Here is a 461,373-nt window from a genome sequence, read left to right as displayed (position 1 = left end):
ACAACGTCATCTACATCGGCGACGGCGACAGTTCGAACAGGAACTGGGATATCAATGGCGGTGCTGCCCAGATCCGGAATCGCGGCACGGGCACCCTGACGATCACGGGCGATGTCGACGTTTCCGCGGGCGCAGCGTTCAGCGCGGAAGATGCGGACATCGAACTGCTGGGTGTCCTGAGCGGGGCCAACTACAGCTTCATCGCGAATCCGGATCGTACCATCACGCTGGCCGGTGCGAATACGTTTTCCGGCACGGCGGGCATCGGCGGGCTGGTGCGGGCATCGGTGCTGGCGGACGTCGGCAGCGCCAGTTCGCTGGGCATGGGGACAAGCATCAACCTGAGCAACGGCATCCTCAGCTATACGGGAGGCGGTTCGAGCAGCAACCGGACATGGGGCGTCAACGGTGCCAACAGCATCCTCAACGATGGCAGCGGCGCGCTGGCACTGAGCGGGGGTCTTGCCTTCAATCCCGGCAATCCAGCCATCGACACCCTGACACTTGGCGGCAGTTTTGCGGGCGTCAACAGCTTTTCCGGGGTCATCTCGGGCAACGGCCATCTGATCAGCGATGGGTCGGGAAGCTGGAACCTGGATGGTGCGAACACATTCGTTGGCTCGGTCACCGTCAACAACGGCGTCCTGCGTGCCGGCAATGCCTCGGCGTTCGGAGAGGCGACGGGCTTCACCGTCAACGGCGGCACGCTGGATTTGAACAGCTTCGATCTCATTGCACCTTCGATCGCCGGAACCGGCGGGTCGATTGCTTTGGGCAGCGCCACCCTGACCGTCAAGGCGACCACCGCGCAGAGCTATGCAGGCAGCATCGCTGGTAGCGGCGGTCTCACCAAGAGCGGTGCGGGCACGCTGACCCTTACCGGCGCCAGCACCTACAGTGGCGCCACGACGATCAACGGCGGCAGGCTCGCGCTTGACTTCACCGGCGCCGGCGGCCCCGCCAACAACATTCTTTCGGCATCGTCGCCCCTGGTCCTGTCCGGCGGCGTCCTCGACGTCCTGGGCGCGGCAGGGGAAAACAACAGCCAGGCCCTCAACGGGCTGACGGTGAACGCGGGTAGCAACACGGTGCGCGCGATCGCGGGCGCGGGCGGGTCGGTGGACCTCAGCCTCGGCGCGATCACCCGCGCCGGCGGACTCGTCAACTTCGTACTGCCGACCGCGGGCGCCATCTCGACGACCAATGCCGACGGCCTGCTTGGCGGTTGGGCGACCATCGCCGGAACCGACTACGCCAAGGTCGTGGGCGGGGACATCATCGCGTTCGACGAGACCGACTACACCGACAAGGACGATGCCGGCACCTGGCTGACCGGCGAGATCATCAGCGACACCGAAGGCCTTGCCGATACACCTTTCTTCGGCACCGTTGGCGGCAACGTTTCCCTGGGCGGCCTGCGCTATACCGCGGCTGCGGACTCCACCGTCACGATCGGGGCAGGAAACACGCTCGGCGTCGACGGGACGATCATCGTCGCGCCCAGTGTGGCCGACAATGATCAGACCATCACCGGCGGTTCCCTGACCAGTGGCATCGGTGGGGGTGCGCTCGGGCTTCAGCAGAACGGCGAGGGCACCTTCACGATCGGCTCGACGATCGTCGACGGTACGGGCGTCACGTCTTTCGCCAAGGGCGGCGCCGGCTTGGCCGTGTTGACCGGTGCCAACACCTACACCGGTACGACGACGCTGACCGACGGCACCCTCCGGGTCGGCAGCGTCGGCAACGGCGGCGTCGCGAGCAGTATCGGCGCGTCCACGGCGGCATCGTCGAATCTCGTCCTTGAGGGTGGAACCCTTCAGTACGGGGGAGCGACCGCCACCACCGACCGCGGGTTCACGCTCGTCAACGGCAGCCCTTCCAGGACGATCGAAGTCTCCAATGGCGCGACCGACCTGACGTTCACGGGGCAGGTGACCAGCCCGGACGACGCCGGCTTCATCAAAACCGGCGCGGGGACGCTGACGCTCGCCAACGCCGCGAACGATTACGTCGGCGTGACCACGGTCACCGGCGGCACGCTGGCCGCGACCACGCTCACCGACGGTGGAGTCGCCAGCAGCATCGGCGCGGCGTCGAGCGATCCGGCCAACATCGTGCTGGCGGGCGGAACGCTCGCCTACACCGGTGCCACGACCGGCAGCGACCGGGGGATGACGTTCGGGGCCGGCGGCGGCGGGATCGGCGTGACCGATGCGGCCACCGCGCTGACGCTCTCCGGCATCCTGACCGGCACCAGCCTGCGCAAGGAAGGCGCGGGCACGCTCGTGCTCAGCGGGGCGAATACCTACACGAACGGGACGTCGGTCAACGAAGGCACCCTGCGCGCCGGGGCCGAGAACGTCTTCGGTGGCGGCGCCATGAGCGTCGCCGCGGACACGTTGCTCAACCTGGACGGCTTCGACAACGCAATCAGCTCGCTGAATGGGGCCGGAGACATCGATCTCGGCTTGGCCACCCTGACCGTCAACAGTGGCGGCACGTTCACCGGCACGATCAGCGGCAGCGGCGGACTCACGCGCTCGGGAACCGGCCAGTTCACGCTCAGCCTGAACGGCTGCAACAATACCTACACCGGTGCCACCACGGTCACCGGTGGCACCACGCTCGCCACCGATTGCCTTGCCGATGGCGGTGCGGCGAGCGGCATCGGCGCGTCCAGCAACGCACCGTCCAGCCTTGTGCTCAGCAACGGAATCCTGAACTACACCGGCGGCACCGTGATCACGGATCGCGGCTTCACGGTGGCCGGCACCGGCGCCATGCGCGTGGATTCCGCCGCGACGACGCTCGAGTTCACCGGCGACATCGTGGGTACGGGCGGTCTGCGCAAGGACGGTCCCGGCACGCTCGTCCTGTCGGGCGTAAACAGTTCGACGGGCAATGCCACCATCACTGGCGGCACATTGCGCGCAGGGTCGGCCACTGCGCTTGGCAGCGGTGCACTCACGCTTACCAATACGGCGGGCGTCTTGCTGGATCTCGATGGTTACGACAACAACGTCGGTTTTCTTGCCGGCGGTGGCGCGAACGGCGGCAACATCGAGCTGGACGGCGCGACGCTCACCATCAATGCCGGCAGTAGCCTCGCCAGCGCCAACTACGCGGGCGCGATCACGGGCAGCGGCGACCTCGTCAAGAATGGCGGAGGCATCCAGCAGCTGTCGGGCTGCGCCAGCAGCTACGACGGCGGCACCACCATCAATGGCGGCACCCTCGCAGTGGCATGCCTGGATGATGGCGGGGCCAACAGTTCGATCGGGTCGTCCTCGGCGGCGGCGAGCAATCTCGTCCTCAATGGCGGCACGCTGCAGTACATCGGCGCGGGCGGAAGCACCAACCGGCAGTTCACCCTTGGGCCGTCGGCTACGAGCGGGCTCGACGCATCCGGAGCCGGAGCGATCGCCTTCACCAATACATCGGCGATCTCGTTCTCGACCCCGAACACCGCGCAGGCGCTGACGCTCGGTGGCGCCAGCACCGGCGACAACACGCTCGCCGCCCAGATCACCGACAACGGAACCGGCGTCACCCGCCTGGCCAAGACCGGCGCGGGCACCTGGATCCTGACCAATTCCGCAAGCGACTATACCGGCATCACCACGATCAGCGGTGGCGTCCTCGGCGTCGACAAGCTCTCCGACGGCGGCGTTGCCAGCAGCATCGGCGCGTCCTCCGCGGACGCGGCGAATCTGGTCATCGGCAACGGCTCGACCTTGCGCTACACGGGCTCCGGCGACACCACCAACCGTCTGTTCACCCTCTCGTCGGGCGTGACCTTCATCGAATCCTCCGGTACCGGCGCGATCGTCTTCACCGACACCGGCCCGGTAACGCTGCAGAACAACAACCAGGCGCGCACGATCGCGCTGGGCGGAACCAACGCCGGCCTCAACACGCTTGCCGGCTCGATCGGCGATGCGGGGACCGGCGTCACCACGCTGGCGAAGAACGACAGCGGCACCTGGGTGCTGACGGGAAACCACAGCTACACCGGTTCGACCAACGTCAACGACGGCATCCTGTTCATCGGCGATGGCGGCACGACCGGTTCGATTGCCAGTGCCACGGTCAACAATTTCGGCATGCTGGGCTTCAACCGCAGCGACGCGATCGCGTACGACGGGACGATCGTCGGCACCGGCTCCCTGCTGCAGGCGGGTGCGGGCACGACCACGCTTGTCGGCACGAACACCTATTCGGGCGGCACCACGATCGACGCCGGCACGCTGCAACTCGGCGACGGCGGGACGACCGGCAGCATCGTCGGCGATGTCGTCAACAACGGCACGCTGGTCTTCAACCGCAGCAACGGCTACACCTTCGGGGGCCTCATCTCCGGCGGCGGCAGGGTGGTCCAGGACGGTCCGGGTACGACGGTACTGTCCGGCACCAACACGTATGCCGGCGGCACCGTGATCAACGCCGGCACGCTGCAGATTTCGAGCGATGCCAACCTGGGTGATGCGACAGGCGGTGTGACTTTTGACGGCGGCACGCTGCGCAGCACCGCCGACATCGCCAACGGCCGCGATGTGACGCTGGCCGGTGACGGCACGGTGCTGACCGACGCCGGTACAACCTTCGAGCTCGGCGGCTTGGTCTCGGGCGCGGGCGCGTTCACCAAATCCGGTGCCGGCACGCTGGTGCTGACGGCCGACAACACCTACACCGGCGGCACGACGATCGCCGGCGGCACGCTGCAGCTCGGCGATGGCGGCACCAGCGGCTGGATCCTGGGCGATGTGGCGAACAACGGTGTGCTCGCGTTCGACCGCTCCGATGATGTGACCTTCGCCGATCTCGTGACCGGCAGCGGCAGCCTGGTCCAGAACGGCCCGGGGGTGCTCACGCTGACCGGCGACAACGGCTATGGCGGCCCGACCGTGGTCAACGCCGGCACCTTGCTGGTCAATGGCAACCAGGCGACGGCGACGGGGCTGACCACGGTCAATGCCGGTGCCACGCTGGGCGGTATGGGCACGATTGGCGGCGACGTCCTCGTCAACACCGGCGGCACGCTGTCGCCGGGCGTGAGCGTGGGCACGCTGACGATCGGCGGGGACCTGTCGCTGTCCACCGGTTCGTCACTGGACTTCGCGTTCGGCCAGGCCAACGTCGCCGGCGGTCTGCTCAACGACCTGGTCGATGTCGGCGGCAATCTCGTGCTTGACGGCACGATCAACGTCAGCGTTCCGACCGGCGGCAGTTTCGGCGGCGGCATCTACCGCGTCTTCAACTACGGCGGCGCGCTGACCGACAACGGGCTCGATCTCGGCACGCTGCCCACCGGCGCCAGCGTCACGGTGCAGACCTCGGTGGGAGGGCAGGTCAACCTGGTCAACTCGACCGGGCTGGAGTTGAGTTTCTGGGACGGCGACGCCGGTCCGAAGTTCAACGATTCGGTCGACGGCGGTGCGGGCGTCTGGCAGCTCACGGGCAGCGGCAACAACTGGACCGACCCGGACGGCAGTATCAATGCCGCCTATGCGGATGGCAGCTTCGCGGTCTTCGCGGGCCTCGGTGACGTCGTCACCGTGGACAACGGCAATGGCGCGGTCACGGCCTCGGGCATGCAGTTCGCGAGCGACGGTTATCTCGTCACCGGCGACGCGCTGGCGCTGACCGACGCCGAGTCGGTGATCCGCGTCGGCGACGGCACCGCGGACGGGGCGGCGTTTACCGCGACCATCGGCAGCGAGCTCACCGGCAATGCGCAGCTGGTGAAAACCGACCTGGGCACGCTGGTGCTGACCGGCACCAACAGCTACTCCGGCGGCACCAGGATCAGCGAGGGTACGCTGCAGATCGGCGACGGCGGCAGCACGGGTTCGCTCCTCGGCGATGTCGCCAACGACGGCACGCTGGCGTTCGACCGTTCGGACGACGTGGCCTTCATCGATGCCATCTCGGGCGGCGGTGCAGTGGTGAAGCAGGGCGTCGGTGCCCTCACGCTCGGCGGTGCCAACAGCTACGCGGGTGGCACGACGATCGAGGACGGCACGTTGCGGATCTCGAGCGACGCCAACCTCGGCGCCGCCAGCGGCGCGCTGGTCTTCGAAGGCGGCACGCTGAACACCACCGCCGACATCGCCAGCGGCCGCGACGCGACCCTGGTGGCCACCGGTACCGTGCTGACCGACGCGGGCACCACCTTCGCCCTCGGCGGCACCGTCGCGGGCGCCGGCGGCCTCGCCAAGTCGGGTGCGGGCACGCTGGTGCTTACCGGCACCAATACCTACTCCGGCGGCACGACGATCGGCGCGGGCCTGTTGCAGGTCGGCAATGGCGGCACCACCGGCTCGATCACCGGCAACGTCATCAATGACGGCACGCTGGCGTTCAACCGTTCGAACGACCTGGCGTTCGCCGGCGTCGTCTCCGGCAGCGGCACGCTGGTGAAGCAGGGCGGCGGAGTCCTCACGCTGGGTGGCACAAACGGCTACACGGGTGGCACGACGATCGAAGATGGCACGCTCCGCATCTCGAGCGATGCCAACCTGGGCGCCGTGGTCGGCACGCTGACCTTTGATGGCGGCATGCTGAACACCACCGCTGACATCGCCAGCGGCCGCGATGTGACACTGGCCGCCACCGGCACCGTGATGACCGACGCGGGCACAACCTTCGAACTCGGCGGCCTGGTCTCGGGCGCCGGCGCGCTCGCCAAGTCCGGCGCGGGCACGCTGGTGCTCACCGGCGCCAACAGCTATGGCGGCGGCACGAACATCGACGCCGGCACGCTGCAGATCTCGAACGACGCCAACCTGGGCGATGCCGCAGGCGACGTGACCTTCGACGGCGGCACGCTGCGCACGACCGCCGACCTTGCCAGCGCTCGCGACATGACGCTGGTCGGCGCGGGCACGGTGTCGACCGACGCGGGCACCCTCTTCGAACTCGGCGGTACGGTCTCGGGCGCGGGCGCGTTCACCAAGTCGGGCGCCGGCACGCTGGTGCTGACGGCCGACAACACCCACACCGGCGGCACGACGATCGCCGGCGGCACGCTGCAGCTCGGCGACGGCGGCACCAGCGGCTGGATCACGGGCAACGTGGCGAACGATGGCGTGCTGGTGTTCGACCGTTCCGACGACGTGAACTTCGTCGGTCTGGTCTCCGGCAGCGGCGCCCTGGTGAAGCAGGGCAACAACGCCCTCACCCTGACGGCCGACAACACCTACACCGGCGGCACCACGATTGCGGGCGGCACGCTGCAGCTCGGCAATGGCGGCACCAGCGGCTGGATCCTGGGCGACGTCGCCAACGATGGCTCCCTGGTGTTCGCCCGCTCCGATGACGCGACCTTCGACGGACTCGTATCCGGCAGCGGCGGACTGGTCCAGAACGGTGCGGGTGTCGTCACGCTGACGGCGGACAACAGCTATGGCGGCACCACGGTACTGAACGCCGGCACGTTGCTCGTCAACGGCGACCAGTCGGCGGCGATCGGCGCCACGACGGCAAACGGCGGCGCGACACTGGGCGGCGGCGGCATCATCGGTGGCGATGTCGCCATTGCAAGCGGGGCCAGCATCAACCCCGGCTTCGCCGGCGCGACGCCCGGCGTGCTCACGATCGGAGGCGACCTGGCGCTGGCCAACGGAGCCACGCTCAACTACGACTTCGGCGAAGCCGATATCGTCGGCGGCGCATTCAACGACCTGATCGCCGTCGGCGGCGATCTGGTGCTCGACGGCACACTCGACGTCGCCACGAGCGCCGGCGGCAGCTTCGGGCCGGGTATCTACCGCGTGCTCAACTACGGAGGCGCGCTGAGCGGTCCGGGCCTGACGTTGGGCACCCTGCCGTCGGGCACGGATTTCTATGTGCAGACGTCAGTCGCTCATGAGGTCAACCTCATCAACACCAGCGGCCTGGCACTGCGCTTCTGGGACGGCGCCGCAGGTGGGCGCAACGACGGCACGATCACCGGCGGCGACGGCATCTGGCAGAACACGGCCGGCAACGACAACTGGACGCTCGACGACGGCTCGATCAACGCGCCGTTCCTCGACAGCGCGTTCGCGATCTTCCAGGGGACGGGAGGCACCGTCACCGTGGACGACAGCCTGGGCGCCATCAACGTCGCCGGCATGCAGTTCGCGGCCGACGGCTATGCGATCGAGGGCGACCGTATCGATCTGGTCGGGTCGCAGGCGATCGTCCGTGTTGGCGACGGCACCGTCCCGGGCGGCGACTACATCACGACCATCGCGTCGGAACTCGCAGGCGCGGCGCAGCTGGTGAAGAGCGATGCCGGCACCCTCGTGCTGTCGGGCGCCAACAGCTACACCGGCGGCACGCTGGTCGACGGCGGCACGCTGCAGATCTCGAATGATGCCAACCTCGGCGCGGCGGCGGGCGGGCTCGGGTTCGATGGCGGCGTGCTGCACACCACAGCCGACGTGACCTCGGGTCGCGCCATCGTGCTCACCGGCGCTGGCACGGCCGATGTCGATGTGGATACCTCGCTGGTGCTCTCCGGGACGTTGTCGGGTGTCGGCGGCCTCACCAAACTCGGCGACGGCACGCTGGTGCTGTCGGGCACGGGTGGCAATGACGGCGGCATGTCCATTGACGCCGGAACCCTGCTGCTCAACGGCGACTACTCGGCCGCGGCAGGCCCGACCGGCGTTTCGCTCGGAGCGACGCTGGGCGGCACCGGAACGATCGGCGGCGACGTGACGCTGGCCGATGGCGCAACGCTCACCCCGGGTGCGGGCGGGCCGGGCACGCTCAGGATCGACGGCAACCTGTCGCTCGCCTCGGGCAGCCTGCTCGCCTTCGAGTTCGGCGAGGCCAACGTGGCGGGCGGCGCACTCAACGACCTGGTTGAAGTCGGCGGCGACCTCGTGCTCGATGGCACGCTCGACGTAAGCGTGCCGGTTGGCGGCGCCTTCGAACCCGGTGTGTACCGGGTGTTCAACTACGGCGGTGCGCTGACCGACAACGGGCTCGAGCCCGGCACGCTGCCGGACGGCAGCGACGCCACGGTACAGACCTCGATCGCCGGACAGGTGAACCTGGTCAACACCGCGGGCCTCACCCTCAACTTCTGGGACGGGGCGGCCGGTCCGAAGAATGATGGTGCCGTGAATGGCGGTGACGGCTTGTGGCAGAGCAGCCTCGGCAACGGAAACTGGACCGATGCCAACGGACAGGTGAACGCGCCGTACACCGATGCCGCATTCGCGATCTTCGCCGGCACCGCCGGCACCGTCGAGGTCGACAACAGCGTCGGCGCCGTTTCCGCGAGCGGCATGCAGTTCGCGACCGACGGCTATTCGATCGTCGGTGACGACCTCACCCTGGTCGGACCGGACGCGACGATCCGGGTCGGCGACGGCTCCGCAGCGGGGGCGGGCTTCACCGCCACCATCGGTGCGGTGCTGGGCGGTGACGCGCGATTGGTGAAGACCGATGCCGGCACGCTCGTACTGAACGGAGACAACACCTATACCGGCGGCACGCGCATTGCCGGCGGCACGCTCCAGATCACGGGCGATGCCAACCTCGGCGCCGCCGCGCGCGGCGTCACGCTCGATGGAGGCACCCTGGCCACGAGCGCCGACCTGTCGAGCGAGCGTGGCATCGAACTCGCGGGCAACGGAGCGATCGCGACCGCGACGGGCACGACCTTTACCTTCGAAGGCCTGTTCTCCGGTGCGGGCACGCTGACCAAGGCCGGCGCGGGCACATTGCTCGTGGCCAGCGACAACGACAGCTACGTCGGCACCACGTCGGTCTCGGACGGCACGCTGGATGTCCGCGGCCGCCTCGGCGGCGCCGTGAACGTCGGCACCAATGGCCGCCTCGAAGGAATCGGCCGGATCGGCACCCTCACGAACGCGGGTGTCGTCGCACCAGGCGGCAGCGTCGGCAGGCTGACTGTCGCGGGCAATTACCTGGGCAGGGACGGCACGCTGGAGATCGAGGCCGCGCTTGGCAACGATGACTCGGCCACCGATCTGCTGGTGGTGCAGGGCGCCACCTCCGGCAACACCCGGGTCAGCGTGATCAATCGCGACGGGCTTGGCGCGCAAACCGTCGAAGGCATCAAGATCGTCGACGTCGCCGGTGCCTCGAACGGCGCGTTCACGCTCGATGGCGATTACGTGTTCCAGGGCGAACAGGCGGTGGTCGCCGGCGCCTATGGCTATCGCCTCTACAAAAACGGCGTTGCCGAGCCCGGGGACGGCGACTGGTATCTGCGTTCGTCGCTGCTCGACGGTTCGTCGCCCGACGATCCGGATACGCTCTACCAGCCTGGCGTCCCGGTGTATGAAGCCTATTCGCAGACCTTGCTTGCGCTCAGTAGCCTTTCGACCCTGCAACAGCGGGTCGGGAACCGCTTCTGGGGGGTGGAGCTCGTCGGAGCCGGCGTGGGTATCTGGGGCCGGGTGGAGTCCAGTAATCAGCGCCCGGAGCCCATCTCCTCGACCAGCGGTGCCGATCGGAACATCGACAGCCGGCAAATTCAGATGGGCATCGATGCGCTCGTGTCCGAGCGTGAGGATGGCTCGGTGCTGATTGGCGGGGTCAGCGTGCACGATGGCAGGGCCGATGCCAGCGTCACTTCGATCTTCGGCAACGGTTCGATCGATACCCACGCCCATGGTCTTGGCGCAACGCTCACATGGTATGGCCCACAGGGGTTCTACCTGGATGCCCAGACGAAGCTCAGCTGGTTCGCAAGTGACCTGAACTCAGCCACGCTTGGTAATCTCGTCAAAAGCAACAACGGCAAGGGCGAAGCGGTCAGCGTCGAGGTCGGCAAGCGGTACGCGGTGAGCGACGCGCTTGCGCTGACGCCGCAGTTCCAGGCGATCTATGCCCATGTCGATTTCGATCGCTATGCCGATCCGGCGGGTGCACTCGTTTCGGCGGACAAGGGCACCAGCCTGAAGACCCGCGGGGGTGTCTCGCTCGATCACCAGACGAGTTGGAGCAGCGCCTCGGGCGACGTCCGTCGCACGCATCTGTATGGCCTGGCCAATCTGACGTACGAATGGCGCGACGGTACCGGCGTCGATGTCTCCGGCACGTCGATCGGCAGCCGCGATCGCAGGATGTGGGGCGAACTGGGCCTCGGCGGCAGCTATAACTGGGGCCGCGGCGCATACACGATTTACACTGAAATCTCTGCCGACACGCCCATCGCCGACTTCGGTAACGCATACGGCTTCAAGGGAACCATCGGCATCAGGGCCAGCTTCTGACCGAGCGCCTGAAGCACTCAACATCTACAGGAGACATCATGACCACCGGTTTCGCCAACACTACGGATACACCCGCGGCATCAGCACTGCCGCTGTTCTACCGCAAGCCCGCGGTTCTTCACTCGGAAGCGCACGCAAGCTGGCGGTTGAAGGACGGTGATACGGCTTTTGCCGCCAGCACGCCGTATGTGCCGGTCGTCATAGGCGAAATCGGCGAGGCCAGCCGTAGCTATCCGGTGGTCTTTGCCGGCGACACACTCCTTCCCGCCGTGATCCTCGGGCTCTGCGAAGGAGAGAATCTCTTTGTCGAGAAGGGCGCGTGGGCCACGGAACATTACGTTCCGGCTTACGTGAGGCGCTATCCATTCGGCTTTGTTTCGATCCCGGAATCGGAGCGCTTTGCGCTGGCCATGGATACCGCGTCCGAGCGCGTCGTCCGCGAGGGTACGGAGGGCATGCCGCTGTTCGAGGAGGGCGGACCCAGCCATCTGACTCGTCAGGCCTTGCAGTTCTGCGAGGCTTACCAGGTTGAGTTTGTGAGTACGCAGTCCTTCGTCGCCGCGCTTCGGGAACACGATCTTCTGATCGACAAGCGGGCGGACGCGACGCTTGCCGACGGTCGGCGCTACGCGCTGGACGGATTCCAGGTTGTCGATCCAGATCGTTTCAGGGATCTCGATCAGGCGACGGTCGTGGATTGGCATCGCAAGGGCTGGCTTTCGCTGGTCAATCTGCATCTTGCCTCCCTTGGACGGCTGTCGGCTCTCATGGAACGGCAGGTCCGTCGCGTGGCGCAAGGCAGCTAAGTCCCCAGACACCTGACTCCGTAGCAGATGCGATTATTACATAATATGCATTATGCGAAGTATGAGATCTATGCGGCGATGGGCCCTCTTGCTGTTCAAACGATGCTTTGGCGCTTCCTGCGGCTCTTATTCGGTTGCCCCTCTTGGATGGTGTACTTGACCGGAAACTCGGAACCAGACAACGCCATCTCGCGTTGCGCCGCGCGGACCAGGAAGCCCGAGCGGCTTTCACCGTGCGTCTGTGCGTACTGATCGATGCGATGCAATACCAGCGCCGGCACTGTGATGTTGATCTTCGATGCCGGACCCAAGTACTTCTCCACGGGCGCATCGATCACCACCCACACGGCGCCAACGAGGTCGGGGTTCGCCTGGTGCTCGGCCAGCAGCCGGGCGTCCGGCAGCTGTTCGCCATCTTCCAGCATGGCTTCGACATGTAGGTCAATCGCCTCGTACGCGTTGGCCACGGCCTCATCGAACGTGTCACCGGCGGAAAAACAACCCGGAAGATCGGGCACGGTCACGCCGTAGCTCACGCCGTCGTCGGTATGCAGGGCAAGAACGAATCGCATGGTCACCTCCAAGGCCAATCGGCCTGACGGTAGATGCTGCGCAAAGTTGGCAGCGGAATATCGGATTTTGGATGCGGTACGGTCACCCGCCCCGCCCGTCCAGGACGTTTGAAATGGTGGTGTGAGCCCTTCACCCGGACACACTCCCAACCTTCGCGTTCCAATCGCCTGATCACGTCCGCGCTCCTCATGGTGGGTATCATACCCACTATCCGCAAGCTGACGCGCCCGGCCACTTGGCCGACTTGATGGATCAACGCAATGCGCCCTCCCTGCTGGCCTGCTGACTCACCCTGTCCGAACAACTGCGCCGCCCAGCGCTACCGCCGATTGATCTACAACGAAACGCCCCTATACGGAGCGTGGAGTGGCTGGCGGCTTGCTGGTGCGCGGCTGATATCGCCCCCGAGGGACTGGATAGCGCCTCACATGCTAGATCGCTGGCTCTGGCGGCACGGAAGGCTGTTCGAACGGTGAACTATTGCGAGCTGGCCCGGCACGGCTGCGGACGATTATTTTTCAGGGATTGCGCCCAGCCGTTGCCGCTTCGATCAAAGACGGTACCATTGATGCAGGCCCGGCTGATGCCACGTGCTCGCGCCGTGATTGGCCCCTGGTAAGCCGGTAGCTCGACCGGCGCAGATCGTGCCGTAACGCGCTCGGTGACCTTCCCCGGATTGCTTGTGTTGAAACCCCACGCACCGACGAGCGAGCTGATAGTAAGGGCAATCCATGCCATCCGCACCAGATCGGCGACGAGTACGCCCAGGGCAACACCAACAACGAGCTTCCACAGCGGTAACGCTTCGCGGTCCATAGACACGCCCTCCCCCTTTGAGCGAGCAGCGTAGTGCAAAAGCAGTTTGCCATGAGGAACATTCCTCAATCGGTGATTTTACGCAGCGCTTGCCAGCACTACCGCTCCGGGGAACACTCTCGCAGAAAGCGGTTGCCGTGCATTCGAGCTCGCCGGGTTTTGCTTTACGGCACCAGCACGGCAACGACGGCGAACGCGACCAGATGCACCGGGTAGAACAGCCAGAACGCCCAGCGAAGGCGCGGGATCGAAAGGTCAGATCGTGAGGCAAGCCAGACGATGGGCAATGCGAGCAGCGCCCAAGCGTTGAGGTTGACTAGGCACAACGCGAACAACGATCCGACAAGCGCGACGGCGGTTCCCGGTTGCGGACGGCTGAAATACAGCCATGCGGCGATGACCAGGGCAACGCCCGGCCCCGTAGAGGGGTACGGCCCTTCCCGCTCGCCAGCTATCGTTACCGCGTCAAGCTGCCGGCAATCGTTAGAGAATCCGTATCCGCTCTGGACGCGGCTTACGCATGCCCAGCTTCAGCGCCCAAGGCACGGGTTGCTCCGAGTACATAAACCGCCTGGCGTTATGTGCAGTTCGACGATTGAGTTGGACAACCCTACTCGCGCGGGCTTCTCGGAATTGTCGTGACTGTGCGCCCTGTCGATGAGCCAGCAGAGTGATTGAAGTGGAAAGCGGAACGCTCAGCTCAGAGTTGACCCTGCCGATGCCAATGCCGCGGAAGAAGAACAGTGGATCGTCGCAAGTGAGGTACGGGTCGGAGGTGCTGACCAAGAACGTCCAGTCCATGCTGCGAAGCGCTGACATCATCTTGGGAGTAGCGCCGTCCCGGAGCATGTGGTGCCAGTAGTGGTCAGGCGGTCCATCGGCTAGACCATCAAGGATGTCCGATACCCGCTGTTTTCCCTCGGCCGCCACTTCTGCTGGCAGGGTGCCGTCAGCGACCATTTCTTCGATTTGGAAAAAGTACCCTTGCTTGTGCTCCCTAGCGAGTCCGGGAATGTGTGAGGCTGTCCGATCACGACCTGCCGGCACTCGCTTCCACATCGTGAGCAGATAGGTGGCGAGCACTTCTCTCTCGGACTCTTCTATCGGCTGGAACTGACGTATGCGATCGATGGTGTCTTGAGCCGGCCCTTCAATCTTCTCCGCCAGATGCCGTTCCAGCTCATCGGGCCACAGTCCGTTGACGTTGGCTTCTGACTTCGGTTGGCCACGGCGTGTGCGCTGCTGTTCCAAGTCGTGGACCCAGAACCGCTCGTCTACCGCAAACCCATTGAGGTAGTGCTGGGGCAGGTAGTGATCTCCCATACTGTTCGGCTCAATTGGCGTCTGAGACAGTCTTCTCTAAGTGGTGCCGGAGGATCTCATGCACTTTGTCAGCAGCTCCCACAGTAGATGGTCTGCGGTTCAGGGTCCGGGTAATCATGAAGGCTGCGCTCATGGGCGACTCCAAGGTCAAGATATCGAGAGAATCAGCGACTGTCGCAGGCTTGTTGAGCCAAGAAGCGCGGCTAGATAGTGCCCCGATTGGACGCATCCTGCGGGTGCCCCCAAGGTAGGAAAATTCGATGTGTTGAGGTCGTTTGGCCGGCGTCTCCAGGCTATCTCGCTGCGGGAAGCGCGGGGAGGCGATCCACAGTCCCTACCCCGATAAACATCCCTAACTGCCGTGCTCTGGGGCGGCTGCTTTCGGCTAGGAGTGGGTATTAGACAGAATATTCTCCCGAGAAGTTGTCGTTTTCCGAGCAGAGGCCAGTCGAGCAAGCCAAGCCTGCGCCTCGTCGAGATCGAGGTTAGAGCTCGCGTAGGTTTCTCGCAGCAGCTTGGGCGAAAGCAGTTCATCCCATTTTTGTCTGGCCAAGTTGCCGGCGTTAGCCAGCAACTCATCGGCTGTCGGGGTATCGTCCAGACCGATGTCGGCCAATAGATCCTCGAGTTCCTCCAGACTCCGCTCGGCGCGCTGGATCTCGACCCCCAGCCTGCCAGCCGCTGCGCTCACGCCTCTTGCCATCAACAGGCACGCTATGGCCTCGTTGGCAGGATCACCCAACCAGGTCAGCAGAATCGCTTGGCTGCCCTGATCAAGGAGCACACGATCTTGCATCCCTATATCTTGGAAGGCCATACGTCCTTCATCAAGAAAGCGTTGTGCCTCGGTGTCCAGATAGCCTAAGACTTCGGTATGCAAATAGAGTTCGCGCATGCGTTGTCGCACGCGGGTGTGAACTTGGCCGGCGCCACCATTGAACAGCGGTGGGGCGCCTGCCCGAGCGGGCACGACATGGATCGTCTTGTGCGCCTCATCGATGTCCTGGACTTCCCAAGTGCGACCCCCAAACAGGATTCGCTGGCCGGGAACGATCATCTGCGAGACCGGCAGGGTTCCGAGCGTCTTCCCTCCAGAGACGATGCGAAACTCCTTATCGCTAGTGAAGGCCGCATAGAACGAATGGTGGTTGACGATCTTGTCGCCGATCCGACCATGAAGCAGCAGGCCGGAGTGATCTTGGGTCAGGATTTCCTCGTTCCCCAATGTTCGAAGGAGGTCGGTGAAGCTTTCCTTGGACACGCCCTCAAACGGACCGGATGAGGCGCACAGCAGCCGGTAGGCCTGTCCAGCTTGCAACCCACCGTATTGCGCGATCGCCGAGAGCAACTGCTGGATCAGGGTGGAGTAGTGCGCTCCGTGCACCGCAGGCGGCTCGAACCAGTGTTCCAACAGCAAAGAGATAACCGCTGCCGTGTGGACGGTGTTCAATCGAAGCCGCGTCTGCAGGTCGGCTTTCTCGTCCTGCGCGTCTTCGATGACGTAGCCGCGCAGGATGGCCGGCTCGCCCTTACGCCGACCTGATCGGCCCAAGCGCTGTCGCAAGCTAGCAACCGACGGCGGCCTCCCGATCTGGACCACGCTTTTGACCGCGCCGATGTCGATGCCGAGCTCCAAAGTGCTGGTGCACACCGCCGAGGCCGGTCGCTCTCGCTGTTTGAGTGCCGCTTCAGTCTCGTAGCGGATCTCCTTGGACAGGTTGCCGTGATGCGGCCAGAACTCTCGCGGTAGCTGAGCTTGTTCGCACAGCGTGTTCAGAATATGCGTGTATCGCTCGACTTCCTGGCGGCTGTTGGGAAAGATGAGATTGTTGGATCCACGTAGCACCTTGAACATGTGCTCGGCAATCGCCAGTGGAGCTCGATCGGGCGTAGGGCCGTTGTTTCGTGACACGCCAACGGGGGGCAGCGGTTCCTCGAACCCTTTGACCTTGATGAGTAGTTGCCCACCGCTGGAGTCGGCATTCACGATGGATACGGCTCGATCGGCCCGCAAGAACCGGGCTGCCAAGCTCATGTCGCCAAGTGTGGCCGACAGTCCTACGCGCGGAACTCTGCGCCCAAGCGTGATCTCGATACGATGCAGGAGCGACTGCAGCTGTTTCCCTCGTTCTGAGCCGATGAAGGCATGAAGCTCATCGACGACAAAGAATGCCGTTCGCTTGAACAAGCCAGCAACACTGGTGCCCCGGAGGCACAGCGTGGCCTCCAATGACTCGGGCGTGATGAGCAGCACGCCGTGCGGCTTGGCCAGGAACTTGCGCTTGCTAGTGACCGTAATGTCCCCGTGCCATGGCCACACCGGGATCTCCAGGTTCTCGCAGAGGCGATCCAGACGCCCGAACTGGTCATTAATCAGCGCCTTCAACGGACTGACATACACGATCAGTCCCCCGTCGGGCTGCTGGAGCAAGTGCGTCAAGGCCGGAAGGAACGCGGCCTCTGTCTTCCCCGAAGCGGTACTGGCCGCAACGATGACATCCTGGTCACCCGGTAGGATCAGCGGGATGGCCTTCTCCTGAACCTCGCGCAGCTCACCCCACCCCTCGGCCCACAGGTAGTGCTGGATGCGAGGATCCAGCTGCAGGAAGGCTTGGGAAACCGACATCGTCGATCAGAGCTTGAAGGACGCTAGTTCGTCATCCGGGTCGACTGCAAGGTCGCCCTTGCCACCTTGGTCGGTCTCAACCGCGACCTCGCCTATCAGGCTCTTCCAGTCCGTATCGGGATTTTGCTCCAGGATGGCGAGCAGATTGATGAAGGAAGTGATCGTCGTGCGCGGGGTGCGGAAGAAGCTGTCGCCGATGCGATTGGCACAGTGCTCCATGAAGCTGGCGATTGCCGAGTCCGGTAGCAGGTAGCGCTCCGCGTCGCCCCCGGCATAGACATGGCGGATCTTGCCCAGCAGCAGGTAGAAGTCCTCAAGGGTCAGACTGGAAAGGCGAAGGATTGGGCCGGTAAAGTCGACCAGTTCGCCCGTTGCGAAGGCATTCTGGGCCAGGCGACTCTGGAGCGCTGAATAGCTGTAGACGCCACGCCGCGGATCCATGAGGAACTCTGGGGTGCCGCCCAAAACGAAGCCCAGACCTACAGCAGTGCCCTGCAGTGAGTCATTGAGCATGCGCAAGATTTGCTCGTAGTTGGAACTGCGCGCCTGTGCGTTGGCGAGCTTGTAAAGATTGACTAACTCGTCGAGGCACACGAACAGCCCAGCGTAGCCGGCTAAGCGTACAAAGCGGGCCACGAGCTTGAGTTGGTCGTAGACGGACGCGTCATCCACGATGGTCCTGACGCCCAAAGCCGCCCGTGCATCGGTCCGGGTTGAGAACTCGCCCCGCAGCCAGCGGATGGCATCGGATTTCAGCTGCTCGTTGCCTTCCTCTGCTCCACGACAGTAGGCGGCTATGACATCGGCGAAGTCATAGCCGTTGACGAGTTCGGTCAGCTGTCCCAGCTTCGAGCGAATGACCTGCTCGGTCGTCATGCCCTGCGCTTTGGCCTCCGACTTGGCCGTGCCGATGAATTTCTCGACCACTCCGGCCAAGGCGCCACCTTCGGGTTTGGTACGTGTGGCCAGATTGCGCATGAGCTCGGCATACAGCGAGCGAGCTTGTCCACCCGAGGCGTGCAGTCGACGATCGGGGTTGAGGTCCACATTGGCCACAACGAGCTTGCGCTCCATGGCAATGGCACGGATCAGGTTCAGGAAGAATGTCTTGCCGGCGCCGTATTCGCCGATGACGAAGCGGAATGAGGATCCGCCGTCGGCGACCCGGTCGATATCCGCGACCAGCGCCTCGATCTCCCGGCCGCGAGCGACCTGAATCAGGTGTTGGCCTGCGCGAGGCACGACGCCCGCGCGGAGAGATTGGATGACGGCATCGCGATCTTTGGGACGGATTAAGGCACTCATGCTTCGATTTTCTCAAGTAGTTCGGTATTGACGGTCACGGGATCATCGCCTTCGCACACAGGCTCGTCGAACGCATCGAACGCCGCTTCATTGATCTGCTCCAAGACACCATCGAGCATGAGGTCGAGATCAGCGGCCACATCCTCCAATTCCAATCGCGACCATTCCGGTCGTGACAGCAGCAGGCGCAAGAAGGCGGCATGGGCGTCGTCCAAGCCAAGCAGCGGAGATGCCTCGCATTCCGGCTCTGGCTCGGGCTCTGGCGCAGATGTCGGCGGTGGTGCGCTGGCAGCTTCATCAGTGAAGATCTTCGACAGCAACGCCGAAACCCTGGCGGTGTCTTCCTGCAAGGCGGCGATGCGGTCGGCATCCAGTCGGAACCCTTGCTCTTTGGCCTGCGCTGTCGATAGAGGTGCGCCACCAGCGCCGACGGCATGGACATCGCTGAACACGCGCTTGGAGTCAACCCCAAGCGCCTTGTACACCTTCTCCAGGAACTTGACCTCGTCCGGGGACACGAACCCATCGGATTGGGCCAGTGTGACCATGAAGGCTGCAAGCATCTCGCGCGCAGTGACGGGAAGCGGTTCCAGCTTCTTCTTCAGGCCGGCCAAAGTCGGCGGGGCCGCCGTCAGCCATTGCAAGTGAGCTTGGAGCCGGCGGCGTTCGGCGGGTGTCAGGTGCGCCCACCCCGTAATCTCGGCCCGCAGGTGCGAAACCTCGTGTTCGTTGAAATCGCCATCGGCGTTCGCCATAGCGACGGCCAGCTGCAGAGTCAGCGCGGCGGTCTGATACTCGGCTCCCGAACCAACAACTGCGTCCAGCAATGGCTGGGTAAATAGGACCACTGTGTCCTGCTCTCTGGGTGCTTTCGCATCGGCCAGTACATGTGGCTCGAAGCCGATCTCGTCCCCTTCCAAGGCACGGGCAAGCCCACGGACGCGGGCCCGATTGATCGGCAGCCCGGCTCCGTCCAAGGCTTCCAGCAACTCTTGCAGCGGCAGCGAAAGGCGACCGTCGCGCATGCGGCTAGTCAGCCCCTGCAGCTTGGCTTGGGCGGCGGGCGGCCACAGCGTGGCGGGCAGCAACAGAAGTCCTTCCAGGCTGCTGGCGGCCGCAGGGTCTCTACCCATCAGCCGACTGTAGGATCCGAGTTCGTCTGTGCACTGGCTGGCGATCTCGCCCAATTTCTTGATCGGCGTGGTGAGAGCAGTGACATCCGGAATGTCACCGAACCCCATGGTGATGGTGGCGCCGCGGAGTCCGGCCGAGGCAGCTTGGTAGACGAACTTAAGCTTGGTCCGGTTCTTCGGCAACACCAGGCCCGATCCAAGGGCTTCGTGGTATCGCTGAATGAACAAACGCTCGAACTCATCAGGACAGCGGGTGGCGGCTGTCCGCAAATTGATGTCTGGGTCCAATCGCACCCATGCCAGCGCAAGATGCGCGGGAACCGGTGCACGATCGACCGCAGCCTGCCCAAGCGCCAAGCGCAAGTAAGGGGGCAGTTCGTAAGTCCTCGGTAGATCCGGCACGGGTTGCCCGTATAGCTGGCCCGAAGCGCCATTGAGTTCGATCCAACTCACTAGCTCGCCGGCGTAGCGCTTGAACGATCCCGATTTCTCCCCGTAGATCAAAAGCAGCCGCCGTAACTCGGCAATGATGGCTGGCCATTCTTCTTTCGCCGAAGGATCATCGCGCGAATCGATGATGACCCGTCGCTCAAGACCATAGAAGAACAAGAAGACGTAGCCGATATCACAGTCAGGGTGCGAGCGCCCTTCCGACAACCAGTTCAGATAGGCTCGCCGCTCGTTCGGTGACGCGTCAGCGTAGCTAGGCCAGTAGCTCATCTGGCGGGAGCGGTAGTCTCCCACGCGCGCCACATTGAGCTGACCACTAATTAGGCAGGGGGCGGTGATGCCGCTGGGTGCCCGCAGGCGTCCGCCGACGTAGATCATACCGCCCGGTAAATCCACACCGGCGACTATGACGTTCTCGCCAGGTGGCACCCAGCGTCCATCCCCAAAGCCCGAAGGCGCCTTCGGGATAGCATAGGAGGAGCCGGATTTTTGGGCAGGGACCGGAGCGGAATAGAACTCTTCGGTCCGCGCCGGTGTGGAAGCAGATGCGCTATGGCTTGGAGTGCTTGGCGGTGCCGTGCTGGCTGCGAGCGTGGTCCGCATCCGAGGCGACAAAGAGGACCGGATCCCGCCGTCCGTCAACTCTGCCAAAGTCGGTTGGTGTTGGGTTTGGAACTCTTCGGCGGCAACCGCGGCCGAGTTGGCCTTGTTGTTCAGGTGTTTGATGACGAGATACGCCACCAATCCGACACCACCGAGTACCCCGAGCCCGATCCAGGCTTCCTTGGGCACCGCTGCAATCAGGACCAACGCCCCCAAGAACAGCCACAAACCACCCCCAGACGAACGTTTTGCCACCTCGGTTTCTCCTCTCCTGCGACCCGCGCTCACCTCGCGCGTATCCCCAGTCCGGAGCATACGCCACGCCACAACGAGCATCCCGACAGCAGGCGCTCTATCAATGCCCCTCGGAAATTTTTCCGGAAACGGTGAGCTAGCTTAGCTCTGCTATCGCGTCATGAAAGTCATGCTCATGGACGATGAGCAACATGGAGCCTGCCTTCCGTAGCTCGATGGCCTTCTCAACCTTGCGGCCGTAGCAGGCATAGGCCCAGCACGGATTTCCGTCGGCTCCAATGACTAAATAATCCACCTTCTTGGAGAGATTCGGCGCGAGTTGGCCGCCCAATGCAGTAATTGTTTCTGCAATCTTCGCTCTGGGGTACCGACTGGAAGCACCCGTGAAAACGAAGTGCTTCCCGTCGAATATGATTTCAGGACAGACGGCACAGAGGCCGACAATCGCCTGATTCTCGTCCCTCAGCACGGGACTAGTGAGGGTTCGGTCATCGGCTAGTGAAATAAAGTCAGAGAAGAACGAGTGCAGCAATTGGTGCTCGCGCTCATCGATGCGTCGGTCCTTGAGCACCGAGGTGATCAGGCTCCCGACCTCTTCAAAGGGCCAGCACCTCTTGAGGTGATCATGATCGTCCATCCACTCAGCCAGCCCGCGTAGCTCCTCCTCGGTGATACGCGTGTCCGCAATGATCCCGCCGAGAACCGCATGAAGTCGCTGTAGATCGGCGGTGATCCTGTCGAAGAACTCAGAGGATCGAAGCCGCTCGCACAGCCAAGTCAACTCATCATGCTCTTCCGCCGTAAGGACTCCGTCCCCTATGGCGGCTTCCACGACCAGTATCAACTCGTTGAACGGGTGTCGGTTCCTCAACTCCTGATGCTCGGAGAGCCACAGGCTTAGGAACCCGAGTTCGACATCATTGATGGCGCCATCGATGGCTATGCCTTCGACGATCCCCATCAGTGAATTTACAGCCTTGTCGAGGCGAGCCTTGCCGTTGAATTTCAGGTAAGGCAGGTGATCTGTATGCATGGCGTCGCTCCCCAACGAATCGTCCAACCCCAGAGTAGCGCTTTGCGATCAAGCTCACACTGCGCGACGTTGAGACACGAAAAAGCTCCAAGGCTCCCCTGAGGCTTCTCTTCAGGCGTCCTAGCGAGCCCCTAATCCTCCGGCTCTTCCTTCCATAATTTACTGATCTAAAAGGCGACACGGCCATTGGTTCCGAAAAATGGATTGGCACCATTGAACGACCGCCTAGGGTCGGAAGCTGCCCTTCCCTACCCCCCTCCCGATAACGCTCCCTAACCGCCTTTTGTCAAGGATGGTTCTGCTGTCGGAAAGAAGCGGACACCCATGGCCGCGACTTCGATAGGAAGGCTATCCACGCCACTAGGGAACTGCGTCATGGTAAAGGTTGGCAGTTCTTAGTCGTTAAAACGGACTGGCACCTCTACTCAGGACATCCTGACTTCATATGAACATGAACATGAACATGAGCTGGGAAAGCATCATTGCCGGCATCCCTGCCCTCGTATCATTGGCAGGCTTCTTGCTGGCAGCACTACATATTTGCTGGCGAGCAGGATCCCTGCACCCGCTCAACAATCGACTTCTACGCCTTTTCATTAGCAGGGACGACATTCAAGACGAGCTCGTCAGGAAGAACCTATCAGATTACTCTGCGCTTGCCGTCTTTCGGATGACCTATGGCATTCCAGCCCAGACCCTAAAGGACGCTAAGGAGATCATCGGCAAGGCCGAGTCTCGCAACATACCCCTTGATCTTGTGGGCAGAGCACGGAGTGCTTTTGAAACTACCAGCTTTACGATCAACCCTCGAAAGCGGCCTCACCCTGTAGGTATCGCTCTCTCGGCATTCCTGCTCTTTGTCATTTTCTGGTTCGCTGCGGTTTTGGGGCTGGGCGCTATGGAAGACAGGCTGCTCGCATCATTGAAGGCGACCGGAACTTGGGTTTGGCTGGACGACGGCGAGGCACAGCTGGTGCTCCCCTTGTCTTCCGAGCAGCGCACGATCCTGTCGGCTGCCTCATGCTTAGGAGATCCTGGGGCGCCGCATAAAGAGGCTCCAACCGGATTTCACGCGAATGATCCGGCCATTCTCTGCGATATCTGGCGAGACCCGTCAGTTAAAGCTGAACTCACCAAAGCAGTTCGCAAGCAGCGGCAGACGGTCTCATTTGCAGCCATTTTCTTGTTTTGGACCTGCTTCGTGTTGTACAGCCTCATAAGGCGAGCCGTAGCCATTCGGATCCTTGACCGTCTTGTGATGCCGCAGTCAGCCATACCCCCTGTGATCGGCAAGCACGAACGCTACCGAATTCTTCTTCTCGTCAGGCTAGGAACGCGGCTCGATTGGCGCTTGCGAGTGCCGCGAAAGCGCAGTTCATGAGTGCGGGTCGCGAAGAGGAAATGGCGCCCTGCCGCTGCAGCCGCCATCGGCGCGTTACCAACGACGTTTGGCCCGCTGCCGTTGAGCGCTGGTGACCTTGTTGGCTATGTACAGGGATACCCTGCCCGCGATAACGCTCCCTAATCCCCTAGCCTGCTCCGCCCTGCCATGGTCGACGTTTGCATCCTGCATCCGACCAGCCGCACTGCTCCTCGGCAGCGCGGCCATCATTGCTTTGGCCAGTCCAGTCCAACAGTTGCTCCTTGCAGGCCATGTCGGCGGGTGCGCGGCGATGGTCGTCATCGGAGCCGGCGCCTTCTCGATCGCTGCTCGGCGTCACGGGCGTCGCGTCATCCGTCTCCAGCCCCACACCCCGGATCGAGGGAGCGACGACTGACCCGTATGCGGATGTCGTGTGTACTGGAACGCTGTCAGTCTCCAATGACGCGGCAGCTGATCGCAATAAGACCGTCTGCTCCGGCGAATCGGAGAAAGGAGACCAATATGAGAGGCCTCAAGAACAAGGTTGCAGTCATCGCGGGCGCGGCGCCAGGCAACATCGGCGGCGCGACCGCCATCCGCCTTGCTGCAGAGGGAGTGAAGGTGGTGGTGGCCGACTTCAACGCACCCGCTGCCTCTGCCGTTGCCGACGAGATCCGCGACAGCGGTGGGATCGCACGGGATCGCGCGTTCGACATCACCGACGAAGCGTCGGTGAAATCCCTCATCGACCATGCAATCGACGAGTTCGGCCGTATTGACGGCCTCTTCAACGTCGCCGCCGATTTATCGGCCCGGACGTTTGGAAGCGACAGCGACGTCATGTCGGTACCGCTCGACGTGTGGCGCCACACCATCGACGTGAACCTGTCCGGCTACATGTACGGCATCCGCCACGCCATGCCCATCATGATCAGGCAAGGCGGCGGCGCGATCGTCAACACGATGTCGAGTTCGGTCTGGATGGGTGAAACCAACCACGTCGCCTACCAGTCGTCGAAGAGCGGGCTGATCGGGTTGACGCGGCATTCGGCGAGTGTTGGGGGGAAGCATGGTGTCCGCACCAACCTCCTGTCGCCGGGCGTCATCCTGACCCAAGCAGCAATGAACGGTACATCCGAGGAATGGCGCGCGGAGATCCTGAAGGGCGTCCGTTCCCCTCGGCTGGGCCACCCCGACGACATCGCATCGATGGTCGCCTTCCTGTTCTCCGATGACGCGTCCTACGTCAACGGCCAGTCCATCCTGGTCGATGGCGGCGCGAACTTCACATGATTACCACCCAGAGGACATCGCCATGATCCAAGCCACCGCCACACCACTGGAGCAACGAAAATGAGCAAGATCCTGGTCCTGTACTACTCCGCTTACGGTCATGTAGAGCGCATGGCACAAGCGATAGCCGAAGGCGCACGCGAAGCCGGCGCGGCGGTGGATATCCGTCGTGTGCCTGAAACTGTTCCAGAGAACGTCGCCAAGGGTGCGCACTACAAGCTCGACCAGGAGGCACCGATGGCCAGTGTGGACGAGCTTCCCCAATACGATGCGATCATCATCGGGACCGGGACGCGCTACGGCCGCATGGCCTCGCAGATGGCGAGCTTCCTCGACCAGACCGGTGGTTTGTGGGCGCGTGGAGCGCTGAACGGGAAGGTGGGCTCAGCCTTCACCTCCACCGCGACCCAGCACGGGGGACAGGAGACCACGCTCATGGCCATCCACACGAACTTGATGCACTTTGGCATGGTCTGCGTTGGTTTGCCCTACAGCTTCCAAGGGCAGATGCGGCTCGACGAGGTCACGGGCGGCTCGCCTTACGGTGCGTCGACCATTGCCGGCGGCGACGGCTCGCGCCAACCCAGCGAGAACGAGCTCGAAGGGGCTCGGTTCCAAGGTCGTCTGGTCGCCGACGTCGCCTCAAAGCTTGCTGCTACCTGAGCTACCTGGCTGACAGATAGCGCGAATCCCGCCATTCGTCGGGGCCTGACGTAGTTCAACACCTTCATTACGCCAATCATCGGGATGCCCTCTACCCGGGCCCAATCCGTCCGCGAGACTGTGCTGGTCAGTCATCAAGGAGGCCGTCTCATGAATACGTTTTCCCGTGCTGCTGCCACCGCGGTGGATCACAGCAACGCGTTAGTTGAAGCGGTGCAGGTTTCCAACGCGCTGCGGCGGGAACGATTCGCGGGCGCTGCATTGCGCGCAACCGCTACATTCTGGTTCGGCATGGCGGTACTGGGCCAGCTGGTGTTCGCGACCTATGTGGTGGGCTTCTATGGACGCGTAACGCTGCAAGGTCAACCGGAACGCTGGAACCAGGTGATGCCGCACGGTTACGTCGCAGGCGATACGTTTTTCAACCTCGTTCTTGGCCTGCACTTGTTGTTTGTCGTGGCGATCATCACGGGTGGAGTGTTGCAGCTGATTCCGCGAATCCGCCGCAGCGCGCCGGCGTTCCACCGCTGGAACGGGCGCGCCTACCTGCTTGCCGCTGCGATCCTCAGCGTGGGCGGTCTGGCTATGGTGTGGCTGCGGGGTGGCATGGTCGGCGACCTGCCGCAACACTTGGGAGTCAGCCTCAACGCGTTGCTGATACTTGGCTTCGCCGCCACCGCCTGGCGTCATGCGCGGGCACGCCGATTCGATCTGCATCGTCGCTGGGCGCTGCGTCTCTTTCTGGCGGTAAGCGGAGTCTGGTTCTTCCGCATCGGCCTGATGTTCTGGATCGTGGTGAACCAGGGACCAGTCGGTTTCGATCCGGAATCGTTCACCGGGCCATTCCTGAGCTTTCTGAGTTTTGCGCAGTACCTGCTGCCGCTGGGCGTGCTGGAACTCTACTTTCGGGCGCAGAAACGCCGCGATTCACGCGGCCAGCTCGCCATGGCGGCAGATCTTGGCGTGCTTACGCTGATGATGATGGTCGGCATCGGCGCCGCTACCGCGATCATGTGGTTGCCACATTTACACGCATAGTCGGCGAGCCTTGTTGCTATTGTCGTTGCGGACGGGCACAGGCTGGCACGCGTCGGATTCATCGCCCATCACGTGCAAATATCCCGCGACGCGCTGCGGCGCGCGCCTTACCGGATTATTCTCACGCCATGCTCTCTTCCGCCATTCCCGCAAAAAAGCATGGTCTGGCATTGCTGCTCGGATGGCGGCGCCTGCGATTTACGCTGTCCGCATCGATCGCCCTCGGTTTGTTGATCAGCGTGGGCTTTACCTCAACACTGTTGTCGGTACTCGCCCGGGCCGTCGCGATCGGACTGTTCGCGATGCTGGTGTTCGGGTTGTTCGAGCAATGGCCCACGCGGCTGCCGGTCTGGCTTGCGCGCTGGGTGTTGCAGGTGCTTGGCGTGGCGATGGCCATGCCGCTCGGTACGTACATAATCTACATACTCATGACCGACACCGGTGCACTGCCGTTCTGGCAGGATGAGGAACGCCTGAGTGGCTTTGCGATGTTCAGCATTCTCGGGGTGCTGGTGGCGCCTTGGGCGGCACTCGCGGCGTTGGTGTGGCAGAAGGATGCGCTGGCGCGCCATCAAGCCGTCGCCTTTGAATTGGAACGCAGCGAACTCGAGCGCCAGGCGCTGGATGCGCGCCTTCATCTGCTGCAGGCACAGGTTACCCCGCACTTCCTGTTCAATACGCTGGCCAACGTGCAGGCGCTGGTTAACACCGGATCGCCGCGGGCTTCTGCCGTCCTGGACAGTCTGGTCGCGTACCTACGCGCAGCCGTACCCCGCCTGCACGATCCGGCGACCACACTCGGTCAGGAGCTGCAGCTGGTTCGGGCCTATCTCGAATTGATGCACATGCGCATGCCCGATCGACTGCAGTTCGCCCTGCACGTGGATGAGTCAGCCCTGAGGCTGCGCTGCCCGCCGATGACGCTGCTGACGCTGGTGGAAAACGCTGTGCACCATGGCATAGACCCAAGCGAGGAAGGTGGCCGCATCGATATCTATGTACAACGACGCGGCGGCCGCTGCATCCTACGAGTTACGGATACGGGCGTCGGCCTGCAAGCTTTGGGCAACGGGCTGGGCACCGGCCTTTCGACGCTGCGTGAGCGCCTGCGGTTGATTTTCGCAGGTGCGGCAGAGCTGCGGGTGAGTGCGCAGACGCCGCACGGCGTCTGCGCCGAACTGGATATCCCGGCGCTTGGAATGAACGACTGATGCCTCCACACCCAACTGCATTGATCGCCGACGACGAGCCACTGTTGCGCGACGCCCTGGCGCACCAACTGGGTCAGGCATGGCCGGAACTGGAGGTGATTGCGCAGGCACGCAATGGCCGCGAAGCGATTGGGCACTTCGAAGCCCGACGCCCCGACGTGTGCTTTCTCGACGTACAGATGCCGGGCCTGTCCGGCGTGGAAGCCGCACACCATATTGGGCGTCGCGCACATGTGGTGTTCGTCACCGCCCACGACGAATACGCCGTACAAGCCTTTGCCGCAGGCGTACTCGACTACTTGGTGAAGCCGGTGCAATCGGCGCGGCTGGTCGAGACGGTGGCACGCCTCAAGGAGCGCTTGCAGGCGGCGCAGCCGGCGTTGAACACCGAGGTGCTGCTGCAACAACTTGCCGCACAGTTGCAACGCGACGCGACGCCGGCACCGTTGCGCTGGATTCGCGCACAGGTCGGGCAGACCCTGCGCCTGATACCGGTCGAGGACATCGACTTCCTGCGCGCCGATGCCAAGTACACGCTGATCGCCTGGCGCGGCGATTCTGGTCAGCCCAGCGAGGCCCTGATAAGCACCGCCCTGAAGGAACTGGTCGCACAGCTCGACCCCGCACACTTCGCGCAGATCCACCGATCCGTCGTGGTCAATCTCCGGGCTATCAGCCATGTCGTCCGCGGCGATAACGAAACCGCCGGCATCCACCTGAAGGGGCGCCGTGAGGTGCTACCCGTCAGCCGCAGCTATCTGCACCTGTTCCGTACGATGTGAACGGTCTGTCTCGCTGGTATCCCTCAATCCTCTCTTGAAACATCGCCGTCACTTCAAAGCTGCAGATCAGGTTTTGGTCGCACTAAAGAACACATGCGTATCTCCGGCATCGACGCAGTCGGCCTGGTGCATCGCACCGCTCAGACAGGGGCGGTTTCCGGCACCAGCGACGCTTGATCAAAGCACTCGATGAGCAATTCGGTCAGTGCCCGTACTTTCCGTGCTGGATGCTTGCCTGGTGGGCGGACAACAAAAATGCCTGCCGGAGGCAGCGGATAGCGCGTCATGATCCGGACAAGCCTGCCGGACGCCACATACTCACTGATGATCGCATCGGGTAGCCACGCGATACCGAGTCCTGCTACGGCGGCGGTAACGAGCGCAGTCGCGTTGTCGGCCTTGAAACGCCCCCTTGGATGCACCGTGACGAGCTCGTCGCCATGCATGAACTTCCAGGCTTCGGTTCCCTTCATGAGTGCCTCGTGGGCCAGGATCTCGTCCGGCGCCTCAGGGGAACCGTGAGCTTTGAGGTACTCAGGGCTCGCCACAAGGCTTCCATAAACCGGCCCGACGCGTCTTGCGATCAGGTTGGAGTCCGGGAGATAGCCAACCCGAATGGCGCAATCGAAACCCTCGGCGACAAGATCAACCATCAGATCGGTGTAGCTGGTATGGATGTGGAGCAGCGGGTGGTGTTGCGCCATCTGCGCGAGCACCGGCGCGAAATGCGCCGGGCCAAAAGAAAGCGGCGCGGCGACGCGCAAACGCCCGAACAGGTCCCCGTCGGGCAGGATGGTTTCCCTGGCCAGGTCGATCTCGCTGCAGGCTTTGGCCGCAGCATCGCGAAACGTACTCCCGGCTTCGGTAAGCGCCGCGCCACGCGTGGTGCGTGCTAGCAGCTGGATACCAAGTTCCGCCTCAAGCCGGACCAATCGCCGGCTGACGATGGACTTCGAGACTCCAAGCCGGCGCGCTGCTGGGGAAACCCCTCCCGCATCGGCGACTTCCACGAATGTCCTGAGATCTTCAATGTCCACCTCGGTTCTCTCGATCTCGCGACACAGCCTGACATGGATAGTACCAGCCCAGTGTTCCGGCTTATGCGACACAGCATGACGCGAGAACGGGCTACCGATCCACGCAGGGGAGTGACAACGTATCTCCTCTGAGGCAGCGCACCAGTCCGCGCACGCCTTGGGGAAAAATCAGTCTCCCCTACTCTACCTGCAGAGGATGTAAGCATGCCCTTCCGTAACGGTCTTGACTCTCTACTTCGTCCTGAAGACTCGGTGCTCGTTCTGATCGACCATCAGCCCTTCCAACTGGCGAACCTCAACAGTCACGACCCGCACATGGTGGTCAACAACTCCGCGGCACTCGCGAAGTCCGCCAAGGCGTTCGGCGTGCCAACCATACTGACCAGCGTGGTCGGGGACCGTGGCGGCCACATCTTCCCCCAGATCACCGATGTGTTCCCCGGCCAGGAGGTGATCGATCGCACCACCCTCAACACCTGGGAAGACAAGAAGGTCGTCGATGCCGTGAAGGCGACCGGCCGCAAGCAGCTGATCATCGCAGGCCTCTACACCGAGATCTGCGTCGCGATGCCGGTGATCCACGCGCTCGGCGACGGTTGGGACGTGACGGTGGTCACCGATGCATGTGGCGGGGTTTCCGTCGAGTCCCATGAGGTGGCCATCCAGCGCATGATCGCCGCCGGCGCCAATGTGATGACCTGGCTGGCGCTTGCGTCCGAATGGTATCGAGACCACGCACGAACCGAGCACGCCGCCGAGTTCGTGAAGGTGCTCCAGCATCACGCCGCGGGTAGCGGCATTGCGTTCCTGTGGGAACAGCAGCTGCTCGATACGCCCGTCGCTGGCAGCGCGGGATGACCTGAGCAGGTACGAGGAGCTGGCGAGGCCGGTAGGTAGCCGGCGACGTGCGAACGGAGACACGACATGATTGAACTGATCATCGAACAACGGCGCCGGCAGCTTGGTGGCGGCATGGAGGTCGGCCGCGTGCTGCCCTTCGCCGAACGCCGTATGGTCGGACCGTACATCTTTTTTGACCATATCGGTCCCATGGACATCCCGGCCGGTGTGGACCGCAGCGCCGACGTGCGTCCACATCCGCATATTGGCCTGTCCACCGTCACCTACCTGTTCTCCGGGGAGATGATGCATCGCGACAGCCTGGGGTATGAGCAGGCGATTCGCCCCAGGGAGGTCAACTGGATGACCGCCGGCCGCGGCATCACGCACAGCGAACGGTTCGAGCGCGCGCGGGCGCAGGGCGACCACCTGCACGGCATCCAGGCCTGGGTCGCGCTGCCGGCCGAGTACGAAGAGATGGATCCTGGCTTTTCGCACCACGCCGGCGACGACCTGCCGCAGTGGAGCGACGGCGGTGTGCACGGGCAGCTCATCGCAGGCACCGCCTACGGCCTCACCGCGGCCGCAGCGACGCATTCGCCGCAGTTCTACGCGCACCTCGACATGGACGCAGGCGCGACGGCGGAAATCCCCGCCGGTTATTCCGAGCGCGCCGTGTACATCGCCACCGGTGCGGTGGAATTCGACGGCGTCACCTATACCGCCGGCAGGATGCTGGTCCTGGGCAAGGACGCATCACGGCTGCGGGCCGTCGAGCATTCGACGGTGATGGTGCTCGGCGGGGAGCCCGTCGGCGAGCGCTTCCTCTACTGGAACTTCGTGTCGTCATCGAAGGAGCGGCTGGCGCAGGCTGCAGCGGACTGGAAGGCCGGCCGCATGAAGTTGCCCGACGCCGACGATGCCGAGTTCACCCCCCTGCCCAACGATCCCGCGCCCGCCGCCATTTCGTGAGGCCTGCGATGAAAGACGACACAAAACGGCATGCCAGCCTCACCCTCGGTCGGGCACAGGCCCATATCGGTGATGTGCCCTATGCGGTGACGATGCGTATCGATGGGCACGCGATTGTCGCCGACGAACCCGAGGCGTTGGGCGGGCACAACGCTGGCCCCCGACCGTTCGGGCTGCTGCTCGGCGCGCTTGGCGCATGCACGTTGATGACGCTGCGGATGTATGCCGAGCGCAAACAGTGGCCGCTGGTCGCGCTGGACGTGCAACTGCGCTACCTGCGGCCTCGCGAGGACGGTGCGGATCGTATCGAGCGGGTGCTGGAGATCGTCGGACTGGACGACCCACAACGGACGAAGCTCGCCGATATCGCCGAACGCACGCCGGTGACGCTGGCGATCAAGAGTGGTGTCGCGATCGACACGCGTCTTGCTGCAGAGGCGGCATAACACGCACCTCCGCTGGTTGTTGCCGATCGGCAGCTTCGGGGTGGCAGGCACACGGTCACAACCAACTGACATCGATGCGGGCTGCCGATTACCCCTCCCCCGTACAGACCTGACGGAGTTCACCATGAATACGCTCACAAAAGCCCAGGCGACCGTCGCCAAGATACGCACGTTTGACCGCGCAAGGGGTCGAAACGCCCCAGCAATGAGTTTTTGTCCCTGAACGTTTGGACCACAGTTGCCCTGCACTGCGCGACCAACTGGATTCGGAACCGCTCTCCGACGGGCTCGCCGCCAGGAACCATCACTCGCCGCAGAGTGTTCCGAGGCGCGCACGCGCGAGGAATAGCATCACGATCGAAAGTGCGTCACCCACCTAATGCTGGATGACATCGGCCCACTCCGGATGCTTCAGCGACTGCGCTCGCACGTAGGGGCAGAGCGGTATGACGCGATAACCTTTGGCGCGGGCATCCGCGATCAGGGCCTCGACCAGCGCCAAAGCGGCGCCCGTGCCGCGGAGCGTATCGGGCGCCAAGGTGTGATCTGCAATGACAAGCACATCCGAAACTTTCGAGATGGTCAGTTCGCCCTCTCCGTCGATACCAGTGATACGGGCGACAAAGCGACCCTTGTGGCCTTTATCCTCGTATGAAATCAGAACCGCAGGTTTCTCAGTCATTTCAGCCTCTGTGAACATGATGGATAGGATGACTACACACCCGACCGGCACACGCCACCGCGGGACCGGCTCAGAGCGATGAATAGTTCGCTCTTTCGCATTTCTCCTTGCAGGCTGCTTGGTGGTAGTCGAAGTAGCGACAACTACCACCAGCAGATGTCAGACGTTCGCCTACCTCTTGGCTGATTCCTCGGCCGCCTTTTCGGCGTTGAAACCACCGAAGTTCTCGAAAACACCCATGAAGCCCGGGACCGTCGCCTCACGCGACCAGTCGCGTTGCAGCTCACAGTACATCTGTACCCGGCTGATAAGCTTCACACCCGCCTGCTCCATGCGACGTAGCGCCGCCTCATGCGCAGCCAGAGAAGTGCCGCCGACCGCATCGACAGGCACATAGACCTCATAACCTTCCTGGATCGCGTCGAGTGCAGGAAAGATCAGGCACGCTTCGGTCCAAAGCGCGGTCATGATGAGCTTCCGGCGGCCAATCGCCTTGACCGCCTCCTTGAACCCCGTGTCCTCCCAGCTGTTGATCGACGTGCGGTCGTAGGTCGGCAGGTGTCCGAGCACCTCCTGCAGTTCTGGAATCGGCGGCTTGTTGCGACCCGTCGCGATATTGACGGTCGAATGAATGATCGGAAGGTTGTAATTCACCGCCGCCTTGGCGGTGCTCACGATGTTGAACACCAGTTCGTCGCGCGGCATCGAGCGAATCGACGAGACCTGGACAGGTTGGTAGTCGATGATGATGAACGCCGAGTTCTCGGGTGTCAGTAGTTGGTCGGTCTGGGGATTGCGAATCGTTTCACTCGTCATAGCATTCTCTGGTGTTGTACGGGAGATTGGTTCTGCGGCAACAAACGCCTGCGGCGACGTAGACGGGAAACAGAATTGTGTTGTTTCCATGCTTGCTACGGTAGTCGTGTTCTGTGGCGAGCTCCGTCGCAAAAAGAGGAACACCAACGCGGACATCGAAGAACTGCGGACGTTCGTGCTACTGGCGCTTATCACCCATCAGGTGACTTGGCCGCCGTCAACGTCCAGCTTCAGCCTTGGCTCATTCACGTCGATGGCGGAGCGGACAGACTGAGCGGATCATCGGCGGTCTCCGTCGGGAAGTTGCCTGGGTCTGTAGGCTGTGCTGGCGCAACCTTTCGCTGAGGTTAGCGATTCTGTAGCGTTGCACCAGCCACATAATCTGGAAACTGGAGTTGCTGATGTCGGAACGCGTGCCCATAGACTTGCTGGATGTAATCGCGTTCGTTGAGGTGGTCGAGACGGGAAGCATTACCAATGCTGCCGCGCGCCTTGGCATCGCCAAGTCCATCGTCAGCCGCCGCGTCAGTCGCCTGGAGGCCGCCCTCGGCGCTCAATTGCTGATCCGAACGCCGAGAGGTACGACCCTGACCGACATCGGCCGCGAGTACCATGTCCGCGCTGGCGCCGGCCTGGCTGAACTGGAGTCGGCGCAGGAAGTTGTCAACAAACTGACAAGCGAGGTTTCCGGCAACCTCCGCATCCTGGTCCAGACCGCATTCGGCGAGTTTGTGGTTGCACCGCTGCTCGCCGAGTTTGCGCGGCTCCATCCGCGCGTCCAGTTCGACATCCGCTTCGAGGATCGTCAGGTGGACATGAACACTGAAGCCTATGATCTCTTGCTCTGGGTGGGTCCTGTCTCGGACCAGGCACTCATCACGCGCAAACTGGCCAGCGTCCATTGGGTCATCGTCGCCAGCCCGGACTATCTGGATACACAAGGACGACCAAATACACCCGCTGAAATGACCGCGCACGATGCCCTGCTCCATGCCATGGACACCGGTCATTGGCGTTTCCAGGGTCCCGGAGGCTGGGAACACGTACGCATGAACTCCAGCTTCCGCACCACCAACGGGCATATGCTCCTGGCTGCGGCGCGTGCGGGTCTGGGGGTGACCCTCGTCCCGAGGTTCATGGTTGCCGATTTGCTGGCGCGGGGTGAACTGGAAGCGGTGCTGCCTGCCTATCCGCACGAAGGCGCCGATCTGCATATCTTCATGCCAGCTGCCCGGTCCCGTATCGCCAGGGTGCGAGCGTTGGTGAACTTCCTGTACGACAGGATCACCCCGGAGGTCTGAGCAGGTCGACTGTGCTTGAGGCCGGCAGGTGCCAAGCTGCCACAACCAGCGCAACACCAAGCAATGCAAGGGCGGTAAACGCGACGGCAGAAGCGCTACTGGGGCCAGGTGGTCGCCAGCGGCTGTCGATCGACTGGGCAATGGGCGTGGCTACACTACGCCGATCGCGAATGCCTGTTCTGCCAATACAATCCGCGCCATGAATATTGCTACGGCGAAGCGCGCGACGTCTCCACGCCCGAGCCAACGAAGGTTCAACAGGGGCGTCTGGCGGGGCGTCTCAATCGCACCTGCTACCACCAACGCCGGTATGGCGATGAAAAGCGACGCGACTATCCACGGAGCCTGAAACCAGCCCACAACGTTGCCTCAAAGCCCGGACGGTGGGCTGGACGCGACCCATGGGCGACGGCGACGGCGACAGCCTGCTTGCGTTGCGGGCAGGTGAAGGTGGCGCTCGGGTATTGCTCTACGCCGGCCAGCCACAAAACATTTCGGTGGTTGCAAAGGGACCGTTCATCGCCGGGTCCCAGGAGGAACTGGCCGGCTACTATTCCGCCTATCGCCAGGGGAAGTTCCCCCACGCCGGCACGATGCGTCCTGTCACCTACTCCAGGGATGGCAGTAGTTCGACTACTCGGGACCCAGTCTGACAAGTCGTTGTTCGTTCCAGCGTTCCCATTCGTGCAACACAGCCTGACGAGAGACAGGGCTACCGCGCACAGCAGCTGGATGAGAAGGTTCACCCATCAACCTTCCCACAGCGAGAACAACTCACGTGGGTCCTTGAACCAACCATGTTGAAAAGGACGAACCTATGATCGATTTGAATGGGAAGCGTGCATTGGTAACCGGTGGGTCACGGGGCATCGGTGCCGCGATCGCGCTGGGGCTCGCAGAGAACGGCGCCGACGTCGCCTTCACCTACCAGAGCTCGGCCGAAAGAGCTGAAGCGCTGGCCAAGTCCATCGAGGGCACCGGGCGGCGCGCAATCCCCATCCAGGCCGATAGCGCCGATCCGGACGCCATCACTCGCGCCGTGAGCGAAGCCGTCTCAGCGCTCGGCGGGCTCGATATTCTCGTCAACAGCGCGGCCATCGGCCACAACGGAATGATCGCCGACCTTGATGTGAGCGAATATCAGGCCGTGATGGATGTCAACGTACGAGCGCCAGTGCTGTTTGCGAAGGCAGTAATCCCGCACCTCTCCGAAGGGGGACGCATCGTCACCATCGGTTCGGCCCTGGGTGAGCGGGTCCCCTTCCCGGGCATCACACTTTATGCGATGTCCAAGGCGGCACTTACCTCCTTCACCCGCGGCCTTTCGCGCGAACTCGGTCCCAGTGGCATCACCGTGAATCTCGTGCAGCCCGGGGCGACCAATACGGAATCAAATCCGGCTGACGGCGCGGCTGCCGATCTCCAGCGAAGCCTGACGTCGTTGGGGCGCTATGGCGAGCCGCGCGAAATCGCGAACGCCGTAGTCTTTCTTGCAAGTCCCGCGGCGAGCGTGATCACGGGCGCCATCCTGACCGCCGACGGTGGCGCAATCGCCTGATCGGTCCTGATATTCGCCAAGACATTTGTCCCCAACGACCGGCTGCGCGGCGAGAGCCCGCCGCCGTTTCTGGCCTGGAACCCGAGGCCTGCCCCAGCGTTTAAAGCGGTGCCGCAATGCGTAGGCGCCCGCGCAGGCCGCCCGCCGGCAGGATGTCTTCACGCTTCTGCCGCCAGACAGCAGTTGGTTCGTACATCAACGCAATCCGTGAGAATGCCCGTGTTCGATAACAAGATCGTATTGAAGACAGCCAACGAAGCCATTTCCGCAGGAGATATCGAAGGTTTTCTTTCCTTCTGCGACGACGATATCCACTGGGTGACGATCGGTGGGGACGCCCTTCAAGGAAAGGAGTCGGTCCGCGAGTGGATGAAGATCGAGTATGTCGATCCCCCTCGATTCTCCGTCACGGACCTTGTTGCAGAGGGTGATCTAGTTGTTGCCATCGGGCAGATCGAGACCAGGGACTCTGATGGAAAAACTGACTCATCTTTCTACAGCGACGTCTGGCGTTTTCGGAATGGCAAGATGGTCGAACTCCGTGCGTTCGTAGTTGGCAGGCCCGCGTGACTACGCAGACCAAGTATCACGCCTCCATGCACCGAACTTGAAGCCAAGTTCACGGCCAGGGGCCTGAGCGCGGACGAGTTGGAGCCGACGGACTACGACGTCTCGGGTCATCATGATTGGACTCCTTCGATAGAAGGTGATTCAGCGACCCTCTTCCTGAAGCGGGATGCCTTCTGACGATTGCCGCACAGCGCCATGCTGCACCAGCGGCGCCTGTGCGCCCGCGTGCGGTCGTAGAACCACAGGATGCATTCGGGATGCTCGCACTGTTTCACGAGCGAAAAATCGCCTTCGACGAGAAGCTCTGCCACCGCTTCGGCTACGGGACCGAGCCGGGATGCCGTGGTGTCGCTGCACGCAATGCGGGCCAGGATCAGGTTTCCTTCGCCATCGCGCTCAAGGTGTGGTGCGCTGCGGTAGGCGTGCAGGTACTCATTCAGGCCGTTGGGATCTGCTGTCCCCCCGCCCTCCTTGCGCTGGACGATCAGTAGACGCGCCAGTGCCCGTAGCGCCTTCGCCTGTGAAAGCAAGGCGCCATGGTCCACGGCGGCGCCAGCGAGTGTCGAAATAACACCTTGCTGTTCCAGCCATCGAAGCACGTCGCCGCCGCTGTGCCAGTACTCGATCGCTTCGCCGCTGGGGGTGCGGGCCTGGGTATTGAGTACGTCCAGCGCTAGATGTTCGCCCACCATCGGCGCTTCAACGGAGTTGCCTTGGGATGGGGCTTTGAGGTCTGTCATGTCGTAACCAGTAAACAAGCTGTTGACAGGTTACGCCGAAAGGGGAGATGATGCAACTCGTAACCGGTGTTAACCGTTTAGTCCGGTTACGACCCCCGTGACTACTCAGGATCCTCATGAACATCTCCAATCTGTTACTTGGCCTCGCAACGCTCGCTGCGCCTGTTGCCCACGCGCGGGACGCACCGATCCATGTGCACCACCGCACCACAACCGTCGAGGACGTCAGCGTGTTCTACCGGGAGGCCGGTCCGGTGGAGGCGCCAACCATCCTTCTGCTGCATGGATTCGGCGCGTCTTCGTACATGTTCCGCGAGCTCATTCCCGAACTGGCGCGGGACTATCACGTGGTGGCCCCTGACCTCCCCGGTTTCGGCCAGACAACGGTCATGCCAGGGGTGGAATTCGACTACACCTTCGACAACCTGACATCGGTCATCGATGCGTTCACCGAGGCGAAGGGACTGGATCGCTACGCCGTGTACGTGTTCGATTTCGGCGCTCCGGTCGGCTGGCGTCTGGCTGTGAAGCACCCCGAAAAGATCACTGCAATCGTGAGCCAGAACGGCAATGCCTACGAGGAAGGGTTGAGCCCCGGCTGGGCTGACATGCGCAAGGCATGGGCCGAGCCCACCGCAGAAAATCGCGAGGCGCTACGCCGGTTCAGCTCACCAGAGGTGGTCAAGTGGCAGTACGTCGAGGGCGTCAAGGACACCTCGTTGATCGCCCCCGAGACTTGGCAGCTCGCGTCCGCGGCAATCGAGCGTATCGGCGTCGAGGTGCAGATGGATCTGCTACTGGACTATCGCAAAAATATCGAGCAGTACCCGCAACTGCACGAGTACTTCCGGCGCCACCAACCGCCGACGCTGGTGATCTGGGGCGACAGTGATCCGTTCTTCCTACCTGCCGGCGCTGAAGCGTTCAAGCGCGACAACGTGAATGCAGAAGTGCAATTTCTCGATACCGGCCACTTCGCCATCGAAACCCATGGAGCTGAAATTGCGGCGGCGATGCGGGAGTTCCTGGGGCGTAGCGTCACGCCCTGAAGCGAGGCCTTGGCAGGCTGTCGGAGTAACGGCTCACCGTGTCCGCCAGCATCCGGTGGCCTATCGACACCAGTATAGCATCGCTATAGACATTCAAATATAGCGGTGCTATATTGCCTGCATGGATACACGCACCGCCCTACTCGTTGCTGCCCTCAAGCTTCTCGAGGAAGAAGGCGAGGCACAGTTCTCGACGCGCAGCGTCTGTGCGATCGCGAACGTCACCGCGCCCACGCTTTACCATCATTACGGCAGCGCCGACGGCCTTCTGAGCGCCGCGATCGCGAAGGCGTTCGCACAATTCCTCGAAAGCAAAAGGTCGGCGGTCCAATCCGCCGACCCGGTGCTGGCGCTACGCGAGGGTTGGGACGATTACGTGCGCTTTGCGGCGGCGCGCCCGCGGGTCTACACGGCGATGTTAAGCCGTGTTCTCGACGGTGCCACCATCCCCGCAGCCGAGCAGGCCTTCACGCTCCTGATCGAGCAGGTCTCGGCCATAGCCTCCAGCGGACGGCTCGCGCTTACCGTCGAGGCCGCTGCCGATGTGATGTGGGCGTCTGCCAACGCCGCGTCCCTGCTCCACGTAACGACTCAACTCCGCAAAGCGCCGCCGCCTTCATCCGCCGTTCTTGGGCAGATCCGCGAGAACGCCATACGCACCCTTCTGAACTCGGAATCAAAAGGTCTTTCCCAATGAAAATTCTTGTCACGGGAGGCACCGGCCTGCTCGGCGGCCGCCTGATCCCGAAACTCGTGGAGGACGGCCACCAGATATTCGCCCTCACGCGGTCCGCATCGTCTCACGACAAACTGAAGGCACTAAGGGCATCGCCGGTCGATGCCGATCTGGAAAGTAGCGCACCTCTGTCGTTGCCGGCGATCGACGCCGTCGTGCATGCCGCCGCCCTGTTTCGCTTTTCGGGGCCACGCGCGCCCTTCTTTCGCACCAACGTCGACGGCTCTGTCGCGCTCCTCAAGGCCGCCGAGAATGCCGGAGCAAAGACCTTCGTCTATATCAGCGCGGCGGGTATCGTCATGGACGATGCCGGCACACCTGTCCGCAACGCCGATGAAAGCGCGCCCACATTCCCGAACCACTTCTCCGCCTACCTGGCGAGCAAGGCGCGGGCTGAGCCGCTGGTGTTGTCGGCCAACAAGCCCGGCTTTCGCACGATCGCGCTTCGCCCACCAGCGATCTGGGGGCCGGGTGACCCGTTCAGTCGGGCGCTTCCCGAAGCAGTCAAATCCGGCCAGTTCGCCTTCATCGACCGCGGGGACTACGCTTTTTCGACCTGCCATGTGGACAATGTTGTCGAAGCCATACAGTGCGCTCTTGAACGCGGAGAAGGCGCCCGCGCCTACTTCATCAAGGACCAGGAAGGCCAGACCTTCCGCGAGTTCGTCGCGGCGCTCGCGAGCTTGCAGGGTTTGTCCATCGACAAGCTGCGCTCGATGCCCTACTGGCTAGCATCCGCCATGGGCCGATTGCTGGATGCGGTCTGGCTCGTCACGCGGAAACATGGCGACCCGCCTGTCTCGCGCTCGATGATGCGCATGATCGGGCGCGAGTTCACCATCAACGATGCCGCTGCACACCGAGAGTTGGGCTATGTCGGAAGAACGTCGCGCGCCGCCGGCTTGCAAAGCTACGGGGAGCCGCTCGACGCGTGACACAGCACCGTGTGCTTCCTTACGGTCGGCGAATCACCAGGTTGCGGATTTCGGTCATGTCTTCCATCGCGAAACGCACACCTTCGCGGCCCAGGCCCGAATCCTTGACCCCGCCATAGGGCATGTTGTCGACGCGATAGCTGGGCACGTCGTTGATCACTATGCCGCCGACATCGAGATGATCCCAGGCGTCGAACATCTTGAACAGGTCGCGGGTGAAGACGCCCGCCTGCAATCCGAATTTGGAGGCGTTGACCTCGGCGAGTGCGGCAGTGAAATCGGTGAAGCTTGACAGCACCGCGACCGGGCCGAATGCCTCTTCGATGACAATCTTGGTGTCAGCAGGCACGGCTTCGAGCAGGGTGGCGTCGAGCATCGCGTCGTCGCGGCTGCCGCCGCAGAGCAGAGTGCCGCCGGCGGCGACCGCCTCGTTGATCCAGGTCTCGAGCCGTGTCGCTTCCTTGACATCGATCATCGGGCCGATGAACGTGTCGCGCAGCTTGGGGTCTCCCGCCACCAGCGTCTTCGTCCTGGCGACCAGCATGTCGCGGAAGCGGTCGTAGACATCGGCGTGAATGATGATGCGCTGCACCCCGATACAGCTCTGCCCGGACTGGTAGAAGGCGCCGAAGATGACGCGTTCGAGCGCATCGTCGAGATCGGCATCGGCATCGACGATCACCGCGGCATTGCCGCCGAGTTCCAGCACCACCTTTTTCTTGCCGCTGCGCGTCTTGAGGTCCCAGCCGACATCGGGCGATCCGGTGAACGAGAGCAGCTTGAGCCGGTCGTCGGTGGTGAACAGGTCGGCACCGTCGCGGCTGGTGGGCAGGATCGAGAATGCGCCTTTGGGCAGGTCGGTCTCGGCAAGCACTTCGCCGATGATGATCGCGCCCAAGGGGGTCCGGCTCGCCGGCTTCATCACGAACGGACAGCCCACCGCGAGCGCCGGGGCGATCTTGTGCGCGGCCAGGTTGAGCGGAAAGTTGAACGGCGAGATGAAGGAACACGGCCCGATGGGCACGCGCTTCCACATGCCCTGATAGCCCTTGGCGCGCGCCGAGATGTCGAGCGTCTGGACCTCGCCGTTCATCCGCACCGACTCCTCGGCGGCGATGCGGAAGGTGTCGATCAGTCGGGCGACCTCGCCCTCGCTGTCCTTGATCGGCTTGCCCGCCTCGACGCACAGCGCGTAGGCGAGCTCGTCGAACCGCTCGGTGAAGCGGGTGACGCAATGGGTGAGCACCGCCTGGCGCTCGTAGCTCGCCATCCGCGCCATCGGCTCTGCCGCCTCGACCGCACCCGCGATCGCCGTATCGATCGTCGCGACATCGGCCCGCGCGACGCGGAACGCGACCTCGCCGGTGAACTTGTCGGTCACTGCGAGATCGGTGTTCGGCTGCTGCGCGACGTTGTTGAGATAGAGCGGATAGACGGACTTGAGCCTGGTCATTCGAAACTCCTGGGCTGCATCCCGCTTCCGGCAAAATCCGGGGAACGGGACAGCGATTACAATTCGTTCGACAGCTTTTTGATGTCGTTGTGGAGGATCTGGTCGTTCTCCGAATAGTCGACCGGGCACTCGATCAGATGGACGCCAGGCGTGTTGCAGGTTTGCGCGAGCAACTGCTTGAGATGCTCGGCGCTTTCGGCGCGATGGCCGAACGCGCCATAGCTTTCCGCGTACTTGACGAAATCGGGGTTGCCATAGGTCAGCCCCCAGTCCTTGAAGCCCATGTCCGCCTGCTTCCAGCGGATCATGCCGTAGCTGTTGTCGTTGAGGATCAGCACGGTGAGGTTGAGCTTCAAGCGAACGGCCGTCTCCATCTCCTGGCTGTTCATCATGAAGCCGCCATCGCCGCAGATCGCCATCACCTTGCGATCGGGATAGACCATCGCCGAGGCCATGGCCGAGGGCAGGCCCGCGCCCATCGTGGCGAGCGCATTGTCGAGCAGCGCCGTATTGGGGCGGTAAGCCGGATAGTCGCGCGCGAACCAGATCTTGTACACCCCGTTGTCGAGGCAGATGATGCCGTCTTCGGGCATCGCCGCGCGGACCTGTTCGACCAGAAAGGGCGGGAAGATGGGGAAGCGTGCATCGCCCGAGATCGACGCGGTGTGCGCGACCTGGCGCTTGCGCGCCGCCAGCATCGCGTCGAACTTCCAGCCCCCATTGGGAACGATGTCCTGCTTGATCTGCCAAATCGCGTTGGCGATGTCGCCGATAACCTCGATCTGCGGGAAATAGACCGGGTCGACCTCGGCGGTCTTCGACGAGACATGGATCACCTGCGCGCCGCCCGCATGCATGAAGAACGGCGGCTTCTCGATCACGTCATGACCAATATTGACGATCAGGTCGGCGGACTCGACCGCGCGGTGGACAAAATCGCCCGCTGACAGAGCCGCGCAGCCGACAAACCTGGGGTGACGTTCGTCGATCACGCCCTTGCCGAGCTGAGTGGTAAGGAACGGGATGCCGGTCTTCTCGACGAACTGGAGCAGCATCCGGCTGGTCATGGTGCGGTTGGCGCCTGCGCCGATCACCAGGATCGGCGACTTGGCGTTTTCAAGCGCAAGCACCGCAGCGCGGATCGACTTCACATCGGCCGTGGGGCGCCGCGTGTGGCTGCGTTTGAGCGGCAGGGATTCGGTCTTCTCGTTGGCGACATCCTCGGGAAACTCGATATGCGTCGCGCCTGGCTTCTCTTCTTCGGCGAGCCGGAAAGCCTCGCGCACCCGGCTGGGGATGTTGTCGGCGCTGGCGAGTTGATGGGTGAACTTGGTCAGCGGCTTCATCATGCCGACCACATCGAGGATCTGGAAGCGGCCTTGCTTCGACTTCTTGATCGGCTTTTGCCCGGTGACCATCAGGATCGGCATGCCGCCAAGCTGCGCATAGGCAGCGGGGGTGACCAGATTGGTCGCGCCCGGCCCCAGGGTCGCCATGCATACCCCCGCCTTGCCGGTATGCCGGCCATAGGTCGCGGCCATGAAGCCTGCGCCCTGTTCGTGCCGGGTAAGGATGAACTGGATACTGGTCGAGCGGCTGAGGCTGTCGAGCATGTCCAGGTTCTCCTCGCCGGGAACCCCAAAAATGTACTCCACCCCCTCTTCCTCCAGACACTGGATGAAGAGATCGGATGCTTTGGTCATGATGGGATTCCTCCGGAGCAGGCTGCTTATCAGGATAAAGTCTTGCACATCATTGTCTGTTCCAGTGTTCCTGCGTGTGCAACACAGCTTGACGCGAAACAGTGCTACCGCGCACAGCAGCCGGATGAGAAGTTACACACTTCGGTTCGGCCCACTCAGGGCCGCCGACTGCTCACTCGCTTGAGGAGATAACCCATGCCGACACTCTATACGATGCCCGAAACCTGTTCGCTGTCGCCGAACATCGCCGTGGCTTGGCTCGACGCGCCGATCGAGGTTCACAACATCGCCTACGGCGATCAGAAGAAGGACGACTATCTCGCCATCAACCCAAAGGGTCAGGTTCCGGCCGTGCGGTTCGATGACAGCGACGTACTGACCGAAGCGGCGGCAATCCTGGCGTGGCTCGGCGCCACCTACGAAAGCGAAGGCTATGCCCGTGACACGCGACTCGCCCGCAAGGAAGCCGAAGCCTTGGCCTTCATGACCTCGGAAGTGCATGCAGCCTATGGCGGTCACTTCAATACCAGGAAGTTCGCCCAGAGCGCAGCAGCGCAGAAGGAAGTCAAGCTCAAGACCTATGAGAAGCTCGCAGGTCATTACCAGAGGATGGATGACACACTCGGTGAAAACGGCGGCGAATGGTATCTGGGGCAACGTTCCTTTGCCGACACTTTCCTGTATGTGTTGACCCGCTGGATCGAGAAGACACCGCTGGCGATCGACACTTACCCGGCGTTGAAGGCGCACCGTGCACGAATGGAAGCCGATGAAGGCGTGAAGCTGGCACTCGCGCGCCAATCGATGGAGCCGATCGGATGACTGACGATACCGGCAACAGGAACGACTGGCCTTCCCTACCCTACGACGTCTGGGCTGAAACCTGTACCGCCCTGCATCTGTGGACCCAGATCGTCGGCAAGTACCGGTTCGCGCACACGCCGTGGGTGAATCACTCCTGGCACGCCACGCTCTACGTCACGCCGCGCGGTCTTACGACGGGTGCCGTTCCCGACGGCGAAGGAGGCGTCACGCTGACCTTCGACTTCCACGAGCACGTGCTTGTGGGTGAAACGCGCGATGCGCGCGAGAGCTTCCCGCTGGAGGCGATGAGCGTGAGCGAGTTCCTGGAGCGCACGTCCCGCATGGTGGAGCGGCTTGGTGGGCGGATGGACATCCATGGCGCTCCCAACGAGATCCCGGATGCGAAGCCGTTTGCTCAGGACACCGCGCTCCGGCCATACGACCGGGAGGCGGTCCGTCGGTTCCACAAGGCCTCGTTGCAGATTGAGCGGGTCTTCACGCGGTTTCGCACCGGCTTCCTTGGCAAGGTTTCGCCTGTGCATTTGTTCTGGGGATCTTTCGATCTGGCCGTCACCCGGTTCTCAGGCCGCAAGGCGCCCCTTCATCCGGGCAAGGTTCCGGCGCTTCCCGATGACGTTACGCGGGAGGCCTATAGCCATGAGGTGTCTTCCGCCGGGTTCTGGCCAGGCGGTGGCGGTGTGGACGAGGCGATGTTCTATTCCTACGCCTATCCAGCGCCCGACGGCTTTGCCGACCATTCCGTCGAACCGGCGGCGGCGCGCTTCGACAAGAAGCTTGGCGAGTTCGTGCTGCCCTACGAGGCAGTGCGAACCAGCGCTGATCCCGAGGGCGACCTGATGCGCTTCCTGCAATCAACCTACAAGGCCGCCGCGGACCTGGCCGGATGGGACCGGCAGGCGCTCGAATGCGATGTCGGCATCCCGCGGGTACCTCGCAAGGTGCACGTCTGAACAATGGATATCGCGACCATCGAAACCGGCCACAGCGCGGGTGACCTGATCCGCCTGGTCTCGCTGCTCGCCGCAGCAGTGATCGCCGTACCACTGTTTCGTCGAATCGGCCTGGGGTCGGTGCTGGGATATCTGGCAGCCGGCCTCGCCATTGGCCCCTTCGGGCTGGCGCTGTTCTCCGATCCGGGCGCCATCCTCCACATCGCCGAACTGGGGGTGGTGATGTTCCTGTTCGTCATCGGGCTGGAGATGCGTCCGAGCCACCTGTGGCAGCTGCGGGGACAGATTTTCGGATTGGGTACCCTGCAGATCGGCGCGGCCGTTGCCGCGCTGTCTGGCGTAGGCATGGCGTTGGGGTTCCCCCCGGCAGTCGCTTTCATCAGTGGGGCCGGCTTCGTGCTGACCTCGACCGCCATCGTCTTCCAAGTGCTGGGCGAGCGCGGCGACCTGGCCACCCCTGCTGGCCAGAAGATGGTTTCGGTGCTGCTGTTCGAGGACATGCTGATCGTGCCGCTTCTGGCACTGGTGGCGTTCATGGCGCCCGCCGCGCCCGAAGCTTCAGCGGGAGCCCGGTGGATGGAGGTGCTTTGGGGGCTCGGTGCCATCCTGGCGCTGATTGTGGCCGGGCTATGGCTGCTCAATCCTTTGTTTCGGATCCTCGCGGCCTCAAAGGCGCGCGAGGTGATGACCGCCGCGGCGCTGCTGGTCGTGCTGGGCTCTGCCCTACTGATGGAACTGGGCGGGCTGTCGATGGCAATGGGTGCGTTCCTGGCGGGCGTGCTGTTGTCGGAGTCGACGTTTCGGCACCAGCTCGAAGCCGACATCGAGCCGTTTCGTGGCCTGCTGCTGGGGCTGTTCTTCCTGGCGGTGGGCATGTCGCTGGACCTGACGGTGGTGACAGCCAACTGGGTTCTGATCGCAGTTGCGGTACCGGCAATGATGCTGGCCAAGGGTGTGTGCATCTACCTTGTGGCACGGTTGCTGCAAAGTTCGCATCATGAAGCGCTCGACCGCTCGGTGCTGATGGCCCAGGGCGGTGAGTTTGCCTTCGTGCTTTATGCGGCGGCCGCCGGGGTCGGACTGATCGATGCGAGCGTCAACGCCAACCTGACCGCGATCGTCGTTCTGTCGATGGTGCTCACCCCGATGATGCTGATTGTCGTTCGACCTCTGCTTCGTCGCGGGGGGGCTTCGCTCGATGGCATCGACCCGGCGAAGAGTCTGCGCGCCAGCGTGCTGGTCATCGGGTTCGGGCGCTTCGGCCAGGTCGCCAGCCAGTCGTTGCTGGCCGGCGGCATGGACGTGAGCATCATCGACAACGACGCGGACAGGATCCGCAATGCCGAGCGCTTCGGCTTCAAGGTCTACTACGGCGACGGATCGCGCTTGGACGTGCTACAGGCTTCCGGCGCCGAAAAGGCACGTGCCGTTCTGGTCTGCATCGACGACCCGAAGGCCGCCACGCGCATCACCGAACTGGTGCGCTCGGCATTTCCGAACACAATCCTGATGGTCCGTGCCTACGACCGGGCGCACGCCCGCGGCTGGTCCACGCCGGAGTCGACGTGCAAGTCCGGGAGGGTTTCGAGTCGGCGATGCTGTTTGGGCGCCGTGCGCTCGAGTTGCTTGGAGTGAACGTGCTCGCGGCCCAGACCGTATCCGATGACATCCGTGCACGCGATGCCGAACGCTTCGCCCTGGAAGTGTCGAGCAACGACGATCGGGCCGGGATGGACAAGCTTTTCCAGAACCGTGAGGGGACCCGGGTGGAGCCGGTCCCCTTCGTCGAACCCGAGCGTCAAGCACCGTGACTCCAAGTGCGGAGCGCCTCCCCTTGGCCACGGCCTCATCGAGCGTGTCATCTTCTCGCTGTCTTCGACAGGGTAATGATGACCACACCGGCCAGGATGATCGCCATCCCGACGAGGTCATACCGGCCGACGTGTTCGCCGGCAAGCAACACGCCGAACAGCACCGCCACCGGCGGGTTGACATAGGCATAGCTGGTGGCGACCGCCGGTCGTGCGTGTTTGAGCACATACAGGTAGGCGCTGAAGGCAATGATCGAGCCGAATACCCCCAGGTAAACCAGTGCCAACGTCGCGCGAAGGGTCGGCGCGGCCGGCAGCGTTTCGCCACTGGCAAAACCCACGCCAAGCAGGGCGACGCTGGCGCACAGCATCTGCGCTGCGGTGTTCATCGGTCCGACGGGCATGTCCTGGCGGCGACTCCAGACCGAGCCGAACGCCCAGCACGCCGCCGCGGTCAGCAAGGCAATCGCTCCCAGGCGCGCACCGGACAGACCGCTGCCCATGTTGAGCACGATCACGCCGGCGAAGCCGACCAGCAGGCCAATGGTTTCCCGGCGGGTCGGCCATTGCCCGTACATGCCGGAGAACGCCGCCGCGAACAGCGGCATGCTGGATACAGCAACCGCCGCGATGCCCGAGCTCACCCGCTCTTGGGCGAAGCACACCAGGCCGTTGCCAAACCCGAGCAACAGCAGACCGGTGATCGCCGCATTGCGCCATTGCAGGCGGGTTGGCGTGGCGTGTCCGCGCCAGCGCAGGAACGCGTAGAACGCTGCGCCGGCACCCAGGAATCGCAAACCCGCCAGCAGGAACGGCGGATAGCTTTCCAGCGCAAAGTGGATGCCGAGGTAGGTGGAACCCCAGACCACGTATAGCGTGAACAGGGCTAGCGGGATCAGCACGCGCGGCTCGAGGGCCGACGAAGCCGGCGATGCCGTTGTGGCGGGGGTGGAGCGATCAGACATGGGGGCGTGCCGTTCCTGGGTGCCGCATTATCCGTGAGTCATCGAACGGGCACGAGTGCCACCGGCGGAACTATCACCCATCGTTTCTTCATGGTTTGCTCTGAGCCGATGCAGGAGAATCTACTCCGGCCTCCTTTTCAGTCCCAGTCTCGCCCCCCCCCCGAGGTAAGCACCATGTCCAACTCCAAAACCGTCAATCGCCAGATCACACTGGCCTCGCGTCCGGCCGGCGCCCCGACCGTCGACAACTTCAAGACGCTGGAAACTCCCGTGCCGACGCCTGCCGAGGGCCAACTGGTGTTGCGCAACGTATATCTGTCGCTGGATCCCTACATGCGTGGCCGCATGAGCGACGCCCCGTCGTACAGCGCGCCGGTGGGCATCGGCGAGGTGATGGGTGCCGGCACCGTGGCGCGGGTGGAAGCCTCGCTTCACCCCGATTACCGGGTCGGAGACCTGGTGCTGGCCCAGGGCGGTTGGCAGGATTACGCGTTGTCCGACGGCAGCGACCTCAACCGGCTTGATGCCGACATGGCGCATCCTTCGCTTGCTTTGGGCGTGCTGGGCATGCCCGGCTTCACCGCCTACATGGGCCTGCTCGACATTGGCCAACCCAAGGCCGGCGAGACCGTGGTGGTGGCCGCTGCCAGCGGCGCGGTCGGCTCGGCGGTCGGCCAGATAGCCAAACTCAAGGGCTGCCGCGTGGTGGGCATCGCCGGTGGCGCGGAGAAGTGCCGCTACGTGGTCGACGAGTTGGGCTTCGATGCCTGCATCGACCATCGCGCGACGGACTTTCCGCAGCAGCTGGCATCGGCTTGCGCGGACGGCATCGATATCTATTTCGAGAACGTCGGCGGCGCAGTATTCGATGCGGTGTTGCCGCTGTTGAATACCAAGGCCCGGATCCCGGTGTGCGGACTGATCGCGCATTACAACGACACCGAACTACCGCCCGGCCCGGATCGCCTGGGCCTGCTGACCCGCACGTTGCTGACCAAGCGCATCAGGATGCAGGGCTTCATCATCTTCGACGACTACGGCGACCGCTACGGCGAGTTCCTCAAGGAAATGAGCGGGTTGGTCAAGCAAGGGAAGATCAAGTTCCGCGAGGACATCGTCGATGGGCTGGAAAACGCGCCGCAGGCGTTTATCGGCCTGCTGGAAGGCCGCAATTTCGGCAAGCTCGTGGTTCGCATTGCCCCGCAGTGAACCACCTGCAGAGAACCCGCGATTCCCCGCGCCCGCCAACGACCACGCGCACGTATCAATCACCCTTGTTCGAGGCTAAAACACGCCTGTGGTAGCTTGCGCATCGCACCATTACGGAGTTGCCATGAGCTCACCCCACCGTTCTCGCCTCGTCATTTTCTCCCTAGTCATTGCGGCCTTGTTCGCTGCTGGCGGCTGCGACCTGTTTGACTTCGGTGGGCGTGGGCATGAGATCGGAAAATACGAAAGCGTGCCGGAGCTGGGTACGGAGGAGATCGGTGCAGCCCGTTTCCTGTTCGGCGATTTCAATGGCCTCAGCACCGAAACTCTGGAAGCCAGTGCGGTGCCGTGGAAACTGGCTGCGACGGTTCTGCTTCTCAACGAACATCCAGGCGAAACGCCGAGCCAGGATGCATTGCGGGCGCAGCTCCAACGCTACGGCTTGTTCAAGCCTGTTGCAGTACGTAACTGGCCATTGAAACAGCCACCGGAATTCGCGTGGCCAATGGGCTTGGTCGTGGGCGCAATCGAACGTCGAGTGCCTCCCATCGAACTCGAAGTGGCCACAATTGGTTGCGCAAGTTGCCACGCTGGCACTCTTTATGATGCACAAGGTGCACCCACCTTCGAAGCTTGGCTCGGCACGCCCAATACCTCACTCGATATCGATGGCTATGCCGACGCGGTGTTCAGCGGCCTGCGCGCATATCGCAAACAACCTGAAGTGGTGCTCACTGCTTTGCGCACACTGTTTCCGCAAACCAGTGACCGCGAAATCACCACCCTGCGTCGTTTTGTATGGCCACTTCTAAACCGGCGCATGGTTGAACTCGAGCGGGAGGGTGCCGCGCTACCGTTTCGCAACGGTGGGCCAGGACGCAGCAACGGGATCGATGCGCTGAAGCTGCGATTGGGCATGCCGGTGCATGACGCGGGGGATTCCGCCACCGTGAGCATTCCGGGCCTGGGTGATCGTGTACTTCGAAGCTCGCTGTTGGTCGATGGCCTGTATGCGACAAAAGGCGGTCAACGTTTCGTCGGCCATGAGCGTGCGGGTGTCATCGAAACCGCTGAACGGCAGTCGACGATCGTCGGCTTCTTCACCGTGACGACCATGGGGGTCCCGCATCGGCAGGCACCTGAGGGAATGCCACGAATTGCCGAGACGCTGCAGTTCCTTGATCGGCACGCAGCGACGCCACTCTTTCCAGGCGCACTCGATATGCCTCTCGCTGCGCGCGGCGCCGCGCTGTATGCCGAGCGATGCGCCAGCTGCCACGGTCGGTACGTGGAAGTCGATGGCAGGCCGCGGCTGCAGGAGTTTCCAAACCGGTTAGTGACCCTTGCTGAAATCGGCACTGATCCTGACCGTTCGCGCGCGGTCGATGAAGCACTGCTGAAGCGTATCCGTGCGTCTACGCTCAACCGCTACCTTGATGCCGAAGCGACAGACGGGTATGTCGCGCCGATCCTGACCGGCGTGTGGGCTACTGCGCCCTACCTGCACAATGGATCCGTGCCTACGTTATGGCATCTGTTCAATCCTGCCCAGCGGCCGCAACGCTTCATGGTTGGCGGCCATCGTCTCGATCTGCACAAAGTCGGCATCGACGGTGTCGACGGGATCGGCGGCCGGCACTATCCCCCCGACTATGTACCGTGGGCGGATGCGCAGTGGTACGACACCGCTCTGCCGGGACGGGACCGTCGTGGACACGAGACGGAGGTGCTGGGGCTGGATGCTGAGCAACAAATGGCCCTGATCGAATACCTCAAGCGCCTGTAAGCGCGGAGTAATCCTGCTCAGCATCATCCGCCGCGATGATGAGTTCATCCACCGGCAGGCGTGCACTGCGTGGCAGCGACGCTGACGGCGAGGGACCGATGCGCATGACGTTGAGGTAACGCTGCCCGACCCGCAAACGGTGCAGCCTCTCCAGTGCGGCGCGTCCCGCGTTGGTATCCACCAGGGCCGACATCGGGACCGCAGCAAAGCCCGCCGCAGTGAGCCGGAGCCAGAAGCGATACCACAGCCGACCGGCATGGAAATCGTCGATTTCAGCATCGGCTGCAAGCACCACGATGGCGGTTGCTGAAAGTACTTTTTCGCGTTCCTCCACCAGCAGGCCGCCAAGTCCCGACGCAGCCAGGAATGACGCCAAGGCGGGCCGCATCAGGCAGTTCGCACCCCAGGCTTCGAACGCGTTCAACTCCAGACAGGCCGCATCGAGTCCATCGCGGTGTGCTTGCGGATGTCCTGCGGACAGACGCAGCCAGCCGTACAGTTCCGCCCCCATGGCACGATCACGCAGCAGCGCGATGCTCGCTCCTTGTTGGGCGATGGCCACGCCGGCGATGTGTGCGGCATCGACTGGCTGCGCAATCGCGTGATGTTCAGCCAGGCAGGCCAGAAACCGTTCGCGTTCGGGCTGTGTTGCTGGCCGGAATGGTTTCCGGCAAGTATGGCGATCTGATTGCATTGCCGCCAAAGGATCGACAATGCCACCCCGGTGCAGTCTGGCCCTCGCCCGACGACGTGGCCCTGGCGCAGGCGGATAGCTCGCTTCGTCGAGTATGGGCGCATCGAGCAGGTAGCCATCGCGTGATGCCGCCAGTTGCAAGCCTTCCCAAGCCATTCCCAGAACGAGAGTGTTGTCGCGGCCGCTGCGGTCTCCCACGGCCAACCAGCGCGCCGTGTCTTCCCACAGTTCAAGCTGCTCCTCCCGCAGGCGCCAGCGCGCCGGTTGGCAGTTGTGTGGACTGGGCGCACGTGCGGCTTGCGCGACCCAGTGCCTAATCAAGCCAGATGCGACGCCTCTCATGCCAGCGACTTGCTGAACAGATGCAGGCGGTGCAAGGGCCGCGCATCGAGCTTCTCCATCTGCCGGAGGCTGGCCAAGTTGTCGTCGGAGACCCAGCTGATGCCGAGCCGCTCGTATCCCCCATCGCACATCGCAGTGAGCACACGTTGCAACATCACGCCGTTTACGCCCAGATTGTGGTGGGAGCGCCGTACCGAGTAGAACAGCAGCGCTGCGCGGCGTGGCCGGCGATGACGCAAGTAGTGCCACGGCGCACTCCAGCCGAGCCGGTAGTGCATTGCGTGCAGCAAGGGATTGAGATCGGGAATGCAGAGTATCGCGCCGACCGGCACGCCGCGATGGCGCGCCATGCAGGACAAGCGCTCGTCCATCACAAGCCCCAACCCTTTGCTTGGAAAGATGAACTCCTCCTCAGTCAACGGCACGAACATGGGGTTGTCGGCAAAACCGTCGTTGAGAACGCCGCAGGCCGCCCGCAAGCTTGCCTCCAGTCCACGCTTGGGAATAGGCCGGAAGCTCCAGTCCGGATCGGCGAGCAGCATGCGCTGGCGAGACCCCAGCAGCACCTCCTCGTCGACGGCATCCGTGTCGATTTCAAAGGTCCGCATCGGGTACGTACGCTCAAAACCGCAAGCTTCCAGCAGGCCTGGCAGGTACGGAGGCGACCAATCCTGGTATGTGTAGGGCCGGTGCTCATGGCCGCCGGTGAGGGTGCCGACCATCTGGGTGATCGTGAGATTGAAGTTGCCTATCAGCTCGTTGCAACCGCGCGAACGTCCCCAATCACCGCACGCCTCAAGCAGTGCGGCGGCCACAGCCTGATCGTCGACGCAATCGAGCATCCCGAAGTAGCTGCGGCGTAAACCATGCAAACGGTTGGAAACCTCGTGGATATGTGCAGTGATGCGGCCAACGACTCGATCACCGCGGTGCGCTGTAAACCAGGTCAGGCGCGCGCGCCCCTGCTGCAGGAGCGGATTCCGCTCCGGCGCGAAGGCGGCACGAAGATCCGATTCCAGCGGCGAGGCAAGGTAGGCATCGCGCCCGTACACCGCAAAGGGAGCAGCGAAGAATGCAGCGAAATCCCCTTCGACGATGTGTACATCCATGTTGATGAACCTGTTTATGGGCCAATGGCCAGGCGCTGGGCGAGACGCTGGATGATGCCTGCACGCAGATGCGACACACTTTCGCTCGACGAGGAAGGCATTTGCAGGAGCACCAGTAACGGGGGATACGCGCGTATCGGCAACGCGTAGTTCATGCGGTGCCGCTCGAGGAGATCGAGCCACTGTTCGCCTGCTTCGGACAACAGCGGATCTTTACACCCGGCAGAGACGCGCGCCTGGGAAAGCGAAACGGGCGAATCGGCAAGCCGCCACAAGACAGACGCGTCGTAATCATCAAGGTCCGACTCCTGCAGGCGCAGATGGCTCTGCGTTTGCGGATAGTTACGCAATCCGGCGAGCAAGGTTTCGGCATCGTCGAGCGGAGTCGCTTGCAGCCAGCGCAGGAAGTGATTTTCCGCGCTCGACACCGACAATGCGCGGCTGCTGGCCACGATGGCGCCGAACATCAGTAGCGCAATCGCTACCGGCCAGGCACTCAGAGTCCGATGCCACAGGGCTTCTCCAGCGAACCCCAGCACCCACGCGAACAGTCCCGCGAGAACCAGTCCCAGTGCCACCCATACGAGTACACGTGTGATCAGTTCCCGGACGATGCTCAAACGCGCCTCGGTCGCGAGCATCACATGGATGAACAGCATCGCCGCCAAGCTTCCCAGACGGACTGGCGGGTAGCCGATCAGTGTGCGGAAGTCGCTGACCAGCAATGGGGTGGCCAGTAGCGCGACCAGAACCAGCGCGCTGACCAGGCGACGCTCCTCGACACCAAGCGCATCGTGACCACGTAGCAACAAGACGCCGTTGCAGCTCACCACTGCGGCGAGCACAAGCGCGAATGCCACCGGCCACAATGGTTGGTGCGCCAGTGGAACAAGTAGATTGAGGACGAAGAAAGCCAAGGTCACCGTCAGCGTAAACAGCTTGACCCACAGTGGATGGTGCCGACGCAGTATCCTTTCGCAGAACAGGGTGATCGCGAGCGGCAAGAGCGTTGCCGCGGCAAAAGTGAGGCGATTGAGCCGGACGCCATCGTTCATCCAGTCGATGCCGCGCAAGACCATCAACGCGCCCAACATGGCGACCAGAAATATTGCCGCGCGTCCGCCGGCTGGTGCTTCCGACTTCCATAGAAATCGCAGATACGGTACGCAGGCCGCGGCGGCGATCAAGGACAGCGCGGCGTCGACACTGATTGCGCTATCCACGCATCAGCCTCGCCATGAAGCGGCGCACCATGAAGCGCCGCAGCGCAGCCACCGGCTTCGGGCGCGGTCGCTCCACCTGCATCGTCCACGGATTAAAAAAGTATCCTCGCGCGTCTGCCATCGGCGTACGACCGAGCAGACACTTGACGACTTCGAATGCCATCATGTTGCCGGTAGTGATTACCATGGGCGCGAACGACATGCGTTTGCGCGTCCCCGCGATCAGTTCGCGCCCGAGTTCAAAATCGATGTGGTTCGCGGAACTGGAATGCACCATCACGTACTCCAGCTCGCGACCGAAGCAGGCCTGCAGCAACTCCGGTGTGAATTGCGCAGGTTTGACGCCTAGCGATGGGTAGCCCAGGCGCTGTTCGGGTCGCAGGTCCTGTGGCGATACCGCGATAACCGATGGCAACGGCGAAGTGTACGCGTCGATCACAGTGGCACCGTGCACGGCGGCGCGGCGATACAGGTGGATGCCCATCGCAATGTCGTCCATGCCATTGATGACGATGCGATGTCGATCGAGCAATTCGTCGAGTTGCTGCGGCCATTCGCGCCCGAGCACCTGCAGGTGGAGTTGCGGATTGATCCGCTGCAGCGCCGACGCCGTGGCCTGCGCCTTGTCGCTGCCTATGGTGTCGATGTTTGCGAATACCTGGCGGTTGAGATTGGATAGCTCAAAGGTATCAATATCGGCCAGAGTCAGTGCGCCCAGGCCCAACCTCGCCAATGCCTGTACCGCTGCCCCGCCCATGCCGCCAACGCCGATCACCAGCACGCGGCCTTCCCGCAACTTTTGCTGCTCACTGGCGTTGACGAATCCAAGATTGCGGTCGACGAACTCCGCGTAGTCGAAAGCCGAATCCAGACTCATGCAGCGCTCCGTGCGCGCAGCTCACCCATCGCTTCGCGTGGATTGAGCCAATGAACCAGCGGCAGCAACACCCAACCCAGCAGCAGGAATGCCAACTGCCACGAAAGCCCCAGCAATGAATTTCGTGGTACGTCACGCAGCAGATATCGGCGGGCTGCGGTGAGATCGAAACGCGCGACCTGGAGGAAGTCGTCGCCGCGAGCGTAGTCCAAGTGCTCGCGGCAGACTTCGTTGGCGCGGTCGTCGCGATGCTTTTGTGCCTGGTCGAAGGTTTTTTTCAAGTTGTCGGAACCACCGGTATAGGCATTGGCGATGACGAATTGCGCCTCGTCGAAACTGGCTTCGGCGCCCACACCAAAAACACCCCGGTGTCGACGCATGATCTCGCGTGCCACGCTCAGGTGATCGAAACTGCGCCGAACCTGCGAGAAAGGATTGGGCCAGGCCGTGGGGAACGCTTCTGCGACCTTGCCGATAATGGCTGGCACCTGGGTGACGTTGCTGATCCACAGTGGTCGCAAGCCACGACGGAAGAAGATCAGGATGCAGGTCAGCCCATAAAGCACCCATGACAATCCCTGGGTACGGAACTTTGGGTCGACCACCACCAGCCCGAGGTGGAGTGCGCGCGTGGGCACACCACGCACTTCGATGTCCATGAACGACAGGGCGTTGAATGCCACCGCTTCCCCGTTTTTGGCGTCGTAGAGCACGGTGATCACCGCTTGCTGCAGACGCACGGGATCGCCTGACACAACACCATAGTCGAGGTCATGGCCTATGCCGTGTCGGGTGATGCCACGCAGTTGCACCAGTAGCGCTTCGATTTCCTCCTCCCGCATCCACAGCCCCGGCCTTTCGATTACCCGTACTTGTACGCTGCGGCTGACTGACCAGCGCAGATCGAGAAACCGAATGTATCGAGTGAATCGCTGCCATCCCACCATGGGCCACCCCTGTCAAAACACGTGCATCCCGGACTCGAGACCTGGCCGACGCATCAATGATGAATTTTGAGCGCATGGTTGCCACTCATACATGAGCCATGCTCACCATTTCCACCGGTGCATTCAACGTTGAAGTGCACGGTGACCGTGGTTGAAGAATACCTCGCCTGGTGTCAGGTAGCCCAGTCGCTTCCTCGGTCGGTCATCCATCTGACCCACAGCCGCTTGCAGTTCCTTCTCCGTGATCGAGATGAAGTCACACGGGCGCGGCAAGCCGTTGAAGTTCTCGCGGCAGCCGCGTTGCCACGGGCTGTGGGGATCGGCGAACAGGTCAGGTTGTGCACGAAGCTGATGCGGCTCATTCGACCCGGGAGGCTCAGCGCCACTGTGCCGGCAGTGCTAGTAGCTAGGCGCAGGCGACGTTGCACCATGAGGTCGATCGGTGGCGCGCCGATTCGACCCGGTCCAGTCGACGGTCTCCGGTAGAGTGCGACACGTAGCCCATACATCCATCCACGGGACCCATTCCATGTATCGATACTTGCTTGCCGCCGCTGCCAGTCTCGCCTGTGCCCCAGCGATTGCCGCCACGGGTACGACTCCTCCGGCCACGGTCCCCGAATTGCACGACATCGCGCGATCGCCCTCGCCCACCCGGATCGAGGCCGATATCCGCACCCTGGTTGACTTCGGAACGCGTCACACACTGTCCGACACCGAATCCGACACCCGTGGCATAGGCGCCGCGCGGCGCTGGATCAAGGCCGAATTCGAGCGGATCTCGCGCGACTGCGGCGGTTGCCTGGAGGTGATGGTGGTTGGCGACACCGTATCGGGCGAGGAACGCGTCCCCGACCCGGTCGAGGTCGTCAGCGTGATTGCGATCCAGCGTGGCAGCAGCGATCCCAAGCGCGTGGTGATGATGTCTGGCGATATCGACTCGCGGGTATCGGACGTGATGGATTACACCTCCGATTCGCCCGGAGCCAACGACAACGCCTCGGGCATTGCCGGAACACTGGAAGCCGCCCGGGTGCTGTCGCAGTACGAGTTCAACGGCACGATTGTCTATGCCGCGCTTGCTGGCGAGGAGCAGGGCCTGTTCGGCGGCAAGATCCTGGCCGAGTACGCGCTGGAGAACGGCTGGCGGATCGAGGCCCTGCTCAACAACGACATGATCGGCAATATCGCGGGCGTCAACGGCGTCATCGACAACACCACCGCACGCGTGTTCTCCGAGGGCACGCGGGTCAACGAGACGCCAGAGGAAGCACGCGCGCGCCGCTTCACTGGCGGCGAGGTCGACTCGCCCTCGCGCAACCTCGCCCGCTACATCGACCGTATGGCCGACCAGTACGTGCCGAACCTGGACGTGATGATGGTCTACCGGCTCGACCGCTTCGGCCGCGGCGGCCACCACCGCCCGTTCAACGATATTGGCGCGCCGGCGGTTCGGGTGATGGAGACCAACGAGAACTACACCCGCCAGCATCAGGATCTGCGCGTCGAGGACGGGGTCACCTACGGCGACACCATCGACGGCGTCGACTTCGCCTATGCAGCCAAGTTGACTGCACTGAACGCGGTCAGTCTGGCGGGCATGGCCTGGGCGCCGCCACCGCCGGCCGAGGTCGAAATCGAGGGCGCGGTCAGCCCCGACACCACCTTGCGCTGGACCCGACCGCCTGCGAGCCAGGCCCCGGACCTCGCGGGCTACCGCATCCACTGGCGACTCACGACCGAGCCGCAGTGGAGCCACAGCATCTACGTAGGCAACGTCGCCGAGCACACGCTGGAGAACGTCGTCATCGACAACTATTTCTTCGGTGTCTCGGCAGTCGGCAAAAACGGGGCGGAGAGTCCGGTAGTGTTTCCGGGCGCGGCCGGAAGTTTTGGCGGCTACGTTGCGGACTGACCCTCACCAAGCAGAAGGATAATCGATGACGACAACACGCCGTTTACGCCTTGGCACACCGCAGGATCCAGCACTGGTCCGGGGCATGCGGATGCTCCAGCAAGAACTCGAGCTGCCCACCTCGTTCCCGCCACAGGTGGAGCGCGCCGCCGACATCGCAGTAGCCAACGCGCGACTGCCCGACGAGGACCGCACCGACATCGCGCTGGTCACCATTGATCCGCCCGACGCGATGGACCTGGACCAGGCGCTGTTTGTCGAGCGCAATGGCGATGGCTACCGGGTCCATTATGCGATTGCCGATGTCGCCGCATTTGTCAGCGCCGGCGATGCGATCGATCTGGAGGCCAACCGTCGCGGGGAGACGTTGTACGGCGCCGACAGCAAGATTCCACTGCACCCCAAGGCCATGTCGGAGGATGCCGCTTCGTTGCTGCCCGGACAGGTGCGACCGGCCTTGTTGTGGACGATCGACCTGGACGCAAGCGGCGAAGGCATCGGCGTGGACGTGCATCGCGCCCGGGTCCGCAGCCGGGCAAAGCTTGACTATGCCGGCGTGCAGCACGAGATCGACAGCGGCAAGGCTGACCCGATGTGGGCAGTCCTGCGTGAGATTGGCGAGTTGCGGGAGATGCGCGAGCGACGTCGTGGTGGCGTCAGCCTGCCACTGCCGGAGCAGGAGGTTCGTGTCGACGGCGGTGCGTGGACGATTGAGTTCCGCGCCCGCTATCCGGTCGAGAACTGGAACGAGCAGATCTCGCTGCTGACCGGCATGGCGGCCGCACATCTGATGGTGCAGGCCGGGGTCGGCTTGCTGCGCACCCTGCCCGATGCCGATCCGCGCGCCATCGCCCGGCTCCACCGTACCGCCGACGCGCTGGAGATCGACTGGCCCGAAACACTCTCCTACCCCGACTTCATCCGCTCGCTCGATCCACGCCAGCCACGCGATGTGGCAATGGCGACCGCGTGCACCTCGGTATTGCGCGGAGCGGGCTACCTCGCGTTCACCGGCAGCGTGCCCGAGGATTCGTGGCATTCGGCGCTGGCGGCGCAGTACACCCACGTCACCGCTCCGTTGCGACGGTTGGTGGATCGTTACACCGGCGAAACCTGCGTCGCGCTGTGTGCCGGCGTGCCGGTCCCGGAGTGGGTGCTGGATGCCCTGCCCGGCCTGCCGGCGACGATGCAGGAGTCCTCACGGCGCGCAAGCCGCTACGAGAACGCCGTGCTCGACCTGGCCGAGGCGACGGCGCTGGCGCCGCGCGTGGGTGAAACGTTCGCCGGCGCGATTGTCGAGGTCAATCCGAAGAATCCGGGCCAGGGTGATGTCATGTTGCGCGATCCGGCAGTGCTGGGACGCGTGAGCGCGGATTCCGATCTGCCACTGGGAGCCAAGGTACGCGTGCGGCTTGCCCAGGCGGACCCGGTGACGCGCAGGATCCGTTTTGAACTCGTGACCTGAGCCGCTCCCGGCCAGCGAACGCCGCCTTGCTGTCGCACCTTCACACCCGGGTTCCGGGAGCTGCCGTAAATTTCAATCGATTTCATTCGGGAGTTTTCCCATGAGCAATCGAGACCAGAAAGACCCGCCTGCCAGCGACCTCAAGCCGGGCCAGCCAAAGACGCCCGAATCAACGGCGGAGCGCCGGCAACGCGAGAAACACCAGAACGAGAACCAGGATGAGGCCCTGGAGGAAACCTTTCCCGCAAGTGACCCGGTCTCGCCATTCGTAGCGGCCAAGCGACCCGATCCGGCCGGGACCCGATCAAGCCCGCAAGATTGAGTGCCGCTGTCCGCCGCCGTACCGGGCTGCCGCGAAAATTCTACCGGCGCGACCCGCGCCAGGTTGCCCCGGAACTGCTCAACAAGGTTCTGGCGGGACCGGACGGGCGCAGCGGACGCATTGTCGAGGTCGAAGCCTATTGCGGCGAGGTGGATCCGGCCGCGCACACTTATCGCGGCCAGACCGCGCGCAACGCGACGATGTTCGGGCCGCCGGGGCACCTGTACGTGTACTTCACCTACGGCCTGCACTGGTGCGCCAACGCGGTGTGTGGCGAGCCGGGCGAGGGGGTCGCCGTGCTGCTGCGAGCGCTGGAGCCGCTGGAACGACTGGACCTGATGCATGCCGCCCGGCCGGCGGCGCGGCGCGAGCGCGACCTGTGCAGCGGCCCGGCCCGGCTCACCCAGGCCATGGGCATCGGCCAGGCCCAGGACGGCGACGACCTGTTGGCCGGGCCTTACCGGATACTGGACGACGGCATGCCCCCGCCCGACAACCCGTTCGTGACCACGCGCGTCGGCATCACCCGAGCCGTCACCGAGCCCTGGCGCTGGTATGTGCGCGGCAATCGGCATGTGTCGCGACGTTGACCGATCTTGCCCGTCTCAATCGTCGCTTTTGCCACCAGTAGCGGCCTTGCGCGCCGCACGCAGCCGGTCGAGTTTTTCCTTTAGCTTGACCTCCATGCCCCGCGCCACCGGCTGGTAGTACACGCGCTCGCCCATCGCATCGGGGAAACCGGTCTGGTCCAGCGCGATACCGCCTTCGGCATCGTGGTCGTACTGATAGCCCTTGGCGTAACCCAGCTCCTTCATCAGCTTCGTCGGTGCATTGCGAAGGTGCAGCGGGACGTCCTGGGTACCGTACTGGCGTACATCTTTTTTGGCCGTGTTGAAAGCGACATAAACCGCGTTGGATTTGGCGGTGCTGGCCAGGTAGATCACCAGTTGCGCCAACGCGAGGTCACCTTCCGGACTGCCGAGGCGGTCATAGGTGTCCCAGGCATCGATCGCCATCTGCTGCGCACGCGGGTCGGCCAGACCGATGTCCTCGGTGGCCATGCGGGTCAGTCGACGGGCGAGATAGGCCGGGTCGCAGCCGCCATCGATCATCCGGGTGAGCCAATACAGCGCGGCGTCCGGGTTCGAGCTGCGCACCGATTTGTGCAATGCCGATATCTGGTCGTAGAACTGCTCGCCGCCCTTGTCGAAGCGGCGGGTGCGGTCGGCCAGCACCTGGCTCAGGGTGGCGTCGGTAATCTCGCCCTGCTCGCCAGACGCAAGCTCGGCGGCGATTTCGAGCAAGGTCAGGCCACGGCGGACATCACCATCGGCGGCGCCGGCGATCTGCATCAACGCCTCGTCGGACACCTTCAGCCCCTGCCCGCCCAGTCCGTCCTCAGCGTCATCCAGGGCCCGCTGCAATGCGACAGCGATGTCCTGGGCGGACACCGCCTCCATCACGTGCACGCGACAGCGCGACAGCAATGCGGAGTTGAGTTCGAAAGACGGGTTCTCGGTGGTCGCGCCAACAAACAGAATAGTGCCGCGCTCGATGTGCGGCAGGAAGGCATCTTGCTGGGTCTTGTTGAACCGATGCACCTCATCGACGAACAGCACTGTGCGCCGACCCTCAGCGAATCGCTGTGCGGCCTCTTCCAGCACCACCCGGACCTGCGGCAAGCCGGACAGCACGGCGGATATCGCGCGGAATTCAGCGTCGGTGTACTGCGCGAGCAACAGCGCAAACGTGGTTTTGCCACAGCCCGGCGGCCCCCACAGGATCATCGAATGGGCGTGGCCGGACTCGACCGCCCGGCGCAGTGCGGAACCGGCGGAAAACAGGCGGCGCTGGCCGACCATCCCGTCAAGCGTGTTCGGTCGCATGCGCTCGGCGAGCGGTCGCATTGCCCGGTTTTCCACGCTGAGCAGGTCTGCAGGGGGACCGGCGAGATCGATTTTGGGTGAACGGATTCTGGGCAACTTCATGCCGCTCAAGTAGTCGGGTGAACGCCGCCCAGCGTAACAAAGGACGCGCGTCCCGCGGGCGCACTGGCACCCACCGTTGAGCTAGTTGCTGGCGACCGCGGGCTCGGCCTGTTCGGCCCAGTTTGAAGATGTACCCAACTCGTAGTCCACGCGCAACCATTCCCCGGTGTCGCGGTCGTACAACGCGGAAACCTGTGCCGGCGTAGTGCCTTCACCGGAAAATTCAGCGATACCCAGTGCCCTCAGCTGCACGAAACGTTGGTCGGAGGCGGTGGTGGTAACGCGTTCAATCAGCAATTGCACCGATTGCTGGGAAAATTCACTGGCCAGGGCGGAATTCACTTCCCGGTCCAATGCGCGTGCGAGATCGGAATCCAGTTGCAGCACTTCGCCGGCCTGACCATCGTTGAGCACCAGCACCGGACGGCTCACGCTTGCGGTAGCGGTGTCGTACAACGCGTTGAAGCTCATCGCGATCCAGTCGGGTGCATCGCCGATGCGCAAGCGACCGTTGCCGGACACACTGCGGTCGCGCACGCTCAGCGGTGCGACATGAACCTTGTCCAGGGTGACTTCAACCCGGCGCGCATCGAACTGATCGCTGATCGCGCCGATCAACGCCGCTGCCACCGCGCTGTCCATCGCCTGCCCGCCTTCCTCACGCGACTGGGGAGCCTGCAGCGCCTGCGCCTGAAGCTGGGGTGCAACGGACACCGGCACCGGGCGTTGGGCAAGGGCCGTGGCGAAGAACAACCCGGCGGCAGTCGTCGCGACGACCGCCAGCGGGCGGATAACAAACGGGATGGAGTGATGGCGCATCTGAACAGTTCCAGCGGCATCCGGCGGATACCTTGGAAGCCAGCATGGCGCCGGGGCCGTCGACAAATCGTGACGCCAAGCCCTTGAATCTGAACGGTTTACGCGTTCACGCCGGGCTCACGGGATAAGCGACGCTTGGTCAGCGCTCCCCAATGACATCCACGCCCTCCGGCGGCGTGTATCGGAAGGTGTCCGCCGGGAAACCTGGGTTGCGCTGCCACTGCTCGAAGGTGATCTCGGTGCGCTGGCCGACAGCGTCGTTCACTTCCATCTGCACCAGCTTGCCATCGTCAAAACCCAACCGGGCCGAGCGGAAACTGGCCTGGTTGTCGTCGTTGGGTGCCAGGCTCAACCACTCCAGGCCATCGGTGGCGCCGAGCTCCTTGACCACGAACTGCTTGTCCAGCTTGGCTGGCTCGAACAATGCCGCCAAGGGACTGCTGCGCTCTTCCACGCCTTGCGGACGCACTGTCACCTGCTCCAGGTCGGGGTCGTAGATCCAGACCTTTTCACCATCGGCAACAATCACCTGGGGATAGGGCTTCACGTATTCCCAGCGAAACAGATGCGGCACGGAGAGCTGCACGTGCCCGGTGGAGGTTTCCTTGAGCTTGCCCTGGGTGTCGTAAACCTGCTGGGTGAACTGGCCATCAAGCCCTTTCAAGCCCTTGGTGAACGTATCGAGATCATCGCGCGCGCCAGCCAGTGCACTGCCCGCGACGACGGTGCCCAGCAGCAAACCGGTACCCCAGCGAATCATCTGGTTCATGCAGTCGATCTCCAGTCGTAGTCTGGTTGCGAGTGTGTAGTGGTCAAGCTGAATGCGTGCTCGACGTGATCGTCAACATTCAGCGTGGCGCAGCCGGACGCAAGTCAATCGCGCGGCGGTGGCGGTGCCAGGACGCTGCGGTCGCCATTGTGCTCCGGCGGGGTGACGATGCCGGCCGCTTCCATGGCCTCGACCAGACGCGCCGCACGGTTGTATCCAATTTTCAGCCGCCGTTGCACGCCGGAAATCGATGCACGCCGGGTCTCGGTAACCACCCGTACGGCCTGGTCGTACAGCGGGTCGGATTCGTCCCCGCTGCTGGCGGTCTCGGGCAGCCCGGTGGCCCCCACCACGACGCCATCGCCCATCGTCTGCACGTCTTCCAGAACACCGTTGATGTAGTCGGTACGTCCAGTCTGCTTCAGGAACTCGACCACACGGTGTACTTCTTCATCGGACACGAACGCGCCGTGCACGCGCTCGGGCATCGCGGTCCCTGGTGGCAGGTACAGCATGTCGCCGTTGCCGAGCAGGGTTTCGGCGCCGGACTGGTCGAGGATGGTGCGCGAATCGATCTTGCTCGATACCTGGAACGCGATCCGGGTCGGGATATTGGCCTTGATCAGACCGGTGATGACGTCCACCGACGGGCGCTGGGTGGCGAGGATCAGATGGATGCCGGCGGCGCGGGACTTCTGCGCCAGGCGGGCGATCAACTCCTCGACCTTCTTGCCGACGATCATCATCATGTCGGCGAATTCGTCGATGAAGATCACGATGAATGGCAACGGCTCCAGCAGCGGCGCAACCTCGTTGATCTCCGGGTTGGGCTTGAACAGCGGGTCGCTCATCGGCTGCCCGGCATCGCTGGCATCGCGCACCTTCTTGTTGAAGCCCGCCAGATTACGCACGCCGACCGCGCTCATCAGCTTGTAGCGCCGCTCCATCTCGGCCACGCACCAGCGCAGGCCGTTGGCGGCCTCCTTCATGTCGGTGACCACAGGCGCCAGCAGGTGCGGGATGCCTTCGTATACCGACAGTTCCAGCATCTTCGGGTCGATCATCAACATCCGCACATCCTTGGCGGACGCTTTGTACAGCAAGCTCAACACCATCGCGTTGACCCCAACCGACTTGCCCGAGCCGGTGGTGCCGGCGACCAGCAGGTGCGGCATCCGGGCCAGGTCGGCGACCGTCGGACGGCCCCCGATATCCTTGCCCAGCGCGATCGTCAGCGGACTGCTTGCCTTGTCATATTCCTTGGAACGCAGCAGCTCGGACAGGTAGATCATCTCGCGTCGGGTGTTGGGCGTTTCCAGGCCAATCACCGCCTTTCCCGGGATGACGTCGACCACGCGCACCGACTTGACCGACAGCCCGCGAGCGATGTCCTTGTCCAGCGAACTGATCTGGCTGACCTTGATGCCCGGCGCCGGCTCGATCTCGAACCGGGTGATCACCGGGCCGGGATACGCACCGACCACGGTGGCCTCGATGCGGAAATCCTTGAGCTTGAACTCGATCTGCCGCGACAGGGTCTCCAACGTATCTGCGTTGTAGCCCTTGGGCTGCGGCTTGGGATCGTCCAGCAACGACAGCGGCGGGATGCCTGTGCCGTCGCTGACGTTGAGCAGCGGAATCTGCTGTTCGCGCTGGGCGCGGTCGCTACGTTCCACGGCAGCCGGTGCCGGCGGCTCGATCTTCACTGGCGCGCGCTTGGCCCGCAGCTCGCTGTCGACCTTGCGGACCTCACCGCGCTCCTCGCGCAGGGTCCGGGTCTGCTGCCACTCGCTGGCTTGTTGGCTGCCCCGGCGGAACAGGCGTGACAACACCGGTCCCAAAGCCAATACCCACTGGCCCACCCGGTCCATCACGCTCAGCCACGAGATCCCGGTCGCCAGGGTCACCGAGACCAGCAACAGGGCAAGCAGGAACAGATTGCCACCCACCGGGCCGAAGCCGCTGTACAACGAGCGCCCGACCAGTTGTCCGAGGATGCCACCGGCGCCGGCGGAAAAATCGATCACCGAACCCACGCGCAGTTGCAGCAGGCCCGTGGCCGACACCAGGAAGCCGACGATGCCGACCAGTCGCAACGCCGGACCGAGGTCGGCGTCGCCATCGCCATCCACGTCCATGCCGAACAAGGCGATCCACGCCACCAGGGCAAGCATCACCGGCAGCAGGAACGCGACGTAGCCGGTCAGATACAGCAACACATCGGCCAGCCAGGCACCGACCCGGCCGCCCAGGTTGTGCAGCGGTGCGGTGACGCTGCCGGACTGCGACCAGCCCGGATCGTTGGGCGAGAAGGTAACCAGGCTCGCCAGCAGGTACAGCAACAGCGGCGCGATCACGATCATCGCAATGTCGCGCATCAACCGCTGCCGCCGTGGCGACGGTGTGGCGTCCGCCCTCGGAGTGGTCTTCGCTTTTTTCTTGCCTGCTGCCGTGGACGCTTGCGCCACCGTGATGTTCTGCCTTAGCTAGGTTGTGTTAGCCATTGAATATACGCGAAAAGCCGTCGTCAACCGACCCCTGCCCCGCTCGACCGCACTGCAACGCTGCGTCCTCGTGTCCGCCTTGTGTTGCCGGGACGCCGCCTCCAAGCTATGGGCCATGCCGGTCGCAAATGCGACCCAGTCCTGCGCCGATGCGGCGCATTCCCAACCGTTGCGATTATACCCATGACCCCAAGCAAGCATGCCCGTCTCATCATCCTGGGCTCCGGCCCGGCCGGCTGGACCACGGCCGTCTACGCTGCCCGCGCCAACCTCAAGCCATTGTTGATCACCGGGTTGCAGATGGGGGGACAGTTGATGACCACCACCGATGTCGACAACTGGCCCGGTGATGCCCACGGCCTGCAAGGCCCGGATCTGATGACCCGGATGCAGGCTCATGCCGAGCGTTTCGATACCGAGGTGGTGTTTGACCAGATCCATTCGGCCGACTTGTCGCAGCGGCCGTTCCGCCTCATCGGCGACAGCGGCGAATACACCTGTGATGCGCTGGTGATCGCCACCGGTGCCAGTGCCAAGTACCTCGGCATCGAGTCCGAGACCAAGTTCATGGGCAAGGGCGTCTCAGCCTGCGCGACCTGCGATGGCTTCTTCTACAAGGAACAGGAAGTGGCGGTGATCGGCGGCGGCAACACCGCGGTTGAAGAGGCGCTGTACCTGTCCAACATCGCGCGCAAGGTGTATCTGGTGCATCGTCGCGACAGCCTGCGGGCCGAGAAGATTCTCCAGGACAAATTGTTCGCCAAGGCCCAGGCCGGCAAGATCGAACTGGTCTGGGATCACTCCGTCGAAGAAGTACTGGGTGATGACAGCGGCGTCACCGGCATGCGCCTGCGCTCGACCAAGGGCGACCAGAGCACCCGTGAGATCCCGGTCAACGGCTTCTTCGTCGCCATCGGGCACACCCCGAACACCTCGCTGTTCGAGGGCCAGCTGGAGATGAAGGGCGGCTATCTGCAGATCAAGTCGGGACTGGATGGCAATGCGACCCAGACCTCGGTCCCCGGCGTGTATGCCGCTGGCGACGTGGCCGATCAGGTCTACCGCCAGGCAATCACCTCGGCGGGCTTCGGCTGCATGGCAGCGCTGGATGCGGAGAAATTCCTCGACCAGGGTGAGTAGCCGAACGGCATGCTCGAAACACGGCTCTACAATCGGCTTGACGACATCCCTGCGGTGCAATGGGATGCGTTGCATGACGGGCGAAACCCGTTTGTTGCCCATGCGTTCCTGGTCGGCATGGAGCAACACGGGGTTGTGCGCCCGGAGTGGGGTTGGTCGCCCAGGCACCTGACGCTGTGGCAAGGCGATGAGCTGCTTGCCGCCGCGCCGGGATACCTGAAAGACAACTCCCATGGCGAATTCGTGTTCGACCATGCCTGGGCGCATGCCTACGCCCAGCACGGGCTGGATTATTTCCCCAAGTGGCTGTGCGCGGTGCCCTACTCGCCCGTCACCGGGCCGCGCCTGCTGGTGCGCGACCAGGCGCATCGGTCGTTGTTGCTGGAGGAGATGGTCGAACTGGCCGCTCACGAAGGCGTGTCTTCCGCGCACGTCAATTTCCACGACAAGGACGAAGATGCGGCGTTCGAGCCGGCAAGCTCCACGCCACCAGGTGCCAGCGGTGAGTGGTTGCAACGCATCGACATCCAGTACCACTGGCATAACCGCGCCGGCTGGTCCGATTTTTCGGACTACCTGTCCGCGTTCGATCACAAGCACCGCAAGAACATCCGTCAGGAGCGCGCCAAGGTCGTCCGTGCGGGCGTGACCTTCCGGGTGGTCAAGGGCGGTGACGCCAGTGCCGCCGACCTGGCCGACATCCACCGGTTCTACCTGTGCACGTTCGCCGAGTACGGCAACCACCCGACCATCACCCTGGCGTTCGTTCGCCACCTGGCGCAGGCCATGCCGCGCTCACTGGTGCTGTTTTTTGCCGAGCGCGATGGGCGTCCCGTGGCCGGCGCCCTGTGCCTGCGCGGTGGCGATACCTTGTACGGCCGGTACTGGGGCGCGACCGAGGGGATTCCCGGGTTGCACTTCGAGACCTGCTACTACCAGGGCATCGATTACTGCCTGCGCGAAGGGCTGACCCGGTTTGAGCCGGGCGCACAAGGGGAGCACAAGTTGGCGCGCGGGTTTCTGCCCACGCTGGTGCGCAGCCGCCACTGGATTGCCCATCCCTCGTTCCGCGACGCGCTGGGCCAATGGTGCGAGCAAGAGCGCGCCGTGATCAATCGCCATGTGACGACCCTGACCAGCCGTTCGCCGTTCAAGCAGCCATCCGGCGACACTACCGACCATGCCGATCCACCTGCCCCGACTGGCCACTGACCCCGGCTCACCCTTCCCCGACCCGCGCATGGCTTTGCGGGAGCCGGACGGTTTGCTGGCTATGGGTGGCGACCTGTCCCCGCAGCGGCTGCTCAACGCCTACGCGGGCGGGATATTCCCGTGGTACTCCGATGGCCAGCCGTTGCTGTGGTGGTCGCTGGACCCGCGCACCGTGTTCCGTACCGACGCGGTGCATTTGTCATCCCGGTTTCGGCGATCGTTGCGCCAGTCCGACTGGCAGGTCACCGCCGATGGCGCGTTCGACGAGGTAATCCGGGCCTGCGCCCTGGCGCCACGTCCGGGTCAGCCCGGGACCTGGATCACCGCCGCGATGTGCCAGGCTTACAGTGAGCTGCACCGCCTCGGCCATGCCCACTCCATCGAGGTGCGTAGCGGATCGGAGCTGGTGGGAGGGTTGTATGGCGTTGCGATCGGCCGGATGTTCTTCGGCGAAAGCATGGTCAGCCTGGCGTCGGGTGGTTCCAAGGTGGCCTTGGCCGCCCTCGCCGCCCGCCTGCATCAGTGGCATTGGCCGCTGTTGGATGCGCAGGTCGAGAATCCGCATCTGCTGAGTTTGGGCGGCATGTCGTGGCCACGCGAGCGGTTCCTCACCCAGGTCCGGTTGCTTGTCTCGCGCCCCGTGGCGGCGACGTCGTGGACGCAGCGGTTTGGCACGCTCCATGCTCGGGAGCTTGCGCTGCCATTGGCTTGAGACGCGCCGGGTACACTCACGACACCAAAATTTTGCCTCGACACGGCAACCGTGTCATGATGCTCGGCTTCGCGGCTGCATTTTTGCGCCGCCCGCAACAAACGCAGGAAACACATGGCAAAAGACGACGTGATCGAATTTGAGGGCACGGTGGCGGAAACCCTTCCGAACACCCTGTTCCGCGTGCGCCTCGAAAACGGGCACGAGATCATCGCCCACATCTCCGGGCGCATGCGCAAGAACTACATCCGCATCCTGACCGGCGACAAGGTCAAGGTGGAGATGACCCCGTACGATCTGACCAAGGGAAGGATCACCTACCGCAACAAGTAACCGCGGTGGTGCATGCGTTAAAAAAGGCGACCATGGGTCGCCTTTTTCGTTTGGCGGTCTGCTCCGTACCCGCCTATTCCACGGTAACGGGCAGCAGCTTTTCCGGCTCGGGCTGCGCGTCGATCACCAGCTCGTCGTCCTTTACCTGGACCGTTACCCGGCCACCAGCCACCAGCTTGCCGAACAGCAACTCGTCCGCCAACGGGCGCTTGATCTTGTCCTGGATGACCCGGGTCATCGGTCGTGCACCCATCAACGGGTCGAAGCCATGCTGGGCGAGCCATTCGCGCGCTTCGGGAGTCGCCGTCATGGTGACGCCCTTCTCGTGCAACTGGGCTTCCAGCTCGATCAGGAATTTGTCGACCACGCGCAGGATGTGCTCGAAACCGAGTGCGTCGAATTGGACCACGGCGTCCAGCCGGTTGCGGAACTCGGGGCTGAAGCCCTTGCGGATTGCCTCCATCGCATCGGTGCTGTGATCCTGCTTGGTGAAGCCGATCGTCCGCCTGGCGGCCTGGGTGGCTCCGGCATTGGTGGTCATCACCACGATCACGTTGCGGAAGTTCGCCTCCCGGCCGTTTGTGTCGGTCAGCGCGCCACGGTCCATGACCTGCAGCAGGATGTTGAAGATGTCCGGGTGGGCTTTTTCCACCTCGTCCAGCAGCAACACGCAATGCGGGGTCTTGACGATTTTCTCGGTCAGCAGGCCCCCCTGGTCAAAACCGACGTAGCCGGGAGGCGCGCCGATCAGGCGCGACACCGAATGCGACTCCATGTACTCGGACATGTCGAAGCGGACCAGCTCGATGCCCAACTGCAGCGCCAACTGCTTGGTCACCTCGGTCTTGCCGACCCCGGTCGGGCCTGCAAACAGGAAGTTGCCGATCGGCTTGTCGGGACTGCCCAGCCCGGAACGTGACAACTTGATGGCCGACGTCAGCGAATCGATGGCCGGATCCTGGCCGAAGATCACCATCTTCAGGTTGCGCTCAAGGTTGCGAAGCACGTCCTTGTCGGTAGCCGAGACCTGGCGGGCCGGGATGCGCGCCATCTTGGCGACGATCATCTCGATCTCCTCCACGTCGATGGTCACCTTGCGCACGCCTTCCGGCAGCAGTCGCTGGCGTGCCCCGGCTTCATCCATCACGTCGATCGCCTTGTCAGGCAGCAGCCGGTCGCCAATGTGCTTGACCGACAGATCTACCGCCGCCTGCAGCGCGTCATCGTCATAGGTGACCCCGTGGTGGGCCTCGTAACGCGCCTTGAGCCCTTGCAGGATCTCGACGGTCTCGCCAATGGTCGGCTCGACGATGTCGATTTTCTGGAAGCGCCGTGCCAGCGCCCGGTCCTTCTCGAAGATGCCGCGGTACTCCTGGAACGTGGTCGAGCCGATGCAACGCAGGTCGCCCGAGGACAACGCCGGCTTGATCAGGTTGCTCGCATCCATCGTGCCGCCGCTCGCGGAGCCGGCGCCGATGATGGTGTGGATCTCGTCGATGAACAGCACCGCGCCGGGATGCTTCTTCATTTGCGCAAGAACCGCCTTGAGGCGCTTTTCGAAGTCGCCGCGGTACTTGGTACCGGCGACCAGTGCGCCCAGGTCCAGCGCATAGATGGTCGCGTCGGCAAGAACTTCGGGCACGTCGCCGTCGACGATGCGCTTGGCCAGCCCTTCGGCGATAGCGGTTTTCCCGACGCCGGCCTCACCGACATACAACGGGTTGTTCTTGCGACGGCGGCACAGCACCTGGATGGTGCGTTCCACCTCGTCCATCCGGCCCACCAACGGGTCGATTTTGCCATCGCGGGCGAGCTGGTTCAGGTCGACGGCGAACTCGTCCAGCGCCTCGGCCTTGGCATCGGCCTCGCCGTCCGCCGGCCGGGCTTCGCCGTCGACCGGCTGGCTGTCGCCATCGTCGCCCTGGCGGGCAATCCCGTGGGACAGGTAATTGACCACGTCCAGCCGCGCGATGTCCTGCTGGTTGAGGTAGTAGACCGCGTGCGAGTCCTTCTCGCCGAAGATCGCCACCAGCACGTTGGCGCCGGTGACCTCCTTGTTGCCCGACGATTGCACGTGGTAAACGGCGCGCTGCAGTACGCGTTGGAATCCCAGCGTCGGCTGGGTGTCGCGATCGATCTCGTCAGGCAACACCGAGACCGAGGTCGCAATGGCCTGTTCCAGATCGCCGCGCAGTCGCGGAGCGTCCGCGTCGCACGCCTTGAGAACGGCCTCCGCAGAGGGGTTATCAAGCAGTGCCAGCAGCAGGTGCTCGACCGTCATGTACTCGTGGCGCGCCTCGCGGGCACGTTTGTAGCACTGGCCGATGCTGAACTCGAGATCCTTGCTGAACATGAAGCGATGCCTCCGAAAAGCTACTGCTACCCAAGATGGGGATGCCAGCCCGCTTTTCCATGCCGGCTAATCGGTTACGCCCTCTCCATCGTACATAGCAACGGGTGTTGATTCAGCCTGGAGAATTCGTTGACCTGCGCTACCTTCGATTCGGCCACTTCCCGGGTGAACACACCGCATACGCCACGGCCACGGGTGTGCACGTGGAGCATGATCTGGGTCGCGTTCTCGGCGGTCATCGGGAAGAACCGCATCAGCACCTCGACCACGAAATCCATCGGGGTGTAATCGTCGTTGAGCAGCATCACCGAGTACAGCGGTGGGCGGGCGGTTTCGGGCTTGGCGGCCTCGACCATCGTGCCGTGGCCATGGTCGTGTTCGTGTTCGGCGGGTCTGGACATGGCCGCATTGTAAATGCTCGCGCCCGCGGTGGGCGCACTGCCGGACGATGGACGCCCGGCCGGAGCACCGGCAAAATGGGCGAAACACCATTGGTTGAATGAATCTTGAGTTATCGCGAAGGCCGCTTCTGGCAACCCGACGTCACCGTGGCCACCGTCGTGGTCCGTGACGGGCAATTGTTGATGGTCGAGGAAGCCTCCCGCGGACGCCTGGTGCTGAACCAGCCTGCCGGGCATCTGGAGCCCGACGAGAGCCTGGAGGACGCCGCGCTGCGCGAGACACGCGAGGAGACCGGCTGGGACGTGCGCCTGACCTGTTTCATCGGCGCTTATCAGTGGAAAGCGCCACCCGGCCCAGACGGTGGCGAGGGCCGGCATTACCTGCGCTTTGCGTTTGCCGCGGAGCCGGTCTCACATGATCCCGACCGCGAACTGGATGTCGGTATCGCGCGGGCGCTGTGGTTGGCCCCGGCCGACCTGCAAAGCCAGCTGGACCGCCATCGCAGTCCGCTGGTCTGGCGCGCCGTTGTTGACTACCTGACCGGCCGCCGCCATCCGCTGTCCCTGGTGCAGCAGCTGGCGTGAGCATCCCCGGGACCATCGTGGGCATGTCCGGCGGTGTCGACTCGTCGGTGGCCGCATTGCTGTTGCGCGATGCCGGTGAGCCGATTGCCGGGCTGTTCATGCAGAACTGGGCAGAGGACGGCAGTGGCGATTGCCGGGCCGAGGACGACCGTCGCGATGCGGTCGCGATATGTGGCCGGCTCGGTATCCCGATCCACTTCCGCGATTTTTCCGGCGCGTACTGGGACGGCGTGTTCGAACATTTCCTTGCCGAATATGCCGCCGGGCGCACGCCCAATCCCGATGTGCTGTGCAACAGGGAGATCAAGTTCAAGCATTTCCTGGACGCGGCCCACGACCTGGGTGCGGACTTCATCGCCACCGGCCACTACGCCCGTATCACGCGCGATAACGGGCGCTGCCAGCTGTTGCGGGCGGTAGACCGCAACAAGGACCAGAGCTACTTCCTGCACCAGCTCGGACAGGCCCAGCTGGCGGCCACCCGCTTTCCGCTGGGTGAGCTGGACAAGACCGACGTGCGGCAGATGGCGCGCGATGCCGGCTTCGCCACCGCCGCCAAGAAGGACTCCACCGGGATATGTTTCATCGGCGAGCGCGACTTCCGTGAGTTCCTCGGACGCTATATCCCCGCCCGCACCGGCGAGCTGCGCACCCCTGCCGGGCAAGTCATCGGTCATCATCCCGGCGTGTTCTACTTCACCCTGGGCCAGCGCGAAGGCCTCAACATCGGTGGCGTACGCGGGTTTGCCCAGGCACCGTGGTACGTGGTGGGCAAGGACATCGCCAACAATATGTTGTATGTCGACCAGGGCAGCGACACGCCATGGCTGGCGTCGCGGTTGCTATGGTCCGAAGCCGCACACTGGATTGCCGGGAGCGCACCAGCGTCGCGGTTCACCTGCACCGCCCAGACCCGCTATCGCCAGGCCGAAGAGGATTGCGAGGTCACGGTAAACGAGGACGGCACCCTGGCGGTTTGCTTTGACCGGCCCCAGCGTGCGGTGACTCCGGGTCAGTCGCTGGTGCTCTACGACGGACAGGTCTGCCTGGGCGGTGCCATCATCGCGACCACTGACGCTCCACTTGAACAACGCCTGAGGGCCAATGCTGCATGACTGATCACCGTGACAACCCCCTTGGCGAACGCGTACTCGCGTTGGCCGGCATGCTCCAGGCGCTGGCCCAGGTGCGCCGCATTGCCGATACCGGCCAATCCAACGCCAACGTGGTCGACACCATGCTCGACTCGGTGTTCCGGATAGATGCCTCAACCACCGAGGAAGTCTATGGCGGACGCGCGTCGCTGCGTCCGGGTCTGACGTTGCTGCGCGACTATTTTGCCAAGAAGAAAAGCCACGATGAGCACCTGCCCCGGCTGGCGTTGGCCGTAATCCAGCTTGAACGCCGCTTTGTCGCCGACGGTGCCATGGCCCAGCGCGTGCAGCAGGGAATCCTTGTCCAGGCCGAAGCCGCGCAACGGCTTGGCCGCAGTCATCCCGATGTGTTGTCGGGACTGGGAAGCCTGTACGCCGACACCTTCAGCCACCTGCGTCCACGGGTCCTGGTGCAGGGCAATCCCCACTACCTGGGCCAGCCCGCTGTCGTCGCCGAAGTGCGCGCGGTGCTGCTTGCCGCGGTGCGCTCGGCCGTGTTGTGGCGGCAGCTGGGCGGCAGCATGTGGGACTTCCTGCTGCGCCGTCGTGACATGGCGGCACAGGTGGAAACGTTGCTGCGCTAGGCGATCATGGCCCGCTCCCAACGGGCCGCCGCAGGCGATAAATAGCGATTTCCGGCATAATAGGAGGATCGTACTGCGGCGGCTGTCCTGGGCGTGATCATTTCCCAAGGGCCTGTCGCGCTGCCCTCCCCCCATGTTTTTCCAGCTACGGAGCTCCTCATGGCCGACTCCTTCGCCACACGCGCGCAACTCGACGTCAACGGCAAGTCCTATACCTATTTCAGCCTGCCCACATTGGGCAAGCGCTTCGATCTGGCAAAGATGCCTTATTCGATGAAGATCCTGCTTGAGAACCTGCTGCGCAACGAAGATGGCGGGATCACTGTCGGCAAAGAGCATATCGAGGCAGTCGCGCAATGGGATCCGGCGGCGGAGACTTCCAGCGAGATCGCCTTCATGCCCGCCCGCGTGGTGCTGCAGGACTTCACCGGCGTGCCCTGCGTGGTCGACCTGGCCGCGATGCGCGATGCCGTCGCCAAGCTGGGGGGAAACCCGAGCCAGATCAACCCGCAGATCCCGTCCGAGCTGGTGATCGACCACTCCGTGCAGGTCGATGTGTATGGCCGTCCCGACGCGCTGGACATCAATGGCCGGATCGAATTCGAGCGCAACAAGGAGCGCTACGGCTTTTTGCGCTGGGGCCAGAAGGCGCTGGAAAACTTCAAGGTCGTGCCGCCCAGCACCGGCATCGTCCACCAGGTCAACCTGGAGAACCTCGCCCGCGTGGTGATGGGCACTGAGGTCACCAACGACCAGGGCGTGACCGAGTTGATGGCGTTCCCGGACACGGTATTTGGTACCGACAGCCACACCACGATGATCAATGGCATCGGTGTGCTGGGTTGGGGTGTTGGCGGTATCGAGGCCGAGGCCGCGATGCTGGGCCAACCGTCCTCGATGCTGATCCCGCAGGTGGTCGGCTTCAAGCTGACCGGCAAGCTGCCCGAGGGCGCAACGGCGACCGACCTGGTGCTGACCGTTACCCAGATGCTGCGCAAGCATGGCGTGGTCGGCAAGTTCGTCGAGTTCTTCGGTGAAGGCCTGCAGAACCTGCCGCTGGCCGACCGCGCCACCATCGGCAACATGTCACCGGAGTACGGTGCCACCTGCGGTATCTTCCCGATCGATGCCGAGGTATCGAAGTACCTGCGCCTGTCAGGCCGCAGCGAAGAGCAGATTGCACTGGTGGAGGCCTACGCCAAGGCCCAGGGCTTGTGGCACGAGGCCGGCCAGCCCGAGGCCGAATATTCCTCGGTGATCGGACTGGACATGTCCGAGGTCAAGCCGTCGCTGGCGGGCCCCAAGCGACCGCAGGACCGCGTGTTGTTGAGCGACATGCAGGAAAACTTCACCACCAACGTGAAGGGCTTCACCGCCAACCGAGTGGGTTGTGCGGTGCAGGAGTTGAAGGACGAAGGTGGTGCCCAGCCGCAGGCCGAACACCTGGCGGCAAAGCCGATCTCGAATATCCGCCTGGACGACCAGGACCATGCCCTGAGCGATGGCTCGCTGGTGATTGCCGCCATCACCTCGTGCACCAACACGTCCAACCCGGCGGTGATGCTGGGCGCGGGCCTGGTCGCACGCAAGGCGGCGGCCAGGGGCCTGAAGGCCGCACCCTGGGTCAAGACCTCGATCGGTCCCGGCTCGCGCGTGGTGACCGACTACCTGCAGAAAGCGGGCCTGCTTGAGGACCTGGAAAAAGTTGGCTTCTATGTGGTGGGCTATGGCTGCACCACCTGCATTGGCAACTCCGGTCCGCTGCTTGACGCCGTGTCCAAGGGCATCGCGGAGAACGACCTGGCCGTCGCGGCGGTGTTGTCGGGCAACCGCAACTTCGAAGGCCGCATCCACGCCGAGGTGAAGATGAACTATCTTGCCTCCCCACCGCTGGTCGTCGCCTACGCGATTGCCGGCAGCATCGACCTGGACCTGGTCAATGATTCGCTGGGCAAGGACCAGGACGGCAACGACGTCTACCTGCGCGATATCTGGCCGACCAACCAGGAGATCGGCGACATGATCGCCGCCACGGTCGGTCCCGAGCTGTTCGCGCAGAACTACGCCGACGTGTTCAAGGGCGACGCCCGCTGGAACGAGATCGAGTCGCCCGACGGCGAGTCCTTCGCCTGGGACGAGGCCTCGACCTACATCAAGAACCCGCCGTACTTCGATGGCATGACCATGGATGTGGCCGCGATCGATGACCTGCATGGCGCCCGTGTGATGGGCCTGTTTGGCGACTCGATCACCACCGACCACATCTCACCGGCCGGCGCGATCAAGAAGGACTCGCCTGCGGGGCGTTTCCTGCTGGGGCGCGGCGTCGAGCATGCCAATTTCAACAGCTACGGCTCGCGTCGCGGCAACGATGACGTGATGGTTCGTGGCACGTTCGCCAACATCCGCATCAAGAACCTGATGCTGGACGGCGTGGAAGGCGGCTTCACCAGGTACTTCGGTAGCGATGGTGGTGCCGGCGAGCAGATGGACATCTACGACGCGGCGATGAAGTACAAGGCCGACGGCGTCCCGCTGGTGGTATTTGCCGGCAAGGAATACGGCACCGGCTCCTCGCGTGACTGGGCGGCCAAGGGCACCATCCTGCTGGGCGTAAAGGCGGTCGTGGCGGAGAGCTTCGAGCGCATCCACCGTTCCAACCTGGTTGGCATGGGCGTGCTCCCGCTGCAGTTCAAGAATGGCGAAACCGCACGTACCCACGGCCTGGACGGCTCGGAGGTCATCGACGTGATCGGCCTGCAGGACGGCGCTTCCAAGACCGCTACCGTGGTCGCGAAGAAGGCCGACGGCAGTGAGAAGCGCTTCGAGGTCGACGTATTGCTGTTGACGCCGAAGGAAACCGAGTACTACCGCAATGGCGGGATCCTGCACTACGTGCTGCGCGACCTGGCCCGAAAGGCTGCATAAAGCCTTTCCGACCTGAAAAAAAAGCGGCTTCGGCCGCTTTTTTTTGCTTATCGCTTGAACAGCTCGGCAATTTCCAGCGCGGTCGAATACGGTTCGGGATCATTGCGGTTGCTGAGCAACACCACCGTCAGCCGCTGCTGTGGGTAACGCACGATCACGTTGCGGAAGCCCATGGTCTCCCCGGAATGCCACAGGCTGTCGTCGGTGATGCGCCAGCCGTAGCCGTATTCAACTGCGGGATCATCGGTCGGGGTCGCCGCGGTGAATGCGAGGCGGCGCGACTCGTCGCTGAGCAGGCGGTCGTCGTACAGCGCGGCGTCCCACTTGGCGAGGTCGTCGATCGACGAGTAGATGCCGCCGTCGCCGAGCACCGCGCTGGTCTGGCTCTGGTCGGTACGCGTCCACTGGCCGTCGACCTGGCTGTACCCGAAGGCGCGGTTGGGGACTTCCGGGCCGCCCTGCACGTAGGCCAGGGTGTCGTGCATGCCCAGCGGCAGGAAGATCCGCTCGCGCAGGAACGCGGGGTAGTCCAGGCCGGAAGCGCGCTCCACGATCAACGCCAGCAAGGCGTAGCCGCTGTTGCTGTAGCGGTAGTCGGTGCCGGGCTCGAAGTAGGTCTGGTCCTGGCCTTCGAGCAGGTGCAGCACGTCGGCGTCATGGACTTGCCCGGTCGTGTTTTCCGGGATCATGCCGTCATGAAGCAGGTCTTCGTAGTCGATCAATCCGGAGGTGTGGCTGAGCACGTGATGCAGGGTGATGCCGTCGGCGGCATCCGGCAGCGACGGCAGCCACTGCCGCAACGGGTCGTCGAGGTCGAGCGTGCCGTCCTCGGCCAGCAGCAGGATCGCGGCGGCGGTGAACTGCTTGCTGACGGATGCCAGCCGGTAGTTGGTCGTCGGGCCGGCCTCGGTGCCGCTCTCGAGATCGGACAGGCCGTAGCCGCGTCGCACCACCGGCTGGCCATCCTTGATTACCAGCAGCGATGCGCCGGGCACGTCGCCGTCATAGCGACCCATCAACTGGTCGGCCGTGGGTTGGGACACGGGTACGTCAAACATGAGCGTCGGGCTCGGCTCCGGTCGCAGCGTGTAGTGCCACCACTCCATCGGATAGTTGGCGAACCCGTGGCGCTCCATCGCCTCACGCAGGCGTTCGCGATTGGCGCGCTGGGCCGGTGTCGCCAACGACGAGTCGGTGTTGGCGATCGGGCCGAAGAAGTCGAAACCGGTACCCATGTCGAGCGGTTCGCAGGTCTCGCATTGCAGCAAGGTCAGGTCGACCGTTGCGCCGCGGCTGTGGCCGGACACCGCGGCGATGTAGCCGTTCAGCAGGTTGGGCTTGTCCATGTCGGGGTAGTAGTCGGCCTTGTTGCGCACGTCGTCGGGGTCGTTGGCCCAGCGGACGAAGTGCGCGACGGCGCGGGTGGGCCGGTAGCAGTCAAAGATCTTCAGGCGCAGGTCCTGTTGGCGCAGGTCCTGCTCGACCTTTTGCAAGGCCTCGGCGACAGGTTCCAGCAGATAGCAGCGCGGGGCCTCGTAACCATCGATCGGCACGCCGACGAAGTTCTCACTGCCGGCGTAGCGGATTTCCTGGACCATGTCGGGGACGAGGCTGCGGATGTCAACCAGACCGGCTTCGGCGTGGGTCTGCGCCGGTGACAGCTGCGGCGTCGACGCGTTTGAAGCGGTGGTTGAAGCGGTCGACGCGCAGGCGCCAACGAGCGTCGCCACCAAGGCCGCGGCGGCGAGTCGCAGTAGCGTTCTAGTCACAATCACCGGTGCGTTCAAAAGCGAGGTCCTCATAGTCGGAACTGAAATCGGCATTCGGATCTACCTTGGCCATCGAGAGCGCGGGCGACGCACCTGCATCGGCGAAGTCGAGCCAGGCTTCATCCAGGCCCGGACCGTCCCAATCGACCAGCAGTCGCCCCTCCACTTCCATCACCTGCCCGCGCAAGCGCGGCGACTTGACCGCGGTGAAGCGCACGTCACCCTCACCCTTGCATACCGCCACCTCGCCGAACCAGGGATCGGTGTAACGGCCCAACTGGTTGGAAAGCGCCGCGGCCGTGGCCGGGACACGGGCGGAGGTGTCAGGCATCTGTGAATCGCCGGCCGACGCCGGTTGGTTGGCGATGCGCGCCGCATAGTCAGCGACCGCAAGAGTCTCTTGCGGAGCCGTGAAGTGCTTCAGCAGCACTTGGTTGATCACCGTCCGGGCCTCGCCGGCATTACCGTTCATCAACACCACGAAGCCGGAATCCGAATCCGGCAACAGGGTCATCACCGAGTACATGCCCGACAGCGTTCCTGTATGCGAGACCGTCCAGGCGCCGTCGACATCGGCCAGGCGGAAACCGAACGCGTAGGCGTAGGCATGGGTGTTGTTCCAGTCGCGGCTGCGCTGTGAGATCGGCATCGGCGTGCGCGCTGTCCACATCGCCTTGCGCTGCTCCGGCGACAACCATTGCAGCTGCTGTTCGGTCGGCACCAGCCAGTTCCGTGCCCAGTCGAGCATGTCGCCGACACTGCAGCGGATGCCGCCAGCGGCCGCCGACGTGATCGCCGGGATGATCTCGTCGTCGACCGTGGCTGGAACGTTGCGGCCGTCCTCCCGGCGATGTGGCTGGGCGATATTGCCGACCGCCGCGCGATCGATCTCGCCGACCATGCAGCGGTCCAGTCCGAGCGGCTTGAACACCTCGCGCCGGACCAACTCCTCATAAGACGCACCACCCACCGCGGCCGCCACTTCACCGGCGACGACATACAGCAGGTTGTCGTAGGCATAGCCCGAGCGGAATCCGTAGGCGGGCTTGATATGGGCCAGCCCATTGATGATGTCGTCGCGATCGAACTGGTTCGGCTGCGGCCACAGCATCAGGTCGCCGCCGCCCTCGGGCAGGCCGCTGTTGTGAACCAGCAGGTCGCGGACCAGCATGTGTTGGGTGACCCACGGGTCGTGCATGCGGAACTGCGGCAGGTGCTTGACCACCGGGTCGTCCCAGCGCAGCTTGCCGGCATCGACCAGCCGCGCCAACACGCTGGCGGTCATCGCCTTGGTGTTGGAGGCGATCTTGAACAGCGTGTCGGGCGTGACCGGTTGGCCGGAGCCTTCGGCCAGCTCGCCGGCGGTGCGCATGTAGACGACCTGGCCGTCTTCAATGACACCCACCGCGATCCCCGGCAACTGGTACCGATCCATCACGGCATCAAATACGCGGTCGAACGCCGGCTGCGAGTCGTCCGTGGCAGCGGCGGCCGGCGATGCTGCAGCCACCACTAGTGCCACAGCCGACAACGCCCTCGCCCACGATCGCGAATGACGCACGGACTCAGTCATCCGTGGCCTTCATCCGCTGCGCAACCTGCTCGACATCGCTCCAGACCCGCAACAGGTTGCCGCCCCAGAGTTTGGCAACCTGCGCGTCGGTGAATCCACGACGACGCAACCCTTCCGTTACGTTCGCGGTCTCCGAGGCGTCGTTCCACCCGGTGATGCCGCCACCACCATCAAAGTCGGAGGCCAGTCCGACGTGGTCGATGCCGGCGACCTGGACGGCGTGCTGGATGTGATCCAGGTAATCGTCGAGGTCGGCTATCGGGAATTGCTCTTTGATACGTTGGATGCCGGCCATGTACGCGGGCAGGGATTCGTGCAGCTCACTGTCGAACTCCGCCGCGCCGGCCTGCTTGGCAACTTCCGCCTGGAGTGCGTCCTCGGCCTCCTCGCGTGCGGGGTCGGACTTCAGGAAGTAGGTGTAGGCAACGATGTCGGCGACGCCGTCATGGTCGGCGATCGCCAGCAACTGGGCATCGTCCAGGTTGCGCGGGTTGTCGGTCAGCGCGTTGACTGCGGAGTGGGATGCAATCACCGGCGCGGTCGATGCCGCCAGCACGTCACGCACGCAGGCATCCGAGGTGTGGGAAACATCGACCATGATCCCCAACTGGTTGGCGCGTTGCACCACCGAGCGCCCGAAGGTGCTCAAACCCACGTCCCCGGGCGGCGCATCGCCGAACTCCGGACGCCCACTGGAACTGGTACAGATGGCGTTGTGGCCGACGTGGGTCAAACCGAGATAACGCGCACCACGTGCATACGCTGCGTCGAGGTTGTCGAGCTCCTCACCCAACGAGTAGCCATTCTCGATGCCGATCATCGCCGACAGCAGTCCGTCGGCCTTGTGCTGGCGCACCTGTTCGGGCGTGGTCGCCAAGGCGATGCGGTCGGGATACCGCTCCAGCATCATCTCGATCGCCGAGTACTTGCGCTCCGCCTGCGCCATCGCGTCGGCATAGCCGGCGTCGGTCAATGGCCCCTGCTCGGTATAGATAACGAAGAACGCCGCATCCAGGCCGCCACGTTCCATCTTGCCCAGGTCGACCCGCAGCTCGGTGTCGGTGCCGACGTCGAAGCGCGGGTCGCGCATGTAGTCCAGCGGGATATCTACGTGGGTATCGATGGTCAGCGGACTGGGTGGCGCGGTAAAGACGGGCTGCTGAGCGCAGCCCGCAAGTGAGACGGCCAGCGCCGCGCAAACTATGCCAATGCGAGTATTCATATCTTCCTTCCGGCCTCGGCCGGGCGTTTGCCGATGCTCACTTGTCCGTAAGCATGGCGAAATAATTGGTGGCCTTGACCGGATGGCGGCCCGACAAGCGGGCCGCCGATTGGGGCGTGACTCAGAATGTGTAGGTCACGACCAACTGCGCGTAACGCGGCGACTGCCAGCCAAGCGCTTCCCCGAAGTACGGCATTTCGTTGCCCGGGGTGCTTTCGTAACGGGAATGCACCCGGGTTGCGGTCTGGCTGTTCAACAGGTTGAAGACGGAGAGGCGTGCCTTCAGGTCCATGCTTGCCGACGGCAGCGTCCAGGTCACGCTGGCACCCAGGTTGGTGACCCAGGGCATGCGGCCGAATGCACCCTGCTCGGTGAAGACCAGTTCCCGCGTCTCCCAGTTGTCACAGTTCGCCACGCACAGCCAGCCGGAACCGCCGCCGCTGTACTCACCGGGCCCGCCGGCACTGCGATCATCGTTGGGCCAGCTCACGCCGAAAGCGGTGATCGGACCGCCGGACCGTGAGGACAGTGTGCCGCCAAAGCTCCACATCTCATTGAGCTTGTAGCTGCCGCGCAGTTTGATCTGGTGACGGGAGTCGTTGAACAGGACGCCGTAACGCTCGTTGACGGCCGGGTGGTCGAAGTACTGCACCAGGTTGGTGTCATTGTAGCCGGTGTCCGAGTTGACCGGCCCTTCGATGTTGCCCTCGGACTTGGACCACAGGTAGCTGGCGTTGAATGCCCACTTGTCATCCCAGGCGCGGTCCAACTGGAATTCAAGGGCCTTGTAGGTGCGCTTGGGCTTGCTGTATCCCATGATGGCGCCGCTGCCGAGCGCCATGTAGCCGTCCTTGGAACTGTCAAATTCAACCCACTCCTCCGTGTCCGGGCACCACAGGGTATTGCTTTCGCCGGGGTTGATGATGGGCCAGTCACCGGAATACCACGGGCATCCTTCTACATGATTGATGCGCGCGTCTTCCACGGCGCGGGTCATCTCGCGGTAAGTGGCGCTGACGCCATACGACCAAGCGTTGTCGATCGCCTGCTGGAAGCCCAGGATGAACTCGTCCTGGAATACCTGCTTCAGGTCGCGGCTGACTGCCGTGCGGACGTCATCGGGCGCGGGAACGTTGCCCGTAGTGTTGACCGCACCGAGCTGGGCGCCAAGCTCCGGGGCCAGATAGGTGCCACCGGTGACCGGGTCGGTACGTTCGACCCATCCACCGAACTCGTAGTACGTATGCTCATCGGTGGTTCCGCCGCCGAAATAGTCGGTGAGCTTGTTGGTAAGTGGGGTGTAGTAGCGGCCCGCGTTACCGAACACCTTGGTCCTGCCGTCGCCCTGGACGTCCCAGCTGAAGCCCAGGCGTGGCGAGATCATGTCGCTGAAATCGGCCTTGGCGAAGGTCGCGCCCGAAGCCAGCGTGTTCTCGAACTTGTCGGCGCGCACACCGATGTTCAGCAGCAGGTTGGAGGTGACATTCCAGTTGTCTTCCACGTAGATCGCCTGCACCTTGGTCGAGACCGGGGCGCCGGTGATGTAGTGGCGGGCGTCGACATAGGCATGCATGTCGAGCGGAATCGTCGTGCCGTTCGGAAGCTGGCCGTTGCTTGTAGCGGGAACCCCATTTGCATCCGGCGGTGGTGTTTTGGCGCCGTTCACTATGTAACTTACGCCGTCACCCGGATATACCCTGGAACTGTTGGAATCCGAGATTTCCTGGTCGACGCCGAAGCGCAGCAGGTGGTCGCCCATCGTCCACTCGAAGTCCAGGCGCGCTGCCTCGCGCTTGTCAAACCGGCTACTGATGCTGCTGTTGCTCGGGTGACAGCCTTCCCGCGTGGTCTCCGGCCCGAATATCTCGGTGTATTCGCCAGTTCGGTCAACGATGCTGCAGCCCCCGTCCCATGGACTGCCGCCGGTGGCGCTACGCTCGTTCACGCCATACATCGCCTTGGCGACAAAGTTCTGGCCGAAGTGCCCGGTATAGGTCGCCGACCAGTTGTCGCCGCCGGAGCCGTCATAGCTTTCACCAACCTTTGCGCCACGCGTGGCGCTATCCCAGTCGTAATCATACTTGCTGGTAGCCGAGTCGGACTTGTCGGAGAAGGCCAGCAGTTCCAGCGAGTGATTGTCGTTGATCTGCCAATCGAGCTTGCCGCCCCAGAAGTCGTTGTTGCTGTCGGTGTACCAGGACTCGATCGTGTCGATGTCCCGCGGATTGCTGTCGCGCTGTTCATACATCGCGAAGAAGAACAACTTGTCCTGCACGAGGGCGCCGGATGCCCAGACGTTGGCCTTGTAGAACGACCCGTCGTCGCGGCTCATGCGATCGCGCTCATCGAGGGTGCCGTTTTTGTGGAACTCGTCCTTCTTCGAGGATGTCCAGGCCGCCGGTTCCATCGTCACCTCGGCGCCAGCCTTGAACTCGTTGCCTCCGGAGCGGGTCACGGCATTGATGACGCCGCCGGTGCTACGGCCGAATTCCGCCGAATAGCCGCCGGTCTTGACCTGGAACTCCTCATAGAACCCGAAGGGGACGGATGAAAATCCCTGGCGGCGATAGGGATCGGTAACGTTCAGCCCGTTGATGTAGGCGACGTTCTCCGCCACCGACGAGCCACCGAAGGACAGACCGCCGAAGCTGGCGCCCGATGAAACCACGCCTGGCGCCAACAGCGCAACGGCTCCCAGGCTCTGGTCCACCGGCAGCCGCGCAAGCTCCTCGCGGTTGACGTTGGTGGAGGACTCGGTGGAATTGACGTCCACGCGGTTGACCACTCTGGAACCGACCACCTGCACGGCGGCCAGGTTTACCGCGCCGCCGCTGGTCAGATTGACGGTCGTGGTCCCACCCAGGGAAACACTGACAGAAACCGGAGCTCCCGACCCGGATGTCAGGGTGTACTGACCCGGAGACAATTGGCCGATGCGATAACTGCCGTCTTCGCTCACCGTCGCGGAGCGCGACGCCCCCGTCGACGTGTTGGTGATAGTGACCTGCGTGCCAGCATCTGCACTACCCGCGACGGCACCGGTGACGCTCTGGGCCATGGCCACCGGAGCCAATGACGCCAGGCAAAGACCCAACGCGGCTACCAGTACTCTTGTTCGCAACACTTTCTTGTTATTCATGACCCCTCCGGCAAAAAGTTGTTTGTCAGGCGTATCTACGGGTTTGCATCAGGTTGCGGCAGCAGCTGTGCCTCAAAGCTGTAATCCCACTGGTCGAAGTACAGATTGCCTCCGCTCCACTCGACCTCCCCCCTTTGTGAGTCGACCGTTTCGGAGCGAAAAAACTGTTTTTCGGGATAGAAATCACCGCCAAAATCATCATTGAAGGCGATGCGGTAGGCGTCCAGGCCGCCAAGGTAGAACCACTCCAGGCTGTTGCCCTGGTCGTCGACGGCTCCCTGCAACCGCCCCGTGGTCACGTCCATGGGCACCCAGCCATACGGGGCCAGATACAGCTGGCCCCAGTCGTGCAGGTTCCAGTAGTCGTCGTCGGGGCCTTCGCCACCTTCGAACACCATCCCCGACTGCCAGCGCGCCGGAATCCCGTTGAGCCGCAGCAGGGTGATCAGCAACAGCGTCTGTTGCCCGCAATCGGCATGGCCTGCGTGCAGCGCGTAATCGCTGATGTTGGAAATGGTCGAGTATTCGCGTGCACCGGCCCAGGGAATCTCGTCGACGGCAGCAAACAGCTTCCGGGCGATCAGGTACGGGTTGGTCTCATCGCCAACGACCTTCTGCGAGAACTCGCGCAAGGCGGGGGTGAACACGATGTGCGGGGCGCGCTCACCCAGGTTTGCTGCCAGCTCGGTCGTTGCAGGCGCTGGCTGGACCTGGTCAGGGTCGATCGCGTGGTACTGCGCGTACAAGGTGAGCTCGTAGCTGATCGAGAAATCCGTCGACTCCCCGGCCCGTGCGGGCTTTTCCAGATGGACGGTGCGTTGGGCAACCGACTCGGGAGCGATGACCGCGTCGTCGGGCTCACTGTCCAGCAGGTCAATGGCTTCCTGCTGACCGGCAATCGCGCGTGGAAACGGGATCCAGGCACGAACCATCTCACCGGCTGGGACGGTATCGGCGGGCACGCTCAGTTTCTGGGTTACCCGTACCCGGCGTGGCAGCACGCTGGTCTGGTTGCTGGCCTGCGCCTGGGTACGAATGGCCTCGTGATGGGCGTTGGCCGATTCCATCGGGCCTTCGCTGAAGGGCTTGGGATTGGCGCGGCGCGCAGCCGCCTGGTCACTGAGCCGGAACAGGTTTGGCACCGCGCGGTCGAAGTACCAGGTCTCTGCGTCGATGACGCGGTGTTCAATCAGGTTGTCCTGCTTCCAGCCGGCGAATTCATCCGCTTGCAGGTCGGGTATCTGCTTGCGGAGGCGCTGCAATACTTGCTCCTCCTGCAGATGGAAGTCGATCAGGATGCGACGCATGCGCTCGCGTTCAAATTGCAACGCCTGCTCGGTGCCGGCGTCGAGGGAGTCGTCCCGAAGCGCTGCGACGATGGCGGCCTCGGCGTCGCGGAAGTGACCGTCATCGACCATCGCGATGACCGCGGGCAATGCCGATTTATCCTGCGCCTCGGCGGCGACACCCAACATGGGCAACACCGCCAGCAAAGCGAACAGCACGGCTCCCAGCCACGGCCCACAGGCTTGCTCCGTGCTGGTTGACGCGCATTTGTCCAGAACCTGACCCATCGCTCGAACCCCTCCTGCCGTGGCCCCCATGGAGAGCTGTTTAGCACGGCCCCCACCGATTAGCAATAATATATTCTCGACTATCGTGATATAAGAATGATGTATTCCGCAGTGCACAATAAGTGTTTGACGCGATCATCCCGACCCATTCACCCCGACCAGTCCATGAAGGTATGACGATGCGATTGCAGTCCCTTTCCCTTGCGCTCGGCGTCGCCATCGCGCTTGCTGCTTGCCCGTTGTCGGCACGCGAAGTTCACGCGCCAGCGGTTGCGCCGCTGACCGGCGACATCCCGGCCCACGGTGTAATCGGGGTTGAGGACGCCCACCTGGCCCCCGGATTCTGGGTCGCACGAATGGATCATCCCGACCGGGTACTGGGGGGACGCGATGCGATCAGCGCCCAGAACGATCGTTTGTTCAAGCTCGACCCGTCGATGCATGATTTGCGCGCCCTGCCCCCGAATCTGGACCAGGCGAAGGTGCGCGGCTGGATCGATGCCATATCGACCGCTCCCACCACGAGCCGCTGGGGTGTCGACGGCGCTCCGGTTGCCCCCACGACGCTGGAGGCGATGGTCGACAACCTCGCACTGGAGGCCATCGCGGAATCACAACAGACCCGTTATGGACTGGTCGTCCATCGTGCCGCATTGCGCGGCTTTCCCACCGCGCAGCGGATGTTCAGCCGCCAGGGTGATACCGATATCGACCGTCTGCAGGAGAGCGCGCTGTTCCCCGGCACGCCGGTCGTTATCGCCCACCAAAGCGCCGATGGCGACTGGCTGTTCGTCGTCAGCCCACGCTACGCGGCGTGGATCGAGAAGCGCCAGGTCGCCGAAGGCAGTGCCGCGGACGTGTTTGGCTATGTCGATGACACGCGGTACCGGGTCATCACCGGCGGCACCGAGCACACCGTTTTCACCCGCGAGGAGCCGCGGGTCTCCGGGCTGCAACTCGACATGGGGATTCGTTTGCCAGTAGCGGATGTGCCGCTGGACCAGCCCGTGAATGGCCAGCATCCGTACACCGCCCATGTGCTGCGCCTGCCGGTTCGCGACCCCGACGGCACGCTGGCGTTCTCCCCTGCACTGCTGCCAAAACGCGCCGACAGTGCCGCAGATTACCTGCCTTTGACGCAGGCCAACCTGGTGCGGCAGGGATTCAAGTTCCTGGGTGAGCGCTATGGCTGGGGCCACGCCTACGGCACCCGCGATTGCAGCGGCTTCGTGTCCGAGATCTACCGCAGCATGGGAGTACAGATGCCGCGCAATACCAGCGCGCAAGCCGTCAGCCCGGCGTTGCATCACGTGCTGTTCGACCAGGATGACAGCCGCGTCGACCGCATGGCCGCGGTGGCGGAACTGCAGGTCGGCGACCTGGTCTACATCCCCGGCCACGTGATGATGATGATCGGCCGCATCGACGGCGCGCCCTACATGATCCATGACACTCACGGCGGCAGCTACCTGGGCGCCGACGGCACATTGCAGTCGATGGCCCTCAACGGCGTGTCGGTAACCCCGCTGCTGCCGATGATGTTCAACAAAAACCAGGACTACGTCGACCGCATCACCAGCATCGTGCGTCCCCACGACGTGCGCGGCAAGCTGGCGCCGCCGCCGAAAACGAAATCCCACTGACCGGAACCAGGGCACGAACCCCATGAAGATCACTGAAATAAAGTTCGGCATGCTCCGCGTACCGCTGAAAACCCCCTTCAAGACCGCCTTGCGCACCGTGGAGCAAGTTGAGGACATCGTGGTGATGGTGCACACCGACACCGGCCATATCGGCTATGGCGAGGCGCCCGCGACGGCGGTGATCACCGGCGACACGCACGGCTCGATCGTGGACGCGATCCGCCATTACATTTCCCCGCGCGTGATCGGCGAGGACATCGCGGACCTCAACCGGATCACCCGCCTGATCCAGACCGCGATGGAGAAAAACTCCAGCGCCAAGGCGGCGGTGGAGATCGCCATCTACGACCTGTTCGGCCAGCTCTACGATGCCCCGCTGTACAAGATGCTCGGCGGCGGCGACCCGATGATCACCACCGACATCACCATCAGCGTCGACACCATCGACAAGATGGTCGCCGATTCCATCAGCGCAGTCGAACGGGGTTTCGACTCGTTGAAGATCAAGGTTGGCAAGGACATCGGCGTCGATATCGAACGGATCAAGGCAATCTACGCGGCGGTCGAGAACCGCGCCCTGCTGCGACTGGATGCCAACCAGGGCTGGACCGCGAAGGAAGCGGTGTACGCGATCCGCGGCCTGGAAGATGCGGGCGTGCGGCTGGAGCTGGTCGAGCAACCGGTCAAGGCTCGCGACCTGGAGGGGATGCGCTATGTCACCGAACGCGTGCACACGCCGATCATGGCCGATGAAAGCGTGTTCGGGCCGATGGAGGTGATCAAGCTGATCAACATGCGCGCGGCCGACATCATCAACATCAAGCTGATGAAGACCGGCGGCATCTCCAATGCCATCCGCATCGCCGATATCGCCGCGATGCACCAGATCCAGTGCATGATCGGCTGCATGTTGGAGACCAGCATCAGCGTGGCGGCGGCGGTGCATGTTGCCGTGGCCAAGGCCGACGTGATCACCAAGGTCGACCTGGACGGCCCGTCGCTGTGCCTGTTCAACCCGGTCGAGGGCGGCGTGATCTTCAACGAGTCGGAAATATCGATCACCGATGCACCCGGGCTGGGGATCCGTGAAATCCGCGGAATGGAGCCGATTGGCAGCGATGTCGTGGCGGCCTGAGCCGTGTCCGCCCTGCTGAAGATTCGTGCCGAGCGCGACCAGATGTCGGCGATCGAGCGTCGTATCGCCGACTTTGTCCTGGACAACGCGCAACTGCTGCGCGATTACTCGTCCCAGCAGATCGCCAACGCGCTGGGAATCAGCCAGTCCAGCGTGGTCAAGTTTTGCCAGAAACTGGGGTTCAAGGGTTATCCGGACCTGAAGTACTCGGTCGGGGAAGCCATCGTCCGGGCCAGCAATGGCGACAACCAGGTTGACGACCAGGGGAGCGATGCGGATCCCGACGGCTCGGCAGCGGGCGACCTGTGGCAGCGCAAGACCGAAGCGGAGCAGGAAACCCGCTCGATCAATCCGCCGCAATCGGTTGCTGCGGTGGCTACCGCAATAGCGGTCGCGGCCGAGGGTGGCAAGGTGTTCCTGATCGGATTGGGCGCCGACGATATCCGCGCTCGCGCGTTCGCCCTCAAGCTCTCCCTGCTGGGGATCCTTGCCGTACATAATTTTGACCCGGCCCACATGGCTGCCAGCGTTTCCGCGGCCGCACCCGGTGATGTGCTGCTGGTGCTTTCCGAGCATGGAAAGGCAGCGCCGCTATGCCATCTGGCCCGATGCTTCCGTGAGCGCCGGGGCACCGTGATCTCGGTAACCCGGCATACCTCCAACCCGTTGCGGGCGTATGCCGACCTGAGCCTGCTGGTGTCTGCGCACGATGATCGCGTGCACATCCAGCCCCTGCTCTATCAGTCGGCCTTGCAGCACCTGCTGGATCGCGTGTTCGTGCTGTTGTGCGAAAGCGGTCGTGAAGAACAGCTGCAAGCCAACCTGGAACAGATTCAACCGCTGCTGGAACTTTGACCCCCGTCATGCTCCAATCTTTGGACGACCAGTACCAACAACGCAGTGCAGACAAGGGGATCGCGATGAGTGTCGAACGTCCGTGGCTTGACCAGTATCCAGCCGGGGTTCCCGAGCAGATCGATGTTGACGAATACCCATCGATCGTGGCGGTACTGGATAACGCCATCGCCAATTTCCGCGATCGCCCCGCGTTCGCCAACTTTGGCAAGACGCTCACCTACGCCGAGATCGACACCCTCAGTGCACAGTTCGCCGCCTACCTGCTGGGTGAATTGAAGCTCAGGAAGGGTGACCGCGTGGCGATCATGATGCCCAACTGCCTTCAATACCCGATCGCGACCTTTGGCGTGCTGCGGGCCGGATTGACCGTGGTCAATACCAACCCCATGTACACCGCGCGCGAGCTCCGCCATCAGCTGGTGGACTCGGGTGCGACGGTGCTGCTGGTGCTGGACAACTTCGGCGACACCGTCGAGGAAGTGCTGAGCGACACCAAAATCACGACCGTCATCACCACCGGGCTGGGCGACATGCTTGGCCTGAAGGGGGTAATGGTCAATTTCGTGCTCAGGTACATCAAGAAGATGGTGCCCGAGTTCAACATCCCCGGCGCGGTGCGATTTGCCACGACCCTGAAGCTGGGCAAGAAGCACCCCCTGCCGAAGGTCGAAGTACAGTCCGGCGACATCGCCTTCCTGCAATACACCGGTGGCACCACCGGCGTGGCCAAGGGCGCAATGCTGACCCACCGCAACCTGGTGGCGAACATGCAGCAGGCCGCCGCGTGGGTTGGGACCAACGTGGTGCCGGGCCAGGAAGTCATCATCACCGCGTTGCCGCTGTACCATATCTTCGCGTTGACGGCGAACGGACTGGTGTTCATGAAGTTCGGTGGCTTGAACTACATGATTACCAACCCGCGCGACATGCCCGGCTTCGTCAAGGAGCTCAAGAAGGTATCGTTTACCGCCATCACCGGCGTCAACACGCTGTTCAACGGATTGCTCAATACGCCGGGTTTCGATGAGGTCGATTTCTCCAAGCTTCGCCTCACCCTTGCTGGCGGCATGGCGGCACAGCGTTCTGTCGCCGAGCGTTGGAAGAAGACCACCGGATGCACCTTGATCGAAGCCTACGGGTTGACCGAGACCTCACCGGCGGCCTGCATCAATCCGATGGACCTGAGTGAATTCAACGGCGCGATCGGCCTGCCGATCCCGTCCACCGACGCATCCATCAAGGACGAAGACGGCAACGCCCTGGCCACCGGCGAGGTCGGCGAGTTGTGTATCAAGGGCCCGCAAGTGATGAAGGGTTACTGGCAGCTGCCAGAGGAAACGGCCAAGGTGCTCGACGCCGACGGCTGGCTGCATACCGGCGATATCGCAAAGATGGACGAGAAGGGGTTCTTCTACATCGTCGACCGCAAGAAAGACATGATCCTGGTTTCGGGTTTCAACGTGTATCCGAACGAGATCGAGGACGTGGTTGCGATGATGCCCGGCGTGCTCGAAGTGGCTGCCATCGGCGTGCCCGATGAGCACTCCGGGGAGGTCGTCAAGCTGGTCGTGGTGAAGAAGGACCCGTCGCTGACCGCCGAGCAGATCACCGCCTACGCACGCGAGAACCTGACCGGGTACAAACGGCCCAAGGTGATCGAGTTCCGCACCGAGTTGCCCAAGTCCAACGTCGGCAAGATCCTGCGCCGCGAGCTGCGCGACGAGCCTGCCGAGTAGAATCGCCCCCTCACCCCGCCCACAAGGCGGGTGTGTAGGGTGTATTAGCCAAAGGCGTAATACACCATCCCTACAGGCGCTTCGCCCCCGATCACCCCTCCGGCCGCATGTACGGGAACAACAACACGTCGCGGATTGACGACGAGCCGGTCAACAACATCACCAGCCGGTCGATACCCACGCCCAGACCACCAGTGGGCGGCAAGCCGATCTCCAGCGCGCGGATGTAGTCGGCGTCGAAGTGCATCGCCTCGTCGTCACCGCCCTCCTTCGCCTCGACCTGCGCCTGGAAGCGCGCGGTCTGGTCTTCCGGGTCGTTGAGTTCGGAAAAGCCGTTCGCCAATTCCTTGCCGCCCACGAACAGCTCGAACCGGTCGGTCATGCCGGCATCGTCATCACTGGCGCGCGCCAGTGGACTGACCTCGACCGGGTGCCGAGTGATGAAGGTCGGCTGGACCAGCGTGTGCTCGACCGTCTTCTCGAAGATCTCCAGCAGCAGCTTGCCCCAGCCGTACCCGGGTTTCACTGCGACTTTCAACCGCGTGCAATGGGCGCGCATGGCGTCGATGTCACGCAGTTCCTCGCGTTTGATCTCGGGATTGTGCTCCAGCACCGCGTCGCTCATCGTCCAGCGCCGGAACGCCGGGCCGATGTCGATTGACTGGCCGTCCCAGTCGACCTGGGTGGTTCCCAGAACGGAACTGGCAATGTCTCGGATCATGGCTTCGGTCAGGTCCATGACCTCGTTGTAGGTGGCATAGGCCTCGTACAACTCGAGCATGGTGAACTCGGGGTTGTGCCGGGTCGACACGCCCTCGTTGCGGAAATTGCGGTTGATCTCGTACACCCGCTCCAGCCCGCCGACCACCAGCCGCTTGAGGTACAACTCGGGCGCGACGCGCAGGTACAGGTCGAGGTCCAGCGCGTTGTGATGGGTCGTGAACGGCTTGGCCGTGGCGCCACCGGGGATGTAATGCATCATCGGCGTCTCGACCTCGAGAAAGCGCCGGCTGTCGAGCCACTCGCGCATCGCACGGATGATCTTGCTGCGTTTGACGAACACCTCGCGCGCCTCCGGCGAGACAATCAGATCGACATACCGCTGGCGATAGCGCTGCTCCACGTCGGCCAGGCCATGGAACTTGTCGGGCAGCGGGCGCAACGACTTGGTCAGCAGGCGCAACTGGTCGACCTTGACCGACAGCTCGCCGGTGCGGGTACGGGTCAGGACGCCATGCGCGCCGATGATGTCGCCGACATCCCAGCCCTTGAATGCGGCATACGTATCGCCCAGCGTGTTGGCTTGCAGAAACAGTTGCAGCCGTCCGGACTCGTCCTGGATCTGCACGAAGCTGGCCTTGCCCATCACGCGCTTGAGCATCAGCCTGCCGGCAACGACGACGCGATGAGCCTTGGCTTCCAGCGCCTCGGCGGTCCATTGCCCGGCATCGGCGTACTCCGCCTGCAGGTCGCCGGCATAGTCCGCACGACGGAAGTCGTTCGGGAACGCGATCCCCTGCCCTCGTAGCGCGGTCAATTTCGCGCGGCGCTCGGCAATGAGCCTGTTCTCGTCAGACTTGTTCTCGTCCGGCCGGCTTTCGTCGGACTGGTGGTTTCCATCGTGCGGCATGGCAGGATCGGTCATGGTCATTTCAAGTCACGGATAAGGGAGCTTGCAGGCAGGCACTATCTCGCGTCGGTGCGTTTGGCGCCGACTTCGAGCCCCGCCTTCAGGCTGGCCGAGACAAATTCGTCCAGGTCACCGTCAAGCACGTTCTGGGTGTCGCTGCGTTCCACGCCGGTGCGCAGGTCCTTGATCCGGCTCTGGTCAAGCACGTAATTGCGGATCTGGCTGCCCCAGCCGATATCGGACTTGGTTGCCTCCACCGCATCGCGTACCGCATTGCGTTTCTGGATTTCCAACTCGTACAACTTGGCCGACAGCATCTTCATTGCGCGGTCGCGGTTGGCGTGCTGGCTGCGCTCGGTCTGGCAGGCGGCCACGGTTCCGGTGGGCACGTGGGTGATGCGCACCGCCGACTCGGTCTTGTTGACGTGCTGTCCACCGGCGCCGGAGGAGCGATACACGTCGGTCTTGAGGTCGGCCGGGTTGATGTCGATCTCGATGTTGTCATCGACTTCCGGTGACACGAACACCGAGGTAAAGCTGGTGTGGCGGCGGTTGTCGGAATCGAACGGCGACTTGCGCACCAGACGGTGCACGCCGGTCTCGGTCTTCAGCCAGCCGTAGGCGAAGTCGCCTTCGACCCGGAACGTTGCCGACTTCACCCCAGCGACATCGCCGCCGCTGACCTCCATCAGCTCCGCCTTCCACCCGCGCGACTCGGCCCAGCGCAGATACATGCGCAGCAGGATCTCGGCCCAATCCTGGGCTTCGGTACCGCCGGCGCCGGCCTGGATGTCGACGAATGCGGCGGCGTCGTCCATCTCCCCGGAGAACATGCGGTGGAACTCGAGCTCATCGACATCCCTGGCGCAGGCTTCGATGTCCTCAATCACCGCCTGGGCGGTGTCGTCATCGCGTTCCTGCTCCGCCAGTTCCAGCAGTTCCTCAGCGCCGGTCACGCTCTCGGTCAGGCGGCGGATGCCGTTGACAACCTTGTCCAGCGACGCGCGCTCGCGACCCAGTGCCTGGGCACGTTCGGCATCGTTCCAGACGTCGGGGCTTTCCAGCTCCCGGTTTACTTCTTCAAGACGCTCGACCTTGATGTCGAAGTCAAAGATACCCCCTGAGCGCATCCAGCCGATCCTTGAGATCGACGATGCGCTCGTGGACGGGATTCAGTTCGATCATGTCCGTGATTTCATTGCAAAAGATGACCGTTAATTCTAGCTGATCTGGCGCGACGGTTGGCGCGGGCAACGCTGTGTTTCCGCTGGCAGCACCAGCGCCGCCGACTTTCCCGCTATAAAAGATGATCGGATTCCCACCTGCTTGCGACAAGCGCCCACTTATATGGAATTACCTGCATGAAACCCGAGACGCTCGCTGTCCACGCCGGCTACACGCCAGACCCGACCACCCGTTCGTCGGCGGTGCCGATCTACCAGACGGTGGCCTACGCGTTCGACAACGCGCAGCACGGCGCGGATCTGTTCGATCTCAAGGTGCCGGGCAATATCTACACCCGCATCATGAACCCGACCCAGGACGTGCTGGAGCAACGCGTGGCGGCGCTGGAAGGCGGCGTGGCCGCGCTGGCAGTGGCATCGGGCATGGCAGCGGTGAGCTACGCCATCCAGACCATCGCCGAGGCCGGCGACAACATCGTCTCCACCGCCACGGTCTATGGCGGCACCTATAACCTGTTCGCGCACACCTTCCCGCAGCAGGGTCTGGAAGTGCGGTTCGCCGATGCGGGCAAACCGGAGAGTTTCGCGCCGCTGATCGACGCGCGCACCAAGGCGATCTTCTGCGAGTCTATCGGCAACCCGTTGGGCAACGTCACCGACATCGCCGCGCTGGCCGAGGTCGCCCACGCGCACGGCATTCCGCTGATCGTTGACAACACCGTGCCCAGCCCGTACCTGTGCCGGCCGTTCGAGCACGGCGCCGACATCGTGGTGCACGCGCTGACCAAGTACATCGCCGGTCACGGCAACAGTATTGGTGGCGCCATCGTGGACAGCGGCAAGTTTCCGTGGGCCGAGCACAAGGCGCGCTTCCGCCGCCTGAACGAACCGGACGTGTCCTACCACGGTGTGGTCTACACCGAGGCGTTCGGGCCGGCCGCCTACATCGGCCGTGCTCGCGTGGTGCCACTGCGCAACATGGGCGCGGCGATCTCGCCGATGAACGCGTTCCTTATCCTGCAGGGCGTGGCCACGCTCGGCCTGCGCATGGAGCGCACCTGCGACAACGCGCTGGCGATCGCCCAGCATCTCCAGCAGCACCCAAAGGTGGCGTGGGTGCGTTATGCCGGGCTGCCCGATCACCCCGACCACGCGCTGGCGCAGAAATACATGGGCGGCAAGGCCTCGGGCATCTTGTCGTTCGGCGTCAAGCAACCGGCTGGCAGCGACCCGCGTGCTGCCGGTGCGCGCGTGCTGGACGCGCTGCAATTGTTTACCCGGCTGGTCAACATTGGCGACACCAAGTCGCTGGCCACCCATCCGGCCTCAACGACACATCGCCAGCTCGACGCCGACGAGTTGGCCAAGGCCGGGGTCAGCGAGGACATGATCCGGCTGTCGATCGGCATCGAGCACATCGATGACCTGATTGCGGACCTGGACCAGGCGTTGGCTGCAAGCCCTTGAATCAGCGCGTCAAGCGGCGACCGATGTCGCTCAAGCGGCTTCGCGGTGCACCACGACCAACTGGATAGCGTCGCCGCCGCGGTAGTCGTCGGCTTCCAGCCGGTAGGCGATGCGGACTCGTGCGGACGGCGGCTCGCCGGTCCAGCCGCCAAATTCGATGGCGTTCAGGCGCGTGCGTCCGAGGCCGAGCTCCAGTTTAAGGTGGCGCTCGCCGACCACGCGCCAACGCAGCACGTCAAATTCGCCATCGAACTGCGGCTCGGCAAAGCCCTGCCCCCAAGGCCCGCCATCGCGCAATGCGTCGGCACTACGACGGGTGAACTCCTCGCCCGCCAGTTCGCCGTCGCTGAGGATCTCGGCCTGCAGCAGTTCGGCATCCAGGGTCGCAGCGACGCAGTCGCGGAATGCCTGCGCGAACGCCTCCATCGACGCGGCCGGCAAGGACAAGCCAGCCGCCATTGCGTGACCGCCGAAGCGCTCGACCAGACCGGGGTGGCGCGCATTGACCATCGCCAGTGCGTCACGGATATGGAAGCCGGGAATCGAGCGCGCGGAGCCGCGCAGGGTCGCGCCACCGGGCTCAGCCGGGGCGAACGCGATCACCGGACGGTGCAGGCGCTCCTTCATTTTCGATGCGACCAGCCCAACCACGCCCGGGTGCCAATCCGGGTCGAACAGGCAGACCGCAAGCGGTGTCACGGTGTCCAGCGTCACTTGGGCGAAGGCCACTTCCGCCTCTTCGGTCATTTGCTGCTGGACGGCGCGGCGCTCGGTGTTGATCCGGTTGAGGGTATCGGCGATCTCGCGCGCCTGGTTCATGTCGTCGGTCAGCAGGCATTCGATGCCCAGCGCCATGTCTTCCAGCCGGCCAGCGGCGTTAAGACGCGGCGCGACCGCAAAGCCGATGTCGCTCGCGCTCAGCCGGGCCGGATCGCGCTTGGCGACGTCGATCAGCGCACGCAAGCCGGGGCAGCCCTGCCCGGCGCGCAGGCGACGCAGGCCGGCGGCCACCAAGGCACGGTTGTTCGCATCCAGCGGCACCAGGTCGGCAATGGTGCCCACCGCGACCAGATCAAGCAGCCGGCTCAGATCGGGCCCTTTGCCGTCCATGCCGACATCCAGCTTTCCGGCATCGCGCAACCGCCGGCGCAGTGCGAGCAACACGTAGAACATCACCCCGACACCGGCCAGCATCTTGCTGGGGAAACCATCGCCGGGCTGGTTCGGATTGACGATGGCATCGGCCGGGGGAAGTGTGTCGCCCGGCAAGTGATGATCGGTTACCAGCACTTGCCAGCCCAACGCCTTGGCAGCGGTGATACCGGCGTGGCAGGCGATGCCGTGGTCAACGGTGACCAACAGGTCGGGCTTCAGCGCGGCCAGGTCGGCTACCAATCCCGGCGACAGCCCGTAACCATGAGTCATCCGGTTGGGCACGGCATGCGACACATGGCGGGCGCCCAGCATCCGCAAGCCGCGCACGGCAACGGCGCACGCGGTGGCGCCGTCGCAATCGAAATCCCCGACCACCAGTATGTGGCGGCCACCCGCAATTGCGTCGCCAAGCAGCGTGGTTGCCGCGTCCAGCCCGAGCAATGTATCGGGCGGCAGCAGGTTGGCCAGCTTTGGACGAGCCTGGTCAATGGAGGTTGCGCCGCGGGCACCGTAGATGCGCTGCAACAGCGGCGGGACCTGAGCTGGCCACAAGCTGGAATCCACCACCGGCCGGCGGCGCAATTTGCTGATAGGCGTCATTCCGACGCGGCCGGGATGGCCACGAACGAGCGCCAGGGACGGCGCCAGAACCGCCAGCGCTGCCGGGGTGTCAGCAGGAGCTGGTGGCCATCGGCGAAATCAATCGTGGCGCGCGTCAGCTTGCCGGCCTGCAGATCGACCAGCAGGGGCAACCACCAATCGCGATCAAACACGGCCAGGTCGCGCAGGTGACGCAGGTCGAACAGCTGCCCGCCCTCGCCCGCTTGCCAACACGACGGTAACGGCCCGTTGTGGGCACCGGCGGCGGTCGCAAAGGCGATCAGGGTGTCGTCGTCACTGAACAGGCTTGCGTGGGACGTTCGGACAGAATCCGGAACGCGACTCGCCCCCCAGAACCACAATGAGTTGACCGGTGCCAACCCCGCCGACACACGCTCGATGTTGCGTGGGTGATTGTGCAGGACTACCTGCGCTTCGCTCAGCAAGGCGCGCCAACGACGGCCTTCCGGACCTTCCGGCAACTGATCGAACAAGTCCGCACCAAGTGCCTGGTCCAGCGATGCCATCACCGGCAGCGGTGCGCCCGCTGGCATTTGCAGGTACCAACGGCCCGGATGCGGCGCATCGATCGGAAAACCGATGTCACCGAACAGTGGCTTGAGCGCCGGCAGGAACGCGGCGCTGTCGGCCGCGCTCAGCGACAAGGCATTCCCATGCGACAGCAGCCGGGCACCATTGATGTCGGGTTGGATGTAGACCGGGTCGGCCCGAAGCCATGCGGATCCGACTGCGTCGCCAGCGTCGAGCTGGCGGGTTACCGCTGCTACCGGCCAACCTCGCGGCAGGATGTCGAACTGGCGTGCCACCTGATCGGCCTCGACCCGCGACATGTCAGCACGCCCAAACCATCGCCCGGCGCTTTCCGACAACCGCTGGCCACCAAACCGGCTTCGTGTCGGCAGCAGCAAGGTGACCGCGTTGGTGGTCATCTCAATCGATGTAGCGCACGGCGGCGATCTCGTACTCCCGGGTGCCGGCCGGGGCCTCGATGCTGACCTCGTCGCCCTCGTTGCGCCCGATCAGTGCCCGCGCGACCGGTGAGGAGATCGCAATCAGGCCCAGTTTGATATCCGCCTCCAGGTCGCCAACGATCTGGTAGGTCTTTTGCTCGTCGGTATCCAGGTCCACCAGGTCGACCGTGGCCCCGAACACGATCTTGCTGCCCACGTTGAGGGCGCTGATATCGATGATCTGGGAGTTGGAGAGCTCGCCTTCGAGTTGCTTGATGCGGCCTTCGATAAACCCTTGCTGTTCACGCGCAGCGTGGTACTCGGCGTTCTCTTTGAGATCGCCATGGGCGCGTGCTTCGGCGATCGCATGGATCACGGCGGGGCGCTGGACCGATTTGAGCTGCTCGAGCTCGATTCGCAGGCGCTGTGCGCCCTTGCTGGTGATTGGTGGTTGCATTGATGGATCCTTGGCAGCCTTGGAGCTGCCCGTAGTTAGTACGACAATCGCTTGTATCCGCGGCAACGATTGTGCCCGGATCGCGCGAGTCAAAGCCAGATGTGTCGTCAGGTGGCGTCGACGGCCGCGCCATGCAGGTCTTGCAGCGACAGCACCGGACCGGTGTTGCGGTAATCAAGCGACAACAGCAATGCGCGGGCACCCGAGATGGTGGTCGAATAGGTCACCCGCTGCTGCAGGGCCTCGCGACGGATCGAGAAGGAATCGGCGATCGCCTGCCGGCCCTCGGTGGTGTTCACGATATAAACGATCTCGCCATTCTTGATCAGGTCGACGATGTGCGGGCGGCCTTCATTGACCTTGTTCACCAACTGGCACTCCATGCCCTGATCACGCAGGAACCGGGCGGTGCCACCGGTGGCCACCAGTGAATAGCCACGACGGACCAGGTCTTGCGCCACTGGAAGAACCCGCTGTTTGTCGGGGTCACGAACGGAAACAAACACCTTGCCGCTGCTTGGCAGCGCCTTGATGTCGCCAGCTTCCTGGGCACGTGCCATTGCCGCGCCAAAGTTGAGGCCGACACCCATGACCTCGCCGGTGGAACGCATCTCCGGCCCCAGGATCGGGTCGACGCCCTGGAACTTGGCAAACGGGAAGATGGCTTCCTTGACCGAGTAGTAGCCGGGAATGATCTCCACCGTTGTGCCCTGCTCGGCCAGCGTCTTGCCGGCCATGCAGCGCGCGGCGATCTTCGCCAGAGGCATGCCGGTGGCCTTGGACACGAACGGCACCGTACGCGACGCGCGCGGGTTGACCTCAAGCAGGTAGATCGTGTCCTCGCCCGCCTCGTTGGTCTGGATGGCGAACTGGGTATTCATCAGCCCGACCACGTTGAGCGCCCTGGCCAGAGCGATAACCTGCTCGCGTAAACGGGCCTGGGTATCGGCCGACAACGAGTACGGCGGCAGCGAGCACGACGAGTCCCCCGAATGCACGCCCGCCTCTTCGATGTGCTCCATCACCCCGCCAATCAGCACGTTGCCTTCCTTGTCCGCAATGATGTCGACGTCGACTTCGATCGCGTTGTCGAGGAAACGGTCCAGCAACACCGGCGATTTCTCCGAGACCCGAACCGCATCGCGAATGTAGCGCTCCAGGTCGGCGTCGGAATGCACCACCTCCATCGCGCGGCCGCCAAGCACGTAGCTGGGGCGGACCACCAACGGATAGCCCACTTCACCGGCCAGCAGCAAGGCCTCTTCGGAATTGCGTGCGATCCGATTGGGCGGCTGCTTCAGGCCGAGCTTGTCGACCAGTTGCTGGAAGCGCTCGCGATCCTCGGCCAGGTCGATGCTGTCCGGGCTGGTGCCGATGATCGGCACCCCGGCAGCCTCCAGGGCTTCGGCGAGCTTCAGCGGCGTCTGGCCGCCGTACTGGACGATCACGCCCTTCGGCTTTTCCAGGTCGCAGATCTCCAGCACGTCTTCCAGCGTCAGCGGCTCGAAGTACAACCGGTCGGAGGTGTCGTAATCGGTGGACACGGTCTCCGGATTGCAGTTGATCATGATGGTCTCGAACCCATCCGCGCGTAGTGCCAGCGCCGCATGCACGCAGCAGTAGTCGAACTCGATGCCCTGGCCGATCCGGTTCGGGCCGCCGCCGAGCACGATGATCTTGTCGCGGGCGGTCGGCTTGGACTCGCACTCGTCCTCGTAGGTCGAGTACATGTAGGCGGTCGTGGTGGCGAACTCGGCGGCGCAGGAATCCACGCGTTTGTAGACCGGCCGCACGCCAAATGCGCGTCGAAGGGAACGCACGGCGGTCTCGTCGGTGGCGGTCAGCTGTGCCAGCCGCGCGTCGGAGAAGCCCAGCCGCTTGAGCGCCCGCATGCGAGCGGCATCCAGCGCCGACAGGCCGGCCTTGGCGACTTCAGTCTCCGCGGCGATGATCTCTTCCATCTGGTCCAGGAACCACGGATCCACGAAGGACAACGCGTGCACGTCTTCCACGCTCATGCCGGCGCGGAACGCATCGCCAATGTGGAACACGCGGTCCGGGCCGGGCTCCTTGAGCTCACGGCGAACCTCCGCCATGCCTTCCGGACTGCTCAGATCCAGCCCGGTAGGGTCCAGGCCGACCTTGCCGGTTTCCAGGCCACGCAGTGCCTTCTGCAGCGATTCACCGAAGGTCCGGCCCATCGCCATTACCTCGCCCACGGACTTCATCTGAGTGGTCAGGTGGGAGTCAGCCTGGGGGAATTTCTCGAACGCGAATCGCGGAATCTTGGTAACGACATAATCAATCGACGGCTCGAACGACGCCGGGGTGGCGCCGCCGGTGATGTCGTTGCGCAGCTCATCCAGGGTGTAGCCAACCGCCAGCTTGGCCGCGATCTTGGCAATCGGGAAACCGGTCGCCTTGGAGGCCAGCGCCGAGGAACGCGACACACGCGGGTTCATCTCGATCACCACCACGCGGCCGGTCTGGGCGTTGATGCCGAACTGGACGTTGGAGCCGCCGGTGTCGACGCCGATCTTGCGCAGCACCGCGATGGAGGCATCGCGCAGGCGCTGGTATTCCTTGTCGGTCAGGGTCTGGGCCGGAGCGACGGTGATCGAGTCACCGGTGTGCACGCCCATCGCGTCGAAGTTCTCGATCGAGCACACGATGATGCAGTTGTCCGCGGTGTCGCGAACCACCTCCATCTCGAACTCTTTCCAGCCCAGCACCGACTCCTCGACCAGCACCTCGTTGGTCGGTGACAGCTCCAGGCCGCGCTTGATGATCTCCTCGAACTCTTCCTTGTTGTATGCGATGCCGCCGCCGCTGCCGCCCAGGGTGAAGGACGGACGGATGATGGTCGGATAGCCGACCGTCGCCTGGATCTCGACAGCTTCCTCGAATGTCCTGGCGACCGCGGCCTTCGGACATTCCAGACCGATCTCGGCCATCGCGACGCGGAACAGTTCACGGTCCTCGGCCATCATGATCGCGTCGCGCTTGGCGCCGATCAGTTCGACGTTGTACTTCTCCAGCACGCCGTGATCGGCCAGGTCGAGCGCACAGTTCAGCGCGGTCTGGCCGCCCATCGTCGGCAGCAGCGCGTCGGGACGTTCTTTGGCGATGATCTTCTCGACCGTCTGCCAGTTGATCGGCTCGATGTAGACCGCGTCGGCCATTTCCGGATCGGTCATGATCGTGGCTGGATTGGAGTTGACCAGCACGACCCGATAGCCTTCCTCTCGCAGGGCTTTGCAGGCCTGCGCGCCGGAATAGTCGAACTCGCACGCCTGTCCGATAACGATCGGACCGGCGCCGATGATCAGGACGGTCTGGATGTCGGTACGCTTTGGCATGTCAGTGGTTCTCGGCGTGTTGGTCTTGCATCAGCGCAATGAAGCGATCAAACAAGGGGGAGACGTCCTGCGGGCCGGGACTGGCCTCCGGGTGACCCTGGAAACCGAACACCGGCACACCGGGAATCTCGATGCCCTGGTTGGATCCGTCGAACAGGGAACGATGGGTGGTCCGGACGTGTTCGGGCAACGTCGCTTCGTCGATCGCAAAGCCGTGGTTCTGGCTGGTGATCATCACCCGACCACCCTGGCCATCGCCGCAAAGGTCCTGCACCGGGTGGTTGGCGCCATGATGGCCAAACTTCATCTTCATCGTCCGCGCGCCACTGGCCAGGCCCAGCAACTGGTGCCCCAGGCAAATGCCGAACATCGGGATCCTGCGCTGGATGAATTCGCGGATTGCATTGATGGCGTAGTCGCACGGCTCCGGGTCGCCCGGACCATTGGACAAAAAAATGCCGTCGGGTTCGAGCGCCAGCACGTCGGCAGCCGCCGTCTGGGCCGGCACCACGGTGATCCGGCAGCCGCGCTCGGCGAGCATGCGCAGGATGTTGCGCTTGATGCCGAAATCGTAGGCAACGACATGGAACCTGCCGTCGGTCTTCGAGAACACGTTGTTGTCGAGGTCGAGCTGGCCGTCGGTCCATTCATAGCGCTCGCGGGTACTGACTTCCTTCGCCAGGTCCATGCCCTTCAGGCCCGGAAACTTGCGCGCCGCTTCGATGGCCTGCTCGGCATCGATGTTGTCGCCCGCCATCACCGCACCGCTCTGGGCACCGTGGCTGCTGAGCATGCGGGTCAACTTGCGGGTGTCGACGTCGGCGATCGCGACCACGCCGCGCTGGGACAACCAGCTTGGCAGGGACAGCTGGCTACGCCAGCTACTCGGCCGTCGCGGCATGTTGCGAACGATCAGCCCGGCCGCCCAGATCTGGCTCGACTCGTCGTCCTGGTCATTGATGCCGGTATTGCCGATATGGGGATAGGTCAGGGTCACCAGTTGGCGCGCATACGATGGGTCGGTCAGGATTTCCTGATAACCGGTCATCGCGGTGTTGAACACCACTTCCCCGACCGACAGGCCGGGTGCGCCCATGGAAATGCCCTCGAAGATGGTGCCGTCTTCAAGCGCGAGAATTGCGGGTTGGGTCACGGTGATCGCCTTGGCTGCCAGGGGATGCTGATTCCATCAAGCGCGGCGCGGGTCGAAACTCAGGCTGCAGCAAAGCGCGGACGCGGCTGGGGACCGGTCCGACAAATGGAGTTCAGGCGAACGAGAATTCTAGCGATGAAGTGCGTCCAGCGCCAGCTTTTCGTCCGTTTACTGCCGTGCAGCACCCGGCAGCAGGTCACGCAGCGAATAGCGTCCGGGGCCTTGGCTCGCCAGCCACGCGGCGGCATGCAGCGCGCCCCGGGCGAAGACGTCCCGGTTGGTGGCGCGGTGGGTCAACTCCAGGCGCTCGCCAGATCCGGTGAATTGCACCATGTGCTCACCGATGATGTCGCCGGCCCTCAAGGAGGCATAACGAGGCTGTGCTCCGCCCTGCTCTGCGCGCGCTCCCAGGGCCAGTGCGGTGCCTGATGGGGCATCCAGCTTTTGCGCGTGATGGGACTCGACAATGTCGCAGCTCCAGTCCCCAAGGACCTGTGCAGCGCGTTCCACCAGCTCGGCCAGGACCGCTACACCAAGGCTGAAGTTGGCGGCCCAAAGTACCGGTACACGCGCCGCCGCCGCTTCCATCGCCTCGCGCTGCACCGGTTCCAGCCCGGTCGTGCCCGACACCAGCGCCGCACCACGGTCGGCGCACAGTGCCAACAAGGCGTCGAACCCGGCTGGCAGACTGAAATCGATGGCAACGTCGAAAACCGGCACACCGTTCAGTTCGTGAACCGAGAAATGCGGAATGCCATCGATCACCCGCTGACCAGGCTTGTCGGGTGCGACCGCGGCGACAACTTGCAACCGGTCATGACTGGGCGCCAGCCGCAACAAGGCCTGGCCCATGCGGCCGGACGCGCCGTGGATGAGGATGCGGACGGGGGTGTTGTTCATTACCGCAGGCTATCGGGCTGGCTGCGGGGCGACAAGTACTGATGACTCAGGAAGTCATGCGATCCCAGAAGCCCTTGACCCCATCCATGAATGTCGATGAGCGCGGCGAGTGGCGGCTGGCGCCCTCCCCGGTGAAGGTGGCGTCGAGCTTTTCCAGCAACTCGCGCTGCTCACCGGTCAGGTTGACCGGGGTCTCGATGACGACCCGGCAGTACAGGTCACCGGGACGACGGCTGCGCACCGACTGCACGCCCTTGTCGCGGACCCGGAACAGCTTGCCGGTCTGGGTCTCGGCCGGCACCTTCAGTTCCACCTCGCCGCCCAGCGTCGGCACCCGCACGGTGGCACCCAGGGCCGCCTGGCCCAGGCGGATCGGCAGGTCGCAATGCAGGTCATCGCCGTCGCGCTGGAAGATGTCGTGCTCACGCACGCGCACTTCCACGTACAGATCACCTGGCGGAGACCCGGCTGGGCCTGCTTCGCCCTCCCCGGCCAGACGGATGCGGTCGCCGTTGTCGACCCCGGCCGGAATCTTGACCTGCAGGTCCTTGGTGCTCTCGATCCGGCCCTGCCCGTGACAATCACCGCAGGGATTGGCAATGGTCTGGCCACGGCCGCCGCAATGCGGGCAACCCTGTTGCATCGAGAAAATGCCGCGCTGGAACCGAACCTGACCACGGCCACTGCAAGTGGCGCATGTTTCCAATTTGCCGTCGGCCGAGCCACTTCCGTTGCAGTGATCGCACTCGTCCAGGGTCGGGATCTGGATCTGCTTCTCAATCCCGCCGACCGCTTCCTCCAGCGACAACTCCATCACGTAGCCGATATCGGCACCGCGCCTGGGGCCGCGTGTACTGCCGCCGCCGCCAAAGATGTTGCCAAAGATGTCACCGAAAATATCGCCCATGTCGGCTTGGCCCGCACCGCCGCCACCGCCACCCATTCCGTGCTCGAATGCCGCATGGCCATGCTGGTCATACAAGCGCCGGCGGGAGTCATCGGAGAGGACCTCGTAGGCCTCCTTGCACTCCTTGAACGAAGCTTCGGCAGCGGCATCCCCCGGGTTCCGGTCGGGGTGATACTTCATCGCACACCGGCGATAGGCTTTTTTCAGCTCATCGCGATCGGCGTTGCGGGCTACACCCAGGGCTTCGTAATAGTCGCGTTTGCTCATTTTCTACGGCTTCCCCCACACCCGACGGCAACCCCGGGTACGGTATTGGTGAAACGAGAAGGGTCCGGAAACGCCTGGCGATCCCGGACCCTCACGCCAGACCCCTCAAGCGGAGGGGCCGGATCGACCTACTTCTTGTCGTCGTCGGTGTCGTTGACTTCGGTGAACTCGGCATCGACCACGTCGTCGGCGGCAGCGTTGGCGCCAGCAGCATCCGCGGCGGCGCCATCCGGACCGGGCTGTTGTCCCGGCACGGCGGCAAGCAATGCCTGGACCGACTCTTCCAAGGTCTTGCTCTTGGCCTCGATCTGGCCCTTGTCGTCATTCTTCATCGCCGTTTCCAGATCGGCGATGGCCGTCTCGGTGGCGCCCATCGCGTCACCCGGCAACTTCTCGCCGTGCTCCTTGATGGTGCTACGGGCCATGTGGATCAGGCCATCGGCCTGGTTGCGGGCCTGTACCAGCTCGTGGAACTTCTGGTCCTCCTCGCGGTTGACCTCCGCGTCCTGGACCATCTTCTGGATCTCTTCCTCGGACAGACCGGAGCCAGCCTTGATCTCGACCTTCTGCTCCTTGCCGGTCTTCTTGTCCTTGGCGGTCACATGGACGATGCCGTTGGCGTCGATGTCGAACGAAACCTCGACCTGCGGCATGCCGCGCGGCGCCGGCTCGATGCCCGACAGGTCGAAGCGGGCCAGCGACTTGTTGTAACGCGCCTGCTCGCGCTCGCCCTGCAACACGTGCACGGTGACGGCGGACTGGTTGTCGTCGGCGGTCGAGAACGTCTGCGAGGCCTTGGTCGGCACCGTGGTGTTCTTCTCGATGATCTTGGTGAATACGCCGCCCAGGGTCTCGATGCCGAGGCTCAGCGGGGTCACGTCGAGCAGCAGCACGTCCTTGACGTCGCCGGCCAGCACGCCGCCCTGAATCGCGGCACCCACGGCAACCGCCTCATCGGGGTTGACGTCCTTGCGCGGCTCCTTGCCGAAGAATTCGGTCACCGCTTCCTGGACCTTGGGCATCCGGGTCTGGCCACCGACCAGAATCACCTCGTTGATGTCGCTGGCGCGCAGGCCGGCGTCATTGAGCGCGATGCGGCACGGCTCCAGTGACTTCTTGATCAGGTCTTCCACCAGCGACTCCAGCTTGGCGCGGGTCAGCTTGATGTTGAGGTGCTTCGGGCCCGACGCGTCGGCGGTGACGTACGGCAGGTTGACCTCGGTCTGCTGTGCGGTGGACAGCTCGATCTTGGCGCGCTCGGCGGCGTCCTTCAGGCGCTGCAGGGCCAACGGGTCCTTGCGCAGGTCGATGCCCTGGTCCTTGTTGAACTGCTCCACCAGATAGTCGATGACGCGCTTGTCGAAGTCTTCGCCACCCAGGAACGTGTCGCCATTGGTCGCCAGCACCTCGACCTGCATTTCATCGTCGACCGAAGCGATCTCGATGATCGACATGTCAAAGGTACCGCCGCCCAGGTCATATACCGCCACCTTGCGGTCACCGCCCTTCTTGTCCATGCCGTAGGCCAACGCGGCCGCCGTGGGCTCGTTGATGATGCGCTTGACGTCCAGCCCGGCGATCTTGCCCGCGTCCTTGGTGGCCTGACGCTGGCTGTCGTTGAAGTAGGCCGGCACGGTGATGACCGCCTCGGTGACCGTTTCGCCCAGATAGGCCTCGGCGGTCTTCTTCATCTTGGCCAGCACTTCGGCGGAAATCTGCTGCGGCGCCATCTTCTTGTCGTCGCCGGTCTGCACCCAGGCATCGCCATTGTCATGCGCCACGATGCCGTAGGACACCAGGTCAAGGTCTTTCTGCACCTCGGCGTCGGTGAACTTGCGGCCGATCAGTCGCTTGACGGCATAAAAGGTGTTCTGCGGATTGGTGACGGCCTGGCGCTTGGCCGAGGCACCTACCAGGATCTCGCCGTCCTTGGTGTAAGCGACAACCGATGGCGTGGTGCGGTCACCCTCGGCGTTCTCGATGACCTTCGCCTTGCCGCCCTCCATGACTGCCACACATGAATTGGTCGTGCCCAAGTCGATACCGATGATCTTGCCCATGGTCTTGTTTCCTCTGGAATCCTGGATGTACTGCGAATGTTTTGTGGCGGTGATGCTGCCAATGACTGTTATCTGGGGGTTGCTGCGCGGCAGTTCAAGAACCGGACCGGCAACCATCGGACCCGGGAGTCAGGAACGGCGGCAAATGCTCGTCAACCCTGCTCGCTCACCACCACCAGGGCCGGGCGCAACAGACGCTCGTTAAGCAGCCAGCCTTTCTGGTAAACCTGCACCACGTGCCCCGGCGCGTGTTCATCGCTGCCGACCGTGCTCATCGCCTGGTGGTGCTCGGGGTTGAACGGCTGTCCGACCGGATTCACCTCGACCATTCCATTGTCGCTGGCGACCTTCAGCAGCTGCCTGAGAGTGAGTTCCATACCCTCGCGCAGTGCGTCGGCATCGCCATGGGCCGCGCCCAAACCGGCCTCCAGGCTGTCAATAACCGGCAGTAGCGCGGCCAGCAGACGCTCGTTGGCGAACTTGCGCGCCACCTCGATATCGCGGGTCAGGCGCTTGCGCTGGTTTTCGATATCGGCGCGGTCGCGTAACGTGCCCTCGCGCAGTTGTGCCAGCTCGGCTTGTGCGGCGGCCAGCTCGACGGCCATCGGATTGTCGCCGTCGATGGACGGGTCGGTTTCAGCGGCCTGGTTGGCCAGATCTGGATTGGGTTCAGTGGACATGCTTTGCTCTGGTCCTGGCGCCTTCGGGCGCGTTATCCGTGACTGCATCAGCAATTGGGGCCAGCGATTCGCAATTCAAGATGCTGGCAACCAAAATGCCGGTGGCTCAGCATGAGAGACCCGGTTCTGCCACGCTTTGTCCCTGCGCAACATCCCTTCACAACATTCCTTCACAACCAGATTGTTCGCCACATGCTCGCTCACCTCTCACTCAAGCACTTTGCCGTGGTCAGCCAGGCCGAACTCACCTTCGGCCCCGGGCTGACGGTCATTTCCGGTGAAACCGGCGCCGGGAAATCCTTGCTGGTCGATGCCCTGGGCTTGCTTTCCGGCCTGCGCGCGGACAGCGGCGTGGTCCGTCACGGTGCTCAGCGCGCCGAGCTGGTGGGCGAGTTTTCGCTGGATGACGTACCCGCGGCGGCGGACTGGCTGCGTCGTAACGAACTCGATGAGCCGTCCGATAACGAAAGCACGAACTGCCTGATCCGGCGCGTGATCCGCGCCGACGGCGGCTCACGGGCCTGGGTCAACGGCCATCCGGTGACATTGGGCCAACTGGGCGAGCTGGCCACGCTATTGGTTGAGATCCACGGCCAGCACGAGCACCAGGCGTTGCTGTCGCGGCCCAGTCAGCTGGCCTTGCTGGATGCCTACGCCAGTACCGGCGCCGAGCGACGGAAGGTGGTGGACACCGCCGGACGCTGGACCGACCTGCTGCGCGAGCGCGACCAGCTGTCGGCGCAAGGCGACCTGTCCGAGCGTATCGATTGGCTGGAACACCAGCACGACGAGCTGGACCGCGAGACCCTGGAGCCCGAGTCGATCGAGCAACTGTTGCTCGACCACCGTCGCCAGGCCCATGCCAGTGACCTGATCGATGCCAGCGACGCCGCGTTCGCGCAGCTCAGCGGCGACGATGGCGCATCGATTTCCCACGACCTGCAACAGGTGCGCAGCGAACTGCGACGCGTGGCCGAGCACGAGCCCCGGCTGAGCGAGGTCGACGCCATGCTGGACGCCGCCGCGATCCAGTTGGACGAGGCAACGGCGCTGCTGGACCGCATCCGGGGCGATCTGGATATCGACCCGTCCACCTTTGGCACCATCGAACAGCGTCTTGGCCGGCTGCACGAACTGGCGCGCAAGCATCGGGTGCAACCCGAGGAGCTTGCCGCCCGGCGCGAAGCACTGGGCATGGAGCTGGAGGAACTGCGCGGCGCCGGAGCGCGATTGGAGAAGCTCGATGGTGAAATCGACACCGTCCGCACCCACTGGCGCAAAGCGGCGGACGTGCTTGGGGACAAGCGCCGTGCGGCAGCGCTCACTCTGGCCCAGGCCACCACCGAGCTGATTGCCGAGTTGGGGATGGGTGGCGGATTGTTCGAGATCGGGATCGAAGCGGTCGAGGGCGACAAACCCGACCCGCAGGGCGGTGAGCGGGTCGAGTTCCTGGTCGCGGCCAACCCTGGTCAGCCGCCACGCGCCTTGCGCAAGGTCGCCTCGGGCGGCGAACTGTCGCGCATCTCGCTGGCGATCGAGGTGGCCGCGCTGGGCCTGGACGCCGTGCCCAGCATGGTGTTTGACGAGGTCGACTCGGGTATCGGCGGCGCCGTAGCCGATATCGTCGGCCAGAAGTTGCGTGCGCTTGGTGCCAGCCGCCAGGTGCTGTGCGTTACCCACTTGCCGCAGGTCGCGGCGCAGGGCCACGCGCACTACCGGGTCAGCAAGGCGGCGGCAGACGGCGTCACCCAGAGCCAGGTGCAGCTATTGGATATGGAGCAACGGCAGGAAGAACTCGCACGCATGCTGGGCGGGGTGGAACTGACCCGCGAAGCGCGTGCAGCGGCCAAGCGACTGCTCAGCGACGTGGTCTGACGCGCCGCTCAGGGTCTGCCGTTCGGGATCGGCCGTTCAGGGTTTCTTGCGGACGTACAACACCAGCGAGTGGTCTTCGATCAGGTAGCCGTAGCGCTCCGCAATGATGTGCTGGAGGCGTTCGATTTCTTCGCTCTCGAACTCGATGATCTTGCCGGTATCGACATCCACCATGTGGTCATGATGGCCACCACGGTCGAGCTCATAGACCGACTGGCCGGACTCGAAATTATGCTTGAGCACCAGGCCGACCGCCTCGAACTGGGTCAACACCCGGTAGACCGTTGCCAGGCCGATGTCCTCGCCCTGGTCGAGCAATAACCGATAGATGTCCTCGGCGGTCATGTGCCGGGGCCTGGCGCTGTCGAGCAACTGCAGTATCCGCATCCGTGGATGGGTCACCTTGAGTCCGACGTCCCTGAGATTTTTTGTTTCCATCGTGGGCTCCTGGCGGGGTCCGTTGCGATGCCACGCGTCCCGCAACACCGGCTGAACGCAGCAACGGGAACGGACGTACGGCAAGGTGTCAGTGTATCATCGCCGTCGTCATCCGCCTGCCGCAGAAACCGATGCCAAAGCACCCGATCCGTACTTTCCTCCTCGCTGTTTCCGTCGCCTTGATCGCCAGTGGTTGCGGCATCGTCTACCGCCAGCCGATCTACCAGGGCAACCTGCTGGAATCGACCGCGGTGGAGCAACTGCAAGAGGGCATGGGCAAGCAGCAGGTACTCGGATTGCTGGGCACGCCGTCCGTCCAGGACCCGTTCCACCATGACCGCTGGGATTACACATCCACCCAACGTCTGGACCGCCTGGCCCACACCCACGTCAAGAACCTGACCTTGTGGTTCGAGAACGACGCGTTGGTGACCTGGGAGGGCGAGTACTTCCCGGAACAGGACCTTGAGATCTCCCAGAACTCCCGCAAGCAGTTCGGGCCAAACCTGGCCAAGGACAAGAGCAGGTAACGAGTACCGGGGCTACTTTCCGGGCTCCTGCTTTCCACGGCCCTGCTTTCCACGGCCCTGCTTTCGACTGTCTTGGGCGCGACGTCGGCGTGACTGCTTTGGATCGATCAGCAACGGCCGCAGCAACTCGACGCGATCTCCATCACGCAGCCGCGAGTCTGGTTGTGCGTTGGTGCCAAATACCGCGTAAGCGCTGACGCCCTCGATGCGATCCATGCCTGCTGCCCGCACGGCTTCCGAAAGGCAGGCGCCGGGCGGCAGTTCGAGCGTCACCCGCTGGCACCGCTGCGGCCATGCGCACACGACCTCGACTTTCATTGGGCGCCGCGGTCCGCCGCACGGACGAAATCATCGACCATGCGGTCGGCGAGTTTCTGGAAGCCCAGCGCCATTGCCGGACCCAGCAAACGCACCGTCGGCTCGAAGCTCAAGGTCAGCCCGATCCTGCAGGCCGACTCGTCAAGGGCGTGGAACTCCCAGCGACCGGACAGCTTTCGGAACGGCCCGTCCACCAGGATCATGTCGATATGGTGTGGTGCCGAATAGGTGTTGCGGGTGGTGAACCAGGTGCTCAGCCCGCCCAGGCCAAGGTCCAGGCGCGCGACCATGTGGGTATCGGACGATTCCAGCACCCGGGCGTCCTTGCACCAGTCGAACCGGCGCGGATAGGCGGCCACGTCACTGACCAGCGCGAACATGCGGGTGCAGGAGTGATCGACGAGGGCGGAGCGCTGGATAGTGGTCATGGCATGCGACTGTCACCGATGTCGCCCGCAGCGCCCCGGATCGGACACAATAGGCGCAATGACAAAAAATAAAGACAACAAGGCTGGCAAGGATAAAGGAAAGGCAGGCGGGGGCACCATCGCGCTGAACAAGCGTGCCCGCTATGACTACCACCTTGAAGAGCGTTTCGAAGCGGGCTTGGCACTGCAGGGCTGGGAGCTGAAATCGATCCGTGCCGGGCGCGCCAACATCGGCGAGAGCTACGCGGTGATCCGCAGTGGGGAGATGTTCCTGTTCGGCGCACAGATGACTCCGGTGATCTCCACCTCAAGCCACGTCGTCGCCGAGGCCTTGCGTACCCGCAAGCTGCTGTTGCACCGGCGCGAGATCGACAACCTGATCGGTCGGGTCGAACGCGACGGGTACACGGTGGTGCCCACCTCGATGTACTGGAAGGGCAACAAGGTCAAGATCGAGCTCGCGCTGGCCAAGGGCAAGCAGGATCACGACAAGCGCCAGACCAACAAGGACCGTGATTGGCAGCGTGAGAAACAACGCACCATGCGCTCACACAACAAGAACGCTTGACGATCCCCCGGCCAGGGCGTCTGCACGGCATCAGCAGGCAGTAACGGGGCTATTCCGCAGTGGCGCCGGGCAAGGTGAAGTAGAAGCTCGCGCCCTCCCCTTCGCGACCCTCGGCACGTATCGTGCCGCCGTGGCGCTCGACGATCCGTCGCGCCGATGCCAGACCGATGCCATGGCCTTCGAATGCGGACTGGGCATGCAAGCGCTGGAACGGGCGGAACAGCTTTTGCACATAGGCCTGGCCGAATCCGACGCCGTTGTCGCGGACAAAGAACTCATCGCCTTCACGGCCGAACTGGATCCGGGCCAGGTCCCGGTTGCCGGTAAACTTCCATGCGTTCGCCAGCAGGTTGGTCAGCAGGTTGCGCAGCAAGCTCGGGTCGCCGTTGACGCGAAGTCCAGGCGTGATTTCAACCTCGACCTTGCGTTCCGGGTCCGCGCCCCGCAGGTCATCGACGACTTCCGCCGCCACCTGGCTCAGTGCTACCGGTTCAATTGTCAGCTCGCTGCGGCTCAGTCGCGACATGCGCAGCAGTGCGTCGATCAGCTCACCCATGCGACCGGCGGCATTGCGTGTCCGCATCAGGTAACCCTGCCCTGTCTCGTCCAGCTGGTCGCCATATTTCTCGGTCAGTATCTTGCTGAAACCGGCAATCGCGCGCAGTGGTGCGCGCAGGTCATGGGAGACGCTGTAGGCGAACGACTCCAACTCCTGGTTGACCTGGCTCAATTCGCGCGTGCGCAGGGCGACGCGTGATTCCAGGGTCCGGTTAAGCGCCCGCACCGAGGCTTCAGCACGCAAACGCTCCGTTACGTCCTCGGCCTGGGCCAGGCCGGCGATATCGGTGCCGACGCTGCCCGGTATCGGGGCGCGCGTCAGGTGGATATGGCGTGGTTCTCCGTCTGCGCGACGTACCAGACGCGTCTCACGGCGCACGCCACTTGCATCCCCACGATGTCGAGGCGTGGCGCCATCGCCCGATTCCACCTCGTCTTCCAGCAGGGACTCCAGCTTCGTGCCGACCAATTCCTCGGACCTGCGACCCACGATCGCGGCAAATGCCGCGTTCGCCTCGACGATGCAGTGGTGGCTATCCAGCAGGACCTTGCCGATTGCCGAATACGCCATCGCGGTACGAAAGCGCTCCTCGCTGCGCCGGAAGTCCTCGTTCAGCCGCAACGCAATCGAGTGAGCCCTCGACTCGGTCCGCGCCAGCATCCAGGCGACGCCATACATGAGCAAGGAAGCGAACAGGCCAAAGACCAGCATGTTCCGCAAGCCTTGCAGCCGCGGCACCGCCAGGGCCAGCGGTTCGGACTGGAATTCCAACCGCCACTGCCGTCCATAGCTCTCAATCGTGGTGTGATATCGGAACGCGGGTGCCTGGTCCGATAATTCTCCGGGTGTGACATACAGCAGTTCGACCTTCTCATCGGTGACGTCGAGTATCTGGAACCTCGATTGCCGATCGCCGACCGCCTCCAGCACCAGCGGCTCCAGCCGGAAGGGGATGTATACCCAGCCGAGCATGGAGTCACGTCGCGCAGCCGGCGTGTCGGGGCGCTGGACACCGCGATATACCGGCACGTACAGCAACAGGCCGACGTTCTGCGCCGCCCCGTCCTGGATCAGGTGTACCGGCCCCGACAATGCCGACTGGCCAGTCATCATCGCTTCGGTCATCGCGGCACCGCGGGTTGGCTCGGAAAACATGTCATAGCCAATGGCCGCCACGTTGGCAGCAGTGTGCGGCTCCAGAAACAGGATCGGCCCGTACTTCGTCCGGTCGCCATGCGGACGCACGTCCAGTTGGCCCCAACCTGCCTCTTGCCATTCCCGCTGCAGGTCAACCATGCGCGCCTTGCGCAGGTAGCCCGCAAAGCCCAGTCCGACGATACTGGGGAAGCGACGTGACAACTCCAGCCCCCCTACATAGCTGGCCCACTGCTCCGGTGTCGGCCGGGTGACCGCAAACAGCGAAATGCCGCCACCGGCAACCAACTCGTAGTTGATCATCCGTTGCTGCAGCAGCTCGGTGATATCGTCGCTTTCATCCCTGAAGGTGATCTCGCTGGTGCGCAACTCCCGCTCGTAGGCGGTCCGCCACAACACCAGCACCGACACCAGCGACGCCAGCAACACGACCAACGCCAGCAGGTGCCCGCGTAACGGTCTCAACCGGCTGGCAAAGGAGCGTTTGGGGCTATCACCGGGCGCATTATCCATTGTGGTCAAGCATACAAGGACGCCGTCGGCCCGTCGCTGCAGATGAGGCAGCTGAACGCGGCGGAGCAGATTTACGAGGAAACCTTGTGCAGCGACCTTTGCGCCTTATACTGCCGGTGTCAGCAATCTTGTAGTCCCCGGGGGTGCACTGGCTTCGACGGGGGTCGCGAAATCGCTTGGCGCATGCCGAGGGGGTAGCTTTCCTCGTAAATCCAGCTGCAAAACTCTAGTTGCGAACGACGACAACTACGCACTGGCCGCTTAAGGCCTAAGCCCCGAAATCGCTTGTGTCCGTGCTCGCGACGTAGGGTCATCATCACGGAATCGCCGGGAGTGGCTGCCTGCCAGCACCCGGTTAACCTAAAGCAGGCTGGTCCCCGGATGCGCTTTGTGCGCCGTGCTGTCCGGGGATGAGACTTAACGGAGCACTAAGCATGTAGGGCCGGGGATGGAGTGCCTTCGGACGGGGGTTCAATTCCCCCCACCTCCACCAATTCAGAAGTGCGAAACGACAACCCCGTAAGGCTCACGCCTTACGGGGTTTTCTCGTTGCGGGCCGGCATCAATTGGTCGTTTCTGGTTGTAAAGTCCATCTTGGCGTTGGACGCCAGCGCTGCCGACACGCCAACGCACAAGGCCACCCGAAGGTGGCCTTGTGCGTTGGGTAAAAAATGGTGTCCCCAAGGGGATTCGAACCCCTGTCGCCGCCGTGAAAGGGCAGTGTCCTAGGCCTCTAGACGATGGGGACACGCGGGAGCTTCGTACTTTTGCCGACCGCTTTCACTCGGTCGAGTAACGAAGAACCTTGAAAATGGTGGAGCCAGGCGGGATCGAACCGCCGACCTCCTGCATGCCATGCAGGCGCTCTCCCAGCTGAGCTATGGCCCCACGGGCTGGAAAGTCGATAAGCTTAGAGGCGACTGTTGAAACCGTCAAGCCATGTTTGCTACTTCGTGTGAATTCCCCTCACGACCGGCCGTAATTGCCGTCAGCGTGGCGATGCAATGACCGCGCTCGGCGAGGTACTGCAGCCACTTCCCCAAAAACGTATTCATCCGCATCCGGTGGCTGATCAATTCGGCGGGCAACGGATGCATGCCGATGACATCCTGCCAGCGACGCCCGATATAGCAATGCGTTGCCTCCAGCTGCCGGGCGTCATGGTACTGGCGCAGATAAGCCGACGGGTCGGGCTGCCCGGTCACCGGGTCCGGCATGCCGTAGGTCAGGCGCAGCTCGGTGGTGTAACGGTGCTGCTCCAACACGTCTACCTGCAGGTCCAGGCCGTCACCGACACTGGATATGTATCGCCCTACTTCCAGCTCGGCGGGCGCGATGACGCGTCCCAGCCGCACATGGTTTTCGGTGTACAGCCCCATCAACCAGCCAAAGCGGCTGAGCGTGGGGATGTGGGTGGTGCGGGTTGCCTGTGCGTCCATGCCCCGATGCTACACGTGGCAGGTCAGTACATCTCCCGCCGAATGCCCAATGTCGACATCACCTTGCTGGAGATTTCCTCGATGGAGGTATTGGTCGTGCTCTGGGTCGGGATGCGCTCCCCGCGGAACAGGGCCTCGGCGGCGGCCACCTCGCGTTTGCAGGTCTCCAGCTTGGCGTAATTCGAGTCCGGCCGGCGCTCCTGGCGGATCTGCTGCAGCCGTACGGGATCGATGGTCAACCCGAACAGCTTCGCGCGCGACGCCTTCAACTGGGCCGGCAGGCGATCGTGATCCAGGTCTTCGGCGGTCAGCGGATAGTTGGCGGCCCGGATGCCGTACTGCATCGCCAGATAGACACAGGTGGGCGTCTTGCCGGCGCGCGACACGGCAACCAGGATCACGTCGGCATCGCTGTAGTCGATGGCAATGCCGTCATCGTGGGTCAACGCGTAGTTCATGGCGTTGATGCGGCGGTGGTAGCTGTCGAAATCCACGATCGCGTGGGCACGTCCAACGTGGTGCTGGCGTGCGTGCCCCAACTCGCGCTCCAGTGGTTTGATGAACGGAGCGAATGCATCCAGCATCAGCGCGCCACTGTTGGCCAGGGTGGCGCTGACGGTCTCATCCACGCAGGTATTGATGACGATCGGCCGGGTGCCAGAACGCTCCGCTGCCCCACGGATACGTTCAACGGCGTCCTCCGCGCGCGCCACCGAGTCCACGAAGGAAATGCGTTCGCCTTCAAAGCGCGTCCCGTTGAACTGGGTCAGCAAACTGTGGCCGATTGTCTCGGCGGTGATGCCGGTGCCATCGGAAACATAGAAAACCGGTCGTACCTCTGCCATCACTCACCCTGCCGTTGTTGGTCATCCATACGAAAATGCCGGCCCGATCAACCTTGTGTGCATCCGGCGCAAGGGCGATCATAGCGGCTCCGCCGCGCCCTACGCGCTTCAAAGTCTACGGAGATACCCCGTTTTGAACGACAACATCCTGTGGTTGCATGCGCTGCGCCTTGACGACCTCGCCCGGGTGGGTGGCAAGAATTCGTCGCTGGGCGAGATGATCGGCAACCTGGCCAACCTCGGAGTATCGGTGCCAGGTGGCTTTGCGACCACGTCGGAGGCGTTCAAGGACTTCATCGCCCACAACGATCTGGAACAACGCATCTTCGACCGGCTGGCGCCGCTGGACGTCGAGGATGTGGGCGCGCTTGGCGAGGCCGGCAAGCAGATCCGCGATTGGGTGATCGGTGCGCCGCTGCAGCCATCGCTCGATGCCGACATCCGCCACGGCTATCGGCAATTGTGTTCCGAGAACGGTGGCGGCGATGTCGCCGTCGCGGTCCGCTCCTCGGCCACCGCCGAAGATCTGCCGGACGCAAGTTTTGCCGGGCAGCAGGAGACCTTCCTCAACGTCACCGGCGAGGACGATGTGGTGGTCAAGGTGAAGGAAGTCTTTGCCAGCCTCTATAACGATCGCGCGATCGCCTACCGCGTGCATCACGGCTTCAAGCACGAGGACGTGTTCCTGTCCGCCGGCGTGCAATTGATGGTGCGCGCCGATGTCGGCTCGTCCGGCGTGCTGTTCACCCTGGACACCGAGTCGGGTTTCCGCGAAGTGGTGTTCATCACCTCCAGCTTCGGGCTGGGTGAAATGGTCGTGCAAGGCGCGGTCAATCCCGACGAGTTCTACGTCTACAAGCCCACCTTGGCCCAGGGCAAGCAGGCGATCCTGCGTCGCTCGATTGGTGCCAAGCAGCTGCGCATGGTGTATTCCGACGAGCCCGGCGAGCGGGTACGTACCGAGGACACTCCCGCGGAGTTGCGCGGCACCTTCTCCATCAGCGACGAGGAAGTGCACGAGCTGGCCAAACAGGCACTGGTGATCGAGAAGCACTACGGCCGGCCGATGGATATCGAGTGGGCAAAGGATGGCGTCAGCGGCAAGCTGTTCATCGTCCAGGCGCGCCCGGAAACCGTGAAATCACGCGCGAAAGCCACCCAGATCGAGCGTTACCAGCTTGGCGAGCGCGGACCCGTAATCTGTGAAGGTCGTTCGATCGGCCAGAGGATCGGCAGCGGCGTGGCTCGCGTGGTGCGCTCGATGGAAGACATGGCCCGCGTACAGCCCGGCGACGTCCTGATCGCCGACATGACCGATCCGGACTGGGAGCCGGTGATGAAGCGTTCGGCCGCGATCGTCACCAATCGTGGCGGCCGTACCTGCCACGCGGCGATCATCGCCCGCGAGTTGGGTGTCCCCGCCGTGGTCGGCACCGGCAACGCGCTGGACACGATCAAGGACGGCCAGACGGTCACGGTGAGCTGCGCGGAGGGCGATACCGGCTTCATCTACGATGGCGCCCTGCCCTTCGAGCGCCATGTCGCCGATCTGGACAAGATGCCGCCAGCGCCGCTGAAAATAATGATGAATGTCGGCAACCCCGACCGTGCATTCGACTTCGCCATGTTGCCCAACGCGGGCATCGGCCTGGCCCGGCTGGAGATGATCATCGCCAGCCACATCGGCATCCATCCGCAGGCCTTGCTCGAATACGACCAGCAGGATGCGGAGACCAAGCGCAAGATCGACGACAAGATCGCCGGCTACGGTGACCCGGTCGAGTTCTACGTCGACAGGCTGGCCGAGGGCATCGCGACGATTACCGCATCCGTCGCCCCCAAACCGGTGATCGTGCGGTTGTCGGACTTCAAGTCCAACGAGTACGCCAACCTGATTGGTGGTTCGCGATACGAGCCGCATGAAGAAAACCCGATGATCGGCTTCCGCGGCGCTGCCCGTTACCTCGACCCAAGCTTCAGCGCTGCGTTTGCGCTGGAATGCAGAGCGGTGCTCAAGGTTCGCGAGCAGATGGGGCTGATCAATTGCTGGGTGATGATCCCGTTCGTCCGCACGCTGGATGAGGGCCGCAAAGTGGTTGAGGTCCTGCGCGCCAATGGGCTGGAACAGGGCAAGGACGGACTCAAGATCATCATGATGTGCGAGCTGCCGTCCAATGCACTGATGGCCGAGGAGTTCCTGGAGATATTCGACGGCTTCTCGATCGGCTCCAACGACATGACCCAGTTGACCCTGGGGCTGGATCGCGACTCGGGTCTGATCGCCCACCTGTTCGATGAGCGCGACCCGGCGGTGAAGAAGTTGTTGTCGATGGCGATCCAGACCGCGAAGGCCAAGGGCAAGTACGTTGGCATCTGCGGTCAGGGCCCCAGCGACCACGCCGACCTCGCCCAATGGTTGATGGAACAGGGAATCGATTCGGTATCACTGAATCCCGATACGGTCGTGGACACTTGGCTGCGCCTGGCCAAGGCGAAAGCCAAGGCCGGCTGAAAACTGACAGCCCGCTAACAGCGTAGCCGCTAGGCTTCAAGACGACACTGGACGCCCCGCTTGATGCGGGGCGTCGCACATGAGGAGACTGGTGTATGACCCCGACCGCCACAATCCAGGTATCCACCGGCTGGATCGCGCACGCACGTGCCGGCGAATGGACCCAGGCATTCGTCGGGATCGGCATCCGCATCGGGCTGGCACTGTTGCTGTTCCTGGCAGGGCGCTATCTCATTGCCTGGATCACCGCTGCAACAACACGCGGCATGAGTCGCACCCAGATGGACCCGACCGCGGCGATGTTCCTGAGCAAGGTCGCCTCAGTGCTGATGACGGTCGTCCTGGCGCTGGCATCGTTGCAGGTGATCGGCGTGCCGATGACTTCAATGATCGCGGTGCTCGGCGCCGCCGGTCTGGCGATCGGCCTGGCGCTGAAGGACTCGTTGTCGAACATCGCCTCGGGCGTGATGCTGGTGACGCTCAGGCCGTTCCGGGTAGGTCATGTGGTCAACATCAACAATGAAAGTGGCACGGTCGAGGCGGTCAGCATTTTCCAGACCCGCCTGCGCGGCGCGGACAACCAGACAATCATCCTGCCCAACAGCCTGATCACCAGCGAATCGATCATCAACTTCACCCCCGACAACATGCGCCGGGTCGAGTTGGTCATCAGCATTGGCTACACCGCCGACATCGATGTTGCACGTGATATTGCGCTGCGATTGATGCATGCCGACCAGCGCGTCTTTGCCGATCCCGAGCCCAGCGTGCTGGTGTACGCCCTGGGCGAGAACAGCGTGGATCTGGGAGTGCGCTGCCATACAAACAACGCCGACAACTTCGCGACCAGGTGCGAGCTGTTGGAGCTGATCAAGAAGGCCTTCGACAAGGCCGGTGTCAGCCCGCCATTCCCGCAGCGCGAGGTCCATCTCCATCAACGCGATGGCGAATCCAGACCGCCCAGCTGACCCATGAATGCGCGGTAGTGCTGCAACTCCGCGATGGAGTCATGAACGTCACTCAGGGCAGTATGGCGAGAGTGCTTGTTCAACCCGGCCAGCACCGTGGGCGCCCAGCGATGCGCCAGCTCTTTGAGGGTGCTGACATCCAGGTTGCGGTAATGGAAGTGCCGCTCCACCCGTGGCATCAGGCGATGCAGGAAACGACGGTCCTGGCAGATCGAGTTTCCGCAGATCGGTGATGCATTCGCCGGCACCCACTCGGCCAGGAAGGCGAGCGTGCGTTGTTCGGCCTCGGTCATTGACACACCCTGGTTCAGCACCCGATCCCACAAGCCGGACTTGCGATGCTGGTTGCGGTTCCAGTCGTCCATCGCTTCCAGCTGCGCCAGCGGGTGTCCGATCGCCAGCTCCGGGCCCTCGGCCAGTATGTTGAGCTGCTTGTCCGTCACCACGGTTGCGATCTCCAGAATGGAGTCGTTGTCGGTGTCCAACCCGGTCATTTCCAGGTCGATCCAGATCAGGTTTTCAGCGTTCGGGGAGCCGTTCGAGGTCATGCGCTCGTGTCATCATGAAGTGGCAGGCATCATACCGTCAGCCTGCTACGGACGCCCTTCATGACCCCTCCCCTCATCGCCGACCCGAACCATTACGCCGTCATCTCGGCGATGATCACCCCGGCGTTCTTCCTCACCGCGACGGGCTCCCTGCTGATTTCCTCCAACAATCGGCTCGCACGGGTGGTCGACCGGATGCGCAAGGAGATCGAGAACCTGAGGTCGACGGCGCGAGGCCCGCTCAGGACCGAGCTGGAGACCCGCATCGGCTTCCATCGAAAGCGCTCCTATCTGGTGTTGGCCGCGCTGAGGATGTTGTATGCCGCGCTGAGCGCATTCGTCTGCACGAGTATCGGAATCGCCGCGGATGCTTTCTTCGGCTATCAACTGGGATTCCTGCCGACCGTGCTCGCGGTGTTGGGCGTCCTGCTGATGTTTGCGGCGTCGCTTTGTCTCGGACACGAGGCCAGGATCAGCCTGCGCATGCTTGATCGCGAACTCAAAGCCGAACTGGACCGGGACGCTCCCGCCCCGGTCGTGCACAAGGGCTGAGGCACCGTCTCGACACACTCAGGCGGGCTTGCCCCGCTTGCGCCGGAAATAGCTGGTCAGCCGCATGCCAGCCTCTTCACCCAGCACGCCGCCGAGTACATCCACCCGGTGGTTGTGGCGCGGGTCGGCAAGCAGGTTGAAGACGCTGCCCGCAGCGCCGGTCTTGGGATCGCTGGCACCGTAGACCACCCGCGCGACCCGCGCATGCACCATCGCCATCGCGCACATCGCGCAGGGTTCCAGGGTGACGTACAGGGTGCTCCCGGTCAGGCGGTGGTTACCCAGGCGCCGACCTGCCTGCCGCATCGCGACGATTTCGGCATGCGCGCTCGGATCACGCTCGACGATGTTGCGGTTCCACCCTTCTCCGACGACAACACCGTCAGCCGAAACCAACACGGCTCCAACCGGGATTTCGTCGTCCTCACGCTCGGCCCGGTCGGCCAGCGCGAGCGCCTGACACATCCAGCGTTCGTCGTCGCTCATTCCCACTCGATCGTGGCGGGCGGCTTCCCACTGATGTCATAAACCACGCGAGAAACATTCCGTAACTCATTGATAATACGATTTGAAACTGTTCCCAAAAAATCGTACGGCAAGTGTGCCCAGTGAGCCGTCATGAAGTCGACGGTCTCCACCGCGCGCAGCGCTATCACCCACTCGTAGGCGCGGGCATCGCCCACCACGCCGACCGATTTGACCGGCAGGAACACCGCGAATGCCTGGCTGGTCTTGTCATACAAATCGGCCTTGCGCAGCTCGTCGATGAAGATGTGGTCGGCGCGGGCCAGCAGTTCGGCGTATTCGCGCTTCACTTCACCCAGGATCCGCACGCCAAGCCCGGGCCCGGGGAACGGGTGCCGGTTGACCATCACCGGCGGCAAACCGAGCTCGACACCCATCCGGCGAACTTCGTCCTTGAACAACTCGCGCAACGGTTCCACCAGCCCCAGCTTCATGTACTCGGGCAAACCACCGACATTGTGGTGGCTCTTGATCATGTGCGCCTTGCCGGTCGTGCTGCCGGCCGACTCGATCACGTCGGGGTAGATCGTGCCCTGGGCGAGCCATTTCGCGTTTTTCAGTTTGCTCGACTGCTCGTCGAATATCTCCACGAACAGGTTGCCGATGATCTTGCGCTTGGCTTCCGGATCGGTGATGCCCGCGAGCGCCGTGAAGTAGCGGTCGGCCGCATCGACCCGGATCACCTTGACACCCAGGTGCTCGGCGAACGTCGCCATCACCTGGTCGCCTTCCTGGTAGCGCAGCAAGCCGGTGTCGACGAAAACGCAGGTCAGTTGTTCGCCGATCGCCTTGTGCAACAAGGCGGCGACCACCGATGAGTCGACGCCGCCGGACAGGCCAAGGATTACCTCGTCGGTACCGACGGTATCGCGCACGCGGGAAATCTGGTCCTGGATGATCAGCGCGGGGGTCCACAACGCCTGGCAACCGCAGATTCCAGTAACGAACTGCTTCAGCAGCGCGCCACCCTGCTTGGTATGGGTGACTTCGGGATGGAATTGCACGCCGTACCAGCGCTTGCTGTCATTCGCCATCGCCGCGACCGGAATGCGGTCGGTCTTCGCGGTAACCACGAATCCTTCCGGGGCCCGGGATACGTGATCGCCGTGGCTCATCCACACATCGAGCCGCGGCGGAGAACCCGGATGGTCCTTCAGCCCATCCAGCAGGCGGTCATGGGAGACCAGGGCGACTTCAGCGTGGCCATACTCGCGCTGGTCGGCGGCCTCGGTTTCCCCGCCGAGCTGCTTGGCCATGGTCTGCATGCCATAGCAAATGCCCAGGATCGGCAAGCCGGAGTCGAATACTTCCTGCGGTGCGCGCGGCGAGTTTTCGGTCGTGGTTGATTCCGGCCCACCCGACAGGATGATGCCGTTCGCGCCAAAGCTGGCGATCTGGGTCGGGTCATGGTCCCACGCCCATATCTCGCAATAGACGCCCAGCTCACGGATACGACGGGCAATCAGCTGCGTGTATTGCGCGCCGAAATCGAGGATCAGGATCTTGTCGCTATGGATATCGGTCATCGTCTACTCGAAAAGGTCACTACCCGTGTTGGCGTCACACCGCCCGGTAGTTCGGCGGTTCCTTGGTGATCTGCACGTCATGGACGTGACTCTCACGCGAGCCGGCGGAGGTCACCCGCACGAACTGCGGCGTCCTGCGCATCTCCTCGATGGTCGCGCAACCCACGTACCCCATGGTGGCGCGCAGTCCCCCAACCAGCTGATGGACGACGCCGCGCAACGGCCCGCGGTAGGGAACACGGCCTTCGATGCCCTCGGGTACCAGCTTGTCCGCGTCCTCCGAGTCCTGGAAATAACGGTCCTTGGAGCCTTTCTCCATTGCGGCCAGGCTACCCATGCCGCGGTAGCTCTTGTAGCTGCGGCCCTGGAACAGCTCGCTCTCGCCCGGAGACTCCTCGGTACCGGCAAACAGGCTGCCGACCATCACGGTGGAAGCGCCGGCCGCGATGGCCTTGCCGATATCACCCGAATAGCGGATGCCGCCATCGGCGATCAATGGAATGCGGTCCTGCAGTGCTTCGGCCACCATGTCGATCGCGCTGATCTGCGGCACGCCGACGCCGGCGACGATGCGGGTAGTGCAGATCGAGCCGGGACCGATGCCGACCTTGACGGCATCGGCGCCGTGGTCCATCAGCGCCAGCGCGGCATCGCCAGTCACGATGTTGCCGCCGATGACCTGCAGTTGGGGGAAGTTTTTCTTGACCCACTTGACCCGATCCAGCACACCCTGCGAATGCCCGTGCGCGGTATCGACCACGACCACGTCGACGCCGGCCGCGGCCAGCGCCTCGATGCGCGCCTCGGTATCGCCACCGACCCCGACCGCCGCACCCACCATCAGGCGTTCGCTGCTGTCATAGGCCGCGTTGGGGTTGTCGGATTTCTTCTGGATGTCCTTGACCGTGATCAGGCCCTTGAGCTGGAAGGCATCGTTGACCACCAGTACCTTCTCAATCCGGTGCTTGTGCAACAGGCCCACGACTTCCTCGTCGCTGGCACCCTCGTGGACCGTGATCAGCCGATCCTTGCGGGTCATGATGTGGCGGACCGGGTCGTCGTGCTTGGTCTCGAAGCGCATGTCACGGCTGGTGACGATGCCGACCAGTTGGCCTTCGTCCACCACCGGCACGCCGGAGATGTTGCGCTCGCGGGTCAACTTGAGCACGTCGGCAATCGTGGTTTCCGGCCCGACCGTGAACGGCGACTTGATCACGCCGGCCTCGAAGGATTTGACCTGGGCGACGTGCGCAGCCTGCTGGGCGACGGTCATGCTCTTGTGGATGATGCTGATGCCGCCCAGCTGCGCCAACGCGATCGCCAGGCGCGCCTCGCTGACGGTGTCCATTGCCGCCGACAGGATCGGCAGCCGCAAATTCAGGTCGCGAGTCAGGCGGGTGGAGAGCGATACGTCCTTGGGCAGGACAATCGAATGCGCCGGAACGAGGGATACATCGTCGTAGGTGAGTGCTTCAGCCTGGATGCGCAACATGGGCGGGACCGGGGGGAGTGAAGCCCGTCATTGTACTGCGTTCCAGGCCGGCTGGCGCGATCCGGTGTCACTGGCTTCGGCTGCCTCCAGGGTGTTCTCCATCAGCGTTGCGACCGTCATTGGCCCTACCCCGCCGGGAACCGGGGTGATCCAGCTGGCGCGCTGGGAAGCTGCCGCAAAGCCCACGTCGCCCACCAGACGGCCATCATCAAGCCGGTTGATCCCCACATCGATCACTACCGCGCCAGGCTTGATCCATTCGCCGGGGATCAACTGCGGGCGTCCGACCGCCACCACCAGGATGTCCGCGCCGCGCACGGCGGTTTCCAGCACCTCTGGCGGGGTGAACTTGTGGCAGCTGGTGGTGGTGCAACCAGCGATCAGCAACTCCAGCAACATCGGCCGGCCGACATGATTGGACACGCCGACAATGGTCGCGCTTGCGCCACGTACCGGACGATCGGTATAGGCCAGCAAAGTGGTGATGCCGCGGGGCGTACAGGGACGCAACCCGAACTCGCGCAGCGCCAGGTGGCCGACGTTCTCCGGGTGGAAGCCATCGACGTCCTTGGCCGGCGAGATGCGATGGATCAGCGCCGACGGGTCGCGACGATCCGGTAGCGGCAGCTGGACCAGGATGCCGTGCACCTCGGGATCGACATTGAGCCTGTCGATCAGCGCCAGCAGCTCCTCATCGCTGGTGTCTGGCGGCAAGTCGAAATCGATCGCGCGAATGCCCACCTTGCTGGCCGCGCGGCGCTTGTTGCGCACGTACACCGCCGAGGCCGGATCGCCGCCCACCAATACCACGGCAAGGCCCGGAGGGGTCTTGCCGGCGGCAATGCGGGCATCGACCCGCACCTTGAGGCTGTCGAGCAGATCCTCGGCAATGCGTTTGCCATCAAGGATCCGGGCGGTCTGGGGCGTTGCGACAGTCTTCAAATATCTCGGCCTGAGTGCAGCTGGGGTCGGTATTATCGCCGATCTTGCGCTCTATCCGGCGGAGCAGAATGCTTCGTAATCGATGTACCCGGGAAACGCCTGCCCTGGTGCACAGACGACGCAGTCCGGGTCTGGCGACAGCCGGGTCTGGCGGAACTGCATGCCCAACGCATCAAATTGCAATAACCGCCCGGACAGTGATTGGCCAATCCCCAGCAGCAGCTTGATCACCTCGGTGGCCTGCAACATGCCAATCACGCCCGGCAGCACCCCCAGCACTCCGGCTTCGCTGCAATTGGGGGCCGATTCGGGTGATGGCGGCTGCGGGAACAGGCAGCGATAGCATGGCGCCTCGCCACGCCGGCGGCCGGCGTCAAACACGCTGATCTGCCCGTGGAAACGATGTACGGCGCCATATACCAACGGCTTGCCGAGCTTTACGCAGGCATCGTTGAGCAGATAGCGGACGGCGAAATTATCGCCACCATCGAGCACTACGTCAGCGTCGGCGATCAGCCGCTCCAAGTTTGTGCTGGTGATGCGCTCGGCAAACGTGTCAATGGTGATATTGGGGTTCAATGCCGACAGCGCGACCTGCGCCGAATCAACCTTGGCCATGCCGATCCGCGCATCGGTGTGCAGGATCTGCCGCTGCAGGTTGCTGCGGTCGACGACGTCGTCATCAGCCAACACCAACGACCCGACCCCGGCCGCTGCCAGGTAATACGCGGACGGCGAACCCAGCCCACCCGCACCGACAATCGCCACCCGCGCGGCCTGCAGCTTTCGCTGGCCGACCTCGCCGACTTCGGGCAACAGCAGGTGGCGGGAATACCGCTCGTAAAAGTCGTGATCGCCAGCTGGCTGAACCAACGGCAGGCCATCCGCGCGCCAGCGTCGGGTACCGCCTTCCACCGAGGCGACCTGGGCATAGCCGGCGTCCAGCAGCGTTGCCGCCACCTGCAGTGAGCGCCCACCGACTTCGCAGATCAGCATCACCGGGGTATCCCGGTCAGGGATGCTGCCAGTGGGTAGCGACTCCAACTCGCTGCGCGCGATGCCCAGTGCACCTTCGGCCATGCCCAACGCCCGTTCGTGCGTCTCGCGCACATCGATCAACACGGCACCGGACTGCTGCCGACGCCGGGCTTCGGTGGGAGTGATGGTTTCGATATCCATGGCGCGATTATCCGCCTTTACTGCAGCGTCCTATCCGCGCTTGACGTGCCGGATCAACCGACGCCGCTTGGCAATCTGCTTCTCGTTAAGCACGTTCTTCTTGCCTTCGAAAGGATTCGCACCTTCCTTGAAGATGAACCGCACCGGGGTACCCACCAGTTTGAAGCGCTTGCGGAAGAAATTTTCCAGGTAGCGCTTGTAGCTGTCACTCAGGGTGCGTAACCGGTTGCCGTGGACGACAAAGGTCGGCGGATTATTGGCGGCCGGGTGTGCATAACGCAGCTTGGCGACATGCCCACGAACCACCGGCGGCGGATTGGCCACATAAGCCGCCTCGATGGCCTGGGTGACTTCGCTGGTGCTGAACTCGTGAATCGCCGACGCGTGTGCCCGGTGGACAGCCTTGAACAGCTCGCCCAGACCAGAACCGTGCTGGGCGCTGATTCGCACCGCTTCCGCCCATTCGACAAACGACAGCTTGCGCGACAGCAGCGACTCGGCCTGCTGGCGTCGGTAATCGCTCAGCCCGTCCCACTTGTTGACTGCGATCACCAACGCGCGGCCGGCGTCCAGCGCATATCCGAGCACGCTGGCGTCCTGGTCGGTGACCCCTTCGTTGGCGTCCAGCATGATCACGGCGACCTGGCACTGCTCAATGGCGTGCAAGGTCTTGATGATCGAGAATTTTTCCACCGCCGCATCGACGCGTGACTTGCGGCGCAGGCCGGCGGTGTCGATCAACCGGTACAGGCGACCATCACGCTCCATGTCGATCGCAACCGAATCACGTGTGGTGCCGGGTATATCGGAGGCGATCATCCGCTCCTCTCCCAGCAGGCGGTTGACCAGGGTCGACTTGCCCACGTTGGGCCGGCCGATGAAGGCGACCCGGATGCGGGCGGGATCGTGGTCGAGCTCGGCGGACTCGCCCTCGTCAGGCACCCGTTCCAGTACCTGTTCGATCAGCTCGTCGATGCCCTGGCGATGCGCGGAGGACACGGCAATCACATCGCTGAAACCGTAGCGGGCGAACTCGTTCAACGCCGCCTGCGTATCCAGCCCGTCCGTCTTGTTGACCACCAGGAAAGTTGGCCGTGCGGTCTTGCGCAGCCAGGCGAGGATATCGTCGTCCAGCGTCGATGCGCCTTCGCGGCCGTCGACGATGAATAAAACCAGATCGGCCTCGACGGCCGCTGCGCGGGCCTGGCGCGTGGTCGCGCCGACCAGACCCTCGGCTTCGCCGGCGATACCACCGGTATCAACCACCGCGAAGTGCCGTTGACCTTCCGGCCGGCACACGCCGTAGTGGCGGTCACGGGTGACTCCGGGTTGATCGTGGACAAGCGCGTCGCGGGTGCGCGTGAGCGCATTGAACAGGGTGGACTTCCCGACGTTGGGACGACCCACGAGGGCGACTAGCGGGAGCATTTGGGGTTGTCCGATCAAAAAAAAAAGAAAGAAAAGTGCTACTGCCCCAACTGGAACGCACTCAGTTTACCATCGGTGTCCTGCACGATCAGGATCCCCTCGGCTACCTGTGGCGTGGCCAGCAAGGGATCGCGACTGGCCCGGGTGCGGGCAACAAACGCGCCGTCATCAAGCGCCAACCAGTGGAGATAGCCTTCGTAATCGCCAACCACGGCGTATTCGCCCTGGATCGCCGGAGAGGTCAACTTGCGCCGGGCCAGGGCCGCCTGAGTCCACATGGCCGCGCCATTTTGCTTGAACAGGCCAATCACCGCATCACCGTTGTCGGATATGACCAGCACTTGTGGGGCGACCGCAATCTTGCCCGCGCCCCCGTGGTCGCTGAGCCACATCGGCTGTCCGTTGGGCGCGTTGATCGCCATCGTCTTGTTCTTGAAACTGCTCGCGTACAGGGTGGCGTTATCCAGCACCGGAGCACCATCAATGTCCGCCATCCGATCCAGTTCGGTACGACCGTCTTGAGGAGCGACCACTTCGCGCCACAACTCGACGCCATCGTCCGCGGCCAACGCCGAGACGCTGCCGTCATCGTTGCCGATAAACACATAACCCGGACCAATCACCGGTGCATCGTTACCCCGCACCGACAGCATCGGGACGTCATGATTCCAGAACCAGCGACGTTCGCCGTTGCTGATGTCGAAAGCACTGATCCGGCCATCATTGGAGCGCACGAACACCATGCCCAGTCCAACCGCAGGAGCGGCGATGATCTCGTTGCCGACCTTCGCCCGCCACTTCTCCGCGCCGGTCGCCGCATCCAGCGCGATCACGTCACCCTCCAGACTGCCGACGGCAACCACGCCGTCACCCACGCCGGGGCCGCCACTGAGTTCCAGCTCACTGGGGTAATTCCATATGCTCTGGCCGGTCTTCAGGTCAAACGCATGCACACCGCCCTCGACCGCCGCCGCATAGACCTTGCCATCGGCGATGGCAGGGCCCTGACGCGCGCCCAATACTCCCTCGCCTTTACCGGCATTGGCGGACCACAGCTTGGTCACCGTGGCCGACGGACTGAACTCCACCAATGCTGCTGGCTTGAGCGCGTCTTCCTTGTCGCTGCTGAACCAGCCCTTGATCGTGCTGCAGCCCGAGAGCGCGAACGCGCATAGCAATACCGCGCTGCCACGTACCAGCATGGCCCGGGCCATGCGATTGCGTGGGCGCTGGTTCGGCACGGGCGTTGTTGAGAGCTGCTTCATCAAGACTGCGCCTCGGGATTGGCGGGCGTGGGGTTGGCGGCAGCGGGACCGGTTGCATCACGCGTCGCTGGCACACCCCCGACCTGGGTGAGTTTGAGCTCGAGTATTTGCCGTTGTGGTGATGCGACATCCAGCGCGACCAGTGCTTGGCTGTATGCCTCACTGGCCTTGTCGGTCTGGCCCAGCGCGTACTGGGCATCGCCCCGTGTTTCCAATGCCGAGGGGCTGGACGCGTCAGCAAGCAAGGCCAGCGCCTCGTCAGTCCGCCCCGCATCCACGAGCAATCGCGCAAGCCGCTGGTCGACGATGCTCGCCACCGCCGGGTCACTCGGCTGGATCCCGCTCAAGGTCTCGATCGCGATATCGCCCTGACCTGCTTCGACCTGCGATGCCGCCAGCTGCAGCGTGGCCAGGTTTGCGTAAACGGTGTCGCCCAGCGCCGCCACCTTGGCAGCGGACGTGTCGTCGCCGCCCATGATCGCGGTAACCGCGGCCTGATACTGGTCCGCCTTGCCCAACGCTTGATTATGCTGGTCCTGCTGCCACCACTTCCACCCGCTGATGGCGGCGAGCCCCAAAACCAGGCCGCCGACCAGTCCCAGGGCGTTGGTGCGCAGCCATTCCAGCACGCGTTCGCTTTGCTCGTGTTCGTCTAGTGGATCGTCTAATGCCATCGAAGGACTGCCATGCTATCCAGCCCCGGCGAACAACGCCGGGACCGTCGGTTTGCGGACGAGCCCGGGTGACGGGCCGTGAGATATCGAACGCGTGACCCGGTCAGTCGATGACCGGCGCGAGCGAACCCTCAGAGGATAGCGTAAAGCGTGCCACGTTCGCGCGGCTGAACGGCTCCAGATCGACGAATTCGCCGTGGTTACGCACCTCGACCGCGGACACGTTGCCCAGCACGATGCGGCTCACCTGGCCAGGCGCATAGCTGCGACGCTCGTTGCCGCCGATCAATCCTTGCTCAAGCACCTGCCCATCCGGGCCGAACACCTGAACCCAGCTGTCCCCACTGAAACGCAGCGACAACCCCGCCTCGTCGACGGTGGCGGGTGCATGCAGCGACCCCATGGAGGCGATTAGGGGAGTGCGTCGGGCCGATGGAGTGATTGGCTCCATATCCATCGGGTCCACAGAAAGTTTTGTCACCGCCGGAATCTCCAGCGACTCGACTTGTGGCGTGCCGGAAAAATGCGGACGCGTGGTCAACCAGACGGGCAATGCAATCACGGCGGTCAGTGCGATATACACCGCCCGTCGGCTTGCCTGATCCAGCACACGCCGATAACGCGGCGTGTGGGTGTGGCTGATCAATTCGGGCGGAGCACTATTGTCGATCTCGGCCCGATGCAGGTCCAGGTCCAGATTGATGCCCAGTAATCTTGCGTAGCTCCGCAGTTGGCCGCGCACGAAGACCGGCGCCCCCGCCTGGCTCCAGTCGTCGGCTTCAAGGGCGCGTATTACCCTGAGTGGCATTTTCAGTCGCGACGACACTTCTTCAATCGTCAACCCTGCACCCTCGCGCGCCTGCCTGAGGCGTGCGCCACATCCTTCGACATCGCTTGAAGCGACCTGTTTGGACTGCATCATTGCTTTCCGTCAACCCCCGTTCCGGATCCCGACGTGCCCGGGAACTCCCCCCGTAGCCGCTGAACGTACGCTGCAGCGGCTTCTGTGTCGCCAAGTTTGTGCTCAATTTGTGACGCTAGCAACAATGATGCCGCATCCGCCGGTGCGGCCGCCAGCCGGCGCTGCGAAAATGCACGGGCATGAAACGCATCACCGGTGCGAAATTTATGCTGCGCCATCCCCGCCAGAGCAACCGGGTTCTCAGGCTCCAGTTCCAGCGACCGCTCCAGGTAGCGTTCGGCCTGCGCGGCTTGACCAGCCTTCTGGGCGCAGGTGCCCGCGTTCGCCATCGCCACCGCAGGAGTCGGGTAAGTGGGATCGGACAGTGCCTGGTCGAACCATTGCAGCGACTCTTCGGCACGGCCATTGCTACACAGCCATGTCCCGTAATTGTTATGCATGCCGCCTTGGAGCGGCGCCAGTTCCAGGGCCTTTTGATAGTGCACCCCGGCCTTGCGGTCATCGCCGTTGTGCTCCGCAATCAGCGCAGCGAGCGTGTGGGCGGGCGCGGAATCCGGAGCGAGGCGCAGGGCTTCCTTTGTGGCCCCGGCTGCACCGGCATAGTCGCCAGCACGCAAGGCCTGCTGAGCCTTGTTCACCTCGATACGTGCCGCAGCGCTAGCCTTGTCATAGCTGTCAGGGGTCATCGAGACTTCGGGCTTGACGTACTTGGGGCCGCCTCGACTGACGTCAGGCTTGACGAAAGTCAGCCGACTGCACCCGGACAACGCGATCATCGCCAGCATTACGGCTGCGACGACCACCACGCCACGCGTCCGATACCTGGTCCGGCACTCACGTACTGACATCGATAATCCCCTGTGCCGCCAGCGTCTTGCGGAACGTTGCCTGGCGGCGGGTCCGATCCATCACCTGGCCCTTCAACTGGCCACACGCCGCATCGATGTCCTCGCCACGGGTCCGACGCACCGTGGTCAGCACCCTGGCTTGTTGCAGGAGCTTCTGGAACGCGCGGATATCGGTCTCGGTCGAGCGCTCGTAGCGCGTGCCCGGGAACGGGTTGAACGGAATCAGGTTGACCTTCGCCGCGTCCTTCATCTGGGTGGCGTTGTCGAACTGGCGCATCAGCCGGGCCAACTGACGGGCGTGCTCGGGCTGGTCGTTGACGCCTTTCATCAAGGTGTATTCGAAGGTGATCGACGACTTCGGCTTGCGCATGACGTAGCGCTGGCACGCCGCCATCAACTGGTCGATCGGGTACTTCTTGTTGAGCGGCACCAACTGGGTGCGTAACTCATCGTTGGCCGCGTGCAGCGAGACCGCCAGCGACACGTCGCTCACCTCGCCGAGCTTGTCGATCATCGGCACCATGCCGGCGGTGGACAGGGTGACGCGCTTGTTGGCCAACCCATAGCCAAGGTCGTCGCGCATGATGCTCATGGCGCGCACGACGTTGTCGAAATTCATCAGTGGCTCGCCCATCCCCATCATCACCACGTTGGTCAGGCGACGACGCAGGTGCGGCAGGTTGCCCAGGTGGCGGGCAACCACCCACACCTGCCCGATGATCTCGGCGGTAGTCAGATTGCGATTGAAGCCCTGGGTACCGGTGGAGCAGAACGAGCAGTTGAGCGCGCAGCCGACCTGGCTGGATACGCACAGGGTGCCGCGACCCTTGTCGGGTATGAATACCGCCTCGATGGCGTTCTTCGGGTCCATGCCGATCAACCACTTGTGGGTACCGTCAACCGACGGCTGCTCCAGGATGACCTCGGGCGCCCGGACCTCGGCGTGCTCCTGCAACTTGGCACGCAGGACCTTGCCCAGGTCGGTCATATGGTCGAAATCGGTGACGTAGCGGTGATGGATCCACTTCATCACCTGGTGCGCGCGATAGCGCTTCTCACCCAGGACTCCCTCGAAGAAGTCTTCCAGCTCGACGCGATCGAGGTCGAAGATGTTCTTCCTCGGTGCCGCGCCGGCCGACAACGGCGCAGGAACCGGCGACGTCGCATCTGCCGGGTTACCGGCGTCGGCGAGGATGATGTCGATGGTGTTATTTGCGCGGGTCGGGGTCATGGCCTTGTGGTTCTGTTGGGCAGAGCAGGCATCGGGTCCGTAAGGGTGGACCCGATGCCAATGGAATCAACGGCTGTGGATGTCAGTGGCCGGGAAGTAGTAGGCGATCTCGGTCGCCGCATTTTCCAGGCTGTCTGAACCATGCACCGCGTTGGCGTCGATGCTGTCGGCGAAGTCGGCGCGGATGGTGCCGGCCGCCGCGTCCTTCGGGTTGGTCGCGCCCATCAGGTCACGATGCTTGAGTACCGCACCTTCCCCTTCCAGCGCCTGGATCATCACCGGGCCGGAGATCATGAACTCCACCAACGCGGCAAAGAACGGGCGCTCACGGTGGACCGCGTAAAAGCCCTCGGCCTCGGCCTTGGACAGGTGCTTCATCTTGGCGGCAACGATTTTCAGGCCGGCTTTCTCGAACCGGGCGTAGATCTCGCCGATCACGTTCTTGGCAACGGCGTCGGGCTTGATGATGGAAAGAGTGCGCTCCAGCGCCATGGGATATCTCCGATTGGGCGGGCGGCGACCTTATGCAAGGTTGGAAAGATCCACGCCCGAGGGTAACAGAAAAACCCGCGCCTGGACGCGGGTTTGGCTTGTGTGACTGCGGTAATTCTAACGGAAATCCGAACGGGAAACGCGCTTTGGGGCCGTCATCCTGGCGCTATCGGCGTTGACGATTCATATCGCAAGGCCTAGCATCAAACAAGCGTTTGATTAGACGGCATTTCCGGTTACATCCGACAGGGCTTTCGCATGATTCCGACCACCCAATTCTCAACCAAGGACCGAATCCTCGGAGCCGCCGAGGAGCTGTTCGCACAACACGGCTTCTCGGGGACGTCACTCCGCCAGGTCACCAGCCGTGCCGACGTCAACGTGGCCGCGGTCAACTACCACTTCGGCAGCAAGGAAAACCTCGTCAATGAGGTGTTCCGCCGACGCATGGATGACATGAGCGCGCAGCGGCTGGCGGCCTTGAAAGCCGCCGTCGAGCTGCAACCGCGGGAGCTGGAGCCAATCCTGGCGGCCTTCGTGGAGCCCGCGTTGGCCATTGCCCAGGATCGCCATGGCGGCGCGGCGTTCGTGCGCGTGGTCGCACGCGCCTATGCGGAGAAGAACGACAGCCTGCGCAAGTTCCTGTCCGAGCGCTACGGCCATGTCCTGCGTGACTTTGCCAAGGCGATTGCCGTGTGCCTGCCGGAACTGAGCAAGGCCGAGCTGTACTGGCGCCTGGATTTCCTGGCGGGCGCATTGACCTATGCCATGGCCGATTTCGGCTTGATCAAACGGCCCTCGGGCGTACTGGAAAAGGCCCACCGCGAGCGGGCTGCCCGCGAACTGATCCGGTTCGCCGCCGCCGGCTTCAAAAACTAACCTAATAAACATACGATTTTCCAAGGAGTTACAGACCATGTCTAACAAACTACTTGTCCGTCGTGCAGCGGTTCTCGGCGCCGGCGTCATGGGTGCACAGATCGCCGCGCACCTGACCAATGCCGGGGTCGATACGGTGTTGTTCGACCTGCCGGCCAAGGAAGGCGACCCCAACGGGATCGTCACCAAGGCCATCGCCAACCTGGCCAAGCTCAGCCCCGCTCCACTGGCCGACAAGGCGCTCGCCGGCAGGATCGTGGCGGCCAACTACGAGACCGGTCTGAAGCAGCTGGAGGATTGCGACCTGATCATCGAGGCGATTGCCGAACGAATGGACTGGAAGCAGGATCTGTACAAGAAGATCGCCCCGCACGTACCGGCCCACACCGTCCTGGCCAGCAACACCTCCGGGCTGGGTATCAACAAGCTGGCCGAAGTACTGCCCGAGGAGCTTCGCCACCGCTTCTGCGGCGTGCACTTCTTCAATCCGCCGCGCTACATGCACCTGGCGGAGCTGATCCCGGCCCGCAGCACCGATGCCGCCGTGCTGGAAGGCCTTGAGACGTTCCTGACCACCACCCTGGGCAAGGGCGTGGTGATCGCCAAGGACACTCCGAATTTCATCGGCAACCGCATCGGTGTGTTCTCGATGCTGGCCGCGATGCATCACACCGGGCAGTTCAAGCTCGGTTTCGATACCGTCGATGCGCTGACCGGCCCCGCGATCGGCCGGCCGAAGTCGGCGACCTACCGGACTGCGGACGTGGTCGGGCTGGATACCATGGCGCACGTCATCAAGACCATGGCCGACACCCTGCCCGATGACCCTTGGCACCAATACTTCAAGGCGCCCAAGTGGCTGGCCGGGCTGGTCGATAAAGGCGCGCTGGGGGCGAAGACCGGCGCCGGCTTCTATACCAAGCGCGGCAAGGACATCCTGGTGCTGGACCTGAAGAGCCAGGACTACCGTCCATCAGCGGCCGAACTTGATCCGGAAGTCGCGGCGCTGCTGAAGGAGCGCGACCCGGCGAAGAAATTCGCCGCCCTGCGCGCCAGCGAGCATCCACAGGCGCAATTCCTGTGGGCCTGCTTCCGCGACACCTTCCATTACAGCGCCTTCCACCTGAAGGACATCGCCCAGACCGCGCGAGACGTCGACTTCGCCATGCGCTGGGGGTACGGCTGGTCGGTCGGTCCGTTCGAGAGCTGGCAGGCCGCGGGCTGGAAGCGGGTCGCCGAATGGATTGCCGAGGACATCGTCGCGGGTCATGCGATGAGCAACGCCACCCTGCCCGACTGGGCGTTCGACGGCCGCGACGGCGTGCACTCCACCGACGGCAGCTACAGCCCGGGACGCGACACCATGGTGGCGCGCTCGTCCAACCCGGTGTACGCGCGGCAGCGTTTCCCGGATGCGCTGCTGGGCGAGAAGTTCTCGCAGGGCCGCACGGTGTTCGAAAACGACGGCCTGCGGATGTGGGCCGACGAAGGCGACGACATCGCCGTGGTCAGCTTCAAGACCAAGATGAACACCGTATCCGACCAGGTGCTGGATGGCCTGCAGGAAGCGGTTTCGCGGGCGGAAAAGGAGTTCGCCGGGCTGGTGATCTGGCAGGCGAAGGAGCCCTTCTCCGCCGGCGCCGACCTGTCCGGCGCACTGGGCCTGTTGCAGGCCAACGACATCAAGGGCTTCGATGCGATGGTGGCGAACTTCCAGCGCACCAGCCAACGCATCAAGTATTCACTGGTGCCGGTGGTGGCCGCGGTTCGCGGCCTCGCCCTGGGTGGCGGCTGCGAGTTCCAGATGCACGCAGCCCGCACGGTGCTCGGGCTGGAAAGCTATGTCGGACTGGTTGAGGCCGGCGTCGGCTTGCTGCCTGCTGGAGGTGGCCTGAAGGAGCTGGCCGTCCGCGCGTCCGACGCCGCCGGCCCGAACGGCGATGTCTTCGCCGAGCTGAAGACCGTGTTCGAGACCATCGCGATGGCGAAGGTCGCGACCTCGGCAATGGAGGCCAAATCGCTGCAACTGGCCCGCAAGAGCGACGTGGTCGTATTCAACGCCTTCGAGCTGCTGGATGTCGCCAAGTCCCAGGCGCGTGCCCTGGCCGAGTCCGGCTACCGTCCGCCATTGCCGGCGCGCAGGATCCAGGTCGCCGGCGACGTCGGCATCGCCACCTTCAAGATGCTGCTGGTGAACATGCTGGAGGGCCGCTTCATCTCCGAGCACGACTACGAGATCGCCACCCGCATCGCCACGGTGCTGTGCGGCGGCGAGGTCGACCGCGGCTCGCTCGTCGATGAGGACTGGTTGCTGAAGCTGGAGCGCGAGCACTTCGTCGCCCTGGCACAGATGCCCAAGACCCAGGCGCGCGTGGCGCACATGCTCAAGACCGGCAAGCCGCTGCGTAATTGACCCTCACTCGGCTGAAAAACAACCTTCGCCAAACCGTTTCGCCCCATAACAGAGGCTGAAAACCAAATGACCAGACAAGTTCAAGACGCCTACATCGTCGCCGCCACCCGCACCCCGGTGGCCAAGGCGCGCGGCGCGTTCCGCAACACCCGTCCCGACGACATGCTCGCCCACGTACTCAAGGCGGTGATTGCCCAGGCGCCGGGGATCGACGTGAACCGCATCGACGACGCCATCATTGGCTGCGCGATGCCCGAAGGCGAGCAAGGCATGAACGTGGCCCGCATCGGCGTACTGCTGGCCGGGTTGCCGGACACCATCGCCGCACAAACCATCAACCGCTTCTGCTCCTCGGGCCTGCAGGCGGTGGCGTTGGCAGCCGACCAGATCCGCCTGGGCAACTCCGACCTGATGCTTGCCGGCGGTACCGAGTCGATGACGATGGTGCCGATGATGGGCAACAAGGTGGCGCTCTCACCGAACGTGTTCAAGGACGACCACGTCAACATCGCCTACGGCATGGGCATCACCGCGGAGAAGGTTGCCGAGGAATGGAAGGTCAGTCGTGAGGACCAGGACGCGTTCGCCCTCCAGTCACACCTCAAGGCGCTGGCGGCGATCGAGGCCGGCGAGTTCACCGACGAGATCAGCCCACTGGAGGTGATTTCCCACCTGCCCGACCTGGAGCGCAACACCATCCGCGAGAAGAAGGTCCTGGTCGATACCGATGAAGGTCCGCGCATGGGATCCACCATCGAAGGACTGGCCAGACTGCGTCCGGTGTTCCGCAACGGCCAGTTCGGCGGCAGCGTGACCGCCGGCAACAGCTCGCAGATGTCCGATGGTGCCGGCGCGGTATTGCTTGCCTCGGCGCAGGCAATCAAGGACTACGGATTGACGCCGCTGGCGCGCTTTGTCAGTTTCTCCGTCGCTGGCGTGCGTCCCGAAGTGATGGGCATCGGTCCGATCGCAGCCATCCCCAAGGCGCTCAGGCAAGCCGGCCTGACCCAGGACCAACTGGACTGGATCGAGCTCAACGAAGCGTTCGCCGCGCAGTCGCTGGCCGTGATTCGTGATTGCGGCCTGGACCCGGCCAAGGTCAATCCACTGGGCGGCGCCATCGCGCTGGGCCATCCACTGGGCGCGACCGGCGCGGTACGCACCGCGACGATCCTGCATGGCATGCGTCGCCGCCAGCAGAAGTACGGCATGGTGACCATGTGCATCGGTACCGGCATGGGTGCTGCGGGTATTTTCGAGTCGCTCTGAGCTTGCCGCGGACCGGCAAGACCGCTACCCGCCCGTGATACCTCAACACAAACCAGGGTCGCCACTGCGGTCCTGGTTTTTTGGTGCGCTGCTCAGGCCATTCGGGTGCCGTCCGGAACCGGGCGGTCGACCGTGGTGATTACCACGCCGGTCTCCGTGGGGAATCCCGTCAGCAGGAACTCCGACATGAAAGGCCCGATCTGCCTGGGCGGAAAGTTGAGCACTCCGACGATCTGTTTTCCCAGCAGCGCTTCGGGTTCATAGAGCTCGCGTACCTGCGCGCTGGTCTTGCGGATGCCGTGGACGCCGAAATCGACCCAGAGCTTCCAGGCAGATCTCCGCGCTTCCGGGAATGGCTCGACACGCCTCACCGTGCCAACACACAGCATGACCTTCTCGAAGTCGTCCCAGCTTATGGATTCAACGCCACTCATCGACTGCCCTCTTTTGCCGCTTTCCATCCATCCTTCAGGCCGGCCCACCAGTAACTCAGTTGCGCCGCCACCTGGCCGGCCGGCTTCCATGCCGGAGCCAGACCGAACTCGTTGAATTCACGCCAGCGCACATCTCCCTGCGCAATCGCCGACGCCACCAGTTCGCCCGCAAACGTGGTCGGGGCCACACCATGGCCTCCGAACGCCTGGGCGAGCCAGAGACCGTCGTCGGCCAGTCCGATCTGCGGCATCTGATGGCGCGCGTAACTCATCAGGCCGGACCAGGCGTGATCGACCGCCACGCCTTCCAACTGCGGAAAGACCTTCAACATGTCGCGATACAGCAACCGCTTCACCGCCTCCGGCGAACGGTCCCGCACCGATATCCGCCCGCCCCATAGTAGCCGCGTGTCAGGCAACGGCCGGTAGTAATCAAACGCGAAACGGCTGTCGTAGACCGCCGCGCGGGTCTGCATGATCTCGTCCATGCGCGATCCCAGCGGCTCGGTGGTCATCACGTAAGTGGCGATCGGCATGACAGAGGCATCGACCCTGCGATCCAGACCGGCCAGGTAGCCACCGCAGGCAAGCACGACCTGCTCGGCGTCGACCTGCCCTTCCGGCGTGGTTACCCGCCACCCCGCCCCCTTGCGCTGCAGCGACACCGCCGGACTGCGCTCATGCACGGCCAGCCCTGCTTCGACAGCGGTCCGGGCCAGAGCCAGCGCGTATTTGAGCGGGTGGAAGTGGAAGGCATTGGCTTCGAACAGGCCATCGCCATAGCGCCGGCTATGAACCAGATTGCGCAGTTCGGATTTCGGCAACCACTGCCAGTCAACGCCATAGTGCTCGGCCAGCAGTTGCTGTCGTGCCCGGAGCACCGAGGGATCGCGGAACCAGTTGGCCCAGATCACCCCGGCCTCGACCACATCGCAATCAATCCGGTGGCGATGAATGCGCTGGCGAATCAACTCCACCGCCTGCATCGTGCCGCCGTACATCGCCTGCGCCCGCCGTGCCCCCACCCGCGCCAGCAAGGATGCCTCACCCAGCGAGAACCCCCCGAAGACAAAGCCGCCGTTGCGGCCCGAAGCCCCGAAGCCGATCTGGTCGGCTTCGAGCAGCACGACATCGCCAACGCCACGCTCGACCAGGCCGAGCGCGGTATTGAGTCCGGCGAATCCACCGCCGATCACGCATGCGCGCGCATCGCGTGTGCTCTGCAACGCCGGATAACGGGGGGCCAGCGCCGGAAGCGTGGCTTGGTAGTAGGAAAGGGCCATCGCGCCAGTCAGCCGACCGGCGCGTGAAAAGTCAAACGATGATTACTCCAGCTCGGTGACACCCATTTCCTTCAGCGCATCGCTCATCAGTGCCTGGGCGGCGAGGCTCAGCTTCTCGTGATCAAGCGCGTAACGGATCGTCGCCCCGATCAGGCCGATATGGGTGCCGCAATCAAAGCGTGTGCCCTGGAAGCGGTAGGCGTTGACGGCCTCCTCGACCAGCAACCGCGCGATCGCGTCGGTCAGCTGGATTTCACCGCCCGACCCCGGCGAGGTGGTTTCCAGGAACTCGAAGATGCGCGGGCTCAGGACGTAGCGACCGACCACCGCCAGCGTACTGGGCGCATCAGCCGGCTTGGGCTTTTCGATGATCGCGCGGATGCGTCCCTGACGGTCGGAAAAATCCTCCGTCGCCACGATGCCATAGCTGGCGGTCTTTTCGCGCTCCACGTCCTGCACCGCGATCATGTTGGCGCCGGTGGCCTCGGCGGCATCAGCCATCTGCTTGAGTGCGCCCGGACCGCGGTTCCAGATCAGGTCATCGGGCAGCAGCACCGCAAAGGGCTCGTCACCAATCACGGGCTTGGCGCAAAGCACCGCATGGCCCAGCCCGCGCGCCTCGGTCTGGGTGACGAACACCGCCCGCACTCCCTTGGGCAACGGGTTGCGGACCAGCTCCAACTGCTCCAGCTTGCCGGCACGCTCAAGCTTTTCCTCAAGCTCGTAAGCCTTGTCGAAGTAATCGGCGACCGCGTGCTTGTAGCGATTGGTGACGAATACCAGCGTATCGCATCCCGCCTCGATCGCCTCGTCTACCGCGTATTGGATCAGTGGCCGGTCGATGATCGGCAACATCTCTTTTGGGACGGTCTTGGTGGCGGGCAGGAACCGGGTTCCGAGCCCCGCAACCGGGAATACTGCCTTGCGGATACGTTGCGACATCAGACTTTCCTTGCCGTGCGCGAGGGGAACGCCACTACGGTGGAGGGCTCGACCGTGGCTTGTGGATGCATGCCGATGGATTGGAATTCCGGGACGGTCGAGTGCACCAGTGTATCCAGACGTTCCAGATCGTAGCTTCCGCACGCGTCGCGCAACTGCCTCAGCGCGGCATGGATGTCGGTGGCAACAACCGCACGTGGCTCCGCCTGCAGGATCTTCGGATGCGCGGTGGCGCGGTAGCATTCATCTGCGTGGAACAGCACTTCGTGCAGCTTCTCGCCCGGGCGCAAGCCGGTATAGACGATGGACACGTCCCGCCCGGGCTGCTTGCCGGCAAGCCGGATCATCTGCTCGGCCAACAAGCGGATCGGTATAGGCTCACCCATGTCGAGCGTATAGATTGCCTCATGGGTGCCGATTGCCGAGGCTTGCAGGATCAGCTGGCAGGCCTCGGGGATGGTCATGAAGTAGCGGGTTACCTCGGGATCGGTAACGGTCACCGGCCCACCACGGCGGATCTGCTCGCGGAACAACGGCACCACGCTGCCAGCGGAGTCGAGCACGTTGCCGAAGCGCACCGTCACGAAGCGGGTGCTGCGATGGTCGACCAACGACTGGCAGACCATCTCCCCAAGCCGTTTGGTTGCACCAAGGATGTTGCCGGGATCGACCGCCTTGTCGGTGGAGATCAACACGAAAGTCCCGACCTCCTCCCGACGGCAGGCTCTGGCCACCGTCTCGGTAGCGAGCACGTTGTTACGGACGGCTTCGCGCAACTGCGTTTCCAGCAGCGGCACGTGCTTGTAGGCGGCCGCATGGAACACGGCTTCCGGTTCTGCAGCCTGCAGTGCGTAATCAATGACGGCCGGATCACCACAATCACCGAGTACCGGGATGTACTCCAGGTCGGGAAAATCCCGGCGCAGGTTGGCCAACACGGTGATCAGCGCCAGCTCGTCCTGTTCCACCAGAGCTATGCGGCGCGCACCGTGGCGGGCGCACTGTTTGCACAGCTCCGAACCAACCGAGCCGCCGGCGCCGGTGACCAGCACCGAGCGAGCGCCCAACCAACTGCGGATGGCCTTCCAGTCGGGGAGCACCGGTTGGCGACCCAGCAGATCCTCGATGGCCACTTCCTTCAGTTCACCCGGCAGCGAACGACCCTCAAGGGTGTCGAGCAAGCGCGGCACCATCCGGAACGGCAACCCCGAGCGCTCACAAGACGCCACCACTGTCTGCATGGCTTTCGCATCGGCCGACGGCATCGCGATCACCAGCAAGCGTGCAGCGGTCTCGCGTGCGATCTCGGCTACATCCGCGACCCGGCCCAACACCGGCACGCCTTGCACCTTGGAGCCACGCAGGCGAGAGGCATCGTCCAGGAAACCTACGGGCTGATACGTGCCGACGCGCCGCAGGTCGCGGACCAATGCCTCACCGGAACCACCAGCGCCAAGAATGAGGATCCGTATCGAAGCACCATGGCCCCGGTCCATCCGGCTGTCTTTCCATGCGCGATACAACAGTCGCGGCGCACCGAGCATGCCCATCAGGACCAATGGATACAGCACCAGGACGGTGCGCGAAACCAGGTTCAGCCGATTGTAAAGAAACAGCCCCAGTACGATTGCGAACAGCCCAAGTGCACACGCCTTGAAGATATTCCACAGGTCGGGAACGCTCGCGAATCTCCACAGACCGCGATAAAGACCTATCTGCCAGAACACCAGGCCCTGGGCAGCCAGTACCAATGCGATTTCAGTCGACCACCACGTCATTTCGGGTGGGTTCAACATCACCCCATAACGCATCCGGTGCAAGCCCTGCCATACCACCCAGACCATCGCGAGATCGTGCAATACCACCGCTATCCGCGGTGCCGACGACGACCAACGATCCTTCCATGCGCTCATTCGCGATCCTTCTGGGTCGACATGGGAGCTGCCGATTCAATACGTTGCAATACCCACCATGCAAAAGCGGCAGACGTATACCACGCTGCGCAGCTGCAAAGCAGGACCATTGTGCTGGTTCCAAACATGACGACCACCGCGATGCCGGCAATTATTGTCCAGCCTGCATAGGCCAATGTGACCATCACATGACCATCCCGGCGCGCCCATACCTGGTACGCGTGCTGGGTATGGGGGACCCACCAGCGTTCGCCGCGAAGCACGCGACGCAGCAGGGTAAGGCCAGCGTCGACCAGGAATGCCGACAACGGCAGCAGCAGCCAACCGGCATGCGTACCGATCCGTGCGACGCCGACCGCGACCAGTGCGGCAATCGAGAAACCGATGGCGCCGCTGCCCACGTCGCCCAGGAATATCCGGGCGCGGGGAAAATTATACGGCACGAACCCGAGGCACGCGGCGGCGAGCGCCGCGGCCAACAAGCCCCACACGCCACCGAGCAGCAACGCCACCACGACGGCGAGCAACACCGCCTGGCTGGCCGCCAGACCGTTGATCCCATCCATGAAGTTCCAGACATTGGTCAGGACCATCACCAGCACCAACGCCGCCACACCAGCCCAGGGGTTGCCGGATGTCAGCTGGACAGCAATAGCGAACAACACCGCGGCCAACCCATGTACGGCAAGTCGCAACCAGGGCGAGAGCGGCCGGTGATCATCCACCAGGCCCACACCGGCCACCAGTACCAGGCCGCTGGCGAAAGCCGCCAGCAGGGTCCGGTAGGCCGGGTCACGAAATGCCAGTGCTGCCGACGCCACCAGCAACGCAGCCACGATCGCGATACCGCCGCCTCGTGGGGTGGCAACATGATGGCTGCGCCGCTCGCCAGGATGATCGACAAGATCACGCTGGAGCGCATAACGGCGCGCCAACCAGGTGCCAACGGCGGCGACCGAGGCGTGGAGGAACAACCAGGCCAGCACGGTGTCAGACCACAGCGTAGTTCAACAATGGCTTGACCGTGCCCCATTCCTTGCAGCTCGGGCACTGCCAATGGTGGCTGCGCGCGCCAAAGCCACAACGATTGCATCGGTAGCTGGGGTTGCGTACGAGCAGCTGGTCGGTGATGTGTTTGAGGTCGTGCAAGGTTGCCAATGGATCCGCACCTTCGGCAATGCTCAGCTCCATCAACGCCGCTTCGCCGCGGACCGAAGGGCGATCTTTCAGCTCTTCGGCCAGGTAGGCGCGCGCGGCCGCCACCCCATCCTGACTCTCGACCATCCGCGTCAGCGCCAGTACCGGTGCGATGCCGCGATAGTGCTCGCACATCTCGGCCATGAACGCACGGGCACCCGGGCCATCGTCCACTCTTTCGTAACACGACAGCAACGCCGGCATGACCTCTGGCAGGTAGTCCGGGTCGGTTCGCGCGACTCGCTCGAACGCGCGGATGGCACCGGCATCGTTGCCGGCGTCAACCTCCAGCCGACCCTCGAGCATGCCCGCACGTACCGAGTTCGCATCGGCTTGGTAGGCACGGGCAACGGCGGCGCGAGCGGCCTGGACGTCGCCGGCGGCACGATGTCGGTCGGCCAGCTCGCATTCGAACTGGGTAATCAACTTGCCCATTGATTCGCCAGTGGCTGACTCGTAACGCTGTGCGTTTTCGATCGCCTTGTCCCAATCGCGCTCGGATTGATAGATGTTGATGAGGTGACGCAGCGCCAGCGGCGCCCGCATGTCGAGGTCCACCAGGTCACTGAAAACGGTCTCGGCCCGGTCCAGCAGGCCCGAACGCATATAGTCCTCGCCCAACGCGAGCAGGGCCTGGACCTTTTGCTGGTCACTCAGGCCCGGACGCTGCACCAGTGCCTGGTGCAGGCGAATCGCACGGTCAACCTCGCCGCGACGACGGAACAGGTGGCCCAGGGCGACCTGGGTCTCAAAAGTTTCCTTGTCCAGCTCCGCGATATGCAGGAACAGCTCGATCGCCTTGTCGGGCTGCTCATTCAACAAATAGTTGAGTCCGCGAAAATACGTTGTCGAAAGCCGACTGACCTGGGTGCTGCTATGGCGCTCGCCGCCGCGGCGACCGACCACCCAACCGCTTACCGCCGCAATCGGCAGCAACAGGAAAAACCAGAACCACTCGTTGATGAACTCCACCGGTCAGGTCCCGCCATCCAGTGACTTCGTCACGTCGCGGCTGCGCTCAGCGAGTGCGAGGCGACGGCGCAACGGCAATATCACGCTGGCGCTCAGGGCAAGCCCACCGATCACCACCCCGAGCAACAGCGCCACGATCAGCGCGATGCCAAGGTTGGCAGGTATGTGGCTGAAACCCACGTCGATGCTTACCGGCTGCAAATTGAGCGCTCCCACGATGGCGCCCAGTACCAGGCACGCAATTGCAATGAGCAATCGGATCAAACGCATGACAGCCTCCGGTCGGTTCCTGCTAGGCGTACAGCTTAGCTGAACAGCCCCCACGTGTACGCAAGCGCGTGTACAAAAGTACCGCCCGCCCTAGTCGGCCTCTTCCAGCGGCGTGGCATCGCAAACGCGTTCGCGCAGGTCCTTGCCGGGCTTGAAGTGCGGCACATGCTTGCCCGACAGCGCGACCGATTCACCGGTCTTGGGGTTCCGGCCCATGCGTGGCGCGCGGTAGTGCAAAGAGAAACTTCCGAAACCACGTACCTCGATGCGCTCACCATCGGCCAGCGAGCCCCCCATCATTTCCAGCAGTGCCTTCACCGCCAAATCCACGTCTTCACCCTTCAGGTGGCGTTGGCGCTGGGCCAGGATCTCGATTAGCTCTGACTTGGTCATGGGCAATGCGGGTGCTCTTGAAGGAACGTTACCAGACGCGCGGAAATCAGCTCGAAGGCGGTGACGCCATCATCGACGGCACCCCAAACGAAGGACGGCCCGGCCAAGGCCGGGCCGTCCTTGTGGCCAACACCAGCGATAGCACTGGCGAGGACCCATGCGCTGCCTGAATCAGGCAGCGCAACCGAAATCACTCGGATTTATTGCTGTTGAGCTGCTCGCGCAGCAGCGCACCCAACTTGGTGGTACCACTCGCCGCATCGGCACTGGCACGGTTGTAGTCGGACACGGCTTCCTGCATCTCCGCCTCGTCCTTCGCCTTGATCGACAGCTGCATGGTCCGGCCCTTGCGGTCCATACCAATGAAGCGTGCCTCCACCTCGTCGCCAACCTTGAGCACCTTGCTGGCATCCTCGACGCGATCCTTGGAGATGTCGCGCGCCGCCACGTAGCCTTCGATGCCGTCGGCCAGTTCGATCGTCGCACCCTTGGCGTCGACTTCCTTGACCGTGCCGGTAACGATGGAACCGCGGGTGTTCGACGCCATGTACTGGCCGAACGGATCCTGCTCCATCTGCTTGACGCCGAGGCTGATGCGCTCGCGCTCCGGGTCGACTGCAAGTACGACGGCTTCCAGGGTGTCGCCCTTCTTGAACTCGCGGGCGAGATCCTCGCCGGTGGAGCTCCAGCTGATGTCGGACAGGTGCACCAGCCCATCGATACCGCCGTCCAGGCCGATGAAGATGCCGAAGTCGGTGATCGACTTGATCTGGCCTTCGACCTTGTCGCCCTTCTTGTGCAGGACCGCGAAGGTCTCCCACGGGTTGGACGAGACCTGCTTCATGCCCAGCGAGATGCGGCGACGCTCCTCGTCCACGTCCAGCACCATGACCTGCACGTCGTCACCGACCTGCACGATCTTGGACGGGTTGACGTTCTTGTTGGTCCAGTCCATCTCGGACACGTGGACCAGGCCTTCCACACCCGGCTCGATCTCGACGAACGCGCCGTAATCGGTGACGTTGGAGACCTTGCCGAACACGCGGGTGTCGGCCGGGTAGCGGCGCGCGATGTTGTCCCACGGATCCTCGCCCAGCTGCTTGAGGCCGAGGCTGACGCGGTTGCGCTCCTTGTCGTACTTGAGCACGCGCACGTCCAGCTCGGCGCCCACTTCCACCACTTCGGACGGATGGCGCACGCGCTTCCAGGCCATGTCGGTGATGTGCAGCAGGCCGTCGATGCCGCCCAGGTCCACAAACGCGCCGTAGTCGGTGAGGTTCTTGACCACACCCTTCAGGATCGCGCCCTCGACCAGCTTCTCCATCAACTGCTCGCGCTCTTCCGAGTGCTCGCTCTCGACCACCGCACGGCGGGAGACGACGATGTTGTTGCGCTTGCGGTCCAGCTTGATCAGCTTGAACTCGAGTTCCTTGCCTTCCAGGTAGGTCGAGTCGCGCACCGGGCGCACGTCGACCAGCGAACCCGGCAGGAAGCCGCGGACATCCTTGATGTCGACGGTGAAACCACCCTTGACCTTGCCGCTGATGCGGCCGGTGATGGTCTCGTTCTTCTCGAGCGCTTCCTCAAGCTCGTCCCACACCATCGCGCGCTTGGCTTTCTCGCGCGACAGCACGGTCTCGCCAAAGCCATTCTCGATGGCATCCAGGGCGACTTTCACCTGGTCGCCCACGGCGACGTCGATCTCGCCGTCGTCGTTACGGAACTGTTCGATCGGCACGATGCCTTCGGACTTCAGGCCGGCATTGATGACTACCACGTCGGTACGAACTTCGACGACGGTGCCCACCACGATGGAGCCAGGCTTCAGCTTCGCGAGGAATTGCTCGCTTTGTTCGAACAGTTCTGCAAATGATTCGGTCATTGGAAAATATCCGATTGAACACACGGGCCGCACCGGCTGGCATCGTTTCCCGCAGAGGCAAACGCAAGCAGCACGTGGTCGACCCACCCGTTGATGTGGTGCGATGCAGCTGCACCATGTGTCGGTTGGTTGATCCGCCGCGGGATTGCGACGGGTAGAGTTGGAACGAGTAAATCTGGAACAGATAAATCTGGAACAGGTAAATTTGAAGCGATGATCCCTGCTACGCGGTCATCAGGCTCAGGACATGCTCGACGACCTCATCGATGCCGATTCCGGTGGTGTCGACGGTCACGGCGTCATCGGCCGGTCGCAGCGGCGCCACCGCACGACTCGCGTCACGGGCGTCACGGGCCAAAATCTCCCGTAGCAGACCGCTTAAGGTAACGGAAACCCCCTTGTCATTCAACTGCTTATAGCGCCGGCCCGCCCTCTCCTCGGCACTGGCAGTAAGGAACACCTTGTGGGCGGCGTCGGGGAAGATGACGGTGCCCATGTCGCGGCCGTCTGCGACCAGTCCCGGGGGCTGCCGGAACGCGCGCTGGCGATCCTTCAACGACGCACGCACCTCGGGAATGGCGGCAATCGCGGACGCGGCGGCCCCCGCGGTTTCGGTGCGCAGCTCGTGGGTGGCGTCGGTACCGTTCACCCATACCTGCAACTCCTCACCGACCTCGCGAAAGCCGATTTCGGTGTCAAAGGTGCAGCGCACCAGCGCGGAAGGATCCGCCAGGTCGATGTCGCCCCAGCCGGCGGCAACGCCGATGGCGCGATACAGCGCGCCGGAGTCGAGGTAGTGCCAGCCCAGCCGGCGCGCGACCAGGCGACTGATGGTGCCCTTGCCCGATCCGGAGGGGCCGTCGATGGTCAGCACCGGCGATGCGGCGGGGTCATTTGCGATGAAGGGTGTTTTGGTCATGCCCTATTATGCGTGGATGCAAGCGTTGTCCGGCACCTGCTGGATAAAAGCGCCCTACCCCCTTGATCTGCCACGCAAAGACCCGCTAGAATCGCCGGCTTACTCGTTTATCCATCCGTTGCCTGAGGTTTGTCATGAAGATCGTGAACTCCCTGAAGTCGGCGAAGACCCGTCACCGCGACTGCAAAGTCGTTCGCCGTCGTGGCAAGGTCTTCGTGATCTGCAAGTCGAATCCGCGTTTCAAGGCGCGTCAGCGCTGATTCTGCGGGCGCGTCTGCGCTTGGTCGAGAAAGCCGCCTCCGGGCGGCTTTCTCGCATCTGGCCTTCCCATGCTGGAACCGGCGTGCTGGAACCGGCGTGTTGAAGCCGGCGCCTTGAAGCCGGCGTCGTCGATCCGTGACGTGCGCTGCCAGTTGCGGCGGCCTTGCGCTTACAATCCAAGCCTTCTTGCATGGGGAATGGGGACATGATGATGAAGACCGGCGTTATCGCACTTTCGTTGCTCGCATTATTGACCCTGGGCAGCACCGCTTCGGCAGAAACTTTGCTGATCGAGCGCGTCCAGCAGCAAAACCCGGCGACCGTGCCGGCCCGTGGTCAAAGCATGGGACAGGTCGAAGCCCGCTTCGGAGCGCCCGCGCAACGGCTGGACCCACGTGGCGGGCAAAAGCAGCAATGGCCGACCATCAACCGCTGGGCCTACCCCGCCTTTACCGTCTACTTTGAGAACAACCGCGTGATCGACGTGGTTGCCAACCAGGCCGACACCAGCGAGATCGGCCCGAAACCGGCGATCTTGTGACCGCTCACTATGAACCGACCTGATCGATGACTGATTTATTGCGCTTTCCGGCCGAGTGGGAACCCCAATCGGCGATCCTGATCGCCTGGCCGCACGCAGGCACTGACTGGGCCGAGCATCTGGGCGACGTCGAAGAGACGTATATCGCCCTGGTCGCGGCAATCACCCGCTTCCAGGCGGTGCTTGTCTGCGTCGCCGATGAAGACGTCGAGGCCTATGCACGCGCCCGCCTGGCTTCGGCACGGGTCGAGATGGAGCAAGTCACGTTCATCGAGATTGCCTATGACGACACTTGGCTACGCGATTCCGGCCCCATCACCCTGGTGACAACCGACGGCTACCGGCTGCTGGATTTCCGCTTCACCGGTTGGGGCGGAAAATTCCAGGCCAGCCGCGATGACCGCTTGGTGGAAGCCCTGAGTGATCTCGGAATCTTCATTGACAGTTCCCGGCAAGCCATTGATTTTGCACTTGAAGGTGGCGCCATTGAAACCGATGGTGCCGGCACGCTCCTCACCACGTGGAGATGCTTGAGCGAGCGCCACCCGGATGCGTCCAGAACGGCGCTGGAGCAACAACTGGCTGGCTGGTTGCAGCAGGACCGGGTGTTGTGGCTGGATCACGGCTATCTGGAGGGTGACGACACCGACGCCCACATCGACACCCTCGCCCGCTTCGCCGCGACCGATGCCATCGTTTACCAGGCCTGCGACGACCCGGATGACTCCCATTTCGCCGAACTGCAGGCGATGGGCGCCGAGCTGTCGGCCTTGCGCACTCGCAGCGGCCAGCCTTACCGGCTTTTTCCGCTGCCATGGCCCAGGCCCGTGGTCGACGGCGGACGTCGCCTGGCCGCCAGTTACGCCAACTTCCTGGTAATCAACGGCGCAGTGCTGATGCCCGCCTACGATGACATCGCCGATACGGCCGCCGCGGCAGTATTGTCGAAGGCATTCCCGGGCCGTGAAATCGTACAGGTCCCGTGTCGCTCGCTGATCTGGCAGAACGGCAGCTTGCACTGCATCACCATGCAGCTGCCGGCGGGGCTGGTTCCGCCTGCCGTCCGGCAGCGATCCCAGCCAATGGAATCATCATGAGCAACAAGACCCTTCCCGTCGCGCTGATCCAGGAGCGCGCCATCATCGACCAGGGAGCCGGCAACGCCGACGCCAACCTGGGGTTGATTGAACAGCGCGTGGCTGAGGCGGCCAGGCAGGGTGCAAAGCTGGTCCTGTTGCAGGAGATCCACAACGGCCCCTATTTCTGCCAGCACGAGTCGGTCGACGAGTTCGACCTTGCCGAGCCGATCCCCGGCCCCAGCACCGAGCGTCTCGGAAAACTGGCACGGCAGCATGGCGTGGTGCTGGTCAGCTCATTGTTCGAGCGTCGCGCGGCGGGGCTTTACCACAACACCGCCGTGGTGCTTGAATCCGACGGCAGCATTGCCGGCAAGTACCGCAAGATGCACATTCCGGATGACCCGGGGTTCTACGAGAAGTTCTACTTCACCCCGGGCGACCTGGGTTTCGAGCCGATCGACACCTCGGTGGGTCGCCTCGGCGTGCTGGTGTGCTGGGATCAGTGGTACCCGGAAGCAGCCCGGTTGATGGCATTGGCTGGCGCCGAGCTGCTGCTGTATCCCACTGCGATCGGCTTTGACCCCGAAGACGACCAGGCCGAAAAGAACCGCCAGCGCGATGCCTGGATCATCAGTCACCGCGGTCATGCGGTAGCCAACGGCCTGCCGGTGCTGAGCTGCAACCGTGTCGGCCACGAGCCCTCGCCCCTGGGGACGTCAGGAGTGGACTTCTGGGGCAACAGCCACGTGCTGGGGCCACAGGGAGAGTTCCTCGCCGAGGCTGGCAGTGAGCCGGAAATCCTCATGGCCGAAGTCGACATGCAACGCAGCGAGGACGTCCGGCGGATCTGGCCGTTCCTGCGTGATCGCCGCATCGACGCCTATGGCGACTTGCTCAAGCGCTACCGGGATTGAACCTTCGCCGGCGCAGCGCGTCCAACCCGGCACAGTGCCACCGTCACATTCCCCCTTGCTCCAACTGGTTGCCGCTTGATGACTGATACCACCGTGGACGACATTACCCCGGACTTCCTGCGTGGGCAGCCACATGAAGTCGTCGAGCGCGACGGCGTGCGCTACACCCTGCTGGGCACCGCCCACGTATCACGGGCCAGCGTTGAAGCGGTTGCCGCCGCGATCGCCAGCGGCAACTACGATGCGGTCGCGGTAGAGCTGGACGCACCCCGCCTCAATGCCCTCACTGATGCGGACTCGATGGCCAAGCTTGACCTGGTCCAGGTGATCCGTTCCGGCAAGACCGCGATGTTTGCCGCCAACCTTGCCCTGTCCGCCTACCAACGCAGACTCGCCGAGCAACTGGGCGTGGAACCCGGCGCCGAACTCAAGCGCGCGGTTCTGGAAGCCCGGGCACGCGAATTGCCCGTGCACCTGATTGATCGCGACGTCGGCCTGACCTTCAAACGCGCCTCGTCCCGGCTCGGGTTCTGGGGACGCGCGAAGCTGGGCGGCGGGTTGCTGGTCAGTCTGATTGCCGATGACGAGGTCGGCAGCGAGGAGATCGAAAAACTCAAGCAGGGCGACATGCTGGAGGCGAGCTTCAACGAGTTCGCCAGCGAAAGCCCGGCCGTCTACGAGACGGTGATTGCCGAACGCGATCGGTATATGGCGGCTCGCTTGCGCGAGATCCGCCAGGACACCAACAACGACGGCTCACGCGAGGTGCTGGCGGTGGTCGGCGCCGGTCACCTGCAAGGGCTGGCCCGGCATCTGCGCGAGGAGACCTCCGCACCGACCGCGATCCGCGAGGAGCTGGAGTCGCTGCCGAAGAAGAGCGGAATCCCGTGGGTCAGTATCGTGGTGAGTGCCATCGTGATCGGCGGCTTCGCCTGGGGCTTCTCGCAAGGCGGCCTGGATGTCGGCTCGGAGTTGCTGCTGCAATGGGTGCTGGCGACCGGCTTGCTGGGCGCGGCCGGTTGCGCGATCGCCGGCGGGCACCCGTTGAGCATCCTGGTCGCCTTCCTGGTCTCCCCGATTACGCCATTGCACCCTGCACTGGGGTCGGGAATGCTCAGTGCGTTGGCCGAGGCCACGCTGCGCAAGCCGACTTACGCCGACTTCATGGCCTTGCGTACGGACGTGCAGACCATGCGTGGCTGGTGGCGCAACCGGGTCGCACGGATACTGCTGAACTTCTTCCTGACCAGCATGGGCACGGCGATTGGCGTATGGGTCGGCGGACTGAAAATACTCAGCACCGTGTTCTGATACGGCGCCGTCACATCCCGTTCGGGTCGCGCCCGTGTCGTGGCGACCGGGATACAACTTGCCGGCCAGACGGACCGGCAACGTTGCCGAAACCCGTCAGGCTTCGTTGAGCCCACCCGTCAGCGGCGCCGGCGTTGCTCCCCTTGCCTTGCGTACGATCCTTACCGACCCGTTACGCAGGTCATCCAGCAGCGCATAGATGGTGGGCAGGAACAGCAGGCTGACCACGGTCGAGAACGCCAGACCGCCGGCAACCGCGCGCGCCATCGGGAAGTAGGTCAACCCGCCCAACACCTGGGTCTCGCTCAGCGCAATCGGCACCATCGCCAGGATCGCCGTGCCCATCGTCATCAGGATCGGCCGCAAGCGCTCGCGGCTGCCTTCGACCAGGGCATCGGTGCGACACAGGCCGCGGCGGCGCAGGTTGTTGATGTGCTCGATCATCACGATCCCGTTGTTCACCACCACCCCCATCAACACCAGGATGCCGATGAACGCCATCACCGAGAACGTGGTGCCGGTGATCCAGAACAGCCAGAACACGCCGAATACCGAGAACAGCACACAGCTCAATATGGCGGTGGGAAACAACAGCGACTCGAACACCGCCGCCATCACCACGTAGATCATCACCAGCGCGATGACCAGGTTGAACATCATCTGGTTCTGGGCCTTGGAGTCGCGCTGGAAAGCACTGCCCTCGAAGCTGTAGCCATAACCAGGCGGGAACGCAACGCCGTCAAGGGTCTGCTCCATCACCTCACGGGCGCGCGGCACGGTGGCGTCGTTGGCCAGGTTGGCCTGGATGGTCAACCGGGTCTGCCGGTTGGTCCTGCGGATATCGGTCGCCGCCTCCTGCACGTTGACATCAACCATCGCCATCAGCGGCACGGTACGACCATCGGGGGCGCGCACGGTGAACGCCGCGATGTCCTCCATTCCGTAGTTGTCGGCGCCCTGGAAGCGCACCCATACCGGGATCTCGGTCTGGTCACGCTTGAAGTCGCGCAGCTGTGCGCCGCGCAATGCCAATGATACGAAGCGGGAAACGTCCTGGGTGCTGAAACCAAATGCCGCGGCACGTTCGCGGTCAACGCGCACCGTCAACTCGTTGTTCTGGTCACCGCTGTCAATGCGCACGTCGCGCAGCTCCGGATTACGGGCGAGGATCGGCACGACATCCTCGGCCAGGTTCTCCAGTATCTTGGTCGAGTCGCCCACCAAATGCACTTCGATATTGCCCGCGCCCCCGCCGTCACCGCGGCTGCGGCCGACACCCAGTTTCGCGCGCGCCGACTTTGGCAACTCCTTGCTGATGATCTCGCCCAGCTTGGATGGATCCTCGACCGAGTCGTCGAACGACACCTCGGTCTCGGCCCAGCCCTGCTCCCGATACTGCGAATACACCTGGACGATATGGAAGCGCTCACGGTTCTCGTTCAGGTACTGCTCGACACGTCGGACTTCTTCGCCCATCTGCTCCTTGGTGTAGCTGCCTTGCCACTTGTAGAAGATCTCGACCTCCTTGCCGTCATCACTACCGAACATCTCGATCTTGGTCTGGGTCATCGGCACGATGCTGACGGCAATGATCAACACGATCCCGAACACGCTCCAGCCGCGATGGTCCAGGGTCCACCGCAGCAAACGTGCATAGCGCTTCTGCAGCCGATGGATGATTCCGCCTTCGTTGCTTACTGCCGGCGGCGTCTTCATCCGCGCCGACAGCATCGGGATCAGGCTGACGGCCACCAGCCACGACGCCAGCAGCGACACCGATATGGTGATCGCAATCTGCGACATGAAAATGCTGATGTCATTGGTCTCGCCAAACAGGTTGGGGACGAACACGATGCAATGGCACAACGTGCCCGCCGACAATGCGATGGCGACGTTGCGGGTACCGACGATCGAGGCCTGAACCGGCTGTCCGGGGAGTTTCTCCCGCTCCTGGTAGATGCTTTCCACCACCACTACCGCATTGTCCACCAGCATTCCGACCGCCAGCAGCAAGCCCATCAGCGACAACACATTGAGGGTGACGCCGGCGAAATACATGAAGCCCAGTGTCATCACGAAGCAGATCGGGATCGCCAGGGTCACCATCAATGTCGACGGCCAGTGGCGCAGGAAGAAGTACAGCACCGCGATCGACAGCAGCAAGCCGATACCACCGGCTTCAGCCAGCTCCAGCAGCGAACTGGTGACCTCCTTGCCCTGGTTGTCGTCGACCTTGATCTCGATACCGCTCAATGCCGGCTGCTGGCGGATCCGTTCCAGTTCCTCCAGCGCGCGCCGGGAAACATCCACCAGGTTGGCCTCACGCTCCTTGAAGATGTCCAGGGTCACCGAAGGGCGCCCGTCGAGCTGGCGCGCGCCGGTGACGCGCTCGGGCTTGATGCGGATTTCGGCGATATCACCCAGCCGCACGCCGGCGTCGTTGATGACCAACTGGCGGAACTCGTCCAGGTCGGTCAGCTCACCGACCGGCTGCACCCGCAGGCGGCGCCCTTCCACCTCGATCTCGCCCGCCGCCATGGAGAAGTTCAACGATTGCAGGCGCGGGGTCAGCTCGTTGAGGCTGAGTCCGTGGGCCGTCAACCGGTCGGGGTCGATGGCAATCTCGATCTCGTTGGCCGGCGCGCCGCCGATCTCGACCTTGGCGATCCCGTCCACACGCTCCAGCGGACGCTGGAACTCGCGCTCGATCAGGTCATACGCCTGGCTCAGGTCGGTGTCGCCGGCCAGGTGGATCTCCAGTATCGGATCATCACTGCTGGACCAGTTGCCGACGAAATAGCGTTGCAGATCGTCGGGCAAATCGTCGCGGATGGCATCCAGTCGCTCGCGCGCCTCCGACGCGGCAATCTGCACATCGGTGTCCCAGTCCGAGTACATCACCTGCAGCCTTGCACCATCCGAGGTCGCCGTGCCACGCAGGCTTTCCAGCCCACTCATCGTGGACAACGCTTCCTCGGCCGGGCGCAGCACCGTGCGTTCCACCTCTTCGGGCGTCGAACCCGGATACGGCAAGTTGACGAACACGGCCGGGAACGAGATCGCCGGCAGCGCTTCCAGGGGCAACCGCACCGCAGCGATCAGGCCAATCACCACCATCGACACGAACAGCATCATCGTGGTGACCGGGCGCCTGAGACTCATCTCGGAGATGTTCACCCCAGCGACTCCGGGTGGGGCTCAGTGCGGTGCGCGCGAGTGCGGTAATACTGGTCCGGACGCCGATCCAACAGGTCGTACACCACCGGAATCACCACCAGCGTCAACAGCGTGGACACCAGCAAGCCGCCAATGACGGTGATGGCCATCGGTGAGCGCACCTCGGCGCCTTCGCCAAACGCCAGCGCCAGCGGCAGGAAGCCGAACAGCGTGCACATCGTGGTCATCACGATGGGCCGCAACCGGGAGCGCGCGCCCTCCACCAATGCCTCGTGTTTGGCCACGCCCGCTTCGCGCAACTGGTTGACCTTGTCGATCAGGATGATCGCGTTCTTGGTCACCAGCCCCACCATCAGGATCAATCCGATGAAGACCACGATCGACACCGGTGAGCGGGTCAGGAACAGCGCCAGGATCGCGCCCACCATCGCCAACGGAATGGTGAACAGGATCACGAACGGGTGCAGCAACGATTCAAACTGCGATGCCATCACCAGGTACACCAGGAAGATCGCCAGCCCGAACGCCAGGCTCAACGAACGAATCGAGCTGGACAGCTCTTCGCCCTGGCCGCCGATATGCATCTGAACCCCGGCGCCCAGCGGGTTCTGATCGACCATCTGCTGCACCTCGGTCACGGCGCTACCCAGGTCGATGTCGCGCAGGTTGGCCGACACGATCGCGACCCGCACCTGGTCGGCACGATGGATCTCGCTGGGACCGGTGGTCGCCACCACATCGGCGACCGACGCCAGCCGTACCGGCGCAGCACCGCCCGGGTTGACGATCAGCCGGCGAATGTCCTCCACCGAGCCACGATCGGTCTCCTCCACGCGTACCAGCACGTCGATCTTGCGGTCGCGGAAGCTGTAACGGGTGGCGACTTCACCGCGCACCTTCGCGACCACAGCATCGGCGATCTGCCGCGTGGTCAGCCCGAAGGCGGCAGCGCGCTCCTGGTCGAAGTGGATCTGGATCTCCGGAAAACCCTGCTCGACCGTGGAGCTGACGTCGGCGTAATGCGGACTGGCCCGCAGCATCGCCGCCATTTCCTGGCCGGCGCTCTTTATGGAATCCAGGTCGCCGCCACGCAGTTCGATCTCCAGCGGCATCGAGAAACTGAACAGCTGTGGCCGGCTGAAATCCGCCGTCGCGCTGGGGTGTGACTGCATCGTCTTGCGCAGTTGTTCGGTGGTCGCCGTCTCGATTTCCTCGCTGCCGCCATCGCTCATCACGATGCTCAGCTTGCCGATGTTCTCCCCACTCTCCGCCGGACTCGCGTCCAGCCGCGTGCCGCTGCCACTGACCGCATACATGGTTCGGATCCCCGGCGCGTCGGCATTTTTTTCCTGCAGCTCGCTCACCAGCGCATCGGTCTCGCGCAATGGTGTGCCCGGCGGCAGCTTGACGGTCATCTCGAAGCGGTCCTGGGCCAGTTGCGGGATCAGGTCCGCGCCCAGCAGCGGCACCAGCAGCAACGACAGCACGAACACCATCGCCGCCGCTCCCAGCACCACCAGCGGCCTCGCCAATGCCGCAGGCAGCAACCTCAGGTAACCGCGCTCGGCACGGTCGTAGGGCTTCATCGCCAGGTCGCTGGCCTTGCGCATCACCGGGCCGACCACGGCCGAGAGCCCACGCCACAAGCGCACCGCCACCCACGCCAGTCCGAAGAAGCCGCCGCGTACACCGGCGCCGACGCCACGCTCGGCCATGGCCAGGGGTTTCGCCAACCGGGACTCCGGCTTCCATTGCGGATGCGCCGCCTCTTCCGGGAACGCCAGCGGCGGTCGCCCCTTGAGCGCACTGAGCATCGGGATCAGGGTCATGGACACCGCCAGCGAGATCGCAATCGCAATGGTCACGGTCAACGCCTGGTCGCGGAACAGCTGGCCGGCGATACCCTCCACGAACACCAGCGGCAGGAATACCGCAATCGTGGTCAAGGTGGACGCGACCACCGCCATGCTGACCTCACCGGTGCCCTTGATCGCCGCCTCCAGGATGCCCAGCCCGCGTTCGCGCGCCTTGGCGATCGATTCCAGCACCACGATCGAGTCATCCACCACCAGACCGGTCGCCAGCGCCAGCCCGCCCAGCGACATCACGTTGAGGCTCAGGTCCAGTCGCCCCATGAAGAAGAAGGTGGTGATGATCGACACCGGCAACGACAGCCCGATGACGAACGTGCTCCAGCCATCGCGCAGGAACAGGAAGATGATCAGGATCGCCAGCAAGCCGCCGATCACCGCATCCTTCTTGACGTCACTGATGGCGTGGCGGATGAACGTCGATTGGTCCTCGATAATGGTCAGACCGATATCGGGCGGGATCTGTTCCTGGATCAGTACCAGTTGCTGGTGCACGGCATCGGCGGTGGCCACCGTATTGGCATCGCCTTCCTTGTAGATCGCCAGCTCGACGGCTTCCTTGCCATCCACGCGGATGATCGACTCGCGCTCCTTGTGGCCCTGGGTGACCTCGGCAATGTCCTTGAGCCGGACCGCCTTGCCCCCGGCAATCGCGCCGGAGCTGCCAGACGACGCACTCTGCACGGAAGCCGCCGCCGCCATCGCATCGGCGGATCCTGACGCCGCTGCGACCCGCGCCATCTGTGCGGCCGCGTCCTGCGCCGCGTTGTCGCCACCGCTGCTGGTGGTCACCAGCATGTTGCCGATTTCCTCGACGCTGGCGAACTGGTTGACGGTACGTACCAGGTAACGCTGGCTACCCTGCTCCAGCCGGCCGCCGGAGATATTGATGTTCTCCTGAGCCAGCCGCTGGATCACCGTATCGATGGGCAGGTTCAGCTGGGCCAGCTTCTGCTGGTCGATCAGCACATGGATCTCATCCTCCAGGCCGCCGCCGACCTTGACCGCGGCAACGCCCACCACCGGCTCGAGTTTCTTCTTCAGGTCTTCTTCGGCATAGCGACGCAGCACCGACAGGTGGCGAAGGCTGTCGTCGTCGGCCGTGGTGGACAGCGCCAGCCGGAGAACCGGCTCCGTAGAGGGATTGAAGCGCAGCAGTATTGGCGGCTTGGCCTCCAGTGGCAGCTGCAAGGCCTCCATCTTGTCGCGTACTTCCAGTCCGGCCTGGTCCATGTCGGTGCCCCAGGCAAACTCCAGCACCACATCGCTCTGGCCGGTACGCGAGACCGACTTGAGCTTGCGCAGACCCTTGACGACGCCGACCGCCTCCTCCACCGGCTCGGTGATGAGGGTCTCGATCTCGGTGGGCGCCGCACCGACGTATTCGGTGCGCACGGTCAGGGTCGGATAGCTCAGGTCGGGCAGCAGGTTGACCTTCAGGTTGCCCAGCGCGATCAACCCGAACAACAGGAAGGTGATGGTGACCATCGCCACGGTGACCCGGCGACGAGTGGAAAACTCGACCAGGCTGAAACCGGCGGAACGATGCGGGTCGGGCATCGGGCGGGAAGGATCGTTGATATCGCTCACGTTCGGCCCGGCCTACTGGTCGGTCGCCGCCGTCGGCGCAGGAGCCGGCGGCTGTTTGGTCGGCGCGCTGTCGGCAACCCGCGCTGGCTCATCGGCGGGCGCGTCAACCACCGCCACGGCGCTGCCGTCACGCAACGCACTCTTGCCGGCAACCACCACCCGATCGCCCAGGCTCAGCCCGCCACGGATTTCGGCCCAGCTACCGTCCATGTAACCCAGTTGCACCGGCGTGCGTGCCACCTTGCCGTCCTTCAGCAGGAACACCGCCGAATCGCCCTGGTCTTCCAGCAATGCGACACGGGGCACCACCAAGGCGTTGGCACGTTGGTCGTAATCGATACTGATACGACCGAACATGCCCGGCCGCAATATGCCGACGCCATCAAACCGGGTAATGACCCGGAAGGTGCCGCTGCCGGCATCAACCACCGGCGAGACACGATCGACGATGCCGACGAAGCTCTTGCCCGGCAATGCGTCCACCCGCAACTGCGCCTCCTGGCCGGGCTTCAGCACCGACAGCTCCCGCTCGGGCACGTTCAGGGTGGCCTCCAGCCTGGAGGTGTCGACGATCCGCACGATCGGGGTATTGATCTGCACGAAATTGCCTGCCTTGGGCGTGACCAACGCGACCACGCCGCTGATCGGCGCCTTGACGCTGGCATACGACAGCTCCAACTGGGCCATCTTGTTGGCGGCCTTGGCATTGGCCAGGTCGTAGCGGATCTGGTCATAGTCGGATGCGGCAATCAACTGCTCGGCCGCGAGCGTCTTCGCCCTTTCGAACTGGTTCTGCAGCTTGCCCAGTTGCGCGGCGGCCTGTGCCAGCTGCAGTCGCGCCCGGTCCGAATCGAGCCGCACCAGGACCTGGCCTGCCTGGACGTGCTCGCCTTCGGCTACCAGCACGTCCAGGGCGACACCGGAGGTCTTTGCAACGACCTGGGATTCGGTGGGCGCCTCCAACGGCGCGGTCCCCGTGTAGCTGGCGGCCATCGGTCGTTGGGTGACAGCAGCGACCTCCACCGGCACCGCTTCGACAGTTTTTTCGCTGCCTGCCTTGTCAGCACCCGGGTCTGGCTTGCCACCGGAACAGGCCGCCAGCAGCAACAAACAGGGCAGTGCCAACGCAACGACGCGCAGGCCGCTACCGGTGGGTGAAAAAATAGGCTGGCGCATCAAGTGACCCCGAGGAATGTGTGTGTGCATGTGCCGCTTCGACCGCATGCCGGTGTTGTAGCTATGTATATCAGTATAGCTGACCGGATCCTATCCCCCGAAGGTCACGCCGACATGTCCGGTGATACCCGGCAGCGAAGGAACCCGGTTGCCAATGGGCATGCCTTCATGGAACGATGAACGCGAGCTATACTTTGTAGATTATGCGCGAGCACCGTGGATACGCGTAAGTCCACCTGCCCCGCTAAACACCTATCCAGCCAAAGAGATTGCGGACTACACCATGATGCGACCGCTGACTATTGCCGCCTGCCTGGCGCTCACCCTCCTCGCCGCCCCGGCGATGGCCCAGGATCCCGCCACTGCCGGGACCAACGACTCGTCCAGCGCTGCCGAGCGTGGCTTCCTGTTGACCTACACCTGCCAAGGTTGTCACGGGATCGATGGCTACAAGAACGCCTATCCGAATTACCACGTGCCAAAGCTCGGCGGCCAGCCCGCGGCCTACCTGAGCAATGCATTGCACGCCTATCGGGACGGCACGCGCAGCCATCCCACGATGCAGGCCCAGGCCCGGGGTTTCTCGGACCAGGACATTGCCGATATCACCGCATTCCTTTCCAACTTGAAGTGAGAGAACAGATGCCAATGACGATCCGCGGCAATTTCGCCATCGCTCCTGTTCTGCTCGCCACGATGCTGGCCCTGTCGGCATGCTCATCAGATGCTCCCGCCGATGGCGAACACGCCGCACTGAGCTCCTCCTCGGCCGGCTTGCCTGCCGGCAGCATCGCCGCCGGCGAGCAACAGGCCAATGCCAAGGGCGCGGCAACCGGCCAATCGTGCATCGATTGCCACGGAGCGGAAGGCTCCGCACCGATCGACCCGACGTATCCGGTCATTGGTGGGCAATACGCCGACTACATTGCCCACGCGCTGCAAGGTTATCGCGACGGCAGCCGCGAACATGTATTGATGTCGTCCCAGGCGCAGGACCTGACCGACCAGCAGATCGCCAATTTGAGCGCTTATTTTGGATCGCGGGACAGCAAATTGGTCAACCTGGCTGGATCCCACGACAAGTAGCCAAGCTGCTGCTTCCCACCAGGAACCGTCACCAGTAAAAAGGCCCGCTTGACGCGGGCTTTTTTATTGCTGCCAAGCCGTCAGTCGCCCGCCGGCACGCTGCCATTATCTTCCTGCAGCTCCGGCTTGAATGGGATATCCGGTGATGGCCGCGCCGTCGCTGGCTGGTCGGCGAGATTGGGATCGCTGATGCCACATGCTCCGCCAAGCGCCAACAGCACCGTGTGGCAGACGATGTGTTTGCTGGTACCGGGGATCGGGATGCGGATCGTGCTAACGCTCTTGCGGACCCACTCTTCCAGCAGCGTTTCGGTCGGGCGCCAGTACTGATCAAAGGCGGTTGGCTCGTAATCGGTTGGCGCACGCTTGAGCCAGGTACCGTTGCGGTCGAGGTTGACGATCTCATCGGTGATCGTGCCCGGCGGCTTGCCCGGTGATGCCGAACCAGGCGTCTCCGCCAGCTTCGCGCTGCCATCACTCTTGTACAAACCGTCCGCTTGGCCCAGTTGCTGGCCCGGGCGCTCCTGCGTGTCCGCACCCCAGTCGTCGCCACGCTTCGGATCGGGCCAGCCGCCGGCGGTGGGCGTCTGCTTTGGACCCGCATTGGAGCTGACGCCGGGTTGATCGGCGGCACCAGGGGGCTTGATCGCCCGCGAGAGTTGTTGTGCCGCCGGCTCAGCCGGCTCAGCAGACTGGCTGACGGTCGGCATTGCAGTAGTCGATGGCTTGGGTGACACGGCAGGGGCCGTCGTGACGGCAGGAATCTCCCGTGCCTGCAATGCAGGGGCGTGGAGTTCGCTTGGCGGGGCGGCCAGCGTGGGTCGCACCACGGTTGACGGTGACAACCGGGGCGGCGGGATGCTTGGCAGCGGCATGCTTGGCAGCGGCATGGGGATCTCGCGCACGACCACTTCAGCAGGACGCTGCTCCAGAACCGGCGGGGCCGCCGGCGATGCTTCAATGATCGACACGACCGGGCGCGGCGCGGCCGGCACATCCGCCACCTCGATGGTGGGTACCGACATTTGCAGTTCGGGCGCCGTCAAGGCCGGTGCATCCAGGCGCTCGGCGGTCGGCGGCAACACAAAGTCATCGTCTACATTGGCCACCGGCGCGCTGACCGATAGCGGCTGACTGGCCTGTGCTGCCGCCGTTTCAGCAGTTTCTGGCTCCTCAGGCGGCGACGGCGGAGCCGGGGTGACCGCAGGCGGCTCGGGGGTCGGCTGCTCGACTGCTACCGGCGGTGGCGCAGAGCTAGTCGGCGAAGGAGTATCCGAGGCATCCTCAACCGCCGTCGGCGTCGGCGGCGCGGGGGTGCTCTCCTGCTCCCCGGGTTCCGTGGCCGGCCCACCCCCCACCTGGTCGGGAGTTCCCTCACCGACGTACTCGATCTGCACCACCATCTCTTCGCCCTTGGGTGGAGGATGGGACCGATTGATGTATTGCTGGTAGATCAGCCAGACCAGTATTGCCGCCAGCAACACGTGCCAGCCGACCGAAGCAACTGCGGCGAACCAGCGAAGCCCACGCTCGTCACGTTGGGCGGGTTCCCATTGCTGACGGCCCAGCGCCGTGAGCGCCTGCCATCGGCTCAGTGGTGCCGACGCACGCGGCGGCGCCTTCAAGGGACGCTCGGCCATTGCCGCCGCGATCGACCGGGCGCTGGCGCCGGTCACCGCGCCGGCGCGCGGCGACATCGATGTAAACCATTGCTGCCAGCCGGGCGGGAACTCGCCCGGCGGCATGCGCCGATGCGGTGCAATCAGCTTCAGGCGAAGCTGCAATGCGTGGATCCATGCGTCGACCGGGACCGTCAACGATGCATCGCCCGGCTCAGGCGCCGCTTTCGCGGGCGATATATGGCGCCGCGCCAGTTTCGTGGTCGGTTGCGTCGCGCACCGCGGTTACCCCCGGGACTTTTTCCAGCAGGGTTTTTTCGATGCCGTTCTTCAACGTCATGTCCGCCATTCCGCATCCGTGGCAACCACCGCCGAAGCGCAGCACCACGACCCCATCGGCCGTTACCTCCGACACGGAAACACTGCCCCGGTGCTGGGCAAGCTGCGGATTGATCTCGTTCTCCACCAGGTAGAGCACGCGCTCCACCAGTGATGCCGACTCGCCTGGCGCCACGCCCTTGATCTTGGGCGCGCGGATCTGCAGCTGGCCGCCCGTCGCCTGGTTCTCGTAGTCGATCTCCGCCCCGTCCAGGACCTCCACGCTGGCCGCCTCCAGCCACAACGTGAAGCCATGGCAATCGATCGCCCACTCGTCACCTTGCAGGTCGCCCGGCTGGGTGAACTCCAGCCGCACGTCGGCGCGCGGCGTGCCAGGATCGACCGCCGATAGACGCACGCCAAGGTCAGGCAGGGCCTCTCGTTCGATCAACTTGCGGAAATGTGTCTGTGCGGATTCTGATATCTGGATCATGCCGCTATTCTAACGGTCTATACGCTATACAACCGTTAGCGAGCCAAGGAGCCCTGATGAACGACATGATCCCCCTCGCCCACGCCCATTGCGCGCCCCGTCGCGGCAGTGAACACAAGCTCGGCGATGTGCGTGTGCGTGAATTGCTGGTCGAAGTTCCGGGCTGGGAACTGGCCGAAAATGGCCGTGCCCTGTGCAAGACGTTCCAGTTCAAGGACTACTACCGGACGATGGCATTCGTGAACGCCTTGGCCTTCATTGCCCATCGCGAGGACCACCACCCGGACCTGAGTGTCCATTACGACCGCTGCGTCGTGCGTTACTCGACCCACGATGTTGGCGGACTCAGCGAAAACGACTTCATCTGCGCGGCCAAAACGCAGGCACTCACGGAGTGATGCTCATGTCACAGATGTCCATGTCACCGATGCCCATCCCACCCATCCCCGCACCCCAGGCGACTGCAATCACGACCCCACGCCGCTCCATTGCCGTGCTCATTGCAGCAACCTTGTCATTGGCCCTGCTGACCGCTTGCAGCCCCGACACCACCGTCCAGATACCGAAGGTCATGCCGACCCAGCCGCTGGCCGTCGACACCCCACCGCCGACCTATCCGCCAGAGCTGGCGTGCGCCGACGTGGGCGGCGAGGTTGGCCTGATCATGCAGATCACCGCCGATGGCCACATCAGTGATGTCCGGGTCGAGAACGGCAGTGGGCATACTGCACTGGACGAGGCGGCCGTCGCGGCGGTCAAGACCTGGCGTTTCGAGCCGGCCACCAGCCGCGGTGAACCGGTGGAATCCGACTTGCGAGTGCCGGTGACGTTCACCCCACCCACGATGCGGCCGCAGATGTGCTTCCAGCTGGATGAACAACGCTGATCCACCCACACTGGCGCCGGCCGCAGATCACGTCAGTCGGTCGAGAACCTCGATCAGCTCCGGTGCCAGTGGCGCATTGAGGGTATAAGGCGTCTTGCCGTCGTCCAGCGCGAATTCCAGCGTGGACGCATGCAGGAACAAGCGCTTCAGTCCGGCCTGGTCGCGCAAACGCTTGTTGACCACCGGGTCGCCATACTTCTCATCACCAGCCACCGCATGGCCAATGTGCCGGGCGTGCGCACGGATCTGGTGGGTACGCCCGGTCTCGATCCGGACCTCGCAATAAGACTGCCCGCCGCGCCGCTCCAGCACCTGGAAGTGGCTCAGTGAGGCCTTGCCTGCTCGATTGACCTGGACATGGCGCTCTCCGCCCTGGCGCAATCCAACGTGCAGCGGCGCATCCACGGTCATGACCCCGTCCGGCATGCGTCCGCTCAACAACGCCAGGTAGCGCTTGCGGATCCCGCCCGCACCGCCGCTGCTTTCGCGCATCAAGGCCTGCATCTCGGTCAGCGCCGAGCGCTTCTTGGCAATCACCAGGATTCCGGAGGTGTCCCGGTCAAGCCGGTGGACCAACTCCAGGGTGTGGCCGGGCCGCAAGGCCCGCAAGGTCTCGATCGCCCCGAAACTGATCCCGCTGCCACCGTGGCTGGCGACCCCCGACGGTTTGTTCAACGCCAGCAGCCGGGCGTCCTCGTAGACGATGGCCGCATCGAGCGCATTCATGAATCCCTGCGGCGGGGCCGGCTTCTCGCCCACCTCGTTGATGCGAACCGGAGGGATGCGGATCTTGTCGCCGCCTTCCAGCTTGCGTTCCGCCTTCGCCCTGCCCCCATTCACACGCACCTGGCCGGAGCGGACCAACTTGTAAACCAGCGACCTGGGGGCGCCTTTCAGGATGCCCAGCAAAAAGTTGTCCAGGCGTTGACCATCGCGGTCTTCGGGCACTGCGATCGTACGCGCGCCGGCATGGTTTTCAGTGCTTTCTGAATGGGTCATTCGCTATGGCTTATCTGATACACTCGCGACGCGAGATAAGGTTTTGATTTCGCAGGGAGTTGCCCCTGTCATCCAAGTGGTGGCATGGGCCTGGGCCAAAAGTCCGACCTGCGGTTCCGGTCTGCGTCTAACCCCTGCCCTTGGGGCGGCCATGTTAGCAGCGACAGTCCGGCGGAACCTCGGCTCGTCCGTTCTTGTCACATCATTATTGTCACAAGGACTGCTCGATAAACACGACCCGCGTGGCACCAGGGCATTTGCCTGACGTGCCGCCGGCCCAGAAAAATTTGAAAGCAACAAAAACAAGCGCTCCCGCGGCACGCCGTGGTGTTGAAGCGCTGGAAATTGTCAGGTCACGTCAGCGCGCGCACAACGGCTTGCCGTTATGCAGGGTTCAAAGCCGCGGCGACGGGACGCAGTGTCCAGAGGCGAAACGCCAGGGCGTTCCGCGCGGTTGAGCGCGAGGAACGCAACAATGAAACGCATGCTGATCAACGCGACGCAGGCAGAAGAACTGCGGGTCGCGATTGTCGATGGCCAGAACCTGTACGACATCGACATCGAGCAACCGTCGAAAGAACAGAAAAAGTCCAACATCTACAAGGGCAAGATCACCCGCTTGGAGCCGTCGCTGGAAGCGGCTTTCGTGGAGTACGGTGGTGATCGCCACGGCTTCCTGCCGCTGAAGGAAATCTCCCGCGACTACTTCGCCGCCGGGGTCAACCCGAACAAGGCCGGCCTCAAGGAACTGCTGCGCGAAGGCCAGGAGGTCGTGGTCCAGGTCGACAAGGAAGAACGCGGCAACAAGGGCGCTGCCCTGACCACGTTCATCTCACTGGCCGGTCGCTACATGGTGCTGATGCCCAACTCCCCGACTGCCGGCGGCGTATCGCGGCGGATCGAGGGTGAGGATCGCGCCGAACTGAAGCGCGCCATGGATGCGTTGAACATTCCCGATGACATGGGCGTGATCATCCGCACCGCTGGCGTCGGCCGTGACGCGGAAGAACTGCAATGGGACCTGGATTACCTGCTGCAGGTCTGGAAGTCGGTGGCTGACGCCGCCTTGACCAAGCCTGCACCGTTCCTGATCTATCAGGAATCGCGGTTGATCATCCGTGCCCTGCGTGACTACATGCGCCCGGACATCGGCGAGGTACTGGTCGATACGCAGGAGATGTATGACGAGGCACTTGAGTTCGTCGAACGGGTGATGCCGCACAATCTGCGCAAGCTCAGCCACTACACCGACGACGTCCCGCTGTTCAACCGGTTCCAGATCGAGTCGCAGATCGAGAACGCCTACGAGCGCGAGGTGCGACTGCCGTCCGGCGGCGCGCTGGTGATCGACCAGACCGAAGCCCTGACCGCCGTCGACGTCAACTCCGCCCGTGCGACCCGCGGCAGCGACATCGAGGAAACAGCGCTCAATACCAACCTGGAGGCGGCCGAAGAAGTCGCCCGCCAGATGCGCTTGCGTGACCTGGGTGGACTGGTGGTGATCGACTTCATCGACATGTCGTCCAACAAGCACCAGCGCGACGTCGAGAACCGTCTGCAAAACTCCCTCAAGCAGGACCGCGCACGCGTCCAGGTTGGCCGCATCTCCCGCTTCGGCTTGCTGGAGATGAGCCGCCAGCGCCTGCGTCCCAGCCTGGGGGAGTCCAGCCAACTGGTCTGCCCGCGTTGCGAAGGTCATGGCCGGATGCGCAGCGTTGAGTCGCTGTCGTTGTCGATCCTGCGCGTGAGCGAAGAGCACGCGATGAAAGAGAACACCGGACAGGTGCTGGTCCAGGCACCGACGGAGATCGCCAACTACCTGCTCAACGAAAAGCGGCGCGCGCTCAGCGAGATCGAGCAGCGCCATGGCGCGCCGATCGTGATCGTCGCCGACGAGCAATTGCTGACCCCGCACTACGAGGTCACCCGCCTGCGCGAGAATGAGTTGGGCGAAGAAAGCAGCCGGCCGAGCTACCACCGGGGCACCCCGCGCAAGCTGCCGACCCACGCGCTGACCAAGGCCAACCTGAACATCCCGGTCGCACCGGCCGTGACCAACGTCAAGCCGACCCAGCCGGCTCCGCAACGCGAACCACGCGTGGCCGACGTCACACCGGCTCCGGTGCCGGCCGCCGCCGTGGTTGCCCCGACCCACTCGATAGGAATGGTCGAACGGGTCATGCGCTTCTTCCGCGGCAGCCAACCGGCCACGGACCAGGCCAAACCAGCGGCCAAGCAGCAAGACAACCGCAGTCGCGGTGACCGCACCGAGCGCGGCGAGCGCAACGGGCAGCGTCGTGGTGGCAAGCAGGGCCGCGACGGTCAACGCCGCGACGACTCCCGCCGTGGCAATGGCCAGGCACGGGACGACAGCGCGCAGAAATCGCAAGCGCAAAACGGCTCCACCCAGCCGGGTCGCAACGCCAAACCACCCAGGCAACGCCAACCCCGCCCGCAAACCGAAGAGCAGATCGCCGCAGCCGGCCAACAAGGCGACACTGCAAAGCCAGGCAGGCAGCCCCGCGCCCCGCGTGGCGAGAAACCCTCGTCGCAGGCAGTCGATGTTGCAACGGATGTGACCAGCCCCACCAGTGACACGGGCGCGGTACTGCCTGTAGCCGCGGTCGGAATGGCGGGTGCCGAAGCCCTATCGGCGAACCGCGACGAGGCTGCCGCCAACCAGGTCAACGACGCAGACCGTGCACCTGACAAGGGCAGCGTCCAGGCCGATAACGATTCCGGGCACTCCGGCACCAATGACGATGCTGCCGGCGAAGGTACCGGACGGCGGCGTCGTGGCCGTCGCGGTGGCCGCCGCCGCCGTCGCGGCGGAGCCGATGGTGCAGCCGAGGACCAATCGCTGGACACTGGCGTACTGGGTGATGAAGACACCGACACGGAAGCAGCCACCGTCGCAGTGGTCAGCCGGTCGCAGCCGGAATTCGACTTCGAGGATGAAATCGACGGCAGCTCCAGCTCCACTGAAAAGGCGGAGAAGCCAGAGAAGGCGGACAAGTCGGATAAAGCCGACGAAGCGGACGAGGCCGACGAGGCAGACGAGGCAGACAAGCCAGCCCAAGCCGCTGCCAGCGAGCCAGGCAATGAGCTTTCGAAGGACGACGAATCTTCAGTGCAGAAAGACGCCACCAGTGCTGCCAGCGCACGCCCGCCACGCAAGCCCCGGACGCCGCGCCAACCGCGCCCCGCCCGATCGAAATCGACGGTTGCCGCAACCGACGACGCCGTGGCTGATCGGCCCACCGTCGAGCCCGCCAGCACGAGCGCTTACGATCCGGCTACCACCGGCCCCCACTCGCCTGGTCAGAGGCGATCCGGCTATATCGCCGGAACCCCGGTAGTAGAGGTCGAGGCCACCGACCCGGGTGAGCAGCCGTCGCAGGCAAGCGAAACTCCGGCAGCACCGGTCGCTGTAGCGGTAGTGGATCCGACTCCAACTCCGGCTCCCGCACCAAGTACCGAGGCCGTCATCCCGGCACCGGTGGTGGTAGTGGAGACAGCGGTGGTTCCGGAACCAGACCCCGTCGCCGACCCTGTGGTCGTGGATGCGCCAACGGCGTCGCCGGAAGCCAGCCCGGTCAGCGAGGTGGTCAGCGACGAGATTGCGCCGTCCAAATCACACCAGGCGCCCGCTGTCGTGGTGTCGCCATCGGAGGCCTCACCCGCCGCCAACAATGGCACCACCCAGCCGCAGACCGCAGGTCTGTTCGATGCCACGCCCGCCGTGGCTCCCGCCTCGCCGGCACAAGCGGCGGTAAAGGTCGTGGCGGATGCGACGTCCGACAAGCCGGAGCGCCAGGACGCGCCTCGCAAAGAGGACGAACACAGCGCCTGACGTCGGATTACAGCGGTTGTTGTAACCAGGCGGGCCGCTCGATCGAGCGGCCCGCTTTTTGTTACAGGGCGGTTGCGGGTTCCGCCACGCCGTATTGCCCAAGCAGTCGCGCCAGGGCAATGCTGTCGGTGATCGCCAGCTTGTCAAACAAGCGGGTCTTGTGGGTGTTGACCGTTTTCGCGCTGAGGCTCAAGCGCCGCGCAATCTCCTCCTGACGCAACCCCTGGACCAACAACAGCGCCACCTCCAGCTCGCGTGGAGAAAGCACGTCAAAGGGTGTCTCGCTCCCCGCGAGACCGGAGAACGCCAGATGCTGCGCGATGTTGCTGGCCAGATAGCGTCTGCCCGCCGCGACCTCGCGCACGGCCCGCAGCAGTTCGGTTGCATCACCGCCCTTGCCGACATAACCGAACGCACCCGCTTCAAGCAATCGGCGCGGCAGCGGCCCATCCTCCAACACCGACACGATGATGACCCGGGTGCCGTGGTCCCCCTTGACCACGCGTTCGGTCACCTCAAGCCCACTCACGCCCGGCAGGTGAAGGTCACAAAGCACCACGTCGGGCTTCAGCTTACGGATCAACGGCAAGGCCAGCTCACCGCTCTCGGCGTCGCCAACCACTTCGATGTCCGTCTCTGTCGACAGGATCAAGCGCATCCCCGTGCGCACCAATGCATGGTCGTCGACGATGAATACAGTAATGGCCATCCCTTTCCCTCCAGAACACTCCGTAACCGGAGGCTACGCGGCGGGCTGTTCAGGTGCAACCTGGGGAAGCGGCAGATGGCGGAGAGAGTGGGATTCGAACCCACGGAAGGTTTGACCCTTCGCCGGTTTTCAAGACCGGTGCCTTAAACCGCTCGGCCATCTCTCCGTATGCTGTTGCGCGCTGCTGTTGCGCGTTTGCGATCGCGTGGCTGCGATCCGGCGCGGCGCTATTCTCGCACGAGTGGGCGCGGATTCGTCACAGCCGGAACGCCTTGAGTTCGCTTTCGCTGCAGGGCTGGCCCTTGATGTCGGCGCAACCCAGGTGTGCACTGTCGACCATCGCGGGGATCTTCTCGGCGAGGAAGTCGATGAACACCCGTACCGCCGGCAACATGCCGCGGCGCGAAGCGAACACGGCGTGGAAAATACCTTGCGGCAAGCGCCACTGCGGCAACACGACCTCCAGCTGGCCCGATCGGACCGCGTCGGCACAGACCGTCTCCGGCAACAAGGTGATGCCAACGCCCTGGATCGCCAGCGACAACAGCATCGGCAGGTCGAACCCCATCACCCGCGGCTTGATCTCGATGCGTTGCACGTCGCCTTCGGGACCATGCAGCTCCCATCGCTGGCGCGCATCGTCCTCGCTCATGCTCATGGTGACGTGTTCGGCCAATTGCGCGGGCGTCTGTGGTCGGCCCATCTTGCGCAGGTAGTCGGGACTGGCGACCAGCAGTTCCTGGATCTGGCCGAAGCTGCGCATCACCAGACTGCCGTCGTCATCGAGCTTGGTACGCACACGCAGGGCGACGTCGATCCCCTCGTTGATCACGTCCACGCGCCGATTGCTGACCAGCAACTGCACCCGGACCTGGGGGTAACGGGCAAGAAACTCGGGCAGTAATTTCGGCATCTGCTGCTGGGCCGCACCGACCGGTACGCTGACCCGAACCACGCCGCGCGGCTCCGCGCTCAGGCGGTCGACCACTTCCCGCGCCGCTTGCGCTTCGGCCAACATTGATTGCGCATGACGATAGACCGCGTTACCGACATCGGTGACGGCAAAGCGGCGGGTCGAGCGCTGCAGCAGGCGGACGCCCAGATCGGTCTCCAACTGGCTGATACGACGGCTCAAACGGGACTTTGGAATGCCTATCGCACGCTCGGCGGCAGCAAAGCCGGAGTGCTCGACCACCAACGCGAAGTAGTAAAGATCGTTCAAATCATGCATGCGCGGCAATTCCACCAGCGGAACATCGACTTATATTTGATCAGCTTGGTTACGCCGGCGCAACAACCGCCCGATCGATGTCATCACATTGGACAGCGCAACCCGGAAATGTCTGACAGGTTTGCTGCGGCACCGGAAATTGCCCTGACGATTTGGACACCCGCTCAGGCAATCTTCTCGAGGCCTCCCATGTACGGGCGCAACGCTTCGGGGACGGTGATGCTGCCATCGGCCTGCTGGTAGTTCTCCATCACCGCGATCAAAGCGCGACCTACCGCGACACCTGATCCATTGAGGGTGTGCACCAGCTCGGGCTTGCCGGTAGCCGGGTTGCGCCAGCGGGCCTGCATGCGCCGGGCCTGGAACGCCTCGCAGTTGGAGACCGACGAAATTTCCCGATACGTCTCCTGCGACGGTAGCCAGACCTCAAGGTCGAACGTCCGGGCGGCGGAGAAACCCATGTCGCCCGAGCACAACAACATGCGGCGGTACGGCAGACCGAGCTTTTCCAGGACCACTTCGGCACACCGGGTCATGCGCTCGTGCTCGTCATTGGACTCCGATGGCCGGGCGATGCTCACCAACTCGACCTTCTCGAACTGGTGCTGGCGGATCATGCCGCGGGTATCGCGGCCGTAGGCGCCGGCCTCGGCACGAAAGCACATCGAGTGTGCGGTCATGCGCAGCGGCATCACCGCGTCATCCACGATCTCGTCACGCACGGTGTTGGTCAGCGGCACCTCCGAGGTCGGGATCAAGTAGCGCCGGCTGCTCGCGGACGCGGCATCGCCGATCTCGGTCGCAAACAGGTCGTCCTCGAACTTCGGCAACTGGCCGGTGCCGAGCATGCTGTCGGTGTTGACCAGCAGCGGCACGTTGGTCTCCTCAAAACCGTGCTCGTTGGTGTGCAGATCGAGCATGAACTGGGCGAGTGCGCGATGCAGCCGGGCGAGCTGTCCGCGCAGCACGGTGAAGCGCGCACCACTGAGTTTTGCAGCGGTATCGCCGTCGAGCCAGCCGTTGCGGGCGCCGAGCTCGACGTGGTCGCTGACCTTGAAATCGAACGCGCGCGGCGTGCCCCACTGATGCTGCTCGACATTGCCACTCTCATCCGCGCCGATCGGCACGCCGTCCTGTGGCAGGTTCGGCAGTCCCAACGCGATCGCGTCCAACTCGGCCTTGAGCACGTCCAGCCGCGCCTCGCTGGCCTTCAGCTCATCGGCAAACCCGGCAACCTGCGCCATCAGCGGTGCCGCGTCCTCCCCTTTCGCCTTTGCCTGGCCAATCGCCTTGGAGCAGGTGTTGCGCAGGTTCTGCAACTCCTGGGTACGCACCTGGATCTGCTTGCGCTCGATCTCCAGCGCCTGCAGCGCGTCGGGATCGAGATCGTGGCCACGCGTTTCGCGCAGGCGGGCGGCCAGTTCGGCGGGCTGTTGACGCAGCAGGTTGGGGTCAAGCATGTCGGGACCGGGTGGTGGATGGGAGTCCGATTATCGCGTGGATCGCTCGGCGGCGGGACCAGTTGGCAACGCGTTAACGGCATCCATGCACAATATCGGGGTCATCGTCATCGGATCAGCCATGCCAGAGTCCTCCTCCAACCCGCAACCACCGCGCCGGGACTACTCCCGTTGGCTGCCGTCCTGGCGCACATTGTTGTGGGTCGGGCTGGCTTTTTTGGCCGGCGTGCTGCTGTTCGCGTGGGTCTGGTCTGCGGACCGCAACCAGGATGACTTCTTCCGTGCCGGCGAGACACCACCGACCGCCGGCGCACCTGATTATCGCCCGCTGCCGGTCCCGTCCACTGCCGGCAACCGTGAAGCCAGTGGCCTGGATCCTGACGAAGCCAGGGCCGAGGACGGTGACGACCAGAATGCGCAGCCACGTTTGGTCGAGGTAGCACCACCTGCGGCTCCGGCGCCCACCAGCACGCCGCCGGTCCCGCCGCCTTCCGGTGCGGATGCGGGGGCTTCAAGCCAGCCAAGCCCGATCGCTGGAAGCACACCGGCCCCCCGCTACCCTCGCCGCGCGCTGCGTCGCGGAGACAGCGGCGTCGTGCTGGTACGCGCCCGCATTGGTCCCGATGGCGTCCCGACTTCGGTCGAGGTAATCAACGGCAGTGGTTCGCGCGACCTGGATCGCGCTGCCGTGAATGCTGTCGAACGCTGGCGATTCCATCCGGCGCGACAGGATGGTCAACCGACGGTCGGCACGGTGAACATCCCGGTCGAATTTGCGCCGAACCGCTGATCGTCGGCGAGTGAACGTCGGCGAGCACAACACGCCCGGACTGACGCGATCTGACGCGATCTTCAGCCGCGCTAGGTGGGCGGCCCGTCCATGCGTCCGCACCGAAGCCGCAGTCCCATGCCAATGCGGCCGGCGATCTCGACAAAACCGGGAAACGACGTTGCGACGTTAGCGACATCGGTGATTTCCACTTCGCCCTTCGCCAGCTGCGCGGCAACCGCGAAGCTCATGGCAATGCGGTGATCCGAGTGGCTGTCGACCACACCGGCACCGAAGCTGCCGCCGTCGATAATCGCGCCGTCCGCCGTCTCCTCGACTGCGATCCCCAGCGTCCGCAGCCCTGTCGCCATCGCCGCAATCCGGTCGGATTCCTTGACCCGCAGCTCGGCCGCGCCCCGGATCACGGTGCGCCCCCGGGCACAGGCGGCGGCGATGAACAACGCCGGGAACTCGTCGATCATGTCGGCCACCAGCGACACCGGCACCTCGACGCCATGCAAGGGTGCGTGTCGGACCACAAGGTCGGCGACCGGTTCGCCAGCATTGCTGCGCTGCTCTTCGCGGATGTCGGCACCCATCTGTCGCAGCACCTGCAACAGGCCGGTGCGACGGGGATTCATCCCGACAGCCTCCAGCCGCAATTCCGAACCTGGCACCACGCTGGCGGCAACCAGGAAATACGCGGCCGAAGAAAAATCGGCGGGCACCACCACGGGTGTCGCCTGCAGGCGGTGGCCGCCGCTCAGGCGCACCAGGCCGGGCTCGAACTGAACCGGCCAACCAAACGCCGCCAACATGCGTTCGGTGTAGTCACGGGTGGGATGCGGCTCGCGCACGACCGTTGGGCCGCTGGCATACAGCCCAGCCAACAGCAGCGCGGATTTCACCTGTGCGCTGGCCACCGGCAACGCGTAGTCGATTCCCTGCAGTGCCGCACCGCCGGTAATGCGCAACGGTGGCGTGCCGTCGGTATCGGTGTCGATCCGGGCGCCCATCGCGGCCAACGGACCGGTGACCCGACGCATTGGCCGTCGCGACAACGCGGCGTCACCAACAAGCACGCTGTCGAAGGCCTGTCCGGCCAACAACCCCGCCAGCAAGCGCATGCCGGTACCCGCGTTGCCACAATCCAGCGGCTCGGCGCTTGCACGCAAGCCGTGCAGCCCGACCCCGTGGACGAGACAGCTGCCCTCCCCCGGGTTCTCGATCCGTACCCCCAACTGGCCCAGGATGCGGGCAGTGGCACGAGTGTCCTCACCCTGCAGGAAGCCGTCGATACGGCTCTCCCCGTCGGCGAGTGCACCCAACATCACCGCTCGGTGCGAGATCGACTTGTCTCCGGGGACCCGCACGCTGCCACGCAAGGGATGGCCAAGGCGGCCAACCCAGTCCTCGCGTGCCGCATCGCTCACGTGATCGCCACCGGGTAGGAACCGAGCACCCGGACCTGCTCGGCAAACTCGTCCAGCTCGGCCAGCGCCTTGCGCATCGCTTCCTGCTCGATATGCCCGCCGACATCGACGAAGAACGCGTATTGCCAACGGGCAGTATGGCCGGGCCGCGATTCAATCCGGTTCATGCTCAAGCCATGCCGCGCGAACGGTGCCAGTACATGATGCAGCGCGCCGGGCTGGTCCTTGATGAAGATCAGCAGCGAGGTGCGGTCATTACCGGACGCCGGGAACAGTTCCCGGCCCAGCACCAGGAACCGGGTGGTATTGTCCGGCCGGTCCTCGATCGGGCCGGCAACGGCTTTCAGGCCATAGACGGTGCCGGCACTGATACCGGCAATGGCCGCGGCATCATCGGCATTGCGGGCGCGGCGTGCGGCCTCGGCATTGCTGCCCAACGGAATTTTCTCGGCATGCGGTAGGTACTGGCGCAACCATGCCTTGCACTGGGCAAACGACTGCGGGTGCGAATAAACCCGCTCGATGTCCTCAAGCCGGCCACTGCGCGACAACAGGTGCTGGTGCACCCGCAGCTCGACCTCGCCACAGATCTTCACGTCGGTGCCCAGGAAGGTGTCCAGGGTCGACTGGATCGTGCCCTGGGTGGAGTTTTCCACCGGCACCACGCCAAAATCCGCCGCACCCGATTCAACCTCGCCAAAAACCTCCTCGATACTGCCCAGCGGCAGGCCGTGGATGGAATGGCCGAAATGCTTGTACACCGCCTGCTGCGAGTGCGTGCCTTCCGGGCCCAGGTAACCGATCTTGAGCGGCTCCTGCTGAGCCAGGCAGGCCGACATGATCTCGCGGAACACGCGTACCAGAACCTCGTTGTCGAGCGGGCCGTCATTGCGATCCACCACCCGGCGCAGCACCTGTGCCTCGCGCTCGGGGCGGTAATAATCGATCGCCGCGGCAAGGTCGCCCTTGGCTTTGCCGACCTGGTTGGCATACTGCGCGCGTTCGGCAATCAACTCCTGGATCGTGCGGTCGATACCGTCAATACGCTCACGCAACACGCCCAACGTCGGGGTCTTGGCCTTGGCAACCATCTCAGCCATTCCTCTTGCTGAAGTCATTCATGAATTCGACCAGCGCCTGCACCCCGGCTTCCGGCATCGCGTTGTAAATCGACGCCCGGACACCGCCCACGACCCGGTGCCCGCGCAGCCCAATCAAACCGGCTTGCGCCGTTTCTTCCAGGAAAACGGGCTCCAGCGCCGGATCGCGCAGGGAAAACACCACATTCATCCGTGAGCGCGCTTCCGCCTCCACCGGGTTGCGGTAGAAGCCGCCCGAGCCATCAATGGCGGCGTACAGTGACGCCGCCTTGCGAGCGTTGCGCCGGGAAAATTCGGCGACGCCGCCTTCGGCCAACATCCACTTGAACACCAGACCAGCCAGGTACCAGTTGAACGTCGGCGGTGTGTTGAGCATCGAGCCACGCGCCGCATGCTCGCGGTAGTCGAGGATCGGCGCGCGGGGCTGGCCAGCGTGCTCCAACAGGTCGCGCCTGATGATCACCACAGTCAGTCCCACCGGCCCCAGGTTCTTCTGCGCGCCCGCGTAGATCACGCCGAAACGGGATACATCAATCGGTTCGGCGGCAATGCTGGAGCTGAAATCACCGATCAACGGCACATCACCCACCGAGGGAATGCCGGGAAACTCGACGCCGTGGATGGTCTCGTTGGCGGTGTAATGAACATACGCCGCGTCGTCGGACAGCCGCCACTGGTCACGGGCGGGAACGGCGCAATACCCCCCGGGCGCGCCATCGGCGGCGATGCGAACGTCCACGCAGGACTGCGCCTGCTTCATGGCGGTGACGCCCCAATGGCCGGTGACCAGGTAGTCGGCAGCCTGTCCGGGGGCGGCGAAGTTCAGCGGGATCAGCGCCTGTTGGGTCGTCGCCCCTCCTTGCAGGAACAACACCGCGTAGTCGTCCGGTATGGATAACAACCGGCGCAGATCGGCCTCGGCCTCGGCGGCGACCTGCATGAACTCTGGGCCGCGATGGCTCAACTCCAGCACCGACGCACCCGCACCGCGCCATTCCAGCAGCTCATCGCGGGCTTGCTGCAATACCGTCTCGGGCAGTGTGGCGGGACCGGCACTGAAGTTGTATGCGCGCGACATCGGACACTCCGCTGAGGTGATCGCGCAGTATGCCGCACCGCACCAACAGCGCAACCACCTGGCGCTGCCGTCAGCGACAGCCGGTTATCGTGCTCCGTAAAGCAACAGCAACGCCAAGGCACCAGCCAACAAAGCGGCAGCCGACAATAGCCAAGGCAGGCGTCGCAACGATGACGCCACCGGCGAGCGCTTCGGCTGATCCGCCGCAGCGGCGTCGGCAACCTCCACCTCGACGTCCGGTGACCCCGTCGCACGTGCCGCGGACAGCGGTGCTTCCAGCACGAAACGATGATTGGCGCCGAACACAATCTGGTCGCCCGGTTGCAACAAGCCTTCGCGGACGCGATAGCCGTTGACCACGTTGCCATCGCTGGAGCCCAGGTCACGCAACACGATGCCATCGCGGTGAGGTTCCAGCCGGGCATGCTGCTCGGCGATTCCCGGCTCCCCGATATGGACATCGGATCCGGCTTGGCGGCCGACCGTGCAAGGCGCGTCGAGCGTGAAACAACACCCATGGTGGATGCCACCGACGCCACGCAAGACAGTGTGGCGCGCAGCGGACGCGCTGGTGGTCGGGTCAACCGGCAGCGGCTCGGGCTGGCGCCCCAGCAGGGTCAACTCGACACCATCCATGTGCACCGCATCGCCAGCTCGCAGCATCGCCATGCGACGCACCGGGCGCCCATTGACATGCAGGCCCTGCGCGCTCTCGCGCAGTTGCAGCCAGACGCCGCGGCGGTCGACACAAAACTGGACCGCCGCCTGGTCGGGATGCTCAACCAGGCACGGCTGTCCGTCCACGCCACGCCCGATAGCGTGCACGCCCTGGCTCAACACCAGGTCGTCACGGTCACGGTTTGGGAATTGCAGTCTGAGGGCATCCACGCGGCGGCAATCTAGCACGACATCGCACCCGCGCCTATCGGTCTGGCATGGCGAAGGCCACAATACGCGCTCGTCCAAGGAGACCCGCATGGCCAGCATTGATATCACCCATCCCCATTCCATGGCCCCGGCCCAGGCTCGTTTGGGGATGCAGGAACTCGCCGACAAGCTGGTTGAGCGCTTTGGCGTGCAATGCGACTGGGACGGCGACATCCTCAACTTCACCCGCGCCGGAATCGACGGACACATCGCGCTGCTGGCCGATCAAATCCATGTCACCGCGGAGCTGGGGTTCATGCTCGGAGCCTTCAAGGACGCCATCGAAGCCGAGATTCGCCGCGTGCTGGGGCGGCGCTTCGGGTAACCTCGGCACGGCTCGCCAGACGAGCTGCAGCTCACTTTTTATCGACCGGCATTGACGTATATTTCACCACTCTGGACGCGCCAGCCATGGGGCGCCAATGCAATGTCAGAACACGAATGTCGACCGTTTCATTGACCATCGCTGCGCTGGTGACAACACTGCTGGCCGGCGGCGCGGCCACGGTGTGGCTGTGGCTGGTTCACCGTCAACGACTGGTGGTTGCCGCAGGCCTGCGAGCGTTGGCGGCCATGCGCTGGCGGGAGTTCTCGCGCTTTGTTATCGAAGCCTTGCAGGCACAGGGGTTCAATGCCAGCCGGTTGGCACCTGACGCTGACCGTGGACAGAATGCCGACCTGCTGCTCACCCGGGGCGACCAGATCTGGCTGCTGAGCTGCAAGCAGGGAGTCAATTACCGTATCGACGACGCCATGGTCAGCCAGCTGGCCCGCGCGGTACACGACAGCCAGGCCAGCGGCGGCATCCTCGCCACCCTCGGCAGCATCCAGACCAACGCACGCAAGCACCCGCAGGGGATCGAGCTGATCGACGGCGCGACCCTGTGGCCGTTGATCGAACCGTTGTTGCCGCCAAGCTTGCATCAGGATCTGAACAACCGCGCGCGCGCCCGGACAATCCGGGCAATCCTGCTGGCGTGGCTGGTGGCGCTGCTGCTGGGCGCGGGTGCGGCGATGGCTCTGTGGACCCAATCCAGCGACGCGGGCGACAACGTCGTTTTGCCCGCTGCATCATCAGCGGCGGGAAGCCCTCCCCGACCGTCTGGCAACTTGGCCGATGTGCCTCAGCCCGTGGCGTCCGGAACCGCGAGTTCCGAAGCCGATGAGGACGAACCGGCGCAGCGTTTGAACGCCGCGACGGAGGTATCGACATTGCCTGGCATCGAGCGCGCTTCCTGGGCGACCCAATCGACGTTTCTGGTCCATCTGCAGTCGAATGCGAACGATGAGCAGGTCGACCGGATTTGCGACACGCTCCAGCGCAACGGCATCCACAGCGTACGGGTACAGCTGCAGCCGCCACCAGGCAGCGACGCACTGGTCCGCTTCCTTCAATGCCGACCAATGAAGTGACCGCCGGACACCCGGCTGGATCGCGGTCAGGTCGTCATTCCCGCCGAGCGCATCACCAGCTTCAACAGTAACGCCACCAGCGTCAGGCTTGCCACGCTCAACACCCAGATCAACGCCAGCCATCCGATGCGCGACCACCAACGGCGGCGGGGTCCACCCGGCATCAGTGGTAACCGTCCTCGGCGCGGACCTTGCCGCGGAATACCCAGTAGCTCAGCGCCGTGTACGCCAGGATGATCGGGATCACCAGCAACGCACCCACCAGGGTGAAGCCGAGGCTTTGGGGTGGCCCGGCCGCTTCCCAGATGGAGATGTCGGGGGGGATGATGTTCGGCCACAGGCTGACTCCCAGCCCGCTGTAGCCCAGGAATACCAGGGCCAGCGTCAGCAGGAACGGGGAAACGTGGGCGTCACGGCCCAGCTCGCGCAGCAGGTAGTACGAAGCCACCACGACCAGTACCGGCACCGGCGCGAAGAAGTACAGGTTGGGCAGGCTGAACCAGCGCTCGGCGATCTGCGGATGCGCCAGCGCGGTCCAGACGCTAACCCCGGCGATGGTGACCAACAACGTCCACAGCCAATGGCGTGTCCGCCGCCGCATCTCATCGTGCAAGGCACCGTCGGTCTTCATCAGCAGCCAGGTGCTGCCCAGCAACATGTAGGCAGCCACAAGGCCCAGCCCGGTGAATAGCGGGAACGGTGCGATCCAGTCCAGCGCGCCGCCGACGAAGCGCCCATCGCGCACCTCCAGCCCATTGATGAAGGCGCCCAGCACCACGCCCTGGAAGAAGGTCGCCGCATACGAGCCCAGTGCAAACGAGAGATCCCACTTGCGTCGCCTGCCCAGCACCGCCTTGAAGCGGAACTCGAACGCGACCCCACGAAATATCAACCCCACCAGCATCAATATCAGCGGCAGGTACAACGCGGTCAGCACCACCGAATAGGCCAGCGGAAACGCCGCCAGCAGTCCCGCGCCGCCCAGCACCAGCCAGGTCTCGTTGCCATCCCAGACCGGCGCCACGGTATTCATCATCACGTCGCGGTGCCCGGTCTCCGGGATGAACGGAAACAACATGCCAATGCCCAGGTCGAATCCGTCCATGACCACGTACATCATGATCGAGAACAGAATCACGACAGCCCACACCAACGGCAGGTCGATATCCATCAGTCCATCCTCCCGTGATGCGTGCTGTTGCGGTGCATGCTGCTGCGATGCATGTCGTGGTCCGTCTCGCCGTCGGTCGCCGCCGACATTGGTCGCATTGGCTGGCGTGACTGGCCCGGGCCGCCATCGGGCGACGTGTTGTCATCGGTCAGGTCCGGCCCGGCGGCAATGATCCGCAAACCATAGACGGTGCCGGCACCGAACAGCGCGAAATACACCACGATGAAGATCGCCAGGGTCAGGCCCACCTGGGTCGCACTGTGTGCAGACACGGCCTCCGAGGTCCGCATCACTCCATGGATGATCCACGGCTGACGGCCGATCTCGGTGGTGTACCAGCCGGCGAGGATCGCAACCAGCCCTGCCGGTCCCATGGCCAGGGCGAACTTCAGCAGCAGCCTGGACTCGTGGAACCTTCCGCGCCAACGGGACCACGCCCCGTACAAGCCCAGCAGAATCATCAAGGTCCCCAGGCCCACCATCACCCGGAACGTCCAGAACACCACCAGCGAGTTGGGCCGGTCCTCGGCCGGGAAGTCCTTCAATGCCGGGATATCGCCATCCAGGCTATGAGTCAGGATCAGGCTGCTCAACCGGGGAATGGCCACCTGGTACTTGGTCCGCTCCTCGTCCATGTCCGGGATCCCGAACAGGATCAATGGCACGCCCTCGCCCTGCGGAGGATGCTCCCAGTGCCCTTCCATCGCCGCGATCTTGGCCGGCTGGTACTCCAGCGTGTTCAAACCATGGAAATCCCCGATCACGGCCTGGATTGGAGCGGTGAACAGCACCATCCACATCGCCATCGACCACATGGTCTTGATCGCCGGGTCGGCACGGCCACGCAACATGTGCCAGGCGGCGCTGGCGGCCACGATCAGTGCCACGGCGAGGAATGCGGCGGTCACCATGTGGGGCAACCGGTAGAAGAAGGATGGATTGAAGATCACCGCTACCCAATCGACCGGCACCACCCGACCGTCGATGATTTCGTAACCCTGCGGGGTGTGCATCCAGCTGTTGGAGGCGATGATCCAGGTGGAGGAAATCAGCGTGCCGAGGGCCACCATGAAGGTGGACAGGAAATGCAGCCCGGGGCCGACCCGCTTCATGCCAAACAGCATCACCCCCAGGAAGCCGGCCTCCAGGAAGAACGCCGTCAACACCTCATAGGCGAGCAATGGTCCGGTGACGCCGCCGGCGAAACGGGAGAACTCGCTCCAATTGGTGCCGAACTGGTACGCCATCACGATGCCGGAGACCACACCCATGCCGAACGCGACCGCGAACACCTTGATCCAGTAGTGGTAAAGGTCGAGATAGACCGATCGTCTGGTGCGCAACCAGGCCGCTTCCAACACCACCAGATAACTGGCCAGCCCGATCGTGATTGCCGGGAAGATGATGTGGAACGAGATGGTGAAGCCGAACTGGATCCTGGACAGCAACAGGGCATCGAGCTCAAACATGGCGCATCCGAAACCGGGGAAACGCGTCCAGTTTACGCCCCTGCGTCAGCGTTCGGCGTAGCCCTGGTACAACTCGATGATCTCCTTGCGCAGCAGGTGCTCGATGCGCATCCGCTCGCGAAACGGCAACAGATGTGCCATCTCGCTGAACAAATAGTCGTCCAGGTTGAAGCTCTTCAGGTGCATCTTGGTGTGGAAGATGTTTTCCTGGTAGACGTTGACGTCGCGGCACTCGTACTTGTTCAGCAGTCGCTTTGAGATCGACTCCTGGATCGAGTTGATCTTGTGGTCGATGAAAAGCTTCTTGCCCTTGGCGTTGCGGGTGAAGCCGCGCACGCGGTAATCCATGATCACCACGTCCGAATCGAACTGCTCGATCAGGTAGTCCAGCACTTCCAGCGGCGAGATCAACCCGCAGGTCGCCACGTCGATGTCCACCCGGAAGGTCGCGATCCCGTTGTCGGGATGCATCTCCGGATAGGTGTGGACGGTGACGTGGCTCTTGTCCAGGTGCGCGACCGTGCGCTTGTGCTTGTCGCTGGACGTGTTCTGCCCCGGTTCGGGCGCGGACAGCGCCGGACGATCCGACATCAGGATCGTGACCGACGCGCCCTGTGGGTCGTAATCCTGACGCGCGACATTGAGCACCGTGGCACCAATCATATCGGCGACCTTGAGCAGGATCTCGGTCAACCGGTCGGAGTCGTATTCCTCGTCGATGTACTCGATGTAACGCTGGCGCTGGGTCTCCGACATGGCATAGGAGATATCGTAGATATTGAAGCTCAACTCCTTGGTGAGGTGGTTGAACCCTTCCAGCTTCACCTGGCCGCGCGGCTTCCCCATCAGTCTTGCCCGGGGTCGTGCATGACCTTGGCGAACGCCTCGGCCACGCGGTCCACGTTGTCATCGCGCAGCCCGGAGACGCAGATGCGCCCGGAATTGACCGCGAAGATGCCGTGCTCGGCCCGCAGCCGCTCGACCTGCGCCGCGCTCATGCCGGTGTAGCTGAACATACCGCGCTGGCTCAGCAGATAGTCCACGTTCAACGACGGTGCGCGCGCCTTCATGCCGGCGTGCAGACGCTGGCGCATCTGCAACATCCGCGTGCGCATTTCCCCGACCTCGTCCATCCAGTCCTGGCGCAAGGCCGCATCGGCAAGCACGCGCGCAATGATCTGGCCGCCGAAGGTCGGCGGGCTGGAATAGTTCGCCCGGATCGACATCTCCATCTGGCTGAGCACGCGCTTGGCCTCATCGGCATTGGCAGATACGCCCACCAGCGCGCCGCAACGCTCGCCGTACAACGAGAACGTCTTCGAGAACGACACGCTCAACAGCAGCGAAATCCCCGCATCGACCATCGCGTGGACTGCGTAGCCGTCCTCGTCGATGCCTTCGGCGAAACCCTGGTAGGCCATGTCCAGGAACGGCAGCAGATTGCGCTCGGCGATCACCTTGATCACCGCGTCCCACTGGTCGCGGGTCAGGTCGGCGCCGGTCGGGTTGTGGCAGGCCGGATGCAGGATGACGATGCTGCGTGCCGGCATTGCCTGCAGGTCGGCGAGCATGCCGTCGAAGTCGACCCCGTTGGTGGTTGTGTCGAAATAACGGTAGCTGCCGACCTTGAAACCGCCGGCCTCGAAGATCGCCTGGTGGTTCGGCCACGACGGCGCACTGATGAACACCTGCGAATCGGGGAAGTAGCGCTTCAGCAGGTCGCAACCCACCCGCAGTGCGCCCGAGCCGCCCAGCGACTGGATCGCCACCGTGCGCTCGCCGACCTTCTGATAGCGGTCGGCGCCCAGCACCAACTCGGTGACCAGATCGCGGTAAGTCTTGGAGCCGGCAATCGGCTGGTATGGCGTCGGCCCCATCTCGGCCGCCAGCGCCGGACGCACTGCCGCCACCGAGCGCAGGGTCGGAATCGCCCCGTTCTCATCTTGGTAGGCACCGATGCCCAGATTGACCTTGTCGGCGCGCGGCTCGGCGAGATACGCCTGTTGCAGCGAAAGAATGGGGTCACCGGCGTAAAGCGGCAAATGGCTGAACATGTCCAGCTCCTGATAAGGAAATTGTGGGTATGAGGCCCCGTTTGACGGCGGATGCACCGCCGCGGATCAGACAACCAGCGAAGGCCAACGGCCTATTGTCGCGCAGGTTGACGGGAATAGCAGCCGCAGGCGGTCCCAGATCACCGCAGAGGCCGACCGGTAGAATCCATCGTTTCGCGCGTCGCCCGCGTCGCTACCAGAGCCATGCCCATCGACATCCCAACCCTTATTGCTGCGACACCCGGCTGGTTCGCAATGCTTCCGTGGCCGCATCCATGCACCTGATCCTGCTCAGCGCCTTGTGCAGCGTGTTGGTCTCGGTAGTGCTGAAGCTCGCGCCCCGCGGCCGGCTGGACGTGGCGCAGATGGTCACCTGGAACTATCTGGCCGCCGCGGTGCTGTGCGCTCTGCTGCTGCGGCCGGATCTGGACGGCTTGCGCGGCGGCGGCACCCAGTGGCTGGTGTTGCTGGGACTGGCCGTGCTGCTGCCGTCGCTGTTCCTGGTATTGGCCTCGGCAGTGCAGCAAGCCGGCATCGTGCGTACCGATGTCGCCCAGCGGCTGTCGCTGCTGCTGTCGCTGGTGGCGGCATTCACCGTGTTCGGCGAACACGCCGGGGGCATCAAACTGGCCGGCCTGGCACTGGGCCTGATTGCCGTGGCGGGGATTGTCGTGCGGCCGTCCAACACTGCCGCGTCCAGCGCTAAGGCCTGGTTGCCTCTATTGACGGTATGGGTCGGCTTCGCACTGGTCGACGTACTGCTGAAACTGATCGCCCAGTCCGGCACCTCGTCGATGGCATCGCTGCAGGTCGCATTCGCGCTGGCATTCGTGCTGATGCTGGTCTGGCAGATCGCCCGCCACCTACGCGGCACCGCCCGGTTCAGCGCCGCCAACCTCGGTGCCGGGCTGCTGCTGGGCCTGCTCAACTTCGGCAACATCGTGTTCTACGTCCGCGCCCACCAAGCCCTGCCCGACAGCCCGGCGGTGGTGTTCGCGGCCATGAACATTGGCGTGGTGGTATTGGGCACGCTGGTCGGCGTGGCGGTGTTCGGCGAGAAAACAAGCCGCTGGAACCGAGCCGCGATTGTCCTGGCGATCGTTGCGATTGGGTTGATCGCCTGCGCGCCGCGGGCTTGAGTGGTTGTTGCGCCCGCAACCGGACTAGTGATGGGCCTCGACGGCATCCATGACCCGGGCGGAATAAACCAGGGCGGCACCGGCGTTGAGCGCCACCGCTACTCCCAGTGCCTCGGCGATCTCCTCACGTGTGGCACCGTGCTTGAGCGCGGCATCGACATGGACCGTGATGCAACCATCGCAACGCGTAGTCACTGCCACGGCCAGGGCTATCAACTCACGCGTCTTTGCGTCCAGGTGATTGGTCTGCGCAGCGGCATTGCCCAGCGTCGCATAGCCACGCACGGTGTCCGGGGACAGCTTGCCGATGTCCGAGATCCGCTTCTTGAGATCCGTCCGGTACTTGTTCCAGTCCAGCATGGTCGTTCTCCCGATCAGTGCCTATGGTTGACGCCGCATCAACGCGTAGCGACCCGCCCCAGTGACGGCAAGTAGCAGCAAGCCGCCGACAATCGCCACGTTCTTGTAGAACTGGGTCAAGTTCATGGCACGGTCGGCGCCTTCCATGGACCAGAAGGGATGGCCAATCAGCGCCGTCCCCAGCACGAACAAGACCATCAGAAGCGCCAATGGACGCACGCACACGCCGACGATCAAGGCGAGGGCGACGAAGAACTCCATGATCACCGCAATCGCTGCGGCAATCGATGGTAGCGGCGTGCCGATCGACGCCAGATACCCGGCCGTTCCCTGGTAATCGATCAGTTTGGACCAGCCCGAAATGAGGAAGAGCAGCATCAACAAAAGACGGGCCAGCAGGATCAGCGCATCGCGATGTCGGTCGATCAGGGTGTCGATCATGTGCAAACGCCCCTTGGGGATTACGCAAGCTGACGGCCACTCGCGTTATCAACGCGTGAAGAAGCCCAGCGGCGGCAACTTCTTTTCCACGCAGGGAGTTGCCACCGCAGCGAACCACTTGCAAAAAAGGGACCTTTTCGCTGTATACTGCGCGGCCTCTCGGGGCGGTTAGCTCAGTGGTAGAGCATTGCCTTCACACGGCAAGGGTCGCAAGTTCGAACCTTGCACCGCCCACCAGTGGAAAGATTTACAGCACAAGGGTTACAGCGAAAAAGGCCACCTTAAGCAGGCGGCCTTTTTTCGTTGTACGGACGTATGTTCAGTCGAACTTGACCAGGTCCTTGAAGATCAATTGACCCCAGCTCTTTCCGCGCGTCTGCACAAGTAGTCCACCTTCAGAAAGCCCGCCAAGTTGGATCGGCGAGAAACCGAGATTTTCCGCAAGCGCACCAATCTCCGCCGCGGCGCCGTCATCGTCGCTCGCCAGGAACACGACTCTCTTGCCACCATGTACGGCCGGATCTTGTTCAAGGACACCAGCGACCAGATGGTTGAAGCCCCTGACCAGCCTTCCACCAGTGAAGGCCTGCGCGACGACCTTGGAAGAAGACTGTCCTCCCAGTTCTTCAGGGGACACGCCGTAGGTATTGGTCACATCGATGATGGTCTTTCCCTCCCAGGTGGGCAGCGCCTTCGCGACATCCGGGTGCGATTCGAAACGGACAGCCAAAAAGATGACGTCCGCCTTGACGGCTTCCGCCAGTGTTGTGGGAATGATCGTGGGTCCGATCGCGGCCGCATCGGCTGCAAAGCTTTCCGGGTCGCGCGTGGTTGCAACGGATACTTCGATGCCCTTCCGGGCAAACGCCTTGGCAAGCGCGTGACCGATCTCGCCGAAGCCGATAATTGCGTAGCTCATACAAATTCTCCTTTGGTTTACCGAGCGCCGTAGGACGTGCGCGTCAGAGTTGCGCCAGGCCGCCGTCGACCGCGACCTCGCTGCCGGTCATGAAGCTGCTGTCCGACGACGCGAGAAAGGCCGCCCCCGCCGCGATCTCCGCCGGTTCGGCCATGCGCTGCAGCGGATTCATCGAGGCGAACATCTTCAAGCCCTCTTCGCCCACCGCGGCCTTCGCCAGTTCGGTCGCCGTCGGCCCGGGCGACAGCACGTTGACCCGGATGCCGGTGCCCTTCAGATCCTCCGCCCAGCTCCGCGCGAGGTTACGTACCGCTGCCTTGCTCGCGCTGTAGACGCTGAATGCCGGGGCGCCCGTGGTGCCGGCGCTCGATCCGGTCAGGATGATCGAGCCGCCCTGGCCCATCAGCGGCAGTGCCTTCTGGACCGTGAAAATCGTGCCTTTCACGTTGGTGTCGAAGGTGTCGTCGATCTGCTCGACGGTGATCTCGCCCAGCGGAAGCACGCCTCCCGTCCCGGCATTGGCGAAGACGATGTCGAGGGTTCCGCGCTCTGCCTTCACCTCCGCGTAAAGCCGGTCGAGGTCGGCCAGGTCGGAAATCGAGCCCCGTACCGCACGGGCATTGGGTCCGAGTTCGGCCACAGCAGCGTCGAGCGCTTCCTGCCGGCGGCCGAAGAGGAAGACGAAGGCGCCCTCCTCGATCAAGCGCTTTGCAGCGGCGAGGCCAATGCCAGTAGCGCCGCCGGTGATCACGGCGGTCTTTCCATTCAATCTGTTCATGTCATGCATCCCTTGTAAGTGATGCTCCCAATCTAGGTCCGCCGCCGGAACATGATTAGTCGGCAATTGGGGGTATAACTATCCCGCCAGTGGCAAAGTCGCCCGGAGGCCCCGTGAGCCGCGATCTCAATGACACCTTGGTGTTCGTCAAGGTGGTCGAGCTGGGTAGCTTTACCGCCGCCGCCAAGACGCTGCATCTGCCCAACACCACGGTCAGTCGCAAGGTGCAGGTGCTGGAAGCGCGACTGGGCGCCCAGCTACTGCATCGCACAACCCGCAAGCTCGGACTGACCGAGGCGGGCACCATCTATTTCGCGCATTGCCAACACATTGCGCGCGACCTCGATGAGGCGGAAAGTGCGGTAGGCCAGCTGCAGAGCGGACCGCGAGGCTGGTTGCGCGTTACCGCAACGCACGCGGTGGGCAACATCTGGGTCGCACCTTTGCTCAGCGAATTCCATGCGCGCCATCCGGAAGTGCGGGTGGAACTGCTGCTGAGTAACAACAACCTCGACATCATCGCCGGCGAGATCGACGTGGCGCTGCGCGTGGGCACGCTACCGGATTCAAACCTGACAGCGCGCAGGCTTTGCGTGTTCCGCACCGCGGTCTACACGACGCCTGGCTACATCGAGCGTTTCGGCGAGCCGCTGCATCCTGACGACTTGATCCACCATCGCGCACTGGCGCAGACCAACCACCGCAACGCCAGCGCCTTCACCTGGACGCTGGGCGACGGCGACGGCAAGCCGCGCGATTTCCCGGTCGACCCGGTGATGATCTCGAACGATCCGGGCGCGCTGCGGACCGTGCTGCTGGGCGGCGAAGGCATCACGCTGACCAGCGACGTGATGGTAAGGGCCTACGTCGAGCAAGGCCTGGTGCAGCGGGCGCTAGCCGGCTGGCGCGGCATGGACGTCGACCTCCATGCGCTCTTCCCGCGCGGACAGGTGCAGTCACCAAAAGTGCGCGCTTTCGTCGACTTCCTGGTCGAACGCCTGAGAGTGGACGAGACCTACATGCAGGCGCTCAGCGACGACACCCCGCGGTGAAAGCGATCCGGAGAACGCGTAGAACCTGCCCTTGGCTTTGTTTCGTTTTGGGTATTCCTTCGAGTAGTTGCTCGCGCAGGGCCGCGTCGACCAACGTGGTGTTCAAGGTTAACCCGGCGGCGACCATCGCTGCGTCCGGTTCTGGATGTGTCCGCACACGCCGACTGGACATCCACTGCCGTAGAACAGATTGCGCATCCCGGACCCCTTACTTCCACTCTCTCGAGGAACTTCTCATGCGCGTTCTCATCGTAGGTGCCAACGGCCAGATTGGTCGTCGTCTGGTCAAGCAGATGGCTTCCGGTCCACATAAGGCCCAGGCCATGATCCGCAGCGCCGAGCAGGCCGCAGGGCTGCGCGAACTTGGCGCCGATGCGACCGTGGTCGCTGATCTCGAAGACGATATCCAGACCGCACTGGATGGCTGCGATGCCGTCATTTTCACGGCGGGCTCCGGGGGCAAAGGCGGCCACGAGAAGACCGATGCGGTGGACCGCGATGGCGCGATTGCCGTGATCGACGCGGCACAGAAGGCCGGCGTAGAGCGCTTCGTCATGGTGTCATCCATGGGTGCGGACACACCGGAAAAAGGCCCGGAGGGTCTGCAGCATTACCTGCATGCCAAGCAGAGAGCCGACGAATATCTGCGGGCAAGTGGTCTTCGGTACACCATCGTGCGCCCGGGCTCCCTTACCGATGAGCAAGGGACGGGCAAGGTAGAAGCGTCGGAGGATCTCGGGCGCCAAGGCAGTGTCCCGCGCGACGATGTTGCTGCGGTGCTGCTGCAGGTGCTGGACGCCAGCAATACGCACGGCAAACAGTTCGAACTGCTTGCAGGGGATTCACCTGTCCCGCACGCCGTTGCCGCGCTCTGACAACCTGAAGACTCCAATGCAACCCGACAGCACGGCAGTAGAGGGTGCGGCTCGTTGGCGCATCCTGGCGGTGCTGCTTGGCATCGTTTTCATGTCGCTGATCGGGGTGAGCATCGTCAACGTCGCCCTTCCCTCGATCCAACGGGGCCTGGGGGCGGACCAGTCCGATCTCCAATGGGTGCTCTCGGGCTATGCACTCACCTTCGGGATCATTCTGGTGGCCGCGGGGCGCGCTGGCGATATTCTGGGGCGAGGCGGCATCTTTCTTGTCGGCGTTGCCCTCTTTACCCTATCCTCCATCGCCGCCGGACTCGCGCCTGACGCGATGTGGCTCAATACGGCGCGGTTGGTCCAGGGACTTGGCTCCGGGCTGCTCAGTCCGCAGGCCATCGGGATGATCCAGCAATACTTCCGTGGTGAGGAGCGCGGTCGGGCCTTCGGCTATTTCGGAATCGTGGTCGGATTTTCCGTTGCCATCGGTCCGGTGCTGGGCGGTGTGTTGATCGAGGCTGGCGGTGCCGACCTTGGCTGGCGTCTGACATTCCTGGTGAATGTGCCCATTGGCATCGTAGCCATCATTTTAGGGATGAAGTGGTTTCCGAAGCCCCTTTTCCGCCGCCCCCCGCAGAGTGCGCCGAACGGAGCGCAGCGGCCTGCCGGCTGGCTATGGTCGCTGGATCCGATCGGCTCGGTGTTGTTGGGGCTCGCGCTGCTGGCCATCCTCTATCCGTTCATGGAATCGGGTGGCTCGACGCTCTGGTGGGCGCTGCTGCCGGTGGGCATCGCGCTGGTCTGGATCTGGGTGCGATGGGAGCAGCGTTGCCCGCACCTGGGTCACACCCCGATGGTGGATCTGGACATCTTCCGCACCAGCAGCTTTACCAACGGCACGGTCATCATGACGCTCTATTTCACCGGCATGACCAGTGTTTGGGTGTTGGTCGCACTCTATGTGCAGGACGGTCAGGGAAAATCCGCGTTTGAATCCGGCCTGTTCGGCATTCCAAGTGCGCTTCTATCGGCTTATGCCGCTCACTGGTCGGGGCGCCGGGTAAACCAGTACGGTCGGAAGATCGTAATCGGCGGACTGTTCCTGGCCCTGCTCGGCCTCGTCGCGAGCATCACCGTCGTCCTCCTGCACGAGCGGTTTGGTCTGAGCGTGTGGTGGTTGGTGCTGTCACTGTCCTTCATCGGACTCGCGCAAGGGGCCGTGATCAGTCCGAACCAGACGCTGACGCTGGCGGAGGTGCCGCTCGCATATGCCGGAAGCTCGGGGGCGATCATGCAGACCGGCCAGCGCATCGGGACATCGGTCGGCATTGCCATGATCACCGCGGCAGTGTTCGCATCACTTGCGCGGTGGTCCTGGTCGATCGCCGTGGTCATCGGTTTCGGCCTGATCGGCCTGGTGGTGCTCGTGGCGCTGGGTATGGCATTCAAGGATCAGCGGGATCGGGACAGGAGCGTGACAGACAGAACTGATGCCCAACGTTGGCAGCGAGAATCGCCCTATGTCGACGAAAGCCTGTTCTGATTTTTACGTGGCCGAGGACGCACGCGCCGTAGAAGATCACCCGCCCACCAGGTTGCAAACCTGCGTTTCAGCGAATCCCGGCTTGGTGCCGGGTTTTTGGTGCCCGGCGCCGCGATACGATGACGGCTTGACCGCCACCGCTGGAGCCCTCCATGAACGACACCCGCATTTACCACAATCCACGCTGCTCCAAGTCGCGGGCTGCGCTGGAGTTGTTGCGCGAGCGCGGGATCGAGCCGGAGGTCATCACCTATCTCGACACCCCGCCCTCGGCATCCGAGTTGCGCGAGCTGCTGGCGATGCTCACGGTGCCGGCACGCGAACTGCTTCGCACCGGTGAGGCCGAGTACACCGAGCTGGGGCTGGCCGATCCGGACAAAACCGACGCGGCGCTGATCGACGCCATGGCAAGCCATCCGCGTTTGATCGAACGACCCGTCTTCGTCCACGCGGGACGCGCGGTGATTGGCCGCCCGCCCGAGAAGGTGCTTGAGCTGCTGTGACTTTCTGCGAGCGATGACCTCGCCGTGATCGTGCCTGGTCCGGCTCAGAAAGAGGCGCGCAACGCGGTCGATGATATTGCGATGGAAGCCGTGGACACCTGATCGATTTGTCGGTGGCATCCAGCCCCTGCCAGCGCTTCGGGTCCTGGGTAGCGACGCCGCTCTGCGGGCCACGATCGCCACGTCGCCTTCGCTGGCGATGCGGCTGCCGGTGACGGTGGTCTCGTCGTAGTGGGTCTGGCTGTCGGACTTGCTGGCGCCGATGCCGATGCGCAGGCTCAGGCCGCCGTTGCCGCTGGCCTGGGTGTCCTTACCGGTGCTGGCCAGGTCGCTGACCTGCTGGCCGGTGTCGGCGAAGCTGTTCAACCCGGCCTGGCCGTTGGAGAACAGGGTCTGTCCGGCCTTGGCGGCGTACAGCGCCTTCAGGCGGTCGTCCTCGACCTCGTTGCCGCGGCTGGTCGCGCCGTACACGGCCGTGGCGGTATCGACCACGCCACCCTTCAGGCTGACGTTGATCCCGGCTTGCCGGAACTTCTGCGCCTCGACCACCGACAGGCGGTTCTCCACCGCGGTGATGGTCACGTTCTCGCCGGTAATGCCTATGCCGGCCGTCGACAACACGTCGCTGCCGGCAATCGCCACATCGCCGCATCGCCGCCGGCGACGATATCCACCCGGCCCTCGGTGCTGCCGATCAGGCTGCCGGTGTGGGTCAGTTCGGTGATGTCGGCGGTGCTCTCCCGGGTCTGGGTGCCGATGGTGAAGCCCACGCCGCCGGTGCCGAACAGGCCGGACCGCTTGGTGTGGCTGCTGTGTGACCCGGCCAGGGTGTTCTCGGCGGTTTCGATGGTGATGTCGTTGCCGGCCACCAGTGCGACATCACCGGTGCCGGCCACGGTGGCTGCGCAAGGTCAGGTCGTTGCCGGCCGCCAGGTCCACGGTCTCGCCACTGAGCGTGGTGCCGATCGCATAGGTCGCGGTGCTCTCGTCATGCGTGGTGGTGGTCTTGCTCGAGAACAGTCCGCTTTTCTTGCGGACGGTGTCCTGTTCGAAGCGGTGGGTCTCCTCCGCGGCGGCCAGGGTCAGGTCACGACCGGCGGCGATCGCGATGCCGCCGGCGTCGCTGACTACCTGCGCGGCGGTCAGGGTGGCGTCGCGGCCGGCGGTCATGGCGATGTCGCCGCCCGCCTGCACGGTGGTGCCGTGCACGGTCTCGTCCAGCGTTTCGGTCCGCTGTTTGAAGCGCCGGCCGTTGATCTGCTCCAGGCTGGTGTTGGTGGTGGTGACCGTGGACAGCTCAAGGTCACGCCCGGCGGCTATGGCCACCGCGTCGCCGGCCTGCAGCTGTGCCGCTTGCAGGGTCACGTCCCGGCCCGCCTGCAGCACCAGGTTGCCGCCGGCTTGCAACTCCGTGGCCTGCAGGGTTTCGCGGCCGTATACGGTGCGGCCATCGACAATGGTCCGCATCGTCGTGTCAGCCGCCACCGACAGGTCACGGCCCGCTGCCAGCACCAGGTCGTCCCCGGCGCTGACGGTGGTGGCCTGCAGGCGCAGGTCGCGCCCGGCATCCACCACGGCGCTGCCGCCGGCGACCAGGCTGCCGGTGGCGGTCTGCACGAAGTCGCGCCCGGCGTTGACCGTCACCGCACCGCCGCTCAGTCGGCCGCGGTTGAGCGTGTCGCCGGTGGTGGCGATGGCCAGCCGCTGCCTGGCGTCCATCGTGCCGTCGTTGATCAGCGTGTCGGCGCTCAGCCACATGCCCTGGGTCGCGCTCATGGTGCCGTCGTTGCGCACGGTCGTGGCCGAGCGGATGTCGATGTCGTCGGCAGCGATCAGTGCGCCGTCGGCGCGCAGCCGCTCGGCGGTCGCCTTCGACAGGTACACCACCGGCACCAGCACGGTCTGGCCGTCGATTTCCTGCTCGACCATCCACACGATGTCCTGGTCCAGCGAGGCAATCTGCACGGTGGTCAGGGGCGCGCCCAGCACCAGGCCCAACCCCGCCGCCGTCTGCGCCGCATTGTCCATGAGCGTCCGGTACTGGCTCAGCGCGTCGCTGCCATCGAGCGTGCCGCGTCCGGTCAGTTGCAGGATCTGCTCCAGCACCATCCGCTGTTCGTAGTAGTTGTCGCCCAGCCGTTTGTGCAGGTTGGTGCCGGCGCCCAGCTGGCCGGTCAGGTAGTCGGAGCCGATCGTGTCGTCGCGCACGAAACGCGGCGCGGTGGTTACCAGGAACTGCGCATCCGGGTCGGCGAAGTTGGCGAAACTGCAAGCGCGACGTACATGCCGTGAGCGGCGGACAGCCCCTTCCTTTGTTTCACCATCAGTTCGGCGGCGTGCGCGAGGGAAACGCGACACTCTCCGACATGTGGCTGCCGGCAGATTCATCGCCCGTCCCTCTTCTGCCATCAGGGGATGTCGAATGCCGACGTGCACGTCTCTGCATATTGGGCATCTGGCTTTCCGGTGCAGTAGCGCATCGCAGCGGCGTTTGCCGCCCAAGTGGCCGTCACCGTGATGATGCCCATGACCAAGAAGCAACCAAGCGCAAAACTCGACAGCTCAAAAATCCACGCTCTCTTACGTCCAGAGAAGGCGGCTACAACTGAGTGTCCGTACCACGCCAGTATGAGGAGCGCCCATCCGACGCCGAGCACGAGCGAGGCGCTTCCGATGCGGTCCCATGTGCTGACAGAGGTCAGGAGCGACGGCGTGAGCTTGGCCGACACTCCGAACGACATCAGCACTGCGGCCAAAACCGTGTTCTGGCCCAACTCCAAGACAGCTCGAACGAATTTATTTGCAGCATCCATACCTTTCTCAATCTTCATCTCGTCAGCGATACCGATTCCGTTCTTTGACAGCCCGCCGTGGCAGGCGGTTATCCGCGATCAATCTGGCGGAAAACGGAACTCCGGCACGCGAAACACACGTCCGGCTTTTGCGGGATGATCCTGCCAGTCATAGGCCAGTTCGGGCTGATAGAACGCGTCCATGCCCAGGTGCTGCTTCACGCGCTCACGCGCATCCACCAGCTCCTCGAACTTCGGCGTCAGCTACAGATAAACCGTTTCCGGGCCAAGCTCTTCCACCGCATATGCAGGCGTGTTCAGTACGCGCTCTTTGCCGAACATTTGCACGTAAGCCGCCCCAAGATCGTCGTCCACAACATGTCAGGGAGCCAATGTTAGAACTTCATCTGAGTTCTCGATAACATAATAAAGCCAATCCTTAAATTCAGAATATTTGATCACATCACCGATTAGACAGACTGCTGCGAACCCAGTGACCTGACTCGCTTCCAAGATCAGGTCGCGGCCGGATAGTGGTAATCGAGGTTCATTCTACCCTCCGGGGTTAGGCCGAAACTCAATCCACTCGGCGCCGCGCCGCCTCCCCGAGCTAAATCGTCGTGCAGCACGTAAGCTGCATCGGCGGCCGCCACCATGGTCACCTGCGCCGGAACCTGGGGCGCTTTCTCGCGCTCACCACCATGCTCCCGCCAAAAGCGCATCAACACCTGACGCTCGGGCTTGTAATCCATATCTACCCCGCCGCGCTCCCAGGATGAATCACCTTGTGCTTCCATCACGCACATGGCGATCGCACGGTACGCCTCCTCTACCGTCATGTTTGACACGCTATCGCTCTCGGGGAAGTCCGCCAACGATTGGTTAATCTCCTCGCCGGTGATGACCTCGTCGATCTCCTCGTAATCCGAAGGCTTGGTGTAGTCGTACTCGATGTCGTACTTTCCATCGGGGTACAGCGTGAAGGTCAGGCCCCAGAGGCGACGCCCGGTAGTGGCGAGAAGATGGTCACGAAGGAAGCGCACAGCTGTCGTCGCGGCAGAACTGATATCCCGCGAGAAATCAGTCCCAAGCTTATCTACTTCGAGCCCATCGAATCGTGCCGATTCCGAACCAATCATGTTCGAATAGATACCGAACTTAGCCTCGGCACAATCCCACGGATTTTCCCCAACAAAAGCCAACAGCTTCCTTGAAATTAATCGATAGGCCTCTTCAGTGGACTGAATATCCATCACTGCCAGAACTCCCATTCCTTTTTTTGACCATCAACAATCGCTTCAACATAGAAGGCGTTAGGACGCTTCCCACCATTTGAAGGATAATCCAGATCAATCTTCACGTGAACGGATTTTCCATCCTTTAGTGCTTGCCGAAGCTCGCTCTCCATCCTCTTCCAATCACCTCGATTCAGCGTCGACGCTTGCGGCACGATGTTGATCCGGTCGCCTGCGCCACCCAGGCTTGACGCAATCAGGTGACCGCCTTCGTCGCCCACGTCTCCACACTTGCCTGTCGCACACTGCTGATAAGTATTGCGATCCATCGTCGTCAGGCTCAGTTCGCCGTCCAGGCTCTTCACCCGACCGGTTGTGTCCGTGACGTAAGCATGGCCATTGTCCAATACGTAGGCCGTTTTGGGCTCGAGCTGGCCATTGACCGTCTTGTCCCAATTGCCCTTGCTACCTGTAGTCGCTTGTCGGACCTGGTCAACATCAGCTCGCTTGGCCAACTCTTGGCCGCGATCGACGGCCTTGACCACACTATCCGCCTGCTTGCCCGCCTGCTCGGCAATCTCCCCGGCAATCTCCTTGCCGACCTTGCTCGCCGCACCCTTACCGGGATTCAGGTCGCCCAACAGGATCAGGGCCGACAGCTGGGCCGCGGTATCGATCTGGTGGCCGGTTTTACTCACATCGCCACCGTTGCCATACAGGACCGACAGCACCCCCAGCATCGCCTCGCTCGGCATTGCGCAGGCCGAGCCGAGGGCCTTGCAGCGCTCCAATTCGGCCTTGCTGTAGGCCACGGTACCTTCACCCGCCTCGGCCAGCCATGCCGTCGGATCGAAGCTGGCAACTTCATTGCCCAATTGAAGGAGCAAGGCCGCTACTTCGCCAGGGTGCTCGGCCAGCCACTGACTGGCTTCGACCCCACCACCCAGCTTCTCTTTCACATAGGCGAAAATCGCCGTATCGAGGTCGCGATACTGGATGCCCGGCACGATCGAGCGCGCTATCGACAACAGGCTTTCCCGGTTCTCGGGTTTCAGGTACAGCTCGCTGTACTTGGCGGCAGTGGCGCGATCCAACACATTCGCATCAAACGCCTTGACTTCATGGCCATATTCATCCGTGAACGTGAAGCTATGGTCGGCCAGGAAAGCCTGGGCGACATCGTCAGTCTCGCCGAGCTTCATGTCGTATAGCAGATCGACATCCTGCGCCGCTTGGCGTATCAATCGGTCAACCGCTTCCTCGTAGCTGCACCCGCACTCAGCCATGAATTTTTCGGCCAGTTCACTCTTGATATTGGCCGTTTCCTCCGGATGCAACTGCCGGTTGAACTGCTCGCCATACAGCGCTGTAGCCGCACCGCTGCCGCCGCCGAACGCCGTGCCCACCGCCAGGCTGCCCAGCTCCATCAGGCTCTTTCCCAGCCCGGAATCGGGGTCGATCTTGAGCTTGCCCAGGTACTCCTGCATGGCCCGCGTGACGAGTTGGCTGGCCGCCGCGCCGGTCAGGCCCTGCAAGGCATCGCCACCGCCCAGCGCGGCAATGCCGGCACCGACCAGGCCATGCAGGACCGCCTTCTCCTTGCTGCCTTCCTCCCAGCCCATTTCCTGCGCTAACCGGCCCGCGGTACGCATGCCCACTTCGCCGGCGACCTGGCCCATCTCCAGCTTTTCCTTGACCTGTTGCTCGTCGAAGATTTCGCCCAGGCCTGACTGCTGCAGCTCGGTCGCGCTGCGATCGATGCTGGCCAGCGCGGTCTCGTCGCCACTACGGATTTCGATCGCGCCTTCGCTGATCGCGCTGCTGGTCACGCTGCTGGCGTCCTCGTCCTGCCGCACACCCATTCCAGGGCTGAAGCCGCCGCTCATTGGCGCCGTCCCGCCCTGGTTGTCGCCCGAGGTGCTCACGCTCACCGACAGGGCGCTGTAGTCGGTCCGGTTGTGCAGGTCGCTGACGGCCAGGGTCTCCGTGCTCAGGCGGTTCTTGTCAGAGTCTGCGGTGCTCGCGATGGCCGCCCCCACCAGCTCGGTGTGCCCGCCCACCTCGATGTCGAACCCGCCGTTGCCAGCCTGGATGCCGGTCTGTTCGGTGACGCTGGCGTAGTCGCTTTCGATCCGGCCATAGCTGGCACTGGCCTGGCCCTCAAAACCGTAGCCGATCGTCATGCTGCCCTGCGCGCTGCGGTCCCGACGGTCGTAGCCGTCGGTGTCCTGCTCGCTGATCAGCCTCAGGTCGCCGCCGACCCGGCCGGTCACCTGTTCGGCGCTCAGCTGGCCGCCCTGTACCGTGGTGTCGTTGCCACTGGTGAAGGCTAGGGTGTCGCGGGCACGGATCTGGCCCTCCTGATGGACCACGCCTTCACCATCACCCTCGCCACGCGCAGCGTTGGCGGCCACATACAGACCCGCCGCCGCGCCACCACTCTGATTGGCACTGATCGCCACGCCGATCTCGCCGCCCTGGGAACGGTTGCTCGATTCGCTGCTGTAGGCATCCTGGCTGCTGCGGATCGTCAAGTCGTTCGCCGCAGCCAAGGCCACGTTCTGCCCGTCCACGCTGCTGCCGACAATATTCAAGTCGCCGCCATTGCCCTCACCATCGCCGGTCGCCACGATGGCGATATCGCCGCCGCTGCGGATCGTGCTGCCCCGGTGGGTGGTTTCCTGCAGGTGGCCTTGGGACTCGGACATCTGGCTGCCGACGGTGATGCGCACGTTCACACCGCCCGCAGCGCTGGACGTGCCGGATTCCATGCCCTGCATGCCCTGGTAGGTGTCGTAGCCCGCGTATCCGGACTGCACGGCGTACAGCGCCGCAAGCCGATCGTCCTCGACCTCGCTGCCGCGTTTTGCCGCGCCGTAGGCCCCGAGCGCGGCATCGACGACGCCACCGCCCACCGCTACGTTCAAACCCGACTGTTTGAAGTACGAGCCGTCGGTTCGGTCATACGCCTCTTCCGCGGCCGTGATCGTCACGTTCTCGCCGATCATCTGCGTGCCGGTCGCGCTGAGCACGTCACTGCCGCGCACGGTCAGGTCGCGGCCGGCGACAAGGCTGACATTGCCTTCGATGCTGCCCACCACGCTGCCTTCGGCGGTGGTCTGGGTCGCGTCCATCGTGTGGCCTTGATGACGGCTGCCGATCGTGATGCCGATGCCGCTGCCCATGCCACTCATCAGCCCGGACTTCTTCTCGTGTTTCTCGTGGGCTTCGCTGTATGTCGACTGGCCTGCGTCGAGTGTGAGATCCCGTCCGGCGGCGATCGCCACATCACCCGTGCCTACTACCTGGGCTGCGATGGCCGAAAAGTCCCGTCCGGCTGCCAAATCCACTGTCTCGCCACTGAGCGTGGTGCCCACGGCGTAGGTGGCCGTAGTCTCGTCGTGCGTGGTCGTGGTCTTGCTCGACAGGAACCCGCTCTTCTTGCGAACGGTGTCCTGTTCGAAGCGGTGGGTCTCCTCCGCGGCGGCCAGGGTCAGGTCACGACCGGCGGCGATCGCGATGCCGCCGGCGTCGCTGACTACCTGCGCGGCGGTCAGGGTGGCGTCGCGGCTGGCGGTCATGGCGATGTTGCCGCCCGCCTGCACGGTGGTGCCGTGCACGGTCTCGTCCAGCGTTTCGGTGCGCTGCTTGAAGCGCCGGCCGTTGATCTGCTCCAGGCTGGTGTTGGTGGTGGTGACGGTCGACAGCTCAAGGTCACGCCCGGCGGCGATGGCGACCGCCTCGCCGGCCTGCAGCTGCGCCGCTTGCAGGGTCACGTCCCGGTCGGCCTGCAGCACCAGGTTGCCGCCGGCTTGCAGGTCGGTGGCCTGCAGGGTTTCGCGGCCGTATACGGTGCGGCCATCGACAATGGTCCGCATCGTCGTGTCGGCCGCCACCGACAGGTCGCGGCCGGCCGTCAGTGCCAGGTCGTCCCCGGCGCTGACGGTGGTGGCCTGCAGGCGCAGGTCGCGCCCGGCATCCACCACGGCGCTGCCGCCGGCGACCAGGCTGCCGGTGGCGGTCTGCACGAAGTCCCGGCCCGCCTGCACCACCGCGTCGCCCTCACGGGACACCAGTGCGCCGCGGTTGCGTACGTCGCCGGTGGCGGAAATTGCCAGCCGCTGGCCGGCATCCAGCATGCCGTCGTTGATCAGGGTGTCGGCACTCAGCCACATGCCCTGGGTGGCGCTGACGGTGCCGTCGTTGCGCACCGTGGCACCCGAATGGATGCCGACATCGGCTGCGGCGATCAATGCGCCGTCGGCACGTAGCCGCTCGGCGGTGGCTCGGGAAAGATAGACTACGGGCACCAGTACCTTCTGCCCGTCGACCACCTGCTCCACCAGCCACACGATGTCGCGGTCCAGCGCGGCGATCTGCATCGCGGTCAGCGGCGCGCCCAGTGCCAGCCCCAGCTGCGATGCGGTGTCTGCCGCGTTGTCCATCAGCGTGCGGTACTGCGCCAGGCCATCGCTGCCATCAAGCGTGCGGCGACCGGTCAGCTGCAGGATCTGCTCCAGCACCATGCGCTGTTCGTAGTAGTTGTCACCCAGCCGTTTGTGCAGGTCGGTACCACCGCCGAGCAGGCCGGCCAGGTAGTCCGAACCGATGGTGTCGCCCGGCACGAAGCGTGGCGCGGTGGTCACCAGGAACGGCGCGTTCGGGTCGATGGCTTGATCGAACATGCCATTGTCGGGCGGCACCAGGCCAGGCAGCGGACGGTCGGGCGTGCCGACCAGCTGCGGCGCGGCGTTGAGCGGGTTGCCGGAACCGTTGACCCATTCACCGGCGGCGTCCAGCGTCTCCGCCGGCGCCTTGCTGCGGGTGCCTTCCGCCGCGGTGACCGAGCCGGTGGGCGATACCGTTCCGGCATTGACCCCGTGCACGTCGCCACGGCCGTCGACAAGGCCACGGTCGACCGCGCCGGGCGCCGATGTCGAGGTCACGCCGTCGGTCTGGGCGTCCGCGATGGAACCGCTGTTGGCGGACCCACCTGCCACCGGGCCGGCGGTACCGACGGAACCTGCGCTGGCCTGACCGGCGGAACCCAGCCCGCGGGTGCCGGGGCCCGCGACCGTCCCTGGCCCTATGCCGTCCAGGCCGTCGGATGCGTTCACCACGGCGTTGCTGACGTCGCCTCCACTGATGATCGTCAGGCTGTTGCCCGCCGTGATGGTGGCGCGGCCCTGCTCCGGGGTCACCATGCGCGTGACCTGACCGAAGTCGAGGGTGCCGGTCACATCCCGGGGCTCGTACTGGCAGTCCAGATCCTTGCGGCAGCGCTGGTACAGAAGGTAGTAATCGGCGGTCACGTCCCAGTTCTGCTCCCCGGACAGGGACTCGTTGAGCACGCCGGGGGCGTTCTCGCCGTCGCCACCGCTCTGGCCGCCGCCGTTGATCAGCAGGTCTTCCCCGGCCGCCACGGCCGAGTGGCGGTTGCGCAGGGTTGTCGTCTCCAGCGTCATGTCGCCGCCACTGGCCAGCATGGACGCGGCCGATGCGCGCGTCACGAACAGGCCCTCGGTCGGGGTGCCGATTTCGGTGTAATCGAGGATCCTGAACTCGGTGCAGTGGCTGTTGAAGTCCTCGGCGCAGTACTGCTCATGCAACTGCTGATACGAATCGCCATAGCTGTCGGCGCCCGTGCCCCGGCCGATCACCTGGGTCATCGCCTCCTGCTCGGCGGGCGTCAGGGCGCGCTGCTCGTAATCCAGCACACGGCGCACGTTGTCGATCCGGTCGGCGGCAATAAAGACGTCGCCCTCGGCCTGGATGCGCCCGGACACGTTCTCCAGAAGGTCCGTGCGGGTGCCGTCATCGCGTCCGGCGATGACCAGGTCGCCGCCACTGAACAGGTCGCCGTCGAGGTTGGACAGCCGCTGTCCGATCAACAGCTGCAGGTAGTCGGCCGCGCCGATGAAACCTTCGCCATAGTCGCGCGCCGCCATCGCGGTGCCGAGGTCACGGCCGTTGGTCAGCTGGTCGGCCTCGATAGCGACGACGTCACCGATGATGTCGCCGGTGTTGGTCACGCGGCCGGCCACGAGTTCGACCGTGTCACCCTCGATGCTCGCGCCGGTGTGGTTGTCGATGGTGCCGCTGGCGCTGATGCTGTTCAGGCCGGTGCCGCTGGCGTTGCTGGCGTTGATCGTGCCCTGGTTGACCACGTTGCCGGCGGTCAGGTTCAGGGTGCCCGCGCTCTCCAGCGTGCCCTGATTGGTGAAGGTGCCCGCGACGGTGAGGTCCAGCCGGTCGCCGCTTTCCAGTTGCTCGCCAGCGCCGTAGGTGTAGTCACCGCTGAACACCAGGTCCAGCCACTGCGCGCCGTACAGGCGTCCGCTGCCGGTGAACGAAGCGACCTGCGCGTGCAGGATGTCCGCGCCCGCCTCGCCCCCCTGGTTGTCCATGGTGTCGGCGGTCAGCCACAACGTGCCCGCCTGGATCCGCCCGCCGTTGGTGTTGCCGATGTCGGCCAGGTCCAGCCATGCCGTGTCGCCGGCGCCGAACTGGCCACCGGCATTGTCGAGCACGCCGCTGCTGTTCTCGTATCGCAGGTTGCGGGTGGCGTAGACAGTGCCGTCCGTGTTGTCCACCGCATTGGTGTTCAAGGCCATGTCACGGCCGGCCACCAACGCCCCGCCGTCCCGGTTGTTAACGGAGGTCACATCCAGTTGGAGATCGCCCCCGCGACTTCCGACCGTACCGCCGCGGTTGTCCAGGCTTCCGGTCGAGACCAGGGTCAGGCCCGCACCGGTGTTGCCTTGCTGACCCGCCAGCATCTGTCCGCCGATGTTGGTGATGCGCGAGGCCGCCACCGTGGCAGCCGCAGTCGCATCCAGCAGGCCGCCGCTGTTGTCGAACGCGCCACCGGCGGTGACGGACATGCCTGCATTGCTCTGGAGCAGGCCCCCGTTCCGGTTGAGGAGCTGTCCGTTGCTGGTGATGTCCAGTCCCTCGCGGGCGAAGACCGTGCCACCGGTGTTGTCCAGGGTGCCGGCGCGGAGGATTGCGCCGCCCTCGGTGCCGATCAGACCGTCGTTGGAGTTGGAGATCGCGCCGCTGACATCCACCAGCAAGTCGCCCGCGCCACGCTGGACCAGGGTACCGCCGGTGTTGTCGAATGTTGCGGCGGTGACCACGACCTCGCCTTCCCCGTCGATTGCGCCCGCAGCGTTCACCAGCTCGCCGGTGTCCACTGTCAACGATTCGCTGGCGCCGATGCGGCCGCGGGTATTGTCGATGGACGCCGCGTCCAGGGTGACGTTGTCACCGAACAGGCCGCGCTCCCCGGTCCCGTCGAGGGTGTCGCGGTTGATCAACGCACCCGCAGCAACGGTAAGGTCGCCACCGGCCACGAGGCGGCCACCGCTGTTGTCCAGTGCTTCCGTGAGGACCGCATCGATGGACTGCTGCGTCGCGATGGTGCCGTCGCGGTTGTCCAGCGTCCGTGCCTGCAACGCGATGTCGCCATTGCCCTGGATCGCGCCGCCGTTGTTGAGCAGTTGCCCATCGGTGGTGACCTGCAGCAGGGTGTCACTGGCCGCCTGCAACACGCCGTCGGTATTGATCAGTGCGCCGGCGTGGAGCGTGGTGGTACCGGTGGTGGTAATGGTGCCGGCCGTGTTGTCGAACGAACCGTGAACCCGGATGCCGGTCGTGTCGTCGCCGAGCGCCTGGATGGTGCCGTCGCGGTTAAGCGCCGAACCGGCCGCCAGTTGCAAACCACCGTTCGTCGCGATCGTACCGGCCGTGTTGTCGAAGGTGTCGCGCACGGTGAGCTCGAGCGCATCGTCGCCACTTGCGATCAGCGTGCCGCCCGCAGTGACCAGTGTGTTGGCATCAACGGCGATGCGACGCGCGATTGTCTCGCCCCCGCCCAGGTCCAGCGTGTCGCCGGACAGCTCGAGGAAGGCATTGCTGATGATGGTTCCGCCGGCGCCGTCCAGCGCCTGCACATCGATGAGCAACGCCCCGTCTCCGGCGTGCTCGATCCGGCCGACGCTGTTGTCGAGCGTGGCAGCCGCGATTTCCATGTCCCCGCCCGAAGCGAGCAGGCCGTCATTGCTGTTGTCCAGCAGGCCATCGACCGACACCTGCAGATCGGCGTCGCCCACGGTCTGCACGGTGCCATCGGTATTGTCGAGCGCGGCTGCGCTGACGGTGGCGTCGCCCGCGGTGGCCAGGGTACCGCCGTCGTTGTCGAAGCGCCCCGTCACCTGCACGCGGCTTGGCCCCGTGCCGGCGGACTGGATCACGCCGCTGCTGTTGCTGATGGCGCCTGCCAACAGATCCAGGGTGCCGTTGGTGGCCAGCATGCCGCGATCATTGTCCAGCCCGTCACGCAGCCGGAGCCGCATCGGGCCGTCGCCGCTGGCGACGAAACTGCCGTCTGCCGTCGTCAGCAGCCCGGTATCGACCCAGATCGATTCCGCGTGCGTGATGCCGCCACGCAAGTTGGTGTCGTCGCCAGTCAGCGACAGCGCGCCGTTGCTCGCGATGGTGCCGCCCGCGCCGTCGAGCGTGGTGGCTGCCACGACGAGCTCCCCGTCACCTGCGTGCTCGATACGGCCCGCGGTGTTGTCCAACACGTCTGCGGCGAGCGTCATGTCGCCACCGGCGACGATGCGGCCCTCGCTGCTGTTGTCGAGCAGGCCATCGACGCTGACGTCGAGCTGCGACGCATCTGCCGCCTGCAGCGTTCCGCCGATGTTGAGCAACTCGGATGCGACCACCGTGGTATCGCCGGCCGCAACGAGGGTGCCACCGGTGTTGTCGAAGCCGCCGTCGACGCGCACGGTCGAGGTACTGGTGCCCGCCGCCTGGACGATGCCATCGCGGTTGCTGAAGTCTCCGGCGGTGAGATCCAGCGAGCCGTTGGTGGCCACCGTGCCGCCGTCATTGTCGAAGCTGTCACGTGCACGCAGTCGCAGCGGGCCATCGCCACTGGCAACCAGCAAGCCGCCGGCCGTGGTCAGCGCGCCGGTATCGACGGTGATCGATTGCGCGCTGGTGCTACCGCCCTGCAGCCGGGTCGTGTCGCCGGTCAACGACAGCGCGCCGTTGCTGGCGATGGTGCCGTTCGCCCCATCAAGCGTGGCGGCGTCGATATCGAGTGATCCGGAGCCCGCATGCTCGATGCGCCCAGCGGTATTGTTGAGCGTGTCGGCCTGCAGCACGGTGTCGCCGCCAGACGCGAGCAGGCCATCCTCGCTGTTGTCGAGCAGCCCTTCCACGGTGATGGCCAACGTCGAGTCGTCGATGGTCTGGACCGAACCACCCGCGTTGACCAGTGTGCCTGCGTTGATGGTGGTGTTGCCGGCCGAGGCCAGGGTTCCGCCGGTGTTGTCGAATGCGCCGGCGACATGCAGACCCGTCGCCCCCGGACCAGCCGCCTGGATGGTGCCGCCACGGTTGCCCAGTGTCCCGGCCGCCAGCCGCAGCGCACCGTTGGTGGCGACCGTGCCGCCATCGTTGTCCAAAGTGTCACGCACCTGCAGCTGCATCACACTGTCGCTGCCGGCGACCAGGCTGCCGTCGGCGGTCACCAGCGTGCCGGTGTCTACGGCAATAGCCTGTGCCTGGGTGACAGCGCCGCGCAGCACGGTCGTTTCACCGCTGATGGCCAACGCGCCATTGCTCGCGATGAGGCCTTCTGCGCCATTGAGGGTGTGGGCGTGGATGGACAGTGCACCCTGGCCTGCGTGCTCGATGCTGCCAGCGGCGTTGTCCAGCGTGCCGGCGGACAACGTGGTGTCACCGCCCGCGGCGAGCAGGCCTTCGCTGTTGTCCAGGAGACCATCGATACTCAGCTTGAGGCTGGAATCCCCTGCGGCCTGTACCGTGCCATCGCTGTTGAGCAGTTCCCCGGCCACCAATGTGGTGTCGCCGGCAGCTGCCAGCGTGCCGCCGGTGTTGTCCAGCGAGCCGGTGACCTCGACGGCTACTGCCTTGTTCGCCCCGGCCGACTGGATCAGGCCTTCCCGGTTGAGGGCGCTGCCGGCGGACAGCACCAGGCCACCGTTGGTCGCGACCTGGCCGCCCGAATTATCGAAACTGCCGTCGACACGGATGTCCAGCGTTTCGTTGCCACTGGCGATGAGCGTGCCACCCGCCGTCGACAGGGAACCGGCGGCGATGCTGATCTTCTGTGCCACAGTCTCGGCATTGGACAGGTCGGCAGCGCCAGCCGTCAGGTCGAGGCTGCCGTTGCTGATGATGGTACCGGCGACGCCATTGATGGCTTCTGCAGCCAGGCGCAGCGTGCCCTCGCCCGCATGCTCGATGCGGCCGCTGGCGTTGTCGATGGTGCCGCCATCCAGGCGGATATCGCCGCCCGCGGCAATCAAGCCGGCATCACTGTTGTTCAACAAGTCCGCGACCTGGATGTCGAGATCGGACGAGTCGGCCGTCTGCACCGCGCCACCCGAGTTGAGCAGGCTGCGGGCGGAGATCGTGGCATCACCCGCGGTTGCCAGCAGGCCTCCGCGGTTGTCCAGCAGACCCGATGCCTGAACATGGGACGCCTCTGCCGCGGCCGACTGGATGGCGCCGTCCTGGTTGCCGATCACGCCGGCGCTTACATCCAGTGCCCCGTTGGTGGCGATCGTTCCACGATCGTTGTCGAGGGTTTCGCGCACCCGCAACTGCAGCGGACCGCTGCCACTGGCGATCAAAGTGCCATCTGCGGTGGACAGGCTGCCTGTATCCATCGCGATCGAGCGGGCATGGGTGGTCGCGCCCTGGAGATGGGTGGTTTCGCCCGTCAGGCGCAGCGCGCCATTGCCGGCGATGGCGCCACCTTCCCCGTCAAGCCGGTCGGCCGCGATGGCAAGCGTGCCTTCGCCCGCGTGCTCGATGCGGCCGTCGGTGTTGTCTAGGATGTCGGCAGTGAGGGTGATGTCCCCGCCGGCGTGGATGACGCCCTGCTGGCTGTTGTCCAGCAAGCCGGCAGTGCTGATCCGCAGGGTCGAGTCCCCTGCCACCTGCACGCTGCCTGCCGCGTTGAGGAGATTCGAAGCCTCGACGTCGGTGTGCCCGGCTGCCGCGAAGATACCCCCAGCGTTGTCGAAGGTGCCGCTGATACGGAGCCACGTGGTGTCCGCGCCCGCCGCCTGTATCTGGCCGTCCCGATTGCGCACCTCGCCGGCAACCATTTCCAGTCCGCCGTTGGTCGCGAGGGTACCGTCGCTGTTGTCCAGGACGCCCCGCACCTGCAACTGCAGCCGCTCCTCGCCAGTGGCCGCGAAGGTGCCTCCGGCGGTCGTCAGGTCGCCGGCTTGCACGGCGATCTGATCTGCAGTGGTCGCTCCGCCCCGCAGATCGATCTGCTCGCCGCTGAGCGCGAGGCGTCCGTTGCTCGCAATGGTGCCGCCAGCGCCGTCAAGTGTGTCCGCATCGATGCCCAGAGCGCCGGTACCGGCGTGCTGCACCGTGCCTCCTTCATTGCCGAAGGTCGCCGCCTGGATCTGAAGGTCGCCCGAGCTGGCGATCCGCCCGCCGTCACCGTTGTCGAACGACCCTTGGACTGAAACGCTGTTGGCTGCGGGGCCGGTCGCCACGACCTGCCCGCCCGCATTGTCGAACGCGCCTGCCTGAAGCGTCAGCTGGGCGGCACTGAGCGTGGCACCGCGATGATCGGCCTGGCCGAGCTCCACGTGCGCGGCCCCGGCCGTGACCACGACGCCGTCGCTACCTCTGAACGTGTCGGCAGTCAGCTGCAGTCCGCCCGAGCCGGCATGTTCGAGCCGGCCCGCTTCATTCACCACGATGCCGGCGCCTATCGACAGGTACCCGGCGTTGGAGGTGAGCGTGCCCACCGTGTTGTCGAGCGTGCCGGACACCCGCACGGCAGCGGCGTCCTGTCCACTGTGCGTCAGCGTGCCGGACCGGTTGCTGAGCGCGCCGACCTCGATATCCAGCAAGCCGGCGACCTCCACCAGGCCACCGTCGTTGTCGATCGAATCCAGGTGCAGTCGAGCGTCACGGGAGACGGTGATCTGTCCGCCTGCGTTACCCAGCTCACCCTGCTCCAGCAGCAAATCCCGCAGCCCAAGGTGGCCGCCGCTGTTGTCCAGACCGGTGGCCGTAAGCAGTTCAACTCCGCCGCCGGCGTTGATACGGCCGCCGTCATTGTCGAGGACGCCGCCGATGGCCAGCACGCCATCTGCCAGGAGCACGGGTGGCGTGACTCCCGGGGTCGGGGGCGTGACACCGCCACTATTGTCGTTTTTTCCGTCACCTTCATCGGCACCCGGACCATCACCTGTGCCGCCACCCGCATCTCCGCTGCCGGCGTTCGAGCCGGTCGAGGCCATTACACCGATGCGGCCGCCTTCGCGGTTGGTCACGTAATCGGCTTGCAGCGTCAACTGCTGCAACCCCGTCTGCTCGATCGCGCCGCCACGGTTGCGCAGCGATCCCGCGCTGACTTCGATGCGCTCCGCATTCAGCGTGCCGCTGTTGTCCACACTCTCCGGCGTGGTGACCGACAGCTCCCGGGTCGCGCTGAGGGTGCCCGTATTGCCGACGCCACCGCTGGCGTCCACGCGGGTGTCGGTCTTTGACTGCAGCTCGCCGGAGTTCTCCAGCCGGCCGTCGACCGTGACCGTCAACTCCCCGGCGGATGCGCCGATCCCACCGGCATTGCGCACGCCAAGGCCGTGCTCGGTGCCGAGCAGCGAGATCTTGCCGGCGTACATGCCGCCCAGCGCGCTCACGTCGAGGGCGAGAGCCGGGGGATTGCCACCAGCGGCCGAACGGGTCACCACTCCGGCATGGTCCGCGGTGACGTCGTTCACACCGGTCGTGACCTGCAGCTGGTGCGCCCAGATGCCCGCGTTGACCTCGACCGAGCGCGAGATCACGTCGGTGTAGTCGGTGTGCGTCGCGTCCAGGCCCGCGCCGGTCACGCGGATCGTCCCGCGCTCGACCCGATAGCCGGCCAGGTCGCCCTGCTCGATGATCGGCGAACCGGTGGTCAGCGTCACTCGGTTGGCATTGAGGAAGCCTCCTCCATCGACCTGTATGCCTGCCGGATTGGCAATCACCACCTGCGCTCGAGCCCCGGCGACTTCGACGTATCCGTTGAGGTAGCTGGGATTGGCACTGTTGACCTCGTTGAGGATCACCCTGGCGGTGCCGGTGGCAAGCCACGGGTTGCCCTCCACCCAACCGGCCAGTTGGGTCTGTGCCCGGGAGCGCGCGTTGTTGAGGATCACGCCTCGGGCATCCACGTCGAACTGGCTGTAGACATTGCGCGACACACCGGCCGCCGACGGCGTGGTGATATTGACCAGTGGCACCCCGTCCGGTGTTTCCAGCACGGTCGGTCGGTGCTGCCCCGGGGCGTTGGGATCGGACACGATGCGTCCGTGCCGCTGGCCCTGGACCTCCTGCGCGACCGTCGGCACAACCACACCGACCCAGCCGAGCGACAGCCACATGGCAAAACCGAGAGGGCGGAGCGTCGCGCTGACGCGCCCGCCTGCCGAGGATCCACCACTGCTCGCGCCGCGCGCGATCTCGCCCACCACCTGGAGTACGCCCAGGGCGCGATTGAATACGATCCGGTAAAGATTCTTGTTCATGCGGATAACTCCCTTTGTCCCATGTCGAAAGGCGTCAGTAGGCCCAACCGAGGCTGAAACCAGTGGTCGTATATGCGGCCGCGAAGCCATCGGGTTCGTGGAGCGGCGAGCCCACGAATAAATCCCAGTTGAGGCGGCCATGGCCGCCGCGCAGGCCCACGACGGCGCCGGCGAGGTCATCGCCCAGCTGCCACTGGGTCGAAGGGCCGCTGACATGACCGTAGTCGACTCCGAGGTAGAGCTCCTGGCCGGCTCCCAGCGCCAGACCCAGGTCATTGCGAAGCCGCCAGCCACGCTCGCCGGACAGTGAAAGCTCCCCATTGAACCCGCGCACGGTGTAACGCCCGCCGATGGCGAAACGGTCCTGCGGCACCAGCGGAGTTTCGTTCCACTGCGCCCGCCAACTGCCCGAGTAACGCAACTGCTGGTTGCCCAACCGAAACGGCACGGAGAGTTGTATGTCGGCCGTCATCAGCTTCAGGCGGGAGGTTCCTTCGCCGAACGCCTCCTCCGGTGCAGCCAACGAACCGAAGGCACCCGTGCCACGCCGGTAAGCCAGCCGCGCATCGAGCGTCGCCGATCCCAGGAACTGCTTGTAAGTGACGCCCAACTCCCATCCCGCCGTGCGTCGGCGCTGGACCAGCACCTCGGTATCATCGATAAAGTTGTCCGATTCGCGCCACCAGCCCTGGGCATAGGCACCGGCCTTGATAGTCGCGTTGCGGAACAGCAACCGCGACAGATTGAGCTCGGCGTTACGGCTGGAGCCGCTATAGACATAGGTCTCGTAAGCGCCCGCCACCGCTTGGTGGTACTCGTAGTCGCTGGCGGTTGCACCCAGCAGCCAATAGTCGAACGGCACGTCGTAGTGCGCCGTTCTGCTGGTGGTGCCCTTGTGGCCACCGTTGAGCACGTCGTGGCCAAGGTTGATATAAAAAAGGTCGTTCCACGCCAGCGCGTTGTCCAACGAAACCGTTGCACCACCCTGGAGCTTGCCCGTGGCCTGGCTGCCGGCATCGTCAAGTGTCAGGTTCGCCCTTGCCGGGGCGCGCTGCTGCCACTCGATGACCAGGTCGCTTTCGCCAGGTTGCGCGTCGTCGCCATAGGCTGGCACGATCTGGATGTCCGCAGTGACCGTCGGCAACCGCTGGAAATTCTCGAGTGCCTGCTCGATGTCGCGCAGGTTGAGCAAATCTCCCGCGCGCACCGGGACCGCATTCCAGGCCGTGGCGCGCGAAGAAGTGTCGCCGGCAAAACGCACACCGCGCACCCGCCCGGGCACCACGGTCAGGGTGAGGGTTCCGGCCTTCAGGTCCTGTGGTGCAGCGAGGATGCGGGTCGTGACGAATCCACGCCCGATGACTGCGTTCTGGACCCGCGCGAGGGCGACGTTGACGCCCTGCGTCCCCAGGCAACGCCCGGTGGCGGGATCATCTGCGGGGTCTGCCGCCTGCAGCGCCCAGCGGAACCGGCCAGCGTCATCACCATCCAGCACGATCCGCTGGATCTCGAAGCAAGGCGACTCATCAGTGGGCAGTCGGCCTGAAACGAGGGTTTTGTCACCCTCGAGCCGCACGTCCGGCGCCATCTCCTGCTGTTCGCGCAGGATGCGTTCACGTTCCTGCTGTCGCCTGAGTTCCTGCGCGGCAGGGTCGCCCTGTGTCTGTGCCTCCACCGGAAACGTCATCAACGCAAACAAAGCGCCTGCCAACACCACGGCCGGGCCCACCCGTCCACGGGAACAATGCGCGCTCAAGACGCGCGGCCACGCCTCGGACTGCGGCGAGCAGTCCCCCGCTTCCCCTGTGATCAAACTTCCTTCCCCCTGTCGCACCACGCCGCAACCGGCGTAATCCAGCGCCGCGATTGAAGCGCCCGGATCCCCTAGACACCTCGCAACCATAATCCACGGCAGCACGAGCAGTGTCTAATTAGCAGCAAGGGTCTCACGCAGCGTGGTCCGATGGAAGGTCGATATGCCTATCCACGCGCGGTGATTGGCCGCGACCGTTACCCGGCCCGAGTCAGAATGACTTGCTCTCGCGCATCGACCGCACGTGGTGGGGGGCGGCAAACGAGTCGCTGCGGGAGTTCGCCCAATAGGTCTGGAATACGGCATGGTCCGGAATTCCATCCAGCAGTTGTCCCGGCTCGAGGAAGCGGTACAGCGCTGCCAGCGAACGCACCTCCACCGGCGAGACGCGCCGCAGGATATGTTCGGGGCCGATCTCTCGCGGGTCGTTCAGCCCGGCAGCGCACAACAGGTCGCGCAACGCGGTCATGGTGTTGCGATGGAAGCCGTGGACCCGGATCGATTTGTCGGTGACATCCAGCCCCTGCCAGCGCTTGGGGTCCTGGGTGGCGACGCCGGTCGGGCAGCGGTCGGTGTGGCAAGTCTGGGCCTGGATGCAGCCAACGGCAAACATGAAACCGCGGCCCGCGTTGCACCAGTCGGCGCCCATGGCCATGGTCCGCACGATGTCGAACGCACTGATGATGCGGCCGGCCGCCGCAAGCCGCAGGTCGTCGCGCAAGCCCAACCCGACCAAGGTGTTGTGGACCAGCATCAGAGCTTCCTGCATCGGCACGCCGACGTGGTTGATGAACTCCGCCGGGGACGCGCCGGTGCCGCCCTCGGCGCCGTCGACCACGATGAAATCCGGCAACAGGCGGGTTTCCTGCATCGCCTTGGCAATCCCGAACCACTCCCAGGGGTGGCCAATCGCCAGCTTGAACCCGGTGGGTTTACCACCCGACAGCTCGCGCAACCGTGCAACGAATTCAAGCAACTCGATCGGCGTCGAGAATGCGCTGTGCTGCGCCGGTGATACGCACTCCACGCCAGCGGTCACGCCGCGGGTCATGGCGATCTCCATGCTGACCTTGGCCGCCGGAAGCACGCCGCCATGCCCCGGCTTGGCGCCCTGCGACAGCTTGATCTCGATCATCTTCACCTGTGGGTCGCGCGCGTTTTTCGCAAAACACTCGGCATCGAACCCGCCGTCCGCGTCGCGGCATCCGAAGTACCCCGAGCCGATCTCCCAGACCAGGTCGCCGCCGTGCTCGCGGTGGTAAGAGGAGATCGATCCCTCCCCGCTGTCGTGGTAGAACCCGCCCATCTTGGCGCCCTTGTTGAGCGCCCGGATGGCATTGGCCGACAAGGACCCAAAGCTCATCGCGGAGATATTGAACACACTGGCCGAGTACGGCTGGGCGGTATTTTCACCCACCAGGATGCGGAAATCCGGGTTGCCGTGCGGCGTCGGGACCATTGAGTGGTTGATCCACTCGTAATCACTGGCGTAGACATCCTGCATGGTGCCGAAAGGGCGGGTGTCGTTGACCGATTTGGCCCGCTGGTACACCAGTGCCCGCTGCAACCGCGAGAACGGCACCTCGGCGGTGTCGGCCTGGATGAAGTACTGGCGCATCTCCGGACCGATCGATTCCAGCCCGTAGCGAAAGTGCGCGATCACCGGATAATTGCGGCGCAAGGTGCTGGATGTTTGCAACAGGTCGACCGTCCCCAACACGGCCAACGCGCCGAACAAGGCCAATGCCCAGCCCCAGCCAGGGGACACGAATATCGTCAGTGCGGCCGTCAGCACGGTCAGCGCAACGCAGGTGATGTAGGACGTGTAACGCGTCATGCAGGCTCCGGGGAATTCATCAAGCCCAGAGGATACCCGCGGTGCCAAGCCAAGGTGGACCCTGGCCCCATCAAGACGATGCTGGTCAGTCCGATGGGGGCGGATCAGCCGGACTGATCGGACCGGGCTCTGCACCCTTGACTGGCGCAACCTGCAATGCCTGAAGCAGCGACTGGCTGGCGCGCCCGTCTGTCGCAACCCCGAGACCTTGTTGCTCGATTTTGATGGCTGCCCGGGTCGCGCTGCCAATCAAGCCATCCACCTCGCCAATGTCATGGCCACGTTGCAACAGCAATTGCTGCAACTGACGACGCTCGCGTCGCGACAATCCCGGATCGGCCGTGGGCCAGGACGCCACCAGCCCTCCCTGCCCGCGCAAACGGTCCGACAACAGCGCAATCGCCAGGGAATAGCTTTCCGAGGCGTTGTACGAATAAATCGCGTCGAAATTCTTGAACACCAGGAACGCCGGCCCGGCCTTGCCAGCCGGCAGCAGCAGCGCGGTTGCGGTATCCGATGGTGCGATCGCACCGCCATCGATGCGAGAGATTCCGCGCCCGGCCCAATACGACAATGGCCGGCGCGTGGTGCGCCCGGAGATGGCGGTATCAAATCCGCCCGGCAACTTCACCTCGTACCCCCACGGCTGGCCGGTGCGCCAGTGGGAACGCTCAAGGTAGTTTGCCGTGGAGGCCAGCGCGTCGGGTACGTTGCCGACAAGATCGCGGCGGCCGTCGCCGTCGAAATCCACCGCGATGCGCTGGTACGTGGAGGGCATGAACTGGGTTTGCCCGAATGCCCCGGCCCAGGACCCGACCAGCGCGTCCGCGGCGATGTCGCCGGACTGGATGATCTGCAATGTCGCTGCCAGCTCGCCACGGAAAAATTCCTGCCGGCGCCCCATGCACGACAAGGTGGTCAGCGAGTTCAGCAGTGGTCGTGAGCCCGAGGTCTTGCCGAAGTCGCTTTCCACACCCCAGATTGCCACCACCGTGGCGGGGTCGACGCCGTACTTCGCTTCGACCTTGGCCAAGGTGACCGCGTGCTGGCGGAGCATCGCCTGCCCATCGGCAACCCGCTCGTCATCCACCAGTCCGGCGAGGTAGTCCCAGACCGGCGTCTTGAACTCGGGCTGGTTGTCCAGCAGCTTCAATACCGAGGTGTCGGGCACGATCGTGCGGACATTGCGGTCGAACGTGCCCTTCTGCACGCCCTTGGTCGCAAACTGGCGTTGCAGTTGGTCCAGGCAACGCCCGAACGCAGCGACATCGTAGGCGGGCGACGCAGGCACAGCTTGCGGTGTCGCGGCTTGCGCCAACGCGGGCGCGGGAAGCGCGGGCAGCACGAGCAGCGTGGGCAGGAGAAGTCGCCAGATCATGCATCAACCCTATATGGCAGTGGTGACGGCGCTGTCATGAGCAATCCTACGGTGCAAGTATCCCGAATTTGTCCCGCAGGACAGAACGATCACAAGCCAACGAAGATAAAAAGTTGACTTGGTTGGTGCCCGGAGCCGGAATCGAACCGGCATGACCTTGCGGTCGACAGATTTTAAGTCTGTTGCGTCTACCTGTTTCGCCATCCGGGCGTGCCACGCGGAATAGTACCGTCCTCTCCCATCTTGCGGGCGACCCAAAGAAAAATCCCGCAAGGCGCGAACCGTTGCGGGATTTGACTTTGAACATGGAGGCCGAGGTCGGAATTGAACCGGCGTACGCGGATTTGCAGTCCGCTGCATAACCACTCTGCCACCCGGCCGGATGACGTGCCCATAAAACAAAACCCCGATAACGGGGCTTGTTTCGACAAACACCCCGGCGAACCGAAGCGTTGAATCTGGAGCGGGAAACGAGACTCGAACTCGCGACCCCGACCTTGGCAAGGTCGTGCTCTACCAACTGAGCTATTCCCGCTGATGAGCCGTCCATTTTAGGCATAACAAACAAACTGTCAACTACCTGTTCGCATCTTCCTTCAGTGAAGGCCATGCTGCCCTCAGGTAGGCAAAAGCGGACCACAGTGTCAGCAGCGCAGCCGCCGCCAACAGCCACTCGCCGATGGCGTGGATGGGCATCCCGAACAGCGGCACCCGGTACAGAAGGAAGATCAGCGCGACCATTTGCACGACGGTCTTGATCTTGCCGATGGCAGCGACCTTGACCTTGGCCCGCTGCCCCAGCTCGGCCATCCACTCGCGCAGCGCGGAGACCGCGATCTCACGCCCGATGATCACCGCCGCCCACAGCGCCATCCAGACGGTCGGGTGCTTCTGCACGGTCAACATCAACGCAGTAGCCACCATCAACTTGTCGGCCACCGGGTCCAGGAACTCGCCAAACGTGGAGAACTGGTTATAGCGACGGGCAATCCAGCCATCCGCCCAGTCGGTAAGCGAGGCAAAGGCAAAGATCGCGGCGGCCGCGACGCTGGTCCACTTGAACGGCAGGTAGAAAACCATCACCAGCACCGGGATCAACATGATCCGCAGCAGCGTCAGCATGGTGGGAACCGTCAACTTCATCCGTCACTCCGTGGGCCATTGGTACGCGATCCGGCTTCGCCGGCTTCCAGTCCATGCAGGGTCGCATAGACGCGCTCGGCGAGCGCTTCATTAATGCCATCAACGCGTGAAATTTCTTCCACGCCAGCGGCCTTCAAGCCGCCCAACCCGCCGAAATGTCGCAACAGGTTACCGCGTCGACGCGGCCCGATCCCCGGAATATCCTCCAGCCGGCTGGTATTGCGCGCCTTCTGGCGACGTCCGCGATGCCCGGTAATGGCAAACCGATGCGCCTCGTCGCGGACCTGCTGGACCAGTTGCAGCGCCGGCGAGCCCGCACCAGGGTGCAGGCTGCGACCATCGGGCAGCAACAGGTCCTCGTCGCCGGGACGTCGCGCCGGGCCCTTCGCAACGCCCACCAGCACCACTCCGGTGATGCCGAGCTCATCAAGCACGGCGCGGCCCTGGGCGACTTGTCCGGCGCCACCGTCGATCAGCAGGACGTCGGGCAGCACACCGGCGGGCTTGTCGTCGGTCGCCATGGCCCGTTTGAACCTCCGGTGCAGCGCCTGGTGCATCGCCGCGTAGTCGTCGCCCGGCTCGATACCGGCGATGTTGTAGCGCCGGTACTGGCTGCGAACCGGGCCTTCGGCATCGAACACCACGCAGGACGCCACCGTCGCCTCGCCCATGGTGTGGCTGATATCGAAACACTCGATCCGTCCCGGCAGCTCGTCCATGCCAAGCATTTTCTGCAGGTCTTGCGCGCGAGCCAACTGGGCGGCATGGCTGGTGCGCTCGGTCTCCAGGGTGATCCGCGCATTGCGGCTGGCCATGTCGAGGTAGCCGGCGCGATCGCCACGCACGTTGAACCGCAGCTGCACCCGGTGCGCGCCGGTGTTGGACAGTGCCTGCTCGATCAACTCACGGTCGGGGATGTCGCGATCAAGCACTATCTCCACCGGCGGCACCTGCTCGCCGTAGTACTGCGAAACGAACGCCGCCAGCACCTCCTCGGGGCTTTCGCTGCCGTTGGTGCGCGGGAAAAACGAGCGGGTACCAAGGTTCCTGCCGTCGCGGAACGCCAACAGCACGACGCAGGCGGCACTGCCCTGCATGGCAACCGCCAGCACGTCGAGGTCGGCGGCACGTCCATCCACGTACTGGCGCGCCTGCAGGGTGCGGATCGAGGTCACCAGATCGCGCAGGCGGGCGGCCTGCTCGAAATCCAGGCGCGCACTGGCTGCTTCCATCTGTGCGCCTATCTCGTTGGTCAACTCGTCACTGCGACCTTCCAGCATCAACACCGCGCGGCGGACGTTCTCTGCGTACGCATCGGGCTCGACCAGGCCGACACAGGGACCACTGCAGCGGCCGATCTGATACTGCAGGCAGGGCCGCGTCCGGCTGCAGAAGACACTGTCCTCGCAGCTGCGCAACTTGAACAGCTTGTGGATCAGGTTGAGCGTGTCGCGTACCGCACCCACGCTGGCATAAGGTCCGAAATAGCGCCCCGGCACTGACCTCGGCCCCCGGTGCATCCCGATCCGAGGCCACTCGCCATGGGTCAGCAACACGTAGGGATAGCTCTTGTCGTCGCGCAGCAACACGTTATAGCGTGGCTTGAGCGACTTGATCAGTTCGTTCTCGAGGATCAGCGCTTCCGTCTCGGTACGGGTAACGGTGACCTCCATGCGCACGGTTTGCGCGAGCATGGTCATGATCCGCGTCGACTTGGGCGTCGCGTTGAAGTAGCTGGAGACCCGGTTGCGCAGCGCGCTGGCCTTGCCGACGTAAAGAATCTTGTCGTCGGCAGCGATCATCCGGTACACGCCCGGTGCGGTACTGAGGGCCTTGGCGAACGCCTTGCCGTCGAATACCGGCAGCAGGTCAGTCATGACGACACCGGGCAGGAAATACGCACATCAACTCCATGGATGGGGCAAATTATGCGTCACCGCAAGTCTTCCCGGATCATTGACCCTCGATGCCGACCGATTATTCTGCCCCAGATGAGCGCTGAACCCGACCACGACACGATCAATGACGGCCTGCGTCCCGACCGCGCGGCCGCGTTGAGGCGGCGCAAACGCACTGCCGTGACCATGCTGGTGATTGCGGCGCTGGTGTTCGTGGCCGGCAGCTGGCTGCGGATGAGCCACCCGCACTGGGCATTCGAGCTGCTGGTGGCAATGGCGGAGGCGGCGATGATCGGCGGGCTGGCCGACTGGTTCGCGGTGGTGGCGTTGTTCGGCCATCCGCTGGGACAGCGCTGGATCCCGCACACCGCGATCATCCCGAACAAGAAAGATGCGCTGGGGCGTGCGCTGGCCAACTTCATCTGCGACCATTTCCTCGACAACCAGGAAGTGCTGGCGAAGGTGCGCCAGTTCGATCCGGGCCGGCGACTCGCTGCCGCCCTGTCCGACCCGGTCCACGCCAGCAAGGTGGGTGGGTTCGTGGTGACCCTGGCACCGCATCTGGTGCAACTGCTGGACAGCGATCGCCTGCACCGCTTCCTGCATGGCCTGGCGCGCGAGCAATTGGGCCGGCTTGATGTTGCCGCGTTGGGCAGCCAGGTGCTCGAGGTGCTCACCCACGACCGCCGCCACCAGATGCTGCTGGACAACCTGCTGCGCGACGTCGGCGAGGTGCTGGCAGACCCGGACACCCAGGACCTGGTCGCCAGCAAGATCACGCCGCAGCTATGGTCGGTATTGCGCCTGGCCCGCCTCGACGACGCGGTAGCCGACAAGCTTGCCGCCAAGGTCGTTGCCGGCGTCAGCGACCTGCTCACCGAGATGGCGGACGATCCCCGGCACGAGCTGCGCCTGCGCTTCGATGATTACGTCACCCGGTTCACCCAGCGCCTGAAGACCGATGACGTGCTGCGCCGGAAGTGTGAAGAACTGCGTGACCGGGTGATCGATGACCCCGCCCTGCCCCGCCAGATCCGGGAGATGTGGTCGGAAGTCCTGGACTGGCTGCGCAAGGACCTGCAGCGCAATGACTCATTGATTGCCTTGAAGGCGACCCAGGGCGCGGAACTGATCGGCGAGAAGCTCAGCGGCGATCCGGCGATGCAGGCGTGGGTCAACCAATGGGTGATGGCCACCGTCGAGCCGATGATCGAGAAGTATCGAGGCAGCATCCGCGACTTCATCGTCGAGCGGGTCGCGCGCTGGGACACCCGCGAGCTGGTCCGCGAGCTGGAGTTGAGCGTTGGCAGCGACCTGCAGTACATCCGCTACAACGGCACCGCGATTGGCGCGCTGATTGGTGGGTTGCTGTTTGGCCTGCTGCACGTCATTGGCTGGATGGCGACGCTCGGTTGAGGCCGCCAGCTAACGCGACGGCTCAGCCGTTTCCGGCAAGCCATTTTTCCGCGCGGACCAGGTCTTCGGCGGTGTCCACGCCGGGCGGGAACGGATCGGGAGTCAACCCGACCGCGATCCGATAACCGGCCTCCAGCACGCGCAGTTGCTCCAATGATTCAACCTGCTCGAGCCGGCCCTGGGACATCGCCGCGAAACGCTGCAGGAACCCCGCCGTATATCCGTAGATGCCGATGTGCCGCAGCCAGGATTGGCCTTCCGGCATACGGGACGGGTCGCGCGAGAAGGCATCGCGCGGCCACGGGATCGGCGCACGGCTGAAGTACAGCGCGTCGCCGTTGTCGGCACGCACCAACTTGACCGCATTGGGGTCCAACAGCGTGCCCACCTCGGTCACCGGCGCGGCCAGGGTTGTCATCGCGGCGCCGCTGTCGCGCAACAATGCCGCCACCGCACGAATCCCCGCAGCCGGTGCGAAAGGTTCGTCGCCCTGCAGGTTGACCACGATGGTGTCATCGCTCCAGCCGGCGATTCGCGCGCACTCGGCCAGTCGATCGGTACCGGAAGCATGCGTGGCGGAGGTCATTGCCACGCGTACGCCGGCATTCGCCAACGCCGCTGCGATGCGTTCGTCGTCGGCCGCCACCCACACCTCGCGCGCGCCAGCTGCCAGGGCGCGCCGGACCACATGCAACACCAGCGGCTCCCCGCCAAGCAGTCTCAGCGGTTTGCCCGGCAGGCGACTGGCGGCGTGACGCGCCGGGATCGCCACCACGAAGTCCAAGGCTGCAGTCATCGTTGCCGGACCTGTGCCAATTTGTCCAGCAATGAGACCCAGAAGGCTTCCGGAAGCTCGGCGGTGACGGCCACGCTATGAAACGCTTCGGTTGCGAACCGGGCGCACTTGACGGCGTCCTTCTCGGTCATCAGCACCGGCAGCGGGCTGCCAAACTCGAAGTCAGACGCACGATAGCGATGGTGGTCGGCAAAGGCATGCGGCACCACCGCGATCTCCAGGCTGCGCAACATCGAGAAGAACCGCTCCGGGTTGCCGATCCCGGCAACCGCATGGACCCGGTGACCGCGAAACGACTCCAACGGTCTTGACCGGCCACCCAATACCGGCACGGCACTGTCGGCAACCAGGCGCATCGGCCATTCGCCAAAACCGGTTCCGCTGCTGTTGCTGCCCGCTGGCGCATTGGCAATGTTGATGACCCGGAAGTCGCACTGCGCTCCGCGCTCGGGCAACTCGCGCAACGGTCCGGCGGGCAGCAGCCGACCGTTGCCATAACGGCGGCGGCCGTCGACCACTTCGATCTCGACGTCGCGTTCAAGTCCGTAGTGCTGCAGACCGTCATCGCAGATGACAATGTCGCAACCGGCCTTCGCCAATGCCTTCGCCGCCGCAGCACGGTCACGGTCGGCACGCAGCTTGACCCCGGTGCGACGGACGATCAGCACCGGCTCGTCGCCGCCGACGGCGGGCTCGGTATCGGCCTGGACCCACACCGGGTTGCCCGCATCGGCGCGGCCGTAACCCCGGCTGGCAACACCCGGATTCCAGCCTTCGCGGCGCAGCCGTTCAGCCAGCGCGATGGTCAGCGGGGTCTTGCCGGCACCGCCAGCGGTAATGTTGCCGACCACCACCACCGGGATGCCCGGATGGCGGGTACGGAGCACGCCGACGCGATAGAGCCAGCGCCGGATACCACTGACTGCGGCATAGACCGCCGCCAGCAGCCGTGTATACAACGGCACCGGCGCGTTGCCGTACCAATGGGGTGGCTGGTGCTCGCGGCGACCACCGGGTCCTGCGTTCATGAGGCCTCGCGAAATTGCATGCGGTGCAGGTGAGCGTACAGCCCGTCCAGGGCCATCAAGCTGGCGTGGGTACCGCGCTCGACGATGCGACCTTCATCGAGCACGAGTACCTGGTCGGCATGTTCGATGGTCGACAGTCGATGCGCGATGACGAGCGTGGTGCGGTCTGGCATTAGGCGTTCCAGCGCATCCTGCACCAGCCGCTCCGATTCGGTGTCGAGCGCGGCGGTGGCCTCGTCCAGGATCAGGATCGGCGCGTCTTTCAACATCGCCCGGGCAATGGCCAACCGCTGGCGTTGGCCACCGGACAGGCGGCCGCCCTTGCTGCCGATACCGGCGTCCACCCCTTCCGGCAAACGCTCGACGAACTCGGTGGCGTTGGCACCCTGGATCGCACGGTCCAGGTCCTCCGGCGTGGCCTGCTCCATCTCGCCATAGGCGACGTTGGCCGCGATGCTGCCGTCAAACAGCATGACCTGCTGGCCCACCAGGGCGATCTGCTTGCGCAGGTCGGCCAGTCGATAGTCGCGCAGCGGCTGGCCATCGAGCAGGATCTGTCCCGACTCGATCTCGTAGAAACGCGGGATAAGCTTGATCAGGGTCGACTTGCCACTGCCGGAGCGGCCAACAATGGCGGTGACGGTCCCGGGCTTGGCACTGAAACTGACGTTGCTGAGTGCCGCCTGGCCCTGGTCCGGGTAGCGCGCACTTACGTCGCGAAACTCGATCTCGCCGCGCGCGCGCTCCAGCGGCAAGCGGCCGGTGTCGTGCTCGTCGGGGGCATCCAGGATGTGGAACAGTCGCTCGGCCGAGGCCACGCCACGCTGCAGCATGCCCTGCACATTGGTCAGCTGCTTGAGCGCGGGGATGATCGCCATCATCGCCATCATCAACACCACGAACCCGCCCGCGCCGAGGCGACCGGCGGCGGCTTCACGGCCGGCAAAAAACAGCAGCAGCGCCAGCCCGATCGCGCCCATCAACTGCACCAGCGCGGACGAGATGCTGCGGGTCGACTCGACCTTGAGGCTGAGCTTCAGGTGATGGTCCGCCTGCGCGGAGTAGCGCTGCATCTCGACACCCTGGGCGCCGTAGATCTTGACTTCCTGGTGGCTGGACAACGCCTGGTCGGCCGACTGCATCAGCTGCGACCCACTCTCCTGGATCTTGTGGCTGATCCGGCGATAGCGCTTGCCCACCGTGTTCATGACCCAGGCCAGTGGCGGCGCCAGCAGCACGATCGCAATGGTTACCTGCCAACTGGTCCACAGCATCACGCCGATGCCCACCAGCACCTGCAGCGCCTGCTGGATCATCACCTTCATCGCGTCGACCGCCGCCTGCGCGACCTGGTCGCTGTCCGAGCCCAGGCGAACCAGCATCGACGGCACCGGCTCGGTATCGAAGCGCAATCCAGGCAAGCGCAAATACTTGCCCAGTACCTGCACCCGCAAGTCACGGGAAATGCCACGCCCGGATTTGGCCATGTAGATGTCGGCCACGTAGCCTGCGCCGCCGCGCAGCAGGAACAGGCCGACAATCGCCAACGGCAACACCAGGCTGAACGCCGCGTCCTTGGTGATGAAAGTCTCGTTGATCACCGGCTCCATGAGCTTGGTGAACGCGCCGCCTGCCAGCGCCTCCAGCAGCATCCCCACCCCTGCAAGCCCCAGCAGCGCCCGATACGGACGGGCAAAGCCCAGCAACCGCCGGTAGGTGGCCCAAGAGGTGATCGGCGTTGTCACTGCGAGTCTCCGGTGGCCGAAGCGCCGGACTCGCCACCCGGGGGCGCTGCGGCGCCTGTCGGCGGCGCGGTCGGGATCATGATCCGGTTGAAACCCAGGCCACCCAGCGCGTCGTACACGGTGACCACCGCCTGGTAGGGGGTGCGCGCATCGACGCGCAACATCACCGGGCGCTCGCGGTCGCTGCCCGCCACCTCGCTGATGGTCGCCTTGAGCGACTCGATATCGGTGCGCAGCACTTCGCGGTCACCCACGAAATAGCGGCCGTCGGCATTGACCAGCACCACCAGCGGCTGCACCGCATCCACTTGCTCGCCGGTGGCGCGCGGCAGCTCGATCTGGATCACCGAGCGCGCATCAAAGGTGGCAGTGACGACGAAGAAGATGATCATCACCAGGATCACGTCGATCAGCGGTACCAGGCTGATTTCCGGCTCGTCCCCGGTGTGGCGGTCACGGATACGCATGAGCGGTCAGGCGTCCGAAGGCACAGCCGTGGCACGCGGCTGGCGCGCAGCCGGCGCGGCCTGGGCAGTCCCGTCCCGGGCGGTCTCCTCCAGCGTGTCGAGCAGCTGCATGGCTTCGTGCTCCATGTCCACGACATAGCCGGCGATGCGGCCCCGGAACCAGCGGTGTGCCATCAACGCCGGGATCGCGACGATCATGCCGGCCGCGGTACACACCAGCGCCTTGCCGATCCCCCCCGCCAGCTGGTTCACATCGCCAATACCATGGTCGAGGATACCGAGGAACAGCTGGATCATGCCGACAACGGTGCCAAACAGGCCCAGCAATGGACCCGCCGACGCGATCGAACCCAGGGTGTTGAGATAGCGCTCCATCCGGTGGACCAGATGGCGGCCCACGTCCTCGATACGCTCGCGGACCTGCTCACGCGGGCGCTGACGCACGTCCAGGGCCGCTGCGAGCAACGCGCCCAGCGGCGAGGTAGCCCGCAGCGAATCGATATGCGTCGGATCCAGCTGGCCACCACGGGCCCAGCTGCGAACTTCCTTGCCCAGTCCTGGCGGCAAGACCTCGCTGCGCCGCAGTGCCCACGCCCGCTCGACGATCAATGCCAGCGCCAGCGCCGACAGCAGCAACAATGGAATCATCGGCCATCCCCCGGCCTTGACCAGTTCCAGCACTCGCTAACCTCCGGCCCGGGGCCGATTCAATCCGGTCGATAGGATAGCCCAGCGGCCGCCCCGCCCGACGATTCGCTCGCGCGGCGAGCCGCATCCCAGACCCGTGGGTGTGCGCGCCGTCTTGTTTCCACGCTTGGCCCACCGGGCTGGAACCGCACGCGCAGGGCGCCGCTTGCGCTGGTATCCAGCGTTTGTGCGCCGCTGGCGTGCCAGCGGGCGAGTATTTCGGGCTTGGGGTGACCAAACCGGTTGCCGTACCCACTGGAAACCAGCGCATGCCCCGCACCGGTGGCGGCAATGAACGCGGGATCGGAGGCACTGGAGCTGCCGTGATGGGCGACCACGACCACCTGCGCGCGTAAGCCGGCCGCCTCGTCCAGATGGCTTCGGCGTACCAGCTCGCGCTCGACCACCGCACTGATGTCCCCGGTCAGCAATGCGCTGCCGTGTTCGGTGTCGATCCGCAGCACGCAACTGGCCTCGTTACCCAGGTAGGGAAAGTGGCGCGGTGGATGCAGGAAGCGGAACTCGACCCGGTCCCATTGCCACGTCTCCCCCGCCACGCAGGGGCGGGTGTCAACCAACCCCGAACCCTGCGGCGAGTTGACCACCGGTACCGCGACGGTGCGCCTGACGGCACCGAGGCCCCCGGCATGGTCGTTATCGGCGTGGCTGGCGACCGCGCGATCGAGCCGGCGCACCCCTAGGGCGTACAGCGCAGGCAGCACCACGCGCTCTCCGGTGTCATAGCCATCCGGGCTGGCGGGCCCCATGTCGTACAGCAGGCTGTGGCTGGCGGTTCGAACCAGGATCGACAAGCCCTGGCCGACATCCAGCACCCGCAACTCGGCCTCACCGGCTGCGGGCAGGTTGCGTGCCGGCCATAGCAGGGGCAACCACAACAACATTGCCAGCCACCGTCCCGGCAAGCCGCGTGGAAGCAACAGCCAGAACGCGCCGAACATGGCCAGCGGCAATGCAAACCACCGCGATTCGCGCAACCACCACAGGGCCAGCTCGCTGCTGGCCAGGTAGTCAAACAGCGGCCAACTGAGCTCGAAACACCAGGACGCCGCTTGCCAGGGCCAACTGCCCCACCCGGCATGCAGGAACTCAAGCCCGGTCCCGATCAGCGCCAGTGGCACCACCACCAGACTCCACCACGGCACCGCGATCAGGTTCGCCAATGGTCCCACCAGTGAGGCCTGGCCAAACAACACGGCCGTCAGCGGCAACAGGCCCAGGGTCGCGACGCCCTGGGCGGAAACCAGGTCCCGGAGCGGTTGGCGCCCGGCATGCGGAAGGCACCAGAGCAGCCAGGCCACGCCAAAGAAACTGAGCCAGAAACCGGCACCCAGCACCGCCAGCGGATCGACCAGTAGTACCACCACCACCGCCAGCGCCAAGGTATCGAACGCACTGGAGCTGCGCCGCAGGCCCCGGGCCCCTGCCACGACCGCGATCATCAACACCGTGCGGACGGTCGGCAGCGCAAAACCGGCAACCGCGGCATACACCATGGCGCCGGCCAGGCCGGCAATGGCAGCGGCCACGGGACGCGGACAACGGCGACCCAGCCGCGGCCATAGCCACCAGAGGCCCGCAATGGCCAACGCAAAAAAGCCGGCCACCAGTCCGACATGGAAACCCGAAATGGCGACCAGATGGGTCAGGCCATTGGCTCGCAGGACCTGCCAGTCGGCATCGTCCAGGCCTCGGGTGTCGCCGAGTGCCAACGCACGGATAAACCGCGACGTCGACGTGGGTATGGCGGTCGCGATCTGCTCCGACATGCGCTCGCGCCACGCGTTCAGCCCTTGCGCCGGACGCATCAGCCGGGTCGACTCGGGGGCACGGACATACCCCGTCGCCGTCAGCCGGTCGGCCAGTGCGTGCTTTTCACTGTCGAACCCGCCGGGATTACGCAGCCCGCGCGGCGCCCGCACGCGGACGGTCAGCTGCCATCGTTGCCCCGCCCGCAGGCGGTCACGACCGGTCGCGCTGCCATCGAAATCGTCGTACCAGGACAAGCGTAGCAAGCGACCACGCAGCGGTTCCGGTTGCACCAACTCATCGACGACGCGAAACCGGAAGCTGGTTCGGCGCGCGTGGTGCTCGGGAAGCTCGACGACACGACCGGCAACAGTGACTTCACGCTGTTCCCAGGCCACCGGCAGCTGGATCGACAGCGCGTACCCCGCATGCAGCCCGGCCAGCGCGAAACCAAGCAGCAAGGGGCCAATCCAGCGCACGGCGCGCCCGCGCCACCAGAGCAAAACGGCCAGGGGTGCGATCGAGACCAGCAGCCAGAACGGCGGCAACCGGGGTAGCCACAAGCACATCGACACGCCGGCCAGCAGCGCTGCGGCGCTCGCGATCCCGAATGGAGCCAGCCACACGGGGCTTGCTGGCCGCCCCGTTCTGCCCTGTTCCGTCCCGCCGGGGAGGCTGTCTTCCGATGGCGTGGACGGCGGCATCCTTGCCGCATCGCTCATGGTTCATCCCTTCAGTCGAGTACGGCCCGAATCAAATATCCCGCGTCGCCAGCTCGCGCAGCCTGCCCTGATGCAATTCCAGCACCCGGTCCAGCCGTCGCGCCAGGCGGCGATCGTGGGTGACTACCACCAGACTGGTGCGGTGTTCCCGGTTCAACTCCAGCATCTGATCGAAGACAACCCCGGCCGTCTTTTCGTCCAGGTTGCCAGTGGGCTCGTCGCCCAACACGCAGGCCGGCTGGTTGACCAGCGCGCGCGCCACCGCGGCACGCTGACGCTCACCACCGGAAAGCTCCCCGGGCTTGTGCTGGAGCCGGTGCCCCAGGCCGACGGCCTCCAGCAGCGCTTGCGCCCGTTGCTCGGCGTCCGGGATCCGGGCGCCGCCCAGCAGTACCGGCAACATCACGTTTTCCATCGCCGTGAACTCGGGCAGCAAATGGTGGAACTGGTAGACAAAACCCAATGCGCGGTTTCGCAACTGGCCGCGGGCCGTATCCGACAGTGTGCTCATCTTCTGTCCACCAACGAACACTTCGCCGGTGGACGGCGTATCCAGGCCACCGAGCAAGTGCAGCAACGTGCTCTTGCCGGCTCCGGAAGCACCGACGATGGCAACGGTCTCGCCCTCGTGTACGTCCAGTCGCAACCCGTCGAACACCGGCGTGCGCATCTTGCCCTCGGCGTACACCATGCCCAGGTTGGTGCATCCCAGGACCAGGCCGGCGCGCGACCCGGGCGCCGGCTCGCCGGCCATCGTCTCGCCAGTGACGGGCTTGCTGATGATCGGTTCACTCATAACGCAAAGCCTCCGCCGGTGGCGTACGCGCGGCGCGCCAGGCCGGGTAGATCGTGGCCAGGAACGCCATCACCAAGGCGACCGCCGTAATCGCCATCACGTCGCTTGGCTTCATCTCGGTGGGCAGCCCGGTGATGTAGTAGACGTCCTCGGGCAGCAAGGTGACCCCGAACACGCGCTCGATCGCGAACAGGATGTCCTCCAGGCTCAAGGTCAGCACGATCCCGCCGATCACGCCGATCACGGTACCGATGATTCCGATCAGGCTGCCCTGGACCATGAACACCTGCATCACCCCACGCGGCGACAGACCCAGGGTCCGCAGGATGGCGATATCGGCCTGCTTGTCGGTGACCAGCATCACCTGCGAGGACACCAGGTTGAACGCGCCCATGGCGATGATCAACGACAGCAGGATCGCCATCAGGGTCTTTTCCATCTTCAATGCCCTGAACATGTTGGCGTTGTCGGTGGTCCAGTCACTGACTTGGTAGCCGCCCAGCTTCACGGCGAGGTCGCGGGCGACATCCCAGGCCAGGTTCATGTCATGCAATCGCAGGCGCACGCCGGTCACGCCCTCCTGCATCCGCATCAGCCGTTGCATGTCCGCCATGTTGGTGAATGCCATGCCGCGGTCATACTCGTTGTAGCCGACCTCGAACACTCCGCTGACGGTGAAGCGCTTGACCCGCGGCATCGCCCCCACCGGGGTGCTGTTGAACTCGGCGATGGTCATCACCACGCTGTCGCCGACGCCAACGCCGAGCCAGGCCGCCAGTTCCCGTCCCAGGATGATGTTGAAACTGCCCGGAACCAGCGATTCCAGTTCCCCCTCGACCATCTTCTCGCCCAACACCGACACCGTACGTTCGTCAGCCGGTACCACGCCGCGCACCAATGCCGGTTGCTGGCGCGGTCCGTTGAGCAAGGCCTCCTTCTCCACGTAAGGCGCCGCCCCGGCCACCCGCGGATCGGCCAGCGCCATGTCCACCGCCTGTTGCCAGTCCGTGAGGGGATCGCCATAGGCACTGACGGTGGCGTGCGCGGCCATCTGCAGCATGCGGTCGCGGATTTCCTTCTGGAAACCGGTCATCACCGCCAAGGTGGTGATCAGCGCCGCCACGCCCAGCGCGATGCCGAGGATGGAGGCCATGGAAATAAAGGAGATAAAACCATTGCGGCGTTTGGCGCGCAGGTACCGCAGGCCGATGGCAACAGGAATGGGTTTGAACATAGGGGGCTATGGTGCCATTGAGCGTGGGGGTTGCGCAGCAGTTTCGACCGGCGCAGCCAGCCGCAGTTCACGACGACCGGCCGGGCCAAGCGTGTCAGGCCACCAGACCACCCGCCGCTGGCGATTGTCGCTGTCGCGCCAGCGCGCAAACACCAGCGCCGCTCGCCACTGCAGTTGGAACTGCGTCACCACGCTGCCATCCACGCGGACGACACCATCACGGATCTGCAAGTCGATGGCCTGCCTGCTCGCTTCCCGTCGGGCCACCCAGCCGGCCCAGAGCACCACCAGAACCGCACATGGCCAGGCGGCCACGGGTGTCAGGTCGGAGACGACCACCGAAAGCGCGGCAAATACCCCGAGCATCACCAGCAACCCCGACAACCAATGCGACGGGCGCCACTCAAGCCGGCAGGTTGCCGATGCGTTGGACCAGGGCGGACAACTCGTCATCGGCGGGGGTCTCCTGGCCCATGAACCAGTGCCAGAGCTTATCGTCTTCGCTGTCCAGCAGCCGTAGGAAAACGCCGCGCTCGGCTTCGGATGCCTGTCGCCATTCCCGGTCCAGGTAACGCCCCAGCAGCTGGTCGAGCTCACGCATGCCACGGCGGCACTTCCAGCGCAGGCGGCGCAGTTCCAGATCATCGGCATCGCTCATGGACAGGCTCTCCCAAAAAAAAAGGGCGCGCCTGGAAAGCGCGCCCATTGCATTTACTGAATCGTGAGCATCAACCGGATCGTGACGTGATCTACTCAGGCGCTACGCGCGACCATCAGCTTCTTGATTTCGGCAATGGCCTTGGCCGGGTTCAATCCCTTCGGGCACGTGCGGGTGCAGTTCAAGATGGTGTGGCAGCGGTACAGCTTGAACGGGTCTTCCAGGTCATCCAACCGGCTACCGGTATCTTCGTCGCGGCTATCCACGATCCAGCGATACGCCTGCAGCAGGACGGCGGGGCCGAGGTAGCGGTCGCCGTTCCACCAGTGACTCGGGCAACCGGCGGTGCAGCAACCACACAGGATGCACTCGTACAGACCGTCCAGCTTCTTGCGATCCTCTGGCGACTGCAGGCGCTCACGGTCGCTCGGTGCCGGGCTCTCGGTACGGATCCACGGTTTGATCGAGGCGTACTGCGCGTAGAAGTGGGTCAGGTCGGGAACCAGGTCCTTGACCACCTCCATCGCTGGCAACGGATAGATCGGCACGTCACCGCTGCTGCAATCCTCGATTGCCCTGGTGCAGGCCAGCGTATTGGTGCCGTCGATGTTCATCGCGCACGAACCGCAAATGCCCTCGCGGCATGAGCGGCGGAAGGTCAGGGTCGGATCGATCTCGTTCTTGATCTTGATCAGCGCGTCCAGAACCATCGGCCCGCACGTCGCCATGTCCACCTCGTAGGTGTCCAGGCGCGGATTCAAGCCGTCATCGGGGTTCCAGCGGTAAACCCGGAACGTGCGCGGTTGTTTCGCGCCCGGCGAATCGAAATGCCGGCCCTTTTGAATCTGGGAGTTTTTTGGAAGCGCGAATTCGGCCATTGCTGCACCAGTTCCGTATCAGGGGCGACCCGTTCCACAAGGAGCGGGCGCCGGGGAAAACCAGACCACCTCGAACGTTTGACGTCTTGCCTTGCGGCGACGGCGTCAATCAATACACGCGCTTGGCCGGTGGAACCACTTCCACATCGTCGGTCAGCGTGTACATGTGCACGGGGCGGTAATCGATCTTGGTATTGCCGTTTTCATCGACCCAGCACAACGAATGCTTGTGCCAGTTGACGTCGTCACGCTCGGGGAAGTCGTCACGTGCATGACCACCGCGCGATTCGGTGCGGTTCTCGGCACACACGATCGTTGCCAGCGCCTGGTCCAGCAGGTTGGCCAATTCGAACGTCTCCACCAGGTCTGAATTCCAGACCAGCGAACGGTCGCTGACCTTGACGTCGTCGAAAGAGGCCCGGATCTCGCGAATGCGCTGGACGCCCTCGGCCAGGGTCTCTTCGGTGCGGAACACCGCGGCATCGGCCTGCATCGCGCGCTGCATCTGGTCGCGGATAATCGCGGTCGGGGTGCCGCCGTTGGCATTGCGCAGTTTGTCCAGACGCGCCAACGGTGCTTCGCAGGCATCGCCAGGCAGGTCTGCATGACTTGCCCCGGGAGTAATGGTCTCGGCGCAGTGGTTGGCCACGGCGCGACCAAATACCACCAGGTCGAGCAACGAATTGGAACCCAGGCGGTTTGCGCCGTGAACCGACACGCAACCCGCTTCGCCAATGGCGTACAGCCCGGGAACGACCGAATCGGGATCGCCATCCTTCAACTGGACGACCTGCCCGCGATAGTTGGTCGGTACGCCGCCCATGTTGTAGTGGACAGTCGGGATCACCGGGATCGGCTGTTTCTCGACATCGACGTTGGCGAAGATGCGCGCCGACTCTGCGATGCCCGGCAGCTTCTCGTGGATCACTTCCGGCCCAAGGTGGGTCAGATCGAGCAGCAGGTGATCCTTGTGCTCGCCGACGCCGCGCCCACCGCGGATCTCCATCGTCATCGCACGGCTGACCACGTCACGCGAGGCCAGGTCCTTGGCGGTGGGTGCGTAGCGCTCCATGAAGCGCTCGCCGGTGGCATTGCGCAGGATCCCGCCCTCGCCCCGGACGCCCTCGGTGATCAGGCAGCCGGCGCCGTAGATACCGGTCGGATGGAACTGCACGAACTCCATGTCCTGCAAGCCCAGACCGGCACGCAACGCCATGCCGCCACCGTCGCCGGTGCAGGTATGGGCCGAGGTTGCCGAAAAATACGCGCGGCCGTAGCCACCAGTGGCCAGCACCGTGCCCTGACCGCGGAACAGGTGCAGCGTGCCTTCCGCCATGTCGAGCGCAAGCACGCCGCGACAGGTGCCATCGGCATCCATGATCAGATCAAGCGCGAAGTACTCGATGAAGAATTCGGCGTGATGGGCCAGCGATTGCTGGTACAGCGTGTGCAGGATCGCGTGGCCGGTGCGGTCGGCGGCGGCGCAGGTGCGCTGGGCGGCGGGGCCTTCACCGTATTTGGTGGTCATGCCGCCAAACGGACGTTGGTAGATCTTGCCCTCGGCAGTGCGCGAGAACGGCACGCCCTGGTGCTCCAGCTCCACGACCGCCGGAATCGCCTCGCGGCACATGTACTCGATCGCGTCCTGGTCACCCAGCCAATCCGACCCTTTGACGGTGTCGTAGAAGTGGTACCGCCAGTCGTCTTCGCCCATGTTGCCCAGCGCCGCGGCAATGCCGCCCTGGGCGGCCACGGTATGCGAGCGGGTCGGGAAAACCTTGGTGATGCAGGCGGTCTTCAGGCCCTTCTGGGCCAAACCGAAGGTCGCGCGCAGTCCGGCGCCACCGGCACCCACCACGATCATGTCGAACTTGTGTTCCTGGATCTTGTAAGCCGGCACGTCAGCCCCCGAGCGTGATGCGAATGACAGCGAACACGCTGGCTAGTGCCGCGAGGACGCATATGAAGATGACCGTCAGTTGCAGGGTGACCGCAATCCACGGCGTGTGTACGTAATCCTCGATGACGACCTGCATGCCCAATTTGGCGTGCCAGAACGAGGCGATCAGGAAGGAAGCAAGCAGCACGGCGTTGACCGGATCGGCGACGGCCGCACGAACGCTGGTGTAGTCACCACCGATCAATGACAGCAACAGCACAACCGCCCAGATCGACAGGAAGATCAAGGCGACCGCTGTGATCCGCTGGATGATGAAATGGTGGGTCCCGCTTTTTGCCGAGCCCCAACCGCGGGCACGCTTGAGCGGGTTGCGCAGGTCCACCTGCGGATTGCTGTTACTCATGCGCCACCCCACTGCTGCATCGCTGCGAACCAGATCAACGCCGTCAGCACCAGGCTGACGATGATGGTGGTCCAGCTGTTACGGATGAAAGTGCTGATCTGGAATCCCCACCCGGCGTCCTGAAGCAGATGCCGGATGCCGTTGACCAGGTGATAGGACAAGGCCCAGCTCCAGCCGAACAACACGACGAATCCGAGGCCGGATCGTGCGCAGGCACTGAAATCAGCCCATTGCGCCGGACCGGCGGCGATGGCCACCAGCCCCCAGGCGAACAGCAGGCTGCCCAGCGCCAATACGATGCCGGTGGCGCGGTGCAGGATCGAGGTCACCATCTGGACTTGCCAGCTGTAGACCTGGATGTGCGGTGATATCGGGCGTGGGCGGCTGGCCATGGCAACGGCGCTCTCTGGGCTGGGCGGCGTGGCCGCGTGGCAGGAATTTCAGGCCTTCGGGCACGCCCGAAGACTCAAATGATGGTGGAGCAGAACTCGTTACGGTGATGATCAAAAATCGATACAGCGGCCGTTCTTCTCCCAGTCACCATAGCGGGTGGGGTCGGGTCCGCTGCGACCGCCGTGTTCGACCGGTGCCAATGGCGTAGCTGTCGTCTCGGGGGTCCGCGGTGCGGGTGTCCCGGGCGACGCCTCGGAATCGGTCTCGGAAGTGGTTTGGCCTATCATCACAGACCCCAATCTTAGGACTCGGCCCCTTGTCTGACAAGTCGCAATACGACGATGACGCCTGCTTCACGTTGTCCGGGCACCGCGTGGTCATGCTCCACGGGCGGGATGCCATCGGGTTTGCCCAGGCCCAATTCATGAATGACCTTGACGCGCTGGCGGTAGGGCAGTGGCAGTGGAACGGCTGGCTGACGCCGAAGGGTCGCGTGATCGCGCTGTTCGCGTTGATTAAACTGGATGACGAGACATTGTGGCTGCTATTGCCCGATGCCGACCCCGGTGCGCTGGCCGAGCGCTTGCGCGGGTTCCTGTTCCGCAGCAAGGTCACGATCAGCGTGCGCGACGATTTGCAGATCAGCGGATGTTTTTCAGCGGCAAAAGCGGCGAGCGGGAACGTGGCCGATGTTGCTGCCGATGGCTCGGTCGAGTTCGACATGGGCGCCGAAGGCGGCCCGCGCCGTTTGCGCATTGCCGCGGTGGCATCGGCTGCCGGCGGCGCGTCCGCAAACCCTGACGGGGCTGCCCGCTGGCGACTGGCCGATCTCGAGCACGGCTTGCCACGGCTGCCGGAATCACAGGCAGAACAATGGACGCCGCAACAGCTGTCGCTGGAGCGCTTGTCCGGGTTCAGCGTCAAGAAGGGCTGCTACCCGGGCCAGGAGATCGTCGCGCGCACGCACTTTCTCGGCAAGGCAAAGCGTGGATTGGCGCTGCTGGAGGCCACTGCTGCGACCGCACCTGGCAGTGACGTGACCAGCACTGCCGCAGACGGCATCACTACCGTATTGGGTCGCATTGCGGCCGCTGCCACCCATGGCGGGCGGCATGTCAGCCTCGCCGTGCTGCCGCTGGAGCGCGGGAGCGAAGCGGCGAGATTGAGCGTGGACGGCACCACTGCGCGCGAAGGCATCCTGATGGACGGCCTTGCTCGCTGAGGTTACTCCGCGACGAGCAAAGTGCGGTCGTCAGGCTTTCGTGTCACCCAACTGGTCCGCCGCCGCAACGATGTCCTCCTCACCCGGGATCACCAGGAACGCCGCGCCGGCCAACGGGGTGTAGGTGTCGACGCCGACCACGCGTCGGAACGGAATGGCTCCCAGTCCACCCTCGGCAATCGCCGTGATCACGCCCTCGCCGACGCCGGCACTGCGACGCCCTTCGTCGACCACGATGATTCGTTTCGCATCACGTGCGTGATCGACGATGAATCCGTCATTGAGCGGCACCAGCCAGCGCAGGTCGACCACTCGCGTCTTCCAGCCATGTTTCTGCTCGATCGCGCGCGCGGCGCGCAGGCTCATCGGCACGCCGTTGCCGTAGGTGAAGATCACCAGGTCGTCGTGACCGGCGTCGTACACCCTGCCCTCGCCCAAGGCCATCGCCTCACCCGGGGCGGGATAGGCGGTCAACCAGCCGCCATCGCCCGGCTCCTGCAGGTCCTTGGCCATGTACAACGCAATCGGCTCCAGGAACACGCTTACCCGCCCATCGACCTTCGCCAATGCCGTCAAGGTGCGCAACATGGTCACCGCATCGTCGCCACGCGATGGACAGCCCACGACCAGGCCGGGGATGTCGCGCAACGCGGTGATCGAGTTGTCATTGTGGAAATGGCCGCCAAAACCGCGCTGGTAACCCAGTCCGGCGATACGCACCACCATCGGGTTGGCGTACTGGTTGTTGCTGAAGAACTGCAGGCTTGCGGCCTCGCCTCGGAGCTGGTCGCAGGCGTTGTGGAAGTACGCCAGGTACTGGATTTCCGGGATCGGCAGCATGCCGACATTCGCAAACCCCTGGGCCATGCCGAGGATCATCGTCTCGTCGAGCAGCGTGTTGAATACCCGGCGCGCGCCGAACGCCTTCTGCAGCCCCTTGGTCACCGTATAGACGCCGCCCTTCTGGGCCACATCCTCGCCGAACAGCAGCGCCTCGGGATACTTCGCGAAGGTGTCGTGCAACGCGTGGTTGATCTGGATCGCGAGGTGACGCGGCGGCTGGTTCTCCGGCAGTTTCGACTCCTCGCCGAACACCTCCAGTCGGCGCTGGCCGAAGTCGGCGCGCTCTGCTTCGGCCTTGACCGCGGCTGGCGTATACGGAGCGAGCGGCGCGATGACGTCGGCGAGGTTGTCGAGCTTGGGCCGGCGATCGGCTTCCTCGGCGGCGGCGAAGCAGCGCTTACGGGTCGCCTCGTACAGCGCCAACACCTCGTCTTTCGACATCAGACCCGATTCCAGTGCGATCGCGGCCGAGCGCAGCAGCGGGTCGGTCGCTTCGACGGCACACAATTCCTCCAGCGAACGCCATTCGATCTCGAAGTCGGTACCGGCATGACCCATGATCCGGGTCGTGCGCAGGTGCAGGAAGGTCGGCCGGCGGGTGCGGCGGCAATGCTCGACGGCACGTTGGACGTCGGCATAGCCGGTCGCCAGGTCCAGCCCGTCGGCAGTGAAATAATCCAGGTTCGGCCGCTGCGAGAAGTTCTGCGCGATCCAGCCATTCGGGGTTTTCACCGAGATCCCGATGCCGTTGTCCTCGCAGACGAACAGCACCGGCGCGGGCAGCTTCTGGTACGCCGTCCATGCTGCGGCGTTGAACGCGGTCTGGGCGGTGGCATGGTTGCTGGAGGCGTCGCCAAACGAGCAGATCGCGATGCTGTCGTCGGGGATCGGCAGATTGTGGCCGAGCCGTCTGCCGGCCTCGATCGCTATCGCAGTACCCAGCGCCTTGGGCAGGTGGGAGGCGATGGTCGAGGTCTGTGGCAGCACCCACAGCGGCTTGCTGCCCCAGACCTTGTGGCGGCCGCCGCTGGCGGGATCGTCCTTGCTGGCGGCAAAGCTCAACGCCGAATCCATCGTCGGGTCGCGCGGTCGGCCATCGCTGCCCGGCAGCTTGCGGAAGCGCTCGGCCATGAAGCCGCCGCTGCGGTAATGCAGGAACGCCGGATCGGTATGCCGGGTCGCCCGGGCCACCATCGCATTGCCTTCATGGCCGGACGAGCCGATGGTGTAGAAGACCTTGTTCTGCACCCGCAACACGCGCGCCATCAGGTCGAGGTGGCGGCTGACCAGCTGCGACTCGAACAGTTCGATGAAGCCATGTGCGTCCAGCGCGCTGCCTTCGACGACCGGCTCATGCGGCGCCGGTGGCGCGTCGACCGCGCCGTCCCAGTCGCGCACGAACTCGGTGAAATTGACATCACAGATCTCGGCGCGATTGAGACCCCTCATGCGCGCGGGGACGGGGTTGGACAATGTTGACATCGACAGGCTCCGCCTCACCGTCAAGCAAGGCTTCAAATGGGGGAAAGGCACCGGACCTCGCGGCAGTGACGGCGATTTGACTCAGGAGGGGGGCTTAACGCGCCGCGCTTGCCATTGCTCACGGCTCTGCCCCCATATCTCGATCGGATGGTCCTCCAACGGCGGCGGCAACCGGCCCGGCCCGCGATTGGTCGATCCCAGGCGCGCCGCCAGTGCTTGCGAAGCGCGGTTGTCCGGATCGATCGAATGGATCACCTCGGACCATTGCAGGTGATCGAACGCCCAGTCGATCGTCGCAATGGCCGCCTCGTGCGCATAACCATGCCCCCACGATGAGCGTTTGAACGACCAGCCCACCTCGGTCCCCGGCCAACCTTCGGGCTGCCACGGACCGGTCTGGCCAAGCCACTCGCCGCTGGTCTTGTCGATGACCGAAAACATGGCAAAACCCTGCATCGCCCACGCTCCGGGCATCTGCAGGAACTTGCGCCAAGCGGCGGCACGCAGCAGGGCGCCACCGATGTAGCGGGCCGCCTCCTCGTCGCCGATCAACTCCGCGAAGCCGTCGAAATCCGGACGTTGCGGTGGCCGCAGGATCAGGCGTTCGGTTTCAAGCGTAGGTCCGAGGTGAACGGTCATGGGGTATCGGGTTCCTAGAACGCGTTGATGCCGGTCAGCTCGCGGCCAAGTACCAGCTGGTGCACGGTCTCGGTGCCCTCGTAGGTGATCACCGACTCCAGGTTCAGTGCGTGGCGGATCGCGCAATGCTCGGTGGTGATCCCCGCCGCACCCAGCAGGTCGCGGCATTGGCGCGCGATGTCGATCGCCATCCGGCAGTTGTTCCACTTGGCCAGCGAGACCTGGGTCGGCGCCATGGTGCCGGCGTCCTTCAGCCGGCCCAACTGCACGACCAGCAACTGCGCCATGGTGATCCGGCGCGCCATGTCAGCCAGCTTCAGCTGGGCCGATTGCGTCGCCGCCACCGGGCGGTCGAACAGGATGCGTTCCCTGGAGTAGTTCAGCGCCTCGTCCAGGCACGCGATCGCCGCGCCGATCGGACCCCAGGTGATCCCGTAACGGGCCTGGGTCAGGCAGCCCAGCGGACCGCGCAGGCCTTTCACGTTCGGCAAGCGGTTGGCCTCGGGCACGCGCACGTTGTCGAAGAACAGCGAGCTGGTCACCGACGCGCGCAGGCTCATCTTGTGCTTGATCTCCTGGGCGGCAAAACCGGCCATGCCCTTCTCGACCACGAAGCCCTGGATTCCGTCGTCGGTCTGCGCCCAGACGATCGCGATATCCGCCAGGTTGCCGTTGGTGATCCACATCTTGGAGCCGTTGAGCACCCAGTCGCCGCCGTCCTTCTTGGCGTGGGTCTTCATGTTGCCCGGGTCGGAGCCGCCATGCGCTTCGGTCAGGCCGAAACAACCGATGACCTTGCCGGCGGCCATGTCGGGCAGCCAGCGCTGCTTCTGCTCCTCGGTCCCGTAAGCAAAGATCGGGTACATGCACAGCGAGGACTGCACCGAGACGAAGCTGCGGATGCCGCTGTCGCCGCGCTCCAGCTCCTGGCAGATCAGGCCGTAGCTGACCGAGTTCAGGCCACCGCCGCCGTACTGCTCCGGCAGGGTCGCGCCCAGCAGGCCGAGCTCGGCGATTTCCGGCACCAGCTCCTTCGGGAAGCGGCCGTCGTCGAACGCGTCGCCGATGATCGGCAGCACCCGCTCGTCGGTGAACCGCGCCACCGTGTCCTGCACGGCGCGCTCCTCTTCGGTCAGCAGGGAACGGGTGTCGTACAGGTCGTAGGGATTCAGGGCCATGGTGAACTCGTACTTGGAAAGCTCCCATTGTAAGCAGGCGTCCCGAAGGAAAGCACCCGGAACATCGCAACTAAGCAATCCGCGGCAAAACAAAAAGGGGCCGGAAATTCCGGCCCCTTCGGGTTGTTGCCTGTCGCGCTTGTAAATCGCGTTTGTGAAATCAGCCGCGATCGGCGCCAGTGTTCGCCGAGGCCGTCTGGGTGACTACCTGGCCATCGATCACCGGCAAGCGCTTGCCGGGCTCGTCGTCCAGACGCACGGTCTGGTCCTGTCCCTGGTAGCTATAGGTCACGTCGTAGGCGACCACCTGGTCCTCGCTGCCCAGCGAGATCTTCTCGCCGGGCTTGCTGCCCGTGCGCATCGTGCCGGTGGTGCCGTCGGGATTGCGATAGGTCACGTTGTAGCCAATGACCTTGGTGGACTTGGACGTGTCGGAGACGGTGCGGCACTGGGTGTCGACACGCTGGGTCACCCGGCCACCCACATGGTTGCGATCGACCCGGTTGCCGACGAAACCACCGGCGACGGCGCCGGCCGCAGTCGCGAGCTTCTTGCCGTTGCCTCCGCCCACCTGGTTACCCAACACACCGCCGAGCACAGCACCGGCGACTGTTCCGCCAACGTTGCCATCGCGCTCGGGCGCACGTTCCTGCACGACGACGTCCTCGCACACCTGACGCGGGGACGAAGTGGTGCTGGTCTCGCGAATCGGATCGGTGCCGATCACGCTGGCAAACAATTCCTGCTTCTTCAGGACCGGCTCGACGTTGACCACGTCGGCATATTCCAGGTTGCCACTGGGCTTGATCGCACCGGCGGTGTCGACGTCCCCCGACAGATTGGCAGTCAACCCGTCGCCATTGGTCACCAGCTGCGCCGATTCGCTGGCATCGGTGCCGCTGAAGCTGTTGTAGGCGGCGACGGCCACGCCACCAACCAGCAGGGCGGCAACCGCCACGGCAAGCATGTTCTTGTTCATTCGTCGCTCTCCTTCGTGAAGCGGTGCAGTCCGCTGTTACATATGCCGGTATCTGAGCACTTTGATGCTGAACAGAGGCCGCCAGACGAGACGACAACCGCCAAACCGTGAAGCCGGCCCCATCTGCGCGTGCTAGTTTCCCGGTTGTCCGACTCGCGAGATGGTCATGGCCAATCCTTTGCTCCTGCCACTACTCAGCTGGGCGCGAAAGCTGCGCTACCCGACGCTGTTCAAGCTGACCGCGGCCTTGTTCGTAATCACTGTCTTGGTACCCGATCCATTTCCGTTCATCGATGAGATCGTCCTGGGGCTGGGCACCTTGCTGCTCGCCAACTGGAAAAGCCGTAAGGACACCATTCAGCCCCCGACACCCCGCGACCGCGACCGGTAACGGTCCGACGTGCTGATCGACAGTCATTGCCACCTTGACGCGGCGGAGTTCGATGTCGACCGCGCCGCGGTGATCGCGCGCGCCATCCAGGCCGGTGTCACCCGACAGATCGTGCCTGCGGTCACCGCCGCCGATTGGCCGAAACTGCGCGCCGTATGCGAGGCCGATGACCGGCTGCACCCGGCTTATGGACTGCATCCGATGTTCCTGGCTTCGTATCACCCCAGGCACCTGAACGAACTGCGCCAGTGGATCGAGCGCGAGAGCCCGGTAGCGGTCGGCGAGTGCGGGCTGGACTACTTCGTCGACGGACTTGACCGTGACCTCCAGGCGACCTGCTTCCAGGCCCAACTCACACTGGCTCGTGAGTTCGATCTGCCGGTCATCGTCCACGCCCGCAAGGCGCTGGATGCGGTAACGATGGCGATCCGTGCAATCGGTGGTTTGCGCGGCGTCGTCCACAGCTTTTCAGGCAGCCAGCAGCAGGCCGAAAACCTGTGGGAGCAAGGCTTTTTGCTCGGCCTTGGTGGCCCGGTCACCTACCCGCGCGCCAACCGGCTGCGCAAACTGGCCGCCACCATGCCGCTGGAGTGGTTGCTGCTGGAAACCGACGCTCCCGACCAGCCCGACGCCACCCATCGCGGCAAGCGCAACGAGCCGGCCCGCCTGATCCATGTACTGCAGACCATTGCCGACTTGCGCGGCGTCGCGCCAGCAGAGGTGGCCGCAGCAACGACAGCGAATGCCGAACGATTGTTCCGACTGCCACTCACCCGGAAACCGACCTAGGCAGGTGGAAGCACCCGCGGCGGCTTCAACAGCAGTTCCAGCGCCTTGCCCACCATGACAAACGCAAACGCGCCGGTGACATGCGTGGCGGCGCCCAGACCGGCGCCACAGTCAAGCTTGAGCGCCGCGTCCCCAGCGACCGGCGGACGCAAGCCGCAGACGCTGCCATCGGCTTGCGGATACCTCACGTTCTCCAGCGAGTACACCGCCGGTACTCCGAAATAGCGCTGCAGGCTCTTGGGGAAATTGAACTCGCTCCGCAATTTTTTACGGACCAGCGCCAACATCGCGTCGTGCTCGGTACGTGACAGGTCCCGCACCCGCACCAGGGTCGGATCGACCCGCCCGCCTGCCGAGCCACACACCACCAATGGCAACTTGCGACGTCGACACCATGCAATCAACTCGACTTTGCTGCGGAAGCTGTCGCAGGCATCCAGCACCAGGTCAAACCGGCGCTCCAGCAATTGGGCCATGTTGCCGGCGACCAGGAAGTCCGCGACCGGGTCCACCTCCAGCAACGGATTGATCGCCCTGCACCGCTCCGCCATCGCCTCGACCTTGGCCTTGCCAAACTGCCCGGCATGGGCGGGCAATTGGCGGTTGCTGTTGGACACGCAGATATCATCGGCATCGACCAGGGTCAGGTGCCCGACCCCGCTGCGCGCCAGCGCCTCCACTACCCACGAGCCAACCCCGCCCATGCCAATCACGGCAACCCGGCTGCCCGCGAACCGCGCCAGCGCCCCGGCACCATACAGGCGGTCGATCCCGCCAAAACGTTCCAGCAAAGCCGGGTCCAGCGAAGCAGTATTCATCCGTGCATTGTAAGTGCCACCGAGCACGGGACCGACGACACGCATGCTATCGTTCGGCGAAATTCACAGGAGCGCGACCATGACCACCCCCACGCCCAAGACCACCAATGGGTCAAAGTATATTTTTCTGTTACTGCTGGGCTTGGTCATCGGCGTGCTCGCAACGGTCATGGCCTTGCGCGCGATCGAGAGCCGGAAGGGTTGGCAGGATCACTTCCCACATGCGGCGATGCATCTGATGCAGGCCCATGCCGCACAGCTGGGCGGAAGCGTCAAGGCCAATCGCTGCGCCGCGACTGACAGCCTGCCGCACCTGCAGGCACTGCGGACGGTCGCCAATGACCTGGAACCTGCCTTTCCCGGCTTGCGCGACGACAGGCGTTTCGTCGAACACGCGGGCGACCTGCGTGCGACGCTGGATTCGGCTCTTGCCAGTCCCCCGCTCAACTGCGAAGGCCTGGCCAAGGTCACCAAGAGCATCGGTGAGTCGTGCAAAGCCTGTCATCAGGATTTTCGCGGTTGACCGGATGTTCACGATCCAGCGCATAGGTTGAGGACGCAACCGGGTTCATCGTCCGGTGAAGCCCCACCCTCGCAGGAGATCCGCATGAATATCCAGAACCTCAAGTTGTTCGGTGTGGCCGCCGCTGCCAGTCTTGCCCTGGCCGGTTGCGCCACCCCGGGTTACGGCAACAACTACGGCTCACCGTCGCCGAACTACGGCAACAACAGCGCCAATTGCCAGGACTGCGGCACCGTGGTCCGTATCGAGCAGGTCGGCAACAACAGCAATGTGCCCAATGCCACCGGTGCGGTCCTGGGTGGCCTGGTAGGTGCGGCTGCGGGCCGCGAGCTGGCCGATGACGAGAGCAAGGGTCGTCGCAACACCGCTACCGTTGCGGGCGCGGTGGCGGGCGCGGTGGCAGGCAACGCCATCCAGAACCGGGTCGGCGGGGAGAGCTACAACGTCCATGTGCGCATGGACAACGGCCGCACCACCGTCGTCAGCCAGGATGACCTGGGCGGCATCCGCCAAGGCTCGTACGTGCGCGTATACAACGGGCGGGCCTGGGCGCGCTGATACGCGCTGTCCGACAGCTGCGCGCGCTGCTGCGCCCCAAGTGCCACATTCCAACAAAAACGTTCCCGTAAAAAAACAGGCGGCCCGCAACTGCGGACCGCCTGTTCTATTGCGACAGCCGAATCCCGGCGGGTGCCGGGGTTCGCGTCTTATACGGCCTGGACTTCGTCAGCCTGCAAACCCTTCTGACCCTGGGTCACGACGAACGAGACCTGCTGGCCTTCCTGCAGGCTCTTGAAGCCCTCGGACTGGATGGCACGGAAATGGACGAACACATCTTCGCCATTTTCACGGCTGATAAAGCCAAAACCCTTGGCATCGTTGAACCACTTGACGGTTCCGGTTTCACGGTTGGACATTAACTTGCTCCTTGGAACATTTGATTGACAACAGCGCGGTTGCACGGTGCTGGTTGCAAGGAGGAAGCGAGGTACAACGATGAAGCGATCATGGGATCAGCGCATCGAGCCAAGATTCACGGTGACCCTGACAAACAGCGGCCTGAAACTAACCCGTACAGTGTGAAAACGCAATAACGTATCCAGTAAAACTGGTGGGGACTTGGCATGGATCTGGTGAATATCTACTACCTCATCGCCGCGTTACTGGTCCTGGTGGGCCTGGCCGGCACGGTATTGCCTGCCCTGCCAGGGGTGCCGTTGATGTTCGCAGGCATGCTGCTGGCGGCCTGGGCCGGCAATTTCGAACAGGTGGGATGGTGGGTGGTGGTCGTGTTGGGGGTGCTGACCGTGCTGTCGATCGCCGTCGACCTGCTCGCCACTGCGATGGGTGCAAAGCGGGTCGGCGCGAGCCGACTGGCCTTGGTGGGCGCGGTAGTTGGCACCCTCGTGGGCTTGTTCTTCGGCATCATCGGTCTACTGGCGGGTCCGTTTATTGGCGCCCTGGTCGGCGAGTTGATCCACGGCAGACAGGTCCGCCAGGCGGCCCGGGTCGGTTTCGGTACCTGGCTGGGCATCCTGGTCGGCACCGTGCTCAAGGTTGGGCTGGCGTTCGCGATGATGGGAATCTTCGCCTTTGCATGGTTTATTTGACCCTCTGGGACCCATGCCACGTTCACACCAACTTTGACCATGAACGGGCAAAGTAGGCACCTTCGGATGGGGTGTGGGGAGCATCAATGCCACGATGGAGTCGCCAACGCATGACCTGGATCATCCTTGCCACCGTGCTGATCACTGCCTTGGCTGTGATCATCGGGCTCAACTTCGCCACCCCGACCAAGCAACTCGATCGCAAGATCGAGCATCGCTACGCAATCAGCGACCCGCAATTCCGTCGGGAAATGTCGGTGATGCTGGGTCCATCGGTGTTGTCGGGAAACCAGGTCACAGCCCTCAACAACGGTGACGAAATCTTTCCGTCGATGCTGGAGGCAATCCGCAGCGCGCAGGTTTCCATCACCTTTGAGACCTACATCTACTGGTCCGGAGCGATTGGCAAAGAGTTCACCGAGGCGCTGTCAGAGCGTGCACGGGCAGGCATCCCGGTGCACGTCACCATTGACTGGGTCGGCAGCCTGAAGATGGACCAGCAGTTGCTGGACCGGATGCGCGACGCAGGCGTTCGGCTGGAGCGTTACCGGCCCTTGCATTGGTACAACCTGAGCCGGATGAACAACCGCACCCACCGCAAGCTGTTGGTGGTCGATGGCAAGATCGGGTTCACTGGCGGCGTCGGTATTGCGGATCCGTGGCAGGGCCACGCGCAGGACCCCGATCACTGGCGTGACATGCACTTCCGGGTGGAAGGCCCGGTGGTGGGGCAAATACAGGCGGCGTTCAACGACAACTGGATCAAGAGCACCGGCGAGGTATTGAACGGCCCGAAGTATTTCCCCGCACTGCCGCCTGTGGGAGATATCGACGCACATATGCTCACCGCCTCTCCGTCCGGGGGCAGCGAAAGCATGCATCTGATGTACTTGATGGCGATCGCCGCGTCCGAGCAATCGATCGACCTGACCGCGTCGTACTTCGTGCCAGACTCGTTGATCATCAGCGCGCTGGTGGCGGCGCGCGAACGCGGCGTGCGAATCCGGATCCTGGTGCCGGGCCCGCATATCGATGCGAACGCCGTACGACTGGCGTCCAAGTCCACCTGGGGGCCGTTGCTGGACGCGGGCGTCGAAATCCACGAATACCAACCCACGATGATCCACACCAAGCTGCTGGTCGTCGACCAGGAGCTGGTCTCGGTCGGCTCCACCAACTTCGATATCCGCTCGTTCCAGCTCAACGACGAAGCGAGCCTGAACATCTATGACCATGAATTTGCGGAACGGATGACCCGGGTGTTCGAGCGGGACCTGGAGTCGAGCAAGCGCTACACCTACCAAACCTGGCAGGAACGGCCGTGGACGGAAAAAATTGCCGAGCGGGTCTTGTTGCCAATCAAGTCGCAACTGTGATGCGGGCGCTGCTGCCAGGCTGTTGCTCGCTCGGATTGTTCATCGGCTTGATCTCCAGTCCGACACTGGCGCAGGACCTGCTGTCACCCGACGCTCCGGCAACCCCGGAGGCCTGCGCGGCGCTCAATATCGATGTGGAGCGCCTGGCTTGCTACGACGCCGCCGTTGGGCGTCACGCGGATGGCCCTTCCGTCGCCGACGCGCAGGCCCGTCAGGCGCAGCAACTCAAGGATGCCACCGCAGCACAGCAGCGCAGCCGGCGCGCGGACCTGCCCCGGCGCGAACGCCTGCGGCAGGGGCTGAGTGACCTGTTCCGCGCCGAGAACGGCCTGCCCGACCCGCTGGATGCAAGCATCGCCAACGCCGGCAAGGGCGGTTTGCTGGACAGCCGCTGGGAGCTGGCACGCGACTCCAAGCTGGGCGTCTTCAACCTGCGTGCCTACAAGCCCGTCTACCTCTTGCCCGCCGTGTGGAGCAGCCATCCAAACGAACTCCCCGCCAGCTCCAACCCGGCGATGCCGGCACAGCCGTTATCACTGAAGGACGTGGAAACCAAATTCCAGATCAGCTTCAAGACCAAGGCGGTCGAAAACCTGTTTGGCGATAACGGCGATATCTGGATGGCCTACACCCAGGTCTCGCACTGGCAGGTCTACGAAGGCGACAACTCGCGCCCCTTCCGCGAGTCCAATTACGAGCCGGAAGTGATGCTGGTGTTCCGCAACAACTACGGACTGGGCGAGCACTGGCGCGGCCGGATGCTCGGTATCGGCATCAACCACCAGTCCAACGGTCGCGCCGACCCCCTGTCGCGCAGCTGGAACCGGGTGGTAATGAATTTCGGCCTGGACCGGGAAAACTGGGCCCTGATGGTGCGCCCGTGGTGGCGGATATCCGACGGCAGTGAGGACGAAAACCCGAACATCGAGGACTACGTCGGGCGCGGCGACGTAACCCTGGTGCACACCCGCGGCGGCCATGAGTTCGCGCTGATGGCGCGACACTCCATGCGCAGCGGCGATCGATCCCACGGCGCGGTGCGGTTCGACTGGGGCTTTCCGTTGACTCGCACGCTGCGGGGCCATCTGCAGATATTCGACGGCTATGGCGAAAGCCTGATTGACTATGACCATCGATCCACCCAGATCGGGTTGGGCATCTCGCTGCTGGAGTGGTTCTGATGCAGGCCAAACGAATCCTGTCCTTCGACGGCGGCGGCATCCGCGGCCTGGTCAGCTGCACCTGGCTTGGCGGCGTGGAGGACACCCTCGCACGGGCAGGAAAGCCCGGGCTGCTTGACAGCTTCGACCTGGTCGCCGGCAGCTCCACCGGCGCTTTGGTGGCCTGCGGACTCGGCATCGGCCTGAGCCCCGACACCATGGCCGAGGTTTACCGCGCCCAGCGCGACGAGATCTTCCCGGGGATGGCCGACCGCCTGTGGTCACGCGCGGGACGCTTGTTCAGCGCCGGACCGTCGGCACCCAAGTACGACGGCAAGGGGCTGGAGAAGATACTGAAGAAGGTCTTTGGCAAGACCACGCTGGGCCAACTCAAGCTGCCGACTGTGATCCCCAGCTACGACACCATCTCGCGCAAACCGGTGATCTTCAAGAGTTTCAAGCCCAGCCACCGGGACTTGCTGGTCTGGGAAGTCTGCCGCGCAACCACCGCCGCCCCCACCTATTTCCCCGCGCATCCGATGAAAATAGAAGGCAAGACCTGCTCGCTGATCGACGGCGGTGTCGTTGCCAACAACCCGACGATGTGCGCGATTGCCGAAGCGTTGCGACGCGACCGCGATGCCCACCAATGCGGCGACCTGGTCGTACTGTCGATCGGCACCGGGGAGCGCACCCGGCCCATCAGCCTGGAGTCCGCCCGGGAATGGGGCGCGCTGGAGTGGGCCGTACCGATCATCGACGTGTTGTTCGACGGCAACGCCGAGTCGGTGGATTACATCACCCGACAGCTGGTTGGCGACAGTTACTTCAGGATGCAGGCGGAACTGTTGGCCGGCCTGGATGACCTGGATGACACCAGCGCGGTCAACATCGCCGCGCTGGAGAAGCTGGCAACGGCCTACCTGGCCCTGCCGGGCACGCGGAAGAAAATGAAGGCGCTGGTGGAGCTGTTGTAGGGCGGCCATGGTGCATTACGGCGTGCCGCCCAATACACCCTACGGGATCAGGCGGGCTCGACCAGCACGGGGATCTTGCCGATGCGCGCCTGCCACGTGCGCGGGCCGGTCTGGTGGACCGACTCGCCGCTGCTGTCGACCGCCACCGTCACCGGCATATCGCGCACGGTGAACTCGTAGATTGCCTCCATGCCCAGATCCTCGAAAGCCACCACGCGTGAGGCCTTGATCGCCTTGGACACCAGATACGCGGCGCCGCCGACCGCCATCAGGTAAACCGACTTGTGCTTCTTGATCGCCTCGATCGCAACCGGACCGCGTTCTGCCTTGCCGACCATGCCCAGCAAGCCAGTCTGGCTCAGCACCTGCTCGGTGAACTTGTCCATCCGGGTCGCCGTGGTCGGGCCGGCAGGGCCGACGACTTCGTCTCGCACCGGGTCAACCGGGCCCACGTAATAAATGAAGCGGCCCTTGAAATCGACCGGCAGCGGCTCGCCCTTGTCGAGCATGCCTACGATGCGCTTGTGCGCGGCGTCGCGGCCGGTAAGCAACTTGCCGTTGAGCAGGATCGTCTCACCCGGCTGCCAGCTGGCGACGTCTGCCGGGGTCACGGTATCGAGGTCGACGCGCCGGCCATTGGAAGCGTCGTAGGTCAGCTCGGGCCAGTCTTCCAGCGATGGCGGGTCCAGTTGTACCGGGCCGCTGCCATCCAGGGTGAAGTGCGCATGCCGCGTGGCCGCGCAGTTGGGAATCAACGCCACCGGCAGGTTGGCGGCGTGGGTCGGGTAATCCTTGACCTTGACGTCGAGCACCGTGGTCAGCCCACCCAATCCCTGTGCGCCGATGCCCAGCGCATTGACCGCGTCGAACAGTTCGATGCGCAACTCTTCGGCGCGGTTGGACGGGCCGCGGGCCTTCAGCTCGGTAATGTCGATCGGCTCCATCAGCGATTCCTTCGCCAGCAACATCGCCTTCTCGGCGGTGCCACCGATGCCGATGCCGAGCATGCCCGGCGGGCACCAGCCGGCGCCCATGGTCGGTACGGTCCTGAGCACCCATTCGGCAACTGAATCGGACGGATTGAGCATCGCGAACTTGGCCTTCGCCTCAGAGCCACCACCCTTGGCCGCTACGATCACATCAACCGTATTGCCGGGCACGACCTTGACGTTGACCACGCCAGGCGTGTTGTCCTTCGTGTTGATGCGCTTGCCGGCCGGATCGGCCAGCACCGAGGCGCGCAGCTTGTTGTCGGGGTGCTGGTAGGCGCGGCGCACGCCTTCGTGAACCATGTCTTCCACGCCCATGGTGGCGTCGTCCCAGCGCACGTCCATGCCGATTTCCAGGAACACGGTGACGATGCCGGTGTCCTGGCAGATCGGCCGGTGGCCTTCGGCGCACATGCGCGAGTTGATCAGGATCTGCGCGATCGCACCCTTCGCGGCGACGCTCTCTTCGCGCTCGTAGGCGGCGGCGAGGCTCTTGATGTAATCGACCGGGTGATAGTACGAGATGTACTGCAAGGCATCGGCAACGGACTGGATGAAGTCCTCCTGCCGGATCGAGACGGATTGGCGGGCGGAAATCGGACTTGCGACAGGGCTCACGGCAGGCTTCAGTGCTGGTTGCGGAGCCCATATTCTAGCGATCGGAGCCGGCCGGGTGGCGAATCACGCCCGAATACGGGAGCGACGCGCCGCCAAGCGACACGCCGCTCCCCAATCCCGATGGTCCCGATCAGGAGCAACCGCCGCAGCAGTCGCTACCTTCGCCGCTATGGGGCGCCGCATTGCTGGCGGGGTACCCGGCGGTTGCGAGCGCATCGATGGCCTGTTGCTGGGTCAGCAGCCCTTCCACCCGGACTTGCTTGTGGTCGACATCGACGGTGACCTGGGCGGTGGGATCCTGGGCCTGGATAGCGGTCGTGATGGCGTCACTGCACTTGTCGCAGGTAATTTCTTCTACATCGAGCAACATGGCTTCGGCACTCCTGATATCTGGTGGCATGCCCCGACGGTCTTCGGGGCGCTGGTCGACAGGGTCGCGGAAATCGGGTCGCGTTGCCTTGACCAGGATCAGGCGTGGCGCAGATACCGTATCGGTCACCAGCCGCGTCAGAACAGCGTGGCCTGCGGCGGCTCGGGCGCGGAGTAGTCCAGTTTTCCATCAACGATCCGGGCCGCCGAGGTGTACGGGTGTTCGTCACTGCGCCCAGGCGCCATCAAGTGGATGACCTCCCAGCCGCGGGCCTTGAAATCATCGGAGATCAACCCGCGATGACACTGCCACCAGACCGCCTCGGCGCACATGATCGCCACACGCTGGCTTGCTGCCAGCTCGGCGAGATGGTCTCTCGCGCGCTGGTAGTCGGCGGTCTCCATGTAATCGGCATAGCCGCGAAAGCTGTCATTGCGCCAGGCGGTGTTGCGGGTGTGCGGATCGACCTTGCGACGGCCTCCCAGCCCGGTCATCGGCAGGTAGACGATTCCGGTTGGCGGCAATTCGCGCGCCATGGTCTCGGCAGAGAACTGCGGGTTTCTGCGCGAACCGGGAAACCGGCGCACGTCGCCCAGCGTGCGGATACCGGCGTCACGCAACATGCCGACGAACACGTCCCAGTCGCGAGTCGAGTGGCCGATGGTCCATAGCGTGTGGCGTGGCTTGTCCATGCCGACAGGATGCGCGACAAGCCGTGAAGCGCGGTTGATATCGCGACCGGACCGTCGCCCGAATCGTTGAACCGGAACCCATGGCCGGGGCGGCTTCCGGAACGTTGGGCTGCAATCGGCTAAAATGCGCTGTCCCCTCGCATTAAATCCGCCATGTCCCCTGCCTTCGGCACCGAAACCGTGCTGGACGTCCGTCACTGGACGGACGATTACTTCAGCTTCACCACCACCCGCGACAACGGCTTCCGTTTCGACAACGGCCAGTTCGTCATGATCGGCCTGGATATCCCGCAAGCCGATGGCTCGACCAAGCCATTGATGCGGGCGTACTCGATTGCCAGCGCAAACTGGGAAGAGCAACTGGAGTTCTTCTCGATCAAGGTCGCCTCCGGTCCGCTGACGTCCCGATTGCAGCACATCAAGCCCGGCGACACGATCCGGATCGGCCGCAAGCCGACCGGGACACTGCTGATCCACGACCTGCACCCCGGTCGCAACCTGTACCTGCTGGGCACAGGCACCGGCTTCGCGCCGTGGCTGTCGGTGATCAAGGACCCGGAAACCTACGAGCGCTTCGATCGGGTCATCCTGACCCACGGTGTCCGGCGTGCCGACGATCTCGCCTATCGCGACTACATCCTCAACGAGTTGCCGCGGCATGATTTTCTCGGCGAGACGATCGCGCAAAAACTCCGCTACTACCCGGCGGTCACCCGCGAGAGCTTCCATTTCGACGGGTGCGACCATCGCGGCCGGATGACCGATTTGATGGCCACTGGGCAGATGATGGAGCACCTCGGCCTGGAGCCGCTCGACCCGGAGCACGACCGGGCAATGATCTGCGGCAGCCCGCAGATGCTGTCCGACTTCCGCGCCCTGCTGGACGGCCGGGGTTTCGTCGCGGCACCCCGCATCGGCGTGCCAGGCCATTACGTGTTCGAGCGGGCCTTCGTGGAGAAGTAGCCGGAGCCTCAGCGCAACTTGCCCGGAGCTGGCACCGGCAGCGGTGACAGCAGACCCGATGACGGAGTTTGCCGATCTCCCAACAAGGTCACCAATTCGACCTTCCCCGCCCGTTCCGCGGCGGCCAGGTCCTCGCAGATCTCATCGATATCGCACGACTCGATGCTGCCCTGGCTGACGTCCAGGCATATAGCGCAGTTGCGTCCGTGGTGCTTGGCCAGGTACATCGCCGCATCGGTCAGCCGCAAGGCATCCTGCCATTGCCGTTCGCTGCCGCCGGAAAATACAACGCCGCCAAGCGACGCGGTGACACTGATCGCATCGCTGCCGACTTCGACCGGCTCACCTGCGATGGCCAGCAATATCCGCTGCGCCAGCACGACCATCCCGCCTGCCGGAACACCCGACAAAACCAGCACGAACTCCTCCCCGCCCCAACGCACCAACGCATCCTGCTCGCGCAACCCTGACTGCAGGCGCCGGGTCAGCTCGACCAATACCGCATCGCCGGCGGCATGGCCATGGGTATCGTTGATCGTCTTGAAATGGTCGACGTCCAATAGCATCAGGCCAATGCCGGAACGCGCGCCTTGCTCCTGCAAGGCACCGTTGCGACTCGTTGCCACCCGCGCCATCAGCGCGTGAAAATGGCGCCGGTTGAATGCTCCTGTCAGCTCGTCGCGCACCGATTTCTCGGTGAGGGTGGCATTGTCCACGGCGAGTCGTCGATTTGCATGCCGGGTACGCCGCAGCCGCTGCACCAGCAAGAGCGCAGCGAGAATCGACGCGATCGCCACCACGACCCACAGGCGCTGGCGCCAATTGCGCGCGGCGACGGCGGCCTTGCGCAGTTCGGCCTGCGCGGACAGGCGCTGGATTTCACTGCTCTTGCGTTCCTGGTCGTACTTGACCTGCAATTCCAGAACCGCTTTTTCACGCTCCTGGAGGGTCAGCTTGTCGTTGGCCGCCTGCGCTTCATGCACGGCCTGCAGAGCCTCCTTGTAATGCCCTGCCTGCTCCAGGATCCGCACCAGTTCATCGGAGATCACGATCTCGTAGACGATATTGCCCTGGCGTCTGGCCAACGCCACCGATTGCTCCAGCGTGTGGACCCCTGCTTCCACATCGCCCAGGCCGCTCATCGCGATGCCCTGGTTGGCCATCGCCACGGCAAGGCCGTTATCGTTGCCCGTCTTCACGGCAAGGGCGGCGGCGCGGCTCGCATACGCCAGCGCCTGTGCGTAGCCACCGGGTTTCAGGTAATGGTCGGCAAGGTTGGAAAGAATGGTGACTTCGGCGTCACTCAGCCCCTCGTGAGCCTGCGTGATCGCCAGGGCTTTCGTGAGCGCCTCGAGTTGCTTGTCGCCTTGCCCGGCCTTGGCGTAGGCATGGCTCCGGGTGATGTGCAACGCGGCAATGGCATGGACGAAACCGATCGACTCGGCGATGGCCAAGGCTTCTTCGGTAAACGCAAGCGCCTGGACCTCGTTACCCAGAATCGCGTTCATTCGCGCAAGCCGGTTCAACAACTCGACCCGGTCCGCGGTGTTTCCCAGCGATTGGGCCAAATGCAGCGCGTCGAACGAACCGGAGATCGAAGCGGTCAGGTTTCCGATCATCTCCTGGAACCTGACCTTTGCCCTGAGCATTTCCAGGCGCAACTGCGGGTTCGAGCCGACCAGCGGTTTCGCCTGGACAAGCAAGTCCCCTGCCACCTCGTAGTCCAGGCGCTGCATCGCGTCACCGGCGCGAAGGACCAGCAACCGGGCGCGGCAACCGGGGCAGTCGCCGCGCTCGCTGATTTCCTCGGCCGCCACCAATGCATCCCGCATCGACTCCGCGTCACGGCCGGTCAGGGACAATCCGGCAATCGCCGCCCAATATCGGCTATCCACATCCGTTGACAGACGGCCACCCTGTCGCGCGCGCGCTGCACGCAAGCGCGCAATGGCGCGCATCGGAGACTCGTAGCCATGCAGGCGCTGATCTTCAAGGACAGTCTCGACCGACTCCCCGGTCGCCGTGGAGATTGGCGCGACGGGGCGATACGCTGGAGCCGCAAAGGCCGTCGCCGTTGCGAACAACATCGCCAGAGGCAGAACCCATTTACTCATGCCTGCGACAACGGCCGAGCGAGGTCGGACATGAGCGATGTGCTCGACGCACTTTCGTTTTTGTGATTTGCGTCACTAAATTACCGTTGTTCCCATCGCGTCAAAGCCTCGGACACTGCCGACCAGACGTTTAGGTCGCTGCCTTCATCGCGGCTGTCAACACCTTTCCCCGCGGCGCATCCGCCGCCACAATCGACCACCCTGCCCGCCATGGGCTCGTGCTTCTCCAAGGTCGTCTCCTCAATGTCTGAACTCAGCTCCCGGTTTGCAAACCAGATCGCCCACCTGATCGCCCGCGAAATTGACGCCCGGCCCAGCCAGGTCATCGCTGCAATCGGCTTGCTGGACGACGGTGCGACGGTGCCGTTCATCGCGCGCTACCGCAAAGAGGTGACCGAGGGTCTGGATGACACCCAACTGCGCAACCTGGAAACCCGGTTGATCTATCTTCGCGAGTTGGAGGATCGTCGGGCGAGCGTGCTGGCCAGCATCGAGGAGCAAGGCAAGCTGACCGACGAACTGCGCGCCGACATCGAGGCTGCCGACAGTAAATCGCGTCTTGAGGACCTGTACCTGCCCTACAAGACCAAGCGCCGGACCCGCGCCCAGATTGCGCGTGAGGCCGGCCTGGAGCCGCTCGCCGACGGACTGCTGTCCGACCCCAGCCAGGTGCCCGAGGTAGTCGCGTCGGGCTTCGTCGATGACGAACGGGGCATTGCCGATGCGAAGGCGGCGTTGGAAGGCGCACGCGCGATCCTGATGGAGCGCTGGGGCGAGGACGCCGCGTTGGTCGGCGAGCTGCGCAACTGGCTCACCGAGGCGGGCGTCATCCGCGCCCGGGTGATCGAAGGCAAGGAAAACGACGGCGCGAAATACCGCGACTACTTCGATCACGCCGAATCGTTGGCGAAAATCCCCTCGCACCGGTTGCTGGCGCTGTTTCGCGCCCGTCGCGAAGAGGTCATCCAGCTCGACCTGGACCCGGGCACGAACGCGGAGACCGGCCACGCCCAGGCCATCGCCCGGGTCGCACACCATGCCGGCATCCGCGACCAGGGCCGGCCAGCGGACGCGTGGTTGCACAACGCCTGCCGCCTGGCCTGGAAGGCCAAACTCCACCTGCACCTGATGCTGGACCTGTTCGGCCAGGCCCGGGAGAAGGCCGAGGCCGAGGCGATCGCGGTGTTCGGCGACAATCTCAAGGACCTGCTGTTGGCGGCTCCGGCCGGGCCGAAGGCCGTGCTCGGGCTGGATCCTGGCCTGCGCACCGGGGTCAAGGTCGCGGTCGTGGATGCGACCGGCAAGCTGGTCGCGACCGACACCATCTTCCCGCACCAGCCGCGCAACCAGTGGGACGGCTCGTTGCATGTGTTGCGTGCCCTGTGCGCGAAGCATGCGGTGCAACTGATTGCGATCGGCAATGGCACCGCCTCGCGCGAGACCGACAAGCTCGCCGGCGATCTGATCAAGCTGGCACCCGAGCCGACGATGCAGAAAATCGTCGTCAGCGAGGCCGGTGCGTCGGTGTATTCGGCCTCGGAATTCGCGGCCAAGGAGTTTCCCGGACTGGACGTTTCGCTGCGCGGCGCGGTGTCGATCGCCCGCCGGCTGCAGGATCCGCTGGCCGAGCTGGTCAAGATCGAGCCCAAGGCCATTGGTGTCGGCCAGTACCAGCACGATGTGGACGGCTACCGGCTTGCACGCGCGCTGGACGCGCGGGTCGAGGATTGCGTGAACGCCGTGGGTGTCGACGTGAACACCGCCTCGGCCGCTTTGCTGGCCCGGGTGTCGGGACTGGGTGCGACCGTGGCCGAGAACATCGTGGTCTACCGCGACCAGAACGGCGCGTTCGCCAGCCGCAAACAGCTGATGAAGGTACCGCGACTGGGCGAGAAGACCTTCGAGCAGTGCGCCGGCTTCCTGCGCGTGGCCAACGCCGACCAGCCACTGGATGGCTCATCGGTGCATCCGGAGGCGTATCCGGTGGTACAGCGGATCGTCAAGCAATGCGGGCGCGAGGTGAAGCAGCTGATCGGCGATGCGTCGTTCCTGCGCAGCTTGCACGCCGAGCAATACACCGACGACAAATTCGGCTTGCCGACCGTGCGCGACATCCTCAAGGAACTGGAAAAGCCCGGTCGCGACCCGCGGCCCGAGTTCAAGGCCGCGCGATTTGCCGACGGCATCGAGCAACTCAAGGACCTCAAGGTCGGGATGATCCTGGAAGGCGTGGTCAGCAACGTCGCCGCGTTTGGCGCGTTCGTCGATATCGGGGTCCACCAGGACGGGCTGGTGCACATCTCGGCGCTGGCCAACCGCTACGTCAAGGACCCGCGCGAGGTGGTCAAGGCCGGCGACGTGATCAAGGTGCGGGTGCTGGAAGTCGATATCCCACGCAAGCGGGTCGCGTTGACCTGCCGCCTGGAGGACGCTGCCCCACCGGCGCCGCAGCACCAGGACCGCCAGCCTCGCAACGTCCCGGTCAAGCCACACCGGTCCAGCCCGGCCAAGCCGGCGTCTGCACCGCCGGCCAACAACGCACTGGCCGCCGCCTTCGCTCGCGCCAAGGACAGCCGCTGAACACGACGGTGGTGCGCCCGTGGCTTTTGTCATGGGTGGCAGCCGGCGGCATGCGTTAGGCTTCGGGTTCCCACTGACGAGGTTATGTCCGATGAAGCATCCACTTGCGCTGGCGTTGGCCATAGCGCTGACCGCCAGCTTGTCCGCCTGCGCACAGTCTGACGCTGCCAAGGGCGACACCGCCCAGTCCGAATCCAAGGCCGATACCGCCGTGACCGACGCCAGCAACCCGTTTTTCACCGAAAGCGATCTGCCGCTGCACTACCCGCGCTTCGACAAGATCGATGACGCCGACTTCGGCCCCGGCTTCGATCGCGGCATGGCCGAGCACCTCGAGCAGATCGAGGCGATCGCCAGCAATGACGAAGCGCCCACGTTCGACAACACCATCATCGCGCTGGAGAAATCCGGCGACATCCTGCAGCGCACCGCGACCGCATTCTTCAGTCTGGTCGGTGTCGACACCAACGATGCACGCAAGGCGATCCAGGCCGAGTACGCGCCCAAGCTGTCGGCGCATCGCGATGCCATTTCGCTGAACCCGCAGCTGTTTGCGCGCGTCCAGAAGCTGTACGAAACCCGCGACAGCCTGGGCCTGGAGCCCGAGGGCGTGCGCCTGATCGAGCGTTACCACACCGATTTCGTCCGCGCCGGCGCCGAGTTGTCCGATGCCGACAAGACCCGCCTGAAGGAGATCAACTCCGAATTGGCCGTGTTCGGCACCCAGTTCAACCAGAACGTGCTGGCCGAGGTGAATGACTCCGCCGTCGTTGTCGACAGCAAGGAGAAACTCGCCGGGCTGACCGACGAGCAGATCGCCGCCGCTGCGGCTGCCGCCAAGGATCGTGACCTGGATGGCAAGTACCTCATCGCCCTGCTCAACACCACGGGCCAGCCGCCGCTGGCACAGCTGGAAAACCGCGACGTGCGCGAGCGCGTGTTCAAGGCCTCGGTCGCTCGTGGCAGCCGTGGCAACGAGTTCGACAACACCGCCATCGTCTCCGATGTCATGAAGTTGCGCGCCGAGAAGGCGACGATGATGGGTTACCCCAACTACGCCGCCTACGTGTTGGCTGACGAAACCGCCAAAACCACCGAAGCGGTGAACGACATGCTTGGTCAGCTGGCACCAGCTGCGGTGGCCAACGCCAAGCTCGAGGGTGCTGCCATCCAGGCCATGATCGACAAGGAACAGTCTGCCAAGGGCGAGCCGACATTCGAGCTGCAGCCGTGGGATTGGGCGTACTACACCGAGAAGGTGCGCCAGGATAAGTTCAACTTCGACGAATCCGAGCTGAAGCCGTACTTCGAGATGAAGAACGTGCTCGAAAACGGCGTCTTCTACGCCGCCGGCCAGCTTTACGGACTGACCTTCAAGCAGCGCACCGACCTGCCGGTCTACAACCCGGATGTGCTGGTGTACGACGTGTTCGAAGCTGACGGAACCCAGTTGGCGATCTTCCTGGCGGACATGTATGCACGCGACACCAAGCGTGGTGGTGCGTGGATGAACTCCTATGTCGACCAGTCCGAGCTGACTGGAGACCTGCCGGTGGTCGCCAACCACCTCAACATCACCAAGCCAATCAACGGTCCGACCCTGTTGACGTGGGATGAAGTCACCACCGCGTTCCACGAGTTCGGCCACGCCCTGCATGGCATGTTCTCCGACGTGAAGTACCCGTACTTCAGCGGCACCAGCGTGCCACGCGACTTCGTCGAGTTCCCGTCCCAGGTCAACGAGATGTGGTCCGACTGGCCGTCGGTGCTGGCCAACTACGCCAAGCACTACGAGACCGGCGAGGCGATGCCCAAAGAGCTGCTGGACAAGGTGCTGGCGACCTCGAAGTTCAACCAGGGTTTCGCCACCACCGAGTACCTGGGTGCGGCAATGCTTGACCAGAGCTGGCATCAGATCGGTGCGGACAAGATCCCCGAGGCCGATGGTGTGATGGCGTTCGAAGCCGCTGCCCTGAAAGCCAACGGCACCGACTACGCGCCGGTTCCGCCGCGCTACAAGACCCCGTATTTCAGTCACATCATGGGGGGTTATGCCGCCGGCTATTACGCCTATATCTGGTCGGAAGTGCTGGACGCCAACACCGTGGGATACATCAAAGCCAACGGTGGCCTGACTCGCGAGAACGGCGACCATTTCCGCGAAACCCTGCTCTCGCAAGGTGGCAGCAAGGACGCGTTGCAGCTGTTCCGCGACTTCGTCGGCCATGAGCCGCAGATCCAGCCGCTGCTGGTGCGTCGCGGCCTGGATGCACCGGTATCGGATGACGCCGTGGTGCCAGACGTGCCGAAGCAGTAACGTTCCGCTTGCATGACCAAGGCCGCCCGGCGCAATCCGGGCGGCTTTTTTTGTGATCGCAAAGGATTAACGCGGGGCGCCGCCCTGGAACAACCGACGGTATTGCGGTGCGACATGGGGCAGCAACACAGCCGCCGGTATCTCCACCGTCTGCACGCCGTCGGAATACGGCCCCACCTGGTAGGGCGCGAAGACAAAACGCAGCGCGACCAGCTTGCCATCGGCGCCGGCAACCGGTTCGAACTGCGCGAAGTTCTCCGGATCCGCGGTGGTGCCTTCATCGATCATCCCACCTGCACTGCGCACCAGCTCGGCCCTTTGGGCAGGCGGCAGTTCATCGGCATCGGCCCGTTGTGACAAGGCGGCATGCAGCTGTTCGCGCACCTGTCGGGAAACCGCCTGCCAACCTTCGGCGTCCGGAATCAACCGTGCGGCCGTCAGTCGCTCATCCTGGTCGGGCAACCACACGAATCGCTCCAGCAACGGCACACCATGGGCGCCACCGGTATAACTGCTGCCATCCGCGGAGTAGGCAACCAGCTCGGGACTGTCCAGCACTTCGGTGAAATCAAGCGACAGATCGTAGATTGCACTGCTGTCCTGGGGACGCGACGCCACCGCCTGCAGCAACTGCGTGCGGGCAGCCTCCGCGTAAGCCTTGAGCAGTGCCGCCAGCTCCGGGTAATTCCCGGCCGACGACGGATAGCTGATACCGATGATGTAGTCCCCGGTCGACTCCATCACGTCATCAAGCGCTACATCTGCCGCCGGCGCACCCACCGCGGGTGTCGAGGCGATGTCCGGACCCGCCGTGGGACCGGTCACTTCGGTTGGCGATTGCGGCGAACGCTCACAGGCCGCGAGCGAGGCCAGCAACGCGACCGCGAAAACACCATTGATCCCGATTTGTCGCATGGAATTGGCCCCTCCTGTTTGGACGGACCTTAACGCCATTCATGTGACGTCCGGATGCAGACGGGATAAAGCGAAGTGTCGTTACCAATCAGTGCGTTGCGGCAGCAGTCCGTGAAGTTCGGCGTCGGTGAGGTTGCGCCATTGGCCGGTTTTCATCCGCCCCAGCTTGACGTTGCCGATGCGCACGCGGATCAACTGCTTGACCCGGAACTTGAAGTAAGCCGCCATCAGCCGGATTTGCCGGTTCAAGCCCTGCACGAGCACAATACGGAAGCCGGACCGACCCAACTTGCTGGTCTTGCAGGGCAACGTCGTTTGACCGTGGAGCGGGACGCCCTTGGCCATCGCGCGCAGGAACTCGGGGGTCACCTCATGGTTGACCGCGACCAGGTATTCCTTCTCCAGCTTGTTTTCGGCGCGCAGGATCTCATTGACGATATCGCCATTGCTGGTCAACAGGATCAGGCCCTCGGAATCCTTGTCGAGACGGCCAATCGGGAAAATCCGGCGTTCGTGGCCAACGAAGTCCACGATATTGCCATCCACCGCGGACTCGGTCGTGCAGGTAATGCCAACGGGCTTGTTGAGCAGGATATAGACGTGCTTCCGCTGCCCCTTGGGGACCGCGCGCACACGCAACGCCTGGCCATCGACCTTGACTTCGTCACCCTCGCCCACCTCCGAGCCGACCCTGCCGCGCAATCCGTTGACCGTGACCCGCCCTTCGGCGATCAGGCGATCAGCTTCGCGGCGCGAGCAGAAACCGCTCTCGCTGATGTGTTTGTTCAGACGCATGGTGGGTTGCACAGGGTTTGGCGGCCGGCCAGTCTACGCCAACAGCGGGCGGTACTCGGGGTGGCGTTTGACCCACGCAGCGGCGTAGGCACAGTCCGGACGTACCTTCAGGCCCTCGCTGCGGGCGTGTTCGAACGCCTCCAAGGTCAGTTTCCCGGCGATGCCGCGCCCGCCTATCGCCTCGGGTACGCCGGTGTGGGTGAGCACCATCAAGTCGCCGCGGCGCTGGTAGTCAAGCACCCCATCGACGCCATCAACGGTGGTGACAAAGCGTGAACCGGCGGCGTCATGGCGAACCACCACCGCCGGCATATCGGGACTGGGACTGGGACTGGACATGTCTGTGCTACTCACTGAATGAAAGTGCTCCGGCATGCGTCAACGGTTGTCGCGTTTTCCCTGATTGTGTCGATCATGCGTGCTGACGCTGCCCTGGATGGCGGACATCCGACTCTCGCCTGCGTGCAACTCTTCGGCGCGGTCCGCGGCGGCGGGTGACTGGAAGCCTTCGCTTGGCTGATGTTCGTGCTCTGGATCCAGCGACTGCCACGGCTGTGGCTCGCGGTCGCGTGCCTGTTTGGCATCAAGCAGTTCGCGGGTATTGGCAAGCGCCCGTTCGGGAGTGATCCGGCGTCGCTTGGCGCTTTTCTTTGCTGTCGCTGTTTTGGCTGGCGATTTCTTCGCCACGGCCTTCCTGGCCACTGGCTTCTTCGCGGCGGTCTTTTTCGTGGCGACCTTTTTCGTGGCGACCTTTTTTTTGGCCGCCTTTTTCACGGCTGCGTTCTTCGTCGGCGCCTTCTTCACTGCCGCCTTCTTCACCGAGGCTTTCTTCACCGCGACTTTCTTTGGAGCGGCTTTTTTCACGGCTGCGTTCTTCGTCGGCGTCTTCTTCACTGCCGTCTTCTTCACTGCCGTCTTCTTCACTGCCGTCTTCTTCACTGCCGTCTTCTTCACTGCCGCCTTCTTCACTGCCGCCTTCTTCACCGCTGCTTTTTTCACCGCTGCTTTTTTCACGGCCGCTTTTTTCACGGCTGCCTTCTTTGCAGCCGTTTTCTTTGCAGCCGTTTTCTTTGCAGCGGTCTTCTTCGTTGCCACCTTGCCGGTGGCCTTTCGCGCTGAGGTCGTGGCCATACAGTCCTCCATCGAGATAGTCGAGGGGCGCGCCAACGAGGGTTCCGGTGTGCGCCGTCACGTCACGCTGTGGTGTGACGGCTGATCGATACCACGGATCGTATTTATACGGAGTGAGCATCGACCGCCGACGGCAACGCCGGCACCTTCACGGCCGAGTGTGACGCGGAAGGTCATTTCACCGTGTCACGCATCACTGGATCCTCCTGACCGCGGTGATGGCATGGAACCTGCGTTCCTCCAGATAGGAAGGTTCCGACCAGCGGAAGCCTGATGGTGCCACCTCACGGAGATAACCATGGATGTCCTGAATCCACACACCCATGACGCCTACAGCGACGACGCACTGGTCGCCCGGCTCTACGAACTGGGCGACAACGACGACAGCGATGAACTCGCCCGCATCGATGCGCTGGTTTACGAGCGTCTGTTGCAGACCTATGGCGACGAGGTCGAGGCCGTCACTGGCTGAGACATCAACCGAACGACGGATTCATCAGTCGCTCGAGAAAGTAAGGGCCGATTCGCGGTTCCATGAACAGCATGAACAACACGCCGTAGATCGCGCCGGACAAATGCGCGCTGTGGTTGGTGCGACCGCCACCCTGGCGATCCATCCAGTACGAATAGCCGACGAAGAACACGCCGTAGACAATGGCGGGCACCGGCAGGAAAAACACGAAGATCAGCGACCACGGCTGCACCAGGATGAAGGCGAACAACACCGCCGATACCGCGCCCGAGGCACCCAGGCTGCGATAGTGCGCGTCGTTGCGGTGCTGCAGGTAGGTCGGCAGGATCGCAATCACGATCGCCGACAGATAAAACAGCACGAAGCCCAGTGGGCCGATCATCTCGACGATCAAACGCTCGGTCGCCCGTCCAAAAAAGAACAGGGTGATCATGTTGAACAGCAGGTGCTGCCAGTCCGCGTGGATGAAGCCGTGGGTCAGCAGCCGGTCGTACTGCTTCTGGCGATCAATCGCCGGCGGCCACAGGATCAGGCGATCAAGCAGGCGCGGACGGTCAAACGCCAGCCAGGAAACCAGCACGGTTACTGCGATCAGGATGAGGGTCAGCATGGGTCAGGCAATCCTGTTTGAGTCTTTTTGGCGAAGGGGCAAGGCTAACCGACTCGCCACGGTCGCGGGGTAACATTGGCCGATCCAATACACGAAGCCTGCCGATGACCCGCTCCCGCGAACTCCGCCCCGCCCTGCTTTGCCTGCTGTTGGCCGCCACCCTTCCCGCTTTCGCCCAGCACGCGCCGTTGACTACCGCGCAGTTAACCACGGTGTCCGAACGCAGCGGCTTCATCCAGACCGGACGCTATGCGGAGGTGCTGGAACTGTGCGATGCATTCGCCGCGCAGTATCCGGAAGCCGTGCGCTGCGAGACCTTCGGCACTACCCCGGAAGGTCGGCCGATGAAGCTGCTGGTGGTATCGCAGAGCGGCACGTTCTCCGCCGAGGCGGCGCGCGAGCAGCACCTGCCCGTGACCCTGATCCAGGGCGGCATCCACGCCGGCGAGATCGATGGCAAGGACGCCGGCTTCCTGGCCCTGCGCGAGATGCTCGACGGTAAGATCGCCGCGGATGTGCTCAAGCAGCAGGTGTTCCTGTTTGTCCCGGTGTTCAATGTCGACGGCCATGAGCGATTCGGCGCATGGAACCGCCCCAACCAGCGCGGGCCCGAGCAGATGGGCTGGCGCACCACCGCGCAGAACTACAACCTCAATCGCGGCTATGTGAAAGCCGACGCGCCGGAGATGCAGGCAATGCTGGCGTTGATCAACCAGTGGGACCCGCTGGTGTATGTCGACCTGCACGTCACCGACGGCGCGAAGTTCCAGCACGACGTGTCGATCCAGGTGGAGCCGGTCAACAGTGGCGACCAGGCGCTGCGCCAGGCCGGCAGCACCCTGCGCCAGGGCACCATCGATTATCTCGCCGACCATGGCGCAATGCCGCTGCCGTTCTATCCCTCGTTCGTGGAAGAAGACAACCCGGCCTCCGGCTTTGTCGACGGCGTTGCCACCCCGAGGTTCTCGCAGGGTTACATGCGCCTGCGCAACCGTCTCGGGATGCTGGTCGAGACCCACTCCTGGAAGGACTATCCGCACCGGGTAAAGACCACCCATGACGCAATCATCGCGGTGCTGCAGCAGGTCGCCCAGCACGGCGGGCAGTGGCAACAGTTGGCCAGCGCCGCCGACACGCGCGCGCTTGCGCTGGGTGGTGATCCGGTACCGCTCACCTTCGATGCCAGTGAAAACTGCCACACCATCGACTTCGAGGGCTATGCCTATACCCGCACGCCGTCGGAAATCTCCGGGGCGACCATGACCCGCTACGACGAGAACCAGCCGCAGACCTGGAGGGTACCGCTATGCGACGAGCTCCGCCCCGCGCTGGTGGTCAATGCGCCCAAGGGGGGCTACCTGGTACCGGCCGCCCATGCCGGCTGGGTGGCCAAACGGCTCGACCGGCACGACATCGACTACCGCCGGCTTGAACAGGGCTTGTCGAATGCGAAAGTCGAAACCTTCCGGGCCCAGGCCACCAAGTTTGGTGAGTCATCCTATGAAGGCCATCAGCGTCTTGAGCTCGAGGGGCAATGGCAGCCGGAGACTCGCGATGTCAACGCCGGTGCCTTGCTGGTGCCCATCGCCCAGCCCAAGGCGCGACTGGTGATGCACATCCTGGAGCCGCAGGCGCCGGACTCGCTGGCCGCATGGGGCGAGTTCAACAATGCCTTCGAGCGCAAGGAATACATGGAGCCCTATGTCGCCGAACAGGTCGCCCGCGAAATGCTCGCAGCGGACCCGGAGTTGAAGGCCGTGTTTGAGCAGCGCCTGCGCGAGGACGCCGAGTTCGCCGCCAGCCCGCGTGCCCGGCTGGACTTCTTCTACCACCGTCACTCCTCGTGGGACCAGCGCTACAACCTCTATCCGGTGTTGCGTATCGACACCCTGCCCCGGTAACGCCCGGGCCGCCGGCGCGGCCTGGTCAGTCGAACGACCAGGTCACGTCCAGGCCAAGCATCCAGTTGCGTCCGGGTGATGGCTCGTAATAGCGCCCGCCACCGGCGTTGACGATCACCGATCCGATGATGTCCCGGTCGAACAGGTTGTTGACCCGGGCAAAGCCTCGCCAGTCGAAGCCACCCAGCTGGAACCGGCGCTCGGCGGCCAGGGCGAAACTGGCATAGGCCGGAGCAGATTCGCTGTTGTCGTCATTGACATAGACGCGATCCACGAACTGACCGTCCAGCATGACGTCGATGACCTCCTGCGGGCTCCAGCGCAACTCGGCCCAGGCGACATGCCGCGCCAGTCCCGGAATATGCCGTCCGCCCTGGATCAGCAGCTCATCGCGCACATCATCGGGTGCGCAAGGCGGCGTGGCGCAAACCGCGAAATCACTCAGATAGCGCGCGTCGAGGAATGTGTAGGCCGAGGAAAAATGCCAGCGTGGGGAGAGCTCTCCCGACAACGCCAATTCCACCCCGCGACGGCGTGTAAGCCCGGCGTTGTCGTACACGCTGCGTCCGCCCAGGTTGGCCACCACGACCAGCTCGTCCCGGGTACGGCTGACGAACGCGGCAGCGGAATATTGCAGTCGGTCCCGACGCGCGCGCAGGCCGATTTCGTAGTTGTGGCTGCGCGCCGGTGCCAGGGAATCGTTCAACCCGCTCAACCCGTCACTGCGGTATGCCAACTCCGAATAGGTTGGCGTCTCGAAGCCGCCACCGGCATTGGCGTACAGGCTCATCCACGGGGTGGCGCGATAGAGCACGCCGGCGACAGGTGAGGTCCGCGAGTAGGACAACGCGCCGCTGTCATCGGGGTTGATGTCGGTGATGAAGCGATCACTTGATCGGAACCGCACCTGGCTGCGGCGCGCGCCCACGTTGATCCGCCAGCGGTCCGCCGGCTCCCAGTTCGCTTGCAGGTAGACGTCGCGTCCGGACACCTGGTTGATCTCGTCACGACGCAATGCCCCGATCACGCCGAGCTGGTCACCGACGAAATTCTCATAGCCTCGACGGCGCTCCTCGGAAACCTCGTACTCGACCCCCGAGGTCAACGAGAACGGCCGCTCCCATAACTCGGTCGTCCAGAGCCAGCGCGCATCGATGCCGTGGTAATCCCGGTCCAGGTCGATCACGCCACCGTTGTGCAAGGGTGTATTGCGCTGGACCGCGGCAGGGACCGACAACATCTGCGCGGTCGCCCGATTGCCGCCATAAGCCGTCACCGCCAACTCATGGTCTGATGAGATCGGCTGCACGACATGCGCACCAAACTGGCTCTGGCGTACCGACTTGTCGATGTCGTAAGCCAGTGCGCCGTCGCTGGCGGCGCGCCGGTCTCCCTGCAGTTGCTGCGCAGTCAGACCCTGCGGGTCGTCCGCCTGCAGGTCCAATCCGTTGAACAGCACCGTGTAGCGTCCCCCGTCGCCATACGTTCCCTTCAGCAGCGCCTGGCCGCTACGCCGGCGCGCAGCGCTGTGGTGGCGATAGCCTTGATCCTCGACGTCGACCAGGTCGACCAGGAAGCTGCCCTGCTCGTCGCGGCCCCAGGGCGTGTGGAACGACAGTGCCGAGCGCCGCAGTCCGTCTTCACCGGCAACCATGCCGGCGCGCAGCAGCGGGTTCGCCGGTGCGTCTGCGGTGAACAGCGAGATGACACCCCCAGATGCATTGCCATACAACGCCGAGAAGGGCCCGCGCAGCACCTCGATACGTTCGGCCGATTCCAGCGGGAAGTGCGACACCTGCCCCTGCCCGTCCGGCATCGTGGCCGGAATACCATCGGTGTACAGGCGTACACCGCGCACCCCGAAGGTGGCTCGCGCGCCAAAGCCCCGGATCGATATCTGCAGATCCTGGGCGTAGTTCTGGCGGTCGCGGGCAACCACGCCGGGCACTCGCTGCAGGGTTTCCGACAGGTCGATTTTTGGTTGCGCACGCTGGATCTCATCGGCACTGATGACGTCGATCGCCGCGGGCACCACCAATGCGTCAACCGGGATGCGGGTGGCGGTGACCACCACCGGCGCCAGCTGCGTGTCACCCCCCGATGATGGCGGCGGCGAGGATGATTGCGATTGCGCAATCCCCGGCACCAACAGGAGTGCGAGCCAAGGCAGCCGCAGGCGCCGCCTGCATCGTGCCGACGGACAGTACGTGTTGCTCATAAACCCAATCTCAATGTTGTGGTGCTTTCCAGCAGGCATTCGCCAAGGGTATCTGATCCACCCGGGCCACCAGTACGCACATCGCCGCAGTCAATGACTATGGCTATGGCAGCAGGAAGCCGGTCAGCGCCTGGTTGAAGGCATCGGGGGACTCCAGGTTGCAGATATGGCGCCCCTCGATTTCGGCGTAGCGTCCATCGGCAACCCGGTGCGCGATGGCCTGCAGGTCGGCCGGCGTGGTCACCGGATCCTGGCTACCGGCCAGCGCCAGCACCGGCGTCGCGACGCCCGCCAGCGTGTCGCGGAAATCGGCACCGATCAGCGCATGGCAGCAACCGGCGTAGCCCTCCACCGGGATCTGCCGCAGGCGTTCCAGCGTCTGTTCGACCGCCTCCGGTTCGGCCGCGGCGAACGCCGGCGTGAACCAGCGGCTGACCGTGCCATCGGCGATCGACTCCATGCCGTTCGCCCGAACCTGGTCGATGCGCGCCAGCCAGCCGTCTTCGGTGCCGATCTTGCCGGCGGTGCTGCACAGCACCAGCCGGTGGAGCCGATCGGGGGCGTTGACCGCCAGCCATTGCCCGACCAGCCCGCCGATCGACAGGCCGCAGTAATGGGTGCTGGCGATGCCCAGCGAATCGAGCAGCCCGAGCACGTCGCGGCCGAGGTCGTCGATCGAGTACGGCGCGGGTGGCGTGGCCGAACGGCCATGGCCGCGACGGTCGTAACGCAGGATGCGGAAGTGCTCGCCGAGCACTTCGATCTGACGGTCCCACATCGTCAGATCGGTGCCCAGCGAATTGCAGAAGGTCAGCCACGGGCCGTCGGCGCGGCCATCGACGCGGTAGTGCAGGCGCACGCCGTTGACAGTGGCGAAGGTGGGTGTCGGTTCCATTGCTGTCCTCACACCCGCTCAATGGCCAAGGCGATGCCCTGCCCGACGCCGATGCACATCGTCGCCAGACCACGCTTGCCGCCGCTGGCTTCCAGTTGACGCAGCAAGGTCAGCGCCAGACGCGCACCGCTCATGCCCAGCGGATGGCCGAGCGCGATCGCACCGCCGTTGGCGTTGACGTGGGCGGCATCGTCGGCGAGCCCGAACTGACGCAGGCACGCCAGCCCCTGCGCGGCGAATGCTTCGTTGAGTTCGATCGCGTCGAAGTCGTGGATGGTGAGGCCGAGGCGTGCCAGCAATTTTTGCGTGGCCGGCACCGGGCCGGTGCCCATCACGCCGGGCAGCACGCCGGCAGTGGCCATGCCCAGCACCCGGGCGCGCGGGGTCAGGCCATGGCGCTGCGCCGCCGCGGCCGAGGCCAGCATCAGCGCCGCGGCACCGTCGTTGATACCCGAAGCATTGCCGGCGGTGACCGTGCCGGGGGCGGCGAAGATCGTCTTCAGTTTGGCCAGCACCTCGGCACTGGTATCGGCGCGCGGATGCTCGTCCTCATCGACCTGCAGGGTCTCGCCGCGCTTGCGACCGGGCACCGTCACCGGCACCAGCTCGCCGTCGTAGAAGCCGGCCGCCTTCGCCGCGGCGTACCGCTGCTGGCTGCGCAGCGCGAAGGCATCCTGATCCTCGCGCGAGATGCCGTACTGCGCGGCCACGTTTTCGGCGGTCTGGCCCATCGACTCGACGCCATACAGCGCCTCCAGCGCCGGATTGACGAAGCGCCAGCCCATCGTGGTGTCTTCGAGGACTTGATTGCGGGCGAACGGCGAGGCCGCCTTGCCCATCACGAGCGGCGCGCGCGACATCGATTCGACACCGCCGGCGATAGCGATTTCCAATTCGCCGGCACGGATGCCGCGCGCCGCGCTGCCCACCGCGTCCAGACCGGAGCCGCACAGGCGGTTGAGGGTCACGCCCGGCACGTCGGTCGGCAGCCCGGCCAACAGCAGGCTCATGCGCGCAACGTTGCGGTTGTCCTCGCCGGCCTGGTTGGCGCAGCCGAGGAAGACGTCGTCGATCCGCGTGGGGTCCAGCCCCGGGTTGCGCGCCAGCAGCGCCTTCAAAGGCACCGCGCCGAGGTCGTCGGCACGGATGCCCGCGAGCGCGCCGCCGTAGCGGCCGATCGGCGTACGGATGCCGTCGACGATGAATACGTCAGCCATCACTCTCCTCCTTGTTGCTTGCCGTGGGCGGCATCGGTGCGGGCCTGCAGCGCGCGCAGCGTCGCCAACACCGAGGCTTCGGGCGGCACGGTTTCGCTCACGTTGTCGGCAAACTTGATTGGCCAGCCGGTGGCTTCGACGATCTGCCCGCGACTGACGCCGGGATGGATCGAGACCACGGTCAGCTCGCGCGTCACCGGATCCGGCTCCATCACGCACAGGTCGGTGACCACGACTTGCGGGCCCTTGCCCGGCAGGCCGGCGCGCTGGCGCGCATCACCGCCGTCCATGTGGCCGACGCTGGTGACGAAGTCGAGTTTGTCGACGAAGGCGCGCTTCGACTGGCGGATGATGATGAACACTTCCTTGGCCGAGCCGGCGATTTCCGGCGCGCCACCGGCACCCGGCAGTCGTGTCTTCGGGGCGTCGTAGGGGCCAATCACGGTGGTATTGAGGTTGGCGAACCGGTCGATCTGCGCCGCGCCGAGAAAGCCCACGTCCACCCGTCCGCCCTGCAGCCAGTAACGGAAGATTTCCGGAGTCGAGACCACGGTGTCGGCGGTTTCGGCCAGCTCGCCGTCGCCGATGGACAGCGGCAGGACGGTCGGCTTGGCACCGATCGGGCCGGATTCGTAGATCAGGGTGGCGTCCGGCGCATGCGTCAGCCGCGCCAGGTTGGCGGCGGTGGACGGCAGGCCGATACCGACGAAGCAGACCGCGCCATCGCGCAGCCGGCGGGCGGCGGCGACAGTCATCATTTCATTGGTGGTGTAGGTGCTCATACGCTCGCCTCCTGCTGGCTTTCGGCATGGACGCGCTGGAAGCCCTCGAAGTCTTCGGTGTCCAGGATGTGGCGCTGGATCCAGGCGGTGAACGCCTCGCGGCTGCGGGCGATCGGATCCCAAGCCAGGTAGAAGCGATTGTCGCGCTCGTAATAGCCATGCGCGTAGGACGGGGTGGCCCCGCGCGGCACGTGGCACACGGCGCTCACCACCCAGCGCGGCAGGATGCAGGCGTTGGCCGGAGCGTCCAGCTTGTCGACGATCTCCTCGACGGTGACGATCACCTTCTTCGCCGCCAGCGCGGCCTCCTTCTGCACGCCAAGGATGCCCCACAGCAGCACATTGCCCTGGCGGTCGGCCTGCTGGGCGTGGATCACGGTGACATCGGGCCGCACGGCCGGCGTGGTGGCCAGCGTCTCGCCGGTGTACGGGCAATCGATGAAGCGGATGCTGTCGTTGACCTTGGGCAGGTCCGAGCCGATGTAGCCGCGCAGCACCGCGAACGGCAGCCCGGACGCGCCGGCGACGTAGGCGTTGGCCATGTCGGCATGGCTGTGCTCGCGGATGGCGAGCTTGTGCGGCCAGCCCTTCTCGACAGCATCGCGCAGGCGGTGCAGCGAGCCGACGCCGGGATTGCCGCCCCAGGAAAAGCGCAGCGACGTCGCGCAGCCGGCACCGATCAACTGGTCGTAGATCAGATCCGGAGTCATGCGCACCAGCGCCAAGTCGCGCTTGCCTTGGCGGATGACCTCGTGGCCGGCCGCGTGCGGAATCAGGTGGGTGAAGCCTTCCATCGCCACGGTGTCGCCATCGTGGATCAGGCCGGAAACGGCGTCTCGCAGTGAACAGATGTCAGCCATGGATAACCTTCATATCGCTATGTGGGGGCCGGCTTGCGCTCAACCCTGGTCGCCGCCGCCAACGGGCAGCACGGTTCCGGTGATGTAGGAGGCCTCGTCGGAGGCGAGGAACAGGATCGCCGCGGCCTGCTCGGCCAGGGTGCCGTAGCGCTTCATCAGCGTGCTGTCGGTGGTCTGTTCGACGATGGCCTGGTACCACCGTGCTTCCTGCGCGGTGGGCGATTCTGTGTTGCGCGGCACCTTGCGGAGCGGCGCTTCGGTGCCGCCGGGCGCGACTGCGTTGACGCGCACGCCGCGGCCGCCGCACTCGAACGCGAGCGAAGCGGTGAGCGCGTTCACGCCGCCCTTGGCTGCGGCGTATGGCACGCGGTGGACGCTGCGGGTGGCGATGGAGGACACGTTGACGATGGCGCCGGCGCCCTGCTCCAGCATCTGCGGCAACGCGGCACGGCAGCACCACAGAGTGGGGAACAGCGAACGGCGGATCTCCGCCTCGATCTGCGCCTCGCCGTACTGCTCGAACGGGCGCGCCCAGATGGTGCCGCCGACGTTGTTGACCAGTACATCGATGCGGCCGTAGCGGGCGATCGCCAGCGCCATCACCGCCTGCGCGCCGGCCCAGGTTTCCAGATCGGCGTGGATGCCCTCGCAGTCAGCGCCCAACGCGCGCGCTTCGGCCATCACCTCATCGAGGAATTCGGCCCGGTCGGCCAGCACCAGCCGCCCACCCTCGCGGGCGATGTCCAGCGCCACCTCGCGGCCGATGCCCTGGGCCGCGCCGGTGACCACCACCGACTTGCCGGTGAAGCGGTCGGCGCGGGCCATCACGCGGCCTCCTTGAGGCCCGGCGTGCTGGGCGTGAACTTCTCGTAGTGGAAGCTCGCCGGAGTGACGCCCAGTTCGCCGAGGTGGCGGCGCACCGCATCGACCATCGGCGGCGGCCCGCACAGGTACACGTCGACCTCGCCGCCATGCAGCGCGTCGGCCGGCAGGTGGTGGGTGACGAAGCCCTTGCGCGCATGCGTGGACGCCTCGTCCGCGACGATGGTGGCGAACGCGAAGCCGGACAGGCGCTGCGCATAGGCTTTCAGTTGTTCCACCAGCACCAGATCTTCGTCGCGGGTGACCGCGTAGAGCAGCTGCACCGGCTGGCTGTTGTCCTGCACCGCCAATACTTCCAGCATCGACAGGAACGGCGCCAGCCCGGTTCCGCCAGCGAGCAGCAGCAACGGCCGCTTGACCTCGCGCAGGTAGAAGCTGCCCAGCGGGCCGGTCAACGACACGGTCTGGCCGATGGCCGCTTCAGTGAGGTAGCCGGTCATCAGGCCGCCCGGCACCTGCTTGACCAGGAACGACAGTCGGCGCGCGCCCGGGGCCGAACTGAAGGAATACGAACGGGTCTGTTCGCTTCCCGGCACGGCGATATTGACGTACTGGCCCGGCAGGAACGCCGGCGCCTCGGCGCCTTCAGCGACCTCGAATGCCACTTCCAGTGCCGCGTCCTGATGCGGGGTGATCGCCACCAGCGTCGCCTCGAACGTCGCCGTGCCGGTCTTGCACGCAGTCGACGGCAGCGGCACCGATATCACGCAGTCCGACGACGGCACCATCTGGCAGGTCAGTACCAGGCCCTCGGCGGCCTCGTCCTCGGTCAGCGCGTCCTCGATGTAGTCGTCGCCGAGGTCGTAGCGACCCTGCTCGGCGCGGCACTTGCACGTGCCGCAGACGCCGTCGGAGCAGTCCATCGGCAGGTTGATGCGCTGCCGGTAGGCGGCATCCAGCACGGTCTCATTGGCACGGCAGTCGATGAAACGGGTGACGCCGTCCTCGAAACTCAGGGCGATGCGATGACTCATGGGGTTACCTCGCAGGCGCGGCAGGCGCGCCGGTCAGATGTGATAGACATCGATCAGCTGGTGGATGTAGTCGTTCTTCAGCACCACCTTCTTGCGCGCGATCACGGGCTCGCCACCGCTGGTGTCCAGTCCGCTTGTATCCAACGTGTAGAACGAGGTGCCGAAATAGCTGTCGGTGGTCTTGTAACGGTGGCTGAGCGTGTGCCAGTTGAAGCGCAGCTCGATGCTGTCGCCTTCGCGCGACAGCACTTCGATATTGCTCAGGTTGTGGCCGGTACGCGTCTCCGGCAGGCTCGCGCTGGAGCGCTCGGTCTTGATCCGGAACACGCGGTCTTCCAGCCCCTCACGGTTGGGGTAGTAGATCAGCGAGATATCGGTCTGCGGGTTCTCAACCAGGGTGTCGTCGTCGTCCCAGGCCGGCATCCAGAACTCCACCCTGGGCGAATAGCACTGCAGCCAGGCGTCGAAGTCGCGGTCGTCCAGCAGGCGTGCCTCGCGGTACAGGAACGCTGCGATCTGCTCATGCGTCAGGCTCATGCCGACACCTCCGCATCACTCTGCTCCGCGGCCATCGCGCGCGCCATCACCTGCGACCAGTAGCCGTGCTGCTTCAGGTAAAGGCCCTCATCCTCGGGATGGGTGCCGCTGATCAGCGGGTTCAGGCCCATGGCCCTGGCGTTGTCGTCAGCACCGTCGATCCAGTGGCCGTCGGCGCCGCGGCTGAGGTCGTTCCATGGCGCGGCAATGCCCTGATAGCCCTGCTGGCAGGCGCGGAACTCTTCCAGGTCGTCGGGTGTGCCCATGCCGCTGACGTTGAAGAAGTCCTCGTATTGGCGGATGCGCAGCGCGCGCATGTCCGCGCTCTCGCCCTTGGGCGCGAAGCAGTAGATGGTGACCTCGGTCTTGTCGACCGCGATCGGGCGCACCACCCGGATCTGGGTGGAGAACTGGTCCATCAGGTAGACGTTGGGGTACACGCACAGGTTGCGGGTCTGGTTGACGATGAAGTCGGCCTTGGCCTGCCCCAGCTTCCCGGCCAGCGCCTCGCGATGCGCATACACCGGCCGTACTTCCGGATTGAGCAGTTGCGTCCACAGCAGCAGGTGGCCGTGCTCGAAGCCGTACACGCCGCCAACCGCCTTGGACCAGCTGTTGGCGTCCACGGCCTGGGTGCCACCTTCCTCGTAATTGCGCCGGCCCATCGTGGCCGCGTAATTCCAGTGCACCGAGCTGACGTGGTAGCCGTCGGCGCCGTTCTCGACCTGCAGTTTCCAGTTGCCGTCGTAGGTGTAGCTGGAGCTGCCGCGCAGCACCTCGAGCCCGTCCGCCGCCTGATCCACGATCTGGTCGATGATCACCTTTGTTTCGCCCAGGTGCTCCTCCAGCGGCAGCACGTCGGCGTTGAGACTGCCAAACAGGAAACCGCGGTAGGAGGCGAACTTCGCCACCTTCTTGAGATCGTGAGAGCCATCGGTATTGAAGCCGAGCGGATAGGCGCCGGTCTTGGCGTCCTTGGCTTTGAGCAGCTTGCCGCTGTTGCTGAAGGTCCAGCCGTGGAACGGGCAGGTGAAGCTGCCCTTGTTGCCGCGGTTGCGGCGGCACAACATCGCGCCGCGGTGCGCACAGGCGTTGATCAGCGCGTGCAGCTCGCCTTGCTTGTCGCGGGTGATCACCACCGGCTGGCGACCGATGTTGGTGCTGAAGTAGTCGTTGTTCTCCGGGATCTGGCTTTCATGGGCCAGATACACCCAGTTGCCCTCGAAGATGTGGCGCATCTCCAGCTCGAACAGCGCTTCGTCGGTGAAGATGTCGCGGCGGGCGCGGTACACGCCACTGTCGGCGTCTTCGACCAGGGCGGCGTCGATCAACCGGGAAACGCGGGGGGAATTCTCGATGACGGCGGACATGGCGAGCTCCTGCACGTGAGCGACGTGCGTGGCGTGTGCGGCGCCACGCGAGACCACTCGCGGGTACCGGACTGGGCAAGACCCCGGCAGCGTCTGCCGGGGCTTCAAGGGCTGACTTGAAAGATCAGGCGGCGGCGCGTTTGCGCTCGACCACGCTGTCGGGCACGGACCCGGTCTTGGGCACGAGCACGAAGTCGAACTCGATCTCGGCGAACGGACCTTCCAGGCCCCGCGCCTTGATCGCGTCGGCGTCGTCGACCTGCTTGATGGCCGGCACCAGGTCGTCGCGGGTGGCGAAGGCGAAGTCGTCGTGCAGGTACTCGTCGCCGTCGATGTTGATCTGCGTGGTCAGGTGACGGCAGCCATCGGCATTGATGAAGAAGTGGATGTGCGCCGGGCGCTGGCCGTGGCGGCCGACTGCGTCGAGCAGGTTCTGGGTCGGGCCACCGGGCGGGCAACCGTAACCGGCCGGAACGACGCTGCGGAACTCGTAGTTGCCGTCGGCATCGGTGCGGATCGTGCGGCGCAGGTTGAACGCGCTCTGGGTCGAGTCGAAGAACGAGTACATGCCCTTGGTGTTGCAATGCCAGACCTCGACGGTCGCACCCGGCAGCGCCTTGCCGCCCGCGTCGCGCACCTGGCCGTGCATGACCAGCAACTGGCCATCCGGATCCGGGTCGTTGTCCAGGCGGGCCTTGCCTTCGCTCACCGGCGCGCCGGCCACGTACAACGGGCCCTCGATGGTGCGCGGGGTCACACCGGCGATGCCGGCGGCGGCATCGGCTGCGTCCATGCGCATGTCGAGGTACTTCTCGAAGCCGAACCCGGCGGCGGCCAGGCCGGCTTCACCGGCGGCACCGAGCTCGTTGATGTAGTTCACCGCGGTCCAGAACTCGTCCGGGGTGACGTCGAAATCTTCGATGGTGCGGAACAGGTCGCCCAGCACGCGATGCAGTATCTGCTTGGTACGAAGGTTGCCTTGGGGCGTTTTGCCTTCAGCCGATTCCAGACCGCTGCAGGTCTCGAGGAAATCCCGCAGCTCGGCGGTGTCGATGAGTTTGACCGTCATGGTGTTGCCCTCTTTCGGTTCGTCTTGCTGGGGTTGTGGCGAGTGGGGGTGGGTGATGCGGCAATCGACTCAGCGGTCGTCGGCGTGGATCGAGGACGGGTGACGGCACAACGGCATCACCTCGATCTGCATGTAGGGGTACAGCGGCAGCGCCATCAGCAGCTCGTGCAGCTCGGCGCTGCTTTCAACGTCGAAGATGCTGACGTTCGAGTACTGGCCGACGACGCGCCAGATGTGGCGCCACTTGCCGCTTTGCTGGAGTTGCTGGAACAGCGCCTTCTCGTCGGCCTTGAGCGTGGCGACGGTGTCGGCGGGAAGGTCGCGCGGGATGCGCACGTCCATGCGGACATGAAAAAGCATGGTCAGGCTCCTTGGGATTGGGTGGAGGAAGCAGGCGCGACCGCGCCGGGGACACTGACTGTCCGGCGCACCGCGTCGCGGCGGAAAAACTGCACCCGCTCCTCGTCCAGGTCGATGCCCAGGCCCGGGCCGATCGGAACGGTGAGCTGGAAGTCGCTGTAATCCAACGGCTGGGTGAGGATCTCCTCGGTCAGCAGCAACGGTCCGAACAGCTCGGTGCCCCACTGCAGGTTCGGGAAGGTGCTGAAGACATGGGCCGCGGCAGCGGTGCCGACCGCGCCTTCCAGCATCGTGCCGCCATACAGCTCGATGCCGGCGGCGTCGGCAATCGCGCCAATCTGCTGCGCGGCGAACAGGCCGCCGGCCTGCTCGGTCTTGATCGCGAACACATCGGCCGCGCCGGCACGCGCCAGCTCGTAGGCGCTGTTCGGGGTGCCGACCGACTCGTCGGCCATCAGCGGAATCGGGAAGCGCCGGGCCAGCCGCGCCAGCGAAGCGGCAGTCGCCGTCGGTTGCTCGACCAGATCGCAGCCGACATCGGCCAGCGCCGGCAATCCACGCGCGGCGGCCGTCTCGCTCCAGGCCATGTTGACGTCGACCCGGACGCTGGCGCGGTCGCCAACCGCACGCTTGATCGCGGCGACGTGGGCGACGTCGTCGGCCACCGCACGCATGCCGATCTTCAGCTTGAACACGTCATGGCGGCGCAGGGCCAGCATCTTCTCGGCCTCGGCGATGTCGAGCGCGGTATCGCCCGAAGCGAGCGTCCACGCCACCGGCAGGCGATCGCGCACGCGGCCACCGAACAGTTCCGACAGCGGTATGCCCAGCCGTCGGGTGTGGGCGTCCAGCAATGCGGTTTCGACGGCGCACTTGGCAAAGTGATTGCCCTTCACGTGCTTGCCGATCTTCGCCATCAGCAGACGCACCTGCGAGAGGTCGGCATCCTTCAGCAGCGGCGCGATGTAGGTATCGATGGCGAGCTTCATGCTTTCCGGGCTTTCCGGCCCGTACGACATGCCACCGATGGTGGTGCCCTCGCCGATGCCGACGCTGCCGTCGGTGGCGTGGATCCGAACCAGCATCAGGGTCTGGGCATGCATGGTCGCGACCGACATCCGATGCGGCCGAATGGTCGGGATATCCAGCAGCAGGGTCTCGACGCGTTCGATGCGAACGGACGGCTGACGGGGATGGCTGATATTTGGCATGCCCCGATTCTTCGACTCTGCCGCGCGGCAAGTCCAAGACTATTACAGTCTTGTTTCATACCCAAAAGGTATGATCTACCTGCACAACGTCCGAATGCGGCACTTATTGCGCTGCAACATCCACCTCATACCCCAATCGAAGGTAAAGCTGAATGGAGCTCCGGCAGCTACGTTATTTTGTCGCGGTCGCGCAAACGCGCAATTTCACCCGCGCCGCCGAGCAACTTCATATCGCCCAGCCACCGCTCAGCCGCCAGATCCAGCAGTTGGAGGACGAACTGGGCGTGCAGTTGCTGCTGCGCAACAGCCGGCCATTGCGGTTGACCGACGCAGGCCGGGTGTTCCGCGAGCAGGCCCTGCAGATCCTGGCCCGGGTGGAACAGATGAAAACCGCGACCCAGCGCACCGGCCGGAACGAACGCAGCGTGCTTTCGATCGGCTTCGTCGCCTCCACGCTGTACAGCGGGATGCCACTGCTGGTGCGCCGGCTCCGCCAACAGCGCCCGGAGCTGGACATCCAGTTGCTCGAAATGATGTCGATGGACCAGATCGAGGCATTGAAGACCGGACGGATCGACATCGGCTTCGGCCGCGTCCGCGCGATCGACCCGGCGGTCGAGCGCATCGTGATGCGCGAAGAGCGGCTGGTGGTCGCCCTGCCCCCGACCAGCCCACTGGCCGACGGCACCGGCCCGCTACCGCTGAGTGCGGTCACCGGCGAAACCCTGATCGTCTACCCGAAGGAACCCCGCCCCAGCTTCGCCGACCAGGTGCTCTCGCTGTTTGCCGACCAGGGCCTGCGGCCAAAAGAGACCCAGGAAGTCCGCGAACTGCAGACCGCCCTGGGCCTGGTCGCGGCGGACATGGGCGCCTGCATCATCCCCAGCTCGGTGCGGCTCCTGCGCACCGACCTGTGTTATCGCGAGCTGGCGGACGATCACGCCACCTCGCCGATCATCATCAGCTACCGCGCCAACGACCACTCGAGCGACATCGATCTAGTGAAGCGCTTGATCGGCGAGATGTATGCCGAGGAGCCGGCCTGGCTCGACGGCGGCCCGCAGCGGACGGGCACATGACGGAAACCGGCGTCAGAGTCAGAGGTTTCCCCAGCAGCCAGCGCCTCAGACCTTGACCGCGTTCGCGGCTCCAGGCTGTCCGCTTTCGGTCATGAAAGCGGGCAGAACAGCCCTTTCTACAAGGACGGGTTGATCAGATACTTCTCGCCGGTCGACTTGCGCTCGTACGCGGCCAGGATGTCTGGCTGGAGCGCATCGGTGAGGCTGATGGTTTTTGTGTAATGACTGGCGAAAGTCGTTGTCAGCTCATCCACGACGCGTTGACGCATCCGCGTCACGACCTCCTGGCCCGCCTTCTGCAGGAACGGGAAAAGCAGCCATCCGCCGACGTTCCAGGCAAAACCGAACGTCCGATCGATCACGGTCGGCCCCGTGTCCAGGGCGCCGTAGATATAGACCTGCTTGAACGCGTCCGAGCCGTAGCGGTTGTAGGTGGTGACGCCGCGACTGGCGACGGCTTCCATCGCCTGGAGGATCTGGCCGGCCAGCGTGCCGCCACCAATGGCGTCGAAGCCGATGGTGGCGCCCGTTTCAGCGATCGCTTCCGTCAGCTCGGCCTGGAAGTCGGGCGACGTGCTGTCGACGATGTGGCGTGCGCCGATCTCGCGCAGAATCGTCGCCTGCGCGTCGCTGCGCACGATATTGACCAGCCCGATCCCATCCGTAAGGCAGATCCTGTTGAGCATCTGGCCCAGGTTCGAAGCGGCGGCGGTCTGCACGATGGCGCTGTGCCCCTCGGCCTTCATCGTCTCGGTGAAGCCAAGCGACGTCAGCGGATTGACGAACATCGACGCTCCGTCCGAGACGTCCACGTCATCGGGCAACAGGATGCAGTCCCGCGCACGCAGTTTGCGCAGCTGCGTGTACATCCCACCGCCCAGCATCCCGATCTTTTTGCCAAGGAAGTGCTGCACATCGCGGCCCGCCTTGACGACGGTGCCCGCGCCTTCGTTGCCGACCGCCAACGACTGATCCAGCCGGCTGCGAATGGCCGCCAGGCGCTGCTGCGGAATGTCGGCGACCAGCACCGGTCGCTCCGGCGTGCCTTCGGCCCGGACGGTCGATACATCGGCAGGGCCGAGCAGGAGCCCAAGGTCGGATGGATTGATGGGTGTGGCCTCGACCCGCACCACCAGCTCATCCGGGCCGGGCTCATCCAGCACGACCGTCTCCAGGCTCAGCCGAAGCTGTCCATCGGACGTCGCCAGCGATCGTAGTTCCAGTCCACTCATCGTCTTGTTCATTTCTGCCGCCTTATTCGGGTTGTGCGAGGTCGAATACCAGCAGCGTCGACGTGGCCGTCGCACACAAGCGGCCGTCGCCGTCATGCAGCGTCGCCTCGGCAAAAGCGACGCGCCGTCCCATCGAGACAACGCGGCCGACGGCGCGCACCGTCCCGCTGTTGTCGGTCAGCGGACGCAGATACGACACCTTCAGTTCGAGCGTGGTGTGCCCGCGCCCGGCGTCGAGCTGGCTGTGGACGGCAATGCCGCAGGCACTGTCGAGCAGTGTCGCCGCATAGCCGCCGTGCACCGAGCCGAGCGGGTTGTAGACGGTCCGATCAGGCGCGCCTTCGAACACGGCATGGCCGCGATCGACCTCGACCAAGGTGAAGCCGAGCGTTTCGCCCATCGGCGGCTGGTTGGCTCCGGCCACCATCAGGGCGCGAAGCTGCTCGAGGCCGTTGAGCGCGCCGTCTCCCCACGTATCCACGGCGCTCACCACGGCTCGTGGAAGGGCCGGACTTCGGCGAGGAACGACCACGCGTCGCGCGGCTGATGTGCCAGGTGAAAGACCTCGCCCGCGATCGAGGCGGGAGAGATGAAGAAATCGTCCGCCGTATCGGGCAGCCGCTCGCGCTGCCACGGCACGTCGATTACGGCATCGATGATGAGATAGGCGACGTGTACGCCCTTCGGCCCCAGGTCACGGGCCAGTGATTCGGCCAGGATCCGCTGCGCCGCCTTGGTCGGCGCGAACCCGGCAAAGCCCGCCCTGCCGCGCTGGGCGGAGGTATTGCCGGTCACGATCAGCGCGCCCTCGCCGGCCGCCACCATCGCCGGGGCGGTCAGCCGGGCCAGGTTGAACAGCGCCATCGTGTTGATGTCGAAGTTCTTCTGCAGCGTCTCCGCCTCGATCTCCATGAACGTGCCGAACGCACCGCCCACTGCGTTGTGGACGACCACTTTCGGCATTCCGACATCGGCGATCGCCTGCTCAAGCGCGGCCCGGTCCGTCACGTCGCACGGCACCGCGATCGTGTCGGGTATCTCCGCTTCCAGCGCAGCCAGGCGATCGGCATTGCGCGCCAGCATCGCCACGCGGTAGCCACCCTCGGCGAAGCGCCGCACCAGGGCAGCGCCGGTGCCGGGGCCGACCCCGGTAACGAGGGCGAGTGGTTTGGTGGTCTTGTCGGTCATGCTGCTTGCTCCAGGTGCGCGAGATGTTCGCGCACGAAATCGAGACGGTCGTTGCCGAAGAACATCGCGTCGCCGACGAACATGGTCGGCGAGCCGAACACGCCGCGTTCGGCGGCTTCATGGGTGTTGGCGTCCAGTTGCGCGATCGTTTCGGGCGCGTCGATCCGCTTGGCGATCGCGTCGGCGTCGATCCCGACCGCGGCGATGACGGCGAGGATGTCGTCCTTCGCGGCGAGTGTCCTGCCCTCGCTCCAGCACGCGCGGTACAGCGCCAGCGTTATCTCGATTGCCTCCGCCGGCGATGCCGCCGCCAGCACGGCGCGCGAACAGGCATCGCCATCGTTCGCGCGCATGTCGGATGGATTCAGTGCGATGCCGTAGCGCTGCGCCCAGCGCGCCAGATCGTCGCGGGCGTAGCGCCCCTTGGCCGCGCAGGTGAGCGTGGTCGGCACGTTGCCGACCTCCTCCATCAGCTTCAGCACCATCATCGGCCTGAGCGCGATGTCGACGCCCATCTCATGTAGCTGCGTGAAGGCAAGGTAGCTGTACGGGCTGCGGAAATCATAGAAGAGTTCGATCGATCGGGTCATTGGACTGCTCCTGTGGCGAGGTTGTTTAGAAGATGGCGAACGCGGTCGTCGGCCCCGGGGCCGGGGCGAAGCTGGACGCGGTCGCGGGGAACCGCCGTGCCGGTCTCGGGATCGACTAGCGCCAGGCGCAGCGGTCGCCCGGTTTCGCGATCGATCGTCTCCACGGTCGGCGCGCCAAAGCCGCTCGCATCCCAGCGGTCGCCCCATTCGCGCAAGGCAACGCTGACCTTCCACAGGTCGCGGCCTTTGGCCGTCAGCCGGTATTCAACCCGGGGTGGCCGCTCCTGATAGCGCGACTGTTCGACGATGCCGTGCTGCGTCAGATGCTTGAGGCGCGCCGCCAGCGTGGCGGTGGGAATGCCCGTGCTCTCGCGCAGCTCGTCATGGCGACGGAGCCCGAGCGACAGGTCACGGATCAGCAGCAGCGTCCAGCGATCCCCGATCAGCTCGAGTGCACCCGCGATGGAGCACCGCATTCCTGCGAAAGACTTCACTTTCACTTTGTCGACACCTTATTACTTCAATTATTGAAGTATAGGTGTTTCGGAGCCTTTGTCGAGCACATCGAGTCATCGCGACAGTCCCGCCAGGCCCCGCTCCTTTCCCCGGCTTCGCCGACCAGGTGCTATCGCTGTTCGCCGACCAGGCCTGCGGCCAAAATAGACCGAGGAAGTACGCGAACTGCAGACCGCACTGGGCCTGGTGCCGGACAGTAGCGAAAGCTTCCCGGCTGCTCATTTCCAACGAAGCCCTGCGCTCACATGAGCTTCAACCGGCAGCTGCAATGCTTGCGCGCGCTATGCGCACAGAAACTCGTCAACGTGATCGCCAGATGGCTTCAGGGTGTCATTCAAAATGAACCCGCGCGAGATCGGCGATCGAAAGTGTGTGATGGCTCACGGAACGTCAAGCGCACATTCAGTTTCACGCGACCACACCATTGACATAAAAAGAATGACCGTTCATTCTTCTGCGGTTCGGGCGGCGTGACCGCCCTCTTTCTATTCTCCCCATTGAGCCTACTCCCATGTCCAGGTCCCCACGCCACTTGGTTCTCCTGCCGTTAGCACTCGCCTTTTCCCTGGCCGCCTGTGGCGGAGACGATGCGTCGCAACAGCCACCGCCCGCCGCGGTAACCGTGGTCACCATGAAGCCGGAAACGGCGACCCTGACGCGGGAGTTGCCGGGCAGGACCAACGCTTCCCAGATCGCCGAGGTTCGTCCCCAGGTGTCGGGCATCGTCGACAAGCGGCTGTTCACCGAGGGCGGTCTGGTAAAGGCGGGTCAGGCGCTGTATCAGCTCGACAATGCCTCTTACGAAGCCAACGCCAACAGTGCCCGGGCGCAGCTCGCACGCGCGCAGGCAACCCTGGTATCGGCAAAGCTGACCGCCGCACGATCGGCCGAACTGGTCAAGATCGATGCCATCAGCAGGCAGGACAATGAAAACGCCACGGCGGCGCTGAGCCAGGCCAAGGCCGAGGTCGCCGCTGCCCAGGCCGCGGTGCAAAGTGCCGAGGTGACCCTGGGTTATGCCCGGATCAACTCGCCGATCAGCGGCCGCATTGGCAAGTCCACCGTCACCAAGGGCGCGCTGGTGACGGCCAACCAGCCCGAAGCACTGGCGACCGTCCAGCAACTCGACCCGATCTACGTCGACCTGACCCAATCGGCCAGCGAACTGCTGCAACTGCGCAAGGACTTGGCCGCAGGCACGCTGGAAGGCGCGCGCGACCTGCCGGTGACGATCCTGCTGGAGGATGGCACGCCGTTCGACCAGCAGGGCAAGCTGGCGTTTTCCGAGGTCAGCGTCGATCCCGGCACCGGCAGCTACTCATTGCGCGTGGTGGTAGACAACCCCGATCACCTGTTGCTTCCCGGCATGTATGTACGGGCGGTGATCGGAAAGGGGATCCGCCAGAACGCAATCCTGGTACCCCAGCAGGGCATCACCCGCGACCCCAAGGGCCATGCCACCGCGATGGTGGTCAACGCCGAGAACAAGGTCGAGGTGCGCCCGGTCACGGTCAGCCAGACCGTCGGCAACCAATGGCTGGTCGAAAGCGGCCTGGCTGCCGGCGACAAGGTCATCATCGCCGGCCTGCAGAAAGTGCAGCCCGATGCCCCGGTGAATGCCACCGAGGCCGGTGAGCAGGCCGAACAGGCCACCGGCGAAGCTGCGCCCGAGGGTGCCGAGCCGGCGACTGCCCAACCAGAGTCCGGCACGCCAGAGCCCGGCGCGCCCGAGGTCACCAACCCCGACGCCGCCACCCCCGCTGATGCGGCCACGCCGGCGGCCGATGCCCCGGCCTCGCAGCAGTAAGCGGAGAACTTCATGGCACACTTCTTCATCGATCGCCCCATCTTTGCGTGGGTCATCGCGATCATCATCATGCTGGCCGGCGGGCTGGCCATCTTCACCCTGCCGATCTCGCAGTATCCGACCATCGCACCACCCACGGTATCCATCAACGCCACCTACCCCGGCGCCTCGGCGAAGGTGGTCGAGGACTCGGTGGTGCAGATCATCGAGCAGAACATGAAGGGCCTCGACGGCCTGCTGTACTTCTCATCCACCAGTGAAGCCAGCGGCGGCGCCTCCATCACCCTGACGTTCGAGAACGGCACCGACCCCGACACCGCCCAGGTGCAGGTGCAGAACAAGCTGCAGTCGGCCATGCCGTTGCTGCCACAGGAAGTGCAGCGCCAGGGCGTCAACGTCAGCAAGTCGGCCAGTGGCTTCCTGCAGGTGATCGGCTTCGTGTCCGAGGACGGCAGCATGTCCAAGGACGACATCGCCGATTACGTCGGCGCCACCCTGGTCGATCCACTCAGCCGGGTACCCGGCGTGGGCACCATCCAGGTGTTCGGGTCCAAGTACGCGATGCGGATCTGGCTGGACCCCAACAAGCTCGATACCTACCACCTCACTCCTGCCGACATCACCGCCGCGGTGCAGGCGCAGAACGCACAGGTCGCGGTCGGCTCGCTCGGCGGCGCGCCGGCCATCGAGGGCCAGCAGATCAATGCCACCGTGACCGCGCAGGACCGGCTGCAGACGCCGGAACAGTTCCGCGACATCGTGGTGCGCAGCAATGCTGATGGCTCGGTACTCAAGCTGGGCGACGTCGCACGGGTGGAGATGGGCTCGGAGAACTACGAGTTCATCTCCCGCTACAACGGCCAGACCGCAACCGGTGTCGCCATTTCACTGGCCACCGGCGCCAATGCGCTGGAGACTTCCGCGGGAGTGAAGGCCACGCTCGACGAACTGGAGCCGTTCTTCCCGCCCGGCCTGACGACCGTCACGCCATTCGACAGCACGCCGTTCGTGAGGGTGGCGATCAAGGGCGTCATCATCACCTTGCTGGAAGCCATCGTGCTGGTGTTCCTGGTGATGTACCTGTTCCTGCAGAATTTCCGCGCCACGCTGATTCCCACCATCGCGGTACCGGTGGTCCTGCTGGGCACCTTCGGCATCCTGGCGGCATTGGGTTTCTCGGTGAACATGTTGACCATGTTCGCGATGGTGCTGGCGATCGGCTTGCTGGTCGATGACGCCATCGTGGTGGTAGAGAACGTCGAGCGATTGATGTCCGAGGAAGGTCTGTCGCCGCTGGAGGCGTCGCGTAAATCGATGACCCAGATCACCGGCGCGCTGGTCGGCATCGGGCTGGTGCTGTCGGCGGTGTTCGTGCCGATGGCCTTCATGTCCGGCTCGACCGGCATCATCTATCGACAATTCTCCGCCACGATCGTCTCGGCGATCGGCTTGTCGGTGCTCGTTGCCATCGTGCTGACCCCGGCGCTGTGCGCGACCATGCTCAAGCCGATCAACAAGGGCGAGCACGGCAAGACCACCGGCTTCTTCGGCTGGTTCAACCGCCACTTCGACAACAGCAGCAAGAAGTACCGGCGCGGCGTGCACGGCATCATGGGCCGCTCCAAGCGCTTCATGGCGATCTTCGTGGCTCTGGTCGTGGTGATGGGCCTGCTGTTCATCCGCCTGCCCAGCTCGTTCCTGCCAGAAGAGGACCAGGGCATCCTGTTCGCCCAGATCCTGGCCCCGGTAGGTGCGACCCAGGAGCGGACCATGGAGTCCATGGAGAAGTTGGAGAACTACTTCCTGGAGAACGAGAAGGAGAACGTCGAATCGGTATTCAGCGTCCAGGGCTTCAGCTTCGGCGGGACCGGCCAGAACAACGGCATGGCCTTCGTCAAGTTGAATGACTGGAGCGAGCGCACCAGCGACGAGGCGAGCGCCACCGCGATTGCCGGCCGCGCGATGATCGGGCTTTCCGCCATTCAGGATGCATTTGCGTTCGCCTTCGCCCCGCCGGCCATTCCCGAGTTGGGTACCGCCGCCGGCTTCGCCTTCTATCTCAAGGACAACGCCGGCCTCGGCCACGACGCACTGATCGCGGCGCGCAACCAGTTGCTGGGTGCGGCCGCCCAGAATCCGGTGCTGGCCAACGTACGTCCCAACGGTCAGGAGGACTCACCGCAGTTGCGACTGGATATCGACCAGGAAAAAGCCAGTGCATTGGGCTTGTCGACTGCCACCATCAACGCCACCTTGTCGGCGGCCTGGGGCGGCCAGTACATCGATGACTTCATCGACCGTGGCCGCGTCAAGCGGGTGATGTTGCAGGCCGATGCGCCATTCCGCATGGTGCCCGAGGACTTCAACCAGTGGACGGTGCGCAACAACGCCGGCGAGATGGTGCCGTTCTCCGCTTTCGGCACCTCGCGGTGGACCTATGGTTCACCGCGTCTGGAGCGCTACAACGGGGTGTCCGCAGTCCAGATCCAGGGTGAGGCTGCGCCAGGGGAAAGCTCGGGCGAAGCCATGGACACCATCGAGCAGCTCGCTGCACAACTGCCGAGCGGATTCGGCATCGAGTGGACCGGCTTGTCCTATCAGGAGCGTGAGGCCGGCTCGCAGACGCCATTGCTCTACACGTTGTCGCTGCTGATCGTGTTCCTGTGTCTGGCCGCGCTGTATGAAAGCTGGACGATCCCGACCGCGGTGCTGATGGTGGCGCCACTGGGCATCCTGGGCACCGTGCTGGCGGCCTCGATGCGTGGCATGGAACGCGACGTCTATTTCCAGGTGGCGATGCTGACCACGGTGGGACTGACCAGCAAGAACGCGATCATGATCATCACCTTCGCCAAGGACTACATGGCCGAGGGCATGGAACTGACCAAGGCAACGATGCGCGCGGTGCGCGAACGCCTGCGGCCGATCCTGATGACCTCGCTGGCGTTCGGCATGGGCGTGCTGCCACTGGCCATTGCCAGCGGTGCCGGCTCGGGCGCACAGAATGCGATCGGTACCGGTGTGCTCGGCGGCATGATCGTCGGCGTGTTGCTTGGCCTGGTCTTCGTGCCCTTGTTCTTCCTGGTGGTCGAACTGCTGTTCAACCGCGACCTGCGCCAACCCGCTGCTGCTGCCCTCGCAGCCGGAGACGACAACCATGCATAAGCCACTGATCACCGCGCTGGCACTGGCGACGAGCCTGTTCGTGTCCGGCTGCGCCATGCTCGAACCCCGGGTACCCGAGGCGGCGCCGGCGATTGCCGGCGAGTGGCCGTTGCCGCCGACCACCTCGGTGTCCTCCCCTGCCCCGACAACCGGCGCCTCCACTGCGCTCCCGGTCGCCGATATCGGCTGGCGCAACTTCTTCGTCGATCCGGCGTTGGAGCAGCTGATTGCGCTTTCGCTTGAGAACAACCGCGACCTGCGGGTGGCCATGCTCAACGTGGAACGCGCCCGCTCCCAGTACCGGATCCAGCGGGCCGACCGCATGCCATCGCTCGGCGTGACCGGGCAGATGGAGCGGATCGGTGGCGACGTAACGACCAGCGAGACCTACTCCGCCAACCTGGGAATTGCCGAGTTCGAGCTCGATCTGTTTGGTCGCGTGCGCAATCTCAGCCAGGCGGCGCTGCAGCAGTATTTCGCCACCGAGGAAGCCCGTCGCAGCGCCCAACTGGCATTGATCGGGGAGGTTGCCAACACCTACCTCACCCTGTCGGCCGACCGCGAACTGCTGCAGATCTCCGAGGCCACACTGGCCACCCAGGAAACCTCCTACAAACTGACCCAACAGCGTCATGAGCTGGGTGCCTTGTCGGCATTGGAAGTCAACCAGTCCCGCACGGTGGTTGAAACCGCGCGCTCCGACGTCGCCCGGTTTGCCGGCCAGGTGGCGCAGGACACCAACGCGCTGAACCTGCTGGTGGGAAGCCCGGTCGCGCCGGAATTGCTGCCTGACGCATTCCAGCCGCAGGTCAGCGGACTGGAAGCCCTGCCCGCCGGTCTGCCCTCGGAAGTGCTGCTGCGCCGGCCGGACATCATGGCCGCCGAACACCAGTTGCTTGCGGCCAACGCCAACATCGGCGCGGCTCGCGCGGCATTCTTCCCCTCCATCAGCCTGACCGGCAGCATTGGCTCCACCAGCACCGAGCTATCGGGCTTGTTCGATGGTGGCACCAGCATCTGGAGCTTCGTGCCGCGGGTCAACCTGCCGATCTTCCAGGGCGGGCGCCTGCGCGCCAACCTGGGCGTGGCCACCGCCGACCGCGATATCGCCCTGGCCCAGTATGAAAAGTCGATCCAGGTCGGTTTCCGCGAAGTGGCCGATGCATTGGCGCTGAGCAAGACCCTGGCCGACCAGCGGATTGCGCAGCAAGCCCTGGTGGAAGCAGCGACCCGTGCACACGATCTCTCCCAGGCCCGCTATGACGCCGGCAGGGACAGCTATCTGATCCTGCTCGATGCCCAGCGGACGTTGTATGCAGCCCGCCAATCCCTGGTGGCGACCCTGTTATCCGAGCAGGCCAACCGGATCACTCTGTACAAGGTGCTCGGCGGCGGGTGGTATGAGCAAAACCCCTGACCCCCTGGCCATGATCGAGGAGGCACTGGTCGCGGCGAAAGGCGAAGCCCGCGTCGAAGCCCAGCGCGAACGGATCCTGGCTGCGGCGCAGAAGTGCTTCATCGAGCACGGCTTCCACGGCGCCAGCATGGCCAACATCGCCGAGACCGCCGGCATGAGCGCCGGGCTGATCTACCGCTACTTCGCGGGCAAGAACGAGATCATCCTGGCGATCGTGCAGCACCAGCTCGAACTGTTTTTGCACGATGTCCAGCTCAACCGCCAAGTCGACATGATCGCCGAGATGAGCGGCAGTTTCGGCCGCGCCTGCCATCCGGCCCCGCGCGGCGTAAACCCCGCGCTGCTGCTGGAAATGTCCGCCGAAGCCACCCGCGACCCGACCATCGCCGCTGCGCTGGACGGTTTCGACACCGTCCTGCGCAAGGCCTTGTCCCAGTGGCTGAGCGACAGCCCCGAACGCGGCGGGTGCGGGTTGCCGACCGAATTGGCTCCGTCCCGCGCACTGATGCTGCAGCTGCTGTTTGAAGGGCTGAAAGTGCGCGAGACCCGCGAGCCCGAACTGGACCGGGCACTATTGGCGAAGGCCTTGCAGGATTTCGTGCCGCAGCTGCTCAGCCCGTAACCGGGATCGATCCGCGGGCCTGGCCCTCCGCAGAAACACGCAAGAGGAACCTCCATGAACAAGCGTCCCCTTGGCCGTAGCGGCCTGCAGATCGCACCGCTGGTATTCGGCGGCAACGTATTCGGCTGGACGGTGGATCAGCCGACCGCCTTCGCCCTGCTCGACCGCTTCATCGATGCCGGCCTGAACGCCATAGACACCGCCGACGTGTACTCCACCTGGGTGCCCGGCAATCAGGGCGGCGAGTCGGAGACCATCATCGGCAACTGGCTCAAGGCAGCCCCCGCCCGGCGCGAGAAGACCGTCATCATCACCAAGGTCGGCTCGCAGATGGCCCCCGACCGCAAGGGCCTGTCGGCGAAATGGATCATTACGGCTGCCGAAGACTCGCTGCGCCGGCTGCAGACCGACCGCATCGACCTTTACCTGAGCCATCAGCCGGATCCGGATACGGCGGTGGAGGAAACCCTGCGCGCCTACGAGCAGCTCATCGCCCAAGGCAAGGTGCGGACCATCGGCGCCTCCAACCTAGATGCGGCACAGCTTCGCGAGGCACTCGCGGTGGCATCGGAAAAGGACCTGCCACGCTACGAGGTCCAGCAGCCCGAGTACAACCTCTACGACCGCGCCGGCTACGAGGCCGGACTGCGCGATCTTTGCATCGCCGAAGGCCAGGGCGTAATCACGTACTACAGCCTCGCCTCGGGCTTCCTGTCGGGCAAGTACCGCTCCAGCGAGGACCTGGGCAAGAGCGTGCGTGGCCAGGGCATCGCCCGGTATCTCGACGCGCGTGGCCTGAAGATCCTGCAGGCACTGGACGCGGTAGCGGCAAACCTCGACGCGACGCCGGCCGAAGTCGCGTTGGCCTGGCTGATCGCGCGTGAAGGCGTCACCGCGCCGATCGCCAGCGCCACCACAATCGAGCAGCTCGACAGTCTGGTTCGCTCAACCCTGCTGGCGCTCCCGGCGACCGAGATCACCCTGCTCGATAGCGCCAGCGCGTAAAGGGCGTCCCATGGCGGCCAAGCGATACCACCTGGGCCAATGGTGCGTGCTGGCGCTGGGCGTGTTGTTGCCTGGCCTTGCCGCCGCGCAGGCCGTCTGCCCCGAGGACTCCACCCTGGCAGCCTACCCGCCGGTCGTCAGCTTGCGGGTGGACAACGATCTGTTCGCGAACCGGGACGAGGGTTACACCAGTGGCGTGCTGCTGACCATGGTCTCGCCCAATCTCAAGGACTATGTCGACGACCCGTGCCTGCCGGCGCCGGCGCGCTGGTTGAATGGATACCTGCAACGCATCCAGCCCGGGGGCTTCGACCAGCAGAACATGGTTGTCACTGTCGCCCAGGGGATATTCACCCCCGGGGACCACACACGGACGGACCTGATCGAGCACGACCGGCCATACGCGGGCGCGCTGCTGGTGGGCTTCGGCTACAACGCCCGCAAGGAACACGAACTATTCACCACGCAACTGCTGGTGGGCATGGTCGGTCCCGCCTCGCTGGCCGAACGCACCCAGGACCTGATCCACGACATCGTCGGCGCGGACAAGTTCCACGGTTGGGAGCACCAACTGCACAACGAGCCGGTACTGAACCTTGTCCACGAACGGTCACGCCGACAGCCGGCGGTTACGATCGGCGAGGGCTACCTGGAATGGGATGCAGTTTCGCACTGGGGTGGAGCGATCGGCAATTTACACACCCATGCGAACGCCGGGTTCGAGTTGCGGCTCGGCCACCGGCTGCCGGACGATTTCGGCTCCAGCCCGATACGGCCGGCAGGCAACAACACCTCGCCGACCATTGATCGAAGGATGGTACGGGGCTGGTCCTGGCATGCGTTCCTTGCCGCCGATGCGCGGTGGGTGCTGCGCGACCTGACCCTTGATGGCAACACGTTCCGCAGAAGCCACAGCGTCGACAAGGAGCCACTGGTCGCCGAAGCCGCAATCGGCGTCGCCATGACCCGTGGCCGCACCAAGTTTGCTTTCGCCCGCTACTTCCGTTCCCGGGAGTTCGAGGGTCAGCGCAACCGTCCTGCGTATGGGAGCTTCACCATCAGTCGGGCGTTTTGAGCACCGGAAGCGTTCCGCGGCTGCTCAAGCCGTAACCCGGCTCAACCGCAACATGCTGCCAGGAAGGGCGCAGTCCGGCTATGTCGCGATTGGCAAACCTCCTGCGGAGTGCCTTGCACCACCACCTTGCCGCCCTCGTCACCGCCGCCAGGACCGATGTCGATGATCCAGTCGCTGGCCGCGGCCACACGTATGTCGTGCTCAACCACGATGACGGTATTGCCCGCCTCGACCAGCCCGTCCAGCTGCCGCATCAGCACGTCCACGTCGGCCGGGTGCAGGCCCGTGGTCGGCTCGTCCAGCAGGTACAGCGTGCCTCGCCGGTGCGCACGTTGCAGTTCACTGGCCAGCTTGATCCGCTGCGCTTCCCCGCCCGACAGCTCCGTGGCCGGCTGGCCCAGGCGCAGATAGCCCAGACCGACCTCGCGCAGCACCTTCAGCGGCCGCGCTACCGGCGGATCACCGGCGAAGAAGTCGGCGGCGGCATCCACGGTCAACGCCAGCACCTCGGCGATGTTGCGGCCGCGGTAGCTGACCTCGAGCGTCTGGGGGTTGTAACGGGCGCCATGGCAGCTGGGGCAAGGCGCGTAAACGCTCGGCATGAACAGTAATTCGACGCTGACGAAGCCCTCGCCTTCGCAGGTCTCGCAACGGCCCTTGGCGACATTGAACGAAAAGCGGCCCGCATCGTAGCCGCGCTCGCGCGCCTGCGGTGTCGCCGCAAACAGCTTGCGCACATGGTCGAACAGGCCGGTGTAGGTGGCCAGGTTCGAGCGCGGGGTACGACCGATCGGCTTCTGGTCAACGGTGACCAGACGCGTGATCTGGTCGAGGCCTTCGGTGATGCGGCCGCCCCGGGTGACGGGCGCCGGCTCGAGCTGCTCGGCATCGTCCGCGTCGGCGCGCACCGACTGGCCAAGGTGCCCGGAAAGCAGTTCGACCAGCGCTTGGCTGACCAGGCTGGATTTGCCCGAGCCGGACACGCCGGTGACGGTGGTGAACACGCCCAGAGGGAATCCGACGTCTACCCCGTCCAGGTTGTTGCGGCTGACGCCCTCCAGCCGCAACCAGCCCGTCGGCGTGCGCGGTACCCGCACAGGCACCGCCGCACGGTCGAACAGGTAGCGCGCGGTCTGCGAGTCGGCGACGCCCGACAGGCCATCCGGCAGCCCGCTGTACAGCACGCGGCCGCCGTGCTCGCCCGCCGCCGGGCCGATATCGACCAGCCAGTCCGCACGGCGGATGACATCGGTCTCGTGCTCGACTACGAACAGCGAGTTGCCCGCGTCCTTCAGCTGCTCCAGCGCCGTCAGCAACGCCTGGGTGTCGGCCGGATGCAGGCCGGCGGACGGCTCGTCGAGGACGTAGACCACGCCGAACAGGTTGGAGCGGATCTGGGTCGCCAGCCGCAGCCGCTGCAACTCGCCCGGCGACAGGGTCGGCGTGGTGCGCTCAAGCGTCAGATAGCCCAGCCCAAGCCCGACGATGATGCCGATCCGCGCCAGCAGGTCGTGCGCGATGCGCTGGGCCACTACGGCCTGTTCGGGGTGCGCCTTGGCCTGCTGCACGTCGACCGGGGCGCCCTCCGCAACCGGCTGCAGCAATCGGGCCAGCTGTTTCAACGGCAGTCGCGACAACTCGCCGATATCCAGACCGGAGAAGGTCACCGACAGCGCCTCGCGCCGCAACCGCTTGCCTTCGCACAGCGGGCAGGTGGTGCTGACCATGTATTGCGCGACGCGCTTCTTGATCATCGCGCTCTGGGTGTGCGCGAAGGTGTGCAGCACATAACGCTGCGCGCTGGAGAACGTGCCCTTGTAACTGGGGTTGTCGCCGCGTTCGAGCGCCGCTCGTGTCTGCTCCGGGGTCAAGTCGCGGTAGACCGGCACTACCGGCTGCTCGTCGGTGAACAGGATCCAGTCGCGTTGCGCCTGCGGCAGCTCGCGCCAGGGAACATCAATGTCGTAGCCCAGCGTGACCAGGATGTCGCGCTGGTTCTGCCCGTGCCAGGCCGGCGGCCAGGCGGCCACCGCACGTTCGCGGATGCTCAGCGAGTCATCGGGCACCATCGACCGCTCGGTGACCTCGTGCACGGAGCCCAGGCCGTGGCATTGCGGGCAGGCGCCCTGCGGCGTGTTGGGCGAGAAACCATCGGCGTAGATGATCGGCTGCCCGGGCGGGTAGCGGCCGGCGCGTGAGTACAACATTCTCAACGCGTTCGACAACGTGGTGACGCTGCCGACCGACGAGCGTGTGCTGGGCGAGCCACGCTGCTGTTGCAGAGCGACCGCCGGCGGCAGCCCTTCGATCGAGTCGACCTGGGGTATTCCGGCCTGGTCGATCAAGCGGCGCGCGTACGGCGCCACCGAGTCCAGGTAGCGACGCTGCGCCTCCGCATACAGGGTGCCAAACGCCAGCGATGACTTGCCCGAACCGGACACCCCGGTGAAGACCACCAGCGCATCCCGCGGGATGTCGACGTCGACATCCTGCAGGTTGTGCTCACGCGCGCCACGTACCTGGACGAAGCCGCTGCGGTCACGGACGGGGTCAGTCGGCATCTTCCAGCACCGCCCAGCGCGCGTAGGCTGCCTCCAGCTCGGTGCCAGCCTCGGCCATCGCGACGTTGTGCGCGGTGATCGCCTCGGCGCCACGCTGATAGAACGCCGGCTCGTTCATCTCCGCCGTCATCGCCGAGATCCGGGTTTCCAGGCTTTCGATCAGCGCCGGCAACTGTTCCAGTTCGCGCGCATCCTTGTAGCTGAGCTTGCGTTTGGGCGCCGTTGGCGTAGTGACTGCGGCAGCGACCGGCGACACCGGCATCGGGGTCGAGCGGGCCGACGCCGGCGCGGTGAACTCGACCCGTCGCTGGCGCAACCAGTCGCTGTAACCGCCGATGTATTCACCCACGCGGCCGTCGCCTTCCATGACCAGCGTGGACGTCACCACGTTGTCGAGGAAGTCGCGGTCATGGCTGACCAGCAGCAAGGTGCCCGGGTAGTCAGCCAACAGTTCTTCCAGCAACTCCAGGGTCTCTACATCGAGGTCGTTGGTCGGCTCATCCATGACCAGCAGGTTGGACGGCTGGGCGAACAGCTTGGCCAGCAGCAGCCGGTTGCGCTCGCCACCCGACAGCCTGGTGATCGGTGCGCGGGCGCGCTCGGGGGTGAACAGGAAGTCCTGCAGGTAGCCGATGACGTGCTTCTGCTTGCCGCCGACCTCAACGAACTCACGTCCCTCCGAGACGTTTTCCAGCGCGCTCCAGTCCTCTCGCAGGGTGGCGCGGTACTGGTCGAAATACGCAACCTGCAGGTTGCTGCCGGTGCGCACCTCGCCTTCGCGCGGCGGCAGCTCGCCCAGCAATACCTTGAGCAAGGTGGTCTTGCCGCTGCCGTTGGGGCCGATCAGGCCGATCCGGTCGCCGCGGAAGATGGTGGTGGATACGTCGCGCATCAGCGGCTTGCCGCCAAAGTCGAACGAGACGTGCTTGGCCTCCACGACCTTCTTGCCCGAGGACTCGGCCTGGGCCAGGTCCATGCGCACGTTGCCGACGTGGTTGCGGCGTTCCATGCGCTCGTTGCGCATCGCCTTGAGGCGACGAACGCGGCCTTCGTCACGCACGCGCCGGGCCTTGATGCCCTGGCGGATCCAGATTTCCTCTTGCGCCAACATTTTGTCGAAGCGCGCGTTCTCCTGAGCTTCCGCGTTCAACCGCTCCTCGCGTCGGCGCTCGTATTTGGCCCAGTCCCCCGGCCAGCTGGTGACCTGGCCGCGGTCGATTTCCACGATCCTTGTCGCCAGCGCACGCAGGAAGCGCCGGTCATGGGTCACGAATACCAAAGCGCCCTTCCAGGATGACTTGAGGAACTCCTCCAGCCAGTCGATCGCCTCGATGTCCAGGTGGTTGGTTGGCTCGTCCAGCAGCAGCAGGTCGGGCGCCGACACCAGCGCACGCGCCAGCAGGACCCGACGCTTCATGCCGCCTGACAGGCCGGTGAATGCCGCGTCGCCGTCCAGGCCGAGACGGTCCAGCGTCTCCACTACCCGTTGGTCGGCGCCCCAACCGTTGGCGGTCTCGATTTTGGCCTGCACGTCAGCCAGGGCGTCGCCATCGAATACCTCGGCATGGCTGATGCGGTGGTATTCCGCCAGCCAGGCGCCCAGTTCACCCATCCCTTCGGCGACCACGTCGAACACGCTGCCAGTGGCTTCCTTGGGAACTTCCTGTTCGAGCCGCGCAATCCGGCGGCCGCTCTCACGGCGAATCTCGCCGTCGTCGGGATGGATCGTGCCCGACAGCAGGCGCAGCAAGGTCGACTTGCCGGCACCGTTGCGGCCGATCAGGGCGATGCGCTCGCCGGATTCAATGGACAGCTCGACGTTCTCGAGCAGGAGCGGGCCGCCGACGCTGTAGTCGACGCTATTCAGGGTGATCAATGACATCCGCCCATTCTACTTGGCTGGCGCCGCCGGGAGGACGTTTCCGGCCGGGCAAAGTGCATACTGCAGTGTGCGGCGTCCAACGTCCGCGTCGACCCAACTGCGGCACCCAGGAGAACGGCATGAGCAAGGGCATGGACCAGAAGAAAAGCGAGAAAAAGAAACCGGCCAAGACCATGAAGGAAAAGAAGGCTGAAAAACGCGACAAAAAGGCTGGCAAGGCGTTCGCGCCGACTTGAGCGGCAACGTTGATCCCGGCATTCGCGGGCGCTTCGATGAACCGGGCCTGGCAGGGCCCTCCGACTGGAGGGAGCCTGCCTCGCTCCACGCCTGTTAACCTGCGGTCCGCGCGCTCACGAGCTACATGACAGCATCGAGCACCCGGCCTTGTCGCGGGCCCAGTCAGGCCGTCTGGCCGCGAATGCCTCGCGGCCGGGCTGGTCGTCATACGGGCGACGCATGACCTCCAGCAACTCCTCCACTGCGCCCATGTCGCCGCCCGTCGCGCGGTCAATCGCCTGCTGGGCCAGATAATTGCGCAACACGTAACGCGGGTTGGCAGCGCGCATCCGGGCCTGTCGTTGCAGTGGCTCCAGCGCATCTTCGCCAAGGCGTCGTGCGTAGCGCACCAGCCAATCCTCGAGCGCCGGCATCGCGGCCGCACGCTTGGCGGGGTCGTAGAAAGACTCCGCAAACCGCTCCGGTGAAGGCGCGTCCGGTTTGAAGTCGATCAACTCCCGGAAGAACATCGTCATGTCGACTTCGGCCTCATGCAGGAGCTCCTGCAACGTTTCCATCAATTCCACATCCTGGTCGCGACACTCTGCCAGGCCCAGTTTGCGTGCGGTGTTGTCGCGGCTCGTGGCATTCCAGGTATCGGCATAGGCCTGCAACCCCTCCTGCAACCCCTCCACCCCGTCGAACAACGGCGCCAGCGCGCCGGCTAACCGGCCCAGGTTCCAGTACGCCACGGCCGGTTGCTGGCCGAATCGGTAGCGTTTGCGCTGGGCATCGGTGGTGTTGGGGGTCCAGTCCGGATCGAAGTTGTCGATCCAGCCATACGGGCCGTAGTCGATGGTCAGACCCAGAACCGACATGTTGTCGGTGTTCATCACGCCATGCACGAAGCCGACCCGCATCCAGTGACCGATCATCACCGCAGTGCGCTCGCAGATTTCCGTGAACCAGGCGCCATACAGCGCTTCGCCCTCGCCCTCCAGGTGCGGGAAGTCGCGGCGGATGCAGAAGTCGGCCAGTTGCCGCAACAGATCGATGTCCCCCCGCGAGGCAGGCAACTCGAAGTTCCCGAAGCGCAGCAGCGACGGCGCCATGCGACAGACGATCGCACCCGGTTCGGGCGCGGGGTGTCCGTCGTAGAACATGTCGCGGACCACGGACTCGCCGGTGGCCACCAGGCTCAACGCGCGCGTGGTCGGCACACCCAGGTGGTGCATCGCTTCGCTGCACAGGAACTCCCGTACCGATGAGCGCAGCACCGCGCGACCGTCGGCGTTGCGGGAGTATGGGGTCGGGCCAGCGCCCTTGAGCTGCAGCTCCCAACGCTCGCCCGTGGCGGTCACCGCCTCGCCCAGGCTGATCGCCCGGCCATCGCCCAATTGCCCGGCCCAATGGCCAAACTGATGGCCACCGTAGTTGGACGCGAAAGGCTGCATGCCCGGCAACCGTTCGTTACCGGCAAAGATCCGCGCAAACTGCGGCGACGCGACGTCTTGTCCGGTGAAGCCAAGACTTGCGGCCATTTCAGCCGAGTAGGCAAGCAGCCGCGGCGCGAGCACCGGCGTCGGCTCGACCGACGACCACAACGCGCTCTCGACCGACCGTACCCGCGAGCCGGACTCGGGGTCACCGGGCATCTCGCGCAGGAATACGTTGTCAAATTCAAGTTTCAGCATGGCAGGGCGCTCACTGCAGCGGACTCATCGGGCCGGCTCAAGTCCACCACTGCGCTCCAACGCCAGCTGGTAGGCCGGACGCGCGCGGATCTGGTCCAGGAAACGTTGCAGGTTGGGCCACACGGTTCCACCGGAACGCGCCGTGGCCAGTTCGATCGGGATGCTCATCTGGATGTCGGCGGCGGTAAAGCGCTCCCCGGCAAACCACGGCTGTTTGGCCAGCTCGGCATCGATGTAGTCCATGTGCAACTTGATCTGCGGGCGCACGAACGCCTTCAGGGTCTTTTCGGCAATGGCGCGCGCGACCGGCTTGGCGAAGAACGGCATCGGTGCCTGCTTCAGCCGTGAGAACACCAGGCTGAGCAGCAACGGCGGCATCGCCGATCCTTCTGCGTAATGCAGCCAATAGCGGTACCGCAGCTGCTCCGGATCATCCGCCGGCCCAGGCGCGGGCGATAGTCGATGGGCCTGGTCGTGCTGTTCGATCAGGTAGTCAATGATCGCGCCGGACTCGGCCACCACCAAGCCATCTTCTTCCAGCACCGGTGACTTGCCCAGTGGGTGGATCTGGCGCAGTTCCGGCGGCGCAAGCAGCGTCTGCGGGTCGCGCTGGTAACGCACCAGCTCATAGCGCAGGCCCAGCTCCTCCAGCAACCATGGCACGCGTTGTGAACGCGAATTCTCGAGATGATGGACGGTAATCATGATGTCGCTCGGAACGCCAGGAAATACCCCATCGTAAACACACTGGCGGAGACTCGCGGTGACCGCCGTCGCCATGAAAAAGCTGCATGCCCTAGACTGGTCGCATTCACCCGCAAGGAGATGCCCATGGCAAAGCCGAATTATTCGTTTGAGAAGCGACAGCGCGAGATCGCGAAAAAGAAGAAGAAAGAAGAAAAGCTGTCTCGCAAGCAGCCCACCAAAACCGATACGACCGATACGACCGATACCAGCGGCGACGCAGCCGTCACCCCGACCAGCCACACCCCGGTCCAGGGCTGAACCAGCGGGCTGACCGCGTTGCCGGGCCTCCAATATGCGGAAACGGCGTGACCGACTCATAACCGGTCGCTAGCGGTTGATCGCGAAAGTTACACGCGCACTGCCGGTGAGCGCTAAACTAGGCGGTCTACCCGACCGGACTTGCCGGCGCTGCCGAGAATTGCGATGAGCGCCGAAACGCCCGCTTCCCCCGACACTTCAACCTCAACTTCACCGAACTTCACCGATCTGGGCCTGCCGGACGCGCTGTTGCGCGGGATCGCGGACCTGGGCTACGAGTCACCTTCCCCCATCCAGGCCGCGACCATTCCGCCCCTGATGGCCGGCCGGGACGTGATTGGTCAGGCCCAGACCGGTACCGGCAAGACCGCGGCGTTTGCGCTGCCGATCCTGGCCCGTATCGATCCAAACCAGTTCAAGCCCCAGGCTCTGGTGCTGGCGCCGACACGCGAGCTGGCGATCCAGGTCGCCGAGGCGTTCCAGACCTATTCCGTCCACCTGCGCAAATTCAACGTGCTGCCCATTTACGGTGGCCAGAGTTATTATCCGCAGTTGCAGGCGCTCAAGCGCGGCGTGCAGGTGATCGTGGGCACGCCAGGGCGGGTGATTGATCACCTCGAACGTGGCTCGCTGGACTTGTCCGAACTGCGTTGTCTGGTCCTGGACGAGGCCGACGAGATGCTGCGCATGGGCTTCATCGACGACGTCGAGACGGTCCTGAAGAAGACCCCGGAAACGCGCCAGGTCGCACTGTTCTCAGCCACGATGCCGTCGCAGATCAAGCGCATCGCCCAGACCTACCTGAAAGATCCGGTCGAGATTGCGATCAAGAACAAGACCAGCACCGCCGCCAACATCCGGCAGCGGTACTGGGCTGTCAGCGGTGTCCAGAAGCTCGACGCACTGACCCGGATACTGGAAGCCGAGCCGTTCGACGCCATGATCGTGTTTGCCCGCACCAAGCTGGGTACCGATGAACTGGCTTCCAAACTTGCCGCACGCGGAATTTCCGCCGCCGCCATCAATGGTGATGTGCAACAGCAGCAGCGCGAACGGACCATCCAGAATCTCAAGGACGGCAAGATCGACGTGCTGGTGGCCACCGACGTCGCCGCGCGTGGCCTGGACGTGGAGCGCATCAGCCACGTGCTGAACTACGACATTCCCTACGACACTGAAAGCTATGTCCACCGCATCGGCCGCACCGGTCGCGCGGGGCGCAAGGGCGAGGCGATCCTGTTTGTCGCCCCGCGCGAGCGCGGCATGCTGCGCTCGATCGAGCGAGCCACCCGGCAACCGATCGAGCAGATGGAATTGCCGACCATCGAGACGGTCAACGAGCAGCGCGTCTCCAAATTTCTCGACCGCATCACCGACACCCTGGCCGACAATGACCTGGGGATGTTCCGCGAGCTGATCGAGCGCTACGAACGTGAGCAGAATGTGCCTGCGGTGGAGATCGCTGCGGCACTGGCCAAGCTGTTCCAGGGTGACCATCCTCTGCTGCTGGCCCCTCCGCCGCCGCGCGCGAAGTACGAGCCGCGCCCGGACCCGCGCGGAGCCAGTCCCCGCGATGTCGGCCATCGGGGCCAGCCGCCGCGCCCGCCGCGTCAGCAACGCACGGAGCGCGATGCCGCCCCGCGCAGCTTCGACGAGCGCCACGTGGCGCCGCCGGCTCGTGAGCCCCGCGAACCACGCGACTTCGGCAACCCGCCGGCAGCGGCCAGCCACAGCCCGCGATCCAGCGCTCCGCTCCCGGATCGCAACCCGCCGGCCAATGCCGCCGAGGCCATGTTCTCCGAGGATGCCGCGCCGCCGCATCGCGACGATTCACGCCCCGAGCCGCGCCCGGAGCCGCGCAACACCGAGCGCCGTCCGCCGGAGCGCAACGCACCACGTACGGAAGACATCGGCATGGAAACCTTCCGCATCGAGGTCGGCCACGATCACGGCGTGCAACCGGGAAATATCGTTGGCGCGATTGCCAATGAAGCCGACCTGGAAAGCCGTTTCATCGGCCGTATCGACATCCGCGACGACTACAGTCTGGTCGACCTGCCCCAGGGCATGCCGCACGAGCTGATGGAGCACCTCAAGCGCGTCTACGTCGCTGGCCAGCCATTGCGTATCCGCCATGCCGACGCTGGCGACACCGGAGGCGGTCGCAGTGGCCCGCGCGCCAACGTCGCCGCGCGCGCCCCGGGCCCGCGCGGACCGCGGCCACCGCATGCCGGAAAGCCCCATCCCGGAAAGCCACACTCGGGGCCCGCGGGCCGGTCATCCGGACCCAGGGATGGAAAACCTGCCGGCTTCGCGCCACGCAAACCATTCAAGCCGCGCTGATCGGCGCGCCAGCCTCCGACAAGGTCCGCTGGCTCTGGAAGCTCCGCTGACGCCCGGTCAGCGGATCAACGAAAGCCAGTGATCTGGCCAGCAATTTCAGTGGGCGTGAGTAGTCATCTGCCGCGCAGTCACGCAGTACCGGGTAGAGGCCATCGTTGGCGATGGGGGCACCCAGTGCGGCCATGTGCACGCGCAACTGATGCTTCTTGCCGGTGACCGGCTCCAACGCGTAGCACCATGACGTCGCCGACTGTTCGATTACCTCGATACGGCTTTCACTGTTAGGCTCGCCCTCGATTTCGGCCATCCGGAAGAACGGATCACCCGTGGCCAGGCAACTGCGCCTGAGCAACGGGAATGCCGTGTCCGGCAGTGGCGGCGCCAGTGCCTGGTAGTGCTTGCTGATCCGGCGCTCCCGAAACAGCGCCTGGTAGGTTCCGCGGGTCCCGGGGTTGGTCGACAGCAGCACCAGACCCGCCGTCGCGCGGTCAATGCGGTGCAGCGGCACCAGATCCATTATCCCCGTACGGCGCATCAACCGTGCCAGCAAGGTCTCTGTGACGAATCTGCCGGCCGGTGTGACTGGCAGGAAATGGGGCTTGTCAGCGACCAGGATGTGCTCATCGAGATGGACGATGGCCTCCTGGAACGGGATACGCGGCTCATCGACCACTTCCCGGAAGTACTGGACCACCGTTCCCGCGCGATGCGTGGCAGCGGCCATCAACGGTGTCCCGTCAGCATCCAGCACCAGCCCGCGCTGGAAACGCCGCAACCATGCGTCCCGATCAATAGCCGGGAACCTGGCGCACAGCGCGTCCAGTACCGTCGGCCAGGGGCCGGGGATCAATTGCAGGCGGCTGGCTGCCACGCCATCAGTGTTGAATAGTGCCGTCTTCACCCGCTCAGCTTAGCGGGGGACACGAACGGCAGCTGGAGGATCTCACGTGGCCTTCACGCGGAGTGCTACGGGTTTCATCTAGATTCAGGATTGCAGGTGAGCTCTCTCCGCGCACCAAGCGCGGCTCGACAACCGTTGGAGGTACGACCATGTCCAGGAAAATTTCCTTCGCCATTGCCGCAGCCCTCGCAGTTGCGACATCAGGATGCATGCAATCCGATACCGATAATGCGCGCTCCGCCCCGACCAACACACCCGACACCGCCAAGGCACAAGCCGGGGAGAAAGCCGCCACGCCCGGCGAGACATTGGCCTGGCTTATCGCGATCGACCAGTACGAAATCACGGCCGCATCGCAGGCCATTGAAAAGCAGGTCGATAGCGAGGTCGGCGCCTACGCCGATGCGATGCATACCGTGCATCGTCGCAACCTCAGCCAGACACGGGCCTTGGCAGACTCGTCAGGCGTGGATATCACCGATTCGGAGCCCTTGAAAACCTACCGTGGGGAAACCAAAAAAGCGTTGACGCAACTGGGCACGATGGAGGGCGAGCAGTACGCGGCCGCCTACCTTGCGGCCATGGTGGACAGCCACACCGATGCGCTGGCACTGATTGATGAGCATCTGGAAACCATGGCCGAAGGTGCAATCCGGGAACACCTGCAGGCGACGCGCGATATCGTCGCCGAGCATCGCGAACATGCGCAGCAATTGCAGGGCGACGGCTGACGCGGCTGTCCGGACGGTGCCTGCAGCGCCTAGAATGGCGATCCCCTTCGTCAGGCAGTCCATGTCCCCATGGCGCTCAAATCCACCGTCGTAAAGGCCGAGTTGCAGATCAGCGACATGGATCGCAACTACTACGCCACCCACAACCTCACCCTCGCCCAGCATCCGTCCGAGACCGACGAGCGGCTGATGGTGCGGGTGCTCGCCTTTGCGCTGTATGCCGACGAACGGCTGGAGTTTGGACGCGGCCTCAGCGACGAGGACGAGCCGGGTTTGTCGCGGCGCAGCTATACCGGCGAGATCGAGTTGTGGATCGACCTCGGCCATCCCGACGAATCGCGGATCAAGAAAGCCTGCGGACGGGCCCAGCAAGTGGTCGTGGTCAACTATGGCGGACGCGCGTCGGATATCTGGTGGGACAAGGTCGCCAGCTCGCTGACGCGCTTGAAGAACCTCACCGTGATCGACATCCCAGCTGAGGTGGTGGACGCATTGCCGGCCATAGGCGAGCGTGGCATGCGCCTGAATGTGTTGATCCAGGATGGTGAGCTGCAACTGATGGGCGAGCGCGGCAGCACCTCGCTGCGGCCGACTGTGCGGATGGCACCGCGCTAAGCCGGGAGCGCACGACGCAATGGAGCACTACGACGTTCTGGTCATCGGTGGCGGTGCCGCCGGGCTGATGAGCGCGGTCACCGCCGGGCGGCGCGGTAAGCGGGTGTTGGTAGTCGAACATGCCAACCGGGTCGGCAAGAAGATCCTGATGTCCGGCGGCGGCCGCTGCAACTTCACCAATACCGGCACCAGCGCCGACAACTTCCTGTCGGGCAACCCGCATTTCTGCAAGTCCGCCCTCGCCCGCTACACGCCGTGGCATTTCATCGAGATGGTCGAGCGCCACGGTATCGCCTTCCATGAGAAGGAACTCGGCCAGCTGTTCTGCGACGTCTCATCCAAGCTGATCGTGAAGATGCTGCTGGACGAATGCGCCGCGGCCGGCGTGCGAGTGGAAACCAGTTGCCATGTCGAGCGTGTGCAACACGGGGCCACCGCCGATCTGGCGACCGGGAGCACGTCGACCGGGAGCCGGTCGACCACGACTCCGTCGACCCAGACTCCGTCGATCGCGCAATCGGGCAGCGGGCCATTCCGGTTGCACACGACCGGCGGAACCTTCTGTGCACCCGCCCTGGTGGTCGCTTGCGGCGGGCTGTCGATCCCGAGCATGGGCGCCAGCGGCTTCGGTTACGAGCTGGCCCGGCAGTTTGGCCACAATGTGCTGCCGACCCGCGCCGGCTTGGTGCCGTTGACCCTCAGCGGCAAACATCAGGAACGCCTGGCCGACCTCAGCGGCGTCGCGCTGCCGGTCACTGCCAGCTGCAATGGGCAGGACTTCAGCAACTTCATGCTGGTCACCCACCGCGGCATCAGTGGACCGTCGATCCTGCAGATCTCGTCCTACTGGCAACCCGGCGACGAGCTGCAACTGGACCTGCTGCCCGGGCGCGACGCACTGGCAAGCTTGCAGCAGCTACAGGCCGAGCGCCCGGCGGCCGAGCTCAAGACCGTGCTGGGTGATCTGCTGCCCAAGCGATTCGCCCAGCGGCTGTGCGAGGTCTGGTTGGCACAACTGCAACCGGCGCGACCGATGAAGCAGTTCAACCTGCCGCAGCTGCGCGAGGTCGCATCGATACTGGAGCGATGGCCGCTGGTCGCCAGTGGCACCGAGGGCTACCGGACGGCGGAGGTAACCCTGGGTGGCGTGGACACCGATGGCGTGTCCTCCAGCACGATGCAATCACGGCACGTCCCCGGCCTGTACTTCGTTGGTGAGGTGCTCGACGTCACCGGCTGGCTGGGCGGCTACAACTTCCAATGGGCCTGGGCCTCGGGACACGCGGCGGGCAGCGCCGCGTGAGTTGATACCCGCTTCAGTGCCTGACTGCGCAGAAATTACTGGGTCATTGCCTTCAGTTCAAGCTGTTCAAACAGATCCCGCGCGGCAAGTCTCGCAGTGGCGTCCTGTTCCGCACTGAGCGGTTTGAGGTCTATACCGTCGCGACCTGCGACATAGGCTGGCCCGCCAACGTCATCGTCATATTCGGAACCGTCCTCGTTGATTGCGTAGTGCGCATCCCGGGTCAGATCCCTCCCGACCAGCTGCGAGAGGTACGCCCACGTCCAGCATCGGAGCAGATCACCTTGATCGTGCTCCTCTATGAGCTGGAGCATGGCATCCGTGTCCCCGCTCTCGGCAGCGACGGTCAGCCAATGCCGGGCATCAGCGGCACGCCCCAAGCTTTCTGCGATAGCGGCAACTTCCGCAGGGTCCGCACCAACAGCGCGGCGCGGCTGCTCGAAGAACGATGGGTCGTCAAATTGCTCCGCCAGGTCGAGAAGTGCATCCTCATTGCCCAGTCGACCGGCCTCACGGAGATGGTGCACACACTTTTCAGTTTTAGCGAGGTTAGCCACGTATGCTTCGGCCCATTCCTTTTGCACGCCCGCCAAGATCCGGCCCTGTTGTTCTTGGGAGTACCAGTAAGGATTCGCAGCGTCCGGGTCGTCGTCGGGGGCATGGATCAGCGCCAGCGCATAATGAGCCAGGGCATTGCCCTTCCTGGCGGCTGCATCCAGACCGTCCAACAGGACCGGCCTGAATCCATCCTCGTCGGCAAGATCGAATAATTCGTCCTGATCGCCTTCGAAGTCGTCGTCCTGGTCGGACCAGCCCCCTCTCAGCCAGTTGGTTAGCGACGAAATGCTCGCGACACCCAGTTGGCGCTCTGCCAGAAAGGACTCCAGTGTCACTGCAGCCAGGGTCGCGGTATCAGGCCGATACCCAAGCTCGATGCAACGCTGTTTGATGAGCGTGCTTTGCAAGGCATCCCGCTTGTCGTTCGAGCGAAACTCCGTGAGTACGGTATCAACGCTGAGTGCGGCGTAAGAGTTGAAGCCGAAAGATGCGGCCAACAGCTCGTAGATATGGGTTCTCTTGAATGAACCGCCAGTGCGGGCCTGAAGATGTTGCTGCGCGGAGTGCGCGAGCTCTTTGACTGTCATGAAAAACCCTTCCTCAATACCACGTCGATTTCGGGTCAGACGCACACGTTTAAGTCCCCGACGACGAGGCTCAAAGAGAGGTTTTAGTGACAGTGAGGCAACGCCTTTTTTTACTCGTGTGCAAGTAAGGTGGGCACCTCGGGCGACTTTATACCAGTGCCGCCGCTCGGTCTATACGAGCAACCGTCAGATCTAATAGCGTGAGCCATCTGCAGCAGCGTCGCACCATGTCCATGGTACGGCCAGCCGAGTTTCGCCGTTGGCATGGTGATCCGCTTGCGTCCACTGCGACACTTGATCTGGATCGGCACCGACAGAGTGATCCTGCAGTCACTCATTTACAGGGCGTCTGGCTCGCCGGGTTTCTGGATACGGATGCCGTTCAAGTCGTGGTGTCGTGGACGTGCAGCAGCGTGTCCAATGCCAGGCATAAGGGACGCGCGGCAATCACCTGATCCAACCGCAGGCGTCCGCAAGAGCAGGTAAAAAGACGCAGCGGAAGCGGCGATGCAGCGCCGCCCGGCATCACTCCAGCGAAGCTGCGTCGCTCAGTCTTCTTCGGCGGCGGCTTCGCGTCCCTGCTGACGGATCAAGGCCTCTTCGCGGGCATCGCGGATCGCCAGTTGCACGCTGTCCAGGTCGGCAGTGGACTCGTCGAATTCAAACTCTCCGGTGAGCTCGCTGTCTGGCCGCAATTTGCCTTTCTCGTACAAGGCCCACATTTCTTCCGCGTAGTGGGTAGACAGCAATTCGGGAGCGATCTTGCCTAGGCAAAGGGTGAGGTTGTTGACGTCGCGCTGCAGCATCTGGCGGGCGGCATTGTTGCCCGAGGCGCTGACCACCTGCGGGAAATCGATCAGCACCGGGCCTTCCGGGCCGACCAGGACGTTGTACTCGGACAAATCCCCGTGGATCAGGTCGATGCACAGCATCTTCACGACCTGGCGGACCAGATACCGGTGGAAGCCGCGCGCCTGGTCCGGTGCCAGCTCGACCTCGCCCAGCCGCGCCGCCGAATGACCGTCGGCATCGGTCACCAGTTCCATCACCAGCACGCCGTTGAAATAGCCTTTCGGATGCGGGACGCGCACCCCGGCGTCGACCAGCCGGTACAGTGCATCGACCTCGGTGTTCTTCCAGGCGGCTTCCTGCTCCTTGCGGCCGAACTTGGTCGCCTTGCCGATCGCGCGCGCCTGCCGGCTGCCGCGGACCTTGCGGCCCTCCTGGTACTGCACACGCTGCTGGAAACTGCGCTGGGCCATGTCCTTGTAGACCTTTGCGCACAGGATCTCGTGGCCCGACCGGACCACGTAGACCGATGCTTCCTTGCCACTCTTGAGCGGGCGCAGCACCTCGTCGATCACACCTTCATCGATCAACGGCTGCAAGCCGGCGGGAGTCTTCATTATTGACGTTCGGCCTTCGGAGGACCAAGCAGTATGGGCGATTTTCCCGCCCGGTTTAACCGCCGTCGCAAACCGACCCCGGTCGTGACCGCACGCCCGGCAGATCGGCTAGGCTCCGGGTTCCACTTTTTCAGTCTCCCCACCCATGCGCCGAATGATTCCCCGCTTCGCCATCCTCATGATGATCGTCGCATTGTTGACTGCGTGCGCTGAGCCCCAGCCGTTCGCGGGTGGCAGCGTGGACGAGTTGCAACGCATCGACCTGAAGACGGGCAGCGGAGAGGTGGCCGCTCCCGGAGACACCGTCGACGTCCACTACACCGGATGGCTGTATGACCAGGACGCTCCCGACCAGCAAGGAAAGCAGTTCGACAGTTCGCGCGAACGCGGCGAGCCGTTCACCTTCCTGCTTGGTGCCGGCCGGGTGATCCGCGGCTGGGACGAAGGCGTGGCCGGGATGCGTGTCGGCGGGCAGCGGGTACTGCTGATCCCGGCGGCCTATGGCTATGGGCGCAAGGGCGCCGGCGGGGCCATCCCGCCCGGCGCATCACTGGTGTTTGAAGTCGAGTTGATGGATGTGCAGAAGCAGCACTGACCGGCAAGCACGATCTCGTCGCCATCCGCTCAGATCGATTGCATGACCTCGGCGGCGATCTCAAACGAGCGCACGCGCGCCGCATGGTCGAAGATATTGGCGGTCAACAGCAACTCATCGGGGCGATGACGGTCAATGAAGGCGGCGATCCCCTCCTTCAGCGTCCCGGCATCGCCGACCACCGCGCAGGCCAACGCGCTTTCCACTCCCATCTTTTCCTGCGGACTCCACCACGACTCGATGTCATCGATCGGTGGTGGGACCAGGCCGATGTCGCCGCGGCGAAGCTTCGCGAACGACTGTTGCTGACTGGTGAACAGCCGCCGTGCCTCCGCATCGGTCTCCGCCCCCACGACGTTGAGGGCCAGCATGGCGTGGGGCTTGGACAAGTGCGCCGACGGGGTGAAGTCGCGGTGATACAGCGCCAACGCCTCATCCATTGAACCTGGCGCAAAGTGCGATGCAAAGGCGAATGGCAGTCCCATCGCCGCAGAAAGCCTCGCGCTGAACAGGCTTGAGCCAAGCAGCCACACCGGCACCTCGACCCCGGCGCCTGGCACGGCGCGCACCGGCTGGCCAGGCTTCGCCGGACGGAAGTAGCCCAGCAGTTCGGCGACATCATGTGGAAACGCGTCGGCACCCTCGTGGTAACGGCGCAAGGCACGAACGGTCGCCTGGTCAGTACCGGGGGCACGCCCCAGCCCCAGGTCGATCCGGTCGGGATACAGCGATGCCAGGGTTCCGAATTGTTCGGCCACCTGCAGCGGCGAATGGTTGGGCAGCATGATGCCGCCGGCACCGACGCGGATCGTGGTCGTGCCGCCGGCGACGTAGCCGATCAGTACCGCGGTGGCGGCACTGGCGATGCCCGGCATGTTGTGGTGTTCGGCCAGCCAGTAACGGGTGTAGCCGAAGCGCTCCGCCTGGCGCGCCAGATCCAGCGTGTTGGCGAAGGCCTGGCGGATATCGCTGCCTTCGGTGACGGGCGCGAGATCGAGTAGCGAGTAAGGAGTCATGGACAGGACCGACCGTGGGGGAACTCACCATATGGGGTCTTTCAGAGGATTCCCCATGCACGGAGGCAATCGTTCGTAGATAATAGCCATTCTCATTTGCAACCCTTCTGAGGTGCACCCGTGCGATTGCCGTCCCCCGCGGTCCCGATGTCCATTGCGATCCTGGTTTCCCTGGCCGCCTGCTCGGCAGACAAGTCGTCAACCTCCGTCGCCTCCGTCGATGCGGCGGACAACGAGGCCACCGCCAACGAGCTGGTCGTCTACACCTCGCGCAACGAGCAATTGCTCAAGCCGCTGTTCGACCAGTACACCGAGCAGACCGGCGTCAAGATCACCTACCTGACCGACAAGGCGCCGCCGCTGATGGAGCGCCTGAAGGCCGAAGGCAGCCGCAGCCCGGCCGATGTGTTCATCACCGTGGACGCCGGCAACCTGTGGCAGGCGACCAATCTGGACCTGCTGCAGCCGATCACGTCGGCGCGACTGGAAAAGAACATCCCGTCCAACCTGCGCGATCCGGACAACCGCTGGTTCGGCCTGTCGGTGCGCGCACGCACGATCATCCACAACCCCGCGACCGCGCCGGCCGACACGCTGTCGACGTATGAAGACCTGGCCGATCCGAAGTGGAAGGGCAAGCTGTGCCTGCGCACCAGCAACTCGGTCTACAACCAGAGCCTGGTCGCCACAATGATGGCGAGCCTGGGCGCGGAGAAAACCGAGCAGGTCGTGAAGGGCTGGGTCGCCAACCTCGCCGCGGCGCCGATGGCCAGCGACAACGAGGTGATCGACGCGATTGCTGCCGGGCGCTGCGCGGTGGGCATCAGCAACACTTACTACCTGGGCCGCGCGCTGCGCAAGAACGCCGACCTGCCTGTCACCGTGTTCTGGCCGAACCAGGCCGAGGGCGAGCGCGGCACGCACGTCAATGTGTCCGGCGCCGGCGTCACCAAATACGCCCCGCACCCCGAAGCCGCCATCGCCTTCATCGAATGGCTGTCCGATGGCCAGGCCCAGGCGTTGTTTGCGGGCGAGAACCTGGAGTACCCGGCCAATCCGGCCGTCGCCACCGACCCGCTGATCGCGGCCTGGGGCGACTACCGTCAGGACCTGATCAACGTCTCCGAGGCCGGCGCGATGCAGGCCGAGGCCGTCAAGCTCATGGACCGTGCCGGCTATCGCTGATCCGCTCCAGCGTCGGCACGCTCCCGGGCGCGTCCGCCAGGTGATCGGCTTGCGGGGATGGACCTGGCTCGCGGTCGCGTTGAGCTTGCCGAGCCTGATCCCGCTGGCCGCCACCCTGGCGGCACTGGCGCGGCCCGACGGCGACACCCTGCAGCACCTGTGGCAGTACGTGCTGCCACAGGTGGCCGGCAACACCTTGTGGCTGTTGCTCGGCGTCGGCGTGGGCACGGCGGTGCTGGGCACGGCGCTGGCGGCACTGGTCGCCTTGTGCGAATTTCCCGGCCGGCGGGTGTTCGCCTGGCTGCTGGTACTGCCCCTGGCGGTACCGGGCTACGTGCTCGCCGTGGCCTTCATTGGCCTGTTCGACTACAGCGCGCCGCTGACGACTTTCCTGCGTGAATTCGCCGGGGCGCAACTGCCGGACATCCGCTCGCGCGGTGGCCTGATCGCCGTGATGACGTTGGCACTGTATCCCTACGTCTACCTGGTCGCGCGCGAGGCATTCTCCAGCCAGGGTGCACGCGCGATGGAAGCCGCCCGTGCACTGGGAATGGGACCGTGGCGCGCGTTCTGGCACGCCAGCCTGCCAATGGCCCGGCCGTGGATCGCTGGCGGCACCTTGCTGGTGCTGATGGAGACGCTTGCCGACTTTGGCGCCGTCTCCGCGTTCAACTACGAGACCTTCACCACCGCGATCTACAAGGCGTGGTTCGCGTTGTTCTCCACCGACACCGCGCTGCAGATCGCGGCCGTGCTGCTGATCGGCGTGCTGGTGCTGGTCGGTCTGGAGGCTGCGTCGCGCAAGCGCCAATCGTTCGCCCGCGTCGGTCTGGCCGAGGCCACCCGGATTCCGCTGGGCCGCCGCGGTTGGTGGGCGACTGGCGGCTGCGTGGCGGTGCTGTTCGCGGCATTGGTATTGCCGTTGTCGCAACTGGCCTGGGATGGCATGGCCCATCTGGCCGACCTCGACCTGCGTTACCTCGCCAGCCTGCGCAATGCGCTGTCGTTGTCGGCGATGGCCGCCGCGCTGACCACCGCCGCCGCGTTCGTGATCGCACTGGCGGCACGCGAGCAACCCGGCCTGCTCGCCACCGCCATCACCCGCATCACCACCCTCGGTTACGGCTTGCCGGGAGCGTTGTTGGCCATTGGTCTGTACGTGCCGGTCGCGCAATTTTCGACCTGGCTGATGGAAACCCGCGGCTGGGATGTCCCGCTGGAGGGCGGCCTGCTGCTGTTGCTGGTCGCCTATGGCATCCGCTTCCTGGCCGTGGCCCACACTCCGGTAGCCGGCGGCCTGCTGCGGATCCGCCCGCAACTGCTGGAAGCCAGCCGCAGCCTCGGCGTGACCGGCGCGCGTCAGCTGCAGCAGGTGCACTGGCCGTTGTTGCGCGGCAGTTTCGCCACCGCCGCCCTGCTGGTATTCGTGGATACGATGAAGGAAATGCCAATTACGCTGATGATGCGACCGTTCGGCTGGGACACCCTGGCCACGCGCGTGTTCGAGCTGACCAACGAAGGCGAGTACGCGCGCGCTGCCCTGCCCTCACTGGCGATCGCGCTGGCCGGCCTGATCCCGGTGATCGCACTGACCCGACGAGGCCGCCATGCAACTTGATATCGAGGACGCCGCGGTCGGTTACGACGGCCGCATCGTTCTGGAAGGCGCCAGCCTGACCCTGACCGACGGCGAGATCGGCTGCCTGCTCGGCCCGTCGGGTGCTGGCAAGACCACGTTGTTGCGTGCGGTGGCCGGCTTCGAGCCACTGATGCGGGGCCGCATCCGCGCCGATGGTCAACTGCTGGTCGGCGACGGCGTGCGACTACCACCGGAGCAGCGCCAGATCGGCATGGTGTTCCAGGATCACGCCCTGCTGCCGCACCTGAGCGTGCTCGACAACGTGCGGTTCGGGCTGTTCCGCTGGCCCCGTGCCAAGGCGATCACACGCGCCCGCGAGATGCTCGATCTGGTGGGTCTGGCCGACACCGCCAAACGCCAGCCGCACCAATTGTCGGGCGGTCAGCAACAACGTGTTGCCGTCGCCCGCGCCCTCGCCCCGCAACCCCGGCTGGTGTTGCTGGACGAACCGTTTTCCAGTCTCGATCCCGACCTGCGCGAGCGCCTGGCCCTGCAAGTGCGCGAGGCTCTGAAAGCCACCGGTATCGGCGCCCTGCTGGTCACCCACTCGCAGGCCGAGGCGTTCGCGATGGCCGACCGGGTCGGCGTGATCGGCCATGGCCGGCTGCAGCAATGGACCAGCGCCTACGACCTCTACCACCGCCCGGCCAACCGCTTCGTCGCCGGCTTCGTTGGCGAGGGCGTGCTGCTGCCCGCACGGGTGGTCGACGACGGTCATGTGGGCACCGCATTCGGCGTGCTCGCCGCCGACCACCAACTGCTCGACCCGCCCGGCACCGCCGTGGACATGCTGCTGCGCCCCGACGACGTCATCCATGACGACGACGCCCCGTTGCAGGCACGGATCGTGCGCCGCCATTTCCGCGGCGCGGACTTCCTCTACACCCTGCAACTCGACGGCGGCGGCCTGGTGCAGGCACTGGTGCCCTCGCACCACGACCACGCCATCGGCCAGAGCATCGGGATCCGGCTGGATCTGGAACACGTCGTGGTGTTCGAGGAGCCGGGAAACGGCAAAGGTAACGGCCTCCTACAACCGGCGTGAAAACTGTTTCTGTGCGTCGGAACGAGCAAAAATCGAGTTGTTCAGGCCTTCCTTAACCCGGTGACAGCTTGTCCTTCTCCACCGGTGCCAGTCGCAGATGGTGGAAATCGAAGCTGAAATCGGTCGCCGGTGAAATCGCTTCCATCCGCGCCTCGCGGATTTTCCCATCGGGATCCAGCGCGAAGCTCAGGAAGGCATCGGCATTCAACCAGCGCTGGTCCCAACGCACCACGAAGGTGTCGTTCTGCCACGGCTCCAGGCTGCCGACCAACGCGGCGGTATGGGTGAAGCGGATCCGCAGTTTGCCGTCGTCATGGCTGATCACCACGTCGCCGTACCAGGGGTCGCGGTAGGTATCGGCATAGTCCGCCAATGGCAAAGAGGGTTTGGACCCCGCGTCACGCGCATCCAGGTGGGCTTGCCAGTCCTTGGCGGCCTTGTCCTGCGAGCTGCCCTGGGCGGCGACGTAGGCCGCCGTCCAGTCGGTTTTCGGCGCGTCCAGATAGGCATCCAGTGCGCGCATGGTCACCGCCTGGAACGCGCCGCCGGCCTCGGCGCTGGTCAACACGATGATGCCCAGCTCCTGTTCGGGGACCATGGTGATGCGCGAGACATACCCCGGCCAGCCGCCGGTGTGCCATGCCAGCTTCTCGCCGCGATAGTCGGACAACGACCAGCCCTCGCCATAGCCCATGAAGTTGGGCGTGGCGGCGGCCAGTTCGGGAACCGAAGGCTCGCGGACCCGGATCGGAGTGAGCACCGACCACATTTCCTGCTGGCGCTTCTCGCTGAACAGCCGCGCAGGCTCCTGGCCGTCCTGGCCGGCGCCATCGGCCGGTGCGATCACACCCTGGTCGAGCTGCACCTGCACCCACTTGGTCAGATCGTGGACGCTGGAGTACAGGCCGCCGGCTCCGGAAACATTGCCCCACGACAGCTTTGGCGCTTCCACCAGCGTCGTGAAGTCCGCCTTCGAGTAGCCCGTGGCGACGTTGTCACCGGGCTTCAAATAGTCACTGTTGAAACGCGTCTCACCCATGCCCAGCGGCTTGAAGATGCGCGCTTGCAGGAAGTCCTTGTAGGTTTGTCCGCTGGCCGCCTCGACCACCAGTTGGGCAACCCCGAACAGGATGTTGTCGTAGGCATATTGGGCGCGGAAGCTGGCACTCAGCGGCACATCCTTGAGCCGGCGCGCGACCTCCTCGGTGCTGTAATCGGTGCCCGGCCAGTACAGCAGGTCGCCGGCCCCCAGACCCAGTCCGCTGCGGTGCGCGAGCAGGTCGCGGATCCGCATCTCGCTGGTCACGTACGCGTCGGACATCCGGAACCAGGGCAGGTGCTCGATCACCCGGTCGTTCATGTCGAGCTTGCCCTCGTCGGCCAGCATCGACAGCGAGGCGGCGGTGAACGCCTTGGTATTGGAGGCGATCGCGAACATCGTGTGCTCGTCCACCGGCCGCGTGCCATCCAGTTGGCGCATGCCGTAACCGCGCTCCAGCACGACCTTGCCGTCTTTCACGATGGCCACTGCCATCGCTGGCACGTCGAACTGTTGGCGCACGTCCTCGATATACGCGTCGAAGTCCTGCAACTGCGCGGGCAACGCCGCGCTCGAGTTGATCACCGACGTCGCTTCGCCCACGTGCGACCCGGTCGTCGCTTGTGCGTATGCGCCAGCAGGCATGGCCACGGCCACCGCAAACATCACCGCAACCGCCAGTCCCCGGCGTGGGTTGGTCTCGATCTGCATGCTGCCCCTGCTCCCGTTCGATGCGAAACGCCGACGATACCGCAGCGATGCGCTGCCCGGCAGCCTCTGCCGGACACGGCATAATGCGGGCCGGGCATCACACTGGATCCCCCGACACTTTTCACTGCGCACCTTGTCCCCGCGCGAGCACTTCACCGACGTGAGCATGTCCCAACAAACTGCCCTGCCCGGCCTGGCCATCATTGGCGGCGGTCCCGCCGGCCTGATGGCGGCCGAGGTCGCCCGTGCGGCCGGCATCGAGGTCGACCTGTTCGAGGCCAAGGGTTCGGTCGGGCGCAAGTTCCTGATCGCCGGCAAGGGCGGACTCAACCTGACCCACGGGGAGCCGCGCCCGGGCTTTGACGCGCGGTATCGCGAGCGCCGTGGCACGGTGGCCAACTGGCTGGACGACTTCGACGCCGACGCCGTGCGCAACTGGGCGCGCGGTCTGGGCGTGGAGACCTACGTCGGCAGCTCGGGGCGTGTATTTCCACTTGACCGCAAGGCGGCGCCACTGCTGCGCGGCTGGGTGCGACGGCTGCGCGAGGACGGCGTGCGCTTCCATGTGCACCACCGCTGGCTGGGATGGACCGAAGACGGCGCGCTGCGTTTCCAGGCCGCGGACGGTGAGCGCCAGATCCACGCATCGGCGACGCTGCTGGCACTGGGTGGCGGCAGCTGGCCGCAGCTGGGCTCGGATGGTGCTTGGCAACCCTGGCTGCTCGATCGCGGCGTGGATGTCGCGCCGCTGGCACCGGCCAACTGCGGATTCGACATCGACTGGAGCGGACACTTTTCCAGCCGTCATGCGGGCGCGCCGTTGAAGCCGGTCGTCGCCCATTGGCGCGAAGCCGATGGCGAGCACGCGCTGCAGGGCGAATGCGTGGTTACTGAACCGGGGATTGAAGGCAGCCTGGTGTACGCCCTGTCCGCACAACTGCGCGAGGCGATCGCGCGCGACAGCGAGGCCACGCTGACACTCGACCTGGCCCCCGGCCGCACGCTGGAACGGCTGCAGAACGAACTTGGCAAGCCACGCAACGGCCGCAGCGTCAGCGACCACCTGCGCCGTCAGACCAGGCTCGCTGGTGTCAAGGTGGCATTGCTGTACGAGGTATTGGGAAAGGAGCGCATCGGCGACGACGCCTTGCTGGCGCGGACGATCAAACGACTGCACCTGACCTTGCGCCGTGCGCGGCCCATCGCCGAGGTCATCAGCAGCGCCGGCGGCGTGCGGCTGGAAGCGATGGACGAGGCCCTGATGCTCGCCCGACTGCCTGGCGTTTTCTGCGCCGGCGAGATGCTGGACTGGGAAGCCCCCACCGGCGGCTACCTGCTGACCGCCTGCTTCGCCAGCGGCCGCCGCGCCGGTCTGGGCGCCGTGGAGTGGCTACGTGCGAACCAACCCCATCCAACCCCCGCCGCTCCACTGTAAACGCCCGCCGCTCCAATGTAGGAGCGGCTTCAGCCGCGAACAGGCAGAGATACGAGCGCCTGCACAGCCTGATTCACGCGTCACCCGCCAGGTCATCCAGGATCGGGCAGTCCGGCCGGTCATCGCCGTGGCAGCGGTGGGCCAATTGTTCCAGCGTGCGCTGCATGGCCTGCATCTGCTCGACCTTCTTCGCCAGCTCGGCGGCGTGCGCCAGCGCGAGTTGCTTCACCTCGCCACTGGCGCGCGCGCGGTCGTCCCATAGCGCGAGCAGGCTTTCGATCTGCTTGATCGGAAATCCCAGCGAGCGGGAACGATGGATGAAGCGCAAACGGTGCAGCGCGGTTTCGTCGTAGATCCGGTAGCCGGCCTGGGTGCGCGCTGCCGGAGGTGTCAGGCCGATCGCTTCGTAGTGGCGGATCATCTTCGCCGACACGCCACTGAGTGCGGCGGCCTGTCCGATGTTGTGCAGGCCGTCGGCGAGGGCTTCGGCCAGTTCGGGCTTGGTCATGTCAATCCTGCTCCTGCAGCGCAACCGCCGACTGCGGCTTCCAGCGTCGCAGCAGCAGGGTATTGCCCACCACGCTGACACTCGACAATGCCATTGCCGCGCCGGCCACCACCGGGTCGAGCAGGCCCGCCGCCGCCAACGGAATCCCGACCACGTTGTAGATGAAGGCCCAGAACAGGTTCTGCCGGATCTTCGCACTGGTGCGGCGCGAGACCGCGATCGCGTCGGCGACCAGCCGCGGGTCGGAGCGCATCAGGGTGATCCCGGCCGCGTGCATGGCGACATCGCTGCCGCCGCCCATCGCGATACCGACATCGGCCGCCGACAACGCCGGAGCGTCGTTGATGCCATCGCCGACCATCGCCACCGGGCCATGCGAGCGCAGCTCCAGCACCGCCTCGGCCTTGTCGCCAGGCAGCACGTTGGCACGCACGTCATCGATGCCAAGCGCATCGGCGACGGCCTGGGCCGCGCCACGGTTGTCGCCGGAAATCATCGCCGTGCGCAGGCCAAGCCGATGCAGGGTAGCGATCGCGGCACGTGCCTGCGGCCGCGGCTCATCGCGGAACGCGAGCAGCCCGAGCAGGCGAACCTCACCCACATGCCGCTCGGCCAGCCACGACACGCTGTGGCCGTGTGTCGCCAACTCATCGCCGCGCGCCTGCAAGGCACCGAGATCCACGCTGGACTCCTGCATCAGCCGGGAACTGCCAAGCAGCAGGTCGCGGCCTTCAACATCGCCCTCCAGTCCGCGCCCGGCCAACGCCCTCACCCCGCTCGCCTGCGGGAAGCCGGCCGGCTGCGCGGCCTCCACCACCGCGTTCGCCAGCGGATGTTCGCTGCCCGACTGCAGCGCGCCTGCCAGTCGCAGCAGTGCGGCGTGGTCGCCATCGACCGCGAGATATTCAGCCAGGGTCGGTCGGCCTTCGGTCAGGGTGCCGGTTTTGTCGAAGGCGATCACCTGCAACGCGCGCGCGGTTTCCAACACTTCGGCATCCTTGATCAGGATGCCGGCGCGGGCGGCGACGCCGGTACCGGCCATGATCGCGGTCGGCGTGGCCAGGCCGAGCGCGCACGGACAGGCGATCACCAGCACCGCGACCGCATTGAGGATCGCCACGTTCCAGTCACCGCCCACTACGCCCCAGCCCAGCAACGTCAGCACGGCAACACCGACCACTACGGGCACGAACACCGCGCTGACCTTGTCGACCATGCGCTGGATCGGCGCCTTCTTCGCCTGCGCGTCCTCGACCAGCCGGATGATCCGGGCCAACGCGGTCTCCGCGCCGACCGCGAGCGTGCGCAGCCGCAGCCGGCCCTCGCCGTTCATCGCACCACCGGTCACCCGTTCACCGGGTTGCTTGGCCACCGGCAACGACTCGCCGGTGATCAACGACTCGTCGGCGTGGCTGCGGCCTTCGAGGATCTCGGCATCGACCGGGATGCGCTCGCCCGGCAACACGCTGACCTCATCGCCGACGACGACCTCGGCCAGCGGTAGCTGATGCTCCACACCGTCGCGCAGCACCCGCGCGGTGGCCGGGCGCAGCGCCTGCAACGCACGGATCGCCTCGGTGGTCTGGCGCTTGGCCCGCGCCTCCAACCACTTGCCCAGCAGGACCAGGGTGATCACCACCGCCGAGGCCTCGAAATACAGATGGCCGCTGCCGCCCGCGTCGGCAAACAGATGGAACACGCTCAGGCCGTAGCCCGCGCTGGTACCGAGCGCGACCAGCAGGTCCATGTTGCCGGTCCGTGCCTTCAGCGCGCCCCAACTGGCGCGGTAGAAGCGCGCGCCGAGCCAGAACTGGACCGGCGTCGCCAGCGCGAACTGCCACCAGCCCGGCAGCATCCAGTCGCGGCCGAACGGCATCGCCAGCATCGGCAACATCAACGGCGCCGACAGCACGATCGCGATGATGAGGTGGCGCAGCTCGCGCGAGCGACGCGGGTTTGCGGCCGCCGTCCCGCCCGATGCCGAAGTAGCGGTGTCGCCTGTCGACCCGTCCTGCGGCAACGTCGCGGCGTAGCCGGCCCGGGTGACCGCGGCGATCAACACGGCCGGATCGGGGCCGCCCACCGTACGCACGGTGGCACGCTCGGTCGCCAGATTGACGTTGGCCTCCAGCACGCCGGGCGCTGCCGCGAGTGCCTTCTCGACGCGGCCGGCGCACGACGCGCAGGTCATGCCTTCGATCGCCAGATCGACCGATTCGCCCGCGACTTCGTAACCGGCGGTGCGTACTGCTTCGACCAGAGTCGTGACCGGAACGTCGTCCCCGGCCCGGATTTCCACGCTTTCGGTGGCCAGATTAACGCTGGCCGCCTGCACGCCCGGCACCTTCGCCAGCGCTTTCTCGACCCGGCCCACGCAGGACGCACATGACATCCCGAGGACGTCGAAGCGCACGGTGCGCGGGTTATTCATATCGATCGCAGGGGGTGACATGCGGACTCCGAAGCTTGGCTTGCGGACTATTCTGCAGCTTCCCACCATGGGAAGGTCAACCTCGCCACTGCCCGCTCGCCAACTCGACCGGCTTGCATCGCATGTAATCGGCCGGGCCGGGCCAAACCAACCCGGTCAGATCACCGGTTTGAAGTCCATGGATTCCCGCCTTCGCGGGAATGACGATGACTCCCTACCCGGCGTGCCCCGGTTCGACCAGCGGCTGCAACGCCGGATCCAGCGCGACCCGCTCATCGAACACGAAGCAATGGCCGTCGTAGCCCGCCCCGCCCACCTGCTCGAAGTAGCCCAGGATGCCGCCATCGAGCTGCAACAGGTTGTCCATGCCGTCGGCGCGCAGCCACAGCGCGGCCTTCTCGCAACGGATACCTCCGGTGCAGAAGCTGACCACGGTGGCGTCGCTCAACCCGTCGCGGTGTGGCTCAAGGGCTTGGGGCAACTGGGTGAAGTTGTCGATCGGCAGCGTTACTGCGCCGGCAAATGTCCCGTAACCCACCTCTTCGCGGTTGCGGGTATCCAGCAACACCAGCCGCTTGCCGGCATCGTCGGTGCCCTGCTCGATCCAGCGCGCGAGGTCTGACGGCGCCACCACCGGCGCGCGGCCGGCCGCCAACGGTGAGGCATTGTCGCGACGGAAGCTGATGATCTCCGCCTTGCGCTTGACCTTCAGCCGCGCAAATGGCTGCGCGTGGCTGTGGCTGGACTTCACGACCATGTCCGCGAAACGCGGATCTTCGCGCAGCTTCGCCAGAAAGACCTGCACCGAGGCCTCCGCGCCGGCCAGGAACAGGTTGATCCCCTCGGGCGCGACCAGCACCGTGCCGCGCAGGTTGCCGTCCTCGGCGCGGGTACGCAGCTCGTCGACCAGGGTGTCGGGCTGGTCAACGGCGGTGAAATGATAGGCGGCGACATTCAGGATCATCCGCCAATTTTAACCGCGACCACGCCGCAAGCGAGCTCCGACTTCTTCTCACCCTGTAAATGTTGCCCTCGCTAACGTGTCCACAGCCCTGCACGTTTGTATCAACGCGCACGACATCGCCAACCCACCGGAGACGACTGAATGAAGATCCAGCTCAATACCGACCACAACATCCAGGGCGATGATGCCCTCGCCGCCCACGTCGAAGGGGTCGTTACCGACGCCTTGGGCCGGTTCAGCACCCAGGTCACGCGGGTCGAAGTCCACCTGAGCGACCTCAATGCAGCCAAGGGCGGCAGCGCCGACAAGCAATGCATGATGGAGGCGCGACTGGAAGGCCGCCAGCCGATGGCCGTCACCCACCAGGCCGATACCATGCGTGCGGCCATCACCGGGGCGACCGGCAAGCTGCAGCGGCTGCTGGCCAGTTCCCTGGGCAAGCTGGCCGCACCGGAGCGCCAAGCCCGCCCCGCTGCCCAACAGGACGCTGGCCAATCGGACGGTGAGGAGTTGGCCGACGCCCCCTATGCCGAGCCGATGTAGGTTTTCTGCAAAACCTATCGACCCGAGCCCGAGGCGTAACCCGGTCATTCCGGGCCGGCGGATCTACGCTGGCCCGTCTACACTGGCCCGCCCGAATGCAGGTTCCATCGATGTCTGACCCATCCCAGGACGATGCCCCGCCGTCATCCGAGCGTTTGTCGCGCCGGGTCTCGGGGTTGGCGGCATGTTCACGCGCGCAAGCCGAGCAGTACATTGCCGGGGGTTGGGTCCGGGTGGACGGCGAGGTGGTCGAGTCGCCGCAGTTCATGGTGGCCGGGCAATGCGTGGAAGTGGATCCCGACGCACAACTTGAAGCCGCCGAACCGGCGACGATGCTGCTGCACAAGCCGGCGGGCGTTGCGTTTGAAGACAGCGCCCCATTGATCATCGAGTCCAGCCGTGTCGAGGGTGACCACCGTCGCGGCATCCGCGTATTGCAGCGTCATTTCTCGCACCTGACGCCATCGATGCCGCTGGACAGCGACGCCAGCGGCCTGGTGGTGCTGAGCCAGGATCCACGCGTCCTGCGACGGCTGAAGGAAGACGGCGCGAAGCTCGAGCAGGAGTTCCTGGTCGAGATCAGCGGCCAGGCCGGCCCGTACACCCTGAGCCGCCTGGCGCGTGGGCTGAGCTACCAGGGACGCGTGCTGGGGCCATGCAAGGTCAGCTGGCAGAACGAGATCCGCCTGCGCTTCGCCATCAAGGACGTGCGCCCCGGGCAGCTGCGGGACATGTGCGCGCAGGTCGGCCTTGAGGTGGTGGCGACCCGCCGTTTGCGGATCGGGCGGATCGGCCTGAACAAGATGCCGGTGGGCCAGTGGCGCTACCAGCCGGTCACCGATCGCTTCTGACCGCGGCTCAGTACGCGCCCATGTAATCGCGCTTGCCAATCTCCAGTCCGTTGTGACGCAGCAGCGCGTAAGCCGTGGTCACGTGGAAGAAAAACTGCGGCAGGCCATAGGTCAACAGATAGTCCTGGCCACTGAAGCGACGCTCCTTCGCAGTACCGGGGCGGGTCACTATCTCGCGGGTCTCACTGCCGTCAAAGCGCGCGGCATCAAAACTGTCGACAAAAACGATGGTGCGCTCGAGCAAGGCCCGCAGCTGGTCGATGCTTTGCTCGTTGTCGTCATAGACCGGCACCTCGGCGCCGGCCAACCGCGCGGTGACTCCCTTGGCGAAGTCGCAGGCAATCTGCACCTGGCGCACCAGCGGCAGCATGTCGGGAAACAAGCGTGCCTGCAGCAGCACGGCCGGGTCGATCTTGCGCTGGGACGCGTGGGCTTCGGCCTTCTCCAGGATCGCGGCAAGACTGCCGAGCATCTGCTTGAACACGGGAACGGAGGCTGCGTGCATGGAAATCGTCATCGGAATTCTCTCAAGGGGCAAGTCTTGATGGTAGCCGGTTCACCTCTGCGTTCCACTCATGCACGCCCGGCGTTGGCCGCGACACTCTAGAATCGACGGCCTTGTCGTCTTTCGGTCATCCAATGCCGCGTCGCGTACTGCAGTTGTTCCTGGGGTTGCTCGCCTACGGGGTGTCGATGGTGATGATGCTCCAGTCCGACCTTGGACTGATGCCATGGGACGTGCTGCACCAGGGCATCGCGTTGCAGGGCGACTGGCCGATGGGCCGGGTAACGATTGCGGTCAGCTTCGCGACGTTGTTGATGTGGATCCCCATCCGCCAAATGCCGGGCGTCGGCACCCTGTGCAACGCGGTCGTGATCGGGCTGGTGTTCGACGCCGTCAATGCTCTGATTGGCGACCGGCTGCTCGAAGCCTCGCTTGCATCGCGCACGGCGTTGCTGATCGGCGGCATCGTGCTCAATGGCGCAGCGACGGCCGCCTACCTGGGGGCGCACTTCGGTCCCGGCCCGCGCGACGGGTTGATGACCGGACTGGTACGACGGACCGGCCGATCCGTGCGCCTGGTGCGCACCATCATCGAAGGCAGCGTGCTGGTATCGGGCTTCCTGCTTGGCGGCACGTTTGGCATCGGCACGGTGGCCTACATGCTGGTAATCGGGCCGTTGATCCAGCTGATGCTGCCGTGGTTCGACCCACGCTGGAAAGCGACTGCAACGCCGCAGCCCGCCGCCGAGGCGCTATCCGCGCAACAGGATCGCCGGTAGCGCCACCAGCCCGAGCAACACGATAGTAGCGACGACCGCCAACAGCACCCGGCCGGGCTCTTCGCGCAGCACGTCCTTGAACGTCTGGGCGGTGCCGTCACGCTGGGCAGCTTCATGTTCGGCGCGCGCGTTCGCCTGCCGCTTGGCCTGATACTCCGCCATCAGCCGCTTGGCCCTGGGCAGGTCGTCGTCCTGACTCAGCCATATACCGCCATGCGAGATCCCCCAGCGACTGGGCTGCGTCTCGTAGTACTCGATCCGTGCCTCATCGAGCATCGCCCGCACGTCCTCGATCTCGTCGTCCAGTACCAGGCGCAGATTGAGCAGCAGTTTTGACATGCGGCCATCATACCGGCGGGCGGCGGTGCCGGACGGTTCATTTTACTCCCAGCACGTCCAGCGGGTCGGCAACCGGCTGCTCGGGAAGCGGCTCACCAGGAAGCGGGACGGAGCGTCGGGGCAACCGGCTCCTGTACGCCTCTATCGCCTTTTTTGCATGTTGGTCGAGTATCCCGGCGGGAATCGCCTGCTCGCCAAACACCTCGATTATCTGGGCCAGCAGTGCTTCCGCCGGTTTGCGCCGCGGCTCGACCTGCGCGGCGTCAGTGGCGCGCAATCGGCGCAAGGTCTCTTGCGCTATGTCCAGACCGCTGTCGATGAACAGCTCGCCGGCCTGCTGGTCCGCCGGGTCGCGGCGCAGCACTTCCTGGCAGGCCACCAGCGCCGCCTCGGGCTGCCCAGCCTGGGCCTGGAGCAGCGCAATCTGCTGCCACGGTTGCTTGCGCGCCGGGTCGGCCAAAGCCGCCTGTCGGTAGGCCTGCAATGCCTGTTCAGGCAAGTCGTCGCGAACGGCAGCATCCGCCTCGGCCATGTACTCCGGGTATCCCGCCTTGGACCCCAGCGAAACCGTTGCACAGCCAGACAGCACGACCAGAAGCGCTGCGGCGGGGAGATATCGCCACCAAGCCGGGAACCGCGCATTCATCGTCGTCATCGTTTCGTACCCTTCGTCGTCCCAGCGTGCGTCGCGCCAGCGTGCCCCCAATCGAAACATAGCAGTTGCATGGATCATTGTTCCCGTTGCGGGGCTACCGGCAGATGCCAGTCGTAGCGGATCGCCATGTAGCGCAGCCCAAAGCACAGCACCGCGGACACGATCATCACCGGTACCAGCGGCAGGTCGAAGAAATCCCCGACGACAATCACGATCGCGCCAATCATTGCGGCAACCGCATACAAATCGGATTGGAATACCACCGGCGTGCGCGCCACCAGCACGTCCCGCAAGATGCCCCCGCCGATGCCACTGAGCATTCCCAACAGCACCGCGCCCACCGGCCCCAGCCCGTGATCCAACGCCTTGATCGTGCCGATCACCGCAAACAGCGCCAGTCCGGCTGCGTCGAACAACCGCACCGGATTGTGCAACCGTTCTATATCGGCATAACGATAGAAAGTGACGACACCCGCCAGGCAACTCACCGCCAGGTAATGCCAGTTCGTCAATGCGACCGGTGGTGTCGCACCAATCATCAGGTCACGGGTGATGCCGCCCGCGGCTGCCGCTGCGAACGACAGCACCAGTACGCCAAACAGGTCCAGCCGGTTGCGTACCCCGAGGGTCGCACCGCTGATGGCAAACGCGAACGTGCCGATCAGGTCGATCACGGTGATGATGGAATTCAGGTCCAAGGCAGCCCGGGCTCAAATTGAATGGCTGAATAGGATGCCACGCCTCCGGAGCCATGAGCGATACGCGCAGGCCCTGGTGGCTCAGCCGGCATCCGGATCACGTCCGGGGTTGCGGGCGCGCCAAGCCGCAAGAAGGACCTGGTAGTGATCCATTTCGTCGGCGTAGATATCGGACACACAACGCTCGCAGCCACTGTCACAGCAATCCATCGGCAGTGGACGCTCGGGCAGCAACGGCGGCGGGTCGTCGCTTGTGGGCGTCGGGACCGGGTTGGAAGGATTGCCAGGCACGGGTCCAGTATGGACGCTATGGACGCCTGAACCCAATCCGCAATCAGGCCAATGGGAGACCGCTCGGATCCTGCGTCTATTGAAACGCAATCGGTTCGCCGTTGACCGCACAGCTCACGCCGAAGCGGTCGGTCAACATGCCAACGGTCCTCGCACAGAACGCGGGCGCCAGCGGCATGAAGTGGGGGGATTTGTCTGCCTGCACTGACTCGTCGAACGCGAGCTCAATTGACATGACGCTGTGTAAATGGTAACAGCCTTGGCGTACGGAATGGAAAAGGGGGTGGAAAAGGGGGTGGAAACGGGCGCTCGCGCACGCCCATGAGGAGGCACCCCCATGCCTGAATCCATCACTTTTGGCCCGGAAGCCGGGCCCACTGTCGTCATCAACTCCTCATTGCAGCTCCCCGGCAGCCATATCGGGAGCCGGATCATGCAGCTTGACCTTGGACTCGATCCGCAAACGGATTTCCTGGGGATCACTCGTCAGCCAGCTCCGTCGTATGCCGAGCTCGCCGGTGTCTCCGAGTCGGGCCAGGTAGAGATGGGCAAGGCACAGAGCTTTCTCCGGTCCAGGTTGCTTGCGATCGGATATGGCCGGGACCAGGCCAACGAGGCAGTATCGTTGCTACCTCGGTACTTGGGACGTGGCTCGATCGCGATGAGTCGACCACAGGGCGAAGTGCCTGAAACGCCGATGCGCGGATCCAGGGACGACATGTGGGCCGTTGACCCCGTACTCGGAAATCCGGCCGTGCTCATTCAGGAGTTTGCCGACCATGCTTCCCATGGGGAGGTCGCTATTCCCGGCAAGAACAGCGCTGGCAAGGGTGTCACCACCGTGACTCCGTACCACCAGGAGCCGGAACCTCGACTCTTTCTCATCGAGCGGTACACCATCAGCTTTGTGCTTGGGGATTACGGCATGGGGCGGACAGTCCGCACATTTACGTTGCTGCCCGGAGAGTCGACAACCATTCGGCTGAAGACCTGGCAGTCGACAACCGAGAGTATCAAGCAGTCCTCCAGCATCATCGATTCCCACGAACAGTCGGCGAGAGACCGGTTCTCGTCCAAGGTTCAGAGCGAAACGACGGACAAGAAAACACGTGCCCAGACTGAATCCTGGCAAGTCCAGGCCGAGGCATCGGGATCATGGGGATTCGGGTCGGCGTCAGTCTCGGCCGGGGCATCAGGCGAGTATCAGTCCGGGCGGGAGCAGTTTGCCCGGCAGACAAGCGAAGCCTTGGGCGAGCATGCGAAGGAGGCATCCTCAAAGCGTGAGCTCACGGTGACGTCGAGTGCCGAAACGAAGACAGAGACCGGCATGGAGTCACTGATCGAGCGTGAAATCAACAACGTGAACATGCGTCGGGTCCTGAACTTCGTGTTTCGCGAACTCAATCAGCAGTACACCACGAGGTTGCACCTGACCGATATCCACGTCGGCTACACCAACGGTCTTGACGGCACATGGAGAGAAGTGCCGGTCGCGGGTCTGCGAACACTGCTCAGCGAGGTACTGGTGCCCGGGAAGATCGACGACACCGCAACCAGCATCCTCAAGGTCGCCAGTGTCGTGTTCGATGCGCAGGACGTCCCGGTTCGGGTACTGGAGGCGGTCGATTACGATTCAGCGAACGACACGATCGCGGTCAGTGCGATCCAGCCGGGGCCGATTCCGCCGCCGACAGAGACGCGCTACTACCGGTTCCAGCGAGGCCCCCTGAACCAGGACGATGCGGAGCACCCAGTGGACGGGGTCTTGTTGTCGGAACAGACAATCGTGATGCGGACCGACAGCGTCATCGTCGAAGCCCTGCTTGGTCAGTCCGATGCCCTTGACAGCTTTGCGATGGAAATACAGGAAGCTGCGGCGCGGGCCAAGACGCTTCACAACGAGCGCGAAACGCTACTGCTTGACACCTTGCGGGCGATACCCGACCCGGAAGCGAGAGCAACCATGGCTGCCACGCTTTTCAATCCACCCGATGCGAGCTAGGTGGTGACGACATGCCCGATCCGGTCACGAATCACCCGGCGGTAGTTGTCTCGCAGCGAGCGGCTGCGCCTGGGGCCGTCACCTCGACGAACGCAGTCCTTGGCAGTTCGAGTGCCGCCGCATCGTCATTGACTCCGGCGGCCCCGGCGACACCGGCAGCCATCATCACAGGCAACTCCAGCAAGGCGCAGCAGCAACGACTGGTGAAGCTATACGGGTCGCAAATGTCCAATGTGAAAGTCCTCCCGTATGCGCAGATCAATTGGCACCCGAAGCTGAGGGCGTTCGCATTCGGGGCCTGGACCAACTCCGGCACCGACATTTACATGAAGTTCGTAGGCCCTCGCATTCCGCTTCCGCGCCGATATTCCGAAGGGCTCTTTTATGTCCTTCTGCAGCATGAGGGGCGGCACATCATCCAGTTCCGCAAAACTGGTGGATACCCCGCTTCCTATGAGCAGATGATGCGTTTCGAGATCGAGGCCTACGGCAATTCCGCACTCTGGCTGGCGGGCCTGCTCGTCATCAAATCGGCCCGGTGGCTGGCAAGGGAGATCGGGATCAAGCAGCTCCTCAGCGCGGCGGGAGTCGATCCGGGCATCATCCTGCCGTCGACTGCGGATTATCAGATACGGACCAGCACGTTGACCTCGCAAATGAGCGCGGCCACTCAGACCGTCTCCAGGTTTCTGGCGAAGCTCCAACAGATGGATAACCAGGGGCTCACCGGAAAATCAAGGGAAACAGAGTTGCAAAAGTTCCTGCTCGGCAACGGTGATCTGCCACAACACGCCTGCATCGCAGAGCTATATGGTGACCCTTGCCCGACGAAGCCGTAGCACGCGCCTCGACCCGTCACCACCCGTGGCTCAATCGCCCTTGGTGTATTTTTCGTGCAACTCCACCGGTGCGGCCTGCTCCTTGCTGCGCCGCCGGATCCACAGGTTGATCATCTCCACGAACACCGAGAACGCCATCGCGACATAGATGTAACCCTTGGGAATGTGTTGGCCAAACCCGTCGGCGACGAGTACCAGGCCGACCATTATCAGGAAGGCCAGCGCCAGTATCTTGACCGTGGGGTGGCGCTCGACGAACTCCCCGATCGGCCGGGCAAACGCCAGCATGAAGCCAATCGAGATGACGATGGCGGTCACCATCACCCAGCGCTCGTCGACCATCCCCACCGCCGTGATGATGGAATCCAGCGAGAACACGATATCGAGCACCATGATCTGCACGATGACCGCCCCGAAGGTCGCGGTTGCCGCGCCCGTCGCCACCTGCTCGGTTGCGCCCTCCAGCTTCTGATGGATCTCGTGCGTGGCCTTGGCGATCAGGAACAGGCCACCGCCGATCAGGATCATGTCCCGCCACGAGAAAACATGATCGAACACCGAGAACAGCGGTGCGGTCAGTCCGACGATCCATACAATCGCAAACAGCAACATCAGACGCGTCACCGCCGCCCCGAGGATGCCGATGCGACGCCCCATGGCGCGCTGCTCGACGGGCAGTTTCCCGGCCAGGATCGAGATGAAGATGATGTTGTCGATGCCGAGCACGAGCTCCAGCGCCGTCAGTGTCAGCAGTGCGACCCAGATTTCCGGGTTGGCGAGCAGTTCCATGATGATTTCCAAATGTTCCAGCGAGGTATGAAAAACCACGATCGGAAATGCATCGGATGGATGCACCTTCGCCATGGATGGCGAAGGTCTTGCTCACAAACCGCTGACGGTTTGCTGCTGCACCGGAGCAAATGCCCGTAATGACGGCGACAGCGATTGGGAGCTACTCCCCTTCGCCGGCGAGGCTATCACGCAAAACCATGAAAAAGCCAGATCCGCATCGCTGCGGACCTGGCCTGGTTTGTTGCATCCGCCTGGCGTTCAGGCATGGCGGACGCTGCGTTGGTCAGTGACCGGAGGAATGATCGATCGCTTCGTTGGACTGGAAGATCGCCGGGTCCGCGTCACCGTTGACGTTCAGGAACCCGATCAGGCCCTTCTCGGTCCGCGACAGCGCGTGGTCGACCAGTATGTAACGGCCCGGATAATCCACCTTGAACTCGACCATCGTCGCCCCGCCCGGCGGCACGATCGTGGTCTGCACGTCGGTCAGCGGCGGGCTGGTGAACGACGCCAGGTTGTAGACCCGGTCGAAGACCTCGCCGATCAGGTGGAAGCTGGAGGTCAGGTTGGGACCGCCGACGCCGAAGAACATGCGCACCGTCTCGCCCACCTCGGCTTCCATGTTGAAGGTCTTGGTCAGCGCGTCCATGCTGCCGTTGAACATCAGGTGCTCGGGTTTTTCATCCAGCAACTTCTCCAGCGAGAACTCCTGCAGGCCGGACGAGCCGTGCTTCTGCGCGGTGTAGAGCTCGCCCTGCATCACGTAGAACTCCTTGTCGACCTCGGGCAAGCCACCTTCAGGCTCGACCAGCACCATGCCGTACATGCCGTTGGAGATGTGCTGGGCAATCATCGGCGTGGCGCAGTGGTAGACAAACAACCCCGGATGCAACGCCTTGAAAGTGAAACTCTTGGTCTGCCCCGGAGCCACCTGGGTTACCGCCGCGCCGCCACCAGGCCCGGTCACGGAGTGGAAGTCGACCGAGTGGATGTTGATGCTGTCCTCGGCGTTCTTCAGGTTGATGGTCACCGTGTCGCCCTGGCGGATACGCAGCATCGGCCCGGGCACGGTGTTGTCGAAGGTCCAGTAGCGATAGCTGCTGCCATCGGACAGCTTGCCTTCCAGTTCGGTGGTCAGCAGATCGTAATTGACATGTTTGGGCGCGCGGTCGCCGACCGGCTCACCGACCTGGTGCGGGTCCTTGGCCACGTCCGTGGCAGTGCTCACCACCTCGGCCACGTCGCCCACGATCAGCTTGCCGAACATGCCCGCCGCCCGGTGCCCCGGAATCGTGCACACGTACTCGAACGTGCCGGCCCTGGTGGCGCGGAACACGATGGTGGTCGCCGAACCCACCCCCACCAGGCTGTCGGACTGGGCGCCGAACTCGGGGACGGCAACGTCATGCATTGCACCGTCGCCATTGATCACGGTGATCGCCACTACCGCGCCTTCGGCCACCTTCAAGTCGGGGTTGATCTGCCCTTTGATTGCACCGCCATCACCAACAAAGACCAACTGGCCGTCATGGATCTGCGTCCTCAGGGTGTAGTTGACATCTGCCACTGGCGTAACCGATTCATGGGCGGCAATCGCCTGGGGTACGAATCCCGCAGCTCCTGCCAGCGCAAACAACAACACAAGCTCTTTCATCGTGGACTTCCTTCCAGTTATAAAAAATCTGCCGCTGCTGGGGTCCAAGATAGGAGGCGCGGGCGACTCGCTCCATGACTTGGGTCAAGCTAAACCAAACGCCGCCGTATGTTTGCTGGAAAACCAGTTCTGGCAAAGGCTGCAGCCCATAGAAAACGCCCCTGTAGGGCGTCGGTAAAATGCGGCGGTGTGGGCTTGCCCGGCGAGGTGGACGACTCAGTCGTGGGTCAGCGGCTGGAAGCCTTCGTGGTCGAACGTCGTCTGATAGTCGTTGACGACCGCGACCAGTTGCGGCATCCCTTCGCTGGAAGCCGGGTCGGTCTTCAACGCCTCGAGCGCGCCCATCATGCGTCCGATCAGGACATGCAATGCCGCATCGGGCTCCGGGCTGAGCTTGCAGTTGGCAAACATGTAGTCGATGTCGTTCTCGACCCCGATCGCCAGCGCGTCGGCGTCTTCCACCTGCAGACGGCCCTGGTGGTAGGCCGGAAGGTTAAGCGCGACGGCATCGTGGATCCGGGTCATCGCTGCCCGCAGCGGCGCATCGGTTTCCCAGCGTTGTCCTTCGGCCAGGACCGGTGCAGCTTGATCGTGGTCGGCATGCTCGGCCGCTTGCTCGTGGGCAGATGTCGCATCCGGCGTGGCGCTGGCAGCAACCTCGTCGGCAGTGACGTGCGCCGACGGATCGACGTCGGCACCGTCGCTGCAACCGGCGCTGCCAAGCATCAGGGAAACGACCGCCACTGCGACGGCAAATTCTCGAATATTCATGATGGGTACTCCTGGATGATTGCCAACACGTTAGCGAGTCTCCCGGCCAATACCCTGATTCATGTCAAGCGCGCACATGTCAAGCGCGGACATCAACGGTATCCGCGGCGGCCCGGCACGCTGCTGCGGTAAACAGCACGTCGGTGGATGAGTTCAATGCTGTTTCCGCCGAGTCCTGGACCACCCCGACGATGAAGCCGATCGCAACCACCTGCATCGCGATATCAGTCGATATCCCGAACAATCCGCAGGCCAGCGGAATCAGCAGCAGCGAGCCACCCGGCACGCCGGAGGCACCACACGCGGCAATCGCCGCCACCACGCTGAGCAACAACGCGGTAGGCAGATCCAGGGAAATGCCCAAAGTGTGCACCGCAGCCATCGTCAGCACGGTAATGGTGATGGCCGCGCCGGCCATGTTGATGGTTGCGCCGATCGGGATGGATACCGAATAGGTCTCCTTGTGCAGCCCCAGCTTGCGGCACAGTTCCATGTTGATCGGGATGTTGGCCGCCGAGCTGCGGGTGAAGAACGCGGTGATCCCGCTTTCACGCAGGCAGGTGAACACCAGCGGGTACGGATTGCGCCGGGTGATCGCGAACACGATCAGCGGGTTGGCGACCAGTGCGACGAACAACATGCAACCGATCAACACCAGCAACAGATGCAGATAGTCCAGCAATACCGAAAGCCCGGCCTCGGCAAGCGTCGAAGCCACCAGTCCGAAGATGCCCAGTGGCGCCAGCCGGATCACCAGCCGGACCAGCCAGGTAACCGCATTGGACAGGTCTCCGACCATCTGCCGGGTACTGTCGGCCGCATGGCGCAGCGCAATGCCCAAGCCGACCGCCCACGCCAGGATGCCGATGAAATTGCCGGTCACCAACGCGTTGACCGGATTGTCGACGATCTGCAGCAACAGGGTCTGGAGTACTTCCACGATGCCATCGGGCGGGGTCAAGTCACTCATGCCGACGCCGGACAGTTGCAGCACGGTCGGAAACACGAAGCTTGCCGACACCGCCACCAGCGCAGCAGCCAACGTGCCCACCAGGTACAGCACCAGGATCGGCTTGATGTGGGTGCGCTGGCCATGACGATGGTTGGCGATCGACGCGGCCACCAGTACCAGCACCAACACCGGAGCCACGGCTTTCAGGGCGGAGATGAACACCGAGCCCAACAGACCAACCGAGGCCGCCGCCGAGGGAGACACCAGCGCCAGCAGGGTTCCGGCAACCAGGCCAATGACGATCTGGCTGACCAGACCGAGGGAGAGCAGCGAAGCGAAGAAAGCTCGGAGCCTGGAATCTGGCATAAGTACCTGGTCGGATAAAAGAGGAGTTCATCGCGCGACCGAAGCCTCGCAGTGGATGCGTCCGATAACGGCGCAGATGCCGATTGTCGCCGAGACCGGGACATAGTGCGCGTGTGGCGGATCCATGCCGCCCTGACCCATGTCATTGTCAGTAACCCGCACGGCCCCCAACATGTATACCGACACAGTCGTCGCTGACGACCGGACCAATCCAAGGGAGCCAACTCACATGCATGGCGAATACAAGGTGCCCGGCGGCAAGCTGGTGGTAGTCGACCTGGAAACTGCAGACGGGCGTCTGGCGAAGGTCCAGGTCAGCGGCGACTTCTTCCTGGAACCGGACTCTGCGCTGGAGTCGATCAATACCGCGCTATGCGGCTTGCATGCCGACAGCGGCACCGCCGCGATCGCCGGTGCGGTGGAAGCAGCGCTGGGCCCCGACGTCAGTCTGTACGGCATCACCCCGGAAGGCGTCGCCATGGCCGTGACCCGGGCACTCAACGCCGGAGCCCGCCCATGAGTGGCTCGTCCTGGCGCGAATATGACTGGCAGTTGATCCATACCGACGCGCAATCACCCGCCATGCACATGGCACTGGACGAGGTGCTGACCACGGAGGTGTCTGCCGGCCGACGTCCGCCGACCCTGCGGGTGTGGGAATGGGCGAGCCCGGCCGTGGTCATCGGCCGCTTCCAGTCGCTGCGCAACGAGGTTGACGCCGAAGCAGCCGGCCGTCATGGCATTGAGGTGGTCCGCCGGATCAGTGGCGGTGGCGCGATGTTCATCGAGCCGGGCAACACCATCACCTACTCGATCTGCGCGCCGCTGGCGCTGGTGGAGGGGCTGTCATTCCAGCAGTCCTACCAGCTCATGGACGCCTGGGTCATCGAGGCGCTGGGCGAACTCGGCATCCGCGCCAGCTACCAGCCACTCAACGACATCACCTCGCCCGGCGGAAAAATCGCGGGCGCCGCCCAGGCACGGCGCGGCAATGCCGTGCTTCACCACGTCACCATGGCCTACGACATCGATGCCACAAAAATGCTGGAAGTGCTGCGGATCGGCCGCGAGAAGCTGTCCGACAAGGGCACGACGAGCGCGGCCAAGCGGGTCGACCCGCTGCGCAGCCAGACCGGCCTGAGCCGCGAGGCGGTGATCGAGCGAATGGTCCAGACCTTCCAGCGCAGCCATGGATTGCGCCCGGACACCCTGAGCGCCGACGAACTGGACCGCGCCACCGTCCTTGCCAGGGACAAGTTCGCGTCCGCGGACTGGACCGCCGTCGTCCCCTGAGACGCGTGACCCCGCGCGAGGGCGGCGACGGGTATTCACGTCATTGTCCGCGCCGGATGCTAGCGTCGACGACACCCCACACCAGTAAGGGCGCACCGTGAAAAAATGCTTCCAGCGCACCGCTCGCGGGCTGGCTGTCGCGCTTGCCCTGTTTACCCTGGTCGCCTGTTCCACCGGACCCCGGGTGCGGACCGACCTTGACCCGGAAGCCAACTTCGCCGGTTACCAGACGTACGCATTCTACGAACCGCTGGCAATGGAGGCCTCTGGCTACAGCTCCTATCTCTCTGCGCAGATCAAGACCAGCATCCGCCGCGAGATGGAAGCGCGTGGTTATCGCTTCGACCCGGCAGACCCCGACCTGCGGGTGAATTTCCAGGGAGTGATCCGAGAGCGCACGTCGGTATACGACGTCCCCCGCTCTGATGTGCGCTGGTTCTACAGCTACCGCGCGCGTTCCTACGTGGCCATGCCGGTGTGGTACGACGAGACCCGGGTCAACCAGTACACCGAGGGCACGCTGACGGTCGACCTGGTGGACGCCGACCAGAACCGGCTGGTCTGGACCGGCGACGCCATCGGCAGGGTGACGCAGAAAACCGCACCCGACCGCATCATGGCCGCCGACCGTGCGATCAACGCCATCTTCGCCCAGTTCCCGTATTACGCGTCCGGAACCGCCGCTCCAATGCCATCGCCGTGACGGGCGCTGCATCAACGAACCAAGCGTTGGCCATCCACGCGTTGGCTGATTACTTGCCGCCCCCGCTCCGCCAGATCGACAACACCAGCCAGGCACCGGCAATCGCCGCACCGAGAAAACCCAGCAAGCCGAATGCCGGCAGCCCGAGCAAAGTGGGGCCCGCATCCACGGTCAGCGCGATCGACGAGCCGATGATCAATGCCGCCAGCACCACGCCCACGGTCAGCCGGTTGGCGGAATGGTCGATCTGGGTACCGAACCGCTGCAGGTGATCGACATCCAGCCTCAGCTTGAGATTGCCGCCGCGCGCGGTACGCAGCAGGCGGCGAAGATCACGTGGCAGCACCGACAGGATGCCGGCAGTATCGGATAACACCCGCAACCCGTCGCGTGCGACCGCCCCCGGTGCGTAACGCGCCAGCATCGCCCGACGCAGGAAGGGTTCTGCCTCACCGGCCATGTCGAAATCCGGGTCCAGTTTGCGCCCCATCCCTTCCAGGGTGACAAACACCTTGATCATCAACGCCAGGTCGGCCGGCAACACCAACTGGTTGGCGCGCAGCAACGCCGTGACCTCCATCAGCATCGCCACCAGGTCAAGCTGACCCAGCGGTACGCCGTGGTAATGGTCAACAAGCCCGTCAATATCCTGGGCCAACTGGGCCTCATCCAGCTGCACTGCGCTGCTCCACTCCAGCAACATGTCGGTCACCCGCTCCGAGTCACGCCGGACCAGCGCATCCAGCAACCCGACCACCTGCGCGCGCCTGGAGTCGGATAACCGCCCAACCATGCCGTAGTCAATCAGCCCAATGCGGTTGCCGGGCAGCACGAACACGTTGCCGGCATGCGGATCGGCATGAAAGAAGCCGTCCTCGAACATCATCTTCAGTACCGCCTGGGCGCCGCGACGGGCGACCAGGCCGCAATCCAGGCCCGCCGCGTCCAACATCGCCAGATCCGAGACTGGAATGCCGTCGACGAAATCCTGCACGTTCATCCGCGGGCCGGTGTAGTCCCAATGCACTCGCGGCACCACGATCTGGTCGTTATCGATGAAGCTGGCCGCAATCCGTTCGGCGTGACGGCACTCGGCGGCCAGGTCCAGCTCGCGAGTCAGCGATGCCTTGAACTGACGGACCATCCCGGTCGGCTGGAACTGGCGCAGCTCCGGGAATCGCGCCTCGATCGCCTGCGCGGCGCGCTGCAGCAAACGCAGGTCGGCCTCGACCGTCGGGCGAATGCCCGGTCGACGTACCTTGACCACCACCTCGGTGCCGTCATGCAGGCGCGCACGATGAACCTGGGCGATCGACGCGGCGGCCAACGGGGCTGGATCGAACTGCAGGAACACCTCTTCCGGCGGCGCACCAAGGTCTTCCAACAGCTGTTTGCGGATCGCCTCCGGCGACGCTGCCGGTGCCTGGCTCTGGAGCTTGCCGAACTCGGCAATCCATTCCGGGGCGAACAGATCCACGCGGGTAGCCAGGATCTGGCCCATCTTGACGAAGCTCGGACCCATTTCCTCCAGCGCTCGCCGCACCCGAACCGGCGCCGGCAGCGCCACCGCGGCCTCGACACGGCCCAGCGGCAGCACCCGGCCCGCACCGGCCAGCAAATTGGCCAGGCCCAACCGGCGAACCATGTCGCCAAAGCCGTAACGGACCAGGATAGAGGCGAGCTCATACACCCGGCCCAGGTCCCGCGTTGCGGTCAATCCTTCCCAAAGCATCGTGGGTCTCCGGTTCGGCAGCGCGCCGTGACGGCGCCAGCCCAGACTACGTGTCGCTCAGACTACGTGTCGCTCAGACTACGTGTCGCTCAGACTACGTGTCGCTCAGACTACGTGGGCCATTACCGCGACGTAGTGACACAGGCTGCCGCCGAGCACGAACATGTGCCAGATCGCATGCGAGTAGCGCAGCGTCGGGCGATGGTAGAAGAACGTGCCGGCGGTGTAGGAAATGCCGCCGGCCAGCAACCAGCCCAGCGTCCAGCCGTCCAGGGCATTCCACATCGGCTTGGCCGCCACCACGACCAGCCAGCCCATGCCGATGTAGATCATCGTGGACAGGCGCTTGAAGCGGCCGGTGAAGAACAGTTTGAACACCACCCCGGCCACGGCCAGCGTCCAGATGGTGGCAAACATCCACCAGCCCCACGGTCCGCGCAGGCCAATCAGGGTGAATGGCGTATAGGTGCCGGCAATCAGCAGGTAGATCGCACAGTGGTCGACGACCTTCAACCGCGACTTGAGCACCGGATGGCGCACCGAGTGGTACAGGGTCGAGGCCAGGTACAGCAGCAGCAACGAAATGCCGAACACGATCGCACCGGCCAGTTGCCAGCGACTGCCGTGCAACGCGGCCAAAGTGATCAGGACCGCTCCACCGGCAAGCGCCGCTGTCGCACCCAGGCCGTGGGTCAGCGCGTTGGCGAGCTCCTCCGACGCACTCGTTTCAACCGGGCCCGGGTCTGGGGAGCGAGGATATCCGGATCGGCCATGGCTGCGCATGACCGCAATGCTAGCGCGATTTTGGCGTCAGGCTTTCTTCAGGAAGCAGGTTTTCAGCACCAGGCCCTTGATCTTGTCGGAGCTGCCTTCGATGTTCTCGGCATCGCCTTCCACCAGTCGGATGTTGCGGATGACGGTGCCCTGCTTGAGCGGGATCGACGAACCCTTCACCTTCAAGTCCTTGATCACCGTGACCGTATCGCCTTGGCTGAGGACATTGCCGTTGGCATCCCTGACCACGACGGCGTCGCCGGCTGCGGCACCCCCGGCAATCGGCCATTCATGGGCGCAATCGGCGCAGACGTAATTGTCACCATCGGGGTAGGTGTTTTCCAGGCCACATTGGCTGCACGCGGGAATATCGGGCATGAGTCCGTCCAGGAGAGTCGTTGAGCGGGCACCGGATTATAGACCGTCGCGGATGGCCACCAACGGGTGCTGCGCCGCCCTGCCGGCGGTTCCATCGCTGAACCGGAACCCCGACCGACGGCGTGCCATGCACTGTTGCCCCCACCAACGCGTAGCATGTCCCGGTACGTCCTCGTCAACAGCTCCTCTCGCGGCCCGCTCCAATCCCCGGACCGCCCCTCCATGCGCCATCACCCAGCTTCAGCGGTGACGCTTTTCCCGGAGGCTTCCGATGCCCGGCTATACCACTCGCCAGCAGCACCTGCGCCTGGGTGGGCATGACTATCGCATCCGCTCACTCAGCGATCGCCAGCAGTTCTCGGATCCGGATGGCCGCGCCGAAAGGCTTGGCATCTCGTCGGCCCAATGGTGCCTGTTCGGTCAGATCTGGCCCGCGGGCCGATTGCTGGCCAACGCGATGAGTGATTTCGACATCGAAGGCAAACGCATTCTCGAGATCGGCTGTGGACTTGGCCTGGCAAGCCTGGTGCTGCAAAGACGCGACGCGGATGTCGTCGCCAGCGATATCCACCCATTGGCCGAGCCCTTCCTGGCGTACAACTCCGCCCTCAACGCATTGCCCTCGGTCCCGTACCGAAAACTGCGCTGGGCCGTGCCGTTGCCCACCCTGGGCCGGTTCGACCTGATCATCGGCAGCGACGTGCTTTACGAGCGCACCCACGCTGAACTGCTGGCGGCCCTGGTCGGGCGCCACGCCAATGAGCAGGCCGAGGTCCTGATCACCGACCCCGGCCGCGGCAACAGCGCACCATTCACCCGCGCCTTGGCGGTACAGGGCTTCGTGGTGACCGAGACCCGCGGACCGATGAACGACGACGACCTGCCGCCATTCCGTGGTCGCCTGCTGCATTACCACCGCGACGCGGTACCCGCCTTCCACCCGATCCCCACTTCTACCGTGAGCAGGCAATGAGTTCCCCGCTACACACCAACGGTCACTCCGACGACCACGATGACGACCACGATGACGACCACGATGACGACCACGTGGTCGACCCGACGGTCTCCTGCGACCACTGCGACGCGGTGTGCTGCCGGTTGACGGTCGTGGTCATGCCCGAGGACAACGTGCCGCGTCACCTGGTGGAGCGCACCGAGCGCGGGTTGGAAGTGATGGCGCGCGACGAGGACGGCTGGTGCGTCGCGGTCGACCAGAACCGCATGTGCTGCAGCATCTATGAGCAACGTCCGGCCATCTGCCGCAAGTTCACCATGGGCAGCGGTTATTGCCGCAGCGAACGGAAGGCCTATGCGCACCGTTATGACCGCGAAATCCCGTTGACCGTCATCGACACAGTCTGATCCGGGAGCCGGTAGCGATGCTCAGTCCTTGACCAGCCCACCGTCGACGACAAGGTTCTGGCCGGTCACGGCGCGCGACCACGGGGATGCGAAAAACAGCACCGCATCGGCGAACTCGGCCGGCGTGGTCACGCTTTGCAGCGGAGTACTGGCCGCGATCAGGTCGAACACTGCCTCGGGCGTCGCGGCGCTGGCATCGGTGGTCCGCAACAGGCCGCCGGACAGCATATTGACGGTGATTCCGGCCGGGCCGAGATCGGCCGCCATCGTGCGCGTCAGCGACAACAACGCGGCCTTGGCAGCGGTGTAATCGTGATACGGCACCACCGGATTCTGGAACAGGTTGGTGCCAATATTGATCACCCGCCCGAAGCCTCGCTCGCGCATGCCGGGGATGGCGGCCTGGATGATGTTGAGCGCGCCACGCACGCTGCCCTCGAACTGCGCCGAGAACTGTTGCCAGTCGATCTGCTCCGCATTCGCGCGGGCATCGCCATTGAACGAGAAATCCGCCAGCGCGTTGTTGACCACGGTGGTGACCGGCCCGCCGAAATGCCCACGCGCCGCCGCGACCATTGCCGCCACCTGCGCGGCATCGGTGACATCGGCCTGCAACGCCAGCGCACGCCCGGTACCGATCTGGCGGCACAGCGTTTCGGCCGCCTCGCGACTGGCGCGGTAATTGACCACCACCTTCGCACCTTCAGCGGCGAACGCGCACGCAATCGCACTGCCAAGCCCCCGGCCTGCACCGGTTACCAGGACGATCTGTTCGGATAATTTCAAGTTCACGACTATTCGCGCTTCAGCAACGACTTGAGGTTGGCAAACGGATTACCGGTTGCCGCTGGCTGCTTATCCTCGGCATCCAGCGCACTGCCGCCGGTGTAATCCACGTAGCGCGAATGCTCGTTGTCGTGGCAATAGACGCACAGCAATTCCCAATTGCTGCCGTCGGGCGGGTTGTAGTCGTGGTCGTGGTTGCGATGGTGCACCGTCAGTTCCGACAGGTTGGTGCGGGTGAACTCCCGCGCGCAGCGGCCGCAAATCCACGGGTACATCTTCAGCGCACGCTCGCGATACCCTTTGCCGCGCTGTTCCGCGTCGCGCCGGGCCTGGGCGACGATGCGGTCCAGTGCCTCGCTGGAAGCGTTGGCTTTGTTGTTCGACATCGGGATCCACATGGGCAATCGGTGCCCCGACTTTAGCGCAAAGACTGCCGTATCGTGCCAGCCATGGCCACGCTGAAATACCTGACCGGCTACAACGAGAACGTTCTGGCGCAAGTGCGCGAGCTGATCGCCCGTGACCGTCTGGGCGGGTGGTTGCATGACAAGTACGGCCAACTGCACGACGTGCGCAACGACAAGGCGCTGTACGAGTACACCGTCGCCATCAAGGAGCGTTACCTGCGCAAGACCGAACCGCTCAACAAAGTCGTGTACGACAACAAGTTGCAGGTAGTGCGGCACGCGTTGGGCACCCACACCACGGTGTCGCGGGTGCAGGGGAGCAAGCTCAAGGCCAGCCGTGAGATCCGTGTCGCGACGGTGTTCCGTGACGCGCCCGCGGAGTTCCTCAAGATGATCGTGGTGCACGAGCTGGCGCACCTGAAAGAACGCGACCACAACAAGCCCTTCTACCAGCTATGCACCCACATGGCACCGGACTACCACCAGCTCGAATTCGACCTGCGTTTGTACCTGACCCACCTCGATTGCCTGCGAGTCAAGCCATCGCCGGCCCACGGCGTCTGATAGCGTTCAACGTAGCTGGCTGTCCTTGCTGCCGCGCCGGTTGTATCCGGCGCCCGACTGCTCCTGGTCCAGCGCTTCCTGGCACGTTATGCACAGCCGCACGCCCGGGACCGCCATCCGCCGCGCCTCCGGAATGACGCAATCGCATTCCTCGCAATGGGTCAAGCCCGGCCCCTTTGCCAGCTTGCTGCGCGCCCGCTTGACGGCGTCTTCGACGGTCGCATCGATCTGGTCCTGTACGGCGCCATCGCCAGCCCATCCGGTTGCCATGGGAGCCTCCAAACCGCGGTGCACGAAAGTGTCGCCAATCATATCCCGCTCCGGTGGCGGCCTGCGTGAGCGCGCAGCAAGGCAGGCCGTCATCTCGCTACCCACCACCCACGGGTATGATTCAACGCAACCGAGGCTCTGGGGGGGCGACGTCTTGAATGGCTTACCTGTCACGCATGGTCACCGGCGCCACCGCATTCGCCATGGCGGACGCGCGGGGCATGCAGGCGCTCGATGACAGGCCACGCAAAACGGAAGCGCCTGCTCCTGGCCCGGCGTATATACCCCTTCCGGATACTGGGCATGGGGCTGAGCGGGCTGGCCGTGGCGGCTGTGCTCCATCAGCTGAAGGCATCGCCGGGCGCTTGGGCATTCGTGGCATTCAGCGCGCTGGTGTGGCCGCACCTGGCCTACCGGATGGCCGTGTCCAGCGCCGACCCCGCCCGCGCCGAAACGCGCAACCTGCTGATCGATTCCGCCATCGCCGGAGCACTGGCACCGCTGATGCACTTCAACCTGTTGCCCAGCGTGCTGATCATCACCCTTGCCACGGTCGATAAAATCAGCACCGGGATCCCGGGCCTGTGGATCCGATCGATGCCCGGGTTGCTGCTGGCGCTGGCGGCCACCACCGTGCTCACTGGCGCCGCGTTTACGCCGACCACCACCATGAGCGTGCTTGTCGCCTGCTTGCCGGTGTTGTTGATCCACACCATCGCGGTCAGTTGGGGCAGCAACAAATTGATCCGCAAGATCAGCCAGCAAAACTCCGTGCTGGACCAGATACGCCGCATCGACACGCTCACCGGCCTGTCGCGGCGCGGCGATTGGGAGGAGCAGGCGGAACGGTTGCTGTCCAGCCACCCGGAAACCGACGGGCACGCCTGCATCCTGTTGATCGACATCGACCATTTCAAGCAAGTCAACGACCTGCACGGCCACGGTGCCGGCGACGAGGTCCTGCGCCAGGTGGCCGACCGGCTGCGCAAGACGCTACGCCCCCACGATCGCGTTGGCCGGATCGGGGGCGACGAGTTCGCGGTACTGTTACCGGATACCTCAGAGCACGAAGCCGGCCAGGTTGCCGAGCGTTTTCGCGTTGCCGTCGAAGCCCTGCAGCTGCCCGACTACCCCGACCTGCGCCCGACCATCAGCATCGGCCTGGCCCCCTTCCCCACCGTGGATGCGGACCTGCGTGCCTGGCTCAACTCCGCTGACAACGCGCTGTATCGAGCCAAGAACCAGGGTCGTAACTGCGTAAGTACTTGAATACGGCCGACCATGTCGGCGGTTTGAGGATGCGGGTAACCGTCCCCATATCGACAATTCCGCATCCGCCTGGACAACGCCTCCTTGCCTCCTTCCATACCTCCCTCCTCCGACACCAGCGCGAGCGACCTGACCAGCAGTTTCCTCGGTGTGTTCCGTTTCAGCGGGCGCGCCCTGGAGCTGGTCTGGAGTACCAGCCGCCTGCTGACCGTGGCGCTGGGCCTGCTGACCCTGGTCGCCGGCCTGCTGCCTGCCGCCGTGGCTTATGTCGGCGCGCTGATCATCGATGCGGTGGTCGCCGCCAGCGGCGCGGTATCCGCCGGGGAGCCGCTGGTACTGGCGCCGGTGTTCGTGCTGATCGCGGTGGAAGCGGCACTGGTTATGGGCCTGACCGGCACCCAGCGGGGCCTGTCGTTGTCGCAGTCGTTATTGCGTGCGCAACTGGGCCAGCGGGTCAACGTGATGATCCTGGAGAAGGCGCTGACCCTGCAATTGGCGCACTTCGAGGATTCGGAGTTCTACGACAAGCTGACCCGCGCCCGCCGCGAAGCTTCATCGCGGCCGCTGTCGCTGGTCACCCGGACCTTCGGGCTGGTCCAGAACGCCATTTCGCTGGTCAGCTATGGCGTCCTGCTCGCGGCCTTTTCACCGTGGGCCGTCCTGGTCCTGCTGCTGGCAGGTTTACCGGCATTCCTGGCCGAGACGCGGTTCTCCGGCGATGCCTTCAAGCTGTTCCGCTGGCGCTCACCCGAGACCCGGATGCAGATGTACCTGGAGACCGTGCTGGCGCGCGAGGACCACGCCAAGGAGGTCAAACTCTACGGCCTCGGCCCCTTGCTGCTGGATCGCTATCGCAACATCTTCCGCACGCTCTACAGTGCCGACCGGGACCTCGCCATCCGCCGCGACGGCTGGGGGTTCGTGCTCGGCCTGATCGGCACCGCGACGCTGTATTTGGCGTACGGTTGGATCGCGATGACCACGATCGTCGGGCGCATCACCCTGGGCCAGATGACGATGTACCTGATGCTGTTCCGCCAGGGACAGGCGGCGGTGTCGGCGAGCCTGTCGGCCATCGGCGGCATGTACGAGGACAACCTGTACCTGTCGACGCTGTACGAGTATCTGGAGACTCCGGTGCCGGCCAATCGCGGGAGCGCGGAGGCGGGCCCCGACCCCAGCGACGGTATACGCTTCGAGAATGTCGGCTTCACCTATCCCGGCTCCGACACCCCCGCGTTGCAGGACATCAACCTGCATATCCGCCCCGGCGAATCGCTGGCGCTGGTCGGCCAGAACGGATCGGGCAAGACCACCCTGATCAAGCTGCTGACCCGGCTGTACTCACCCGACACCGGGCGCATCCTGCTCGACGGGCGCGACCTGCAGGAGTGGGACGAAGCCACGTTGCTGCAACGCGTCGGGGTGATCTTCCAGGACTTCGCGCGCTACCAGATGCGCGTCGGCGAGAACGTCGGCGCCGGCGACGTCGAGCACTTCGAGAACCGCGAGCGCTGGCAGGAGGCCGCCGACATGGGCATGGCCACGCCTTTCATCGAGACGTTGCCGGCCGGCTTCGATACCCAGCTCGGCAAGTGGTTCCGCGAAGGCCGCGAGCTGTCCGGTGGGCAATGGCAGAAGATCGCCCTGGCCCGCGCCTTCATGCGCTCGCGCGCGGACATCCTGGTGCTGGACGAGCCCACCTCGGCGATGGACGCGGCCGCCGAGGCGACCATCTTCGAGCACTTCCGCAAGCTGACCCACAACCGCATCGCGATCCTGATCTCGCACCGTTTCTCGACCGTGCGCATGGCCGACCAGATCATCGTCATCCAGGACGGCCGCATCATCGAGCGCGGCAACCACGAGCAGCTGATCGCCGCCGACGGCCATTACGCACACCTGTTCTCGCTACAGGCGAAAGGGTATCGCTGACCTCCCAGCCTGATCGACACCCCGCTTCTCGCCGCCTACATCAAGTGCCGCAACTCCGGCAGGTACTTCTCGGCCGAGCCTGTATTGACCGCCACTACGCGCTCTCCGCGGGCGATCAAGCCGCGATCCAGCAACTGCGGCAGCGCCGCCAGGCACGCGGCGCCCTCGGGGCCGATCCACTCGGGTTTTTCGTGCCACAGGCGTGCGAACTCGGTGGCGATATCGGCCTCGCTGACGGCGACGGCGGCGCCCTGGCTGGCGCGGATGATCTGCAGCACGCGGAAGTGGCCGACGCCACCGGGGACGTTGAGGCCGACGGCGAGCGTGTGCCCGGCAGCCGGCGCGCTGGTGTCGTCGTCGCCGCGGTCGAACGCCTGCACCAGCGGTGCGGTGGATTCGCTTTGCACGCAGATCATCCGCGGCCGGCGTGCGTCAATCAGGCCCAGCGCCCGCAACTCGTCCCAGGCCTTCCACATGCCGAGCACGCCGGTGCCGCCGCCGGTGGGATAGATCACCGCATCGGGCAGGCTCCAGCGCGTCTCGCCAGCCTTGGGTTCCGCCAGCTCCAGCCCCAGCGATTTCTTGCCCTCGATGCGCCAGCCCGGTTCCTGGAAGGTCGCGGCCGAGAACCAGCCGTCCGGAATGTAACGTTCCTTCAGCAACGCAGCCGATTCGCGGATGGTCGGCCCGGCCAGTTCCAGCCGGATCCGGTCGGGATGGCGCAACGCGGCGGCTGCAACACTGCCGAGGATCGGCAAGGGTGTGTCATCCGGCATCGCCACCACCACCGACAAGCCGCCGGCCAGCGCATAGCGCACCAGTGAATCGCCCGCGTTTCCCTGGGTGGGCACGGCCAGTCGCTGCAGGCCCAGACGTCGAGCCTGCGCGGCGACCATCGCCATGCCGCGGTCCTTGAAGCTCTGGGTCGGATTGGCGCCATGGCCGGCGTGCGCCTTGCCCTCGTCCTTCAGCTGCAGGGCGATGCCGGCGCGACCGGCGAGCGGATGATGGCTGTAGTCGAGCAACGGTGTAGCGCCGCCGCCAAGGGGGACGATGTGGGCGGCATCGCCCGGATCGTTGATGTCCAGAGCCATCAGCGCACCGAAGCGCCACATGTCGCGCCGGTCCGGGCTGTACCAGTCCGCAGCCGGGTGTTCGGCGCGCAGGCGATCGAGGTCCAGCACCATTTCCACCGGACGACCATCGACCGGGTCCAGGTTCATCGGCAGGTCGGCGGAATACTCCACGCCTGAAACCAGGCCGCGCAGGCAACGTACGTAGGACATCACGACTCCTCGACAAAGAAATTCAGGGTAACGCTGCGTACCCATGCTGCACAGCGGCGGCGAGTCGCGCGAAAACAAAGAGGCATTCCTGCGACGCACCGGCCGGGGTAGGATGGGTCGGGGGCCCGCAACAGCGCGGTCGAGGGATTCGAATGGAATCACTGTCCAGACGGTATCGCGGAAGCGTACTGAAGTTGGTGCGGGTAGCCATGCTCGTCCTGGTCACGTATCTGCTCGCGGGAGTGACGGTCGCCGGATCCGCCGACACGCGCGACCGCTCGCCCATCCCGGCGCAGCCTTCGACAACGACCATCGTGGTCGGCGGCGACCGCGAGTACCCGCCATTCCAGTTCCTCGATGACGAGGGCGAGGCGCGGGGGTTCGATGTCGAATTGATCCGTGCAGTGCTCGAACCCCAGGGATTGGCGGTGCGCTTCGAGCTGGGCGAGTGGGACATCGCACTGGAACGTCTCGATCGCGGCGAAGTCGACGTGGTGCCGATGTTCGCATCGCCGGAGCGCGCCAAACGCTTTCTGTTCAGCAAGCCTTACATGCTGCGCTACCACGCCGTGTTCGGCCATCGCGATTCTCCGCTCATCCTGTCGCTGGAGGAGCTGTCCGGACACCGCGTCGCGGTCCAGCACGCCAGTCTTGCCCTGGAAGCCCTGGGTGCACTCCCGCTCACCGCGGTGGAGATCGTCCAGGTCGACGTCGAAGCAGATGCCCTGGCAGCAGTGAAACGAGGCGAAGCCGACTACGCCCTGGTGCCGACCGGGATCGGACTGTACGCCACCGCAAACGCCGGCATGACCGACATCATCGCGCTCGGCCCACCCCTGCTCGAGCGCAGTTACGTCTTCGCGGTGCGACGGGACCGACCGGAGCTGGTGCCCATCATCGACGCCGGGCTGGACCGGGTCCGCGCCAGTGGCGAGCGGGAACGACTGTACGAAGCCGCGACCCTGGGCAGACCGGTCACCGCTGACGCCGGCAAGTCGTGGCTGTGGGCGGTACTGGTCCTGTCCGGCCTGTGCCTGGCGCTGCTCATTCCCGCACTGGTCTGGTGGCGATCATCAGGCGGCGTCAAGCCCTCGTCCGGCACCTATTATCACGCCGGCCTGGAGCCCGACCCTGGTCAGCTGATACTGCTGTCAGAGCTTCGCCAAGCCATCGCCAACAAAACGTTGGGTTATGCGCTGCAACCAAAACTCGACCTCGAAACCCGCCGTTGGGTCGGGGTCGAGTTACTCGTGCGCTGGCATCACCCACGGCGTGGCCCGCTGGCGCCGGAAGAATTCATACCGCTGGCCGAGCGCGCCGGCGTCACCAGGGAACTGACCCTGTACCTGGTGGGCTGCGCGCTCAAGCACTGTCGTCAATGGCGCGAACAAGGCCATCCGCTCACGATCGCCGTCAATGTGTCTGCCAACGACCTGGACGACCCGGAACTGGTCTCGGCAATCATCGCCGCCACTGGGGACCTGGGCTCGCAACTGTTACTCGAACTCACGGAAACCGACGTCATGCGGGATCCGGACAAGATCGTCGACGCCATTACCCGGCTGCGCCCATGCGGCATCCGCATCTCGATCGATGATTTCGGCACCGGCTACTCCTCGCTCACCAACCTGCGTTTGCTGGACGCCGACGAACTGAAGATCGACCGTACCTTCGTGCTGCGGTTGCTGCAGTCGACTTCCGACCAGGCGATCGTGCACGCGACGATCCGCCTCGCGCACGATCTGGGCGTGCAGGTTACCGCCGAGGGGGTTGAGGACGAGGCAACCCTGGCCTGGCTGGCGAACGCCGGCTGTGACCGCGCGCAGGGCTTCGCGATCGCCCATCCGATGAGTCCGGAAGCCTTTGCCGCGCTGCTGGAACAAGGCGGCCCAAGCGGGCTACCGGTGCAGCACTGATCGACTGTCCGGCTACGCCTGGTGTGTCCTTCAGTGAGGCGTCTGCTCGGTGACCGCCGACATCCGGTTGTCGACCCCGGTAACACCCTGCATCGATTTCAACGCCGCCGTCAGCGCGTCGATCTCGGACGCCGAAGCGCGCCCACGCAGCACGACGTGGCCCTCGTTCACCTCGATATTGACCTCACCGGGATGCGCGAGCAACCGCCCGAGCCGGGTGCTGATGCGGCCGTGCAGCTGACCCTCCTCCACCGGCGCATTGGACAATCCGGCCCGTGCCCGAGCCACCACACCGTGCGCACGGTCGATCACTTGCTTGGTCTTGCCCCGCGCGAAATGCTCGGCGTCATGGCCGACCGACACCCCGCGGTCACGCGCCAGGGCGCGTCGCCGCCGTCCTGTCGCCGGGTCCAGGAAGTACATGAGGGCCGCGCCGGCACCCAATGCGGCGGCGAGTCTGGCAAAGGTTTTCATGAATGGCGCTCCGTTGAAACAGGGATTGCCATCCTGGCATCGAGACCGCGAAGCGAGCGCGAAGGCCATGGGTGGGCGGGCACCGCTTCCACGGGGACCTGCACCGCTTCCACGGGGACCTGCACCGTTTCCAGTCGTCATTCCCGCGAAAGCGGGAACCCAGTGCCGTCCCGCAACGTGCGATCAAACAGCGCGACCGTACGGCGCCACGCCTCACGTGCGGCATCCTCGTCGTAGCGTGGCGTAGTGTCGTTGTTGAACCCGTGTTCGGTGCCGGCGGGCTGGTACAACGTGTAGTCCACATCGGCTTTCTTGAGCGCGGCCTCGTAGGCCGGCCAGGTGGCATTGACGCGCTCGTCGTTCGCAGCAAGCACCACCAGCAGCTCGGCTTTGATCGTGCCCACGTCATCAAGCGGCGGCGCACTACCGTAAAACGGTGCCGCGGCGGCGAGGCTCGGCAGGCGCGTGGCGAGGAAGTTGGCCACGCCGCCGCCGTAGCAGAAACCGACCACCCCTATCCTGCCGTTACCGTCCTCCACCTTGCCAAGCATGTCGGCGGCGGCGAGGAAATCCTGATGGGTCTTGCGCTGGTCAAGCTTGCCAAACAGCGCACGGGCCGCGTCCTCGTCGCCCGGATAGCCACCCAGCGGGAATAACGCATCGGGCGCGAAGGCGATGAAACCTTCCAGTGCGATCCGCCGCGCGATGTCCTCGATGTGCGGATTGAGGCCGCGATTCTCGTGCACCACCAACACCAGCGGCAATGGGCCGCTCGCCTGGGCCGGCTTCACCAGGTAGCCGCGGCCGGTGCCGTAGCCCTCCGGAGAATCGAACTCGATGTACTCCGCCGACAGCCGCGGGTCTTCCGGCTTCACCTGCTGCGCCTGAGCAAACTGCGGGCTCAGCGCCGCCAGCAGCCCGGTCGCAGTCGCTGCCCCGACCGCAAGCCGCGCCGCCCCAGTGAGGAAGCCGCGGCGATCGATCACCCCGTGGACGTACTTGTCAAACAGTCGCAGCACCTCGGGATCGAAGTCGCTGGCCTTTGAGCGGGGTCGGTTTGACATGGAGTTCTCCGGGACTGGCGTATGCCGCAGCCCGAGCATATCGGGCCAATTGTTATCGAATGGAAAAGCCGGCCACCCTCGCCCACGTGTAGTGGATGTCCATGCCCGGCAAGGCGGTGTATTACGGCTCCGCCTACACCTTACATCCGGTCAACGGTCGGTCGTAGGGTGCATTAACAATGCACCGCTTTTCCGCACCCGCAAAGGTTTGCATCAAGCACCCATGCGTTGCAATTGCGATGCAATATTCACCGCTGCCTGCCGCGCCAGTGCCCGGAGCGTGCACCGGCATCCCTCACTCGTTCCCGGCGCCTTTATCCAGCAACCCCTGCCCCCGATGCCAGTCCTCCAGCGACTCCTCCGGGAACCCCAGGATCTTGGTCACCATCGCCGGACTCACGCCCAGGCGCGTTGCGAGATCCGAACGCGATAGTCCACCTCGCTCAAGCAGCTTCGCCAGGGTCAGCGCGAACCCGGGCCGCCCGGAGAATGCTGGCGAGTCCGACGCCCCATGCTTTCCGCGTTATCCCGGGCACATTCCTGTGGAGCGCGCCGATGAAAACAACGGCCTCGATCCTGGCTGTCCTGCTGCTGGCGTGCACGCCGCCGGCACACGCGCAGCACTACACCGGCCCGGTGATCGACGTGCACTTGCATGTCGGCGCGGCCGCGCCCGGCGCGCCGAACCCGGCCACCGGCCAGCCGACCACGGCCAACACCGATGCCGAGCGCGAGCAGCTGACACTGGAGCAACTGCGGCAGCACAACGTGGTGCTGGGCCTGGTTAGCGGGCCCGATGGCGCGATGAAAAGCATGCGCGACGCCGGCGGCGAGCGGATCTGGGCGGGTGCGTTCCTCGACGATGGCGGCCACCCGCTGCCACCGCCCGAGGTGCTGCGCGCAGCATTCGCCTCCGGTGAACTGAAGGTGCTCGGCGAAATCGGCGCGCAGTACCACGGGCTGGACCCGAGCGACGAATGGTTCGAACCCTACCTGGCACTGGCCGAGGAGTTCGATATCCCGGTCGGCATCCACACCGGCCTCGCGCCGCCCGGCGCCGCCTACGGGTGCTGCCCGGACTTCAGCATCGGCCTCGGCAACCCCGCGATCCTGGAGCCGATGCTCAAGCGCCATCCGAAGCTGCGCGTGTGGCTGATGCACGCCGGCTGGCCGTACCTTCAGGAGACCAAGGCGATCCTCTACATGTACCCGCAGGTCTACGCCGATGTCGCGGTGATCGACTGGATCATCCCGCGCGCCGAGTTCCACCAGTACCTGCAGGCGCTGGTCACGGCGGGCTTTGGCGACCGGCTGATGTTTGGCTCCGACCAGATGGTCTGGCCCGAAGCGATCGGCCAAGCCTTCGAGGGCGTCGACAGCGCGCCGTTCCTGGATGCGGCGCAGAAGCGCGCGATCTTCCACGACAACGCCGCACGTTTCCTGCGGTTGGAGCGGTAACCAGCCCTCGGGGGGCCTCGATGTATCCGGCGCCTGCCCCGACACGCTCACCTTTGCACAGCTTGGCGGGCCGGCACACCGATTGCGCCGGCCTGGCGTCCTGTCACATACGTGAAGCATCGCAGTAGCCCAATGCATCAGATCCCTCGGTCCGCCACGGACGACGGCAGCAGACATGAGTAATCTGATGAAACTGATTGGAAAAATTTCCTCCGCCCGACCGCTCCAGGCGGCGCTGGCCATTGCCTTGCTGGGCGCCACGCTCGCATCGCAGGCACAGGCTGAACAGTACCGGCAGGGCGAGTGCGGCACCTTCACCATCGCCGCCATCCCCGACACCCAGAACTACATGGACTTCAGCCACCAAAAGTCCCACGGGTTCCCCATCGATGCCGCCGAACTGTACTTCGAGCAGATGCGCTACATCGCCGACAACGCCAGGAGCAACGGCGGCGACATCGTGTTCGCCACCCACCTGGGCGACATCTGGCAAAACCGCGTCGAGCGTATCGACCCAGGGCACGCCGCGCGTGGCTTCAAGGCACTGCCCGACTCGGTGACTGGCGGCAAGCCTGGCCTCTACCCCGAGGACGTGCCGAACCACGAGATCCCGACGGCGGTAAAGGGATTCGAGATCATCGCCAACGCCCTACCGTTCTCGGTGGTCCCGGGCAACCACGACTACGATGCCGTCTGGACCGACCCGGCCCATCCGCCGCAACCCGAGTCCGACCCCATGGCACCGGAGATCCGCCACTTCGGCGGACTGACCGGCTTCCTGTCGGCCTTCTCCGAGCAGTCGAACTTCTTCCGGGACCAGCCCTGGTACATCGCCTCGAATGACGGTGGCGCCGACAGTGCCCAGGTGTTCACTGCAGGCGAATGCAAGTTCCTGCACCTCGGCCTGCAGTACGACGCCCCGGATTCCTCGCTGGCATGGGCGCGCCGCGTGATCAATCAGAACCCCGGCCTGCCGACCATCGTCACTACCCACAAGTACACGGGGCGCGACGGCAGACATGCGGTCGGCGGGACGCTGGACATGAGCCTGATCGACCGGCAGGACAACAACCCGCAGATGGTCTGGGACGAGTTCATCAGCCAGCACGACCAGATCTTCCTGGTGCTCAGCGGCCACATCGGCGGCCAAGGTCACGGCATCGACTACAACGACAATGGCCACGAAGTGCACCAGATGCTGTCCGATTACCAGCCGCGTGCACACGTGGCAAAGACGAAGGACCCGGAAAACCGGTATCCGGACAACACCCAGACAGGCGACGGCTGGCTGCGCCTGCTGACCTTCAACCTCGACAGCCAGCAACCCAGCGTCCAGGTGCGGACCTATTCCACGTACTACGGAAAGTTCAGCTCGGAAATCCCCGAATACGCCGCCTGGTACAAGGCCGGTGAGAGGCAAGCCGACACCCCGGATGCCGAGTTCATGGAGCGCGACGACTTCGTGGTCGAGCTGACCGGTTTCCACGAACGATTCGACAACGCACGCCCGTAATGCCGTAGGCCGCGCGCCCGGCACGCGAAATCTCGCGTCTTCCCCACTGCCCGACCGACCCTGGCGGTCGCAGCTTGCCTGCGACCGCCACGGTCAGAACATGGATTTGCCAAAAATGTCCCCCGTCACCGCATCGACCCTTCATCACAACCAGCGCGGCCTGCCGCAACACCGCGTCCTGGCGCTGGCCCTGTCCGCCGCCATCGCCGCCGCGGCGCTCCCGGCCTTCGCCCAGGAAACGCACACCGCCGCCCTCGCCGCTGATGAGGCGGCACCCGAGACCAACATCGAGACCACTCTGGATGTCGCCAACCTGGATGCGGTGGTCGTCTCCGGCTCGCGGCTGCAGGCCAAGTCGGAGATCGAGGCCCGGCGTGAAGCACCGGCGATCGTGGACACGCTGTCCAGCGACGAGATCGGCGCCATGCCCGACCTCACCATCGCCGAGTCCCTGCGACGGATCACCGGCGTGACCACGGTGTACAACGACGACATCGGCCAGTTCGCGTCGATCCGTGGCTCCCACCCCGACTTCGTCCCGGTGACCATCAACGGCCTCACGATCGCGACCACCGGCGACCACGGCGAAGGCACCCGCAAGGTCAACCTGCAGGTGATCCCGTCCAGTGCCGTGCACCAGTTGCAGGCCTACAAATCGCTGTCCCCCGAGCTCGACGCCGGTGCGGTCGCCGGCCTGATCAACATCGTGCCGACCAGCGCGTTCGACATGGGGCAGCCGCTGTTCAGCTTCAACCTGGGCACCAGCTACTCGACCTACATGGACGTGCCCGACGACAACAGTGGCGGCCGTGATTCCAAGGACTCCCCGTGGGGCCGGTCGGGCCAGTTCTCCTGGGCGCCGACCTTCGCCAACGACACCATCGGCCTGATGGTGACCGGCATCTACGAGCAGCGCCCCCGCACCCAGTCCAACGCCGCGATCCCCAACCGCCTGTACTACAACGATGACGGCACCCTGACCACGCCGGAATCGGAGGACTGGAACGGCTTCGCGGCCCCCGACGGCTTTGCCGCTCACAACTACACGAACATGTTCACCAAGCACGGCGGCACCGCGAAGCTGGACTTCCGTCCGAGCGAAAGCTTCCAGGCTTCCCTGTTCGGTTACGCGTACTTCTCCGACGAGCAGGAGACCCGCAACACCAACCGCGTCTACAGCCTGAACCAGCACCGTGACCTGACCGAGCACACCGGCACCGCCAACGTCCGCGCGATGGACTCCCAGTGGCGCTTCAACGACTTCAACCGTGACCAGATGGGCATCCAGGGTCACGCCGCGTGGGACTTCCAGGACAAGGGGAACCTCAGCGTTGACCTGAGCCGGACCCGCGCCTGGTACAGCTCGGACCGCCCGTTCGTGGCCTTCCTCTACAACCCGAACACGCGAATCAACTACGACCTGTCCAACCCGGGCCAGATCTTCATTCCGGACGATGGAAATGCGTTCATCGACCCGGCCAACTTCAGCAATGGCAACACCTACCAGGACCGGCGCGAGGCGTGGTCCTACGTCTCGCAGGCCAAGGTCGACTACGGCTTGAACAACGAGGCCTCGGACCGTGGCTGGGGCTTCACCACCGGCCTCGACTACCGGGTCATGGACATGGAGCGCGACAACACCGCCACCTACTATGAGAAGGGGCAGGTGACGATGGACGGGTTGTCCTACTTCCCGGGCTTCAACACGCCCGGCTACAGCTGGCCGGCGATGTGGCTGGCGAAGCCGGAGGCGTTCTGGAACGACGTCATCCCGGGCCTCGCCATCGACGAGGACGAGTCCCTGCAGAGCTCGCTGATCAACGACTACAAGTACCGCGAAAAGATCCTGGCCGCCTACGTGAACGGCGTCTACTCCACCGACAACCTGCGTCTCAGCGGAGGCCTGCGCATGGACCGTTCGGACTTCCAAGCGGAAATGGCGAAGACGGTCGGCGGCGTGGTTCAGCCCGACAAGGCCCGTGCCTCGGGCGACGACACCAAGGTCCTCCCCTACCTCAACGCGATCTGGTCGCTGTCACCCGACTTCCGGATCAAGGCCTCGGCCTCAAAAACCCTGGGCCGGCCCAACCCCGAGATGATCGCGACGGTTGAGAACCTGAACTACGACGACCTCACGATCTCGCGCGGCAACCCGCTGATCAAGCCACGGCAGTCGACCAACCTCGACCTGGGCATGGAGTACTACTTCAACGACGGCCTGAGCATGTTGACGCTGACCGGGTTCTACAAGGACGTCAAGGACGACATCCTCGACGTCTCCTCACAGGAAGTCATCGATGGCGATACCTGGACGGTCTCCGCACCGGTCAATGGTGACGACACCAAGTACAAGGGCCTGGAGCTCGGCATCGTCAACAGCAGCTTCGTGAAGATGCATCCCGCCCTGTCCCCACTGGGCGCCTCGTTCAACCTGATGTTGGTCGATGGCAAGTCGTCCTACATCTACAACGGAACCCCGCAGGAGCTTGACCAGTTGCAGTACCAGTCCGAGATCGCCGGCAACGCCGCGGTGTTCTGGACCTTCGACCGCGGGTCGGAGCTGCGCCTGTCCGTCAACCACCAGGGCGAGTACCTCGAGTCGTTTGCCGCCAACCCCTGGCAGAACATCTGGATCGAACCGTTCACCACCTTCGACCTGAGCGCCAAGTGGGTGGTCAACCCGAACCTGCAGCTTCGCGTTGAGGGGCGAAACATCTTCGGCGAGGAGCGCGGACGCCTGACGGGTCCGAACAATGACCTGTTCCGCGCGAATCTCGAGGTCGGCAGCACCTGGTTCGCGAGCATGAACTACCGGTTCTGACGACGCCGGCAAGCGACCGCCAGGAGACCTGGAGTCCTGGTCTCCTGTGCCGTTGGCTGCGGTCTATATCTTGGCCCGACTGACGGGCCCATCCTTACAAAGCATGTGCTGCTCCTTAGAATCCCTGCGAACAAGCCCTTCATGCCATGGCAACGACCATGGCGGTCTACGCAGGCGTATTGCGCGCCGACCACATGCGAGGACACCCCATGGCCAAGACATCCGGCAGCAGCAGGAAGGTTGTCATCTCCGCCCTGCTCGGCAATGGCGCGATTGCCGTGACCAAATTCATCGCCGCCTCGGTCACGGGCAGCTCCGCGATGCTGAGCGAGGGCGTGCATTCGCTGGTCGATACCTGCAACGAGCTGCTGCTGTTGTACGGCCTCAAACGCGCCGCAAAGCCGGCCGATGAGAGCCACCCGTATGGCTATGGGCGCGAACTGTATTTCTGGAGTTTCATCGTGGCGCTGCTGGTGTTTACGCTCGGTGGCAGCGTGTCGATCTACCAGGGCATCAGCCACCTGCAGCACCCCGAGCCGATCGTCCGGCCGTTGGTCAACTACCTGGTATTCGGGGCCTCGCTGGTGTTCGAGGGCTACACCTGGTGGGTGGCGGTGAAGGAGTTCCGCGCCACCAAGGGCGACCAGGGCTGGTTCCAGGCGTTCAAGTCCAGCAAGGACGCCAGCACCCTGACCGTGCTGCTGGAGGACAGCGCCGCCCTGATCGGGCTGATGTTCGGCTTGGTGGGCATCACGCTGGCGCTGGTGCTGGACGACCCGGCATTTGACGGTTACGCCTCCATCGGCATCGGCCTGTTGCTGGTCGCCACCGCAACGTTGCTGGCGCGCGAGACCAAAGCGTTGCTGCTGGGCGAATCGGCACACCCGAAGCTGCGCGCGGCAATCATGCGCATCGCCAATGAAGACCCCGCAGTGCGTTGCGCCAATGGCGTGTTGAGCACGCAGATGGGGCCGAAGAGCGTGGTCGCCGCACTGAGCGTGGAGTTCGAGGACACCCTCACCACGCCGCAGATCGAGAGCTGCATCAATCGCCTGGAGGCGACCGTGCGCACCGAGCATCCGGAGGTCGTGGCGCTGTTCGTGAAGCCACAGACACCGCAAGCATGGCAAGCGCATTACGACGCGTTGGCGGCTCCGCCGTCGTAAGCGGGGTTTCAGGTTCGCCACCCACAGCCTGCGGTTATGGCTAACACCCGTTTTTCTATTGGCGGACTTTGGCGGCTTGTGCCTAAGCTCGGGTCGTGTCATGGACGGAAGAACCCCGTGCCCGACCAGTATGTGCCGCTGTCGGGGCACAGGTCCGCGCGCCGCTTGAACCGGTTCCATGGCCGACTGTTGGGGGGCATCCGTTGCACGGTCAAGATGATGTGACTGCTTTGGCCGTGGTGGTTTCATGACACGTAACGCTGGGAGCACTTTGCATGAATGATCGCTTGGGTCGGAATATCCCCACTTTGTTGGCTGCGTCGGTGCTGCTTGCACTGGCCGGTATGGCAACCGCGCAAGACCTGGAAAACGCGGACCAGACAAACACCGCCCAGGACACCAAGTCCGAAGCTGCGACAACCGCCAAAGCCTTGGACATGGCCACGGTCATCGTGACAGGCACGCGCATCAGCGATCGCACGCAGGCCGAGTCGCTGGTACCGATCGACGTGATTCCCAGCGACGTCTTGACCCAGTCCGGCGCCATCGACCTGGGCAGCGCGCTCGACCTCGTCGTTCCGTCGCTGAATTTCCCGCTCGCGTCCATGTCCGATACGTTTGCTTTCACGCGGCCCTTCCAGATGCGCGGCCTCAACAGCGACCAGGTGTTGGTGCTGGTGGACGGCAAGCGTTGGCACGCCAGTGCGCTGATGTTGACGCTCGGCCAGGTCGGCCAAGGCTCCCAGGGCGTGAACATCAGCACGATCCCCATTGGTGCCATCGACCACATCGAGGTGCTGCGTGATGGTGCCTCGGCACAGTACGGCTCGGATGCCCTTGCGGGCGTCATCAACATCATTCTGAAAAAGGGCCCGGAAGGCGGCCAAGTGCAAGCCAGCTACGGCAAATACTCGGCAGGCGACGGTGACCGGTCCCGGGTCCAGGCCGACATCGGCTTTGCACTTGGTGCGGATGGATGGTTGCGGCTTTCTGCGGAGGTGGGCGATCAGCAGCCCACCAACCGTGCGGGGCTGGATAACAGGCCAGGCTTTACCGAACTGGGAAAGAAGTTCCAGGTAGGCATCCCGAAATCCGAGAGCTACAACACCTTCCTCAACTGGGGCTATGATTTCACGCCGAGTGTGAGTCTGTATGGTTCCGGGCATTACGGCATGCTCATGGCCGAGCCCATGGCGTTTTACCGTTATGGCGCCAATGCACCGGAACCGAAAGATGACCTGATGCAGTATATCTTCCCGGATGGCGATGGCTTTCAACCGGTGGAACACGGCGAGTCGAGGGACAAGAGTTTCGTCACGGGGCTGCGCGGTTATACCGATAGCGGCTGGAGCTGGGATGTCAGTGCCAACTGGGGCGCCAACCGCGTGTCCTATGGCACTTTCAATACAGTCAACTTCGCCTACTGGAACGACTTTGGCTACAGCCCCACGGATATTCACGACGGCACCCTGACTTCATCACAATCCACGTTTGATGTGGCCATTGCCAAACCGCTGGGGGACAACTGGGATCTTGGCTTTGGTGTGCAGTATCTGCACCAGAGATACGAGATCGTCGAGGGTGACCTTGCCTCGTGGTACGTGGGCAATTCCGGGATCACCGGTGCTGCCCAGGGTTTTGCCGGCTGGGGGCCACAGGACGCGAGCGACAATTCGAGGAATTCCATTGCCGAGTACGTGCAGTTGGAAGGGAATATTACGGAGCGGCTGAGTACCTCCCTTGCGGTGCGTCATGAAGATTACTCGGATTTCGGGACCAACGTGTCCTACGCGTTATCCGGACGCTACGACTTTGACAACGGATTCGCCCTGCGCGGGACGGTTTCCACCGGGTTCCGCGCCCCGGGCCTGGGACAACAGCATGGCTCGGCAACCACCTCCGTGTCCTATCCAGAAGGCAACTCGCTGGGCCTGCCCGAGGGAATCTACCTGCGTGGACTGGTGCCGGTTAATAACGAATTGGCCGTGCTGCTTGGCAGTGAGCCTCTGAAGGCGGAAACCTCGAAGAGCTTCACCATTGGTGCGGTTTGGAACCCGATCCCTGCACTCACCACAACGGTGGATCTGTACCAGATAGACCTCGATGACCGCATCCTGATGTCGAGTTCGATGTCGCTCGTGGCCGATTCGGTCCAGGACTACCTGGCGGACAACGGTGTTTCCGACCCGCAGTTTGTTGCCCTTGCCTACTTCACCAACGCTGCGCAAATGCGCATCCGAGGTATCGGCATGGTCACCAATTACTTCACGGAACTTGCCAACGGCGGGGAATTCGAGACGACCGTCAACTGGTCGTACCACAAGAACGAGGTGACCGGCGTTCGTCCGAACCCTGCGGTACTCGAAGCGCTGGGTGATGTCGGCTTCAACCGCATCACCCGCAGTCAGACAAAAGGATTGCTCGCCGACCAGATGCCCCGCTCCAAGTTCATCTGGACCAATACCTACAAGAAGGACCACTGGGGAATCACCGGAACCGCCCTGCGCTACGGAGGCGTGACCGAATACAGTTCTACCGACGCTATCAACGACGACATATACCCGGCCAAATGGATCCTCAACACTGCCGTTGATTATTACAGTGATCGTTGGACATTCACCCTGGGCGCCGACAATATCCTCGATACCTACCCACAAAAGGCGCCCGAAGGCAGCGATTTCCACGGCATATTCCCATATCCGAGCAGCTCACCGTTCGGCTCCCAGGGAGCCTTCGTCTACGGGAAGGTCAGTTACCGCTGGTAACCAGCAGCCCTATCAAAGAGGAGTCAGACCCCGCGGGTCAGCAAGCGACGTAAGTCGCGACCTGTGGGTCGTCTGCACGGTTGGGTGGGTCGCGACTTACGTCGCTCCTACAATCAGTCGTCCAGTTCAGGATAATGACGGAAGATGCCGTTCTCGTTGAACGGCAGGCGGCGCGCGGATGCCAGATAGGCGGCGATGTTGGGCCGCTCGGCGACCGAGTCCGCCAATGCCAGCACTTTGGGTAGGTCGCCTTGGAGCCGCTTCATCGCCTTGGGAAACGCGTAGCGCAATCCGGCCACCAGCTGGAACAGGGACAGGTCCACGTAGGACAGTCGCGCGCCGACCAGGTACTGCGCGCCGCCGGGGTTGTTAGCCAATACCTGTTCGAAATAGCCCAGGAACTTCGGGATGCGCTGATCGCGGAAGTCGCGCGCACGCTTGGCTGCCTCGGGTTTCTGGTTTTCGTAGTACTCGCCCGCCCCGAGCGGATGATGCACGTCGTGCGCCTCGGCCACGATGTCGGCGACTGTCAGTTCCAGCTGATGCGTCCACAACGAATCCGCCGGGTTGTCGGAGACCAGCCCCAGCGGCGGGCCGAGGAACTGCAGGATGTTGGCGACCTGCGCGATCACCACATCGCCAACCTTGAGGAACGGCGGCGCGAACGGCGGGCGCTCGGCACTGTCGTCATCCAACCCGCGCTGCACCGCTTCCACGCCGCCAGCGGCCTCGTCGTTGCCCACGTCCACGTAGTCGGCGCCCGCCTCTTCCAATGCAAGGCGCACGAACTCGCCGCGTCCCGGTATCTCCGGCCAGTAATACAGTTCGTAGCGCATCGTCTGTCTCCTGTCGGTTCTGTTCGGTTCGAATGCTAGGGCCGGAGCTTGCCGGTGAGCATGTCCCACCACATGCGCCAATCGCCCAGAAAGCTCAACAACGGATACTGGAAGGTGGCCGGCCGGTTGCGCTCGAAGATGAAATGGCCGGCCCACGCGAATGCATACGCCTGCACCAACGCCACCAGCAGCAGCCACCACACTTGGGTGACGAGCGCGGCGACCAGCAGCAACAAGGAGATGCTGGTACCGACGAAGTGCAAACCGCGCGAGACCGGATGGGAATGCTCGCTCAGGTAGAACGGGTAGAACTCCGCGAAGTTGCGGTAACGCGTCGATCTATTCATGAAAAAAGCCTCGGGGCTGCGCCCTGCGCCGGGGAGGCGCCGGCAACGCGTTGTCGAGCAGGCCGTCAAATCACTCGACGCACACTTCCCATCGCGGACGGCCAGTGCCCCAAGGCACCGAGACGATCGCCGCCGGCAGCACCACCCGCAACCGTTGCCGCAATCTCCATCACCACCACCGGATGGATCAGGATCGATGCAAGCCGGGCGGCCCGGTTCTTGACGCTCGCCACCTGGGCGCTCAGCTCAAAACATACCCGGCAAGCACCGACTGCACCTCGTAGATGCTCAGTTTCTTGGTGAAGGTCTTCTGGATCGAAGTAGTCGCGGATGAGCTTGCAGGCGTGCTCCACCACCTCACCCGGCGCGAGCACCTGTGCGAATTCCTGCTGGATCGCAGCATTGTCGATCTTGGATGCGTTGCCGAGCAGTCCGTCAAAAAGCCCCATGGCCCCTTCTCCTGTTACCTATTGGCGCAGTCGACCTTGCGGAACTTGCGCTCACCGATGATCCACATGAGAACGCCAAACAGCGCGCCCCCGATGGACCAGACAATCGCAGAAATACAGATGAAGTTGACGCTGAGTTTGTCCCGATGCACGACGAACGTCATAACGATGAACATGATCAGTCCATAGGCCAGTACGCCGTTCACCAGCACGAACCGCAACATTCCCTTTTGCCGGGTTTCCTTCCACTTCTCGAGCTGTTCCGGTTTCATGCACCCGCCTTCAACTTTCGAACCGGACCGGCACCGGCCCGCGATGCGTCGAGCGCACAACCACGGTGCCCGCCAGCTTGTCGTGCCAGCCCTGTTTGCGCGGGTCGAACGCCACCCAGAACAGGCCTAGGCCCAGGGGAATCGACGAGACAAAGTACCCGAGGTACCGGATGACGGCCTGGCCCGTGGTCAGGGTCGCACCGGTCTTGGCGTCCACCACCCGGGCGGACACCGCCATCTTGCCGGGGGTGGCCTGCTTGTAGAGCCAGAACAGGATGACCGCCACCGCCGGCAGCACCCAGGAAATCAAGAAGTCCGCCGGGCCGGCGATGAAGGGCGCATCCGGGTCGGTGATGTAGCCCGCGCCATAGATTGCGAACAGAGCCGGCCAAGTGAGAAGCAGGAGGATGATGGTGTCGAGCAGTGAAGCGCCGACCCGGGGCCAGAACCCCACGTATTCAAGGCTGTTGTCCGTCATTGGATTCTCCAAAGGACATTGCAAAAAAATGCGACAACGAGGCCCACGCCTCCGGTCATCAATCCGGTCATTTCTATCCCCTATGTCAACCCGAAAATCCCCGTAGGAAGTAGACCACGTATGTATCTTCGACACCACGTGGGCCCGTACTAAACTAATCTGTAGCTAGATCAGGGGGGGAAGTCGAATGGCACGCCGAAAGTCCAGTCTGCTCGATGAAATCGCATCACTGCCGTGGTACGTCGGCTGAAACAGCGCGAGCAGGTGGTGACGATCCACCCGCGCGACGGAGCGCAACGCGGGCAATTTTCTTGGCAATTCCCATCGATGTTCCCTGTAGCGAAGCAAGCTCGGCTTGAACGAATCGTTTGCGTCAAACTCGGTCCGCTGGATGGTTGACGCCGTCATTGGTTGGAACATTCGGAATTTCAAACGGGTTGACCCCCACCAGGCAACCAACGTTGTAGCCGTACTGGCCTGGGTTGGAGCGACGCTGATGATGCGTGTAGATGCCGCAATTGGCGCAGAAATAGTGCTTTGCGGTGTGTGTATTGAATTGGTAGAGCTTCAGATGCTCTGCGCCCTTGACGATGCGGATGCCGTTCAAGGGAACCGAAGCGACAACCGCGCCTTTGCGCCGGCAGATGGAACAGTCACAGCGGCGCGGATTGACGATGCCGTCTGGCAGATCGAGCTCTAACTCCACTGAACCACAGTGACAAGTTGCCCGGTGCTTGGGCTGAATCTTGACGCCGCCAACTTCTCTGACCACTGAGAGTCTCCCTTGCGAGGCCTAGCGCTTGGCCGAATTATTAGGCGTCACCGGCATTGCAACCGCACAGCCGGTGACGCATGCATAGCTATTTTGCCAAGCGTGACTCAAGCACGTTCTTCTTCCCCTCCGCTTCGGAGACGACTTCCAGGTTCGCGCCACCGACGAAGACTCCTAGCTTTATGTACTGCCTGATGAAGTAGTTGATGCCGCCGTTAACGTCGAGCGTGAGCGCGTTATCGCTGAACTCGGACTCGGTGGAGAGTACGTGCTGGCCGGGCGCGACCTGTTTGTAGAAATAAACCTTATTCGCGCTTTCACCGAGGTACTCCCCGTCTACATACACGTCCTTTTTCAGGGCTTGGCCGGCGAGGCTGTTCCTATAGATATAGAGTGCCGCCTTATCGGCTGGAGGAGCAGCAAATGTCTTGAGAGCCGCATCTTGCGTTGCAGGAGCCATCGGGACGGATGCGCACCCGGAAGCGACCAGAACTGCAACGACAGAAGCACTAAACAGCATTTTCTTGAGCATGAGAATCCCCTTGTGTGTACATGGAACAACCGTGGTTTGACGCCTACTTCTTATCCGAACTGCGTAGTGGAGGCAAAGGCATGGCAAGCTTTTCCTATGCCTTTGCCGTAACGAAACGGTTGTCGACGCTGAGCGGGTTGGTCCAGATGCGGCGCAGGCGCTCGCGGACTTCGGGCTTGCGCAGATCGGCCAGGTCGATGCGCCCGGCGCTGGTGCTCCCGTCGCCGTGGGCGGAGGTGATCGGCCGCTCGAACATGTAGTCCTGCTGGGCCGTGGCGTGCGGGGCGTCGACGCCGAGCAGGTGGACAGGTCGATCAGGAAGCTGCGAGGTCGATAGCTCGATGAAGGCATCGGCGGCGGCGTTGTCAGAAGATCGGTTATCTGCGTCGTCGGCCACTATGGGTCCCCTGCCCTGCGGTTTTGTGATGCCGTTGGCAGGATACGCGATGGAGCTGCCAGGTCGCAGGCGGATGCTATCCGCTACACCCGCCGCAACAGATGGACGGCAGTTGCCGTACCTGGTCCGAGCTCACCGGATAACCGGCGTGGTTGATCAGCGAGACCAGCTCGACCGAATCGATCGAGGTCGCCACCCTCAGCAGCTGGCCGGTCGGATCAATGTCGACCAGCGCCGAAGGATCCACCTCGCAGATCGACGCCTCAATGGCATCGGTATCCGGCACCGCGCCAACAACGCTGATATGGAATTCCATCTGGATGACCTCGCCTGCGGACATCACATTGCCCGGACACCCCCATTGTCCGCCCCGCAACCGCCCCCGCCCTGACCCAGATCAAGCCAATGCCCCCCCACACCCACGCCCACGCAAGGTGTATTAGCCAAAGGCGTAATACACCGATCCGCAACACCTTTGTTTCAGTCGCCCGCCAGCAACGCCGCATCAAGTTCCGCAGCGCGCTGGAACGCCGGCCGGGCTTTCGCGCGCTCGATGTACTGCTTGATCACCGGGCTCTCCGGCACCAGGCCAAAGCCGGTCGTCCACGACAGCGCGACCCCCCAGAGCACGTCGGCGGCGCTGAAGCGCTCGCCCAGCATCCAGGGGCCGCGCGCAAGCTGCGCTTCCACCACCGCCAACATCGAGTCGTAGTCGCGGTACGGCGACATCATCGTCGCCGCGGCTTCGCGCTTCATTGAGCGATCCACCACCGCAGGCTCGAAGCACGAGGCGTAATACACCATCCAGCGCAGGTAGCTGCCGCGCTCGGGGTCGCCAATGGCCGGTGCCAGTCCCGCCTGCGGGAAGCGCTCCGCCAGGTGCAGGTAGATCGCGACCTGCTCGGTCACCACCGTGTCGCCGTCAACCAGCGTCGGCAATTTGCCAAGCGGATTGAGCGCGAGGAACTCCGGCCGGCGCTGCTCGCCGGCCTGCAGGTTCACCAGTTCGACCCGGTAGTCGACGCCCAGCTCCTCCAGCATCACGCGGATACCGGCGGAACGGGAATGTGGATGGTGGTAGAGGGTCAATGCGGGGGTGCTGGTCATGCCGTTCTCCTGGGTTCAAAGCGCCATGCAGCGCCGGTAGCGGTCATCCACGCGGTTCGCGAACCACGCGGTGGTCAGCTCGCGGGTGATCTTGGGGCTTTGCAGTGTAATGCCGGGGATCATCGCGCGTGGCAGGGGCTTGCCGGCGCGGGCCTCGGCAAGCGCGAACACCCGCTCGAACAGCGCGGCATCCGGCTGGAACGGCCAGTGGCGTCCGGGCAACGACGGCAATCCGGCCAACTGGTGGAATGCCGATGACGTTCCGGACCCGACCTCGCCGATCGACTTCCATATCGCCGACTTCTCCAGCCGCGAGCTGGCGGGACAGGATCTGGACGTGGCCGCACCCGGCTCGTGGGTAGTGGGTCCCTACCAGTTGCAGAGCGCCAAGACCTCGTTCTTCTACCTCAGCGGCACCTCGATGGCGTCACCGCACGTCGCCGGCATCGCCGCGCAGATGCTGCAGAAGAACCCGGCGCTGGATCAGGCGGCGGTTGAGGTGATCATGGAAGCCGCGGCGATCCCGATGCCCGCCGGCTGCGCCGACCTGGCTCAACCGTCCGGCGTGGTGGTCGAAACCTGCTGGGGCGCGGACGCCACCGGCGAGGGCCTGATCACCGCCGACGCCGCGATCGGGCTGACGCCGTAACAGGACCGAAGCAACCGCCCGGCCTGGAGCCGGGCGGCTGCCGTGACCATCGGCACGCACATCGCGTAAGCGCCGCCAGTAATCTCGCTGGGCCTCTTCCAACCCAAGGTCCACGCATGTTCCGCGCCGCCCTCGTGATCGCCGGTCTTCTACTGGCGGGCCCGACCTTCGCCACTACTATCGATATCGCCGCGCCGACACCCCAGGTGCGCCATGCGTTCGACCTGCGGGTGCCGGTCGCGCCGGCACCGCTCCCGGTGGCCGGCACGCCACGGCTGGTGTACGAGTTGCACCTGACCAACTTCGCCCCGGACACACTGGCGCTGACCGGCCTGCAGGTGCTCGCGGGCGACGATGCGCGCCAGATCGCCGAGTTCGACACGGGGCAGCTCGCGCACCGCATCGGTCGACTCTCGCCCGAGGTCGACGATCCACTCCTGTTCGCGCCCGGCGCAAGCGCGGTGATCTACCTCGAGTTGCCGCTCGACGTGGCCGCGCCTCCGCGCGAACTGCTGCATCGCGTGGCGTTCGACGTCGTCGATGCACAGGGGCGCACCCCGGCGCGGATCACCGGCGCGCGCATCGCGCTGGATCGGCAGCCGCCGGCGGTGCTCGGTCCGCCGTTGCGCGGCGGCCCGTGGGTGGCGATCTTCGACGCGTCCTGGCCGCGCGGCCACCGGCGCATGGTCTATGCCGTCGATGGCACGGCGCGGATCCCCGGCCGCTACGCGATCGATTGGGTCCAGCTGGACGCGCAGGGCCGCGAGTTTCCACCCGGACACGAGGATGAGGCCGCCGCGCGGCACGGCTACAGCGAGCCGGTGCTGGCGGTGGCTGACGCGGTGGTCGCCGCCGTGCGTGACGGCATCGCCGAAAGCGCCACCATCAGCGGCCGGTCGAAGAACCCGCTGGGCAAGGCCGCCGGCAACTACCTCGCGCTGGACCTGGGCGACGGCCGCCACGTGCTCTACGAGCATCTGCAACCCGGCAGCCTTCGCGTCGCCGTCGGCGACCGCGTCGAGCGCGGCCAGGTGATTGCCGCGCTCGGCTTCACCGGCGACTCGACCGGGCCGCACCTGCACCTGCACGTCGCCGACGCCGCGGCGCCGCTGGGAGCCGAAGGCCTGCCCTACGTGTTCGACCGCTACCGGCTGCTCGGCCGCTACGATTCGATCGAGGCGGTCGGCTCGCAGCCTTGGCCCGATGCCGACGATGCCCCGCCGCAATACCGGCAACGACCGGCACCCCTGAGCGTGGTCGAGTTTCCCTGACCTGCCGGCATCAACGTGCCAAGCAGCGTCGGTAGCGGCCGTCGACCCGGGTGGCGAACCACGCGGTGGTCAGCTCGCGGCTGATCTTCGGACTCTCCAGCGTGATGCCGGGGATCATCGCCCGCGCCAGCGGCTTGCCGGCGCGGGCCTCGGCCAGCGCAAACACCCGCTCGAACAACGCGCTGTCGTTGAAGTCCAACCGGTCGCCGCGCTCCAGCGCGTCGCGGATGGCGTGGTCGTCCATGCCGAGTTGGCCGGCCAGCGCGCGCACCGCGCGCTCGGTCTCGCCCGGCCGGTCCAGTGGCGCGCCCGGTAACAGCAGGTCGCCATCCAGCGCCAGGGACTGCCCGCTCGCCAGCGCCACCGCGTTCTGGAATGCGGCGTTGCGGCTGGCGTACCAGCCGGCGTTGAAGTCGGCGAAGCGGTGCACCTTGCGCGTGTACGGGGTGGCGTAACCAAGCAGGTGGTCGATGCCGAAATACAGGCCGCCGCGGCGGGTGAACACCTCGTCGCGGATGCTGCCGTCGGTCGGGTACGGATAGCCGTTAGCGCGCGACTCGGCGAACGGGATCGACACCTGCATCGGGCCGCCCGTCTGCACCGGGTTGAAGCCGTCGAACAACCGCTCGCCCAGTGGCACGCGGCCGGTCAGGTCTTCGTAAAGTTCGCTCAGCTGTCGTTCGGTGCGCGCCGCACCCAGCCGCTCGTCGTAACTGCGGCCGTCCGACGAGTCCAGTTTGAGCGCGGCGGTGACCATGAACTTCGGTACATGCACCGCCGCGGCACGCCGTTCGATCTCGGCACGCGCGATCGCTGGCAGGTTGGCCACCGGCGGGTCGGCCTGGTAGCCGGACTCCTGCTCGATCACCGCCAACACCGCGCAGATGTTCTCCTCGATCGGCTCGATCTCCTGCGCCGCAAATGCCGCCTGGATGTCGGCCGCCCAGCCGGCGCGGTCGTCGACCTTGGCCGGGATCCGTCGGGCGATATCGGCACGCACCGCATCGGGCGCCGGCCCGGTGGGCCGCGGCGCCGTGGCGCAACCGGCCAGCACCAGCAGCAACCCAAGGGTGGCACCCCAGCGCAGGCGTCTCAAAACACCGACAGCCCGGTCATGTAAGCGAAGCGGTGCAGCGCATAGCCACCCAGCAACGAGTTGCCCTTCTCGTCCAGTCCCGGGTACCAGACGCACAGGCTCATCACGTGCGGCACCACCGCGACGATGCCGCCACCGACGCCGCTCTTGGCCGGCAGGCCGACGTAGAACGCGAAGTCGCCGGCGGCGTCGTAGGTGCCGGCGGTCATCATCAGCGAGTTGATCCGGGTCGACAATTGCTCGCTGACCACCCGCGTCCCCGAGATGCCGCAATGACCGCGCCGGGCCAGGTACTGCACGCTGCGCGCCAGATCCACGCAGTTCATCCGCAGCGAGCATTGCAGGAAGTAGAAGTCGAGCACGGCATCCACATCGTTGACAATGTTGTCGTAGCTGCGGATGAAATTGGCCGTGGCGATATTGCGGAAACCGCTCTCGCGCTCGGACCTGATGAGCGCCTCGTCAGCGCCCACCTCGACGCTGCCCGAGCGCGCCCGCATGAACTCCAGAAGCGCCTGCTCGGGGTGCGCGTAATTGGACAGGATGACGTCGGCCACCACCAGCGCGCCGGCGTTCATGAACGGATTGCGCGGGATGCCCATCTCGTATTCGAGCTGGATCAACGAGTTGAACGGGTCGCCCGACGGCTCCCGGTCCACGCGGTCCCACAGCGCATCGCCGACCGCATCCAGTGCCATCGTCAACGTATGGACCTTGGAGACGCTCTGGATCGGGAAACGCTCGCGCGCGTCACCGACCTCGTGCACGTTGCCGTCGCGGGTCACCAGCGCCATGCCGAAGCGGTCCAGCGGCACGTTGGCCAGGGCGTCGATGTAGTCGGCCTGTTTGCCCTCACCGAAACGGGCGCGGACCTCCTCATTGATGGTGCCAAGGATGTCCGGCAGGTCGAGCTCACTGAGATCGAACTGGGTCTGGATGGGTTCTGGCATGGTGGTGATTCAACTCCGGTGGCCGACCATGATGACGCCGGCGGGTGGACAGGCCAACCGCCGGCGCAACGGACTCACCGGTTTGCCGTGTTGCGGCTTACCAGATCCTGACGCGATCGGCCGGCGCGATCCACAGCGCGTCGTCCTCGGTGACATCGAACGCGGTGTACCAGGCGTCGATGTTGCGCAGCGGGGCAGCGGCACGAATCTGGCCCGGCGAGTGCGAGTCGCCGACCAGTTGCTGGCGCAGTGCGTCGTCGCGGTATTGGGTGCGCCAGACCTGCGCCCAACCCATGAACAGGCGCTGCTCGCCGGTGAAACCGTCGATCACCGGTGCCTCCTGGCCGTCCAGCGAGCGGCGGTAAGCCTCCAGCGCGATGGTCACACCGCCCAGGTCACCGATGTTCTCGCCCATCGACGCCTTGCCGTTGATGTGCAGGCCCGGCAGGGTCGGGAACTCGTAGGCTTCGTACTGGGCGCCAAGCCGTTCGGCCTGGGCCTCGAACTTCGCCGCATCATCGGCGGTCCACCAGTCGCGCAGCAGGCCATTGCCATCGGACTTGCGGCCCTGGTCATCAAAGCCGTGAATGATCTCATGGCCGATCACCGCGCCGATGCCGCCGTAGTTCACCGCCGGGTCGGCATCGGGATCGAAGAACGGCGGCTGCAGGATGGCGGCCGGGAACACGATCTCGTTCTTCACCGACGAGTAGTAGGCGTTGACCGTCTGCGGGGTCATGCCCCACTCGCCCTTGTCGACCGGCTTGCCGATGCGCACGCGGTCGTGCTCCCACTCGAACGCAGAGGAGCGTTCGGCATTGCCGAACACATCGTCGTTGGCGACCTGCAATGCGGCGTAGTCGCGCCAGGTGTCGGGGTGGCCGATCTTCAGGCCGAAATTGGCGAGCTTCTTGTGGGCCTCGGCCTTGGTCACCGGGCTCATCCACGCCAGTTGGTCCAGCCGCGCGCCCATCGCCGCCTTCACGTTGGCGACCAGGTCGTCCATCTTGGCCTTGGCGTCAGCTGGGAAGTACAGCTCGACATAGTCACGCCCGATCGCCTCGCCCATCGCGGATGCGGCGAAGGCAACCGCACGCTTCCAGCGCTCACGCTGCTCGGGCTGGCCGGACAGGAACTTGCTGCGGAACTCGAACTCCGCATCGACAAATGCCTTCGACAGCAGTGGCGCGGCATTGTCGGTGGTCTGGAACGCCTGCCAGGCCTTGAGGGTGTTCAGGTCGGTGTCGGCAAAGATCTGCGCGATCTTCGGGAACGCGGTGTCCTGGCGGATTACGGCACGCTCGGCATAGTCGACGCCGGCCGCCTTGAAGAACGCCCCCCATGGGAAGCCGGGTGCGGCCGCATCGATGTCGGCCAGCATCACCGGGTTGTAGGTCTTGTCGCGGTTGCGGCTCTCGGCGCGGGTCCAGTGCGCCTCGGCGATCTTCGTCTCCATTGCCATGATGGCGTCGGCGTTGGCCTGCGGTTGCTCCCAACCGGCCAGTTCCAGCATCTGCGCGATGTACTCGACGTAGCGCTCACGCTGCGGCGCGAAATTCTCATCCAGGTACATCTGACGGTCGCCCAGGCCCAGGCCGGATTGGCTGAGGTAGAGCGCGTAGGTGTCGGGGCTCTTCTGGTCGTCGGAAACGTAGGCACCGAAGAAGCTGCCACCGAAGTTGGCGTTGCGCTGGCCCATCAGGGCGGCAATGGCGTCCTTGTCATTGGCGGCGCGGATGGCATCCAGGTGCGGCTGCAGCGGCGCTGCGCCGAGCGCCTCGATGGCGGTCTGGTCCATGAAGCCGTGGTACAGCGCAGCGACCTTGGCCGCATCGCCGCCGGTCGCCGGGTCACCGAGCGCATAGCCCTCGACCAGCTGGTGCAGGCGCGCTTCCGACAGGTCGCGCAACGCGTAGAACGAACCCCAGCTGGAGCGGTCGGCCGGGATCTCGGTGTTCTGCGCCCAGTTGCCACTGACGTAGCTGAAGAAGTCCGCGCCCGGATCGACGCTGGGATCCATGCCGGCGGTGTCGATACCCCAAGTGCCGAAACGCTTGGCGGCGACGACCGCATCACCGCCGCCGGCGTTGTCGTTGGCCTCGAACAGGGTCTGGATGTCGCAACTGCCATCGATGCAGCGCTCCTGGGCGGCCAGTGGTGCAGACAGGCTCAGCGCGGCCGCAGTCGCGAGGCATAGCAGGGTCTTGTTCAAGGCGATCTCTCTCCGGGATAGACGATGGGCCGTAGCCGACTGGATGTTCTACAGTACCCGGTGCCCGCCGGGCAGTGCCGAACGTTGTAGCCGTCAGCACACACACCCATGGAGAAAACATGCGCACCCACCTGTTGAGTTCGGCCCTGCTCGCCGCTGTTGTCCTGGCCTTGCACGGGCCCGCGCCAGCCCAGGAACCCGTGACGACAGCTGCGCAAGCACCGGCCGAATCATTCAACGCGATGATCGACCGCCAAACGCAAGAGACCATCAACACCGATCCCGAGTTGCGCACAATGCTGGGCATCACCGGCGACGGCGTTGGCGACCTGTCCGATCAACTGGTGGACGTGTCCTTGCCCCGCCGCGCTGAGCTTCACGACAGACTTGCCCAATACCGTGCCGAGATAAAGGCGGTGGAACGCGACACCCTCGTCGGGCAGGAGCGCTTCACCCACGACATGACCATCTGGTTCTACGACCGGCAGTTGGAGTTGATGTCGCCCGACTGGGCGCCGGCCTGGCTGCCGCTGGGAAGCGTGTACGCGGTCGACCAGTTGTTCAGCAGTGCGGTGCAGCTGCCGGACTTCATGGACACCCACCATGTAGTTGTCGACGAGACCGACGCGCGCAACTACATCGCACGACTGGGGGCGATCGCGACCAAGCTCGATCAGATCGGCCAGAACCTCGACATGCAGGCCGGCCAGGGCATGGTGCCGCCGGCGGTCGCGCTGGAAGGTGCGGCTGAGCAGTTCCGCGGACTGCTGGAGCCCGAACCCGAACAGAGCCCGTTCGTGCTGTCTCTGGAACGCAAGCTGGACGCCCTGCCCGAGATGTCACCGGAGTTGCGCCAGACGCTGCTGGATGACGCCACCCGCGCCGTGGCCGAGCGCACCAATCCCGGCTACCGACGTCTGCTCGGCAAGTTGCAAGCGGCGCTGGCCACGGACCCCGGCAACAACGGCATCTGGTCCGTGCCCGGTGGGGACGCGTACTACAACGCCGCGCTGCGCTGGAACACCAGCACCGACCTGGACGCCGACGAGATCCACCGCATCGGCGTGGCCGAGGTCGCCCGCATCGAGCGCGAGATGGATGCGTTGCTGACCTCGCAGGGCTACGCCGACGGCACCGTGGCCGAAAGAATCAAGACCCTGGCTGATGTGCCCGCGCTCAATTACGAGGACTCCGATGCCGGACGCACCGAACTGCTGGCCGACATCGATCGCATCCTGGCAGCCATCGAGCCGCAGGTGCCCGAGTATTTCAGCCGAGTGCCCACCCAGGCGCTCGAAGTCAAGCGAGTGCCGGAACACGCCGAGCAGAGCGCTCCTGGCGGTTACTACTACCCGCCAGCGCTGGATGGCTCGCGGCCAGGCACCTTCTACATCAACCTGGCCGACATCAACGCCAACACCCGCTGGAATCTACCGACGCTGGTCTACCACGAGGGCTCGCCCGGGCATCACTTCCAGATTTCACTCGGCCAGACCATCGAAGGCCTGCCTTTCCTGCGTCGCAACCTCAACCCCAGCGCCTATACCGAGGGGTGGGCCTTGTACGCGGAGCAACTGGTCGACGAGATGGGCGTCTACGACGACAACCCGATGGGCAACCTCGGCCGCCTGCAGGCCGAGATGTTCCGCGCCGTGCGCCTGGTGGTGGACACAGGCCTGCATCGCAAGCGCTGGAGCATGGAGCAGGCGATGGACTACATGGCCGCCAATACCGGCATGACCCCCAGCGAGGTGCGGATCGAGATCAGCCGCTACCTGGTCCAACCCGGTCAGGCCACGTCCTACAAAATCGGCCATATGAAGCTGGTGCAGATCCGCGAGCGCGCCCGCAAACGCCTGGGTGAGGAATTCGACATCCGCGCCTTCCATGACGTGGTGCTCGGCAATGGCGCCCTGCCGCTGATGGTGCTGGAGAAGGTGGTCGAGGAGTGGGCCGCCTTACTCGCGGAAGGTCTGCAGGTGCACGCCGGCCTCGCTGGCGCTGATGCCGGGGATCTTGCGGATGCGCCGACGACCACACCGTCGCCCTCAAGCTCCATCCCCATGCTCAACGAGGAGTCTTCATGACCACCCTGCTCACCACCCACGATGTCGCCAGGATTGTCGCCACCCACGGCCTGCCGACGATGCTCGGTCGCATGGTCGAGTACATCGAAGCCGACTTCGGCCGCTGGAACGACTTTGACAAGACCGCCCGCACGGCTGCCCACTCCGATGTCGGCGTGATCGAGTTGATGCCGGTCGCCGACGACAAGGAATACAGCTTCAAGTACGTCAACGGACACCCTGGCAACTACCGGCACGGCCTGTCGACGGTGATGGCGTTCGGCGCCCTGGCCGATGTCGACACCGGCATGCCGACCGTGCTCAGCGAGCTGACCCTGACCACCGCGATCCGCACCGCCGCGACCTCGGTGATGGCCGCCAAGCGGCTGGCCCGCAAGAACTCGAAGGTGATGGCGCTGATCGGCAACGGTGCCCAGAGCGAGTTCCAGGCGCTGGCCTTCCACCACCTGCTGGGTATCGAGGAAGTGCGTCTGTTCGATGTCGACCCGGGCGCCATCGACAAGCTCGCCGCCAACCTCGCCAGCGCCGCACCCGGCCTGCGTGTCGTCCGCAGCGCCAGCACCGCCGATGCTGTGCGCGGCGCCGATATCGTCACCACCGTCACCGCCGACAAGAAGAACGCCACCATCCTGAGCGCGGCGATGATCGAGCCGGGCATGCACGTGAACGCCGTCGGCGGCGACTGCCCGGGCAAGACCGAGCTGGACCCGCAAATCCTGCTGCGCGACGACGCCCGCACCTATGTGGAGTTCGAGCCGCAAAGCCGCATCGAAGGCGAGCTGCAGCACATGACCGAGGACTTCCGGGTCACCGAGTTCTGGCGCGTGGTCGGAGGCGAGGCCGAGGGCCGCACCAGCGACACCGATGTCACCATCTTCGACTCGGTCGGCTTCGCCCTGGAGGATTACGCCTCCTTGCGCCTGATGCGCGATTGCGCCGCCGAGCTGGACCTGGGCCGCAAGATCGACCTGGTGCCGGTGATGGAAGACCCGAAGGACCTGTTCGGCCATCTGGTGGGAACGGCGCTGGCGCAGGAAGCTAAAGCGGCCTGACAAATCGCCGCAAACCTTGCGGCGTTATTACCTTACGAAACATCACTCCGCGGACGCGTAGACACGCGCGTCCGCGGATGGCTTTGCCGGGTAATCAGGCAGCCGAAGCTACATGCCCGTTGTTCAACTCTTCCTCGGTCGCTTCCCTCACTTCGACCACATCGACCGCGAAGTGCAACTGCTGGCCGGCGAGCGGGTGATTGCCGTCAACGACCACTTCCTCAGGCTCCACCTTGGTCACGGTCACCAGCAGCGGACCTTTCTCGGTACGTGCCTCGAACTGCATGCCGGGCTGCACCGACTCCACACCTTCAAACGCACTGCGCGGCACGGTCTGGATCAGGCCCTCGTGGCGCGGGCCATAGGCCTCTTCGGGCGCGACATCGGCGATGAGGCTGTCACCGGTCTTCTTGCCGAGCAAGGCCTTTTCCAGGCCCGGGACAATATTGCCGGCACCATGCAAATAGGCCAAAGGCGCATCCGTGGCGGATTTGTCGATCACCTCGCCAGCGTCATTGGTCAGGGTGTAATGAAAAGCGGCAACGCGTCGTTCTTCGATCTCCACGGGAAACCTCTCTTAGGGATAGTCAGGGGGTGTGCCGGTCGATTCACGGCGAGAGTGGGTGCTACCCCACCAGCGTAGAAAAGATGCACCGCAAGTGCAACCCGTCTACCGCGCCCCGGCGACCATCCAGTGAGAAAAACGCGTTTAATCCGTTTGTTATCCGGCCTCGAAGTCACCTGGCACCCGTACCGAGCCCTCCATCAGCACGCGTGCGCTGCGGCTCATTATCGCCTTGGTCACCTGCCACTGCTGTCCGTCCACCTGGACCGCTTCGGCGCCGACCCGCAACGTACCGGACGGATGCCCGAACGTCACCGAACTGCGTGCGCCACCACCCCCGGCGAGATTCACCAGCGTCCCGGAAATGGCGGCCGCGGTACCGATAGCCACCGCCGCGGTGCCCATCATCGCGTGGTGCAACTTGCCCATCGACAGCGCCCGCACGTTGAGGTCGATGTCACTTGCCGAAATCGTCTTGCCGCTGGAAGCGGTGTAGTCCGCAGGCGGCGCAACGAAGGCCACCTTGGGCGTGTGCTGCCGCTGCGCTGCTTCGTCGACGTGCGTGATCAAGCCCATCTTCACCGCACCGTGGGCGCGGATGGTCTCGAACATCGCCAGCGCCTTGTCGTCGCCATTGATCGCGGCCTGCAACTCGGTGCCGGTGTAACCAATGGCGTCCGCGTTGACGAAGATCGTCGGGATCCCGGCATTGATCATCGTCACCGTGAGCATGCCGACGCCGGGCACATCCAGCTCGTCGACCACGTTGCCGGTGGGAAACATCGCACCTTCGCCATCGGCAGGATCCATGAATTCCACCTGCACTTCCGCCGCCGGGAAGGTCACGCCGTCGAGCTCGAAATCACCGGTCTCCTGCACTTCGCCCGCGGTGATCGGCACATGGGCAATGATCGTCTTGCCGATGTTGGCCTGCCATATCCGCACCATGCAGATGCCGTCGGTCGGAATGCGCGCGGCATCCACCAGCCCATTGCTGATCGCGAACGACCCGACCGCAGCGGTGAGGTTGCCGCAATTACCACTCCAGTCCACGAATGCCTTGTCGATCGCGACCTGGCCAAACAGGTAATCGACATCGTGTTCCGGCCGCGCGCTGGCGCTGACGATCACCGTTTTGCTGGTGCTGGACGTCGCCCCGCCCATGCCGTCGGTCTGCTTGCCATACGGATCGGGACTGCCGATCACGCGTAGCAACAGCGCATCGCGCGCCGGACCCGGCACGCGCGCGACTTCGGGCAGGTCTTCAAGGCGGAAGAACACGCCCTTGCTGGTGCCACCGCGCATGTAGGTGGCGGGGATTCGTATCTGAGGTGCGTGCGCCATGTCCGCTTCTCCTCAAGCCACTTGGGTAGTGGATGCGAGGAAGTCCTGCGCAAACCGCTGCAGCACGCCACCGGCCTCATAGATCAGCAACTCCTCGTCGCTGTCCAGACGACAGATGACCGGCACTTCCACGCGCTCGCCATCGCGACGGTGAATGACGAGGATCATCTCTGCGCCCGGTGTGGGTTCGCCCGTCACGTCGAAGGTTTCGCTGCCGTCGATGGCCAGCGTATTGCGGTCGGTGCCGGGCTTGAACTGCAGCGGCAATACGCCCATGCCGACCAGATTGGTGCGGTGGATGCGCTCGAAGCCCTCGGCCGCGATCGCTTCCACACCGGCCAGACGCACGCCCTTGGCGGCCCAGTCGCGCGAACTGCCCTGGCCGTAGTCCGCTCCGGCAATGATGATCAGCGGCTGCTTGCGTTCCATGTAGGTTTCGATCGCTTCCCACATGCGGGTGACCTGGCCTTCCGGCTCGATCCTCGCCAGCGAGCCCTGGCGCACCGAGCCGTCCTCGTTGCGCACCATTTCGTTGAACACCTTCGGGTTGGCGAACGTCGCGCGCTGGGCGGTCAGGTGGTCGCCGCGGTGGGTGGCGTAGGAGTTGTAGTCCTCTTCCGGCACGCCCATTTTCGTCAGGTACTCACCGGCCGCACTGCTCGCCATGATCGCGTTGGACGGCGACAGGTGGTCGGTGGTGATGTTGTCGCCCAGCACCGCCAGCGCGCGCATGCCGGTCATCGTGCGGGCGCCGGCCAGTGCGCCTTCCCAATACGGCGGGCGGCGGATGTAGGTGCTCATCGGACGCCAGTCGTACAACGGATCGACCTTCGGCCCACCCATGCCGCTGCGGGCGAACATCGGATCGTAGACCTGGCGGAACTGCTCGGGCTTGACGCTCGCGGCGACGATGGCGTCGATCTCCGCGTCATCCGGCCACAGGTCCTTCAGCGTGACCGCGTTGCCCTCCTTGTCGATACCCAGCACGTCCTTCTCTATATCGAAACGGATGGTTCCGGCGATGGCGTAGGCCACCACCAGCGGCGGCGAGGCGAGGAACGCCTGCTTGGCATACGGATGGATGCGGCCGTCGAAGTTACGGTTGCCTGACAACACAGCGGTGGCGTACAGGTCGCGCTCGACCACTTCCTTTTGGATCGCCGGATCCAGCGCGCCGCTCATGCCGTTGCAGGTGGTGCAGGCGAAACCGACGATGCCGAAGCCAAGCTGCTCCAGCTCCGGCAGCAGTTTGGAATCTTCCAGATACAGCTGCACCGCCTTGGAGCCCGGCGCGAGCGATGTTTTCACCCACGGCTTGCGGGTCAATCCGCGCGCGTTGGCGTTGCGCGCCAACAGGCCCGCTGCGACCACGTTGCGCGGGTTGCTGGTGTTGGTGCAGCTGGTGATGGCGGCGATGATCACCGCGCCGTCGGGCAACAGGCCCTCGGCTTCCTGCGCGCGGGCACTGTCCAGATTGCCGGCGATGCCGCGCGCGGCGAGATCGGAGGTCGGCAGACGGGCATGCGGGTTGGACGGCCCGGCCATGGTGCGCACCACGGCGGACAGATCGAACGTGAGCACGCGCTCGTACTCGGCGCTGGTCAGCGCATCCGCCCACAGACCGGTGTGCTTGGCGTAGGTCTCGACCAGCTTGACCTGCTCGTCCGCGCGGCCCGTGAGTTTCAGATAATCGATGGTCTGCTGGTCAATATGGAACATCGCCGCGGTGGCGCCGAACTCCGGCGTCATGTTGGATATGGTCGCGCGGTCGCCCAGGGTCAGCGCCGATGCGCCTTCGCCGTAGAACTCCAGATAGGCACCGACCACGCGCGCCTTGCGCAGGAACTCGGTCAGCGCCAGCACGATGTCGGTAGCGGTGATGCCCGGCTGCGGCTTGCCGCTCAGCTCCACGCCGATGATGTCCGGCAGGCGCATCCACGACGCGCGGCCGAGCATCACGCTCTCGGCCTCCAGCCCGCCGACGCCAATCGCGATCACGCCCAATGCGTTCACATGCGGGGTGTGGCTGTCGGTGCCGACCAGCGTGTCCGGGGAGGCCACACCATCAATGGCCTGGATCACCGGCGACATCCGCTCCAGATTGATCTGATGCATGATCCCGTTGCCCGGCGGGATCACGTCAATGTTCTTGAACGCCTTCTTGGCCCAGTTGATGAAGTGGAAGCGGTCCTCGTTGCGCCGATCCTCGATGGCGCGGTTCTTCGCGAACGCCTGGCGGTCGAAACCGGCGTGTTCCACCGCCAACGAGTGATCGACGATCAACTGCGTCGGCACCACCGGATTGACCAGCGCGGGGTCGCCGCCCTGCTCCGCGATCGCGTCACGCAGGCCCGCCAGATCCACCAGCGCCGTCTGGCCGAGGATGTCGTGACAGACCACGCGGGACGGAAACCACGGAAAGTCCAGGTCGCGCTTGCGCTCGATCAACTGCGACAGCGACGCGTCCAACGTGGCCGGATCGCAGCGCCGCACCAGGTTCTCGGCAAACACGCGCGAGGTATACGGCAGCGTGTCGTACGCACCCGGCTGAAGTGCATCCACGGCGGCGCGCGTATCGAAATAATCCAGGGACGTGCCCGGCAGGGGCTTGCGATGGGCGGTATTCATGGCGGGCAAAAGTAGGCTCCTTGGCGGGCGATCGGTGACGGTTGCAAAACGCCTGATCGGACCCGCCATTGTAATGGTGGCCGTGGGCTTCTTGTTTCAGGGCACTGAAGCGCAACTCGAATAATGTAATTTTAGCCGAACTTAGGCGCATTTAACGGCTTGTTCACGACATTTGTCGTAATATCCGCATTCCTTCCACCCCTGTAGCCCTGTATTGGGGACGTTCCCCCAAGGTCTTCAGCCGCGCGCCTCAACCGCACTGCGGAAGGAACCCACCGATCGCGATCCATCCAGCCCAAGGAGAACCATGTCCCGCAAACCCGCCCAGACCGCTACCAAACGCAACAACCCGTCGCACCTGTTCGCCTCGAACAAGCGCAAGAACCAGAACTCCAGCATGACCAGCGACACCATCGCCGACGACATCGCGGCCTTCAAGAAAAGCGGCGGCCGCATCGAGGTGCTCGGCACCACCCCGCTGCGCGCCAACATCCCGGCATTCCGCTCCCGCGGCAATGCCCAGCGCAAGCGCCCGGCCGCGGCCAAGCCCGCCGCCGCCAAAAAGGCCAACGGCTGACACGATCGCCGCGCCCACCAGCAGGGCAATAGTGCAATCCGTCTATCGCGCGCCGACGATCATCCAGCGGTCGTGACGGGCGCGCAAACCCAGCGTGACCAGCCGCGCGCCGAGAAAGCCGAAGACAAACGCTGCCATCAGCCAAGCCAGCCCCGCCGCACCCGGCGGCGCGGCCACCATGACGGCAGCGGCCAGCGGCACGAACACCGCCAGGTTGATGACGCCGGCGATGGCCAGGTAACGAAGGTCACCGGCGCCAATGAGAACCCCATCCAGCACCCACACGATGGCACCCAGCGGAACCGAGAGGCCGAGAATAATCAGGGTGGGCGGCAGCAATGACGAGACCTCCTCCGCATTGGTAAAAACGCGGCCCAGCACACCGCTGGTGGCAATCAGCAATACCCCGAGTACCACCCCCGCGAGCACGCCCCACTCCAGGCAGCGACGCAGGATCGCCTTGACGCTGGCGACATCGCCCGCCCCCAGGCTTCGACCCACCAATGCCTGGGCGGCAATCGCCAGCGCATCCAGCGCGAAGGCAAGCGTTGCGAAAATCGTCATCGCGACCTGGAAAGCCGCCAGCTGCGGAGACCCAAGGCCGGTCGCCACGTATACCGCCAGAACCATGGCGATGCGCATGGTGACTGTGCGCAGGAAGAGCCAGCCACCCGAGGTCGCACCCAGCATGATCCCGGCGCGCTTGGGCCATACGCTGGCACCCTCACGCCTCGCGTGGCGGCCGATCACCACCAGGTAGACCACCGCCATCCCCCATTGCGCCACCACAGAACCGACGGCAGAGCCCGCAATGCCGTGGTCAAGGCCGTAGATGAACCAGTAATTGAGCACGATATTGGCGGCAAACCCCCCACCCGCCACGATCAACGGTGTGCGCGTGTCCTGCAGTCCGCGCAGCAGCCCGGTGCCGGCAAACACCAGCAGCATCGCCGGGATACCGGCCATCGAGATGCCCAGGTAGGTCGCCGCCGCAGCGTTAACGCCAGCGTCCGCACCGAATGCGGCCACCAAACCGGGCGTTGCTGCCCAACCCGTGCCCGCCAGGACGATGCCAAGGCCCAACGCGAACCACAATCCGTCGATGCCCACCGCCACCGCACGCCGTATGTCGCCGATGCCCAACCATCGGGCCACAGCAGGCGTGGTGCTGTAGGCGAGGAACACCATGAGGCCGATGATGGTTTGCAGAACGACGCTTGCCAGCCCGAGACCGGCCAATGGCACCTCGCCCAGATGCCCCACCATCGCCGAATCCGCCAGCAGGAACATCGGCTCGGCCACCAGCGCGCCAAACGCGGGAACGGCAAGGCGCAGGATCTCGCGATCCATCGGTTGACGGCTAAGGATTCGGATGTGCCACGCCTTGCATTTTGATCGGCCAGTTCGCGCCATCTTGGATTTTTTGGGTCATCTGGGCCAGTGCTACAGTGCCTTGCCTTCTTTAGCCATTGCGAAACGAGCCCCATGACGAAGACCCCCGCACCCTATCCGATCGGCACGCCAGGACAGCCCTGGGGCCCTGCCGAAGTGGCGACCTGGCTGTCTCAGCAGACTCCCAAGCGCAGCTACGAAACGGACGTGCTGAGCGTCATCGACACCCTGAGGGCACGCTTCGACGTGGTGCAGTACGGCCAGCTTGACTACCACCCCGACAAATTCCCGCTGTTTGCGGTCAAGACCCGCAACTGGCGCGACGACCTCCCCTGCGCGCTGGTCACCGGCGGCGTGCACGGCTACGAAACCAGCGGCGTGCATGGCGCGTTGCAGTTTCTCGACCAACATGCCGCCAGCTATGAGGGCCGCGTCAACCTTGTCGTCGCCCCGTGCGTGAGCCCCTGGGCCTACGAGATGATCCACCGCTGGAACAAGGACGCGGTCGACCCGAACCGCTCGTTCCGCGACGACAGCCCGGCGCAGGAATCGGCCGCGCTCATGGGTCTGGTCGCGCCCTTCCGTGACCGCGTCCTGGTGCATGTCGACCTGCATGAAACCACCGATACCGACGAGTCCGAGTTTCGCCCGGCGCTGGCCGCCCGCGACGGCGTCAGCAGCGAACCGGGCGAGATCCCCGACGGCTTTTACCTGGTCGACGACAGCGAGAACCCGCAGCCCAAGTTCCAGCAGGCCGTGATCGATGCGGTAGCGAAAGTCACCCACATTGCACCGGCGGACAGCAACGACGAGCTCATAGGCTCGCCCATGGTCGGCCCGGGCGTCATCGCCTACCCACTCAAGCAGCTCGGCCTGTGCGCCAGCATCACCAACGCGCCGTACAAGACGACCACCGAGGTCTACCCCGACAGCCCACAGGCTACGGCGGCGCAATGCAACGCCGCGCAGGTGGCGGCGGTTCGTGCGGCGATCGATTTCGCGCTGGCACAGTAATTTTCGCCGAATTTAGGCGAACATAACTTCTTGTTCACAGACGTTTCTGTATGATGCGCCTTCTCTCCCCCTCTTGCCCGTATCGCTGGGCCATGTCGCACGCCTCAGCCGTGCCGGGGAAGGAAGCAAGCCATCGATCCGCGGTGGGCCGTCCACGCCCTTCGCCGAACGTCACGCCGTGGCGCGCCAGGTGCCTGCCACGGCGGACCCGCACAAGGAGTAGCAATGTCCAGCCAGAACGCCGTCAAATCCAATAATCCGTCACACCTGTTCGCTTCCAACAGCAGCAAGAACAAGAACCAGAACCGCAGCATCACCAGCGACCACATCGCCGACCAGCTCGCGGCATTCAAGAAAAGCGGCGGCCGCATCGAAGTCCTGGGCAATACGCCACTTCGAGCCAACGTCACCGCATTTCGGTCCAAGGGCAATTCCCCGGCCAAGACGCGTACCGCCGACAAGGCCGACAACAAGGCCACCGGCTGACTAGCGCCCGCCCTGCACTCCTACCCACTATCCAATCATGAAATCGACCACGATCACTGCCCTCTGGAGTCCGGCGGGTTGACGTAGGCATAGCTGGTGGCCACCGCCGGCCGGGCGTGCTCCGGAGACCTGGTGCTCGCCCAGGGCGGCTGGCAAGACTACGCGTTGTCCGACGGCAGCGGTCTCAACCGGAACAGGCCAGCTCACCTGGCATGTGGGACCTATGACCGGCGTCGAATATCGCTGTAATCGAACAGTGCATTGATCGCGCCGTAGTCCAGCCTCTCCGCATTACCGGAATCAGGCGTGCGATGCAGGAAGTCGGTTGCCAGACGCGCCGTATGGCTCAATGCGGAGATTGAAATAGACGCCCCGGCACTCAGCCGCCGCACCCCCAGCACTTGGAGTTCCCCGGCCGTTGGCAGCCCTGGGACCACCATCAGATTGAGCGGCAAGCCTGCGCCGGCCACTACTTCACCGATCTGGTCGACGGCGACCAGGCCCGGCACGAACAGCCCGTCGGCACCCGCATCCCGATAGCGCTTCGCGCGCAGCAGCGTTTCTTCGACGCGTCGATCTTCGCTGGCGAGACCACGCAAATAGACATCGGTACGCGCGTTGACGAACAGATCGACGCCACGTCCGGCGGCCACGCGCTTGATGCTTTCGATCTTGGCAACGAGCAGATCGGGATCGTCGACACCGTCCTCGATGTTGATACCGACGACGCCGGCATCGATCACCCGGCTGGCATGGTCGGCGACGGTCGCGGGATCGTTGGCGTAGCCGTCCTCGAAGTCGACGCTGAGCGGCACGCCAATCACGCGGGCGATGCTCGCGACCGTGTCGACCAAGCGCTGCATCGGCAGGTGGCTGCCATCGCGGTAGCCGTTCGCCCAGGCCACGCCGGCGCTGGTGGTGGCGATGGCCGTGGCACCGAGGCTCTCGATCAGGCGCGCACTGCCCGCGTCCCAGGCATTGGCCAGCAAGAGCAGGCCGTCGTTGTGCAAGTGACGGAAGGTGGCGGCATGGCGGGCGTGGGACATGACTGGCTCCGGGATCGATGCGGTGTCCATGAGGGTTGCATATCCGATAGAGCATGGCTCGCCGTTTTCGGACATGGTCGCCAGGGGCTGAAGAATCCTCCGGCACGGCCGATAGAACATGCGCACCGGCCCTTCGATCGGTCACGGATGCCCCATGTTCGACAGTTGGTCTCCAGGCAGCTTGCCTGGGACCGCGGGAAACGCGGCGGACTGGCTGTTGCCCATGGTGGAAGCCATGACCGTGCCGGTGGTGGCGGGCGCTACACCCACTGGTACGCGACGCTGACGCTGCGCTCTACCGCGCCAAGGCGCTGGTCCGCAACCCGGCGACTTCCTGAAGGTCGCCGAGGAGAGCGGCCTGATCACCGCGGCGGCCGCCGCCTCGATCACCGCCTGCGCCCGCACCGACACGATGATCAGGTCACCTTCTTGTAGATGGTCATGCCAAGCACGAACAATACAACCGCAATGATCACGGCGGCCCAGAACAGGAACTTGGCGATGCCGAAGGCGCCGCCGGCAACGCCACCGAAGCCCAGCACACCCGCAATGACGCCGATAATCGCAAAAATGATGGCCCACTTGATCATGACATTCGACCTCCAGAATCCATGCTTGAGCGTAGCGACGGCGTCGTCATCCGGGCGTGAGCGCGCAACCGCCGCATGACTAACGGCCGGCGTGCGTGGAAGCGCGGCCACCTAGACTTCAACCCTTCAATGTCGAGCCGACTCTTTGGGGAATGAAGTGATCAAGCGCTGCCTGCTGCCGATGTGCGTGTTGCTGATAGGCCTGGGAATCAACGCCGTCGCCGTGGCCCAGGAGCCGGTCGACCTGGACATGGTGAACCGCATCCGCCAGGAGGCGTTCCACCGTTCGCAGGTGATGGCGACCTTCAGCCACTTGACCGAAACCATCGGCCCGCGGCTCACCAATTCCCCGCAGATGGCCGAGGCCAATGCCTGGACCCGCGAGCAATTCACTCAATGGGGCCTGGCCGACGTCCACGACGAAGCCTTCGATGACTTCGGCCGCGGCTGGGAGTTCAGCAACGCCAGCGTGCAGATGCTCAGCCCGCGCACGCTGCCGCTGCATGCGTTGCCCGAGGCATGGACCCCGGGCACCGACGGCCCGGTCGACGGCGAGGTGGTGGCCGTCACCATCAAGAAGCTGGCCGATCTGGACAAGTACAAGGGAAAGCTGGCGGGCAAGATCCTGCTGCTGGATGAAGCACGCGACTACAAGCGCGGCGACAAGCCCGATTCGAGCCGACACGAGGACGACGATCTGGTCGAGCTGGAGATATTCGCTCTACCCAAGGACAAGGACGAGAAGGATCGCGACGAGCGGATCAAAAAGTACACCGAGCGCGTGGCGCTGAGCAAGGCCAGCAACAAGTTCTTCGTCGACGAAGGCGTGCTGGCCACCCTCAGCATCAGCGTCCGCGACAACGGCATCGTCCGTGCGACCGGCGGTGGCTCCCGCAAGGCCGGCGAATCGGTCGGCGTGCCGGCACTGGTGATGGTGGCCGAGCACTACAACCAGCTCGCGCGCGCGGCCGAGCGCGAGCAGCCGGTCAGGTTGCGGGTCAACGTAGAGGCGCGCTTCACCGACGAGGCCGACCAGCCCGGTTACAACACCATTGCCTCGATCCCGGGCAGCGGCCGCAAGGCCGATGAAATCGTGATGCTGGGTGCGCATATGGACTCATGGCACACCGGAACCGGCGCGGCCGACAATGCGGCCGGCGTCGCGGTGATGATGGAGGCCATGCGCATCCTCAAAGCCGTCGACGCGAAGCCCAACCGCACCATCCGCGTCGCGTTGTGGAGCGGCGAGGAGCAAGGTCTGGTGGGGTCGCGGGCTTACGTCGCCGAGCATTTCGCCGCCTACCCCGAGCCCACCGACCCCGTGCAGAAAGCCCTGCCGTCGTCGCTGCGCGAGCCGACCGGCCCGCTACGGAAGACACGCGATTACGACCGTTTCTCCGCCTACTTCAACATGGACAATGGCTCGGGTCGCTTCCGCGGCATTTACGCGCAGGAAAACCTGGCGGCGGTGCCGATCTTCCAGGCCTGGCTGGCGCCATTCCACGATGTCGGCGCCACCACCGTGACCACGCGCAATACCGGCAGCACCGACCACGTGTCCTTCGATCACGTCGGCCTGCCCGGCTTCCAGTTCATCCAGGACCATCTGGACTACTTCAGCAATGCCCATCACACCGACCTGGACACCTGGGACCACGTCGAGCCGCAGGACCTGAAACAGTCCGCGGCCATCGTCGCGTCATTCGTTTACCACGCCGCCATGCGCGAGGAGCGACTGCCGCGCAAGCCACTGCTGGAGAACAACTAGTATCGTTGGGCCCAAGCACTCCGCGAGGGAATCAACCATGTATTTTCGCCTGTTTGTCATTGCCCTGCTGCTGTCTGCATGGACGCCCGCAGATGCGCAGCAGAAAAACCTGCGCGCGTACGGGATCACCATCGGGGTGCTGCAGCCGGGACAATGGAACGCCATCACCGACGTACCGGGCGTCGCGGTCGGCCACAAGACGCTGGTGCGCGGCGACGACGTCCGCACTGGCGTGACCGCGGTCCTGCCGCATGCCGGCAATATCTTTCAGGACAAGGTTCCCGCCGCCGTGTACGTGGGCAACGGATTCGGCAAGTTGGCCGGGACGACACAGATCGAGGAGCTCGGCACCCTCGAGACACCGATCATCCTGACCAATACCCTCAGCGTGCCGGTCGCGGCCGATGCGCTGATCGACCACGTATTTTCCTTCCCCGGCAACGACGACGTGCGCTCGGTCAACCCGGTGGTCGGGGAAACCAACGACGGCTATCTCAACGATATCCGCGGACGCCATGTCAGCAAGCGCGACGTGCTGGACGCGATCGCTTCGGCCGCCAGCGGTCCGGTCGCGCAAGGCAACGTCGGCGCTGGCACCGGCACGGTGACGTTCGGGTTCAAGGGCGGCATCGGCACGTCGTCGCGGAAGCTGCCCGACAACCTCGGTGGCCATACCGTGGGGGTCCTAGCGCAGACCAACTTCGGCGGCGTGTTGAGTGTTGATGGCGTGCAGATCGGCAAGTCGCTGGGCAAGTACTACCTGAGCGACGAGCTCAACGACTCGCCCGACGGCTCCTGCATGATCATCGTCGCCACCGACGCGCCGCTGGACGCGCGCAACCTGGAGCGATTGGCCAAGCGGGCGATGCTCGGTTTGGCCCGGACCGGCGGCATCGCCTCCAATGGCAGCGGCGACTACGTGATCGCGTTCTCGGCCAACGAATCGGTGCGCGTGCCCTACCAATCCGACAGCCCAGTACGCGCGGTCGCCGTCCTGCGCAACGACGCCATGTCGCCGCTGTTCATGGCCGCCATCGAAGCGACCGAGGAAGCCATCCTCAATTCGCTGTTCCACGCCGAGACCATGACCGGCCGCGACGGGCATGAGGTCGGTGCGTTGCCGGTCGACGAGGTGCTACAGATCATGGAGGCGCGCGGGTACCCGCTTTCGCGCTAATCGGTTACCCCCGCCAGACACCGGTGGCTGGGAAGCACAGACCTGCGTGATCGCGAAGTACCTGCAACAGCCGGCAGGCGATCAGCTGGCAAGGATCGATCAATGCGCTCCCGGCTTGTAACTCCCACCGATCGTCCGCGACGCGATGTTGATGCGGTTGAAGCTGTTGATCGCGACCACCAGCATCGTCAGGTCGACCAGTTCGGCCTCTTCGAACTGCTGGCGTGCCCCCTCGTACAGCGCATCGGATACCGCTTCGGGCGAGGCGAGTTTGGTCAACTCCTCGGCCCACGCCAGCGCGATCTGTTCGCGTTCGCTGTACACCTTCGTCTCGCGCCAGGCTGGCAGCATGTACAGGCGTTGCTCGGTCTCGCCGGCGGCCCGGGCGTCCTTGCTGTGCATGTCGAGGCAGTAGGCGCAGCCGTTGATCTGCGACACGCGCATCAACACCAGTTCGATCAACGCGGGCTCGAGCCGCCCGGCGGTTCGGATGCTCTGGTCGAGCGCGATCAGCGGCTGCAAGGCGGCGTAGTGGCGTTGCATCGAAAAACGGGTCATGGAAACACTCCTGCAATGAGCGGCCGGGATTGACCGTTTCAATGCAAGGACGTGGAGCCTCCCGGTTTCGTGACAGCCAGCAGCCGGGCCAGCTTGTCCGGGTGGCGCAGTGCGTGGATCGCGGTGATGCTCGCGCCATCGCACTCGACCCACATCGCCGCGAGCAGCGCGTCACCGTCGCGCAGGAACAGCGCCGGCGCGCCGTTGAGGGTGACCGACTCATAGCGCACGCCGGCACCGCCGAGGTTGCGCGCCAACTGCAGGTACAGTCGGGCGAGCCGGTCGGCGCCATGCAACGGACGCAACGTGGCGCGCGCGACGCCGCCGCCATCGCTGACGTGGACGGCATCCTCGGCAAACAGCGCGCGCAGCGAATCAAGCGTGGGTTCCTCCATCGCGACGATGAAGCGCTGCAGCAACCGTCGCTGCGCGGCCTCGTCGACATTAAAACGCGGGCGTCCCTCGCGCAGGCGCGCCTTGGCGCGGTGTACTCGCTGGCGGCAAGCATCTTCGCTGATCTCCAGGATCCCCGCCGCCTCGGCATGGCTGTAGTCGAACACTTCGCGCAACAGGAACGCCGCGCGCTCGTCCGGACTCAGACGCTCAAGCAGCAGCAGGAACGACAGCGTCAGCGACTCACCGCGTTCGAGCGTGGCATCCGGATGTTCGGTTTCCGGCATCAGTGGCTCGGGCAGCCACGGCCCGATGTAGTGCTCGCGCTCAGCCTTCGCGCGGCGCAGGCGGTCCAGCGCCAGCCGCGTGGTCACGGTGACAAGCCAGGCCTCGGGATCGTCGAGCGTGGCCAGGTCGTGCGCATGCAACCGCAACCAGGCGTCGTGCAGCACGTCCTCGGCATCGGCGGGCGTGCCGAGCATGCGGTAGGCCAGGCCGAAGAGGCGGGAGCGGTGGTGTTCAAACAGGTCGGTAGTGGGGTCCATGGGTTGATTCTCGGTCAACACATGGCCAGGACGCACGAATCGGTGCGCGTGCCCTACCAATCCGACAGCCCACTACGCGCGGTCGCCGTCCTGCGCAACGACGCCATGTCGCCGCTGTTCATGAAGAAGCGCGGATACCCGGTTACTCGACCGCGATAACACCCTTCATGACCGCCGAGTGGCCTGGAAAGCTGCAGAAGAACTCGTACGGTCCGTCGCCCTGCAGCTTGCTCACCGGGAAGCTCACCGAGGTGGTCTCACCACCACCGACCACGTCTGTGTGCGCGATGACGCGCTCATCGCCGGGTTTCAGGTAATCGGCATCCAGGCCGGCGCCCATGCCGTCGGCGGCGACCGCCTGCATGTCGGCGGCGGCAGTGATCACGACGTTATGGCCCATTGCGGCGACCGGCATCTGACCGGTGTGCTTCAGCTTGATCTTGAACTCGCTGCACGAGGCGGGAATGGTGATGGAGCCGACGTCGAACTGCATCGCGTCATTGCCCTCGATCACGGTCGCGCAGTCGCTGACCACGGCGGCAGGCTTGTCGCTGCCCGGCGCAGCCGCGGCCGAGGTCGGCGCTGCGCCGGCAGTCTCGGCCGCAGCAGGCGTGTTGGCCGGCGCGGTTTCAACCCCGGCAGGCGCATTGGCGGTGGTGTCGGCGGTGGTGTCGGCGGTGGTGTCGGCGGTGGTGTCGGCCGTGGTGTCGGTGGTGCTGGGCGCCTTGTCGCCGCAGGCCGCCAGAGCCAGTGCGCAGGCGGCCGCCAAAAAAGTGATCCGGGTATTCATGTGGAGGCTCCGTCTGGTGAATTTGCCGCCCATTGTTCGACGCCTACCGTTGTCATGGGGTGAATCCCACAACAACCCTGACCGGTCCCGTTTCAGGGACGGCGGCCAAGGCCGCGCGATTGACAATGCCCGTGGCGCCTCGGAGCATGCAGCGTGCCCTTCACGGAGCATCACCACCATGTGTCGCGTTCTTGCGCTGTACCTGCTGCTGTTGCCATTACTGATGCCAATTGTGTCCGAAGCCCAGGAAGCCGACGCGGCTTCGGTGTCCACCACCACGGCCGCGATGCCACCGCCTCCCGCCTGGCTGGGCGAACTGGATGCGTTGTACGACACCCGCGTCCGGGTGGCGGGCCTGGACGACCGGACGTTTTCGCCGGAGCAATGGTGGGATGTTGCCGGGCCGCTAGCGACGGAAGCGTGGGGCTTCCATACCGAGGAGGTCGGCCGCAGCGCGGAAGACCGACCCCTGCGCCACGTGTCATGGGGCCAAGGCGATACGCGCGTGCTGCTGTGGTCGCAGATGCACGGGGATGAAAGCACCGCATCGATGGCGCTCGCCGACCTGTTCCGGCTCCTCGCCGAGCATCCGGAGCATCCACTGGTGCAGCGCCTGCGCGAGGCCACTACGCTGCATTTCCTGCCGGTCATGAACCCCGATGGCGCGGCGCGCTTCCAACGCCGCAACGCGCAGGGAATCGACGTCAACCGCGATGCACACGCACTGGTCTCCCCCGAAGCGCGTGTGCTACATGAGTTGCGCGAGCGCGTGCAGCCGCATTTCGGCTTCAACCTGCACGACCAGCGGGTGGGTTACCGCGTCGGCAAGTCCGACCGCGGAACCGCCGTGGCGCTGCTTGCGCCAGCCTTCAACAAAGCGGGTGACGTCAACGCCACCCGCGCGCAAGCCATGCAGGTCGCCGTGGCAATCCGCGCCGTGCTCGAGCCCTACATCGGCGGCCACATTGCCAAGTGGGACGACACCTTCAACCCGCGCGCGTTCGGCGACCTGACCGCCCAGGCCGGCGTGGCCACGGTGCTGATCGAGTCGGGCGGCATCGAGGGTGACCTGCAGAAGCAGCGCCTGCGCAAGTTGAACTTCCTCGCCCTGGTCGGCGCGCTCGACGCGATCGCCACCGGTTCGTACGACGGGCTGTCGCGTGCGCACTACGAGGACCTGCCCGAGAACGGCAAGGTCTGGCCGGACCTGCGGATCACAGGCGGCACGCTGGCGTTACCCGGGCAACCGCAGGCGAAGGTCGACCTGCTGGTGGACTTCGAGCGTCCACTGCTCGAGCGCGGCGGCACCATCGCCGACGTCGGCGACATGGGCGACGCACGCGCGCGCCGCACGATCGATGCCTCCGGCCTGTACATCGTGCCGTTCGACCCACCCGGCGCCAACGCAGAGCGGGAATCAGGGATGCTCGCCCCGGACATGCCGGCGTACTTCCACCTCAGTCGCGATCCCCAGGGCCACGACGTCGTCTGGACGCTGGCGGGTGATGTGGATCCGGCATCACCGGAGCCCGCCGAGGGGCGTTGACACAGCGCATGCTCGTCCGCCGGGGCGCCCGCGCTTCAGGGACCACACGTCAGCGTGCCGTCGTAGATCCGCTCGGCGCCGTCGGCCCGCTGCACCTTGAGGGCGGCAACATGCTGCGTCGCCTCGTTGCCGGTGGGCTGTGAATCGCCGCGCTGGAGCTCCACCACAAGGCCCTTGCCGGACAGGGTGATGCCATCAGCCAAGTCGTTGAATCCACCCGCCCGGCCGTTGCCCAGCATCTCCACATACCCGTTGTTGTTCAGCACGCCACGGACCATCCCGTCGGGAACCACGTCCGCACGCGCCAGCAACAGCGTCCCGCCGTCGCCATCGGAAAAACTGCAGGCCAGCTCGCCTGGAAGATCAACGCCGTCCAACTGTTTCGTGTCCAACGGCAGCAATGTGATCTGCGATCCGTCGCCCCCAAGCGTCGGCCCTTCCGTGACCGGGGCCACCGGCGCGTCCGCTGTCGGCTGCACGTCGGGGGTGGTTTCGTCTGCGGCATCGTTCGCAACAACGGCGGCGTCATCGCTCGGACTGACACTGCGTTGGTCGCTGCAGGACGCGAGGACGGGCACGCACAGGCATAACAGGAGGAATGCATTTCTCAGGGGCATAAGGCAATTCCGCAAAAAGGAAGACAGGGTCAGCATGCACATCACGCCACAACGCAGGGTGACAAGCGCTCCGGGGGATCATCACCTCTTCATGCGCGCATGAACCACGGCAAGGGCGATGACCATGCACGGCAGCCACAGGATGGCGACGCCGAGCGCCCAGGGGATGGTCGATCCGGGGCGGTAGATCGCGCCGTGCGCGGACATGCAAACCAGCGACCACGTCCACCGGGTTTCGCCGGGCAGGCTGTAGACCTCCTCCAGCACGAACGGGTCGGGGAACCCGGCCGGGCAGGCCAGCGGTGCGGCATGGGCCATCGCGCCCGGCCAGACCACCCACAGGATGAGGACCAGGAACACGGCCGCCACCATCGACGCCGCTGCCGCCATCGCCGCGATCGCTGTCCGGGACGCCCGATCGGAAGGCCCGGGGCGCTTCACAGCGGCCTGCCTTCGGCGTCGTACTGCTGCGCTGCTGTGCCTCGACGCGGATCAGTAATACGGACCCAAAGGCGCGGGCCGGGTCTGCGCCCCTCGTCCGCCTTCGCGTTCACCGCGGGCTTGATTTCCACCGTCCCCAACTGGCCCTCGGCAAACCCGATCCGCGCACGGGCGTCGGCAACCAGCGTCGGCAGCCGATCCAGCGCCCGGAATTCGCCCAGCCGGAACCCGGACAGTGCGCCGGGCCGCGCCCGCACGGGCATGGGCTCACCCAGCCGGCCACTGGCATATCGATAGCGGTCCCAGTTGCCGGGTATGCGCGGGTCCGCGGCAACCAGGGCCAGATGATCCGGCGCAATCGAGATCGAGGCGAGGACCAGGGTGCCGGCCTCGGCTGACAGCCGGGCTGCAACTGCGGCCTCTGCCTCGCGCACCAGGAAGGGCTCGGCCCCACCGCCGCGCTGGAGCGCCTCGGCGCGGATCTCCGCGTAGTCCTGGCCGCCGATGCAGCCGGCGAACAGCAGCGGCAAGGCGAGGACCGCTGCCAGCCTGGCAGCGGTGGTTGCGATCAGTCTGGCCAACGTGACCGTGTGCATGAGCATTCCGCAGCATGGCCGTTCAATGTGACAGCTGCGCTGCAGACGATGCGGCCACCATCGTCGTACAACTGCAAACTTTGGCAGCGAACATGCCGGTTTCCCCGCGAGCCGACATGATGGAACTGGACGACGACATCCACGCGCAGATTGAAGCGCTCAGCGCCAACGGCGACGACCTCGCCGAGGCAGGCGACTTCACCTCCGCACTCGAGTGCTACTGGGCCGCGTGGGGGCTGCTGCCCGAGCCACAGACCCAATGGGAAGCTGCCACCTGGCTCTTGGCCGCCATCGGCGACAGCAACTTCCAGGCCGGCGACTTCGAGGCCGGCCGCGACAACCTGAGCAGCGCCATGCACTGCCCGGACGCCATCGGCAACCCCTTCCTGCACTTGCGCCTTGGCCAGTGCCAACTGGAGCTGGGCGACGAGGAGCGCGCAGCCGACGAACTCGCACGCGCCTACCTGCTCGACCCCGAAATTTTCGAGGACGAGGACCCGATATACGGGGACTTCGTGCGGACACGGCTGCTGGGCAGCTGAAGGACCGCCCAATCAGATGGCCAGCTTTTGAACTGGCGCCATGCAATGTGGTGCCCTCGCCGACTACACCGGCACGACCGCTTAACACTCATCCGGCGATCCTCTTACGGTCCCTTCCCCACGGCCTCCCCATGACTAATCATCCCGAACTGGCCACCGCTCCCCGCGTCGACATCCAGCGCTACATGGGAACCTGGTACGAGCTGGCGCGCCTTCCCATGCGCCACGAGCCCGAAGACGCGACCGACATCTCCGCCACCTACACGCTGCAGGACAACGGCAAGGTGCGGGTGTGCAACCGCATGCGCCGCGACGGCGAGGTCGAGCAGGCCGATGGAGAGGCCACCGCCACCGACGACAGCGGCAGCAGGCTGGAAGTCAGCTTCCTGCCCGACGGCTTGCGCTGGATCCCGTTTACCAAAGGTGACTACTGGATCATAGCGCTCGAGCCCGACTACACCGTCGCACTGGTCGGCAGCCCGGACCGCAAGTACCTGTGGCTGCTCGCACGCGACCCGCAACTCGACGAGGCCGCGCGCAACCGCTACCTGTCGATCGCGCGGGCCCAGGGGTTTGACCTCACCGCGTTGATCCGCACACCACACACGGGCCGAGCCACGGCCTGATGTCGATCCCTGCCCTCGCCGTTCGTCGTATGTCAGAAGGGTCTGCACAGGCCCTCTTTCCACCACCCAACCCACGAGGCATATCGCTATGAAAACCAACCCCATCGTCTGGTTCGAGATCTACGTGCAGGACATGGCCCGCGCGCAGCGGTTCTACGAGGCCGTGCTGCAGGTGAAACTGGCACCGCTGGGCGACCCGAACGACACCGGGATGGAGATGAAGGCCTTCCCGGCGGAGATGGACCGCACGGGCGCGGGCGGCACGCTGGTGAAGATGGACGGCACCCCGTCCGGCGGCAACAGCACGCTGGTCTACTTCGACTCCGAAGACGTCGCCCTGGAGGAAAGCCGCGTCGAGGCTGCCGGCGGCCGCATCCAGCGCAAGAAGATGTCGATTGGCGAGTACGGTTTCATCTCGCTGGTATTTGATACCGAGGGCAACCTTTTCGGGTTGCACTCGATGAAGTAGCAGCAGGCGCTCCTCCTGCAGGAATTGGCGGATCCAGGGCTCCCGGGTCAACCATCCCGCCGCAACATCCGTCCTGCCCGTCCCACCGGCTCGCCATCCTCCAAGGCTGGCTGGCCGTTCACCAACACCAAGTCGAACCCTTCGGCCATCGCGGTCGGATTCACGTAGTCAGCGTGCGCCTGCACCTTGGCCGGATCGAACAGCACCAGGTCGGCCTTCGCTCCCGTGCGAATCACGCCGCGGTCGGTCAAGCCCAGAATCGAAGCCGCGAAGCCGCTAGCCTTGCGCACCGCTTCCTCCAGCGGCACTTGCGACGTGCCGACCACGAAATCCTCGATCCACTTGGCAAACGTGCCGGCGCCGCGCGGGTGGCTGCCACCGGGCGAGCCGTCGGACGCCACCGCCACCATCGGGTCCAGCAGCAGACGGTCCTGCAGCGCACGGTCCATCACGAAATGCGCGGCCTGGCCGCCACGGGGACCGATCTCCATCAGCGCGTCGGCGAACGGCAGGTCGCGCTGCGCGGCCACTTCGGCCAGCGTGTGCCCGGCATGCGGGCCGGTGCCAAACAGCAGCGCCGACGGGCCACCGCGCTTTTCCATGCGTTGTTGGAGGTAGGCGCGTAGCTCGTCGCGACGGGTCTGCAGCACGGTGGCGTAATCGGTCGGCGGCAGCGCCCACTCCGGGAACAGGATGCCGACGCCGGTGTAGCTGGCCTCGTACGGGTAGGCGTCGGCGGTCAGCGGCTGGTCAGGCCCACGCAGACTCTGCAAGAACGCGAGCAGCTCCTCTGCGGCGGGTTCACCCTTGCCGTAGACCATCTTCAGGTGCGAGACGTGGGCGCGCGCGGGACCGGCGGCCGTGACCAGCTCGCGGATGGAATCGCGCACGTCGTCGGCATCCTCGGACCGCATGTGGCTCATCGCCACGCCGTCATGGCGGGCGATCACCGGCCCCAGGCTGGTGAGCTCGCGCATTTCCGCGTAGCGGCCGGGCACGTACTCCAGCCCGGTGGACAGGCCGAAGGCCCCGGCACGCAGGTCATGCTCGAGGATCGCCTGCATCCGCGCCAACTGCGCGTCCGACGGCCGCCGCGTGCCGTCGTCGATGCCGGCGCGGCGGCGCAGCGCTCCATGGCCAGAGAGGGTCGCGATGTTGATGTCCGGTGTGGCGCGGCCCACTGCGTCCATCCATGACGACAGGCTGTCGGCGTTGGTGCCCTTGTCCGGCAGCGACGGACTGCCGCCGTCCTGGCCGAGCACCACGGTGGTCACGCCCATCGCGAGGTACGGCGTGTACGCCTCCTCCAGCGGGTCGCCGTGGGTGTGCAGGTCGATAAAGCCCGGCGCGAGGACGCGGCCGCCGCCTTCGATGACGCGCACACCGCGCAACTCACGGGCGGACAGCGTGCCGATGTGTTCGATGCGGTCGCCGCGGATGAGGACATCGGTGGCGCGACCGGGAGCACCGGTGCCGTCGACCAGGAGAGTGTCGCGGAAGAGCAAGCCGCCTGTCTGTGATGCGGGCTGCGCACCCACCACTGGCGGAACCGCCGCGTAGGCAGCCCCCGCGACCATTGCACCTAGTACCTCGCGCCTGGACCAACCCGGTTGCTGCATCGTCGCGTCTCCGCTGGAGTGAGTACGGGTCACATTAACGGAGCTGGGCGATCGGGTCACACCTTGGCCGCGCAACCTGCCATCACGTCAGTCGACCAAGGATCCGCCGGATACAATGCGGGTGATCGCCAGGACACGCCCATGACTTCATTCCTGACCATTGATGGCAGCCGCATCCATGACATCCCGTCGTTCTATGACGAGATCAACCGCGTCTTCATGACAGGCGTCGACTGGACGCTCGGCCACAGCCTGGATGCACTGAACGACCTGTTGTACGGCGGCTACGGCGCACTCGACGGTAGCGCCCCGGTCACGCTGGTCTGGACGGAGTTCGAGAAGAACCAGCGTGACCTCGGCATCGAGGCAACGCGCGCCTTCCTGCAGGCGAAACTCGATGTACCGGGGCGTTACGACGATGCACGCATCCAGCGCGACCTCGATGCGCTGGAGGCCGGCACGGGCCAGACGTTCTTCGACATCGTGCTGGAGATCATCGCCACGCACCCGAGCATCACCCTGGCACCGCGTTGAAACGGCGCGAGCGGACTAAGGGAACGGTCACCTGCTGGTGATGGCCCTACCCGGCCTGGAACACCGGCTCCAGCATCCGGAATGTGCCGGCATCGGCATCCATCTCCACCTGCCCGCCGACCGGCACGATGAACTGCTCCCGGATGTGCCCGATCATCGCGCCGCGGTAGGCGGGGATGCCGAGCGGCTTGATGTGGTCGTCGAAAATCTGGTCCAGCGTCAGCGAGCCGTAACCCTCGCCGGGGTCGCAGTCGGTGCATTTGCCGAAGATGAAGCCGGCGATCCGGTCCAGCGCGCCCATCAGCTTCAACGTGGTGAGCATGCGGTCGATACGGTACGGCGCCTCCTCCACGTCCTCCAGGAACAGGATCTTGCCGTCGAACTCCGGTAGATACGGCGACCCGGCCAGCGCCACCAGCACCGACAGGTTGCCGCCGACCAGTTCGCCGCGCGCCTTGCCGCCGGTGATGGTGAGCGTGCGGTGCTTGCGTGGCACCAGCTCGTCGCCGGCATCGACCACATTCTTGTAATGCATCAGCTCGCGGTCGAAGAACAGGCGCTTGAACTGGTCGACGTTGAAGGCGTTCCAACTGGCGGCGCCAATCGGCCCGTGGAAGGTGACCAGTCCGGCCTGCGCGAGGATGGCGTTATGCAGCGCGGTGATGTCCGAATAACCGAGCAACACCTTGGGATTGGCGCGGATGGTGTCGTAGTCCAGCAGCGGCAGCAGCCGCGCGGCGCCGGACCCGCCGCGGACGCAAATGATGGCCTTGACCTCGTCGTCGGCGAACATCATGTTGAGGTCGCCGGCGCGCTCGGCGTCGGTGCCCGCCAGATGACCGTACCTCGACGCATAGTGCGCGCCGGTCTTCACCTTGAAGCCCAGCGCCTGCATCACTTCCTGCGCCAGCTGCAGGCTGAGCCGCTCGTCCGTCGCCGAGGACGGGCTGACCAGCGCGACGGTGTCGCCCGGGTTCAGCGCCGCCGGCAGCAATCGCCCGCGTGGTGCCGCGATCGCACTGCCGCCGCTGCCCACCAGTGGGAGGAGCGCCGCCAGCGCCACGCTCTGGATGAAGTCTCGTCTTTGCATGCTGTCACTCGCCGATCAGGATGCGGCCAAGGTTAGCGCACCCAAGTCCGCGCGCTTTGTTCAAAGCAGCACTTCGAGCCCTTTGCGGTCGATGAGATCTGATACGGGTCGGGGTCCGCCACATTGCCTGCGCGGTCCCACGTCAGGTCCCATCCGGAGCTACTCGATCGGCATGAAGGGCGGACGCGCGCAGGTCCGGCACCACAGGAACAACTCACCACCGTCATCCAGAAGGACCGACCCGGTGCCGTACTGCCGGATCGTCCAGGTCGCCATCCGACCGTCCGTCAGCACAACCCGTCCACGAGCGAGGCACGGCGACCATGGAAGCTCGTGCATGTACTGGTCGCGGCTGACCGACTCGCTGCCCTCCAACACCCGCTTGATCCTGCCCTCGTCCAGCACGAATCCCCGACATTCATCCGGGTCCACATCGGGCCTAGCCGCACCGTTCTCAGTAACTTGGAGCGTCTCCACGATCAGACCAGACCCGGTCCGCCCGCCGGCTTGGGTACCCGGCACGGACAAGGCGCATGCCGCGATACCGAGGCTGAGTGCAACAGTCAGGCTACAACGGAGCATCCTCACCATGCCGCGGTCGCCGCCTCGGTCGGGGTTTTGTAGGACACCTTCGGATGCCGATACACCTCATCGGCCGCCACCTTGAGCGTGCGCCGGAGCTCGCCCACCAACCACCGCAGTGCAGCGTTCTGCTCGTCAGTTACCGGGACGTACAGGAACTCGTCCGCGCCCCGGACCTTGCCGAAGTCGGGGTTGCGGTTGTACTCGCCGACCAGCTCAATGCCGATGCTGTCGCGGTTCGACGGAAAACGGTCGGGGAACGCCTTGCCATACTCCATCGTGCTGCGCGTACGTAGCGTCGCGGACTGCAATCGCTTCAACTCCGCCGGTGCGCAGACGTGCCGTTCCAGGCAACGCGAGCGCAGGAGCCCGACGTGGTTGGCGCGCTTGTATAGCGATGCCGTCTGATAGATCTTCCCGTCCTTCTCGATCAGGAAGTGGGCACCAATGTTGCTGTTGCGGTAGCTGTTGAATGTCGACTGTGCGGTCGAGCCGCCGGTCTGGTGGACGACGATGCCGTTCACCACCGGCATGTCGCCGCGCTCCAGCGCCGTGAACCGGCGCGCTTCGACGAGCGCACTGCGGACCACCCCGTCTTTATCGATACGAAACATGCATCCTCCTTGATGGGCAAGGCCGCGATCCTGCGGCGGGAAACAGTTTGCCGCGCGGGAGGGATGGTGGCAAATGCGGACCATCCTTCACGCACGACGACGACCGATGCCCTTGGCTTGTACATCGATCGACCCCGCTTCACTCCCCCAGCAGGCGCGCCACGTCCGCATCCTTCTCCTGCCACAGCCCGTTCATCCATTGCTGGAACCGGACACGGAAGGCGCGGTCGTTGCGGTAGTCGCCTTCCAGCAGTTCATCGGGGATCGGGCGCTCGCGCACGTGCACGTGGATCGCGGGGACGCGGCCGGCCATCAAATCCATCATCGACGGCCGTCCGCCGGGATAGGCGATGGTGACATCGAGAATCGCGTGCAGGCCATCGCCCATCGCATCCAGCACGAACGCCACGCCGCCCGACTTGGGCTTGAGCAGGTGCCGGTACGGCGCGCCCTGCGTCGCATGCTTGGCCGGCGTGAACCGCGTGCCCTCGACGAAGTTCATGATCGCCACCGGGATCTCGCGGAATTTCTCGCAGGCACGGCGGGTGGCTTCGATATCGCGCCCGGCCAGCTCGGGACGCCGCGCGACCTGTTTGGGTGTGTGGCGACCCATGAACGGGAAGTCCAGCGCCCACCACGCCAGCCCCAGCAGCGGCACCCAGAACAGCTGCCGTTTCAGGAAGAAACGCAGCAGCGGGATGCGCCGGTTGAACACCTTCTGCAACACCAGGATGTCCACCCAGCTCTGGTGATTGGCCAGCACGAGGTAGTGGCCATCCTTCTGCAGTGCCACGTCCTGCTGCACATCGACGCGCGTGCCGAAGAAGCGGTCCCATAGCCAGTTGTTCACCCCGATCCAGCTTTCCGCCAAGCCGGTCAGCACCGGGTTGCTGGCCTTGCGCAGGCGTGCGAACGGGAGCAGCGCCTTGACCACCGCCACCAGCAGCAGCGGCGCGACGTGCAACACGGTGCTGGCCGCAAACAGCAGGGAGATCAGCGTCACGCGCAATGGGGGCATGGGGGTGCGAAAGTCTCAACGGGATGCGTATTGTCGCGGAAATCGGACCGGGCTCCCGCAGGGGCTCGACCACGAGAAGTAAAACGGGCATGTTCATGCAGGTTCATCCGGAGTCAGATTGCCACCCCATGACCAAAATCACCTTCCTCGCTGCACTGCTGTTCGCCGCCACATCCCTCGCCCACGCCACCGAGCCGGTTGCTACCGTGCGGGTCACCTTCGACCACGACGGTGTCACGTCAACCTACGTCCACGGCATCGCCGACAAGACGACCGGGCGCAAGGTCACCGCGGGCGACCCGGTGCGGATCGCTTCGATCTCCAAACTGGTGACCGCGATCGGAGTGATGCGGCTGGTCGAGGACGGCACGCTCGACCTCGACGCCGACGTGGGCGATCTGCTCGGCTGGCCGCTGCGCAACCCGGCGTTCCCGGACACACCGATCACGCTGCGCCTGCTGATGTCGCACCGCTCCAGCCTCACCGATGCGGCCGGCTACTGGCAGACGCCGCTGGGCGGGCAACTGCACGACATCCTCGACGATCCCAGCGCGTGGGACACCGCGCATGCGCCGGGCACGTATTTCCGCTACACCAATCTCAACTTCCCGCTGGTGGTGCAGGTGATGGAGCGTGCCACTGGCGAGCGCTTCGACCGCCTGATGGACCGACTGGTGCTGCAACCGCTCGGCATCGAGGGCTGTTTCAACTGGGCCACCTGCAACGACGCGGCCGCCGCGCGCGCGGTGGTGATCTACAACGGCGAGGGCGAGCCGAACAAGGACGATGATCTGAACGGTCACAAGCCCGCTTGCCCGGTGACCCCTGCGCAGGACGGCAGTTGCGACCTGGCACAGTGGCGCGCGGGCGATAACGGTGCGCTGTTCGCGCCGCAGGGCGGACTGCGGATCTCGGCCAACGGGCTGGCGCGGATCGGACGGATGCTGCTGGCCGAAGGCGAGTTGGACGGCGTGCGCCTGCTGACATCGGCCTCGGTGCAGGCACTGGCGACCCCGCAATGGCAATACACGCCCGGCGACGGCATGACCTATGAAGCCGACACTGGCGACGTCGGCGAAGGGTTCTTCTGCCGCTATGGGTTGGCGATGCAGACGCTGGCCACACCGGTGGAGGGCTGCCGCGACGACCCGTTCGGCGACGGCGTGCCGCGTGTCGGCCACTCCGGGTCGGCGTACGGATTGCAGTCGGGCCTGTGGCTCGACCGCGCGGGTGGCACCGGCGTGGTCTGGTTCGTCACCGGCATGCCGGGCGATCGGCTCGGCGGGCAGTCGGCGTTCAGTGCGGTGGAGGAAGCGTTGGCGCAAGGGATGTGAGCCCCCGCGCCTGGCGGGCCTAGAACGGGGTCAGGTCCACTTTCCCGCCGAATACGGCCAGATCGAGAAGTGAACCTGAGGTGGCCCGGCTTTTTCGGACACGTTGATTAAGCACTCAAGGCCTCGTCATCGACCACAGCCGGCACCCGATAGCCGAGCGTCTGATGAAGCCGTTTGCGGTTATAGAAGCCCTCAATGTAGCTGACGATGGCCATTCTTGCCGCATCACGCGTGGCGAAGGCAGGGTCACGTCACCAGGTTCGGATACCTTGAAGCGTACTGGGCTTTCGACAACGCCGTGTTCACTGAAGGCGCGCTTAGTGCGCGGGAAAAACAGCTGATCGCGGTGACCGTTGTTGCCAGGAGCCTGTCGGGCTTGAGTGGCCGACAGGCTCCTGGTCGTTTCAGCCGCCGCTGCTCATGGCATCACCGCCGGTCTTCTTCATTTTCATGGCATCGTGCTTCATGGCGCCCTTCTTCATCGCGCCATCTTTTTCCATCATGCCGTCGGACTTCATGGACGGATGCTTCATGGCGCCGGATTTCATGGCGTCGTGCTTCATCATGCTGTCCTTGGGCATGGCGTCGTGCGACATCGCCGAACCGGAACCGCTGGTCATCGCATCCTGCGCGAAGACCGGGCCGAAAGCGAAGGCGCCGACGGCGACGGCAGTAACCAGGGCGACAAGCGTGCGTGTGTTCATGGGTGCATCCTTGGAGGGAAAAGGGACGGAAGCGATCTGGCCGCTCCCACCCATTCCTTCGCAGGCCATGCGCCGGCGGTTACCTCGAGACAAACCACGACGCACGATGACTGCGATGCGCCACCGATCAATGCCGCGACAGCAGTCGGCCGCCCATCGCCACATTGACCATCACCACGATGGCCACGGCCAGCGCATGGGTCAGTAGATCGGTGGCGGCCGCGTCGAAGGCGTGGCAGATTCCCAGCAGGCTGGCCGAAGCGGCGGCGCTGGCCAATCCCACCATCACCGCGGTGAGCGCCGGCCGCAGCGGACAGGCGCGGCGCAGCAGCCAGACCATCAGCACCGACAACGGGATCGAGAAGCCGATGATGAACAGCAGACAGTCGACCGACTGGTGCAAGGTGGCGATGCTGGTATCCGGTGCCAGCCAGGTGCGCAGACAGCCCAGACCGCTGGCGCCGATCCACAGCAACAGGCCGGGCAACGGCAGCCAGGCCCATGCGCGCGAACGCCCGGGCACGGCCAGCACAAAGGCGGACCAGGCGGCGCAGACGGCGGTGAGCACGGCACCGGCGGCAGCCCAGGCCAGATCAGGCGCACCGGCCCAGCGCTGCAGCATCGGCTGGTCGCCATAGCGCGCCAGCAACCCCACGGCGATCACTGCCACGGCGAGCAGCCAGCCGAGCGTGCGCAGCCACGGCGGCGGCAGACGCCGTACCGGCGTCAGTTCGGCAACGAGCGTATCGATCAGGGCTTCGGGGCGGCGTGGATCGGACGACATGGTTTCTACGGTTCTCCGTGCAGGCGGCCGCGCAAGGCCTTCAGTGCGCGGTGCAGATTCACTTTCAGCGCGCCGGTGTTGCGCCCAGTGAGGATGGCTGCCTCGGCCAGCGTGTGTTCCTTCAAGCCCAGTTGCTCCACCGCTTCACGCTGGCCCGGCGGCAGCTCGGCGATGGCGTCGCGCAGGCGCCGGGCCTGTTGTTCGCGTTCGCCTTCGGCGCTGGCATCATCATGAGCGGCATACTGGTCCAGCGCGAATTCGTCGTGCACTTCGCGCCGGCCACGGCGCCCCTGGCTACGCAATGCATCGATCGCACGACGGCTGGCGATAGCGGCAAGCCAAGCGTCGAAGGAGCGGGTCGGGTCATAGGTGTGGCGCACGCGATGCACGGTCATCAGGGTTTCCTGCACCACGTCGTCGACCGCATCCACCGGGACGCCCTGCCGACGCGCCACGCTGCGGATCAGCGACAACGCACTGGCCAACACACGCTCATACGCGCGCCGATCGCCCGCCTGCGCGGCAGCCATCCACGCTGCCCGCTGGCGCTCGGCCTGCTTGCTGGGGCTGGCGGGTTCGGCTGACACGGTAAAAGGGCGATCCGATGATGAAATCAGACCGTCATCTAGTACCCGTGAACCGGTAGCGGTCAAGGGGGCATGCTCATTCCAAATCACTGCACTCATTTCAGGATTCGCCGCATCCACCGCGATGGTTACCCCCACCTGTGGATGTAACCGCCGGGCCAGAACCGGCGAATACCCCAGCGAATCCTTCATTAGGTGCCCCACGCCATGATCCTGCTGCTGCTCGCCTACCTCGGCGGCGTCCTCACCATTCTCAGCCCGTGCATCCTGCCGGTGCTGCCGTTCGTGTTCGCCCGCGCCGACCGGCCATTTGCGCGCAACGGCCTGCCGATGCTGATCGGCATGGCGCTCACCTTCGCCCTGGTAGCCTCGCTGGCGGCAGTCGGCGGTGGCTGGGCGGTGCACGCGAACCAGTACGGTCGCATCGCGGCGCTGGTGGTGCTGGCGTTCCTCGGCCTTACCCTGCTGTCCACGCGTCTGGCCGAATGGATCACGCGGCCGTTTGTGGCACTGGGCAACCGGCTGTCGCAACACGCCGACTCCAAACAGGATTCGATCTGGAGCGCGGCGGGCCTGGGCATCGCCACCGGCCTGCTGTGGGCGCCGTGCGCGGGGCCGATCCTGGGTCTGCTGCTGACCGGCGCGGCGCTGAACGGCGCCAGCGTAGGCACGACCCTGTTGCTGCTCGTCTACGCCGCCGGTGCGGCCACCTCGCTGGCGTTGGCACTGGCCGTGGGCGGGCGGGTGTTCGCCATGATGAAGCGCTCGCTGGGTGTCGGCGAATGGGTGCGTCGCGGTCTGGGTGTGCTGGTGTTATGCGGCGTGGTCGCGATTGCGCTGGGTGCGGATACCGGCCTGCTCACCCGCATCTCGCTGGCCAGCACCGGCCGCATCGAGCAGACGCTGATTGATGCGGTACGGCCCATGCCTACGGCCTCCGCGTCACCTGCGCCGAAGGCCGGCGAGCCGCTGCCGATCGAAGGCGAGTTCCCCTCGCTGGGCGGCGCCACCGGCTGGCTCAACAGCGCACCGCTGACCCCGCAATCGCTGCGCGGCAAGGTGGTGCTCGTGGATTTCTGGACCTACTCCTGCATCAACTGCCTGCGCACGCTGCCCTACGTCGAGGCCTGGTACGACAAGTACAGGGACCACGGCCTGGTCATCATCGGGGTGCATGCGCCGGAATTCGCCTTCGAGAAGGATCCAGCCAACGTGGGCGCCGCGGTGAAGCGGCTGGGCGTGAAGTATCCGGTGGCGCTGGATAACAACTACGCGATCTGGAAGGGCTTCAATAACCAATACTGGCCTGCCCACTATTTCATCGATGCGCAGGGTCGCATCCGCGCTCACCATTTCGGCGAAGGTGGCTACGCGGAAGGCGAGGACATGATTCGCCGCCTGCTCACCACTGCGGGCTTCAAGAACCTGCCGGGCGGCTACGTGAAACCGGGCGCGAAAGGCGCGGAAGCGGCGTCTTCGGGTGATGCGCAGCGCTCGCCGGAAACCTACGTGGGCTATGCACGCGCGGAGCATTTCGCCAGCGGCCAAGTAGCCCATGACGACGCATTCGACTACCACGCGCCCGCCACGCTGGCCAGCAACCAATGGGCACTCGACGGCCGCTGGACGGTGCATCCGCAGGACGCCACGCTCGAACGTGCCGGCGGCAGCATCAGCTTCCGCTTCCGTGGTCGCGACCTGCACCTGGTACTGGGCCCGACCAGGGACGGCAAGCCGGTGCGCTTCCGCGTCACGCTGGATGGCCATGCGCCGGGCGCCGACCACGGCATGGACACCGATGCCGACGGCAACGGCACGGTGACCTCGCAACGGCTGTACCAACTGGTGCGCCAGGACCACGGTACCGGCGAGCGGGTGTTCAAGATCACCTTCCTCGACCCCGGCGTGAGCGCCTATGCGTTCACCTTCGGCTGACGGTCCCATCCCATCGCGACTCTGCGCCCGCTTCCTTGTGAAGTGCGGCGTCCATACCAACAACGATCGAGGTCGAACATGAAGGTTCTAGTTTTGGGTGCAACAGGCGGGACCGGACGGCTGATCGTCCACGACGCCTTGGAGAAAGGTCATTGGGTCGTGGCGATGGTTCGCTCGAAGGCGAGCGCGCCCGATCTCTTGGGAGCAGACATCATCGAAGGCGATGTTCGGGATCAAAGCGCCCTCATGCGCGCCTTGGACGGCTGCGATGCCGTCGTCAGCTCGCTCGGGACGGGAGTTGGCTTCAGCGAGGTCAGCCTGCTGACCGAAGCGACACACGCGCTGATCCCGGCGATGAACCGCAGCGGTGTGCGTCGTCTGGTCTGCATCTCCGCCTTGGGCGTTGGGGACAGCCGCGGCCACGGCGGCTTCGTATTCGATCGGCTATTCCAGCCCTTATTGCTTCGCCATGCCTACAAAGACAAGGGTCGTCAGGAAGACGCGATTCGCGCCAGCGCACTCGATTGGGTCATCGTCCGGCCGGGCATGCTCACCAACGACCCCGCTCGCGGAAGTCTCAGGGCCACTGCCGGCCTCGCCAGCGTCCACGGCGGGAAGGTAGCGCGCGCCGATGTCGCCCGGTTCGTGGTGGAGCAACTGGCGACCAACACCTGGTTGAAGCAGACACCCGTCCTCCTGTGGTGAGGGTGTTCTCGTAGATCACCTTTTCTCGGAAATCAGCCAGCTTGTCGATCGAGGGGTCATATTGAGGTGACCCCGTTTTTGCGCGATTACGTTCCGGCCCGAACCCGGGTGTTCATCGCCTTTCTCGCAGAGCGCCTCCTCTTTAAAGGCCTGCAATGAGTCAAGACGATCTGCACTGAACGCAATACGTTCAGAAGCCACGAGCGTGGAATCAAAGGCAACACTGTCTCCACTCCCAACGCACACCGCGTTAGGTTGCTGATTAGCGTTCCTCACCACACTCTTGGAAGCCTTGATCATGAAAGCCTTAAGCATCGAGAACTATAGAAACAGCGCACAAAACCATTCAACGCTCGGGATAAAAACCATGGCAATAGGCGCCTACGGTGCTTATTTTGCACTTGCCGTCATTTATTTCTGGTTCGGCGGCATGAAGTTCACCCACTACGAAGCCGTGGGACTGGTTCCGCTGGTGAGCAATAGCCCTCTCCTGGGTTGGGTCTATGGCATCTTCAGTGTCGATACCTTCTCCAGTCTGCTCGGCGTGCTGGAGGTCTCGATCGGTGCTCTGATTGCAGGTCGCTTGCTGACACCAAAGCTTTCATTGATTGGTGGTGTGCTGTCTGCCGGATTGTTCTTCACGACCTTGAGCTTCATGTTCTCGACCCCTGGCGTGATTGAACCCAGCCTCGGTTTTCCAGCCATTTCGGTTGCGCCGGGTCAGTTTCTTCTTAAAGACATCGGGTTGCTTGCCGCTTCGATATTCGTGGCCGGTCATTCTTTGACCGAGCTGGAAAGGCGTTAAACCGATGATTGACCTAGATTTTTCATCCAGTCCCGAGGGCTGTAGCCCGTCTTGCGTCGAAATGCGCGTGCAAGTGCGGATGGACTTTCATAGCCGACTTCGGCGGCGATCAGCGTAATCGACCGTCCTTCACGCAGGAGCTTCTGCGCCAGGCTGATACGCCAACTCAACAGATAATTAGCAGGTGTCTGCCCGACAACAGCCCGAAAATTAGCGGCATAGGCTGCACGCGACATATTCGACTCGCTCGCCAGTTCCGCGATCGACCAGGCACGGTGAGGTGCGTTATGAATCTGTACAAGAGATCGCGCCAGTCGCAAGTCGGCCAATCCAGCCATCATTCCGGTACGTAACTGGTGATGGTCGAGCAGGTGCCGAAACAACAAAATGATCAACAACTCGAACAAGCAATCCAGCGCGGCCTCCCTGCCACAATGCTCACCTGCCGCCTCGCCGAACATCCATTTCAGCGTATCGGCCAACATTGGCAGCTCATCCAGAGGCAGCACCAGACAATCGGGTAACGAAGCCGACAACGGGTTATCTACCCCGCCCGTAAACTCCATTGACGCACACAATAGTTGAGCGCCCTCGGACTCACCGGCAAACAGTTGATGCCGGCCGGGGCGTGGCATAAAAATCAGGCTGGGGCGGGTCAGCAGCAAGTCCTTGTGATCGGGCCCCAGCAAAGTGACGCTACCAGCCTGCAGCAGATGGATATAACCACGCCGTTCAACGCCATCGTAGGACGTCAAGCCGCGCAGTTTGCCATTGTAAATAAGATTTGCGCGCACGCCGAACTGCGACAACAACGTGGACAAGCGATCCATGGGCAATCTCTTGGCGAAATATAGACGCTCAGATCATATAAGAACGTAAGAACGGGGTCAGGTTCACTTTCCCGCCGAACGCAGCCAGGTCGAGAAGTGAACCTGACCCCGTTTTTGAAGTAGCAGCGCGGTAGCTCGACCGCGCTATTCCAGTGGCACCAACTGGTGAGACGGGTCCGCGCACACCACCAACCCGCCCTCGCCCGATGCGGCACCGACCGCCTGCACACGCATGCCGACGACCAACCCCTCCACGTCCACCGGCGCCGCCTTGCACAAACTCCAGCGGGCCGGGAGCTGGACCTGCACAATCCCGCGCCTTTCCGACTCGACCTGCACGACGGCCGATCCGGTGAAACCGCTGGCTGGGTACATCCCAGCGAGCGCTGAAGCGCACCCCTCCACTCCACGACAGAGACCAGAGAAGCATGATGATGAAGAATATCCTTATTGTATCTGCGCACCCCGAACCAACCTCGCTCACCCGGCAGTTGGTCGATGTTACTGTCGAGACGCTTGGCGCCGCCGGACACGAGATCGTGCAATCCGAACTTTACGGCATGAAGTGGAAAGCGGTGTTCGACGCCGACGACTTTCCCGTCCGCACCAATCCCGACCGCCTGTCGTTCATCATGGAGTCGGGCCATGCCTATGCGACCGGCAACCAGACGCCGGATGTTGTTTCCGAACAGGCCAAACTTCTTGCCGCGGACGCGGTCATCCTGCAGTTCCCGCTGTGGTGGTACAGCGTGCCCGCGATCCTGAAGGGCTGGATCGAGCGCGTCTATGCCTTTGGTTTCGCTTATGGCTACGAGAACGGCACCAACGAGTTTCGCTTCGGGGACGGCATCCTGAAGGGCAAGCGCGCGCTGGTAAATGTTCAGGCCGGTGGACCTGTGGCGGACTATGGCCCGCGCGGGATCAACGCACCGATTGAGGAGCTGCTTTTTCCGCTGACCCACGGCGCGCTCTTCTATCCGGGCATGGAGGTGCTGCCCACGCACGCTGTCTACAGCGCCGGCCATGTCTCCACCGCCGAAGAGGTCGAGGCGATCAAGGCGGGCTGGCGCGCGCGACTCGCCGGGCTTTTCACCGACGCGCCAATCCCGTTCCGTGTGCAGAACGGAGGCGATTTTCCCGATCGTCACACCATGGCGGATGACGTCGCGCCGGGCCAGACCGGCATCGTCGCGCATGTCGCCGATAGGGTGGTCGAGACGGTTGACGCATTGCCGTCATAGGTCCACGGCTGCAAGTCGATGGAGGCGATAGTGCCTTCGATGCGCAGCGGCCCATCCGCCTGCTCGGCAACATCCGCAGTGGTGGCGCAGGACGCGGCGGCCAGCGCCACGGCAAGCGCAAGGGTGAACGGAAGCGCGGGTGCGATACGGGTCATGGGCAGTTCTCGCTGCGGTTGAGGTCAGCGGAGATTACGCGTTCCAGAACGGCAGAACGGGGTCAGGTTCACTTTCCCTACGTTGGTCGATGGCGATGCCCGATGCGCAACGGCGGCACGTGCCGGCTGCCGCCACGCGACTGCATCGCCATGCTCATGGACATGGCCCGCCTCCCCCGTCTCGACCTGCCCGGCATCCCGCAACACGTGGTCCAGCGCGGCAACAACCGGCTGCCTTGCTTCCTCGACGATGGTGACCGGCGCCAGTATCTGCACCTGCTGCGGGAATCGCTCGCTGCAACGCACTGCCGGCTGCATGCCTATGTCCTCATGGACAACCATGTCCACCTCCTCGTGACCCCGCAGGAGGCCGGCGACGTGGGTCGCCTCATGCAGCGACTCGGCAGGAGCTACGTCGGCCTGTTCAACGCCCGGCATGGCCGCAGCGGAACCTTGTGGGAGGGGCGGTACAAGGCCTGTCTGGTCGATAGCGAAGACTATGTCCTGCGCTGCCATCGCTACATCGAACTCAACCCCGTGCGCGCACAGCTGACCGACAACCCGGCCGCGTATCGCTGGTCCAGTTGCCCGGCCTATCTCGGCCAGCGCGCAACCTCGGAACTCTGCGAACATCCAGTCTGGCGAGACCTTGGTGACACCGCGACGCAACGCCAGAAGGCGTGGCGCCAAGTGCTGGACGAAGCACTCCCACCCGAAGAACTGGCAGAGATCCGCCTCTACCTCCAGCAGCAGCGGGCGCTGGGCCGCGACGTCTTCAAGGCGATGGTCGAAGCAAAAACCCGGCGCTTCGCCTCCGCGCGGCCGGCTCATCGCCCGCGGCAAGAACCAGACCCGAGGGGTAAGTGAACCTGACCCCGTTTTCCAGAAAACCCCCGATGACGGTGTACACGAGCACCACCCCAAGGGTCAGCGACACGCCCGCCGCGTAATCGGTCATCCAGCTGAACTCGAGCACCGCGCTGAACGCGCTTTCGGCAAGCTTGCCGCCCGCCACCAGGCCCGATGCGGTGTACACGGAAAAGAACACCACCACGATCAGCGCCGAGATGACGCGCAACGCCATTGCCCTGCTGGGGAATCGTTTGGAGAGGAATTGCGGAATGGTCAGGCTGTTGTCGTAGCGCTCGGTCTGCTCGCGCAGGCGCGGTGCGACCACGATCCAGTTCACCAGTGCACCCAAAGTCAGGCCGATACCGATCCAGGCCGATACCAGGCCGCTGACGTACAGCGCGCCGGGCAAACCCAGCAGCAGCCAGCCACTCATGTCGGAGGCTCCGGCAGACAGCGCCGCGACGGCGGGCGACAGCTTGCGTCCGCCGAGGGTGTACTCCTCGGAAGACGAGGTCGAGTTGCGGTACGCGTAGAAGCCGATGCCCAGCATCAACGCGAAGTAAAGGCCCAAACTGATCCACACACCAATCGCCATAAAACCCCACTTTCGACGGCTACGGGCTAACACCCATAACGCGGCAGTCAATCACACCGCGCGCCGCAGAAGCAAATGACACCAGTCCCGGCGCTATTCCATTGACGCCAACCGGTGAGACGGGTCCGCGCACACCACCAACCCGCCCTCACCCGATGCGGCACCGACCGCCTGCACGCGCATGCCGACGACCAACCCCTCCACGTCCACCGGCGTCGCCTTGCACAGGCTCCAGCGGGCCGGGAGCTGGACCTGCACAATCCCGCGCCTTTCCGTCTCGACCTGCACGATGGCATTGCCGTCGTAGGTCCACGGCTGCAGGTCGATGGAGGCGATGGTGCCTTCGATACGCAGCGGCCCATCCGTCTGCTCGGCAACATCGGCAGTGGTGGCGCAGGACGCGGTGGCCAGCGCCACGGCGAGCGCAAGGGTGAACGGAAGCGCGGGTGCGATACGGGTCATGGGCAGTTCTCGGTGCGGTCGAGGTAAGCGGAGATTACGCCTCAGCTGGCTTTCTCGGCGGCGAGTGCCGGGGCGGCAGGGCCTAGCAAGGGCACCCACTCGCGGATCTCGCTGGTGGCTACCACGCCCTGGGTGACGAACGGATCCCTGTCCACGATTGCCCGGAGGGCCGCTTGATCACCCACGCGGAAGATCAGTAAGCCGCCGCGCGCGTCGTCGGGACCCCAAGGTCCTGCAACGACGAGCTTGCCGGCGTCGACAAGGCCGCGCAGGTGCTCAAGGTGTGCGGGACGCGTGGCGTCCTGGAGCGCCACGTCGGGGCTGTAGGAATACATGAGGGCGAAAGTCTTGGCCATGAGGGATTCTCCTGATGGTTGTGCGGAACGCACGGGGGGTGTGGGCATGATCGCTGCCGTGTTGCACTGCAGAACGCGCGGGAACCGATCTGGCGACCGGTCCCCGTGTGGGGCCGGCGAACGGGGTCAGGTTCACTTTCCCGCCGAACGCGGCCAGATCAAGAAGTGAACCTGACCCCGTTTTAGACCCTGCTCCGTTCAATCGCGCCTGAGACGGCGCGCTGCCTCAGCCGCGGCCTGCAGGACGCGCACATACGCCACACGGGCTTTCGGGGCGTTGCCTGCAGCGCTCTCCAGCCCGTCGACAAACGCCTCCATCAGCGCCGGCGCGTTGTACTGGTCGCCCAGCGAGCCCATCGACCTGGCCACGGCATCGCGCAGATGCCAATCCACGTTGACGCCGTTCTCGGCTTCATTGGCGAGGTCGACGACGCGCAGCAGATGCGGCGTCACGAGACCGACGACGGTGGCTCTCATCCCTTCAATCCTGCTTTCGGTAGGACGGAAGACTAACCCGGCGGGCACCGCTACGTGGGCCACACAGGATCGACGAACGGGGTCAGGTTCACTTTCCCGCCGAACGCGGCCAGATCGAGCGGTGAACCTGACCCGGTTTTAAGGCGCAAGCTGAAACGGTGTCGAGTCGCGCCGCCTCCGTTCGTCGCACAGGTAACCCACCCGGAGCCCCACATGCCCGCTGCCTGCCCCCGCCTGTACGCCCACCCGCTTTCCTCCCACTGCCATTGATCCACCGTTTCACCGCCCCTTTGTTTCGGAGACGCAAGATGATCAGCAAAAACACGATTTGTCTTTGGTATGACGGCACCGCGCTCGATGCCGCAACGTTCTACGCCGAAACCTTCCCCGACAGTTCGGTGGACGCCGTCCACCACGCGCCCGGCGACTTTCCGGACGGCAAGCAGGGCGACGTCCTGACCGTCGAGTTCACTGTGATGGGCATCCCCTGCCTCGGACTGAATGGCGGCCCGGCGTTCAAGCACGACGAGGCGTTCTCGTTCCAGGTCTCCACCGACGACCAGGAAGAAACCGACCGCCTGTGGAACGCGATCGTCGGCAACGGCGGCGAGGAAAGTGCCTGCGGCTGGTGCAAGGACAAGTGGGGCCTGTCGTGGCAGATCTCGCCGCGCGTGCTGATCGAAGCGGTCACCGACCCCGATCGCGCGGCGGCCAAACGCGCATTCGACGCCATGATGACGATGCGGAAGATCGATATCGCCACGATCGAAGCGGCACGGCGGGGCTGACTATCCCGTGATGCCCGTGATCACCGCATTGCGCCAGTGCAACCGGGTCAGTGGGGCCAGACCGCGCCAGACGCGGAAAACCATGCTTCTGCGTGTCACCGTGCCAATAGTCAGGGTTGAAGGCGCGGGCAGCCGTGTAATACCGTAATAGTCACGTATATCACCGTCACCGCCCAAAACCACCCAGCGGGCAAGCCAGCCTGCCCGCTCGCAACGCCCGCGCACCGACCATGGAGCTCCTTGTGCCTGACATGAACCAACCCACCCGCGCCCTCGCACTCGCCGCCCTCGTAGCCGCCCTCATGACTGGCTGCGCCGGGATCGCCAGCAAGGAAATCGAAGCCGAACGCATTGCGCTTCACGCCGAGCCCCTGGAGCTGGATGCCGAGGGTCGCCCCGCCGCCAGCATCGCCCCATCGGGTGCAGTGACCATCGGCGATGACACCCTGGCACTGACCGATGCCCAGCGCGCCGAAACCGCCGGCTACCGCGACGCCGTACTCGACCTCGTCGACCTCACCCTCGACGACACCAAATCCCTGACCAACCGCGCGATGGTCACCGCCCTGCTCGGCGTCGTGACCGGCCTTGGCGACCAGGCCGAACGACACATCGAAAGCCAGGCCAGGGAAATCGCCCACACGCCGGAGTTCTGCGGACTGCTCGACGACGTGCGCCAACACCAGGACCGGATGGTGCGGTCGGTTGCGCAACTGCAGCCCTACGCCGACATCAGCGAGCAGGACGTCGACGACTGCGCCGCCGGACACCCATACGACCTGAGCATCTAGGAGGAACCCGACATTGCGAAAGACACTCACAACCCTGGCGCTGTCGCTTGGACTGGCCCTGACCGGCACCGCACACGCGCAAATCGACCTGTCGACGCTGGACAGGGACATGGCCGGCCAGCGGGCGCAGGTGCTGGTACTGGGCAGCGTACACCTGACCCAGATGCCGGAAGAAGACTTCAAGCCGGAATCGCTGGAACCGCTGTTGGCACGGCTGGCCGCCTTCAAGCCGGATGTCGTCACCATCGAGGCGATCTCCGGCGAAAGCTGCGACCTGATGGCGCGCCACCCGACCGTCTACGACCCGGAAGGAATATCGCGCTATTGCAACAGCCCTGATGAAGCCAAGGCCGCGACCGGCCTGGATGTACCGGCAGCCATTGCCGAAGTGAAAAAGACGTTGGCGGATTGGCCCGCGCAACCGACCCCGGCCCAGCGCCGGCATCTGGCCGCATTGTTTCTGGCGGCCAACGACCGGGCCTCGGCATTGACCCAATGGCTGCAGCTGCCGGAGGCCGAACGACGCGCCGGGGATGGACTGGACGAAGCGCTGGTGGCGCGACTGGACAAGGTCATGGCATACAACAGCGAGAGCTACCAGATCGGGGCGCGACTGGCCGCCCGGCTCGGGTTGGAGCGCGTGTTCGCCACCGACGATCACACGGGCGACAGCTACGAGGCGCCTGACGGGGATCTGGAAGCGTTCGGCACGGCGATACAGCAGGCATGGGACGCCGCCGCGGCGCAGATGCGGCCGATTGACACGCACATCGAGGAGCTCAAGAAGCGCGGCGACATGCTGGCGTTGTACCGCTTCATCAACCGCCCCGACAACCTGCAAGTCCATGCCGACAGCGACTTCGGCGCCGCGATGCGCGAGACCTCGCCACAGCACTACGGCCAGCTCTACGTTGCCGGCTGGGAGACCCGCAACCTGCGCATGGTGGCCAACATCCGCGCCGCGTTCATAGAGCACCCGGGCGCCCGCGTGGTGTCGATCGTCGGCGCCTCGCACAAGCCGTGGTTCGACAACCTGCTGGGGCAGATGCAGGGCGTGGATATAGTCGATGCGCAGAAACTGCTGCAGGCTCCAGCCAACTGACAGCAAGCGTTCCGTTTTTGCCGTCGATCCCGTCTGTCGCCGCGCGTCGCCAGCCTGGAGCAGTCGCTCGATGCACTGAAGGCCAGCATCCGCCATGACAATGCCAGGCGGCTGCTCGGCCTCGACGAGGGCTGACCCGCGCGTACAGCCGCCGGCTACTCGGCGAACGCCGGAAACGCCGGCAACTTCGAGACGTCGCGGGGGTCGTGCTGGATGATCACCGTCGCATCCAGGTTCTTGGCGATCTTCCGGAAGCGATCCAGCGACGCGAGCGAATCGGCCCGGTCGGCGTTCCAGCGCGGCACGCCATCGTTGTCGTAGTTCTCGTGGAAGTGGGTCACGTCGCCGGTGAGCAGCACGTAGCCGGTCTTCTCGAGCTTGACCAGCAGCGCGTGGTGACCCGGCGTGTGCCCGGGCAGACTGATCATGACCACCGAGCCATCGCCGAAGACGTCCTCGCGATCGCGCAGCAGGGGCTTCACCTTGCCGCCACCGGAGATCCATGGCACCAGCGGCGCGCGACGCGTCTCGAACTCCTTCGCTTCCATGCCGGGCGGGGGCTGGCCGGCGCTCATCAGTTGCCAGTCGCCCCGGCCCATCAGCAGCGTCGCATCGGGAAACGACGCCAGCTGGCCGGTATGGTCGGTGTGGTGGTGGCTGATGCCGACGAACTCGATCGCATCGACCGGCACGTCGATGCGCGCCAGCAGGTCCACCAGGGGCACCTTCGGGGCCTCGGGTGCACCATCCATGGGGTTACCCGTGTCCCAGAGCAGGTACCGGTCGCCGTGTCGGACCAGGTAACAGCTGTAGGTCAGCTGCAGCTTGAAATCCGGATACGCGTAGGTGTCGGAGAACGAGGCTACGCTGACCGGTTTGGGCTCGTTGCCGCAGTCCAGCCGCGCCAGGCCGACCTCGGCGGCCTGCGCCGACAAGCCGGGCGCCAGCGAAACTGCAACTGCTGCCAACAGCGTCCGCGCGAGTGCTATTGCAATGGGCATGATCTCCTCCTGTTGTTCATGGCGCACTCCGGCCCCTGCTTTCATGGAACCTTGTGCACAGACATACTGCAAGCTCAGATGCTAGACCTGATCGAAGCGGTCACTGACCCCGACCGCGCGGCGGCCAAGCGCGCATTTGACGCCATGATGACGATGCGCAAGATCGATATCGCCACGATTGAGGCGGCACGGCGAGGCTGACCTTGCCCCCCGTGATCACCGCCTTCGAAAGCCCGCCGGACCGCGGCCGCGGCCTGGTTTGAGTAGGAGGAATGTCATGAAAGTATCAGCAACTCCGAGAATCGTTAGCCGTGATGAGTGGGAACAGGCTCGCGCTGAACTACTGGTCCGTGAGAAGGCGCACACTCGCGCCGGCGATGAACTGGCCGCCGCTCGGAGGCGTCTCCCGATGATGCGGATGGAACCGGTCATGGTCGTGGGTCCGGACGGCCCGGTCCATCTGCACGATGTGTTCGAAGGCCGCCGCATGTTGATCGTCTATCACTTCATGTGGAACCCGGGCGCACCTCACCAAGGACAGTGTGAAGGCTGCACGCACAGTCAGACGGCAATGAACTCGGCCGTCCGCTCCTATCTGGCCGAACGCGACGTGAGCTACGCCGTATTCAGCAGTGGCCCGTGGGCCGAGATCGCTGCCTACCGGGATTTCATGGGTTGGACGACGCCGTGGTACTCGACAGCCGACTCCGGAGATGTGCTGGCGACCCGAAACGGGGGTGACCTCCGCTGCTACGTTCGGGACGGCGAAGGGGTGTTCCAAACGTACGAAACGAAGTGGCGGGGGATTGAGGCGATGCTGCCCACTCTCCAACTGCTTGACCTCACTGCCTACGGTCGACAGGAGACGTGGGAGGACTCGCCTGTCGGCTGGCCGCAGCAGGACGAGGCTGGGTCGTGGTGGCGGCGTGACGGCCGGCCAGTTGCTCAGTGGACGCGCACCAGCGCACAGGCCGGGCCCTAACGGGGTAGGCCCTCCGCCTACGCGACTAGACCTGCCCGGCATACCGCAGCTCCCCGCTGTCAATCACACGGACTTTCGGCGTCAAGGCCGAGCGCATCGACTGCGACGCGGTAGATATCGCGAAGACCGTTCCCCGGACTGGCGAGACGGCGCGTCAGCGTTGCCATGTCGTAGCGCCGGTTTCCCTGGCGGAAGGTGCTGCGATTGCTGGTGAAGTAGAGGTACTTCCCACTGGGATCGATCCGCGGCCCGAAATCCCAGCCGGCCGAGTTGGTGGCGGCCCCCAGCGCCCGCGGGCGGGACCACGTACGCGCGCAGCGATAGGTTACGTAGAGGTCGTACCCGCCGGCGCCGGGTTGCCGCCCTTTCGCGGCGAATACGAGGTAGCGCCCGTCGGGATCGACGTAGGCTTCGATCTCCTGGTCCGCGGTATTGATCACCGGGCCAAGGTTCTGCGGTTGCAGGAACCGCTCGCCATCCCAGCGGGCGCGCCACAGGTCGCTCTTGCCGTGGCCACCTTCCCGCTCCGAGCCGAAGTACAGCCAACCATCACGGGTCATGGTGGGAAACCACTCGTTACCGGGGCTGCTCAATTCCGACACGTGGCGGGGCGGGCCCCAGCCGTCTGGAGTACGCCGCATCGCCCAGATTTCGGTGTCGGGACGCGCACGCGTTCCCTTGATGGGCCGGTTGGAGATAAACAGCATCCGGCTGCCGTCGAAATCGATGAATACATCCGCGTCGCTGTAGCGGCCACTGAACGACGCGACCTCCGGCGGCTGCCACCGGCCGTCGCGTTGATGGCTGACCAGCGTGGTCCAGTGGGCGAAGTCGGGCGAGCTGCGCAGGAAGTACGCGGTGCGACCGTCCGCGTCGAAGGTAATGTGGGCGTCGTCGTACTGGGTGGAGAACAGGCCAGAGCCGAACAACTCCCCGTGCGGGGGTGAAGCCAATGCAAGGGCAAGTGCAAGACCGACAAGCATCATGGTGATGCCTCATTGCGGGAAAACCACAAGCTAGCGGGACGGTGGCCGCGGGACTTGCAAAAACGTGCGCATCGCACGGCGCCGCGACGGCGCCAGCCGTTCCCGCGCCGCGGCCGGGGCAAGGCCGAGTTCGCGGCCGAAGGCGGCGTCCATGTGGCTGTGGCTGGCGAATCCGACATCCAGCGCCAACCGGGTCAGGTCCTCGCAGCCCTCGTCCAGTCGATCCAGCACGGCCGCCACCCGCAAGCGCCGCCGGTACCCGCGCATCGTCTGGCCGGTGTACGCCCGGAAACTGCGCATCAAGTGGAAGGGCGAAAGCCCGACGGTCCGGGCGACGACGTCGACACCGACATTGCGGTCCAGGCAGTCGCCAAGCAGCATTCGTGCATCGTCGAGCTGGCGCTGGAAGCGACGCCGTGCTGACGCGTTCCGCACCGGGACGACCGGCAACGGACGCAGGAGCCCGATCAGCTCCAGCGTCAGTTCCTCGCTGCTCATCCGGTCGCCTCCCGGGCACGCGAGCTCCCGCCACAGCGCGAGGTGGGCGAACTGGCTCCGCGGATCCACCGCGAATTCCACCCGTCGCCCCTCAAGCGCGTCCCGGCCGAATACCTCCTCGTCCAGTCCGGGGGCACACGCGATGATGGTGCACCGGTCGCCGCCTTCGACGGGGTGCGAAATGCGATAGGCGTGGCGCGCGCAATGGAACAACGCGGTGGTCGGGTCGGCGTGGTGGCGGCGGTTGCCAGAGTGGTAGGCGAAGGCGCCGCGCCGCACCAGTGCGATGTGCGCGCCCTCATCGCCCCGCTCGGCCCCGCAGCCGCCGCGCGGGGCCGCACAGCGGATATCACGGACCGTGACCGTATCCGTCGCGAACAGCTGCGTGTCGTGGGCCATGACCGGCATTGTGGCATCCGGCATGCGCACACCGGGAGCCCTACAACGTCTTGAGGTACTCGACCAGGTCCTCGCGTTCGTCCGCGGTCAAGCCAAGCGCCAGCGTCTCGTCGTAATGCTCGACCACCTCGACGAGCGTGGCCGCGCTGCCGTCGTGGAAATACGGTGGGTGCTGCCAGAGGCCGCGCAGCGGCGTGGTGCGGTAGGCCTTGTTGGCGGTGCGCGCGGCGTACGCGCCGTCCATGCCGGTCTCCTCCGGCGCGTGCAATAGGCCGGAGATGTTGTCGGTGCGGGTCTTGGCGACGTGGCAGCCCATGCAGTTGCGCGCGAACACCGGGAAGCCGCGCCGCGCGGCAACGCGGTCATAGCTGCCCACCGGCGGCAGCGGTGCCTCAAGGCTGAGCTGGTACGCGCGCAGCGCCGGCAGTTTCGGGGTGACGAGGTCGGGCGTCTGGCGCACGTCGATGCCCAGGCGCGGATCGGAGAAGTTGCCCTGCCCGCCCATCTGGGTCACCGCGACGTAGGCGTTCCAGTACGACACCGTGCCGTCGCCGGTGAAGGTCTCGTTGCGGATGTGGCGCAGCCCGTAGGCCGGCGGCAGCACGATCGGCGTGTTGAGGCCGTCGATGTTGAAGCGGGGGTCGTACTTGCCCGGCCCCCAGCTCATGTACACCGCCCTGTCCTCCGGCGACACCGCCGGCGACAGCGCGATGATGAAGCCCGGGTCGAGGTCGACGTTGGCCCAGCCGTCCATGCGGCGGCCGATGCCGGGCCCGACCGAATCGTCGACGCTGGAATGGCACAGCGCGCAGGTGATGCCGAGCCGGGTGATGCGGCCATCGGCGTCGACGTCGGCCTTGATGCCGAGCACCGCGTCGAGGCTCAACAGCGCCGCAGTGGTGGCCGGATCGCTCAGGTCAGCGGTTTCGAGGATGCCCGGCGGCAGCGCCTCCGAATCGACCTTGAGCCCAACCGCGAGCGCAGTGATTGGATCGATCGTCGCGACCACCTCGTGCATACGCAGGCGGTCGGTCCAGAGCTGCTCGTCGCCGAAGGTGTCGTAGCGGAAGATCTGCTGGCCTTCGGCAATGAGCGCCGGCGTCGGCGCCGGGTTCGCGGGGTGCTCGGCGGCCTGCGCCTGGCCCTCCGATGACAGGCCGCAACCGGCGCTCGCCGCGGCCGCGAGGGTGATGAGCAATCCAGGCAGGGCCGGGTGGATAACGACATTCGACATGACGCCTCTCCGATGGTCGCGAGGGCCGGAACGGCAGTGCGGAACGTCACTGCCCCCGCGTCGCGAGGTGGGGGCTTTGAACGTTACCGGGCGTGTGTCGAAATGCGAGTGGGGTATGTGTAAAGGGCGCCATTCTGTTCGGCCTGCGCGACACGCCCATCATCGCCGGACCGAGCGCTCCACGACGATGCGCTCAGCCAGCCATTCGTTGTTGCCGATCCGCCGCGCCTCGATCCGCACCAAATCCCCGCGCTCAAGGTCCTCGGGGCGGTAGCGGCGACCCTGGTACTCGACCGTGGTGCGGCTGTCGTAACGCAGTCGCGTCGCGTTGCTGTAGCCGCCGCCGTCCAGCCCGATCAATCGCGCCCGCGGGTCGACAAAGGCAACCGGACCGCGCAGGTCCTGGCCGTAGCCGCCGCCATACCCGCCATCGCGGACATTGCGCACGACCTCGATCGAGCGCGCCAGGAGTTCGCGCCCCGACGAGGCGACATCGACCCGGATGACGTCGCCCCGCTCCAGCCCCCCCACCGGGTGCTCGCGCCCCTGGTAGAACAGGCGGGTGCGCTGGTCGTAGCGGACGTCTGTGCGCTCTGAGCGCCGGGTGCGCGGGTCGTCGACGACCAGCACGATGCGGCCGTAGCGTGTGTCGACGCCCTCCACGGTGCCCTGCAGCTGGCTGCCGTACTGCCCGGAGTAGCCCGGGTCGGGCTGTCCGTATCCACCCGGGTAGCTGTCGTAACCGCCGGGGCTCACGCAACCGGCGAGGAGCAGGACGCTGATGGACAGCACGATGGCGATGCCACGGATCACGTGGTTCATGGTGTGCTCCCGGGGAACAGAAACCCGACCGTAAGCGGGGCCGCCTGAACGCGGCCAGATCGCGAAGTTAAACTCACCCGTTTTTGGCGAAGTCAACCTGACCCCGTTTTTGCCATCACCCACGCCGTCAACGGATTCGCCGGATCCGCCAGCAACTTGACCGTCAACGCCAACGCCATCACCACCAGCAGCGGCCGGATCACCTTGCCGCCGACGCGCAGCGCCAGGCGCGCGCCGACCTGCCCGCCAGCGACGCTCGACACCGCCATCAGCAAGCCGATCGCCCACAGCACGTGGCCACCGATCGTCAGCGTGATCAACGCCGCGATGTTGCTGGACAGGTTGAGGAACTTGGTATGCGCGGTGGCGGAGACCAGCCCCATGCCGAACAGCGCGACCAACGCGGTGGCCAGGAACGACCCCGCACCCGGGCCGAAGAAGCCATCGTAAAAACCGATCGCCGTGGCGAGCCCGACCAGCGCGCCGGTGCCGAACCGACTGTGGCGGTCCTCTTCCGAAGCCTTCGGCGCAACGGTGAAGTAGATCACCATCAGGATCAGCAGCACCGGGATCAGCCCGGCCAGAAACGCGGGGTCGATGCGCTGTAGCGTCCACGCGCCCAGCGTCGAGCCGACAAATGCACCGATCGCCGGCTTGGCGAAGCGCTTGAAGTCGATCCGCCCCTTGCGCGCGAATGCATGCACCGCGCTCGCGGTGCCGAAGGTGCTCTGCAGCTTGTTGGTGGCGATCGCCTGGATCGGCGGCACGCCGGCCGCCATCAGCGCCGGGATGGTCAGCAACCCGCCGCCGCCCGCGATCGCGTCGATGACGCCTGCGATGAAGGCAACGCCCATCAGCAGGGCGATGGCCTCGATTCCAAATTCCATGGGGGATCCACTCTGGTGAGCCGACCCCTTTACGCCGAGGTATCGACATCTTCAACGGCGCTCGGCAAGCGCCCTGGGGAGTTTAACCGGGGCGCGCGACCCCCGTCAGCGGGCTCGGAACCCGACAGACGATATCGCCGACTTGGACGCTGTCCACCCCGAACGCACTGCTGTAGTCGGTGGGTGTCACGGTTGAAGCGGGTGGGAAGGCTCGCAACCGATTCCCTATACTCGGGCCACGATCGTGGCAGGGGAAGGTGTGGAGAGGCGTCAGCTCTACTTGCGGGCCAAGGCTATCGTGGCGGCGGCCGACACGCTGCCGGACACTGCCCGCGCGGCGTTCGTCGCCGTGGAGTGCGGCGACGACGAGGCCCTGCGGACGGAGGTCACATGGTTGCAGCGCCCGCTGGACGAGCCGGATGCGCCGGAAGCGTCCGGACGGAATGTGTCGGGGCGGGAGGCGCCCGACCTGAGCGGCGCGCAGGTGGAGGCGGCGGCGGGCAGCGACTACCGCGTGCTGCGGCAGTTGGGGCGCGGCGGCATGGGCGTGGTGTACCTGGCCGAGCGCCGGTTCGGCGACGGGCTGCAGCGTGTCGCGCTCAAGCTGCTGGATGCCGAGGCCTGGCCAGAAGAGGACGCGTCACGGCGCCTGGCCTCGGAAGCGCGCATCCTGGCCGGTCTCTCGCATCCCAACATCGCCGGTCTGCTGGATGCAGGACGGATGCGCGATGGTCAGCCGTTCCTGGCCATGGAGTACGTGGAGGGCGAGCGCATCGACCGCTGGTGCGCAGCGCGCACGCTGTCGCTGCAGGCGCGGATCCGGCTGTTCCTGAAGGTCTGCGCGGCCGTGCAGTACGCGCATCGGCACCTGGTGATCCACCGCGACCTCAAGCCCGCCAATATCCTGGTCGACGCCGACGGCGAGCCCAAGCTGCTGGACTTCGGCATCGCGCGCCTGCTGGGCGATGGCGCCGCCGCGCGCACCGAAACCGGGCAGCATGCGCTGACCCTGGCCTATGCCAGCCCCGAGCAGATCCGCAACCAGACCCTGAGCACCGCGAGCGATGTCTGGCAGCTCGGCGTGGTGCTGTACGAACTGGTCAGCGGCGTACGCCCGTTCCCGCAGTCGGAGTCGCCGCTGACCCTCACGCACGCGATCCTGAGCGGCGAGGTGCCACCGCCGAGCCGGGCCCGCTCCGCGGGAGCCGCCACCGCGCGGCCCGGCGCGGAGCGGCGGCTGAAGATTCCCGCCGACATCGACGCCATCGTGTTGAAGGCGATGCGGGCCGCGCCGGGCGAACGTTACGCAGGTGTTGCCGACCTGGCCATCGACCTCCAGCGCCACCTCGACTCGCGCCCGGTGCTGGCCCGGCGCGGGCAGTGGTGGTATCGCGCGCGGCGTTTCGTCCACCGCTATCGCAGCGGCGTCGCGGTGGCCGTGGTGATCGCCGCGCTCCTGGCCGGCTTCGCGGTCGAGCGCGAAGCGCAGCTGCGGCAGACGCAGCTCGAGCGCGACAAGGCGCAGGCGCTGGCGGACTTCATGCGCGGGCTGTTCGAGGATGCCGACCCCTCCCGCACCCGCGGCAACCGCCTCACCGTGGCCCAGGCGCTGGAGCTGGGCGTGGAGCGCTTGCGAGACGGCGGCGCCCTGGCGCCGGAGGTCAGGGCGGCACTGCTGCTGTCGGTCGGCCGAGGCTACACCGCGCTGGACATGGGAGACCGTGCCATCCCGCTCCTGCGCGAGGCCGATGCGCTGTTGCAGCGGACCGGAGCGCCGCCCATCGAGCGCGGCCGGACCAAGGCCGCGCTCCGGCGGGCATACTCGATGGCGCTGGATACCGCATCGGCAACGGTCGCCGGCCACGAGGCGATCGCTCTGCTGGAGCAGGCGCCGGACGCGGACCCCGACGAGATCCTGCGGGTCCGGATCAACCTGCTGTTCGACCATCTCACCGTGGGCGACCGGCCGCTCGACGGCCTGGTCGCCGAACTGGAGTCGATCGTCGATGGCCTGCAATCGCGGGATGACGCCCAGCCCGAACTGCTCATCCAGGGGCTGGCGGCACTGGCCATGGCGCACACTGCCGCCGGCAGCGATGGCGTCGCCGCCGGGCATGCCGATCGCGCGCTGTCGATCGCGCGGAGGCTTTACGGCGCGGACGATCCCGCCCTCCTCTACTACCGCTTCACCGCCGCCCTGGCGCGGGTGCGCAGCGATCCGGCCGCAGCGGTACAGGCGTACCGCCACCAGATCGCCGACTACGAGCGGATGAACGATGGCCCCACGCCCGGCCTGGGCGCGATGCTGGCCTACCTGGGCTGGACGTTGGAGCGCATGGGCCGGCACCAGGAGTCGGTGGCGGCGCTTCGACGCGCCGAAGCGGTTTCCGGCCGGTTCGCCGGGGTGTCGCCGGACTTCCACCTGCATGTCCTGTCCGGGCTTGCGGCGCAGTATCATCGCCTCGGCCTCGACGACGAGGCGGTGTCGCTGCTGCAGCCGCGGCTTGCCCGGATGGCCGAGCGTGCGCACGCCGGGACGTCGTGGGTTGTCAACAGCCGCATCCGGGGTCTGAATGTGCTGGGCGGGGTGGCGCTGCGTCGAGGCGACGGCGAAGAGGCGGTGCGTCATTTCCTTCTGGCCCTGGAGGCAGCCGAACGCCACCCGGACCTGGCACAGGCGAGTTTGCGCGCGGCCAGCCTCGCGGGCATGTGCTCGGCCGACGGCGAAAAGGGGGAGGCATGCTCCGACACCCGGCCCCCGCATCGTCCTCGCAAGGCCGCTTCCACAGATAAGTGAACCTGACCCCGTTCCCCCGACCCCGTTCCCCCCCCGTTTCCCTAATACGGCGGCGCCCGACGCACCTTCTGCAAACGCGCGGCCTCGGCCCACCACGTCAGATCATCCGCGAAGCGGGCAAAGCTGCGTTCGAGCGACTTGCCGGCCGCTTCCAGAGGTTGGCCCTGGTCGTCCAGGGTCTTTGCAATCGGCCCGGCCTCCACCGTGCTGGAGATCACCACCATGCCCATTTCCGACAGGGTGCCGTGCCAGGCGGCATTCGCGCGCGCACCGCCCAGGCGCCCGGCTGAATAGCTGACGATACCGGCGGGACGCCAGAACCACTCCTCCAGGAAGTGGTCGGTCAGGTTCTTCAGGCCCGGCTGCATACCCCAGTTGTACTCGCCGGTGACGAACACGAAGCCATCGGCACCGCGGATCTTGCCGGCCAGCGCTTCCATTGCCTCCGGTGCCTGGCCCTCCGGATACTCCTTGTACATGCGGTCCAGCATCGGCAGGCCGACCGCCCTGGCATCGATCAACTCCGCGTCGATGCCGCGCGCCTGAAGCGTGCGCACGCAATAGTCGGCCAGACGGATGCCCATGCGGTCGGAACGATAGGAACCGTAGAACACCAGGATGCGTTGGGACATGACCTTGTCTTCGAGGGGAACGGTGTCTGCGCTGGATCATCGCATTTCGGGCGCCACGCCCCAGCGCAGCGCTGCCCAATGCCTGGTCGGGTACGGATTGTGAGGAGTCGGGTCGGCCAGCACATTCCCGCCGGGATCGACCTGACCAAGGTCCTGACCGGAGGCGGCGTGGACGGTGCCGGCGACGAGGTTCCCTTCACCAGCTACGGTCGCCTCGCTAATCGAGAAGTGAACCTGACCCCGTTTTAGACTTGGCGCGCTCCTGCCGCGTCAGCACCCGCGGCTCGGCCAAGGGCCGGGATGTTGCCGGATCGAAGAACGGGTTGTCACGATGGCGACCGCTCAACTTCGCCCGCAGCACGCCCCACATGATCCGCACGATGCCGAAGGCGGCCCGCACCGGTGTGGCTGCGACCTCGCCACGCGCGGAAGCCGTATTCAAGGCGATGCGCGGCGACCCGATCGCGGCATCCAGCACGTCGGGCGCCACGTCCATGCAACGGGCCAGCACCCCGACATACGGCAGCTTCGGATCCCGCGCCGTGTTGCCGATGGGCGTGTTGCAGCAGGCCGAATGCCAGCGCAGCAGGCCCTTGGGACTCAACGACAGGCAGGCCACCTGCCCGATGCCCGCAGTGAAGCGCAGTCCGTCGGGTGCCATGGCGACGATGTCGGTGCCACCGTTCGGATCCAGCACCTCTTGCTCGCTGCCGAGCGCGCGGGCGAAGGCCTGGCAATCGCGGCAATAGCAGACGGCGCGGGCGTAGACAGCGCCGGGCTCGATCTCGCCCTGAACCGTGCCGCAGCGGCAATGGAAGGGAATGGCCATGGGGAGTCTCCGTGCGAACCTCCCCGGATTCTCAAGCTGCAATCCGCTTGGCACAAGTGAGCACCGGTTCGGTTCATCCCCGGATGTGATCTCTCGGCAGGTTGTTCATCCGTGCAGAACGGGGTCAGGGCACCAAATAACCGCTCACATCCTCCGATGGCCGTTGGCTGTCTATTGCGAGCAGATCCTTCAAGATCGCTGTGTGCCCTGACCCCGCCACCACGAGCACGCGATGGCCCGGAGTCGCGGCTTTCTGCACGTTGGCATACATGCGGAAATTACGGTGCCACCAGCTGGCCGAAGCATCGGCACCGGCGAAGCTGCCACCCGCATCGACAGCGTTGGTGCGGATGTACAGGTCCTTGTTCTCACGATCTCGCTCCGCATCATTGCTCAGCTGCAGCAATTGCGGCAGGGACAATGTGGACTGCTCGCGGCCCGAGCGCTCGGACAGCGATTTGTACATCGCATCCATCGACGCCTGCATCTGGGGATCGTTCGCCTTGATGTAGTTGAACATCGGCTCCGCATCCCAGCCGACATTCCCCTCGTCAAAGCACGTGATTTTGTCGACCCTGGCGGCTTTCGCCACCTTGAACCCGATCTGGTAGATCTCGTTGGACTTGAGCGCGAACGTCCCCTTCTTGTATCCGTCAAAGTTCTTGTCGAACCGGGCCTGATCCGACGGGTCGCATTCAACCAGTATGTCGGTGGGCCGAAATGCCGCCAACCGTGTCGCCAGCCCGTCCAGGTAGGCCTGGTTGTCATTGGTCATCACATCGATGACTCCCGACTTGACCATGTCCCGCCCGGGGTTTGCGAAATGAAACACCCCCATCACCATCACCTTCGCGGGCTCTGGCGCTGGCGAAGACTCAGCGGCGACAGCCTGCATGGGCAGTGCGGCAACCAACAAGATCAGCGCCGCGCGTTGCAATCGGTTCGAGGTCATCTGGTGCTCCATGGTCTTTGACCAGTATTCAACGTTTCAGGCGGCGGAGGGGCCTGCGCTCAAGCTGACGTGTCAGAAGCTGTCGAACATCTGCCAGAAGTCCTACCTTTGGCTTGAACGAGAGCAAAGCGCCAACTGAAAAATGACAGCCCGCATTGCGAGGCTCCTTGAGCGAGACCGAACGAAAGCCAACGAGCCGCATGGGGCCGGCCACGCCTGGTTGACCGCTTACCCAAGTCGGAACGATGATCCGAGCACACGCATACATGACGTCCTACAGGGGGGAAGTCGTGACAACCCAGCTCAATCGATTCATACAGAGCATCGAGGACAAGCTTCCTCGACATGATTCCGTCGCAACGGCAGCTGCCGAAGTCAAGGCGGAACTCGCCGGGCTTGGGATACCCATCGAAGGTCAGCTGAAGCAGGACCTCGAGAACGCCATCAAAGAGGTGAACGCGCGCCTCGGACCTATCGAGGTGCTGCGCCGCAACTCGATCATCAAGCCTCGGGAGCAGTGGTACGACGGTCCCTCCCCAACGTCGCTGCATTGGCCGGCGGTACGCGGCTATCTGCAGAACGCCAAGGGGTGGGACAACGAGACGATCCAGTCGATCGATGACAGCTCGACGGAGATTGTCTCCTTGCTCGCGAACCCAAGGAACGCGCAATTCCGCTGTCGTGGGCTGGTCGTGGGCTACGTGCAGTCAGGCAAGACTGCAAACATGACTGCCGTGATCGCGAAGGCGGTAGATGCCGGCTACAACCTGGTCGTCCTGCTTGCAGGCGTGACCAACAAGCTGCGTGCGCAGACGCAGACGCGGATCGAAACTGACGTGGTCAAGCGCCACCGGCACAACTGGCAGCTGTACACCACTGAGGACCACGACGGCGACTTCATCGACCCGGCCAACCGGAGCTTCACGATGCCGCGCGCCGGGACGGCACAACTAGCCGTCATGAAGAAGGAAACAAACCGGCTGGAAGCATTCCGCCGCACGATTGCATCGACACCCAACGCCATCCTCGGGAAGTTGCGTGTGCTGCTGATCGATGACGAGTGCGATCAGGCCTCCGTTAATTCCGCAGCCCGCGAATTTGACATGACCAGGATCAACGAGCAGATCCGGGAAATCATCACAGCTCTTCCTGCCGTCTCGTATGTCGGGTACACGGCGACACCGTTCGCGAACGTCTTCGTCGATCCCTTCCCTTTCAACAAGGAAGTTCTGGACGACCTGTACCCGGAGGACTTCATTACCGCATTGCCGCGGCCGAAAGATTACTTCGGTGCCCGGGAAGTGTTTGGCGAGGAGCCCGACGACGCAAGTGGCGATCCAGAGACGGGTCGGAACATGATCCGCGTCATCAAGGATGATCTCGATTTCTACCGTCCGGCCCGCGCAAAGGACCGGGAGGATTTTGAACCAGTGATGGGACCGGACCTGCGGGACGCGATCCTCTGGTTCCTGGTCACCTGCGCCGTGAGGCGGTCGCGCGGCCAGCACGACAAACACATGACGATGCTGGTGCACACATCGGCCAACATCACGCCCCACCAACGAACCGCGGACCTGATCTCGCGCTGGATCACTTCGCATGGAGAGGATCTTCGCAAGCGGGTCGGGCCAAGCCATGGACGAATGCTGGAGCTGATCGCGAAGGAAACCGCATCCGGCCCGGATCCCGGCCACTTCCCTGTGGGTGCTGAACTCACGGCCCGGATCAGCGAATCACTGGATGCACTCGAAGTCGTGGTCGAAAACAGCGCCACCGACATCGATGAGCGGCTCGACTACTCGGATCCAGCCAGGACCTACATAGTGGTTGGTGGGTCGGTGCTGTCCCGCGGTCTCACCCTTGAAGGATTGGCGGTCTCGTTTTTTCTCCGCACTTCACGGCAATACGACACCCTCCTGCAGATGGGCCGATGGTTCGGGTACCGCCACGGCTACGACGACCTGCCCCGACTGTGGACGACCGCCGAGCTGGCTGCTGATTTTCGGGCCCTTGCGCAGATCGAGGAGGAAGTGCGAGAAGAGATCGCGGTCTACCACGAACGGAGCGCGACCCCCCTCGACTTCGCCGTCAGGGTGCGGAGCATTCCGGGTATGGCCATCACCGCTGCATCCAAGATGAGGCACGCATACCGGACAAGCATCAGCTTCGATGGCCGCCACATCCAGACCATCCGCTTTGAGCATCAGGATCTGGACGTCGTAACGGGCAACTGGAAGGCTGCGGGGCAACTGGTTACCGATGCGGCTGCACACCGTGAACCCGGCACTTGCCTCTTCAGGGGAGTGCCTGTCTCGCTGGTCCGGCAGTTCCTGAAGGAGTACCGCATCTGCACCGCCCACATGGACCTGAAGGAGGACCTGCTCCTGGGTTACCTGGACGCCGCCGAGCAAAAACTTTCGAAGTGGAACATCGCCGTGGTCACGGCATCCGACGCACCGATGTCGGAACGGCCGCTCGGTGCGCTGGGTCCAGTTGGGACGGTCCGCCGCGCGCAACTCAAGGACACGGGGACCGATTTTGCGGACATCAAGGCCCTGATGTCCAAGCGCGACATCCTGGTGGATACCGAAGACCAGTCCTTCGAAAAACATGAAAAGTGGGACGTCCTGAAAACCCGACGCCCGTCCGTGCCCTTGCTGCTCTTGTATCCCATCAACAAGATTTCTTCCCCGCGGCCCGGCAGCAAGACCCGTTGTGCACTTGACGCGGTGGGCGACCTACTTGGTTTCGGCATCGTGTTCCCTGGCGTGAGGGACCGGTCGGGCAACTACTTCGAAGTCCGGCTGGACGCTCCATCCTCCGAGGAGATCGAGGTCGAAGAGGCGGCGTACAGCGGGGAGCCCCAGTGACCTCTAGCCACCCTGCCCCTTTATGGGGGCGACTCAGGGCCAGAGTCCGCGATGATGGCGACGAAGTCTCAACACTTGTCAGCCCAGTCGACAGTGGATACGGACGTGTCCGATACGCGCTGGGCGCATACGGGGAGCCTCGTCTTCTGGTGCCCTGCTCTTCCACCATCCGCTTGGCCGCGCAGGAGGCACAGAACCTCAGCTTGGAGCTGGTGAGGCTGACGATTGAAGGCAATTCGGGGATCTTCATTGACCTGACCTGCGTGGACGGCCGCTTGGAGTCCGTCTTTGCGGAGCTTGCGAGCGAGATCCTAAAGCGATTGCAGGCAGGAGCCTCTCCTTCCATCGCAGTAACAGGTGGCATCCGGGATTTCCGTGACCTGCTCAGCCAGGCACATCCAAATGACGTGTCCGACGAGGTCATCGCTGGACTCGTCGGGGAGTTGTTCGTGCTGTCACGCCTGTGCAACGAGGACGTCGACGCACTGCATGCCTGGACAGGCCCGGATGCGGAACGTCACGACTTCCGTCGCGCACGACACGCAATCGAGGTTAAGACGTCGCTGCGAGCGGATCGGAAGGTAGTTTCGATCCACGGCATCGAGCAGCTTTCCGCGCCATCCGACGGAACCTTGGTGTTGTTCCATGTCCGCATCGAGCGGACCGCCAGTGGCCTTCTGTCGGTAGGGAAACTGGTGGACGATCTAATCGCGCTCGGAATTCACGAGCCCACTCTAAGGACCCGTCTCGGCGAGCTCGGATGCCATGACCATCATGCAAACGAGTGGAACCGACGGTCTTTCAACCTGGAAGGCGTCAGCGCGTACAACGTCGGCCCCGGATTTCCGGCCATCACGCGGGAAGCGTTCGCCGCCGGCAAGCCGCCGTCTGGATTAACAAACATTGCGTACGACGTCGACCTTCAATTCGCGGCTGCGTTCGAGCTTGATGACGATGGAGTCGACGGTGTGATCGAAAGGTTCCTTGCATGAGCGAGCCCCTTCAACTGTTCAGTGAGCCCTTCGCCGCAACCGGAAATATGCATGGCGAAGGCTTTCGCCGGCTTCTCGGTAGACCGGATCTCAGCCTCGTTCAAACCGTCATCCGTGAATCTCTGCAAAATTGCGTGGATGCTGCGCTCGGGGATCAACCCACGGAGGTGCTCCTGAGACTCCGTACCCTTGCTCCAGCCGAGCGCGAGGCGCTACGTGAGCTGGCGTTCTCGTCGCTCCCAGGGGCCGGAAGTTCACGCGAGGCCTTCGAGCAAGTCCTCGCAAAGACCGACATTCGGCTATTTGAGATCTGCGACTTCAATGCCGTCGGCTTGGCCGGCCCGACCCGCGCGGATGTGCCGGACGTCGGCAACGAACCGCACAACTTCGTCAACTTCCTGCGCAACGTCGGTGCCAGCCGCGACACCCACCAGGGCGGGGGGACCTATGGCTATGGAAAAACGTCCCTCTATGCGCTCAGTTCATGCGCCACGATCCTGACAGACAGCCTTACGACCAGTGGAGGACTCCCTGTCCGCAGGATGATGGGATGCCACTTGGGCGAGGCATTCGACGCACTCGACGACTCGGGAAATCGGCGCCGCTTTACCGGCCGCCACTGGTGGGGCGGCCCAATTGTCGATGGCAACCTTGAGCCCGCGACCGGCGACCACGCCGTCTCCGTTGCCGAGGCCATCGGACTGCCTGTGCGCCCGCTGGGACGGTCAGGCACCACGGTGGCGATCCTGGATCCGTTGTTCGAGTCCGAAACACTGGACGAGATCACAGATGAGCTGATCGAGACCGTGCTCTGGAATTTCTGGCCACGGATGACCCGGTCAACACCCTCCCACCGGCGCCTCGCCATTACGCTCGAGGTGGACGGAACGGAGGTGCAGATCCCGGCCCCCGAAGATTTTCCGCCACTCGACCTTTTCAGTCGTGCACTGGACCTCCAACGGGCGGGAGAGCAACAACAATCCATCATGTCCCGCAACCCCGCCAAGTTTCTGGGCAATCTTGTCGTCAGCAAGGGGATGTCGGCGCAGCGCATTGGCTCTGCCATGCGGAGCGACAGTGCAATACCTTCCCCGGCATCCCATATCGCGCTGATGAGACCCGTGGAGCTTGTGGTCAAGTATCTCCCCGGAGACTCCTTCGCCGATCCGCGCTACGAGTGGGCAGGCGTTTTCATCTGCTCTGACGACGACGAGGTGGAAGCCGCGTTCGCGGATGCGGAGCCTCCCGCACACGACGACTGGATCCCTTCCAACCTTCCGAAAGGCCGCCCCAGGACCTTCGTCAACGTTGCTCTGACCCGGCTCAAGGAAGCGGCCCGCTTGGTGACGCAGTCGGAGCGTGCTGCCGTTACGGGCAGCGAATCCGGACCGTCGCTGGCCCCTACCGCCGCCGTCATGGGACGCCTGCTTGCAGGAAGTTCCGGCCGCGGTCCCGGACGCGTGTCACGTTCCCGACGCCCCCCATCTACGCGCAAGGGTGTAAGCATCACCCGGCCAGAATTTGTCGCGCTGGAGCTTGGCGAGGACGATCACCGCATCGCCCGGTTTGAATCCGAACTCAAGAACGATGGCACCTATCCCAGACTCCGCGTGGTTGTGGAACCGCACCTGGTTGCCGACGGCGGACGCGCAGATGCCGGTGACCTGCCCAATGAGTACCAGGTAGCGCTGGTAGAACTCTCACTCCCGTCAGCAGGGTTGGCTACCGCCAGCCCAATGCTTTCGGTTGGACAGCACTCAGGAACGATCACGATTGCAGTGCGTGCTCCAACAGATGCTGCGGCAGGCGTCAGGGCACGGCTTGAATGGGATGAGGGGCAATGAGCAACGTCGCACTACCGTTCCTTGTCCTGTCTGATTCCGCCGTGATCCACGAGTTGCTGATCGGGCCTTCCGGATCGCCGCTGATGCCGGCGGGAGATGCCCTTCAAGGGTGGGATTACGCCCAGGCTGTCGACGTTCTGGCACATGCGTCAGTGGACATGACCTTGGCGTCGGAATCACTTGGCATTCCCTTGCCCGAGCTTCGCCTTTGTGCAGTGCTCCACGCTGGAACAGGGGCGGGGTCCTTGCCGCGGCGTTCTTGGGAGCTCGCGCGGTGCGAAATTTCTGGCACGGATGGGGCAATCAGCCTTGCCGGCAACATCGACGGGAACCTTCTGTCAGGGCGAATGAGGCTGGATCTGCAGATAGTACTCGCGGCGCCGCCCACCACGGCAAGCCCGCTTTCACCTTCGCTTCCTGGCTCGCGACTGTGGTCAAGCCAGCAGGACATATTGCTCGAGGATGGCGGCGACTCCCGATTCCCGATTGAACTGACCAGCTTCTCCCACACCTTCGCCGGACAACTCCACTCCTATGCCCCCTGGTACGTGGACTGGAGTCCCCACGCCCTGGAAGCGGACTTCGGAGGAACTGTGCGCGTTTACATCAACTCCGACCTTGAGACCGTTGCGGAGCGGTTCGTCGCCGGAGACCCTCCGACGCTTCAAGCGATCGTGGCCGATGTGATGACCCAGATGATCAGCACAACGCTCGCAGATGAAGATGCCGAAGATCTGCTCGAACGGTGCGAGGAGGGCTCCGTAGGCCACCAGGTCCGGTTCTGGCTGGACAATGCGTTCCCTGGCCACGGCCACGCATCAATCCTCGCGATCATGCAAGACCGGCCGAACGTGTTCCGGGCCACCCTGCTCGCGTTGGCAGCGGTGGGGGATTCGGCATGACCTTGCTGTTTCCGCGGCTTTCGAAATCCGGGGTTGCCAGTATCTTCGCCGCACACGCACCCAAGCCTCCCCCTGCCCTCGGTCAGGCCACCGCACTGGGCACCTACTCCGACCTCATATCCTTCGCGCCCAGTGGCGGGGCCAGGTCACCGGAAACGGCCTACAAGATTGCGGATGGCCTCCGGGAAATTGCAGAGCAGTGCGGCTATCCAAATCTGCTCTCGCGCGCGATGTTCGATCGGGAATCGGCTGTCTACCTCGCCGAGCACGCTGCCCTGCAATCGGGCGAGGCCCTGCGGAATGACGTCTGGGCGTTCATCACGACCGTTGTCGCGCCGGACCTTGTTGCCTGGCGCTTCAAGGACTTGAACAAGGAGCGCTTCGAAGGCGGTGTACGCAACGCCTTCCAGCGCCTCTGGCTCCGCAGCAAGGCGCTGGACCGCGGCAGGCATCACCCTGAACAATGGAGGCTGACGTCGTCCATGCCCGAGGATGCGGCGGTACAGATTGTGGAGCGGCCTTCCCTTGGGGGACGCCCGCGGGTCGCACTCGCCTTGGGAGAAGGCTGGCTCAGGATGATCCAGTCCGCTCCCTTGGGCGAACACGAGCAGCTGATGCGGACCGCCACCAAGATACTGCGCCTTCAGAACGAACTCGTGGATCTCATGTACCTCTCTGATGACGAGCTTTCGGGCGTTGTGGACGCCGCATTCGCGAAGGCCCGGTGCACGCTGGGTGAGCCAGCCATACGTCCCGTCTTCACTGCAGGCTGACGAGCCGGATTTCTATTGACAATCCGAAGGCGTCTGCCATCCTGGGGACCTCCTTTCTCCCCTGCTCGCTCCATGCTCATCCCCGTCGTTGACATCTTTGCTGGCCCCGGTGGATTGGGCGAAGGCTTCTCCTCGTTTATCCCTGAAGGCCGGCGCGAGCCCGCGTTCAAGATTGGCGTGTCTGCCGAAATGGAGATCAATGCGGCGCGCACATTGCGGCTTCGCGCCTTCTTCCGGCAGTTTCCACATGGCCACGCTCCCGACAGCTACTACGAGTACGTCCGTGGCCACAGGACGACCCCTTGGAGAGAAGAAACCAAAAGTGAATGGGATGCGGCGTGTCGCGAAGCACTCCAACTGACCGTGGGAACGCCGGAACACGACGCAATCTTGCGCGAGCGGGTTGCCAAAATTTCCGAAAAGGATCGTCCTTGGATACTCGTGGGTGGACCGCCCTGCCAAGCGTACTCACTCGTCGGCCGCGCACGGAACCGGGGAATCGCCGGCTATCGTCCCGAGGAGGATGAGCGCCACTTTCTCTATCGCCACTACCTTGAGCTCATCAAGAATCACCACCCGACTGCGTTCGTAATGGAGAACGTCAAGGGAATCCTTTCCTCCAAGGTCGCGGGGGAGTTGGTATTTCCGCAAATTTTGCGGGACCTCGCAGAACCCGGCGGGCCGAATGGCCCCAAGTACCGGATCATCCCCTTCGTCACCCCTGTCGTTGAGCAGGAAGACACCACGGCCCGCTTCATCCTGCGCGCTGAGGAACTCGGTGTCCCACAGGCAAGGCATAGGGTCATCCTGCTCGGTCTAAACAAGGAGCTTGGCGATCTAGCCCACCCATCCTTGGCAGCAACGCCAGCGACAACGCATGTTGAGCATGTTCTGCGGGCGCTTCCGCCACTACGAAGTGGGATAACCACCAAGGTCATCCGCAACTGGTCCCAAGACGCTGCCCGGATCTTGCGCGCGACCGCGCGCCACGCAAACAAGTTGCAATCAGAAGTGGCGCGGAAGCTTGAGGAGGCGGCAAGCCGTGTCATGGAACAGGATCCCGGCACAGGAGGACGTTGGACACCTTGGGCCGGAGACCAAGCTTCCCTGCCACAGCATCTCGCACACTGGCTGCACGATCCTCGCCTGGGTGGCCTCCTCAACCATGAGGTTCGGTCTCACATGGAAGACGACCTAAAACGCTATGCATACACCGCTGCGTTCACTGAGCTCCACGAACGATCGCCGCGGGGAGCTGATGAATTTCCCGACATCCTGCACCCGAACCACGAAAATTGGGGAAGTGGAAAATTCATAGATCGGTTCAAGGCACAAGCCTGGAACCGACCGAGCTCGACAGTTACGAGCCACCTATCAAAGGATGGTCACTACTTCATCCATCCGGATCCCAGCCAGCTAAGAAGCCTGTCCGTCCGCGAGGCCGCCCGTCTCCAGACGTTCCCGGACAACTACTTCTTCGAAGGTGCCCGCGGAGCACAGTTCCGCCAGGTAGGAAATGCCGTGCCACCCTGGATGGCACATCAACTGGCAGAAATCGTTCACTCCGTACTGTCGCGATGAGCAATCTCGGACCGAATCTCAGCTGCTGCCACGCTACTCCGAATCAACATTGACAGCTGTTGCAATGCTTCCTCAGGACAATCACGAAGGGCACACTCCCAGATCGTCAAGACACGCCAATCTTGCTCCGAAAGGAGCTTTTCGGCACGAGCATCCCTATCGCGATTGCCCTGGATCTTGGCTTTCCAGAACTCGGGACGAGTCCCCGGGAGGCGGAAATAGCGGCACTTTTGATGGCCATGCCAAAAACAGCCGTTAACAAACAAGGCAACTCGCCACTTTGGAAGAACCAAGTCGGGCCGCCCCGGTAGATCCTTACGATGCAGCCGGAAACGAAACCCGCTGGCATGAAGATAACGACGCACGATGAGCTCTGGCTGGGTGTCCTTACCCCGGATCGAGGACATCATGCGCGAACGAATTTTTGCTTCAACGTTATCCAATAGCGCATCGTCCCAAGGGAGGTCTATCAGGTTGGAGACCGCGACCGCACATCATGGTCTTGTGACACCCGCAGCGCATGCTGGCCCAACAGTTCCGAGTGTGAGCCCATGCAGACAAAATCGCAGCGCCGTCCGCGCCGCAGACAAAGGAATTCACTATGCACAACGACGAACTGTTGTTCATTCAACGCGACAGGTCGGAGCAGGCGCTTTTTCTGATGCGACAACTTCTACCTCTGATGACACCCGTAGCCACGCATCCCAGGTGGACCGCAGAGGAACAGTGGATCTTGGGGATGCTGCTAACCTCCTGTGCACGCTCCACCGAAAGTAGCCTCCTGTTGTCTGCTTATGGCCAGCTATGGGACGCGGAGGTAATTCTCCGTTCGGTCTCCGAAGGGACATTGAAATTCGCCTACATCCTGCAGGCCCATGACGATTTCAAGCAGCGCATCCACGAATACTCAGTGGATCACTTCAACATCGCCCTGCTAAAGGACGACCACAAAATTAGGGAACTACTGTCTGCTTTGGGAGATTCGGGTTCTCCCCAATTGCGGCCTCTTGCGGACAGGCTTTTGCCAGATGAGAAATTGAGCGAACTTAAGAAGTCATACGACAAAACAACGCGTCGCTCCATGGAGTCGAGATGGGGCGTTGCCGGCATACTGGATGCCTTTCGTCGGAGTGGAGATGACTCTTCCCTCAGGTTCCGCGGCCTCCTGCACAATTACTCGTTGGCAAGCCACATCCAACACGCAGATTACATCGGAATTTCCATTCCAGATGATAGAGAACGACGCTCACCGGCCGGAAGAGATGCAATGCACTTGGCGCATCTGTCACGCATCATCTCAGATGCATTCGCCTACTTCCTCATGAGGCTCACCTCAGGCTACAGGCTCATCAATGAAGATCCTGCGCCCATCCGATCTGCGTATTCCCAGATAAATGCGCTGTACGAGAAATTCGGAGACGTGTATCAAAACTGGATGGATATCGAGTATAGCGATGAGAACGAAGATTTATAATGACCCACTTCCTACACAGGTTCGGCCTCTAAAGCATAAGTCTCTGGAGTTTGAAGTTCATGAATCACCGCCTTCGCGGTAATGATGACAGTTCAGACCCTCTCTAGCGGGTGATCATAGCAGGGGGCAACTTAGCATTGACTACATTCTGCCGAGGTTTGGCCTTCCCTGATCTGCTCACTGGCCACAGCAGACTACGCACCTGTTCTATCCAAGCAGGGGGCGAATCCGACAACTCCCGCGCGCAATATAGCTCCGCGAAATCGACCTTAGCTTCGCCTGTCGCAAAAAGTCGCTCAAGCAAACGGCGATCTGAGTCGCGAAAATCCATACAACTGGCAGACACTCTAGAAGTCACGACCAGTGGATTTGCATCAAGCAAAGCGGCCAGCTCAGTCGACAGCGAGTGTTCCCTCGCTGATAGAGCTGACAGGCACTCATGGAACGATGCAGGCTCCAAGGCGTCCTCAATGGCCGTGACGGGGGCGCGCAGATAATCGTTGCCATCAACGAGCACCACATCGTCGCCCTTAAGAACCATCCTTTTGAAAAAAAGATGTTGACTATTCCTTACCTCGACCTCATTTGCCTCCGCATCCGTATCGATGAGGCATAAAACTTTCCCGTAGACCTTATAGCTATCGTCGGCCAGAGGCGCGACGAGCCGATCATAAACTCTTTTAACATCGACCACACCGCCGACGGGAAGTATACGCAATCTTTTCGATTTAACCTCAGCCTGAAAATAGTGATCTAAATAGATCTTATCTGAAAGACCTTCACAAATTATCCAAGTATATGGGTTGTCTTTCCGAACTACTGCAGCAACGATCGTTTGAACCAGGTCGTTATAACTCTTTATCGCAACATCGACTGGCAGGCTACCCTTGGATTCGCGAACCATTCCTTTTAACGACTCTCGATAGCTGCGCAAATCGATAGTAGTGATCGACAACTCCCCGTCCCGCTCACTCATCGACTGCGCCTCACCTTCCGTTGCGAGGGGTAGAAAACCGTACCAATGGGTAGTAAGCAGCACCTGCGTTTTCGGGGTGGTCAAATCGACAATGGACGCGAGTTTCGTGAACTGATCGTGGCAAGCAGAAGCATGAAGGGAAGCGTCAGGTTCGTCGACCGCCAAGACAACTCGAACGTTGCGATCGCGGCGACGACGCAGAAATGAGTACGCCACATCGATTAAAGCGCGTCGTTTCTCTCCCGCGCTCAGCCCTGAAACGGGGACATCCCCATCCTTATGCAAAACCTTTGTCGAGAAGAACGCCTCGACCACCTTAGCGGTGAGGTCACGCATTGTGAGGCTTTCCTTATAGTTATTCTTGTATGAATAAGACTCAAGATGCTCGTGAATATCCCCCAAAAAGGCACGCAGCTCCTTATTAATAGTTTTAATGGTTTTCTGTGTTATTACTTTCTGAATCTGATTCTGGATGTCCTCGTCCAACAACTTTTGAATGCTGAGCTGCTCAAGCTTGGTATACGTCAAGGGATCCGCTTCTACCGGTATGTAGAAGTAAGCATACCTTTCGAGAACGAATTGCATTAAGGGCCCCAAGGCCGCTGTGAAGTGGTCGTCGCCCTCCACATTAAGTATCCGCCGAACTTCAGCATCCCTCTCGTACGGACCGAGGAAGACACGGCTATAATCATTGTGAGCCCGCCCGAGCACTATCACATGGGCACCCGGAAACTTTTTCAACAGTTTCTGACGAACCTCTTCGAATACCTTGACTGCTGGAGAGCTACGCGCTGAATCCAACGCGGTACTAAGTTTCGTCAGCGATTCGTGGAGCGGCTCTGGAACCTCTTCGGGATCTAGCAAAAACACTGGCGCTACAAATGGAATCTTGTCGTCACCATTCAACCCGCCACCCCGTTTAGCGGTGGTATTAACGCTCCACTCACCGCCATTAAACAAGACATCCAGTGCGTCGAGAATCGTGCTTTTTCCGACTCCGTTAGGACCGATGAAAAGCGACAAGTTTGCGCCTGTTTGGCTAACCGGAACAAAATGCGTCGCCCGATATGAGCGATAGTTCCTCAAGAATAGTCCTGCGATCATCCCGTCCCCTTCAGTCCGCACTCAAATCCAAGTAAAAACTAGCCCATATCGAACTAGCCGAAATACCTATAACTTACATATTCGCCGACATTCCCCATCCACGACATACAACGCATGGCTGAACTGCCCTAGGCTACGCGTTCACCGTCGTTATCACCGCGGCGAACCTTTGCGGTCGCGGGCGGCCTCCTAGCGCCTGCAGCCCCTCCCCCGACCAGTGCATTGCAATTTGTGATGATAGACACATTTACAGCACCCGATCACGCAACGCCAGACGCTCGGGCGTGAGCGCTCCGCTCCAATAGGCCAGTTCAATCATCTCTTCAAAGAAGTCGATCTTTGCGGCAGTGCTCAACCCGACCCACGCCAACAGTTGGGCGCGCTCGGCCTCCTCAAAGGAGAGGAATGTCCGGTCATCGGTACGCTTGACGCTACTCATGGGTCATGTCGTAACGGCGACGAGCTACATGTTGCGGCGGTATTCGCCGCCGACTTCGTAGAGGGCATGGCTGATCTGCCCCAGGCTATGCGTCTTCACCGCCTGCATCAACGCGGCGAACACGTTCTGGCGGTCGCGGGCGGTTTTTTGGAGGTAGGCGAGGCCTGGGGTGGGTTCGTCGGGAGGGGCTGAAGCCCCACCTACAGGAGCGGGGGCGGCTGGGGTTAGGGCGTTGCGGAGCTGTTGGAAGTTGGCGACGTTGTCGATCTGCTGGCCCTTCTCTTCCGGGGTCGAGCGGATCAGTTCGATCTCGGTGGTCACTTCGCCGGCGTGCTCCTTCGGCAGGAAGGTGTTGACGCCGACCAGCGGCAGGCTGCCGTCGTGCTTCTTGTGCTCGTAGTACAGGCTCTCTTCCTGGATCTTGCCGCGCTGGTACATGGTGTCCATGGCACCGAGCACGCCGCCGCGCTCGCTGATGGCCTCGAACTCCTTGTAGACGGCTTCCTCGACGATGTCGGTGAGCTTGTCGACGATGAAGCTGCCCTGCCAGGGGTTCTCGTTGAAGTTCAGCCCCAGCTCCTTGTTGATGATCATCTGGATCGCAACGGCGCGGCGCACGGACTCTTCGGTCGGGGTGGTGATGGCCTCGTCGTAGGCGTTGGTGTGCAGGGAGTTGCAGTTGTCGAACAGCGCGTACATCGCCTGCAGGGTGGTGCGGATGTCGTTGAACTGGATCTCCTGCGCGTGCAGGGAGCGGCCGCTGGTCTGGATGTGGTACTTCATCATCTGGCTGCGGCTGGACGCGCCGTAGCGCTCGCGCATGGCGCGGGCCCAGATGCGGCGGGCGACGCGGCCGATCACGGTGTATTCCGGGTCCATGCCGTTGCTGAAGAAGAACGACAGGTTGGGCGCGAAGTCGTCGATGCTCATCCCGCGCGCGAGGTAGTACTCGACGATGGTGAAACCGTTGCTCAGGGTGAAGGCGAGCTGGCTGATCGGGTTCGCCCCGGCTTCGGCGATGTGGTAGCCGGAGATCGACACCGAGTAGAAGTTGCGCACGCCGTTGTCGACGAAGTACTGCTGGATGTCGCCCATCATCCGCAGGGCGAACTCGGTGCTGAAGATGCAGGTGTTCTGGGCCTGGTCCTCCTTGAGGATGTCGGCCTGCACGGTGCCGCGCACGGTCTTGAGGGTGTAGGTGCGGATGCGCTCGTAGGTGTCCGCGTCGACCACCTGGTCGCCGGTGACGCCGAGCAGGCCGAGGCCGAGGCCGCCGTTGGTTTCCGGGAGCTCGCCGCTGTACGCGGGGCGGCGCTTGCCTTCGAACATCGAGTCGATTTTCGCCTTCGCCTCGTTCCAGCGCGCATCGTCCTCGCGCAGGTATTTCTCGATCTGCTGGTCGATGGCGCAGTTCATGAACATCGCCAGGATCATCGGCGCGGGGCCGTTGATGGTCATCGACACGCTGGTGGTCGGCGCGCACAGGTCGAAGCCGGAGTACAGCTTCTTCATGTCGTCCAGCGACGCGATGTTGACGCCGGAGTTGCCGATCTTGCCGAAGATGTCCGGGCGCGGCGCGGGGTCCTCGCCGTACAGGGTGACCGAGTCAAACGCGGTGGACAGGCGCGCGGCGGGCTGGCCGACCGACAGGTAGTGGAAGCGGCGGTTGGTGCGCTCCGGCGTGCCCTCGCCGGCGAACATGCGGATCGGGTCCTCACCGGTGCGGCGGTACGGGTAGACGCCACCGGTGTAGGGGTACGCGCCGGGCAGGTTTTCCTTCTGCAGGAAGGTCAGCAGCTCGCCCCAGGACTTGTAGGTGGGAGCGGCGATCTTGGGGATCAGTTGGTGGCTGAGCGACTCGCGGTAGTTCTCGACCCGGATCTTCTTGCCGCGGACTTCGTACTCGGTGATTTCGTCGGTGATGGACTTCAGCCGCTCGGGCCAGTGGCGCAGCAGCTTGCGGGAGTCGGCCGAGAGTGAGTGGATGGCGTCGTTGTAGCGCTGGCGCAGGGTGAGCAAGGTGCGGTCGGGGGCACCGTCACCCCCGGCCGCACCGCCTGCACCGCCCGCCCCGCCCGTCCCGTCATCCGCGCCCGCCCCACCTGCCGCGCCCACTCCGTCATCCCCGCGAAGGCGGGGATCCATGGACGTTGGATCTTCACCGGCCGAACGTCCATGGGTTCCCGCCTTCGCGGGAACGACGGTGGAGGCGTGATCGACGGTGGAGGGGTGGGAGGGTTCGGCTTGGCGGGTTGAAACCCGCCCTACGAGGTCGTCGGCCTGGTAGAGGTCCAGCTGCTTGGGGAGCGCCGGGTCTTCCAGGTCGTGCAGGCTCTGCCAATAGCTCTGCGCGCGGTCGGCGGTCTCGGACTGGGTGTCGATGGTGCTGTTGATCGCCCTGCCCTGTTCGGCAATTTCGGCGAGGTAACGGATGCGTGCGCCGGGGATCAGTACGGTGGCGCGCGGCTCTTTCAGGGTGGTGTCGAGTTCGGGGCGGAAGTCGCAATGGGCTGGCGCGGCGTGGGGGACATTGCCCTTCGACGTCCCACGCGGGTGCCCTGCCTGCTTAGGAGTCGTTTCAGCCGCGCCTACAGCAGGCAACGGGTCACCGCCAGTCGCATCGCCGTCATCCAGCAACACTTTCTCGCGCATCAGGCGGCACAGGTTGGCGAACATCCAGCTGATGCCGGGGTCGTTGAACTGGCTGGCAATCGTCGGGTAAACCGGGACGTCTTCGTCCTTGGTCTGGAAGGCGACGCGGTTGCGCTTCCACTGTTTGCGGATGTCGCGCAGGGCATCTTCGGCGCCGCGCTTGTCGTACTTGTTGAGTACCACCAGCTCGGCGAAGTCGAGCATGTCGATCTTCTCCAGCTGGCTGGCGGCGCCGAAGTCGCTGGTCATGACGTACATCGGGAAGTCGACCAGGTCGACGATCTCCGAGTCGCTCTGGCCGATGCCGGCGGTCTCCACGATCACCAGGTCGTAGCCCAGGCCTTTCAGGAAACCGATGCTGTCCTTGAGCACGATGTTGGTCGCCGCGTGCTGGCGGCGGGTTGCCATCGAGCGCATGTAGACGCGCTTGGAGCGCAGCGAGTTCATGCGGATGCGGTCGCCGAGCAGCGCGCCACCGGTGCGGCGGCGGGTCGGGTCGACGGAGATCACTGCCAGGCGCATGTCGGGGAAGTGGGCCAGGAAGCGGTTCAGCAGTTCGTCGGTGACGGAGGACTTGCCCGCGCCGCCGGTGCCGGTGATGCCGATGACGGGGGTTCGGCTGCCGGCCAGTTGCCATTGTTTGCGGAGGCGGTTTAGCTCGGCTTCGTCGTACTCGCCTTCTTCGATGGCACTTAGCATTCTGCCGATGGCGATTTCGTCGGTGATGGAGGGGGCGGTGGCGTCGGGGGTGTGGGTTTCGGCGGCGTCGTCGTGGCGGGTTGAAACCCGCCCTACAGTTTCGGGGGCGTCGCGGTGGCGGGTTGAAACCCGCCCTACATGGGTGCGGCGGACTACGTCTTCTATCATCTCTACGAGGCCCATCTTCATGCCGTCGTTGGGGTGGTAGATGCGTTCGACGCCGTAGGCTTGCAGCTCGCGGATCTCTTCGGGGGTGATGGTGCCGCCACCGCCGGCGAAGATCTTGATATGGCCGGCGCCGCGCTCCTTGAGCATGTCGACCATGTACTTGAGGTACTCGACGTGCCCGCCCTGGTAGGACGACAGCGCGATGGCGTCGGCGTCCTCCTGCAACGCGGCGCGGACGACGTCCTCCACCGAGCGGTTATGGCCCAGATGGACAACCTCCGCGCCCTGGGACTGGATCAGCCGGCGCATGATGTTGATCGCCGCGTCGTGGCCATCGAACAGGCTGGCGGCGGTAACGAACCGCAGCGGCGTGTTGTCGGGACGGGCTTCGGGCAGGCTGGCGGCGGACGTATTCATGCGCTTTCCATCGGAGAATCGTTGACCCCCGATTGTAGCGCCGGCGCGCCAATGAAGCCCGCCGCGGCTATCGGCCCCGTGGCGCTCCAATGGACGCGACAAACCGCCGATTCCATTAGACTGATGCGGCTGCGGCAGGCGTCTTGAAGACCTCCCACGCCCCAGATTTCAGCATTTTCAATAACTTATCAACCAAAGCTGGGACGGTTGCGCTACGCAATACGGCTACCAGCGTGCGGAGTCCGCAATGATTTTCGAAACCCTCGATACTTTCGGCCACGAGCAGGTCGTGTTCTGCCACAACAAGGATGCAGGCCTGAAGGCCATCATCGCCATCCACGACACCACGCTGGGCCCCGCGCTCGGCGGCACCCGCATGTGGCCGTACAAGTCCGAGGCCGAAGCGCTGAACGACGTGCTGCGCCTGAGCCGCGGCATGACGTACAAGAACGCGGTCGCCGGGCTCAACCTGGGCGGCGGCAAGGCAGTCATCATCGGCAATCCGGCCACCGACAAGTCGGAGGTGCTGTTCCGCGCGTTCGGCCAGTTCGTCGAGTCGCTCGGTGGCCGTTACATCACCGCCGAAGACGTCGGTATCGATGTCAACGACATGGAGTTCGTGTTCCGCGAGACCGAGTACGTCACCGGCGTGCACCAGGTCCACGGCGGCTCGGGCGATCCGTCGCCGTTCACCGCCTACGGCACCCTGCAGGGCCTGATGGCGTCGCTGAACAAGCGTTTTGGCGACGAGGAAGTCGGCAAGTACAGCTACGCCGTACAGGGCCTGGGCCACGTCGGCATGGAATACGTCAAGCTGCTCAAGGAGCGCGGCGCGAAGATCTTCGTGACCGACATCAACCAGGGCCTGGTCGACAAAGCCGTGTCCGAGTATGGCGCCGAGGCCGTGGGCCTGGACGAGATCTACGACGTCGCGGCCGATGTGTACGCGCCGTGCGCGCTGGGCGGCACCGTGAACGAGGAGACCGTGCCGCGTTTGAAGGCGAAGGTCATCTGCGGTTCGGCCAACAACCAGTTGGCCACCGATGCGATTGGCGATGACGTGCAGAAGCGCGGCATCCTGTACGCCCCGGATTACGCGGTCAATGCCGGCGGCGTGATGAACGTCTCGCTGGAAATCGACGGCTACAACCGCGAGCGTGCGATGCGCATGATGCGCACCATTTACCACAACCTCGGCCGGATCTTCGAGATCTCCGAGCGCGACGGCATCCCGACCTACAAGGCCGCCGACCGCCTGGCCGAGGAGCGCATCGCCGCCGTCGGCAAGCTGAAGTTGCCAATGGGTCGCGGGACCCCGCGCTTCAAGGGCCGCGTCCGCGGCAGCTGATTACCGGCGGCTGTTTAACCGGCTGTAGTACGCGACAAACACGACGGGGCGGAGTGCCCCGTCGTGCTTTCAAGACAAAACCTATGGAGCTCCAATGCGACCTTTTCCGCTGGGCGACGAGATTGATGCACTGCGCGATGCCGTGCGCCGTTTTGCCGAGGTCGAGATCGCGCCGCGCGCGGCGAAGATCGATGAGGACAATGTATTCCCGCAGGACCTGTGGCCGAAGCTGGGCGAGATGGGACTGCTGGGCCTGACCGTCGACCCGGAGTACGGCGGCAGCGGCATGGGCTACCTGGCGCACCTGGTGGCGATGGAAGAGATATCGCGCGCATCCGGCTCGGTCGGCTTGTCGTACGGCGCCCATTCCAACCTGTGCGTGAACAACCTCTACGCCAACGGCAGCGACGAGCAGCGTGGCAAGTACCTGCCCAGGCTGTGCACCGGCGAATGGAAGGGCGCGCTGGCGATGAGCGAGCCGGGCGCAGGCTCGGACGTGGTCGGCTCGATGTCGTGCCGCGCCGAACTGAAGGGCGACGTCTGGATTGCGAACGGCAACAAGATGTGGATCACCAACGGTCCCGAAGCCGACGTGCTGGTGGTCTACATGCGCACCGCGGGCAAGGAAGCGGGCAGCAAGTGCATGACCGCCTTCATCGTCGAGAAGGGCATGCCGGGTTTCAGCACCGCCCAGAAGCTCGACAAGCTGGGCATGCGCGGCTCCAACACCTGCGAGCTGGTCTTCCGCGACTGCGAAATCCCGGCTGCCAACGTTCTGGGCGAGGTCAACCAGGGCGTCAAGGTCTTGATGAGCGGTCTGAACACCGAGCGATTGGTGCTGACCGGCGGACCGCTGGGACTGATGCAGGCGGCACTCGATATCGCCCTGCCCTATGTGCGCGAGCGCAAGCAGTTTGACGTCGCCATTGGCACCTTCGGAATCATGCAGGCCAAGATCGCCGACATGTACACCTCGCTGCAGTCCAGCCGCGCGTTTGCCTACCAGGTGGCACGCGACTACGACGCCGGCCACCGCAGCCGGGTGGATGCCGCCTCGTGCCTGCTGCACGCCAGCGAGGCCGCGGTGCAGGTCGGCCTGGAAGCCATCCAGACCCTTGGCGGCAATGGCTACATCAACGACTACCCCACCGGCCGTTTCCTGCGTGACGCGAAGTTGTACGCCATCGGTGCGGGTACCAACGAGATCCGGCGGATGCTGATCGGGCGTGAGCTGTTCAACGAGCAGCACTGACCAGCAAGCCACGCCACGCCACGCCACGCAGAAACAACAACGCCGCGGACATCCGCGGCGTTGTTGTTTGAAACGTCGTTGTTTAAAGCGTCAACCGGGTCAGAACCCGACCGACCAGTTGGCAGACGCGCCGGTCCAGGTCCTGCCGAGCTCGTGACGGGCATCCAGGTCGAAGCCGAGTTGGCCGAGCGGCAGGTCAGCGCGCAGGCCGACGCCGAATACGGCCGCTTCCCGAGCCAGCCCGGTGCCACTGATCGGCGCCCAGGCATCGATCCCGGTAAAGCGCGCATCAATCAGGCTGCCGGTCTGCGACAGCAGGCGCTGCCACTCCAGGCGGCTGCTCACCGTCATCACCGATGATCCCACCCGCAACTGCTGTTGCACGCGAGCGCCCACCAGTGCACGGGTCGCCTCGAGGCTGGACCCGGTGGTGCTCAGGCCAAAGCCCGCGGCCCCGTTCTCGCTGAAGGCACCGCGCTCCAGTTGCATGGTTTCGGTGCCGACATACGGGGTCAGCGTGCCGCCAGCGAAGTCAAAGCGATGGCCGGCCTGCAGGCCGAAGCTGGTGTAGCGGTTGTCGTAGTCAGCGCCGACGCCGAAGCGATCCGCCCCCAGGGTGATTTCGCGCTGCGTCCTGCGGTCCATCTGTCCAATGGCGAAACGTCCGAGCACGTAGTTTCCGCCGGTGCTCCAGGCGGTGTAGAGCTGGCCTTCGAACTGACGGTTGTGCTCGCGATCGCGGCGCAGGTCGTGATTGGCGTAGCCATCGGTCTGGCCGAACGCGACGCCGACCGTCCAGTGCGGGCCAAACCGCTGGTCTTGACCGATCAGCCAGCCGTTGGCATCGACCCGGGTATGGGAGTGCGAACGCTCGCCGCCAAGGCGGTCGGCCCAGGCGCCGTTACCGGCACCGCGGCTCAGTGCATCCAGTCGCGATTCCAGCGTGTGGCGGCTGTCTTCCATCGCCATCATCGCGAACGAGGTATCCGCGCCATGCAGCTCCCCCGACAGGCTCGCCAGCGAACGCTCGGCAGCGGCGGCGGTCTGGGTGCGCTGGAGCGCCGCGGCGCCGTGGATGAACCCACTGGCTGCGTCGGCGCCCGTCGGGCCGTCGACCGGCAATGCCCCTGCACCGTTGCCATCGATGACCTGGAAGGCAGTCTCGATCCGCAACGCCGATCCGACCGAGGCCGCAGTCAGGCCCATCGACTGTGCGGCCGCACTGACATCCAGCCGGTCGATGTCCAGCCAGGCGCTGTTGGCGTCGTAACCCAGGGTGGCTTCGAGAAACACGCCACTGCTGGCCGAGACCTGGCCGAACCTCCCGTTCACGCCTTGCGCGGCCTCAAGGAAGGTCTCACGTGCGGAAAATACATAGCCTTCGGTGACGCCGGTGACCAGTACCTCGCCGTCAATGTCGGCGCGCCCTTGCACCTGCAACTGCGAGCCGACCTCCAGCGCAAGCCGGCCGCTGGCGGTCTGGGCGAAATCGCCGTCGATCACGTGCACCGCTCCATCCGGGTTGGCCCCATAGATCGCGGTCGCGCCCTCGTTGCGCAGCGTTCCGTGCACCCCGACTTCGTCCAGCAGCAACAGGCCGTCAATGCGCACCGTGGTGTCGCCAGGCAAGGCGTGCAGCGTGGACAGCGAGCCTGCCTCCACGATGGTCTCGCCGGTGTAGCTGTTTTCACCGGTCAGGTCGAGGTGGCCGGTACCGCTCTTGGTGATGCCGCCCGCGCCGGAAATCGGGTTGGACCAGACCGACATGCCACCATCGAATGCAGCCGTGACTTGGCCCCAGTCCAGCTTGGCCGGCCCCTGCACGGCTTTGCCCGCATCCAGCAGTCCATGCCCGAATACGTTGTCCACGCCGGCAACACCAAGGTCGGTCGCCGTGCCCAGCAAGGTCTGCCGCACCAGGTCATTGTCGAAATAGGGGAATGCCTCCCACACCAGCGCCGCCGCGCCCGATACCTGCGGCGCGGCGAACGATGTCCCGCCGCCGACCCAATAGGTCGGATTACCCGCGGTATCGTCCAGACCGGTGAATACCACGTCGCCCGGTGCCACCAGGCAGTAGTCCATCGCGATACCACAGGCGTTGGAATAGGAGGCGAGTTGAGTCGGTGAAAGGGTGTCCAGCGCGGCCACGGCGAGCCAGCCCCGCTCCAGGCCCGACGCGCCGGCGCCCTGGCTGGGCAAGGAGGCGGTATCGCTCGGATTGGCTCCGGACTCGTTGCCGGTCGCAAACACCACCAGGCCGCCCCAGTCCACCACGAAAGGCGTCATCGCATCGATGAAGGTCCTGGTCACGGCATCGCCATCCCAGTACAGGCCACCCCAGGAGTTGTTGGAGATCTGTACGCCTGCGCTGATCAGGTCTTTGTGGACCTCCCCCAGCCAGGAGCCGTCGGTGACGCGGTTGCCCTGGCCGGACCCGTCGTCCACGGGGGGATCGTCGGCAATGATCCGGGCGGAGACAAACGTCGCCCCGGGGGCAATACCGCCGGGCCAACTGCCAAACGCGCTGCCACCGGCCAGTTGCGCCACGCTGGTGCCGTGACCCAGCACGTCGTCGGTGTCGAGATCGTTCTGATCCTCATCCAGGTACACAAATCCCGGATCGACGACCCGGCCGACCAGGGTCGGGTGGTCGCGGCGGATGCCACTGTCAAGCAGGCCGATGATCACGCCTTCGCCAGTGAAACCGGCATCGTGGGCCGCGACCGCGTTGGTCAATACCAGATGGGCATCGAAGTCCGGCTGCGGGCCTGGCTCCGGCTCCGGATCCGGCGCGGTGGGAGGAGGCGTCGGCTGCGGGCGGATGTTGGACGAACCACCGCCACCGCTACACGCCGCCAATGCGAGCAGACAAGCCCCGCCCACCATTGCTTGCCAGCGCCCACTATCCTTTGGCTTCATTCTGTCTCCTCTCCCCATCTGGTCCCGGTGTCGCCCGGGTGCGTCATAACGGCTGGTTCATAACGGCTGATCAACCCCACCCTTTCTAGCCGATCGCGACACAGGCCACAATGGCGGGCACTGCGCGCACCCGCAACGGCAGCCGCGACTTGCGGTTTGCCGCAATGCAGCACGCGGCGGCATAATCGGAGGGGTTCGGGCAGCTCAAGCCCCCATTTACCGGAGTCCCCCATGAGCGACGTCGTCATCGTTGGTGCCAAGCGCACCGCCATCGGTTCCTTCCTCGGCCAGTTCACCGGCGTGCCGTCACCGGCGCTGGGCTCTGCTGCCATCACCGGTGCCCTCGAGCATGCCAGCCTCGCGGCCGACCAGGTCGACGAGGTCATCATGGGCTGCGTACTGCCCGCTGGGCTGGGCCAGGCACCGGCACGGCAAGCCTCGCTGAATGCTGGTCTGCCCACCTCGGCCGGCTGCACCACCATTAACAAAGTGTGTGGTTCGGGCATGAAAGCGATCATGTTTGGACACGACCTGATCAAGGCCGGCTCGGCGAAGGTCGTTGTGGCCGGCGGCATGGAGTCGATGACCAATGCCCCGCACCTGTTGAACGGCAGCCGCACGGGCGTCCGCTACGGCAGCGCCGAGTTCCTCGACCACATGGCCCACGATGGGTTGACCAACCCGTACGACGGCAAGGCAATGGGCGTGTTCGGCGACATGGCGTGCAACGAGTACCAGTTCGATCGCGCCGCGCTGGACGCGTTTTCCACCGAGAGCGTGAACCGCGCCAAGGCTGCCCAGGCCGAGGGCAGGTTCAAGGACGAGATCGTCCCGGTCACCGTCAAGACCCGCAAGGGCGAGACCGTGGTCGACACCGACGAAGAGCCGGGCAAGATCGACGTGAGCAGGATCCCGGGCTTGCGCCCCGCGTTCGGCAAGGAAGGCGTGTTGACAGCGGCGTCATCGTCGAAAATTTCCGATGGTGCTGCCGCCACCGTGTTGATGTCGGCCGAGGACGCCAGCGCACGCGGCCTGAAACCGCTGGCACGCATCGTCGCCCACGCGACCCATTCCCAGGCGCCGGAGTGGTTCACCACCGCGCCGGTCACGGCGATCAGCAACGTGCTGGAGAAGGCGGGCTGGAAGGTTGAGGACGTCGACCTGTTCGAGATCAACGAGGCGTTCTCCTGCGTCGCGATGGCGCCAATCAAGGATCTGGGGATCCCGCACGAGAAGGTCAACGTGCATGGCGGCGCGGTGGCGTTGGGACACCCGATTGGCGCCAGTGGCGCACGTCTGGTGGTGACACTCATCAATGCACTTCGCTCGCGCGGAGGCACGCGAGGTGTCGCGTCGCTGTGTATCGGCGGCGGCGAGGCGACAGCGATCGCGATCGAACTGCTCTGACTCGTTTCCCCAACGGCACCCAAACGTCAACGTTTCGTTAACGAAAAAGGCACTACGTGGCGCTTGACACGCGTCGCTCGGTTGTCATCATGTTAATGCGCGCACTAGCGCGTTGCCTAACCCTATTAACGACGAGGACTACACCATGACTTTCAACAAGGCGCTGCTCGCTATCGCCATGGGCTTTGCCCTGGCTGCCTGCTCCAACTCCCAGCAGGCTGACGACGCTGCGGCTGAAGCGGCTACTGCTTCGTCCGAGGCTTCCGAGGCTGCTGCCAACGCCGCCGCTACCGGCGACGCGATGGCTGCCGACGCTGCCCAGGCTGCTGCCGACACCGCCGCTTCGGCTGCCGATGCCGCCGCGACCTCGGCTGACGCCGCTGCCGCCGCTACCGACATGACCGGTGCCGATGACGCTGCCGACGCTGCCGAGAACGCTGCCGACGCTGCCGAGCAGGCCCAGGACGCTGCGGAAGAAGCCGCTGCCAGTGGTGATGCCGAGACCAACAACGACGGTCAGTAATCCGTCCTGGTTGTCAGCTGTACCGAAAGCCGCCGGGGTATCCCGGCGGCTTTTTTGATGGCCTTCACATTCCTTTACAGGCAAAGCCTCAATAGTGCGCCCGCCGGCAGAACCGGCGACCCAACGCAGTTTCACTGCCGACAAACCCAGGAGTCCACCATGAACTACAAGATCACCGCCCTTCTTGCTGCCAGCGCGTTTGCCCTTGCCGCCTGCAATTCGCCAAACGCCGACCAGCAAGCCAATGAAGCCGCCGCCCAGGCCGAAATTGCCGGCGACCAGGCTGCCGCTGCTGCGTCGTCAGCCGCGGATTCCGCCGCTGCCGGGATTGATGCTGCCGCTACCAACACCGCCGACGCCATCGACTCGGCTGCTGCCAGCACCGCTGACGCTGTCGACTCGGCCGCAACCAGCGCCGATGCCGCCGCAGATCCGTTGCAGCAGGCGTACGAGGAAGGCAAGGCGAATGCCGCCGGTACGATCGGCGAGGCTGCCGACAGTGTCTCCGCTAAAATGAAGCAGGAGCAGGCGGAAGCCGAGGCCGAGGCGGACGCCGAAATCCAGGACTGATCGCCTCGATCATCCCGTTACTCCAAACCCGGGCCCGCGTCATGCGGACCCGGGTTTTTTCATGTCTGGCTCGAACTGCCATTGGCGAAGTTGCCGGACGGGTATCCTGTAGCCCCTGGACCATCACCGACAGAACGCCGCATGCCCGTACTCAGTTCCGCGCTCGATCCGCGCTCGCAGGATTTCAAGGACAACGTCGCTTACCACCGCGCGCTGGTTGATGAACTGGACAGCCGGTTGCTGCGCGCTGCACACGGCGGCGGCGACAAGGCGCGCGACCGGCACACCGCTCGCGGCAAGTTGCTGGTGAGGGACCGCATCACTGCCCTGCTCGACCCGGGCTCGCCGTTCCTGGAGATCGCCCCATTGGCGGCAGGCGGCATGTACGACGACGCCGCGCCAGCGGCCGGCATGGTTTGCGGTATCGGCCGGGTGCAGGGCCTGGAGGTGGTGGTGGTCGCCAACGATGCCACCGTCAAGGGCGGCACCTACTTCCCGATGACGGTCAAGAAACATCTGCGCGCACAGGAAGTCGCACGCGAGAACCATTTGCCGTGCATTTACCTGGTCGACTCCGGTGGCGCCTTCCTGCCCTTGCAGGACGAGGTGTTTCCGGACAAGGAGCACTTCGGCCGGATCTTCTACAACCAGGCCCGCATGAGCGCGGACAACATCCCCCAGATCGCCGTGGTCATGGGCAGTTGCACCGCCGGCGGCGCGTATGTGCCGGCGATGAGCGACGAGTCGATCATCGTCAAGGAACAGGGCACCATTTTCCTCGGTGGGCCGCCGCTGGTGAAAGCTGCCACCGGTGAGATCGTCGATGCCGAAACCCTCGGTGGCGCCGACGTCCACACGTCGATCTCCGGCGTTGCCGATCACTTCGCCGAGGACGATCGCCACGCGCTGCAGATCGCCCGCGGGATCGTCGGCACGCTCAACCGCAAGAAGGTCGTGCCGGTCGCGGTGCAGCCCGTGTGCGAGCCACTATTCGCCGCCGAGGAGCTGTACGGCATCGTGCCGAAGGACACCCGCCGCCCCTTCGACATCCGTGAGGTAATTGCCCGCGTCGTCGACGGCAGCGAGTTCCAGGAGTTCAAGGCGCGCTACGGCAAGACCCTGGTCACCGGCTTCGCGCACCTGCACGGCTACCCGGTCGGCATCGTGGCCAACAACGGCATCCTGTTCGCCGAGAGCGCGCTCAAGGGCGCGCACTTCATCGAGCTGTGCAACCAGCGCGGAATCCCGCTGGTGTTTCTGCAGAACATCACCGGCTTCATGGTCGGCAAGAAGTACGAGCAGGCCGGCATCGCCAAGGACGGGGCGAAGATGGTCACTGCGGTGGCCTGCTCGCACGTGCCCAAGTTCACCGTGGTGATTGGCGGCAGTTTCGGCGCCGGCAATTACGCGATGTGCGGGCGCGCCTATGGTGGCCGGTTCCTGTGGATGTGGCCGAACGCGCGGATCAGCGTGATGGGCGGCGAACAGGCGGCCTCGGTGCTGGCGACGGTCAAGCGCGACGGCATCGAGGCGCGCGACGGGACTTGGACGACCGATGAGGAAGAGGCGTTCAAGGTACCGCTGCGCGAGCAATACGAGTCGCAAGGCAGCCCGTACTACGCCAGCGCCCGGCTGTGGGACGACGGCATCATCGACCCGGCCGACACCCGTCGCGTGCTTGGACTGGGGCTGTCGGCCGCGTTCAATGCGCCGGCCCAAGGTGAGCCCGGCACCCGCGGAACCCACTTCGGCGTGTTCCGGATGTAGTTCCTGCCGTACTGGCACGAGCGCGGCAACGCTGATCTGTCCACGGCGCCGCAGTGTGATGGGATGCACTGATGAACACGGCTTTCCTGTCGGTCGGCTGAAGGGAATGTGCTTTTCAGGCCGGTTTCACATCAAGGAGGCGTGAAGTCGGTGCTAGATTCGGAGGTCCCTGATTCGATGGACCTTGCAACCGATGGCTATCTGGAAAGAACCCGCCTCCTCAAAATCACCGGCGCCTGCCCCGGCTGCCCCGCCGGCGCCTGTTCAATCGGTACCGACCCCGACCCCGGAAGCGGCCCGGTTCGATGCCCCATCGACCCGTGAAGTGGCTGCACCGGGCCGCAACGAATCATCGATGAAGGAATCGCTGATTGCCGCCGACCTGACCATCGAGGGAAAAATCGAAGGTACCGGGCACGTGCGCATTGCCGGCAAGTTCAACGGCGATGTCAACGTCCAGGGCAACCTGACGATCGAGACCGGCGCCAAGCTGACCGGCGGCGTACGCGCGCAGAAGGTCATCGTTGCCGGCGAGCTGGAAGGCAACATCGAGTCGGCGCAACGGGTCGAGGTGCTGGAGTCGGGTGCGTTGATCGGCGACGTCAAGGCCGGATCGCTGATTGTCGCCGCCGGGTCGCGGATGCGCGGTCAGGTCGAGTTCGGCTGGGGTGACAAGGGCTACGACAAGGCCGAGAACAAATCCCAGAACAACTCGGGCAACAAGCCTGCCAACCAGTCCGGCACCAAGACGGGCCTCGAAAGCCTCGCATGAGCACACCGCGCCCGGGCACTGCGGGCGCGACCCGCACCTGCCCGCATTGCAAGACCACGATCCTGGAAAGCTCCAGCGTGTGTCCGCAATGCCGTGGACACCTGCGGTTTGATGCCGGCCCAGCCGCCGCAGCCGCGGTAACCGCCTTGAAGGTTGAAGGCACCATTCCGGCCCCCGCCGATGGTGCCTGCGAGTACTCGATGGTGCTGTCGATCCGCGACGGCCGCGGCAAGGAGATCAACCGCCAGGTGGTCGGCGTGGGTGCGCTGCACCCGGGCGACGAGCGGACCTTCAGCCTGGTGGTGGAAGCCACCGAAAGCACCGGTAAAAAAACCCGCCGCCCTCATTAGGGCGGCGGGTACCTGCAACACATTCCGGTTAGCACATTCCGGTCAGCGCGCTTTCAAACTGGCGTGCTCAAGCTGGCGTGCTCAAGCTGGCGCGTGGCTTACCGCGCCAATGCCGCGCGGCGATTGCCCCAGAACCCGATGATGATGATCGCCAGCGTGACCAGCTGCGCCAGCACGCCTTGCAGGGTTGGATAGATCCCCAACAGCGCGATCCGCGGAAAGCTGACGACCGACACCGACAGCCAACCGGCCTCCTGCAGCGCGGCAACACCCTTGCCCGCCAGCACCACGGCCAGTACGGCAATCAGTATCGAGCTGACAGAGAAGAAGGTGGAAATCGGCAGCTTCCGGCTGTACCGCAGCATCGCCCAGGCGATACCCGCCAGTACCACCGCGCCGGCGGCACCACCGGCCAGGATGGCATTGCCATTACCCTGACTCCACAGCGCGGCGTAGAACAGCACGGTCTCGAAGACTTCGCGGTACACCACCACGAATGACAGCAGGAACAGGAACCATGCCGACCGTTTCGACAAGGCGTGGGAAAGCTTTTCCTTGATGTAGCGCTGCCATGCACCGGCCTGGCTCTTGCCGTGCATCCAGATGCCGACGAACAGCAGCACCGCCGCGGCAAACAGGGCCGCGAACCCTTCGGTCAGTTCGCGGCTGGCACCGCTGATGCTGACCAGGTAGGTCGCCACCACCCACGTCAGCCCGCCTGCCAGCAACGCGGAGACCCAGCCGGCATGCACGTACGGCATGACCTCGGTGCGGTTGGCCTTGCGCAGGAACGCAATCATCGCAATCAGGACCAGCAACGCCTCCAGGCCCTCTCGCAGCAAGATGGTGAAAGACCCCACGAAGGCCGTCATGTTGCTCGCCATCCCCGGGGCGAGCGCCGCCTCGGCCCTGACGAACAAGCCGTCGACGACCTCGACCTGCGCCTGTATGTCTTCCACGCTCGCCGAGCGGCCGATGCGCGAACGCAACTCGGCCATGGCGGTTTCGATCTCCACCATCAGCGCGCCATCACGCGCCGCCAGCAACGGCTCCACCGGCTCGAACCCATCCAGGTAGGCGGACAGCGCCAGATCGCGCGCCTTGCGCTGATCGCCTGCCGCATACGCCCGGGTACTTTCGAGCAGACGCGAGCGGGCCAGGGCCAACGATCCTTCCGGCTTGGCCTGCACTACTTCAGGATGGCGACGCAGGTAAGCCGTCACCGCCTTGGCATCGTCCTCGCCAATGCTCTGGGCAAGGGCGGCCGGGGTCACCTGGGTCAAGGTTCCCAGATCCGGAAACCGCGCACGCAGCGACTCATCGCCGTTCCACAGACGCTCGCCCGGTGCCGCCAGCTCATCCGGATACGCGTACTGGCCGATATAGAACGACAGCGCCCAGCGGTCTTCCGATGGCAGGTGCGCATAGCTGGCCATGCCGGTGCCTTCCAGGCCCTGTTCGATCACCTGGTAGAGCGCGAACACACTGCGCTCGCGGGCGCGCGACTCATCGGTGAAGTCGATCGCCGGCGGGTCCAGCGCGATCCCTGCCGGGCCATCGCCGGCACCGGTCTTGCCATGACAGCTGGCGCACTGCTGCTGGTAGAGGTCGGCCGCCCGGGCCAGGTCCGGTGCACTGGAGGGCGCCAACGGCATCGGATGGGCCGCCAGTAATTCGCCGCCAAGATTGCGCGCCAGCGAGGCCACTTCCCCGGGGGTGGCCTTGTTCTCAATGGCAAGTTGCAGGGCTTTCGCGCCATCCTTCAGGCGCGCCCGGGTGTCGCTCGGCGGCAGGGCATCCAGGCGCTCGCTTACCGCGTTGGAAAACTCGGTCATCTCCGCGTATTCGGCTTCGCTCACGACCTCTCCGCCTTCCGCGGCGACGGCAACGGCATAGTCCACCGCGATGTAGTCGAGCAGGCGCCACGCGGTCTGCGCGTCCTGGTTCACTGGCTCGTTCACCGGCTGGTTGGCAAGCGGGTCGTCTGCGTACACAGGCAGCGTGAATGACAACATCAGCGAAATGGCAAGCAGACGCAGGGCAATGAGCATCGGAATCACGCGGAAAGGGACCCGCGGATTCTACTTCATAATGAGAATTGGTCGCATCCCGGTCGTGGATGGGTGGTTGCCGGAGCACGACGGCTATCATTCAACCAGTCCCGCAACCTCCGAGTACCGATGACCAACCCGCTGCTGAACCTGCGCGAGGGCCCCGTCGCCCGACTGCGTATGAACCGTCCCGCGGTCCACAACGCATTCGACGCCATGCTGATCTCGGCGCTGACCGGTGCACTGGAGAGCCTGGGTGGGGACGACAGCGTGCGGGTCGTGGTGCTGGAAGGTGAAGGCGCGTCGTTCTCGGCCGGGGCCGACCTCAACTGGATGCGCGGGATGGCCGACGCCAGCGAGGCCGAGAACCGCGACGACTCGCTCGCGCTGGCACGGCTGATGCGCACCCTCGATGAGATACCAAAGCCGACCATCGCCAAGGTCCACGGCGCGGCGTTTGGCGGCGGTGTCGGACTGGTCGCTTGCTGCGACATCGCGATCGGCGTGCCGGAGGCGAAGTTCGGGCTGACCGAGAGCAAGCTGGGCCTGCTGCCGGCGGTGATTTCGCCGTATGTGATCGAGGCGATCGGTGCGCGCCAGGCGCGGCGCTGGTTTGCCACCGCCGAGATTTTCGATGGCCGCCAAGCCTGCGCGATGGGCTTGCTGCACGACGTGGTCAACGCCACCGCCCTGGACACCGCGGTGCAACGGCAGATCGACTTGCTGTTGAAGGCCGGCCCGGTGGCTTCGGCGCAAGCCAAGTCGCTGGTGCGCCAGGTCGCGTCCCATCGTGATGGCGCGCGCCACGACGCCGACAACGCCAGCCTGATCGCCGGGCTGCGGGTATCGGCGGAGGGCCAGGAAGGGCTGGCGGCATTCCTCGACAAACGCAAGCCAGGCTGGTGCCAATGACCGCCCGTGCGTCCGCCACCCTTCCCAGCAACCCCCTTGACGCGAGCCCCCGCATGTTCAACAAGATCCTGATTGCCAACCGCGGCGAGATCGCCTGCCGGGTCATCCGCACCTGCCGTGAACTGGGCATCCGCACCGTCGCGGTGTACTCCACCGCGGACGCCGATGCCCAACACGTGCGCCAGGCCGACGAGGCGTACTGCATCGGTGGGCCCACCCCTGCGGAAAGTTATCTGCGCGGCGACGCCATCATCGATATCGCCACCCGGACCGGCGCGCAGGCGATCCACCCGGGGTACGGTTTCCTGTCGGAAAACGCCGATTTCGCCGAGGCCGTCGAAGGCGCCGGCATGGCGTTCATCGGGCCCAAGGCGGCCTCGATGCGCAAGATGGGCAGCAAGGCCGGCGCCAAGGACCTGATGCAGGCCGCCGGGGTGCCGGTGGTGCCGGGCTATACCGGCCAGGATCAGGCGCCCGCCCACTTGCAGGCCGAGGCGGACCGGATCGGTTACCCGCTGATGATCAAGGCCGCGCACGGCGGCGGCGGCAAGGGCATGCGGATCGTGCGCGAGTCGGACGAATTCCTGTCCAATCTGGAATCCTGCCAGCGCGAGGCGAAGAACGCATTCGGCCGTGACCGGGTGCTGCTGGAACGCTATGTCCAGCAACCGCGTCATATCGAGTTTCAGGTATTTGGCGACGACTTCGGCAATGCAATCCACCTCGGCGAGCGCGAATGCTCGGCCCAGCGGCGTTACCAGAAAGTGCTGGAGGAAGCGCCCTCGCCGTTCCTGACCCCGGCGCTGCGCGAACAGATGGGCGAGGCCGCGGTCATGGCGGCGCGGGCGATCGACTATGTCAATGCGGGCACGGTGGAGTTCATCGTCGGCCAGGATGCCGATGGCAAGCCGGCAGGCTTCTACTTCATGGAGATCAACACCCGCCTGCAGGTCGAGCATCCGGTGACCGAGCTGGTGACCGGACTGGACCTGGTCGCCTGGCAATTGCAGGTCGCCGCCGGTGAACCGCTGCCGCTGGCGCAAGACCAGATTGAACGCCACGGCCATGCGGTCGAGGTACGCCTGTACGCGGAAGACCCGGAGGCCGGCTTCCTGCCCGGCTCCGGCAAGCTGGAGCGTCTGCGGCTACCGGCACCCGGCCCGCATGTCCGGATCGATTCGGGCGTGATCGAAGGCGATACGGTGACGATTTTCTACGACCCGATGATCGCCAAGCTGATCGTCCATGACGTCGACCGTCCGCGCGCGTTGGCCCGGATGCGCGACGCGTTGGCGCAGTGCGGGATCAGCGGCCCCAAATCCAATATCCCGTTTCTGGAGCGCCTGGTGCGGCACCCGACGGTCGTCGCCGGCACCATCGACACCGGGTACCTGGATCGCCACCTCGAGCAATTCATACCAGCCAACGACGAGATCGATACCGACTTGCTGCTGGCCGCCACGGTAACCAGCCTGCTGGGACAGGAACGAAACGCCGCCCGGTTGGCCGAGAACTCCGGCGACCCGGGTTCACCGTGGGCCATCGCCGATGGCTGGCGCCTGGGTCACGGCAGCCTGCGCAGCCTCGCCTTCGGGTACCGGGAACAACGCATCGAAGTTCGCGCCAGCGGCAGCGATGGCAACTATCGTGTCGATACTGGCGGCGACACCCACCAGGTCACCGGCGCGCGGCTGGCAGGCGGGTCGCTGAGCCTGCGCATCGCCGAGCGCGCGCGGCGCTTCCAGGTGCTCGACCAGGACCGTCATGTCATTGTCCACGACGGCGACCAACGGCTTCGCCTGCAGCCATTGGCGATGTATTGTCATCAGGAAAGCGGTTCAGGCACCGGCGCGGACAACGTCGTTGCACCGATGCCGGGGCGCGTCGTGGTAGTGAAGGTCGCAGCTGGCGAGGTCGTCCAGTCCGGCCAGGAGGTGATGGTGATCGAGGCGATGAAGATGGAGCTCAGCCTGAAGGCACCGCGCGACGGGACCGTTGCCGAGGTCCGAGCGCAGGCCGGCGAGTTTGTCGACGCCGATGCGATCCTCGTCACCCTGGACCCGGTGGAATGAAGCCCGTGGTCCGCATCGTCGAGGTTGGCCCGCGCGATGGCCTGCAGAACGAGAAGGCGATCGTCGCCACCGCGGACAAGATCGAGCTGATCGACCGGCTGTCTGCGACCGGCCTGCAAAGTATCGAGGCCACCAGCTTCGTCAGCCCCAAATGGGTACCGCAACTGGCCGACGCCGCCGAAGTCTATGCCGGTATTGCCCGCAAACCGGGCGTGGACTATCCGGTACTGGTCCCCAACGAGAAAGGCTACGAGCGCGCACTCGCCGCCGGCGTCCGCGAAGTCGCGGTGTTCACTGCGGCCTCGGAAGCTTTCAACCAGAAGAACATCAACGCCTCGATCGCCGAATCGCTGGTCCGTTTCGCCCCCATCCTGGAACGGGCCAGGGCCGACGGCATCAAGGTCCGCGGCTATGTGTCCACGGTGCTGGGCTGCCCCTACCAGGGCGACGTGCCGTTGGCCGATGTGGTCCGGGTTGCACGCGAACTGCACGTCATGGGCTGCCATGAAATCTCATTGGGGGACACCATTGGCGTGGGCACGCCGGGCAAGGCGCGCGCGATGCTCAAGGCCGTCGCCGGGGAAGTCCCGATGACGGCACTGGCGGTGCATTTTCACGACACCTACGGCCAGGCGCTGTCCAACATCCTGGCGTGCCTGGAAGAAGGCGTCGCGGTGGTCGACTCGGCGGTCTCCGGCGTGGGTGGTTGTCCTTATGCGCCCGGCGCCAGCGGCAACGTCGCCAGTGAGGACGTGGTCTACATGCTGCATGGCCTGGGCATCCATACCGGCATCAATCTCGAGCTGCTGGCCGAAACCGGGCGCTGGTTGTCCAGCCGCCTGGGGCGGGAGACCAGCAGTAAAGTCGGCAAGGCAATGGCGGTGTAGATTGAAGCGCAAGCCACCCGCACGAAGTCCGTCAGCACCGCTTGGCCCGCTGGATGCATCGGCGGTGTTGATGGCGTTGGACCAGGCCGGCCAGGACACCACCCTGTCCCCCGCGCTGGCGACCGTCCTGCAGCAGGCCCGGGCCGCACTGCAGCAGTCACTGGGCAACGAAGCGTCCGCGCAGCAGCGCTACCGGGCGTTGTTTGACGCCATGCCGGATCCGATCAGCATCATTGCCTGGGACGGCACCGTGCTGGACCTCAACAAGGCCGGGGTCGCCGCATACCAACGCCCCCGGGATGAGATTGTCGGCCAGCCAATCGACCTGTTGAACCCTGACCTGCCGCCCGGCCACATGGGTCCGGTGCACGACGCGCTCGCGCGCGGGCAGAGCTATGTGATTGAAGTCACCAACCGGCGAGCGGACGGCAGCCGGTTTCCGGTCGAAGTCCATTCGGCCAATTTCGAATACGACGGCCAGCGCTGCCTGGTTGCGGTCGCGCGCGATCTCAGCGCCCGCGTCGATGCCGAGGTCCGCTTCCGTGAACTGACCGAGATGGTCGACAAGGGCATCGTGGTGCGCAACGCCGACGGGCACACCACCTACGCCAACGCGGCCGCGATCCGGTTGATGGATGCCGAACAGAGCACGAGCATCGATGAGGTGTTCAAGGACGGTCGCTGGCTGATGGTGGACGAGAGTGGCAAGGCACTGCCCGACAATGCCCTGCCATCGTCCCGCGCCTTGGCCACCGGCAAGCCGGTTGGACCCGAAGTGATCGGCTTCTTCAACCAGCGACGACACGAGCTGATCTGGCTGTCGGTGATCGCGGTGCCTCAGTTTGTCGCCGGTGCGGACAAGCCACACCAGGCATTGTCCGTATTCCACGACGTCACTGCGCTCAAGCGCGACAGCACGCTGTTCGAGCGCGCACAGGCACTGGCCCACATTGGTGGCTGGCAGTGGGACACCGGACGCAACCATCTGTACCTGACCAACGAGGCACAACGCATCATCGGACGCGATCCGGCCCCGGACACGATGGAAGGCCTGCTGGATTGCCTGGTCGAATCCGACCACCGACGCTTGCGCCAGGCGCTGGACCAGACCATGGAAAGCCGGCAGGGCCTGCAACTTGAACTGCAAGGCAGGCGTGGCGATGGGCATCAGTTCTGGATTCGCGTGATCGGGGAGGCTCAGGTCGCCTCGCCCTTGAGTGCCACCCTGACCGGTACCGTGCAGGACATCACCGAGGACAAACAGGATGAGGAAACCCTGCGTGTAGAAGCACGCACGGACCCGCTGACCGGCCTGTTGAACCGCGATGCACTGCGCATCGAGATTGAAGCGCGCCTGGGTGATTCATGCCAATCGGCGTTGGCGGTTTTATACATCGACCTGGACCGGTTCAAGGTCGTGAACGATGTGCTCGGCCACGCGGCGGGAGACCGGCTGCTCTCGTCTGCCGCACGGCGCATCCAGCGTGCGGTCGGCACGGAAGGACTGATCGCCCGCTTTGGCGGCGACGAGTTCCTGGTGCTGTGCTCGCTTGAGGACGACCCTGCCCGACCGGCACGGTTGGCCGACCGCATCCTGGAGATATTTGCCGATGCGTTCCGCATGGACGGCGAGGAGTTTGCGATCACCGCCAGCATCGGCATCGCCCAGTCGCCGCAGGACGGCGACCACGCCCAGCAACTGATCAAGAATGCGGACGTGGCGATGTATGCCAGCAAGCGCCGCGGTCGCAACAGCTGGCAGGTATTCAGTCCCGAGCTGGCCGCCGAGCAACAACATCGCCAGCAACTGGAAACCCAGCTACGCCATGCCATCGACAACGACGAGTTCCGCCTCGTCTACCAACCCCAGGTCGATCTGGCCAGCGGCCGGCTGATCGCGGTCGAGGCGCTGATTCGCTGGAACAACGAATTGCTGGGGGAGATCCAGCCGGACCATTTCATCAGCCACGCCGAAACCACCGGCGACATTATCGGAATCGGCAGTTGGGTCATTCGACAGGCGTGCTGGCAACTGGGCCAATGGCGCAGCCGTGGGTTGGAGATCAATCGCGTCGCGGTCAACGTGTCCTATCGCCAGTTCCTGGGCAAGGACCTGGCAACGGCGGTGGAGGCCGTGCTGCTGGAATTCGGCCTGCCGGGCAGCGCACTGGAGCTGGAATTCACCGAGCGGGTGCTGATCGAGGATGAGCCCGACACCCAGCACGCCTTCGCGGCACTGCGCGAGATGGGGGTGACGCTGACGATCGATGATTTCGGCGAAGGCTACAGCGCCCTGAACTACCTGCGCCGGCTGCCGATCCATGGGCTCAAGCTGAGCCAGGTGTTCGTCCAGGGCATCCCCGGGAACGCCTCCGACGTCGCCGTATGCGAGGCGGTCATCGGCATTGCCCGCAGCCTCGGTCTGGAGCTGGTAGCCGAAGGCGTGGAGACTCCGGAGCAACGCGATTTCCTGATCAAACTCGGGGTCAGTGTCGGGCAAGGTTTCCTGTTTGCCGAAGGCTTGTCGCCTGAAGCACTGGAAGACATGTACGCATCGGCGGCGGTGCCAGCGAAATAGTCCGCGGCAGCCATTCGCCGCCCCCGCGCCGCTGGCCTAGAATTACGGCTTTCCTATTCGGGGTTTCCCATGCAGCTCTCCACTACCCTCGCCATCATCACCGGCGGCGTTTCAGGCTTGGGCCTGGCGGTCGCGCAGCACCTGGTCAAGCATGGCGGCAAGGTCGCCCTGTTCGACGTCAACGAGGACAAAGGCGCGGCGGCGGTGGCTGGGCTGGGCGAAACCAACGCACGGTTCTTCAGCACCGACGTGTCCGACGAAGCCGCGGTGGTGGCCAGTGTCGCGGCGGCCCGGGAGTTCCTTGGCGGCCTCAACGTCACGGTCAACTGCGCCGGCATCCTCGGTGCCGGCCGCGTGCTGGGCAAGGAAGGGCCGATGCCGCTGTCGCGCTTCCAGGCCACGGTGATGGTCAACCTGGTCGGCAGCTTCAACGTCGCCAAGGCCGCCGCCGACCTGATGCAGCACAACGAGGCCGGCACCGATGGCGAGCGCGGCGTGATCATCAACACCGCGTCTGTGGCCGCCTACGAGGGCCAGATCGGCCAGGCCGCCTACTCCGCATCCAAGGGTGGTGTGGTGGGCATGACGCTGCCGATGGCGCGCGAGCTGGCCCGTTTTGGCATCCGGGTGATGACCATCGCCCCGGGCGTGTTCTGGACGCCGATGGTCGACGGCATGCCCGAGTCGGTACAGCAATCGCTGGCGGCGACCATTCCGTTCCCCTCCCGGCTGGGCAAGCCGGAGGAATACGCGGACCTGGTCGCCTACATCCTCGGCAACACCTACCTCAACGGCGAGACCATCCGTCTCGATGGCGCAACGCGCCTGGCACCCAGGTAACTACGGAAGAACCCAATGAAAGCCGCAGACGTCAAGAAAGGAAACGTGGTCGAGTACAGCAACACCATTTACCAGGTGCGCGACATCGAGCGCAGCTCGCCGCAAGGCCGGGGCGGCAACGTCAAGTTCCGTTTCACCATGTACTCGGTGCCCGGCGGCAACAAGTTCGATCTCAGTCTGGGCGGTGACGAGGACCTCAAGGAGGTAGAGTTGAGCCGTCGCCAGGTGACCTACTCCTACAGGGATGGCGATGCATTCGTGTTCCTCGATGACGAGGATTACAGCCCCTACATGCTGGACGCGGCGGTGGTCGGCGATGCGTCGGGCTATATCGTCGATGGCCTTTCGGGGTGCTATGTGCAGATCATCGATGAGCTGCCGGTCGGGCTGCAATTGCCGGCCAGCGTTGCGATCGAGGTTATCGAGACACCGCCCGAACTCAAAGGCGGCACGGCGACCAAGCGACCCAAGCCCGCCAAGCTGTCAACCGGTCTTGAGATCATGGTCCCCGAGTACATCGGCACCGGCGAGCGGGTACTGGTGAGCACAACCAGTGGCGAGTTCGCCGGTCGCGCCGACTGATCGCCTGCGCCGGCTCGCCAAGAATCGTCTGAACAACTGCGTCATCCCCGCGAAGGCGGGGATCCATGGACGTCAGCCTCTGATGGGCAACGTCCCTGGACTCCCGCCTTCGACCGCAGGAAGTCCAGTAGGACGCGGGAGTGACGATCAAAACGAATTGTTCAGACCTTCCCTATGGAAGGTCCAACCCTGAATCGCGCTGGTTCAACACCCGCAACCGCTCGCCGAGCGCATCCACGTTGTCCCGTGTGCGCTCCAGGTTGGCGCGCAGGTCGGGATCCAGCAGCGCTTTGACTTCATTACGCAGCTGGAGGTTGAGCTCGTCAAGACGTGCCTTGCGGCGCCCACTCTCCAGCGCCAGGCGTTGGATCTCGGCGGGCTGCGGCAAGCCATAGCCGTCGCTCGCAGCGAGCAACCCGGCCGGGCGGCTGAGGAACCCGCTGTGCTGCAGGATCTGGCGAAGCCTGGCACCGGCATCGGCAGGTTCGCCACCTGGCGCCGTCTGGCCCGCAGGCAAGGGATCCTCCGCGGCATTCGGCTGCCTGTTCGGCCCGTCGTCGCGTCCGGCCATCATCGCGCCCAGGTAGCGCCGTTTCAGATCTTCCTGGGCCAGCAATACCTGCCGACGCAATGCCGCTTGTTCCAGCAACAACAACGCGGCACTGGCACGCAACCCGGCCTGATCGAACCAGACGCGCCGTTCGCCGGGCGGCAATGCCAACCAGTCTTCGACCTCGCTTTGCGGCAGCCCCAGCTCTTGCCGCGCAACCACGAACATCACCTGGAAACGCTCGCGAAACGAGTCGAAGCGGTAACCCAGCCGGCGCGCCTCGTGCGGGTCGTCCAGCACCGAGGTATCGGCCAGGTCGCGCCGATCCAGCTTCGTCAGCAGGCCGGTCGGCGTAATCGCCGCCAACCCCGCCTGGGCCAGCTGCGGGACGCCGTCATGCAGCAGTTTGAATGTCTCCACCGCACAGTTGTTGCTGACGAAATAATAGCGGCCGTCGTAACTCCAATGCAGTTTTGCGGCGCGCTCCAGCAGGCCCTCGATCTGGCTGCGGTCCAGCGCCAACGGGATCGATTGCAGCGCGCGCAACTGGTCCTTGGTGTACTCCTCCACCACCTGCTCCAGCGGCAGCACGAACAGTCGCGATGGATAGGAGCCGGTCAG

Annotated in this window: 400 protein-coding genes, 7 tRNA genes, 1 other RNA gene and 6 pseudogenes (2 of these 414 only partly in view); 167 read left to right on the top strand and 247 right to left on the bottom strand. The window is 64.4% G+C overall.

Features of this window, described 5'->3' with window-relative positions; all coding sequences use genetic code 11:
- On the top strand, nt 1-11,243 hold the 3' portion of the coding sequence (locus ACW7G6_RS03400) for an autotransporter-associated beta strand repeat-containing protein (RefSeq protein ID WP_456997530.1). Its footprint begins 931 nt before the window's first position; only the last 11,243 of its 12,174 coding nucleotides appear in the window; its start codon lies beyond the left edge, outside the window; its stop codon occupies nt 11,241-11,243.
- Between the two features lie 38 nt (nt 11,244-11,281).
- A complete protein-coding gene (locus ACW7G6_RS03395; RefSeq protein WP_456979462.1) occupies nt 11,282-12,049 on the top strand; it encodes a SapC family protein in 768 nt (255 codons plus the stop codon).
- A gap of 95 nt (nt 12,050-12,144) precedes the next feature.
- Here ACW7G6_RS03395 and ACW7G6_RS03390 read toward each other — a convergent pair whose 3' ends face one another.
- The 9 genes from ACW7G6_RS03390 to ACW7G6_RS03350 form a co-directional block, all read right to left on the bottom strand.
- Nucleotides 12,145-12,627 carry a type II toxin-antitoxin system HicB family antitoxin gene (locus ACW7G6_RS03390; protein ID WP_456979889.1) on the bottom strand — a complete coding sequence of 161 codons (483 nt, stop codon included), beginning with the start codon at nt 12,625-12,627 and terminating at the stop codon, nt 12,145-12,147.
- Complete coding sequence (locus tag ACW7G6_RS03385) at nt 12,624-12,812, bottom strand: type II toxin-antitoxin system HicA family toxin (RefSeq protein WP_456979461.1); 189 nt, start codon at nt 12,810-12,812, stop codon at nt 12,624-12,626. The genes ACW7G6_RS03390 and ACW7G6_RS03385 overlap by 4 nt, the downstream gene beginning before the upstream one ends.
- Nucleotides 12,813-13,099: 287 nt before the next feature.
- The gene (locus ACW7G6_RS03380) at nt 13,100-13,438 is read right to left on the bottom strand and encodes a hypothetical protein (RefSeq protein WP_456979460.1); all 339 of its coding nucleotides are present in this window, start codon (nt 13,436-13,438) and stop codon (nt 13,100-13,102) included.
- Nucleotides 13,439-13,602: 164 nt separating this feature from the next.
- Entirely contained in the window at nt 13,603-13,842 is a 240-nt protein-coding gene (locus ACW7G6_RS03375; RefSeq protein WP_456979888.1) for a TraX family protein, read from the bottom strand.
- Nucleotides 13,843-13,921: 79 nt separating this feature from the next.
- Nucleotides 13,922-14,761, bottom strand: coding sequence for a DUF4238 domain-containing protein (locus tag ACW7G6_RS03370; RefSeq protein WP_456979459.1), 840 nt, complete (start codon nt 14,759-14,761; stop codon nt 13,922-13,924).
- Between the two features lie 385 nt (nt 14,762-15,146).
- Nucleotides 15,147-17,387, bottom strand: coding sequence for a DEAD/DEAH box helicase (locus ACW7G6_RS03365; RefSeq protein ID WP_456979458.1), 2,241 nt, complete (start codon nt 17,385-17,387; stop codon nt 15,147-15,149).
- Between the two features lie 6 nt (nt 17,388-17,393).
- A complete protein-coding gene (locus tag ACW7G6_RS03360) occupies nt 17,394-18,692 on the bottom strand; it encodes an ATP-binding protein (protein WP_456979457.1) in 1,299 nt (432 codons plus the stop codon).
- Entirely contained in the window at nt 18,689-21,133 is a 2,445-nt protein-coding gene (locus ACW7G6_RS03355) for a tellurite resistance TerB family protein (RefSeq protein WP_456979456.1), read from the bottom strand. Before ACW7G6_RS03355 ends, ACW7G6_RS03360 begins: the two co-directional genes overlap by 4 nt.
- Before the next feature lie 136 nt (nt 21,134-21,269).
- Nucleotides 21,270-22,166, bottom strand: coding sequence for a BRCT domain-containing protein (locus ACW7G6_RS03350; protein ID WP_456979455.1), 897 nt, complete (start codon nt 22,164-22,166; stop codon nt 21,270-21,272).
- Between the two features lie 445 nt (nt 22,167-22,611).
- Here ACW7G6_RS03350 and ACW7G6_RS03345 point away from each other — a divergent pair, with 445 nt between their 5' ends.
- The 6 genes from ACW7G6_RS03345 (at nt 22,612) to ACW7G6_RS03320 (ending at nt 28,516) form a co-directional block, all read left to right on the top strand.
- Nucleotides 22,612-23,547, top strand: coding sequence for a DUF6216 family protein (locus tag ACW7G6_RS03345; protein ID WP_456997529.1), 936 nt, complete (start codon nt 22,612-22,614; stop codon nt 23,545-23,547).
- A gap of 504 nt (nt 23,548-24,051) precedes the next feature.
- Nucleotides 24,052-24,822 carry an SDR family NAD(P)-dependent oxidoreductase gene (locus tag ACW7G6_RS03340; protein ID WP_456979453.1) on the top strand — a complete coding sequence of 257 codons (771 nt, stop codon included), beginning with the start codon at nt 24,052-24,054 and terminating at the stop codon, nt 24,820-24,822.
- Nucleotides 24,823-24,882: 60 nt separating this feature from the next.
- Complete coding sequence (gene wrbA, locus ACW7G6_RS03335; RefSeq protein ID WP_456979452.1) at nt 24,883-25,485, top strand: NAD(P)H:quinone oxidoreductase; 603 nt, start codon at nt 24,883-24,885, stop codon at nt 25,483-25,485.
- Nucleotides 25,486-25,635: 150 nt separating this feature from the next.
- A complete protein-coding gene (locus ACW7G6_RS03330) occupies nt 25,636-26,523 on the top strand; it encodes a DUF2306 domain-containing protein (RefSeq protein ID WP_456979451.1) in 888 nt (295 codons plus the stop codon).
- A 128-nt stretch (nt 26,524-26,651) separates the two neighbouring features.
- Nucleotides 26,652-27,734 (top strand): sensor histidine kinase, encoded by a 1,083-nt coding sequence (locus tag ACW7G6_RS03325; protein WP_456979450.1) that lies wholly within the window; start codon nt 26,652-26,654, stop codon nt 27,732-27,734.
- Nucleotides 27,734-28,516, top strand: a complete 783-nt coding sequence (locus tag ACW7G6_RS03320) for a LytR/AlgR family response regulator transcription factor (protein WP_456979449.1) — start codon at nt 27,734-27,736, stop codon at nt 28,514-28,516. The genes ACW7G6_RS03325 and ACW7G6_RS03320 overlap by 1 nt, the downstream gene beginning before the upstream one ends.
- Before the next feature lie 140 nt (nt 28,517-28,656).
- Here the strand turns inward: ACW7G6_RS03320 and ACW7G6_RS03315 are convergent, their stop codons facing one another.
- A complete protein-coding gene (locus tag ACW7G6_RS03315) occupies nt 28,657-29,553 on the bottom strand; it encodes a LysR family transcriptional regulator (protein WP_456979448.1) in 897 nt (298 codons plus the stop codon).
- 252 nt (nt 29,554-29,805) lie between these two features.
- Here ACW7G6_RS03315 and ACW7G6_RS03310 point away from each other — a divergent pair, with 252 nt between their 5' ends.
- The 3 genes from ACW7G6_RS03310 (at nt 29,806) to ACW7G6_RS03300 (ending at nt 31,811) form a co-directional block, all read left to right on the top strand.
- Nucleotides 29,806-30,411 (top strand): isochorismatase family protein, encoded by a 606-nt coding sequence (locus tag ACW7G6_RS03310; protein ID WP_456979447.1) that lies wholly within the window; start codon nt 29,806-29,808, stop codon nt 30,409-30,411.
- A gap of 66 nt (nt 30,412-30,477) precedes the next feature.
- Nucleotides 30,478-31,365 carry a pirin family protein gene (locus ACW7G6_RS03305; RefSeq protein ID WP_456979446.1) on the top strand — a complete coding sequence of 296 codons (888 nt, stop codon included), beginning with the start codon at nt 30,478-30,480 and terminating at the stop codon, nt 31,363-31,365.
- An 8-nt stretch (nt 31,366-31,373) separates the two neighbouring features.
- A complete protein-coding gene (locus tag ACW7G6_RS03300) occupies nt 31,374-31,811 on the top strand; it encodes an OsmC family protein (RefSeq protein ID WP_456979445.1) in 438 nt (145 codons plus the stop codon).
- A 376-nt stretch (nt 31,812-32,187) separates the two neighbouring features.
- Here the strand turns inward: ACW7G6_RS03300 and ACW7G6_RS03295 are convergent, their stop codons facing one another.
- Nucleotides 32,188-32,493 carry a GNAT family N-acetyltransferase gene (locus tag ACW7G6_RS03295; RefSeq protein WP_456979444.1) on the bottom strand — a complete coding sequence of 102 codons (306 nt, stop codon included), beginning with the start codon at nt 32,491-32,493 and terminating at the stop codon, nt 32,188-32,190.
- Nucleotides 32,494-32,664: 171 nt separating this feature from the next.
- Nucleotides 32,665-33,309, bottom strand: coding sequence for a hydrolase (locus tag ACW7G6_RS03290; RefSeq protein WP_456997528.1), 645 nt, complete (start codon nt 33,307-33,309; stop codon nt 32,665-32,667).
- Nucleotides 33,310-33,710: 401 nt separating this feature from the next.
- Between ACW7G6_RS03290 and ACW7G6_RS03285 the strand changes: the two genes are divergently transcribed.
- The 4 genes from ACW7G6_RS03285 (at nt 33,711) to ACW7G6_RS03270 (ending at nt 36,738) form a co-directional block, all read left to right on the top strand.
- The gene (locus ACW7G6_RS03285) at nt 33,711-34,610 is read left to right on the top strand and encodes a LysR family transcriptional regulator (protein ID WP_456979442.1); all 900 of its coding nucleotides are present in this window, start codon (nt 33,711-33,713) and stop codon (nt 34,608-34,610) included.
- A 401-nt stretch (nt 34,611-35,011) separates the two neighbouring features.
- Nucleotides 35,012-35,263 carry a pirin-like C-terminal cupin domain-containing protein gene (locus ACW7G6_RS03280; protein ID WP_456979441.1) on the top strand — a complete coding sequence of 84 codons (252 nt, stop codon included), beginning with the start codon at nt 35,012-35,014 and terminating at the stop codon, nt 35,261-35,263.
- A gap of 164 nt (nt 35,264-35,427) precedes the next feature.
- Nucleotides 35,428-36,168: an SDR family NAD(P)-dependent oxidoreductase gene (locus ACW7G6_RS03275; protein ID WP_456979440.1), complete on the top strand. Its 741-nt coding sequence runs from the start codon at nt 35,428-35,430 to the stop codon at nt 36,166-36,168.
- A 219-nt stretch (nt 36,169-36,387) separates the two neighbouring features.
- On the top strand, nt 36,388-36,738 hold the full coding sequence (locus ACW7G6_RS03270) for a nuclear transport factor 2 family protein (protein WP_456979439.1): 351 nt from the start codon (nt 36,388-36,390) through the stop codon (nt 36,736-36,738).
- Between the two features lie 110 nt (nt 36,739-36,848).
- On the opposite strand, the gene ACW7G6_RS03265 is transcribed toward ACW7G6_RS03270, so the two are convergent.
- Nucleotides 36,849-37,478, bottom strand: coding sequence for a CGNR zinc finger domain-containing protein (locus ACW7G6_RS03265; protein WP_456979438.1), 630 nt, complete (start codon nt 37,476-37,478; stop codon nt 36,849-36,851).
- Between the two features lie 116 nt (nt 37,479-37,594).
- On the opposite strand from ACW7G6_RS03265, the gene ACW7G6_RS03260 reads away from it, so the two are divergent.
- From ACW7G6_RS03260 to ACW7G6_RS03250, 3 genes are all read left to right on the top strand, one after another.
- Entirely contained in the window at nt 37,595-38,527 is a 933-nt protein-coding gene (locus ACW7G6_RS03260) for an alpha/beta fold hydrolase (protein WP_456997527.1), read from the top strand.
- A 121-nt stretch (nt 38,528-38,648) separates the two neighbouring features.
- The gene (locus ACW7G6_RS03255) at nt 38,649-39,224 is read left to right on the top strand and encodes a TetR/AcrR family transcriptional regulator (RefSeq protein WP_456979436.1); all 576 of its coding nucleotides are present in this window, start codon (nt 38,649-38,651) and stop codon (nt 39,222-39,224) included.
- Nucleotides 39,221-40,198, top strand: a complete 978-nt coding sequence (locus ACW7G6_RS03250; protein WP_456979435.1) for an NAD-dependent epimerase/dehydratase family protein — start codon at nt 39,221-39,223, stop codon at nt 40,196-40,198. The genes ACW7G6_RS03255 and ACW7G6_RS03250 overlap by 4 nt, the downstream gene beginning before the upstream one ends.
- A 19-nt stretch (nt 40,199-40,217) precedes the next feature.
- Here ACW7G6_RS03250 and ACW7G6_RS03245 read toward each other — a convergent pair whose 3' ends face one another.
- Both ACW7G6_RS03245 and ACW7G6_RS03240 read right to left on the bottom strand, forming a co-directional pair.
- A complete protein-coding gene (locus ACW7G6_RS03245; protein WP_456979434.1) occupies nt 40,218-41,651 on the bottom strand; it encodes an aldehyde dehydrogenase family protein in 1,434 nt (477 codons plus the stop codon).
- A 56-nt stretch (nt 41,652-41,707) separates the two neighbouring features.
- Entirely contained in the window at nt 41,708-43,354 is a 1,647-nt protein-coding gene (locus tag ACW7G6_RS03240) for an acetolactate synthase large subunit (RefSeq protein ID WP_456979433.1), read from the bottom strand.
- Nucleotides 43,355-43,549: 195 nt separating this feature from the next.
- Here ACW7G6_RS03240 and ACW7G6_RS03235 point away from each other — a divergent pair, with 195 nt between their 5' ends.
- The 3 genes and pseudogenes from ACW7G6_RS03235 (at nt 43,550) to ACW7G6_RS03225 (ending at nt 46,940) form a co-directional block, all read left to right on the top strand.
- A complete protein-coding gene (locus ACW7G6_RS03235) occupies nt 43,550-44,176 on the top strand; it encodes a glutathione S-transferase family protein (protein ID WP_456979432.1) in 627 nt (208 codons plus the stop codon).
- Nucleotides 44,173-45,129 (top strand): DUF5996 family protein, encoded by a 957-nt coding sequence (locus ACW7G6_RS03230; RefSeq protein ID WP_456979431.1) that lies wholly within the window; start codon nt 44,173-44,175, stop codon nt 45,127-45,129. The genes ACW7G6_RS03235 and ACW7G6_RS03230 overlap by 4 nt, the downstream gene beginning before the upstream one ends.
- A 3-nt stretch (nt 45,130-45,132) precedes the next feature.
- Nucleotides 45,133-46,940 (top strand): annotated as a pseudogene (locus ACW7G6_RS03225) (monovalent cation:proton antiporter-2 (CPA2) family protein).
- Nucleotides 46,941-46,987: 47 nt separating this feature from the next.
- On the opposite strand, the gene yedA reads toward ACW7G6_RS03225, so the two are convergent.
- Nucleotides 46,988-47,905 (bottom strand): drug/metabolite exporter YedA, encoded by a 918-nt coding sequence (gene yedA / locus ACW7G6_RS03220; RefSeq protein ID WP_456979429.1) that lies wholly within the window; start codon nt 47,903-47,905, stop codon nt 46,988-46,990.
- Between the two features lie 174 nt (nt 47,906-48,079).
- Between yedA and ACW7G6_RS03215 the strand changes: the two genes are divergently transcribed.
- A complete protein-coding gene (locus ACW7G6_RS03215; RefSeq protein ID WP_456979428.1) occupies nt 48,080-49,114 on the top strand; it encodes an NADP-dependent oxidoreductase in 1,035 nt (344 codons plus the stop codon).
- Nucleotides 49,115-49,238: 124 nt separating this feature from the next.
- Entirely contained in the window at nt 49,239-50,900 is a 1,662-nt protein-coding gene (locus ACW7G6_RS03210) for a c-type cytochrome (protein ID WP_456979427.1), read from the top strand.
- Here the strand turns inward: ACW7G6_RS03210 and ACW7G6_RS03205 are convergent.
- From ACW7G6_RS03205 to ACW7G6_RS03185, 5 genes are read right to left on the bottom strand one after another with little or no spacing between them, the layout of a single operon-like run.
- Entirely contained in the window at nt 50,887-51,915 is a 1,029-nt protein-coding gene (locus ACW7G6_RS03205) for a hypothetical protein (RefSeq protein ID WP_456979426.1), read from the bottom strand. The genes ACW7G6_RS03210 and ACW7G6_RS03205 overlap by 14 nt on opposite strands.
- A gap of 17 nt (nt 51,916-51,932) precedes the next feature.
- The gene (locus ACW7G6_RS03200; RefSeq protein ID WP_456979425.1) at nt 51,933-53,045 is read right to left on the bottom strand and encodes a GNAT family N-acetyltransferase; all 1,113 of its coding nucleotides are present in this window, start codon (nt 53,043-53,045) and stop codon (nt 51,933-51,935) included.
- Nucleotides 53,046-53,059: 14 nt separating this feature from the next.
- Complete coding sequence (locus ACW7G6_RS03195; RefSeq protein WP_456979424.1) at nt 53,060-54,268, bottom strand: hypothetical protein; 1,209 nt, start codon at nt 54,266-54,268, stop codon at nt 53,060-53,062.
- Nucleotides 54,261-55,145: a ThiF family adenylyltransferase gene (locus ACW7G6_RS03190; protein ID WP_456979423.1), complete on the bottom strand. Its 885-nt coding sequence runs from the start codon at nt 55,143-55,145 to the stop codon at nt 54,261-54,263. The genes ACW7G6_RS03195 and ACW7G6_RS03190 overlap by 8 nt, the downstream gene beginning before the upstream one ends.
- A complete protein-coding gene (locus ACW7G6_RS03185; RefSeq protein WP_456979422.1) occupies nt 55,142-55,987 on the bottom strand; it encodes a hypothetical protein in 846 nt (281 codons plus the stop codon). Before ACW7G6_RS03185 ends, ACW7G6_RS03190 begins: the two co-directional genes overlap by 4 nt.
- 634 nt (nt 55,988-56,621) lie before the next feature.
- Between ACW7G6_RS03185 and ACW7G6_RS03180 the strand changes: the two genes are divergently transcribed.
- The 4 genes from ACW7G6_RS03180 to ACW7G6_RS03165 all read left to right on the top strand — a co-directional run bounded on the left by ACW7G6_RS03180 (nt 56,622) and on the right by ACW7G6_RS03165 (nt 60,384).
- Nucleotides 56,622-58,007 carry a M28 family metallopeptidase gene (locus ACW7G6_RS03180; protein WP_456979421.1) on the top strand — a complete coding sequence of 462 codons (1,386 nt, stop codon included), beginning with the start codon at nt 56,622-56,624 and terminating at the stop codon, nt 58,005-58,007.
- Between the two features lie 25 nt (nt 58,008-58,032).
- A complete protein-coding gene (locus tag ACW7G6_RS03175) occupies nt 58,033-59,472 on the top strand; it encodes an RNB domain-containing ribonuclease (RefSeq protein WP_456979420.1) in 1,440 nt (479 codons plus the stop codon).
- Nucleotides 59,473-59,572: 100 nt separating this feature from the next.
- Nucleotides 59,573-59,794 carry a hypothetical protein gene (locus tag ACW7G6_RS03170; RefSeq protein WP_456979419.1) on the top strand — a complete coding sequence of 74 codons (222 nt, stop codon included), beginning with the start codon at nt 59,573-59,575 and terminating at the stop codon, nt 59,792-59,794.
- The gene (locus ACW7G6_RS03165) at nt 59,791-60,384 is read left to right on the top strand and encodes a DNA-3-methyladenine glycosylase (protein ID WP_456979418.1); all 594 of its coding nucleotides are present in this window, start codon (nt 59,791-59,793) and stop codon (nt 60,382-60,384) included. Before ACW7G6_RS03170 ends, ACW7G6_RS03165 begins: the two co-directional genes overlap by 4 nt.
- A 15-nt stretch (nt 60,385-60,399) precedes the next feature.
- On the opposite strand, the gene ACW7G6_RS03160 is transcribed toward ACW7G6_RS03165, so the two are convergent.
- From ACW7G6_RS03160 to ACW7G6_RS03145, 4 genes are all read right to left on the bottom strand, one after another.
- Nucleotides 60,400-61,782: a replication-associated recombination protein A gene (locus ACW7G6_RS03160; protein WP_456979417.1), complete on the bottom strand. Its 1,383-nt coding sequence runs from the start codon at nt 61,780-61,782 to the stop codon at nt 60,400-60,402.
- 81 nt (nt 61,783-61,863) lie between these two features.
- A complete protein-coding gene (locus tag ACW7G6_RS03155; RefSeq protein WP_456979416.1) occupies nt 61,864-62,601 on the bottom strand; it encodes a hypothetical protein in 738 nt (245 codons plus the stop codon).
- A gap of 139 nt (nt 62,602-62,740) precedes the next feature.
- Complete coding sequence (gene lolA, locus ACW7G6_RS03150; protein WP_456979887.1) at nt 62,741-63,361, bottom strand: outer membrane lipoprotein chaperone LolA; 621 nt, start codon at nt 63,359-63,361, stop codon at nt 62,741-62,743.
- Nucleotides 63,362-63,474: 113 nt separating this feature from the next.
- Nucleotides 63,475-65,838, bottom strand: coding sequence for a DNA translocase FtsK (locus tag ACW7G6_RS03145; protein WP_456979415.1), 2,364 nt, complete (start codon nt 65,836-65,838; stop codon nt 63,475-63,477).
- 219 nt (nt 65,839-66,057) lie between these two features.
- On the opposite strand from ACW7G6_RS03145, the gene trxB reads away from it, so the two are divergent.
- The 4 genes from trxB to infA all read left to right on the top strand — a co-directional run bounded on the left by trxB (nt 66,058) and on the right by infA (nt 69,271).
- Nucleotides 66,058-67,014, top strand: coding sequence for a thioredoxin-disulfide reductase (gene trxB, locus ACW7G6_RS03140; protein ID WP_456979414.1), 957 nt, complete (start codon nt 66,058-66,060; stop codon nt 67,012-67,014).
- Nucleotides 67,015-67,023: 9 nt separating this feature from the next.
- A complete protein-coding gene (locus ACW7G6_RS03135; RefSeq protein WP_456979413.1) occupies nt 67,024-68,226 on the top strand; it encodes a GNAT family N-acetyltransferase in 1,203 nt (400 codons plus the stop codon).
- Nucleotides 68,195-68,938, top strand: coding sequence for a leucyl/phenylalanyl-tRNA--protein transferase (gene aat / locus ACW7G6_RS03130; protein WP_456979412.1), 744 nt, complete (start codon nt 68,195-68,197; stop codon nt 68,936-68,938). The genes ACW7G6_RS03135 and aat overlap by 32 nt, the downstream gene beginning before the upstream one ends.
- A 114-nt stretch (nt 68,939-69,052) precedes the next feature.
- Entirely contained in the window at nt 69,053-69,271 is a 219-nt protein-coding gene (infA, locus tag ACW7G6_RS03125; RefSeq protein WP_036193457.1) for a translation initiation factor IF-1, read from the top strand.
- Between the two features lie 73 nt (nt 69,272-69,344).
- On the opposite strand, the gene clpA is transcribed toward infA, so the two are convergent.
- Together clpA and clpS are read right to left on the bottom strand one after the other, a co-directional pair.
- Nucleotides 69,345-71,624: an ATP-dependent Clp protease ATP-binding subunit ClpA gene (gene clpA, locus ACW7G6_RS03120; protein WP_456979411.1), complete on the bottom strand. Its 2,280-nt coding sequence runs from the start codon at nt 71,622-71,624 to the stop codon at nt 69,345-69,347.
- A gap of 74 nt (nt 71,625-71,698) precedes the next feature.
- Nucleotides 71,699-72,025 (bottom strand): ATP-dependent Clp protease adapter ClpS, encoded by a 327-nt coding sequence (gene clpS, locus ACW7G6_RS03115; protein WP_456961486.1) that lies wholly within the window; start codon nt 72,023-72,025, stop codon nt 71,699-71,701.
- Between the two features lie 105 nt (nt 72,026-72,130).
- Between clpS and ACW7G6_RS03110 the strand changes: the two genes are divergently transcribed.
- From ACW7G6_RS03110 to acnA, 4 genes are all read left to right on the top strand, one after another.
- Nucleotides 72,131-72,610: an NUDIX hydrolase gene (locus ACW7G6_RS03110; RefSeq protein ID WP_456979410.1), complete on the top strand. Its 480-nt coding sequence runs from the start codon at nt 72,131-72,133 to the stop codon at nt 72,608-72,610.
- A complete protein-coding gene (gene mnmA / locus ACW7G6_RS03105) occupies nt 72,607-73,725 on the top strand; it encodes a tRNA 2-thiouridine(34) synthase MnmA (RefSeq protein WP_456979409.1) in 1,119 nt (372 codons plus the stop codon). Before ACW7G6_RS03110 ends, mnmA begins: the two co-directional genes overlap by 4 nt.
- On the top strand, nt 73,722-74,348 hold the full coding sequence (hflD, locus tag ACW7G6_RS03100) for a high frequency lysogenization protein HflD (protein ID WP_456979408.1): 627 nt from the start codon (nt 73,722-73,724) through the stop codon (nt 74,346-74,348). Before mnmA ends, hflD begins: the two co-directional genes overlap by 4 nt.
- 159 nt (nt 74,349-74,507) lie before the next feature.
- Nucleotides 74,508-77,276, top strand: a complete 2,769-nt coding sequence (gene acnA / locus ACW7G6_RS03095) for an aconitate hydratase AcnA (protein WP_456979407.1) — start codon at nt 74,508-74,510, stop codon at nt 77,274-77,276.
- Between the two features lie 47 nt (nt 77,277-77,323).
- Here acnA and ACW7G6_RS03090 read toward each other — a convergent pair whose 3' ends face one another.
- The 5 genes from ACW7G6_RS03090 to ACW7G6_RS03070 all read right to left on the bottom strand — a co-directional run bounded on the left by ACW7G6_RS03090 (nt 77,324) and on the right by ACW7G6_RS03070 (nt 86,553).
- Entirely contained in the window at nt 77,324-79,078 is a 1,755-nt protein-coding gene (locus ACW7G6_RS03090; protein ID WP_456979406.1) for a serine hydrolase, read from the bottom strand.
- Nucleotides 79,038-80,618: a serine hydrolase domain-containing protein gene (locus tag ACW7G6_RS03085; protein ID WP_456979405.1), complete on the bottom strand. Its 1,581-nt coding sequence runs from the start codon at nt 80,616-80,618 to the stop codon at nt 79,038-79,040. Before ACW7G6_RS03085 ends, ACW7G6_RS03090 begins: the two co-directional genes overlap by 41 nt.
- The gene (locus tag ACW7G6_RS03080; RefSeq protein ID WP_456979404.1) at nt 80,611-81,840 is read right to left on the bottom strand and encodes a dipeptidase; all 1,230 of its coding nucleotides are present in this window, start codon (nt 81,838-81,840) and stop codon (nt 80,611-80,613) included. Before ACW7G6_RS03080 ends, ACW7G6_RS03085 begins: the two co-directional genes overlap by 8 nt.
- A gap of 121 nt (nt 81,841-81,961) precedes the next feature.
- Complete coding sequence (locus tag ACW7G6_RS03075; RefSeq protein WP_456979403.1) at nt 81,962-84,979, bottom strand: TonB-dependent receptor; 3,018 nt, start codon at nt 84,977-84,979, stop codon at nt 81,962-81,964.
- Between the two features lie 35 nt (nt 84,980-85,014).
- The gene (locus tag ACW7G6_RS03070; protein ID WP_456979402.1) at nt 85,015-86,553 is read right to left on the bottom strand and encodes a transglutaminase-like domain-containing protein; all 1,539 of its coding nucleotides are present in this window, start codon (nt 86,551-86,553) and stop codon (nt 85,015-85,017) included.
- A 179-nt stretch (nt 86,554-86,732) separates the two neighbouring features.
- On the opposite strand from ACW7G6_RS03070, the gene ACW7G6_RS03065 reads away from it, so the two are divergent.
- From ACW7G6_RS03065 to ACW7G6_RS03050, 4 genes are all read left to right on the top strand, one after another.
- Entirely contained in the window at nt 86,733-88,196 is a 1,464-nt protein-coding gene (locus ACW7G6_RS03065; protein WP_456979401.1) for a C40 family peptidase, read from the top strand.
- Between the two features lie 22 nt (nt 88,197-88,218).
- Nucleotides 88,219-89,331 carry a dipeptide epimerase gene (locus ACW7G6_RS03060; protein WP_456979400.1) on the top strand — a complete coding sequence of 371 codons (1,113 nt, stop codon included), beginning with the start codon at nt 88,219-88,221 and terminating at the stop codon, nt 89,329-89,331.
- A 3-nt stretch (nt 89,332-89,334) separates the two neighbouring features.
- Nucleotides 89,335-90,186, top strand: coding sequence for a MurR/RpiR family transcriptional regulator (locus tag ACW7G6_RS03055; protein ID WP_456979399.1), 852 nt, complete (start codon nt 89,335-89,337; stop codon nt 90,184-90,186).
- Between the two features lie 65 nt (nt 90,187-90,251).
- Nucleotides 90,252-91,925 (top strand): long-chain fatty acid--CoA ligase, encoded by a 1,674-nt coding sequence (locus ACW7G6_RS03050; protein WP_456979886.1) that lies wholly within the window; start codon nt 90,252-90,254, stop codon nt 91,923-91,925.
- A 91-nt stretch (nt 91,926-92,016) separates the two neighbouring features.
- On the opposite strand, the gene lysS is transcribed toward ACW7G6_RS03050, so the two are convergent.
- From lysS to ACW7G6_RS03035, 3 genes are all read right to left on the bottom strand, one after another.
- Nucleotides 92,017-93,555: a lysine--tRNA ligase gene (gene lysS / locus ACW7G6_RS03045; RefSeq protein ID WP_456979885.1), complete on the bottom strand. Its 1,539-nt coding sequence runs from the start codon at nt 93,553-93,555 to the stop codon at nt 92,017-92,019.
- Nucleotides 93,556-93,611: 56 nt separating this feature from the next.
- Nucleotides 93,612-94,740, bottom strand: a protein-coding gene (gene prfB / locus ACW7G6_RS03040) for a peptide chain release factor 2 (protein ID WP_456979398.1) whose coding sequence is annotated in 2 segments (ribosomal slippage) — nt 93,612-94,664 and nt 94,666-94,740 — 1,128 coding nt in all. Because the reading frame shifts where the segments join, the coding sequence is not laid out codon by codon here.
- Entirely contained in the window at nt 94,663-94,890 is a 228-nt protein-coding gene (locus ACW7G6_RS03035) for a hypothetical protein (RefSeq protein ID WP_456979912.1), read from the bottom strand. Before ACW7G6_RS03035 ends, prfB begins: the two co-directional genes overlap by 78 nt.
- Nucleotides 94,891-94,916: 26 nt before the next feature.
- Here ACW7G6_RS03035 and ACW7G6_RS03030 point away from each other — a divergent pair, with 26 nt between their 5' ends.
- Nucleotides 94,917-96,206 carry an O-acetylhomoserine aminocarboxypropyltransferase/cysteine synthase family protein gene (locus tag ACW7G6_RS03030; RefSeq protein WP_456979397.1) on the top strand — a complete coding sequence of 430 codons (1,290 nt, stop codon included), beginning with the start codon at nt 94,917-94,919 and terminating at the stop codon, nt 96,204-96,206.
- 30 nt (nt 96,207-96,236) lie between these two features.
- Here ACW7G6_RS03030 and recJ read toward each other — a convergent pair whose 3' ends face one another.
- The 9 genes from recJ to grpE all read right to left on the bottom strand — a co-directional run bounded on the left by recJ (nt 96,237) and on the right by grpE (nt 108,715).
- Entirely contained in the window at nt 96,237-97,961 is a 1,725-nt protein-coding gene (gene recJ, locus ACW7G6_RS03025) for a single-stranded-DNA-specific exonuclease RecJ (protein WP_456979396.1), read from the bottom strand.
- Nucleotides 97,958-98,911, bottom strand: coding sequence for a phosphoglycerate mutase (locus ACW7G6_RS03020; RefSeq protein ID WP_456979395.1), 954 nt, complete (start codon nt 98,909-98,911; stop codon nt 97,958-97,960). Before ACW7G6_RS03020 ends, recJ begins: the two co-directional genes overlap by 4 nt.
- 1 nt (nt 98,912) lies before the next feature.
- Nucleotides 98,913-99,389, bottom strand: coding sequence for a transcription elongation factor GreA (gene greA / locus ACW7G6_RS03015; protein ID WP_456979394.1), 477 nt, complete (start codon nt 99,387-99,389; stop codon nt 98,913-98,915).
- 107 nt (nt 99,390-99,496) lie between these two features.
- The gene (carB, locus tag ACW7G6_RS03010; protein ID WP_456979393.1) at nt 99,497-102,748 is read right to left on the bottom strand and encodes a carbamoyl-phosphate synthase large subunit; all 3,252 of its coding nucleotides are present in this window, start codon (nt 102,746-102,748) and stop codon (nt 99,497-99,499) included.
- Nucleotide 102,749: 1 nt separating this feature from the next.
- Complete coding sequence (carA, locus tag ACW7G6_RS03005) at nt 102,750-103,901, bottom strand: glutamine-hydrolyzing carbamoyl-phosphate synthase small subunit (RefSeq protein ID WP_456979392.1); 1,152 nt, start codon at nt 103,899-103,901, stop codon at nt 102,750-102,752.
- Nucleotides 103,902-104,069: 168 nt separating this feature from the next.
- Nucleotides 104,070-104,801 carry a 4-hydroxy-tetrahydrodipicolinate reductase gene (gene dapB, locus ACW7G6_RS03000; protein ID WP_456979391.1) on the bottom strand — a complete coding sequence of 244 codons (732 nt, stop codon included), beginning with the start codon at nt 104,799-104,801 and terminating at the stop codon, nt 104,070-104,072.
- A gap of 46 nt (nt 104,802-104,847) precedes the next feature.
- Complete coding sequence (dnaJ, locus tag ACW7G6_RS02995; protein WP_456979390.1) at nt 104,848-105,975, bottom strand: molecular chaperone DnaJ; 1,128 nt, start codon at nt 105,973-105,975, stop codon at nt 104,848-104,850.
- Between the two features lie 128 nt (nt 105,976-106,103).
- A complete protein-coding gene (dnaK, locus tag ACW7G6_RS02990; protein ID WP_456979389.1) occupies nt 106,104-108,035 on the bottom strand; it encodes a molecular chaperone DnaK in 1,932 nt (643 codons plus the stop codon).
- Nucleotides 108,036-108,187: 152 nt separating this feature from the next.
- Complete coding sequence (gene grpE / locus ACW7G6_RS02985) at nt 108,188-108,715, bottom strand: nucleotide exchange factor GrpE (protein ID WP_456979388.1); 528 nt, start codon at nt 108,713-108,715, stop codon at nt 108,188-108,190.
- A 192-nt stretch (nt 108,716-108,907) separates the two neighbouring features.
- Between grpE and recN the strand changes: the two genes are divergently transcribed.
- On the top strand, nt 108,908-110,590 hold the full coding sequence (gene recN, locus ACW7G6_RS02980; RefSeq protein ID WP_456979387.1) for a DNA repair protein RecN: 1,683 nt from the start codon (nt 108,908-108,910) through the stop codon (nt 110,588-110,590).
- A gap of 36 nt (nt 110,591-110,626) precedes the next feature.
- Here the strand turns inward: recN and fur are convergent, their stop codons facing one another.
- The gene (fur, locus tag ACW7G6_RS02975; protein WP_456961460.1) at nt 110,627-111,028 is read right to left on the bottom strand and encodes a ferric iron uptake transcriptional regulator; all 402 of its coding nucleotides are present in this window, start codon (nt 111,026-111,028) and stop codon (nt 110,627-110,629) included.
- Between the two features lie 146 nt (nt 111,029-111,174).
- Here fur and ACW7G6_RS02970 point away from each other — a divergent pair, with 146 nt between their 5' ends.
- Entirely contained in the window at nt 111,175-111,558 is a 384-nt protein-coding gene (locus tag ACW7G6_RS02970) for an outer membrane protein assembly factor BamE (protein ID WP_456979884.1), read from the top strand.
- Nucleotides 111,559-111,570: 12 nt separating this feature from the next.
- Here the strand turns inward: ACW7G6_RS02970 and ACW7G6_RS02965 are convergent, their stop codons facing one another.
- On the bottom strand, nt 111,571-111,876 hold the full coding sequence (locus ACW7G6_RS02965; protein ID WP_456997526.1) for an RnfH family protein: 306 nt from the start codon (nt 111,874-111,876) through the stop codon (nt 111,571-111,573).
- Complete coding sequence (locus tag ACW7G6_RS02960) at nt 111,873-112,304, bottom strand: type II toxin-antitoxin system RatA family toxin (protein ID WP_456979385.1); 432 nt, start codon at nt 112,302-112,304, stop codon at nt 111,873-111,875. Before ACW7G6_RS02960 ends, ACW7G6_RS02965 begins: the two co-directional genes overlap by 4 nt.
- Before the next feature lie 58 nt (nt 112,305-112,362).
- On the opposite strand from ACW7G6_RS02960, the gene smpB reads away from it, so the two are divergent.
- Nucleotides 112,363-112,872: an SsrA-binding protein SmpB gene (gene smpB, locus ACW7G6_RS02955; protein ID WP_456961457.1), complete on the top strand. Its 510-nt coding sequence runs from the start codon at nt 112,363-112,365 to the stop codon at nt 112,870-112,872.
- Between the two features lie 49 nt (nt 112,873-112,921).
- Here the strand turns inward: smpB and ACW7G6_RS02950 are convergent, their stop codons facing one another.
- A complete protein-coding gene (locus tag ACW7G6_RS02950; RefSeq protein ID WP_456979384.1) occupies nt 112,922-115,051 on the bottom strand; it encodes a CHASE domain-containing protein in 2,130 nt (709 codons plus the stop codon).
- A 187-nt stretch (nt 115,052-115,238) separates the two neighbouring features.
- Here ACW7G6_RS02950 and ssrA point away from each other — a divergent pair.
- Nucleotides 115,239-115,592: a transfer-messenger RNA gene (gene ssrA, locus ACW7G6_RS02945) on the top strand.
- A gap of 179 nt (nt 115,593-115,771) precedes the next feature.
- On the opposite strand, the gene ACW7G6_RS02940 is transcribed toward ssrA, so the two are convergent.
- The 4 genes from ACW7G6_RS02940 to ppsR form a co-directional block, all read right to left on the bottom strand.
- Nucleotides 115,772-115,847, bottom strand: a tRNA-Glu gene (locus tag ACW7G6_RS02940).
- A 64-nt stretch (nt 115,848-115,911) separates the two neighbouring features.
- A tRNA-Ala gene (locus ACW7G6_RS02935) sits at nt 115,912-115,987 on the bottom strand.
- A gap of 44 nt (nt 115,988-116,031) precedes the next feature.
- Nucleotides 116,032-116,538 carry a DUF1249 domain-containing protein gene (locus tag ACW7G6_RS02930; protein WP_456979383.1) on the bottom strand — a complete coding sequence of 169 codons (507 nt, stop codon included), beginning with the start codon at nt 116,536-116,538 and terminating at the stop codon, nt 116,032-116,034.
- A gap of 23 nt (nt 116,539-116,561) precedes the next feature.
- Nucleotides 116,562-117,383 (bottom strand): posphoenolpyruvate synthetase regulatory kinase/phosphorylase PpsR, encoded by an 822-nt coding sequence (gene ppsR / locus ACW7G6_RS02925; protein WP_456979382.1) that lies wholly within the window; start codon nt 117,381-117,383, stop codon nt 116,562-116,564.
- Between the two features lie 133 nt (nt 117,384-117,516).
- Between ppsR and ppsA the strand changes: the two genes are divergently transcribed.
- Nucleotides 117,517-119,895, top strand: coding sequence for a phosphoenolpyruvate synthase (ppsA, locus tag ACW7G6_RS02920; RefSeq protein ID WP_456979381.1), 2,379 nt, complete (start codon nt 117,517-117,519; stop codon nt 119,893-119,895).
- A 95-nt stretch (nt 119,896-119,990) separates the two neighbouring features.
- Nucleotides 119,991-120,863 (top strand): mechanosensitive ion channel family protein, encoded by an 873-nt coding sequence (locus ACW7G6_RS02915; protein WP_456979380.1) that lies wholly within the window; start codon nt 119,991-119,993, stop codon nt 120,861-120,863.
- Here the strand turns inward: ACW7G6_RS02915 and orn are convergent.
- On the bottom strand, nt 120,830-121,411 hold the full coding sequence (gene orn, locus ACW7G6_RS02910) for an oligoribonuclease (protein ID WP_456979379.1): 582 nt from the start codon (nt 121,409-121,411) through the stop codon (nt 120,830-120,832). The two genes, ACW7G6_RS02915 and orn, sit on opposite strands and share 34 nt — an antisense overlap.
- Before the next feature lie 60 nt (nt 121,412-121,471).
- Between orn and ACW7G6_RS02905 the strand changes: the two genes are divergently transcribed.
- A complete protein-coding gene (locus ACW7G6_RS02905; protein ID WP_456979378.1) occupies nt 121,472-121,963 on the top strand; it encodes a DUF2721 domain-containing protein in 492 nt (163 codons plus the stop codon).
- Between the two features lie 18 nt (nt 121,964-121,981).
- Here ACW7G6_RS02905 and tadA read toward each other — a convergent pair whose 3' ends face one another.
- The 12 genes from tadA to ndk form a co-directional block, all read right to left on the bottom strand.
- Nucleotides 121,982-122,449: a tRNA adenosine(34) deaminase TadA gene (tadA, locus tag ACW7G6_RS02900; protein WP_456979377.1), complete on the bottom strand. Its 468-nt coding sequence runs from the start codon at nt 122,447-122,449 to the stop codon at nt 121,982-121,984.
- A complete protein-coding gene (guaA, locus tag ACW7G6_RS02895) occupies nt 122,446-124,014 on the bottom strand; it encodes a glutamine-hydrolyzing GMP synthase (protein ID WP_456979376.1) in 1,569 nt (522 codons plus the stop codon). Before guaA ends, tadA begins: the two co-directional genes overlap by 4 nt.
- Before the next feature lie 34 nt (nt 124,015-124,048).
- Nucleotides 124,049-125,506 (bottom strand): IMP dehydrogenase, encoded by a 1,458-nt coding sequence (gene guaB / locus ACW7G6_RS02890; protein ID WP_456979375.1) that lies wholly within the window; start codon nt 125,504-125,506, stop codon nt 124,049-124,051.
- 27 nt (nt 125,507-125,533) lie between these two features.
- Nucleotides 125,534-126,448 carry a bifunctional methylenetetrahydrofolate dehydrogenase/methenyltetrahydrofolate cyclohydrolase FolD gene (folD, locus tag ACW7G6_RS02885; RefSeq protein WP_456979374.1) on the bottom strand — a complete coding sequence of 305 codons (915 nt, stop codon included), beginning with the start codon at nt 126,446-126,448 and terminating at the stop codon, nt 125,534-125,536.
- Between the two features lie 51 nt (nt 126,449-126,499).
- Nucleotides 126,500-127,627 carry a molybdopterin-synthase adenylyltransferase MoeB gene (moeB, locus tag ACW7G6_RS02880; protein WP_456979373.1) on the bottom strand — a complete coding sequence of 376 codons (1,128 nt, stop codon included), beginning with the start codon at nt 127,625-127,627 and terminating at the stop codon, nt 126,500-126,502.
- Nucleotides 127,628-127,657: 30 nt separating this feature from the next.
- On the bottom strand, nt 127,658-129,055 hold the full coding sequence (gene der, locus ACW7G6_RS02875) for a ribosome biogenesis GTPase Der (RefSeq protein WP_456979372.1): 1,398 nt from the start codon (nt 129,053-129,055) through the stop codon (nt 127,658-127,660).
- Between the two features lie 38 nt (nt 129,056-129,093).
- Entirely contained in the window at nt 129,094-130,257 is a 1,164-nt protein-coding gene (gene bamB / locus ACW7G6_RS02870) for an outer membrane protein assembly factor BamB (RefSeq protein WP_456979883.1), read from the bottom strand.
- A gap of 62 nt (nt 130,258-130,319) precedes the next feature.
- Entirely contained in the window at nt 130,320-130,994 is a 675-nt protein-coding gene (locus tag ACW7G6_RS02865) for a YfgM family protein (protein ID WP_456979371.1), read from the bottom strand.
- A 103-nt stretch (nt 130,995-131,097) separates the two neighbouring features.
- Nucleotides 131,098-131,916 carry a helix-turn-helix domain-containing protein gene (locus ACW7G6_RS02860; RefSeq protein WP_456997525.1) on the bottom strand — a complete coding sequence of 273 codons (819 nt, stop codon included), beginning with the start codon at nt 131,914-131,916 and terminating at the stop codon, nt 131,098-131,100.
- The gene (gene pilW / locus ACW7G6_RS02855) at nt 131,913-132,701 is read right to left on the bottom strand and encodes a type IV pilus biogenesis/stability protein PilW (RefSeq protein WP_456979369.1); all 789 of its coding nucleotides are present in this window, start codon (nt 132,699-132,701) and stop codon (nt 131,913-131,915) included. Before pilW ends, ACW7G6_RS02860 begins: the two co-directional genes overlap by 4 nt.
- Before the next feature lie 49 nt (nt 132,702-132,750).
- A complete protein-coding gene (rlmN, locus tag ACW7G6_RS02850; protein ID WP_456997524.1) occupies nt 132,751-133,995 on the bottom strand; it encodes a 23S rRNA (adenine(2503)-C(2))-methyltransferase RlmN in 1,245 nt (414 codons plus the stop codon).
- Between the two features lie 66 nt (nt 133,996-134,061).
- Entirely contained in the window at nt 134,062-134,487 is a 426-nt protein-coding gene (ndk, locus tag ACW7G6_RS02845) for a nucleoside-diphosphate kinase (RefSeq protein WP_456997523.1), read from the bottom strand.
- Nucleotides 134,488-134,745: 258 nt separating this feature from the next.
- Here ndk and ACW7G6_RS02840 point away from each other — a divergent pair, with 258 nt between their 5' ends.
- From ACW7G6_RS02840 to ACW7G6_RS02830, 3 genes are all read left to right on the top strand, one after another.
- On the top strand, nt 134,746-135,366 hold the full coding sequence (locus ACW7G6_RS02840) for a TetR family transcriptional regulator (RefSeq protein WP_456961438.1): 621 nt from the start codon (nt 134,746-134,748) through the stop codon (nt 135,364-135,366).
- A 37-nt stretch (nt 135,367-135,403) separates the two neighbouring features.
- Nucleotides 135,404-137,779 (top strand): 3-hydroxyacyl-CoA dehydrogenase/enoyl-CoA hydratase family protein, encoded by a 2,376-nt coding sequence (locus ACW7G6_RS02835; RefSeq protein ID WP_456997522.1) that lies wholly within the window; start codon nt 135,404-135,406, stop codon nt 137,777-137,779.
- 66 nt (nt 137,780-137,845) lie between these two features.
- Nucleotides 137,846-139,048, top strand: coding sequence for an acetyl-CoA C-acyltransferase (locus tag ACW7G6_RS02830; RefSeq protein ID WP_456997521.1), 1,203 nt, complete (start codon nt 137,846-137,848; stop codon nt 139,046-139,048).
- Between the two features lie 92 nt (nt 139,049-139,140).
- Here ACW7G6_RS02830 and ACW7G6_RS02825 read toward each other — a convergent pair whose 3' ends face one another.
- From ACW7G6_RS02825 to cmk, 10 genes are all read right to left on the bottom strand, one after another.
- Nucleotides 139,141-139,482: a tRNA-binding protein gene (locus ACW7G6_RS02825; RefSeq protein WP_456997520.1), complete on the bottom strand. Its 342-nt coding sequence runs from the start codon at nt 139,480-139,482 to the stop codon at nt 139,141-139,143.
- A complete protein-coding gene (locus tag ACW7G6_RS02820; protein ID WP_456997519.1) occupies nt 139,479-140,765 on the bottom strand; it encodes an NAD(P)/FAD-dependent oxidoreductase in 1,287 nt (428 codons plus the stop codon). Before ACW7G6_RS02820 ends, ACW7G6_RS02825 begins: the two co-directional genes overlap by 4 nt.
- A gap of 42 nt (nt 140,766-140,807) precedes the next feature.
- Nucleotides 140,808-141,707: a UTP--glucose-1-phosphate uridylyltransferase GalU gene (gene galU, locus ACW7G6_RS02815; RefSeq protein ID WP_456979362.1), complete on the bottom strand. Its 900-nt coding sequence runs from the start codon at nt 141,705-141,707 to the stop codon at nt 140,808-140,810.
- Nucleotides 141,707-143,620 carry a polysaccharide biosynthesis protein gene (locus ACW7G6_RS02810; protein WP_456997518.1) on the bottom strand — a complete coding sequence of 638 codons (1,914 nt, stop codon included), beginning with the start codon at nt 143,618-143,620 and terminating at the stop codon, nt 141,707-141,709. The genes galU and ACW7G6_RS02810 overlap by 1 nt, the downstream gene beginning before the upstream one ends.
- Nucleotides 143,617-144,603 (bottom strand): lipopolysaccharide biosynthesis protein, encoded by a 987-nt coding sequence (locus ACW7G6_RS02805; protein ID WP_456979882.1) that lies wholly within the window; start codon nt 144,601-144,603, stop codon nt 143,617-143,619. The genes ACW7G6_RS02810 and ACW7G6_RS02805 overlap by 4 nt, the downstream gene beginning before the upstream one ends.
- A 7-nt stretch (nt 144,604-144,610) precedes the next feature.
- Nucleotides 144,611-145,789, bottom strand: a complete 1,179-nt coding sequence (gene lapB / locus ACW7G6_RS02800) for a lipopolysaccharide assembly protein LapB (protein WP_456979360.1) — start codon at nt 145,787-145,789, stop codon at nt 144,611-144,613.
- A 3-nt stretch (nt 145,790-145,792) separates the two neighbouring features.
- On the bottom strand, nt 145,793-146,059 hold the full coding sequence (locus tag ACW7G6_RS02795; RefSeq protein WP_456997517.1) for a lipopolysaccharide assembly protein LapA domain-containing protein: 267 nt from the start codon (nt 146,057-146,059) through the stop codon (nt 145,793-145,795).
- Nucleotides 146,060-146,149: 90 nt separating this feature from the next.
- Nucleotides 146,150-146,452, bottom strand: a complete 303-nt coding sequence (locus ACW7G6_RS02790) for an integration host factor subunit beta (RefSeq protein ID WP_456979358.1) — start codon at nt 146,450-146,452, stop codon at nt 146,150-146,152.
- A 190-nt stretch (nt 146,453-146,642) separates the two neighbouring features.
- Nucleotides 146,643-148,334 carry a 30S ribosomal protein S1 gene (gene rpsA / locus ACW7G6_RS02785; RefSeq protein WP_456979357.1) on the bottom strand — a complete coding sequence of 564 codons (1,692 nt, stop codon included), beginning with the start codon at nt 148,332-148,334 and terminating at the stop codon, nt 146,643-146,645.
- Between the two features lie 223 nt (nt 148,335-148,557).
- Nucleotides 148,558-149,253 (bottom strand): (d)CMP kinase, encoded by a 696-nt coding sequence (cmk, locus tag ACW7G6_RS02780; protein ID WP_456979356.1) that lies wholly within the window; start codon nt 149,251-149,253, stop codon nt 148,558-148,560.
- Between the two features lie 134 nt (nt 149,254-149,387).
- Here cmk and ykgO point away from each other — a divergent pair, with 134 nt between their 5' ends.
- The 5 genes from ykgO (at nt 149,388) to ACW7G6_RS02755 (ending at nt 153,359) form a co-directional block, all read left to right on the top strand.
- Nucleotides 149,388-149,513, top strand: a complete 126-nt coding sequence (ykgO, locus tag ACW7G6_RS02775) for a type B 50S ribosomal protein L36 (protein WP_456961425.1) — start codon at nt 149,388-149,390, stop codon at nt 149,511-149,513.
- 191 nt (nt 149,514-149,704) lie between these two features.
- On the top strand, nt 149,705-150,055 hold the full coding sequence (locus tag ACW7G6_RS02770) for a hypothetical protein (RefSeq protein WP_456979355.1): 351 nt from the start codon (nt 149,705-149,707) through the stop codon (nt 150,053-150,055).
- 26 nt (nt 150,056-150,081) lie between these two features.
- Complete coding sequence (locus tag ACW7G6_RS02765) at nt 150,082-151,152, top strand: agmatine deiminase family protein (RefSeq protein ID WP_456997516.1); 1,071 nt, start codon at nt 150,082-150,084, stop codon at nt 151,150-151,152.
- Nucleotides 151,149-152,048, top strand: a complete 900-nt coding sequence (locus ACW7G6_RS02760; protein ID WP_456997515.1) for a carbon-nitrogen hydrolase — start codon at nt 151,149-151,151, stop codon at nt 152,046-152,048. The genes ACW7G6_RS02765 and ACW7G6_RS02760 overlap by 4 nt, the downstream gene beginning before the upstream one ends.
- Before the next feature lie 93 nt (nt 152,049-152,141).
- Complete coding sequence (locus ACW7G6_RS02755; RefSeq protein WP_456997710.1) at nt 152,142-153,359, top strand: TraB/GumN family protein; 1,218 nt, start codon at nt 152,142-152,144, stop codon at nt 153,357-153,359.
- 96 nt (nt 153,360-153,455) lie between these two features.
- Here the strand turns inward: ACW7G6_RS02755 and ACW7G6_RS02750 are convergent, their stop codons facing one another.
- The 3 genes from ACW7G6_RS02750 to ACW7G6_RS02740 are packed head-to-tail and all read right to left on the bottom strand — an operon-like array spanning nt 153,456 to nt 161,173.
- Entirely contained in the window at nt 153,456-156,536 is a 3,081-nt protein-coding gene (locus tag ACW7G6_RS02750; protein WP_456997514.1) for an efflux RND transporter permease subunit, read from the bottom strand.
- A complete protein-coding gene (locus ACW7G6_RS02745; RefSeq protein ID WP_456997709.1) occupies nt 156,533-159,967 on the bottom strand; it encodes an efflux RND transporter permease subunit in 3,435 nt (1,144 codons plus the stop codon). Before ACW7G6_RS02745 ends, ACW7G6_RS02750 begins: the two co-directional genes overlap by 4 nt.
- A 42-nt stretch (nt 159,968-160,009) precedes the next feature.
- Entirely contained in the window at nt 160,010-161,173 is a 1,164-nt protein-coding gene (locus ACW7G6_RS02740; protein WP_456997513.1) for an efflux RND transporter periplasmic adaptor subunit, read from the bottom strand.
- A gap of 286 nt (nt 161,174-161,459) precedes the next feature.
- Between ACW7G6_RS02740 and ACW7G6_RS02735 the strand changes: the two genes are divergently transcribed.
- Together ACW7G6_RS02735 and ACW7G6_RS02730 are read left to right on the top strand one after the other, a co-directional pair.
- Nucleotides 161,460-161,807: a c-type cytochrome gene (locus ACW7G6_RS02735; protein WP_456979879.1), complete on the top strand. Its 348-nt coding sequence runs from the start codon at nt 161,460-161,462 to the stop codon at nt 161,805-161,807.
- Nucleotides 161,808-161,821: 14 nt separating this feature from the next.
- Nucleotides 161,822-162,259 (top strand): c-type cytochrome, encoded by a 438-nt coding sequence (locus ACW7G6_RS02730; protein WP_456979878.1) that lies wholly within the window; start codon nt 161,822-161,824, stop codon nt 162,257-162,259.
- An 80-nt stretch (nt 162,260-162,339) separates the two neighbouring features.
- On the opposite strand, the gene ACW7G6_RS02725 is transcribed toward ACW7G6_RS02730, so the two are convergent.
- Together ACW7G6_RS02725 and ACW7G6_RS02720 are read right to left on the bottom strand one after the other, a co-directional pair.
- Nucleotides 162,340-164,043: a hypothetical protein gene (locus tag ACW7G6_RS02725; RefSeq protein WP_456997512.1), complete on the bottom strand. Its 1,704-nt coding sequence runs from the start codon at nt 164,041-164,043 to the stop codon at nt 162,340-162,342.
- 49 nt (nt 164,044-164,092) lie between these two features.
- Nucleotides 164,093-164,689, bottom strand: a complete 597-nt coding sequence (locus ACW7G6_RS02720) for an NfuA family Fe-S biogenesis protein (RefSeq protein ID WP_456979350.1) — start codon at nt 164,687-164,689, stop codon at nt 164,093-164,095.
- A 56-nt stretch (nt 164,690-164,745) separates the two neighbouring features.
- Between ACW7G6_RS02720 and ACW7G6_RS02715 the strand changes: the two genes are divergently transcribed.
- Nucleotides 164,746-165,087, top strand: coding sequence for a 4a-hydroxytetrahydrobiopterin dehydratase (locus ACW7G6_RS02715; RefSeq protein WP_456979349.1), 342 nt, complete (start codon nt 164,746-164,748; stop codon nt 165,085-165,087).
- A 5-nt stretch (nt 165,088-165,092) separates the two neighbouring features.
- On the top strand, nt 165,093-165,575 hold the full coding sequence (locus ACW7G6_RS02710) for an energy transducer TonB (RefSeq protein ID WP_456997511.1): 483 nt from the start codon (nt 165,093-165,095) through the stop codon (nt 165,573-165,575).
- 27 nt (nt 165,576-165,602) lie between these two features.
- Here ACW7G6_RS02710 and ACW7G6_RS02705 read toward each other — a convergent pair whose 3' ends face one another.
- On the bottom strand, nt 165,603-166,574 hold the full coding sequence (locus tag ACW7G6_RS02705) for an RluA family pseudouridine synthase (protein WP_456997510.1): 972 nt from the start codon (nt 166,572-166,574) through the stop codon (nt 165,603-165,605).
- 475 nt (nt 166,575-167,049) lie between these two features.
- On the opposite strand from ACW7G6_RS02705, the gene ACW7G6_RS02700 reads away from it, so the two are divergent.
- On the top strand, nt 167,050-170,427 hold the full coding sequence (locus ACW7G6_RS02700) for an Rne/Rng family ribonuclease (RefSeq protein WP_456997509.1): 3,378 nt from the start codon (nt 167,050-167,052) through the stop codon (nt 170,425-170,427).
- A gap of 61 nt (nt 170,428-170,488) precedes the next feature.
- Here ACW7G6_RS02700 and ACW7G6_RS02695 read toward each other — a convergent pair whose 3' ends face one another.
- The 4 genes from ACW7G6_RS02695 to serS form a co-directional block, all read right to left on the bottom strand.
- The gene (locus ACW7G6_RS02695) at nt 170,489-171,136 is read right to left on the bottom strand and encodes a response regulator (RefSeq protein WP_456979346.1); all 648 of its coding nucleotides are present in this window, start codon (nt 171,134-171,136) and stop codon (nt 170,489-170,491) included.
- Between the two features lie 76 nt (nt 171,137-171,212).
- Nucleotides 171,213-171,302 (bottom strand) — tRNA-Ser (locus ACW7G6_RS02690).
- Between the two features lie 90 nt (nt 171,303-171,392).
- The gene (locus tag ACW7G6_RS02685; protein WP_456979345.1) at nt 171,393-172,382 is read right to left on the bottom strand and encodes a LysR family transcriptional regulator; all 990 of its coding nucleotides are present in this window, start codon (nt 172,380-172,382) and stop codon (nt 171,393-171,395) included.
- Between the two features lie 149 nt (nt 172,383-172,531).
- Nucleotides 172,532-173,827: a serine--tRNA ligase gene (serS, locus tag ACW7G6_RS02680; protein ID WP_456979344.1), complete on the bottom strand. Its 1,296-nt coding sequence runs from the start codon at nt 173,825-173,827 to the stop codon at nt 172,532-172,534.
- Nucleotides 173,828-173,948: 121 nt separating this feature from the next.
- Here serS and ACW7G6_RS02675 point away from each other — a divergent pair, with 121 nt between their 5' ends.
- A complete protein-coding gene (locus ACW7G6_RS02675) occupies nt 173,949-174,617 on the top strand; it encodes an energy transducer TonB (protein ID WP_456979343.1) in 669 nt (222 codons plus the stop codon).
- A gap of 71 nt (nt 174,618-174,688) precedes the next feature.
- Here the strand turns inward: ACW7G6_RS02675 and aroA are convergent, their stop codons facing one another.
- The 4 genes from aroA to ACW7G6_RS02655 form a co-directional block, all read right to left on the bottom strand.
- Nucleotides 174,689-176,029, bottom strand: coding sequence for a 3-phosphoshikimate 1-carboxyvinyltransferase (aroA, locus tag ACW7G6_RS02670; protein ID WP_456979342.1), 1,341 nt, complete (start codon nt 176,027-176,029; stop codon nt 174,689-174,691).
- A complete protein-coding gene (pheA, locus tag ACW7G6_RS02665) occupies nt 176,026-177,129 on the bottom strand; it encodes a prephenate dehydratase (protein WP_456979341.1) in 1,104 nt (367 codons plus the stop codon). Before pheA ends, aroA begins: the two co-directional genes overlap by 4 nt.
- Nucleotides 177,122-178,207 (bottom strand): 3-phosphoserine/phosphohydroxythreonine transaminase, encoded by a 1,086-nt coding sequence (gene serC, locus ACW7G6_RS02660; RefSeq protein ID WP_456979340.1) that lies wholly within the window; start codon nt 178,205-178,207, stop codon nt 177,122-177,124. The genes pheA and serC overlap by 8 nt, the downstream gene beginning before the upstream one ends.
- 84 nt (nt 178,208-178,291) lie before the next feature.
- A complete protein-coding gene (locus tag ACW7G6_RS02655) occupies nt 178,292-179,095 on the bottom strand; it encodes an FHA domain-containing protein (RefSeq protein WP_456997508.1) in 804 nt (267 codons plus the stop codon).
- 88 nt (nt 179,096-179,183) lie between these two features.
- On the opposite strand from ACW7G6_RS02655, the gene ACW7G6_RS02650 reads away from it, so the two are divergent.
- Nucleotides 179,184-179,459, top strand: coding sequence for a polyhydroxyalkanoic acid system family protein (locus ACW7G6_RS02650; RefSeq protein ID WP_456979338.1), 276 nt, complete (start codon nt 179,184-179,186; stop codon nt 179,457-179,459).
- 116 nt (nt 179,460-179,575) lie between these two features.
- On the top strand, nt 179,576-180,547 hold the full coding sequence (locus tag ACW7G6_RS02645) for a restriction endonuclease (protein ID WP_456979337.1): 972 nt from the start codon (nt 179,576-179,578) through the stop codon (nt 180,545-180,547).
- Nucleotides 180,548-180,573: 26 nt separating this feature from the next.
- Here ACW7G6_RS02645 and ACW7G6_RS02640 read toward each other — a convergent pair whose 3' ends face one another.
- From ACW7G6_RS02640 to ACW7G6_RS02620, 5 genes are read right to left on the bottom strand one after another with little or no spacing between them, the layout of a single operon-like run.
- Nucleotides 180,574-180,711, bottom strand: a complete 138-nt coding sequence (locus tag ACW7G6_RS02640; protein WP_456979336.1) for a DUF2474 family protein — start codon at nt 180,709-180,711, stop codon at nt 180,574-180,576.
- Nucleotides 180,711-181,718: a cytochrome d ubiquinol oxidase subunit II gene (gene cydB, locus ACW7G6_RS02635; RefSeq protein WP_456997507.1), complete on the bottom strand. Its 1,008-nt coding sequence runs from the start codon at nt 181,716-181,718 to the stop codon at nt 180,711-180,713. The genes ACW7G6_RS02640 and cydB overlap by 1 nt, the downstream gene beginning before the upstream one ends.
- Entirely contained in the window at nt 181,718-183,187 is a 1,470-nt protein-coding gene (locus ACW7G6_RS02630; RefSeq protein WP_456997506.1) for a cytochrome ubiquinol oxidase subunit I, read from the bottom strand. The genes cydB and ACW7G6_RS02630 overlap by 1 nt, the downstream gene beginning before the upstream one ends.
- A 45-nt stretch (nt 183,188-183,232) precedes the next feature.
- The gene (speD, locus tag ACW7G6_RS02625) at nt 183,233-184,033 is read right to left on the bottom strand and encodes an adenosylmethionine decarboxylase (RefSeq protein ID WP_456997505.1); all 801 of its coding nucleotides are present in this window, start codon (nt 184,031-184,033) and stop codon (nt 183,233-183,235) included.
- Complete coding sequence (locus tag ACW7G6_RS02620) at nt 184,033-185,241, bottom strand: amino acid aminotransferase (protein ID WP_456979332.1); 1,209 nt, start codon at nt 185,239-185,241, stop codon at nt 184,033-184,035. The genes speD and ACW7G6_RS02620 overlap by 1 nt, the downstream gene beginning before the upstream one ends.
- A gap of 275 nt (nt 185,242-185,516) precedes the next feature.
- Here ACW7G6_RS02620 and ACW7G6_RS02615 point away from each other — a divergent pair, with 275 nt between their 5' ends.
- Nucleotides 185,517-186,380, top strand: coding sequence for an EamA family transporter (locus ACW7G6_RS02615; RefSeq protein ID WP_456979876.1), 864 nt, complete (start codon nt 185,517-185,519; stop codon nt 186,378-186,380).
- A gap of 24 nt (nt 186,381-186,404) precedes the next feature.
- On the opposite strand, the gene ACW7G6_RS02610 is transcribed toward ACW7G6_RS02615, so the two are convergent.
- Entirely contained in the window at nt 186,405-186,740 is a 336-nt protein-coding gene (locus ACW7G6_RS02610; RefSeq protein WP_456979331.1) for a carboxymuconolactone decarboxylase family protein, read from the bottom strand.
- Between the two features lie 21 nt (nt 186,741-186,761).
- Complete coding sequence (locus ACW7G6_RS02605) at nt 186,762-187,181, bottom strand: DoxX family protein (protein ID WP_456997504.1); 420 nt, start codon at nt 187,179-187,181, stop codon at nt 186,762-186,764.
- 162 nt (nt 187,182-187,343) lie between these two features.
- Between ACW7G6_RS02605 and ACW7G6_RS02600 the strand changes: the two genes are divergently transcribed.
- Nucleotides 187,344-187,418, top strand: a tRNA-Val gene (locus tag ACW7G6_RS02600).
- An 82-nt stretch (nt 187,419-187,500) separates the two neighbouring features.
- On the opposite strand, the gene ACW7G6_RS02595 is transcribed toward ACW7G6_RS02600, so the two are convergent.
- Nucleotides 187,501-188,100, bottom strand: coding sequence for an NADPH-dependent F420 reductase (locus ACW7G6_RS02595; protein WP_456997503.1), 600 nt, complete (start codon nt 188,098-188,100; stop codon nt 187,501-187,503).
- Nucleotides 188,101-188,143: 43 nt separating this feature from the next.
- Complete coding sequence (locus ACW7G6_RS02590) at nt 188,144-188,878, bottom strand: SDR family NAD(P)-dependent oxidoreductase (RefSeq protein WP_456979328.1); 735 nt, start codon at nt 188,876-188,878, stop codon at nt 188,144-188,146.
- A gap of 113 nt (nt 188,879-188,991) precedes the next feature.
- On the opposite strand from ACW7G6_RS02590, the pseudogene ACW7G6_RS02585 reads away from it, so the two are divergent.
- The 4 genes and pseudogenes from ACW7G6_RS02585 to arsC form a co-directional block, all read left to right on the top strand.
- A pseudogene (locus tag ACW7G6_RS02585) lies at nt 188,992-189,906 on the top strand (LysR substrate-binding domain-containing protein); the annotation flags it as partial.
- Nucleotides 189,907-190,166: 260 nt separating this feature from the next.
- A complete protein-coding gene (locus tag ACW7G6_RS02580) occupies nt 190,167-190,805 on the top strand; it encodes an SDR family oxidoreductase (protein ID WP_456997502.1) in 639 nt (212 codons plus the stop codon).
- A 16-nt stretch (nt 190,806-190,821) separates the two neighbouring features.
- Nucleotides 190,822-192,339, top strand: coding sequence for an MFS transporter (locus ACW7G6_RS02575; protein WP_456997501.1), 1,518 nt, complete (start codon nt 190,822-190,824; stop codon nt 192,337-192,339).
- 152 nt (nt 192,340-192,491) lie between these two features.
- Entirely contained in the window at nt 192,492-192,842 is a 351-nt protein-coding gene (gene arsC, locus ACW7G6_RS02570) for an arsenate reductase (glutaredoxin) (protein WP_456997708.1), read from the top strand.
- A 174-nt stretch (nt 192,843-193,016) separates the two neighbouring features.
- Here arsC and ACW7G6_RS02565 read toward each other — a convergent pair.
- The 15 genes and pseudogenes from ACW7G6_RS02565 to uvrC all read right to left on the bottom strand — a co-directional run.
- Nucleotides 193,017-193,313, bottom strand: a pseudogene (locus ACW7G6_RS02565) (hypothetical protein); the annotation flags it as partial.
- A gap of 128 nt (nt 193,314-193,441) precedes the next feature.
- Complete coding sequence (locus ACW7G6_RS02560) at nt 193,442-193,738, bottom strand: hemagglutinin repeat-containing protein (protein ID WP_456997500.1); 297 nt, start codon at nt 193,736-193,738, stop codon at nt 193,442-193,444.
- A complete protein-coding gene (locus ACW7G6_RS02555) occupies nt 193,722-195,200 on the bottom strand; it encodes a hemagglutinin repeat-containing protein (protein WP_456997499.1) in 1,479 nt (492 codons plus the stop codon). The genes ACW7G6_RS02560 and ACW7G6_RS02555 overlap by 17 nt, the downstream gene beginning before the upstream one ends.
- Nucleotides 195,201-195,250: 50 nt before the next feature.
- Nucleotides 195,251-195,673 (bottom strand): hypothetical protein, encoded by a 423-nt coding sequence (locus ACW7G6_RS02550; protein ID WP_456979322.1) that lies wholly within the window; start codon nt 195,671-195,673, stop codon nt 195,251-195,253.
- 60 nt (nt 195,674-195,733) lie between these two features.
- Entirely contained in the window at nt 195,734-195,874 is a 141-nt protein-coding gene (locus tag ACW7G6_RS02545) for a hypothetical protein (RefSeq protein ID WP_456997498.1), read from the bottom strand.
- Nucleotides 195,875-196,149: 275 nt separating this feature from the next.
- Nucleotides 196,150-196,887: a hypothetical protein gene (locus ACW7G6_RS02540; protein WP_456979320.1), complete on the bottom strand. Its 738-nt coding sequence runs from the start codon at nt 196,885-196,887 to the stop codon at nt 196,150-196,152.
- A complete protein-coding gene (locus ACW7G6_RS02535) occupies nt 196,887-210,455 on the bottom strand; it encodes a hemagglutinin repeat-containing protein (protein ID WP_456997497.1) in 13,569 nt (4,522 codons plus the stop codon). Before ACW7G6_RS02535 ends, ACW7G6_RS02540 begins: the two co-directional genes overlap by 1 nt.
- A gap of 34 nt (nt 210,456-210,489) precedes the next feature.
- Complete coding sequence (locus ACW7G6_RS02530) at nt 210,490-212,142, bottom strand: ShlB/FhaC/HecB family hemolysin secretion/activation protein (RefSeq protein WP_456979318.1); 1,653 nt, start codon at nt 212,140-212,142, stop codon at nt 210,490-210,492.
- Nucleotides 212,143-212,479: 337 nt separating this feature from the next.
- Nucleotides 212,480-214,105, bottom strand: coding sequence for an FMN-binding glutamate synthase family protein (locus ACW7G6_RS02525; RefSeq protein WP_456979317.1), 1,626 nt, complete (start codon nt 214,103-214,105; stop codon nt 212,480-212,482).
- A gap of 85 nt (nt 214,106-214,190) precedes the next feature.
- Nucleotides 214,191-215,447, bottom strand: a complete 1,257-nt coding sequence (locus ACW7G6_RS02520) for a lytic murein transglycosylase (RefSeq protein WP_456979875.1) — start codon at nt 215,445-215,447, stop codon at nt 214,191-214,193.
- A gap of 159 nt (nt 215,448-215,606) precedes the next feature.
- A tRNA-Leu gene (locus tag ACW7G6_RS02515) sits at nt 215,607-215,693 on the bottom strand.
- A 96-nt stretch (nt 215,694-215,789) separates the two neighbouring features.
- Nucleotides 215,790-215,863, bottom strand: a tRNA-Cys gene (locus ACW7G6_RS02510).
- A 79-nt stretch (nt 215,864-215,942) separates the two neighbouring features.
- A tRNA-Gly gene (locus ACW7G6_RS02505) sits at nt 215,943-216,018 on the bottom strand.
- Nucleotides 216,019-216,059: 41 nt separating this feature from the next.
- Nucleotides 216,060-216,626 (bottom strand): CDP-diacylglycerol--glycerol-3-phosphate 3-phosphatidyltransferase, encoded by a 567-nt coding sequence (pgsA, locus tag ACW7G6_RS02500; protein ID WP_456979316.1) that lies wholly within the window; start codon nt 216,624-216,626, stop codon nt 216,060-216,062.
- Complete coding sequence (gene uvrC / locus ACW7G6_RS02495) at nt 216,623-218,503, bottom strand: excinuclease ABC subunit UvrC (protein ID WP_456979315.1); 1,881 nt, start codon at nt 218,501-218,503, stop codon at nt 216,623-216,625. Before uvrC ends, pgsA begins: the two co-directional genes overlap by 4 nt.
- A 114-nt stretch (nt 218,504-218,617) precedes the next feature.
- On the opposite strand from uvrC, the gene ACW7G6_RS02490 reads away from it, so the two are divergent.
- On the top strand, nt 218,618-219,940 hold the full coding sequence (locus ACW7G6_RS02490; protein ID WP_456979314.1) for a DUF445 domain-containing protein: 1,323 nt from the start codon (nt 218,618-218,620) through the stop codon (nt 219,938-219,940).
- A 22-nt stretch (nt 219,941-219,962) separates the two neighbouring features.
- Here the strand turns inward: ACW7G6_RS02490 and kdsB are convergent, their stop codons facing one another.
- From kdsB to ACW7G6_RS02415, 15 genes are all read right to left on the bottom strand, one after another.
- The gene (kdsB, locus tag ACW7G6_RS02485) at nt 219,963-220,736 is read right to left on the bottom strand and encodes a 3-deoxy-manno-octulosonate cytidylyltransferase (protein ID WP_456979313.1); all 774 of its coding nucleotides are present in this window, start codon (nt 220,734-220,736) and stop codon (nt 219,963-219,965) included.
- Nucleotides 220,733-221,764 carry a tetraacyldisaccharide 4'-kinase gene (gene lpxK, locus ACW7G6_RS02480; protein WP_456979312.1) on the bottom strand — a complete coding sequence of 344 codons (1,032 nt, stop codon included), beginning with the start codon at nt 221,762-221,764 and terminating at the stop codon, nt 220,733-220,735. The genes kdsB and lpxK overlap by 4 nt, the downstream gene beginning before the upstream one ends.
- Nucleotides 221,761-223,509, bottom strand: a complete 1,749-nt coding sequence (gene msbA, locus ACW7G6_RS02475; protein WP_456997496.1) for a lipid A export permease/ATP-binding protein MsbA — start codon at nt 223,507-223,509, stop codon at nt 221,761-221,763. The genes lpxK and msbA overlap by 4 nt, the downstream gene beginning before the upstream one ends.
- On the bottom strand, nt 223,506-223,976 hold the full coding sequence (locus ACW7G6_RS02470) for an ExbD/TolR family protein (RefSeq protein WP_456997495.1): 471 nt from the start codon (nt 223,974-223,976) through the stop codon (nt 223,506-223,508). The genes msbA and ACW7G6_RS02470 overlap by 4 nt, the downstream gene beginning before the upstream one ends.
- Nucleotides 223,977-223,982: 6 nt before the next feature.
- Nucleotides 223,983-224,657: a MotA/TolQ/ExbB proton channel family protein gene (locus tag ACW7G6_RS02465; RefSeq protein WP_456979309.1), complete on the bottom strand. Its 675-nt coding sequence runs from the start codon at nt 224,655-224,657 to the stop codon at nt 223,983-223,985.
- Nucleotides 224,658-224,683: 26 nt separating this feature from the next.
- The gene (locus ACW7G6_RS02460) at nt 224,684-226,999 is read right to left on the bottom strand and encodes a DNA internalization-related competence protein ComEC/Rec2 (protein ID WP_456997707.1); all 2,316 of its coding nucleotides are present in this window, start codon (nt 226,997-226,999) and stop codon (nt 224,684-224,686) included.
- A 184-nt stretch (nt 227,000-227,183) separates the two neighbouring features.
- A complete protein-coding gene (lolD, locus tag ACW7G6_RS02455; protein ID WP_456979873.1) occupies nt 227,184-227,906 on the bottom strand; it encodes a lipoprotein-releasing ABC transporter ATP-binding protein LolD in 723 nt (240 codons plus the stop codon).
- Nucleotides 227,907-227,940: 34 nt separating this feature from the next.
- Nucleotides 227,941-229,182, bottom strand: a complete 1,242-nt coding sequence (locus tag ACW7G6_RS02450) for a lipoprotein-releasing ABC transporter permease subunit (RefSeq protein ID WP_456979308.1) — start codon at nt 229,180-229,182, stop codon at nt 227,941-227,943.
- A 6-nt stretch (nt 229,183-229,188) separates the two neighbouring features.
- On the bottom strand, nt 229,189-229,635 hold the full coding sequence (locus ACW7G6_RS02445) for a hypothetical protein (protein WP_456979307.1): 447 nt from the start codon (nt 229,633-229,635) through the stop codon (nt 229,189-229,191).
- Nucleotides 229,586-229,840: an FAD assembly factor SdhE gene (locus tag ACW7G6_RS02440; RefSeq protein WP_456979306.1), complete on the bottom strand. Its 255-nt coding sequence runs from the start codon at nt 229,838-229,840 to the stop codon at nt 229,586-229,588. The genes ACW7G6_RS02445 and ACW7G6_RS02440 overlap by 50 nt, the downstream gene beginning before the upstream one ends.
- Before the next feature lie 95 nt (nt 229,841-229,935).
- On the bottom strand, nt 229,936-230,718 hold the full coding sequence (locus ACW7G6_RS02435; RefSeq protein ID WP_456979305.1) for a succinate dehydrogenase iron-sulfur subunit: 783 nt from the start codon (nt 230,716-230,718) through the stop codon (nt 229,936-229,938).
- A 109-nt stretch (nt 230,719-230,827) separates the two neighbouring features.
- Entirely contained in the window at nt 230,828-232,618 is a 1,791-nt protein-coding gene (gene sdhA / locus ACW7G6_RS02430; protein WP_456979304.1) for a succinate dehydrogenase flavoprotein subunit, read from the bottom strand.
- Nucleotide 232,619: 1 nt separating this feature from the next.
- On the bottom strand, nt 232,620-233,021 hold the full coding sequence (sdhD, locus tag ACW7G6_RS02425; RefSeq protein ID WP_456979303.1) for a succinate dehydrogenase, hydrophobic membrane anchor protein: 402 nt from the start codon (nt 233,019-233,021) through the stop codon (nt 232,620-232,622).
- On the bottom strand, nt 233,018-233,413 hold the full coding sequence (sdhC, locus tag ACW7G6_RS02420; protein WP_456979302.1) for a succinate dehydrogenase, cytochrome b556 subunit: 396 nt from the start codon (nt 233,411-233,413) through the stop codon (nt 233,018-233,020). Before sdhC ends, sdhD begins: the two co-directional genes overlap by 4 nt.
- A gap of 111 nt (nt 233,414-233,524) precedes the next feature.
- On the bottom strand, nt 233,525-233,701 hold the full coding sequence (locus ACW7G6_RS02415; RefSeq protein ID WP_456979301.1) for a DUF1674 domain-containing protein: 177 nt from the start codon (nt 233,699-233,701) through the stop codon (nt 233,525-233,527).
- Nucleotides 233,702-233,793: 92 nt separating this feature from the next.
- Here ACW7G6_RS02415 and ygfZ point away from each other — a divergent pair, with 92 nt between their 5' ends.
- Nucleotides 233,794-234,636, top strand: a complete 843-nt coding sequence (gene ygfZ / locus ACW7G6_RS02410) for a CAF17-like 4Fe-4S cluster assembly/insertion protein YgfZ (RefSeq protein ID WP_456997706.1) — start codon at nt 233,794-233,796, stop codon at nt 234,634-234,636.
- Between the two features lie 30 nt (nt 234,637-234,666).
- Here ygfZ and ACW7G6_RS02405 read toward each other — a convergent pair whose 3' ends face one another.
- From ACW7G6_RS02405 to ACW7G6_RS02390, 4 genes are all read right to left on the bottom strand, one after another.
- Nucleotides 234,667-236,961 (bottom strand): thiamine pyrophosphate-dependent enzyme, encoded by a 2,295-nt coding sequence (locus ACW7G6_RS02405; protein ID WP_456997494.1) that lies wholly within the window; start codon nt 236,959-236,961, stop codon nt 234,667-234,669.
- A gap of 81 nt (nt 236,962-237,042) precedes the next feature.
- Entirely contained in the window at nt 237,043-237,600 is a 558-nt protein-coding gene (locus ACW7G6_RS02400; protein WP_456979299.1) for a GNAT family N-acetyltransferase, read from the bottom strand.
- Nucleotides 237,601-237,614: 14 nt separating this feature from the next.
- Nucleotides 237,615-238,778 carry an acyl-CoA dehydrogenase family protein gene (locus ACW7G6_RS02395; protein WP_456997493.1) on the bottom strand — a complete coding sequence of 388 codons (1,164 nt, stop codon included), beginning with the start codon at nt 238,776-238,778 and terminating at the stop codon, nt 237,615-237,617.
- A gap of 160 nt (nt 238,779-238,938) precedes the next feature.
- A complete protein-coding gene (locus ACW7G6_RS02390) occupies nt 238,939-239,757 on the bottom strand; it encodes a glycine zipper 2TM domain-containing protein (RefSeq protein ID WP_456979297.1) in 819 nt (272 codons plus the stop codon).
- A 166-nt stretch (nt 239,758-239,923) separates the two neighbouring features.
- Here ACW7G6_RS02390 and ACW7G6_RS02385 point away from each other — a divergent pair, with 166 nt between their 5' ends.
- Together ACW7G6_RS02385 and ACW7G6_RS02380 are read left to right on the top strand one after the other, a co-directional pair.
- On the top strand, nt 239,924-240,148 hold the full coding sequence (locus tag ACW7G6_RS02385; RefSeq protein ID WP_456979296.1) for a DUF6116 family protein: 225 nt from the start codon (nt 239,924-239,926) through the stop codon (nt 240,146-240,148).
- A gap of 9 nt (nt 240,149-240,157) precedes the next feature.
- On the top strand, nt 240,158-240,937 hold the full coding sequence (locus ACW7G6_RS02380; protein WP_456979295.1) for a TatD family hydrolase: 780 nt from the start codon (nt 240,158-240,160) through the stop codon (nt 240,935-240,937).
- On the opposite strand, the gene ACW7G6_RS02375 is transcribed toward ACW7G6_RS02380, so the two are convergent.
- On the bottom strand, nt 240,934-241,755 hold the full coding sequence (locus ACW7G6_RS02375) for a tRNA threonylcarbamoyladenosine dehydratase (protein WP_456979294.1): 822 nt from the start codon (nt 241,753-241,755) through the stop codon (nt 240,934-240,936). The two genes, ACW7G6_RS02380 and ACW7G6_RS02375, sit on opposite strands and share 4 nt — an antisense overlap.
- Before the next feature lie 79 nt (nt 241,756-241,834).
- On the opposite strand from ACW7G6_RS02375, the gene ACW7G6_RS02370 reads away from it, so the two are divergent.
- Together ACW7G6_RS02370 and ACW7G6_RS02365 are read left to right on the top strand one after the other, a co-directional pair.
- A complete protein-coding gene (locus tag ACW7G6_RS02370; protein WP_456997492.1) occupies nt 241,835-242,278 on the top strand; it encodes a hypothetical protein in 444 nt (147 codons plus the stop codon).
- 84 nt (nt 242,279-242,362) lie between these two features.
- Nucleotides 242,363-242,836 (top strand): glycine zipper 2TM domain-containing protein, encoded by a 474-nt coding sequence (locus ACW7G6_RS02365; RefSeq protein WP_456979292.1) that lies wholly within the window; start codon nt 242,363-242,365, stop codon nt 242,834-242,836.
- Between the two features lie 149 nt (nt 242,837-242,985).
- On the opposite strand, the gene ACW7G6_RS02360 is transcribed toward ACW7G6_RS02365, so the two are convergent.
- Nucleotides 242,986-243,195 (bottom strand): cold-shock protein, encoded by a 210-nt coding sequence (locus ACW7G6_RS02360; protein ID WP_036193815.1) that lies wholly within the window; start codon nt 243,193-243,195, stop codon nt 242,986-242,988.
- 207 nt (nt 243,196-243,402) lie between these two features.
- Here ACW7G6_RS02360 and ACW7G6_RS02355 point away from each other — a divergent pair, with 207 nt between their 5' ends.
- The 4 genes from ACW7G6_RS02355 to ACW7G6_RS02340 all read left to right on the top strand — a co-directional run bounded on the left by ACW7G6_RS02355 (nt 243,403) and on the right by ACW7G6_RS02340 (nt 247,401).
- Nucleotides 243,403-243,888 (top strand): DUF456 domain-containing protein, encoded by a 486-nt coding sequence (locus ACW7G6_RS02355; protein WP_456979291.1) that lies wholly within the window; start codon nt 243,403-243,405, stop codon nt 243,886-243,888.
- A gap of 110 nt (nt 243,889-243,998) precedes the next feature.
- Nucleotides 243,999-245,264: a phospholipase D-like domain-containing protein gene (locus tag ACW7G6_RS02350; RefSeq protein ID WP_456997491.1), complete on the top strand. Its 1,266-nt coding sequence runs from the start codon at nt 243,999-244,001 to the stop codon at nt 245,262-245,264.
- Nucleotides 245,264-246,445, top strand: coding sequence for a phospholipase A (locus ACW7G6_RS02345; RefSeq protein ID WP_456997490.1), 1,182 nt, complete (start codon nt 245,264-245,266; stop codon nt 246,443-246,445). The genes ACW7G6_RS02350 and ACW7G6_RS02345 overlap by 1 nt, the downstream gene beginning before the upstream one ends.
- Complete coding sequence (locus ACW7G6_RS02340) at nt 246,445-247,401, top strand: patatin-like phospholipase family protein (protein ID WP_456997489.1); 957 nt, start codon at nt 246,445-246,447, stop codon at nt 247,399-247,401. The genes ACW7G6_RS02345 and ACW7G6_RS02340 overlap by 1 nt, the downstream gene beginning before the upstream one ends.
- A gap of 47 nt (nt 247,402-247,448) precedes the next feature.
- Here ACW7G6_RS02340 and ACW7G6_RS02335 read toward each other — a convergent pair whose 3' ends face one another.
- The 3 genes from ACW7G6_RS02335 to ACW7G6_RS02325 form a co-directional block, all read right to left on the bottom strand.
- Nucleotides 247,449-248,987 carry a fumarate hydratase gene (locus ACW7G6_RS02335; RefSeq protein WP_456997705.1) on the bottom strand — a complete coding sequence of 513 codons (1,539 nt, stop codon included), beginning with the start codon at nt 248,985-248,987 and terminating at the stop codon, nt 247,449-247,451.
- A gap of 151 nt (nt 248,988-249,138) precedes the next feature.
- Entirely contained in the window at nt 249,139-249,378 is a 240-nt protein-coding gene (locus ACW7G6_RS02330) for a heavy-metal-associated domain-containing protein (protein ID WP_456997704.1), read from the bottom strand.
- 137 nt (nt 249,379-249,515) lie between these two features.
- Nucleotides 249,516-250,070, bottom strand: coding sequence for a DUF488 domain-containing protein (locus ACW7G6_RS02325; RefSeq protein ID WP_456997488.1), 555 nt, complete (start codon nt 250,068-250,070; stop codon nt 249,516-249,518).
- A 153-nt stretch (nt 250,071-250,223) separates the two neighbouring features.
- Between ACW7G6_RS02325 and ACW7G6_RS02320 the strand changes: the two genes are divergently transcribed.
- Complete coding sequence (locus ACW7G6_RS02320; protein ID WP_456979285.1) at nt 250,224-251,033, top strand: ferredoxin--NADP reductase; 810 nt, start codon at nt 250,224-250,226, stop codon at nt 251,031-251,033.
- Nucleotides 251,034-251,041: 8 nt separating this feature from the next.
- On the opposite strand, the gene ACW7G6_RS02315 is transcribed toward ACW7G6_RS02320, so the two are convergent.
- Complete coding sequence (locus ACW7G6_RS02315; protein WP_456979284.1) at nt 251,042-253,147, bottom strand: tetratricopeptide repeat-containing diguanylate cyclase; 2,106 nt, start codon at nt 253,145-253,147, stop codon at nt 251,042-251,044.
- 243 nt (nt 253,148-253,390) lie between these two features.
- Between ACW7G6_RS02315 and ACW7G6_RS02310 the strand changes: the two genes are divergently transcribed.
- Both ACW7G6_RS02310 and ACW7G6_RS02305 read left to right on the top strand, forming a co-directional pair.
- On the top strand, nt 253,391-255,727 hold the full coding sequence (locus ACW7G6_RS02310) for a Tex family protein (protein ID WP_456997487.1): 2,337 nt from the start codon (nt 253,391-253,393) through the stop codon (nt 255,725-255,727).
- A gap of 91 nt (nt 255,728-255,818) precedes the next feature.
- Nucleotides 255,819-258,044, top strand: coding sequence for a M3 family metallopeptidase (locus tag ACW7G6_RS02305; protein ID WP_456979282.1), 2,226 nt, complete (start codon nt 255,819-255,821; stop codon nt 258,042-258,044).
- Nucleotides 258,045-258,110: 66 nt separating this feature from the next.
- On the opposite strand, the gene ACW7G6_RS02300 is transcribed toward ACW7G6_RS02305, so the two are convergent.
- From ACW7G6_RS02300 to ACW7G6_RS02285, 4 genes are all read right to left on the bottom strand, one after another.
- A complete protein-coding gene (locus ACW7G6_RS02300; RefSeq protein WP_456979281.1) occupies nt 258,111-258,959 on the bottom strand; it encodes a hypothetical protein in 849 nt (282 codons plus the stop codon).
- Nucleotides 258,960-259,040: 81 nt separating this feature from the next.
- Nucleotides 259,041-259,754 (bottom strand): pseudouridine synthase, encoded by a 714-nt coding sequence (locus ACW7G6_RS02295; RefSeq protein ID WP_456979280.1) that lies wholly within the window; start codon nt 259,752-259,754, stop codon nt 259,041-259,043.
- Nucleotides 259,755-259,787: 33 nt separating this feature from the next.
- Nucleotides 259,788-260,093, bottom strand: coding sequence for a GNAT family N-acetyltransferase (locus ACW7G6_RS02290; RefSeq protein ID WP_456979279.1), 306 nt, complete (start codon nt 260,091-260,093; stop codon nt 259,788-259,790).
- Between the two features lie 39 nt (nt 260,094-260,132).
- Complete coding sequence (locus ACW7G6_RS02285; RefSeq protein ID WP_456997486.1) at nt 260,133-260,885, bottom strand: histone H1-like repetitive region-containing protein; 753 nt, start codon at nt 260,883-260,885, stop codon at nt 260,133-260,135.
- Nucleotides 260,886-261,183: 298 nt separating this feature from the next.
- On the opposite strand from ACW7G6_RS02285, the gene ACW7G6_RS02280 reads away from it, so the two are divergent.
- Nucleotides 261,184-261,357: a hypothetical protein gene (locus tag ACW7G6_RS02280; protein ID WP_456997485.1), complete on the top strand. Its 174-nt coding sequence runs from the start codon at nt 261,184-261,186 to the stop codon at nt 261,355-261,357.
- Between the two features lie 4 nt (nt 261,358-261,361).
- On the opposite strand, the gene ACW7G6_RS02275 is transcribed toward ACW7G6_RS02280, so the two are convergent.
- The gene (locus ACW7G6_RS02275) at nt 261,362-261,967 is read right to left on the bottom strand and encodes a rhomboid family intramembrane serine protease (RefSeq protein WP_456997484.1); all 606 of its coding nucleotides are present in this window, start codon (nt 261,965-261,967) and stop codon (nt 261,362-261,364) included.
- Nucleotides 261,968-262,071: 104 nt separating this feature from the next.
- Between ACW7G6_RS02275 and ACW7G6_RS02270 the strand changes: the two genes are divergently transcribed.
- A complete protein-coding gene (locus tag ACW7G6_RS02270) occupies nt 262,072-263,868 on the top strand; it encodes a M14 family metallopeptidase (RefSeq protein WP_456997483.1) in 1,797 nt (598 codons plus the stop codon).
- Between the two features lie 25 nt (nt 263,869-263,893).
- Here ACW7G6_RS02270 and ACW7G6_RS02265 read toward each other — a convergent pair whose 3' ends face one another.
- The 12 genes from ACW7G6_RS02265 to ACW7G6_RS02210 form a co-directional block, all read right to left on the bottom strand.
- Complete coding sequence (locus ACW7G6_RS02265) at nt 263,894-265,939, bottom strand: TonB-dependent receptor family protein (protein ID WP_456997482.1); 2,046 nt, start codon at nt 265,937-265,939, stop codon at nt 263,894-263,896.
- A gap of 250 nt (nt 265,940-266,189) precedes the next feature.
- Nucleotides 266,190-266,981 carry a 3-oxoadipate enol-lactonase gene (gene pcaD, locus ACW7G6_RS02260; RefSeq protein ID WP_456979273.1) on the bottom strand — a complete coding sequence of 264 codons (792 nt, stop codon included), beginning with the start codon at nt 266,979-266,981 and terminating at the stop codon, nt 266,190-266,192.
- 8 nt (nt 266,982-266,989) lie between these two features.
- Complete coding sequence (pcaF, locus tag ACW7G6_RS02255; RefSeq protein WP_456997481.1) at nt 266,990-268,198, bottom strand: 3-oxoadipyl-CoA thiolase; 1,209 nt, start codon at nt 268,196-268,198, stop codon at nt 266,990-266,992.
- On the bottom strand, nt 268,198-268,980 hold the full coding sequence (locus ACW7G6_RS02250; protein ID WP_456979271.1) for a CoA-transferase subunit beta: 783 nt from the start codon (nt 268,978-268,980) through the stop codon (nt 268,198-268,200). The genes pcaF and ACW7G6_RS02250 overlap by 1 nt, the downstream gene beginning before the upstream one ends.
- Nucleotides 268,977-269,840 carry a CoA transferase subunit A gene (locus ACW7G6_RS02245; RefSeq protein ID WP_456997480.1) on the bottom strand — a complete coding sequence of 288 codons (864 nt, stop codon included), beginning with the start codon at nt 269,838-269,840 and terminating at the stop codon, nt 268,977-268,979. Before ACW7G6_RS02245 ends, ACW7G6_RS02250 begins: the two co-directional genes overlap by 4 nt.
- Before the next feature lie 39 nt (nt 269,841-269,879).
- Complete coding sequence (locus tag ACW7G6_RS02240) at nt 269,880-270,665, bottom strand: 1,6-dihydroxycyclohexa-2,4-diene-1-carboxylate dehydrogenase (RefSeq protein WP_456997479.1); 786 nt, start codon at nt 270,663-270,665, stop codon at nt 269,880-269,882.
- Complete coding sequence (gene benC, locus ACW7G6_RS02235) at nt 270,665-271,696, bottom strand: benzoate 1,2-dioxygenase electron transfer component BenC (RefSeq protein WP_456997478.1); 1,032 nt, start codon at nt 271,694-271,696, stop codon at nt 270,665-270,667. The genes ACW7G6_RS02240 and benC overlap by 1 nt, the downstream gene beginning before the upstream one ends.
- Nucleotides 271,697-271,729: 33 nt before the next feature.
- Nucleotides 271,730-272,233 carry a benzoate 1,2-dioxygenase small subunit gene (gene benB, locus ACW7G6_RS02230; protein WP_456997477.1) on the bottom strand — a complete coding sequence of 168 codons (504 nt, stop codon included), beginning with the start codon at nt 272,231-272,233 and terminating at the stop codon, nt 271,730-271,732.
- Nucleotides 272,230-273,603: a Rieske 2Fe-2S domain-containing protein gene (locus ACW7G6_RS02225; protein WP_456997476.1), complete on the bottom strand. Its 1,374-nt coding sequence runs from the start codon at nt 273,601-273,603 to the stop codon at nt 272,230-272,232. The genes benB and ACW7G6_RS02225 overlap by 4 nt, the downstream gene beginning before the upstream one ends.
- A 124-nt stretch (nt 273,604-273,727) precedes the next feature.
- The gene (gene catA, locus ACW7G6_RS02220; RefSeq protein WP_456997475.1) at nt 273,728-274,672 is read right to left on the bottom strand and encodes a catechol 1,2-dioxygenase; all 945 of its coding nucleotides are present in this window, start codon (nt 274,670-274,672) and stop codon (nt 273,728-273,730) included.
- A gap of 69 nt (nt 274,673-274,741) precedes the next feature.
- Nucleotides 274,742-275,032: a muconolactone Delta-isomerase gene (gene catC, locus ACW7G6_RS02215; RefSeq protein WP_456997474.1), complete on the bottom strand. Its 291-nt coding sequence runs from the start codon at nt 275,030-275,032 to the stop codon at nt 274,742-274,744.
- Nucleotides 275,033-275,034: 2 nt separating this feature from the next.
- On the bottom strand, nt 275,035-276,243 hold the full coding sequence (locus ACW7G6_RS02210; RefSeq protein WP_456997473.1) for a muconate/chloromuconate family cycloisomerase: 1,209 nt from the start codon (nt 276,241-276,243) through the stop codon (nt 275,035-275,037).
- A 152-nt stretch (nt 276,244-276,395) separates the two neighbouring features.
- On the opposite strand from ACW7G6_RS02210, the gene ACW7G6_RS02205 reads away from it, so the two are divergent.
- A complete protein-coding gene (locus ACW7G6_RS02205; protein ID WP_456997472.1) occupies nt 276,396-277,322 on the top strand; it encodes a LysR family transcriptional regulator in 927 nt (308 codons plus the stop codon).
- 116 nt (nt 277,323-277,438) lie between these two features.
- On the opposite strand, the gene ACW7G6_RS02200 is transcribed toward ACW7G6_RS02205, so the two are convergent.
- The 5 genes from ACW7G6_RS02200 to ACW7G6_RS02180 are packed head-to-tail and all read right to left on the bottom strand — an operon-like array spanning nt 277,439 to nt 280,832.
- Nucleotides 277,439-278,650 (bottom strand): zinc-binding dehydrogenase, encoded by a 1,212-nt coding sequence (locus ACW7G6_RS02200; protein WP_456997471.1) that lies wholly within the window; start codon nt 278,648-278,650, stop codon nt 277,439-277,441.
- Complete coding sequence (locus ACW7G6_RS02195) at nt 278,577-279,044, bottom strand: PaaI family thioesterase (protein ID WP_456997470.1); 468 nt, start codon at nt 279,042-279,044, stop codon at nt 278,577-278,579. The genes ACW7G6_RS02200 and ACW7G6_RS02195 overlap by 74 nt, the downstream gene beginning before the upstream one ends.
- A complete protein-coding gene (locus tag ACW7G6_RS02190) occupies nt 279,041-279,742 on the bottom strand; it encodes an SDR family NAD(P)-dependent oxidoreductase (RefSeq protein WP_456979259.1) in 702 nt (233 codons plus the stop codon). Before ACW7G6_RS02190 ends, ACW7G6_RS02195 begins: the two co-directional genes overlap by 4 nt.
- Nucleotides 279,739-280,332, bottom strand: coding sequence for a DsbA family protein (locus ACW7G6_RS02185; RefSeq protein WP_456979258.1), 594 nt, complete (start codon nt 280,330-280,332; stop codon nt 279,739-279,741). The genes ACW7G6_RS02190 and ACW7G6_RS02185 overlap by 4 nt, the downstream gene beginning before the upstream one ends.
- Nucleotides 280,329-280,832: a winged helix-turn-helix transcriptional regulator gene (locus tag ACW7G6_RS02180; protein WP_456997469.1), complete on the bottom strand. Its 504-nt coding sequence runs from the start codon at nt 280,830-280,832 to the stop codon at nt 280,329-280,331. Before ACW7G6_RS02180 ends, ACW7G6_RS02185 begins: the two co-directional genes overlap by 4 nt.
- A 527-nt stretch (nt 280,833-281,359) precedes the next feature.
- Here ACW7G6_RS02180 and ACW7G6_RS02175 point away from each other — a divergent pair.
- Genes ACW7G6_RS02175 through ACW7G6_RS02150 form a run of 6 tightly spaced genes read left to right on the top strand, consistent with a single transcriptional unit; the run spans nt 281,360 to nt 289,939 of the window.
- Nucleotides 281,360-282,655 (top strand): efflux RND transporter periplasmic adaptor subunit, encoded by a 1,296-nt coding sequence (locus ACW7G6_RS02175; protein ID WP_456979250.1) that lies wholly within the window; start codon nt 281,360-281,362, stop codon nt 282,653-282,655.
- 12 nt (nt 282,656-282,667) lie between these two features.
- Complete coding sequence (locus tag ACW7G6_RS02170) at nt 282,668-285,820, top strand: efflux RND transporter permease subunit (RefSeq protein ID WP_456997468.1); 3,153 nt, start codon at nt 282,668-282,670, stop codon at nt 285,818-285,820.
- Nucleotides 285,813-287,237: an efflux transporter outer membrane subunit gene (locus ACW7G6_RS02165; protein WP_456979248.1), complete on the top strand. Its 1,425-nt coding sequence runs from the start codon at nt 285,813-285,815 to the stop codon at nt 287,235-287,237. Before ACW7G6_RS02170 ends, ACW7G6_RS02165 begins: the two co-directional genes overlap by 8 nt.
- The gene (locus ACW7G6_RS02160; RefSeq protein ID WP_456997467.1) at nt 287,221-287,859 is read left to right on the top strand and encodes a TetR/AcrR family transcriptional regulator; all 639 of its coding nucleotides are present in this window, start codon (nt 287,221-287,223) and stop codon (nt 287,857-287,859) included. Before ACW7G6_RS02165 ends, ACW7G6_RS02160 begins: the two co-directional genes overlap by 17 nt.
- Before the next feature lie 54 nt (nt 287,860-287,913).
- On the top strand, nt 287,914-288,864 hold the full coding sequence (locus ACW7G6_RS02155) for an aldo/keto reductase (RefSeq protein ID WP_456997466.1): 951 nt from the start codon (nt 287,914-287,916) through the stop codon (nt 288,862-288,864).
- 10 nt (nt 288,865-288,874) lie between these two features.
- Nucleotides 288,875-289,939 (top strand): lipid A deacylase LpxR family protein, encoded by a 1,065-nt coding sequence (locus ACW7G6_RS02150; RefSeq protein ID WP_456997465.1) that lies wholly within the window; start codon nt 288,875-288,877, stop codon nt 289,937-289,939.
- Between the two features lie 41 nt (nt 289,940-289,980).
- Here ACW7G6_RS02150 and uvrA read toward each other — a convergent pair whose 3' ends face one another.
- The 4 genes from uvrA to ACW7G6_RS02130 all read right to left on the bottom strand — a co-directional run bounded on the left by uvrA (nt 289,981) and on the right by ACW7G6_RS02130 (nt 296,997).
- On the bottom strand, nt 289,981-292,500 hold the full coding sequence (gene uvrA, locus ACW7G6_RS02145; RefSeq protein WP_456997464.1) for an excinuclease ABC subunit UvrA: 2,520 nt from the start codon (nt 292,498-292,500) through the stop codon (nt 289,981-289,983).
- Nucleotides 292,490-294,382 carry an ATP-binding cassette domain-containing protein gene (locus ACW7G6_RS02140; protein ID WP_456997463.1) on the bottom strand — a complete coding sequence of 631 codons (1,893 nt, stop codon included), beginning with the start codon at nt 294,380-294,382 and terminating at the stop codon, nt 292,490-292,492. Before ACW7G6_RS02140 ends, uvrA begins: the two co-directional genes overlap by 11 nt.
- A 350-nt stretch (nt 294,383-294,732) precedes the next feature.
- A complete protein-coding gene (locus tag ACW7G6_RS02135) occupies nt 294,733-296,292 on the bottom strand; it encodes a protein adenylyltransferase SelO (RefSeq protein WP_456997462.1) in 1,560 nt (519 codons plus the stop codon).
- 24 nt (nt 296,293-296,316) lie between these two features.
- Nucleotides 296,317-296,997, bottom strand: coding sequence for a glutathione S-transferase (locus ACW7G6_RS02130; RefSeq protein WP_456979241.1), 681 nt, complete (start codon nt 296,995-296,997; stop codon nt 296,317-296,319).
- A 126-nt stretch (nt 296,998-297,123) separates the two neighbouring features.
- On the opposite strand from ACW7G6_RS02130, the gene ACW7G6_RS02125 reads away from it, so the two are divergent.
- Nucleotides 297,124-297,297, top strand: coding sequence for a hypothetical protein (locus ACW7G6_RS02125; protein WP_456979240.1), 174 nt, complete (start codon nt 297,124-297,126; stop codon nt 297,295-297,297).
- Nucleotides 297,298-297,462: 165 nt separating this feature from the next.
- Nucleotides 297,463-299,640 (top strand): DEAD/DEAH box helicase, encoded by a 2,178-nt coding sequence (locus ACW7G6_RS02120; protein ID WP_456997461.1) that lies wholly within the window; start codon nt 297,463-297,465, stop codon nt 299,638-299,640.
- On the opposite strand, the gene ACW7G6_RS02115 is transcribed toward ACW7G6_RS02120, so the two are convergent.
- A complete protein-coding gene (locus ACW7G6_RS02115) occupies nt 299,627-300,541 on the bottom strand; it encodes an RluA family pseudouridine synthase (protein ID WP_456997460.1) in 915 nt (304 codons plus the stop codon). The two genes, ACW7G6_RS02120 and ACW7G6_RS02115, sit on opposite strands and share 14 nt — an antisense overlap.
- Before the next feature lie 209 nt (nt 300,542-300,750).
- Between ACW7G6_RS02115 and ACW7G6_RS02110 the strand changes: the two genes are divergently transcribed.
- The 3 genes from ACW7G6_RS02110 (at nt 300,751) to ACW7G6_RS02100 (ending at nt 303,190) form a co-directional block, all read left to right on the top strand.
- Nucleotides 300,751-301,272: a DUF4142 domain-containing protein gene (locus tag ACW7G6_RS02110; RefSeq protein WP_456979234.1), complete on the top strand. Its 522-nt coding sequence runs from the start codon at nt 300,751-300,753 to the stop codon at nt 301,270-301,272.
- 69 nt (nt 301,273-301,341) lie between these two features.
- On the top strand, nt 301,342-301,887 hold the full coding sequence (locus ACW7G6_RS02105) for a YaeQ family protein (protein ID WP_456979233.1): 546 nt from the start codon (nt 301,342-301,344) through the stop codon (nt 301,885-301,887).
- A 19-nt stretch (nt 301,888-301,906) separates the two neighbouring features.
- A complete protein-coding gene (locus ACW7G6_RS02100) occupies nt 301,907-303,190 on the top strand; it encodes an NAD(P)/FAD-dependent oxidoreductase (protein ID WP_456997459.1) in 1,284 nt (427 codons plus the stop codon).
- Nucleotides 303,191-303,225: 35 nt separating this feature from the next.
- Here the strand turns inward: ACW7G6_RS02100 and ACW7G6_RS02095 are convergent, their stop codons facing one another.
- Together ACW7G6_RS02095 and ACW7G6_RS02090 are read right to left on the bottom strand one after the other, a co-directional pair.
- Nucleotides 303,226-304,335: a hypothetical protein gene (locus ACW7G6_RS02095; protein WP_456997458.1), complete on the bottom strand. Its 1,110-nt coding sequence runs from the start codon at nt 304,333-304,335 to the stop codon at nt 303,226-303,228.
- 548 nt (nt 304,336-304,883) lie between these two features.
- Nucleotides 304,884-305,741, bottom strand: a complete 858-nt coding sequence (locus ACW7G6_RS02090; RefSeq protein WP_456979231.1) for a PA4780 family RIO1-like protein kinase — start codon at nt 305,739-305,741, stop codon at nt 304,884-304,886.
- Nucleotides 305,742-305,886: 145 nt separating this feature from the next.
- Here ACW7G6_RS02090 and ACW7G6_RS02085 point away from each other — a divergent pair, with 145 nt between their 5' ends.
- A complete protein-coding gene (locus tag ACW7G6_RS02085) occupies nt 305,887-306,336 on the top strand; it encodes an FKBP-type peptidyl-prolyl cis-trans isomerase (protein WP_456979230.1) in 450 nt (149 codons plus the stop codon).
- 29 nt (nt 306,337-306,365) lie between these two features.
- On the opposite strand, the gene ACW7G6_RS02080 is transcribed toward ACW7G6_RS02085, so the two are convergent.
- Nucleotides 306,366-307,352, bottom strand: coding sequence for an LLM class flavin-dependent oxidoreductase (locus ACW7G6_RS02080; protein ID WP_456979229.1), 987 nt, complete (start codon nt 307,350-307,352; stop codon nt 306,366-306,368).
- A gap of 147 nt (nt 307,353-307,499) precedes the next feature.
- Here ACW7G6_RS02080 and ACW7G6_RS02075 point away from each other — a divergent pair, with 147 nt between their 5' ends.
- From ACW7G6_RS02075 to ACW7G6_RS02065, 3 genes are read left to right on the top strand one after another with little or no spacing between them, the layout of a single operon-like run.
- The gene (locus tag ACW7G6_RS02075) at nt 307,500-308,537 is read left to right on the top strand and encodes an extracellular solute-binding protein (RefSeq protein ID WP_456979228.1); all 1,038 of its coding nucleotides are present in this window, start codon (nt 307,500-307,502) and stop codon (nt 308,535-308,537) included.
- A gap of 49 nt (nt 308,538-308,586) precedes the next feature.
- Nucleotides 308,587-310,155 (top strand): ABC transporter permease, encoded by a 1,569-nt coding sequence (locus tag ACW7G6_RS02070; protein WP_456997457.1) that lies wholly within the window; start codon nt 308,587-308,589, stop codon nt 310,153-310,155.
- Complete coding sequence (locus ACW7G6_RS02065; RefSeq protein WP_456979226.1) at nt 310,145-311,221, top strand: ABC transporter ATP-binding protein; 1,077 nt, start codon at nt 310,145-310,147, stop codon at nt 311,219-311,221. Before ACW7G6_RS02070 ends, ACW7G6_RS02065 begins: the two co-directional genes overlap by 11 nt.
- A 52-nt stretch (nt 311,222-311,273) precedes the next feature.
- Here ACW7G6_RS02065 and ACW7G6_RS02060 read toward each other — a convergent pair whose 3' ends face one another.
- The gene (locus tag ACW7G6_RS02060; protein ID WP_456997456.1) at nt 311,274-312,971 is read right to left on the bottom strand and encodes a serine hydrolase; all 1,698 of its coding nucleotides are present in this window, start codon (nt 312,969-312,971) and stop codon (nt 311,274-311,276) included.
- Between the two features lie 166 nt (nt 312,972-313,137).
- On the opposite strand from ACW7G6_RS02060, the gene ACW7G6_RS02055 reads away from it, so the two are divergent.
- Nucleotides 313,138-314,406 (top strand): TIGR03862 family flavoprotein, encoded by a 1,269-nt coding sequence (locus tag ACW7G6_RS02055; protein ID WP_456997455.1) that lies wholly within the window; start codon nt 313,138-313,140, stop codon nt 314,404-314,406.
- A 73-nt stretch (nt 314,407-314,479) separates the two neighbouring features.
- On the opposite strand, the gene cueR is transcribed toward ACW7G6_RS02055, so the two are convergent.
- The 3 genes from cueR to ACW7G6_RS02040 all read right to left on the bottom strand — a co-directional run bounded on the left by cueR (nt 314,480) and on the right by ACW7G6_RS02040 (nt 318,309).
- Nucleotides 314,480-314,914 carry a Cu(I)-responsive transcriptional regulator gene (gene cueR, locus ACW7G6_RS02050; protein WP_456997454.1) on the bottom strand — a complete coding sequence of 145 codons (435 nt, stop codon included), beginning with the start codon at nt 314,912-314,914 and terminating at the stop codon, nt 314,480-314,482.
- 1 nt (nt 314,915) lies between these two features.
- The gene (locus ACW7G6_RS02045) at nt 314,916-317,366 is read right to left on the bottom strand and encodes a heavy metal translocating P-type ATPase (protein WP_456997453.1); all 2,451 of its coding nucleotides are present in this window, start codon (nt 317,364-317,366) and stop codon (nt 314,916-314,918) included.
- A gap of 193 nt (nt 317,367-317,559) precedes the next feature.
- Nucleotides 317,560-318,309, bottom strand: coding sequence for a sulfurtransferase (locus ACW7G6_RS02040; RefSeq protein WP_456997452.1), 750 nt, complete (start codon nt 318,307-318,309; stop codon nt 317,560-317,562).
- A 141-nt stretch (nt 318,310-318,450) separates the two neighbouring features.
- On the opposite strand from ACW7G6_RS02040, the gene ACW7G6_RS02035 reads away from it, so the two are divergent.
- Nucleotides 318,451-318,852: an HPF/RaiA family ribosome-associated protein gene (locus ACW7G6_RS02035; RefSeq protein WP_456979220.1), complete on the top strand. Its 402-nt coding sequence runs from the start codon at nt 318,451-318,453 to the stop codon at nt 318,850-318,852.
- A gap of 110 nt (nt 318,853-318,962) precedes the next feature.
- Nucleotides 318,963-319,703 carry an rRNA pseudouridine synthase gene (locus ACW7G6_RS02030; RefSeq protein ID WP_456997451.1) on the top strand — a complete coding sequence of 247 codons (741 nt, stop codon included), beginning with the start codon at nt 318,963-318,965 and terminating at the stop codon, nt 319,701-319,703.
- Between the two features lie 7 nt (nt 319,704-319,710).
- On the opposite strand, the gene ACW7G6_RS02025 is transcribed toward ACW7G6_RS02030, so the two are convergent.
- Nucleotides 319,711-320,220, bottom strand: a complete 510-nt coding sequence (locus ACW7G6_RS02025) for a DUF1993 domain-containing protein (RefSeq protein ID WP_456979218.1) — start codon at nt 320,218-320,220, stop codon at nt 319,711-319,713.
- A gap of 122 nt (nt 320,221-320,342) precedes the next feature.
- Between ACW7G6_RS02025 and yczE the strand changes: the two genes are divergently transcribed.
- Complete coding sequence (gene yczE, locus ACW7G6_RS02020; protein ID WP_456997450.1) at nt 320,343-320,987, top strand: membrane protein YczE; 645 nt, start codon at nt 320,343-320,345, stop codon at nt 320,985-320,987.
- Here the strand turns inward: yczE and ACW7G6_RS02015 are convergent.
- The 4 genes from ACW7G6_RS02015 to ACW7G6_RS02000 form a co-directional block, all read right to left on the bottom strand.
- Nucleotides 320,961-321,326 (bottom strand): DUF6164 family protein, encoded by a 366-nt coding sequence (locus tag ACW7G6_RS02015; protein ID WP_456979216.1) that lies wholly within the window; start codon nt 321,324-321,326, stop codon nt 320,961-320,963. The genes yczE and ACW7G6_RS02015 overlap by 27 nt on opposite strands.
- A gap of 37 nt (nt 321,327-321,363) precedes the next feature.
- Complete coding sequence (locus ACW7G6_RS02010) at nt 321,364-322,041, bottom strand: hypothetical protein (RefSeq protein WP_456997449.1); 678 nt, start codon at nt 322,039-322,041, stop codon at nt 321,364-321,366.
- Between the two features lie 14 nt (nt 322,042-322,055).
- Nucleotides 322,056-322,673 carry a trimeric intracellular cation channel family protein gene (locus ACW7G6_RS02005; RefSeq protein WP_456979869.1) on the bottom strand — a complete coding sequence of 206 codons (618 nt, stop codon included), beginning with the start codon at nt 322,671-322,673 and terminating at the stop codon, nt 322,056-322,058.
- A gap of 87 nt (nt 322,674-322,760) precedes the next feature.
- Nucleotides 322,761-322,970: an oxidoreductase-like domain-containing protein gene (locus ACW7G6_RS02000; protein WP_456979214.1), complete on the bottom strand. Its 210-nt coding sequence runs from the start codon at nt 322,968-322,970 to the stop codon at nt 322,761-322,763.
- Nucleotides 322,971-323,307: 337 nt separating this feature from the next.
- On the opposite strand from ACW7G6_RS02000, the gene ACW7G6_RS01995 reads away from it, so the two are divergent.
- On the top strand, nt 323,308-324,972 hold the full coding sequence (locus ACW7G6_RS01995; RefSeq protein ID WP_456997448.1) for a hypothetical protein: 1,665 nt from the start codon (nt 323,308-323,310) through the stop codon (nt 324,970-324,972).
- A gap of 11 nt (nt 324,973-324,983) precedes the next feature.
- Nucleotides 324,984-325,811, top strand: a complete 828-nt coding sequence (locus ACW7G6_RS01990; RefSeq protein ID WP_456997447.1) for a hypothetical protein — start codon at nt 324,984-324,986, stop codon at nt 325,809-325,811.
- Between the two features lie 30 nt (nt 325,812-325,841).
- Here the strand turns inward: ACW7G6_RS01990 and ACW7G6_RS01985 are convergent, their stop codons facing one another.
- The 4 genes from ACW7G6_RS01985 to sstT all read right to left on the bottom strand — a co-directional run bounded on the left by ACW7G6_RS01985 (nt 325,842) and on the right by sstT (nt 330,346).
- Complete coding sequence (locus ACW7G6_RS01985; protein ID WP_456997446.1) at nt 325,842-326,600, bottom strand: TerC family protein; 759 nt, start codon at nt 326,598-326,600, stop codon at nt 325,842-325,844.
- A 286-nt stretch (nt 326,601-326,886) separates the two neighbouring features.
- Nucleotides 326,887-328,257: a copper-containing nitrite reductase gene (gene nirK, locus ACW7G6_RS01980; protein WP_456979210.1), complete on the bottom strand. Its 1,371-nt coding sequence runs from the start codon at nt 328,255-328,257 to the stop codon at nt 326,887-326,889.
- 216 nt (nt 328,258-328,473) lie between these two features.
- Nucleotides 328,474-329,028: a DnrO protein gene (locus tag ACW7G6_RS01975; protein WP_456979209.1), complete on the bottom strand. Its 555-nt coding sequence runs from the start codon at nt 329,026-329,028 to the stop codon at nt 328,474-328,476.
- Between the two features lie 79 nt (nt 329,029-329,107).
- The gene (gene sstT, locus ACW7G6_RS01970) at nt 329,108-330,346 is read right to left on the bottom strand and encodes a serine/threonine transporter SstT (protein WP_456997445.1); all 1,239 of its coding nucleotides are present in this window, start codon (nt 330,344-330,346) and stop codon (nt 329,108-329,110) included.
- A 229-nt stretch (nt 330,347-330,575) separates the two neighbouring features.
- Between sstT and ACW7G6_RS01965 the strand changes: the two genes are divergently transcribed.
- The 3 genes from ACW7G6_RS01965 (at nt 330,576) to ACW7G6_RS01955 (ending at nt 332,342) form a co-directional block, all read left to right on the top strand.
- Complete coding sequence (locus ACW7G6_RS01965) at nt 330,576-330,866, top strand: biotin--protein ligase (protein WP_456979207.1); 291 nt, start codon at nt 330,576-330,578, stop codon at nt 330,864-330,866.
- The gene (locus ACW7G6_RS01960) at nt 330,863-331,639 is read left to right on the top strand and encodes a lipoate--protein ligase family protein (RefSeq protein WP_456979206.1); all 777 of its coding nucleotides are present in this window, start codon (nt 330,863-330,865) and stop codon (nt 331,637-331,639) included. The genes ACW7G6_RS01965 and ACW7G6_RS01960 overlap by 4 nt, the downstream gene beginning before the upstream one ends.
- Before the next feature lie 97 nt (nt 331,640-331,736).
- The gene (locus tag ACW7G6_RS01955; RefSeq protein ID WP_456979205.1) at nt 331,737-332,342 is read left to right on the top strand and encodes a DUF4136 domain-containing protein; all 606 of its coding nucleotides are present in this window, start codon (nt 331,737-331,739) and stop codon (nt 332,340-332,342) included.
- Nucleotides 332,343-332,391: 49 nt separating this feature from the next.
- Here the strand turns inward: ACW7G6_RS01955 and ACW7G6_RS01950 are convergent, their stop codons facing one another.
- The 3 genes from ACW7G6_RS01950 to ACW7G6_RS01940 all read right to left on the bottom strand — a co-directional run bounded on the left by ACW7G6_RS01950 (nt 332,392) and on the right by ACW7G6_RS01940 (nt 335,226).
- Complete coding sequence (locus ACW7G6_RS01950) at nt 332,392-334,074, bottom strand: ABC1 kinase family protein (RefSeq protein ID WP_456997444.1); 1,683 nt, start codon at nt 334,072-334,074, stop codon at nt 332,392-332,394.
- 105 nt (nt 334,075-334,179) lie between these two features.
- A complete protein-coding gene (gene trhA, locus ACW7G6_RS01945) occupies nt 334,180-334,857 on the bottom strand; it encodes a PAQR family membrane homeostasis protein TrhA (RefSeq protein ID WP_456979203.1) in 678 nt (225 codons plus the stop codon).
- Nucleotides 334,858-334,884: 27 nt separating this feature from the next.
- A complete protein-coding gene (locus ACW7G6_RS01940; RefSeq protein ID WP_456979202.1) occupies nt 334,885-335,226 on the bottom strand; it encodes a zinc ribbon domain-containing protein YjdM in 342 nt (113 codons plus the stop codon).
- 271 nt (nt 335,227-335,497) lie between these two features.
- Here ACW7G6_RS01940 and ACW7G6_RS01935 point away from each other — a divergent pair, with 271 nt between their 5' ends.
- Together ACW7G6_RS01935 and ACW7G6_RS01930 are read left to right on the top strand one after the other, a co-directional pair.
- Nucleotides 335,498-336,199 carry a class I SAM-dependent methyltransferase gene (locus ACW7G6_RS01935; RefSeq protein ID WP_456997443.1) on the top strand — a complete coding sequence of 234 codons (702 nt, stop codon included), beginning with the start codon at nt 335,498-335,500 and terminating at the stop codon, nt 336,197-336,199.
- Nucleotides 336,196-336,588 carry a YkgJ family cysteine cluster protein gene (locus ACW7G6_RS01930; protein ID WP_456997442.1) on the top strand — a complete coding sequence of 131 codons (393 nt, stop codon included), beginning with the start codon at nt 336,196-336,198 and terminating at the stop codon, nt 336,586-336,588. Before ACW7G6_RS01935 ends, ACW7G6_RS01930 begins: the two co-directional genes overlap by 4 nt.
- A 21-nt stretch (nt 336,589-336,609) precedes the next feature.
- On the opposite strand, the gene ACW7G6_RS01925 is transcribed toward ACW7G6_RS01930, so the two are convergent.
- A complete protein-coding gene (locus ACW7G6_RS01925; protein ID WP_456979199.1) occupies nt 336,610-337,380 on the bottom strand; it encodes a 3-oxoacyl-ACP reductase in 771 nt (256 codons plus the stop codon).
- Nucleotides 337,381-337,382: 2 nt separating this feature from the next.
- Entirely contained in the window at nt 337,383-337,760 is a 378-nt protein-coding gene (locus ACW7G6_RS01920; RefSeq protein WP_456979198.1) for a YajD family HNH nuclease, read from the bottom strand.
- 63 nt (nt 337,761-337,823) lie between these two features.
- Here ACW7G6_RS01920 and ACW7G6_RS01915 point away from each other — a divergent pair, with 63 nt between their 5' ends.
- Nucleotides 337,824-338,345 (top strand): YgjP-like metallopeptidase domain-containing protein, encoded by a 522-nt coding sequence (locus ACW7G6_RS01915; RefSeq protein WP_456997441.1) that lies wholly within the window; start codon nt 337,824-337,826, stop codon nt 338,343-338,345.
- A 6-nt stretch (nt 338,346-338,351) separates the two neighbouring features.
- Here ACW7G6_RS01915 and ACW7G6_RS01910 read toward each other — a convergent pair whose 3' ends face one another.
- The gene (locus ACW7G6_RS01910; protein WP_456979196.1) at nt 338,352-338,615 is read right to left on the bottom strand and encodes a DksA/TraR family C4-type zinc finger protein; all 264 of its coding nucleotides are present in this window, start codon (nt 338,613-338,615) and stop codon (nt 338,352-338,354) included.
- Nucleotides 338,616-338,849: 234 nt separating this feature from the next.
- Here ACW7G6_RS01910 and ACW7G6_RS01905 point away from each other — a divergent pair, with 234 nt between their 5' ends.
- Both ACW7G6_RS01905 and ACW7G6_RS01900 read left to right on the top strand, forming a co-directional pair.
- Nucleotides 338,850-339,884: a diguanylate cyclase gene (locus ACW7G6_RS01905; protein WP_456997440.1), complete on the top strand. Its 1,035-nt coding sequence runs from the start codon at nt 338,850-338,852 to the stop codon at nt 339,882-339,884.
- Nucleotides 339,885-339,968: 84 nt separating this feature from the next.
- Nucleotides 339,969-341,819, top strand: a complete 1,851-nt coding sequence (locus ACW7G6_RS01900) for an ABC transporter ATP-binding protein (RefSeq protein ID WP_456997439.1) — start codon at nt 339,969-339,971, stop codon at nt 341,817-341,819.
- A 35-nt stretch (nt 341,820-341,854) separates the two neighbouring features.
- On the opposite strand, the gene ACW7G6_RS01895 is transcribed toward ACW7G6_RS01900, so the two are convergent.
- On the bottom strand, nt 341,855-343,105 hold the full coding sequence (locus ACW7G6_RS01895) for a threonine synthase (protein ID WP_456997438.1): 1,251 nt from the start codon (nt 343,103-343,105) through the stop codon (nt 341,855-341,857).
- Between the two features lie 209 nt (nt 343,106-343,314).
- On the opposite strand from ACW7G6_RS01895, the gene ACW7G6_RS01890 reads away from it, so the two are divergent.
- Complete coding sequence (locus ACW7G6_RS01890) at nt 343,315-345,021, top strand: EAL domain-containing protein (protein WP_456997437.1); 1,707 nt, start codon at nt 343,315-343,317, stop codon at nt 345,019-345,021.
- Nucleotides 345,022-345,051: 30 nt separating this feature from the next.
- Here the strand turns inward: ACW7G6_RS01890 and ACW7G6_RS01885 are convergent, their stop codons facing one another.
- Nucleotides 345,052-345,495 (bottom strand): BON domain-containing protein, encoded by a 444-nt coding sequence (locus ACW7G6_RS01885; RefSeq protein WP_456979191.1) that lies wholly within the window; start codon nt 345,493-345,495, stop codon nt 345,052-345,054.
- A 137-nt stretch (nt 345,496-345,632) separates the two neighbouring features.
- Nucleotides 345,633-346,559, bottom strand: a complete 927-nt coding sequence (locus ACW7G6_RS01880) for a dienelactone hydrolase family protein (RefSeq protein WP_456979190.1) — start codon at nt 346,557-346,559, stop codon at nt 345,633-345,635.
- A gap of 555 nt (nt 346,560-347,114) precedes the next feature.
- Here ACW7G6_RS01880 and ACW7G6_RS01875 point away from each other — a divergent pair.
- The 5 genes from ACW7G6_RS01875 to ACW7G6_RS01855 all read left to right on the top strand — a co-directional run bounded on the left by ACW7G6_RS01875 (nt 347,115) and on the right by ACW7G6_RS01855 (nt 356,282).
- Nucleotides 347,115-348,017 carry an amidohydrolase family protein gene (locus ACW7G6_RS01875; protein ID WP_456997436.1) on the top strand — a complete coding sequence of 301 codons (903 nt, stop codon included), beginning with the start codon at nt 347,115-347,117 and terminating at the stop codon, nt 348,015-348,017.
- 187 nt (nt 348,018-348,204) lie between these two features.
- Nucleotides 348,205-349,530 (top strand): hypothetical protein, encoded by a 1,326-nt coding sequence (locus ACW7G6_RS01870; protein ID WP_456997435.1) that lies wholly within the window; start codon nt 348,205-348,207, stop codon nt 349,528-349,530.
- A 115-nt stretch (nt 349,531-349,645) separates the two neighbouring features.
- Nucleotides 349,646-352,351 (top strand): TonB-dependent receptor, encoded by a 2,706-nt coding sequence (locus ACW7G6_RS01865; protein ID WP_456997434.1) that lies wholly within the window; start codon nt 349,646-349,648, stop codon nt 352,349-352,351.
- A 146-nt stretch (nt 352,352-352,497) separates the two neighbouring features.
- A complete protein-coding gene (locus ACW7G6_RS01860; protein WP_456997433.1) occupies nt 352,498-353,517 on the top strand; it encodes a cation diffusion facilitator family transporter in 1,020 nt (339 codons plus the stop codon).
- A gap of 275 nt (nt 353,518-353,792) precedes the next feature.
- Nucleotides 353,793-356,282 carry a TonB-dependent receptor plug domain-containing protein gene (locus ACW7G6_RS01855; RefSeq protein WP_456997432.1) on the top strand — a complete coding sequence of 830 codons (2,490 nt, stop codon included), beginning with the start codon at nt 353,793-353,795 and terminating at the stop codon, nt 356,280-356,282.
- Between the two features lie 113 nt (nt 356,283-356,395).
- Here ACW7G6_RS01855 and ACW7G6_RS01850 read toward each other — a convergent pair whose 3' ends face one another.
- From ACW7G6_RS01850 to ACW7G6_RS01800, 11 genes and pseudogenes are all read right to left on the bottom strand, one after another.
- Nucleotides 356,396-357,118, bottom strand: a complete 723-nt coding sequence (locus ACW7G6_RS01850; RefSeq protein ID WP_456979184.1) for a glutathione S-transferase — start codon at nt 357,116-357,118, stop codon at nt 356,396-356,398.
- 35 nt (nt 357,119-357,153) lie between these two features.
- Nucleotides 357,154-357,465: an Mpo1-like protein gene (locus tag ACW7G6_RS01845; RefSeq protein WP_456997431.1), complete on the bottom strand. Its 312-nt coding sequence runs from the start codon at nt 357,463-357,465 to the stop codon at nt 357,154-357,156.
- A gap of 65 nt (nt 357,466-357,530) precedes the next feature.
- A complete protein-coding gene (locus ACW7G6_RS01840) occupies nt 357,531-357,914 on the bottom strand; it encodes a PH domain-containing protein (protein WP_456997430.1) in 384 nt (127 codons plus the stop codon).
- 14 nt (nt 357,915-357,928) lie between these two features.
- Complete coding sequence (locus ACW7G6_RS01835) at nt 357,929-358,186, bottom strand: hypothetical protein (RefSeq protein ID WP_456979181.1); 258 nt, start codon at nt 358,184-358,186, stop codon at nt 357,929-357,931.
- A 10-nt stretch (nt 358,187-358,196) separates the two neighbouring features.
- Nucleotides 358,197-358,664, bottom strand: a complete 468-nt coding sequence (locus ACW7G6_RS01830; protein WP_456979180.1) for an RDD family protein — start codon at nt 358,662-358,664, stop codon at nt 358,197-358,199.
- 373 nt (nt 358,665-359,037) lie between these two features.
- Complete coding sequence (locus ACW7G6_RS01825) at nt 359,038-359,436, bottom strand: GFA family protein (RefSeq protein WP_456997429.1); 399 nt, start codon at nt 359,434-359,436, stop codon at nt 359,038-359,040.
- Nucleotides 359,437-359,524: 88 nt separating this feature from the next.
- A complete protein-coding gene (locus tag ACW7G6_RS01820) occupies nt 359,525-359,968 on the bottom strand; it encodes a DUF2846 domain-containing protein (RefSeq protein WP_456979178.1) in 444 nt (147 codons plus the stop codon).
- A 94-nt stretch (nt 359,969-360,062) separates the two neighbouring features.
- A complete protein-coding gene (locus ACW7G6_RS01815; RefSeq protein ID WP_456979177.1) occupies nt 360,063-360,365 on the bottom strand; it encodes a hypothetical protein in 303 nt (100 codons plus the stop codon).
- Nucleotides 360,366-360,441: 76 nt separating this feature from the next.
- On the bottom strand, nt 360,442-360,681 hold the full coding sequence (locus ACW7G6_RS01810) for a hypothetical protein (protein ID WP_456997428.1): 240 nt from the start codon (nt 360,679-360,681) through the stop codon (nt 360,442-360,444).
- Between the two features lie 164 nt (nt 360,682-360,845).
- A complete protein-coding gene (locus ACW7G6_RS01805) occupies nt 360,846-361,472 on the bottom strand; it encodes a glutathione S-transferase family protein (protein WP_456979175.1) in 627 nt (208 codons plus the stop codon).
- A 15-nt stretch (nt 361,473-361,487) separates the two neighbouring features.
- Nucleotides 361,488-361,655: pseudogene (locus ACW7G6_RS01800) on the bottom strand (DUF1615 family protein); the annotation flags it as partial.
- Here ACW7G6_RS01800 and ACW7G6_RS01795 point away from each other — a divergent pair.
- Nucleotides 361,582-362,121, top strand: a complete 540-nt coding sequence (locus ACW7G6_RS01795; RefSeq protein WP_456997427.1) for a S8 family serine peptidase — start codon at nt 361,582-361,584, stop codon at nt 362,119-362,121. The pseudogene ACW7G6_RS01800 and the gene ACW7G6_RS01795 overlap by 74 nt on opposite strands.
- Before the next feature lie 134 nt (nt 362,122-362,255).
- Nucleotides 362,256-363,392, top strand: coding sequence for a peptidoglycan DD-metalloendopeptidase family protein (locus ACW7G6_RS01790; protein ID WP_456979173.1), 1,137 nt, complete (start codon nt 362,256-362,258; stop codon nt 363,390-363,392).
- Nucleotides 363,393-363,402: 10 nt separating this feature from the next.
- Here the strand turns inward: ACW7G6_RS01790 and ACW7G6_RS01785 are convergent, their stop codons facing one another.
- The 3 genes from ACW7G6_RS01785 to ACW7G6_RS01775 form a co-directional block, all read right to left on the bottom strand.
- Complete coding sequence (locus ACW7G6_RS01785; RefSeq protein WP_456997426.1) at nt 363,403-364,488, bottom strand: DUF1615 family protein; 1,086 nt, start codon at nt 364,486-364,488, stop codon at nt 363,403-363,405.
- Entirely contained in the window at nt 364,485-365,438 is a 954-nt protein-coding gene (locus ACW7G6_RS01780; protein WP_456997425.1) for a glutaminase, read from the bottom strand. The genes ACW7G6_RS01785 and ACW7G6_RS01780 overlap by 4 nt, the downstream gene beginning before the upstream one ends.
- 97 nt (nt 365,439-365,535) lie before the next feature.
- Nucleotides 365,536-367,650, bottom strand: coding sequence for a M13 family metallopeptidase (locus ACW7G6_RS01775; RefSeq protein WP_456997424.1), 2,115 nt, complete (start codon nt 367,648-367,650; stop codon nt 365,536-365,538).
- Between the two features lie 119 nt (nt 367,651-367,769).
- On the opposite strand from ACW7G6_RS01775, the gene ACW7G6_RS01770 reads away from it, so the two are divergent.
- Nucleotides 367,770-369,737: a DUF885 domain-containing protein gene (locus ACW7G6_RS01770; RefSeq protein ID WP_456997423.1), complete on the top strand. Its 1,968-nt coding sequence runs from the start codon at nt 367,770-367,772 to the stop codon at nt 369,735-369,737.
- Complete coding sequence (locus tag ACW7G6_RS01765; RefSeq protein WP_456997422.1) at nt 369,734-370,789, top strand: ornithine cyclodeaminase; 1,056 nt, start codon at nt 369,734-369,736, stop codon at nt 370,787-370,789. The genes ACW7G6_RS01770 and ACW7G6_RS01765 overlap by 4 nt, the downstream gene beginning before the upstream one ends.
- A gap of 94 nt (nt 370,790-370,883) precedes the next feature.
- Here ACW7G6_RS01765 and ACW7G6_RS01760 read toward each other — a convergent pair whose 3' ends face one another.
- The 3 genes from ACW7G6_RS01760 to acnD form a co-directional block, all read right to left on the bottom strand.
- A complete protein-coding gene (locus tag ACW7G6_RS01760) occupies nt 370,884-371,354 on the bottom strand; it encodes an FKBP-type peptidyl-prolyl cis-trans isomerase (RefSeq protein ID WP_456997421.1) in 471 nt (156 codons plus the stop codon).
- Between the two features lie 156 nt (nt 371,355-371,510).
- Nucleotides 371,511-372,698, bottom strand: a complete 1,188-nt coding sequence (gene prpF / locus ACW7G6_RS01755; protein WP_456997420.1) for a 2-methylaconitate cis-trans isomerase PrpF — start codon at nt 372,696-372,698, stop codon at nt 371,511-371,513.
- A gap of 12 nt (nt 372,699-372,710) precedes the next feature.
- A complete protein-coding gene (acnD, locus tag ACW7G6_RS01750) occupies nt 372,711-375,326 on the bottom strand; it encodes a Fe/S-dependent 2-methylisocitrate dehydratase AcnD (protein ID WP_456997419.1) in 2,616 nt (871 codons plus the stop codon).
- Nucleotides 375,327-375,633: 307 nt separating this feature from the next.
- Between acnD and ACW7G6_RS01745 the strand changes: the two genes are divergently transcribed.
- Nucleotides 375,634-375,903 carry a hypothetical protein gene (locus ACW7G6_RS01745; RefSeq protein ID WP_456979164.1) on the top strand — a complete coding sequence of 90 codons (270 nt, stop codon included), beginning with the start codon at nt 375,634-375,636 and terminating at the stop codon, nt 375,901-375,903.
- 42 nt (nt 375,904-375,945) lie between these two features.
- Here the strand turns inward: ACW7G6_RS01745 and ACW7G6_RS01740 are convergent, their stop codons facing one another.
- A complete protein-coding gene (locus ACW7G6_RS01740; protein ID WP_456997418.1) occupies nt 375,946-377,253 on the bottom strand; it encodes an MATE family efflux transporter in 1,308 nt (435 codons plus the stop codon).
- A 135-nt stretch (nt 377,254-377,388) separates the two neighbouring features.
- Here ACW7G6_RS01740 and ACW7G6_RS01735 point away from each other — a divergent pair, with 135 nt between their 5' ends.
- Both ACW7G6_RS01735 and ACW7G6_RS01730 read left to right on the top strand, forming a co-directional pair.
- Nucleotides 377,389-378,309 (top strand): M14 family metallopeptidase, encoded by a 921-nt coding sequence (locus ACW7G6_RS01735; RefSeq protein ID WP_456997417.1) that lies wholly within the window; start codon nt 377,389-377,391, stop codon nt 378,307-378,309.
- A gap of 225 nt (nt 378,310-378,534) precedes the next feature.
- Nucleotides 378,535-378,795 carry a hypothetical protein gene (locus tag ACW7G6_RS01730; protein WP_456979161.1) on the top strand — a complete coding sequence of 87 codons (261 nt, stop codon included), beginning with the start codon at nt 378,535-378,537 and terminating at the stop codon, nt 378,793-378,795.
- A 221-nt stretch (nt 378,796-379,016) separates the two neighbouring features.
- Here ACW7G6_RS01730 and ACW7G6_RS01725 read toward each other — a convergent pair whose 3' ends face one another.
- Complete coding sequence (locus ACW7G6_RS01725; RefSeq protein ID WP_456979160.1) at nt 379,017-379,841, bottom strand: isocitrate lyase/PEP mutase family protein; 825 nt, start codon at nt 379,839-379,841, stop codon at nt 379,017-379,019.
- A gap of 416 nt (nt 379,842-380,257) precedes the next feature.
- Entirely contained in the window at nt 380,258-380,431 is a 174-nt protein-coding gene (locus ACW7G6_RS01720; protein ID WP_456979159.1) for a DUF1328 family protein, read from the bottom strand.
- Between the two features lie 181 nt (nt 380,432-380,612).
- Here ACW7G6_RS01720 and ACW7G6_RS01715 point away from each other — a divergent pair, with 181 nt between their 5' ends.
- Both ACW7G6_RS01715 and ACW7G6_RS01710 read left to right on the top strand, forming a co-directional pair.
- On the top strand, nt 380,613-382,199 hold the full coding sequence (locus ACW7G6_RS01715; RefSeq protein WP_456997703.1) for a M20/M25/M40 family metallo-hydrolase: 1,587 nt from the start codon (nt 380,613-380,615) through the stop codon (nt 382,197-382,199).
- Nucleotides 382,200-382,236: 37 nt separating this feature from the next.
- Nucleotides 382,237-383,376 carry a DmpA family aminopeptidase gene (locus ACW7G6_RS01710; protein ID WP_456997416.1) on the top strand — a complete coding sequence of 380 codons (1,140 nt, stop codon included), beginning with the start codon at nt 382,237-382,239 and terminating at the stop codon, nt 383,374-383,376.
- Between the two features lie 99 nt (nt 383,377-383,475).
- Here ACW7G6_RS01710 and ACW7G6_RS01705 read toward each other — a convergent pair whose 3' ends face one another.
- The 3 genes from ACW7G6_RS01705 to azu all read right to left on the bottom strand — a co-directional run bounded on the left by ACW7G6_RS01705 (nt 383,476) and on the right by azu (nt 385,662).
- Nucleotides 383,476-383,934 (bottom strand): carboxymuconolactone decarboxylase family protein, encoded by a 459-nt coding sequence (locus tag ACW7G6_RS01705; RefSeq protein ID WP_456979157.1) that lies wholly within the window; start codon nt 383,932-383,934, stop codon nt 383,476-383,478.
- A gap of 38 nt (nt 383,935-383,972) precedes the next feature.
- On the bottom strand, nt 383,973-384,872 hold the full coding sequence (gene sigJ, locus ACW7G6_RS01700) for an RNA polymerase sigma factor SigJ (protein WP_456997415.1): 900 nt from the start codon (nt 384,870-384,872) through the stop codon (nt 383,973-383,975).
- Between the two features lie 142 nt (nt 384,873-385,014).
- Nucleotides 385,015-385,662: an azurin gene (azu, locus tag ACW7G6_RS01695; RefSeq protein ID WP_456997414.1), complete on the bottom strand. Its 648-nt coding sequence runs from the start codon at nt 385,660-385,662 to the stop codon at nt 385,015-385,017.
- Nucleotides 385,663-385,840: 178 nt separating this feature from the next.
- Here azu and ACW7G6_RS01690 point away from each other — a divergent pair, with 178 nt between their 5' ends.
- Complete coding sequence (locus tag ACW7G6_RS01690) at nt 385,841-387,208, top strand: M14 family zinc carboxypeptidase (RefSeq protein WP_456997413.1); 1,368 nt, start codon at nt 385,841-385,843, stop codon at nt 387,206-387,208.
- 35 nt (nt 387,209-387,243) lie between these two features.
- On the opposite strand, the gene ACW7G6_RS01685 is transcribed toward ACW7G6_RS01690, so the two are convergent.
- Genes ACW7G6_RS01685 through ACW7G6_RS01675 form a run of 3 tightly spaced genes read right to left on the bottom strand, consistent with a single transcriptional unit; the run spans nt 387,244 to nt 388,862 of the window.
- Nucleotides 387,244-387,861 carry a hypothetical protein gene (locus ACW7G6_RS01685; RefSeq protein ID WP_456997412.1) on the bottom strand — a complete coding sequence of 206 codons (618 nt, stop codon included), beginning with the start codon at nt 387,859-387,861 and terminating at the stop codon, nt 387,244-387,246.
- A gap of 45 nt (nt 387,862-387,906) precedes the next feature.
- Entirely contained in the window at nt 387,907-388,215 is a 309-nt protein-coding gene (locus ACW7G6_RS01680; RefSeq protein WP_456997411.1) for a hypothetical protein, read from the bottom strand.
- Between the two features lie 47 nt (nt 388,216-388,262).
- Entirely contained in the window at nt 388,263-388,862 is a 600-nt protein-coding gene (locus ACW7G6_RS01675) for a hypothetical protein (protein ID WP_456997410.1), read from the bottom strand.
- 14 nt (nt 388,863-388,876) lie between these two features.
- Between ACW7G6_RS01675 and ACW7G6_RS01670 the strand changes: the two genes are divergently transcribed.
- From ACW7G6_RS01670 to ACW7G6_RS01660, 3 genes are all read left to right on the top strand, one after another.
- Entirely contained in the window at nt 388,877-389,404 is a 528-nt protein-coding gene (locus ACW7G6_RS01670; RefSeq protein WP_456997409.1) for a tetratricopeptide repeat protein, read from the top strand.
- Nucleotides 389,405-389,535: 131 nt separating this feature from the next.
- Entirely contained in the window at nt 389,536-390,030 is a 495-nt protein-coding gene (locus ACW7G6_RS01665; protein WP_456979149.1) for a lipocalin family protein, read from the top strand.
- Between the two features lie 88 nt (nt 390,031-390,118).
- Nucleotides 390,119-390,499 (top strand): VOC family protein, encoded by a 381-nt coding sequence (locus ACW7G6_RS01660; protein WP_456979148.1) that lies wholly within the window; start codon nt 390,119-390,121, stop codon nt 390,497-390,499.
- Nucleotides 390,500-390,546: 47 nt separating this feature from the next.
- Here ACW7G6_RS01660 and ACW7G6_RS01655 read toward each other — a convergent pair whose 3' ends face one another.
- The gene (locus tag ACW7G6_RS01655) at nt 390,547-392,004 is read right to left on the bottom strand and encodes an N-acyl-D-amino-acid deacylase family protein (protein WP_456979147.1); all 1,458 of its coding nucleotides are present in this window, start codon (nt 392,002-392,004) and stop codon (nt 390,547-390,549) included.
- Between the two features lie 255 nt (nt 392,005-392,259).
- Between ACW7G6_RS01655 and ACW7G6_RS01650 the strand changes: the two genes are divergently transcribed.
- Nucleotides 392,260-392,652: a barstar family protein gene (locus tag ACW7G6_RS01650; protein ID WP_456979146.1), complete on the top strand. Its 393-nt coding sequence runs from the start codon at nt 392,260-392,262 to the stop codon at nt 392,650-392,652.
- 46 nt (nt 392,653-392,698) lie between these two features.
- On the opposite strand, the gene ACW7G6_RS01645 is transcribed toward ACW7G6_RS01650, so the two are convergent.
- The 4 genes from ACW7G6_RS01645 to ACW7G6_RS01630 all read right to left on the bottom strand — a co-directional run bounded on the left by ACW7G6_RS01645 (nt 392,699) and on the right by ACW7G6_RS01630 (nt 395,956).
- Nucleotides 392,699-393,742 (bottom strand): S66 peptidase family protein, encoded by a 1,044-nt coding sequence (locus ACW7G6_RS01645; RefSeq protein ID WP_456979145.1) that lies wholly within the window; start codon nt 393,740-393,742, stop codon nt 392,699-392,701.
- A gap of 159 nt (nt 393,743-393,901) precedes the next feature.
- Nucleotides 393,902-394,174 carry a hypothetical protein gene (locus ACW7G6_RS01640; RefSeq protein ID WP_456997408.1) on the bottom strand — a complete coding sequence of 91 codons (273 nt, stop codon included), beginning with the start codon at nt 394,172-394,174 and terminating at the stop codon, nt 393,902-393,904.
- Between the two features lie 152 nt (nt 394,175-394,326).
- The gene (locus tag ACW7G6_RS01635; RefSeq protein ID WP_456979143.1) at nt 394,327-394,938 is read right to left on the bottom strand and encodes a peptidoglycan recognition protein family protein; all 612 of its coding nucleotides are present in this window, start codon (nt 394,936-394,938) and stop codon (nt 394,327-394,329) included.
- Nucleotides 394,939-395,077: 139 nt separating this feature from the next.
- A complete protein-coding gene (locus tag ACW7G6_RS01630; RefSeq protein WP_456979142.1) occupies nt 395,078-395,956 on the bottom strand; it encodes an acyltransferase in 879 nt (292 codons plus the stop codon).
- 128 nt (nt 395,957-396,084) lie between these two features.
- On the opposite strand from ACW7G6_RS01630, the gene ACW7G6_RS01625 reads away from it, so the two are divergent.
- Nucleotides 396,085-397,290 (top strand): serine hydrolase domain-containing protein, encoded by a 1,206-nt coding sequence (locus ACW7G6_RS01625; protein WP_456979141.1) that lies wholly within the window; start codon nt 396,085-396,087, stop codon nt 397,288-397,290.
- A 107-nt stretch (nt 397,291-397,397) separates the two neighbouring features.
- On the opposite strand, the pseudogene ACW7G6_RS01620 reads toward ACW7G6_RS01625, so the two are convergent.
- The 4 genes and pseudogenes from ACW7G6_RS01620 to ACW7G6_RS01605 all read right to left on the bottom strand — a co-directional run.
- Nucleotides 397,398-397,529: pseudogene (locus ACW7G6_RS01620) on the bottom strand (IS3-like element ISBce13 family transposase); the annotation flags it as partial.
- A 165-nt stretch (nt 397,530-397,694) separates the two neighbouring features.
- Entirely contained in the window at nt 397,695-397,994 is a 300-nt protein-coding gene (locus ACW7G6_RS01615; RefSeq protein WP_456979140.1) for a pentapeptide MXKDX repeat protein, read from the bottom strand.
- A gap of 127 nt (nt 397,995-398,121) precedes the next feature.
- Nucleotides 398,122-398,778, bottom strand: a complete 657-nt coding sequence (locus ACW7G6_RS01610; protein WP_456979139.1) for an NrsF family protein — start codon at nt 398,776-398,778, stop codon at nt 398,122-398,124.
- Between the two features lie 5 nt (nt 398,779-398,783).
- Entirely contained in the window at nt 398,784-399,308 is a 525-nt protein-coding gene (locus ACW7G6_RS01605) for an RNA polymerase sigma factor (RefSeq protein ID WP_456979867.1), read from the bottom strand.
- A gap of 264 nt (nt 399,309-399,572) precedes the next feature.
- On the opposite strand from ACW7G6_RS01605, the gene ACW7G6_RS01600 reads away from it, so the two are divergent.
- The 3 genes from ACW7G6_RS01600 to ACW7G6_RS01590 all read left to right on the top strand — a co-directional run bounded on the left by ACW7G6_RS01600 (nt 399,573) and on the right by ACW7G6_RS01590 (nt 402,810).
- Nucleotides 399,573-401,300, top strand: a complete 1,728-nt coding sequence (locus tag ACW7G6_RS01600) for a cytochrome c biogenesis protein DipZ (RefSeq protein WP_456979138.1) — start codon at nt 399,573-399,575, stop codon at nt 401,298-401,300.
- Between the two features lie 78 nt (nt 401,301-401,378).
- Nucleotides 401,379-402,005, top strand: coding sequence for an NAD(P)-dependent oxidoreductase (locus ACW7G6_RS01595; protein ID WP_456979137.1), 627 nt, complete (start codon nt 401,379-401,381; stop codon nt 402,003-402,005).
- Nucleotides 402,006-402,303: 298 nt separating this feature from the next.
- On the top strand, nt 402,304-402,810 hold the full coding sequence (locus tag ACW7G6_RS01590) for a YkgB family protein (RefSeq protein WP_456979136.1): 507 nt from the start codon (nt 402,304-402,306) through the stop codon (nt 402,808-402,810).
- Here the strand turns inward: ACW7G6_RS01590 and ACW7G6_RS01585 are convergent.
- Together ACW7G6_RS01585 and ACW7G6_RS01580 are read right to left on the bottom strand one after the other, a co-directional pair.
- Complete coding sequence (locus ACW7G6_RS01585; RefSeq protein ID WP_456979135.1) at nt 402,807-403,640, bottom strand: AraC family transcriptional regulator; 834 nt, start codon at nt 403,638-403,640, stop codon at nt 402,807-402,809. The genes ACW7G6_RS01590 and ACW7G6_RS01585 overlap by 4 nt on opposite strands.
- A 144-nt stretch (nt 403,641-403,784) precedes the next feature.
- Nucleotides 403,785-403,949 (bottom strand): hypothetical protein, encoded by a 165-nt coding sequence (locus tag ACW7G6_RS01580; protein WP_456997407.1) that lies wholly within the window; start codon nt 403,947-403,949, stop codon nt 403,785-403,787.
- A 122-nt stretch (nt 403,950-404,071) separates the two neighbouring features.
- Between ACW7G6_RS01580 and ACW7G6_RS01575 the strand changes: the two genes are divergently transcribed.
- Both ACW7G6_RS01575 and ACW7G6_RS01570 read left to right on the top strand, forming a co-directional pair.
- Complete coding sequence (locus ACW7G6_RS01575) at nt 404,072-404,881, top strand: NAD(P)H-dependent oxidoreductase (RefSeq protein WP_456979133.1); 810 nt, start codon at nt 404,072-404,074, stop codon at nt 404,879-404,881.
- 257 nt (nt 404,882-405,138) lie between these two features.
- The gene (locus ACW7G6_RS01570; RefSeq protein WP_456979132.1) at nt 405,139-405,903 is read left to right on the top strand and encodes a transposase; all 765 of its coding nucleotides are present in this window, start codon (nt 405,139-405,141) and stop codon (nt 405,901-405,903) included.
- On the opposite strand, the gene ACW7G6_RS01565 is transcribed toward ACW7G6_RS01570, so the two are convergent.
- From ACW7G6_RS01565 to ACW7G6_RS01550, 4 genes are all read right to left on the bottom strand, one after another.
- A complete protein-coding gene (locus ACW7G6_RS01565) occupies nt 405,812-406,438 on the bottom strand; it encodes a sodium:solute symporter family transporter (RefSeq protein ID WP_456997406.1) in 627 nt (208 codons plus the stop codon). The genes ACW7G6_RS01570 and ACW7G6_RS01565 overlap by 92 nt on opposite strands.
- A gap of 138 nt (nt 406,439-406,576) precedes the next feature.
- Complete coding sequence (locus tag ACW7G6_RS01560) at nt 406,577-406,945, bottom strand: hypothetical protein (protein WP_456979130.1); 369 nt, start codon at nt 406,943-406,945, stop codon at nt 406,577-406,579.
- Nucleotides 406,946-406,986: 41 nt separating this feature from the next.
- A complete protein-coding gene (locus ACW7G6_RS01555; protein WP_456979129.1) occupies nt 406,987-407,301 on the bottom strand; it encodes a YciI family protein in 315 nt (104 codons plus the stop codon).
- Between the two features lie 198 nt (nt 407,302-407,499).
- Nucleotides 407,500-407,778, bottom strand: coding sequence for a hypothetical protein (locus ACW7G6_RS01550; RefSeq protein ID WP_456979128.1), 279 nt, complete (start codon nt 407,776-407,778; stop codon nt 407,500-407,502).
- A 308-nt stretch (nt 407,779-408,086) separates the two neighbouring features.
- Here ACW7G6_RS01550 and ACW7G6_RS01545 point away from each other — a divergent pair, with 308 nt between their 5' ends.
- The 3 genes from ACW7G6_RS01545 to ACW7G6_RS01535 all read left to right on the top strand — a co-directional run bounded on the left by ACW7G6_RS01545 (nt 408,087) and on the right by ACW7G6_RS01535 (nt 410,459).
- Nucleotides 408,087-408,566, top strand: coding sequence for a VOC family protein (locus tag ACW7G6_RS01545; RefSeq protein ID WP_456979866.1), 480 nt, complete (start codon nt 408,087-408,089; stop codon nt 408,564-408,566).
- 251 nt (nt 408,567-408,817) lie between these two features.
- On the top strand, nt 408,818-409,357 hold the full coding sequence (locus ACW7G6_RS01540; protein WP_456979127.1) for a hypothetical protein: 540 nt from the start codon (nt 408,818-408,820) through the stop codon (nt 409,355-409,357).
- A gap of 13 nt (nt 409,358-409,370) precedes the next feature.
- A complete protein-coding gene (locus ACW7G6_RS01535) occupies nt 409,371-410,459 on the top strand; it encodes a DUF5694 domain-containing protein (RefSeq protein ID WP_456979126.1) in 1,089 nt (362 codons plus the stop codon).
- A 155-nt stretch (nt 410,460-410,614) separates the two neighbouring features.
- On the opposite strand, the gene ACW7G6_RS01530 is transcribed toward ACW7G6_RS01535, so the two are convergent.
- Entirely contained in the window at nt 410,615-411,460 is an 846-nt protein-coding gene (locus tag ACW7G6_RS01530; RefSeq protein WP_456979125.1) for an N-acyl homoserine lactonase family protein, read from the bottom strand.
- 87 nt (nt 411,461-411,547) lie between these two features.
- On the opposite strand from ACW7G6_RS01530, the pseudogene ACW7G6_RS01525 reads away from it, so the two are divergent.
- Nucleotides 411,548-411,661 (top strand): annotated as a pseudogene (locus tag ACW7G6_RS01525) (VOC family protein); the annotation flags it as partial.
- 76 nt (nt 411,662-411,737) lie between these two features.
- Nucleotides 411,738-412,442, top strand: coding sequence for a DUF899 family protein (locus tag ACW7G6_RS01520; protein WP_456979124.1), 705 nt, complete (start codon nt 411,738-411,740; stop codon nt 412,440-412,442).
- A 59-nt stretch (nt 412,443-412,501) separates the two neighbouring features.
- Here the strand turns inward: ACW7G6_RS01520 and ACW7G6_RS01515 are convergent, their stop codons facing one another.
- The 5 genes from ACW7G6_RS01515 to ACW7G6_RS01495 form a co-directional block, all read right to left on the bottom strand.
- Nucleotides 412,502-413,428: a TolB family protein gene (locus tag ACW7G6_RS01515; RefSeq protein ID WP_456979123.1), complete on the bottom strand. Its 927-nt coding sequence runs from the start codon at nt 413,426-413,428 to the stop codon at nt 412,502-412,504.
- A gap of 30 nt (nt 413,429-413,458) precedes the next feature.
- The gene (locus tag ACW7G6_RS01510) at nt 413,459-414,334 is read right to left on the bottom strand and encodes a helix-turn-helix domain-containing protein (RefSeq protein WP_456997405.1); all 876 of its coding nucleotides are present in this window, start codon (nt 414,332-414,334) and stop codon (nt 413,459-413,461) included.
- Nucleotides 414,335-414,365: 31 nt separating this feature from the next.
- Nucleotides 414,366-415,559, bottom strand: a complete 1,194-nt coding sequence (locus ACW7G6_RS01505; protein ID WP_456997404.1) for a c-type cytochrome — start codon at nt 415,557-415,559, stop codon at nt 414,366-414,368.
- Nucleotides 415,560-415,718: 159 nt separating this feature from the next.
- Entirely contained in the window at nt 415,719-416,381 is a 663-nt protein-coding gene (locus tag ACW7G6_RS01500) for a DUF5666 domain-containing protein (protein WP_456997403.1), read from the bottom strand.
- A gap of 92 nt (nt 416,382-416,473) precedes the next feature.
- Entirely contained in the window at nt 416,474-417,268 is a 795-nt protein-coding gene (locus ACW7G6_RS01495) for a TSUP family transporter (protein ID WP_456979119.1), read from the bottom strand.
- 280 nt (nt 417,269-417,548) lie between these two features.
- Here ACW7G6_RS01495 and ACW7G6_RS01490 point away from each other — a divergent pair, with 280 nt between their 5' ends.
- Entirely contained in the window at nt 417,549-420,065 is a 2,517-nt protein-coding gene (locus tag ACW7G6_RS01490; protein WP_456997402.1) for a protein kinase domain-containing protein, read from the top strand.
- Between the two features lie 41 nt (nt 420,066-420,106).
- Here the strand turns inward: ACW7G6_RS01490 and ACW7G6_RS01485 are convergent, their stop codons facing one another.
- The 3 genes from ACW7G6_RS01485 to ACW7G6_RS01475 all read right to left on the bottom strand — a co-directional run bounded on the left by ACW7G6_RS01485 (nt 420,107) and on the right by ACW7G6_RS01475 (nt 422,490).
- On the bottom strand, nt 420,107-420,697 hold the full coding sequence (locus ACW7G6_RS01485; RefSeq protein ID WP_456979117.1) for an NADPH-dependent FMN reductase: 591 nt from the start codon (nt 420,695-420,697) through the stop codon (nt 420,107-420,109).
- A 217-nt stretch (nt 420,698-420,914) separates the two neighbouring features.
- Nucleotides 420,915-421,526 (bottom strand): DUF6151 family protein, encoded by a 612-nt coding sequence (locus ACW7G6_RS01480; RefSeq protein WP_456997401.1) that lies wholly within the window; start codon nt 421,524-421,526, stop codon nt 420,915-420,917.
- Between the two features lie 124 nt (nt 421,527-421,650).
- Entirely contained in the window at nt 421,651-422,490 is an 840-nt protein-coding gene (locus ACW7G6_RS01475; protein WP_456997400.1) for a DUF5694 domain-containing protein, read from the bottom strand.
- 278 nt (nt 422,491-422,768) lie between these two features.
- On the opposite strand from ACW7G6_RS01475, the gene ACW7G6_RS01470 reads away from it, so the two are divergent.
- The 6 genes from ACW7G6_RS01470 to ACW7G6_RS01445 all read left to right on the top strand — a co-directional run bounded on the left by ACW7G6_RS01470 (nt 422,769) and on the right by ACW7G6_RS01445 (nt 431,440).
- Nucleotides 422,769-425,348: a Z1 domain-containing protein gene (locus ACW7G6_RS01470; protein ID WP_456997399.1), complete on the top strand. Its 2,580-nt coding sequence runs from the start codon at nt 422,769-422,771 to the stop codon at nt 425,346-425,348.
- On the top strand, nt 425,345-426,340 hold the full coding sequence (locus ACW7G6_RS01465) for a PD-(D/E)XK motif protein (protein ID WP_456997398.1): 996 nt from the start codon (nt 425,345-425,347) through the stop codon (nt 426,338-426,340). The genes ACW7G6_RS01470 and ACW7G6_RS01465 overlap by 4 nt, the downstream gene beginning before the upstream one ends.
- Nucleotides 426,337-428,184 carry a hypothetical protein gene (locus tag ACW7G6_RS01460; RefSeq protein ID WP_456997397.1) on the top strand — a complete coding sequence of 616 codons (1,848 nt, stop codon included), beginning with the start codon at nt 426,337-426,339 and terminating at the stop codon, nt 428,182-428,184. Before ACW7G6_RS01465 ends, ACW7G6_RS01460 begins: the two co-directional genes overlap by 4 nt.
- On the top strand, nt 428,181-429,086 hold the full coding sequence (locus tag ACW7G6_RS01455) for a hypothetical protein (RefSeq protein WP_456997396.1): 906 nt from the start codon (nt 428,181-428,183) through the stop codon (nt 429,084-429,086). The genes ACW7G6_RS01460 and ACW7G6_RS01455 overlap by 4 nt, the downstream gene beginning before the upstream one ends.
- Nucleotides 429,083-429,859 (top strand): hypothetical protein, encoded by a 777-nt coding sequence (locus ACW7G6_RS01450; RefSeq protein WP_456997395.1) that lies wholly within the window; start codon nt 429,083-429,085, stop codon nt 429,857-429,859. Before ACW7G6_RS01455 ends, ACW7G6_RS01450 begins: the two co-directional genes overlap by 4 nt.
- Before the next feature lie 72 nt (nt 429,860-429,931).
- Entirely contained in the window at nt 429,932-431,440 is a 1,509-nt protein-coding gene (locus ACW7G6_RS01445) for a DNA cytosine methyltransferase (RefSeq protein ID WP_456997394.1), read from the top strand.
- Here ACW7G6_RS01445 and ACW7G6_RS01440 read toward each other — a convergent pair.
- Entirely contained in the window at nt 431,419-431,883 is a 465-nt protein-coding gene (locus ACW7G6_RS01440; protein ID WP_456997393.1) for a very short patch repair endonuclease, read from the bottom strand. The two genes, ACW7G6_RS01445 and ACW7G6_RS01440, sit on opposite strands and share 22 nt — an antisense overlap.
- A 158-nt stretch (nt 431,884-432,041) precedes the next feature.
- Here ACW7G6_RS01440 and ACW7G6_RS01435 point away from each other — a divergent pair, with 158 nt between their 5' ends.
- Complete coding sequence (locus ACW7G6_RS01435) at nt 432,042-432,914, top strand: DUF5677 domain-containing protein (protein ID WP_456997392.1); 873 nt, start codon at nt 432,042-432,044, stop codon at nt 432,912-432,914.
- A gap of 103 nt (nt 432,915-433,017) precedes the next feature.
- Here the strand turns inward: ACW7G6_RS01435 and ACW7G6_RS01430 are convergent, their stop codons facing one another.
- From ACW7G6_RS01430 to ACW7G6_RS01420, 3 genes are all read right to left on the bottom strand, one after another.
- Nucleotides 433,018-434,994, bottom strand: coding sequence for an AAA family ATPase (locus ACW7G6_RS01430; RefSeq protein ID WP_456997391.1), 1,977 nt, complete (start codon nt 434,992-434,994; stop codon nt 433,018-433,020).
- Nucleotides 434,995-435,241: 247 nt separating this feature from the next.
- Nucleotides 435,242-435,433, bottom strand: a complete 192-nt coding sequence (locus ACW7G6_RS01425) for a hypothetical protein (protein ID WP_456997390.1) — start codon at nt 435,431-435,433, stop codon at nt 435,242-435,244.
- 24 nt (nt 435,434-435,457) lie between these two features.
- Nucleotides 435,458-439,369 carry a methylmalonyl-CoA mutase family protein gene (locus tag ACW7G6_RS01420; RefSeq protein ID WP_456997389.1) on the bottom strand — a complete coding sequence of 1,304 codons (3,912 nt, stop codon included), beginning with the start codon at nt 439,367-439,369 and terminating at the stop codon, nt 435,458-435,460.
- A 247-nt stretch (nt 439,370-439,616) separates the two neighbouring features.
- On the opposite strand from ACW7G6_RS01420, the gene ACW7G6_RS01415 reads away from it, so the two are divergent.
- Both ACW7G6_RS01415 and ACW7G6_RS01410 read left to right on the top strand, forming a co-directional pair.
- The gene (locus ACW7G6_RS01415; RefSeq protein ID WP_456979107.1) at nt 439,617-440,717 is read left to right on the top strand and encodes a Glu/Leu/Phe/Val dehydrogenase dimerization domain-containing protein; all 1,101 of its coding nucleotides are present in this window, start codon (nt 439,617-439,619) and stop codon (nt 440,715-440,717) included.
- Between the two features lie 94 nt (nt 440,718-440,811).
- Entirely contained in the window at nt 440,812-441,969 is a 1,158-nt protein-coding gene (locus ACW7G6_RS01410) for an isovaleryl-CoA dehydrogenase (protein WP_456979106.1), read from the top strand.
- Between the two features lie 99 nt (nt 441,970-442,068).
- Here the strand turns inward: ACW7G6_RS01410 and ACW7G6_RS01405 are convergent, their stop codons facing one another.
- Nucleotides 442,069-444,891: a S8 family serine peptidase gene (locus ACW7G6_RS01405; protein WP_456979105.1), complete on the bottom strand. Its 2,823-nt coding sequence runs from the start codon at nt 444,889-444,891 to the stop codon at nt 442,069-442,071.
- Between the two features lie 231 nt (nt 444,892-445,122).
- Here ACW7G6_RS01405 and ACW7G6_RS01400 point away from each other — a divergent pair, with 231 nt between their 5' ends.
- From ACW7G6_RS01400 to ACW7G6_RS01375, 6 genes are all read left to right on the top strand, one after another.
- Complete coding sequence (locus tag ACW7G6_RS01400; protein ID WP_456979104.1) at nt 445,123-446,298, top strand: thiolase family protein; 1,176 nt, start codon at nt 445,123-445,125, stop codon at nt 446,296-446,298.
- 145 nt (nt 446,299-446,443) lie between these two features.
- Nucleotides 446,444-446,821, top strand: coding sequence for a hypothetical protein (locus tag ACW7G6_RS01395; protein WP_456979103.1), 378 nt, complete (start codon nt 446,444-446,446; stop codon nt 446,819-446,821).
- A 159-nt stretch (nt 446,822-446,980) separates the two neighbouring features.
- Nucleotides 446,981-447,391 carry a hypothetical protein gene (locus ACW7G6_RS01390; RefSeq protein WP_456979102.1) on the top strand — a complete coding sequence of 137 codons (411 nt, stop codon included), beginning with the start codon at nt 446,981-446,983 and terminating at the stop codon, nt 447,389-447,391.
- A 141-nt stretch (nt 447,392-447,532) separates the two neighbouring features.
- Complete coding sequence (locus ACW7G6_RS01385) at nt 447,533-449,158, top strand: carboxyl transferase domain-containing protein (RefSeq protein ID WP_456979101.1); 1,626 nt, start codon at nt 447,533-447,535, stop codon at nt 449,156-449,158.
- A 193-nt stretch (nt 449,159-449,351) separates the two neighbouring features.
- On the top strand, nt 449,352-449,930 hold the full coding sequence (locus ACW7G6_RS01380) for a bactofilin family protein (RefSeq protein WP_456979100.1): 579 nt from the start codon (nt 449,352-449,354) through the stop codon (nt 449,928-449,930).
- Nucleotides 449,927-450,280, top strand: a complete 354-nt coding sequence (locus ACW7G6_RS01375) for a hypothetical protein (protein ID WP_456961199.1) — start codon at nt 449,927-449,929, stop codon at nt 450,278-450,280. The genes ACW7G6_RS01380 and ACW7G6_RS01375 overlap by 4 nt, the downstream gene beginning before the upstream one ends.
- Nucleotides 450,281-450,378: 98 nt before the next feature.
- Here the strand turns inward: ACW7G6_RS01375 and ACW7G6_RS01370 are convergent, their stop codons facing one another.
- Complete coding sequence (locus ACW7G6_RS01370) at nt 450,379-452,331, bottom strand: FTR1 family protein (RefSeq protein WP_456997388.1); 1,953 nt, start codon at nt 452,329-452,331, stop codon at nt 450,379-450,381.
- 129 nt (nt 452,332-452,460) lie between these two features.
- Between ACW7G6_RS01370 and ACW7G6_RS01365 the strand changes: the two genes are divergently transcribed.
- The 6 genes from ACW7G6_RS01365 (at nt 452,461) to efpL (ending at nt 460,202) form a co-directional block, all read left to right on the top strand.
- The gene (locus ACW7G6_RS01365; RefSeq protein WP_456997387.1) at nt 452,461-453,243 is read left to right on the top strand and encodes an enoyl-CoA hydratase-related protein; all 783 of its coding nucleotides are present in this window, start codon (nt 452,461-452,463) and stop codon (nt 453,241-453,243) included.
- 53 nt (nt 453,244-453,296) lie between these two features.
- Entirely contained in the window at nt 453,297-455,315 is a 2,019-nt protein-coding gene (locus ACW7G6_RS01360; RefSeq protein WP_456997386.1) for an acetyl/propionyl/methylcrotonyl-CoA carboxylase subunit alpha, read from the top strand.
- A complete protein-coding gene (locus ACW7G6_RS01355) occupies nt 455,312-456,202 on the top strand; it encodes a hydroxymethylglutaryl-CoA lyase (RefSeq protein ID WP_456997385.1) in 891 nt (296 codons plus the stop codon). The genes ACW7G6_RS01360 and ACW7G6_RS01355 overlap by 4 nt, the downstream gene beginning before the upstream one ends.
- A 1-nt stretch (nt 456,203) precedes the next feature.
- Complete coding sequence (locus ACW7G6_RS01350; RefSeq protein WP_456997384.1) at nt 456,204-458,780, top strand: sensor domain-containing protein; 2,577 nt, start codon at nt 456,204-456,206, stop codon at nt 458,778-458,780.
- A gap of 69 nt (nt 458,781-458,849) precedes the next feature.
- The gene (locus ACW7G6_RS01345) at nt 458,850-459,620 is read left to right on the top strand and encodes an SDR family NAD(P)-dependent oxidoreductase (protein ID WP_456997383.1); all 771 of its coding nucleotides are present in this window, start codon (nt 458,850-458,852) and stop codon (nt 459,618-459,620) included.
- A gap of 15 nt (nt 459,621-459,635) precedes the next feature.
- Entirely contained in the window at nt 459,636-460,202 is a 567-nt protein-coding gene (efpL, locus tag ACW7G6_RS01340) for an elongation factor P-like protein EfpL (protein ID WP_456979093.1), read from the top strand.
- Nucleotides 460,203-460,374: 172 nt separating this feature from the next.
- Here the strand turns inward: efpL and ACW7G6_RS01335 are convergent, their stop codons facing one another.
- A protein-coding gene (locus tag ACW7G6_RS01335) for a DUF7844 domain-containing protein (RefSeq protein WP_456997382.1) crosses the window boundary here: on the bottom strand, nt 460,375-461,373 show its 3' portion. The gene runs 963 nt beyond the window's last position; only the last 999 of its 1,962 coding nucleotides appear in the window; its start codon lies beyond the right edge, outside the window — the gene reads right to left on this strand; it ends in the stop codon at nt 460,375-460,377.

The organism is Lysobacter sp. A421, from assembly GCF_054052145.1.
This window is presented reverse-complemented; position numbering and strand designations above follow the sequence as displayed.

Coding starts and splice junctions, on each gene's coding strand:
- ACW7G6_RS03395 (WP_456979462.1), top strand. CDS start 11,282: ATGACCACCGGTTTCGCCAACACTACGGATACACCCGCGGCATCAGCA.
- ACW7G6_RS03385 (WP_456979461.1), bottom strand. CDS start 12,812: ATGAGGAGCGCGGACGTGATCAGGCGATTGGAACGCGAAGGTTGGGAG.
- ACW7G6_RS03380 (WP_456979460.1), bottom strand. CDS start 13,438: ATGGACCGCGAAGCGTTACCGCTGTGGAAGCTCGTTGTTGGTGTTGCC.
- ACW7G6_RS03370 (WP_456979459.1), bottom strand. CDS start 14,761: ATGGGAGATCACTACCTGCCCCAGCACTACCTCAATGGGTTTGCGGTA.
- ACW7G6_RS03365 (WP_456979458.1), bottom strand. CDS start 17,387: ATGTCGGTTTCCCAAGCCTTCCTGCAGCTGGATCCTCGCATCCAGCAC.
- ACW7G6_RS03360 (WP_456979457.1), bottom strand. CDS start 18,692: ATGAGTGCCTTAATCCGTCCCAAAGATCGCGATGCCGTCATCCAATCT.
- ACW7G6_RS03350 (WP_456979455.1), bottom strand. CDS start 22,166: ATGCATACAGATCACCTGCCTTACCTGAAATTCAACGGCAAGGCTCGC.
- ACW7G6_RS03345 (WP_456997529.1), top strand. CDS start 22,612: ATGAACATGAACATGAACATGAGCTGGGAAAGCATCATTGCCGGCATC.
- ACW7G6_RS03340 (WP_456979453.1), top strand. CDS start 24,052: ATGAGAGGCCTCAAGAACAAGGTTGCAGTCATCGCGGGCGCGGCGCCA.
- wrbA (WP_456979452.1), top strand. CDS start 24,883: ATGAGCAAGATCCTGGTCCTGTACTACTCCGCTTACGGTCATGTAGAG.
- ACW7G6_RS03330 (WP_456979451.1), top strand. CDS start 25,636: ATGAATACGTTTTCCCGTGCTGCTGCCACCGCGGTGGATCACAGCAAC.
- ACW7G6_RS03325 (WP_456979450.1), top strand. CDS start 26,652: ATGCTCTCTTCCGCCATTCCCGCAAAAAAGCATGGTCTGGCATTGCTG.
- ACW7G6_RS03320 (WP_456979449.1), top strand. CDS start 27,734: ATGCCTCCACACCCAACTGCATTGATCGCCGACGACGAGCCACTGTTG.
- ACW7G6_RS03305 (WP_456979446.1), top strand. CDS start 30,478: ATGATTGAACTGATCATCGAACAACGGCGCCGGCAGCTTGGTGGCGGC.
- ACW7G6_RS03300 (WP_456979445.1), top strand. CDS start 31,374: ATGAAAGACGACACAAAACGGCATGCCAGCCTCACCCTCGGTCGGGCA.
- ACW7G6_RS03295 (WP_456979444.1), bottom strand. CDS start 32,493: ATGACTGAGAAACCTGCGGTTCTGATTTCATACGAGGATAAAGGCCAC.
- ACW7G6_RS03290 (WP_456997528.1), bottom strand. CDS start 33,309: ATGACGAGTGAAACGATTCGCAATCCCCAGACCGACCAACTACTGACA.
- ACW7G6_RS03285 (WP_456979442.1), top strand. CDS start 33,711: ATGTCGGAACGCGTGCCCATAGACTTGCTGGATGTAATCGCGTTCGTT.
- ACW7G6_RS03280 (WP_456979441.1), top strand. CDS start 35,012: ATGGGCGACGGCGACGGCGACAGCCTGCTTGCGTTGCGGGCAGGTGAA.
- ACW7G6_RS03275 (WP_456979440.1), top strand. CDS start 35,428: ATGATCGATTTGAATGGGAAGCGTGCATTGGTAACCGGTGGGTCACGG.
- ACW7G6_RS03265 (WP_456979438.1), bottom strand. CDS start 37,478: ATGACAGACCTCAAAGCCCCATCCCAAGGCAACTCCGTTGAAGCGCCG.
- ACW7G6_RS03260 (WP_456997527.1), top strand. CDS start 37,595: ATGAACATCTCCAATCTGTTACTTGGCCTCGCAACGCTCGCTGCGCCT.
- ACW7G6_RS03255 (WP_456979436.1), top strand. CDS start 38,649: ATGGATACACGCACCGCCCTACTCGTTGCTGCCCTCAAGCTTCTCGAG.
- ACW7G6_RS03250 (WP_456979435.1), top strand. CDS start 39,221: ATGAAAATTCTTGTCACGGGAGGCACCGGCCTGCTCGGCGGCCGCCTG.
- ACW7G6_RS03245 (WP_456979434.1), bottom strand. CDS start 41,651: ATGACCAGGCTCAAGTCCGTCTATCCGCTCTATCTCAACAACGTCGCG.
- ACW7G6_RS03240 (WP_456979433.1), bottom strand. CDS start 43,354: ATGACCAAAGCATCCGATCTCTTCATCCAGTGTCTGGAGGAAGAGGGG.
- ACW7G6_RS03235 (WP_456979432.1), top strand. CDS start 43,550: ATGCCGACACTCTATACGATGCCCGAAACCTGTTCGCTGTCGCCGAAC.
- ACW7G6_RS03230 (WP_456979431.1), top strand. CDS start 44,173: ATGACTGACGATACCGGCAACAGGAACGACTGGCCTTCCCTACCCTAC.
- yedA (WP_456979429.1), bottom strand. CDS start 47,905: ATGTCTGATCGCTCCACCCCCGCCACAACGGCATCGCCGGCTTCGTCG.
- ACW7G6_RS03215 (WP_456979428.1), top strand. CDS start 48,080: ATGTCCAACTCCAAAACCGTCAATCGCCAGATCACACTGGCCTCGCGT.
- ACW7G6_RS03210 (WP_456979427.1), top strand. CDS start 49,239: ATGAGCTCACCCCACCGTTCTCGCCTCGTCATTTTCTCCCTAGTCATT.
- ACW7G6_RS03200 (WP_456979425.1), bottom strand. CDS start 53,045: ATGGATGTACACATCGTCGAAGGGGATTTCGCTGCATTCTTCGCTGCT.
- ACW7G6_RS03190 (WP_456979423.1), bottom strand. CDS start 55,145: ATGAGTCTGGATTCGGCTTTCGACTACGCGGAGTTCGTCGACCGCAAT.
- ACW7G6_RS03185 (WP_456979422.1), bottom strand. CDS start 55,987: ATGCGGGAGGAGGAAATCGAAGCGCTACTGGTGCAACTGCGTGGCATC.
- ACW7G6_RS03180 (WP_456979421.1), top strand. CDS start 56,622: ATGTATCGATACTTGCTTGCCGCCGCTGCCAGTCTCGCCTGTGCCCCA.
- ACW7G6_RS03175 (WP_456979420.1), top strand. CDS start 58,033: ATGACGACAACACGCCGTTTACGCCTTGGCACACCGCAGGATCCAGCA.
- ACW7G6_RS03170 (WP_456979419.1), top strand. CDS start 59,573: ATGAGCAATCGAGACCAGAAAGACCCGCCTGCCAGCGACCTCAAGCCG.
- ACW7G6_RS03160 (WP_456979417.1), bottom strand. CDS start 61,782: ATGAAGTTGCCCAGAATCCGTTCACCCAAAATCGATCTCGCCGGTCCC.
- ACW7G6_RS03155 (WP_456979416.1), bottom strand. CDS start 62,601: ATGCGCCATCACTCCATCCCGTTTGTTATCCGCCCGCTGGCGGTCGTC.
- lolA (WP_456979887.1), bottom strand. CDS start 63,361: ATGATTCGCTGGGGTACCGGTTTGCTGCTGGGCACCGTCGTCGCGGGC.
- trxB (WP_456979414.1), top strand. CDS start 66,058: ATGACCCCAAGCAAGCATGCCCGTCTCATCATCCTGGGCTCCGGCCCG.
- ACW7G6_RS03135 (WP_456979413.1), top strand. CDS start 67,024: ATGCTCGAAACACGGCTCTACAATCGGCTTGACGACATCCCTGCGGTG.
- aat (WP_456979412.1), top strand. CDS start 68,195: ATGCCGATCCACCTGCCCCGACTGGCCACTGACCCCGGCTCACCCTTC.
- infA (WP_036193457.1), top strand. CDS start 69,053: ATGGCAAAAGACGACGTGATCGAATTTGAGGGCACGGTGGCGGAAACC.
- clpA (WP_456979411.1), bottom strand. CDS start 71,624: ATGTTCAGCAAGGATCTCGAGTTCAGCATCGGCCAGTGCTACAAACGT.
- clpS (WP_456961486.1), bottom strand. CDS start 72,025: ATGTCCAGACCCGCCGAACACGAACACGACCATGGCCACGGCACGATG.
- hflD (WP_456979408.1), top strand. CDS start 73,722: ATGACTGATCACCGTGACAACCCCCTTGGCGAACGCGTACTCGCGTTG.
- acnA (WP_456979407.1), top strand. CDS start 74,508: ATGGCCGACTCCTTCGCCACACGCGCGCAACTCGACGTCAACGGCAAG.
- ACW7G6_RS03090 (WP_456979406.1), bottom strand. CDS start 79,078: ATGAGGACCTCGCTTTTGAACGCACCGGTGATTGTGACTAGAACGCTA.
- ACW7G6_RS03085 (WP_456979405.1), bottom strand. CDS start 80,618: ATGACTGAGTCCGTGCGTCATTCGCGATCGTGGGCGAGGGCGTTGTCG.
- ACW7G6_RS03080 (WP_456979404.1), bottom strand. CDS start 81,840: ATGAATACTCGCATTGGCATAGTTTGCGCGGCGCTGGCCGTCTCACTT.
- ACW7G6_RS03075 (WP_456979403.1), bottom strand. CDS start 84,979: ATGAATAACAAGAAAGTGTTGCGAACAAGAGTACTGGTAGCCGCGTTG.
- ACW7G6_RS03070 (WP_456979402.1), bottom strand. CDS start 86,553: ATGGGTCAGGTTCTGGACAAATGCGCGTCAACCAGCACGGAGCAAGCC.
- ACW7G6_RS03065 (WP_456979401.1), top strand. CDS start 86,733: ATGCGATTGCAGTCCCTTTCCCTTGCGCTCGGCGTCGCCATCGCGCTT.
- ACW7G6_RS03060 (WP_456979400.1), top strand. CDS start 88,219: ATGAAGATCACTGAAATAAAGTTCGGCATGCTCCGCGTACCGCTGAAA.
- ACW7G6_RS03050 (WP_456979886.1), top strand. CDS start 90,252: ATGAGTGTCGAACGTCCGTGGCTTGACCAGTATCCAGCCGGGGTTCCC.
- lysS (WP_456979885.1), bottom strand. CDS start 93,555: ATGCCGCACGATGGAAACCACCAGTCCGACGAAAGCCGGCCGGACGAG.
- ACW7G6_RS03030 (WP_456979397.1), top strand. CDS start 94,917: ATGAAACCCGAGACGCTCGCTGTCCACGCCGGCTACACGCCAGACCCG.
- recJ (WP_456979396.1), bottom strand. CDS start 97,961: ATGACGCCTATCAGCAAATTGCGCCGCCGGCCGGTGGTGGATTCCAGC.
- ACW7G6_RS03020 (WP_456979395.1), bottom strand. CDS start 98,911: ATGACCACCAACGCGGTCACCTTGCTGCTGCCGACACGAAGCCGGTTT.
- greA (WP_456979394.1), bottom strand. CDS start 99,389: ATGCAACCACCAATCACCAGCAAGGGCGCACAGCGCCTGCGAATCGAG.
- carB (WP_456979393.1), bottom strand. CDS start 102,748: ATGCCAAAGCGTACCGACATCCAGACCGTCCTGATCATCGGCGCCGGT.
- dapB (WP_456979391.1), bottom strand. CDS start 104,801: ATGAACAACACCCCCGTCCGCATCCTCATCCACGGCGCGTCCGGCCGC.
- dnaJ (WP_456979390.1), bottom strand. CDS start 105,975: ATGAGCAAACGCGACTATTACGAAGCCCTGGGTGTAGCCCGCAACGCC.
- dnaK (WP_456979389.1), bottom strand. CDS start 108,035: ATGGGCAAGATCATCGGTATCGACTTGGGCACGACCAATTCATGTGTG.
- grpE (WP_456979388.1), bottom strand. CDS start 108,715: ATGTCCACTGAACCCAATCCAGATCTGGCCAACCAGGCCGCTGAAACC.
- recN (WP_456979387.1), top strand. CDS start 108,908: ATGCTCGCTCACCTCTCACTCAAGCACTTTGCCGTGGTCAGCCAGGCC.
- fur (WP_456961460.1), bottom strand. CDS start 111,028: ATGGAAACAAAAAATCTCAGGGACGTCGGACTCAAGGTGACCCATCCA.
- ACW7G6_RS02965 (WP_456997526.1), bottom strand. CDS start 111,876: ATGAAAGTCGAGGTCGTGTGCGCATGGCCGCAGCGGTGCCAGCGGGTG.
- ACW7G6_RS02960 (WP_456979385.1), bottom strand. CDS start 112,304: ATGACCACTATCCAGCGCTCCGCCCTCGTCGATCACTCCTGCACCCGC.
- smpB (WP_456961457.1), top strand. CDS start 112,363: ATGACAAAAAATAAAGACAACAAGGCTGGCAAGGATAAAGGAAAGGCA.
- ACW7G6_RS02930 (WP_456979383.1), bottom strand. CDS start 116,538: ATGGACGCACAGGCAACCCGCACCACCCACATCCCCACGCTCAGCCGC.
- ppsR (WP_456979382.1), bottom strand. CDS start 117,383: ATGGCAGAGGTACGACCGGTTTTCTATGTTTCCGATGGCACCGGCATC.
- ACW7G6_RS02915 (WP_456979380.1), top strand. CDS start 119,991: ATGACCCCGACCGCCACAATCCAGGTATCCACCGGCTGGATCGCGCAC.
- orn (WP_456979379.1), bottom strand. CDS start 121,411: ATGACCTCGAACGGCTCCCCGAACGCTGAAAACCTGATCTGGATCGAC.
- ACW7G6_RS02905 (WP_456979378.1), top strand. CDS start 121,472: ATGACCCCTCCCCTCATCGCCGACCCGAACCATTACGCCGTCATCTCG.
- tadA (WP_456979377.1), bottom strand. CDS start 122,449: ATGAGCGACGACGAACGCTGGATGTGTCAGGCGCTCGCGCTGGCCGAC.
- guaA (WP_456979376.1), bottom strand. CDS start 124,014: ATGACCGATATCCATAGCGACAAGATCCTGATCCTCGATTTCGGCGCG.
- guaB (WP_456979375.1), bottom strand. CDS start 125,506: ATGTTGCGCATCCAGGCTGAAGCACTCACCTACGACGATGTATCCCTC.
- moeB (WP_456979373.1), bottom strand. CDS start 127,627: ATGGATATCGAAACCATCACTCCCACCGAAGCCCGGCGTCGGCAGCAG.
- der (WP_456979372.1), bottom strand. CDS start 129,055: ATGCTCCCGCTAGTCGCCCTCGTGGGTCGTCCCAACGTCGGGAAGTCC.
- bamB (WP_456979883.1), bottom strand. CDS start 130,257: ATGCTGGTACGTGGCAGCGCGGTATTGCTATGCGCGTTCGCGCTCTCG.
- ACW7G6_RS02865 (WP_456979371.1), bottom strand. CDS start 130,994: ATGGCATTAGACGATCCACTAGACGAACACGAGCAAAGCGAACGCGTG.
- ACW7G6_RS02860 (WP_456997525.1), bottom strand. CDS start 131,916: ATGATGCAGTCCAAACAGGTCGCTTCAAGCGATGTCGAAGGATGTGGC.
- pilW (WP_456979369.1), bottom strand. CDS start 132,701: ATGCTGGCGATGATCGCGTTGTCCGGGTGCAGTCGGCTGACTTTCGTC.
- rlmN (WP_456997524.1), bottom strand. CDS start 133,995: ATGACCCCGACCCGCGCAAATAACACCATCGACATCATCCTCGCCGAC.
- ndk (WP_456997523.1), bottom strand. CDS start 134,487: ATGGCGCTGGAGCGCACTCTTTCCATCATCAAGCCCGACGCCGTTGCC.
- ACW7G6_RS02840 (WP_456961438.1), top strand. CDS start 134,746: ATGATTCCGACCACCCAATTCTCAACCAAGGACCGAATCCTCGGAGCC.
- ACW7G6_RS02835 (WP_456997522.1), top strand. CDS start 135,404: ATGTCTAACAAACTACTTGTCCGTCGTGCAGCGGTTCTCGGCGCCGGC.
- ACW7G6_RS02830 (WP_456997521.1), top strand. CDS start 137,846: ATGACCAGACAAGTTCAAGACGCCTACATCGTCGCCGCCACCCGCACC.
- ACW7G6_RS02825 (WP_456997520.1), bottom strand. CDS start 139,482: ATGAGTGGCGTTGAATCCATAAGCTGGGACGACTTCGAGAAGGTCATG.
- ACW7G6_RS02820 (WP_456997519.1), bottom strand. CDS start 140,765: ATGGCCCTTTCCTACTACCAAGCCACGCTTCCGGCGCTGGCCCCCCGT.
- galU (WP_456979362.1), bottom strand. CDS start 141,707: ATGTCGCAACGTATCCGCAAGGCAGTATTCCCGGTTGCGGGGCTCGGA.
- ACW7G6_RS02810 (WP_456997518.1), bottom strand. CDS start 143,620: ATGAGCGCATGGAAGGATCGTTGGTCGTCGTCGGCACCGCGGATAGCG.
- ACW7G6_RS02795 (WP_456997517.1), bottom strand. CDS start 146,059: ATGCGTTTGATCCGATTGCTCATTGCAATTGCGTGCCTGGTACTGGGC.
- ACW7G6_RS02790 (WP_456979358.1), bottom strand. CDS start 146,452: ATGACCAAGTCAGAGCTAATCGAGATCCTGGCCCAGCGCCAACGCCAC.
- rpsA (WP_456979357.1), bottom strand. CDS start 148,334: ATGACCGAATCATTTGCAGAACTGTTCGAACAAAGCGAGCAATTCCTC.
- cmk (WP_456979356.1), bottom strand. CDS start 149,253: ATGACCAAAACACCCTTCATCGCAAATGACCCCGCCGCATCGCCGGTG.
- ykgO (WP_456961425.1), top strand. CDS start 149,388: ATGAAGATCGTGAACTCCCTGAAGTCGGCGAAGACCCGTCACCGCGAC.
- ACW7G6_RS02770 (WP_456979355.1), top strand. CDS start 149,705: ATGGGGAATGGGGACATGATGATGAAGACCGGCGTTATCGCACTTTCG.
- ACW7G6_RS02765 (WP_456997516.1), top strand. CDS start 150,082: ATGACTGATTTATTGCGCTTTCCGGCCGAGTGGGAACCCCAATCGGCG.
- ACW7G6_RS02760 (WP_456997515.1), top strand. CDS start 151,149: ATGAGCAACAAGACCCTTCCCGTCGCGCTGATCCAGGAGCGCGCCATC.
- ACW7G6_RS02745 (WP_456997709.1), bottom strand. CDS start 159,967: ATGCCCGACCCGCATCGTTCCGCCGGTTTCAGCCTGGTCGAGTTTTCC.
- ACW7G6_RS02740 (WP_456997513.1), bottom strand. CDS start 161,173: ATGCGCCAGCCTATTTTTTCACCCACCGGTAGCGGCCTGCGCGTCGTT.
- ACW7G6_RS02735 (WP_456979879.1), top strand. CDS start 161,460: ATGCGACCGCTGACTATTGCCGCCTGCCTGGCGCTCACCCTCCTCGCC.
- ACW7G6_RS02730 (WP_456979878.1), top strand. CDS start 161,822: ATGACGATCCGCGGCAATTTCGCCATCGCTCCTGTTCTGCTCGCCACG.
- ACW7G6_RS02720 (WP_456979350.1), bottom strand. CDS start 164,689: ATGATCCAGATATCAGAATCCGCACAGACACATTTCCGCAAGTTGATC.
- ACW7G6_RS02715 (WP_456979349.1), top strand. CDS start 164,746: ATGAACGACATGATCCCCCTCGCCCACGCCCATTGCGCGCCCCGTCGC.
- ACW7G6_RS02710 (WP_456997511.1), top strand. CDS start 165,093: ATGTCACAGATGTCCATGTCACCGATGCCCATCCCACCCATCCCCGCA.
- ACW7G6_RS02705 (WP_456997510.1), bottom strand. CDS start 166,574: ATGACCCATTCAGAAAGCACTGAAAACCATGCCGGCGCGCGTACGATC.
- ACW7G6_RS02700 (WP_456997509.1), top strand. CDS start 167,050: ATGAAACGCATGCTGATCAACGCGACGCAGGCAGAAGAACTGCGGGTC.
- ACW7G6_RS02695 (WP_456979346.1), bottom strand. CDS start 171,136: ATGGCCATTACTGTATTCATCGTCGACGACCATGCATTGGTGCGCACG.
- serS (WP_456979344.1), bottom strand. CDS start 173,827: ATGCTTGACCCCAACCTGCTGCGTCAACAGCCCGCCGAACTGGCCGCC.
- ACW7G6_RS02675 (WP_456979343.1), top strand. CDS start 173,949: ATGCCAGAGTCCTCCTCCAACCCGCAACCACCGCGCCGGGACTACTCC.
- pheA (WP_456979341.1), bottom strand. CDS start 177,129: ATGGCTGAGATGGTTGCCAAGGCCAAGACCCCGACGTTGGGCGTGTTG.
- serC (WP_456979340.1), bottom strand. CDS start 178,207: ATGTCGCGCGCATACAACTTCAGTGCCGGTCCCGCCACACTGCCCGAG.
- ACW7G6_RS02650 (WP_456979338.1), top strand. CDS start 179,184: ATGGCCAGCATTGATATCACCCATCCCCATTCCATGGCCCCGGCCCAG.
- ACW7G6_RS02645 (WP_456979337.1), top strand. CDS start 179,576: ATGTCGACCGTTTCATTGACCATCGCTGCGCTGGTGACAACACTGCTG.
- ACW7G6_RS02640 (WP_456979336.1), bottom strand. CDS start 180,711: ATGCCGGGTGGACCCCGCCGCCGTTGGTGGTCGCGCATCGGATGGCTG.
- cydB (WP_456997507.1), bottom strand. CDS start 181,718: ATGGATATCGACCTGCCGTTGGTGTGGGCTGTCGTGATTCTGTTCTCG.
- ACW7G6_RS02630 (WP_456997506.1), bottom strand. CDS start 183,187: ATGTTTGAGCTCGATGCCCTGTTGCTGTCCAGGATCCAGTTCGGCTTC.
- speD (WP_456997505.1), bottom strand. CDS start 184,033: ATGGGGAAGCCGCGCGGCCAGGTGAAGCTGGAAGGGTTCAACCACCTC.
- ACW7G6_RS02620 (WP_456979332.1), bottom strand. CDS start 185,241: ATGTTCAGCCATTTGCCGCTTTACGCCGGTGACCCCATTCTTTCGCTG.
- ACW7G6_RS02615 (WP_456979876.1), top strand. CDS start 185,517: ATGCACCTGATCCTGCTCAGCGCCTTGTGCAGCGTGTTGGTCTCGGTA.
- ACW7G6_RS02610 (WP_456979331.1), bottom strand. CDS start 186,740: ATGCTGGACTGGAACAAGTACCGGACGGATCTCAAGAAGCGGATCTCG.
- ACW7G6_RS02605 (WP_456997504.1), bottom strand. CDS start 187,181: ATGATCGACACCCTGATCGACCGACATCGCGATGCGCTGATCCTGCTG.
- ACW7G6_RS02595 (WP_456997503.1), bottom strand. CDS start 188,100: ATGAGCTACGCAATTATCGGCTTCGGCGAGATCGGTCACGCGCTTGCC.
- ACW7G6_RS02590 (WP_456979328.1), bottom strand. CDS start 188,878: ATGAACAGATTGAATGGAAAGACCGCCGTGATCACCGGCGGCGCTACT.
- ACW7G6_RS02580 (WP_456997502.1), top strand. CDS start 190,167: ATGCGCGTTCTCATCGTAGGTGCCAACGGCCAGATTGGTCGTCGTCTG.
- ACW7G6_RS02575 (WP_456997501.1), top strand. CDS start 190,822: ATGCAACCCGACAGCACGGCAGTAGAGGGTGCGGCTCGTTGGCGCATC.
- arsC (WP_456997708.1), top strand. CDS start 192,492: ATGAACGACACCCGCATTTACCACAATCCACGCTGCTCCAAGTCGCGG.
- ACW7G6_RS02550 (WP_456979322.1), bottom strand. CDS start 195,673: ATGAAGATTGAGAAAGGTATGGATGCTGCAAATAAATTCGTTCGAGCT.
- ACW7G6_RS02540 (WP_456979320.1), bottom strand. CDS start 196,887: ATGGATATTCAGTCCACTGAAGAGGCCTATCGATTAATTTCAAGGAAG.
- ACW7G6_RS02535 (WP_456997497.1), bottom strand. CDS start 210,455: ATGAACAAGAATCTTTACCGGATCGTATTCAATCGCGCCCTGGGCGTA.
- ACW7G6_RS02530 (WP_456979318.1), bottom strand. CDS start 212,142: ATGACGTTTCCGGTGGAGGCACAGACACAGGGCGACCCTGCCGCGCAG.
- ACW7G6_RS02525 (WP_456979317.1), bottom strand. CDS start 214,105: ATGACGCGTTACACGTCCTACATCACCTGCGTTGCGCTGACCGTGCTG.
- pgsA (WP_456979316.1), bottom strand. CDS start 216,626: ATGAAGTTGACGGTTCCCACCATGCTGACGCTGCTGCGGATCATGTTG.
- uvrC (WP_456979315.1), bottom strand. CDS start 218,503: ATGACTGACCTGCTGCCGGTATTCGACGGCAAGGCGTTCGCCAAGGCC.
- ACW7G6_RS02490 (WP_456979314.1), top strand. CDS start 218,618: ATGAGCGCTGAACCCGACCACGACACGATCAATGACGGCCTGCGTCCC.
- kdsB (WP_456979313.1), bottom strand. CDS start 220,736: ATGACTGCAGCCTTGGACTTCGTGGTGGCGATCCCGGCGCGTCACGCC.
- lpxK (WP_456979312.1), bottom strand. CDS start 221,764: ATGAACGCAGGACCCGGTGGTCGCCGCGAGCACCAGCCACCCCATTGG.
- ACW7G6_RS02470 (WP_456997495.1), bottom strand. CDS start 223,976: ATGCGTATCCGTGACCGCCACACCGGGGACGAGCCGGAAATCAGCCTG.
- ACW7G6_RS02460 (WP_456997707.1), bottom strand. CDS start 226,999: ATGTGCTTGTGGCTACCCCGGTTGCCGCCGTTCTGGCTGCTGGTCTCG.
- lolD (WP_456979873.1), bottom strand. CDS start 227,906: ATGGCCGGCGAGCCGGCGCCCGGGTCGCGCGCCGGCCTGGTCCTGGGA.
- ACW7G6_RS02450 (WP_456979308.1), bottom strand. CDS start 229,182: ATGTTCAAACCCATTCCTGTTGCCATCGGCCTGCGGTACCTGCGCGCC.
- ACW7G6_RS02445 (WP_456979307.1), bottom strand. CDS start 229,635: ATGACGAGTTGTCCGCCCTGGTCCAACGCATCGGCAACCTGCCGGCTT.
- ACW7G6_RS02440 (WP_456979306.1), bottom strand. CDS start 229,840: ATGAGCGATGCCGATGATCTGGAACTGCGCCGCCTGCGCTGGAAGTGC.
- ACW7G6_RS02435 (WP_456979305.1), bottom strand. CDS start 230,718: ATGGCCGAATTCGCGCTTCCAAAAAACTCCCAGATTCAAAAGGGCCGG.
- sdhD (WP_456979303.1), bottom strand. CDS start 233,021: ATGAGTAACAGCAATCCGCAGGTGGACCTGCGCAACCCGCTCAAGCGT.
- sdhC (WP_456979302.1), bottom strand. CDS start 233,413: ATGGCCAGCCGCCCACGCCCGATATCACCGCACATCCAGGTCTACAGC.
- ACW7G6_RS02415 (WP_456979301.1), bottom strand. CDS start 233,701: ATGATAGGCCAAACCACTTCCGAGACCGATTCCGAGGCGTCGCCCGGG.
- ygfZ (WP_456997706.1), top strand. CDS start 233,794: ATGCTCCACGGGCGGGATGCCATCGGGTTTGCCCAGGCCCAATTCATG.
- ACW7G6_RS02405 (WP_456997494.1), bottom strand. CDS start 236,961: ATGTCAACATTGTCCAACCCCGTCCCCGCGCGCATGAGGGGTCTCAAT.
- ACW7G6_RS02400 (WP_456979299.1), bottom strand. CDS start 237,600: ATGACCGTTCACCTCGGACCTACGCTTGAAACCGAACGCCTGATCCTG.
- ACW7G6_RS02395 (WP_456997493.1), bottom strand. CDS start 238,778: ATGGCCCTGAATCCCTACGACCTGTACGACACCCGTTCCCTGCTGACC.
- ACW7G6_RS02390 (WP_456979297.1), bottom strand. CDS start 239,757: ATGAACAAGAACATGCTTGCCGTGGCGGTTGCCGCCCTGCTGGTTGGT.
- ACW7G6_RS02385 (WP_456979296.1), top strand. CDS start 239,924: ATGGCCAATCCTTTGCTCCTGCCACTACTCAGCTGGGCGCGAAAGCTG.
- ACW7G6_RS02375 (WP_456979294.1), bottom strand. CDS start 241,755: ATGAATACTGCTTCGCTGGACCCGGCTTTGCTGGAACGTTTTGGCGGG.
- ACW7G6_RS02370 (WP_456997492.1), top strand. CDS start 241,835: ATGACCACCCCCACGCCCAAGACCACCAATGGGTCAAAGTATATTTTT.
- ACW7G6_RS02365 (WP_456979292.1), top strand. CDS start 242,363: ATGAATATCCAGAACCTCAAGTTGTTCGGTGTGGCCGCCGCTGCCAGT.
- ACW7G6_RS02360 (WP_036193815.1), bottom strand. CDS start 243,195: ATGTCCAACCGTGAAACCGGAACCGTCAAGTGGTTCAACGATGCCAAG.
- ACW7G6_RS02355 (WP_456979291.1), top strand. CDS start 243,403: ATGGATCTGGTGAATATCTACTACCTCATCGCCGCGTTACTGGTCCTG.
- ACW7G6_RS02350 (WP_456997491.1), top strand. CDS start 243,999: ATGACCTGGATCATCCTTGCCACCGTGCTGATCACTGCCTTGGCTGTG.
- ACW7G6_RS02345 (WP_456997490.1), top strand. CDS start 245,264: ATGCGGGCGCTGCTGCCAGGCTGTTGCTCGCTCGGATTGTTCATCGGC.
- ACW7G6_RS02340 (WP_456997489.1), top strand. CDS start 246,445: ATGCAGGCCAAACGAATCCTGTCCTTCGACGGCGGCGGCATCCGCGGC.
- ACW7G6_RS02330 (WP_456997704.1), bottom strand. CDS start 249,378: ATGTTGCTCGATGTAGAAGAAATTACCTGCGACAAGTGCAGTGACGCC.
- ACW7G6_RS02325 (WP_456997488.1), bottom strand. CDS start 250,070: ATGGACAAGCCACGCCACACGCTATGGACCATCGGCCACTCGACTCGC.
- ACW7G6_RS02320 (WP_456979285.1), top strand. CDS start 250,224: ATGTCCCCTGCCTTCGGCACCGAAACCGTGCTGGACGTCCGTCACTGG.
- ACW7G6_RS02315 (WP_456979284.1), bottom strand. CDS start 253,147: ATGAGTAAATGGGTTCTGCCTCTGGCGATGTTGTTCGCAACGGCGACG.
- ACW7G6_RS02310 (WP_456997487.1), top strand. CDS start 253,391: ATGTCTGAACTCAGCTCCCGGTTTGCAAACCAGATCGCCCACCTGATC.
- ACW7G6_RS02305 (WP_456979282.1), top strand. CDS start 255,819: ATGAAGCATCCACTTGCGCTGGCGTTGGCCATAGCGCTGACCGCCAGC.
- ACW7G6_RS02300 (WP_456979281.1), bottom strand. CDS start 258,959: ATGCGACAAATCGGGATCAATGGTGTTTTCGCGGTCGCGTTGCTGGCC.
- ACW7G6_RS02295 (WP_456979280.1), bottom strand. CDS start 259,754: ATGCGTCTGAACAAACACATCAGCGAGAGCGGTTTCTGCTCGCGCCGC.
- ACW7G6_RS02290 (WP_456979279.1), bottom strand. CDS start 260,093: ATGTCCAGTCCCAGTCCCAGTCCCGATATGCCGGCGGTGGTGGTTCGC.
- ACW7G6_RS02285 (WP_456997486.1), bottom strand. CDS start 260,885: ATGGCCACGACCTCAGCGCGAAAGGCCACCGGCAAGGTGGCAACGAAG.
- ACW7G6_RS02280 (WP_456997485.1), top strand. CDS start 261,184: ATGGATGTCCTGAATCCACACACCCATGACGCCTACAGCGACGACGCA.
- ACW7G6_RS02275 (WP_456997484.1), bottom strand. CDS start 261,967: ATGCTGACCCTCATCCTGATCGCAGTAACCGTGCTGGTTTCCTGGCTG.
- ACW7G6_RS02270 (WP_456997483.1), top strand. CDS start 262,072: ATGACCCGCTCCCGCGAACTCCGCCCCGCCCTGCTTTGCCTGCTGTTG.
- pcaD (WP_456979273.1), bottom strand. CDS start 266,981: ATGGAACCGACACCCACCTTCGCCACTGTCAACGGCGTGCGCCTGCAC.
- pcaF (WP_456997481.1), bottom strand. CDS start 268,198: ATGGCTGACGTATTCATCGTCGACGGCATCCGTACGCCGATCGGCCGC.
- ACW7G6_RS02250 (WP_456979271.1), bottom strand. CDS start 268,980: ATGAGCACCTACACCACCAATGAAATGATGACTGTCGCCGCCGCCCGC.
- ACW7G6_RS02245 (WP_456997480.1), bottom strand. CDS start 269,840: ATGGCTGACATCTGTTCACTGCGAGACGCCGTTTCCGGCCTGATCCAC.
- ACW7G6_RS02240 (WP_456997479.1), bottom strand. CDS start 270,665: ATGGCCCGCGCCGACCGCTTCACCGGCAAGTCGGTGGTGGTCACCGGC.
- benC (WP_456997478.1), bottom strand. CDS start 271,696: ATGAGTCATCGCATCGCCCTGAGTTTCGAGGACGGCGTCACCCGTTTC.
- benB (WP_456997477.1), bottom strand. CDS start 272,233: ATGAGCCTGACGCATGAGCAGATCGCAGCGTTCCTGTACCGCGAGGCA.
- ACW7G6_RS02225 (WP_456997476.1), bottom strand. CDS start 273,603: ATGTCCGCCGTCATCGAGAATTCCCCCCGCGTTTCCCGGTTGATCGAC.
- catA (WP_456997475.1), bottom strand. CDS start 274,672: ATGACGGTCAAACTCATCGACACCGCCGAGCTGCGGGATTTCCTCGAG.
- catC (WP_456997474.1), bottom strand. CDS start 275,032: ATGCTTTTTCATGTCCGCATGGACGTGCGCATCCCGCGCGACCTTCCC.
- ACW7G6_RS02210 (WP_456997473.1), bottom strand. CDS start 276,243: ATGCCAAATATCAGCCATCCCCGTCAGCCGTCCGTTCGCATCGAACGC.
- ACW7G6_RS02205 (WP_456997472.1), top strand. CDS start 276,396: ATGGAGCTCCGGCAGCTACGTTATTTTGTCGCGGTCGCGCAAACGCGC.
- ACW7G6_RS02200 (WP_456997471.1), bottom strand. CDS start 278,650: ATGACGGCGACGGCCGCTTGTGTGCGACGGCCACGTCGACGCTGCTGG.
- ACW7G6_RS02190 (WP_456979259.1), bottom strand. CDS start 279,742: ATGACCGACAAGACCACCAAACCACTCGCCCTCGTTACCGGGGTCGGC.
- ACW7G6_RS02185 (WP_456979258.1), bottom strand. CDS start 280,332: ATGACCCGATCGATCGAACTCTTCTATGATTTCCGCAGCCCGTACAGC.
- ACW7G6_RS02175 (WP_456979250.1), top strand. CDS start 281,360: ATGTCCAGGTCCCCACGCCACTTGGTTCTCCTGCCGTTAGCACTCGCC.
- ACW7G6_RS02170 (WP_456997468.1), top strand. CDS start 282,668: ATGGCACACTTCTTCATCGATCGCCCCATCTTTGCGTGGGTCATCGCG.
- ACW7G6_RS02165 (WP_456979248.1), top strand. CDS start 285,813: ATGCATAAGCCACTGATCACCGCGCTGGCACTGGCGACGAGCCTGTTC.
- ACW7G6_RS02160 (WP_456997467.1), top strand. CDS start 287,221: ATGAGCAAAACCCCTGACCCCCTGGCCATGATCGAGGAGGCACTGGTC.
- ACW7G6_RS02155 (WP_456997466.1), top strand. CDS start 287,914: ATGAACAAGCGTCCCCTTGGCCGTAGCGGCCTGCAGATCGCACCGCTG.
- ACW7G6_RS02150 (WP_456997465.1), top strand. CDS start 288,875: ATGGCGGCCAAGCGATACCACCTGGGCCAATGGTGCGTGCTGGCGCTG.
- uvrA (WP_456997464.1), bottom strand. CDS start 292,500: ATGCCGACTGACCCCGTCCGTGACCGCAGCGGCTTCGTCCAGGTACGT.
- ACW7G6_RS02140 (WP_456997463.1), bottom strand. CDS start 294,382: ATGTCATTGATCACCCTGAATAGCGTCGACTACAGCGTCGGCGGCCCG.
- ACW7G6_RS02135 (WP_456997462.1), bottom strand. CDS start 296,292: ATGCTGAAACTTGAATTTGACAACGTATTCCTGCGCGAGATGCCCGGT.
- ACW7G6_RS02130 (WP_456979241.1), bottom strand. CDS start 296,997: ATGATTACCGTCCATCATCTCGAGAATTCGCGTTCACAACGCGTGCCA.
- ACW7G6_RS02125 (WP_456979240.1), top strand. CDS start 297,124: ATGGCAAAGCCGAATTATTCGTTTGAGAAGCGACAGCGCGAGATCGCG.
- ACW7G6_RS02120 (WP_456997461.1), top strand. CDS start 297,463: ATGAGCGCCGAAACGCCCGCTTCCCCCGACACTTCAACCTCAACTTCA.
- ACW7G6_RS02110 (WP_456979234.1), top strand. CDS start 300,751: ATGCAATCCGATACCGATAATGCGCGCTCCGCCCCGACCAACACACCC.
- ACW7G6_RS02105 (WP_456979233.1), top strand. CDS start 301,342: ATGGCGCTCAAATCCACCGTCGTAAAGGCCGAGTTGCAGATCAGCGAC.
- ACW7G6_RS02100 (WP_456997459.1), top strand. CDS start 301,907: ATGGAGCACTACGACGTTCTGGTCATCGGTGGCGGTGCCGCCGGGCTG.
- ACW7G6_RS02095 (WP_456997458.1), bottom strand. CDS start 304,335: ATGACAGTCAAAGAGCTCGCGCACTCCGCGCAGCAACATCTTCAGGCC.
- ACW7G6_RS02090 (WP_456979231.1), bottom strand. CDS start 305,741: ATGAAGACTCCCGCCGGCTTGCAGCCGTTGATCGATGAAGGTGTGATC.
- ACW7G6_RS02085 (WP_456979230.1), top strand. CDS start 305,887: ATGCGCCGAATGATTCCCCGCTTCGCCATCCTCATGATGATCGTCGCA.
- ACW7G6_RS02080 (WP_456979229.1), bottom strand. CDS start 307,352: ATGACTCCTTACTCGCTACTCGATCTCGCGCCCGTCACCGAAGGCAGC.
- ACW7G6_RS02075 (WP_456979228.1), top strand. CDS start 307,500: ATGTCCATTGCGATCCTGGTTTCCCTGGCCGCCTGCTCGGCAGACAAG.
- ACW7G6_RS02065 (WP_456979226.1), top strand. CDS start 310,145: ATGCAACTTGATATCGAGGACGCCGCGGTCGGTTACGACGGCCGCATC.
- ACW7G6_RS02060 (WP_456997456.1), bottom strand. CDS start 312,971: ATGCAGATCGAGACCAACCCACGCCGGGGACTGGCGGTTGCGGTGATG.
- ACW7G6_RS02055 (WP_456997455.1), top strand. CDS start 313,138: ATGTCCCAACAAACTGCCCTGCCCGGCCTGGCCATCATTGGCGGCGGT.
- cueR (WP_456997454.1), bottom strand. CDS start 314,914: ATGACCAAGCCCGAACTGGCCGAAGCCCTCGCCGACGGCCTGCACAAC.
- ACW7G6_RS02045 (WP_456997453.1), bottom strand. CDS start 317,366: ATGTCACCCCCTGCGATCGATATGAATAACCCGCGCACCGTGCGCTTC.
- ACW7G6_RS02040 (WP_456997452.1), bottom strand. CDS start 318,309: ATGATCCTGAATGTCGCCGCCTATCATTTCACCGCCGTTGACCAGCCC.
- ACW7G6_RS02035 (WP_456979220.1), top strand. CDS start 318,451: ATGAAGATCCAGCTCAATACCGACCACAACATCCAGGGCGATGATGCC.
- ACW7G6_RS02030 (WP_456997451.1), top strand. CDS start 318,963: ATGTCTGACCCATCCCAGGACGATGCCCCGCCGTCATCCGAGCGTTTG.
- ACW7G6_RS02025 (WP_456979218.1), bottom strand. CDS start 320,220: ATGACGATTTCCATGCACGCAGCCTCCGTTCCCGTGTTCAAGCAGATG.
- yczE (WP_456997450.1), top strand. CDS start 320,343: ATGCCGCGTCGCGTACTGCAGTTGTTCCTGGGGTTGCTCGCCTACGGG.
- ACW7G6_RS02015 (WP_456979216.1), bottom strand. CDS start 321,326: ATGTCAAAACTGCTGCTCAATCTGCGCCTGGTACTGGACGACGAGATC.
- ACW7G6_RS02010 (WP_456997449.1), bottom strand. CDS start 322,041: ATGTTTCGATTGGGGGCACGCTGGCGCGACGCACGCTGGGACGACGAA.
- ACW7G6_RS01995 (WP_456997448.1), top strand. CDS start 323,308: ATGCCTGAATCCATCACTTTTGGCCCGGAAGCCGGGCCCACTGTCGTC.
- ACW7G6_RS01990 (WP_456997447.1), top strand. CDS start 324,984: ATGCCCGATCCGGTCACGAATCACCCGGCGGTAGTTGTCTCGCAGCGA.
- ACW7G6_RS01985 (WP_456997446.1), bottom strand. CDS start 326,600: ATGGAACTGCTCGCCAACCCGGAAATCTGGGTCGCACTGCTGACACTG.
- nirK (WP_456979210.1), bottom strand. CDS start 328,257: ATGAAAGAGCTTGTGTTGTTGTTTGCGCTGGCAGGAGCTGCGGGATTC.
- ACW7G6_RS01975 (WP_456979209.1), bottom strand. CDS start 329,028: ATGAATATTCGAGAATTTGCCGTCGCAGTGGCGGTCGTTTCCCTGATG.
- sstT (WP_456997445.1), bottom strand. CDS start 330,346: ATGCCAGATTCCAGGCTCCGAGCTTTCTTCGCTTCGCTGCTCTCCCTC.
- ACW7G6_RS01965 (WP_456979207.1), top strand. CDS start 330,576: ATGCATGGCGAATACAAGGTGCCCGGCGGCAAGCTGGTGGTAGTCGAC.
- ACW7G6_RS01960 (WP_456979206.1), top strand. CDS start 330,863: ATGAGTGGCTCGTCCTGGCGCGAATATGACTGGCAGTTGATCCATACC.
- ACW7G6_RS01950 (WP_456997444.1), bottom strand. CDS start 334,074: ATGCTTTGGGAAGGATTGACCGCAACGCGGGACCTGGGCCGGGTGTAT.
- trhA (WP_456979203.1), bottom strand. CDS start 334,857: ATGCGCAGCCATGGCCGATCCGGATATCCTCGCTCCCCAGACCCGGGC.
- ACW7G6_RS01940 (WP_456979202.1), bottom strand. CDS start 335,226: ATGCCCGATATTCCCGCGTGCAGCCAATGTGGCCTGGAAAACACCTAC.
- ACW7G6_RS01935 (WP_456997443.1), top strand. CDS start 335,498: ATGCCCGGCTATACCACTCGCCAGCAGCACCTGCGCCTGGGTGGGCAT.
- ACW7G6_RS01930 (WP_456997442.1), top strand. CDS start 336,196: ATGAGTTCCCCGCTACACACCAACGGTCACTCCGACGACCACGATGAC.
- ACW7G6_RS01920 (WP_456979198.1), bottom strand. CDS start 337,760: ATGTCGAACAACAAAGCCAACGCTTCCAGCGAGGCACTGGACCGCATC.
- ACW7G6_RS01915 (WP_456997441.1), top strand. CDS start 337,824: ATGGCCACGCTGAAATACCTGACCGGCTACAACGAGAACGTTCTGGCG.
- ACW7G6_RS01910 (WP_456979196.1), bottom strand. CDS start 338,615: ATGGCAACCGGATGGGCTGGCGATGGCGCCGTACAGGACCAGATCGAT.
- ACW7G6_RS01905 (WP_456997440.1), top strand. CDS start 338,850: ATGACAGGCCACGCAAAACGGAAGCGCCTGCTCCTGGCCCGGCGTATA.
- ACW7G6_RS01895 (WP_456997438.1), bottom strand. CDS start 343,105: ATGTCCTACGTACGTTGCCTGCGCGGCCTGGTTTCAGGCGTGGAGTAT.
- ACW7G6_RS01890 (WP_456997437.1), top strand. CDS start 343,315: ATGCTCGTCCTGGTCACGTATCTGCTCGCGGGAGTGACGGTCGCCGGA.
- ACW7G6_RS01885 (WP_456979191.1), bottom strand. CDS start 345,495: ATGAAAACCTTTGCCAGACTCGCCGCCGCATTGGGTGCCGGCGCGGCC.
- ACW7G6_RS01880 (WP_456979190.1), bottom strand. CDS start 346,559: ATGTCAAACCGACCCCGCTCAAAGGCCAGCGACTTCGATCCCGAGGTG.
- ACW7G6_RS01875 (WP_456997436.1), top strand. CDS start 347,115: ATGAAAACAACGGCCTCGATCCTGGCTGTCCTGCTGCTGGCGTGCACG.
- ACW7G6_RS01870 (WP_456997435.1), top strand. CDS start 348,205: ATGAAACTGATTGGAAAAATTTCCTCCGCCCGACCGCTCCAGGCGGCG.
- ACW7G6_RS01865 (WP_456997434.1), top strand. CDS start 349,646: ATGTCCCCCGTCACCGCATCGACCCTTCATCACAACCAGCGCGGCCTG.
- ACW7G6_RS01860 (WP_456997433.1), top strand. CDS start 352,498: ATGGCAACGACCATGGCGGTCTACGCAGGCGTATTGCGCGCCGACCAC.
- ACW7G6_RS01855 (WP_456997432.1), top strand. CDS start 353,793: ATGAATGATCGCTTGGGTCGGAATATCCCCACTTTGTTGGCTGCGTCG.
- ACW7G6_RS01850 (WP_456979184.1), bottom strand. CDS start 357,118: ATGCGCTACGAACTGTATTACTGGCCGGAGATACCGGGACGCGGCGAG.
- ACW7G6_RS01845 (WP_456997431.1), bottom strand. CDS start 357,465: ATGAATAGATCGACGCGTTACCGCAACTTCGCGGAGTTCTACCCGTTC.
- ACW7G6_RS01840 (WP_456997430.1), bottom strand. CDS start 357,914: ATGGGGCTTTTTGACGGACTGCTCGGCAACGCATCCAAGATCGACAAT.
- ACW7G6_RS01835 (WP_456979181.1), bottom strand. CDS start 358,186: ATGAAACCGGAACAGCTCGAGAAGTGGAAGGAAACCCGGCAAAAGGGA.
- ACW7G6_RS01830 (WP_456979180.1), bottom strand. CDS start 358,664: ATGACGGACAACAGCCTTGAATACGTGGGGTTCTGGCCCCGGGTCGGC.
- ACW7G6_RS01820 (WP_456979178.1), bottom strand. CDS start 359,968: ATGCTCAAGAAAATGCTGTTTAGTGCTTCTGTCGTTGCAGTTCTGGTC.
- ACW7G6_RS01810 (WP_456997428.1), bottom strand. CDS start 360,681: ATGGAATTCCATATCAGCGTTGTTGGCGCGGTGCCGGATACCGATGCC.
- ACW7G6_RS01805 (WP_456979175.1), bottom strand. CDS start 361,472: ATGACCAGCACCCCCGCATTGACCCTCTACCACCATCCACATTCCCGT.
- ACW7G6_RS01795 (WP_456997427.1), top strand. CDS start 361,582: ATGCCGGGGATCATCGCGCGTGGCAGGGGCTTGCCGGCGCGGGCCTCG.
- ACW7G6_RS01780 (WP_456997425.1), bottom strand. CDS start 365,438: ATGCCAGAACCCATCCAGACCCAGTTCGATCTCAGTGAGCTCGACCTG.
- ACW7G6_RS01770 (WP_456997423.1), top strand. CDS start 367,770: ATGCGCACCCACCTGTTGAGTTCGGCCCTGCTCGCCGCTGTTGTCCTG.
- ACW7G6_RS01765 (WP_456997422.1), top strand. CDS start 369,734: ATGACCACCCTGCTCACCACCCACGATGTCGCCAGGATTGTCGCCACC.
- prpF (WP_456997420.1), bottom strand. CDS start 372,698: ATGGCGCACGCACCTCAGATACGAATCCCCGCCACCTACATGCGCGGT.
- acnD (WP_456997419.1), bottom strand. CDS start 375,326: ATGAATACCGCCCATCGCAAGCCCCTGCCGGGCACGTCCCTGGATTAT.
- ACW7G6_RS01745 (WP_456979164.1), top strand. CDS start 375,634: ATGTCCCGCAAACCCGCCCAGACCGCTACCAAACGCAACAACCCGTCG.
- ACW7G6_RS01740 (WP_456997418.1), bottom strand. CDS start 377,253: ATGGATCGCGAGATCCTGCGCCTTGCCGTTCCCGCGTTTGGCGCGCTG.
- ACW7G6_RS01735 (WP_456997417.1), top strand. CDS start 377,389: ATGACGAAGACCCCCGCACCCTATCCGATCGGCACGCCAGGACAGCCC.
- ACW7G6_RS01730 (WP_456979161.1), top strand. CDS start 378,535: ATGTCCAGCCAGAACGCCGTCAAATCCAATAATCCGTCACACCTGTTC.
- ACW7G6_RS01725 (WP_456979160.1), bottom strand. CDS start 379,841: ATGTCCCACGCCCGCCATGCCGCCACCTTCCGTCACTTGCACAACGAC.
- ACW7G6_RS01720 (WP_456979159.1), bottom strand. CDS start 380,431: ATGATCAAGTGGGCCATCATTTTTGCGATTATCGGCGTCATTGCGGGT.
- ACW7G6_RS01715 (WP_456997703.1), top strand. CDS start 380,613: ATGTGCGTGTTGCTGATAGGCCTGGGAATCAACGCCGTCGCCGTGGCC.
- ACW7G6_RS01710 (WP_456997416.1), top strand. CDS start 382,237: ATGTATTTTCGCCTGTTTGTCATTGCCCTGCTGCTGTCTGCATGGACG.
- ACW7G6_RS01705 (WP_456979157.1), bottom strand. CDS start 383,934: ATGACCCGTTTTTCGATGCAACGCCACTACGCCGCCTTGCAGCCGCTG.
- sigJ (WP_456997415.1), bottom strand. CDS start 384,872: ATGGACCCCACTACCGACCTGTTTGAACACCACCGCTCCCGCCTCTTC.
- azu (WP_456997414.1), bottom strand. CDS start 385,662: ATGAATACCCGGATCACTTTTTTGGCGGCCGCCTGCGCACTGGCTCTG.
- ACW7G6_RS01690 (WP_456997413.1), top strand. CDS start 385,841: ATGTGTCGCGTTCTTGCGCTGTACCTGCTGCTGTTGCCATTACTGATG.
- ACW7G6_RS01685 (WP_456997412.1), bottom strand. CDS start 387,861: ATGCTGACCCTGTCTTCCTTTTTGCGGAATTGCCTTATGCCCCTGAGA.
- ACW7G6_RS01680 (WP_456997411.1), bottom strand. CDS start 388,215: ATGGCGGCAGCGGCGTCGATGGTGGCGGCCGTGTTCCTGGTCCTCATC.
- ACW7G6_RS01675 (WP_456997410.1), bottom strand. CDS start 388,862: ATGCACACGGTCACGTTGGCCAGACTGATCGCAACCACCGCTGCCAGG.
- ACW7G6_RS01670 (WP_456997409.1), top strand. CDS start 388,877: ATGGCCGTTCAATGTGACAGCTGCGCTGCAGACGATGCGGCCACCATC.
- ACW7G6_RS01665 (WP_456979149.1), top strand. CDS start 389,536: ATGACTAATCATCCCGAACTGGCCACCGCTCCCCGCGTCGACATCCAG.
- ACW7G6_RS01660 (WP_456979148.1), top strand. CDS start 390,119: ATGAAAACCAACCCCATCGTCTGGTTCGAGATCTACGTGCAGGACATG.
- ACW7G6_RS01650 (WP_456979146.1), top strand. CDS start 392,260: ATGACTTCATTCCTGACCATTGATGGCAGCCGCATCCATGACATCCCG.
- ACW7G6_RS01645 (WP_456979145.1), bottom strand. CDS start 393,742: ATGCAAAGACGAGACTTCATCCAGAGCGTGGCGCTGGCGGCGCTCCTC.
- ACW7G6_RS01635 (WP_456979143.1), bottom strand. CDS start 394,938: ATGTTTCGTATCGATAAAGACGGGGTGGTCCGCAGTGCGCTCGTCGAA.
- ACW7G6_RS01630 (WP_456979142.1), bottom strand. CDS start 395,956: ATGCCCCCATTGCGCGTGACGCTGATCTCCCTGCTGTTTGCGGCCAGC.
- ACW7G6_RS01625 (WP_456979141.1), top strand. CDS start 396,085: ATGACCAAAATCACCTTCCTCGCTGCACTGCTGTTCGCCGCCACATCC.
- ACW7G6_RS01615 (WP_456979140.1), bottom strand. CDS start 397,994: ATGAACACACGCACGCTTGTCGCCCTGGTTACTGCCGTCGCCGTCGGC.
- ACW7G6_RS01610 (WP_456979139.1), bottom strand. CDS start 398,778: ATGTCGTCCGATCCACGCCGCCCCGAAGCCCTGATCGATACGCTCGTT.
- ACW7G6_RS01605 (WP_456979867.1), bottom strand. CDS start 399,308: ATGGCTGCCGCGCAGGCGGGCGATCGGCGCGCGTATGAGCGTGTGTTG.
- ACW7G6_RS01600 (WP_456979138.1), top strand. CDS start 399,573: ATGATCCTGCTGCTGCTCGCCTACCTCGGCGGCGTCCTCACCATTCTC.
- ACW7G6_RS01595 (WP_456979137.1), top strand. CDS start 401,379: ATGAAGGTTCTAGTTTTGGGTGCAACAGGCGGGACCGGACGGCTGATC.
- ACW7G6_RS01590 (WP_456979136.1), top strand. CDS start 402,304: ATGAAAGCCTTAAGCATCGAGAACTATAGAAACAGCGCACAAAACCAT.
- ACW7G6_RS01585 (WP_456979135.1), bottom strand. CDS start 403,640: ATGGATCGCTTGTCCACGTTGTTGTCGCAGTTCGGCGTGCGCGCAAAT.
- ACW7G6_RS01575 (WP_456979133.1), top strand. CDS start 404,072: ATGATGAAGAATATCCTTATTGTATCTGCGCACCCCGAACCAACCTCG.
- ACW7G6_RS01570 (WP_456979132.1), top strand. CDS start 405,139: ATGCGCAACGGCGGCACGTGCCGGCTGCCGCCACGCGACTGCATCGCC.
- ACW7G6_RS01565 (WP_456997406.1), bottom strand. CDS start 406,438: ATGCTGGGCATCGGCTTCTACGCGTACCGCAACTCGACCTCGTCTTCC.
- ACW7G6_RS01560 (WP_456979130.1), bottom strand. CDS start 406,945: ATGACCCGTATCGCACCCGCGCTTCCGTTCACCCTTGCGCTCGCCGTG.
- ACW7G6_RS01555 (WP_456979129.1), bottom strand. CDS start 407,301: ATGGCCAAGACTTTCGCCCTCATGTATTCCTACAGCCCCGACGTGGCG.
- ACW7G6_RS01550 (WP_456979128.1), bottom strand. CDS start 407,778: ATGAGAGCCACCGTCGTCGGTCTCGTGACGCCGCATCTGCTGCGCGTC.
- ACW7G6_RS01545 (WP_456979866.1), top strand. CDS start 408,087: ATGATCAGCAAAAACACGATTTGTCTTTGGTATGACGGCACCGCGCTC.
- ACW7G6_RS01540 (WP_456979127.1), top strand. CDS start 408,818: ATGAACCAACCCACCCGCGCCCTCGCACTCGCCGCCCTCGTAGCCGCC.
- ACW7G6_RS01530 (WP_456979125.1), bottom strand. CDS start 411,460: ATGCCCATTGCAATAGCACTCGCGCGGACGCTGTTGGCAGCAGTTGCA.
- ACW7G6_RS01520 (WP_456979124.1), top strand. CDS start 411,738: ATGAAAGTATCAGCAACTCCGAGAATCGTTAGCCGTGATGAGTGGGAA.
- ACW7G6_RS01515 (WP_456979123.1), bottom strand. CDS start 413,428: ATGATGCTTGTCGGTCTTGCACTTGCCCTTGCATTGGCTTCACCCCCG.
- ACW7G6_RS01510 (WP_456997405.1), bottom strand. CDS start 414,334: ATGCCGGTCATGGCCCACGACACGCAGCTGTTCGCGACGGATACGGTC.
- ACW7G6_RS01505 (WP_456997404.1), bottom strand. CDS start 415,559: ATGTCGAATGTCGTTATCCACCCGGCCCTGCCTGGATTGCTCATCACC.
- ACW7G6_RS01500 (WP_456997403.1), bottom strand. CDS start 416,381: ATGAACCACGTGATCCGTGGCATCGCCATCGTGCTGTCCATCAGCGTC.
- ACW7G6_RS01495 (WP_456979119.1), bottom strand. CDS start 417,268: ATGGAATTTGGAATCGAGGCCATCGCCCTGCTGATGGGCGTTGCCTTC.
- ACW7G6_RS01485 (WP_456979117.1), bottom strand. CDS start 420,697: ATGTCCCAACGCATCCTGGTGTTCTACGGTTCCTATCGTTCCGACCGC.
- ACW7G6_RS01480 (WP_456997401.1), bottom strand. CDS start 421,526: ATGGCCATTCCCTTCCATTGCCGCTGCGGCACGGTTCAGGGCGAGATC.
- ACW7G6_RS01475 (WP_456997400.1), bottom strand. CDS start 422,490: ATGGAGCACCAGATGACCTCGAACCGATTGCAACGCGCGGCGCTGATC.
- ACW7G6_RS01460 (WP_456997397.1), top strand. CDS start 426,337: ATGAGCGAGCCCCTTCAACTGTTCAGTGAGCCCTTCGCCGCAACCGGA.
- ACW7G6_RS01455 (WP_456997396.1), top strand. CDS start 428,181: ATGAGCAACGTCGCACTACCGTTCCTTGTCCTGTCTGATTCCGCCGTG.
- ACW7G6_RS01450 (WP_456997395.1), top strand. CDS start 429,083: ATGACCTTGCTGTTTCCGCGGCTTTCGAAATCCGGGGTTGCCAGTATC.
- ACW7G6_RS01445 (WP_456997394.1), top strand. CDS start 429,932: ATGCTCATCCCCGTCGTTGACATCTTTGCTGGCCCCGGTGGATTGGGC.
- ACW7G6_RS01435 (WP_456997392.1), top strand. CDS start 432,042: ATGCACAACGACGAACTGTTGTTCATTCAACGCGACAGGTCGGAGCAG.
- ACW7G6_RS01430 (WP_456997391.1), bottom strand. CDS start 434,994: ATGATCGCAGGACTATTCTTGAGGAACTATCGCTCATATCGGGCGACG.
- ACW7G6_RS01425 (WP_456997390.1), bottom strand. CDS start 435,433: ATGAGTAGCGTCAAGCGTACCGATGACCGGACATTCCTCTCCTTTGAG.
- ACW7G6_RS01420 (WP_456997389.1), bottom strand. CDS start 439,369: ATGAATACGTCCGCCGCCAGCCTGCCCGAAGCCCGTCCCGACAACACG.
- ACW7G6_RS01415 (WP_456979107.1), top strand. CDS start 439,617: ATGATTTTCGAAACCCTCGATACTTTCGGCCACGAGCAGGTCGTGTTC.
- ACW7G6_RS01410 (WP_456979106.1), top strand. CDS start 440,812: ATGCGACCTTTTCCGCTGGGCGACGAGATTGATGCACTGCGCGATGCC.
- ACW7G6_RS01405 (WP_456979105.1), bottom strand. CDS start 444,891: ATGAAGCCAAAGGATAGTGGGCGCTGGCAAGCAATGGTGGGCGGGGCT.
- ACW7G6_RS01400 (WP_456979104.1), top strand. CDS start 445,123: ATGAGCGACGTCGTCATCGTTGGTGCCAAGCGCACCGCCATCGGTTCC.
- ACW7G6_RS01395 (WP_456979103.1), top strand. CDS start 446,444: ATGACTTTCAACAAGGCGCTGCTCGCTATCGCCATGGGCTTTGCCCTG.
- ACW7G6_RS01390 (WP_456979102.1), top strand. CDS start 446,981: ATGAACTACAAGATCACCGCCCTTCTTGCTGCCAGCGCGTTTGCCCTT.
- ACW7G6_RS01385 (WP_456979101.1), top strand. CDS start 447,533: ATGCCCGTACTCAGTTCCGCGCTCGATCCGCGCTCGCAGGATTTCAAG.
- ACW7G6_RS01380 (WP_456979100.1), top strand. CDS start 449,352: ATGGCTATCTGGAAAGAACCCGCCTCCTCAAAATCACCGGCGCCTGCC.
- ACW7G6_RS01375 (WP_456961199.1), top strand. CDS start 449,927: ATGAGCACACCGCGCCCGGGCACTGCGGGCGCGACCCGCACCTGCCCG.
- ACW7G6_RS01370 (WP_456997388.1), bottom strand. CDS start 452,331: ATGCTCATTGCCCTGCGTCTGCTTGCCATTTCGCTGATGTTGTCATTC.
- ACW7G6_RS01365 (WP_456997387.1), top strand. CDS start 452,461: ATGACCAACCCGCTGCTGAACCTGCGCGAGGGCCCCGTCGCCCGACTG.
- ACW7G6_RS01360 (WP_456997386.1), top strand. CDS start 453,297: ATGTTCAACAAGATCCTGATTGCCAACCGCGGCGAGATCGCCTGCCGG.
- ACW7G6_RS01355 (WP_456997385.1), top strand. CDS start 455,312: ATGAAGCCCGTGGTCCGCATCGTCGAGGTTGGCCCGCGCGATGGCCTG.
- ACW7G6_RS01345 (WP_456997383.1), top strand. CDS start 458,850: ATGCAGCTCTCCACTACCCTCGCCATCATCACCGGCGGCGTTTCAGGC.
- efpL (WP_456979093.1), top strand. CDS start 459,636: ATGAAAGCCGCAGACGTCAAGAAAGGAAACGTGGTCGAGTACAGCAAC.